At 69.3% G+C, this 461,373-nt stretch carries 384 protein-coding genes, 1 tRNA gene, 11 pseudogenes and 1 riboswitch (2 of these 397 cut by a window edge); of the genes and pseudogenes, 258 read left to right on the forward strand and 138 right to left on the reverse strand.

Annotated features, from left to right (window positions below; genetic code table 11):
• The 6 genes from AC5Y6X_RS08325 to AC5Y6X_RS08350 all read left to right on the forward strand — a co-directional run.
• On the forward strand, positions 1-560 hold the end of the coding sequence (locus AC5Y6X_RS08325; RefSeq protein ID WP_499985785.1) for a glycosyltransferase family 4 protein. 565 nt of this gene lie to the left of the window's left edge; the window shows 560 of its 1,125 coding nt (coding positions 566-1,125); its start codon lies off the left edge, out of view; its stop codon occupies positions 558-560.
• Positions 560-1,597, forward strand: a complete 1,038-nt coding sequence (locus AC5Y6X_RS08330; protein ID WP_499985786.1) for an NUDIX hydrolase — start codon at positions 560-562, stop codon at positions 1,595-1,597. Before AC5Y6X_RS08325 ends, AC5Y6X_RS08330 begins: the two co-directional genes overlap by 1 nt.
• 53 nt (positions 1,598-1,650) lie before the next feature.
• Positions 1,651-2,562: a pyridoxal 5'-phosphate synthase lyase subunit PdxS gene (gene pdxS / locus AC5Y6X_RS08335; protein WP_499985788.1), complete on the forward strand. Its 912-nt coding sequence runs from the start codon at positions 1,651-1,653 to the stop codon at positions 2,560-2,562.
• A 9-nt stretch (positions 2,563-2,571) separates the two neighbouring features.
• A complete protein-coding gene (tesB, locus tag AC5Y6X_RS08340; RefSeq protein ID WP_499985789.1) occupies positions 2,572-3,417 on the forward strand; it encodes an acyl-CoA thioesterase II in 846 nt (281 codons plus the stop codon).
• On the forward strand, positions 3,414-4,010 hold the full coding sequence (pdxT, locus tag AC5Y6X_RS08345) for a pyridoxal 5'-phosphate synthase glutaminase subunit PdxT (protein ID WP_499985790.1): 597 nt from the start codon (positions 3,414-3,416) through the stop codon (positions 4,008-4,010). The genes tesB and pdxT overlap by 4 nt, the downstream gene beginning before the upstream one ends.
• 124 nt (positions 4,011-4,134) lie before the next feature.
• Positions 4,135-4,887 carry a YebC/PmpR family DNA-binding transcriptional regulator gene (locus tag AC5Y6X_RS08350; protein ID WP_324680262.1) on the forward strand — a complete coding sequence of 251 codons (753 nt, stop codon included), beginning with the start codon at positions 4,135-4,137 and terminating at the stop codon, positions 4,885-4,887.
• Between the two features lie 22 nt (positions 4,888-4,909).
• Here the strand turns inward: AC5Y6X_RS08350 and AC5Y6X_RS08355 are convergent, their stop codons facing one another.
• The 5 genes from AC5Y6X_RS08355 to AC5Y6X_RS08375 are packed head-to-tail and all read right to left on the reverse strand — an operon-like array spanning position 4,910 to position 8,516.
• Positions 4,910-6,481 carry a polyamine aminopropyltransferase gene (locus AC5Y6X_RS08355; RefSeq protein ID WP_499985792.1) on the reverse strand — a complete coding sequence of 524 codons (1,572 nt, stop codon included), beginning with the start codon at positions 6,479-6,481 and terminating at the stop codon, positions 4,910-4,912.
• Entirely contained in the window at positions 6,478-6,933 is a 456-nt protein-coding gene (locus AC5Y6X_RS08360; RefSeq protein WP_324680258.1) for a DUF350 domain-containing protein, read from the reverse strand. The genes AC5Y6X_RS08355 and AC5Y6X_RS08360 overlap by 4 nt, the downstream gene beginning before the upstream one ends.
• Before the next feature lie 21 nt (positions 6,934-6,954).
• Positions 6,955-7,386 (reverse strand): DUF4247 domain-containing protein, encoded by a 432-nt coding sequence (locus AC5Y6X_RS08365; RefSeq protein ID WP_324680256.1) that lies wholly within the window; start codon positions 7,384-7,386, stop codon positions 6,955-6,957.
• Positions 7,383-7,895 carry a DUF2617 family protein gene (locus tag AC5Y6X_RS08370; RefSeq protein WP_499985793.1) on the reverse strand — a complete coding sequence of 171 codons (513 nt, stop codon included), beginning with the start codon at positions 7,893-7,895 and terminating at the stop codon, positions 7,383-7,385. Before AC5Y6X_RS08370 ends, AC5Y6X_RS08365 begins: the two co-directional genes overlap by 4 nt.
• A gap of 9 nt (positions 7,896-7,904) precedes the next feature.
• Positions 7,905-8,516, reverse strand: a complete 612-nt coding sequence (locus tag AC5Y6X_RS08375; RefSeq protein WP_499985795.1) for a DUF4178 domain-containing protein — start codon at positions 8,514-8,516, stop codon at positions 7,905-7,907.
• A 178-nt stretch (positions 8,517-8,694) separates the two neighbouring features.
• Between AC5Y6X_RS08375 and ruvC the strand changes: the two genes are divergently transcribed.
• The 6 genes from ruvC (at position 8,695) to AC5Y6X_RS08405 (ending at position 12,834) form a co-directional block, all read left to right on the forward strand.
• A complete protein-coding gene (gene ruvC, locus AC5Y6X_RS08380; RefSeq protein ID WP_499985796.1) occupies positions 8,695-9,228 on the forward strand; it encodes a crossover junction endodeoxyribonuclease RuvC in 534 nt (177 codons plus the stop codon).
• Positions 9,225-9,818 carry a Holliday junction branch migration protein RuvA gene (gene ruvA / locus AC5Y6X_RS08385; RefSeq protein ID WP_499985797.1) on the forward strand — a complete coding sequence of 198 codons (594 nt, stop codon included), beginning with the start codon at positions 9,225-9,227 and terminating at the stop codon, positions 9,816-9,818. The genes ruvC and ruvA overlap by 4 nt, the downstream gene beginning before the upstream one ends.
• Positions 9,819-9,822: 4 nt before the next feature.
• Positions 9,823-10,893: a Holliday junction branch migration DNA helicase RuvB gene (gene ruvB, locus AC5Y6X_RS08390; protein ID WP_499985799.1), complete on the forward strand. Its 1,071-nt coding sequence runs from the start codon at positions 9,823-9,825 to the stop codon at positions 10,891-10,893.
• A 69-nt stretch (positions 10,894-10,962) separates the two neighbouring features.
• Complete coding sequence (locus tag AC5Y6X_RS08395; protein ID WP_499985800.1) at positions 10,963-11,586, forward strand: hypothetical protein; 624 nt, start codon at positions 10,963-10,965, stop codon at positions 11,584-11,586.
• A gap of 60 nt (positions 11,587-11,646) precedes the next feature.
• Positions 11,647-12,033 (forward strand): DUF1304 domain-containing protein, encoded by a 387-nt coding sequence (locus tag AC5Y6X_RS08400; RefSeq protein WP_499985801.1) that lies wholly within the window; start codon positions 11,647-11,649, stop codon positions 12,031-12,033.
• A 99-nt stretch (positions 12,034-12,132) separates the two neighbouring features.
• A complete protein-coding gene (locus AC5Y6X_RS08405; RefSeq protein ID WP_420715944.1) occupies positions 12,133-12,834 on the forward strand; it encodes a hypothetical protein in 702 nt (233 codons plus the stop codon).
• A gap of 12 nt (positions 12,835-12,846) precedes the next feature.
• Here the strand turns inward: AC5Y6X_RS08405 and car are convergent, their stop codons facing one another.
• On the reverse strand, positions 12,847-16,305 hold the full coding sequence (gene car, locus AC5Y6X_RS08410; protein ID WP_499985802.1) for a carboxylic acid reductase: 3,459 nt from the start codon (positions 16,303-16,305) through the stop codon (positions 12,847-12,849).
• Between the two features lie 133 nt (positions 16,306-16,438).
• Positions 16,439-17,779: a 4-aminobutyrate--2-oxoglutarate transaminase gene (gene gabT / locus AC5Y6X_RS08415; protein ID WP_499985804.1), complete on the reverse strand. Its 1,341-nt coding sequence runs from the start codon at positions 17,777-17,779 to the stop codon at positions 16,439-16,441.
• A gap of 147 nt (positions 17,780-17,926) precedes the next feature.
• Here gabT and yajC point away from each other — a divergent pair, with 147 nt between their 5' ends.
• The 6 genes from yajC (at position 17,927) to AC5Y6X_RS08445 (ending at position 25,985) form a co-directional block, all read left to right on the forward strand.
• On the forward strand, positions 17,927-18,253 hold the full coding sequence (gene yajC / locus AC5Y6X_RS08420) for a preprotein translocase subunit YajC (protein ID WP_499985806.1): 327 nt from the start codon (positions 17,927-17,929) through the stop codon (positions 18,251-18,253).
• 64 nt (positions 18,254-18,317) lie between these two features.
• Positions 18,318-20,105, forward strand: a complete 1,788-nt coding sequence (secD, locus tag AC5Y6X_RS08425) for a protein translocase subunit SecD (RefSeq protein WP_499985808.1) — start codon at positions 18,318-18,320, stop codon at positions 20,103-20,105.
• A gap of 4 nt (positions 20,106-20,109) precedes the next feature.
• A complete protein-coding gene (gene secF, locus AC5Y6X_RS08430; RefSeq protein WP_499985810.1) occupies positions 20,110-21,384 on the forward strand; it encodes a protein translocase subunit SecF in 1,275 nt (424 codons plus the stop codon).
• Between the two features lie 2 nt (positions 21,385-21,386).
• On the forward strand, positions 21,387-23,042 hold the full coding sequence (locus AC5Y6X_RS08435; protein ID WP_499985811.1) for an ABC transporter substrate-binding protein: 1,656 nt from the start codon (positions 21,387-21,389) through the stop codon (positions 23,040-23,042).
• A gap of 7 nt (positions 23,043-23,049) precedes the next feature.
• Positions 23,050-23,571: an adenine phosphoribosyltransferase gene (locus tag AC5Y6X_RS08440; RefSeq protein ID WP_499985813.1), complete on the forward strand. Its 522-nt coding sequence runs from the start codon at positions 23,050-23,052 to the stop codon at positions 23,569-23,571.
• 50 nt (positions 23,572-23,621) lie between these two features.
• On the forward strand, positions 23,622-25,985 hold the full coding sequence (locus tag AC5Y6X_RS08445; RefSeq protein ID WP_499986472.1) for a RelA/SpoT family protein: 2,364 nt from the start codon (positions 23,622-23,624) through the stop codon (positions 25,983-25,985).
• 7 nt (positions 25,986-25,992) lie between these two features.
• On the opposite strand, the gene AC5Y6X_RS08450 is transcribed toward AC5Y6X_RS08445, so the two are convergent.
• Positions 25,993-26,874 carry a peptidylprolyl isomerase gene (locus AC5Y6X_RS08450; RefSeq protein WP_499985814.1) on the reverse strand — a complete coding sequence of 294 codons (882 nt, stop codon included), beginning with the start codon at positions 26,872-26,874 and terminating at the stop codon, positions 25,993-25,995.
• 107 nt (positions 26,875-26,981) lie between these two features.
• Here AC5Y6X_RS08450 and AC5Y6X_RS08455 point away from each other — a divergent pair, with 107 nt between their 5' ends.
• The 5 genes from AC5Y6X_RS08455 to AC5Y6X_RS08475 all read left to right on the forward strand — a co-directional run bounded on the left by AC5Y6X_RS08455 (position 26,982) and on the right by AC5Y6X_RS08475 (position 32,492).
• Positions 26,982-27,644 (forward strand): MBL fold metallo-hydrolase, encoded by a 663-nt coding sequence (locus AC5Y6X_RS08455; RefSeq protein WP_324682247.1) that lies wholly within the window; start codon positions 26,982-26,984, stop codon positions 27,642-27,644.
• Complete coding sequence (gene hisS / locus AC5Y6X_RS08460) at positions 27,641-28,903, forward strand: histidine--tRNA ligase (RefSeq protein WP_499985816.1); 1,263 nt, start codon at positions 27,641-27,643, stop codon at positions 28,901-28,903. Before AC5Y6X_RS08455 ends, hisS begins: the two co-directional genes overlap by 4 nt.
• 30 nt (positions 28,904-28,933) lie before the next feature.
• On the forward strand, positions 28,934-30,439 hold the full coding sequence (locus AC5Y6X_RS08465) for an HNH endonuclease signature motif containing protein (RefSeq protein WP_499985818.1): 1,506 nt from the start codon (positions 28,934-28,936) through the stop codon (positions 30,437-30,439).
• Positions 30,440-30,535: 96 nt separating this feature from the next.
• Complete coding sequence (locus tag AC5Y6X_RS08470) at positions 30,536-31,252, forward strand: maleylpyruvate isomerase N-terminal domain-containing protein (protein ID WP_499985819.1); 717 nt, start codon at positions 30,536-30,538, stop codon at positions 31,250-31,252.
• A 214-nt stretch (positions 31,253-31,466) separates the two neighbouring features.
• Complete coding sequence (locus AC5Y6X_RS08475) at positions 31,467-32,492, forward strand: Rv2578c family radical SAM protein (protein WP_499985821.1); 1,026 nt, start codon at positions 31,467-31,469, stop codon at positions 32,490-32,492.
• Here the strand turns inward: AC5Y6X_RS08475 and AC5Y6X_RS08480 are convergent.
• Positions 32,489-34,060 (reverse strand): purple acid phosphatase family protein, encoded by a 1,572-nt coding sequence (locus AC5Y6X_RS08480; protein ID WP_499985823.1) that lies wholly within the window; start codon positions 34,058-34,060, stop codon positions 32,489-32,491. The two genes, AC5Y6X_RS08475 and AC5Y6X_RS08480, sit on opposite strands and share 4 nt — an antisense overlap.
• A 42-nt stretch (positions 34,061-34,102) precedes the next feature.
• Positions 34,103-34,948: a patatin-like phospholipase family protein gene (locus tag AC5Y6X_RS08485; protein ID WP_499985825.1), complete on the reverse strand. Its 846-nt coding sequence runs from the start codon at positions 34,946-34,948 to the stop codon at positions 34,103-34,105.
• A gap of 62 nt (positions 34,949-35,010) precedes the next feature.
• Here AC5Y6X_RS08485 and AC5Y6X_RS08490 point away from each other — a divergent pair, with 62 nt between their 5' ends.
• On the forward strand, positions 35,011-35,442 hold the full coding sequence (locus AC5Y6X_RS08490) for an Rv2576c family protein (protein ID WP_324681791.1): 432 nt from the start codon (positions 35,011-35,013) through the stop codon (positions 35,440-35,442).
• Between the two features lie 4 nt (positions 35,443-35,446).
• Here the strand turns inward: AC5Y6X_RS08490 and AC5Y6X_RS08495 are convergent, their stop codons facing one another.
• Positions 35,447-35,968 (reverse strand): helix-turn-helix domain-containing protein, encoded by a 522-nt coding sequence (locus AC5Y6X_RS08495; RefSeq protein WP_499985827.1) that lies wholly within the window; start codon positions 35,966-35,968, stop codon positions 35,447-35,449.
• A 51-nt stretch (positions 35,969-36,019) separates the two neighbouring features.
• Between AC5Y6X_RS08495 and AC5Y6X_RS08500 the strand changes: the two genes are divergently transcribed.
• Positions 36,020-36,817 (forward strand): aldolase, encoded by a 798-nt coding sequence (locus tag AC5Y6X_RS08500; protein WP_499985829.1) that lies wholly within the window; start codon positions 36,020-36,022, stop codon positions 36,815-36,817.
• A 13-nt stretch (positions 36,818-36,830) separates the two neighbouring features.
• Entirely contained in the window at positions 36,831-37,697 is an 867-nt protein-coding gene (locus AC5Y6X_RS08505; RefSeq protein ID WP_499985831.1) for a dihydrodipicolinate synthase family protein, read from the forward strand.
• Here AC5Y6X_RS08505 and ypfJ read toward each other — a convergent pair.
• Genes ypfJ through AC5Y6X_RS08525 form a run of 4 tightly spaced genes read right to left on the reverse strand, consistent with a single transcriptional unit; the run spans position 37,694 to position 40,951 of the window.
• Entirely contained in the window at positions 37,694-38,572 is an 879-nt protein-coding gene (ypfJ, locus tag AC5Y6X_RS08510) for a KPN_02809 family neutral zinc metallopeptidase (protein WP_324681796.1), read from the reverse strand. The genes AC5Y6X_RS08505 and ypfJ overlap by 4 nt on opposite strands.
• A gap of 23 nt (positions 38,573-38,595) precedes the next feature.
• Positions 38,596-39,099, reverse strand: coding sequence for an SRPBCC family protein (locus AC5Y6X_RS08515; RefSeq protein WP_499985833.1), 504 nt, complete (start codon positions 39,097-39,099; stop codon positions 38,596-38,598).
• 9 nt (positions 39,100-39,108) lie between these two features.
• Positions 39,109-39,996, reverse strand: a complete 888-nt coding sequence (locus tag AC5Y6X_RS08520; RefSeq protein ID WP_499986473.1) for an oxidoreductase — start codon at positions 39,994-39,996, stop codon at positions 39,109-39,111.
• Between the two features lie 13 nt (positions 39,997-40,009).
• Positions 40,010-40,951: an alpha/beta hydrolase gene (locus tag AC5Y6X_RS08525; protein ID WP_499985835.1), complete on the reverse strand. Its 942-nt coding sequence runs from the start codon at positions 40,949-40,951 to the stop codon at positions 40,010-40,012.
• Positions 40,952-40,987: 36 nt separating this feature from the next.
• Between AC5Y6X_RS08525 and aspS the strand changes: the two genes are divergently transcribed.
• Positions 40,988-42,823: an aspartate--tRNA ligase gene (gene aspS, locus AC5Y6X_RS08530; protein WP_499985837.1), complete on the forward strand. Its 1,836-nt coding sequence runs from the start codon at positions 40,988-40,990 to the stop codon at positions 42,821-42,823.
• 24 nt (positions 42,824-42,847) lie between these two features.
• Here aspS and AC5Y6X_RS08535 read toward each other — a convergent pair whose 3' ends face one another.
• Complete coding sequence (locus AC5Y6X_RS08535; RefSeq protein WP_324681800.1) at positions 42,848-43,159, reverse strand: hypothetical protein; 312 nt, start codon at positions 43,157-43,159, stop codon at positions 42,848-42,850.
• A 120-nt stretch (positions 43,160-43,279) separates the two neighbouring features.
• On the opposite strand from AC5Y6X_RS08535, the gene AC5Y6X_RS08540 reads away from it, so the two are divergent.
• A complete protein-coding gene (locus AC5Y6X_RS08540; RefSeq protein ID WP_499985838.1) occupies positions 43,280-43,726 on the forward strand; it encodes a nitroreductase family deazaflavin-dependent oxidoreductase in 447 nt (148 codons plus the stop codon).
• A 52-nt stretch (positions 43,727-43,778) separates the two neighbouring features.
• Positions 43,779-44,834 (forward strand): FUSC family protein, encoded by a 1,056-nt coding sequence (locus AC5Y6X_RS08545; RefSeq protein WP_499985840.1) that lies wholly within the window; start codon positions 43,779-43,781, stop codon positions 44,832-44,834.
• A gap of 3 nt (positions 44,835-44,837) precedes the next feature.
• Here the strand turns inward: AC5Y6X_RS08545 and AC5Y6X_RS08550 are convergent, their stop codons facing one another.
• A complete protein-coding gene (locus tag AC5Y6X_RS08550; protein ID WP_324681807.1) occupies positions 44,838-45,227 on the reverse strand; it encodes an MmcQ/YjbR family DNA-binding protein in 390 nt (129 codons plus the stop codon).
• 20 nt (positions 45,228-45,247) lie between these two features.
• Between AC5Y6X_RS08550 and AC5Y6X_RS08555 the strand changes: the two genes are divergently transcribed.
• On the forward strand, positions 45,248-46,228 hold the full coding sequence (locus AC5Y6X_RS08555; RefSeq protein WP_499985842.1) for a transglutaminase family protein: 981 nt from the start codon (positions 45,248-45,250) through the stop codon (positions 46,226-46,228).
• Positions 46,221-47,267 carry a zinc-binding metallopeptidase family protein gene (locus AC5Y6X_RS08560; protein ID WP_499986474.1) on the forward strand — a complete coding sequence of 349 codons (1,047 nt, stop codon included), beginning with the start codon at positions 46,221-46,223 and terminating at the stop codon, positions 47,265-47,267. The genes AC5Y6X_RS08555 and AC5Y6X_RS08560 overlap by 8 nt, the downstream gene beginning before the upstream one ends.
• A gap of 124 nt (positions 47,268-47,391) precedes the next feature.
• Here the strand turns inward: AC5Y6X_RS08560 and AC5Y6X_RS08565 are convergent, their stop codons facing one another.
• The 3 genes from AC5Y6X_RS08565 to AC5Y6X_RS08575 all read right to left on the reverse strand — a co-directional run bounded on the left by AC5Y6X_RS08565 (position 47,392) and on the right by AC5Y6X_RS08575 (position 54,517).
• Complete coding sequence (locus AC5Y6X_RS08565) at positions 47,392-50,046, reverse strand: circularly permuted type 2 ATP-grasp protein (RefSeq protein ID WP_499985844.1); 2,655 nt, start codon at positions 50,044-50,046, stop codon at positions 47,392-47,394.
• Positions 50,046-53,357 carry a transglutaminase family protein gene (locus tag AC5Y6X_RS08570; RefSeq protein ID WP_499985846.1) on the reverse strand — a complete coding sequence of 1,104 codons (3,312 nt, stop codon included), beginning with the start codon at positions 53,355-53,357 and terminating at the stop codon, positions 50,046-50,048. The genes AC5Y6X_RS08565 and AC5Y6X_RS08570 overlap by 1 nt, the downstream gene beginning before the upstream one ends.
• Before the next feature lie 77 nt (positions 53,358-53,434).
• Entirely contained in the window at positions 53,435-54,517 is a 1,083-nt protein-coding gene (locus tag AC5Y6X_RS08575) for a DUF2189 domain-containing protein (protein ID WP_499985848.1), read from the reverse strand.
• Positions 54,518-54,659: 142 nt separating this feature from the next.
• On the opposite strand from AC5Y6X_RS08575, the gene AC5Y6X_RS08580 reads away from it, so the two are divergent.
• Both AC5Y6X_RS08580 and AC5Y6X_RS08585 read left to right on the forward strand, forming a co-directional pair.
• Positions 54,660-56,018 carry a replication-associated recombination protein A gene (locus AC5Y6X_RS08580; RefSeq protein ID WP_499985850.1) on the forward strand — a complete coding sequence of 453 codons (1,359 nt, stop codon included), beginning with the start codon at positions 54,660-54,662 and terminating at the stop codon, positions 56,016-56,018.
• A complete protein-coding gene (locus AC5Y6X_RS08585; protein ID WP_499985852.1) occupies positions 56,015-56,350 on the forward strand; it encodes a hypothetical protein in 336 nt (111 codons plus the stop codon). Before AC5Y6X_RS08580 ends, AC5Y6X_RS08585 begins: the two co-directional genes overlap by 4 nt.
• A 15-nt stretch (positions 56,351-56,365) precedes the next feature.
• Here the strand turns inward: AC5Y6X_RS08585 and AC5Y6X_RS08590 are convergent, their stop codons facing one another.
• Both AC5Y6X_RS08590 and AC5Y6X_RS08595 read right to left on the reverse strand, forming a co-directional pair.
• On the reverse strand, positions 56,366-56,989 hold the full coding sequence (locus AC5Y6X_RS08590; RefSeq protein WP_499985854.1) for a hypothetical protein: 624 nt from the start codon (positions 56,987-56,989) through the stop codon (positions 56,366-56,368).
• A 141-nt stretch (positions 56,990-57,130) separates the two neighbouring features.
• On the reverse strand, positions 57,131-57,751 hold the full coding sequence (locus AC5Y6X_RS08595) for an antibiotic biosynthesis monooxygenase (RefSeq protein ID WP_499985856.1): 621 nt from the start codon (positions 57,749-57,751) through the stop codon (positions 57,131-57,133).
• A 176-nt stretch (positions 57,752-57,927) separates the two neighbouring features.
• Between AC5Y6X_RS08595 and AC5Y6X_RS08600 the strand changes: the two genes are divergently transcribed.
• From AC5Y6X_RS08600 to aroQ, 10 genes are all read left to right on the forward strand, one after another.
• Complete coding sequence (locus AC5Y6X_RS08600) at positions 57,928-58,317, forward strand: secondary thiamine-phosphate synthase enzyme YjbQ (protein ID WP_499986475.1); 390 nt, start codon at positions 57,928-57,930, stop codon at positions 58,315-58,317.
• 83 nt (positions 58,318-58,400) lie between these two features.
• Positions 58,401-61,112: an alanine--tRNA ligase gene (gene alaS / locus AC5Y6X_RS08605; protein WP_499985857.1), complete on the forward strand. Its 2,712-nt coding sequence runs from the start codon at positions 58,401-58,403 to the stop codon at positions 61,110-61,112.
• On the forward strand, positions 61,113-61,646 hold the full coding sequence (ruvX, locus tag AC5Y6X_RS08610; RefSeq protein ID WP_324681825.1) for a Holliday junction resolvase RuvX: 534 nt from the start codon (positions 61,113-61,115) through the stop codon (positions 61,644-61,646).
• Positions 61,639-62,880: an endolytic transglycosylase MltG gene (locus AC5Y6X_RS08615; protein ID WP_324681827.1), complete on the forward strand. Its 1,242-nt coding sequence runs from the start codon at positions 61,639-61,641 to the stop codon at positions 62,878-62,880. The genes ruvX and AC5Y6X_RS08615 overlap by 8 nt, the downstream gene beginning before the upstream one ends.
• Positions 62,858-63,688 (forward strand): shikimate dehydrogenase, encoded by an 831-nt coding sequence (locus AC5Y6X_RS08620; protein WP_499985859.1) that lies wholly within the window; start codon positions 62,858-62,860, stop codon positions 63,686-63,688. The genes AC5Y6X_RS08615 and AC5Y6X_RS08620 overlap by 23 nt, the downstream gene beginning before the upstream one ends.
• Positions 63,689-63,707: 19 nt before the next feature.
• Positions 63,708-64,124, forward strand: coding sequence for an A24 family peptidase (locus AC5Y6X_RS08625; protein ID WP_499986476.1), 417 nt, complete (start codon positions 63,708-63,710; stop codon positions 64,122-64,124).
• Between the two features lie 57 nt (positions 64,125-64,181).
• The gene (aroC, locus tag AC5Y6X_RS08630; protein ID WP_499985860.1) at positions 64,182-65,393 is read left to right on the forward strand and encodes a chorismate synthase; all 1,212 of its coding nucleotides are present in this window, start codon (positions 64,182-64,184) and stop codon (positions 65,391-65,393) included.
• Positions 65,393-65,935, forward strand: coding sequence for a shikimate kinase (locus AC5Y6X_RS08635; protein ID WP_499985862.1), 543 nt, complete (start codon positions 65,393-65,395; stop codon positions 65,933-65,935). Before aroC ends, AC5Y6X_RS08635 begins: the two co-directional genes overlap by 1 nt.
• On the forward strand, positions 65,932-67,017 hold the full coding sequence (aroB, locus tag AC5Y6X_RS08640; protein ID WP_499985863.1) for a 3-dehydroquinate synthase: 1,086 nt from the start codon (positions 65,932-65,934) through the stop codon (positions 67,015-67,017). Before AC5Y6X_RS08635 ends, aroB begins: the two co-directional genes overlap by 4 nt.
• A complete protein-coding gene (aroQ, locus tag AC5Y6X_RS08645; protein WP_420715991.1) occupies positions 67,017-67,454 on the forward strand; it encodes a type II 3-dehydroquinate dehydratase in 438 nt (145 codons plus the stop codon). Before aroB ends, aroQ begins: the two co-directional genes overlap by 1 nt.
• 11 nt (positions 67,455-67,465) lie before the next feature.
• Here aroQ and AC5Y6X_RS08650 read toward each other — a convergent pair whose 3' ends face one another.
• Positions 67,466-68,146 (reverse strand): B-4DMT family transporter, encoded by a 681-nt coding sequence (locus AC5Y6X_RS08650; protein ID WP_499985864.1) that lies wholly within the window; start codon positions 68,144-68,146, stop codon positions 67,466-67,468.
• 33 nt (positions 68,147-68,179) lie between these two features.
• Between AC5Y6X_RS08650 and AC5Y6X_RS08655 the strand changes: the two genes are divergently transcribed.
• From AC5Y6X_RS08655 to AC5Y6X_RS08715, 13 genes are all read left to right on the forward strand, one after another.
• Positions 68,180-69,316, forward strand: a complete 1,137-nt coding sequence (locus tag AC5Y6X_RS08655; protein WP_499985866.1) for a M24 family metallopeptidase — start codon at positions 68,180-68,182, stop codon at positions 69,314-69,316.
• Between the two features lie 5 nt (positions 69,317-69,321).
• A complete protein-coding gene (locus tag AC5Y6X_RS08660) occupies positions 69,322-69,648 on the forward strand; it encodes an Mtp family mycobacterial-type pilin (protein WP_499985867.1) in 327 nt (108 codons plus the stop codon).
• Positions 69,649-69,742: 94 nt separating this feature from the next.
• Positions 69,743-70,306 carry an elongation factor P gene (gene efp / locus AC5Y6X_RS08665; RefSeq protein WP_499985868.1) on the forward strand — a complete coding sequence of 188 codons (564 nt, stop codon included), beginning with the start codon at positions 69,743-69,745 and terminating at the stop codon, positions 70,304-70,306.
• The gene (gene nusB, locus AC5Y6X_RS08670) at positions 70,303-70,788 is read left to right on the forward strand and encodes a transcription antitermination factor NusB (RefSeq protein WP_499985870.1); all 486 of its coding nucleotides are present in this window, start codon (positions 70,303-70,305) and stop codon (positions 70,786-70,788) included. The genes efp and nusB overlap by 4 nt, the downstream gene beginning before the upstream one ends.
• The gene (locus tag AC5Y6X_RS08675; protein ID WP_324681842.1) at positions 70,785-71,174 is read left to right on the forward strand and encodes an antitermination protein NusB; all 390 of its coding nucleotides are present in this window, start codon (positions 70,785-70,787) and stop codon (positions 71,172-71,174) included. The genes nusB and AC5Y6X_RS08675 overlap by 4 nt, the downstream gene beginning before the upstream one ends.
• 88 nt (positions 71,175-71,262) lie before the next feature.
• Entirely contained in the window at positions 71,263-74,109 is a 2,847-nt protein-coding gene (locus AC5Y6X_RS08680; RefSeq protein WP_499985871.1) for an aminotransferase class I/II-fold pyridoxal phosphate-dependent enzyme, read from the forward strand.
• Between the two features lie 164 nt (positions 74,110-74,273).
• Positions 74,274-74,507, forward strand: coding sequence for a hypothetical protein (locus tag AC5Y6X_RS08685; RefSeq protein WP_499985872.1), 234 nt, complete (start codon positions 74,274-74,276; stop codon positions 74,505-74,507).
• 191 nt (positions 74,508-74,698) lie between these two features.
• Positions 74,699-75,448: a GntR family transcriptional regulator gene (locus AC5Y6X_RS08690; RefSeq protein WP_499986477.1), complete on the forward strand. Its 750-nt coding sequence runs from the start codon at positions 74,699-74,701 to the stop codon at positions 75,446-75,448.
• Entirely contained in the window at positions 75,445-75,672 is a 228-nt protein-coding gene (locus AC5Y6X_RS08695) for a 4Fe-4S dicluster domain-containing protein (RefSeq protein ID WP_499985874.1), read from the forward strand. Before AC5Y6X_RS08690 ends, AC5Y6X_RS08695 begins: the two co-directional genes overlap by 4 nt.
• Positions 75,672-77,060 (forward strand): ABC transporter substrate-binding protein, encoded by a 1,389-nt coding sequence (locus tag AC5Y6X_RS08700; protein WP_499985876.1) that lies wholly within the window; start codon positions 75,672-75,674, stop codon positions 77,058-77,060. The genes AC5Y6X_RS08695 and AC5Y6X_RS08700 overlap by 1 nt, the downstream gene beginning before the upstream one ends.
• Positions 77,057-77,911: an ABC transporter permease gene (locus AC5Y6X_RS08705; protein ID WP_499985877.1), complete on the forward strand. Its 855-nt coding sequence runs from the start codon at positions 77,057-77,059 to the stop codon at positions 77,909-77,911. The genes AC5Y6X_RS08700 and AC5Y6X_RS08705 overlap by 4 nt, the downstream gene beginning before the upstream one ends.
• Before the next feature lie 8 nt (positions 77,912-77,919).
• Entirely contained in the window at positions 77,920-78,648 is a 729-nt protein-coding gene (locus tag AC5Y6X_RS08710) for an ABC transporter ATP-binding protein (RefSeq protein WP_499986478.1), read from the forward strand.
• A complete protein-coding gene (locus AC5Y6X_RS08715; RefSeq protein WP_499985879.1) occupies positions 78,648-81,335 on the forward strand; it encodes a fumarate reductase/succinate dehydrogenase flavoprotein subunit in 2,688 nt (895 codons plus the stop codon). Before AC5Y6X_RS08710 ends, AC5Y6X_RS08715 begins: the two co-directional genes overlap by 1 nt.
• A 45-nt stretch (positions 81,336-81,380) precedes the next feature.
• Here the strand turns inward: AC5Y6X_RS08715 and AC5Y6X_RS08720 are convergent.
• The 4 genes and pseudogenes from AC5Y6X_RS08720 to AC5Y6X_RS08735 form a co-directional block, all read right to left on the reverse strand.
• Positions 81,381-82,097, reverse strand: a pseudogene (locus AC5Y6X_RS08720) (S1C family serine protease); the annotation flags it as partial.
• A 372-nt stretch (positions 82,098-82,469) separates the two neighbouring features.
• The gene (locus AC5Y6X_RS08725; RefSeq protein ID WP_499985880.1) at positions 82,470-83,009 is read right to left on the reverse strand and encodes a GNAT family N-acetyltransferase; all 540 of its coding nucleotides are present in this window, start codon (positions 83,007-83,009) and stop codon (positions 82,470-82,472) included.
• Positions 83,010-83,013: 4 nt separating this feature from the next.
• Positions 83,014-84,219, reverse strand: coding sequence for a serine hydrolase domain-containing protein (locus AC5Y6X_RS08730; RefSeq protein WP_499986479.1), 1,206 nt, complete (start codon positions 84,217-84,219; stop codon positions 83,014-83,016).
• Between the two features lie 13 nt (positions 84,220-84,232).
• Positions 84,233-84,372 (reverse strand): annotated as a pseudogene (locus AC5Y6X_RS08735) (hypothetical protein); the annotation flags it as partial.
• Positions 84,373-84,405: 33 nt separating this feature from the next.
• Between AC5Y6X_RS08735 and AC5Y6X_RS08740 the strand changes: the two are divergent.
• The 10 genes from AC5Y6X_RS08740 (at position 84,406) to pyrF (ending at position 94,109) form a co-directional block, all read left to right on the forward strand.
• Positions 84,406-84,600 (forward strand): hypothetical protein, encoded by a 195-nt coding sequence (locus AC5Y6X_RS08740; RefSeq protein ID WP_499985881.1) that lies wholly within the window; start codon positions 84,406-84,408, stop codon positions 84,598-84,600.
• Between the two features lie 132 nt (positions 84,601-84,732).
• Positions 84,733-85,071 (forward strand): hypothetical protein, encoded by a 339-nt coding sequence (locus AC5Y6X_RS08745; RefSeq protein WP_499985882.1) that lies wholly within the window; start codon positions 84,733-84,735, stop codon positions 85,069-85,071.
• Complete coding sequence (locus AC5Y6X_RS08750) at positions 85,068-85,304, forward strand: hypothetical protein (protein ID WP_499985884.1); 237 nt, start codon at positions 85,068-85,070, stop codon at positions 85,302-85,304. Before AC5Y6X_RS08745 ends, AC5Y6X_RS08750 begins: the two co-directional genes overlap by 4 nt.
• 127 nt (positions 85,305-85,431) lie before the next feature.
• The gene (gene pyrR, locus AC5Y6X_RS08755) at positions 85,432-85,995 is read left to right on the forward strand and encodes a bifunctional pyr operon transcriptional regulator/uracil phosphoribosyltransferase PyrR (RefSeq protein WP_499986480.1); all 564 of its coding nucleotides are present in this window, start codon (positions 85,432-85,434) and stop codon (positions 85,993-85,995) included.
• Positions 85,992-86,951 (forward strand): aspartate carbamoyltransferase catalytic subunit, encoded by a 960-nt coding sequence (locus tag AC5Y6X_RS08760; RefSeq protein WP_499985885.1) that lies wholly within the window; start codon positions 85,992-85,994, stop codon positions 86,949-86,951. Before pyrR ends, AC5Y6X_RS08760 begins: the two co-directional genes overlap by 4 nt.
• Positions 86,948-88,240, forward strand: a complete 1,293-nt coding sequence (locus tag AC5Y6X_RS08765) for a dihydroorotase (protein ID WP_499985886.1) — start codon at positions 86,948-86,950, stop codon at positions 88,238-88,240. Before AC5Y6X_RS08760 ends, AC5Y6X_RS08765 begins: the two co-directional genes overlap by 4 nt.
• Positions 88,237-88,734 (forward strand): PH-like domain-containing protein, encoded by a 498-nt coding sequence (locus AC5Y6X_RS08770; protein WP_499985888.1) that lies wholly within the window; start codon positions 88,237-88,239, stop codon positions 88,732-88,734. The genes AC5Y6X_RS08765 and AC5Y6X_RS08770 overlap by 4 nt, the downstream gene beginning before the upstream one ends.
• Positions 88,731-89,849 carry a glutamine-hydrolyzing carbamoyl-phosphate synthase small subunit gene (carA, locus tag AC5Y6X_RS08775; protein WP_499985889.1) on the forward strand — a complete coding sequence of 373 codons (1,119 nt, stop codon included), beginning with the start codon at positions 88,731-88,733 and terminating at the stop codon, positions 89,847-89,849. The genes AC5Y6X_RS08770 and carA overlap by 4 nt, the downstream gene beginning before the upstream one ends.
• 82 nt (positions 89,850-89,931) lie before the next feature.
• Entirely contained in the window at positions 89,932-93,285 is a 3,354-nt protein-coding gene (carB, locus tag AC5Y6X_RS08780) for a carbamoyl-phosphate synthase large subunit (RefSeq protein ID WP_499985890.1), read from the forward strand.
• The gene (pyrF, locus tag AC5Y6X_RS08785) at positions 93,282-94,109 is read left to right on the forward strand and encodes an orotidine-5'-phosphate decarboxylase (RefSeq protein ID WP_499985891.1); all 828 of its coding nucleotides are present in this window, start codon (positions 93,282-93,284) and stop codon (positions 94,107-94,109) included. Before carB ends, pyrF begins: the two co-directional genes overlap by 4 nt.
• Before the next feature lie 98 nt (positions 94,110-94,207).
• Here pyrF and AC5Y6X_RS08790 read toward each other — a convergent pair whose 3' ends face one another.
• The gene (locus AC5Y6X_RS08790; RefSeq protein WP_499985893.1) at positions 94,208-94,630 is read right to left on the reverse strand and encodes a TOBE domain-containing protein; all 423 of its coding nucleotides are present in this window, start codon (positions 94,628-94,630) and stop codon (positions 94,208-94,210) included.
• A 717-nt stretch (positions 94,631-95,347) separates the two neighbouring features.
• Here AC5Y6X_RS08790 and mihF point away from each other — a divergent pair.
• The 5 genes from mihF (at position 95,348) to metK (ending at position 99,327) form a co-directional block, all read left to right on the forward strand.
• On the forward strand, positions 95,348-95,662 hold the full coding sequence (gene mihF, locus AC5Y6X_RS08795) for an integration host factor, actinobacterial type (protein ID WP_324681872.1): 315 nt from the start codon (positions 95,348-95,350) through the stop codon (positions 95,660-95,662).
• Positions 95,663-95,718: 56 nt separating this feature from the next.
• Positions 95,719-96,345, forward strand: coding sequence for a guanylate kinase (gmk, locus tag AC5Y6X_RS08800; protein WP_324681874.1), 627 nt, complete (start codon positions 95,719-95,721; stop codon positions 96,343-96,345).
• 91 nt (positions 96,346-96,436) lie between these two features.
• Positions 96,437-96,763 carry a DNA-directed RNA polymerase subunit omega gene (gene rpoZ / locus AC5Y6X_RS08805; protein ID WP_499985894.1) on the forward strand — a complete coding sequence of 109 codons (327 nt, stop codon included), beginning with the start codon at positions 96,437-96,439 and terminating at the stop codon, positions 96,761-96,763.
• Between the two features lie 19 nt (positions 96,764-96,782).
• Positions 96,783-98,021, forward strand: a complete 1,239-nt coding sequence (gene coaBC / locus AC5Y6X_RS08810; RefSeq protein WP_324681878.1) for a bifunctional phosphopantothenoylcysteine decarboxylase/phosphopantothenate--cysteine ligase CoaBC — start codon at positions 96,783-96,785, stop codon at positions 98,019-98,021.
• A gap of 94 nt (positions 98,022-98,115) precedes the next feature.
• Positions 98,116-99,327 carry a methionine adenosyltransferase gene (gene metK / locus AC5Y6X_RS08815; protein ID WP_324681880.1) on the forward strand — a complete coding sequence of 404 codons (1,212 nt, stop codon included), beginning with the start codon at positions 98,116-98,118 and terminating at the stop codon, positions 99,325-99,327.
• A 12-nt stretch (positions 99,328-99,339) separates the two neighbouring features.
• On the opposite strand, the gene AC5Y6X_RS08820 is transcribed toward metK, so the two are convergent.
• From AC5Y6X_RS08820 to lipI, 3 genes are all read right to left on the reverse strand, one after another.
• A complete protein-coding gene (locus tag AC5Y6X_RS08820) occupies positions 99,340-100,818 on the reverse strand; it encodes a flavin-containing monooxygenase (protein WP_499985896.1) in 1,479 nt (492 codons plus the stop codon).
• An 83-nt stretch (positions 100,819-100,901) separates the two neighbouring features.
• Positions 100,902-101,864 (reverse strand): alpha/beta hydrolase, encoded by a 963-nt coding sequence (locus AC5Y6X_RS08825; RefSeq protein ID WP_499985897.1) that lies wholly within the window; start codon positions 101,862-101,864, stop codon positions 100,902-100,904.
• 21 nt (positions 101,865-101,885) lie between these two features.
• Entirely contained in the window at positions 101,886-102,848 is a 963-nt protein-coding gene (gene lipI / locus AC5Y6X_RS08830; RefSeq protein WP_499985899.1) for an esterase LipI, read from the reverse strand.
• Here lipI and AC5Y6X_RS08835 point away from each other — a divergent pair.
• The 3 genes from AC5Y6X_RS08835 (at position 102,847) to AC5Y6X_RS08845 (ending at position 106,269) form a co-directional block, all read left to right on the forward strand.
• Positions 102,847-103,584 (forward strand): lysoplasmalogenase, encoded by a 738-nt coding sequence (locus tag AC5Y6X_RS08835; RefSeq protein WP_499986481.1) that lies wholly within the window; start codon positions 102,847-102,849, stop codon positions 103,582-103,584. The two genes, lipI and AC5Y6X_RS08835, sit on opposite strands and share 2 nt — an antisense overlap.
• 75 nt (positions 103,585-103,659) lie before the next feature.
• Positions 103,660-105,621, forward strand: a complete 1,962-nt coding sequence (locus AC5Y6X_RS08840; protein ID WP_499986482.1) for a primosomal protein N' — start codon at positions 103,660-103,662, stop codon at positions 105,619-105,621.
• A 168-nt stretch (positions 105,622-105,789) separates the two neighbouring features.
• Positions 105,790-106,269 (forward strand): MarR family winged helix-turn-helix transcriptional regulator, encoded by a 480-nt coding sequence (locus AC5Y6X_RS08845; RefSeq protein WP_499985900.1) that lies wholly within the window; start codon positions 105,790-105,792, stop codon positions 106,267-106,269.
• A 12-nt stretch (positions 106,270-106,281) separates the two neighbouring features.
• On the opposite strand, the gene AC5Y6X_RS08850 is transcribed toward AC5Y6X_RS08845, so the two are convergent.
• On the reverse strand, positions 106,282-107,106 hold the full coding sequence (locus AC5Y6X_RS08850) for a class I SAM-dependent methyltransferase (protein WP_499985902.1): 825 nt from the start codon (positions 107,104-107,106) through the stop codon (positions 106,282-106,284).
• Positions 107,107-107,215: 109 nt separating this feature from the next.
• On the opposite strand from AC5Y6X_RS08850, the gene fmt reads away from it, so the two are divergent.
• From fmt to ribD, 4 genes are read left to right on the forward strand one after another with little or no spacing between them, the layout of a single operon-like run.
• Positions 107,216-108,145 (forward strand): methionyl-tRNA formyltransferase, encoded by a 930-nt coding sequence (gene fmt / locus AC5Y6X_RS08855; RefSeq protein ID WP_499985903.1) that lies wholly within the window; start codon positions 107,216-107,218, stop codon positions 108,143-108,145.
• Complete coding sequence (locus tag AC5Y6X_RS08860; RefSeq protein ID WP_499985904.1) at positions 108,142-109,521, forward strand: RsmB/NOP family class I SAM-dependent RNA methyltransferase; 1,380 nt, start codon at positions 108,142-108,144, stop codon at positions 109,519-109,521. Before fmt ends, AC5Y6X_RS08860 begins: the two co-directional genes overlap by 4 nt.
• A gap of 32 nt (positions 109,522-109,553) precedes the next feature.
• Positions 109,554-110,240 (forward strand): ribulose-phosphate 3-epimerase, encoded by a 687-nt coding sequence (gene rpe / locus AC5Y6X_RS08865; protein ID WP_499985906.1) that lies wholly within the window; start codon positions 109,554-109,556, stop codon positions 110,238-110,240.
• Between the two features lie 7 nt (positions 110,241-110,247).
• The gene (ribD, locus tag AC5Y6X_RS08870) at positions 110,248-111,273 is read left to right on the forward strand and encodes a bifunctional diaminohydroxyphosphoribosylaminopyrimidine deaminase/5-amino-6-(5-phosphoribosylamino)uracil reductase RibD (protein ID WP_499985907.1); all 1,026 of its coding nucleotides are present in this window, start codon (positions 110,248-110,250) and stop codon (positions 111,271-111,273) included.
• On the opposite strand, the gene AC5Y6X_RS08875 is transcribed toward ribD, so the two are convergent.
• Together AC5Y6X_RS08875 and AC5Y6X_RS08880 are read right to left on the reverse strand one after the other, a co-directional pair.
• The gene (locus AC5Y6X_RS08875; protein WP_499985909.1) at positions 111,270-112,826 is read right to left on the reverse strand and encodes an MFS transporter; all 1,557 of its coding nucleotides are present in this window, start codon (positions 112,824-112,826) and stop codon (positions 111,270-111,272) included. The genes ribD and AC5Y6X_RS08875 overlap by 4 nt on opposite strands.
• Complete coding sequence (locus AC5Y6X_RS08880) at positions 112,823-113,530, reverse strand: LppX_LprAFG lipoprotein (protein WP_499985911.1); 708 nt, start codon at positions 113,528-113,530, stop codon at positions 112,823-112,825. The genes AC5Y6X_RS08875 and AC5Y6X_RS08880 overlap by 4 nt, the downstream gene beginning before the upstream one ends.
• Positions 113,531-113,602: 72 nt before the next feature.
• Here AC5Y6X_RS08880 and AC5Y6X_RS08885 point away from each other — a divergent pair, with 72 nt between their 5' ends.
• The 6 genes and pseudogenes from AC5Y6X_RS08885 to AC5Y6X_RS08910 all read left to right on the forward strand — a co-directional run bounded on the left by AC5Y6X_RS08885 (position 113,603) and on the right by AC5Y6X_RS08910 (position 117,396).
• The gene (locus AC5Y6X_RS08885; protein WP_499985912.1) at positions 113,603-114,205 is read left to right on the forward strand and encodes a riboflavin synthase; all 603 of its coding nucleotides are present in this window, start codon (positions 113,603-113,605) and stop codon (positions 114,203-114,205) included.
• Between the two features lie 9 nt (positions 114,206-114,214).
• Positions 114,215-114,510: pseudogene (locus AC5Y6X_RS08890) on the forward strand (type II toxin-antitoxin system TacA family antitoxin); the annotation flags it as partial.
• 5 nt (positions 114,511-114,515) lie between these two features.
• Complete coding sequence (locus AC5Y6X_RS08895) at positions 114,516-115,016, forward strand: GNAT family N-acetyltransferase (protein WP_499985914.1); 501 nt, start codon at positions 114,516-114,518, stop codon at positions 115,014-115,016.
• Between the two features lie 159 nt (positions 115,017-115,175).
• Positions 115,176-116,453, forward strand: a complete 1,278-nt coding sequence (locus tag AC5Y6X_RS08900; RefSeq protein ID WP_324681900.1) for a bifunctional 3,4-dihydroxy-2-butanone-4-phosphate synthase/GTP cyclohydrolase II — start codon at positions 115,176-115,178, stop codon at positions 116,451-116,453.
• Entirely contained in the window at positions 116,450-116,932 is a 483-nt protein-coding gene (gene ribH, locus AC5Y6X_RS08905; protein ID WP_324681901.1) for a 6,7-dimethyl-8-ribityllumazine synthase, read from the forward strand. Before AC5Y6X_RS08900 ends, ribH begins: the two co-directional genes overlap by 4 nt.
• Positions 116,929-117,396 (forward strand): PH domain-containing protein, encoded by a 468-nt coding sequence (locus AC5Y6X_RS08910; protein WP_499985918.1) that lies wholly within the window; start codon positions 116,929-116,931, stop codon positions 117,394-117,396. The genes ribH and AC5Y6X_RS08910 overlap by 4 nt, the downstream gene beginning before the upstream one ends.
• Here the strand turns inward: AC5Y6X_RS08910 and AC5Y6X_RS08915 are convergent.
• Together AC5Y6X_RS08915 and AC5Y6X_RS08920 are read right to left on the reverse strand one after the other, a co-directional pair.
• Entirely contained in the window at positions 117,393-118,832 is a 1,440-nt protein-coding gene (locus AC5Y6X_RS08915) for a PPE family protein (protein ID WP_499985920.1), read from the reverse strand. The two genes, AC5Y6X_RS08910 and AC5Y6X_RS08915, sit on opposite strands and share 4 nt — an antisense overlap.
• A gap of 141 nt (positions 118,833-118,973) precedes the next feature.
• Positions 118,974-120,176: a cupin domain-containing protein gene (locus AC5Y6X_RS08920; protein WP_499985921.1), complete on the reverse strand. Its 1,203-nt coding sequence runs from the start codon at positions 120,174-120,176 to the stop codon at positions 118,974-118,976.
• 249 nt (positions 120,177-120,425) lie between these two features.
• Here AC5Y6X_RS08920 and uvrC point away from each other — a divergent pair, with 249 nt between their 5' ends.
• From uvrC to AC5Y6X_RS08945, 5 genes are read left to right on the forward strand one after another with little or no spacing between them, the layout of a single operon-like run.
• The gene (gene uvrC, locus AC5Y6X_RS08925; RefSeq protein ID WP_499985923.1) at positions 120,426-122,363 is read left to right on the forward strand and encodes an excinuclease ABC subunit UvrC; all 1,938 of its coding nucleotides are present in this window, start codon (positions 120,426-120,428) and stop codon (positions 122,361-122,363) included.
• Positions 122,360-123,247 carry an RNase adapter RapZ gene (gene rapZ / locus AC5Y6X_RS08930; RefSeq protein WP_499985926.1) on the forward strand — a complete coding sequence of 296 codons (888 nt, stop codon included), beginning with the start codon at positions 122,360-122,362 and terminating at the stop codon, positions 123,245-123,247. The genes uvrC and rapZ overlap by 4 nt, the downstream gene beginning before the upstream one ends.
• Positions 123,244-124,320, forward strand: a complete 1,077-nt coding sequence (locus AC5Y6X_RS08935) for a YvcK family protein (protein ID WP_499985928.1) — start codon at positions 123,244-123,246, stop codon at positions 124,318-124,320. The genes rapZ and AC5Y6X_RS08935 overlap by 4 nt, the downstream gene beginning before the upstream one ends.
• Positions 124,317-125,294, forward strand: a complete 978-nt coding sequence (whiA, locus tag AC5Y6X_RS08940; protein WP_324681315.1) for a DNA-binding protein WhiA — start codon at positions 124,317-124,319, stop codon at positions 125,292-125,294. The genes AC5Y6X_RS08935 and whiA overlap by 4 nt, the downstream gene beginning before the upstream one ends.
• A gap of 52 nt (positions 125,295-125,346) precedes the next feature.
• Positions 125,347-126,735: a WS/DGAT/MGAT family O-acyltransferase gene (locus tag AC5Y6X_RS08945; RefSeq protein ID WP_499985931.1), complete on the forward strand. Its 1,389-nt coding sequence runs from the start codon at positions 125,347-125,349 to the stop codon at positions 126,733-126,735.
• Positions 126,736-126,835: 100 nt separating this feature from the next.
• Here AC5Y6X_RS08945 and AC5Y6X_RS08950 read toward each other — a convergent pair whose 3' ends face one another.
• From AC5Y6X_RS08950 to AC5Y6X_RS08960, 3 genes are read right to left on the reverse strand one after another with little or no spacing between them, the layout of a single operon-like run.
• Positions 126,836-128,107, reverse strand: a complete 1,272-nt coding sequence (locus AC5Y6X_RS08950) for an alpha/beta hydrolase (protein ID WP_499985933.1) — start codon at positions 128,105-128,107, stop codon at positions 126,836-126,838.
• Positions 128,107-129,726 carry an acyl-CoA ligase FadD12 gene (fadD12, locus tag AC5Y6X_RS08955; RefSeq protein ID WP_499985935.1) on the reverse strand — a complete coding sequence of 540 codons (1,620 nt, stop codon included), beginning with the start codon at positions 129,724-129,726 and terminating at the stop codon, positions 128,107-128,109. The genes AC5Y6X_RS08950 and fadD12 overlap by 1 nt, the downstream gene beginning before the upstream one ends.
• A gap of 3 nt (positions 129,727-129,729) precedes the next feature.
• A complete protein-coding gene (locus AC5Y6X_RS08960; protein ID WP_499985936.1) occupies positions 129,730-130,539 on the reverse strand; it encodes a 1-acyl-sn-glycerol-3-phosphate acyltransferase in 810 nt (269 codons plus the stop codon).
• Between the two features lie 164 nt (positions 130,540-130,703).
• Between AC5Y6X_RS08960 and AC5Y6X_RS08965 the strand changes: the two genes are divergently transcribed.
• From AC5Y6X_RS08965 to secG, 7 genes are all read left to right on the forward strand, one after another.
• Positions 130,704-131,030 carry a hypothetical protein gene (locus tag AC5Y6X_RS08965; RefSeq protein ID WP_324681321.1) on the forward strand — a complete coding sequence of 109 codons (327 nt, stop codon included), beginning with the start codon at positions 130,704-130,706 and terminating at the stop codon, positions 131,028-131,030.
• Between the two features lie 137 nt (positions 131,031-131,167).
• Positions 131,168-132,925: a DUF3556 domain-containing protein gene (locus AC5Y6X_RS08970; protein WP_499985940.1), complete on the forward strand. Its 1,758-nt coding sequence runs from the start codon at positions 131,168-131,170 to the stop codon at positions 132,923-132,925.
• A complete protein-coding gene (locus AC5Y6X_RS08975) occupies positions 132,922-134,337 on the forward strand; it encodes a phytoene desaturase family protein (protein WP_499985942.1) in 1,416 nt (471 codons plus the stop codon). The genes AC5Y6X_RS08970 and AC5Y6X_RS08975 overlap by 4 nt, the downstream gene beginning before the upstream one ends.
• Before the next feature lie 124 nt (positions 134,338-134,461).
• A complete protein-coding gene (gene gap, locus AC5Y6X_RS08980; protein ID WP_499985945.1) occupies positions 134,462-135,481 on the forward strand; it encodes a type I glyceraldehyde-3-phosphate dehydrogenase in 1,020 nt (339 codons plus the stop codon).
• Between the two features lie 3 nt (positions 135,482-135,484).
• Positions 135,485-136,738, forward strand: a complete 1,254-nt coding sequence (locus AC5Y6X_RS08985) for a phosphoglycerate kinase (RefSeq protein ID WP_499985947.1) — start codon at positions 135,485-135,487, stop codon at positions 136,736-136,738.
• Positions 136,735-137,520, forward strand: a complete 786-nt coding sequence (gene tpiA / locus AC5Y6X_RS08990) for a triose-phosphate isomerase (RefSeq protein WP_499985950.1) — start codon at positions 136,735-136,737, stop codon at positions 137,518-137,520. Before AC5Y6X_RS08985 ends, tpiA begins: the two co-directional genes overlap by 4 nt.
• Before the next feature lie 30 nt (positions 137,521-137,550).
• Entirely contained in the window at positions 137,551-137,784 is a 234-nt protein-coding gene (gene secG / locus AC5Y6X_RS08995; RefSeq protein WP_324681331.1) for a preprotein translocase subunit SecG, read from the forward strand.
• A gap of 5 nt (positions 137,785-137,789) precedes the next feature.
• Here secG and AC5Y6X_RS09000 read toward each other — a convergent pair whose 3' ends face one another.
• The gene (locus AC5Y6X_RS09000) at positions 137,790-138,203 is read right to left on the reverse strand and encodes a type II toxin-antitoxin system VapC family toxin (protein ID WP_499985951.1); all 414 of its coding nucleotides are present in this window, start codon (positions 138,201-138,203) and stop codon (positions 137,790-137,792) included.
• Positions 138,200-138,418 (reverse strand): FitA-like ribbon-helix-helix domain-containing protein, encoded by a 219-nt coding sequence (locus AC5Y6X_RS09005; protein WP_324681458.1) that lies wholly within the window; start codon positions 138,416-138,418, stop codon positions 138,200-138,202. Before AC5Y6X_RS09005 ends, AC5Y6X_RS09000 begins: the two co-directional genes overlap by 4 nt.
• Before the next feature lie 462 nt (positions 138,419-138,880).
• Between AC5Y6X_RS09005 and AC5Y6X_RS09010 the strand changes: the two genes are divergently transcribed.
• The 3 genes from AC5Y6X_RS09010 to ppc all read left to right on the forward strand — a co-directional run bounded on the left by AC5Y6X_RS09010 (position 138,881) and on the right by ppc (position 142,773).
• On the forward strand, positions 138,881-139,111 hold the full coding sequence (locus AC5Y6X_RS09010) for a ribbon-helix-helix domain-containing protein (RefSeq protein ID WP_324681333.1): 231 nt from the start codon (positions 138,881-138,883) through the stop codon (positions 139,109-139,111).
• Positions 139,108-139,524, forward strand: a complete 417-nt coding sequence (locus AC5Y6X_RS09015; protein ID WP_499985954.1) for a type II toxin-antitoxin system VapC family toxin — start codon at positions 139,108-139,110, stop codon at positions 139,522-139,524. The genes AC5Y6X_RS09010 and AC5Y6X_RS09015 overlap by 4 nt, the downstream gene beginning before the upstream one ends.
• Before the next feature lie 429 nt (positions 139,525-139,953).
• A complete protein-coding gene (gene ppc, locus AC5Y6X_RS09020) occupies positions 139,954-142,773 on the forward strand; it encodes a phosphoenolpyruvate carboxylase (protein WP_499985956.1) in 2,820 nt (939 codons plus the stop codon).
• A 19-nt stretch (positions 142,774-142,792) separates the two neighbouring features.
• Here the strand turns inward: ppc and AC5Y6X_RS09025 are convergent, their stop codons facing one another.
• From AC5Y6X_RS09025 to tkt, 6 genes are all read right to left on the reverse strand, one after another.
• Positions 142,793-143,191, reverse strand: a complete 399-nt coding sequence (locus AC5Y6X_RS09025; protein WP_499986483.1) for an ATPase — start codon at positions 143,189-143,191, stop codon at positions 142,793-142,795.
• Between the two features lie 178 nt (positions 143,192-143,369).
• Positions 143,370-144,128, reverse strand: coding sequence for a 6-phosphogluconolactonase (gene pgl / locus AC5Y6X_RS09030; protein ID WP_499985958.1), 759 nt, complete (start codon positions 144,126-144,128; stop codon positions 143,370-143,372).
• A complete protein-coding gene (gene opcA / locus AC5Y6X_RS09035; RefSeq protein WP_499985960.1) occupies positions 144,125-145,036 on the reverse strand; it encodes a glucose-6-phosphate dehydrogenase assembly protein OpcA in 912 nt (303 codons plus the stop codon). Before opcA ends, pgl begins: the two co-directional genes overlap by 4 nt.
• Complete coding sequence (gene zwf / locus AC5Y6X_RS09040; RefSeq protein WP_324681341.1) at positions 145,033-146,577, reverse strand: glucose-6-phosphate dehydrogenase; 1,545 nt, start codon at positions 146,575-146,577, stop codon at positions 145,033-145,035. The genes opcA and zwf overlap by 4 nt, the downstream gene beginning before the upstream one ends.
• On the reverse strand, positions 146,574-147,695 hold the full coding sequence (tal, locus tag AC5Y6X_RS09045) for a transaldolase (protein WP_499985962.1): 1,122 nt from the start codon (positions 147,693-147,695) through the stop codon (positions 146,574-146,576). The genes zwf and tal overlap by 4 nt, the downstream gene beginning before the upstream one ends.
• 15 nt (positions 147,696-147,710) lie before the next feature.
• Complete coding sequence (gene tkt / locus AC5Y6X_RS09050) at positions 147,711-149,810, reverse strand: transketolase (protein WP_499985964.1); 2,100 nt, start codon at positions 149,808-149,810, stop codon at positions 147,711-147,713.
• 248 nt (positions 149,811-150,058) lie between these two features.
• Between tkt and AC5Y6X_RS09055 the strand changes: the two genes are divergently transcribed.
• Positions 150,059-150,973 (forward strand): heme o synthase, encoded by a 915-nt coding sequence (locus AC5Y6X_RS09055; RefSeq protein ID WP_499985965.1) that lies wholly within the window; start codon positions 150,059-150,061, stop codon positions 150,971-150,973.
• 19 nt (positions 150,974-150,992) lie between these two features.
• Here AC5Y6X_RS09055 and AC5Y6X_RS09060 read toward each other — a convergent pair whose 3' ends face one another.
• Complete coding sequence (locus AC5Y6X_RS09060) at positions 150,993-151,964, reverse strand: quinone oxidoreductase family protein (protein WP_499985968.1); 972 nt, start codon at positions 151,962-151,964, stop codon at positions 150,993-150,995.
• 19 nt (positions 151,965-151,983) lie between these two features.
• Here AC5Y6X_RS09060 and AC5Y6X_RS09065 point away from each other — a divergent pair, with 19 nt between their 5' ends.
• Positions 151,984-152,817, forward strand: a complete 834-nt coding sequence (locus AC5Y6X_RS09065; RefSeq protein ID WP_499985972.1) for a DcsG N-terminal domain-containing protein — start codon at positions 151,984-151,986, stop codon at positions 152,815-152,817.
• Here the strand turns inward: AC5Y6X_RS09065 and AC5Y6X_RS09070 are convergent.
• The 4 genes from AC5Y6X_RS09070 to mptB all read right to left on the reverse strand — a co-directional run bounded on the left by AC5Y6X_RS09070 (position 152,755) and on the right by mptB (position 157,314).
• Positions 152,755-153,738 carry a COX15/CtaA family protein gene (locus AC5Y6X_RS09070; protein WP_499985973.1) on the reverse strand — a complete coding sequence of 328 codons (984 nt, stop codon included), beginning with the start codon at positions 153,736-153,738 and terminating at the stop codon, positions 152,755-152,757. The genes AC5Y6X_RS09065 and AC5Y6X_RS09070 overlap by 63 nt on opposite strands.
• A gap of 149 nt (positions 153,739-153,887) precedes the next feature.
• Entirely contained in the window at positions 153,888-154,598 is a 711-nt protein-coding gene (locus AC5Y6X_RS09075; RefSeq protein ID WP_324681464.1) for an ABC transporter permease, read from the reverse strand.
• 77 nt (positions 154,599-154,675) lie between these two features.
• Complete coding sequence (locus AC5Y6X_RS09080; protein WP_499985975.1) at positions 154,676-155,617, reverse strand: ABC transporter ATP-binding protein; 942 nt, start codon at positions 155,615-155,617, stop codon at positions 154,676-154,678.
• Positions 155,614-157,314, reverse strand: coding sequence for a polyprenol phosphomannose-dependent alpha 1,6 mannosyltransferase MptB (mptB, locus tag AC5Y6X_RS09085; protein ID WP_499985977.1), 1,701 nt, complete (start codon positions 157,312-157,314; stop codon positions 155,614-155,616). Before mptB ends, AC5Y6X_RS09080 begins: the two co-directional genes overlap by 4 nt.
• Between mptB and AC5Y6X_RS09090 the strand changes: the two genes are divergently transcribed.
• The 7 genes and pseudogenes from AC5Y6X_RS09090 (at position 157,308) to AC5Y6X_RS09120 (ending at position 164,745) form a co-directional block, all read left to right on the forward strand.
• Positions 157,308-158,138, forward strand: a complete 831-nt coding sequence (locus AC5Y6X_RS09090; RefSeq protein ID WP_499986484.1) for a helix-turn-helix transcriptional regulator — start codon at positions 157,308-157,310, stop codon at positions 158,136-158,138. The genes mptB and AC5Y6X_RS09090 overlap by 7 nt on opposite strands.
• Positions 158,135-160,723: a Fe-S cluster assembly protein SufB gene (gene sufB / locus AC5Y6X_RS09095; RefSeq protein ID WP_499985979.1), complete on the forward strand. Its 2,589-nt coding sequence runs from the start codon at positions 158,135-158,137 to the stop codon at positions 160,721-160,723. Before AC5Y6X_RS09090 ends, sufB begins: the two co-directional genes overlap by 4 nt.
• Entirely contained in the window at positions 160,724-161,911 is a 1,188-nt protein-coding gene (gene sufD / locus AC5Y6X_RS09100; protein ID WP_499985981.1) for a Fe-S cluster assembly protein SufD, read from the forward strand.
• Positions 161,908-162,690, forward strand: coding sequence for a Fe-S cluster assembly ATPase SufC (sufC, locus tag AC5Y6X_RS09105; protein WP_499985984.1), 783 nt, complete (start codon positions 161,908-161,910; stop codon positions 162,688-162,690). The genes sufD and sufC overlap by 4 nt, the downstream gene beginning before the upstream one ends.
• A 2-nt stretch (positions 162,691-162,692) precedes the next feature.
• The gene (locus AC5Y6X_RS09110; RefSeq protein ID WP_324681357.1) at positions 162,693-163,940 is read left to right on the forward strand and encodes a cysteine desulfurase; all 1,248 of its coding nucleotides are present in this window, start codon (positions 162,693-162,695) and stop codon (positions 163,938-163,940) included.
• Positions 163,937-164,420: pseudogene (gene sufU / locus AC5Y6X_RS09115) on the forward strand (Fe-S cluster assembly sulfur transfer protein SufU); the annotation flags it as partial. The gene AC5Y6X_RS09110 and the pseudogene sufU, both read left to right, overlap by 4 nt.
• On the forward strand, positions 164,401-164,745 hold the full coding sequence (locus AC5Y6X_RS09120; RefSeq protein ID WP_324681358.1) for a metal-sulfur cluster assembly factor: 345 nt from the start codon (positions 164,401-164,403) through the stop codon (positions 164,743-164,745). The pseudogene sufU and the gene AC5Y6X_RS09120, both read left to right, overlap by 20 nt.
• Before the next feature lie 21 nt (positions 164,746-164,766).
• Here the strand turns inward: AC5Y6X_RS09120 and AC5Y6X_RS09125 are convergent, their stop codons facing one another.
• Entirely contained in the window at positions 164,767-165,513 is a 747-nt protein-coding gene (locus AC5Y6X_RS09125) for a DUF5666 domain-containing protein (RefSeq protein WP_499985987.1), read from the reverse strand.
• 111 nt (positions 165,514-165,624) lie between these two features.
• Entirely contained in the window at positions 165,625-167,466 is a 1,842-nt protein-coding gene (locus AC5Y6X_RS09130; protein ID WP_499985988.1) for an acyl-CoA dehydrogenase, read from the reverse strand.
• Positions 167,467-167,587: 121 nt separating this feature from the next.
• Between AC5Y6X_RS09130 and trxA the strand changes: the two genes are divergently transcribed.
• The 4 genes and pseudogenes from trxA (at position 167,588) to AC5Y6X_RS09150 (ending at position 170,727) form a co-directional block, all read left to right on the forward strand.
• Positions 167,588-167,938 carry a thioredoxin gene (gene trxA / locus AC5Y6X_RS09135; protein ID WP_499985989.1) on the forward strand — a complete coding sequence of 117 codons (351 nt, stop codon included), beginning with the start codon at positions 167,588-167,590 and terminating at the stop codon, positions 167,936-167,938.
• A gap of 19 nt (positions 167,939-167,957) precedes the next feature.
• Positions 167,958-168,785: pseudogene (locus AC5Y6X_RS09140) on the forward strand (enoyl-CoA hydratase); the annotation flags it as partial.
• 21 nt (positions 168,786-168,806) lie between these two features.
• On the forward strand, positions 168,807-170,435 hold the full coding sequence (locus tag AC5Y6X_RS09145) for an ABC-F family ATP-binding cassette domain-containing protein (protein WP_499985991.1): 1,629 nt from the start codon (positions 168,807-168,809) through the stop codon (positions 170,433-170,435).
• Between the two features lie 100 nt (positions 170,436-170,535).
• Positions 170,536-170,727 (forward strand): helix-turn-helix domain-containing protein, encoded by a 192-nt coding sequence (locus tag AC5Y6X_RS09150; protein ID WP_420715977.1) that lies wholly within the window; start codon positions 170,536-170,538, stop codon positions 170,725-170,727.
• Between the two features lie 14 nt (positions 170,728-170,741).
• Here the strand turns inward: AC5Y6X_RS09150 and AC5Y6X_RS09155 are convergent, their stop codons facing one another.
• Both AC5Y6X_RS09155 and AC5Y6X_RS09160 read right to left on the reverse strand, forming a co-directional pair.
• A complete protein-coding gene (locus AC5Y6X_RS09155) occupies positions 170,742-171,305 on the reverse strand; it encodes a TetR/AcrR family transcriptional regulator (RefSeq protein ID WP_324681365.1) in 564 nt (187 codons plus the stop codon).
• A gap of 14 nt (positions 171,306-171,319) precedes the next feature.
• A complete protein-coding gene (locus tag AC5Y6X_RS09160) occupies positions 171,320-174,133 on the reverse strand; it encodes an aconitate hydratase (protein ID WP_324681367.1) in 2,814 nt (937 codons plus the stop codon).
• Positions 174,134-174,426: 293 nt separating this feature from the next.
• On the opposite strand from AC5Y6X_RS09160, the gene AC5Y6X_RS09165 reads away from it, so the two are divergent.
• From AC5Y6X_RS09165 to AC5Y6X_RS09190, 6 genes are all read left to right on the forward strand, one after another.
• Positions 174,427-175,002, forward strand: coding sequence for an Rv1476 family membrane protein (locus AC5Y6X_RS09165; protein ID WP_324681368.1), 576 nt, complete (start codon positions 174,427-174,429; stop codon positions 175,000-175,002).
• Positions 175,003-175,240: 238 nt separating this feature from the next.
• The gene (gene ripA, locus AC5Y6X_RS09170; RefSeq protein ID WP_324681369.1) at positions 175,241-176,680 is read left to right on the forward strand and encodes an NlpC/P60 family peptidoglycan endopeptidase RipA; all 1,440 of its coding nucleotides are present in this window, start codon (positions 175,241-175,243) and stop codon (positions 176,678-176,680) included.
• 29 nt (positions 176,681-176,709) lie between these two features.
• Complete coding sequence (ripB, locus tag AC5Y6X_RS09175) at positions 176,710-177,429, forward strand: NlpC/P60 family peptidoglycan endopeptidase RipB (protein ID WP_324681469.1); 720 nt, start codon at positions 176,710-176,712, stop codon at positions 177,427-177,429.
• 109 nt (positions 177,430-177,538) lie between these two features.
• Positions 177,539-178,669 (forward strand): chaperone MoxR1, encoded by a 1,131-nt coding sequence (gene moxR1, locus AC5Y6X_RS09180; RefSeq protein ID WP_324681371.1) that lies wholly within the window; start codon positions 177,539-177,541, stop codon positions 178,667-178,669.
• A complete protein-coding gene (locus AC5Y6X_RS09185; RefSeq protein WP_324681373.1) occupies positions 178,666-179,619 on the forward strand; it encodes a DUF58 domain-containing protein in 954 nt (317 codons plus the stop codon). Before moxR1 ends, AC5Y6X_RS09185 begins: the two co-directional genes overlap by 4 nt.
• Positions 179,616-180,623 (forward strand): VWA domain-containing protein, encoded by a 1,008-nt coding sequence (locus AC5Y6X_RS09190; protein WP_499985994.1) that lies wholly within the window; start codon positions 179,616-179,618, stop codon positions 180,621-180,623. Before AC5Y6X_RS09185 ends, AC5Y6X_RS09190 begins: the two co-directional genes overlap by 4 nt.
• Positions 180,624-180,652: 29 nt before the next feature.
• Here AC5Y6X_RS09190 and AC5Y6X_RS09195 read toward each other — a convergent pair whose 3' ends face one another.
• Positions 180,653-181,525, reverse strand: a complete 873-nt coding sequence (locus AC5Y6X_RS09195; RefSeq protein WP_499985995.1) for a type IV toxin-antitoxin system AbiEi family antitoxin — start codon at positions 181,523-181,525, stop codon at positions 180,653-180,655.
• 147 nt (positions 181,526-181,672) lie between these two features.
• Here AC5Y6X_RS09195 and fabG1 point away from each other — a divergent pair, with 147 nt between their 5' ends.
• Genes fabG1 through AC5Y6X_RS09210 form a run of 3 tightly spaced genes read left to right on the forward strand, consistent with a single transcriptional unit; the run spans position 181,673 to position 184,275 of the window.
• On the forward strand, positions 181,673-182,428 hold the full coding sequence (gene fabG1 / locus AC5Y6X_RS09200; protein ID WP_499985997.1) for a 3-oxoacyl-ACP reductase FabG1: 756 nt from the start codon (positions 181,673-181,675) through the stop codon (positions 182,426-182,428).
• 17 nt (positions 182,429-182,445) lie between these two features.
• The gene (gene inhA / locus AC5Y6X_RS09205; RefSeq protein WP_499985999.1) at positions 182,446-183,249 is read left to right on the forward strand and encodes an NADH-dependent enoyl-ACP reductase InhA; all 804 of its coding nucleotides are present in this window, start codon (positions 182,446-182,448) and stop codon (positions 183,247-183,249) included.
• A 6-nt stretch (positions 183,250-183,255) separates the two neighbouring features.
• Positions 183,256-184,275 (forward strand): ferrochelatase, encoded by a 1,020-nt coding sequence (locus AC5Y6X_RS09210; RefSeq protein ID WP_499986000.1) that lies wholly within the window; start codon positions 183,256-183,258, stop codon positions 184,273-184,275.
• Positions 184,276-184,404: 129 nt separating this feature from the next.
• Here the strand turns inward: AC5Y6X_RS09210 and AC5Y6X_RS09215 are convergent, their stop codons facing one another.
• Entirely contained in the window at positions 184,405-185,280 is an 876-nt protein-coding gene (locus AC5Y6X_RS09215) for an Rv1486c family protein (RefSeq protein WP_499986002.1), read from the reverse strand.
• A gap of 57 nt (positions 185,281-185,337) precedes the next feature.
• On the opposite strand from AC5Y6X_RS09215, the gene AC5Y6X_RS09220 reads away from it, so the two are divergent.
• From AC5Y6X_RS09220 to AC5Y6X_RS09230, 3 genes are read left to right on the forward strand one after another with little or no spacing between them, the layout of a single operon-like run.
• Positions 185,338-185,772, forward strand: coding sequence for an NfeD family protein (locus tag AC5Y6X_RS09220; protein ID WP_324681382.1), 435 nt, complete (start codon positions 185,338-185,340; stop codon positions 185,770-185,772).
• Positions 185,773-185,801: 29 nt separating this feature from the next.
• Positions 185,802-186,947, forward strand: coding sequence for an SPFH domain-containing protein (locus AC5Y6X_RS09225; protein ID WP_499986004.1), 1,146 nt, complete (start codon positions 185,802-185,804; stop codon positions 186,945-186,947).
• A gap of 9 nt (positions 186,948-186,956) precedes the next feature.
• A complete protein-coding gene (locus AC5Y6X_RS09230) occupies positions 186,957-187,313 on the forward strand; it encodes a DoxX family protein (RefSeq protein WP_499986005.1) in 357 nt (118 codons plus the stop codon).
• On the opposite strand, the gene AC5Y6X_RS09235 is transcribed toward AC5Y6X_RS09230, so the two are convergent.
• On the reverse strand, positions 187,310-187,795 hold the full coding sequence (locus tag AC5Y6X_RS09235) for a nitroreductase family deazaflavin-dependent oxidoreductase (protein ID WP_499986007.1): 486 nt from the start codon (positions 187,793-187,795) through the stop codon (positions 187,310-187,312). The genes AC5Y6X_RS09230 and AC5Y6X_RS09235 overlap by 4 nt on opposite strands.
• Here AC5Y6X_RS09235 and AC5Y6X_RS09240 point away from each other — a divergent pair.
• The gene (locus tag AC5Y6X_RS09240) at positions 187,794-187,955 is read left to right on the forward strand and encodes a hypothetical protein (protein WP_499986008.1); all 162 of its coding nucleotides are present in this window, start codon (positions 187,794-187,796) and stop codon (positions 187,953-187,955) included. The two genes, AC5Y6X_RS09235 and AC5Y6X_RS09240, sit on opposite strands and share 2 nt — an antisense overlap.
• On the opposite strand, the gene AC5Y6X_RS09245 is transcribed toward AC5Y6X_RS09240, so the two are convergent.
• The 3 genes from AC5Y6X_RS09245 to AC5Y6X_RS09255 all read right to left on the reverse strand — a co-directional run bounded on the left by AC5Y6X_RS09245 (position 187,940) and on the right by AC5Y6X_RS09255 (position 190,445).
• The gene (locus AC5Y6X_RS09245) at positions 187,940-188,662 is read right to left on the reverse strand and encodes a sensor domain-containing protein (RefSeq protein WP_499986009.1); all 723 of its coding nucleotides are present in this window, start codon (positions 188,660-188,662) and stop codon (positions 187,940-187,942) included. The genes AC5Y6X_RS09240 and AC5Y6X_RS09245 overlap by 16 nt on opposite strands.
• 141 nt (positions 188,663-188,803) lie before the next feature.
• Positions 188,804-189,583 carry a chymotrypsin family serine protease gene (locus AC5Y6X_RS09250; RefSeq protein ID WP_499986011.1) on the reverse strand — a complete coding sequence of 260 codons (780 nt, stop codon included), beginning with the start codon at positions 189,581-189,583 and terminating at the stop codon, positions 188,804-188,806.
• Positions 189,584-189,674: 91 nt separating this feature from the next.
• Positions 189,675-190,445 (reverse strand): TVP38/TMEM64 family protein, encoded by a 771-nt coding sequence (locus tag AC5Y6X_RS09255; protein WP_499986014.1) that lies wholly within the window; start codon positions 190,443-190,445, stop codon positions 189,675-189,677.
• Between the two features lie 162 nt (positions 190,446-190,607).
• On the opposite strand from AC5Y6X_RS09255, the gene mutA reads away from it, so the two are divergent.
• The 4 genes from mutA to lipL all read left to right on the forward strand — a co-directional run bounded on the left by mutA (position 190,608) and on the right by lipL (position 197,037).
• On the forward strand, positions 190,608-192,464 hold the full coding sequence (mutA, locus tag AC5Y6X_RS09260) for a methylmalonyl-CoA mutase small subunit (RefSeq protein WP_499986016.1): 1,857 nt from the start codon (positions 190,608-190,610) through the stop codon (positions 192,462-192,464).
• Positions 192,465-192,469: 5 nt separating this feature from the next.
• A complete protein-coding gene (gene scpA / locus AC5Y6X_RS09265; RefSeq protein WP_499986018.1) occupies positions 192,470-194,692 on the forward strand; it encodes a methylmalonyl-CoA mutase in 2,223 nt (740 codons plus the stop codon).
• Positions 194,693-195,688 carry a methylmalonyl Co-A mutase-associated GTPase MeaB gene (gene meaB / locus AC5Y6X_RS09270; RefSeq protein WP_324681399.1) on the forward strand — a complete coding sequence of 332 codons (996 nt, stop codon included), beginning with the start codon at positions 194,693-194,695 and terminating at the stop codon, positions 195,686-195,688.
• Positions 195,689-195,756: 68 nt separating this feature from the next.
• On the forward strand, positions 195,757-197,037 hold the full coding sequence (lipL, locus tag AC5Y6X_RS09275) for an esterase/beta-lactamase LipL (RefSeq protein WP_420715978.1): 1,281 nt from the start codon (positions 195,757-195,759) through the stop codon (positions 197,035-197,037).
• 27 nt (positions 197,038-197,064) lie between these two features.
• On the opposite strand, the gene AC5Y6X_RS09280 is transcribed toward lipL, so the two are convergent.
• From AC5Y6X_RS09280 to AC5Y6X_RS09290, 3 genes are read right to left on the reverse strand one after another with little or no spacing between them, the layout of a single operon-like run.
• Positions 197,065-199,989: an MMPL/RND family transporter gene (locus AC5Y6X_RS09280; protein ID WP_499986485.1), complete on the reverse strand. Its 2,925-nt coding sequence runs from the start codon at positions 199,987-199,989 to the stop codon at positions 197,065-197,067.
• A 27-nt stretch (positions 199,990-200,016) separates the two neighbouring features.
• Entirely contained in the window at positions 200,017-202,920 is a 2,904-nt protein-coding gene (locus tag AC5Y6X_RS09285; protein ID WP_499986020.1) for an MMPL/RND family transporter, read from the reverse strand.
• Complete coding sequence (locus tag AC5Y6X_RS09290; protein ID WP_499986486.1) at positions 202,917-203,354, reverse strand: MmpS family transport accessory protein; 438 nt, start codon at positions 203,352-203,354, stop codon at positions 202,917-202,919. The genes AC5Y6X_RS09285 and AC5Y6X_RS09290 overlap by 4 nt, the downstream gene beginning before the upstream one ends.
• A gap of 671 nt (positions 203,355-204,025) precedes the next feature.
• Here AC5Y6X_RS09290 and AC5Y6X_RS09295 point away from each other — a divergent pair.
• Positions 204,026-204,265 (forward strand): MbtH family protein, encoded by a 240-nt coding sequence (locus AC5Y6X_RS09295; RefSeq protein ID WP_499986022.1) that lies wholly within the window; start codon positions 204,026-204,028, stop codon positions 204,263-204,265.
• 12 nt (positions 204,266-204,277) lie between these two features.
• On the opposite strand, the gene AC5Y6X_RS09300 is transcribed toward AC5Y6X_RS09295, so the two are convergent.
• Complete coding sequence (locus tag AC5Y6X_RS09300) at positions 204,278-205,711, reverse strand: hypothetical protein (protein WP_499986023.1); 1,434 nt, start codon at positions 205,709-205,711, stop codon at positions 204,278-204,280.
• Positions 205,712-206,126: 415 nt separating this feature from the next.
• On the opposite strand from AC5Y6X_RS09300, the gene AC5Y6X_RS09305 reads away from it, so the two are divergent.
• On the forward strand, positions 206,127-207,383 hold the full coding sequence (locus AC5Y6X_RS09305) for a hypothetical protein (protein WP_499986025.1): 1,257 nt from the start codon (positions 206,127-206,129) through the stop codon (positions 207,381-207,383).
• A gap of 17 nt (positions 207,384-207,400) precedes the next feature.
• On the opposite strand, the gene AC5Y6X_RS09310 is transcribed toward AC5Y6X_RS09305, so the two are convergent.
• Positions 207,401-208,030 carry a class I SAM-dependent methyltransferase gene (locus AC5Y6X_RS09310; protein WP_499986027.1) on the reverse strand — a complete coding sequence of 210 codons (630 nt, stop codon included), beginning with the start codon at positions 208,028-208,030 and terminating at the stop codon, positions 207,401-207,403.
• A 103-nt stretch (positions 208,031-208,133) separates the two neighbouring features.
• Positions 208,134-209,042, reverse strand: a complete 909-nt coding sequence (locus AC5Y6X_RS09315; RefSeq protein WP_499986028.1) for a class I SAM-dependent methyltransferase — start codon at positions 209,040-209,042, stop codon at positions 208,134-208,136.
• 200 nt (positions 209,043-209,242) lie between these two features.
• On the opposite strand from AC5Y6X_RS09315, the gene AC5Y6X_RS09320 reads away from it, so the two are divergent.
• Entirely contained in the window at positions 209,243-210,118 is an 876-nt protein-coding gene (locus tag AC5Y6X_RS09320; protein WP_499986029.1) for a glycosyltransferase family 2 protein, read from the forward strand.
• A gap of 62 nt (positions 210,119-210,180) precedes the next feature.
• Entirely contained in the window at positions 210,181-210,924 is a 744-nt protein-coding gene (locus AC5Y6X_RS09325; protein WP_499986031.1) for a TylF/MycF/NovP-related O-methyltransferase, read from the forward strand.
• An 8-nt stretch (positions 210,925-210,932) separates the two neighbouring features.
• Here the strand turns inward: AC5Y6X_RS09325 and AC5Y6X_RS09330 are convergent, their stop codons facing one another.
• Together AC5Y6X_RS09330 and AC5Y6X_RS09335 are read right to left on the reverse strand one after the other, a co-directional pair.
• Positions 210,933-211,853, reverse strand: coding sequence for an SDR family oxidoreductase (locus AC5Y6X_RS09330; RefSeq protein ID WP_499986034.1), 921 nt, complete (start codon positions 211,851-211,853; stop codon positions 210,933-210,935).
• Between the two features lie 3 nt (positions 211,854-211,856).
• Positions 211,857-212,858, reverse strand: a complete 1,002-nt coding sequence (locus AC5Y6X_RS09335; protein ID WP_499986036.1) for a glycosyltransferase — start codon at positions 212,856-212,858, stop codon at positions 211,857-211,859.
• A gap of 44 nt (positions 212,859-212,902) precedes the next feature.
• Here AC5Y6X_RS09335 and AC5Y6X_RS09340 point away from each other — a divergent pair, with 44 nt between their 5' ends.
• The 10 genes and pseudogenes from AC5Y6X_RS09340 (at position 212,903) to AC5Y6X_RS09385 (ending at position 225,127) form a co-directional block, all read left to right on the forward strand.
• A complete protein-coding gene (locus AC5Y6X_RS09340; RefSeq protein ID WP_499986038.1) occupies positions 212,903-215,227 on the forward strand; it encodes an acyltransferase family protein in 2,325 nt (774 codons plus the stop codon).
• A gap of 119 nt (positions 215,228-215,346) precedes the next feature.
• Positions 215,347-216,903, forward strand: a complete 1,557-nt coding sequence (locus tag AC5Y6X_RS09345; RefSeq protein ID WP_499986039.1) for a glycosyltransferase 87 family protein — start codon at positions 215,347-215,349, stop codon at positions 216,901-216,903.
• 255 nt (positions 216,904-217,158) lie between these two features.
• Positions 217,159-218,625, forward strand: coding sequence for a glycosyltransferase family 87 protein (locus AC5Y6X_RS09350; RefSeq protein ID WP_499986041.1), 1,467 nt, complete (start codon positions 217,159-217,161; stop codon positions 218,623-218,625).
• A gap of 53 nt (positions 218,626-218,678) precedes the next feature.
• Positions 218,679-219,617, forward strand: a pseudogene (locus tag AC5Y6X_RS09355) (glycosyltransferase family 2 protein); the annotation flags it as partial.
• Positions 219,618-219,678: 61 nt separating this feature from the next.
• Positions 219,679-220,551 carry an NAD-dependent epimerase/dehydratase family protein gene (locus tag AC5Y6X_RS09360; RefSeq protein ID WP_499986042.1) on the forward strand — a complete coding sequence of 291 codons (873 nt, stop codon included), beginning with the start codon at positions 219,679-219,681 and terminating at the stop codon, positions 220,549-220,551.
• A complete protein-coding gene (locus tag AC5Y6X_RS09365) occupies positions 220,548-221,495 on the forward strand; it encodes an ATP-grasp domain-containing protein (protein WP_499986043.1) in 948 nt (315 codons plus the stop codon). Before AC5Y6X_RS09360 ends, AC5Y6X_RS09365 begins: the two co-directional genes overlap by 4 nt.
• Positions 221,489-222,214 carry an HAD family hydrolase gene (locus AC5Y6X_RS09370; protein ID WP_499986045.1) on the forward strand — a complete coding sequence of 242 codons (726 nt, stop codon included), beginning with the start codon at positions 221,489-221,491 and terminating at the stop codon, positions 222,212-222,214. The genes AC5Y6X_RS09365 and AC5Y6X_RS09370 overlap by 7 nt, the downstream gene beginning before the upstream one ends.
• Positions 222,211-223,137, forward strand: coding sequence for a methyltransferase domain-containing protein (locus AC5Y6X_RS09375; RefSeq protein WP_499986046.1), 927 nt, complete (start codon positions 222,211-222,213; stop codon positions 223,135-223,137). The genes AC5Y6X_RS09370 and AC5Y6X_RS09375 overlap by 4 nt, the downstream gene beginning before the upstream one ends.
• Positions 223,138-223,260: 123 nt before the next feature.
• Complete coding sequence (gene rffA, locus AC5Y6X_RS09380; RefSeq protein ID WP_499986048.1) at positions 223,261-224,427, forward strand: dTDP-4-amino-4,6-dideoxygalactose transaminase; 1,167 nt, start codon at positions 223,261-223,263, stop codon at positions 224,425-224,427.
• A gap of 82 nt (positions 224,428-224,509) precedes the next feature.
• Complete coding sequence (locus AC5Y6X_RS09385) at positions 224,510-225,127, forward strand: class I SAM-dependent methyltransferase (protein WP_499986050.1); 618 nt, start codon at positions 224,510-224,512, stop codon at positions 225,125-225,127.
• Positions 225,128-225,145: 18 nt separating this feature from the next.
• Here AC5Y6X_RS09385 and AC5Y6X_RS09390 read toward each other — a convergent pair whose 3' ends face one another.
• From AC5Y6X_RS09390 to AC5Y6X_RS09405, 4 genes are all read right to left on the reverse strand, one after another.
• Positions 225,146-226,441: a DegT/DnrJ/EryC1/StrS family aminotransferase gene (locus tag AC5Y6X_RS09390; RefSeq protein ID WP_499986051.1), complete on the reverse strand. Its 1,296-nt coding sequence runs from the start codon at positions 226,439-226,441 to the stop codon at positions 225,146-225,148.
• 8 nt (positions 226,442-226,449) lie between these two features.
• Positions 226,450-228,036: a hypothetical protein gene (locus tag AC5Y6X_RS09395; RefSeq protein WP_499986053.1), complete on the reverse strand. Its 1,587-nt coding sequence runs from the start codon at positions 228,034-228,036 to the stop codon at positions 226,450-226,452.
• Positions 228,033-228,512, reverse strand: coding sequence for an acyltransferase (locus AC5Y6X_RS09400; protein ID WP_499986055.1), 480 nt, complete (start codon positions 228,510-228,512; stop codon positions 228,033-228,035). The genes AC5Y6X_RS09395 and AC5Y6X_RS09400 overlap by 4 nt, the downstream gene beginning before the upstream one ends.
• Before the next feature lie 228 nt (positions 228,513-228,740).
• The gene (locus AC5Y6X_RS09405; protein WP_499986056.1) at positions 228,741-230,255 is read right to left on the reverse strand and encodes an MFS transporter; all 1,515 of its coding nucleotides are present in this window, start codon (positions 230,253-230,255) and stop codon (positions 228,741-228,743) included.
• Positions 230,256-230,676: 421 nt separating this feature from the next.
• Between AC5Y6X_RS09405 and AC5Y6X_RS09410 the strand changes: the two genes are divergently transcribed.
• Both AC5Y6X_RS09410 and AC5Y6X_RS09415 read left to right on the forward strand, forming a co-directional pair.
• Complete coding sequence (locus AC5Y6X_RS09410; RefSeq protein ID WP_499986057.1) at positions 230,677-231,540, forward strand: class I SAM-dependent methyltransferase; 864 nt, start codon at positions 230,677-230,679, stop codon at positions 231,538-231,540.
• 98 nt (positions 231,541-231,638) lie between these two features.
• A complete protein-coding gene (locus tag AC5Y6X_RS09415; RefSeq protein WP_499986059.1) occupies positions 231,639-232,676 on the forward strand; it encodes a putative sugar O-methyltransferase in 1,038 nt (345 codons plus the stop codon).
• Positions 232,677-232,713: 37 nt separating this feature from the next.
• Here AC5Y6X_RS09415 and AC5Y6X_RS09420 read toward each other — a convergent pair whose 3' ends face one another.
• Complete coding sequence (locus AC5Y6X_RS09420; RefSeq protein WP_499986061.1) at positions 232,714-233,502, reverse strand: class I SAM-dependent methyltransferase; 789 nt, start codon at positions 233,500-233,502, stop codon at positions 232,714-232,716.
• Positions 233,503-233,628: 126 nt separating this feature from the next.
• On the opposite strand from AC5Y6X_RS09420, the gene AC5Y6X_RS09425 reads away from it, so the two are divergent.
• The gene (locus tag AC5Y6X_RS09425) at positions 233,629-234,876 is read left to right on the forward strand and encodes a glycosyltransferase (protein WP_499986063.1); all 1,248 of its coding nucleotides are present in this window, start codon (positions 233,629-233,631) and stop codon (positions 234,874-234,876) included.
• Positions 234,877-234,905: 29 nt separating this feature from the next.
• Here the strand turns inward: AC5Y6X_RS09425 and AC5Y6X_RS09430 are convergent, their stop codons facing one another.
• Positions 234,906-236,546: a GMC oxidoreductase gene (locus AC5Y6X_RS09430; RefSeq protein WP_499986064.1), complete on the reverse strand. Its 1,641-nt coding sequence runs from the start codon at positions 236,544-236,546 to the stop codon at positions 234,906-234,908.
• Between the two features lie 208 nt (positions 236,547-236,754).
• Between AC5Y6X_RS09430 and AC5Y6X_RS09435 the strand changes: the two genes are divergently transcribed.
• Together AC5Y6X_RS09435 and AC5Y6X_RS09440 are read left to right on the forward strand one after the other, a co-directional pair.
• Complete coding sequence (locus tag AC5Y6X_RS09435) at positions 236,755-238,341, forward strand: GMC oxidoreductase (RefSeq protein WP_499986066.1); 1,587 nt, start codon at positions 236,755-236,757, stop codon at positions 238,339-238,341.
• 16 nt (positions 238,342-238,357) lie between these two features.
• Complete coding sequence (locus AC5Y6X_RS09440; protein WP_499986068.1) at positions 238,358-239,350, forward strand: Gfo/Idh/MocA family protein; 993 nt, start codon at positions 238,358-238,360, stop codon at positions 239,348-239,350.
• A 12-nt stretch (positions 239,351-239,362) separates the two neighbouring features.
• Here AC5Y6X_RS09440 and AC5Y6X_RS09445 read toward each other — a convergent pair whose 3' ends face one another.
• Positions 239,363-241,003, reverse strand: a complete 1,641-nt coding sequence (locus tag AC5Y6X_RS09445; RefSeq protein ID WP_499986070.1) for a GMC oxidoreductase — start codon at positions 241,001-241,003, stop codon at positions 239,363-239,365.
• A gap of 165 nt (positions 241,004-241,168) precedes the next feature.
• Here AC5Y6X_RS09445 and gmd point away from each other — a divergent pair, with 165 nt between their 5' ends.
• From gmd to AC5Y6X_RS09475, 6 genes are all read left to right on the forward strand, one after another.
• Positions 241,169-242,191, forward strand: coding sequence for a GDP-mannose 4,6-dehydratase (gene gmd / locus AC5Y6X_RS09450; RefSeq protein ID WP_499986072.1), 1,023 nt, complete (start codon positions 241,169-241,171; stop codon positions 242,189-242,191).
• Positions 242,192-242,199: 8 nt separating this feature from the next.
• Positions 242,200-243,162, forward strand: coding sequence for a GDP-L-fucose synthase family protein (locus tag AC5Y6X_RS09455; RefSeq protein ID WP_499986073.1), 963 nt, complete (start codon positions 242,200-242,202; stop codon positions 243,160-243,162).
• 200 nt (positions 243,163-243,362) lie between these two features.
• Positions 243,363-245,543 (forward strand): acyltransferase family protein, encoded by a 2,181-nt coding sequence (locus AC5Y6X_RS09460; RefSeq protein WP_499986074.1) that lies wholly within the window; start codon positions 243,363-243,365, stop codon positions 245,541-245,543.
• Positions 245,544-245,775: 232 nt separating this feature from the next.
• Entirely contained in the window at positions 245,776-246,633 is an 858-nt protein-coding gene (locus tag AC5Y6X_RS09465; RefSeq protein WP_499986487.1) for a glycosyltransferase family 2 protein, read from the forward strand.
• Positions 246,634-246,905: 272 nt separating this feature from the next.
• Positions 246,906-247,874 (forward strand): sulfotransferase family protein, encoded by a 969-nt coding sequence (locus AC5Y6X_RS09470; protein ID WP_499986076.1) that lies wholly within the window; start codon positions 246,906-246,908, stop codon positions 247,872-247,874.
• Between the two features lie 81 nt (positions 247,875-247,955).
• Positions 247,956-249,218 carry a glycosyltransferase gene (locus tag AC5Y6X_RS09475; RefSeq protein WP_499986077.1) on the forward strand — a complete coding sequence of 421 codons (1,263 nt, stop codon included), beginning with the start codon at positions 247,956-247,958 and terminating at the stop codon, positions 249,216-249,218.
• A 31-nt stretch (positions 249,219-249,249) separates the two neighbouring features.
• Here the strand turns inward: AC5Y6X_RS09475 and AC5Y6X_RS09480 are convergent, their stop codons facing one another.
• Together AC5Y6X_RS09480 and AC5Y6X_RS09485 are read right to left on the reverse strand one after the other, a co-directional pair.
• Positions 249,250-250,311, reverse strand: a complete 1,062-nt coding sequence (locus tag AC5Y6X_RS09480) for an NAD-dependent epimerase/dehydratase family protein (protein ID WP_499986488.1) — start codon at positions 250,309-250,311, stop codon at positions 249,250-249,252.
• A 98-nt stretch (positions 250,312-250,409) separates the two neighbouring features.
• Positions 250,410-252,620, reverse strand: coding sequence for an acyltransferase family protein (locus AC5Y6X_RS09485; protein WP_499986078.1), 2,211 nt, complete (start codon positions 252,618-252,620; stop codon positions 250,410-250,412).
• 179 nt (positions 252,621-252,799) lie between these two features.
• Between AC5Y6X_RS09485 and AC5Y6X_RS09490 the strand changes: the two genes are divergently transcribed.
• On the forward strand, positions 252,800-254,068 hold the full coding sequence (locus AC5Y6X_RS09490) for a glycosyltransferase (RefSeq protein WP_499986081.1): 1,269 nt from the start codon (positions 252,800-252,802) through the stop codon (positions 254,066-254,068).
• Positions 254,069-254,077: 9 nt separating this feature from the next.
• On the opposite strand, the gene AC5Y6X_RS09495 is transcribed toward AC5Y6X_RS09490, so the two are convergent.
• On the reverse strand, positions 254,078-255,745 hold the full coding sequence (locus tag AC5Y6X_RS09495; RefSeq protein WP_499986084.1) for a GMC oxidoreductase: 1,668 nt from the start codon (positions 255,743-255,745) through the stop codon (positions 254,078-254,080).
• A 46-nt stretch (positions 255,746-255,791) separates the two neighbouring features.
• Between AC5Y6X_RS09495 and AC5Y6X_RS09500 the strand changes: the two genes are divergently transcribed.
• The 8 genes and pseudogenes from AC5Y6X_RS09500 to AC5Y6X_RS09535 form a co-directional block, all read left to right on the forward strand.
• Complete coding sequence (locus tag AC5Y6X_RS09500) at positions 255,792-257,585, forward strand: GMC oxidoreductase (protein ID WP_499986087.1); 1,794 nt, start codon at positions 255,792-255,794, stop codon at positions 257,583-257,585.
• On the forward strand, positions 257,586-258,569 hold the full coding sequence (locus AC5Y6X_RS09505) for an aldo/keto reductase (RefSeq protein WP_499986089.1): 984 nt from the start codon (positions 257,586-257,588) through the stop codon (positions 258,567-258,569).
• 151 nt (positions 258,570-258,720) lie between these two features.
• Positions 258,721-259,695, forward strand: a complete 975-nt coding sequence (locus tag AC5Y6X_RS09510) for an FkbM family methyltransferase (RefSeq protein WP_499986092.1) — start codon at positions 258,721-258,723, stop codon at positions 259,693-259,695.
• A complete protein-coding gene (locus tag AC5Y6X_RS09515) occupies positions 259,692-260,975 on the forward strand; it encodes a glycosyltransferase (RefSeq protein ID WP_499986094.1) in 1,284 nt (427 codons plus the stop codon). The genes AC5Y6X_RS09510 and AC5Y6X_RS09515 overlap by 4 nt, the downstream gene beginning before the upstream one ends.
• A 228-nt stretch (positions 260,976-261,203) precedes the next feature.
• Positions 261,204-261,434, forward strand: coding sequence for an MbtH family protein (locus tag AC5Y6X_RS09520; RefSeq protein ID WP_499986095.1), 231 nt, complete (start codon positions 261,204-261,206; stop codon positions 261,432-261,434).
• Between the two features lie 23 nt (positions 261,435-261,457).
• A pseudogene (locus tag AC5Y6X_RS09525) lies at positions 261,458-262,720 on the forward strand (condensation domain-containing protein); the annotation flags it as partial.
• Between the two features lie 126 nt (positions 262,721-262,846).
• Positions 262,847-284,659, forward strand: a pseudogene (locus AC5Y6X_RS09530) (non-ribosomal peptide synthase/polyketide synthase); the annotation flags it as partial.
• Between the two features lie 177 nt (positions 284,660-284,836).
• Positions 284,837-285,055 (forward strand): annotated as a pseudogene (locus tag AC5Y6X_RS09535) (phosphopantetheine-binding protein); the annotation flags it as partial.
• Here the strand turns inward: AC5Y6X_RS09535 and AC5Y6X_RS09540 are convergent.
• The gene (locus AC5Y6X_RS09540; protein ID WP_499986097.1) at positions 285,028-285,702 is read right to left on the reverse strand and encodes a methyltransferase family protein; all 675 of its coding nucleotides are present in this window, start codon (positions 285,700-285,702) and stop codon (positions 285,028-285,030) included. The pseudogene AC5Y6X_RS09535 and the gene AC5Y6X_RS09540 sit on opposite strands and share 28 nt — an antisense overlap.
• Before the next feature lie 85 nt (positions 285,703-285,787).
• Here AC5Y6X_RS09540 and AC5Y6X_RS09545 point away from each other — a divergent pair, with 85 nt between their 5' ends.
• Positions 285,788-286,891 carry a zinc-dependent alcohol dehydrogenase gene (locus AC5Y6X_RS09545; protein WP_499986099.1) on the forward strand — a complete coding sequence of 368 codons (1,104 nt, stop codon included), beginning with the start codon at positions 285,788-285,790 and terminating at the stop codon, positions 286,889-286,891.
• An 8-nt stretch (positions 286,892-286,899) separates the two neighbouring features.
• A complete protein-coding gene (locus AC5Y6X_RS09550; RefSeq protein ID WP_499986489.1) occupies positions 286,900-287,463 on the forward strand; it encodes a carboxymuconolactone decarboxylase family protein in 564 nt (187 codons plus the stop codon).
• On the opposite strand, the gene AC5Y6X_RS09555 is transcribed toward AC5Y6X_RS09550, so the two are convergent.
• Positions 287,460-287,906 (reverse strand): PaaI family thioesterase, encoded by a 447-nt coding sequence (locus AC5Y6X_RS09555; RefSeq protein WP_499986101.1) that lies wholly within the window; start codon positions 287,904-287,906, stop codon positions 287,460-287,462. The genes AC5Y6X_RS09550 and AC5Y6X_RS09555 overlap by 4 nt on opposite strands.
• A 58-nt stretch (positions 287,907-287,964) precedes the next feature.
• Between AC5Y6X_RS09555 and AC5Y6X_RS09560 the strand changes: the two genes are divergently transcribed.
• From AC5Y6X_RS09560 to AC5Y6X_RS09585, 6 genes are all read left to right on the forward strand, one after another.
• Entirely contained in the window at positions 287,965-289,092 is a 1,128-nt protein-coding gene (locus AC5Y6X_RS09560; RefSeq protein WP_499986103.1) for an NAD(P)H-dependent flavin oxidoreductase, read from the forward strand.
• A complete protein-coding gene (locus AC5Y6X_RS09565; protein WP_499986104.1) occupies positions 289,089-289,733 on the forward strand; it encodes a TetR/AcrR family transcriptional regulator in 645 nt (214 codons plus the stop codon). The genes AC5Y6X_RS09560 and AC5Y6X_RS09565 overlap by 4 nt, the downstream gene beginning before the upstream one ends.
• Before the next feature lie 61 nt (positions 289,734-289,794).
• A riboswitch (M-box (ykoK) riboswitch) is annotated at positions 289,795-289,979 on the forward strand.
• Between the two features lie 287 nt (positions 289,980-290,266).
• Positions 290,267-290,506 carry an Rv1535 family protein gene (locus AC5Y6X_RS09570; protein ID WP_324677942.1) on the forward strand — a complete coding sequence of 80 codons (240 nt, stop codon included), beginning with the start codon at positions 290,267-290,269 and terminating at the stop codon, positions 290,504-290,506.
• 214 nt (positions 290,507-290,720) lie between these two features.
• Positions 290,721-293,837, forward strand: coding sequence for an isoleucine--tRNA ligase (ileS, locus tag AC5Y6X_RS09575; RefSeq protein WP_499986106.1), 3,117 nt, complete (start codon positions 290,721-290,723; stop codon positions 293,835-293,837).
• Between the two features lie 103 nt (positions 293,838-293,940).
• Positions 293,941-294,804 carry a type IV toxin-antitoxin system AbiEi family antitoxin gene (locus AC5Y6X_RS09580; protein ID WP_499986108.1) on the forward strand — a complete coding sequence of 288 codons (864 nt, stop codon included), beginning with the start codon at positions 293,941-293,943 and terminating at the stop codon, positions 294,802-294,804.
• Between the two features lie 110 nt (positions 294,805-294,914).
• On the forward strand, positions 294,915-295,070 hold the full coding sequence (locus tag AC5Y6X_RS09585) for a hypothetical protein (protein WP_499986110.1): 156 nt from the start codon (positions 294,915-294,917) through the stop codon (positions 295,068-295,070).
• Between the two features lie 73 nt (positions 295,071-295,143).
• On the opposite strand, the gene AC5Y6X_RS09590 is transcribed toward AC5Y6X_RS09585, so the two are convergent.
• Positions 295,144-295,710: a class I SAM-dependent methyltransferase gene (locus tag AC5Y6X_RS09590; protein ID WP_499986112.1), complete on the reverse strand. Its 567-nt coding sequence runs from the start codon at positions 295,708-295,710 to the stop codon at positions 295,144-295,146.
• Positions 295,711-295,730: 20 nt separating this feature from the next.
• Here AC5Y6X_RS09590 and AC5Y6X_RS09595 point away from each other — a divergent pair, with 20 nt between their 5' ends.
• Complete coding sequence (locus tag AC5Y6X_RS09595; RefSeq protein WP_499986115.1) at positions 295,731-297,128, forward strand: DNA polymerase IV; 1,398 nt, start codon at positions 295,731-295,733, stop codon at positions 297,126-297,128.
• Here AC5Y6X_RS09595 and AC5Y6X_RS09600 read toward each other — a convergent pair.
• On the reverse strand, positions 297,093-298,013 hold the full coding sequence (locus tag AC5Y6X_RS09600) for an asparaginase (protein WP_499986117.1): 921 nt from the start codon (positions 298,011-298,013) through the stop codon (positions 297,093-297,095). The two genes, AC5Y6X_RS09595 and AC5Y6X_RS09600, sit on opposite strands and share 36 nt — an antisense overlap.
• A gap of 53 nt (positions 298,014-298,066) precedes the next feature.
• Between AC5Y6X_RS09600 and lspA the strand changes: the two genes are divergently transcribed.
• Both lspA and AC5Y6X_RS09610 read left to right on the forward strand, forming a co-directional pair.
• Positions 298,067-298,654 (forward strand): signal peptidase II, encoded by a 588-nt coding sequence (lspA, locus tag AC5Y6X_RS09605; RefSeq protein ID WP_499986119.1) that lies wholly within the window; start codon positions 298,067-298,069, stop codon positions 298,652-298,654.
• Complete coding sequence (locus tag AC5Y6X_RS09610) at positions 298,651-299,577, forward strand: RluA family pseudouridine synthase (protein WP_499986121.1); 927 nt, start codon at positions 298,651-298,653, stop codon at positions 299,575-299,577. Before lspA ends, AC5Y6X_RS09610 begins: the two co-directional genes overlap by 4 nt.
• Here AC5Y6X_RS09610 and AC5Y6X_RS09615 read toward each other — a convergent pair whose 3' ends face one another.
• Together AC5Y6X_RS09615 and AC5Y6X_RS09620 are read right to left on the reverse strand one after the other, a co-directional pair.
• Positions 299,578-300,336, reverse strand: coding sequence for a class I SAM-dependent methyltransferase (locus tag AC5Y6X_RS09615; RefSeq protein WP_499986123.1), 759 nt, complete (start codon positions 300,334-300,336; stop codon positions 299,578-299,580).
• 47 nt (positions 300,337-300,383) lie between these two features.
• Positions 300,384-300,794 carry a group I truncated hemoglobin gene (locus tag AC5Y6X_RS09620; RefSeq protein WP_499986124.1) on the reverse strand — a complete coding sequence of 137 codons (411 nt, stop codon included), beginning with the start codon at positions 300,792-300,794 and terminating at the stop codon, positions 300,384-300,386.
• Between the two features lie 217 nt (positions 300,795-301,011).
• On the opposite strand from AC5Y6X_RS09620, the gene AC5Y6X_RS09625 reads away from it, so the two are divergent.
• The 4 genes from AC5Y6X_RS09625 (at position 301,012) to dnaE (ending at position 306,890) form a co-directional block, all read left to right on the forward strand.
• Positions 301,012-302,040 carry an SDR family NAD(P)-dependent oxidoreductase gene (locus AC5Y6X_RS09625; protein ID WP_499986125.1) on the forward strand — a complete coding sequence of 343 codons (1,029 nt, stop codon included), beginning with the start codon at positions 301,012-301,014 and terminating at the stop codon, positions 302,038-302,040.
• A gap of 4 nt (positions 302,041-302,044) precedes the next feature.
• On the forward strand, positions 302,045-302,848 hold the full coding sequence (locus AC5Y6X_RS09630) for an SDR family NAD(P)-dependent oxidoreductase (protein WP_324677916.1): 804 nt from the start codon (positions 302,045-302,047) through the stop codon (positions 302,846-302,848).
• Complete coding sequence (locus tag AC5Y6X_RS09635; RefSeq protein ID WP_499986130.1) at positions 302,848-303,279, forward strand: type II toxin-antitoxin system Rv0910 family toxin; 432 nt, start codon at positions 302,848-302,850, stop codon at positions 303,277-303,279. Before AC5Y6X_RS09630 ends, AC5Y6X_RS09635 begins: the two co-directional genes overlap by 1 nt.
• A 77-nt stretch (positions 303,280-303,356) precedes the next feature.
• Positions 303,357-306,890 carry a DNA polymerase III subunit alpha gene (gene dnaE, locus AC5Y6X_RS09640; RefSeq protein WP_499986132.1) on the forward strand — a complete coding sequence of 1,178 codons (3,534 nt, stop codon included), beginning with the start codon at positions 303,357-303,359 and terminating at the stop codon, positions 306,888-306,890.
• Positions 306,891-306,975: 85 nt separating this feature from the next.
• Here the strand turns inward: dnaE and AC5Y6X_RS09645 are convergent, their stop codons facing one another.
• Positions 306,976-307,422 carry a PPOX class F420-dependent oxidoreductase gene (locus tag AC5Y6X_RS09645; RefSeq protein WP_499986133.1) on the reverse strand — a complete coding sequence of 149 codons (447 nt, stop codon included), beginning with the start codon at positions 307,420-307,422 and terminating at the stop codon, positions 306,976-306,978.
• Between the two features lie 60 nt (positions 307,423-307,482).
• Between AC5Y6X_RS09645 and AC5Y6X_RS09650 the strand changes: the two genes are divergently transcribed.
• Positions 307,483-307,881 (forward strand): MerR family transcriptional regulator, encoded by a 399-nt coding sequence (locus tag AC5Y6X_RS09650; protein ID WP_499986134.1) that lies wholly within the window; start codon positions 307,483-307,485, stop codon positions 307,879-307,881.
• Here the strand turns inward: AC5Y6X_RS09650 and AC5Y6X_RS09655 are convergent.
• Positions 307,869-308,714: a class I SAM-dependent methyltransferase gene (locus AC5Y6X_RS09655; protein ID WP_499986135.1), complete on the reverse strand. Its 846-nt coding sequence runs from the start codon at positions 308,712-308,714 to the stop codon at positions 307,869-307,871. The two genes, AC5Y6X_RS09650 and AC5Y6X_RS09655, sit on opposite strands and share 13 nt — an antisense overlap.
• Before the next feature lie 65 nt (positions 308,715-308,779).
• Here AC5Y6X_RS09655 and fadD11 point away from each other — a divergent pair, with 65 nt between their 5' ends.
• Genes fadD11 through AC5Y6X_RS09670 form a run of 3 tightly spaced genes read left to right on the forward strand, consistent with a single transcriptional unit; the run spans position 308,780 to position 313,351 of the window.
• A complete protein-coding gene (fadD11, locus tag AC5Y6X_RS09660) occupies positions 308,780-310,615 on the forward strand; it encodes a fatty acid--CoA ligase FadD11 (protein WP_499986137.1) in 1,836 nt (611 codons plus the stop codon).
• 17 nt (positions 310,616-310,632) lie between these two features.
• Positions 310,633-312,513 carry a lysophospholipid acyltransferase gene (locus AC5Y6X_RS09665; RefSeq protein ID WP_499986490.1) on the forward strand — a complete coding sequence of 627 codons (1,881 nt, stop codon included), beginning with the start codon at positions 310,633-310,635 and terminating at the stop codon, positions 312,511-312,513.
• A gap of 40 nt (positions 312,514-312,553) precedes the next feature.
• Positions 312,554-313,351, forward strand: a complete 798-nt coding sequence (locus tag AC5Y6X_RS09670; protein WP_499986138.1) for a DUF6065 family protein — start codon at positions 312,554-312,556, stop codon at positions 313,349-313,351.
• A gap of 2 nt (positions 313,352-313,353) precedes the next feature.
• On the opposite strand, the gene AC5Y6X_RS09675 is transcribed toward AC5Y6X_RS09670, so the two are convergent.
• On the reverse strand, positions 313,354-314,703 hold the full coding sequence (locus tag AC5Y6X_RS09675) for an alpha/beta fold hydrolase (RefSeq protein WP_499986140.1): 1,350 nt from the start codon (positions 314,701-314,703) through the stop codon (positions 313,354-313,356).
• Positions 314,704-314,788: 85 nt separating this feature from the next.
• Between AC5Y6X_RS09675 and AC5Y6X_RS09680 the strand changes: the two genes are divergently transcribed.
• The 3 genes from AC5Y6X_RS09680 to AC5Y6X_RS09690 are packed head-to-tail and all read left to right on the forward strand — an operon-like array spanning position 314,789 to position 317,491.
• On the forward strand, positions 314,789-315,226 hold the full coding sequence (locus AC5Y6X_RS09680) for a nitroreductase family deazaflavin-dependent oxidoreductase (protein WP_499986141.1): 438 nt from the start codon (positions 314,789-314,791) through the stop codon (positions 315,224-315,226).
• Positions 315,227-315,269: 43 nt separating this feature from the next.
• Positions 315,270-316,565 carry a threonine ammonia-lyase gene (gene ilvA, locus AC5Y6X_RS09685; protein WP_499986143.1) on the forward strand — a complete coding sequence of 432 codons (1,296 nt, stop codon included), beginning with the start codon at positions 315,270-315,272 and terminating at the stop codon, positions 316,563-316,565.
• Between the two features lie 14 nt (positions 316,566-316,579).
• The gene (locus tag AC5Y6X_RS09690) at positions 316,580-317,491 is read left to right on the forward strand and encodes a phosphatase PAP2 family protein (RefSeq protein ID WP_499986144.1); all 912 of its coding nucleotides are present in this window, start codon (positions 316,580-316,582) and stop codon (positions 317,489-317,491) included.
• On the opposite strand, the gene AC5Y6X_RS09695 is transcribed toward AC5Y6X_RS09690, so the two are convergent.
• The gene (locus tag AC5Y6X_RS09695; protein ID WP_499986146.1) at positions 317,421-318,116 is read right to left on the reverse strand and encodes a pyridoxamine 5'-phosphate oxidase family protein; all 696 of its coding nucleotides are present in this window, start codon (positions 318,114-318,116) and stop codon (positions 317,421-317,423) included. The genes AC5Y6X_RS09690 and AC5Y6X_RS09695 overlap by 71 nt on opposite strands.
• Before the next feature lie 40 nt (positions 318,117-318,156).
• Between AC5Y6X_RS09695 and AC5Y6X_RS09700 the strand changes: the two genes are divergently transcribed.
• A complete protein-coding gene (locus tag AC5Y6X_RS09700) occupies positions 318,157-319,479 on the forward strand; it encodes an aminotransferase class I/II-fold pyridoxal phosphate-dependent enzyme (RefSeq protein WP_499986147.1) in 1,323 nt (440 codons plus the stop codon).
• A gap of 79 nt (positions 319,480-319,558) precedes the next feature.
• Here the strand turns inward: AC5Y6X_RS09700 and AC5Y6X_RS09705 are convergent, their stop codons facing one another.
• The 7 genes from AC5Y6X_RS09705 to AC5Y6X_RS09735 form a co-directional block, all read right to left on the reverse strand.
• Positions 319,559-320,035, reverse strand: a complete 477-nt coding sequence (locus tag AC5Y6X_RS09705; protein ID WP_499986149.1) for a hypothetical protein — start codon at positions 320,033-320,035, stop codon at positions 319,559-319,561.
• Between the two features lie 96 nt (positions 320,036-320,131).
• Positions 320,132-321,877 (reverse strand): malto-oligosyltrehalose trehalohydrolase, encoded by a 1,746-nt coding sequence (gene treZ, locus AC5Y6X_RS09710; RefSeq protein WP_499986151.1) that lies wholly within the window; start codon positions 321,875-321,877, stop codon positions 320,132-320,134.
• Positions 321,870-324,167, reverse strand: coding sequence for a malto-oligosyltrehalose synthase (treY, locus tag AC5Y6X_RS09715; RefSeq protein ID WP_499986152.1), 2,298 nt, complete (start codon positions 324,165-324,167; stop codon positions 321,870-321,872). The genes treZ and treY overlap by 8 nt, the downstream gene beginning before the upstream one ends.
• A gap of 3 nt (positions 324,168-324,170) precedes the next feature.
• Positions 324,171-326,384: a glycogen debranching protein GlgX gene (gene glgX / locus AC5Y6X_RS09720; protein WP_499986153.1), complete on the reverse strand. Its 2,214-nt coding sequence runs from the start codon at positions 326,382-326,384 to the stop codon at positions 324,171-324,173.
• A 37-nt stretch (positions 326,385-326,421) separates the two neighbouring features.
• Positions 326,422-328,590, reverse strand: coding sequence for an acetyltransferase SucT (gene sucT, locus AC5Y6X_RS09725; protein ID WP_499986155.1), 2,169 nt, complete (start codon positions 328,588-328,590; stop codon positions 326,422-326,424).
• An 86-nt stretch (positions 328,591-328,676) separates the two neighbouring features.
• A complete protein-coding gene (gene ripD / locus AC5Y6X_RS09730; protein ID WP_499986158.1) occupies positions 328,677-329,522 on the reverse strand; it encodes an NlpC/P60 family peptidoglycan-binding protein RipD in 846 nt (281 codons plus the stop codon).
• Between the two features lie 221 nt (positions 329,523-329,743).
• Positions 329,744-330,169: a hypothetical protein gene (locus AC5Y6X_RS09735; RefSeq protein ID WP_499986160.1), complete on the reverse strand. Its 426-nt coding sequence runs from the start codon at positions 330,167-330,169 to the stop codon at positions 329,744-329,746.
• Between the two features lie 62 nt (positions 330,170-330,231).
• On the opposite strand from AC5Y6X_RS09735, the gene AC5Y6X_RS09740 reads away from it, so the two are divergent.
• The 4 genes from AC5Y6X_RS09740 to AC5Y6X_RS09755 are packed head-to-tail and all read left to right on the forward strand — an operon-like array spanning position 330,232 to position 333,889.
• Entirely contained in the window at positions 330,232-331,536 is a 1,305-nt protein-coding gene (locus AC5Y6X_RS09740; RefSeq protein WP_499986161.1) for an adenosylmethionine--8-amino-7-oxononanoate transaminase, read from the forward strand.
• Between the two features lie 6 nt (positions 331,537-331,542).
• The gene (locus tag AC5Y6X_RS09745) at positions 331,543-332,703 is read left to right on the forward strand and encodes an 8-amino-7-oxononanoate synthase (RefSeq protein WP_499986163.1); all 1,161 of its coding nucleotides are present in this window, start codon (positions 331,543-331,545) and stop codon (positions 332,701-332,703) included.
• Complete coding sequence (gene bioD / locus AC5Y6X_RS09750; RefSeq protein ID WP_499986164.1) at positions 332,700-333,380, forward strand: dethiobiotin synthase; 681 nt, start codon at positions 332,700-332,702, stop codon at positions 333,378-333,380. The genes AC5Y6X_RS09745 and bioD overlap by 4 nt, the downstream gene beginning before the upstream one ends.
• Complete coding sequence (locus tag AC5Y6X_RS09755) at positions 333,380-333,889, forward strand: 2'-5' RNA ligase family protein (protein ID WP_499986165.1); 510 nt, start codon at positions 333,380-333,382, stop codon at positions 333,887-333,889. The genes bioD and AC5Y6X_RS09755 overlap by 1 nt, the downstream gene beginning before the upstream one ends.
• Before the next feature lie 5 nt (positions 333,890-333,894).
• Here AC5Y6X_RS09755 and AC5Y6X_RS09760 read toward each other — a convergent pair whose 3' ends face one another.
• The 4 genes from AC5Y6X_RS09760 to AC5Y6X_RS09775 all read right to left on the reverse strand — a co-directional run bounded on the left by AC5Y6X_RS09760 (position 333,895) and on the right by AC5Y6X_RS09775 (position 337,772).
• A complete protein-coding gene (locus AC5Y6X_RS09760) occupies positions 333,895-335,259 on the reverse strand; it encodes a hypothetical protein (protein ID WP_499986167.1) in 1,365 nt (454 codons plus the stop codon).
• A complete protein-coding gene (locus AC5Y6X_RS09765) occupies positions 335,256-335,618 on the reverse strand; it encodes a hypothetical protein (protein WP_499986168.1) in 363 nt (120 codons plus the stop codon). The genes AC5Y6X_RS09760 and AC5Y6X_RS09765 overlap by 4 nt, the downstream gene beginning before the upstream one ends.
• 4 nt (positions 335,619-335,622) lie before the next feature.
• Positions 335,623-337,461 carry a hypothetical protein gene (locus AC5Y6X_RS09770; protein WP_499986170.1) on the reverse strand — a complete coding sequence of 613 codons (1,839 nt, stop codon included), beginning with the start codon at positions 337,459-337,461 and terminating at the stop codon, positions 335,623-335,625.
• Positions 337,462-337,568: 107 nt separating this feature from the next.
• Positions 337,569-337,772, reverse strand: coding sequence for a hypothetical protein (locus tag AC5Y6X_RS09775; protein WP_499986172.1), 204 nt, complete (start codon positions 337,770-337,772; stop codon positions 337,569-337,571).
• Between the two features lie 130 nt (positions 337,773-337,902).
• Between AC5Y6X_RS09775 and bioB the strand changes: the two genes are divergently transcribed.
• Genes bioB through AC5Y6X_RS09790 form a run of 3 tightly spaced genes read left to right on the forward strand, consistent with a single transcriptional unit; the run spans position 337,903 to position 339,824 of the window.
• On the forward strand, positions 337,903-338,940 hold the full coding sequence (bioB, locus tag AC5Y6X_RS09780) for a biotin synthase BioB (RefSeq protein WP_499986173.1): 1,038 nt from the start codon (positions 337,903-337,905) through the stop codon (positions 338,938-338,940).
• A 12-nt stretch (positions 338,941-338,952) separates the two neighbouring features.
• The gene (gene bsaP, locus AC5Y6X_RS09785) at positions 338,953-339,180 is read left to right on the forward strand and encodes a biotin synthase auxiliary protein BsaP (RefSeq protein WP_499986176.1); all 228 of its coding nucleotides are present in this window, start codon (positions 338,953-338,955) and stop codon (positions 339,178-339,180) included.
• Complete coding sequence (locus AC5Y6X_RS09790; protein ID WP_499986178.1) at positions 339,177-339,824, forward strand: DUF2567 domain-containing protein; 648 nt, start codon at positions 339,177-339,179, stop codon at positions 339,822-339,824. Before bsaP ends, AC5Y6X_RS09790 begins: the two co-directional genes overlap by 4 nt.
• On the opposite strand, the gene AC5Y6X_RS09795 is transcribed toward AC5Y6X_RS09790, so the two are convergent.
• The gene (locus AC5Y6X_RS09795; protein WP_499986180.1) at positions 339,821-341,161 is read right to left on the reverse strand and encodes a lipase family protein; all 1,341 of its coding nucleotides are present in this window, start codon (positions 341,159-341,161) and stop codon (positions 339,821-339,823) included. The genes AC5Y6X_RS09790 and AC5Y6X_RS09795 overlap by 4 nt on opposite strands.
• 121 nt (positions 341,162-341,282) lie before the next feature.
• Positions 341,283-342,035 (reverse strand): NUDIX hydrolase, encoded by a 753-nt coding sequence (locus AC5Y6X_RS09800; protein WP_499986181.1) that lies wholly within the window; start codon positions 342,033-342,035, stop codon positions 341,283-341,285.
• A gap of 49 nt (positions 342,036-342,084) precedes the next feature.
• On the opposite strand from AC5Y6X_RS09800, the gene nadA reads away from it, so the two are divergent.
• From nadA to nadC, 3 genes are read left to right on the forward strand one after another with little or no spacing between them, the layout of a single operon-like run.
• A complete protein-coding gene (nadA, locus tag AC5Y6X_RS09805; RefSeq protein WP_499986183.1) occupies positions 342,085-343,134 on the forward strand; it encodes a quinolinate synthase NadA in 1,050 nt (349 codons plus the stop codon).
• A complete protein-coding gene (locus AC5Y6X_RS09810) occupies positions 343,134-344,714 on the forward strand; it encodes an L-aspartate oxidase (protein WP_499986491.1) in 1,581 nt (526 codons plus the stop codon). Before nadA ends, AC5Y6X_RS09810 begins: the two co-directional genes overlap by 1 nt.
• Entirely contained in the window at positions 344,711-345,571 is an 861-nt protein-coding gene (gene nadC, locus AC5Y6X_RS09815; protein WP_499986185.1) for a carboxylating nicotinate-nucleotide diphosphorylase, read from the forward strand. The genes AC5Y6X_RS09810 and nadC overlap by 4 nt, the downstream gene beginning before the upstream one ends.
• 97 nt (positions 345,572-345,668) lie before the next feature.
• Here nadC and AC5Y6X_RS09820 read toward each other — a convergent pair whose 3' ends face one another.
• Positions 345,669-346,091, reverse strand: coding sequence for a nitroreductase family deazaflavin-dependent oxidoreductase (locus AC5Y6X_RS09820; RefSeq protein WP_499986186.1), 423 nt, complete (start codon positions 346,089-346,091; stop codon positions 345,669-345,671).
• Between the two features lie 77 nt (positions 346,092-346,168).
• On the opposite strand from AC5Y6X_RS09820, the gene hisD reads away from it, so the two are divergent.
• From hisD to hisI, 8 genes are all read left to right on the forward strand, one after another.
• A complete protein-coding gene (gene hisD, locus AC5Y6X_RS09825) occupies positions 346,169-347,497 on the forward strand; it encodes a histidinol dehydrogenase (RefSeq protein ID WP_499986492.1) in 1,329 nt (442 codons plus the stop codon).
• Positions 347,494-348,630 carry a histidinol-phosphate transaminase gene (locus AC5Y6X_RS09830; RefSeq protein WP_499986189.1) on the forward strand — a complete coding sequence of 379 codons (1,137 nt, stop codon included), beginning with the start codon at positions 347,494-347,496 and terminating at the stop codon, positions 348,628-348,630. The genes hisD and AC5Y6X_RS09830 overlap by 4 nt, the downstream gene beginning before the upstream one ends.
• On the forward strand, positions 348,627-349,244 hold the full coding sequence (gene hisB / locus AC5Y6X_RS09835; RefSeq protein WP_499986190.1) for an imidazoleglycerol-phosphate dehydratase HisB: 618 nt from the start codon (positions 348,627-348,629) through the stop codon (positions 349,242-349,244). Before AC5Y6X_RS09830 ends, hisB begins: the two co-directional genes overlap by 4 nt.
• On the forward strand, positions 349,241-349,861 hold the full coding sequence (hisH, locus tag AC5Y6X_RS09840; protein ID WP_499986191.1) for an imidazole glycerol phosphate synthase subunit HisH: 621 nt from the start codon (positions 349,241-349,243) through the stop codon (positions 349,859-349,861). Before hisB ends, hisH begins: the two co-directional genes overlap by 4 nt.
• A gap of 82 nt (positions 349,862-349,943) precedes the next feature.
• Complete coding sequence (gene priA, locus AC5Y6X_RS09845) at positions 349,944-350,678, forward strand: bifunctional 1-(5-phosphoribosyl)-5-((5-phosphoribosylamino)methylideneamino)imidazole-4-carboxamide isomerase/phosphoribosylanthranilate isomerase PriA (RefSeq protein WP_499986193.1); 735 nt, start codon at positions 349,944-349,946, stop codon at positions 350,676-350,678.
• A 7-nt stretch (positions 350,679-350,685) separates the two neighbouring features.
• Positions 350,686-351,486, forward strand: coding sequence for an inositol monophosphatase family protein (locus tag AC5Y6X_RS09850; RefSeq protein WP_499986195.1), 801 nt, complete (start codon positions 350,686-350,688; stop codon positions 351,484-351,486).
• Positions 351,486-352,271, forward strand: a complete 786-nt coding sequence (gene hisF / locus AC5Y6X_RS09855; protein ID WP_324677840.1) for an imidazole glycerol phosphate synthase subunit HisF — start codon at positions 351,486-351,488, stop codon at positions 352,269-352,271. The genes AC5Y6X_RS09850 and hisF overlap by 1 nt, the downstream gene beginning before the upstream one ends.
• Positions 352,268-352,615: a phosphoribosyl-AMP cyclohydrolase gene (hisI, locus tag AC5Y6X_RS09860; protein WP_499986197.1), complete on the forward strand. Its 348-nt coding sequence runs from the start codon at positions 352,268-352,270 to the stop codon at positions 352,613-352,615. The genes hisF and hisI overlap by 4 nt, the downstream gene beginning before the upstream one ends.
• A 7-nt stretch (positions 352,616-352,622) precedes the next feature.
• Here the strand turns inward: hisI and AC5Y6X_RS09865 are convergent, their stop codons facing one another.
• Positions 352,623-354,113, reverse strand: coding sequence for a serine/threonine-protein kinase (locus tag AC5Y6X_RS09865; RefSeq protein ID WP_499986199.1), 1,491 nt, complete (start codon positions 354,111-354,113; stop codon positions 352,623-352,625).
• Between the two features lie 111 nt (positions 354,114-354,224).
• Between AC5Y6X_RS09865 and AC5Y6X_RS09870 the strand changes: the two genes are divergently transcribed.
• Complete coding sequence (locus tag AC5Y6X_RS09870; protein WP_499986201.1) at positions 354,225-354,641, forward strand: hypothetical protein; 417 nt, start codon at positions 354,225-354,227, stop codon at positions 354,639-354,641.
• A gap of 70 nt (positions 354,642-354,711) precedes the next feature.
• Positions 354,712-355,812 carry a calcium:cation antiporter gene (locus AC5Y6X_RS09875; RefSeq protein ID WP_499986203.1) on the forward strand — a complete coding sequence of 367 codons (1,101 nt, stop codon included), beginning with the start codon at positions 354,712-354,714 and terminating at the stop codon, positions 355,810-355,812.
• A 26-nt stretch (positions 355,813-355,838) separates the two neighbouring features.
• On the opposite strand, the gene AC5Y6X_RS09880 is transcribed toward AC5Y6X_RS09875, so the two are convergent.
• Entirely contained in the window at positions 355,839-356,303 is a 465-nt protein-coding gene (locus AC5Y6X_RS09880; RefSeq protein WP_499986205.1) for a peroxiredoxin, read from the reverse strand.
• Between the two features lie 94 nt (positions 356,304-356,397).
• On the opposite strand from AC5Y6X_RS09880, the gene AC5Y6X_RS09885 reads away from it, so the two are divergent.
• The 11 genes from AC5Y6X_RS09885 (at position 356,398) to AC5Y6X_RS09935 (ending at position 368,289) form a co-directional block, all read left to right on the forward strand.
• On the forward strand, positions 356,398-357,948 hold the full coding sequence (locus AC5Y6X_RS09885) for an anthranilate synthase component I (protein ID WP_499986206.1): 1,551 nt from the start codon (positions 356,398-356,400) through the stop codon (positions 357,946-357,948).
• Positions 357,941-358,609, forward strand: coding sequence for a TIGR02234 family membrane protein (locus AC5Y6X_RS09890; RefSeq protein ID WP_499986208.1), 669 nt, complete (start codon positions 357,941-357,943; stop codon positions 358,607-358,609). The genes AC5Y6X_RS09885 and AC5Y6X_RS09890 overlap by 8 nt, the downstream gene beginning before the upstream one ends.
• Before the next feature lie 80 nt (positions 358,610-358,689).
• Entirely contained in the window at positions 358,690-359,508 is an 819-nt protein-coding gene (gene trpC / locus AC5Y6X_RS09895; protein WP_499986209.1) for an indole-3-glycerol phosphate synthase TrpC, read from the forward strand.
• 68 nt (positions 359,509-359,576) lie between these two features.
• Positions 359,577-360,851 (forward strand): tryptophan synthase subunit beta, encoded by a 1,275-nt coding sequence (trpB, locus tag AC5Y6X_RS09900; protein ID WP_499986211.1) that lies wholly within the window; start codon positions 359,577-359,579, stop codon positions 360,849-360,851.
• Entirely contained in the window at positions 360,848-361,660 is an 813-nt protein-coding gene (gene trpA / locus AC5Y6X_RS09905; RefSeq protein ID WP_499986215.1) for a tryptophan synthase subunit alpha, read from the forward strand. The genes trpB and trpA overlap by 4 nt, the downstream gene beginning before the upstream one ends.
• Positions 361,657-363,471 carry a prolipoprotein diacylglyceryl transferase gene (locus AC5Y6X_RS09910; protein ID WP_499986216.1) on the forward strand — a complete coding sequence of 605 codons (1,815 nt, stop codon included), beginning with the start codon at positions 361,657-361,659 and terminating at the stop codon, positions 363,469-363,471. Before trpA ends, AC5Y6X_RS09910 begins: the two co-directional genes overlap by 4 nt.
• Before the next feature lie 70 nt (positions 363,472-363,541).
• The gene (locus AC5Y6X_RS09915; RefSeq protein ID WP_499986217.1) at positions 363,542-363,922 is read left to right on the forward strand and encodes a TM2 domain-containing protein; all 381 of its coding nucleotides are present in this window, start codon (positions 363,542-363,544) and stop codon (positions 363,920-363,922) included.
• The gene (locus AC5Y6X_RS09920) at positions 363,912-364,349 is read left to right on the forward strand and encodes a DUF2752 domain-containing protein (RefSeq protein WP_499986218.1); all 438 of its coding nucleotides are present in this window, start codon (positions 363,912-363,914) and stop codon (positions 364,347-364,349) included. Before AC5Y6X_RS09915 ends, AC5Y6X_RS09920 begins: the two co-directional genes overlap by 11 nt.
• A gap of 47 nt (positions 364,350-364,396) precedes the next feature.
• The gene (gene pyk, locus AC5Y6X_RS09925) at positions 364,397-365,815 is read left to right on the forward strand and encodes a pyruvate kinase (RefSeq protein ID WP_499986220.1); all 1,419 of its coding nucleotides are present in this window, start codon (positions 364,397-364,399) and stop codon (positions 365,813-365,815) included.
• 35 nt (positions 365,816-365,850) lie between these two features.
• Entirely contained in the window at positions 365,851-366,726 is an 876-nt protein-coding gene (locus AC5Y6X_RS09930; RefSeq protein ID WP_499986221.1) for an acyl-CoA thioesterase II, read from the forward strand.
• A gap of 144 nt (positions 366,727-366,870) precedes the next feature.
• Positions 366,871-368,289 (forward strand): bifunctional lysylphosphatidylglycerol flippase/synthetase MprF, encoded by a 1,419-nt coding sequence (locus AC5Y6X_RS09935; RefSeq protein WP_499986222.1) that lies wholly within the window; start codon positions 366,871-366,873, stop codon positions 368,287-368,289.
• Between the two features lie 148 nt (positions 368,290-368,437).
• On the opposite strand, the gene cydC is transcribed toward AC5Y6X_RS09935, so the two are convergent.
• The 7 genes from cydC to AC5Y6X_RS09970 form a co-directional block, all read right to left on the reverse strand.
• Complete coding sequence (gene cydC, locus AC5Y6X_RS09940) at positions 368,438-370,078, reverse strand: thiol reductant ABC exporter subunit CydC (protein ID WP_499986226.1); 1,641 nt, start codon at positions 370,076-370,078, stop codon at positions 368,438-368,440.
• Positions 370,065-371,687 carry a thiol reductant ABC exporter subunit CydD gene (gene cydD, locus AC5Y6X_RS09945; RefSeq protein WP_499986493.1) on the reverse strand — a complete coding sequence of 541 codons (1,623 nt, stop codon included), beginning with the start codon at positions 371,685-371,687 and terminating at the stop codon, positions 370,065-370,067. The genes cydC and cydD overlap by 14 nt, the downstream gene beginning before the upstream one ends.
• Before the next feature lie 56 nt (positions 371,688-371,743).
• Complete coding sequence (cydB, locus tag AC5Y6X_RS09950) at positions 371,744-372,784, reverse strand: cytochrome d ubiquinol oxidase subunit II (protein WP_324677807.1); 1,041 nt, start codon at positions 372,782-372,784, stop codon at positions 371,744-371,746.
• A gap of 33 nt (positions 372,785-372,817) precedes the next feature.
• Positions 372,818-374,290: a cytochrome ubiquinol oxidase subunit I gene (locus AC5Y6X_RS09955; protein ID WP_499986228.1), complete on the reverse strand. Its 1,473-nt coding sequence runs from the start codon at positions 374,288-374,290 to the stop codon at positions 372,818-372,820.
• Between the two features lie 95 nt (positions 374,291-374,385).
• Positions 374,386-374,994: an HdeD family acid-resistance protein gene (locus AC5Y6X_RS09960; protein ID WP_499986229.1), complete on the reverse strand. Its 609-nt coding sequence runs from the start codon at positions 374,992-374,994 to the stop codon at positions 374,386-374,388.
• 36 nt (positions 374,995-375,030) lie between these two features.
• Positions 375,031-376,362, reverse strand: coding sequence for an adenylate/guanylate cyclase domain-containing protein (locus tag AC5Y6X_RS09965; RefSeq protein ID WP_499986231.1), 1,332 nt, complete (start codon positions 376,360-376,362; stop codon positions 375,031-375,033).
• 40 nt (positions 376,363-376,402) lie between these two features.
• Positions 376,403-376,900: a DUF488 domain-containing protein gene (locus AC5Y6X_RS09970; RefSeq protein WP_499986232.1), complete on the reverse strand. Its 498-nt coding sequence runs from the start codon at positions 376,898-376,900 to the stop codon at positions 376,403-376,405.
• A 189-nt stretch (positions 376,901-377,089) separates the two neighbouring features.
• Between AC5Y6X_RS09970 and AC5Y6X_RS09975 the strand changes: the two genes are divergently transcribed.
• Complete coding sequence (locus tag AC5Y6X_RS09975; protein ID WP_499986234.1) at positions 377,090-377,725, forward strand: DUF732 domain-containing protein; 636 nt, start codon at positions 377,090-377,092, stop codon at positions 377,723-377,725.
• Positions 377,726-377,874: 149 nt separating this feature from the next.
• On the opposite strand, the gene AC5Y6X_RS09980 is transcribed toward AC5Y6X_RS09975, so the two are convergent.
• Positions 377,875-377,951, reverse strand: a tRNA-Leu gene (locus tag AC5Y6X_RS09980).
• 112 nt (positions 377,952-378,063) lie between these two features.
• Here AC5Y6X_RS09980 and AC5Y6X_RS09985 point away from each other — a divergent pair.
• Positions 378,064-378,675: an ANTAR domain-containing response regulator gene (locus AC5Y6X_RS09985; RefSeq protein ID WP_499986236.1), complete on the forward strand. Its 612-nt coding sequence runs from the start codon at positions 378,064-378,066 to the stop codon at positions 378,673-378,675.
• Positions 378,676-378,746: 71 nt separating this feature from the next.
• Here the strand turns inward: AC5Y6X_RS09985 and AC5Y6X_RS09990 are convergent, their stop codons facing one another.
• Positions 378,747-379,943 carry a lipid-transfer protein gene (locus tag AC5Y6X_RS09990; RefSeq protein WP_499986237.1) on the reverse strand — a complete coding sequence of 399 codons (1,197 nt, stop codon included), beginning with the start codon at positions 379,941-379,943 and terminating at the stop codon, positions 378,747-378,749.
• Positions 379,940-380,383: a Zn-ribbon domain-containing OB-fold protein gene (locus tag AC5Y6X_RS09995; RefSeq protein WP_499986238.1), complete on the reverse strand. Its 444-nt coding sequence runs from the start codon at positions 380,381-380,383 to the stop codon at positions 379,940-379,942. Before AC5Y6X_RS09995 ends, AC5Y6X_RS09990 begins: the two co-directional genes overlap by 4 nt.
• Before the next feature lie 151 nt (positions 380,384-380,534).
• Between AC5Y6X_RS09995 and polA the strand changes: the two genes are divergently transcribed.
• The 3 genes from polA (at position 380,535) to coaE (ending at position 386,086) form a co-directional block, all read left to right on the forward strand.
• Positions 380,535-383,195: a DNA polymerase I gene (gene polA / locus AC5Y6X_RS10000; protein WP_499986494.1), complete on the forward strand. Its 2,661-nt coding sequence runs from the start codon at positions 380,535-380,537 to the stop codon at positions 383,193-383,195.
• Positions 383,196-383,401: 206 nt separating this feature from the next.
• Positions 383,402-384,847: a 30S ribosomal protein S1 gene (gene rpsA, locus AC5Y6X_RS10005; RefSeq protein WP_499986240.1), complete on the forward strand. Its 1,446-nt coding sequence runs from the start codon at positions 383,402-383,404 to the stop codon at positions 384,845-384,847.
• Between the two features lie 24 nt (positions 384,848-384,871).
• The gene (gene coaE / locus AC5Y6X_RS10010) at positions 384,872-386,086 is read left to right on the forward strand and encodes a dephospho-CoA kinase (protein ID WP_499986242.1); all 1,215 of its coding nucleotides are present in this window, start codon (positions 384,872-384,874) and stop codon (positions 386,084-386,086) included.
• 5 nt (positions 386,087-386,091) lie between these two features.
• On the opposite strand, the gene AC5Y6X_RS10015 is transcribed toward coaE, so the two are convergent.
• The 7 genes and pseudogenes from AC5Y6X_RS10015 to AC5Y6X_RS10045 all read right to left on the reverse strand — a co-directional run bounded on the left by AC5Y6X_RS10015 (position 386,092) and on the right by AC5Y6X_RS10045 (position 390,449).
• Positions 386,092-386,502 (reverse strand): hypothetical protein, encoded by a 411-nt coding sequence (locus AC5Y6X_RS10015; RefSeq protein WP_499986243.1) that lies wholly within the window; start codon positions 386,500-386,502, stop codon positions 386,092-386,094.
• Positions 386,503-386,513: 11 nt separating this feature from the next.
• A pseudogene (locus AC5Y6X_RS10020) lies at positions 386,514-387,181 on the reverse strand (DNA-formamidopyrimidine glycosylase family protein).
• The gene (ligD, locus tag AC5Y6X_RS10025; RefSeq protein ID WP_499986495.1) at positions 387,174-388,076 is read right to left on the reverse strand and encodes a non-homologous end-joining DNA ligase; all 903 of its coding nucleotides are present in this window, start codon (positions 388,074-388,076) and stop codon (positions 387,174-387,176) included. Before ligD (AC5Y6X_RS10025) ends, AC5Y6X_RS10020 begins: the two are co-directional and overlap by 8 nt.
• Entirely contained in the window at positions 388,073-389,071 is a 999-nt protein-coding gene (gene ligD / locus AC5Y6X_RS10030) for a non-homologous end-joining DNA ligase (protein WP_499986245.1), read from the reverse strand. The genes ligD (AC5Y6X_RS10025) and ligD (AC5Y6X_RS10030) overlap by 4 nt, the downstream gene beginning before the upstream one ends.
• Positions 389,068-389,652 (reverse strand): DNA polymerase ligase N-terminal domain-containing protein, encoded by a 585-nt coding sequence (locus tag AC5Y6X_RS10035; protein WP_499986247.1) that lies wholly within the window; start codon positions 389,650-389,652, stop codon positions 389,068-389,070. The genes ligD (AC5Y6X_RS10030) and AC5Y6X_RS10035 overlap by 4 nt, the downstream gene beginning before the upstream one ends.
• A 36-nt stretch (positions 389,653-389,688) precedes the next feature.
• Complete coding sequence (locus AC5Y6X_RS10040) at positions 389,689-390,129, reverse strand: ribonuclease FAU-1 family protein (protein WP_499986496.1); 441 nt, start codon at positions 390,127-390,129, stop codon at positions 389,689-389,691.
• Between the two features lie 83 nt (positions 390,130-390,212).
• Positions 390,213-390,449 (reverse strand): hypothetical protein, encoded by a 237-nt coding sequence (locus tag AC5Y6X_RS10045; protein ID WP_499986249.1) that lies wholly within the window; start codon positions 390,447-390,449, stop codon positions 390,213-390,215.
• Positions 390,450-390,544: 95 nt separating this feature from the next.
• On the opposite strand from AC5Y6X_RS10045, the gene AC5Y6X_RS10050 reads away from it, so the two are divergent.
• On the forward strand, positions 390,545-390,844 hold the full coding sequence (locus AC5Y6X_RS10050) for a hypothetical protein (RefSeq protein WP_499986250.1): 300 nt from the start codon (positions 390,545-390,547) through the stop codon (positions 390,842-390,844).
• A gap of 2 nt (positions 390,845-390,846) precedes the next feature.
• Positions 390,847-392,085: a hypothetical protein gene (locus AC5Y6X_RS10055; protein WP_499986252.1), complete on the forward strand. Its 1,239-nt coding sequence runs from the start codon at positions 390,847-390,849 to the stop codon at positions 392,083-392,085.
• An 86-nt stretch (positions 392,086-392,171) separates the two neighbouring features.
• Here AC5Y6X_RS10055 and AC5Y6X_RS10060 read toward each other — a convergent pair whose 3' ends face one another.
• Positions 392,172-392,660: a hypothetical protein gene (locus AC5Y6X_RS10060; RefSeq protein WP_499986254.1), complete on the reverse strand. Its 489-nt coding sequence runs from the start codon at positions 392,658-392,660 to the stop codon at positions 392,172-392,174.
• A gap of 180 nt (positions 392,661-392,840) precedes the next feature.
• Between AC5Y6X_RS10060 and uvrB the strand changes: the two genes are divergently transcribed.
• Both uvrB and AC5Y6X_RS10070 read left to right on the forward strand, forming a co-directional pair.
• Complete coding sequence (gene uvrB, locus AC5Y6X_RS10065) at positions 392,841-395,009, forward strand: excinuclease ABC subunit UvrB (protein ID WP_499986255.1); 2,169 nt, start codon at positions 392,841-392,843, stop codon at positions 395,007-395,009.
• Positions 395,006-396,406: an MFS transporter gene (locus AC5Y6X_RS10070; RefSeq protein ID WP_499986256.1), complete on the forward strand. Its 1,401-nt coding sequence runs from the start codon at positions 395,006-395,008 to the stop codon at positions 396,404-396,406. Before uvrB ends, AC5Y6X_RS10070 begins: the two co-directional genes overlap by 4 nt.
• A gap of 7 nt (positions 396,407-396,413) precedes the next feature.
• Here the strand turns inward: AC5Y6X_RS10070 and AC5Y6X_RS10075 are convergent, their stop codons facing one another.
• Positions 396,414-397,985 carry a mannosyltransferase gene (locus AC5Y6X_RS10075; protein WP_499986258.1) on the reverse strand — a complete coding sequence of 524 codons (1,572 nt, stop codon included), beginning with the start codon at positions 397,983-397,985 and terminating at the stop codon, positions 396,414-396,416.
• 329 nt (positions 397,986-398,314) lie between these two features.
• Between AC5Y6X_RS10075 and AC5Y6X_RS10080 the strand changes: the two genes are divergently transcribed.
• Positions 398,315-398,758, forward strand: coding sequence for a universal stress protein (locus tag AC5Y6X_RS10080; RefSeq protein ID WP_499986260.1), 444 nt, complete (start codon positions 398,315-398,317; stop codon positions 398,756-398,758).
• A gap of 14 nt (positions 398,759-398,772) precedes the next feature.
• Here the strand turns inward: AC5Y6X_RS10080 and AC5Y6X_RS10085 are convergent, their stop codons facing one another.
• A complete protein-coding gene (locus AC5Y6X_RS10085) occupies positions 398,773-399,459 on the reverse strand; it encodes an MBL fold metallo-hydrolase (protein WP_324677766.1) in 687 nt (228 codons plus the stop codon).
• Positions 399,460-399,581: 122 nt separating this feature from the next.
• Here AC5Y6X_RS10085 and uvrA point away from each other — a divergent pair, with 122 nt between their 5' ends.
• On the forward strand, positions 399,582-402,506 hold the full coding sequence (gene uvrA, locus AC5Y6X_RS10090) for an excinuclease ABC subunit UvrA (RefSeq protein ID WP_499986263.1): 2,925 nt from the start codon (positions 399,582-399,584) through the stop codon (positions 402,504-402,506).
• Positions 402,507-402,576: 70 nt separating this feature from the next.
• Here the strand turns inward: uvrA and AC5Y6X_RS10095 are convergent, their stop codons facing one another.
• From AC5Y6X_RS10095 to lysX, 4 genes are all read right to left on the reverse strand, one after another.
• Complete coding sequence (locus AC5Y6X_RS10095) at positions 402,577-402,807, reverse strand: hypothetical protein (protein ID WP_499986266.1); 231 nt, start codon at positions 402,805-402,807, stop codon at positions 402,577-402,579.
• Between the two features lie 9 nt (positions 402,808-402,816).
• Entirely contained in the window at positions 402,817-403,233 is a 417-nt protein-coding gene (locus AC5Y6X_RS10100; RefSeq protein WP_499986268.1) for a DUF6653 family protein, read from the reverse strand.
• A gap of 6 nt (positions 403,234-403,239) precedes the next feature.
• A complete protein-coding gene (locus AC5Y6X_RS10105; RefSeq protein ID WP_499986271.1) occupies positions 403,240-404,733 on the reverse strand; it encodes an alpha/beta hydrolase in 1,494 nt (497 codons plus the stop codon).
• Positions 404,734-404,809: 76 nt separating this feature from the next.
• On the reverse strand, positions 404,810-408,151 hold the full coding sequence (gene lysX / locus AC5Y6X_RS10110) for a bifunctional lysylphosphatidylglycerol synthetase/lysine--tRNA ligase LysX (protein ID WP_499986273.1): 3,342 nt from the start codon (positions 408,149-408,151) through the stop codon (positions 404,810-404,812).
• A 456-nt stretch (positions 408,152-408,607) separates the two neighbouring features.
• Here lysX and infC point away from each other — a divergent pair, with 456 nt between their 5' ends.
• Genes infC through AC5Y6X_RS10130 form a run of 4 tightly spaced genes read left to right on the forward strand, consistent with a single transcriptional unit; the run spans position 408,608 to position 410,711 of the window.
• A complete protein-coding gene (gene infC / locus AC5Y6X_RS10115) occupies positions 408,608-409,216 on the forward strand; it encodes a translation initiation factor IF-3 (protein ID WP_324678008.1) in 609 nt (202 codons plus the stop codon).
• A 33-nt stretch (positions 409,217-409,249) separates the two neighbouring features.
• A complete protein-coding gene (rpmI, locus tag AC5Y6X_RS10120) occupies positions 409,250-409,444 on the forward strand; it encodes a 50S ribosomal protein L35 (RefSeq protein WP_499986276.1) in 195 nt (64 codons plus the stop codon).
• Between the two features lie 59 nt (positions 409,445-409,503).
• Entirely contained in the window at positions 409,504-409,893 is a 390-nt protein-coding gene (gene rplT / locus AC5Y6X_RS10125) for a 50S ribosomal protein L20 (RefSeq protein ID WP_324677751.1), read from the forward strand.
• 26 nt (positions 409,894-409,919) lie between these two features.
• Positions 409,920-410,711 (forward strand): TrmH family RNA methyltransferase, encoded by a 792-nt coding sequence (locus AC5Y6X_RS10130; RefSeq protein ID WP_499986277.1) that lies wholly within the window; start codon positions 409,920-409,922, stop codon positions 410,709-410,711.
• Here the strand turns inward: AC5Y6X_RS10130 and AC5Y6X_RS10135 are convergent.
• Positions 410,708-411,742 (reverse strand): oxygenase MpaB family protein, encoded by a 1,035-nt coding sequence (locus tag AC5Y6X_RS10135; RefSeq protein WP_499986279.1) that lies wholly within the window; start codon positions 411,740-411,742, stop codon positions 410,708-410,710. The genes AC5Y6X_RS10130 and AC5Y6X_RS10135 overlap by 4 nt on opposite strands.
• Positions 411,743-412,020: 278 nt before the next feature.
• On the opposite strand from AC5Y6X_RS10135, the gene AC5Y6X_RS10140 reads away from it, so the two are divergent.
• The 20 genes from AC5Y6X_RS10140 to AC5Y6X_RS10235 all read left to right on the forward strand — a co-directional run bounded on the left by AC5Y6X_RS10140 (position 412,021) and on the right by AC5Y6X_RS10235 (position 448,699).
• Positions 412,021-412,896, forward strand: a complete 876-nt coding sequence (locus AC5Y6X_RS10140; protein WP_499986497.1) for an adenylate/guanylate cyclase domain-containing protein — start codon at positions 412,021-412,023, stop codon at positions 412,894-412,896.
• An 18-nt stretch (positions 412,897-412,914) separates the two neighbouring features.
• On the forward strand, positions 412,915-413,742 hold the full coding sequence (locus AC5Y6X_RS10145; RefSeq protein WP_499986281.1) for a rhomboid-like protein: 828 nt from the start codon (positions 412,915-412,917) through the stop codon (positions 413,740-413,742).
• Between the two features lie 133 nt (positions 413,743-413,875).
• Positions 413,876-414,919, forward strand: a complete 1,044-nt coding sequence (pheS, locus tag AC5Y6X_RS10150) for a phenylalanine--tRNA ligase subunit alpha (RefSeq protein WP_499986282.1) — start codon at positions 413,876-413,878, stop codon at positions 414,917-414,919.
• Positions 414,919-417,408, forward strand: a complete 2,490-nt coding sequence (pheT, locus tag AC5Y6X_RS10155) for a phenylalanine--tRNA ligase subunit beta (RefSeq protein ID WP_499986284.1) — start codon at positions 414,919-414,921, stop codon at positions 417,406-417,408. Before pheS ends, pheT begins: the two co-directional genes overlap by 1 nt.
• Before the next feature lie 43 nt (positions 417,409-417,451).
• Positions 417,452-418,495, forward strand: a complete 1,044-nt coding sequence (gene argC / locus AC5Y6X_RS10160) for an N-acetyl-gamma-glutamyl-phosphate reductase (protein ID WP_499986285.1) — start codon at positions 417,452-417,454, stop codon at positions 418,493-418,495.
• Positions 418,492-419,709 (forward strand): bifunctional glutamate N-acetyltransferase/amino-acid acetyltransferase ArgJ, encoded by a 1,218-nt coding sequence (argJ, locus tag AC5Y6X_RS10165; RefSeq protein WP_499986286.1) that lies wholly within the window; start codon positions 418,492-418,494, stop codon positions 419,707-419,709. The genes argC and argJ overlap by 4 nt, the downstream gene beginning before the upstream one ends.
• Complete coding sequence (argB, locus tag AC5Y6X_RS10170; protein ID WP_499986288.1) at positions 419,706-420,593, forward strand: acetylglutamate kinase; 888 nt, start codon at positions 419,706-419,708, stop codon at positions 420,591-420,593. The genes argJ and argB overlap by 4 nt, the downstream gene beginning before the upstream one ends.
• The gene (locus AC5Y6X_RS10175) at positions 420,590-421,804 is read left to right on the forward strand and encodes an acetylornithine transaminase (RefSeq protein ID WP_499986289.1); all 1,215 of its coding nucleotides are present in this window, start codon (positions 420,590-420,592) and stop codon (positions 421,802-421,804) included. Before argB ends, AC5Y6X_RS10175 begins: the two co-directional genes overlap by 4 nt.
• A complete protein-coding gene (gene argF, locus AC5Y6X_RS10180; protein ID WP_499986290.1) occupies positions 421,797-422,723 on the forward strand; it encodes an ornithine carbamoyltransferase in 927 nt (308 codons plus the stop codon). The genes AC5Y6X_RS10175 and argF overlap by 8 nt, the downstream gene beginning before the upstream one ends.
• Positions 422,720-423,214 carry an arginine repressor gene (locus AC5Y6X_RS10185; RefSeq protein WP_499986292.1) on the forward strand — a complete coding sequence of 165 codons (495 nt, stop codon included), beginning with the start codon at positions 422,720-422,722 and terminating at the stop codon, positions 423,212-423,214. The genes argF and AC5Y6X_RS10185 overlap by 4 nt, the downstream gene beginning before the upstream one ends.
• Positions 423,215-423,235: 21 nt before the next feature.
• Positions 423,236-424,432 carry an argininosuccinate synthase gene (locus AC5Y6X_RS10190; protein WP_499986294.1) on the forward strand — a complete coding sequence of 399 codons (1,197 nt, stop codon included), beginning with the start codon at positions 423,236-423,238 and terminating at the stop codon, positions 424,430-424,432.
• Between the two features lie 79 nt (positions 424,433-424,511).
• A complete protein-coding gene (argH, locus tag AC5Y6X_RS10195) occupies positions 424,512-425,936 on the forward strand; it encodes an argininosuccinate lyase (protein WP_499986296.1) in 1,425 nt (474 codons plus the stop codon).
• A 123-nt stretch (positions 425,937-426,059) separates the two neighbouring features.
• The gene (locus AC5Y6X_RS10200; protein WP_324677724.1) at positions 426,060-427,121 is read left to right on the forward strand and encodes a type III polyketide synthase; all 1,062 of its coding nucleotides are present in this window, start codon (positions 426,060-426,062) and stop codon (positions 427,119-427,121) included.
• Positions 427,122-427,201: 80 nt separating this feature from the next.
• On the forward strand, positions 427,202-433,588 hold the full coding sequence (locus tag AC5Y6X_RS10205) for an SDR family NAD(P)-dependent oxidoreductase (RefSeq protein ID WP_499986300.1): 6,387 nt from the start codon (positions 427,202-427,204) through the stop codon (positions 433,586-433,588).
• Positions 433,589-433,603: 15 nt separating this feature from the next.
• Positions 433,604-439,966 carry an SDR family NAD(P)-dependent oxidoreductase gene (locus tag AC5Y6X_RS10210; RefSeq protein WP_499986301.1) on the forward strand — a complete coding sequence of 2,121 codons (6,363 nt, stop codon included), beginning with the start codon at positions 433,604-433,606 and terminating at the stop codon, positions 439,964-439,966.
• Positions 439,966-443,046: a type I polyketide synthase gene (locus AC5Y6X_RS10215; RefSeq protein WP_499986303.1), complete on the forward strand. Its 3,081-nt coding sequence runs from the start codon at positions 439,966-439,968 to the stop codon at positions 443,044-443,046. Before AC5Y6X_RS10210 ends, AC5Y6X_RS10215 begins: the two co-directional genes overlap by 1 nt.
• Positions 443,047-443,189: 143 nt before the next feature.
• Positions 443,190-444,251 (forward strand): type III polyketide synthase, encoded by a 1,062-nt coding sequence (locus tag AC5Y6X_RS10220; protein ID WP_324677716.1) that lies wholly within the window; start codon positions 443,190-443,192, stop codon positions 444,249-444,251.
• Positions 444,252-444,599: 348 nt separating this feature from the next.
• Complete coding sequence (locus AC5Y6X_RS10225; protein ID WP_499986306.1) at positions 444,600-446,066, forward strand: condensation domain-containing protein; 1,467 nt, start codon at positions 444,600-444,602, stop codon at positions 446,064-446,066.
• A 3-nt stretch (positions 446,067-446,069) separates the two neighbouring features.
• Entirely contained in the window at positions 446,070-447,440 is a 1,371-nt protein-coding gene (locus AC5Y6X_RS10230; protein WP_499986311.1) for a WS/DGAT/MGAT family O-acyltransferase, read from the forward strand.
• 17 nt (positions 447,441-447,457) lie between these two features.
• The gene (locus tag AC5Y6X_RS10235) at positions 447,458-448,699 is read left to right on the forward strand and encodes an Rv1490 family membrane protein (protein ID WP_499986315.1); all 1,242 of its coding nucleotides are present in this window, start codon (positions 447,458-447,460) and stop codon (positions 448,697-448,699) included.
• Between the two features lie 26 nt (positions 448,700-448,725).
• On the opposite strand, the gene AC5Y6X_RS10240 is transcribed toward AC5Y6X_RS10235, so the two are convergent.
• Genes AC5Y6X_RS10240 through AC5Y6X_RS10250 form a run of 3 tightly spaced genes read right to left on the reverse strand, consistent with a single transcriptional unit; the run spans position 448,726 to position 452,186 of the window.
• Positions 448,726-450,009 carry a cytochrome P450 gene (locus tag AC5Y6X_RS10240; RefSeq protein WP_499986498.1) on the reverse strand — a complete coding sequence of 428 codons (1,284 nt, stop codon included), beginning with the start codon at positions 450,007-450,009 and terminating at the stop codon, positions 448,726-448,728.
• Positions 450,010-450,023: 14 nt separating this feature from the next.
• The gene (locus tag AC5Y6X_RS10245; protein ID WP_499986318.1) at positions 450,024-451,787 is read right to left on the reverse strand and encodes an ABC-F family ATP-binding cassette domain-containing protein; all 1,764 of its coding nucleotides are present in this window, start codon (positions 451,785-451,787) and stop codon (positions 450,024-450,026) included.
• A gap of 39 nt (positions 451,788-451,826) precedes the next feature.
• Positions 451,827-452,186 (reverse strand): hypothetical protein, encoded by a 360-nt coding sequence (locus tag AC5Y6X_RS10250; RefSeq protein WP_324677706.1) that lies wholly within the window; start codon positions 452,184-452,186, stop codon positions 451,827-451,829.
• 121 nt (positions 452,187-452,307) lie between these two features.
• On the opposite strand from AC5Y6X_RS10250, the pseudogene AC5Y6X_RS10255 reads away from it, so the two are divergent.
• The 6 genes and pseudogenes from AC5Y6X_RS10255 to AC5Y6X_RS10280 all read left to right on the forward strand — a co-directional run.
• Positions 452,308-452,694: pseudogene (locus tag AC5Y6X_RS10255) on the forward strand (IS607 family transposase); the annotation flags it as partial.
• Entirely contained in the window at positions 452,694-454,073 is a 1,380-nt protein-coding gene (gene tnpB / locus AC5Y6X_RS10260) for an IS607 family element RNA-guided endonuclease TnpB (RefSeq protein ID WP_499986321.1), read from the forward strand. The pseudogene AC5Y6X_RS10255 and the gene tnpB, both read left to right, overlap by 1 nt.
• A complete protein-coding gene (locus AC5Y6X_RS10265; RefSeq protein WP_499986322.1) occupies positions 454,070-454,282 on the forward strand; it encodes a DUF732 domain-containing protein in 213 nt (70 codons plus the stop codon). The genes tnpB and AC5Y6X_RS10265 overlap by 4 nt, the downstream gene beginning before the upstream one ends.
• Before the next feature lie 65 nt (positions 454,283-454,347).
• The gene (locus AC5Y6X_RS10270) at positions 454,348-454,638 is read left to right on the forward strand and encodes a CDGP domain-containing protein (RefSeq protein WP_499986323.1); all 291 of its coding nucleotides are present in this window, start codon (positions 454,348-454,350) and stop codon (positions 454,636-454,638) included.
• Between the two features lie 66 nt (positions 454,639-454,704).
• Positions 454,705-457,728 (forward strand): acyl-CoA synthetase, encoded by a 3,024-nt coding sequence (locus AC5Y6X_RS10275; protein ID WP_499986324.1) that lies wholly within the window; start codon positions 454,705-454,707, stop codon positions 457,726-457,728.
• Positions 457,721-457,948, forward strand: a complete 228-nt coding sequence (locus AC5Y6X_RS10280; protein WP_324677698.1) for a Trm112 family protein — start codon at positions 457,721-457,723, stop codon at positions 457,946-457,948. Before AC5Y6X_RS10275 ends, AC5Y6X_RS10280 begins: the two co-directional genes overlap by 8 nt.
• Here AC5Y6X_RS10280 and AC5Y6X_RS10285 read toward each other — a convergent pair.
• The 4 genes from AC5Y6X_RS10285 to AC5Y6X_RS10300 form a co-directional block, all read right to left on the reverse strand.
• Positions 457,914-458,537: a TetR/AcrR family transcriptional regulator gene (locus tag AC5Y6X_RS10285; RefSeq protein ID WP_499986325.1), complete on the reverse strand. Its 624-nt coding sequence runs from the start codon at positions 458,535-458,537 to the stop codon at positions 457,914-457,916. The two genes, AC5Y6X_RS10280 and AC5Y6X_RS10285, sit on opposite strands and share 35 nt — an antisense overlap.
• 1 nt (position 458,538) lies before the next feature.
• A complete protein-coding gene (locus AC5Y6X_RS10290; RefSeq protein WP_499986326.1) occupies positions 458,539-459,369 on the reverse strand; it encodes an ABC transporter permease in 831 nt (276 codons plus the stop codon).
• Entirely contained in the window at positions 459,291-460,067 is a 777-nt protein-coding gene (locus AC5Y6X_RS10295; RefSeq protein WP_499986327.1) for an ABC transporter ATP-binding protein, read from the reverse strand. The genes AC5Y6X_RS10290 and AC5Y6X_RS10295 overlap by 79 nt, the downstream gene beginning before the upstream one ends.
• Before the next feature lie 119 nt (positions 460,068-460,186).
• Positions 460,187-461,373: the 3' portion of an ammonium transporter gene (locus AC5Y6X_RS10300; protein WP_324677690.1), read on the reverse strand. 82 nt of this gene lie beyond the right edge of the window; 1,187 of the gene's 1,269 nt are visible here — the last part of the coding sequence; the start codon falls outside the window, past its right edge; it ends in the stop codon at positions 460,187-460,189.

Genomic DNA, 461,373 nt, shown 5'->3' on the forward strand with positions numbered 1-461,373 from the left:
AGACGGTGCTGTTCCTGGGCCGCTACGACGAGCCGCGCAAGGGCATGTCGGTGCTGCTCGACGCGCTGCCCAGGGTGGTGGAGCGTTTCGGTGATGTGCAGCTGCTGATCGTCGGGCACGGCGACGAGGACGAATTGCGGGAGCGGGCGGGCGAATTGGCCGGGCACATCCGCCTGCTCGGGCTGGTGGACGACGCCGGCAAGGCCGCGGCCATGCGCAGCGCCGACGTCTACTGCGCGCCCAACACCGGCGGCGAGAGCTTCGGCATCGTGCTGGTGGAGGCGATGGCCGCCGGCACCCCGGTGGTGGCCAGCGACCTCGACGCGTTCCGCCGGGTGCTGCGCGACGGCGAGGTCGGCAGCCTGGTGCCGGTGGGCGAGCCCGGCGCGCTGGCCGACGCGCTGATCGAGGTCCTCGACAACGACGTGCTGCGGCAGCGCTACGTGGCGGCCGCCGCCGACGCGGTCCGCCGCTACGACTGGTCGGTGGTGGCCGGCCAGATCATGCGGGTCTACGAGACGGTCGCCGGGTCGGGGGCCAAGGTCCAGGTGGCCAGTTGATGATCTGGCTGGTCGCCGCCGTCATCGCGCTGGTCGTGGTGCTGGCGGTGTTCGGCGCCTGGGCGTATCAGACGGCCAACCGGCTGGACCGGTTGAACGTCCGCTACGACCTGTCCTGGCAGGCGCTCGACGGCGCGCTGGCGCGGCGCGCGGTGGTGGCGCGCGCCGTCGCGATCGACGCCTACGGCGGCGCGCCGGAGGGCAAGCGGTTGGCCGCCCTGGCCGACGCCGCCGAGCGCGCGCCGCGGCAGGCGCGCGAGAACGCCGAGAACGAGCTGTCGGCCGCGCTGGCGATGGTGGACCCGGCGGCGCTCCCGGCGGGCCTGATCGCCGAGCTGGCCGACGCCGAGGCCCGCCTGCTGCTGGCCCGCCGCTTCCACAACGACGCCGTGCGCGACACCCTCGCGCTGGCCGAGCGGCGCCTGGTGCGTGCCTTCCGGCTGGGCGGAACGGCCGCGCTGCCAAGCTATTTCGAGATCGTCGAACGCTCGCACGGGTTGGCCCACGGCGATCACGGCCCGCTCAACCACCGCACCTCGGCGCGGGTGGTGTTGCTCGACGAGACCGGCGCGGTGCTGCTGCTGTGCGGTTCGGATCCGGCCAACCCCGGATTTGGCGACGGCGTCGCGCCGAGGTGGTGGTTCACCGTGGGCGGCGAGGTGCGCCCCGGCGAGCGGCTGGCCGAGGCCGCCGCGCGGGAGCTGGCCGAGGAAACCGGCCTGCGGGTGGCGGCGTCCGACATGATCGGACCCGTGTGGCGGCGCGACGAGGTGTTCGAGTTCAACGGCACCCTGATCGACAGCGAGGAGTTCTACCTGGTGTGCCGCACGCGGCGGTTCGAGCCGTCGCTGGCCGGCCGCACCGAGCTGGAACGCCGCTACATCCACGGCGCCCGCTGGTGTGACGCCGGCGAGATCGCGCGGCTGACCGCGGCCGGCGAGCAGGTGTACCCGCTGCAACTGGGCGAACTGCTGCCCGCGGCCATCCGGCTCGCCGACGACGCCCACGCCCCCGGCGCGCTCGAGTCGATCCGCTGAACGGGGACGACGAGCGAAACTCGCTTGTCGCGCACCACTAGAGTGGAGGCGCAATGGACGAACAGAGCAAGCCAGTGGAGTCGAACCAGACCGGGACCGCGCGGGTCAAGCGCGGCATGGCGGAGATGCTCAAGGGCGGCGTCATCATGGACGTCGTCACCCCGGAGCAGGCCCGCATCGCCGAGGGCGCCGGCGCCGTCGCGGTGATGGCGCTGGAGCGCGTGCCCGCCGACATCCGCGCCCAGGGCGGGGTGTCGCGGATGAGCGACCCCGACATCATCGAGGCCATCATCTCCGCCGTCACCATCCCCGTGATGGCCAAGGCGCGCATCGGGCATTTCGTCGAGGCGCAGATCCTGCAGAGCCTCGGCGTCGACTACATCGACGAGTCGGAGGTGCTGACGCCCGCCGACTACACCCACCACATCGACAAGTGGAAGTTCACCGTGCCGTTCGTGTGCGGGGCGACCAACCTCGGCGAGGCCCTGCGGCGCATCAACGAGGGCGCGGCCATGATCCGGTCCAAGGGCGAAGCCGGCACCGGCGACGTCTCCAACGCCACCACGCACATGCGGGCCATCGGCGGCGAGATCCGCCGCCTGACGTCGCTGTCCGAGGACGAATTGTACGTTGCCGCAAAGGAATTGCAGGCCCCCTACGAACTCGTCGTCGAGGTGGCCCGGGCGGGCAAGCTGCCGGTGACGCTGTTCACCGCGGGCGGCATCGCCACCCCCGCCGACGCGGCGATGATGATGCAGCTCGGCGCCGAGGGCGTGTTCGTGGGCTCGGGCATCTTCAAGTCCGGCGCGCCCGAGCACCGCGCCGCCGCGATCGTCAAGGCCACCACGTTCTACGACGACCCCGACGTGCTGGCCAAGGTGTCGCGCGGGCTGGGCGAGCCGATGGTCGGCATCAACGTCGAGCACCTCCCGCAGCCGCACCGGCTGGCCGAACGCGGCTGGTAAAAACAGTCCGTGGCGATCGAAGAGATCCTTGATCTCGAGCAACTCGAGGTCAACATCTACCGCGGCAGCGTGTTCAGCCCGGAGTCGGGTTTCCTGCAGCGCACCTTCGGCGGCCACGTCGCCGGCCAGTCGCTGGTGTCGGCGGTGCGCACCGTCGACCCGCGCTACCAGGTGCACTCGCTGCACGGGTATTTCCTGCGGCCCGGGGACGCCATGGAGCGCACGGTGTTCATCGTGGAGCGCACCCGCGACGGCGGCTCGTTCGCGACCAGGCGCGTCAACGCCATCCAGCACGGCGAGATCATCTTCAGCATGGGGGCGTCCTTCCAGACCGACCAGGAGGGCATCCACCACCAGGACCCCATGCCGCCCGCGCCGCCACCCGACGGGCTGCCCGGCCTGAACTCGATCAAGGTGTTCGACGACGCCGGGTTCAAGCAGTTCGAGGAGTGGGACGTCTGCATCGTGCCGCGCGATCGCCTGCAACTGTCGCCGGGCAAGGCCTCCCAGCAGCAGGTGTGGTTTCGCCACCGCGACCCGCTGCCCGACGACCCGGTGCTGCACATCTGCGCGCTGGCCTACATGAGCGACCTGACGCTGCTGGGCTCGGCCCAGGTCACCCACCTCGACGTGCGCGAGCACCTGCAGGTGGCGTCGCTGGACCACGCGATGTGGTTCATGCGGGCGTTCCGGGCCGACGAGTGGCTGCTGTATGACCAGTCGTCGCCGTCGGCCAGCGGCGGTCGCTCGCTGTGCCAGGGCAAGATCTTCACCCAGACCGGCGAGATGGTCGCGGCGGTCATGCAGGAGGGGCTGACCCGCTACAAGCGCGGATACCGGCCCGCCGAACCGTGAGCCCCCCGAAGGTCGGCGTGCTGGCGCTGCAGGGCGACACCCGCGAGCACCTCGCCGCGCTGCGCGAAGCCGGCGCCGACTCGATGCCGGTGCGCCGCCGCGGCGAGCTCGACGCGGTCGACGCGCTGGTCATCCCCGGCGGGGAGTCCACCACCATGAGCCACCTGCTGCTCGACCTCGACCTGCTCGAGCCGCTGCGGGCGCGGCTGGCCGACGGCCTCCCGGCCTACGGCGCGTGCGCCGGCATGATCCTGCTGGCCAGCGAGATCCTGGACGCCGGCGCCGGTGGGCGCCGGGCGCTGCCGCTGCGCGCGATCGATATGACGGTGCGGCGCAACGCCTTTGGGCGGCAGGTCGACTCGTTCGAGGGCGACATCGAGTTCGCGGGCCTCGACGGCCCGGTGCGCGCGGTGTTCATCCGCGCCCCGTGGGTCGAGCGGGCCGGCGACGGGGTGCAGGTGCTGGCCCGGGCCGCGGGGCACATCGTCGCGGTGCGCCAGGGCCCGATGCTGGCGACGGCGTTTCACCCCGAGATGACCGGCGACCGGCGCATCCACCGGTTGTTCGTCGACATCGTCAACGGGGAGGTCTGACGGCCTCCGCCGACTGTGGGGGCTATGGACGAATCCAGGCGGATCACGTGCGTAGGGCCCACACTCGGCGCCCACGTAGACTCGTCTGGCGACTTTCCAGAGATAGAAGAGGTGCAGCACACCCATGAGCGGCCATTCCAAGTGGGCCACCACCAAGCACAAGAAGGCCGTCGTCGACGCCCGCCGCGGCAAGATGTTCGCCCGGTTGATCAAGAACATCGAGGTCGCCGCCCGCGTCGGCGGCGGCGACCCGGCGGGCAACCCCACGCTGTACGACGCCATCCAGAAGGCGAAGAAGAGCTCGGTGCCCAACGACAACATCGAGAAGGCCCGCAAGCGCGGCGCCGGCGAGGAAGCCGGCGGCGCGGACTGGCAGACCATCACCTACGAGGGGTATGCGCCCAACGGCGTGGCGGTGCTTGTCGAGTGCCTGACCGACAACCGCAACCGCGCGGCCAGCGAGGTGCGGGTGGCGATGACGCGCAACGGCGGAACCATGGCCGACCCGGGATCGGTGGCCTACCTTTTCACCCGCAAGGGCGTGGTCACCCTCGAGAAGGACGGCCTGACCGAAGACGACCTGCTGGCCGCGGTGCTCGACGCCGGCGCGGAGGACGTCAACGACCTGGGCGACAGCTTCGAGATCATCACCGAGCCCACGGACCTGGTCGCCGTGCGAACCGCCTTGCAGGAGGCCGGGATTGACTACGACTCCGCCGAGGCGGGGTTTTTGCCGTCGGTGACCGTTCCCCTCGACGCCGACGGCGCGCAGAAGGTCATGCGGCTCGTCGACGCCCTCGAGGACAGCGACGACGTGCAGGACGTCTACACCAACGCCGACATCCCCGACGAGATCCTGGCCCAGATCGAAGAGTGAGCGGCCCAGCCGGTTAGCGCCGTTAGTCGTAGCCGTGCCGCATGTCGTCGACGATGCGCGGGTTCTCCAGCGTCGACGGCTCGAGCGGGCGGGGCCCGACGTCCTCGGCGAACACCGTCGCGGCCTCCAGCACCCGCGGGTTGAGGAACCGAAGCGGGGGAGCGTCGGACGGCATGGCGGGTCGCGGCGGGATGTCGCCGCGGCGGGCCAGCGCGAAGCCCCAGTCGCCGAACGTCGGCACGTGCACGTGGTACGGCGTGACCGCGTAGCCGGCGGATCGGATCGTGGAGATGGTGCGCCAGAACGCCGTCCGCGTCGAGAACGGGCTGCCGGCCTGCACCACCACCAGGCCGTCGGGGGCAAGCGCATGCGCGGCGAGCGTGTAGAACTCGCTGGAATACAGCCGGCCCAGCACGGGCGTGTCCGGGTCGGGCAGGTCGACGATGATCGCGTCGAAGCCCCGCGGCGGGCGCAGCCCGGGGTGCGGCGCCCGCAGCCAGCGCATCGCGTCGTCGATCACGATGGTCACCCGCGGGTTGTCCAGCGCCCCGCGGTTGGCGTCGCGCAGCGTGGTGCGCGCCAACTCGATCACCGCGGGGTCGAGCTCGACCTGCACGATCTGGCCGATGCCGGGCTGGCGCAGCAGCTCGCGCGCCGCCAGGCCGTCGCCGCCGCCCAGCACCAGCACCGAGCGCGCGCCCCCGCCCAGCGCGGGGTAGACGAGGCTCTCGGTGTAGCGGTATTCGTCCCGGGTGGAGAACTGCAGGCCCCCGTCCAGGTACAGCCGGGTGTCGTCGCCGCGGCGGGTGATCACGATCTCCTGGTAGGCGGTGTGCCGGTAGGCGATGATCGGGTCGGCGTAGAGCCGTTGCCGGCTGGTGGTCTCGATGTCGTGGGACCGCACCAGCAGGGTGACCAGCACGGCGAGCGCGGCGGCGAGCGCGCACAGCGCCGTCGCCAGCTGCTTCGCGGAAACGACGCGCCGCAGCAGGAACATTGCCACGACCCCGGCCGCGACCAGGTTGATGATGCCGGTGGCCGCCGCCCCACGGATCATCCCCAGGTGCGGCAGCAGGATGAACGGCCACACCAGTCCGCCCACCAGCGCGCCCAGGTAGTCGGCCGCGTTGAGGTTGGCCAGCGTCCGGCCGGTGTCGGTGGCCGGGTCTTCGGCCGGGTCATTGAAGGCGGTCCGCCGCTGCTGCAGCAGCGTCATCAGCAGCGGCACCTCGGCGCCGACCAGGCCGCCGATCAGGGCGGTGCCGACCGCCAGCACCCACGTCGACTCGTCCGAGCCGTCCAGGAAGGCGAACACCGCGTAGAGCGCCGCCGCGGACAGGCCGCCGACGATGCCCAGCAGCGCCTCCACGGCGATGAAGGTGATGGCCGCGCGCGCCAGCAGCGGCTTGATCGCCAGGGCGCCCGCGCCCAGCGCGGCGATGTACCCCGCGACGATCAGCGAGGTGGCGACGATGCCGCCGCCGTTCAGGCTCGCCGACAGCGTCAGCAGCGCGAGTTCGTACACGATGCCGCACGCCGCGCACGCCGCGACGGCGGCCAGCAGCACCGAGCGCCACCGCCCCGGGGACGTCATGACACCGCGGCGGCGGTCACCCCTCCCACCGCCAGCAATATCAGGGCCACCGCGAACGCCCCCGGGTGCAGCGTGGGCTCGTCGACGTGCTCGTGGAAGTTGCCGGGGATCAGCAGGTGCATGGTCAGCAGCGCGATCCCCAGCAGGATCACGCCCATCAACCCGTACACGGCCACGCCGATCAGCCCCTGGCCCAGCTGGCTGTAGCTGTTGACGATCGCGGTGATGATGACGACGGTCAGCGCGATGTACATCGCGCCCGCGACGACGACGGCGTTGGGCCGCCGATCAACGAACACCAGTTGGCGCAGCCTGCCCGGGGTCAGCCAGTCGACCATGTAGAAGCCGACGATCAGCACGGCCATCCCGACGGCGAAGTACAGGATCGTCGCGACCGCGCCCTTCAGGACGGGATTGAGGTCGATCGTTCCGATCTCGACGGCGAGGTACATGGTTGTCTCCTTTGCTGTACTTCACTTGGTTCCGCCGGGGCCGCCGGGGGTGCCTCCGGTCCCGTGCGACGGGGACCCGGGGGTGAAACCGGGACCGAGGAAGATGAACGCGCCGTGGCTGTATCCGGCGCCCAGGCCCTCGACGCGGATGCTGCACGGGTAGTTGCCGTCGGGACCCACGATCACGATGCTGTCGCTGTAGCGCAGGTACTCGCTGTTGCCGCTGTCGGCGCGCGCCTCGGGCGCCTTGTAGTCGGCGAGCGTGTCGGCCACCTCCTCGGGCGATCCGCTGCACTGGTAGCGGGTGCCGTTGGCGTCCCGGGCGTACTCGTGATAGTGGCCGGCGATGTAGGACCCGATGTTCTTGTTCAGCAACACGATTCCGAACACCAGCGACGCCACGGCCGCGGCGGCCAGCCCGCCGGCGATCCAGAACAGCGCTTTGCGGCTCACGGGCGCCACCGGCTCGCCGTGTGCACCACCACGCCGCCGGAGCCCGACGGGCGGCGCGGGTACAGGTGCCAGGTCTGCCAGCGCCAGCCGGCGCCGTCGGGCTCGGCGGCCAGCGCGGTCAGCGCGGCGTCATCGCCGGGGAACGTGCCGCCGAGCCACCCGGGTTCGGTGAGGCAGCGGTGCCGAAGCTCGCGCGCGAGCTCGCGAAACGTCGCCTCGTCGCGGGTGTCGGTGCGCGACTCGATGCGGTAGCCGGGCGCGTCGGCGCGCTCGGGCAGGTTGCCGCCGTGCCTGCGCGCGGTGCAGGAGACCTGCTCGGAGAAGCTTCCGCCCGTGTGCTCGACGGTGACGACATGCGACGCGCCGAGGACCCCGAGCACCAGCGCGCCGCCGCCGGGATGCTCGAGCGGGTGGCTGGCCAGGGGCCGCGGCGCCGGGGCGTTGAGCGCCAGCCCGAGCCTCTTCCCGGAGACGTCCGCCGGCGTCACGGCGAGCTGATGGAGCGGCACCGGCGTGGCCTAGGGCGACGAGGGCGGCGGGGCCGGGTAGAGGGTGAGCTCGCCGGGTAGGACGGGCTTGCCCGTGGAAACCTCCCACGGCATGTCCGGGGCCCAGCGTTCGAAGGAGAGCAGCGCGCTCTCGTCGGCGTTGGTGCAGTCCACGAATTCCATCTCGCCGCCCGCCGGCAGGCCCGTCGTGCCCTCGGTCGTGTACGAGGCGCGGCCGCGCTCCGACTCGTGAAACATCACGCCGTCGACCACGTACGGGTCGCCGGGCCGCAGCGGAAGGTCCTTGCGGGTCACCCACATCGCCAGCTCGAGGCGCCCGTCGTCCTCCTCGACGCTGAACCAGATCGGCGCCTCGCCGCCCTCCAGCAGGTGCTCCCACCACACGAAGGGCCCCTCGCGGAAGGTCACCGACCCGCGGACCACGTAGTCGACCCCGCCGTAGCTGACGATGGCGCCCGGGCCCAGCTGCCGCGGCCCGAACTCCGGCATCGCGTTGAAGGACAGCGGGTCCTGGCGCCCGCGCGGCCGGGCCGGCTTCTTGGGCCGCCGCAACGCCACGAGGAGCACCACGATCGACGCGATGAACAGCACCGCCGCCAGGACGAGCAGGAGTGTTCCCACGCCAAACCTTCCGTTGCCACACTGCTGGAGCGAAACGTGGGCATAAAGCTAACAGCTTTTGGCGGGGCGGGCGCCGCAACGCGCGCCCGCGAAGCCGCCGGGCGGCCGCGTGTCCTACCGGATCCCGTCGGCCCCGCCCGCTAGGCTCTCGAACAGCTGTTCGTACTAAGGAGCGGTAATGCGCGTGATGGGCGTCGACCCGGGACTGACCCGATGCGGGCTGTCGGTGGTCGAAAACGGGCGCGGCCGGGAGGTCGTCGCGCTGGACGTCGACGTGGTGCGCACCCCGTCGGACGCGCCGCTGTCCAAGCGGCTGCTGGCCATCAGCGACGCCATCGACCACTGGCTGGACACCCATCGGCCGGACGTGGTGGCCATCGAGCGGGTCTTCTCGCAACAGAACGTGATGACGGTGATGGGCACCGCCCAGGCCGGCGGCGTCATCGCCCTGGCGGCCGCCAAACGCGGGATCGACGTGCACTTCCACACCCCCAGCGAGGTCAAGGCCGCGGTCACCGGCAGCGGCACCGCCGGCAAGGCGCAGGTCACCGCGATGGTCACCAAAATCCTTGGGCTGCAAGCCAAACCGACGCCGGCCGACGCCGCCGACGCGCTGGCGCTGGCGATCTGCCATTGCTGGCGGGCGCCGATGCTGGCCCGGATCGCCGCGGCCCAGGCGAAGGCCAAGGCCATGCTGAAGGCCGCGCGATGATCGCGTCGGTGCGCGGTGAGGTGCTCGAGGTGGCGCTCGACCATGTGGTGATCGAGGCCGCCGGGGTCGGCTATCGGATCAACGCGACGCCGTCGACGCTGGCGACGTTGCGCCAGGGCAGCGAGGCCCGGCTGATCACGGCGATGATCGTGCGCGAGGACTCGCAGACGCTGTACGGATTCGGCGACTCCGAGACCCGCGACCTGTTCCTGACGCTGCTGTCGGTGTCGGGGGTGGGGCCGCGGCTGGCGATGGCGACGCTGGCCGTGCACGACGCCGCGGCGCTGCGCCAGGCGCTGGCCGACGGCGACGTCGCCGCGCTGACCCGGGTGCCCGGCATCGGCAAGCGCGGCGCCGAGCGGATGGTGCTGGAATTGCGCGACAAGATCGGCGCGGTCGCCGGGTCGGCGCCCACGCCGGCGGTCAACGGCCACTCCGTGCGCGGCCCGGTGGTCGAGGCCCTGGTCGGCCTCGGTTTCGCGGCCAAGCAGGCGGAGGAGGCCACCGACAACGTGCTGGCCGGCGACCACGACGCGACGACGTCGTCGGCGCTGCGGGCGGCGCTGTCGTTGCTGGGCAAGGCGCGGTGAGCCGGTGAGCTCGGACGACGACGACTTCTTCGACCCGGAGGTCCGCGAGGTCTCGGCCGCGCTCGCGTCCGGCGAGGGCGACATCGACGTCAGCCTGCGGCCCCGCTCGCTGCGGGAGTTCATCGGCCAGGCCCGGGTGCGCGAGCAGCTGCAGCTGGTCATCGAGGGCGCCAAGAACCGCGGCGGCACACCGGATCACATCCTGCTGTCCGGCCCGCCGGGCCTGGGCAAGACGTCGCTGGCCATGATCATCGCCGCCGAGCTGGGGTCCTCGCTGCGGGTGACGTCGGGGCCCGCGCTGGAACGCGCCGGCGACCTGGCCGCGATGCTGTCCAATCTCGTCGAGCACGACGTGCTGTTCATCGACGAGATCCACCGCATCGCGCGGCCCGCCGAGGAGATGCTCTACCTGGCGATGGAGGACTTCCGGGTCGACGTGGTGGTCGGCAAGGGTCCCGGGGCGACGTCGATCCCGCTGGAGGTCGCGCCGTTCACCCTGGTCGGCGCGACCACCCGGTCCGGCGCGCTCACCGGCCCGCTGCGCGACCGGTTCGGCTTCACCGCGCACATGGACTTCTACGAGCCCGCCGAGCTGGAACGGGTGCTGGCCCGCTCCGCCGGGATCCTGGGCATCGAGCTGGGCGCCGACGCCGGCGCGGAGATCGCCCTGCGCTCGCGCGGCACGCCGCGGATCGCCAACCGGCTGCTGCGCCGGGTGCGCGACTTCGCCGAGGTGCGCGCCGACGGCGTGATCATTCGCGACGTCGCCAAGTCCGCGCTCGAGGTCTACGACGTCGACGAGCTCGGCCTGGACCGGCTGGACCGGGCGGTGCTGTCGGCGCTGACCCGCAGCTTCGGCGGCGGCCCGGTCGGGGTGTCGACGCTGGCGGTGGCCGTCGGCGAGGAGGCCGCCACCGTGGAAGAGGTGTGCGAGCCGTTCCTGGTCCGCGCCGGCATGGTCGCGCGCACCCCGCGCGGCCGGGTGGCCACCGCCCTGGCCTGGACCCACCTGGGCATGACCCCACCGGCCGGGGTCGGCGGGCTGGGTCAGCCGGGGCTGTTCGACCAGCTTTAGCGGCGGTTACGCCGTCGTCGCCGCGGGTACCCGAACCACCAGCAGAAATTACTGTTGGAGGTGATTCAGATGAGGCACCCGCCTCCTGACTACGAAGGCCCGCGCGCCGGGTACATGCCACGGACCCGCGGCGCGGTGACCGGATTGCTCCTGGTCCTGTTGGGCGCCTGGGGCGCGCTGGTCCCGTTCTTCGGACCCGACATCAACTGGGCCTACATGACCGACCCGGCCTGGACCTGGACGGCGGCCAAGGGCTGGCTGGAGGTGTTGCCCGGGGCCGTCACCGCCCTGGGCGGCCTGCTGCTGCTCGCCTCCGGCAACCGCCTGAGCGCCACGTTCGGCGGCTGGCTGGCGGTCGTGGGCGGCGCCTGGTTCGTGATCGGCCGGGCGTTCGCGGCGACGCTGCGAATCGGGGACGTGGGTCAGCCCGCGGCCGCGACGGACCTGAAGCGGGCCCTGCTCGAGGTCACCTACTTCACCGGCCTCGGCGCGCTGATCGTGTTCCTGGGCGGCGCCGCCCTGGCACGCGTCGCGGTCCGGCACGCGCGCGACGTCGTCGTGACGGAGCCCACGGTGGCGGACGCGGCGGCGGGGGAGCCGGTCGCGGCCGGCGCGGGGCAGCCACACCGGCACCTGTTCCACCGGCGCGCCGGTGAGGGCCTGTTCCGCCGCCACCACCACGCCGGCGTCTAAGGTCACACCCGGTAGTCGAAGACCGGCGGGGCACCTCGCCGTGACCAGCGAGGAGCAGCGATGATCGCCGCCGGATTGGTTTTCGCGGCGCTGGCCGCGCTGCTGCACGTCTACATCTTCACGATGGAGTCGCTAACCTGGACGTCGGCGCGCACCCGCGTCACCTTCGGCACCACGGCGGAGGAAGCCGAGACCACCAAGCTGCTCGCGTTCAACCAGGGCTTCTACAACCTGTTCCTGGCCGTCGTCGCCGGCATCGGCGTCGCCGCGGTTGCCATGGGGCACAAGGCCGTCGGGGCCGCGCTCGTCTTCGCCGGCGTCGGCTCCATGGCCGCGGCGGCGATCGTGCTGCTGCTCTCGTCACCGGACAAGGCCCGCGCCGCGCTGACGCAGGGCGCCTTTCCGGTGGTCGCGGTGGTGCTGCTCGCGCTCGGCCTCCGCGTGTAACACGGTTCTGTAACGGCCGCCGATTGTGCGGTTACTTCCGGTTGGGTCGGGGTACCCAGGCACCTGCTGAAGTAGCCCGGCGACAACTGAGGAGATCTGATGGGACACGCACTACACGGCCACCCTTTGTGGATGCCGCGCTCGCGCGGGGCAATCAGCGGGTTGCTGCTGGTCGTCTTGGGTGCTTGGGGTGCGTTGATACCGTTCGTCGGTCCACACTTCAACTTCGCCTACACGCCCAACCAGGACTGGGCATGGAGTTCGGCCCGCGGATGGCTCGAGGTGCTACCGGGAGGGGCCACCGTGCTCGGCGGCCTGCTGCTGGTCTTCTCCGGAAACCGCATCACCGCGATCGTCGGGGGCTGGCTGGCGGCGCTGGCCGGCGCATGGTTCGTGGTCGGCGGCCAGGTCGCCCCGCTGCTGGGGATCGGCTCCGCCGGTGACCCGATCGCCGCGACCGACCGCAAGCGGGCCGCGCTCGAGGTTTCCTACTTCTCCGGCCTCGGCGCGCTGATCGTGTTCATCAGCGGCGTCGCCCTGGCGCGCCTCGCCGTGCGACTGGCCAGCGACGTCGAGGCCTTCATGGAGCCCCCGGAGCCGGTGGAGCCGGCGGCGATCCCCGCCGGCGAACCGGTGTACATGTCCGGGCTGGAGGAGCCGTCGGCCGAGGTGTCGTCGGGCGCGCTCACCCAGCCGCGGGCCGCCGGGGACGGGCCGAAGCCCCGGGGCTGGCGCCGCGAGCGGACCGGCAAGCCCGGCCCGGGCGCCGCGTACCTGCGCTGGCCGCACCCCCAGAGCTGAGCTCTCAGAGCCTCAGAGCAGCCCCAGCAGCCGCAGGTCGCTGACGTACTTGGCGATGATCGGCGGCGAGACGTGCGGAATGTCCTTGTCCGGGCCGACTTTCGCGTCCTGGACCGCCGCGCGGAACCGATCCGTCGGCGCCATCGACCCGTTGATCGGCCGTTCGGGCTTCTGGTAGTTGTGCAGCAGCGGCAGCAGCGAGGCGTTGCGCCGCTTTTCGGGCAGGGCGCGCAGCGCGGTCTCGAACCGCTGCAGCCAGTCGCCGTAGTCGCCGACGCGCTGGACGGCGCACCCGTCCTCGATCAGCCAGTCGACGAACTCGTCGAACCCGATGCCGTCGTCGTAGGGGTTCATCACGTGGTAGGTCCGGAAGCCGTCGGAGCCGTCCCGGGCGCCCAGCGTCGCGATGGCCTCGGCGATGAACTCCACCGGTAGCCCGTCGTAGTGGGCACGCTGCCGGTTGCCGTCGGCGTCGAGTTCGTAGAACGACTTGGGCGCGATGCCGGTGGCCACCAGGCTCAGGATCATCCGGGTGAACATGTCCGGCACGTTGAGCTGGCCGGCGTAGCTGGTGTCGGCCAGGATCATGTCGCAGCGGAACACCGCGACGGGCAGGCCGCACAGGTCGTGCGCCTCGCGCAGCAACACCTCGCCGGCCCACTTGCTGTTGCCGTAGCCGTTGGCGTAGCTGTCGTTGATCGTCCGCGTTGCGCTGATGGCGCGGATGTCGGCGTCCTCGGTGAACTTGCCCGGCTCGATCTGGTCGCCGACGCCGATCGTCGACACGTAGGTGTACGGCTTCTGCCTGCCGGTCAACGCGATTCGGATCAGCTCGGCGGTGCCCAGCGCGTTCGGCCCGAACAGCTCGCTGTACGGCAGCACGTGGTTGACCAGGGCCGCGGGGTCGACGATGAGGTCGACGGTGTCGGCCAGCCGCTGCCAGGTCGCCGGGTCCAGGCCGAGGTTGGCCTCGCCCTTGTCGCCGGCGACGACCTCCAGGTGGTCGGCGGCCAGCTCCCGGTAGTGCGCCAGCAGCTTCGGGTCGGTGTCGAAGGTCTTGTCCAGCCGGACCCGCGCGTCCTCGTCGGAGCGGGCCCGCACCAGGGCGATCACCTTGCCGTCGACGAGGTCCATCCGCTCCAGCCATTCCAGCGCCAGGTAGCGGCCCAGGAAGCCGGTCGCGCCGGTGAGCAGGACGGTGCGCACCTCGGCGGCGGGCTTCGGCAGCGCCGGCGCGGCGGCCAGCGTCGCGGCGTCGATGAACTTGTCCAGCGTCAGGTCGGCGGCCCGCACCTCGACGGTGTCGCGTCCGTGCACCGTGGCGAAGCTGGGCCGCTTGCTGCCCTTGCGCTCACCCTCGATGTAGTCGGCGATGGCCTGCAGGTCGTTGGCCGGGCTGACGATGACGCCCACCGGCACGTCGACGTCGAAGATCTCGTGCAGCAGATTGCCGAATGTCAACGCGGACAACGAGTCTCCGCCCAGGTCGGTGAAGTGCGCGTCGGGCGCCAGCTCGGAGGCCGCGCTGCCCAGCAGCGCGCCCGCGGCCCGGCTGACCGTCTGCAGCACCGGCGCGTCGGCCCCGCTGCGGCGCAGCTCGCTCAGCTCGTTGGCCTGGCCCTCGGCCAGCTCGGCGTAGAGCCGTTCCAGTCGCTCGCCGTAGTGCTGCCTCAGCTTCGGCCACGCCAGCTTGCGGATGCCGGTGAGCAGACCGTTCTCGAGCGTGAAAGGCGTTGTCTCGATGAGGAAGTCGCGCGGCACCTCGTAGGACTGCAGGCCGGCCTCCTTCGCCACGTTCTGCAGCGAGTCGGCGATCGCTTGCTTCGACGTGTTCTCGTCGGTGGGCACGATGACGGCCAACAGATAGGGGTGCGCGCTGTTGCCGTAGACGTAGATCTGCCGGACCAGCGGGCTGTTGCCGAAAACCGCCTCCAGCTTCGCGACGGTGACGAACTCGCCCTGCGCCAGCTTGAGCACGTTGTTGCGGCGGTCGACGTACATCAGCCGGTCGGGCGCGACCTCGGCGACGACGTCCCCGGTCCGGTAGTAGCCGTCGGCGTCGAACACGTCGGCGGTCACCTGGGGCCGCTTGTAGTAGCCAGGGAACATGTTCTCGGTCTTGAGCAGCAGCTCGCCCCGCGGGTACGGCCGGTCGGTGGCGAAGTAGCCCAGGTCCGGAACGTCGACGAGCTTGTAGTCGACCACCGGCGGGCGCTGCACCTCGCCGTCGAACAGGACCATGCCGGCCTCGGTGGAGCCGTAGCCGTCCAGCAGATGCATCTCCAGCAGGTCCTCGACCCAGGCCCGCAGCTCCGGGGAGATGGGTGCCGAGCCCGTCATCGCGAAGATGTACCGCCCGCCCAGCAGTGACCGCCGCTGCTGCTCGAGCGCCTCGGCCTCGGGAACCCCGCGATCGACCTGGCGCAGGTATTCGCCGTAGAGGGTCTCCCAGATCCGCGGCACGAAGTTCAATTCGGTGGGCCGCACCAGGGCGAGGTCTTCCAGCAGCGTCGACAGGTCGCTCTTGGCCGCGAAGTAGGCGGTGCCGCCGTTGCCCAGCGTGCCGTAGAGGATGCCGCGGCCCATCACGTGGCTCATCGGCATGAAGTTGAGGGTGATCGACGCGGCGCTGGGCCCGAACCAGTTTCGGCTCGACCGGCAGAACATCTTGGCGACGTTGCTCTGCGGGTACATCGCGCCCTTGGGGGCGCCGGTGCTGCCGGAGGTGTAGATCAACAGGGCCAGCGGGTCCGGGTCGGGCGCGACGACCGGCTCGGCCGGCCCAGCGGCGTTGCCGCGCGCGACGACGTCGTCCAGCGTCTCCACCGGCACCCCGGTGTCGGCCAGCCTCGTGCGGGCCGCCGCCACGGCGTCGCGGTGGTCGTCGACCTCGGGGTGGAAGTCGAACACCACGAGCCTGGCGGGGGAGTGCCCGGCCGCGATCAAGTCGACGGCGTCGGGCAGCTGGTGCACGCTCGCCGCGATGACGCCGGGCTCGGTCTCGGCCACGATCGGCTGCAGCTGGCCGATCGCCGCGCTGGTCTGCAGCGGCACCGACACCGCGCCGATCTGGCCCAGCGCCATGTCGATGGTGGTGTAGTCGACGCCGGTGAAGCCCAGGATGCAAACTCGGTCGCCGGCCCGCACCGCGTCACCGGACAGGCCACGCGCAACCGCGCCGATCCGCTCGCCCAGCTCGCGGTAGGTGATCGTGTCGAAGTGGGTGAGCAGCTCCGCGCCGGTGCGCCCCGTCCGCGGGTCGGTGACGAACCGCACGGCGCGCTGCCCCAGCGCGGGCCGGTCCGCGTAACCCTGCAGCACGGTCTGAACGATCTGCGGCAGTCGCAGCCCGGGCCGCTCGAGCGCGGCGGCGACCGCCGGGCTCGGCTGGGCGGCGGCGAACTGTGGATCCGTGGCGGAAAGCTCCTCGACGCGGCGGGCGAGCCGCTCTTCACGACTGATAGTCGGCATGACAGTTCCCCTGTACTGACTGAAAGATGGTCTGAGGGCGCGACATTGCGCTGACCCTTAGAACGTTAGCTTAACTAAAGGTATTCCTCAACGACCGCTGCCCGGCGGACCGTGTGACATGCCCCACGAAGAGCTACAGGTCGCCCAGGACCCGGGCCAGGATGTCGAGCCCCTCGGTCAGCAGCTCATCGCTGATGTTCAGCGGCGGCAGCAGCCGGACGATGTTGCCGAACATGCCGCAGGTCAACACGATCACGCCGGCGGCGTGGACGGCGGTGGCCAATCGGTCGGTCAGCTCGGGGTCGGGTTCGGCGGTGCCGGACTTCACCAGCTCGATGGCGATCATGGCGCCGCGGCCGCGCACGTCGCCGATCCGGTCGTCGCCGGCCTGCAGGCGCAGCAGCGGCTCGGTCATCAGCCGTTCGATGTGCCGGGCCCGCTCGATCAGGCCGTCGCGCTCGATGGTCTCGATGGTGGCCAGCGCCGCCGCGCACGCGACCGGGTTGCCGCCGAACGTGCCGCCCAGGCCGCCGACGTGCGGGGCGTCCATGATGTCGGCCCGCCCGGTGACGGCCGACAGCGGAAACCCGTCGGCGATGGCCTTGGCGGTGACGATCAGGTCGGGCTCGATGCCCTCGTGCTCGCAGGCGAACATCGCCCCGGTCCGGGCGAAGCCGGTTTGCACCTCGTCGGCGATGAACACCACGTCGTTGGCGCGGCACCACTCGCGCAGCGCCGGCAGGAAACCCTCGGCCGGCACGATGAAACCGCCCTCGCCCTGGATCGGCTCGATCAGGACGGCGGCCAGGTTGTCCGCGCCCACCTGCTTGTCGATGACGTTGATGGCGCGCTCGGCCGCCAGCTCACCGTCGGCGGCCATTTCCTTGTCCAGCAGCCCGTCCCGGTACGGGTAGGACAGCGGCGCCCGGTAGATCTCGGGCGCGAACGGGCCGAACCCGCTCTTGTAGGGCATCGACTTGGCGGTCAGCGCCATCGCCATGTTGGTGCGCCCGTGGTAGGCGTGGTCGAACGCGACCACCGCGGGCTTGCGGGTATACGAGCGGGCGATCTTGATCGAGTTCTCGACGGCCTCGGCGCCCGAGTTGAACAGCACCGAGCGCTTCTCGCCGGATCCGGGGGTGATGCGGTTGAGCTGTTCGGCGACGGCGACGTACCGCTCGTAGGGCGTGACCATGAAGCAGGTGTGGGTGAACTCGGCGACCTGCGCGCGCACCGCGTCGACGACGCGCGGCGCCGAGTTGCCGACGGTGGTGACGGCGATGCCGGAACCCAGGTCGATGAGCCGGTTGCCGTCGACGTCCTCGACGATGCCGCCGGCGGCGCGGGCGACGAACACCGGCATGGTGACGCCGACGCCCCGCGGCACCGCCGCGGCCCGCCGCTTGGTCAGCTCCAGCGACGCCGGACCTGGGATTTCGGTGACCAGCTGGCGAGTCTGCTCGAGGCCGGCCACGACATCCTCCTCACCGCGGCGCGCCTGTCACGTCGCGAAACCAAAGCCTATCCGCTCGGCCGGGCGGCGGCCGACCGGCGACCTGGGAGACTGAACGGGCACACTGGACCCTTACGAGAGAAATACCGAGACGAAAGACAGGCGTCGATGGAGAGTTTGGTTTTGTTCTTGCCGTTCCTGCTCATCATGGGTGGGTTCATGTACTTCGCGTCGCGGCGGCAGCGACGCGCGATGCAGGCCACGATCGACCTGCACGAGTCGCTGCGCCCCGGCGACCGGGTGCACACCACGTCCGGGCTGGAGGCCACCGTCGTCTCCATCGCCGACGACACCGTCGAGCTCGAGATCGCGCCCGGCATCGTGACCACCTGGATGAAGCTGGCCGTGCGGGACCGCATCGAGCCGGAGGACCTGGAGGACTCCGACGACCTGGAAGACCCCGCCGACGAACCCCGGGTGACCAAGGACTCCTGACGTGAGGGCGGCACGTAGGCTCTCTCGGGGGTAAGCAACCGATTCTCAAGGAGATACAAGGAACGTGGCATCGTCTTCGGCGCCGGTGCACCCTGCCCGCTACCTGTCGGTCTTCTTGTTGTTGCTCGTCGGCGTCTATCTGCTGGTGTTTCTCACCGGGGACAAGCGGGCCGCCCCCAAGCTCGGCATCGACCTTCAGGGCGGCACCCGCGTCACCCTGACGGCGCGCACCCCGGACGGTTCGCGCCCGAGCAGGGAGGCGCTGTCGCAGGCGCAGCAGATCATCAGCGCCCGGGTCAACGGGCTGGGCGTCTCCGGTTCGGAGGTCGTCGTCGACGGCGACAACCTGGTCATCACGGTGCCCGGCAACGACGGGAACGAGGCCCGGAACCTGGGGCAGACGGCGCGGCTCTACATCCGCCCGGTGCTGAACTCGATGCCGGCCCAGGGCGCCGAACCCAAGCCCGCGCCGAACGGCCAGCCGGGCGGGGCCCCGCCGCCACCGGGCCAGCCGGGTGCGGTCCCGCCACCGGGCCAGCCGGGTGCAGTCCCGCCACCGGCCCAGTCGCCACCGGCCCCGCCGGCGCCGCCCGGGCAACCCGGAGCGCAGCCGCGGCCCTACCCGCAGGAGCCGCCGCCGAGCCCGACACCGAGCCCGGCGCCCGCCCCACCGCCACCACCTTCCGGGGCCCCGCCGCCCGCGGCCCCGGCGCCGCCGGACCCGCGCAAGGCTCTCGCCGACCGCATCCAGGAGATGAAGGAGTTCCGGCAGAGCGACAACCCCTACATCCAGATGGTCGCCATGCGCTACGAGGCCGCGCACTGCGACAAAGAGGACATCCTGGCCGGCAACGACGACCCGGAGCTGCCCCTGGTGACCTGCTCGACCGACCACAAGGTGGCGTACCTGCTGGCGCCGTCGATCATCAGCGGTGACCAGATCCAGAACGCCACATCGGGCATGAACCAGCGCGGCGTCGGTTACGTCGTCGACCTGCAATTCAAGCAGGCCGCGGCGAACACCTGGGCCGACTTCACCGCCGCCCACATCGGCACCCAGACCGCGTTCACGCTGGACTCGCAGGTCGTCAGCGCCCCGATGATCCAGGAGGCCATCCCCGGCGGCCGCACCCAGATCACCGGCGGCGACCCGCCCTTCACCGCGGCGACCGCGCGCCAGCTGGCCAACGTGCTGAAGTACGGGTCGCTGCCGCTGTCGTTCGAATCGTCCGAGGCCCAAACCGTTTCCGCGACATTGGGTTTGACGTCGCTGCGCGCCGGGCTGATCGCGGGCGCGATCGGGTTGGTCCTGGTGCTGCTGTATTCGCTGCTGTACTACCGGGTGCTGGGGTTGCTCACGGCGCTGTCGCTAACCGCTTCCGGCGTAATGGTTTTCGCGATCCTGGTGCTCCTGGGCCGATATATCAACTACACCCTGGACCTGGCGGGCATCGCCGGTCTGATCATCGGTATCGGCACCACCGCCGACTCGTTCGTCGTGTTCTTCGAGCGCATCAAAGACGAGATCCGCGAAGGCCGTTCGTTCCGGTCGGCGGTGCCCCGAGGGTGGGTGCGGGCCCGCAAGACCATCGTGTCGGGCAACGCGGTGACCTTCCTGGCCGCCGCGGTGCTGTACTTCCTGGCGATCGGCCAGGTGAAGGGGTTCGCTTTCACCCTGGGGCTCACCACGATCCTCGACATCGTGGTGGTGTTCCTGGTGACCTGGCCGCTGGTATACCTGGCGTCCAAGTCTCCGACGCTGGCCAAGCCGGCGTACAACGGCCTGGGAGCGGTTCAGCGGGTCGCCCGCGAACGCCGGGCCTCGTCGCAGGTGAAGACGGGACAGGGATAGCGCGATGGCATCCAAGGCCTCCAAGGACGCGACCGAAACCGACGCGGTCGAGATCACCGGCGCCACCGACGGTGCCGTCGAGCTGACGTCCGCCGCTCAGCCGCCGCACCACAGCTTCATCTCGCGGCTCTACACCGGGACCGGCGCGTTCGAGGTGATCGGCCGGCGGCGGCTGTGGTACGGCATCAGCGGGGCGATCGTCGCCGTGGCGATCGTGAGCATCGTCCTGCGCGGCTTCACCTTCGGCATCGACTTCAAGGGCGGCACGACGGTGTCGTTCCCGCGCGGGACCGCGACCGCCAGCGCGGTGTCCGACGTCTTCCGCAAGACGCTGGGCAGCGACCCCGAGTCGGTTGTCATCGTCGGCAACGGCGCCTCGGCGACGGTGCAGATCCGCTCGGAGACGCTGACCAACGATCAGACCGCGAAGCTGCGCAACGCCCTGTTCGACGCGTTCCAGCCCAAGGGCACCGACGGCAAGCCCAGCCTGCAGGCCATCAGTGACTCGGCGGTGTCGTCGACCTGGGGCGAGCAGATCACCGACAAGGCGCTGATCGCGCTGGCGGTGTTCGTGGCGCTGGTCAGCCTGTACATCACCGTGCGCTACGAGCGCTACATGGCGATCTCCGCGCTCACGACCATGTGTTTCGACCTCGCCGTTACCGCCGGCGTGTACTCGCTGGTGGGTTTCGAGGTCACCCCGGCCACCGTCATCGGCTGGCTGACGATCCTCGGGTTCTCGCTCTACGACACCGTCATCGTGTTCGACAAGGTCGAGGAGAACACGCACGGCTTCCAGCACACCACCCGGCGCACCTTCGCCGAGCAGGCCAACCTGGCGATCAACCAGACCTTTATGCGCTCGATCAACACCAGCCTGATCGGGGTGCTGCCGGTGCTGGCCCTGATGGTGGTGGCGGTGTGGCTGCTGGGCGTCGGCACGCTGAAGGACCTGGCGCTGGTGCAGCTGGTCGGCATCATCGTCGGCACCTACTCGTCGATCTTCTTCGCCACCCCGCTGCTGGTCACGCTGCGCGAGCGCACCGAGCTGGTGCGCGGCCACACCCGCCGCGTCGCCAGGCGGCGCAAGCCCTCGCACGAGGACACCGCCGAGGAGCCGGCGGAGGAGAGCGCGGAGCCGGCCGAGGCGGCCGAGCCGGCTGAGTCTTCAGCGGCGCCCGCCAAACCCGCACCGAACAAGCCGGCGCCGGGCGCCCGGCCCGTGCGGCCCACCGGCACCCGGCGCCCGACCGGCAAGCGAAACGCCGGCAAGCGGTAATCATGTGGGCCGGCCGGTGGAGCCTGAGGGGGTCGGCTGCCGTCGGTTTGGCCGCGCTCCTGACGGCGGCGTTCACCCTGAGCGCCTGTTCCGGTAGCGCCGCCGCGCAAATCACCTACGTGGTCGACGGCGGCCTGCCCACCTACAACACCAACACCGTCGTCGGCGCCGCCTCGGCCGGCGCGCAGGCGTTCGCCCGCACGCTGACCGGCTTCGGCTATCACGGACCCGACGGGCAGGTGGTCGCCGACCACGACTTCGGCACCATCTCGGTGGTGGGCGGCTCGCCGCTGGTGCTCGACTACCAGATCGCCGACAACGCCGTCTATTCCGACGGCAAGCCGGTCACCTGCGACGACCTGGTGCTGGCGTGGGCGGCCCAGTCCGGGCGGTTCCCCGGGTTCGACGCCGCCACCCACGCCGGCTACGTCGACATCGCCAACATCGAGTGCACGCCCGGGCAGAAGAAGGCGCGCGTGTCGTTCGTCCCGGACCGCTCCGTGGTGGACTACACGCAGCTGTTCACGGCGACGTCGATGATGCCGTCGCACGTCATCGCCGACCAGCTGAACGGGGACGTGACCGCCGCGCTGCTGAACAACAACGCGGCCTTGGTCGCCCAGATCGCGAAGCTGTGGAACACCACCTGGGACCTCAGGCCGGGAACTGATCTCAAGCGTTTCCCGTCGTCGGGGCCGTACAAGATCCAGTCCATCCTGGACGGCGGCGCCGTCGTGCTCGTCGCCAACGACCGGTGGTGGGGCCCCAAGCCCGTCACCAAGCGGATCACGGTGTCGCCGCAGGCCCCCGACATCCAGGACCGGGTCAACAACCGCAGTGTCGACGTGGTCGACGTCGCGGCCGGCTCGCCGGGGACGCTGACCACCCCGGACAACTACGAGCGCTCCGATTCGCCGTCGGCCGGCATCGAGCAGCTGATCTTCGCCGCGCAGGGGCCGCTGGCCGACACGAAGGCCCGCCGGGCGCTGGCGCTGTGCACGCCGCGCGACACGATCGCGCGCGACGCCGGGGTACCCATCGCCAATTCGCGGCTGAACCCGGCGACCGAGGACGCCATCGCCGCCGCCGACGGCGCCGCCGAGGCCGCCCCGTTCGGCAAGGCGGATCCCGCCGCCGCCCGGGGTGCGCTGGCCGGCGCGCCGCTGTCGGTGCGCATCGGCTACCAGGGACCCAACGCGCGGCTGGCGGTCACGGTCGGCGAGATCACCAAGTCGTGCGCCGCGGCCGGCATCACCGTCGTCAACCCCACCCTGGACGCCCCAGGCCCCCAGGCGCTCAAGGACGGCAAGATCGACGCGCTGCTGGCCAGCACCGGCGGCGCCACCGGCAGCGGCTCGACGGGGTCGTCGGCGATGGACGCCTACGACCTGCACAGCGGCAACGGCAACAACCTGTCCGGCTACGCGAATCCCCAGATAGACGGCATCATCGGCGCGCTGGCGGTGTCCGCCGACCCCGGCGAGCGGATCCGGCTGCTGGCCGAGAGCGCCCCCATACTCTGGGGCGACATGCCGACGCTGCCGCTGTACCGGCAGCAGCGCACCCTGCTGAAGTCGAAGAAGATGTACGCCGTGAGCAGGAATCCGACCCGCTGGGGCGCGGGCTGGAACATGGACCGCTGGGCCCTGGTGCAGTGAGGGTGCAGTGAAGCTGGCCGACCTCATCGCGTCGCTGACCCGCACCGTCGCCGACTTTCCCAAGCCCGGGGTCCAGTTCAAGGACCTCACCCCGCTGTTCGCCGACCCGGACGGGCTGGCGGCGGTCACCGACGCGCTGGCGGACATCGCGGCCGGCGCCGACCTGGTGGCCGGCATCGACTCGCGCGGGTTCCTGGTGGCCGGGGCCGTCGCCGAACGGCTGGGCACCGGTGTGCTCGCCATCCGCAAGGGCGGAAAGCTGCCGCCGCCGGTGCACGCCGAGCGGTACGACCTGGAATACGGCAGCGCCGTCCTGGAAATCCCCGCCGACGGCATCGAGCTGCGCGGCCGCGACATCGTCATCGTCGACGACGTGCTGGCCACCGGGGGCACGCTGGCCGCCGCGGCGCGGTTGCTCACGCACGCCGGGGCCCACGTGACCAGGGCGGCGGTGGTCGCCGAACTCGCCGCGCTGGGCGGTCGCGAGGCCGTCGCGCCGTTGCCGGTGCACAGCCTGAGCCGGGTCTAGCCTCGTCGTTACGCGATATCCTCGAGGTCGGAGGTTCGGAGGTGACCAACGTGGCGGACGAGAAGAGCGCGGCGCAGGCTCTCGAGGCGCCCGTGGAATCGCCTGCTGTCCCCGCCGAGGCGCCGGAGCCGCCCGCCGAGACGTTGAAGACTTCCAGCAGCGCGTCCCGCCGGGTTCGCGCGCGGCTGGCCCGGCGGATGACCGCCCAGCGCAGCACGCTCAACCCCGTGCTCGAGCCGCTGGTGGCGGTGCACCGGGAGATCTACCCGAAGGCCAACGTGCAGCTGCTGCAGCGCGCCTTCGAGGTCGCCGACCAGCGCCACGCGACGCAGCTGCGGCACTCCGGCGACCCGTACATCACCCACCCGCTGGCGGTCGCCAACATCCTGGCCGAATTGGGCATGGACACCACGACTTTGGTGGCCGCGCTGCTGCACGACACCGTGGAGGACACGGGTTACACGCTCGAGGCGTTGAGCGAGGAGTTCGGCGAGGAGGTGGGCCACCTCGTCGACGGCGTCACCAAGCTGGACCGGGTGGTGCTGGGCACCGCCGCCGAGGGCGAGACCATCCGCAAGATGATCACCGCGATGGCCCGCGATCCGCGGGTGCTGGTGATCAAGGTCGCCGACCGGCTGCACAACATGCGCACCATGCGCTTCCTGCCGCCCGAGAAGCAGGCGCGCAAGGCCCGCGAGACGCTGGAAGTCATTGCGCCCCTTGCACATCGGCTGGGCATGGCCAGCGTCAAGTGGGAGCTGGAGGACCTGTCGTTCGCGATCCTGCACCCCAAGAAGTACGAGGAGATCGTCCGGCTCGTCGCGGGCCGCGCGCCGTCGCGGGACACCTACCTGGCCAAGGTGCGCACCGAGATCATCAACACGCTCAACGCGTCGAAGATCAAGGCGACGGTGGAGGGCCGGCCCAAGCACTACTGGTCGATCTATCAGAAGATGATCGTCAAGGGCCGCGACTTCGACGACATCCACGACCTGGTCGGCATCCGCATCCTGTGCGACGAGATCCGCGACTGCTATGCGGCCGTGGGCGTGGTGCATTCGCTGTGGCAGCCGATGGCGGGCCGGTTCAAGGACTACATCGCCCAGCCCCGGTACGGCGTGTACCAGTCGCTGCACACCACCGTCGTCGGGCCGGAGGGCAAGCCGCTGGAGGTGCAGATCCGCACCCGCGACATGCACCGCACCGCCGAATACGGGATCGCGGCGCACTGGCGGTACAAGGAGGCCAAGGGCCGCAACGGCGTTCCGCACCCGCACGCCGCCGCCGAGATCGACGACATGGCCTGGATGCGTCAGCTGCTCGACTGGCAACGCGAGGCCGCGGACCCGGGCGAGTTCCTGGAGTCGCTGCGCTACGACCTTGCGGTGCAAGAGATCTTCGTGTTCACCCCCAAGGGCGACGTCATCACGCTGCCGACCGGGTCGACGCCGATCGACTTCGCCTACGCGGTGCACACCGAGGTCGGCCACCGCTGCATCGGCGCCCGGGTGAATGGGCGGCTGGTGGCGCTGGAGCGCAAGCTCGAAAACGGGGAAGTCGTCGAGGTTTTCACGTCCAAGGCGCCCAACGCGGGGCCGTCGCGGGACTGGCAGCAGTTCGTGGTCTCGCCGCGCGCCAAGACGAAGATCCGGCAGTGGTTCGCCAAGGAGCGCCGCGAGGAGGCGCTGGAGGCCGGCAAGGAGGCGATGGCCCGCGAGGTGCGCCGGGGCGGACTTCCGTTGCAGCGCTTGGTGAATGGCGAGTCGATGGCCGCGGTGGCCCGCGAGCTGCACTACACCGACGTGTCCGCGCTCTACACCGCGATCGGTGAGGGCCACGTGTCGGCGAAGCACGTCGTGCAGCGGCTGCTCGCCGAGCTGGGCGGCATCGACCAGGCCGAGGAGGAGCTGGCCGAGCGGTCCACGCCGACGACCATGCTGCGGCGCCCGCGCAGCACCGACGACGTCGGGGTGTCGGTTCCCGGCGCCCCCGGCGTGCTGACCAAGCTCGCCAAGTGCTGCACGCCGGTGCCCGGCGACCAGATCATGGGCTTCGTCACCCGCGGCGGCGGGGTCAGCGTGCACCGCACCGACTGCACCAATGCCGCTTCGTTGCAACAACAGTCGGAGCGCATCATCGAGGTGCTCTGGGCGCCGTCGCCGTCGTCGGTGTTCCTGGTGGCCATCCAGGTCGAGGCGCTCGACCGGCACCGGCTGCTCTCCGACGTCACGCGGGTGCTGGCCGACGAGAAGGTGAACATCCTGTCCGCGTCGGTCACCACCTCCGGCGACCGGGTGGCCATCAGCCGCTTCACCTTCGAGATGGGCGACCCCAAGCATCTCGGGCACCTGCTCAACGTCGTGCGCAACGTCGAGGGCGTGTACGACGTCTACCGGGTGACGTCAGCCGCGTAGTCGGGTCTTAGTCGAGCAGCAGGGACTTGATGGTGACCTCGCTGTTGGGCGCGCCGTCCTCACCGCCGCCGGAGACGCCGGCCTTGGCGACCTTGTCCAGGACGGCCAGCCCGTCGGCCTGGATGGTGCCGAACACGGTGTACTGCGGCGGCAGCTGAGAGTCCTTGTAGACCATGAAGAACTGGCTGCCGTTGGTGCCGGGACCGGAGTTTGCCATGGCCAGCGTGCCGCGCGGATAGACGACCGGCTCCTGCAGCTTGGGATCGTTCGGCGGGTACTGGTCGGTGGGGTACTCGTTGGCGAATTGATAGCCGGGACCGCCGCTGCCGTCGCCCTTGGGGTCGCCGCACTGCAGGACACCCAACGTGGCCGAGGTGGTCAGCCGGTGGCACTTGGTGTTGTCGAAGTATTTCTGGCCGATCAGGCTCGCGAAACTGTTGACAGTGCAAGGCGATTCGTTGTTGGCCAGCATCAAGCCGATGTTGCCCTGGCTGGTCGACATGCTGGCGCTCACCTGGGCGGGGTCCGTCGGGATCTTGCCGGTCCGCGGCGGCTTGACCGGCTTGGCCGCCGGCTCCTGCGGCGTCGGCGGGTACTGGCAGTTGGCGCCGGTGTTGGCCGACGGCTTGAACGGCGGCAGGGCCACGGCGGGTGGCGTCGGTCCGGCCTGTGTCGTGGTCGCCGCGGAGCTGCTCGTGGCGGTGTTGCTCTTGTGCTCGTTTTTGCTGTTGACGAGCGAGATCACCACCGCGGCGACTGCGGCCACCGCCACGATCGATGCGGCGGCGATGAGCAGGATCCGGCGCTGTTTGGTTCGCTTCGCGCGGCGCTCCAGCTTCCGTTGGAGTTTGCGCTTGGCTGCGGCTTTTCGCTGTTCGTTGGTCGGCACGGCCGGTATGCCTCCATGGTCGGTCAGTCGGGGGCCGAGATGGCCAGCTCAGGCTAATGGGGGCGCGGTCACCCGTGTCAACCGGGCCCCGTGGGAAACTGGGAACCGTGTTGATTACCGGATTTCCCGCCGGCATGTTGGCGTGCAACTGCTACGTGCTGGCCGAGCGGCCCGGAACGGACTGCGTCATCGTGGATCCGGGGCAGCGCGCGATGGGCCCGCTGCGCAGCATCCTGGACAAGAACCGGCTGACACCGGCCGCCGTGTTGCTCACCCACGGGCACATCGACCACATGTGGTCCGCGCAGAAGGTTTCCGACACCTACGGTTGCCCGACCTACATCCATCCCGAGGACCGGTTCATGCTCAAGGACCCGATCTACGGCTACGGCCCGCGCGTGGCCCAGCTGGTCGCGGGTGCGTTCTTCCGCGAGCCCAAGCAGGTGGTCGAGCTGGACCGCGACGGCGACAAGCTCGACCTGGGCAGCGTCACCGTCAACGTCGACCACACGCCGGGGCACACCCGCGGGTCGGTGGTGTTTCGGGTGGCATCCGACACCGACGTGGTGTTCAGCGGGGACACGCTGTTCGAGCGCTCGATCGGCCGCACCGACCTGTTCGGCGGCAGCGGCCGCGACCTGCTGACCTCGATCGTCGACAAGCTCCTGGTGCTCGACGACAAGACCGTCGTGCTGCCCGGGCACGGCGACGCCACCACCATCGGCGCGGAACGGCGTTTCAACCCGTTCCTCGAGGGCCTGAGCCCGTGACGGAGTTCTCTGCGCCCAAGGGGGTGCCCGACTACGTCCCGCCGGAGTCGGCCCAGTTTGTCGCGGTGCGCGACGGGCTGCTGGCCGCCGCACGCCGGGCCGGTTACGGCGACATCGAGCTGCCCATCTTCGAGGACACGGCGCTGTTCGCCCGCGGCGTCGGCGAATCCACCGACGTGGTGTCCAAGGAGATGTACACGTTCGCCGACCGCGGCGACCGCTCGGTGACGCTGCGGCCGGAGGGCACCGCCGGGGTGGTGCGCGCGGTGATCGAACACGGCCTGGACCGCGGCGCGCTGCCGGTGAAGCTGTGTTACGCGGGCCCGTTCTTCCGCTACGAGCGCCCGCAGGCAGGCCGCTATCGCCAGCTGCAGCAGGTCGGCGTGGAGGCGATCGGCGTCGACGATCCGGCGCTGGACGCCGAGGTGATCGCCATCGCCGACGCCGGGTTCCGCTCTTTGGGCCTGGACGGGTTCCGGTTGGAGATCACCTCGCTGGGCGACGAGATCTGCCGCCCGCAATACCGAGAGTTGTTGCAGGACTTCCTGTTTGGGCTCTCACTTGATGAGGAGACGCGCCGGCGGGCCGAGATCAATCCGCTGCGGGTTCTCGACGACAAACGACCCGCGATGCGCGCGATGACGGCCGACGCCCCGGTGCTGCTCGACCACCTGTCCGACGTCGCCAAGCAGCACTTCGACACCGTGCTGGCGCACCTGGACGCGCTCGGCGTCCCGTACGTCATCAACCCGCGGATGGTGCGCGGGCTGGACTACTACACCAAGACCGCCTTCGAGTTCGTCCACGACGGCCTGGGCGCGCAATCCGGGATCGGCGGCGGCGGCCGCTACGACGGCCTGATGCGCCAACTCGGCGGACAAGACTTGTCGGGCATCGGATTTGGGCTCGGCGTCGACCGGACCCTGCTGGCGCTGCGGGCCGAGGGCAAGAGCGTGGGGGAGACGACGCGCTGCGACGTGTTCGGTGTGCCGCTGAGCGAGCCGGCCAAGCTGCGACTCGCGGTGCTGGCCGCGCAGCTGCGAGCGTCCGGGGTCCGCGTCGACCTGGCCTACGGCGACCGCGGCCTCAAGGGCGCGATGCGCGCGGCCGATCGTTCCGGCGCCCGCATCGCACTGGTGTTGGGCGATCGCGATATCGAGGGCGGGACGGTCGGGGTGAAGGACCTGGGCTCGGGCGAGCAGGTGTCGGTGCCGATGGATTCGGTTGTCGGTGAGGTGGTCGCGCGGCTGCGCGGCTAAGTGTCAGACCCTTCTGGCATACTCGAACGTATGTTCGATGATGAGGCGGCGCGGGCGGAGGTGATCGCCCGGTTTGACGAGCTGTTCGAGCGGCACTATCCGTCGACGACGCCGGAGTCGGCGACGCTGATCGAGCGGATTGGTGCGGCGGCGCGATTCGAGAACCGGGCAGCCGCCGCGCAGTTGGTGGCGATCGGCGAGCTGTTCGCGTATCGGTTGTCGCGCTGTTCGGAGACCGAGGACTGGGCTATCGACACGATGGAGGCGGTGGCCGCCGAGGTGGGGGCGGCGCTGCGGATCAGCCAGGGGCGGGCCGCCGATCGGGTGCGCTATGCGCGCGCGATGCGCGAGCGGCTGCCCCAGTGTGCGGTGGTCTTCGGCGCCGGGGACATCGATTATCAGATGTTTCAGATCTTGGTGTATCGCACCGATTTGATCACCGATCCCGAGGTGTTGGCCGCGGTGGACGCGACGCTGGCGGCCAATGTGGCCCGATGGCCGTCGCTGAGCCGGGGCCGGCTGGCGGCCCAGGTGGACAAGATCGTGGCGCGCGCCGATGCCGATGCGGTGCGTCGGCGCTCCAAGACGCAGCGGGATCGGGAGGTGTGGATCGGTCCGGATCACGACGGGACCGCCGAGATCGGGGGGCGTCTGCTCGGCCCGGATGCGCATGCGTTGGATCGGCGGTTGGATGCGTTGGCGGCCACGGTGTGTGAACACGATCCACGCACTCGCGAGCAGCGGCGTGCTGATGCGCTGGGCGCCTTGGCCGCGGGGGCGGATCGGTTGGGGTGTCGGTGCGGGCGCACCGACTGTGCGGCCGCAAAGCGCCGGCCCGCGTCGCCGGTGGTGATCCACATGATCGCCGAGCAGGCCACCATCGACGGCCGCGGCAACACGCCCGGCTCAGAGCTTGGTGCCGACGGGCTCATCCCACCCGAGGTGGTGGCGGAGCTGGCCAAGTCGGCCAAGCTGATGCCGCTGATCCACCCGGCCGATGCCCCGCCGGAAAACGGTTATGTGCCGTCGCGGGGCTTGGCTGATTTCGTGCGCTGTCGGGATCTGACGTGCCGCTGGCCCGGCTGTGACCAGCCGGCGATCAACTGCGACGTCGACCACACCGTCCCGTACGCCCAGGGCGGCGCCACCCATGCGAGCAACCTGAAGTGTTATTGCCGCCTGCATCATTTGATCAAGACCTTTTTCGGCTGGACCGAACAACAGCTGCCCGACGGCACCCTGATCCTCACCTCGCCGGCCGGCCAGACCTATGTGACCACCCCGGGCAGCGCGCTGCTATTTCCCAGCCTGTGTCGCGCGGTCGGCGGCATGCCGGCGCCCGAAGTTGAACCGCCACAGGACTACTGCGCGCCGCGCAGCGCGATGATGCCGCGCCGCCGGCGCACCCGCGCCCAACAGCGTGCTTATCGGGTGGCCGCCGAACGCAACCACAACCGCCGGGCCCGGATTGCCGCTCACGCCACGCCAGCCGGCCCCGCGCCACCGGTCGACGACGACGAGCCACCGCCATTTTGACTGTGGCGCAAGGGTCATGCCTGACCCTTGCGCGATTCTTGCGCAGCGTGCTGGTACGACCATGTCGTTCGGGCCGGCCCGCCGTACGCTGGGCGGGTGGAAGAGACAACCAAAGCCGACATCCTCGCTGCGTTGGATGATAGCGGGACGCGGTTCGTTTCGATGGTCCGAGGGCTGGATCCGGATCGTGCCGCGCGACCAGTTCCTGGGCTGGCCTGGACGGCCATAGAGACTGCGGCTCACGTTGTAACCGTGCTCGGCAGGCTGCTCGGCGATCGTCGACGCGCCGCCACAAACGAGGGGGTTGCCGAGTTGAACGCGACCTGCCTCTCGGAGTACACCGACCGAGGTATCGACGATATCGCCGACCGGCTCGAGGCAAATCTGCGTACGGTGATCGACCGCGTCTACGCCAAAGTCGACTTCGACCGTCTATATCCCTTCCACGGTGGATCAACGATCTCTGCTGGTGGTGGGGCTCGATGGATCTTGTGCGAGCTGCTCGTCCACGGCTACGACATCGCCGCCGCAACCGGAAATGAGTGGGGGATACCGGCCGAGGCCGCAGCCATCGCGATTCGTGGCCCTGCTGAGTCGATGAATCGGCTGGTTGAGACCAAGACCTCTACCCGACATCGGGTGTATCTGGGAAACGACGACACCGTCGAATTCGTCGCATCCTCGGGACACCTGCCTGCCGGTGACGAGCCGATCGACGCGGAACCCAACGAGCTGCTCCTGGCTTTCTTCGGAAGGATTGACGTGTCCGATCCGCGTTTGGCGGTGGTTCTGGCTGATCTGCCGCGCATGTAATTGGCTGTGGCTCAAGGGTTTACGCTGAGGTGACGGCGTACAGGCGCCACTCACCGGGCACGCCCTTGAGCTGGTGAGTTCCGCGATCCTCGAACTCGAGCCCCGACCCGATCACCAGGTCGCGCAAGCGCATAGCGCGTCTCGGAGAACATGGCGGAAATGTAAGCCGCGCGCCGCACTTGACTCGCCATCGAACTATTGTTCGAATAGGCGTATGCGGTGGACCAACCAGGCCGTCGCGGTCAACGGGCAACCCGTCGACGACGGGGCGCTGCCCGGGCTGCAACGGATCGGGCTCCTTCGCAGCGTGCGGACGCCGCAGTTCGAGGGGATCACGTTCCACGAGGTGCTCTGCAAGTCCGCGCTGAACAAGGTGCCGGACGCGGCGGCGCTGCCGTTCCGCTACACGGTCAACGGCTACCGCGGCTGCTCGCACGCCTGCCGCTACTGCTTCGCGCGGCCCAGCCACGAATACCTGGACTTCAACTGCGGCACCGACTTCGACACCCAGGTGGTGGTCAAGACCAACGTCGCCGACGTGCTGCGCCGCGAGCTGCACCGGCCGTCCTGGCGGCGCGAGACCGTCGCGCTGGGCACCAACACCGATCCCTACCAGCGGGCCGAGGGCCGCTACGCGCTGATGCCGGGCATCATCGGCGCCCTCGCCGACTCCGGCACGCCGCTGTCAATCCTGACCAAGGGCACGCTGCTGCGCCGCGACCTGCCGCTGATCACCGATGCGGCCCAACAGGTTCCGGTGTCGGTCGCGGTGTCGCTGGCGCTGGCCGATCCCGAGCTGCACCGCGACGTCGAGCCGGGCACCCCCACACCGCAGGCGCGCCTGGGTCTCATCACGGCGATCCGCGACGCGGGGCTGGACTGCCATGTCATGGTCGCGCCGGTGCTCCCGCATCTCACCGACTCCACGGAGCGGCTCGACGAGTTACTCGGCCAGATCGCGGCCGCCGGGGCCACCGGCGTGACGGTCTTCGGCCTGCACCTGCGCGGCCCGACCCGCGGCTGGTTCATGTCCTGGCTGGCCCGCTCGCATCCCGAGCTGGTCGGCCGCTATCGCGACCTGTACCGGCGGGGCGCCTACCTGCCGCCGGCCTACCGCGAGACGCTGCGCCGACGGGCCGCGCCGCTGATCGCGAAGCACGGGCTGGCCGGCGATCACCGCCCGGTCCCGCGGGCCGCCACGGCCGCGGTAGCCGGACCCGTTCAGCCGACGCTGTTTTAGGCAGGCTTGTCGCCGCGCGGCTTGGTCAGGGTGAACTGGTCGATCACCACGACCGCGCCGAACAGGCCCCGCAACGCGTAGTGCGTCGCCTTGATCGAGGTGCTGCCGCCGGGCCGGCCCGGATCGACGTCGAAAGCCACGAAGCCGTAAGGGTTTTCGCGGTCGCGAAACGCCGACCACGGCGCGTCCTCTATCACATAGATCGGCGCCTTGCGCCCAATCCCGGGGTCGAAAGCGCCGACCCCGGTCAGCACCCGGCACTGCGGCTGCGGGAAGAACATGCCGTTGGACGGCGCGGAGGTGCCGCCCCCGCCGATGACGAGGTGCACCGTTCCCCGGGTCGCGTCGATCAGATCCGCACGGGTGTCGACGGGCCGCGGTGTCCGGGTGTCGGTGCCCAGCGTTCCGCGCAGCGGATGTGAGCGTTCGTAGTGGTGTTCGTGGCCGCACAGCACCAGGTCGACCTGGTGCTGGTCGAACAACGGCAGCCACTCCTCGCGGATGCCGAGGTCGGCACCATTGGTCCGGTCGGCGGTGGAGATCGCCGTCTGGTGCATGCAGACGATCACCCAGTCGATGTCGGGGTCGCGCCGCGCCGCCGCGAGTTCGCCCGCGAGCCAGCGCCTTTGCTCCCCGCCCGAGTAGCCGTGCACATAGGAGTTGCCGCCGTCCTGGAAGGCGACGTCGTCGTTGTTGAGGCTGATCACGCGCACCGATCCGGCGGTGAACGAGTACCACAGCCCGCGAACCTCCGGGCTCGATCCCGAGTCGGGCACCTGGAAGTACGTCTGATACGCGCCGTAACCGATTGGCCCGTTGCCCAACTCGTTCTCGTGGTTGCCCGCCGCCGGCATCCACGGCCGGTAACGCGCCGACCGGGTGTTGTTCTCGAACCAGTCCGACCAGGTGCGGATCCGGTCCTGCGCTAGGTTCGCGTAGCACAGGTCGCCATTGACCAGGTTGAACAGCGGGCCGAGCCGCTCGATCGCCAGCGTGGTGTCGGCGGCCGCCGGCGAGCCGATGTGGTCGGTGCCGTAGTTGCCGTCGGGCAGCCGGTTCAGCGTGGGAGTCGACTGGTCGCCGAAGCTGGTGAAGCGCAGCGGCTTTCGCCCCACCGGGCCGGTCCGCACCGTTCCGATCTCCGGCTCGACGCCGTCGTGCACCGCGGCGTACACGTAGTCGGTGTCCGGGGTGAGGTTTGTCAGGCGGGCGTGGTTGACGCGAACCTCGATGTTGGACTTGCCATCCCGATAGGTCCGGGTTTCGGCCGCCACGGTGCGACCGAAACCCGCCCCCGGCGTGCCCAGCATCACGCGCGGATTGCGGACGGCGTCGGTGGTGTGCCACGAGACCACCACCTCGGTGCCGGCGTTCCTGCCGAATTGCAGGTGCAGGCCGACCACCGGCGGCGCGCCGTCGCGATCCGGCCGCCGCCACACCGCGGGGCCCCGCGGGTGCGACCACAGCAGCGCGGCCCCGCCCACCCCGACGCCGCCGAGGACCGCGGAGGCCGCGGTCGAGGTGAGCAACCGGCGGCGGCTGATGCCGGGCCCGGGGTCGTTGCTCATGGAAGCTTCATACCGGAGCCGGGCAACCCGAAGGTAACGGCCTTAGTGGCGGTGCAGTTCGAGCAGGCCGGCCTGGCCGGTGGACGGGGGGTGCGCGGCCAGCCACTCGCGGGTCGCCGCGTGCGAGCGCTCGATGAGTGTCGCCGCGTGGGAGAAGTCGGCTCCGGAGGTGGCGATCGGGCACAGCGGCCGGATGACGCGCAGGTCGACCGCCCGCTCGAAGCGCTCGACGTCGACGGCCAGGCGATGGTTGACGGCCAGCGTCATGGCGTGCAGCGCCATGTTCACCGCGGTTTTCGGTGCCGCGGGCAGATCGCACGAGTAGCCGGTCGGCAGCACCCAGACCCGATCGGCGCCCAGCGCGACGGCGTGAGAGATCGGGGTGTTGTTCACCACACCGCCGTCCATCAGGTCGCGCCCGTCGACCCGCACCGGCGGGAACACGCCCGGGATGGCGGCGCTGGCGGCGATCGCGTCCACCGCGTTCCCGGAGGACAGCAGGACGTCGGTGCCGGAGATCACGTCGGTCGCCACCACGTGCAGGGGGATCGGCGCGTCCTCGAGCTGGGTGAACTCCAGGTTGTCGGCCAGCATGCGTCGTAAACCGGTGTTGGGAACCAGGTGCGACCGGCGGCCGAGCATGCCCAGCGCCCCGGCGACCGGGTGGGCGGGGAATATGGCCCGCCGCGACAACGACATCCACAGGTCGGCCAGTCCCCTGATCCCGGGGACGTCGGGCCGCGACGCGATCCACCCGCCGTTGACAGCGCCGACCGACGTGCCGACGACCAGGTCTGGGCGTTCCCCCGCGTCGGCGAGCGCGAGCAGCATGCCCACATGGACCGCACCGAGGCTGGCGCCGCCGGACAACACGAATGCCGTGGGCACAGATGCATCGTAGGGACTTTCGCCGCGGATGCGCGCGTAACGAATCCGGTAGCGTTTTCGATATGACGAACGTGCGATATGTGACCGGCGTGGTCGCCGCGGCAGCGTTTGCGGCAGCAGCGGTGGCCGTCACGCCCGCGACCTCATTTGCGGATCCGCCCGGCCATCAAGTGACCTACACCGTGTCGAGCCCCAACAATCTGACCGCCACGGTCAACTACGTGAATGCCGATCCGCCCAGCCAGGCCGCCTACAACGCGGACCCGTCGAAGTTCATGACCAGCGTCCAGGCCCCGCTCAGCGGTGGAACGCCGGTCACCTACACCGTCACCTTGGCGAACCCGGCCAATGCGAGCGTCAGCGCCAGCGGCATGCTGCATTGGCCGGATTCGGGCAATGGCCCGGCCTCATTCCACTGCGAGGTCGCCGTGGACGGCCAGGTGGTCGCGCAGCAGGACGCGACCACCACCGTCACCTGCCGGCCGCCCGGGTAAGCGTCTAGCGCGGCTCGGTCTGGGCGACGACGACGACCTCCGCCCGTTCGTCTCCGACCGCCCGGATCTTGTGGCTGACCGACGCGTCGAAGTAGGCGCTGTCACCGGCGCCGAGCGCGATGGTCTCGTCGCCGTAGTCCAGTTCGACGCGCCCGGCGTGCACGAACACGAACTCCTGACCCGCATGCTCGGGATGCGGATCGTCGGCCCCGCGGCCGGTCGGCCGAACCACGAACGGCGACATGGACTTTCCGAGCAGTGCGGATGCCAGCACCCGGTAACGCTCGCCGTCGGCGCCGCCGGCCGCGCGGTCGACGGTGATCTTCTCCTCGGCCGCCTCGTAGGAGAACAGCCGGCCGACATCGACGTCGAGCGCTCGCGCGACCTTCAGGGCGACGGCGATCGACGGTGTGCTCTGCCGCCGTTCGACCTTGGACAGATAGCTTTTGGTCAGCCCGGTCTGTTCGGCGAGTTGCTCCAGGGTGAGGCCGCGCTGTCGGCGGACGGCGCGCAACAGTGCTGTCATTGACGGTGCCCCTCATGACACGAAGTTTCCTATGGTCTACTATTGTGTCATATGTCCAGCACATTCGCCGATTCGAAGTCCGAGTTGATGCGCCGCGCGCAGGAACGGCTGGCGGCCCTCCAAACCAGAGACGTCGCGGACTCGCAGTTGACCACCCGCCAGAAGCTGGCGCTGACGTGCCGCGCCCTGTTCGACGCGGGGCACGACTCCGGGCTGGCCGGGCAGATCACGGCCCGTGCCGAGCAGCCCGGGACCTACTACACGCAGCGGCTGGGCCTCGGGTTCGACGAGATCACCGACGCCAACCTGCTGCTGGTCGACGAGGACCTCAACGTGCTCGACGGCGACGGAATGGCGAACCCCGCCAACAGGTTTCACAGCTGGATCTACCGCGCCCGGCCCGACGTGCAGTGCATCGTGCACACCCACGCCTTCCACGTGGCGGCGCTGTCCATGCTGGAGGTTCCGCTGGTGGTCTCGCACATGGACACCACGCCCCTGTACGACGACTGCGCGTTCCTCGCCGAATGGCCGGGCGTGCCCGTCGGCAACGAGGAGGGGGAGATCATCACCGCGGCGCTCGGCGACAAGAAGGCGGTGCTGTTGGCGCATCACGGCCACGTGGTGGCCGGCGCCAGCATCGAGGAGGCGTGCTCGTTGGGCGTCCTGATCGAGCGCGCCGCGAAGCTGCAACTGGCCGCGATGGCCGCCGGCACGGTCAGGGAACTGCCCGAGCCGCTGGCCCGTGAGGCCCACGACTGGACGCTGCGGCCCGAGCGCAGCCGGGCCAACTTCGCCTACTACGCCCGCCGCGCCCTGGCGCGCCACCCCGACGCGCTGACGAGCTAAGACAAGGAGCACCGTGCCCGAGATCCACGGCGTCATCGCCTACCCGGTGACCCCGTTCGCCGACGACGGGATCGACACCAAACGGCTTGCCGCGCTGGTCGACAGGCTCGTGTCCGCCGGGGTGCACGCGATCGCCCCGCTGGGCAGCACCGGCGAGTTGGCCTACCTCGAGGAGCCCGAATTCGACACCGTCGTCGACACCACGATCGGCACGGTCGCCGGCCGGGTGCCCGTCGTCGTGGGCGTGTCGGACGTGACCACCGCCAAGACCATCCGGCGCGCCCGGTACGCGCAGCGGGCCGGCGCCGATGCGGTGATGATCCTGCCGGTGTCCTACTGGAAGCTCAGCGAGCGCGAGATCGCGCAGCACTACCGCAGCATCGGCGACGCCATCGAAATCCCGATCATGGCCTACAACAACCCGGCCACCAGCGGCGTGGACATGCGGCCCGAGCTGCTGGTCAGCATGTTCGAGACCATCGACAACGTGACCATGGTCAAGGAATCCACCGGCGACCTGACCCGGATGCAGCGCATCACCGAGCTGTCCGGCGGTCGGCTGCCCTTCTACAACGGCAGCAACCCGCTGGTGCTCGACGCGCTGAAGGCCGGGGCCTCCGGATGGTGCACGGCCGCACCGTGTTTGCGGCCGCAGCCGTGCATCGAGCTGTACGAGGCGGTGCGCGCGGGCGACCTCGACAAGGCGCAGGCCCTCTACGACGACCTCAAGCCGCTGCTGGAGTTCATCGTCGCGGGCGGGCTGGCCACTACGGTCAAGGCCGGCCTCGACCTGCTCGGTTTCCCGGTCGGCGACCCGCGTGCGCCGCTGCTGCCGCTCGACGACCAAGGGCGCGCCGAGCTGCAACGCCTGCTCGCCTAGCCCAAGTCGGCCGCGTGGAAGGTGTCGCACTGCTTCGGGTCACCGGTCTGGTACCCGACGGTGAACCAATGCTGCCGCTCCGCGGCCGATCCGTGCGTCCAGCTTTCGGGGTTGACCCGCCCGGTTGATTGCCTCTGGATGCGGTCGTCGCCGACCGAGGCGGCGGCCGACAGCGCGTCGGCAATGTCCTGATCGCTCAACGGATTCAGGAATGGAGTGCCGTCCTGCTGCTTGACGGTCGAGGCGTAGTGCGCCCAGATGCCCGCGTAGCAGTCGGCCTGTAACTCGGTGCGCACGCCGCCGCCGCCGGCGCCCTTGGCGCCCTGCTGGGCGCGGCCCAGCACCCCTTGGAGGTTCTGCACGTGATGGCCGTACTCGTGGGCGACGACGTATTCCTGCGCGAAAGCCCCGTTGCTGGAATGCAGTTGCCTGACGAGCACATCCTGGAAGAAGGTGGTGTCGAAGTACGCGGTCTGGTCCACCGGGCAGTAGAACGGCCCGACGTCGGTGGTCGCCATTCCGCAACCGGTGCTCACCTGGTCGCTGAACAGCCGCACCCGCGGGCGGGTGTAGCCCTGCAGCAGCTGATGCCACACCGCGTCGACCGAGTTCCCGGTGGCGACCACGCGGCACTGCACGTACTTGTTGGCGTCGGCGCCGGTCTTGCACTGGCTCAGGTCGAACCCGGGCGCCGAGTAGCCGCCCGTGTTCATCTGCTGGGAGTTGAGCACGCGGCCGGGATCGACGCCCAACAGCAAGGCGCCGATCAGGATCAGCAGCCCGACGCCGCCGCCCCCGATGGCCATCCCCATGCCGCCCCCGCCGGACGACGACGCGGTGCTGGTGTCGATCTGCATGCCCTCGTTGAAGGTCATCGCACGCTCCTAGTGTTGCCGGCCTAGTGTTGCCGGGTCGCGCCGAACCGGGCGTCGGTATAGCTACGCAGGTTACGCAGGAACCGGCGCAGGGCCAGATTCAGCAGCGGCCCGACGGCGAACATCGCCAGCCGCGCCGGGCCGGCGGGCTGCTGCGCCATGGTCCACGTCAGCCGGCAGCCGCCCGGGATGGCCTCGACCCGGTAATCCTCGGCGAACGCGGCGACCGACCGTGTCGAGCACTCGTTGAACCGGAATGCCATGTGGGTGAACGGTTCCCACGCGATGAACTCCTCGTCGCCGACGATCCCGCCGCGCATCTCGACGATGCGGGTGGTGCCCACGCCGCGCGGCTCGGGACTGGTCCAGGTCACCTTGGTGATCACCGGGGCCCAGCGCGGCCAGGACTCGGCGTCGGCGAGCACCTCGAAGAGCTGCTCGGGCGTGATCGCGAGGTCGACACTGTTGCGGAATCGGAATGGCGCGTTCTCGGCGAAACCCACGTCCACGCGCTCGCAGGTGTGCATGGCTCGAATCTAGCCCGGGCCGTCGCTCGCCGCGGCCAGTAGCGGCACCACGACGTCGCTGATCGGCGTCGGCAGGCCGTGGGCGCGGGCCTTGCGGATGATCACCCCGTTGCGGATGTCCCATTCCAGCCGCCGGTGATTCTCCCGGTCGGCCAGCATCGACGTGCCCATGTCCTCGGGGACGTGACGGAACATCTCGACGAACTCGTCGACCACGCCGTTGGGCAACCGGGCGCCCTCGGCCCGCGCGACGGCCAGGCATTCGGCGACATAACGGCGCGACAGCGCCGCGACGTCGTCGCGGCGGAACATCCCGGAGCGCCGCCCGGACAGCGCCATGAACCCGGCCAGCGCGTTGACGAGCAGCTTGCGCCAGGCCGCGGTGAGGAAGTCGGGGTCGCAGTCCACCCGGCAGCCCGCGCCGCGCAGCAGCTTTGCGACCGTCTCGGCCTCGGGCCCGCTGGGCAGCACCAGCGCGGCCTCCCCGCGCAGCCGCACCCAGCCGTCGGGCTGGGTTTCCGCCGAATACCACACGATGCCGGGGATCACGGGCGACGACGGGCAGTGCGGCTTGACCTGCTCGACCTGTTCGACGCCGTTCTGCAGCACGGCGACGACGGTGTGTTCGTCGCACAGCCGCGCCAGCCAGCCGGCCGCGTCGTCGTTCTGGGTGGCCTTGACCGCCAGGATGACCAGGTCGACGGGGCCCGAGACCTCGCCGGGATCGGTGCGCACCGGGCCGGGCACCACGATGGGATCCCCGCCGTCGGGCCGCAGCTCGATGGCGTCCCTTGGTGTGCGGCCGCACACCAGCACGGAATGCCCGGCCTTGTGCAGCAGGGCGGCGACCGTCGTGCCGACGGCGCCGGGACCGACGAGTGCGATGTTGATGGCGATGGGTCCGAAATTACTAGAGCGCGAGCGCCTGGCGCAGTACCGCGATCGTTTCGGCCTGCTCGCGCTTCGAGATCGCCGCGTCCCGGATCAGCATCGAGCCGTGGAAAGTGCCTGGGAACAAATGCAATTCGACGGTCACGCCCGCGGCGAGCATGGCCAGCGCGTAGGCGACGCCCTCGTCGCGCAGGGGGTCGAAGTGCATGACCGAAACGTAGGCGGGCGGCAGGCCCGCCAGGTCGGTGGCGCGGGCCGGCGCGGCATAGATCGACACGTCCTCACCGCCGGCGCGGCCGGGGCCCAGGTAGCAGTCCCAGCTGACGATCGCCCGGGGGCGACTCCACAGCGGGGTGTCGGTGAACGCGGTCATGCTCGCGGTGGCCAGGCGGTCGTCGAGTTCGGGCACGGAAAGGAACTGGAAGGCGATGTGCGGGCCGCCGCGGTCGCGGGCCAGCAGCGCCAGCGCGGCGCCCAGCCCGCCCCCGGCGCTGGTGCCCTGAATGGCGATGCGCTGCGGGTCGATGCCCAATTCGTCCGCGTGCGCCGCCGTCCAGACCAGCCCGGCGTAGACGTCTTCGAGCCCACCGGGGAATGGGGTTTCCGGTGCCAGCCGGTAGTCGACCGACACCACGACCGCGCCGAGTTCGCGTGCCAGCGTGACGTTGGAGGCGTGTTCGGTGTCGAGATCGCCGGCGATGAACCCGCCCCCGTGGACGTGGTATATGGCCGCCGGAGCGCTGCGCCGTTCGGGCCGGTAGATGCGGATCGGCACCGCGGGATCGCCTTCGCGGCCCGGGATTTGGCGGTCCTCGATATGCACCCCGGTGGTGTCCGGCGGCGGGAACTGGGCGATCATCTCCGCCAGCGCCGCCCGGATGGCCAACGGGTCGTTGCCCGGGAGATCGGGCAGGAGGGGAACCACCGCGGCGATTTCCGGGTCGAAGGCGTAAGTGGTCATGTGTGCACTCCTGATCCGTCGGCGGCGACGTCGCTCATGCACTCTAGACTGGGCAGTCGTTCAAATCCGGCAACAGGGGAGTACTTCGTGCTGCGCAGCCACGCCGCTGGTTCGCTACGGGCTCGCGACGCCGGCCAGCAGGTGACGTTGGCCGGGTGGGTGGCCCGCCGCCGCGATCACGGGGGCGTCATCTTCATCGACCTGCGGGACGCGTCCGGCGTCGCCCAGGTGGTGTTCCGCGCCGCCTTGCAGGAAGGGCAGGCGCTGGCCCAGGCGCACCGGCTGCGCGCCGAGTTCTGCATCGCGGTCACCGGGGTGGTCGAGATCCGGCCCGAGGGCAACGCCAACCCGGAGATCGCGACGGGCGAGATCGAGGTCAACGCGAGCTCGCTGACCGTGCTCGGCGAGAGCGCGCCGCTGCCGTTCCAGCTCGACGAGCCCGCCGGCGAGGAGCTGCGGCTGAAATACCGCTACCTCGACCTGCGCCGCGACGGCCCGGCCGCGGCGATTCGGTTGCGCTCCAAGGTGAATGCCGCCGCGCGCGACGTGCTGGCGCGGCACGACTTCGTCGAGATCGAGACCCCGACCATCACCCGGTCGACGCCGGAGGGGGCGCGCGACTTCCTGGTGCCGGCCCGGCTGCACCCGGGCTCGTTCTACGCGCTGCCGCAGAGCCCGCAGCTGTTCAAGCAGTTGCTGATGGTGGCCGGGATGGAGCGTTATTACCAGATCGCCCGCTGCTACCGCGACGAGGACTTCCGCGCCGACCGCCAGCCCGAGTTCACCCAGCTCGACATGGAGATGAGCTTCGTCGACGCCGAGGACATCATCGCGATCTCCGAGGAGATCCTGGCCGCGCTGTGGGAGCTGATCGGCTACCGGCTGCCCACCCCGATCCCGCGGATCACCTACGCCGACGCGATGCGCCGGTTCGGCACCGACAAGCCCGACATGCGGTTCGGCCTGGAGCTCGTCGAGTGCACGGAGTTCTTCTCCGACACCACCTTTCGCGTCTTCCAGGCGCCGTATGTGGGCGCGGTGGTGATGCCCGGCGGGGCGTCGCAGCCGCGCCGCACGCTGGACGGCTGGCAGGAGTGGGCCAAGCAGCGCGGGCACCGCGGGCTGGCCTACGTGCTGGTGGGTGACGAGGCTTCCGGGGGTGAGCTGGGCGGCCCGGTGGCCAAGAACCTCAGCGACGCCGAACGCGACGGCCTGGCCGCGCACGTCGGCGCCAGGCCGGGGGACTGCATCTTCTTCTCGGCGGGCCCCCCGAAATCGTCGCGGGCGCTGCTGGGCGCCGCCCGCGACGAGATCGCCGCCCGGCTCGGCATGATCGACCCAAACGCGTGGGCGTTCGTCTGGGTGGTCGACCCGCCGCTGTTCGAGCCCGCCGAGGAGGCGGCCGCCGCCGGCGAGGTCGCGGTCGGCGCCGGGGCGTGGACGGCGGTGCACCACGCGTTCACCGCGCCCAAGCCGGGGCAGGAGGACGCGGTGGACAGCGATCCCGGCAGCGTGCTCGCCGACGCCTACGACATCGTGTGCAACGGCAACGAGATCGGCGGCGGCTCAATCCGTATCCACCGCCGCGACATCCAGGAGCGGGTGTTCGCGGTGATGGGCCTGGACAAGGCCGAGGCCGAGGAGAAATTCGGATTCCTGTTGGAGGCGTTCATGTTTGGCGCGCCGCCGCACGGCGGCATCGCGTTCGGCTGGGACCGGATCAACGCGCTGCTCTCCGGGGTCGACTCCATCCGCGAGGTGATCGCCTTCCCGAAGACCGGCGGCGGGGTCGACCCGCTCACCGACGCTCCGGCCCCGATCACCGCCCAGCAGCGCAAGGAGTCCGGAATCGACGCCAAGCCGGGTCAGTGATCGGGTTCGGTGTGCTTGCGCGGCTTATGCTTTCCGGGTCAGCACCGGCGCTTGATTGGGCGGTGCGATCGGCCGGTGGGGGTTCGTGCGGGCCGGCGCGGGGGTGACAACCACTGTGCCGTTGGTGCACGTGACCAGCTTGCCGCCGACGATGACGCCCTGGCCCTCGTCGATCGGGATGTCGTAGCCGTCCGGGTCGGTGTAGTGGCACCCGCCGCTCGGGCCGGTGGGCCCGTTGGGCTCGGCGTACGCGGTGGCCGGGGCCAACGCGACAAAGGCCAGCGCGCCGAACAGCGTGGCGGCGTACCGAAAGCGAGCCCGGGTGGTGTTCTTCATGGTGATCTCCTCAGGTCGTCGCGGCCCGTGTTGGGCTGCGTTCATCGACTAGGAGCAACCGGGAGCACCAAAATGGACACTTTCCGGAATAGACGCCCAGCCCAAGGGGGTTGACCAGGCATGACCCAAGGGATCCCGGACACCGCCACCATCAACGCGTTCAACAACGGCATCGTCGACGAGTTCCGCGCCAACGACGGAAAGGTCGGCGGCCAATTCGCCGACGCCAACCTGCTGCTGCTCACCACGACGGGCGCCAAGTCCGGCCGGCCCCGAACGTCGCCGCTGGCGTACTTCCGCATCGACGGCAAGCTGATCGTCATCGGGTCGTTCGCGGGCGCCCCCGTCAACCCGGCGTGGGTGCACAACCTGCGGGCCAACCCGCGGGCGCACGTCGAGGTCGGCTCGGAAGCGGGGATAGCCGAGTACGACGTGACCGCGCGCGAGCTGCCGGCGGCCGAACGCGACGCGCTCTTCGACAAGGTCGCCGCCGCGGCGCCGGGCTTCGCGGAGTACCAGTCGAAGACCACCCGGGTGCTCCCGCTGTTCGAGCTGCAAAAGACCTAGCTCGGCGGGGCTAGGCCGAGCGACACCGCGCGCGGTCGGGTAAGTAAGCCTGATGAGCACCTCGCTGTTCGCGCGGCCGTCCGCTGTGTACACCGCCGCGCTGGCGGGCCTGAAACGAGTGCGCGGCGTGTGGTTCACGCTGCTGCAGACCTCGGTGGCCGCGGGCCTGGCCTGGTACATCACCCACGACCTGCTGTCGCATCCGCAGCCGTTCTTCGCGCCGATCGCCGCCGCGGTGTCGTTGTCGGTCAGCAACGTGCTGCGCGCCCAGCGCGCCATCCAGATGATGATCGGCGTCACCCTGGGCATCGGGGTGGGCACCGCGGTGCAGGGGCTGCTCGGGCCCGGGGCCGTCCCCATCGCGGTCGCAGCGCTGATCGCGCTGCTGGTCGCGGTGTTCATCGGGCAGGGCTACATCGGCCAGGGAATGATGTTCGCCAACCAGACCGTCGTGTCGGCGATCCTGGTGCTGGCCCTGTTCCGCAGCGGCGTCGGCTTCGAGCGCATCTACGACGCGCTGATCGGCGGGGGCCTGGCCATCGTCTTCGCCGTGCTGCTGTTCCCGGCCGACCCGTTGCAGGTGCTGCGCAGCGCGCGGGTCGGGGTGCTGGGGACGCTGCGCGGGGTGCTGTCCCGCACCGCCGACATCGCCGCCGGCCGCGAAGCGCCCGCCCCCGACTGGCCGCTGTCGGCTGTCGACCGGGTGCACGAGCGGCTGGGCGGCCTGGTCCAGGCCCGAACCACGGCCCGCCTCATCGTGCGGACGGCGCCGCGCCGGTGGGGGCTGCGCGACGCCGTGCGGGCCGCCGATCACCAGGGCGTGCACGTGGCCCTGCTCGCCGGCTCGGTGCTGCAGCTGGCGCGCGCCGTCGCGCCCGGCGTCGGTGAACCCTTGCCGCCGGCCGTGCCGGCCGTGCTGGTCGACCTCGCGTCGGCCACGGCGCTCGCCGACTCGGATCCCGCCGGGGCGTGCGCCTACGCGGCCGCCGCGCGCCGTCACGCGTCAACACTGCACACCGGCGCCCGCGAGCGGACCGAGGTGGTGCTCGCCGACGTCGTCCAGGCCTGCCTGGACGACCTGCAACGGGTCATCGACCTTCGGCAGTGAGGCTCAGAACGAGCCGGTCAAAAACTCCTGGACCAGCTTCTTGGGCGCCTGTGTCAGCCAGGCCTCGGTGATCAGCTCCTCGAGGCCGCGGACCTCGATCTCGGCCAACCGGACCAGCACCGCCGGATAGCCGTCGAAGTGCGGGGTGGTGAAGTAGATGCCCGGCTCGTCGGCGATCAGCGCGAACTTGACGCCCTCGTCGGAAACCCGGACGCCGAGGATGTCGCCCTCGGGTGGCTGCACGCCGCCGGCCTCCAGCGCTTCGCGGTCGGACGGGCGCAGCGGCCGCTCCCACGCCAGCAATTTCTTGCCGACCCGCCAGTCGTGCGGTGACTGCTCGGAGGTGAGTGGCAGCTCACCAACGATGCGGGCGACGTCGTCCCACGTGGCCACACCTCGATTGTGCTCCGGATATGGTGCGCTTTGTGTCGTATCGGCCGGAGACGTCAGGAGGTGGGCGGTTGTCGTCCGAAGTGCAGGCCCCGGTCACCCGCCGCCATCGGGTCACGCACCGCACCGAGTACCGCTACTCCGACGTGGTGACCAGCTCCTACGGCCGGGGTTTCCTCACGCCGCGGGACTCGCTGCGGCAGCGTTGCGTCGCGCACCGGCTGGACATCGATCCCGCGCCCGCCGACATCTCCACCAGCCCCGACGCCTACGGCAACATCAGCTCCTATTTCCACGTCACCGAGCCGCACCACACCCTGACCATCACCAGCGACTCCATCGTCGACGTGTATCCGCTGGCACCCGAGATCTACACCAGCGGCCCGGCGGTGCGCCCGTGGGAGGAGGCCCGGCCGGCCGGGCCGGGGGGCGCGCTCGCGACCGAGTTCACCCTGGACCTCGATCCGCCCGAGATCACCGGCGAGGTGCGCGAGTACGCGGCGCCCAGCTTCGTGCCGGGGCGTCCGCTGGTCGACGTGCTGCGCGACCTCGCGTCGCGCATCTTCACCGACTTCACCTACCGGTCGGGGTCGACGACGATTTCCACCGGGGTCAAGGAGGTTCTGGCGGCCCGGGAAGGGGTATGCCAAGACTTCGCGAGGCTGGCGATCGCCTGCCTGCGGGCCAATGGTCTGGCGGCGTGTTACGTGTCGGGCTATCTGGCCACCGACCCGCCGCCGGGAAAGGATCGGATGATCGGTATCGACGCCACCCACGCCTGGGCCTCGGTGTGGACGCCGCGGGAGCCCGGCGAGTTCGAATGGCTGGGGCTCGACCCCACCAACGACCAGATGGTCGACCAGCGCTACATCGTGGTGGGGCGGGGCCGCGACTACGCCGACGTGCCGCCGCTGCGCGGCATCATCTACACCAACGCGGAGACCAGCGTGATCGACGTCGCGGTCGACGTGGTGCCGTTCGAAGGCGATGAGCTGGATGCGTGACTTCCACTGCCCCAACTGCGGCCAGCGCCTGACGTTCGAGAACTCCACCTGCCTGGCGTGCGGCAGCGCGCTGGGGTTCTCGCTGGACAACATGGCGCTGCTGGTGATCACCACCGGCGAGGAAGGCGACAAGCCCGGCTTCGTCTGCGCCAGCGACTACGAGCTGTGCGCCAATCGTCATCTCGCCGAATGCAATTGGCTGGTCCCGATCAACGGCCCCGGCGGCCTGTGCACGTCGTGCGCGCTGACCCTGGAACGGCCCAACGACAACGACGCCGACGGGCTGGCCGCGTTTGCGCGCGCGGAGGCGGCCAAGCGGCGGCTGGTTGCCGAGCTGCACGAGATGAAGCTGCCGATCGTGGGGCGCGACCGGGATTCCGACTACGGCCTGGGCTTTCGCCTGCTGTCCAGCGCGCACGAGAAGGTGCTGACCGGTCACGACAACGGCGTCATCACAATCGATTTGGCCGAGGGCGACGACGTGCACCGCGAACAGCTGCGGGTCGAGATGGAGGAGCCGTACCGCACCCTGCTCGGCCACTTCCGCCACGAGGTCGGGCACTACTACTTCTACCGGCTGATCACCCCGTCGAGCGACTACCTGGCGCGGTTCAACGAGCTGTTCGGCGATCCCGACGCCGACTATCAGGAGGCGCTGGACCGGCATTACAGCGAGGGCGCGCCGCAGGGTTGGCAGGAAAGCTTCGTGTCGTCGTATGCGACGATGCACGCCGCCGAGGACTGGGCCGAGACGTTCGCCCACTACCTGCACATCCGCGACACCCTGGACACCTGCGCCTGGTGCGGCCTGGCGCCGGCGTCGGCGACCTTCGACCGGCCGGCCTTGGGCCCCAGTGCATTTCGGAACATCATCGAGATGTGGCTACCGCTCTCGTGGTCGCTGAACATGGTGAACCGGTCGATGGGCCACGACGACCTGTATCCCTTCGTGTTGCCGGCGGCGGTGCTGGAGAAGATGCAGTTCATCCACACCGTGATCGACGAGGTGACCTCGGAGCTGCGCGGCGTTTCAGCGTGATCGAGTGTGAACCGTGGGCTTCGAGAGTGCGTCCAGGGCGGGAATTTTCGATGGATCCCGCCGTCAGCTCACTGTCAAAGCCCAGGGTTCACACTCGATCCCGGCGCGGCGGAGATAGTGCCGGTTAGGCCGGCATCACCCGGCGTTCGTCGCCGCCCCACAGCGGCTGGATGCCCTTCGGCAGGGCGAGCTGCGTCTCGGTGATCACCTCGGCCAGATCGCGCAGCGCGGCGTGGATCGCGGCGAGCAACTCGGCCAGCTCGGCGCGGCGGCCGTCGGCGATCTCCTCCAGCTCGGCGGGATGCGACCGGCGCAACAGCGTTCCGATCTCGTCGACCATCCGCTCCGGGCGCGACGACCCCGACGACCCGGGCAGGTCCTTGAGGTCGGCCCGCAGCCGCTCCAGCTGGTAGAGCAGCGAGCGCGGGTTCTGCGGGTCGAACAGCATCAGCTCGGTGACCGCGGCGACGCTGACCTTGCCGACCGTGCGGCGCCGGTAGATGACCGAGGATTCGCACGCGACCAGCGTGGACTCGATGATCGTCTGCTCGGCGGCGGCGCCGCGGACCGTGGTCAGCGTGGCCCCCAGCAGCGCCGTCAGCCACAGGCCGCGCTCGATGCGCTTGCCGATGTCCATCATCGTCCAGCCCACGTCGCGCACCATCGACTCGCCGGCGATGCCCGCCAGCGTCAGCATCCCGGCCAGCGTCTGCGAATGCGCCGACGCCAGCGCGGTGTCGGCGCGGGCCAACGACTGCGGCGGATCGGCCCGGTGCGCCAGCGCGCGCTCCACCCCGGCCAGCACCATCCAGGTGTCGTTGGACAACTGGTCGCGCACCGCCCTGGCGGCCAGCGCCAGCCCCTCCACCGACTGGACCAGGGAGCCCGACCGGTCGGCGTCCACGGTCAGCGACCACAGCGTCGAGGGGGCGATGGCGATCATCTCGGCGTGGTCGTTGTCGGCCCCGGTGTCGGTCCCGGTGATGCGGCCCAGCGCGGCCATCAGCACCGGCACGCATTCGCTTTCCTCGGTGTCCTGCTGGTGCCGGTAGACGTGGAAGCGGTCGCGGGCGACGATCAGCAGCCGGGCCATGTTCTCCGCCCGCTCGCCGTAGCGGCCCATCCAGAACAGGTCGGACAGCACCCGCGGCGAGCTCACCGCCCAGGTGCCCGCGGCGGTCTTCACCGGCGGCTCGACCACGGGCAGCGTGACTGCCTCGGCCCGGGCCCGCTCGGTCGGGCGCACCCAGACGTCTTTTGCCGCAACAGTTTTCAGCGTGTAGGCGGCGGGCCCGGGGGCCAGCACGTAGCCGACACCGCCGATCATCGGGGCGTAGCCGCTGCGCTGGGCGACGGTGAAAAGCCGCATCCCGATGCCCGCCGACGACAGCGCGCCGGCATGGTCGGTCGGGGCCGACGAGAACTGCGGCAGCTCCTGGCCGACCCACTGCCACGGCATGTCCTCGATCCGGGCCGCCAACTCGGTCAGCTGGGTCGACGAAAGCGTCGGCCCGACAAGGGTTTTCCCGCCGACCGTGGACTTGATCAACAGCGACGACAGGTTGGCCAGCAGATGCGAGCGTTCGGCGGCGATGCCGCCCCAGTAGACCGGCGCGGTGCGCAACAGCGGGGCCTCGCCGAGCAGTCGCTCGGCCAGCTCGGGCAGAAAGCGCAGCAGCCCAGGGCTTTCCAGGATGCCGCTGCCCAGGGTGTTGACCACGGTCACCGTCCCGCGGTGTTGCGCCTCCACCAACCCGACGACGCCCAGCCTGGAATCGGCGCGCAGGTCCAGCGGGTCGGTGTAGACCGCGTCGACCCGGCGCAGCACCACGTCGACCTGCTTGAGCGTGCCCAGCGAGCGCATCCACAGCTTGCCGTCGCGGACCACCAGATCCGCGCTTTCCACCAGCGGAAAGCCAAGCAGCGTGGCCAGATACGCCTGATCGAACGCGGTCTCCGAGTAGATGCCCGGGGACAGCACCACCACCACGGGGTCCTGGGCGACGTCGGGCGCCGCGTCGATCAGCGCCAGCCGCAGCGCCTGCGCGAACGGGGTGGTCGGCCGCGGCGCGATCCGCTCGTAGAGGTCGGGGATCGCGTGGGCGATGACGCGCCGGTCGGCCAGCGCGTAGCCGGCGCCCGACGGGGCCTGCGTCCAGTCGGCGTTGACCTGAAAGCTGCCGTCGCCCAGCCGGCTGACATCGGAGGCGTGCATGAAAAGCTGGTGGCGCCCGGGCACTTCGATGCCGGTGGCGGCGCGCACGTAGCCGGGATGGGCGAACACCAGCTCCGCCGGAAGCGCCCCGTCGGTGAGCAGGCTGCGGGGCCCGTAGAGATCGGCGAGCACGGCGTCCAGCAGGCGCGACCGCTGCACCAGCCCGGCCTCGAGCACCTCCCAATCCGCCGCCGAGAGCACGACGGGCAGCGTGTCCAGGCTCCAGGGCCTGGGCTCCAGGCCGTGCCCGTCGCGGCCGGGATCGACCTCGGTGTAGGTGATGCCGTCGTTGTCGATCAGGCTGCGCACCAGCGAGCGCAGCTGGTTGAGTCCGGCCCGGCCGCGCTCGGCGACGGTGTCGGCCAGCTCGGCCCAGGCCGGGCGCACGTTGCCGTCGTCGTCTACGAATTCGTCGTACCCGACCTGGGGGCCGATCCCCGGGCCGTGCCGCAGGTCGAACAGCGCCTCCTGCGCCCGCGCGGTCTGGTACCCGGCCAGCAGCCGGTCGGCGTCGTAGCGGGCCCCAGTTGTGGGGGTAACCGTCAGGAAATCCGGGGATGCCATTACTGCTGCACGGTACGCACGCGTCGCAGGTCGAGGATGCCCGGCGCGCCGATGTCGGTGGATATCCGGGCCTGCCTCTCCCGAAGGGCGGACAGGTCGAGCCGGCCCGGGGTGAAGCCGGTCGCCTCGAAGCGGCGGGCGCGCCGCGACTCGGCCTCGACGGCGTTGACGGGTGGCTCGTCGTAGGCACGCCCACCGGGATGGGCGACGTGGTAGGTGCACCCGCCGCGTGACGTCCCGGTGGCGAGGTCGACGAGCTCGAAGCGCAACGGGACGTCGGTGGCGATGGTCGGGTGCAGCGCGCTGGGCGGCTGCCAGGCCTTGAACCGCACCCCGCCGACGTGGATGTCGGGCTTGTCGGTGGCCAGCAGCGGCACCGGATAGCCGTTGCACGTCACCAGATAACGGTCGCGGTCGGCGCCGATGATGCGGATCTGGACGCGTTCCACTGACGAGTCGACGTAGCGGGCGGTGCCCGTCGCGGTGGCCTCCTCGCCGAGGGTGTTCCACGGCTCGATTGCCCCGCACAGCTCGATCTCCACGCCGTCGAAGACGGCGGTGCCGATGCGCGGGAAGCGGAACTCGGTGAACGGGTCCAGCCAGCTGGTCTCGAAGGCGATGCCGTGCGCGCGCAGGTCGCCGGCGACGTCGGCGATGTCGTGAATCAGGAAGTGCGGCAACAGGTATCGGCCGTGCAGGTTGGCGCCGTGGCGGATCAGCGGCGTGCGCAGCGGCTCGTCCCAGAACCACGCCACCAGTGAGCGCACCAGCAGCGACTGCACCATCGCCATGCGCAGGTGCGGCGGCATCTCGAAGCCGCGCAGCTCCAGCAGGCCGAGCCGGCCCCGCGGGCTGTCGGGGCTGTAGAGCTTGTCGATGCAGAACTCGGCGCGGTGCGTGTTCCCGGTGATGTCGGTCAGCAGGTGGCGCAGCGCGCGGTCGGTCACCCACGGTTTGGGCGCGCCGCCCGCCGAGAGACGCGCGATCTCCGCGAACGCGATCTCGAGCTCGTAGAGCGACTCGTCGCGGCCCTCGTCGACGCGGGGTGCCTGCGACGTGGTGCCGACGAAGCGCCCGGCGAACAGGTAGGACAGCGACGGGTGCCGCTGCCAGTAGGTCAGCAGCGAGACCAGCAGGTCGGGGCGGCGCAGCAGCGGCGAGTCCGCCGGCGTGACGCCGCCGAGCGTGATGTGGTTGCCCCCGCCGGTGCCGCCGTGGCTGCCGTCGACGTCGAACGACTCGGTGGCCAGCCGGGCCAGCCGGGCCTGCTCGTACAGGGTTTCCAGTTGCCGGTGCTGCTCGGCGAAACTGGCCGTCGGCGCGACGTTGACCTCGATGACCCCGGGGTCGGGCGCGATGGTCGTCGAGGCCAGCCGCGGATCCGGCGGCGGCCCGTAGCCCTCGATCACGACGGGGCAGTGGGCCTGCGCGGCCGCGGCCTCGACCCGCGCGATGAGGTCGACGAAGTGCTCCAGCGCCTCGGTGGGCGGCACGAAGACGCGCAGCAGCCCGTCGCGGACCTCGGCGACCATCGCCGTCGGCGGGGCGGAGTCGTCGGCGGTCACCACGGCGTCTGTCGACTCCGCCGACAGAACGCCGTCCACAGCGAGGGGATCGGCGTCGAACGTCGCGCGTGGCTCGCGCCAGCTGATCGAATCCAGCGGCAGCCGCAGGCCCGCCGGCGAGTCGCCCTCGAGCAGCACGATGCGCCCGCGGCGCAGCCGCCAGTCGGCGCTGGCCCAGCCCGAGCCGTCGTCGCGGCGGTGCAGCGGCAGCACGAAAGCGGCCGGGGCCGTGGCGGTTTCGTCGAGGCGCGCCAGCAGCGCGGCGCGGCCGGCGGCGGTGTCGGACGCAGGGTCGTCGCTCGCGGCCACCGGGTCGCCGTCGGGCAGGCGGACCTTGGCCGCCAGCCGGGCCAGCGGGTCCTCGTAGGCCGGCCGCACCTGGGACAGCGGCAGACCCAGGCCCTCGGCCACGCCGGCGAGCAGCTTGTAGGCCGCCTCGCCGTCGGCGGCCGCGGCTTTCGGATCGCCGGCCCACGGGTCGGCCAGCAGCGTGTCGTCGGCCCACAGCGGCCGCCCGTCGGTGCGCCAGTACAGCGCAATCTGCCAGCGCGGCAACGGCTCTCCCGGATACCACCTGCCCTGCCCACGCTGGATCAGCCCGCCGGGCGCCCACGCCGCCTTCAGCCGGGCGGCCAGCTCGGAGGCCCGCGCGCGCTTGTCCGGGCCGTCGGCGGCCGTCGTCCACTCCTCGTCGGATTTGTTGTCCACCGACACGAACGTGGGTTCGCCGCCGACGGTCAGCCGCACATCCCCGGCGGCCAGCCGCTCGTCGACGCGGCGGCCGACCGCGCAGATCGCCTGCCAGGCCTCCTCGGTGTAGGGCAGCGTGACGCGCGGGTCCTCGTGCACGCGGGTCACGGTGTTGGAGAACTCCAGCACCGATTCGCAGGGTTCGGTGCCGCCGCTGATGGGCGCCGCGGTGGCGGGATGCGGGGTGGCCGCCAGCGGGATGTGCCCCTCCCCGGCGAACAGGCCCGACGTCGGATCCAGCCCGATCCAGCCCGCGCCGGGGATGTACACCTCGGCCCACGCGTGCAGGTCGGTGAAGTCGGCGGCCGGCCCCGACGGCCCGTCGAGCGCCTCGACGTCGGAGGCCAGCTGCACCAGGTAGCCGGACACGAACCTCGCGGCCAGGCCGAACCGGCGCAGGATCGACACCAGCAGCCACGCCGAGTCGCGGCAGGAGCCGACGCCGCAGCGCAGCGTCGAATCCGGTGTCTGCACACCGGGTTCCATCCGCACGCTGTAGCCGACGTCGGCGTTGATCGCCCGGTTGAGCGCCACCAGGAAGTCGATGGTGCGGGTGCCGTCGGGAACCGAGAAGTTGTCCACCCAGGCCCGCACCAGCTCGCCCGGTCCCGCGCCGTCTTCGTCGACGGGCCGCAGGTACGGCTCGAGGTCCGCGGCCAGCGGTTTGGGGTAGGCCAACCCCCCGGCCGGCCACGTCTCGGCCCAGTCCTCGATGAAGAAGTCGAACGGGTTGATCACCTTCAGGTCGGCGATGAGGCCGACGGTGATGGTCAGCCGGCGCATGGGACTCGGAAACACAAGCCGGGCAAGGAAATTGCCCACCGCGTCCTGTTGCCAGTTGATGAAGTGGTCGGCCGGCTCGACGCGCAGCGAGTAGGCCTCGATGGGCGTGCGGGAGTGCGGCGCCGGGCGCAACCGCACCACGTGCGGATACACCTGCACCGGTCGATCAAAGGTGTAGCTGGTGCGGTGCTCCAGCGCCACTTTGATACCCATAACCGCTGATTGGACCACAAGAGCCGCGGCGGCGCAGCGCACGCGGCTGCGGCCCTAACCGCCCGGTTACGCGGGGGCTATTCGGGCCGCGGTTCCGGCTGCTGTTCGGGATGTGGTCCCGGCGGCGGGCCGGCGAACGGGCCCGGCTGGTAGGCCGGCGGATAGCTCGGCTGTTCCACCGCGGCGACCTGACCGCCGGAAAGCTTGCGGTAGGTGTAGATCTGGATCAGCACGGCGATCGGGATGGCGACGACAAGCCCGATCCAGAACAGCAATTCACCGGCCACCGCGACCGCGAATTGCACGAGCCACGACAGCAGGGCGCCCCCGACGTTCGACCGGGCGGTCGCGATGCTGCCCTTGATCGAGTCGACCGGCGAGGTGGACCGGTCGACAACGAACGGGATGGCGAACTGCGCGAGGAACGCGAAGATGAGCCCGGGGACGAAACAAAAGATCATTCCGATCGCGACGCCGATCCCGACCAGTATCACGGTCAGGAACACCCCGCCGAGATTGCGCGGCCTGAAGAACGTTGCGACGGTCACCGGCTTGCCGTCGGCGACGTCCAGGCAGCCGGACACCAGCGCGGCGCGCATGTAGATCCCCGTGACGAAGAGCAGAACGCAGCCGACGATCATCACGGCGTACGAGGTGGCGCTGAAGCTGACGAAGGCGGTGCTGCCGGTGTTGCCGTCGGCGTCGATGTAGGTGCCGTACGAGCGCTGGCCGAACAGCCAGGGCAGCAGGCCCGCGACAAGGCCGAACACCACCAACACCAACGCGTACGCCAGGACCGGAACGATGAACGCGACGGCGTTCTGGGCAAACTTGTTCCACGCCCAGCTCACCGCCTCGCCGACATTGAACTGCGGCCCGGGCGGGGCGTATCCGGGAGGGGGGCCGGGCGGCGGGGGAGGCGCGCCATAGCCGGGGGGCGGCGGCCCGGGCGGGGGGTAGCCGGGCGGCGGTCCCGCGGGCGGGCCGGGCGGCGGTCCATAGCCGGGCGGCGGTCCGTAGCCCCCGGGTGGCGGCGGGGGAGGAGCCCCCGGCGGCGGCCCGTAGCCCGGCGGCGGCGGGGGCGGGGGCGGGTAGCCCGGCGGATTGTCGGCGCCCTGCGGTTCGGGTGGGTTGGGTGGCTGCTCGGGGGGCTGGCTCATTGCCGTCCTAGCTGTCGGATTCGCTTCGTGGGCACGCGCACTGAACTTCGGGGAACTTAACAAATATGCGGCTACGGGGCGAGGGCTGTTTCGCCGCGCCTCGCCCCGCCGCCGGCGGGCGCGGTCGTCGGCTTCGCGTGGTATGCCTGAAGCCGTGTCCGACGGTCTGTTCGACCTGCCCGGCGCGGCGCAGGCGACCAACCACGAGCTGGGCGCGTCCGCCGGCGCGCCGCTGGCGGTGCGGATGCGCCCGGCGTCGCTGGACGAAGTCGTCGGGCAGGACCATTTGCTGGCCCCCGGGTCGCCGCTGCGCCGCCTGGTCGAGGGCTCGGGTGTGGCGTCGGCCATCCTGTACGGCCCGCCGGGCAGCGGGAAGACGACGCTGGCCGCGCTGATCTCGCAGGCGACCGGCCGCCGGTTCGAGGCCCTGTCGGCGCTGTCGGCCGGCGTCAAGGACGTGCGCGCCGTCATCGAAAAAGCCCGTTACGGCGTCCTTTCCGGCGAGCAGACGGTGCTGTTCATCGACGAGGTGCACCGCTTCTCCAAGACTCAGCAGGATGCCCTGCTGTCGGCGGTGGAGAACCGGATCGTGCTGCTGGTGGCCGCGACGACGGAGAACCCGTCGTTCTCGGTGGTGGCGCCGCTGCTGTCGCGGTCGCTGATCCTGCAGTTGCGGCCGCTCACGCCCGACGACATCCGCACGGTGGTGCAGCGGGCCGTCGACGACCCCCGCGGCCTGGGTGGGCGGGTGGTGGTGCGGCCGGACGCCGTCGACCTGCTGGTGCAGCTGGCCGCCGGCGACGCCCGGCGCGCCCTGACCGCGCTCGAGGTCGCCGCCGAGGCGGTGCAGGGCGAGCCGGTCACCGTCGAGGCCATCGAGCAGTCCCTGGACAAGGCCGCCGTGCGCTACGACCGCGACGGCGACCAGCACTACGACGTCATCAGCGCCTTCATCAAGTCGGTGCGCGGCTCCGACGTCGACGCCGCGCTGCACTACCTGGCGCGCATGCTGGTGGCCGGGGAGGATCCCCGGTTCGTCGCGCGCCGGCTGCTGATCCTGGCCAGCGAGGACATCGGCATGGCCGACCCCACCGCGCTGCAGACCGCGGTCGCCGCCGCCCAGACGGTGGCGCTGATCGGCATGCCCGAGGCGCAGCTGACGCTGGCGCACGCCACCATCCACCTGGCCACCGCGCCCAAGTCCAACGCGGTCACCACCGCGCTGGCCGCGGCGATGGACGACGTCACGTCCGGCAAGGCCGGCCTGGTGCCGGCCCATCTGCGCGACGGGCACTACTCCGGCGCGGCGGGGCTGGGCCATGCGCAGGGGTACAAATACTCGCACGATGACCCGGATGGCGTTGTGGCACAACAATATCCGCCCGACGAGCTGGTGGGCGTCGACTATTATCGGCCCACCGGCCGCGGCGGTGAGCGGGAGATGGCCGGACGACTGGAGCGGCTGCGAGCGATCATCCGCAAGCAAAGGAGGCGGCCATGAGGACGTTCACGGACGAGGAGATGGGCACGCTGCTGTCCGGCGCCAAGCCCTACAGCGTCGTAATCCTCAAGCGGGGACCCAACTACGCCGACGACGCGGCGGCGTCCATCGTCTGGGAGCACGGGCGGCGCAACTTCGCCCTGCGCGACGACGGCGTGCTCGCGGTGGTCCTGCGGGTCACCGACGAGTCCGACGTCTGCGGTGTCGGGGTGTTCGCGGCGACGGTCGAGGCCACCGCGGCGATCATGGACGGCGACCCGGGCGTGGCGGCCGGGACCTTCACCTACGAGGTGCACCCCTGCATCGGGTTCCCCGGGGATGCGCTGCCCTAGCGGGCATGTGAAACGTCAGACCAGCTCGGGCACCCGCAGACCGGCGATGGCGAGCTCGAACTCGGCGACGTCGATCACCTCGGCGCCCAGATCCCGCACCCGCCGGCTGCGCAGCTCGGTCGCGCGGTCGCGGTTGCGGGCCATCGCCTCCATGCTGTCGAACGTCGAGCACGACACCGCCCGCCGGCACGCCGGGTGGTCGACCATCAGGCTGGCGCTGCAGAAGCCGTCCAGTCGCTCCATCTCGGGAAGCACCGCCGTCCGGTAGAAGTCCAGCGACCGGTTGAGCTGGTCCGGCACCACCTTGAGCCAGGTGGCCCGCACGCACGCCCCGGCCTGGGAGCGGTGGTCGCGGTGCAGCAGCGCGATTTCCCATTCCTCGACGCGGGCGCTGCCGTCGAACATCAGCGCGGCGCGGTCCCGGATGGGCGCCACCCGCTCTGCGCTGGAGCGCATCGCCTCGATGGATTCCCACGCACTGGTGGCGATGCATTTGCCGGACTGGCGATCAACCAACAGCGACACCCCGACACACCCGGCCATCTCCTGCAGGGCGGGCATGACGACATCGCGAACGTGCGCAATTCCGATGTCGACCGACAGGGGTTGCGCCTGGATGGTGGTAGAGCGTGCGTACACGATCGACCCCTTCTGTGTCGGGGCGGCGCCCCGGCGGCGCCACCGGTCCCACCAGATACCTTCCTCCTACCGGTTATCGGCCGCAATGGGCACAACGCGCGCCCGGACCGGCGTTCGGCCGGCCCGTCTACCGCGGTGACATCAGGCCAGCTCGGGCACCCGCAGATGCGCCAGCGCCAGCTCGAACTCGCATTCGTCGAGTTCCTCGGCGCCCGCCTCGCGCATCGACTCGTTCTTCAGTTCGGTCGCCCGGCCCCTGTTCCGCTCCATCGCGTCGAGGCTGTCGAACGTCGCGGAAGACACCGCGCGCCCGGACGCGCGGTCGACCAGCAGGCTGGCACTGCAGAACCCGTCGAGGTCCTCGAGCCTGGGCAGCACGGACGACTTGTAGTACTCGATGCCCTGGTCCATCTGTTCCGGCGGCACCCTGACCCAGGTCGCCCGCACGCCCGCAGCGTCGGGCGCGCGGTGGTCACGGTGCAGCGCGGCGATTTCCCACTGCTCGACATCGGCCGTGCCACCGAACATTTCGGCGGCCCGATCACGTATCGGCGTCACGGTGTCGTAGCTGGCGCGCATGGCCTCGTCGCTTTCCCAGGCGCTGGTGGCGATGCACCGGCCGGAGCGACGGTCGACCATGAGGGATACGCCGACGCACCCCGGCATGCCTTGCAGCGCGGGCATGACCTCGTCGCGAACATGCGCAATTCCGGCGTCGATGGACGAGGGTTGCGCCTGGATTGTGGTAGAGCGTGCGTACACGATCCACCCCCTCTTTTTCGGGGCAGCGCCCCGGTGGCGCCACCGGTCCAAGCACCACCTTCCTCCTGCCGGTCGGCGCCCGCAATGGCGATGTCAATGGCGCTGCGAGCGGCGCCCACCAAACGATTGGCCGCCCCCAGCCGCCCCACCGTAGGCTTGACCGGGTGCATACGGATGTGCTGGATGTGAACACCGCGCGGCGCCGCATCGTGGATCTCACCGACGCGGTCCGCAGGTTCTGCTTCAGCTGCGGCGACGGCCTGTGCAACGTGTTCGTCCCGCACGCGACGGCGGGGGTGGCGATCATCGAGACCGGCGCGGGCTCCGACGACGACCTGGTCGACACGCTGGAGCGGCTGCTGCCGCGCGACGACCGCTACCGGCACGCGCACGGCTCCGAGGGCCACGGCGCCGACCACGTGTTGCCGGCGATCGTCGCGCCGTCGGTGACAGTGCCGGTCTCCGCCGGTGAGCCGTTGCTGGGAACCTGGCAAAGCGTCGTGCTGGTGGACCTCAACCGGGACAATCCGCGGCGGTCGGTGCGGCTGAGCTTCCTGGAGGGCTGACGACCAGGCGGACGGCCTTCCAATATCCGGGCGAATAGGCTGGGAGTCGACGGCAATCACAAAACGGGAAGAAGCGAACGCAAGTGCAGACACACGAGATCAGGAAGCGGTTCCTTGATCATTTCGTGAACGCGGGTCACACCGAGGTGCCCAGCGCATCGGTGATCCTCGACGACCCCAACCTGCTGTTCGTCAACGCCGGCATGGTCCAGTTCGTGCCGTTCTTCCTGGGGCAGCGCACCCCGCCGTACACCAGGGCCACCAGCATCCAGAAGTGCATCCGCACTCCGGATATCGACGAGGTGGGCGTCACCACCCGGCACAACACCTTCTTCCAGATGGCCGGCAACTTCTCGTTCGGCGACTACTTCAAGCGCGAGGCCATCGAGCTGGCCTGGTCCCTGCTGACCAAACCCGTCGTCGACGGGGGATACGGGCTGGACCCCGAAAGGTTCTGGGCCACAGTGTATTTCGACGACGACGAGGCCGCGCGGCTGTGGCAGGAGGTCGCCGGCCTGCCGGAGGAACGCGTCCAGCGCCGCGGCATGGCCGACAACTACTGGTCGATGGGCATCCCCGGACCGTGCGGCCCGTCGTCGGAGATCTACTACGACCGCGGGCCCGAGTTCGGGCCCGGCGGCGGCCCGATCGTCAACGAGGACCGCTATGTCGAGCTGTGGAACCTGGTGTTCATGCAGAGCGAGCGCGGCGAGGGCACCGGCAAGACGGACTTCGAGATCCTGGGACCGTTGCCCCGCAAGAACATCGACACCGGCATGGGCGTCGAGCGGGTCGCGTTCGTGCTGCAGGGCGTGCACAACGTCTACGAAACCGACCTGCTGCGGCCCGTCATCGACACCGTCGCGGCGCGCGCCCCGCGTGGATATGACGCCGGCAACCACGACGACGACGTGCGCTACCGCATCATCGCCGACCACAGCCGCACCGCGGCGATCCTGATCGGCGACGGGGTCAGCCCCGGCAACGACGGGCGCGGGTACGTGCTGCGCCGGCTGCTGCGCCGGGTGATCCGCTCGGCCAAGCTGCTGGACATCGACGGCCCGATCGTCGGCGACCTGATGGCCACCGTGCGCGACGCGATGGGCCCGTCGTACCCCGAGCTCGTCGCCGACTTCGACCGGATCAGGCGCATCGCCGTCGCCGAGGAGACCGCGTTCAACCGCACGCTGGCGTCGGGCTCGAAGCTGTTCGACGAGGTGGCCACCGCCATCAAAGCGGCGGGCGCCAAGGTGGTTTCCGGCTCGGACGCCTTCACCCTGCACGACACCTACGGCTTCCCGATCGAGCTCACCCTGGAGATGGCCGCCGAGGCCGGCCTGCGGGTCGACGAGATCGGCTTCCGCGAACTGATGGCCGAGCAGCGCCGCCGCGCCAAGGCCGACGCGGCGGCGCGCAAGCACGCGCACGCCGACCTGAGCGCCTACCGGGAGCTGGTCGACGCCGGCCCCACCGAGTTCACCGGGTTCGACGAGTTGACCTCGGAGGCAAGGATTCTGGGCATCTTCGTGGACGGCAAGCGGGTCCCGGTGGTCGCGCACGGCACCGACGGCGCCGATCGCGTCGAGCTGGTGCTGGACCGCACCCCGCTGTACGCCGAGTCGGGCGGCCAGATCGCCGACGAGGGCAGCATCGGCGGAACCGGCGCCAGCGAGGCCGCCCGCGCGGCCGTCACCGACGTGCAGAAGATCGCGAAAACCCTTTGGGTGCATCGGGTCAACGTCGAGTCCGGGGAATTCGTCGAGGGCGACACCGTGATCGCGGCGGTGGACCCGGGCTGGCGCCGCGGCGCCACCCAGGGGCACTCGGGCACCCACATGGTGCACGCGGCGCTGCGACAAGTGCTGGGGCCCAACGCCGTTCAGGCGGGCTCGCTGAACCGCCCGGGCTACCTGCGCTTCGACTTCAACTGGCAGGGGCCGCTCACCGAGGAGCAGCGCACCCAGATCGAAGAGGTCACCAACCAGGCCGTGCAGGCCGACTTCGAGGTGCACACCTTCACCGAGCAGCTCGACAAGGCCAAGGCGATGGGGGCCATCGCGCTGTTCGGCGAGAGCTACCCCGACGAGGTGCGGGTGGTGGAGATCGGCGGACCGTTCTCGCTGGAGCTGTGCGGCGGCACCCACGTGCACAACTCGGCGCAGATCGGCCCGGTGACGATCCTGGGCGAATCGTCGATCGGTTCCGGGGTCCGCCGGGTGGAGGCCTACGTCGGGCTGGACTCGTTCCGGCACCTGGCCAAGGAGCGGGCGCTGATGGCCGGGCTGGCGTCGTCGCTGAAGGTGCCGTCGGAGGAGGTGCCCGCCCGGGTGGCCAACCTCGTGGACCGGCTCAAGGCCGCGGAGAAGGAGCTCGAACGCGTCCGGCTGGCGGGCGCGCGGGCCGCCGCGACCAACGCCGCCGCCGGCGCGGAGCGCATCGGTAACGTTCGGGTGGTGGCGCAGCGCATGTCCGGCGGAATGACCGCCGCCGACCTGCGCTCCCTCGTCGGCGACATCCGCGGCAAGCTGGGCGGCGACCCCGCGGTGGTCGCGCTGATCACGGACAACTCGGCAGGCGAGAGCAAGAGCGTGCCGTACGCGGTGGCCGCCAATCCCGCCGCCCAGGACCTGGGGATCCGGGCCAACGACCTGGTCAAGCAGCTCGCCATGGCCGTCGACGGCCGCGGCGGCGGCAAGCCCGACCTGGCGCAGGGCTCGGGCAAGGATCCGGCCGGCATCGACGCGGCGCTGGACGCGGTCCGCTCCCAGATCGCCGCGATAGCGCGGGTCGGTTGAGTGGTCTCGACACAGCATCGCTTGCCCGACCGGCCCGGCGATCCCGAACGGGACAATCCGGGTCGGGGGACCCGACCCGGCAGAAGCCTCGGCGTCGACGTGGGCAGCGTGCGGATCGGTGTCGCCTGCAGCGATCCCGACGGCATCCTGGCCACCCCGGTCGAGACGGTGCGCCGCGACCGCTCCGGCCGGCACCTGCGCCGGCTGGCCGAGCTCGCCGCCGAACTGGGGGCCGTCGAGGTGATCGTCGGGCTGCCGCGGACGCTGGCCGACCGCACCGGCCCGTCGGCCCAGGACGCGATCGACCTCGCCGAGGCGCTGGCCCGGCGGGTCGCCCCCACGCCGGTGCGGCTCGCCGACGAGCGGCTGACCACCGTCAGCGCCCAGCGGTCGCTGCGGGCGGCGGGGATGCGGGCCAGGGAGCAGCGGGCGGTGATCGACCAGGCGGCGGCGGTGGCGATCCTGCAGAGCTGGCTCGACCAGCGCCGGGCCACCCGGGCCGAGCCCGCGGCGGGGGACGCCACCGATGGTTGACAGCGGGCGGCGGCGCGCCGAGCCCGAGGCCGTCGGGCCGCCCCGGCGCAGGATGAGCCGGGTGGAGCGGATCCGGGCCGAACAGGGCCGCAAGCGGCGGCGCTACGCGGGCCGGATCGCCGCCGGCGTGCTGGTCGTGATCGTGGTGGCCGCCGTCTTCCTGGGCTCCAAGCTGTGGCACGTGATGTTCGGGGCCGGCGACGACTACACCGGCGACGGCAAGCACGACATCGTGATCCAGATCCAGGACGGCGACTCGACCACCGCGGTCGGCGAGACGCTGCACAACCAGGGCGTCGTCGCCACCGTCCGGGCATTCGTCAACGCCGCGCACGGCAACAGCAAGATCAACTCCATCCAGCCCGGCTTCTACCGGATGCGCACCGAGATCCCGGCCGCCAACGCCGTCGCGCGGCTGGCCGACCCGAACAACCGGGTCGGGCGGCTGGTGATCCCGGAGGGACGCCAGCTCGACGACACCACCGACATGAAGACCAACGTGGTGAACCCGGGCATCCTCAGCCTGATCTCGCGTGCCACCTGCGTGGACCTCGACGGCACCAAGCGCTGCGTCTCGGTCGACGACCTGCGCGCGGCGGCCGGCAACAGCCCGCCCGGCGCGCTGTCGGTGCCGCCCTGGGCGGTCGAGCCGGTCACCGAGCTGGGCAGGGACCATCGCCGGCTCGAGGGCCTGATCGCACCGGGGACCTTCAACGTCGACCCCTCGGCGTCGGCCCAGACCATCCTGGCGGACCTCATCGGCGCCGGGGCCGCGGAATACACGAAATCCGGGTTGGTGGACACCGCCCAGTCCATGCACCTGTCGCCGTACGACATCCTGGTGGTGGCGTCGCTGGTGCAGCAGGAGGCGAACTCGCAGGACTTCCCGAAGGTCGCGCAGGTCATCTACAACCGGCTGCAGGCGCGCCACACGCTGGAGTTCGACTCGACGGTGAACTACCCGCTGGACCGCCGCGAGGTGGCCACCACCGACGCCGACCGTGCCCAGAAGACCCCGTGGAACACCTACGTGTCCCCGGGCCTGCCGGCCACCGCGATCTGTTCGCCCGGGGCCGACGGGCTGCACGCCGCCGAGCATCCCCAGCCGGGGGACTGGCTGTACTTCGTCACCATCGACGCCCAGGGGACGACGCTGTTCACCAGGGACTATCAGCAGCATCTGGCCAACATCGAGCTGGCTAAGCGCAACGGTGTCCTCGACAGCGCGCGCTAGCTCGGGGCCTCCGCGGCGGGCGGCCGTGCTCGGCTCGCCGGTCGCGCATTCGAAGTCCCCGCAGCTGCACCTGGCCGCCTACCGCGCGCTGGGCCTGCACGGCTGGACCTACGAGCGCATCGAGTGCGGCGCCGAGGAGCTGCCTTCTGTGGTCGGCGGCTTCGGGCCCGAGTGGGTCGGCGTGTCGGTGACCAGCCCGGGCAAGTTCGCCGCCCTGCGGTTCGCCGACGAGCGCACCGAACGCGCGGCGCTGGTCGGCTCGGCCAACACCCTGGTCCGCACGGCGCGCGGGTGGCGGGCGGACAACACCGACGTCGACGGGGTGAGCGGCGCGCTCGGGTCCGCCACTGGTCGGGCGCTGGTGTGTGGATCGGGCGGCACCGCGCCCGCGGCCGTCGTGGGGCTGGCCGGACTCGGCGTCCCCGGCATCACCGTCGTGGCCCGCGATCCGGGCAAGGCGGCCCGCCTGGTGGAGCTGGGAACTCGGGTCGGGGTGCCGACGCGGTTCTGCCGGCTGGGCGACGCCGCGCTGGCCGACGAGGTGGCGGCCGCGGAGGTGCTGGTCAGCACCATTCCGGCGGACGTGGCCGCGCGGTACGCGGACACGTTCGCCGCGATCCCGGTGCTGCTGGACGCCGTCTACGACCCCTGGCCCACACCCCTGGCCGCGGCGGTGGCCGCGGCGGGGGGCCGAGTGATCAGCGGCCTGCAGATGCTGCTGCACCAAGCGTTCGCGCAGGTCGAGCAGTTCACCGGGCTGCCGGCGCCGCGCGCGGCGATGACTTGCGCGTTGGAGGCACTGGATTAGCGTGCCGCGCATGCGGACGCTGACGGCTGCGCTGGTGCTGGCGTGGCTGACGGCCCTGAGCTGGTACGACGTCCGGGAGCGCCGGTTGCCGAACCTTTTGACGCTGCCCGGGGCGGGCGCGATCCTGCTGGCCGCCGCGCTCGCCGGTCGCGGGCCGCCCGCGCTGGCCGGGGCGGCGGCGCTGGCCGGGCTGTATCTGCTGGTGCACCTGGTGTCGCCGGCCGGGATGGGGGCCGGCGACGTGAAGCTGGCCATCGGCCTGGGCGCGTTGACGGGCTGCTTCGGGGTGGCGGTGTGGTTCTGCGCGGCGCTGGCCGCGCCGCTGCTCACCGCGCTGGCGGCGCTGGCGGTGCGGCCGCGCGGGGTGCTCGCCGTGCCGCACGGCCCGTCGATGTGTGCGGCCGCCGCCGGCGCGGTTGCGTTGGCGCTGCTTTGACGGCCACCCGGCGTTGACTCTGATTCCCGGCCGCCGGGCCCATGGGAAGATGGACGGGTGTTGCGCTGGATCACCGCCGGGGAATCCCATGGCCGCGCGCTGGTGGCCGTGCTCGAGGGCATGGTCGCGGGCGTGGAGGTCACCTCCACCGAGATCGCCGACCAGCTGGCCCGCCGCCGGCTCGGCTACGGCCGCGGCGCCCGGATGGCGTTCGAGCGCGACGCCGTGACCGTGCTCGCCGGGGTGCGCCACGGCCTGACCCTGGGCGGGCCCATCGCCATCGAGATCGGCAACACCGAATGGCCGAAGTGGGAAACGGTGATGGCCGCCGACCCCGTCGACCCCGCCGAGCTGGCGGACATCGCCCGCAACGCGCCGCTCACCCGGCCGCGGCCCGGCCACGCCGACTACGCCGGCATGCTCAAGTACGGCTTCGACGACGCCCGGCCGGTGCTGGAGCGGGCCAGCGCCCGCGAGACCGCGGCCCGCGTCGCGGCGGGCACGGTCGCCCGGGCGTTCCTGCGCCAGGCGCTGGGCGCCGAGGTGCTCTCCCACGTCATCGCGATCGGGCCGTCGGCGCCCTACGACGGCCCGCCGCCGCGGCCCGAAGACCTGCCCGCCATCGACGCCAGCCCGGTCCGCGCCTTCGACAAGGCGGCCGAGCAGGCCATGATCGCCGAGATCGAGGCCGCAAAGAAGGACGGCGACACCCTCGGCGGCGTGGTGGAGGTGGTGGCGCTGGGCCTGCCGGTCGGGCTGGGATCGTTCACCAGCGGAGAGAACCGGCTGGACAGCCAGCTCGCCGCCGCGGTCATGGGCATCCAGGCGATCAAGGGCGTCGAGATCGGCGACGGCTTCGAAACCGCCCGCCGCCGCGGCAGCCGCGCGCACGACGAGATGTACCCCGGGCCCGACGGCGTCGTCCGCTCGACCAACCGGGCCGGCGGGCTCGAAGGCGGCATGACCAACGGGCAGCCGCTGCGGGTGCGCGCCGCGATGAAGCCCATCTCCACCGTGCCGCGGGCGCTGGCGACCGTGGACATGGCCACCGGCGACGAGGCCGTCGCGATCCACCAGCGCTCGGATGTGTGCGCGGTGCCGGCCGCCGGCGTCGTCGTCGAGACCATGGTGGCGCTGGTCCTCGCCCGCGCGGTGCTGCAGAAGTTCGGCGGCGATTCGCTGGCCGAGACCCGCCGCAACATCGAGGCGTACCAGCGCGCGGTCGCCGACCGGGAGGCCCCGGCGACCCACGCGTCGGGGACGGCGTGATGCCCCCGAAGGCGGTGCTCGTCGGGTTGCCGGGCTCCGGCAAGTCCACGATCGGGCGGCGGCTGGCCAAGGCGCTCGGGGTCGGGCTGCTCGACACCGACGCGGCGATCGAGCAGCGCACCGGCCGCACCGTCGCCGACATCTTCGCCACCGACGGCGAACGGGAGTTCCGTCGCATCGAGGAGGAGGTGGTGCGCGGGGCGCTGGCCGAGCACGACGGCGTCCTGTCGCTGGGCGGCGGGGCCGTCACCAGCCCGGGGGTGTGCGAGGCGCTCGCCGGCCACACCGTCGTCTACCTGGAGATCAGCGCCCGGGAGGGGATTCGGCGCACCGGCGGCAACACGGTGCGCCCCCTGCTGGCCGGGGGAGACGAGGCCGAGAAGTACTCGAAATTCAAAGCGCTGATGGCCCAGCGGATTCCGCTGTACCGGCGCGTCGCGACCATCCGGGTCAACACCAACCGCCGCAATCCGGGCGCGGTGGTGCGCCAGATCCTGTCGCGGTTGCAGGTCCCCGAGAACAGCCCGGCGGCCGCCAAATGACCGATACGACCGAACCGGTCACCGTGCGGGTGGCCGTCGACCCGCCCTACCCGGTGGTGATCGGTGACGGGCTGCTCGACGAGCTCGAAAAGCTGCTCGGCGACCGGCACCGGGTCGCGATCCTGCACCAGCCGGTGCTGGCGCAGACCGCCGAGGCGATGCGAAGCCGCCTGGCGGACAAGGGTGTTGACGCGCACCGCATCGAAATCCCCGACGCCGAGGCCGGCAAGGACCTGCCCGTGGTGGGATTCATCTGGGAGGTGTTGGGCCGCATCGGGATCGGCCGCAAGGACGCGCTGGTCAGCCTCGGCGGCGGCGCGGCCACCGACGTCGCCGGCTTCGCGGCGGCCACCTGGCTGCGCGGCGTCGACATCGTGCACGTGCCCACCACGCTGCTCGGCATGGTCGACGCGGCGATCGGCGGCAAGACCGGGATCAACACCGACGCGGGCAAGAACCTGGTCGGCGCGTTTCACCAGCCGCTGGCGGTCCTCGTCGACCTGGCGACGCTGGAAACGTTGCCGCACAACGAGATCGCCGCCGGGATGGCCGAAGTGGTCAAGGCGGGATTCATCGCCGACCCGGTGATCCTCGACCTCATCGAGGCCGACCCGCGGGCGGCGCTGGACCCGGCCGGTGAGGTGCTGCCCGAGCTGATCCGGCGCGCCATCACCGTCAAGGCCGAGGTCGTCGCCGCCGACGAGAAGGAGTCGGAGCTGCGCGAAATCCTGAACTACGGGCACACTTTGGGGCATGCGATCGAGCGCCGCGAGCGCTACCGGTGGCGGCACGGCGCCGCGGTGTCGGTGGGCCTGGTGTTCGCCGCCGAGCTGTCCCGGCTCGCCGGCCGCCTGGACGACGCCACCGCGCAGCGCCACCGCGCCATCCTGACCTCGCTCGGCCTGCCGGTCAGCTACGACGCCGACGCGTTGCCGCAGCTGCTGGAATACATGGCGGGGGACAAGAAGTCGCGGGCCGGCGTGCTTCGGTTCGTGGTCCTCGACGGGCTGGCCAAGCCGGGCCGGTTGGTGGGGCCCGACTCGTCGCTGCTGGCCGCCGCGTACGCGGGACTGGAGGCCTGATGACCGTCACGGTGCATGTCCTCAACGGCCCGAACCTGGGCCGGCTGGGCCGGCGCGAGCCCGACGTCTACGGGGACACCACCCACGACCAGCTGGCCGCGCTGATCGAGCGCGAGGCCGCCGGGCTCGGGCTGAAAGCCGTTGTGCGCCAAAGCGATAGCGAGGGCGAGCTGCTGGACTGGATCCATCTGGCCGCCGACGCGGGCGAGCCGGTGATCCTCAACGCCGGCGGGCTGACCCACACCTCGGTCGCGTTGCGCGACGCCTGCGCGGAGCTGCGCGCACCCCTGATCGAGGTGCACATCTCCAATGTGCATGCGCGCGAAGAGTTCCGGCGCCACTCCTACATCAGCCCGGTCGCGACCGGGGTGATCGTCGGGCTGGGAGTCCAGGGCTACCTGCTGGCCCTGCGCTACCTGGCGTCGGTGAACGACTGACCGGCTGAGGGCTATTCCTTTTCTTCCCCGCGCGCGTGCCTGGCGTCGGTGTCGGTGCGGATCACCTCGGTCTTGTCGTCGTCGCGGGCCGTCGGGATCGTTTCGGTGGGTTCGTCGCGCTCGGCGGTGGCCACCGGCGCGGTCCGCTCCTCGGTCCGGGCCGCCGGGATCTTGCCGGTCGGGGTTTCGTCGCCGCGGACGGCGGTGAACACGTCGGTGTCGCCGTCGCGCCCCTTGGCGGCCAGGCCGTGGTGCCGCTCCGGCTCCTTCTCGTACTGCCGGTCCACCCGCCAGCGGCCGAAGGTCACCCCGACGATGCCGGACAGGAACACGACCAGCGCGGTGAACGCCGCGAACGTCGTCACCTCGTTGATCAGGCCCCCGGTGTAGAGCCCCTTGTAGGCCAGCGAGATGAGCCAGGCCACGGCCCCGCTGACGATCCCCGCGACCAGGCCGGCCAGCAGCCAGGTCATCGCCAGGTCCTGCCTACGATCCGGATCGCGGGTGGCCGTGGCGTCGGCCCGGCCGTCGATCGCCCCCCACACGGCCGCGCACGCGGCGAACAGGATCAGCAGCACCACGCTGATCCATGCCGCCCACTCTTGCCAAGCGTTGATCATCGCCCCCTGCAGCAAGCGAACGATCACCATTAGCGCGGCCAAGCCCAATCCGCGCAGCATCCAGTTGCTCATGGGGGGAAAGCGTAGCGAGTACCGTCAAGGGCTGTGACACATTCCCAGCGTCGAGGAAACCTGAAATCGCAAATCGTGGCCGGCGGGCTGGATGCGATGCTGGTCACAGACCTGATCAACGTGCGGTATCTGTCGGGATTCTCCGGGTCCAACGGCGCGTTGCTGGTTTTCGCCGACGATCGGGTGCCGATTTTGGCCACCGACGGCCGGTATCGCACCCAGGCCGCGGAGCAGGCGCCCGACCTCGAGATCGCCATCGAGCGGGCCGTCGGGCGCTACCTGGTCGGCCGGGCCGCCGACGGCGGGGTGCGCAAGCTGGGCTTCGAAAGCAACGTGGTCACCGTCGACGGCTTCGACGCGCTCACCGGTGAGCTGGACGAACGGGGCGGCCAGACCGAGCTGGTCCGGGCCGCCGGCACCGTCGAGAAGCTGCGCGAGGTCAAGGACGCCGGCGAGCTGGCGCTGCTGCGGCTGGCCTGCGAGGCGGCCGACGCCGCGCTCGACGACCTGGTGGCGCGGGGCGGCCTGCGGCCCGGGCGCACCGAGCGCGAGGTGAGCCGGGAGCTGGAGTCCCTGATGCTCGACCACGGCGCCGACGGGATCTCGTTCGAGACGATCGTGGCGGCGGGCCCCAATTCGGCGATCCCGCACCACCGGCCCACCGACGCCGTGCTCGCCGCGGGCGATTTCGTCAAGATCGACTTCGGCGCGCTGGTCGCCGGCTACCACTCCGACATGACGCGCACGTTCGTGCTGGGCAAGGCCGGCAAGGTCGCCGATTGGCAGCGCGAGATCTACCAGCTGGTCGCCGACGCGCAGCGGGCAGGTCGGGAGGCGTTGCGGCCCGGCGCCGGCCTGCGGGAGGTGGACGCCGCGGCGCGCCAGCTGATCGCCGACGCCGGCTACGGCGAGAATTTCGGCCACGGCCTGGGGCACGGCGTGGGCCTGCAGATCCACGAGGCACCGGGAATCGGGGCCACCTCCGCCGGCACCCTGCTCGCGGGCTCCGTGGTGACCGTGGAGCCCGGCGTCTACCTGCCCGGCCGCGGTGGCGTCCGCATCGAGGACACGCTGGTGGTGGCCGACGGAACGGCGAGGGGGTCGGAGGCCGCCGGACACGCCCCGGAGCTGCTGACCCGGTTCCCCAAAGAACTGGCGGTCCTGACATGAAGCACATGTGGGTTCGGCTGTGCGCCGGCGCGCTGGCGCTCGCCGCGTTCGGGTCGGCCGGCATCGCGGAGGCGGCCCCGGCCCCCACCAACCACTGGTGCCCCGGCCAGCAGTGGGACCCGGCCTGGGGCACCAACTACAACTGGGACTGGAACCAGTGCCACGACTGGCAGGGCCCCGCCCCGGCGGGCTGGGGGCCCTGGGGACCCCCGCCGCCGTGGGCGCCGCCGGCGCCGCCCCCACCGGCCTGGGCGCCGCAGGCCCACCTGATGTGGAACCCGACGTCGGGTCAGTGGGGATTCTTCAACAACGGCGTGTGGACCCCCGTCTAGCTGCCTGCTCACCGCCCGGGCCGCGCGGGGAAAGTTCGTGCGCCCGTAGGATGTTCCACAGCAACCCGGCCATCCCCGAGGAGATTCAGCGACCGTGCCGACCACCGCCGACTTCAAGAACGGACTCGTCCTGGTAATCGACGGGCAGCTGTGGACCATCACCGAGTTCCAGCACGTCAAACCCGGCAAGGGTCCGGCCTTCGTGCGCACCAAGCTGAAGAACGTGCTCTCCGGCAAGGTCGTCGACAAGACCTACAACGCCGGGGTGAAGGTGGAGACCGCGACCGTGGACCGGCGCGACACCACCTACCTCTACCGCGACGGTTCGGACTTCGTGTTCATGGACAGCGAGGACTACGAGCAGCATCACCTGCCGGAGTCGCTGGTGGGCGACGCCGCGCGGTTCCTGCTGGAGGGCATGCCGGTGCAGGTGGCGTTCCACGACGGGTCGCCGCTGTACATCGAGCTGCCGGTGTCGGTCGAGCTGGAGGTCACCCACACCGAGCCGGGCCTGCAGGGCGACCGCTCCAGCGCCGGCACCAAGCCGGCCACCCTGCAGACCGGCGCGCAGATCCAGGTGCCGCTGTTCATCAACGCCGGAGACAAGCTCAAGGTCGACTCGCGGGACGGCAGCTACCTGGGGCGCGTCAACGCGTGAGCAGGCCCGCCCGGCCCGCGCGCCCGGTCAAGGGACGCCATCAGGCCCGCAAGCGCGCCGTCGACCTGTTGTTCGAGGCCGAGGCCCGCGGCCTGAGCCCGGCCGAGGCCGTCGACCTCCGCGCCGCGCTGGCCGGGGCGAACCCGGACGTGGCGCCGCTGCCGGCCTACACCCGGACGGCGGTGCGCGGGGTCGGGGAGCAGCTCGCGCACATCGACGACCTGATCAGCTCCCATTTGCAGGGCTGGACGCTGGACCGGCTGCCCGCCGTGGACCGCGCCATCCTGCGGGTGTCGGTGTGGGAGCTGCTGTACGCCGAGGACGTGCCGGAGCCCGTCGCCGTCGACGAGGCCGTGCAGCTGGCCAAGGAGCTGTCCACCGACGACTCGCCGGGCTTCGTCAACGGCGTGCTGGGCCAGGTCATGCTCGTGACGCCGCAGATCCGGGCGGCCGCCCGGGCGCTGGGCGGGCCCGAGGCATGAGCCGGCTGGAGCTGCGCGCCCTCGTCGCGGCCCTCCTGGCCGCGACGGTGGTGCTGGGCGCCGTGGTGTGCGCCGCCTACGGCTGGACCATCGTCGCGTCGGTGCTCTCGATCTACGCGCTGGGCGTCGGCGCCTGGCTGTACCACTCGATCGAGCGCCTGGTCGTGGCCCGCCGGATCAGCACCGTGCGCACGGCGGCCAAGCCGCTGCAGCCGCTGTTGCCGGTGATGGCCGCCATCATGGGGCTGACGCAGGCGGTGGTGCGCTCGCTCAGCGACGTCACCGACCTGCCGGCGCGCCGCTGGGAGCTTCCGGGGCTGCGCTGGGTCGACAGCTCCCGCGCCAACCGGCGGGTGATCGACGCCGACGACGAGCTGGATGGCTGATCCGGCGCCGTCGAATCCTGGGCGAAACGATTCCGTGCGCGGCACCGGCGGGTGACAATACTTGCTGGATCCCGCGGAAGGTGACGACATGAATCGAGACAGTGCCCATCCGCGACGACTTCGCGTCTCCGCGCTGGCCGCCGTGGCCAACCCGTCGTACACCCGCGTGGACACCTGGAACCTGCTCGACGACGCCTGCCGCCACCTCGCCGAGGTCGACCTCGCCGGGCTGGACATCGCCCACGACATGGCCCGGGTGAAACGCCTGATGGACCGCATCGGCGCCTACGAGCGGTACTGGCTGTATCCCGGCGCGGAGAACCTGGCCACCTTCCGCGCCCACCTCGAGAGCAAGTCCACGGTGCGGCTGTCCGAGGAGGTGTCGCTGGCCGCGCGGCTGCTGTGTGAATACGGCGACCGCGCAGGGCTTTTCGACACCACCGCGCCGCTGGCCGATCAGGAGCTGGTGGCCCAGGCCAAACAGCAGCAGTTCTACACCGTGTTGCTCGCCGACGACGCGCCGATGACGGCGCCCGACAGCCTGGCGGAATGCCTGCGGGCGCTGCGCTCCCCGTCCGACGACGTGCAGTTCGAGCTCCTCGTCGTGCCCAGCGTCGAGGACGCCATCACCGCGGTCGCGCTGAACGGCGAGATCCAGGCCGCGATCATCCGCCACGACCTGCCGCTGCGGTCGCGCGACCGGGTGCCGCTGATGAACACGTTGCTCGGGCCGAACGACGCCGCGCCGGTGACCGATCGCGCCGACGACTGGCTCGAATGCGGCGAGTGGATCCGCGAGTTGCGGCCCCACATCGACCTTTATCTGCTCACCGACGAGTCGATCGCGGCGGGCAACGACGACGAGCAGGACGTCTACGACCGGACGTTCTACCGGCTCAACGACGTGACCGACCTGCACAGCACGGTGCTCGCGGGCCTGCGGAACCGGTTCGCCACACCGTTTTTCGACGCGCTGCGCGCCTACGCGGCGGCGCCGGTCGGTCAGTTCCACGCCCTTCCCGTCGCGCGCGGCGCCAGCATCTTCAACTCCAAGTCGCTGCAGGACATGGGAGAGTTCTACGGCCGCAACATCTTCATGGCCGAGACGTCGACCACCTCGGGTGGCCTGGACTCGCTGCTGGACCCGCACGGCAACATCAAGAAGGCGATGGACAAGGCCGCGAAGACGTGGAACGCCGAGCACACCTACTTCGTCACCAACGGAACGTCGACCGCCAACAAGATCGTCGTGCAGTCCCTGACCCGGCCGGGCGACATCGTCCTGATCGACCGCAACTGCCACAAGTCCCACCACTACGGCCTGGTGCTGGCCGGCGCGTATCCGCTGTACCTCGACGCGTATCCGTTGCCGCAGTTCGCCATTTACGGTGCGGTGGCGCTGGAGACGATCAAGAAGACGCTGCTGGACCTGGAGGCGGCCGGGCAGCTGCACCGGGTGCGCATGCTGTTGCTCACCAACTGCACCTTCGACGGCGTCGTCTACAACCCGCGCCGCGTCATGGAGGAGGTGCTGGCGATCAAGCCGGACATCTGCTTCCTGTGGGACGAGGCGTGGTACGCGTTCGCCACCGCCGTGCCGTGGGCCCGGCAGCGCACCGCCATGGTGTCCGCCGATCGTCTGTACCAGATGTTGTCGTCGCCGGAATACGTTGCGGAATACCGGAAGTGGGCGGCGTCGATGGAGGGCGTCGACCGGTCGGAGTGGGTGCACCGCCGGTTGCTGCCCGACCCCGGTTGCGCGCGGGTCCGGGTGTATGCGACGCACTCCACGCACAAGTCGTTGTCGGCGCTGCGGCAGGCGTCGATGATCCACGTGCGCGACCAGGATTTCAATGCGCGCACCCGCGACGCGTTCGGTGAGGCGTTCTTGACCCACACGTCGACCTCGCCCAATCAGCAACTGCTCGCGTCGCTGGATCTGGCGCGCCGACAGGTGGACATCGAGGGATTCCAGCTGGTTCGGCAGGTCTATAACATGGCGCTGACCTTCCGGGGCCGTGTTCGCAAGGACCGGTTGATCAGCAAGTGGTTCCGCATTCTCGACGAGTCCGACCTGGTGCCCGACGAATTCCGGGCCTCCCATGTCAGCTCCTACCGTCAGGTCGTGCAGGGCGCGCAGGCCGAGTGGAACGAGGCGTGGCGGTCCGACGAGTTCGTGCTGGATCCGACGCGGGTCACGCTGTTCGTCGGCAAGACCGGGATGAACGGGTACGACTTCCGGGAGAAGGTCCTGATGGACCGCTTCGGCATCCAGATCAACAAGACGTCGATCAACAGCGTGCTGCTGATCTTCACGATCGGGGTGACCTGGTCGAGCGTGCATTACCTGCTCGACGTGCTGCGCCGGGTGGCCACCGACCTCGACCGCCTGCAGAAGGCCGCCAGCGCCGCCGACTGGGCGCTGCACGACCGCCACGTCGAGGAGATCACCGAGGATCTGCCGCACCTGCCCGACTTCAGCGAGTTCGACATCGCGTTCCGTCCCGTCGACGCCTGCGCGTTCGGCGATACGCGGACGGCCTTCTACGCGGGCTACGAGGAGTCGGACCGCGAGTACGTGCTGATCGGCACCGCCGGCCGGCGACTGGCTGAGGGCAAGACGCTGGTGTCCACCACGTTCGTGGTGCCCTACCCGCCCGGCTTCCCGGTGCTGGTCCCGGGTCAGGTGGTCTCCAAGGAGATCATCTATTTCCTGGCCCAGCTCGACGTGAAGGAGATCCACGGGTACAACCCCGAACTCGGGTTGTCGGTGTTCACGCCGGAGGCGCTGGCCCGGATGGAGGCCCAGCGCAACGCGGCGACGGCCGCGGTGGGTTCCGCGTTCCCGGTCTTCGAGGTGTCGGCGGATGCCTCCGCCACGAACGGGTCGTCGAACGGCGACACCGTCGTGCAGGCGGCCGCCAAGGACGCGTGAGCCGGGCCTGCGGCGGCACACCGCGCAAAAGCCCGTTCGTGCTGGACGCCCCGGGTAGGGTGGGAAAAGTCGGCGATACCTCGCATCTGACCAACACGTCATGTCGTCGCCGATTCGAGTGATCCGGCCGGTTTTCCGGTCAAGACGGGAGCGTCGCAGGCGACATGGCGATACAGAACTGGCACGACGCACCGCAGATTCATCCGTCGGAGATCCGGGTCGGCGACGTCATCGGCTCGCTGGGTCCGGGCCCGCTGCGCTACCGGGTCAAGATGATCAGCGGGCCGCAGGCGACCCCGCGGCAGTGGACGTTTTTCGGTCGCGACGACGCGGGCCTGCAGCACACGAGCACGTTCGGGGAAAACGACCTGGTTCGCAGGTACGCCAAGGCGTCATGAGAAGTTCTGCTCACGCGGATCGCAACCGCGGCGCGTCGGCGGAAGTGGCGCAATAGCCCGACGGCGCGTGGTTTCCCGCTGGTCGTGGCGAAGCGCCGCCCGGCGCAAAGCGCGGACCGACTCTCAAAGCCCCGATTTGGCCGGCCTGTTCGCGCCCTGAGCTGCATTAGCGTGACGGCGTGGCCGACGCCATCCCGATCTCGCGTTCCGAGGGCTCCCGGGCCAATCGTGCCCGCCGGGCCGCCGACGTGTTGCGCCAGCAGATCCACGCCGGCGTCTACGCCGAGGGCCTGCCCGCCGAGAACGACCTGGCTTCCGAGTTCCTGGTGTCCCGCAACACCATTCGCGAGGCGCTGGGCATCCTGAAGAACGAGGGGCTGATCGACCGCGGACCCAAGGTCGGCACCCACGTCGCGCAGCGCAAGTACGACCATCGGCTGGATTCGCTGCTGGGACTCAAGGAGACCTTCAAGAACCTCGGCGAGGTCCGCAACGAGGTGCGGGCGGCCATGCCGGTGACGGCCCCGCCGTCGGTGGCTCGCCGGCTGCGGCTGCGGCACGGCGAGGAGGCGGTGTTCGTCGAGCGGCTGCGTTACCTCGGCGACCTGCCGCTGAGCCTCGACCTGACCTACCTCGCGCCGGATATCGGAAACCGAATCCTGGGTCACCCCTTGGAAACCCAAGACCTGTTCGCGCTCATCGAGCAGGTCAGCGGGCGGCGGCTGGGGTCGGCGTCGCTGGCGCTGGAGGCCATCCCCGCCGACGCGCACTCGGCGGCCACGCTGCAGGTGCCCGACGGGTCGGCGCTGCTCATGCTGGAGCGGCTCACCAGCCTCGACGACGGCACGCCCGTCGACCTGGAGTACATCCGGATGCGGGGCGACCGAATCACCATGCGCGGCAATTTATTACGAGCCGAGCCGATAAGGAGCAAACCATGACGCTGGTCAACCACCGCGCCGACGTTCCCGTGACCATCGACGAATCGCTGTGCATCGACGGCTGCACGCTCTGCGTGGAGATCTGCCCGCTGGACGCGCTGGCCATCGACCCCGACACCGCGAAGGCCTTCATGCACGTCGACGAATGCTGGTACTGCGGCCCGTGCGCGGCCCGCTGCCCCACCGGCGCCGTCACGGTGAACATGCCGTATCTGCTCCGCTGATGAAACACCAAGCCATGCGGCTGATCTCGATGGCGGCCGTCATCGTCGCCGCCGTCTCCGGATGCTCCCTGGAAGCGCTGTCGGCGTCCTCCGGCGTGGTCAACGTGGTGGTGGGCTATCAGTCCAAGACCATCAACACCGTGACCGCGGGCACGCTGCTGCGCGCCCAGGGCTACCTGGAGCGCCGGCTCGCCGACATCACCACCCGCACCGGCACCCGATACGCGGTGCGCTGGCAGGACTACGACACCGGCGCCCCGATCACCGCGCAGATGCTCGCCGAGAAGATCGACATCGGCTCGATGGGCGACTACCCGATGCTGATCAACGGCTCCAAGACGCAGGCCAACCCATTGGCCCGCACCGAGATGGTGTCGGTCACCGGCTACAACCCCAAGGGCGCCCTGAACATGGTTGTGGTGCCGCCCGATTCGCCGGCCGCGACACTGGCCGACCTGGCCGGCGCGAAGGTGTCGGCCAGCGTCGGCTCGGCGGGCCACGGCACCCTGGTGCGGGCGCTGGACGGCGCGCGGGTCGGCGGTGTGCAGGTGCTCAACCAGCAGCCGCAGATCGGAGCTTCGGCGCTGGAATCCGGCCAGGTGCAGGCGCTTTCGCAGTTCGTCGCCTGGCCGGGGCTGTTGGTCTACCAGGGCAAGGCGAGGCTGCTGTACGACGGGGCCGAGCTGAACCTGCCCACCCTGCACGGTGTGGTGGTGCGCCGCTCCTACGCGTCGGCCCACCCCGAGGTGCTGGCGGCCTTCCTGCAGGCGCAACTGGACGCCACCGACTTCCTCAACGAAAAGCCGCTGGAGGCCGCCCGCATCGTCGCCCAGGGCAGCGGCCTGCCACAGGAGGTGGTGTACCTCTACAACGGTCCCGGCGGCACGTCGTTCGACACCACGCTGAAGCCATCGCTGGTCGACGCGCTGAAAAGCGATGTGCCCTACCTGAAGTCGATCGGCGACTTCGCCGACCTCGACATCGCGGGCTTCGTCCAGGACGGGCCGCTGCGCGCGGTCTTCGCGGCCCGCGGCCTGAACTACGACGCGGCGCGGGCGCGCACCGCGAACCCGTCGACGCTCGGCGGCGACCCCGCCTCGGCCAGCGAGCTGTGGCTGGACGGGGCCGACAGGACCCAAACCACCGCCGATCCGACCGGCCTGCTGCAGGCCGCCCGGGATGCCGCGGCGCGCGGCGCCAAGGTCCGCGCGGCCTATGTTCCCGACGCGGAGCTGGGCACCCGGTGGTTCGCCGACAGGGCGGTCTGGGTGAAGGACGGCCAAAGATTCTTGCCCTTCGGCACGCAGGCCGGGGCGCGCCGGTATCTCGCCGCGCACCCGGGCGGTGTCGCCATGAGTTATCAACAGGCACTGGGGGTTTCGATATGACAGCGGAATTGATCGAACCGGTCGTCGGGGCGGTCTCGACACCGACGTTCGTGCGGCCGCGGCGCGTCGCCTCGCCGTGGCGGTCGCGGCTGCTGCGGGTGGCCTCGGTGGCCGCCGCCGTCGGGCTCTGGCAGCTGCTGACCGCCGGCAAGGTGCGGCTGCTGCTGCGGTTCGACACGTTGCCGACGGTCACCGAGATCGTGACCGCGCTGCACCGCCGGCTCGGCGCCTACGAGTACTGGCTTGACCTGGCGCAGTCGTTGATTCGCATCCTCACCGGCTTCGGGCTGGCCGCGGTGGTCGGCGTCGCGACGGGCGTGTGGCTGGGCCGCTCGCGGTTGTTCGCCGATCTGTTCGGCCCCCTGACCGAGCTGGCCCGGCCCATTCCCGCCATCGCGCTGGTGCCGGTCGCGATCTTGCTGTTTCCCACGGACGAGGCCGGCATCGTGTTCATCACCTTTCTCGCGGCCTACTTTCCGATCATGGTCAGCACCCGGCACGCGGTGCGGGCGCTGCCCACGCTGTGGGAGGACTCCGTGCGCACCCTCGGCGGCGGCCGCTGGCAGGTGCTGCGGCAGGTGGTGCTGCCGGGCATCCTGCCCGGCGTGTTCGGCGGGTTGTCGGTCGGCATGGGCGTGGCCTGGATCTGCGTGATCTCCGCGGAGATGATCTCCGGGCGCCTCGGGGTGGGCTACCGCACCTGGCAGGGCTACACCGTGCTGGCCTACCCCCAGGTGTTCGTCGGCATCATCACCATCGGGGTGCTGGGATTCGCGACGGCCGCGGCCGTCGAGCTGGTGGGCCGGCGCGTGACCCGCTGGCTGCCGCGCGCGCAGGAGCAGTCGCGGTGACCGTCGGGATGAGCCTCGAGCTGGACCGAGTTCGGTTGTCCTACACCGGGGATCCGGTCATCGACGGGCTGAGCCTGACGGTGCGGCCCGGGGAGATCCTGGTGCTCACCGGGCCGTCCGGCTCCGGCAAGTCGACGGTGCTGCGCGCCCTGGCGGGCCTGATGCGCCCCGACGACGGGCGGGTGCTGGCCGACGGCATGCCGGTCACCGGCACGTCGGGCGACCGGGGCATGGTGTTCCAGGACAACGCGCTGCTGCCGTGGCGCACCGTGCGATCCAACATCGAGCTGGCCCTGCGGCTGCGCGGCGAGCCCCGCGCCACCCGACGCCCGGCGGCCGAACGCTGGATCGAGGAGCTCGGGCTCACCGGCTTCGGCCACTACCTGCCCAAGAGCCTGTCCGGCGGAATGCGCCAGCGCGTCCAGCTGGCCCGCGGCCTGGCCGGCGCCCCGCGCGCGGTGATGATGGACGAGCCGTTCGGGGCGCTGGACACCCAGACACGCGCCGCCATGCAGCGACTGCTCATCGACACCTGGCGCACCCACCCCACCACGATCGTCTTCGTCACGCACGACGTCGACGAGGCGCTGACACTGGGCGACCGGATCGTCGTGCTGGGCAAGGCCGGCCGGCCCGCGCGGGCGGTGCTTGACGTGCCCGAGCCGCGAGACACCCGGCCCCGGGGCGAACTGCGCGCGGAAATCCTTGCCGCCCTGGATCATTCGGTGGCGGCCTGATGCGGGTTCCGGATTTGGCGCCGGTCCGCCTCGACTGCGACGTGCTGGTCATCGGCGGAGGCACCGCGGGCACCATGGCCGCCCTGTCCGCCGCGGAGGGCGGCGCGCGGGTGCTGCTGCTGGAGAAGGCCCACGTGCGGCACTCCGGCGCGCTGGCGATGGGCATGGACGGGGTCAACAACGCCGTCATTCCCGGCAAGGCCGAACCCGAGGATTACGTCGCCGAGATCACCCGCGCCAACGACGGAATCGTCAACCAGCGCACGCTGTATCAGACGGCCTCCCGCGGGTTCGCGATGGTGCAACGCCTGGAACGCTATGGGGTGAAGTTCGAGAAGGACGAGCACGGCGAGTACGCGGTGCGCCGGGTGCACCGGTCGGGCTCGTACGTGCTGCCCATGCCGGAGGGCAAGGACGTCAAGAAGGCGCTGTATCGGGTGCTGCGGCAACGGTCGATGCGGGAGCGGATCCGGATCGAGAACCGCCTGATGCCGGTGCGGGTGCTGACGTCTCACGGCCGTGCCGTCGGCGCCGCCGCCCTGAACACCCGAACCGGGGAATTCGTCGCCGTCGGCGCCAAGGCGGTGATACTCGCGACCGGGGCGTGTGGGCGGCTCGGCCTGCCCGCGTCGGGCTACCTGTACGGCACCTACGAGAACCCGACCAACGCCGGCGACGGGTACGCGATGGCCTACCACGCCGGCGCCGAGCTGTCCGGCATCGAGTGCTTCCAGGTCAATCCGCTGATCAAGGACTACAACGGCCCGGCCTGCGCCTACGTGGCCAATCCCTTCGGGGGTTACCAGGTCAACGCGCTGGGGGAGCGGTTCGTCGACTCCGACTACTGGTCGGGGCAGATGATGGCCGAGGTCAAGAGCGAGATCGACTCCGCCCGCGGGCCCATCTACCTGAAGGTGTCCCACCTGCCCGACGAGACGCTGACCGCGCTGGAGAACATCCTGCACACCACCGAACGGCCCACCCGCGGCACCTTCCACGCCAACCGCGGCCACGACTACCGCACCCACGATGTGGAGATGCACATCTCCGAGATCGGTTTGTGCAGCGGCCATTCCGCCTCCGGGGTCTGGGTCGACGAGCATGCCCGCACCACCGTTCCCGGGCTGTACGCCGCGGGGGACCTGGCCTGCGTGCCGCACAACTACATGATCGGGGCGTTCGTGTTCGGCGACCTGGCCGGCAGCCATGCCGCCGCCACGTGCGCCGAAGTTGCCGCGCCACAGGAGCTTCCGGGTGATCAACTGCGTGACGCGCACGAGCTGATCTACCGACCGCTGCGGCACCCGGACGGGCCGCCCCAGCCGCAGGTGGAATACAAGCTGCGCCGGTTCGTCAACGACTATGTGGCGCCGCCCAAGACGGCGGCCAAGCTGTCCATCGCGGTGCGCACCTTCGACCGGATGCGGGCCGAGATCGCCGAGATGGGCGCCCGCACTCCGCACGAGCTGATGCGCGCCGTCGAGGTGTCGTTCATCAGGGACTGCGCCGAGATGGCGGCGCGGTCCTCGCTCACCCGGACCGAATCCCGCTGGGGCCTCTACCACGACCGCGCCGACCTGCCCGGGCGCGACGACGGCCAATGGGGTTATCACCTCAACCTGCGCAGGGGGCCCGACGGCGCGATGGTGTTCCTCAAGCGCCCCGTGGCCCCCTATTTCGTCTCGGTGCCCGAGCTGGACGGCCTGCCGCCGCTGGATCAGACCGTGCACGAGGTGGAGCAGCCGCCGCTGGTCGGCGGTCAGGCCCCGGCCGTCAGCGCTTCGCGGATCGGCTCGGCCGCAACGGCATTCGAGCCGCCGTCGCCGCGCATCGCCGAGGTGCTCGCGCTGGAGGAGCCGACGATCGCCGACCTGGAGCCCTACCTGACCGACCCGGATCCCGGGGTGCGCAAGACCGCGGTGGCCACCCTCACCGAGCACATCCCCGACGGGTATGCCCCGGCGCTGTTCGCCGCGCTGGACGACGCCGACGCTGGGGTGCGCCGCGCCGGCGCCGAGGGAATCCGCGAGCTGGTGGAGGTGCTGCCCGACCCGGCCGCGGCCCGGGCGCGCCTGTCCTCCCGCGACGCGGTGGTGCGCGCGGCGTCGTTGTACCTGCTGGCCGCGCGCCGGGTCGGCGATGGCGACCAATACCGGCGCGCGCTAACGGATCCCGAGCACCGAGTGCGCATCGAGGCGGTGCGGGCGCTGGTGTCGGTCGACGACGTGGCCGGGGTTGTCGCGGCCACCGGCGACGACAACCGCGAGGTCCGCATAGCGGCGGCCGCCGGCCTGGCCACGCTGCGCGGCGGCGCGGATGCGGTGAGCGCGCTGGTCGCCGACGCCGATCCGCTGGTGCGCGCGGCGGCGCTGGCCGCGCTGGGCGAATTAGGTTGCGGCGAAGGCGATTTCGCTGCTATCGAAAAGGCGCTGCTGGCACCGGCCTGGCAGGTGCGGGAGGGCGCGGCGCGGGCGCTGGCGGGCGCGACGGCCGAATTCGCCGTTCCCCGGCTGTCCGAGGCGCTCGCCGACGCCCACCTCGACGTGCGCAAGGCGGCCGTGCTGAGCCTGACCCGGTGGGCCGGCGAGCCCGCCGCCCGCGACGCGCTGGGGATCGCGCTCAAGGACTCAGACGCCGACGTGCGGGCCTACGCGCGCCGGGCGCTGGCGGGCTTCAGCGGGTCGTGACCGATTTCAGTGGGTTCCACTGCCTGCCTTCGGTTTTCAGCGATGGCCCAGCGATGCGTTGGCGGCCGCGGCGGTCGCGATCAGGTGCTCGGCCACGCTCCTGGCCTGGTCGACGGGGATGGCGAAACCCACACCGATCCAGCTGGCCGGGCCGCCGGGATAGCCGGATCCCATTGTCGCGATTGCGGAGTTGAGCCCGATCATCGCGCCGGCCGCGTCGACCAACGCGCCTCCGGAGCTGCCGGGGCTCATCGTGGCGTCGGTTTGGATCGCGTCGAGCACGGCGTCGCCGCTGCCCGGGCCGACGATGCCCGACACCGGACGGTGCAGCGCGCTGATGACCCCGGTGGTGACCGTGCCGTCCAGTCCGAGCGGCGCGCCGATGGCGGCCACGCTCTGGCCCACCTGCAGGCCGGCCGAGGATCCCATCGTTATCGGCCGCAGGTCCGCGATGCCTTGAACGCGAACCACCGCGATGTCGGTGGCGGCGTCGGCGCCGACGATGGTGAACGGCGCGGTGCGTCCGTCGGCGAAAGTCGCGGTGGCCTTCACCGGCGGGCCGGCCTGGCCCGGGCCGGGCGTCGCCACGACGTGGTTGTTCGTCAGGATGAACCCGTCGGTGTCCAGCACCACGCCGGACCCCTCTTGGGTTTCCGGGCCGATGGCCGTCTCGAGTTTGACCACGCTGGGTATCGCCTTGGCCACCGCCTGCTCGAGGGTCGTGGGCGCCGGCGGGGCGGGCGCGGTCGGAGCCCTGGGGGCCGGTGCGGTGGAGTGCAGTGCGACGACGCCGACCGCGCCGACGGCGCCGGAGAACAACGCGAGCGCGGCCGCGCCGGCGACGACCCCCAGCCGGGAGCGCAACCAGAACGCGACGCTCGACACGGGGCCGCCGAAACGACGATGCCCGTGCCGGATTGCGCGCTTTTCGTGGCGGCCGCCAGGCATTTCGTGGCGGCCCGCGGTGTGCAGCGGCGCGGTACTAGCGTCGGTGGTCATCGATTAGGCCACCTCTTCCTGTGGCTACTCGCGCGGTGTCAGCGGCGGTGTACCCGTGAAAGGTCGAATTCCCATTTCGCGGCTTGGGAAACGTCGGATCGGCGTTGACCCCGGGGCTCCGCCGAAGGCCCTGATCTACCGCAGGGCCTTGGCGTACAGCAGGGCGTCCAGCGGCTCGGGGCCGATGGTGGGGTAGACGGCGTAGCGGGCCAGCCGGCCCTCCAGCTCGAACCCGGCCCGCAGCAGCACCCGGGACGACCGCTCGTTGTCGACGTGGCAGGTGGCCCAGACGCGGTAAACGCCCCGGTCGGCCTGCAGCGCGTCCATCAGCAGACCGAGGACCTCGGTCATGAAACCCTTGCCCCACCACCGTCGGCCGATGCAGTAGCCGATCTCGACCGAGTGCGGCACCGGGCGCCGGCAGCTGGCCAGCCCGATGACTTCGTCGCTGTGCCGCAGCGCGACGGCCCAGGTCCGCTCGTCGTCGCCGACATTGAGCTTTTCGGCGATCACCCGCCGCGTCGCAGCGACGTCTCGGTGCGGCGTCCACTTCAGATACTTGGTGACCTTCGGATCGCGGGCGACCCGTTGGAACAGCGCGCCGGCGTCGTCGAGCACGGGCGGGCGCAGCACCAGTCGCGGCCCGGCGATGCGGTCAGGCGGATAGTCGGCCATGGCGCTAGAGGCCGAGCGCTCGGTAGGTGCGGCGGACGAACTTCGGTTGTGCCGTACGCAGTTTCGCCAGCGACGTGTTGCCCGCCACGGCGGTGGCCGCGTCCACGCTGAAGTCGGGCATGTTCTGGATCAGGTACAGCAGGATCAGGTCGGCCGTCGGGTCCGCCTGCCACCAGGTCCCGTAGGCGCCGGGCCAGCTGAACGTTCCCAGCCCGCCCGGGCCGAACAGCGGGACGGACTTCACCGGATCGGTCACCACCGACAGGTTCAGCCCGAACCCGCGGCCGACCCAATAGGGCGCCCCGAGGAAGTTGTGTCGCTTGTGTTCGTCGGTGAGCCGGTCGGTGCGCATCAGGCGCACCGACTCAGCGGACAAGACCCGCACCCCGTCGACCGTCCCGTCGCCGAGCAGCATCCGCACGAATCGGAGGTAATCATCGGCCGTCGACCACAACCCGCCGCCGGCGTTGCAAAACGACGGGGGCGTGATGTGCGGCGGTCCCATCACGTCGTGGTGCAGCCGGTTGTCCTCGTCGAGCCGGTACATGGTGGCGGCGCGCGCCCGCGCTTGGGCCGAGACGAAGAACCCGGTGTCGGTCATGCCCGCCGGGCCCAGGACGCGTTCGTCGAGAACCCGATGGAACGGCTTGCCCTCGATGCGGGATGCGATGACGCCCAGCAGATCTATGGCATGGCTGTAGGTCACCCGTTCGCCGGGCTGGTGCACCAGCGGCAGCTCGGCCAGCTCGGTCAGCCAGGCGTCCGGGCCCCGGCCGAACGGCAGTCGCACATAGGCCTTCGAGATCGGCCCGGACACCGAGAACCCGTAGGCGAGGCCGCTGGTGTGGGTGAGCAGGTCCTCGATCAGGATGGCGCGCCGCGCCGGGTGCGTCCGGTCCAGCGGGCCGCGCGGGTCGTCCAGCACCCGCACGCCGGCGAACTCCGGCGCCCAGCGGGTGATCGGGTCCGTCAGCGCGAGCTTGCCGTCGTCGACCAGGCTCATCACCGCCGCGACCGTGACGGGTTTGGTCATCGACGCGATGCGGAAGAGGGTGTCCCGTTGCATCGGCAGGCCCGCGTCGACGTCGCGGTACCCGATCTCGTTGAGCTGCAGCACTTCTCCGCGCTGCCACACCACCGTCACCGCCCCCGCGAGCAGGCCGGCGTCGCAGACCTCGCGGATGGAGGCCTGATTGCCGTCGAGGGCCAAACGGTTCACCCGGTCAGGGTAGCCCGCGGCCGGCCAGCGTCGTTGCACCGTCCAGTTCGCGGCACACCGTGCCGGCTGCAGTGACTCGATATCCCAGCCCGCGCCGCCGAGGACGTCGTGCAGCTTCTGCTCGGACACCGCGGCCCGGGGCCACCGACCCGTGCGTGCTCGCCATAAAATCAGCGGATGGCGACGAACGAACTCAAGGTGCCTGTTGAGCAGCTGCAGCAGGCCGCCGCACAGTGGCAGGGGTTGAGTGCCCGGTTCACGAACACGGCGCCGCCGTCGTCGGGGCAGCCGTTTCAGCCCTCAACGGCGCCGTCATTGACATCAAAAACGGTTGGTGGGTCGGGTCGACGGGAATCCCAACGCCACCAGTGATGACCCGTGGCAACTAGGCGCACCGTCGTCACCGCAGCCGCCGCTGCCGTGCTGGTCCTAGCTATAGCTGGGGTGTCAGTGTGGCTGTACCTCAGGCCTTCTCCGTCATCGGACTGCGCGATCGTCAACGACATGATCAAGTACTCCAAGTCCGAGAATGATCGGGTTCGTAATCTCATCCCGGCCGGCATCGATGACCCGCAGCAGCTGGTGGACGCGTACCAAACGCGCGAAACGCGCCTACGTCAGTACGCTGATCAGATCCATGACGCCGGTATACGCGAAAAGGCCTACGCTGTAGTCAATCTCGATCACAAGATGCTCGACGTGTGGCGCCAGACGATTCCGGGGCAGTCGCAGAACGGATCGGAGAACAGTTCAGCAAGTCAGGATTTCCGGCGCGCCTACACCGACTACGCAGCACAGAGCCAGCAAGCCGGTCAGGCACTGCAAGCGGCGTGCCCAGCATGATGACCGCGATTCTGGCACTAGCTGCGATGGTGGCTTTGATGGCTCTTTTCGCCATCTTCTTTTACGGGTATTGCCGCTGGATCCGCGACGGCCGAATCAACCTGTATACGGACCCAGAATGGACTTCGATCACCGGTCCCGCGTCGCCACACTCGTTGCGTGATCCCAACACCAGCCTTTGGAAACAGCCCGAATACGACGACGACCACGTCCTCTATCGACCGGAAGAGTGAATGCGCGAAGCCGCGCATGTCATTTTCGCCGGCCTAGCGCGGGATGCTACGCTGCCGGGCAGCCGACATCCTTTAACGATCCGTCCAGAGAGGCGGAGAAGGAGGTCAAGGAAAAACCATGTCTCGCATGGGTGCCGCGGGGGATGCCGCCACCGGCAGGGAATTGATGTCCGCGGCCGACGTGGGTCGCACCATTTCGCGCATCGCGCATCAGATCATCGAAAAGACCGCGCTGGACGCGCCCGACGCGCCGCGGGTGGTGCTGCTGGGCATCCCGACCCGCGGCGTGATCCTGGCCAAGCGCCTGGCCACCAACATCGGCGAATACAGCGGCGTCGAGGTCGGCCACGGCGCCCTGGACATCACGCTGTACCGCGACGACCTGATGCAAAAGCCGCCCCGGCCGCTGGAGGCCACGTCGATCCCGGCGGGCGGCATCGACGACGCGCTGGTGATCCTCGTCGACGACGTGCTGTACTCCGGGCGCTCGGTGCGCTCCGCGCTGGACGCGCTGCGCGACGTCGGGCGGCCGCGGGCGGTGCAGCTGGCGGTGCTCGTCGACCGCGGCCACCGCGAATTGCCGTTGCGCGCCGACTATGTCGGCAAGAACGTGCCCACCTCGCGCAGCGAAAGCGTGCTCGTGCACCTGTCCGAGCAGGACGGCCGCGACGGCGTGGTGATATCGCGATGACCCGCCACCTGCTGACCGCCGGCGACCTGAGCCGCGACGATGCCACCGCGATCCTCGACGACGCGGACCGGTTCGCGCAGGCCCTGGTGGGCCGCGAGATCAAGAAGCTGCCGACCCTGCGCGGCCGCACCGTGATCACGATGTTCTACGAGAACTCGACCCGCACCCGGGTGTCGTTCGAGGTGGCCGGGAAGTGGATGAGCGCCGACGTGATCAACGTGAGCGCGGCCGGATCGTCGGTGGGCAAGGGGGAGTCGCTGCGCGACACGGCGCTGACGCTGCGCGCGGCCGGCGCCGACGCGCTGATCATCCGGCACCCGGCATCCGGCGCCGCGCACCTGCTGGCCGACTGGACCGCGCCGCCCGACGGCGCCGAGGAGGCGGTCGGCCCGTCGGTCATCAACGCCGGCGACGGCACCCACGAGCACCCGACGCAGGCGCTGCTGGACGCGCTGACCATCCGGCAGCGGCTCGGCGGCATCGAGGGCCGGCGCATCGTGATCGTCGGCGACATCCTGCACAGCCGGGTCGCGCGCTCCAACGTGGTGCTGCTCGACACCCTGGGCGCCGAGGTGGTGCTGGTGGCGCCGCCGACGCTGCTGCCGGTCGGGGTCGACGGCTGGCCGGCCACCGTCTCCTACGACTTCGACGCCGAGCTGCCCGCCGCCGACGCGGTGCTGATGCTCCGCGTGCAGGCCGAGCGGATGAACGGTGGCTTCTTCCCGTCGGTGCGCGAGTACTCGGTTCGCTACGGGCTTTCCGATCGGCGTCAGGCGATGCTGCCCGGCCATGCCGTGGTGCTGCACCCCGGGCCGATGGTGCGCGGCATGGAGATCGCTTCCTCGGTGGCCGACTCGTCGCAATCGGCTGTGCTGCAGCAGGTCTCGAATGGGGTGCATGTGCGGATGGCCGTGTTGTTCCACGTGCTGGTGGGGACCGAGGAGATCGCGGCATGAGCGTACTGATCCGCGGCGTGCGTCTCTACGGTGAGGGCGACCGGGTCGACGTCCTGGTCGACGACGGGCAGATCACCGAAATCGGCGCGGGGCTCGCGGTTCCGGAACTCGCCGACGTCATCGACGCCACGGGCCAGGTGTTGCTGCCCGGGCTGGTCGACCTGCACACCCACCTGCGCGAGCCCGGCCGCGAATACGCCGAGGACATCGAAACCGGCTCGGCGGCAGCGGCTCTGGGCGGCTACACGGCGGTGTTCGCGATGGCCAACACCAATCCGGTCGCCGACAGCCCGGTGGTCACCGACCATGTCTGGCACCGGGGGCAGCAGGTCGGCCTGGTCGACGTGCATCCCGTCGGCGCGGTCACGGTCGGGCTGGCCGGGGCCGAGCTCACCGAGATGGGCATGATGGCCGACGGTGCCGCGCAGGTGCGCATGTTCTCCGACGACGGCGTCTGCGTGCACGACCCGCTGATCATGCGGCGCGCCCTGGAGTACGCCACCGGCCTGGGGGTGCTGATCGCCCAGCACGCCGAGGAGCCGCGGCTCACGGTCGGCGCCGTCGCGCACGAGGGGCCGATGGCCGCCAGGCTGGGACTCGCGGGATGGCCGCGGTCGGCCGAGGAGGCGATCGTGGCCCGCGACGCGCTGCTGGCCCGCGACGCCGGCGCCCGGGTGCACATCTGCCACGCCTCCACCGCGGGCACCGTCGAGATCCTGAAATGGGCCAAGGACCAAGGCATTTCGATCACCGCCGAGGTCACCCCGCATCACCTGTTGCTCGACGACGCCAGGCTGGCCAGCTACGACGGGGTGAACCGGGTCAACCCGCCGTTGCGCGAGGCCGCCGACGCCGTCGCGTTGCGCCGCGCACTGGCCGACGGGGTGATCGACTGCGTGGCCACCGACCACGCCCCGCACGCCGAGCACGAAAAGTGTGTCGAGTTCTCCGCCGCGCGCCCCGGCATGCTGGGGCTGCAGACGGCCCTGTCGGTGGTGGCGCAAACCATGGTGGAGCCCGGGCTGTTGACGTGGCGCGACGTCGCGCGGGTGATGAGCGAGAACCCGGCGCGCATCGTCGGGTTGCCCGACCACGGCCGGCCGCTCGAGGTGGGTGAGCCGGCCAACCTGACCGTCGTCGACCCGGACGCCACCTGGACGGTCGCCGGGCCGGACCTGGCCAGCCGGTCGGCCAACACGCCGTACGAGTCGATGACCTTGCCCGCCACCGTGACCGCGACGCTGCTGCGCGGGAAGATCACGGCCCGGGACGGGAAGAGTCCGGCATGAATTCCGGAACGCTGGTGGGGTCGCTGATCTTCGCGGCCGTGCTGGTGGTGGTGATCGCCGTGGTGATCCAGCTGATGATGCGATCCTGGCGGCGTCGCGCGCAGCGGCAGGAGGAGGTGATCGGCGAGTTGCCCGAGATGCCCGACCAGGTGGGCACCGCGAGCGTCACGACGCGCGGCCTCTACTGCGGCTGCACCACGGCGCCGGCCTGGAACGAGCGGGTACTGGCCGGCGACCTCGGCTATCGCAGCAAGGCGGTGCTCACCCGGTATCCCGAGGGGATATTGCTGGAACGGGTTCGGGCCAAACCGATTTGGATTCCCCGCGAGTCGATCCTCGCCATCCGCATGGAGCGCGGCATCGCGGGCAAGGTCGTGGCGCGCATCGGGATACTGGTGATCCGGTGGCGGCTGCCGTCCGGCGTCGAGATCGACACCGGGTTTCGGGCGAACCATCGCGACGAATACGCCGACTGGCTCGAGGAGGCCGCGTGACCAAGGCTCTGCTGGTCCTCGAGGACGGCCGCGTGTTCACCGGGACGCCGTTCGGCAAGATCGGCCAAACACTCGGGGAGGCCGTGTTTTCCACCGGCATGTCCGGCTATCAGGAAACGCTCACCGACCCCAGCTATCACCGGCAGATCGTGGTGGCCACCGCGCCCCAGATCGGCAACACCGGCTGGAACGATGAGGACGCCGAGAGCCGCGGCGACAAGATCTGGGTCGCCGGCTACGCGGTGCGCGACCCGTCGCCGCTGGCCTCCAACTGGCGCGCCACCGGGACGCTGGAGGACGAGCTGATCCGCCAGAACATCGTCGGGATCGCCGGCATCGACACCCGGGCGGTGGTGCGGCATCTGCGCAGCCGCGGGTCGATGAAGGCCGGGGTGTTCTCCGGTGATGCCCTCGCCGAGCCGGGCGAGTTGCTGGAGCGGGTGCGGGCCCAGCAGTCGATGCTGGGCGCCGATCTGGCCGGTGAGGTCAGCACCGGCGACACCTACATCGTCGAACCCGAAGGGCCGCAGCGATTTACGGTGGCCGCCCTGGACCTCGGCATCAAGACCAACACCCCGCGCAACTTCGCCCGCCGCGGCATCCGCAGCCATGTGCTGCCCGCGTCGGCGACCTTCGAGCAGATCGCCGACATCAAGCCGGACGGTGTGTTCCTGTCCAACGGGCCCGGCGACCCGGCCACCGCCGACCACGTCGTCGAGCTCACCCGTGAGGTGATCGGCGCCGGAATCCCGCTGTTCGGAATCTGTTTCGGCAACCAGATCCTCGGCCGGGCGCTGGGCCTGTCCACCTACAAGATGGTGTTCGGTCACCGCGGGATCAACATCCCCGTCATCGACCACGCCACCGGGCGGGTCGCGGTGACCGCGCAGAACCACGGCTTCGCGCTGGAGGGCGAGGCGGGCCAGACCTTCGACACGCCGTTCGGCACGGCGATCGTCAGTCACACCTGCGCCAACGACGGCGTGGTCGAGGGTGTCAAACTCGTTGACGGGAAGGCGTTCTCGGTGCAATACCACCCGGAGGCCGCGGCCGGCCCGCACGACGCGGAGTACCTCTTCGATGCTTTTGTCGAACTCATGGCAGGCCCCCGATGACCGCGAGAGTCCCCATTTGCACAGCGACACGCCGTAATAGCTGTACATTTGGGCGCGCTCGCGCAGGGAAAGGGGGGCGCTAGTGCCGCGGCGGCAAGACCTCAACCACGTGCTGGTGATCGGCTCGGGGCCGATCGTGATCGGGCAGGCCTGCGAGTTCGACTACTCCGGCACCCAGGCCTGCCGGGTGCTGCGCGCCGAGGGGCTGCAGGTCAGTCTGGTCAACTCCAACCCGGCGACCATCATGACCGACCCGGAGTTCGCCGACCACACCTATGTCGAGCCCATCACGCCCGCGTTCGTCGAGCGGGTGATCGCCCAGCAGGCCGAGCGGGGCAACAAGATCGACGCGCTGCTGGCCACCCTCGGCGGGCAGACCGCGCTCAACACCGCGGTCGCGCTGTACGAGAACGGCGCGCTGGAGCGCTACGGCGTCGAGCTCATCGGCGCGGACTTCGACGCGATCCAGCGTGGCGAGGACCGGCAGCGGTTCAAGGACATCGTCGCCAAGGTCGGCGGTGAATCCGCCCGCAGCCGAGTCTGTTTCACCATGGACGAGGTGCGCGAGACCGTCGAGGAGGTAGGCCTGCCGGTCGTGGTGCGGCCCAGCTTCACCATGGGCGGCCTGGGTTCGGGCATGGCGCATTCCGCCGACGAGGTCGACCGGATGGCCGGCGCCGGCCTGGCCGCGAGCCCGAGCGCCAACGTGCTGATCGAGGAATCGATCTACGGCTGGAAGGAATTCGAGCTCGAGCTGATGCGCGACGGCCACGACAACGTGGTGGTGGTGTGCTCCATCGAGAACGTCGACCCGATGGGCGTGCACACCGGCGACTCGGTCACCGTCGCGCCGGCCATGACCCTGACCGACCGGGAATACCAGCGGATGCGCGACCTGGGCATCGCGATCCTGCGCGAGGTCGGGGTGGACACCGGCGGCTGCAACATCCAGTTCGCGGTGAACCCCAAAGACGGCCGGCTGATCGTCGTCGAGATGAACCCGCGGGTGTCGCGGTCCAGCGCGCTGGCGTCCAAGGCCACCGGCTTCCCGATCGCCAAGATCGCCGCCAAGCTGGCCATCGGCTACACCCTCGACGAGATCGTCAACGACATCACCAAGGAGACGCCGGCCTGCTTCGAGCCCACGCTGGACTACGTCGTGGTCAAGGCGCCGCGGTTCGCCTTCGAGAAGTTCCCCGGCGCCGACCCCACCCTGACCACCACGATGAAATCCGTCGGGGAGGCAATGTCGCTGGGCCGCAACTTCATCGAGGCGCTCGGCAAGGTGATGCGGTCACTGGAAACCAGCCGCGCCGGCTTCTGGACGAAACCCGACCCCGACGGAACGGTCGACGACGTGCTGACCCGCCTGCAAACCCCCACCGAGGGCCGGCTCTACGACATCGAACTGGCGCTGCGGCTGGGCGCGCCGATCGAAAAGGTGTCCGAGGCCAGCGGCGTCGACCCGTGGTTCGTCGCGCAGATCGGCGAGCTGGGCAAGCTGCGCGCCGAGCTGGTCGCCGCCCCGGTGCTCGACACCGACCTGCTGCGGCGGGCCAAGCACAGCGGGCTGTCCGACCGCCAGATCGCGGCGCTGCGACCGGAATTGGCCGGCGAGAACGGGGTGCGGTCGCTGCGCGAGCGCCTGAACATCCACCCGGTGTACAAGACGGTGGACACCTGCGCGGCGGAGTTCGAGGCCAAGACGCCCTACCACTACAGCAGCTACGAACTCGACCCGGCCGCCGAGACGGAGGTTGCCCCGCAGACCGACAAGCCCAAGGTGCTGATCCTGGGCTCCGGGCCGAACCGGATCGGGCAGGGCATCGAATTCGACTACAGCTGCGTGCACGCGGCAACCACGTTGAGCCAGGCGGGTTTTGAAACCGTGATGGTCAACTGCAACCCGGAGACCGTGTCCACCGACTACGACACCGCCGACCGGCTGTACTTCGAGCCGCTGACCTTCGAGGACGTCCTCGAGGTGTTTCGGGCCGAGACCCAGTCCGCGGCCGGCGGCCCCGGCGTGGCGGGGGTCATCGTGCAACTCGGCGGCCAGACCCCGCTCGGGTTGGCGCAGCGCCTCGCCGACGCCGGGGTCCCCATCGTGGGCACCCCGCCGGAGGCGATCGACCTGGCCGAGGACCGCGGCGCCTTCGGGGACGTGCTGGCAACCGCCGGGCTGCCCGCGCCGAAGTACGGCATGGCAACGACTTTCGCGCAGGCCCGCCGCATCGCCGAGGAGATCGGCTACCCGGTGCTGGTGCGGCCCTCCTACGTGCTGGGCGGTCGCGGCATGGAGATCGTCTACGACGACGAGACGCTGCAGGGCTACATCACCCGCGCCACCGAGCTCTCGCCTGAGCACCCGGTGCTCGTCGACCGCTTCCTGGAGGACGCGGTGGAGATCGACGTCGACGCGCTGTGCGACGGCACCGAGGTGTATATCGGCGGCATCATGGAGCACATCGAGGAGGCCGGCATCCACTCCGGGGACTCGGCGTGCGCGTTGCCGCCGGTGACCCTGGGCCGCAGCGACATCGAGAAGGTCAGGCGCGCAACGGAAGCCATCGCGCACGGCATCGGCGTGGTGGGTCTGCTCAACGTGCAATACGCCCTCAAGGACGACGTGCTCTACGTCCTGGAGGCCAACCCGCGCGCCAGCCGCACCGTCCCGTTCGTGTCCAAGGCCACCGCGATCCCCCTGGCCAAGGCGTGCGCCCGGATCATGTTGGGCGCCACCATTTCTCAGCTTCGCGGGGAGGGCATGCTGGCAACCGACGGGGACGGCGCCCACGCCGCCCTGGACGCGCCGATCGCGGTCAAGGAGGCGGTGCTGCCGTTTCACCGGTTCCGCCGCGCCGACGGGGCGGCCATCGATTCGCTGCTCGGCCCGGAGATGAAGTCGACCGGCGAGGTGATGGGGATCGACCGCGACTTCGGCAGCGCCTTCGCCAAGAGCCAGACCGCCGCCTACGGGTCGCTGCCGGCCGAGGGCACCGTGTTCGTGTCGGTCGCCAACCGCGACAAGCGCTCGCTGGTGTTTCCCGTCAAGCGGCTGGCCGACCTGGGCTTCCGCGTGCTTGCCACCGAGGGCACCGCGGAGATGTTGCGCCGCAACGGGATTCCCTGCGACGAGGTTCGCAAACACTTCGAGCCGCCGGACCCCAAACGCCCCGCGGCGTCCGCGGTCGACGCCATCAAGGCCGGCGAGGTCGACATGGTGATCAACACCCCCTACGGCAACTCCGGCCCGCGCATCGACGGATACGAAATCCGCTCGGCCGCGGTGGCCGTCAACATCCCCTGCGTCACGACGGTGCAGGGCGCCTCGGCCGCCGTGCAGGGCATCGAGGCGGGGATCCGCGGCGACATCGGGGTGCGATCGCTGCAGGAGCTGCACAGCGTCATCGGCCCGGCCGGTAAAGCCCCGTGACCGGGTTCGGTGCCCGGCTGGCCGCGGCGAAGGCGAGCCGCGGGCCGCTGTGCCTGGGCATCGACCCGCACCCCGAGCTGCTGCGGGCCTGGGACCTGCCCACCACCGCCGACGGGCTGGCCGCGTTCTGCGATACCTGCGTCGAGGCGTACTCCGGGTTCGCCGTCGTCAAGCCGCAGGTGGCGTTCTTCGAGGCCTACGGCGCCGCCGGATTCGCGGTGCTGGAACGCACCATCGAGGCGCTGCGCTCGGCGGGGGTGCTGGTGCTGGCCGACGCCAAGCGCGGCGACATCGGGTCGACGATGGCGGCCTACGCCGCGGCGTGGGCGGGCGACTCGCCGCTGGCCGCCGACGCCGTGACCGCCTCGCCGTACCTGGGCTTCGGCTCGCTGCGGCCGCTGCTGGAGGCCGCCGCGGCCAACGACCGCGGCGTGTTCGTGCTGGCGGCGACCTCCAACCCGGAGGGCGGGACCGTGCAGCGGGCCACCTTCGACGGCCGGACCGTCGCGCAGCTGATCGTCGACCAGGCGGCGGTGGTCAACCGGTCCGCCACGCCGTCGGGGCCGGGCTACGTGGGCGTGGTCCTGGGCGCGACGGTCTTCGAGGCGCCCGACGTCAGCGAGCTGGGCGGCCCGGTGCTGGTGCCCGGCGTCGGGGTGCAGGGCGGGCGGCCCGAGGCGCTCGGCGGCCTGGGCGGGGCGGCGCCGGGCCAGCTGCTGCCCGCGGTGGCGCGCGAGGTGCTGCGGGCCGGACCGAGCGTGTCGGACCTGCGGGCGGCGGGCGAACGGATGCTGGACGCCGTCGCGTACCTGGCCGCGCCGTAGGCCGGCTTTTGCACCTGGGCGCCGAGCGTGGGCTCTACGTACGGGAACGGCGCAAATTTCGTCCATAGGGCCCACGCTCGACGCGCCGTAGGCGGAGTTCAGTCCGACGCCACCGCGGTGCTGGGCCGGGCGGTTTCGACGATGACGGTGGTGGCCTTGACGACGGCCACCGCGACGCTGCCGGGCCGCAGCTTCAACTCCTCCGCTGCGGCGGTGCTCATCAGCGACACGACGGTGAAGGGACCACACTGCATCTCGACCTGGGTCATCACCTTGTCGCTGGTGACCTTGGTGACCAGGCCGACGAACCGGTTGCGGGCGGAGCTGCCGATGCTGAGCGGGTCCGGCGGTGGGGCGGGCGAGTTGGCCTGGGCGAACTCGGCGAGGTCCTCGCTGGCGATTACCTTGCGGCCGGCCGCGTCCAGGCCCACCGCCAGCGTGCCGTGGTTGATCCATCGCCGGACCGTGTCGTCGCTGACTCCCAGTAGCTCAGCCGCCTGACGGATCCGCAGACTCGGCACGGCTCGATGGTAGCCGATGCACCGGCGGCGAAGCCGCCGAAACCGGCCACGAATTTGTTTGCTGGAGCCGTGCCCGCAAAGGACGGGACAAACGCGGTCGCAGCCCACAAACCCGGCGAAGAACCGCGGCGCCGACGCCGCCTCGCGCCCGGGATCGCGACCGCGCGCCCAGGCGGGTTCGGGCGCGCGCGGCGAGGCACGCGGCGGCGACGGCGACGGCCGGGCAGCGCGTGAAATCCCCGATGTCCACCCCGGGCGGGGCCCCCCGGCGGGCCGAAACGCCGCCGAAACCGCCGCCGCGGCGCTGCCGAACTGCCGCTGACGGCGGCGCGACACGCGCGACACGCCACGACAAAATTGCGTGATCCGCGGCACCGGGTCCGCCGGAAGTCCGCGGCGCCGACTGTCGGGCCGGTCGATGCGCGGTGCGGCGCCGCGGCGGCGGGGCAAAACCGCAGGTAGACGGGCTGTTCCGGGGTGACGCGGGGCGCGGGTCGGCCCCGGAAAAGCGCGCTGTCCAGCCGCTTTCGGGGACCCTCCGCGGAGCGCCGGCGGGGCCCACCCGGCGGGTCGACCTGGCCATTTATCGCCGTAACCAGGGGGGTCGGGTTAGATTTCGTCAGGAACCGTGAGTACGGTCGTCTCCGCTGGCTGAACTACCCGGCGAAGACACAAAAGATCGATAGCGATCGAATATTGATCAGATACGGAGGAATCGTGGCCCTTCCCCAGTTGACCGACGAGCAGCGCGCGGCCGCGTTGGAGAAGGCTGCTGCCGCACGTCGTGCCCGAGCAGAGCTCAAGGACCGGCTGAAGCGCGGTGGCACCACCCTTACCCAGGTGCTCAAGGACGCCGAGACCAACGAGGTTCTGGGCAAGATGAAGGTTTCCGCTCTGCTGGAGGCTTTGCCGAAGGTGGGCAAGGTCAAGGCGCAGGAAATCATGACCGAGCTGGAAATCGCGCCGACCCGACGGCTGCGCGGTCTCGGCGACCGTCAGCGCAAGGCCCTGCTGGAAAAGTTCGGCTCCTAACCCAGCCGGACGATGCAGGCCGCATGGCCTGTGCGGGCACCGACCCGGGAGCGCCGATGAGCGCGAGCGGGGGACCGGACGTCAAGCGCGGGGCACGTCCCGAGCCCACCGGCAACGGACGTGTGGTCGTGCTGTCCGGTCCCTCCGCGGTCGGTAAGTCGACGGTGGTCCGGTGCCTGCGGGAACGGATTCCGGACCTGCATTTCAGCGTCTCGGCCACGACGCGGGCGCCGCGGCCCGGCGAAATCGACGGCGTCGACTACCACTTCGTCAGCCCCGCCCGCTTCCAGGAACTCATCGATCAGGGCGCCCTGCTGGAGTGGGCCGAGATCCACGGCGGGCTGCACAGGTCGGGCACCCTGGCCGAGCCGGTGCGGGCGGCCGCCGCGGCCGGGCATCCGGTGCTCATCGAGGTCGACCTGGCCGGGGCCCGGGCGGTCAAGAAGGCGATGCCCGAGGCCGTCACCGTGTTCCTGGCGCCGCCCAGCTGGGAGGACCTGAAGGCCAGGCTCGTGGGCCGGGGCACCGAAACGCCCGAGGTGATACAGCGCCGCCTGGACACCGCCCGCGTCGAGCTGGCGGCCCAAGACGACTTCGACGAGGTCGTGGTCAACAGTCGATTGGAGTCTGCGTGCGCGGAATTGGTATCCTTGCTGGTGGCAACCGCGCCTGGTCCGGATTGACTCGCCTGGTCAGAGCGGACCCACACGAGCATCGAGTTTCCAGCCGTTTTCACCGCTCATCAACCACCGAGCCGCCAGGAGATTTTCTTAAGTGAGCACCTCGCAGTCCGACGCGTCGCTTGCCGCCGTCCCCGACCAGTTCGATCCGTCGTCGGGCGGACAGGGCGCCTACGACACCCCGCTGGGCATCACCAACCCGCCCATCGATGAACTGCTGGACCGCGTCTCGAGCAAGTACGCGCTGGTGATCTACGCCGCCAAGCGGGCCCGCCAGATCAACGACTACTACAACCAGCTCGGCGAGGGCATCCTCGAATACGTCGGGCCGCTGGTCGAGCCGGGCCTGCAGGAGAAGCCGCTGTCCATCGCCCTGCGCGAGATCCACGCCGACCTGCTCGAACACACCGAGGGCGAGTAACGGGCCGGGCGGGCGCGCTGTGGACAGCAAGCGGATCGTCGTCGGCGTCTCCGGCGGCATCGCCGCCTACAAGGCGTGCACCGTCGTTCGTCAGCTCGCCGAGGCCGGCCATGAGGTCCGCGTCATCCCCACCGAGTCCGCGTTGCGCTTCGTCGGGGCGGCCACGTTCGAGGCGCTTTCGGGCCGGCCGGTGCACACCGGCGTCTTCTCCGACGTTCCCGAGGTGCCGCACGTTCGGCTGGGTCAGCAGGCCGACCTGGTCGTCGTGGCGCCCGCCACCGCCGACCTGCTGGCCCGGGCCGTGCACGGGCGCGCCGACGACCTGCTGACCGCGACCCTGCTCACGGCCCGGTGTCCGGTGCTGTTCGCACCGGCGATGCACACCGAGATGTGGTTACACCCGGCCACCGTCGACAATGTGGCCACTTTGCGCCGCCGCGGGGCTGTCGTGCTGGAACCCGCCTCCGGGCGTCTCACCGGCACGGACAGCGGCGCCGGACGCCTGCCCGAGGCCGAGGAGATCACCACCCTCGCCCACCTGCTGCTGGAGCGCCACGACGCGCTGCCCTACGACCTGGCCGGCTGCAAGCTGCTGGTGACCGCCGGCGGCACCCGCGAGCCGATCGACCCGGTCCGCTTCGTCGGCAACCGCAGCTCCGGCAAGCAGGGCTACGCCGTCGCCCGCGTCGCCGCCCAGCGCGGCGCCGAGGTCACGCTGATCGCCGGGCACACCGCCGGGCTCATCGACCCCGCCGGGGTCGACGTCGTCCACGTCAGCTCGGCGCAGCAGCTGGGCGACGCAGTGTCCAAGCACGCCCCCGCCGCCGACGTGCTGGTGATGGCGGCGGCGGTGGCCGACTTCCGGCCCGCGCAGGTTGCCGCCGCCAAGATCAAAAAGGGGCCGGCCGACCCGCCCACGATCGAACTGGTGCGCAACGACGACGTGCTGGCCGGCGCGGTGCGGGCCCGCGCGCACGGGGAGCTGCCCAACATGCGGGCCATCGTGGGGTTCGCCGCCGAGACCGGCGACTCACAGGGCGACGTGCTATTCCACGCGCGGGAGAAGCTACAGCGCAAGGGCTGTGACCTGTTGGTGGTCAACGCCGTCGGGGAGGGCAGGGCCTTCGAGGTGGACAGCAACGACGGCTGGCTGCTGGCGTCCGACGGGACCGAGTCGGCGCTGCAGCACGGCTCCAAGACTTTGATGGCCAGCCGTATCGTTGATGCGATCGTCGCGTTCCTGCACCACACGGGGTAGCGATGCGGCCGTATGCGCCCGACCCGGCCGGGCCAGCCGGAAACGTTTAAAATAATTTGTCTAACTAACTGATGTGGACCGGAAGGATGACAGAGTGAGCGAGAAGGGTCGGCTGTTTACCAGTGAGTCGGTGACCGAGGGACATCCCGACAAGATCTGTGACGCCATCAGCGACTCGGTCCTCGACGCGCTCCTGGCGGAGGACCCCCGCTCACGTGTCGCGGTCGAGACGCTGGTGACCACCGGGCAGGTGCACGTCGTGGGCGAGGTGACGACGACGGCGAAGGAGGCGTTCGCGGATATCACCAACACCGTGCGGGCGCGCATCCTGGACATCGGCTACGACTCGTCGGACAAGGGCTTCGACGGCCTGACGTGCGGGGTGAACATCGGCATCGGCGCGCAGTCGCCCGACATCGCGCAGGGCGTCGACACCGCCTACGAGGCGCGCGTCGAGGGCGAGCAGGACCCGCTGGACACCCAGGGCGCCGGCGACCAGGGCCTGATGTTCGGCTACGCGATCGCCGACACCCCGGAGCTGATGCCGCTTCCCATCGCGCTGGCCCACCGGCTGTCGCGCAAGCTGAGCGAGGTCCGCAAGAACGGGACGCTGCCCTACCTGCGTCCCGACGGCAAGACCCAGGTCACCATCGAATACGAGGACGACGTTCCGGTGCGCCTGGACACCGTCGTCGTCTCCACCCAGCACGCGGCCGACATCGACCTGGAGAAGACGCTGGACCCCGACATCCGCCGGCACGTGCTCAAGACCGTGCTCGACGAGCTCGCCCACGAGACCCTGGACGCGTCGTCGACCCGGGTGCTGGTCAACCCGACCGGCAAGTTCGTCCTCGGCGGTCCGATGGGCGACGCGGGCCTGACCGGGCGCAAGATCATCGTCGACACCTACGGCGGCTGGGCCCGCCACGGCGGCGGCGCGTTCTCCGGCAAGGATCCGTCCAAGGTGGACCGCTCGGCGGCGTACGCGATGCGCTGGGTGGCCAAGAACATCGTCGCCGCGGGGCTGGCGGAGCGGGTCGAGGTGCAGGTGGCCTACGCGATCGGCAAGGCCGCCCCGGTCGGGCTGTTCATCGAGACGTTCGGCACCGCGATCGTCGACCCGGTCAAGATCGAGAAGATCGTGCCCGAGGTGTTCGATCTGCGGCCCGGGGCGATCATCCGCGACCTGGACCTGCTGCGCCCGATCTACGCGCAGACCGCGGCCTACGGGCACTTCGGCCGGACCGACATCGAGCTGCCGTGGGAGCAGCTCAACATGGTCGATGAGCTCAAGCGCGCGATTTAGGTTGCGCTCGCGCTAAGCGGTGAACCGGTAGTCGTCGAGGTCGAAAAACCTGCTGCGCCAATAGGTTTGCAGCGTGGTGGCCGGGCGCAGCGGCACGTCGCCGTTCTTGTCGAAGTAGTAGCTGTTGGCCAGCCGGCAGCTGTCCTGCCAGAAGATCTGCCGGTGCCGCTTGCGCATCATCTCGGCGAAGTAGCGGTCGTTGGCCTCCTCGGTGACCTCGACACGCGTCGCGCCCCGGCGCCGGGCTTGCCTCAGGCACCGCACGATGTGATGGGTCTGCGTCTCGATCAGCGCGAAATACGACGACCCGACGTAGCCGTAGGGCCCGAACACGGTGAACATGTTGGGGAAACCGGGAACGCTGACACCCTCGTAGGCCTGCAGGCGATGCTCGTCCCAGAAGCGGCTCAGCGACTCACCGCCGCTTCCGGTGACCGCGAAGGTCGGGACGTTGTCGGTGTCCATCACCTTGAAGCCGGTCGCCAGGATCAGCACATCGATCTCGTGGTTCTCGCCGTCGGTGGTGGCCACCGCGGACGGCGTGACCTTGTCGATGGGTTCGGTCACCAGCCGCACGTTGTCCCGGTTGAACGTGGCCAGATACGTGTTGTGGAAGCCCGGCCGCTTGCAGCCCACGGCGTAGCGCGGGGTGAGTTGCTCGCGCACCGTCGGGTCGTGCACCTGCTGACGCAGGTAGCGCAGCCCGGCCCGCTCCATCCTCTTGGCCACCGGAAACACGGTGAAGTATTGCACCGCGATCGGGAAGGTCACCTCGACGAAGGCCTGGGTGATCAGCCGCTGCACGAGCTTGCCGCCGGGGATGCGCATCGCCGCGCGCATCGGCGCCGGCAGCGGCACGTCCAGCTTCGGGAAGCACCAGATCGGGGTGCGCTGAAAGACGGTGAGCTGCTTGACAATCGGGGCGATCTCGGGGATCACCTGGACGGCCGACGCGCCGGTGCCGATGACGGCGACGCGCTTGCCGGCGAGGTCCTGGGTGTGGTCCCAGCGCGCGGTGTGCATGGTAATGCCGGCGAAGGAGTCCACGCCGTCGATGTCGGGCAGGTTCGGCACCGTCAGCACGCCGCTGGCGCTGATCAAGAACCGGGCGGTGAGTTCGCCGCCGGGGTCGGTCTGCACCCGCCACAGCGAGAGCTCGTCGTCGAACTCGGCGGAAAGCACCTTGGTGTCGAACCGGATCCGCGACCGGAGGCCGTACTTGTCGACGCAGTGTTCGGCGTAGGCCTTCAGCTCGCGGCCGGGCGCGTAGGTTCGCGACCAGCGCGGGCTCTGTTCGAAGGAGAACTGGTACGAGAAGGACGGAATGTCCACGGCGATACCGGGATAGGTGTTCCAGTGCCAGGTGCCGCCCACGCCGTCGCCCGCCTCGACGATGAGGTAGTTGGACAGTCCCGCCTTGTCGAGCTTGATCGCCGCGCCGATCCCGGAGAATCCGGCGCCGACGATCAGGGTGTCGTAGTCGGGGTTCATCTGCGCGGCTTTCCGATCACGTGCACCCCGTTCTTCGGCCGTAGGGTCAGCGTTGTCCCGAGGTCCACAGGATAGCGCGGCGCTTAGGGGTGCAGCGCCTTCTTCAGCGCCGCCAGCCCGCGGCTGGTGGCGTCGGCGGCCGCGGGGATCGCGAGGGCGAAGCTGGCGTAACCGTGCACCAGCGTCGGCTCGTTGCTCAGCTCGACGGGCACGCCCGCGGCGTTGAGCAGCTCGGCGTAGCGGGCGCCGTCGTCGCGCAGCGGATCGTGTTCGGCGGTCCCGATGTAGGCGGGCGGCAGCCCGGAGTGGTCCTCGGCGTTGGCGGGGGCCAGGGTGACCGGCAGCGCGGTGGGATCGGCGATGTCGATGTCGGGCAGGTACCAGCTCAGGAAGGCGTCGATGACGTCGCGGTCCAGGATCGGCGCGTCGGCGTTCTCGATGAACGACGGGAGCGACAGGTCGGCGGTGACCACCGGGTACCACAGCAGCTGGAACGCCAGCTCGGGCCCGGCGTTGTCGCGGGCCAGGTGCGTCACGACCGCGGCCAGGTTGCCGCCCGCCGAGTCGCCGGCGACCGCGATCCGGTCCGGGTCGCCGCCCAGCTCCTCGGCGTGCTCGGCGACCCATTGCAGCGCGGCCCAGGAGTCGTCGACGGCGGCGGGGAACGGGTGCTCCGGGGCGAGCCGGTAGTCGACGGACACCACGATGGCCCGGGCGCCGGCGGCGTGCGCGCGGGCGACCGGCTCGTGGGTGTCCAGGTCGCCCAGCGCGAAGCCGCCGCCGTGATAGAAGACGACGACGGGCGAGGGTGAATCGGCGTCGGGCGGCCAGTAGATGCGGACGGGGATGTCGGCGAGCTCGCCGTGACGGATCGTGCGCTGCTCGACCCGCATGTCCGGCAGCAGTTCCGGGGGCACCTGGAGCTGCTTGAGGCGCGCGCGGGCGACCTCGACGCCGTCGGCCGCGGTGAACGTCAACGGGAAGGTGTCGAGCAACGCCTTGAACGTCGGATCGATGCCTGGTCGGGCGAGGGTCGGGTCGATCATGGCTACACCGTACCCGCGGGCCTACCGGTGCAGCGCACGCCGCAGCGCCGCCAGCCCGCGGTCCAGCCCGGCCGTGGCCGCGGGCACCACACCCGCGTAGCCGAGGTAGCCGTGCACCAGCGTCTCGGCGTTGTGCACCTCGACGGGCACGCCGGCCGCGGCCAGCAGCTCGCCGTAGGCGATGCCGTCGTCGCGCAGCGGGTCGTGGCCGGCGACGCCGATGTAGGCCGGCGCCAGGCCGGTCAGGTTCTTCGCCCGCCCCGGCGCCAGCCCCGGCGGCGGGTCGGACGGGTCGAGTTCGCCCGCGTACCAACGGGAGAACGACGCGACGGCCCGCACGTCGAGGATCGGCGCCGCGGCGTTCTCGGCGAACGACGGCAGCGACGGGTCCCACATCGTGGACGGATACCACAGCAGCTGAAACACCAACGCCGGCCCCGCCGTATCGCGATCGTCGCGGGCGCGTTGGGCCGTCACCGCCGCGATCGTTCCCCCCGCCGAGTCGCCGGCCACGGCCATCCGGGCGGTGTCGGCGCCGAGCTCGGCGCCGTGGCCGGCGACCCAAAGCGTTGCGGCCCAAGCGTCTTCGACCGCGGCGGGGTAGGGGTGCTCGGGCGCCAGCCGGTAGTCCACCGACACCACGATCGCGTCGGCGCCCACCGCGTGCTGGCGGCACGACCCGTCGTGGGTGTCGAGGTCGCCGATGACAAAACCGCCGCCGTGGAAATACACGACGACGGGATGCGGGCCGCCTTCGGGATCGGTTGGTGGCCAATAGATCCGGATGCCGATGGGGCCCGCCGGTCCGTCGATGGTCCGGTCCTCGACGCGCAGTTCGGGGTGCACGGGCCGGCGCGGCAGGCGGCGGAAGCGCTGCCGCGCAGCGTGGACGCCGTCGTCGGCGGATAGCCGGAACGGAACCGCATCCAGTACCTTCGTCAGGATGGGGTCGATCGCAGGGGCTTTCCTGTCCAAGTTGGGCATGGAGGTACCGTACGCATCCCGCCTGGTGCTGGGGGCTTGGGTGGTGGCGGGCTGGGCGGGGCTGGCCTACGGCGTCTACCTGACGGTGATCGCGTTGCGCTCGCCGCCCGGGGCCGAGCTGACCGGGCATTGGGTCCTGCAGCCGCCGTTCAAGGCGTCGATGGCGTTGCTGCTGACCGCCGCCGCGGTCGCGCACGCGATAGTCCGCGAGCGCCGCTGGTTGATGCCGGCGCTGCTGTTGTCGGCCGTCGGCGACTGGCTGCTGGCAATCCCTTGGTGGGCGCAGTCATTCGTGCTCGGGCTGGGCGCGTTCCTGCTGGCGCACCTGTGCTTTCTGGGTGTGCTGCTCCCGCTGGCGACCCGGCACGCCCCGTCGCGCCCGCGCGCCGGCGCCGCCGTCGTGACGGTGCTGGCGACGGCGTCGCTGCTGGCCTGGTTCTGGCCGCACCTGGGCCACGACAAGATCGCGGTGACGGCCTACATCGTCGTGCTGACCGCGATGGTGTGCACGGCGCTGCTGGCGGAGCTGCCGACGATCTGGACCGCCGTCGGGGCGCTGTGTTTCGCGGCGTCGGACGCGATGATCGCGATCGGCCGGTTCATCCTGGGCAACGAGGCGCTGGCGGTGCCGATCTGGTGGTCGTATGCCGCGGCCCAGATCCTGATCACGGCCGGCTTCTTCTTCGGGCGGCCCGAACTCGCCGAAGCCCCCGAGGACATTGAAAGCCAAGGCTAGCAACATATTTCGCGAGGCACCGTGACCGGTAACCCGCGCACACCCGTCATAGAGCCCATCGCCAGGGTGCTGCCGATGCTGTCGGTGCCGCACCTGGATCGCGAATTCGACTACCTGGTGTCGGCCGAGCAGTCTGACGACGCCCAGCCCGGGGTGCGGGTGCGGGTGCGGTTCCACGGCCGGCTGGTCGACGGGTTTGTGCTGGAGCGCCGCAACGACACCGACCACACCGGCAAGCTGGGTTGGCTTGACCGGGTCGTGTCGCCCGAGCCGGTGCTCACCGCCGAGATCCGCCGGCTGGTCGACGCGGTGGCGGCGCGGTACGCCGGCACGCGGCCGGACGTGCTGCGCCTGGCGGTGCCGGCCAGGCACGCCAGGGTGGAGCGCGAAGAAGCGGCGGCGGCGCTGGACCCGGCGCCGCCGGGCCCCGTCGACCCGTCGGGCTGGGAGCTCTACGGCCGCGGCGGGCAGTTCCTGGCCGCCCTGACCGAGTCGCGCGCCGCGCGCGCGGTCTGGCAGGCGCTGCCCGGCGAGTCGTGGGCGGACCGGTTCGCCGAGGCCGCCGCCCAAACCATCCGCGCCGGGCGCAGCGTGCTGGCGATCGTGCCCGATCAGCGCGACCTGGACGCGCTGTGGCGGTCCGCGACGGCCCGGATCGACGAACGCGGGGTGGTCGCGCTGTCCGCGGGCCTGGGACCCGCCGCGCGCTACCGGCGCTGGCTCGCCGCGCTGCGCGGTCGCGCCCGGCTGGTGATCGGCACCCGCAGCGCGGTGTTCGCGCCGCTGCCCGACCTGGGCCTGGTCATGATCTGGGCCGACGCCGACGACAGCCTCGCCGAGCCGCGGGCCCCGTATCCGCACGCCCGGGAGGTGGCGATGCTGCGCGCGCATCAGGCGCGGTGCGCGGCGCTGATCGGCGGCTACGCCCGCACCGCCGAGGCGCAGGCGCTGGTGCGCGGCGGATGGGCGCACGACATCGTGGCGGCGCGGCCGGTGGTGCGCGCCCGCACCCCGCGGGTGGTGGCCCTGGACGACACCGGCTATGCCGACGAACGCGACCCGGCGGCGCGCACCGCGCGGATCCCCTCCATCGCGCTGCGCGCCGCCCGCGCGTCGCTGCAGGCCGGGGCGCCGGTGCTCGTTCAGGTGCCGCGGCGCGGATACGTGCCCTCGCTGGCCTGCGGACGCTGCCGCACCATCGCCCGGTGCCGGCACTGCACCGGTCCGCTGGCGCTGCAGGACGGCGCCGGCCAAGGGCCGGCAATGGCCGCCGTCTGCCGCTGGTGTGGCCGCGCCGAACCCGCGCTGCGCTGCGCGCGGTGCGGATCCGACACGGTGCGGGCCGTGGTGGTGGGCGCGCGGCGCACCGCCGAGGAGCTGGGCCGCGCGTTCGCCGGCACGCCGGTCATCACGTCGGCCGGCGACGCCGTCGTGGCGGAGGTCGCGGCGCGCCCCGCCCTGGTCGTTGCCACCCCGGGCGCCGAACCCGTCGCGCCGGGCGGGTACGGGGCGGCGCTGCTGCTGGACACCTGGGCGCTGCTGGGCCGGCAGGATCTGCGCGCGGCCGAGGACGCGCTGTGGCGCTGGATGAGCGCGGCCGCGCTGGTGCGCGGCCGCGGCGATGGCGGCGTGGTCACGGTGGTCGCCGAATCGTCAATTCCCACAGTGCAATCGCTGATCCGCTGGGATCCGGTGGGGCATGCGGACGCCGAGTTGACCGCGCGGACGGAGGTCGGCCTGCCGCCCAGCGTGCACATGGCGGCCATCGACGGAACGGCGGGCGCCACGGCGGCGTTGCTGGACGAGGTCGAGCTACCCGACGGGGCCGAGCTGCTGGGTCCGGTGGACCTGCCGCCGGGGGTGCGCCGTCCGGCCGGCAGTCCCGCCGGTGCGGCGGTGACCCGGATGCTGGTGCGGGTGCCCCGGGAGCAGGGCCTGGCGCTGGCGGCGAGCCTGCGGCGCGCCGTCGGGGTGCTCAGCGCGCGGCAAACCCACGAGCCGGTGCGGGTGCAGATGGACCCGCTGCACATCGGCTAATCCCGGGCGGTCTGGCGCTTGCCCCGCAACGCATCTCATGGGCGACCGATGGCGACAGTGTGCGTAGGCAATAATCCATGCTTACGATATTGGACGCTGTTACATTCTTGTCTTTGGCTTTTCTTTGGCCCGCACGGCCCGGAGCGAGGTCCGGGAGAAGGGGGCACGATGGCACCGGACGCGACGGCCGCCGACGAGTCGCTGGACGTGATCACCGATGCGTTGCTGACGGCTTCCCGGCTGCTGGTGGCCATCTCGGCCCGCTCCATCGGGCAGGTCGACGAGACCATCACCATTCCGCAGTTCCGGACGCTGGTCATCCTGTCCAATCGGGGTCCGGTCAACCTGGCCACGCTGGCCGGCCTGCTGGGGGTGCAGCCGTCGGCCACCGGGCGGATGGTGGATCGGCTCGTCGCCGCCGGGCTGATCGACCGCCTGCCACACCCCACGTCGCGGCGCGAGTTGCTCGCCGCGCTGACCAAGCGCGGCCGCGACGTCGTCAGCCGTGTCACCGCCTGCCGGCGCGCCGAAATCGCGACCATCGTGGAGAAGATGCCGCCGCCGGAGCGGCACGGACTGGTGCGGGCGCTGACGGCGTTCACCGCCGCCGGCGGCGAGCCCGACGTCCATCTGGACGTCGACATCTGAGCCGGGTGGGGCTCACCGCCTGTTCGTGACGAGCAGCAGGTACTCCCACTGCATGGTGCCGCCGTCGAGGTATTGTCTTGCGAGCTCGATCAATTGGGCGTCGAGCTCGGCGGTCAGCACCCGATTGTGGCCGATGTTCGCGTAGGCCTCGATGGTGGGGCCGTAGTGCTTCTTGAAGTAGTCGTGCACGGCCTCGGCGGTGTCGAACCGGTGCACCGGCAATGCGCCACGCCTGGTTTCGACGCGGCCGACCCGATCTCCCAGCAGCGCGGCGATGTAGCCCTCGCGCCCCCACAGCGCCGCCGGGGGTACGGCCGGCGACAGGGTGGGCCGATACGGCCTGATGGTGGCCAGCATCCGGCCGAAGAACCCTTCCGCGGTCCAGCTGATCAGCCCGATCGTCCCGCCCGGCCGGCAGACCCGGACCAGCTCGTCGGCCGCGCGCTGATGGTCGGCGGCGAACATCACGCCGATCGCGGAGACCACCGTGTCGAATTCCCCGTCGCCGAACGGCAGGGCCTGCGCGTTGGCCTCCCGGTAGTCCAGCGTCAATCCCTGGGCTTCCGCCCGCGCCCGGGACCGCTCCAGCAGCTCCGGCGTGAGGTCGGTGGAGACGACGTCGGCGCCCGCCCCGGCGGCGGGAAGCGAGATGTTGCCCGAGCCGGCCGCCACGTCCAGCACCCGGACGCCCGGCCCAATACCCGTGGCGGACACCAGGATTGGGCCGAGTGGTGCCATCACCTCCTCGGCCATCAGGGCGTAGTCGCCCAGCGCCCACGTGGTGCGGTGCGTGGCGGCCACGGTGTGGTCGCCTCCGATGGCGGTGTCCAGAGTCATCAGACCTCCTAGGGGTGCAGGGCCGCCCGAATGTGCCCATTGGAAATAGTATGCATGATCAATAGTGTGGGCGCCACTCGGCCGCGGGCGGCCTTCCTAGACTGGGCCGGTGCGTCTCGTCTTCGCCGGAACCCCCGAACCCGCGCTGCCCGCGCTGCGCCGGCTCATCGACTCGCCCCGGCACGACGTGGTCGCCGTGCTGACCCGGCCGGACGCCGCCTCCGGCCGGCGGGGCAAGCCGCAGCCGTCGCCGGTCGCCCGCGAGGCGCTGGACCGCGGGATCCCGCTGCTGCGGCCGGCGCGGCCGAACTCGCCGGAATTCGTCGCGGAACTGGCCGAGTTCGCGCCCGAGTGCTGCGCGGTGGTGGCCTACGGCGCGCTGCTGCGCGACGCCCTGCTCGCGGTGCCGCCGCACGGCTGGATCAACCTGCACTTCTCGCTGTTGCCCGCCTGGCGCGGCGCGGCACCGGTGCAGGCCGCGATCGCGGCGGGGGACACGATCACCGGGGCGACGACGTTCCGGATCGAGCCGAGCCTGGACTCCGGACCGGTGTACGGCGTCGTCACCGAGGCGATCCGGCCGACCGATACCGCGGGGGATCTGCTTGAGCGGCTTGCCCTTTCGGGGGCGGCGCTGCTGTCGGCCACGCTGGACGGCATCGCCGACGGGACGCTGACGCCGCGCCCGCAGCCGGCCGAGGGGGTCAGTATCGCACCGAAGATCACCGTCGAGGAGGCCCGGGTGCGCTGGGATTTGCCCGCGCCGGTCGTCGAGCGTCGCATCCGCGCCGTCACGCCCCACCCGGGCGCGTGGACGCTCATCGGTGACCTGCGCGTCAAACTCGGACCGGTCCAGCTCGGCGACGCGCCAGAACCCTTGCCGCCCGGCGCAATTCACGTCGACCGCAAAAGCGTGTGGATCGGCACCGGCTCGGACCCGGTGCGGCTGGGCCAGATTCAGCCGCCCGGAAAGAAACCCATGGACGCGGCCGACTGGGCGCGGGGAGCCCGGCTCGACCCCGCCGCGCGGGCCTCATGAGCCCCCAGCCGAACCGCGGGCAGCCGAACCGCAGGCGGCGGCCGCTCGACCGGGCCCGCGCCGCCGCGTTCGACGTGTTGCGCGCCGTCAGCGAGCGCGACGCGTACGCGAACCTCGCGCTGCCCGCGCTGCTGCGCGAACGCGGGATCGGCGGCCGCGACGCCGCTTTCGCCACCGAGCTGGCCTACGGGACCTGCCGCACCCGCGGCCTGCTCGACGCGATCATCGGCGCGGCGGCCGGCAGGCCGCCGGAGGCGATCAACCCGGTGCTGCTCGACCTGCTGCGGCTCGGCGCCTACCAACTGCTGCGCACCCGGGTCGACGCGCACGCCGCGGTGTCCACCACCGTCGAACAGGCGGGAATCGAATTCGATTCGGCGCGAGCGGGTTTCGTCAACGGCGTGCTGCGCACCATCGCGGCCCGCGACGAGAAGTCCTGGGTGGACGAGCTGGCCCCGGATCGGTCGAAGGACCCGATCGGGCACGCCGCGTTCGTGCGCGCGCATCCGCGGTGGATCGCCCAGGCGTTCGCCGACGCGCTGGGCGCGGCGGCGAACGAGCTCGACGCGCTGCTGGCCAGCGACGACGAACGGCCGCAGGTGCATCTGGCGGCCCGCCCGGGGGCGCTGAGCGCCGCCGAGCTGGCCGACGCGGTGGGCGGCACCGTCGGCCGTTACTCGCCGTACGCGGTGTACCTGCCCGGGGGTGACCCCGGGCGACTGGCGCCGGTGCGCGACGGCGAAGCGCTGGTGCAGGACGAGGGCAGCCAGTTGGTGGCCCGCGCGCTGACGCTGGCGCCGGTCGACGACGACGCGGGGCGGTGGCTGGACCTGTGCGCCGGGCCGGGCGGCAAGACCGCGCTGCTGGCCGGGCTGGCCGCCGAGTCCGGCGCCCGGGTCACCGCGGTGGAGCCGTCGCCGCGCCGCGCGGACCTGGTGGAGCAGAACACCCGCGGGCTCGGCGTCGACGTGCTGCGGGTCGACGGGCGGGACACCGGCCTCGAGCCGGGTTTCGACCGGGTGCTCGTCGACGTGCCCTGCACCGGGCTGGGCGCGTTGCGGCGGCGGCCGGAGGCCCGGTGGCGGCGTCAGCCGAGCGACGTGCCGGGGCTGACGAAGCTGCAGCGCGAGCTGCTGGCCGCCGCGATCGCGCTGACCCGTCCCGGCGGCGTGGTGCTGTACGCGACGTGCTCGCCGCACCTGGCCGAAACCGTCGGCGTGGTCGCCGACGCGCTGCGCCGTCATCCGGTGTGCGCGCTGGACACCCGGCCGCTGCTGCAACCCGCGGACCTCGGCGAGGGGCCGTACGCGCAGCTGTGGCCGCACCGGCACGGCACCGACGCGATGTTCGCCGCCGCCCTGCGCCGCCTGGCGTGAGCTTCGCGGCACGGCTCAGTAGTGTTGCGCTCATGCCTGGCTTGACGGGACCCCTGATAGCGCCGTCGCTTCTGGCCGCCGACTTCGCCCGGCTCGCGGACGAAGCGGCCGCGGTGACCGGCGCCGACTGGTTGCATGTCGACGTGATGGACGGCCACTTCGTGCCGAACCTGACGATCGGGCTGCCGGTGGTGCAGAGCCTGCTGACCCACACCGACATCCCGATGGATTGCCATCTGATGATCGACAATCCGGACCGCTGGGCGCCCCCGTACGCCGAGGCGGGCGCCTACAACGTCACCTTCCACGCCGAGGCCACCGACAATCCGGTCGCGGTGGCCCGCGACATCCGCGCCGCCGGCGCCAAGGCCGGGCTCAGCGTCAAGCCGAAGACCCCGCTGGATCCCTACCTGGAGATCCTGCGCCACTTCGACACGTTCCTGGTGATGTCGGTGGAGCCCGGCTTCGGCGGCCAGGACTTCATTCCCGACGTGCTCGGCAAGGTCCGCACGGTGCGCAAGATGGTCGACGCCGGGGAGCTGACGATCCTGGTCGAAATCGACGGCGGCATCAACAAGGACACCATCGAGCAGGCCGCCGAGGCCGGCGTGGACTGCTTCGTCGCCGGGTCCGCGGTCTACGGGGCCGCCGACCCGGAGGCCGCGGTGGAGGCGTTGCGGCGACAGGCCGGCGCCGCGTCACCGCACCTGCGCCGATGAGCCGCCGATGAGCACGGAACGGGTCGACGGCGTCGAGTCGGCCATGCGCCTCGCCATCGAGCAGGCCAACCGGGTCAAGGGCAGCACCTATCCGAATCCGCCGGTCGGGGCCGTCATCCTGGACCCCGACGGGCGGGTGGTCGGCGTCGGGGGCACCGCGCCGGCCGGCGGCGATCACGCCGAGGTGGTGGCCCTGCGCCGGGCCGGCAGCCTGGCGGCCGGTGGCGTCGCCGTCGTCACCCTGGAGCCGTGCAATCACTACGGCAAGACCCCTCCGTGCGTGAACGCGCTGATCGACGCCGGGGTGGCGACGGTGGTGTACGCGGTCACCGACCCGAATGAGACCGCGGGCGGCGGTGCGGGCCGGCTCTCGGCGGCGGGCGTGCAGGTGCGGCCCGGCGTGCTGGCGGACCAGGTGGCCGGCGGGCCGCTGCGCGAGTGGCTGCACAAGCAACGCACCGGGCTGCCGCACCTGACGTGGAAGTACGCCAGCAGCATCGACGGGCGCAGCGCGGCGGCCGACGGCTCGAGTCGGTGGATCTCCAGTGAGGCCTCGCGCGCGGATCTGCATCGGCGCCGCGCCATGGCCGACGCGATCGTGGTGGGCACCGGCACCGTGCTGGCCGACGATCCGGCGCTGACCGCCCGGCTGCCCGACGGCTCGCTCGCCGACAAACAGCCGCTGCGCGTGGTGGTGGGGATGCGCGAAATACCCTCCGAGGCAAGGGTTCTCAACGACGATTCGCGCACCATGGTGATTCGCACCCACGATCCCCTGGAGGTCCTCAGGGCGCTGACCGACCGCACCGACGTGCTGCTGGAGGGCGGACCCACGCTCGCGGGTGCGTTCCTGCGGGCCGGGGTGGTCAACCGGATCCTGGCCTACGTCGCGCCGATCCTGCTCGGCGGACCCGTCGCCGCGGTGGATGACGTTGGGGTGTCCAGCATTTCGAAGGCGTTGCGCTGGCAGTTCGACGGCGTCGACCGGGTGGGACCGGACCTGGTGATCAGCCTGGTGCCGCAGACCGGCTAACGCTCACCGAGCGCGACGGCCTCCTCCGCGGGAACTTCCGGTCCCCCGGCGTGTTCCTTGCGACCGCCGATCAGGAGGCCCAGCAGCGCCCCCACCACACAGATCCATACGGTGATCATGAAGATGTCGCCGAACATCTCGGCGAATGCTTTCAGGAAGAGGGTTGCCTGGGCGGCTACCCTTTCCATCAGGGTGGCGTTGGGCGGGATCGAGGCCGTCAGGTGGGCCAGTTTGTGGTTGAACGAGTAGAAGCCGAACGCGCTCAGCGCGGCCATCCCGATCAGCATGCCGGTCATGCGGGCCACCACGACCGCCGCCGATGCGATCCCGTGCTGCGCGGACGGGACGACCCGCAGCGCGGCCGACGACAGCGGTCCGATCACCAGGCCGAGTCCGATACCGGCGACGAACAGGTCGGCGTGCATGGTGGGCAGGGTCACCAGCCCGAAGAAGTTGTGCTGGTGGCTTGCCACGTCCTCGCGCCAGAAGTGGATCAGCCAATAGCCGTAGGCCGCGATCAACAGGCCGACGAAGGTCATCGCACGGTCGCCGACCCGGGTGGCGATCCAGCCGCCCAGCACCGCCCCGAGCGGCAGCGCGATGAGGAACCACAGCAGCAACCCGGCCGCCTGCGTCTGGTCCATTCCCAGCACGCCCTGGCCGAACAGCTCCACGTCGACCAGGGTCACCATCAGCGCCGCTCCCGCCGTCACCGACGCGCCCAGCGCGGCCAGGAAGGGCCGGAAGTGCACCCCGGCCGGGTCGATCAGCCGGGTGCGCGCCAGGCGCTCCCAGATCACGAACACCACGGCGACGGCGATCGCGCCGATCACCAGGGGCGGCCCGTAGCTCGGCAGCAGCTGCTTGCCGTCGGGTTGAGGGTTGTACAACCCGATCACCGCGAGGCCCAGCGCGACGGCCAGCAGCAACCCGCCCACCAGGTCGATCCGCTCCGGCTTGTCGGCGCGGTCGTGCGACGGCAGGCTGAACTGGATCATCGCCATCGCGATCAGGGTCAGCGGCACGTTGATCCAGAACACGTAGCGCCAGTCGTGGAACAGCCACACGATGAAGATCCCGTACAGCGGGCCCAGCACGCTGCCGAGCTCCTGCGCGGCGCCGATGCCGCCCAGCACTCCGGCCCGATTGCGTTGCGCCCACAGGTCGGCGCCCAGCGCGAGCGTGACCGGCAACAGGGCGCCGCTGGCGATGCCCTGGATGGTGCGGCCGCCGACCAGCAGGTGGAAGTCGCCGAATTGGCCGGCGAGCGCGGTGACGATCGAGCCGATCATGAACAGCGCCAGGCTGACCTGCAGCAGCAGCTTGCGGCCGAACCGGTCGGACGCCCGGCCGAGCAGCGGCATGGCGGCGATGTAGCCCAGCAGGTACATCGTGACGATCCAGGTGATGCGCTGCAGCTGGTTCAGCGGGATGTGAACGTCCCGCATGATGTCGCGCATGATCGTGACCACGACATAGGTGTCCAGGGCGCCCAGCAGCACCGCCAGGCTGCCGGCGCTGATCGCGATCCGCCGACCCGTTGCCGAGCTCATCCGCTCACCGGGGGCTTGGTGACGGTGACCGGCTGGTTCCAGTTGGACAGCGTCATCTGGACCGAGTTGCCCTGGCTCTTCTGCAGGTTGGCCTGGACCAGCTGGTGATCGCCGGTCTCCTGGATCCACACGGTGCTCGGCATCGGCTGCGTCGCGTTCAGCGGCGGCGCGATCTTGTTCACCGCGTCGGCCGAGACGTTGCCGCTGATGCGAATCGTGTTCTGGCCGTTGATGGTTTCGCGGCCCTCGGCCTTGGGGTTGCTGAGGTTCGCCAGCACGTTGCCCAGGCCGTTGTCCGGGCTCAGGATCGCCGAGACGTCGTAGATGTCGGAGGCCTTGCCGAAGTCGCTCCACTTGTTGGGCGTGAGCGTGGCGTACAGCACCGAGTCGTAGACCACGAAGTTGGCGTCGATGTCCGAGCCCGCCAGGGTCAGCTGGACATTGCCCGACGCGGCGGTGCTGGGCGTGGTGGTGAGGTCGCCGTTGAGCACCTTGATCGGCAATCCCTTTACCGTGCCCTGCACCGACAGCACCAGGTGCACGCTCTTGACGGTCTTGGTGGTGTCCGAGGACTGCTTGACCAGTGTCGCGGCGTCGGGCAGCGGTGCGCCGCTCGGTTTGGAGCCCGACGAACAGCCGGCGATCAGGGCGGTGGCGAGGCTTAGGGAGGCGAGGACGGCCGTTAGGCGGCGGCGAGTCTGCATACCCTGCATCGTAGAGGGTGCCGCAGACCGGCCTTGAGAACGACGGGGGCCGCGGCCAATTAGCCTGGTGGGATGTTCACCGGAATTGTCGAGGAGCTCGGCGAGGTGACCAGCCGAGACGTCCTCGCCGACGCGGCCCGCCTGACCATTCGCGGGCCCGTCGTCACCGGCGATGCCGGCCCCGGCGATTCCATCGCCGTCAACGGCGTGTGCCTGACCGTCGCCGAGCTGCCGGGCGACGGCCAGTTCACCGCCGACGTGATGGCCGAGACCCTGGACCGGTCCAACCTGGGCGCGCTGCAGGTGGGCAGCCGGGTGAACCTGGAACGCGCCGCGGCCGTCAACAGCCGCCTCGGCGGCCATATCGTCCAGGGCCACGTGGACGGCACCGGCCGGGTGGTCTCCCGCTCGCCCTCGGAGCACTGGGAGGTGGTGCGGATCGAGGTCCCCGAATCGGTGGCTCGCTACGTCGTCGAGAAGGGATCGATCACCGTCGACGGGATTTCGCTGACGGTGTCCGGACTCGGCGCCGACCCGCGGGACTGGTTCGAGGTCTCGCTGATCCCGACCACCCGCGAGCTGACCACCCTGGGCCGCGCCCCGGTCGGGGCCCAGGTCAACCTCGAGGTTGACATCATCGCCAAGTACGTCGAGCGGCTGCTGGCAGCGAAATAAGTGCTGCTCTCGCCTATTAGGCACACACTGGATCGATGGCTACAAAGACCCAACGTTTCGTGGTGCGTGTGACTCCCGAGCAGCACGCGTTGATTCGCCGTGCCGCCGAGGTCGAGGGGACCGACCTGACCAACTTCACCGTCACAGCGACGCTGGCGCACGCCCGCGACGTGCTGGCCGACCGCCGGCTGTTCGCCCTCGACGATGCTGCGTGGACCGAGTTTCACGCGATCCTGGATCGGCCCGTCGTCCGCAAGCCGGCGCTCGAGAAGCTGTTCACCCAGCCGTCGGTTTTTGAGCCCTGACGGGCGTGAGCGGCTACAGCCTCCCCCGGCCGATCAGGGAGTCCGACGAGGTCGCCACCTTTGACAGTGGCGAGGCCAGCCTGGACAACTACCTGCGTCGGCGGGCACTGGCCAACCACGTCCAGGGTGCGTCGCGGTGCTTCGTGACGTGCCGGGAACGCCGCGTGGTGGGGCACTACGCGCTGGCAACTTCGGCGGTGGAACATGCAGACGCGCCGGGGAAAGTGCGCCGCAACATGCCCGACCCGGTCCCGGTGATCCTGCTGTCGCGGCTGGCGGTCGATCGTAAAGAGCAGGGCAACGGTTTGGGCAAAAACCTGCTGCGCGACGCGATCGAACGGTGCGTCGGGGTGGCAGAACAGGTCGGGGTCCGGGCGATGCTTGTGCACACTTTGCATGACGAGGCCCGCAGGTTCTACGCCCACTTCGGCTTTGAGCCTTCACCGACCGATCCACTGCACCTGCTGCTGACCATCAAAGATGCACGTGCTGTCATCGGCGCCTGATGTGCTGGGGTTTTGCCTGGTCACCCGGGCCCCGGTCGGCGCGGTCGTCGAACCGTCCCGCTCAATAAGCCGTGGCAATAACAGTGGCCTCGTGGTGGTTCATACTGAATGCAACGCCGGGCCCCTGATGACGGGCCCTTTGACAGCAAGGTAGCCAAGATGACGAGGTTGGACTCCGTCGAGAGGGCGGTTGCCGACATTGCGGCCGGTAAGGCCGTCATCGTCATCGACGACGAGGATCGCGAGAACGAGGGCGACCTGATCTTCGCCGCCGAGAAGGCGACGCCGGAGATGGTTGCCTTCATGGTCCGCTACACCTCCGGATATTTATGTGTCCCGCTGGACGGCGCGATCTGCGACCGGCTGGGCCTGCTGCCGATGTATGCGGTGAACCAGGACAAGCACGGCACCGCCTACACCGTCACCGTCGACGCGAGAAAAGACGTGGGCACCGGGATTTCGGCCTCGGATCGGGCCACCACGATGCGGCTGCTGGCCAATCCCACCAGCATCGCCGAGGATTTCACCCGACCCGGTCACGTGGTCCCGTTGCGCGCCAAGGACGGCGGGGTGCTGCGCCGTCCCGGCCACACCGAGGCCGCCGTCGACCTGGCCCGGATGGCGGGGCTGCAACCCGCCGGCGCCATCTGCGAAATCGTCAGCCAGAAGGACGAAGGCGCGATGGCCCAGACCGATGAATTGCGGGTCTTCGCCGACGAGCACGACCTCGCCCTGATCACCATCGCCGACCTGATCGAGTGGCGGCGCAAGCACGAGAAGCACATCGAGCGCATCGCCGAAGCGCGGATCCCGACGCGCCACGGCGAGTTTCGCGCGATCGGCTACGCCAGCATCTACGAGGACGTCGAGCACGTGGCGCTGGTCCGTGGCGACATCGCCGGGCCCAACGGCGAGGGCGACGACGTCCTGGTGCGCGTGCACTCCGAGTGCCTGACCGGTGACGTGTTCGGCTCACGGCGCTGCGACTGCGGGCCCCAGCTCGACGCGGCCATGGCCATGGTGGCGCGGGAGGGGCGCGGCGTCGTGCTCTACATGCGCGGCCACGAGGGCCGCGGCATCGGCCTGATGCACAAGCTGCAGGCCTATCAGCTGCAGGACGCCGGCGAAGACACCGTCGACGCCAACCTCAAGCTCGGATTGCCCGCCGACGCAAGGGATTACGGCATCGGCGCGCAGATCCTCGTCGACCTGGGGGTCCGCTCGATGCGGCTGCTGACCAACAACCCGGCCAAGCGGGTCGGCCTGGACGGCTACGGCCTGCACATCATCGAGCGCGTGGCGCTTCCGGTGCGGGCCAACGCGGAGAACATCCGCTACCTGATGACCAAACGCGACAAGATGGGCCACGACCTGGCCGGGCTGGACGACTTCCACGAATCCGTCCATCTGCCAGGGGAATTCGGGGGCGCTCTGTGAGTGGTGGCGCCGGAGTGCCGGAGATTCCGGCGCTTGACGCTTCCGGCGTGCGGGTGGCCGTCGTCGCGAGCACGTGGCACCGCGAGATCTGCGACGCGCTGCTGGCCGGCGCGCTGAAGGTGGCCGCCGATTCGGGCGTGGACAATCCGACGGTGGTCCGCGTGCTCGGCGCCATCGAGATCCCCGTCGTCGCCCAGGAACTCGCCCGCAGCCACGACGCGGTCGTCGCTCTCGGCGTCGTGATCCGCGGCCAGACACCGCATTTCGACTACGTCTGCGACGCGGTGACCCAGGGCCTGACCCGGGTCTCGCTGGACGCGTCGACGCCGGTCGCCAACGGGGTGCTGACCACCAACAACGAGGAACAGGCCCTGGATCGGGCCGGGCTTCCGTCGTCGTCGGAGGACAAGGGCGCCCAGGCGGCCGGGGCGGCCCTGTCGGCCGCGCTGACCCTGCGTGACCTGCGCGCCCGGTTGTGACCCCGGCAAACCGCGAGGCGTGGGACGTCGAGCTGCGCGCCCATCGGACCCCGCTATTCGCTTACGCCGCAGCGTTTCTGATCGCGGGGGTGCACATCGCGGTCGGCCTGCTGCTCAAGGTGAGGTCCAGCGGCGTGATCTTCCGGACCTCCGACCAGGTGGCGATGGCCGTGCTGGGTCTCATCCTCGCCGGCGCCGTGCTGCTGTTCACGCGGCCACGGCTGCGGGTGGGCCCGCCGGGAATCGCGGTGCGAAATCTGTTGGGCTACAAGCTGATTCCGTGGCCGGACGTGACCGGCGTGTCGTTCCCGGCCGGTCACCGCTGGGCGCGCGTCGACCTGCCCGACGACGAGTACATCCCGGTGCTGGCCATCCAGGCCGTCGACAAGGAGCGCGCGGTGGACGCCATGGACACCGTGCGGTCGCTGCTGGCCCGCTATCGGCCGGACCTGGGCGGCGGCTAGCCGGGGTCGGGTTCCTCGGCTTCGGGCGCCCAGCCGCTCGGCAGCATCGGCATGCGGGGGCCGTCGGTCAGCGCATCGCCGGCGAGCGTGGTCAACCCCGCCGGTTCGGCGCCGGCCGCATGCGCGGTGCCGGCGAACCCGATGGTCCCGGCGCCCCGGTCCGAGGCCGCAACGTCCGAATCGGGGTATTCGCGGCGGTACCCGCGGTCGATCAGGGCCGCCCGTCGGCGCCGGCGCCGTTGCTCGGCGTCTTCTGTGGCCGCCCTGGCCGCCGCGGCCGTATCGGGCTCGGGTGCCCGCCTCTTGGCGCCGGTGCGCGCGCTCATCTGGTCACCGAGTCCGGTGCCCGGCGGACCGACAAGGTAGGGAAAGCCGAAGCCCTGGACGGCGACGGGCGGCGGCGCGGCGGGTGCGGCCGCGGGTGCGGGCGCCGCGGCGGGCGTGGAAGCGGGGGCCGGGGTCGTCGGCGCCGCCGGAGCGGGCGCGGGGGCGGCGGCGCCCAGCGCGGCGGGGGCTCTGGTGTCGGATGGGGCCGGGGCGTGCGCCGCGGCGGGCATCGGGGGTGGGGCGGGTTGCGGCGCACCGCCCAGCCCGGCCAACCCGGTCAGCCCCGCCAGGCCTCCCGCGGCCACCGCGGGGAGGGCGGGGGCGATCAGGCCGTAGGAGACCTGCGTCAGCTGCGGCACTTGGGGAATGAACGTGTAGAGCGCTTCGCCCGCCCAGTGCGGAACTTTGGCGGCGAGCAGCGGGTCGCCCATCAGGGTGTTGAGGACCGTGGACGGGTTGGATCCGGACTGGCTCAGGTCCGCGTCGAGTTCGTGGGCGACTTCCTGCACGCGAGTCACCCACCAGCTCAGCTGATCTGCCCCGCCGCCCGCATCCTGGTTGGGCGGGTTGGCCAGCTGGATCGGCGGCGGCGGCGCGGTCGGCGGCGTCCACGTGAGCGCGGTCTGGGACACCGCTTCATAGATCGCCATCGTGGTGGCCGCCTGCAGCCACATCCGCAAGTAGTCCATCTCGTTGAGCGCGATCGGAATCGTGTTCACGCCAAGGAAATTCGTCGCCACCAATTCCGCGAAAACGGCGTGGTTGGTTTCCAGCTCTTCCAGCGTCGGCATGGCCGACAGCGCGGCGGTGTAGGCCGCGGCCACGGTCTCGGCCTCGCGGGCCGCCGCCGAGCTGTCGGCGCTGTTCTGCAGAAGCCACGCCAGATACGGCACGTGCGCGGCCACGTACGCCTCCGCGCTGGGGCCCTGCCACGTCCCGGCCTGCACCGCCGCCAGCAACTCGCTGAGTTGCTGCGCCGCCGTGTCGTATTCGGCGGCCAGCGCCTGCCACGCCGCCTCCGCCGCCAGCAGCGATCCGGGCCCGGGGCCGCTGGAGAGGGCCGCGGAATGCACCTCGGGCGGAAAGGCGGCCCAGATCGGCATGGTCATCGTCGGCGACCCTCACTTCAAAGGATGCGAACTCGCGGTCCCGGCCGAGGCGCCCCGTGGACCGAATGCAATGAAGCCTACGAATTCAACCGCACATACGGTTAAAATCTCGGATTTTCACCGGAAATGCGAAGCAAGCTCTCAGTCGTCGGACAGCCGGACGAGGAACCCGTTCAGGATCAGCGTCCGGGCCAGATCCGCCTGCTGCGCCGCGCCCAGCCCGGGCAGGTCGCCCACCCGGAAGGGTGCGCTGCTGCTCGACAGAAACAGCAGCGCGGCTTCGTGGTCGGGGCCGGCGCGCACCGACAACTGGGCGAACTGCAGGACGACGCCGTCGGCGATGCGGCGCACCCGCGAATACAGCGGTTGGTGCTTCGCCACCCGGGTTTGTCCGTCGATGCCGACGGTGTCCGAGACCGATCCGACCGGCGGGCATCGCCCCCGCCGGACCAGGACGTCCTCCATGGCGGCGAGGCCGTCCGCGACGACGCTCGGGTCCCCGACGGTGCGAAGCGTGTCGCGCACGAGGTCGCCCAGGCCCGCGCGCACGTTCGCGTCGTCGAGGTGCCGCGGCGGCAGCCGGTCATGGACGCGGGGATCCCGCAGGCTCAGCGCATAGAGCAAATGGGTTGTGAGCGTCAGCACGGTGGGCGCGTGGATCCCCACGGTCAGATGGACCGACGGCTCCGCATGCGTTTCGGCCGAATGCACTTGGCCGCGTGGCAGATACAGCACGTCGCCGGCTTCCAGGCGCACGTCGGTCGGCGGCGCGGACCCGGCCGGACCCACTCCCTTGCGGCGCTCCATCTCGTGCGGTGGCACGGTGGCGTCGTTGGACACATGCCACGTCTTGGATCCGTGGATCTGCAGGACCAGCACGTCGTGGGGATCGTAGTGCGGGACAAAGCCTGTCGATCCGGGTGGCGTGACGTAGCCGTTGACCCGGGTCGGGAAGTTCAGCTCGACCTCGATGGAATGCGACAGCGAGGCGATCGCGCGGACGTACCGCTCGAGGCCGTTCAGGACGATTGTGTAGCCGTCGGCGAGGCCGTCGGCAACGCGGGCGAGTGCGAGGCTGCCATCGGCGAGCCGGTAGGTGTCGGGATCCTTGTCCGCGCCGCTTCTCACCAGCCGCACCGCCGACGGTTCGGGCCGCACATGCTCCAACAGGTCGTCGACGGCCGAGGGGCCGGGCAGCAGGCGGTCGAAGTAGTCCGCGCGGGATCGCTTGATGTGGTAGGGCCGCGCCTCCCAAATGTCCTCCAGGAAGGCGTCCACGGTCAGGGGTTGCAGCAACCAGGACAGCGAGAACTCGACGGTAGGCCCTCCAGGTTTCGTCGTCACGAGTACGCATCACAGTAGACCGGCGGCTTTGGGTGTGAACTGACGGCTTTCGCGGTGAGCTGACGGCTTTCATTGTGAACTGACGGCTTTCATTGTGAGCCCAGGGCGCGGTTCGGGCGTTTTCTCCGCCGTGGACTCACAGTCAACGCCCTGGACTCACCCTCAACGCCGTGGACTCACGCCCGACGCCCTGAACTCACCCTCAACGCCCTGGGCCCACACCCCCGAACCGGCTACTAGCCTGGATACGTGCCAGATCCCGCCACGTATCGCCCCGCGCCCGGGTCCATCCCGGTCGAGCCCGGCGTCTACCGGTTCCGGGACCCGCACGGGCGCGTCATCTACGTCGGCAAGGCCAAGAGCCTGCGCAGCCGGCTGACGTCATACTTCGCCGACGTCGCCGGGCTGCACCCGCGCACCCGGCAGATGGTGACCACCGCGGCCAAGGTCGAGTGGACGGTGGTCAACACCGAAGTCGAGGCGCTGCAGCTGGAATACAACTGGATCAAGGAGTTCGATCCGCGCTTCAACGTCCGCTACCGCGACGACAAGTCCTACCCGGTGCTGGCCGTCACCCTCAACGAGGAGTTCCCCCGGCTGATGGTGTATCGCGGGCCGCGGCGCAAGGGCGTCCGCTATTTCGGGCCGTACTCGCACGCGTGGGCGATCCGGGAAACCCTCGACCTGCTCACCCGAGTCTTCCCGGCGCGCACCTGTTCGGCCGGAGTGTTCAAGCGGCACAACCAGATCGACCGCCCGTGCCTGCTCGGCTACATCGACAAATGCTCGGCGCCGTGCGTCGGCCGGGTCAGCGCCGAGCAGCATCGCCAGATCGTGCTGGACTTCTGCGACTTCCTGTCCGGCAAGACCGACCGGTTCGCCCGCGAACTGGAACAGCGGATGAACGCCGCCGCCGAGCAACTCGACTTCGAACGCGCCGCGCGGCTGCGCGACGACCTGTCCGCGCTGAAGCGGGCGATGGAGAAGCAGGCCGTGGTGCTCGGCGACGGCACCGACGCCGACGTGGTGGCCTTCGCCGACGACGACCTCGAGGCGGCGATGCAGGTGTTCCACGTGCGCGGCGGGCGGGTCCGCGGTCAGCGCGGCTGGATCGTCGAAAAGTCCGGGGACCCAGGCGATTCGGGACAAGAACAGTTGGTGGAGCAGTTCCTCACGCAGTTCTACGGCGAACAGGCGGAACTCGACGGGGCGGCCGACGAATCCACCAACCCGGTGCCCCGCGAGGTGCTGGTGCCGTGTTTGCCGTCGAACTCCGACGAACTGGCGAGTTGGCTGTCCGGCCTGCGCGGCTCGCGCGTCGCGATAAGGGTGCCGCGCCGCGGGGACAAACGCGCGCTGGCCGAAACCGTGCAGCGCAACGCGAAAGAGGCGCTGCAGCAACACAAGCTGAAGCGGGCGGGCGACTTCAACGCCAGATCCGCTGCGCTGCAAAACATTCAGGACGCCCTCGGCCTGGCCGACGCGCCGCTGCGGATCGAGTGCGTCGACATCAGCCACGTGCAGGGAACCGACGTGGTGGGCTCGTTGGTGGTGTTCGAGGACGGCCTGCCGCGCAAATCGGACTACCGCCACTTCGGCATCCGGGAAGCCGCCGGGCAAGGCCGCTCCGACGACGTCGCCTCCATCGCCGAGGTGACCCGGCGCCGGTTCGCGCGGCACCTCAGCGAGCAGAACGATCCGAATACGCTTTCGCCGGAAGGAAAATCGCGCCGATTCGCCTACCCGCCGAACCTGTACGTCGTCGACGGCGGTGCGCCGCAGGTCAATGCGGCCAGCGCCGTGCTCGACGAGCTCGGCATCACCGACGTCGCGGTGATCGGCCTGGCCAAGCGGCTGGAAGAGGTGTGGGTGCCGTCGGAGCCGGAGCCCATCATCATGCCGCGCAACAGCGAGGGGCTCTATTTGCTGCAGCGGGTGCGCGACGAGGCGCACCGGTTCGCCGTCGCCTACCATCGCAGCAAGCGGTCCAAGCGAATGACCGCGTCGGCGCTGGATTCGGTGCCGGGATTGGGAGAACATCGCCGCAAGGCGCTGGTAACGCATTTCGGCTCGTTAGCGCGCCTCAAGGAGGCCACCGTCGACCAGATCACCGCCGTTCCGGGCATCGGCGTGGCAACCGCCACGGCCGTCCTCGAGGCGCTGCGACCCGAGCGAGAGTCGGGATGACGAGCCAAGCCGCCGGCATCGACGTGGTCCTGGTGACCGGGCTGTCCGGGGCCGGGCGCGGCACGGCCGCCAAGGTGCTCGAGGACCTCGGCTGGTACGTCGCCGACAACCTGCCGCCCCAGTTGATCACCCGGATGGTGGATTTCGGGCTGGCGGCCGGGTCCCGGATCACCCAGCTCGCGGTGGTGATGGACGTCCGGTCGCGCGGCTTCACCGGCGATCTGGACTCGGTGCGCAACGAACTGGCCACCCGCAACATCACCCCGCGCGTGGTGTTCATGGAGGCGTCCGACGACATGCTGGTCCGCCGCTACGAGCAGAACCGTCGCAGCCACCCGTTGCAGGGCGAGCAGACGCTGGCCGAGGGCATCGCGGCCGAGCGCCGGATGCTGGCCCCGGTCCGCGCCACCGCCGACCTGATCATCGACACGTCGAAGCTGTCGGTGCGGGGCCTGCGGGAGAGCATCGAGCGGGCCTTCGGCGGCGACGGCACCGCGACCACCAGCGTCACCGTCGAGTCGTTCGGCTTCAAGTACGGCCTGCCTATGGACGCCGACATGGTCATGGACGTGCGGTTCCTGCCCAACCCGCACTGGGTCGACGAGTTGCGCCCGCTCACCGGGCAGCACGCGGCGGTGCGCGATTACGTGCTGGGCCAGCCCGGCGCGGCCGAGTTCCTGGACGCCTACCATCGATTGCTGACCCTGGTCGTCGACGGCTACCGCCGGGAGGGCAAGCGATACATGACGGTCGCCATCGGCTGCACCGGCGGTAAGCATCGCAGCGTCGCGATCGCCGAGGCGCTGATGCAGCTGCTGGGCGGCCAGCAGGACGAGGCGCAACTGTCGGTGCGGGTGCTGCACCGGGATCTGGGTCGCGAATGAGCGCACCCAACCGCGAGGGCATCGTCGCCCTGGGGGGCGGACACGGCCTTTATGCGACGCTGTCCGCGGCCCGCCGGCTGACCCCGTACGTCACCGCGGTGGTGACCGTCGCCGACGACGGCGGCTCGTCCGGCCGGCTGCGCAACGAACTGGACGTCATCCCACCCGGTGATCTGCGAATGGCGTTGGCGGCGTTGGCATCCGACAGCCCGTACGGTCAACTGTGGGCGACCATCCTGCAGCACCGGTTCGGCGGCAGCGGGGCGCTGGCCGGGCACCCTATCGGCAACCTGATGCTGGCCGGCCTCAACGAGGTGCTGGCCGATCCGGTCGCCGCCCTCGACGAGCTGGGCCGCATCCTGGGGGTCAAGGGCCGGGTGTTGCCGATGTGCCCTATCGCGCTGCAGATCGAGGCCGACGTCTCGGGCCTGGAGTCCGACCCGCGGATGTTCCGGCTGATCCGCGGCCAGGTGGCGATCGCGACCACGCCCGGCAAGGTGCGCCGGGTGCGGCTGCTTCCCCCCGACCCGCCGGCGACCCGGCAGGCGGTGGACGCCATCATGGCCGCCGACCTGGTGGTGCTGGGTCCCGGGTCGTGGTTCACCAGCGTGATCCCGCATGTGTTGGTGCCGGAGCTGGCCGCGGCGCTGAGGGCCACGAGCGCCCGCCGCGCCCTGGTGCTCAACCTGGTCGCCGAGCCGGGGGAGACGGCGGGATTCTCGGTGGAGCGCCACCTGCACGTGCTGGCCCAGCACGCCCCGGGCTTCACCGTGCACGACATCATCATCGACGCCGAACGGGTGCCGAGCGAGCGCGAACGCGACCAACTGCGCCGCACCGCGACGGTGCTGCAGGCCGAGGTCCACTTCGCCGACGTGGCCAGACCTGGTACACCTTTACATGACCCGGGCAAGCTCGCGGCGGCCCTGGACGGGGTCCGAGCGGGCCCCAAGGCCCCGGGGGTGCCTTCGGCCACGGCCACCGCGGAGATTCGGGTCGACGGCGAAAGTCCGCAACCCGGCGTGAATGGGCCGGCCGGCAGGCGACCGAGGGGTGACGACGCGTGGCGATGACGACCGAAGTCAAGGACGAGCTGAGCCGCCTGGTGGTGAAGTCGGTCAGCGCGCGCCGGGCGGAGGTCACGTCCCTGCTGAGGTTCGCCGGGGGGCTGCACATCGTGGGCGGCCGGGTGGTGGTCGAGGCCGAGGTGGACCTGGGCAACATCGCGCGGCGGCTGCGCAAGGACATCTTCGATCTCTACGGCTACAACGCCGTCGTGCATGTGTTGTCCGCCAGCGGAATTCGCAAGAGCACGCGGTACGTGCTGCGGGTGGCCAACGACGGCGAGGCGCTGGCACGCCAGACCGGCCTGCTCGACATGCGGGGGCGTCCGGTGCGGGGCCTGCCGGCGCAGGTGGTCGGCGGCAGCATCGCCGACGCCGAGGCGGCATGGCGCGGAGCCTTCCTGGCGCACGGGTCGCTGACCGAGCCGGGACGCTCGTCGGCGCTGGAGGTCAGCTGCCCCGGCCCGGAGGCCGCGCTGGCCCTGGTGGGTGCGGCCCGACGGCTCGGCGTCAGCGCGAAGGCCCGCGAGGTGCGCGGCGCCGACCGGGTGGTGGTGCGCGACGGTGAGGCCATCGGCGCGCTGCTGACCCGGATGGGGGCCCAGGACACCCGGCTGATCTGGGAGGAACGCCGGATGCGCCGCGAGGTGCGGGCCACGGCCAACCGGCTCGCCAACTTCGACGACGCCAACCTGCGCCGCTCGGCACGGGCCGCGGTCGCGGCGGCGGCCCGGGTGGAGCGTGCGCTGGAGATACTCGGCGACAGCGTCCCCGACCATCTGGCCTCGGCCGGCAAGCTGCGCGTCGAGCACCGGCAGGCCTCCCTCGAGGAACTCGGCCGGCTGGCCGATCCCCCGATGACGAAAGATGCTGTGGCGGGCCGCATTCGGCGGTTGCTGTCGATGGCCGACCGTAAGGCCAAGGTCGAGGGCATCCCCGACACCGAGTCGGCGGTCACGCCGGACCTTTTAGAGGACGCCTAATTCGCCGGCTGATTCCGGGCGCAAGGGGTGGGGGAGGGGCTACGGTCATCGCATGAAGCGGCTTTCGAGTGTTGATGCGGCGTTCTGGTCGGCCGAAACTTCGGGCTGGCACATGCATGTGGGCGCGCTGGCGATCTGCGATATCGGCGACGCGCCCGGCTACAGCTTTCAGCGGCTGCGCGAACTGGTCATCGAGCGGCTGCCCGAGATTCCGCAGCTGCGGTGGCGGGTCACCGGCGCGCCGCTCGGGCTGGACCGGCCGTGGTTCGTCGAGGACTCCGAACTCGACATCGACTTCCACGTCCGCCGCATCGGGGTGCCCGCGCCCGGCGGGCGCCGCGAGCTCGAGGAGCTGGTGGGCCGGCTGATGTCCTACAAGCTGGACCGCTCCCGGCCGCTGTGGGAACTGTGGGTGATCGAGGGCGTCGAGGGCGGCCGGATGGCCACGCTGACCAAGATGCACCACGCCATCGTCGACGGGGTCTCCGGCGCCGGGCTGGGCGAAATCCTGTTGGACGTCACCCCGGAACCCCGGCCCGCGCAAACCGAGACGGTCGGATCGCTGGTGGGATCCCAGCTACCCGGCCTGGAGCGGCGCGCGGTGGGCGCGCTGATCAACCTCGGCGTCAAGACGCCCTTCCGCATCGCCCGGCTGGTCGAGCAGACGGTGCGCCAGCAGGTCGCCGCGCTGGGCGTCGCCAGCAGGCCGCCGCGCTACTTCGACGCTCCCAAGACCCGGTTCAACGCGCCGGTGTCGCCGCACCGGCGGATCACCGGCTGCCGCGTCGAGCTGGCCCGGGCCAAGGCCGTCAAGGACGCGTTCGACGTCAAGCTCAACGACGTCGTGTTGGCCCTGGTGGCCGGCGCGGCCCGTGAATACCTGCAGAAACGCGGCGAACTGCCCACCAAGCCGCTCATCGCGCAGATCCCGGTCTCCACCCGAACCGACGCGAACAAGGACGAGATCGGCAACAAGATCAGCTCGATGACGGCGTCGCTTGCCACCGACATCGAGGATCCCGGCGAGCGGCTGCGGGCCATCCACGAAAGCACGCAGAGCGCCAAGGGAATGGCCAAGGCTTTGTCGGCGCACCAGATCATGGGCCTGACCGAGACCACCCCGCCGGGGCTGCTGCACCTGGCCGCGCGCGCCTACACCGCCACCGGCCTGTCGCGAAACCTGGCTCCGATCAACCTGGTTGTCTCCAATGTCCCCGGTCCGAAGTTCCCGCTGTACATGGCGGGGGCCAAGCTGGACTCGCTGGTGCCGCTGGGCCCGCCGGTGATGGACATCGCCTTGAACATCACCTGCTTCTCCTACCAGGACTACCTGGACTTCGGCTTCGTGACGACGCCCGAGGTGGCCAACGACATCGACGACATGGCCGATGCCATCGATCCGGCGCTGACCGAACTCGAGAAGGCCGCGGCCCTGGGCTGACGGGGCCCCGCGCCGAGCTGACTTCCACTGCACCGAACGTGAAACTGTTGCGAAAATCAGCGCTCATTGTCGCAACAGTTTCACGCTCGGCGACGGGGCCCTAGTCGCGGTTGAGATAGTTCGTCGCGTAGACCCACGACAGGAAGCGGGCCACCGCCTCCGCGGATTGATTCGCCCGCGGCGATCCGAAGATGTCGAAAGCATGCTGCGCGTAAGGCAATTCGGCGTAGACCACGGGGGACTTCGACACAGCCCGGAGTTGCTCGACGAACTCTCGCGCCTCGATGACAGGGATCAGGGAATCGTCGCTTCCGTGCAGGACGAAAAACGGTGGTGCGTCCGGCCGTATGTACTGGATCGGCGAGGCGTCGAGATAGATGTGCCGGTGCGTGCTGAGTTTGCGCTTGACCACCAGCTTTTCGAGCACCTCGACGAACTCGGCGCGCCCGTCGGCCTCGGTGGAGTACCAGTCGTAGCGTCCGTAGTACGGGACGGCCGCCGCCACCGACGTGTCGGCCTCTTCGAAGCCCGGCTGGAACTTGGGGTCGCCCGCGCTCAGGGCGGCCAACGCGGACAGATGACCGCCGGCCGAACCACCGCTGATCGCAACGAAATTCGGGTCCCCGCCGTAGTCCGCGATGTTCTCCTTGACCCACGTCAATGCCCGCTTGACGTCGACGATGTGGTCGGGCCAGGTGTGCCACGGAGAAACCCGGTAGTTCATCGACACGCACACCCAGCCGCGCGAAACCAGGTGGCTCATCAGCGGATACGCCTGCGGGCGGCGCCACCCGATCATCCACGCGCCGCCGGGCACCTGCAACAGGACCGGCGCCTTGCCGTCGCGCGGCAGGTCGCTGCGGCGCCAGATGTCGGCCAGGTTGGCGCGCCCGTGCGGGCCGTAGGACACGATGTTCTGCTTGTCGACGAAGCGCCGCCGGGCGACGGTGGTGCGCAACGGCGGATTGATCCGGCCCCTGCCCTTTCGGGGGGCCGGCTCGGTCGGCAGCTTGGCCAGTTCGTCGGTGTAATCGGGTCCGAGCTGCTCGGTCAGCCCGGTTTCCAGCACCGGGCCCGGCGTCGTCGCGGCGCGGTAGCGGATCATTCCCAGGATCGACCAGGACGCAGCCGTCAGGGCCAGCGCCAGCTTTCCCTTGCGCCCGGCGAAATCGCCCCGGCGGCCGCGGCGCACGGCGTCCAGAATGGAGGCGGTGGCGTAGAGGCCCGGCACCTCCGAGGTCGGCCAACCGAACCAGAACACCAGGACGGTGCGGTAGCCATTGCGGGCGAGCGGGTGTAATCCGTTGGCGGCGTTGATCAATTCGACCACGGCGCGCGTCAGCGGTCTGGGTTTTCTGATCCGCAGCCGCATCAGCCGTTGACCCGTGCTCGGAGTTCGTTGCGCAGGATCTTGCCGGTGCTGCCGCGCGGCAGCTCGTCGAGGACGGCGATCTCGCGGGGCACCTTGTAATTGGCCAGGTTCTCCCGCACGTGCTGCTTGAGCGCGTCGACGGTTGCCGCCGCGCCCGGCGTCAGCACCACGAACGCCGCCAGCCGCTGGCCGTACTGCTCGTCGTCGACGCCGATCACCGCCGCCTCGGCCACGTCGGGGTGCGCCGCCAGGGCCTTCTCCACCTCGATCGGGTAGACGTTCTCGCCGCCGGAGACGATCATCTCGTCGTCGCGGCCGACGACGAACAGCCGCCCCGCCTCGTCCAGGTAGCCGACGTCGCCCGACGACATGAACCCGGCGTGGAAGTCCTTCGTGGTGCCCGACGTGTAGCCCTCGAACTGGGTGTCGTTGCGGACGTAGATGCTTCCGACCTGGCCGGTGGGCAGCTCGTTGAATTCTTCGTCCAGGATGCGGATTTCGGTTCCGCCCGCGGGCCGGCCCGCGGTGTCCGGCGCGGCGCGCAGGTCCGCCGGCGTGGCGGTGGCGATCATGCCGGCCTCGGTCGCGTTGTAGTTGTTGTAGATCACGTCGCCGAACTGGTCCATGAACGCGGTGACGACGTCGGGCCGCATCCGCGATCCGGACGCCGCGGCGAACCGCAATGATTTGGAGCTGTACCGGTTTCGCACCTCGGCGGGCAGCTCCATGATGCGGTCGAACATCACCGGGACCACCGCCAGGCCCGTGGCCTGGTGCCGGTCGATGAGGTCCAGCGTGGCCTCCGGGTCGAACTTGCGCCGGGTGACCACCGTGCACGCCATCGACGCGGCGAATATCAACTGCGAGAAGCCCCAGGCGTGGAACATCGGCGCCACAATCACGATCGTCTCCTCCGCCCGCCACGGCGTGCGGTCCAGGATCGCCTTGAGCGTGCCCAGCCCGGCGCTGCCACCGATCTGGTTGGCGCCCTTGGGTGTTCCGGTGGTGCCGGAGGTCAACAGGATCATCCTGCCCTTGCGTCCGGTGCGCTCGAACGACCGGCCGGCATGGTCGGCGATGAGTTTTTCGACGGTCGACTCGTGGCCGTCGTCTGTCCAGGCCACGATGCGGGTGGCGTCCGGCTTGCCGGCCAGCGCGCGGTCCACCGTCGCGGTGAACTCCTCGTCGTAGACGACGGCGTCGACGCCTTCGCGGTCGACCACCTCGGCCAGCGCCGGCCCGGCGAACGATGTGTTGAGCAACACGACATCGGAGCCGATCCGGTTGGTGGCCACCACCGCCTCGACGAAGCCGCGGTGATTGCGGCACATGATCCCGACGACCCTGGGTGCGCCACCCGGTAGGGCCTGCAGCGCCGCGGCGAACGCGTTGATCCGCTCGTCGAGCTGCCGCCAGGTCAGCGTGCCGAGCTCGTCGACCAGGCCGGGACGGTCCGGGCAGCGCTGCGCCGCGCCGGCGAAGCCCACCGTCATGCCCATGCCCTCGCGGCGCATGGCGGCGGCGATCTTCAGGTAGCGGTCGGGCCGCATCGGCGCGATCATTCCGGCGCGCCGCAGCGTGGTGATGACGCCGAGGGCCTGACCGAGACGAGATGCCATGGCTCAGCCCAGGATCGGGAAACGGCGGCCGGCGGCGAGCTTGGTGAGGCCCTCCTGCATCACCGACCGGACGTACTCGTCGACCTCGTCGACGTCCGGGTCCTCGCCGAACTGCGCGGCGATGTCGATCGGTTCCAGCACCTGCGTCACGAGCTTGCTGGGCAGCGGCAGGTTGGGCGGGATGACGGCGGAGAACCCGAACGGAAAGCCGAACGAGACCGGCATGATGGCGCTGCGCAGCAGGCGCTTGATGCCCAGCCGCTCGGCCAGCCAGGTGCCGCGGGACAGATACAGCTGGGTTTCCTGCCCGCCGACGGACACCGCCGGCACGATGGGCACACCGGCTTCGATCGCCGTGCTGACGTAGCCCTTGCGGCCGTTGAAGTCGATGACGTTCTCCGACAGCGTGGGCCGGTAGGCGTCGTAGTCGCCGCCGGGGAAGACAACCACCACGCCGCCGGACCGCAGCGCCTTGGCCGCGTTCTCGCGGTTGGCCCGGATGTAGCCGGCACGCCGGAACAGCGGCGCCGTCGGGCCCATGAACAGGATGTCGTGGCTGAGCGTGTAGACGGGCCGGTCGTAGCCGAACCTCTCGTAGAAATCGACGCTGAACATCGGGACGTCCATCGGGAACATGCCGCCGGAGTGGTTCGCCACCACCAGCGCCCCGCCGGGCGGGAAGGACTCCAGGCCCCGCACCTCGGACCGGAAGTACGTCTTCAGGACCGGGCGCATCGCGCTCACCAACCGCTTGGTGGTGCCGGGGTCGAATTTGCCGATGTCGTCGCTGTCCGCGCTGTCGGTGTCGCTCACCTTTTCTCCTTGGGGCCTCGTTGCCGCGCCGAGGTGGCCACGCTGAAATAGCTCGAGGTAGCTAGATGGTAGCGAGCCGGTGGCCGGCGTATGGACCGCGTGGCGTTTCGCCCGGTATGGTGACTGCGCCCCACCGCGCCCCCCACCCCCAGCTGAGAGAACAGATGGACTTCACCGGTTTGTCTGACGCCCCCGGCACCCGCCCGGTTGCGGGCCGGCCCGCGCCGGCCGATCACCGGCAGGCCGACTACTTCGTGCAGATGCTCGCCCAGCGCCGCCGGCTGAGCGAGCATCGCATCGACCAATACCGCCGGGCGATCGCCGCCTCGGAGTCCAACGGCGACGCCGACGGCGCCGCACAGTTCCGGCGCATGGTGTGCAGCGAAGAGCAGGACCGGCAGACCCTCGACGGCCTGATCGAAGGGCTGCGCCGGCGGTTCGCGGCCGGCGCGGACACCGCGCCGGGCCATCTAGCTGAAATAGCGCGGTGAAATACCGCCTGCCGCAGCCGTTTTCGGCAACCAACATCGGGGCGGCAGTCGGCGCACAAAAAGTTCGGTCCATCCCGCCGCGATGCCGATAGATTGTATTGGCCACTGTTTCACATCCGACAGGAACGAGGCCGCCCATGGGATTCATGTCACCGGAACTACCGGACGTCGACCCCCAGACCTGGCCCACGCTGCCCCGGGCAACGCGGCTGCAGATCGTGACGCGACACTGGGCCGAGCACGGCTTCGGCACGCCGTATGCGGTGTACCTGCTGTACCTGATCAAGATCGCCCTGTACGTCGCCGCCCCGGCCGCCATCATCTCGCTGACCCCGGGCCTGGGCGGCCTGGGCCGCATCGGCGACTGGTGGACGCAGCCGATCGTGTACCAGAAGGTCATCGTCTTCACGCTGCTGTTCGAGGTCCTGGGCCTCGGCTGCGGATCCGGCCCGCTGACGGGGCGGTTCATGCCGCCGATCGGGGGATTCCTGTATTGGTTGCGGCCCAACACGATTCGGCTGCCCGCCTGGCCGGACAAGGTTCCGCTCACCAAGGGTGACACCCGCACCGTCGTCGACGTCGCGCTCTATGCCGTCGTATTGGCCGGCGGCGTGTGGGCGCTGCTGTCGCCCGGCCGGGGCGGGCCGGTCACCGCCGCCGGCGATGTCGGCCTCATCGACCCGGTCCTGGTGATCCCGACGATCGTCGCCCTGGCGGTGCTGGGCCTGCGGGACAAGACCATCTTCCTGGCGGCGCGCGGCGAACACTACTGGCTCAAGCTGTTCGTGTTCTTCTTCCCGTTCACCGAGCAGATCGCGGCCTACAAGATCATCATGCTGTGCCTCTGGTGGGGTGCGGCCACCTCCAAGCTCAACCACCACTTCCCGTACGTGGTGTCGGTGATGACGAGCAACAACGCGCTGCTGCGGCCCAGGCTGTTCAACCCGTTCAAGCACCTGCTCTACCGCGACCACGTCAACGACCTGCGGCCCACCTGGCTGCCGAAGGTCATGGCCCACGTCGGCGGCACCACGGCGGAATTCATCGTCCCGACGATCCTGGTCTTCGTCGCCGGCGATCAACCCTGGCGGTGGTTCCTGATCGGGTTCATGGTGATCTTCCACCTCAACATCCTGTCCAACCTCCCGATGGGAGTTCCGTTGGAGTGGAACGTGTTCTTCATCTTCTCGCTGTTCTACCTGTTCGGGCATTACGGCGCGATCCGCGCCACCGACCTTCGCTCACCGCTGCTGCTGGCCATGGTGGTCGTCGTGGTGGCCGTGGTGGTCGCGGGAAACATGTTCCCCGAAAAGATTTCGTTCCTGCCCGCCATGCGCTACTACGCCGGCAACTGGGCCACCAGCATCTGGTGTTTCCGCGACGGCGCGGAGGACAAGATAGAGGCCGACATCGTGAAAAGCTCTGCGCTGGTGGTCAATCAGCTGGCCAAGATGTACGACGCGGCGACGGCCGAGATCATGGCCGACAAGGTGGCCGCGTTCCGCGCGATGCACACCCACGGCCGCGCGCTCAACGGGCTGCTGCCCCGCGCGATCGACGACGAAGCCGACTACAAGGTGCGCGATGGCGAGATCGTCGCCGGCCCCCTTGTGGGGTGGAACTTCGGCGAGGGCCACCTGCACAACGAGCAGCTGCTGGAGGCGGTGCAGCGGCGCTGCCACTTCGACGAGGGCGACCTCCGCGTCATCGTGCTGGAGGGTCAGCCGATTCACATTCAAAAGCAGTGGTACCGCATCCTCGACGCCAAGACCGGCCTGATCGAGTCCGGTTACGTGAACGTCGAGGACATGCTGGCCCGCCAGCCGTGGCCCGAGCCCGGCGACGAGTTTCCGGTCCACCTCACCGCGCAACCGGTCGTGCACGGCGAGTCATGACCACCGCGGTGGTCGTCGGCGCCGGGCCCAACGGCCTGGCCGCCGCGATCCAGCTGGCCCGCCACGGCGTCGACGTGCAGGTGCTGGAGGCGCGCGACACGATCGGCGGGGGAGCGCGTTCGGGCGAGCTGACGGTGCCCGGGGTCATCCACGACCACTGCTCGGCGTTTCACCCGTTGGCCGTGGGCTCGCCGTTCTGGCAGGAGATCGACCTGCAGCGCTACGGGCTGGTGTGGAAGTGGCCGGAGATCGACTGCGCCCACCCGCTCGACGACGGCACCGCCGGGGTGCTGTACCGGTCGATCGAGGCGACGACGGCCGGCCTGGGACCCGACGGCACCCGGTGGCGCCGCGCCGTGGGCGACCTCGCGGCCGGGTTCGACGAGCTGGCCCGAGACTTGCTGCGCCCGGTGATCAACGTCCCGCGCCACCCGGTGCGCCTCGCGGCGTTCGGGCCCCGCGCGGTGCTGCCGGCCACGGTGATGGCGCGCTGGTTTCGCACCGAGCGGGCGCGGGCGCTGTTCGGCGGCGCGGCCGCGCACGTGTACACCCGGCTGGACCGGCCGCTGACCGCGTCGCTGGGGCTGATGATCCTGGCCAGCGGCCACCGCTACGGCTGGCCGGTCGCCGAGGGCGGATCGGGTTCCATCACCGCGGCCCTGGCCGCCGCCCTGGCCGCGCACGGCGGCAACGTGACCACCGGGGTGGCCGTGGCCAGCCGCAGGGACATCCCGGACGCCGACATCGTCATGCTGGACCTGAGCCCGGCGGCGGTGCTGTCGATCTACGGCGACGTGATGCCGGGCCGGATCAGGCGGGCGTACCGGCGGTTTCGGGAGGGGGCGTCGGCGTTCAAGGTCGACTTCGCCATCGAGGGCGACATCCCGTGGACGCACCCCGACTGCGGCCGCGCCGGCACCGTCCACCTCGGCGGCACGTTCGCCGAGATCGCGGACACGGAACGTCAACGCGCACAAGGCAAGATGGCGCAGCGGCCGTTCGTGCTCGTCGGGCAGCAGTACCTGGCCGACCCGTCGCGGTCGTCGGGCAACACCAACCCGATCTGGGCCTACGCGCACGTGCCGTTCGGCTACACCGGCGACGCCACCGGCGCGGTGATCGACCAGATCGAGCGGTTCGCCCCCGGATTCCGCGACCGCATCACAGCAACCGTCAGCAAGAGCGCCGCCGAGCTGCAGGCCTACAACCCGAACTTCATCGGCGGCGACATCATCGGCGGCGCCAACGACGGGCTGCAGGTCATCCTGCGCCCGCGTGTCGCCGTCAACCCGTACGCGACCGGCGTTGACGGGGTCTACCTGTGCTCGCAGTCCGCGCCGCCGGGGGCGGGCATCCACGGCCTGTGCGGCTACCACGCCGCGACCGCGGCGCTGCGGCGCCTGCACCGGTAGCGCCGGCTCACGGGCCCGTCTAGCGGGGTAAACACCCGCGACCGTCACCGGCCCAGCAACCGCCGCCGCTGCTGATCTAGGCTGACGGCGAGCGGTTTATCAGCGAGGAGACAGGGAGAGACAAGTGACGGTCCGAGTGGGCATCAACGGCTTCGGCCGAATCGGACGCAACTTCTATCGGGCCTTGCTGGCCCAGCGGGAGCAGGGCATCGCCGACGTGGAGGTGATCGCCGTCAACGACATCACCGACAACGCCACGCTGGCGCACCTGCTCAAATTCGACTCGATCCTCGGCCGGCTGCCCCACGACGTCAGCCTCGAGGGGGACGACACCATCGTCGTCGGCAACCACAAGATCAAGGCGCTCGAGGTCAGGGAGGGCCCGGCGGCGATGCCATGGGGCGACCTCGGCGTGGACGTCGTGGTGGAGTCCACCGGGCTGTTCACCAACGCGGCCAAGGCCAAGGGCCACCTGGACGCCGGCGCCAGGAAGGTGATCATCTCGGCGCCCGCCACCGACCCGGACATCACCATCGTGCTGGGTGTCAACGACGACAAGTACGACGGCAGCCAGAACATCATCTCGAACGCGTCGTGCACCACGAACTGCCTTGCGCCGCTTGCCAAAGTGCTGCACGACGAGTTCGGGATCGTCAGGGGCTTGATGACCACCATCCACGCCTACACCCAGGACCAGAACCTGCAGGACGGGCCGCACAAGGATCTGCGTCGCGCCCGCGCCGCCGCGCTGAACATCGTGCCCACCTCCACCGGCGCGGCCAAGGCCATCGGGCTGGTGATGCCGGAGCTGAAGGGCAAGCTCGACGGTTATGCGCTGCGGGTGCCGATTCCCACCGGCTCGGCCACCGACCTGACCGCGGAGTTGTCCAAGTCCGCAGGGGCGGAGGAGATCAACGCGGCGTTCAAGGCCGCCGCCGACGGCAGGCTCAAGGGCATCCTCAAGTACTACGACGCGCCGATCGTCTCCACCGACATCGTCACCGACCCGCACAGCTCGATCTTCGACTCCGGTCTGACCAAGGTGATCGACAACCAGGCCAAGGTGGTGTCCTGGTACGACAACGAGTGGGGCTACTCCAACCGGCTGATCGACCTGGTCGCGCTGGTCGGCAAGTCGCTGTAGACCGTGTCAGGTTCGCTCCCAACCCTGTCGGACCTTCTGGCGGAAGGTGTTTCGGGTCGTCACGTGCTGGTGCGCTCCGACCTGAACGTGCCGCTGGACGGGGGATCCATCACCGACCCGGGCCGCATCAGCGCGTCGGTCCCGACGCTGCAGGCGCTGGTCGAGGCCGGCGCCAAGGTGGTGGTCACCGCGCACCTGGGCCGCCCCAAGGGCGGGCCCGATCCCGCGCTGTCGCTGGCGCCGGTGGCCGCCGCGCTCGGCGAGCAACTGGGCCGGCACGTGCAATTGGCCGGCTTCGATGGTTCCCGAGTCGTCGGCGCCGACGCGCTGGCCCGCGCCGAGGGGTTGACCGACGGCGACGTCCTGCTGCTGGAGAACGTCCGCTTCGACGCGCGGGAGACCAGCAAGGACGACGGTGAGCGCCTCGCGTTGGCCAAGCAGCTGGCCGAATTGGTTTCGCCCGGAGGCGCTTTCGTCTCCGACGGCTTCGGGGTGGTGCACCGCAAGCAGGCCTCGGTGTACGACGTCGCCACATTGCTGCCGCACTATGCCGGCACGCTGGTGGCCGAGGAGATCCGGGTGCTCGAGCAGCTGACGGCCTCGACCAAGCGCCCGTACGCGGTGGTGCTCGGCGGGGCGAAGGTGTCCGACAAGCTCGGCGTCATCGAGTCGCTGGCCACCAAGGCGGACAGCATCGTGATCGGCGGCGGCATGTGCTTCACTTTCCTTGCCGCACAAGGCCTTTCGGTTGGCACGTCGCTGCTGGAGAACGAGATGGTCGACACCTGCCGCAGGTTGTGCGAGACCCACGCCGACGTGCTGCGCCTTCCGGTGGACATCGTGGTGGCGGAGCGCTTCGCCGCCGATTCGCCGCCGCAGACCGTGGCCGCGGACGCGATCCCGGACGCCAAGATGGGCCTGGACGTCGGACCGGAGTCGGTGCGGCGGTTCGCCACGCTGCTGTCCAACGCCGAGACCATCTTCTGGAACGGCCCGATGGGCGTCTTCGAGTTCCCCGCGTTCGCCGCCGGCACCAAGGGCGTCGCCGAGGCGATCGCCGCCGCGACCGCCAAGGGCGCGTTCAGCGTGGTCGGCGGCGGCGACTCCGCGGCGGCGGTGCGCGCGCTCGGCATCCCCGAGGGCGCCTTCTCGCACATCTCGACCGGCGGTGGCGCGTCGCTGGAATACCTGGAGGGCAAGACGCTGCCCGGCATCGAGGTACTGGAACGTCCGCAACCGACTGGAGGCGCCGCGTGAGCCGCAAGCCACTGATCGCCGGCAACTGGAAGATGAACCTCAATCACTTCGAGGCGATCGCGCTGGTGCAAAAGATCGCGTTCGCGCTGCCGGACAAGTACTACGACAAGGTCGACGTCACGGTGATCCCGCCGTTCACCGACCTGCGCAGCGTGCAAACCCTGGTCGACGGCGACAAGCTGCGGCTGACCTACGGGGCCCAGGACCTGTCGCCGCACGAGTCGGGCGCCTACACCGGCGACATCAGCGGCGCCTTCCTGGCCAAGCTGGGCTGCACGTTCGTCATCGTGGGCCACTCCGAGCGGCGCACCTATCACAACGAGGACGACGCGCTGGTGGCCGCCAAGGCGGCCGCGGCCCTGAAGAACGAGCTGACCCCGATCGTGTGCATCGGCGAGCACCTGGAGGTCCGGGAGGCGGGCGAACACGTCAGCCACTGCGAGAAGCAGCTGCGGGGCTCGCTGGCCGGGCTGTCGGCCGAACAGATCGGCAAGGTCGTCATCGCCTACGAGCCGGTCTGGGCGATTGGAACCGGGCGGGTGGCCAGCGCGTCCGATGCTCAGGAGGTGTGCGCGGCGATCCGGAACGAGTTGGGGTCCCTCGCCTCACCGGGGATCGCCGAGACCGTGCGGGTGCTCTACGGCGGCTCGGTCAATGCGAAGAACATCGGCGAGATCGTCGCCCAGAACGACGTCGACGGCGGCCTGGTCGGGGGCGCGTCGCTGGACGGCGAGCAGTTCGCGACGCTGGCGGCCATCGCCGCCGGCGGGCCCTTGCCGTGATGGCACCCCGCAACCGGTAGGCTGCGGGTCATGCAGTTGGCCTTGCAGATCACCCTGGTCGTCACCAGCATCCTGGTGGTGTTGCTGGTGCTGCTGCACCGCGCCAAGGGTGGCGGCCTGTCGACGCTGTTCGGCGGGGGCGTGCAGTCGAGCCTGTCCGGGTCGACCGTGGTGGAGAAGAACCTGGACCGGCTGACGATGTTCATCACCGGCATCTGGCTGGTGTGCATCATCGGCATGGCCCTGCTGATCAAGTACCGCTGACGTTTCTACGGCTCCCACGGGTCCAGGCATCGCACGCCGAGAGGCCGGAAGTGGCGGGTGTTTCGGGTCACGACCACCTTGCCGGTTGCGTCCGCGACCGCGGCGACGAGGGCGTCGGCGTACGTGGCGTGTTCGGGCACCCGATAGGTGGCCAGGATGCGCGCGGCGGCCAGATCGAAGGACAGCACGCGCCCATCGAAGGTGGGCAGCACGCGGTCCTCAAACCAGGCACGCAGGGCCTCGCCCTGCTGTGGGTCCGTTCGTTCCCTGGCGATGACACCACGCTCGATCTCAGCGATAGTGCTCGCCGCCACGAACAGCTCCGCCAGTCGGACCGACACCGCCCACGCCCGTACCTCAGGGTTGCGTTCCGGCTTCCGCAGAGCCGACACCACGTTGGTGTCCAGCAAATAACTCACAGCTCAGGTGTGCGGGCTGTCAGGGGGAGACGCTCCGGCTCGAAGTCGAAGTCGCTGTCGGGGCTGTCGTCGGCGAGCAGGTCGACGATCGTGACCTCTTCACCCGACACCCCAGCGGTGAGGATCGCACGGGCTTCGGCCTCGACCGAGTGGTGGTGCCGTTCCGCACGCGCCCGCAATGCAGCCTTGGTGCCCGCGGGCAGATTGCGGATCAGGATTTGTTCCATCGCGACCTCCGATATCACATCGATGATATCAGGTGCAGTGCAGTCGCCGTTCGCGCCGGCACCGGCCCGGTGATGGATTCCGCGCGAGCCGCAAACACACGACGCCTTGGTCCGTGCCAAAAGCGCGGCGGCCGAGCGGGCATCCGCAGGCGCCGCGGCATGTCCGATCCAGACCGCCCGCACACAGCAGACCCTACGGCCATAGGTCGTGGGTTACCGGCCACCACGACTTGGGAACCATAGGCGGGGTCTGACAGGTCGGATAACGGCGAGGTATGTTGCGCCACAATGCAACTCGTATCAGTGTAACTGGTAACTGTGCGTGTCGATGAGGTGCGAGTTCCCGCGGAGGGGAGCGGTGACGGTTTGGGCGAGCTGCGACAGGTCAGGGCATCGCCGGTGTCGGCCCGATATGTAGTCAGTGTAGCGGTCAATATGTATACTAAAGTCGTGAAGACGATCACGATCACGATCCCCGACGAGCTCGACGTGCTCGCTGCCGCGGAGGCGCGCCGTCGCGGCATTTCCAAGTCCGAGTTGATCCGCCTCGGACTCGGCACCGTTCTTACCCCGCCGCTCGGCGAGTCCGAAGATGACCTCTGGCGCTCCCTGGCCGGGTTCGGGTCGGGCGATGTCTCGGTGGAACCTGGCGAGGTCGACGACACCGTCTACGGCCAGTGAAGTTCGCCGACACCGGTTGGTGGGTGGCGTGGGCGTTGCCCGGGGATGCTCGGCACGACGACGCATTGGCCATGCTAGGCGCTCTTGGACGCACGGAGCAGATTCTCACGACCAACCTTGTTGCGGGCGAGACCTGGACCTTTCTGCGCCGCAAGGACAGCCACCGTACAGCGCTGGCCTTTCTCGACAGGCTCGAAACCCTTAGCCAAGCCGAGCGCCTCGTCGTACACCGCGTTACAGAAGACCAAGAAACCGCGGCTTGGGACTGGCTCCGCAAACACGATGAACGAGTGTATTCCTACGTGGACGCGACGAGCTTTCGTGTCATGCGAGACCGACGGCTGCGCGAAGCCCTAGCCTTCGACCAAGACTTCGCGGCGGCGGGGTTCGTAGAGGTCCACGCCAATCGGTAGGGAATGCCAAAGAAAGTGCTTGGGGCGCAACGGATTCCAATGCTAAATGTCACTATCACGAATTGACCGCCGGCAGGAATGCGGCCTTGTCGTCAACCGTAATGCGCGACTTTACAATTCAGATCCCGGCGCGGCTCACGCTGTCAGGTGCACAGGGAGGGGGCGTCGCACACATTGCCGGGGCAATAGACCGAGTGGGCGGCGTTGACCATGGTTCCGACGTCCAGCAACGTAACGCCCCTCTTGTCCAAGTGGGCGTGGATGTCGTCGGCAATCTGTTGCGGCGTCCAACCCCAGGTGAGTCGTCGCGGCGCCGAGCGTCAAATCCACGACGCGACACGCCGACGATGCGTCGTGCGCTTCACTTTCGGCCGCTATAGGTGACCTCTCGCCGGGCGGACCACGTCGTCGGCGTCGATACTGGGATGCATGGTTGGGGCCTCCGAGACCGCGCACGACGCCGCGCTGGCACCGATCGGTGCGGTCCAGCGGACGGCGATCGGGCGCGAGGCGACCGAGCCCATGCGCGCCGACATCAGGTTGCTCGGCGCCATCCTCGGCGACACCGTGCGCGAGCAAAACGGTGACGAGGTGTTCGACCTCGTGGAACGCGCCCGGGTGGAATCCTTCCGGGTGCGGCGCTCGGAGATCGATCGGGCCGAGATGGCGGCCATGTTCGCCGGCCTCGACATCCGCCTCGCGATCCCGGTCATCCGGGCGTTCAGCCATTTCGCGCTGCTGGCCAACGTCGCCGAAGACATCCACCGCGAACGCCGGCGCGCCATCCACGTCGACGCCGGCGAACCCCCGCAGGACAGCAGCCTGGCCGCAACCTACGCGAAACTCGATCGGGCAGAACTGGATTCGGCGACGGTGGCCGAGGCCCTGAGGGGTGCGCTGGTTTCCCCGGTCATCACCGCTCATCCCACAGAGACCCGGCGGCGCACCGTCTTCGTCACCCAGCACCGGATCACCGGTTTGATGCGGCTGCACGCGGAGGGCCACACCCAGACCGACGACGGCCGCGACATCGAACTGGAATTGCGCCGCCAGGTCCTCACGCTGTGGCAGACCGCGCTGATTCGGCTCTCCAGGCTGCAGATCACCGACGAGATCGACGTCGGCCTGCGCTACTACCCGGCCGCGTTGTTCGAGGTGATTCCGCAGGTGAACGCCGAGGTTCGCGACGCGCTGCGGGCCCGCTGGCCCGACGCCGAGCTGCTCTCCGCGCCGATTCTGCAACCCGGCTCCTGGATCGGCGGTGACCGCGACGGCAACCCGAACGTCACCGCCGACGTGGTCCGGCGGGCCACCGGCAGCGCCGCGTTCACCGCGCTGACGCACTACCTGGCCGAGCTCACCCACCTCGAGCAGGAGCTCTCCATGTCGGCGCGACTGGTCGGCGTCACCCCGGGCCTGGCCGAACTGGCCGCGGCCTGCCCGGAGGATGCCCGGGCCGACGAGCCGTACCGGCGCGCCGTGCGGTTGATCCGCGGTCGGCTCACCGCGACCGCCGCCGAAATCCTGGACCGGGCGCCGCAGCACGAGCTCGACCTGGGCCTGGCCCGGTACGCCACGGCGGCCGAATTGCGGGCCGATCTCGACACCGTCGACGCCTCGTTGCGCAGCCACGGCAGTGCGCTGCTCGCCGACGACCGGCTGGCCTTGCTGCGAGAAGCCGTGGGGGCCTTCGGGTTTCATCTGTGCGGCCTGGACATGCGGCAAAACTCCGACGTGCACGAGGAGGTGGTCGGCGAACTGCTGGCCTGGGCGGGCGTGCACCCGGACTACGGCACGCTGGGTGAACACGAACGCGTCGAGCTGCTGGCGGCCGAACTGGGCACCCGACGCCCGCTGGTCGGAGACCGCGCGCAGCTGTCCGACCTGGCGCGCACGGAGTTGGGCGTGCTGGGCGCCGCGGCCGACGCCGTCCGGCGCTACGGAACGGCCGCCGTGCCCAACTACGTCATCTCGATGTGCCGGTCGGTGTCGGACGTGCTGGAGGCCGCGATCCTGCTCAAGGAGGCCGGTCTGCTGGATGTGTCGGGGCCGGAACCGTATTGCCCGGTGGGCATTTCCCCGCTGTTCGAGACGATCGGCGATCTGCACAACGGCGCAGCGATCCTGCAGGCAATGCTGGAACTGCCGCTGTATCGCTCGCTGGTCGACGCGCGCGAAGGCTGCCAGGAGGTGATGCTCGGCTACTCCGACTCCAACAAGGACGGCGGGTATCTGGCCGCCAACTGGGCGGTCTACCGGGCCGAGCTCGACCTGGTGGACACCGCCCGCAAAACCGGAATTCGGTTGCGGCTCTTCCATGGTCGCGGTGGCACCGTCGGCCGCGGCGGCGGCCCCAGTTACCAGGCGATCCTGGCGCAGCCACCCGGAGCGGTGAACGGCTCGCTGCGCCTGACCGAGCAGGGCGAGGTGATCGCGGCCAAGTACGCCGAACCCCAGCTGGCGCGGCGCAACCTGGAGAGCCTGGTGGCCGCGACCCTGGAGTCGACGCTGCTGGACGTCGAGGGGCTGCGCGACACCGCGGAGCCGGCCTACGCCGTGCTTGACGAGGTGGCCTCCCTGGCGCAACGCGCCTACGCCGAGTTGGTGCACGACACACCGGGTTTCGTCGAATACTTCAAGGCCTCCACACCGGTCAGCGAGATCGGTTCGCTGAACATCGGCAGCCGGCCCCCCTCGCGCAAGCCCACCGAGTCGATCGCGGACCTGCGCGCCATCCCGTGGGTGCTGGCCTGGAGCCAGTCGCGGGTGATGCTGCCCGGTTGGTACGGCACCGGATCGGCGTTCGAGCGGTGGATCGCGGCGGGCCCGGACAGCGAAGCCGACCGGGTGGCGACGCTGCGCGACCTGTATGAGCGGTGGCCGTTCTTCGCCAGCGTGCTGTCGAACATGGCGCAGGTGCTGGCCAAGAGCGACCTGGGCCTGGCGGCCCGATACGCCGACCTGGTGCCCGATGAGTCCTTGCGGCGCAGGGTGTTCGACAAGATCGTCGACGAGCACCGGCGCACCATCGCCATGCACAAGCTCATCACCGGTCACGACGACCTGCTCGCCGACAACCCGGCGCTGGCGCGTTCGGTGTTCAACCGATTCCCGTACCTGGAGCCCCTGAACCACCTTCAGGTGGAACTGCTGCGCCGCTACCGCTCGGGCGACGATGACGAGTTGGTGCAGCGCGGCATCCTGCTGACCATGAACGGCCTGGCCAGCGCGCTACGCAACAGCGGCTAAGGCAGCGGCCCCGGCGTCGTCAATGTGCCGTCCGGTTGCGCAACCGGTCCAGCACGCCGCGCACCGCGTGCTCGGTGACAGACAACGGCGACATCACCGTTTCGCCGACCCCGACCATGTAGTCGATTCGCTGGACGATGGCCTCGACCGGCTCGACAAGGGTGATCAGCCGCTTGGCGAGATCATCCAGGTGATGCAGCGTGCCCTCCAGGTGGTCCAGGCCGCCCTCCAGGCGTTCCACCGTGGCATTCAGCGCCCCCAGCGAGCTGTTCAACTCGACCATGGTCTTACTCAGGCCGTCGAGGACGTCCTCGACCTGTTCCACGGTCTTGTCGGCGTTCAGGGCCGCCTGGGTGAGGGTCTTGATCCGGCTCCGCTCGGGCCCGCTGCGCACGGTTTTGTCTGCCATGCACGCAATTATGAACCCGACGGAACCGGGGCAGCCCACGGCATGTCTAACTGGGTGTGCGACGACGACACTGTGACGCCCGCTGGCGGGTCCCGGTGCGCCCGCGCGCCGACGGCGCCGACATCGCCCGGCGGGCCGGCGACTATGCGGCCGGATACGCGGACCGGCAGGCCGAGCGGGCTCGCGGTTAGCCCGGCCGCCCCTTATCGGGAAGCTTGGCCGCGGCCGCCTCGTCGAGCAGCCACAGCGTGGTCTCCTGCCCGACGGCCCCGGCGGCCGGCACCGAAACCGGTTGCGCGCCGCCGATGGCGGCGGCCGCCGCGTCGGCCTTGCCCGCCCCGGAGACCATCAGCCACACCTCCCGGGACCGCCGAATAGCGGGTAGTGTCAAGGTGATTCGCCGCGGCGGGGGTTTGGGGGAGTCCTCGACCCCGACGACCAGGCGGCTGGTCTCCAGGACGGCGGGGGTGTCCGGGAACAGGGAGTTGATGTGGCCCTCGGGCCCCATCCCGAGCAGGTGGACGTCGAAGTTCGGCAGCGGCGCGCCGGGTGCCGCGTTGGCGGCCAGCAGCTGCTCGTAGGCCAGCGCCGCGGCGGCCAGGTCGTCGCCGAATTCGCCGTCACTGGCGGGCATCGGATGCACCTGGCTCGGCGGGATGTCGATGTGATCGAGCAACGCCTCCCGGGCCTGCTTTTCGTTGCGCTCGTCGTCGTCCTCGGGGACGTAGCGCTCGTCGCCCCAGAACAGATGCACCTTCGACCAGTCGACGTGCTGCCCCTGGTCGCCCAGGTATCTCAGCAGGCCGATGCCGTTGCCGCCGCCGGTCAGCACGATCAGCGCCCGGCCGCGGGCCGCGACGGCGCCCTGGATGGTGGTGACCAGCCGGCTGCCGGCGGCCTGGACCACGGCCTCGCCGTCGGGGACGATGTCGATGACCGTGCTCATGCGTACTGCACCTTGTCGATGCCTTCGAGCGCGGCGAAGTAGATCTCGTCGGGATCCAGCCGGCGCATGTCCTCGGCGAGGCACTCACGGGTTTCCCTGCGCGCCAACGGCACCAGCGCGTCCGGCCGGCCGGTGCGGCTCAGGGTCGCGGTGGTGCCCTCCTGCGGCCGGCTCAGGGTGATGGTTTCGGTTCTGCGTTCCAGCTCGACCTTGAGGTCGCCGACCACCCGGCGCACCGGTCCGTCGATCCGGCTGGCCAGCCAGCCCGCCAGCACGTCGAGCGCGGGCTCGGTGCGCAAACCGGAAACCAGGGCCGACTCGATCTCCTCGTGGGGCTTCTGGTCGACGGCGGTGGTGAGCAACGCCCGCCAGTAGGTGATGCGGGCCCAGGACAGATCCGTGTCGCCGGCGGTGTACCCGGGCAGCCGGCTGCGGATCGCCGACAGGGGATCGTCGCTGTTGGTCGCGTCGGTGATGCGCCGAATCGCCAACTTGCCCAACGGGTCTTGGGCGGGAACGGCCGGGGCGATGTCGGGCCACCACGCCACCACCGGGATGTCGGGCAGCAGGAAAGGAATGACGACGCTCTCGGCGTGACCGGCCAGCGGCCCCGAAAGGGTCAGCACCACGACCTCCCCGGCGCCGGCGTCGCCGCCGACCCGAACCTGGGCATCCAACCGGGCCTCGGCGGCGTCGGCGTCGCCGGTCGTCACGACGAGGACCCGGCTGGGGTGCTCGTGGCTGGCGGCGTTGGCGGCCTCGATCGACTCCTCGAGCATGGTGTCGTTGTCCGACTTGATGATCAGCGTTCCCACCCGGCCCATCGTGACCACGCCGGCCTTCTCGCGCAGCTCGTCGAGCTTCTTGTTGACCGCGGTGGTGCTGGTGTCCAGCAGATCGATAATCACGGCCGCCGCCATTCCCGGCCGGTCCGGCGCAGCATCTCGAACGCCGACGCCGGGCCCCAGGTGCCCGCCTCATACGGCTCGGGCCTGCCGTGCGTCGCCCAATAGTCGAGAACGGGATCCAGTATCTCCCAAGCCAATTCGACCTCCTCGTTGACCGGGAACAGCGACGGCTCACCGAGCAGCACATCCAGGATCAGGCGTTCGTACGCCTCGGGGGAATCTTCCACGAACGCCGAGCCGTAGGAGAAATCCATGTTGACGTCGCGGACCTCCATCGCGCTGCCCGGCACCTTGGAACCGAACCGCAGGGTGATCCCCTCGTCGGGCTGCACCCGGATGACGATGGCGTTGGTGCCGAGCTCGTCGGTCATGGTGGCGTCGAACGGCAGGTGCGGGGCCCGCTTGAACACCAGGGCGATCTCGGTCACCCTGCGGCCCAACCGTTTTCCCGTTCGCAGGTAGAACGGCACGCCGGCCCAGCGGCGGGTGTCCACCTCGAGCGTGATGGCGGCGAAGGTCTCGGTGGTGGAGTCGGAGGCGAAGCCCTCCTCGTCGAGCAGGCCGACCACCTTCTCCCCGCCCTGCCAGCCGGCGGCGTATTGGCCGCGGCTGCTGGTCTCGTCGAGCGGCTGCGCGAGCTGGGTGGCCGACAAGACCTTGATCTTCTCGGCCTGCAACGCCGACGGTTTGAAGCTGACCGGCTCCTCCATCGCGGTCAGCGCCAGCAGCTGCATCAGGTGGTTCTGGATGACGTCGCGGGCGGCGCCGATGCCGTCGTAGTAGCCGGCCCGCCCGCCCAGCCCGATGTCCTCGGCCATGGTGATCTGCACGTGGTCGACGTAGTGCGCGTTCCAGATCGGGTCCCACAGCTGATTGGCGAACCGCAGCGCCAGGATGTTCTGGACGGTCTCCTTGCCCAGGTAGTGGTCGATGCGGAACACCGACTCCTCGGGGAAGACGGAGTTGACCACGTGGTTGAGTTCGCGCGCGCTCTGCAGATCGTGGCCGAACGGCTTCTCGATGACCACCCGGCTCCACCTGTCGTCCTGCGGACGGGCCAGCCCGGAGGAGTGCAGCTGCTCGCACACCACCGGGAACGCCTTGGGCGGGATCGCCAGGTAGAAGGCGTGATTGCCGCCGATGCCGCGCTCGGCGTCCAGCTTCTCCAGCGTCTCGGCCAGGCGCCCGAACGCGGCCTGGTCGTCGAAGTCGCCCCGCACGAACCGCAATCCGTCGGCCAGCCGCTCCCAGATCGCCTGGCGGAACGGGGTCCGGCAGTACTGCTTGACGTCGTCGTGGATCACCTGGGCGAAGGCGTCGTGATCCCAATCGCGGCGGCCGAAGCCCACCAGCGAGAAGGTGGGCGGCAGCAGGCCACGGTTGGCCAGGTCGTAGATCGCCGGCACCACCTTCTTGTGGGCCAGGTCGCCGGTGACGCCGAAAAGCACCATGGCGCATGGGCCCGCGATGCGGGGCAGTCGCTTGTCTTCCTTGTCCCGCAGCGGATTACGCCACTGCGCGGCGGCAGCGGCCCGGCTCATTTAGCGGCGGAACTGAGTTGTTTCTGTGTTTCCTCCGCCAGCTGGGTCCAGGAATCCACGAACTTCTCCACGCCCTCGTTCTCCAGGACCACGAACACGTCGGGCAAGTCGACTCCGACCGCCGCCAGCTTGTCGAACACCTGCTGGGCGGCCGCCGCGGTGCCGGTGACGGTGTCGCCCCGGATGACGCCATGGTCGGCGACCGCGTCAATCGTCTTCTCCGGCATGGTGTTCACCGTGTTCGGCGCGACCAGCTCGGTCACGTACAGCGTGTCGGAGTAGTCGGGGTTCTTGACCCCGGTGGACGCCCACAGCGGACGCTGCACGCGGGCGCCGTCGGCCTCGAGCGCCCGGTAGCGTTCGCCGCCCTCGAAGACTTCCTGGTAGGCGGCGTAGGCCAGCCGGGCATTGGCGACGCCGGCCTGGCCGCGCAACGCGAGCGCGTCGGGGGAGCCGATCTTTTCCAGCCGCTTGTCCACCTCGGTGTCCACCCGGGACACGAAAAACGATGCCACCGAATGGATCTTGGACAGGTCGTGACCGGCCTCGCGGGCCTTCTCCATCCCGGCCAGGTAGGCGTCCATCACCTCGCGGTGTCGTTCGACGGAGAAGATGAGGGTGACGTTGACCGAAATGCCTTCCGCCAGAACGGCAGTGATGGCGGGCAGGCCGGCCTTGGTGGCCGGGATCTTGATGAACAGGTTCGGCCGGTCGACGATCTTCCACAGCTCGACGGCCTGCGCGATGGTCTTGTCGGTGTCGTTGGCCAGCCGCGGGTCGACCTCGATGGACACCCGGCCGTCGACGCCGTCGGAGGCTTCCCACTCCCGCGTCAGCACGTCGCACCCGCTGCGCACGTCGTCGGTGGTGATGGTGCGGATGGTGGCGTCGACGTCGGCGCCGCGCTCGGCCAGCTCGGCGATCTGTTCGTCGTAGGCGTGGCCCTCGGCGAACGCCTTCTGGAAGATGGACGGGTTGGTCGTCACGCCGACGACGCACTTGGTGTCGATCAGCTCCTGCAGGTTGCCCGACTGCAGCCGCTCGCGCGACAAGTCGTCCAGCCAAACGGACACCCCCGCGGCGGACAGCGCCGCAAGGTTAGGGTTCTGACTGGTCATGTGAATCACCCTTCCTCAGTTGTCCACTACCTGTTCCGCTGCGGCCGCAACGGCTTCGGCGGTGAAGCCGTATTCACGGAACAATGTCTTGTAGTCCGCGGATTCCCCGTAGTGCTCGATCGACACGATCTTCCCGGTGTCGCCGACGAGCTTGTGCCAGGACTGCGCGACCCCGGCCTCGACGGCGACCCTGGCCGACACCGTGGGCGGCAGCACGCTGTCGCGGTAGTCCGACGGCTGCGACTCGAACCACTCCACGCACGGCATCGACACCACCCGCGCCACGATGTCCTTGTCCGCCAACAACTTCTGCGCCTCCACCGCGAGCTGGACCTCCGAGCCGGTGGCGATCAGCACGACGTCGGGCTCCTCCCCGTCCGCGGAGCCGTCGTCGCCCAGGACGTAGCCGCCGCGCTCGACGCCCTCGAAGTTGGTGCCCTCCAGCACCGGGACGCCCTGCCGGGTCAGGATCAGGCCGACCGGGCCGCTGCCGTTGCCGCGGGCCAGGATCGAGCGCCACGCGTAGGCCGTCTCGTTGGCGTCGGCGGGACGCACCACCGACAGGTGCGGGATGGCCCGCAGCGCCGAAAGGTGTTCGATCGGCTGATGGGTCGGGCCGTCCTCGCCGAGCCCGATCGAATCGTGGGTCCACACGTAGATCGTGTCGATGTTCATCAGCGACGCGAGCCGCACCGCCGGGCGCATGTAGTCGGAGAACTGCAGGAAGGTGCCGCCGTAGGCCCGGGTCGGCCCGTGCAGCACGATGCCGGACAGGATGGCGCCCATCGCGTGTTCGCGAACACCGAAATGCAGCGTGCGCCCGTACCAGTGCGCGGTGTAGTCCTTGGTCGAAATCGACGGCGGGCCAAAGGAATCCACGCCCTTCATGGTGGTGTTGTTGCTGCCCGCCAGGTCGGCCGAACCGCCCCACAGCTCGGGCAGCTTCGGCCCCACCGCGCTCAGCACCTCGCCCGAGGCGGCGCGGGTCGCCAGCGCCTTTGACCCCGGTTCCCAGTGCGGGATGTCGGCGTCCCAGCCGTCGGGCAGCCGCTGCGCGGTCAGCCGGTCCAGCAGCGCCTTGCGTTCGGGTTCGCGCTGCGCCCACGCGTCGAACTCCGGCTGCCACTTCTCGTGCGCCTCCTTGCCCCGCTGCACCAGCTTGCGGGTGTGGGCGATGACGTCGTCGCGGACCTCGAACGTCTTGTCCGGGTCGAAGCCGAGGATCTTCTTGACGGCGGCGACCTCGTCGTCGCCGAGCGCGGCGCCGTGCGCCTTGCCGGTGTTCATCAGGTTGGGCGCCGGGTAGCCGATGATGGTGCGCAACGAGATGAACGACGGCCGGTCGGTGACGGCCTTCGCGTTGGCGATGGCCTCCTCGATGGCGACGACGTTCTCGCCGCCCTCCACCTCCTGCACGTGCCAGCCGTAGGCGCGGTAGCGGGCCGCGGTGTCCTCGCACAGCGCGATGTTGGTGTCGTCCTCGATCGAGATCTGGTTGTGGTCGTAGAACACGATGAGGTTGCCCAGCTGCTGCACACCGGCCAGCGACGACGCCTCCGAGGTCACGCCCTCTTCGATGTCGCCGTCGGAGGCGATCACGTAGATGTGGTGGTCGAACGGGCTGGTTCCGGGTTCGGCGTCCGGGTCGAACAGGCCGCGCTCGTAGCGCGACGCCATCGCCATCCCGACCGCCGAGGCCAGGCCCTGCCCGAGCGGGCCGGTGGTGATCTCGACGCCCCTGGTGTGCCGGAACTCCGGGTGCCCGGGCGTCTTGGATCCCCAGGTTCGCAGCGACTCGATGTCGGACAGCTCCAGGCCGAAGCCGCCGAGGTAGAGCTGCAGGTACAGGGTCAGGCTGCTGTGCCCGGCCGACAGCACGAACCGGTCCCGGCCCAGCCAGTGCGTGTCGCCGGGGTCGTGGCGCATGGTGCGCTGAAACAGCGTGTAGGCCAGCGGGGCCAGGCTCATCGCCGTCCCGGGGTGTCCGTTGCCGACCTTCTGGACCGCATCGGCGGCCAGCACCCGGATGGTGTCGACGGCGGCCGAGTCGATCTCGGTCCAGTCGTCGGGCAGGTGCTGTTCGGTCAGCGTGGAGATCTCTTCGAGTGTCGTCACAGACTCATCCTTGGGTCGACTGATCAATCCTCACCCTAGTGCGGGAGCGCCGGCGTTTGCAGCGCTGGATTGCGGGTACACGGGGCCGGCCGCTGTGAAAATTACGCGCAGGCCAATGGCGCTTTGCAAGCAGTCCCGCGATCGGGAAATCTGGGTGATTGGACCCTGCGGGCCGGGAGCTGTGGACGCGCGGTCTACCATCGTGCGTAGTAGATGCTGCGCGCTGGTGCGACCCGAGGAGTTATTGCGTGAGCGTTCGCGGGCGCGTCGCGCCGGGCCGGATACGCCCCATGGTGCTGGCCTACCTGGCGTTGACCAAGCCGCGGGTCATCGAGCTGCTGTTGGTCACCGCGATACCCGCGATGCTGCTGGCCGACCGCGGCCACGTGAACCCACTGCTGATCCTCGACACGCTGATCGGCGGGATGCTGGCCGCGGGCGGCGCCAACACGCTGAACTGCGTGGCCGACGCCGACATCGACAAGGTGATGAAGCGGACCGCGCGCCGGCCGCTGGCGCGCGCCGCCGTGCCGACGCGAAACGCGCTGGTGCTCGGGCTGGCGCTGAGCGCCGGGTCGTTCTTCTGGCTCTGGTGGACGACGAACCTGCTGTCGGGGCTGCTGGCCGTCGCCACCATCGCGTTCTATGTGTTCGTCTATACGCTGTTGCTCAAGCGCCGCACGTCGCAGAACGTCGTGTGGGGCGGCGCGGCCGGGTGCATGCCGGTGATGATCGGATGGTCGGCCGTCACCGGCACCATCGCCTGGCCGGCGCTGGTGATGTTCGCGATCATCTTCTTCTGGACGCCGCCGCACACCTGGGCGCTGGCGATGCGGTACAAGGACGACTACCGCGCGGCCGGGGTCCCGATGCTGCCGGCCGTGGCGACCGAGCGTCAGGTCACCAAGCAGATCCTGGTCTACACCTGGTTGACCGTCGCGGCGACGCTGGCGCTGGCGCCGGCCACCGGCTGGCTGTACGCGGCGGTCGCCCTGGTCGCCGGGGTGTGGTTCCTGGCGATGGCCCACCAGTTGTACGCCGGAGTGCGCGCCGGCGAGCCGATCAAGCCGCTGCGGCTGTTCCTGCAGTCGAACAACTACCTCGCGGTGGTGTTCTGCGCGCTGGCGCTCGACTCGGTGATCGCCCTGCCGACCCTGCTCTGAGGGGCCGGCGCGCAATCTCCTACGGCAGCAGCACAATCGAGCCGGTGGTCTTGCGGCCCTGCAGGTCCGCGTGGGCGCGGGCCGCGTCGGACAGCGGGTAGCGTCCGCCGACCTCGATCCTGATCGCCCCGCCGGCGACGGCGTCGAACAATTCCTCCGCGCGCCAGCTGAACTCCTGGGCGGTGCGCATGAAGTGGGGCAGCCCCGGCCTCGTCAGGAACACCGAGCCGGCGGCGTGCAGCCGCTGCGGATCCACCGGCGGAACGGGGCCGCTCGCGGCGCCGAACAGCGCCAGCGTGCCGCGGACGGCCAGGCTGGCCAGGCTGGCGTCGAAGGTAGTGGCGCCGACGCCGTCGTACACGGCCGCCACCCCGGCGCCGTCGGTGAGCGCGCGGATGCGCTCGCCGAACTGCGCCGGGTCGTCGGGGTAGGAGAGCACCTCGTCGGCGCCGGCCTCCCGGGACATCCGCTCCTTCTCCGGTGTCGACACGGTGGCGATGACCCGGGCGCCGAGCAGGCGTGCCCACTGGGTGAGGATGAGCCCGACGCCCCCGGCGCCGGCGTGCACCAGGATGGCGTCGCCGCTTTGCACCGGATACACCGACTTGAGCAGGTAGTGGGCGGTCAGGCCCTTCAGCAGTACCGACGCCGCCACGTCGGGGGTCACGCCATCGGGCACCGCCGCGGTCAAAAACGCTGGCGCAGTGGCGAATTCGGCGTAGGCGCCGACGGCCGCCGCGGTGACCACCCGCTGTCCGACGCTGAAGTCCGCTCCCTCGCCGAGGGCCTCGACGGTGCCGCACACCTCGGTGCCGAGGACAAACGGCAACTCGTGCGGGTACTGCCCCGAGCGGAAGTAGGTGTCGATGAAGTTGACGCCGATGGCCTCGGCCTTGATCAGCAGCTCGCCCGGGCCGGGTGTGGGCTGTGGCATGTCGACGTAGCGCAGGACTTCGGGACCGCCGATTCGGCTGACTTCGATTGCGTGCATCTGGCTATCATGCCCGGGCATGAAGCTCGCCCGGCCCGATGTCTTCCATCCCCGCATCGTGCTGGCCGGGTGCCCGCAGCACGTCGCCGGCGACGGGGACGACGCCGGGCTGGTCACCGCGCTGCGCCGCCGCGGGCTGCACGCCCGCTGGCTGCCCTGGGACGATCCCGACACCCGCCGCGCGCACCTGGTGATACTGCGCGCGACCCGCGACTACGCCGGGCGCCTCGACGAGTTCCTGGCCTGGACCACCGCCGTGCCCAACCTGCTGAACGCGCCCGCCGTCGTCGCCTGGAACGCCGATCGGCGCTATCTTTGCGACCTGGCGGCCCGCGGGGTGCCGACGGTGCCGGGGGAGGCGTACGCGCCGGGCGAGCGGATTCGGTTGCCGCGCCGCGGCGACGTGTTCGTCGGCCCGGTCGTCGGCACCGGCACCCGCCGGTTCGGTGACCGGGCCGCGGCCGCGGTGTATGCGGCCGAACTTCAGTGCGGCGCCTGGGTGCAGCCCGCCGACCCCGCTCCCGAGACCGTGCTGGTCTTCATCGGTGGGGAACCGTCGCACGCATTCCCGGCCGACCCGGACTTCGAGGCCTGGGACGTGGGCGCCGCGGCGCTGGCCGCCGCCGCGGACCGGGTCGGCATTCAGACAAGCGAATTGCTTTATGCGCGAGCACATTTGAGCGGTTCGAAGCTGCTGGAGCTGGCGTTGGTGGACCCGTCGCTGGGCTGGCTGCGGCTGGACGCCGAAACCCGCGACCTCGCCCAGCGCGAGTTCGCGCTGGCCGTGGAGTCAGCGTGCGAGCGCCTCGGGCTGGGCCCGCTCTCGCATCCGGGTTCGCATCGACGCCCATAGGGCGGCGGTGGCCGCCGCGCACGCCGCGGCACCGGCCACGTGGACGGCGACCAGCGCGGCGGGCACCCCGGTGAAGTATTGCGTGGTGCCGACGGCGGCCTGCGCGCACACCAGCGCCAGCAGGACGCCGAGGCGCAGCATGATGTCCCGGCCGGCGCGCACCGCCAGCAGCCCGAAGGCCAGCCCGACCAGCAGCGCGAGGTAGGCGACCAGCAACGACGAGTGCGCGTGCACCAGCGTCGGGATGTCCACCTTGAGCCGCGGCACCGTCCGGCTGGGGCTGCGGTCGCCCGCGTGCGGCCCGGCGGCGGTCACCAGCGTGCCGGTCACCAGCACCGCGGCCAGGTCCACCGCGGTCAGCGCCGTCAGCGCGCGCAGCGGCCCGGCCACCCGGTCGGCCACCACCCCGTCGTCGGGCTCGCCGACCTTGACGTAGAGCAGCACCGAAAGCCACACCATCGTCATCGACACGAGCAGGTGGACGGCCACCGTCCACCACAGCAGCCCGGTGCGCACGGTGATGCCGCCGATCACCGCCTGCACCAGCGTCGACACCGGCATCAGCCACGCGTAGGCGAGCACCTCGGCGCGCCGGCGCGCCCGGGTCACGGCCAGCACCGCCAGCGCCGCGGCGATGGCCACCGCGAAGGTGACCATCCGGTTGCCGAACTCGACCGCCTGGTGGACCCGCGGCACCTCCGCGACGGCCACCGGAACGAAGCTGCCCGGAAAGCACTGCGGCCAGGTGGGGCAGCCCAGCCCCGACGCGGTGACGCGCACGATGGCGCCGGTGACGGCGATGCCGCCCTGAGTGAGGATCACGGCGGCGGCGATGAGCCGCTGGACACGCAGGCTGGGGTCGGGGAGCAGGTCCACCAACCGCAACAGCGTTCGTCTCAGCACCGCCCGATCGTAAGGCAACAAAAACTACGGCCTGTAGTACGGGCCGGCCGCGCCGAGACTGAAACCTCGCACACCGTCGTCGGCGTGTCGTGTGCGTCGTTGCAGCGTCGCGCGACGGGGCGTCAAGCGGCGTGGCGTCAAGCGGCAGGCCGTCAGAGGCCCGGCCGTCAGGTGAAGCGGAACCAGCGCAGCGCGGCCAGCGCCGCCGCCGCGCCCCACGCCGCCAGGACGACGACGCCGAACCAGTCCACCGACAACGTCATCGCCTGCGACAGCGCCTCGGTGAGCGCGTCGGACGGTGTCAGCCGGGCGGCCCATGTGAATCCCGGCGGGATCATCTTGATTTCCAGGGTCAGCGCGGCGAACCCGGCGAAGACGAACGACATCAGGTTGGCCACCACGAGCACGATCTCGGCCCGCAGCGTGCCGCCGAGCAGCAGGCCGAAGGCCGCGAAGCAGGCGGTGCCCAGCGCGATGATCACCGCGCCCAGCGCCAGCGCCGCCACGGAGGGCCGCCAGCCGAGCGCGAACCCGATGGCGCCCAGGATGATCGCCTGGATGAACACCACGGCGATCGTCGCCAGCGTCTTGCCGGCGATGACTCCCCAGACCGGCAGCGCGGTGGCGCCCAGCCGTTTGAGTGCGTTGTAGCGGCGGTCGAACGCGAGCGCGATCGCCTGCCCGGTGAACACCGTGGAGATCACCGCGAGCGCCATGACGAAGGGGACGAACGTGGCGGCGCGGTTGTCGCCGAACGATCCGAGCGGCAGCACCGTCAGGCCGACCAGCAGCGTGATCGGGATGGCCAGCGTCAGCAGGAACTGCTCGCCGTTGCGCAGCAGCAGCTTCAACTCGAGCGCGAACTGGGCGGCGAGCATGCGCGACACGGCGCTCGGGCGCGGGTCGGGGGTGAACGTGCCCTCGGGAAAAAGCGGGCCGCTCGTCTGTGTCGTGCTCACGGGCGCACCTCCCTGCCGGTCAGGTCGATGAACACGTCCTCGAGGCTGCGTTGCTCGACCCGCATGTCGGTGGCCAGCACGTCGATCTGCGCGAACCACGCCGCGACGGTCGCGAGCACCTGGGGGTTGATCGGGCCCTCGACCAGGTACCCGCCCGGCGTCGTCTCGCTGGCCTTGTAGTCCTCCGGCAGGGCGGCGGTCAACAGGGACAGGTCGAGCCGCGGCGGCGCGGTGAAGCGCAGCTGGTCCTTGGCGCCGGCGCGCTTCAGCTCCGCCGGCGTGCCCGAGGCCACGGTCACGCCGTGGTCGATGATGACCAGCCGGTCGGCCAGCTCCTCGGCCTCCTTGAGCTGGTGGGTGGTCAGCACCACCGTCACGCCGTCGCGGCGCAGCGCCTCGATCAGCTCCCAGACCACGAGGCGGGCGTGGGCGTCCATGCCCGCGGTCGGCTCGTCGAGGAACACCAGCTCGGGGCGGCTGACCAGCGCGCAGGCCAGCGCCAGCCGCTGTTGCTGGCCGCCGGATAGCCGCCGGTAGGTGGTGCGGGCGGCGTCGGTGAGGCCCACGATGTCGAGCAGCCATGCGGGGTCCAGCGGGTCGGCGGAGTAGGCGGCCACGAGGTTGAGCATCTCGCCGGCACGCGCCGTGGGGTAGCCGCCCCCACCCTGCAGCATCACCCCGATGCGGGTGCGCAGCGCGGCGTTGTCGGCGATGGGGTCGAGCCCGAGCACCTCGATTTTGCCGGCGTCGGGGCGGATGAAGCCCTCGCACATCTCGACGGTCGTGGTCTTGCCGGCGCCGTTGGGGCCCAGCAGCGCCAGGACCTCGGCGGCGTGCACGTCGAGGTCGAGGTTGGACACGGCCTTGGTCGCGCCGTATTGCTTGCTGACCCCGCGCAGTCGCACGACCGTGTCGGGGGTGTGGGGGCGCGAGCTCACGTGGAATCAGCGTAGGCGTCGGGTGCGGCCTCGGAACTAGGGGTCGGTCTCGGGGCCTCGCCGTTCGGCCTCGTGGCGGGCACCGGCTCCGGGCCGCGGCCGCCGTTGGGCAGCGGCCGCCACGGCAACCGGGTGTACGTCAGGGCGATGAGCGCCACCACGATGACGGTGCTGGCCAGCGTGGCATCCACGATCTGGAACAGCGCGAACCGGTCGCCGTTGGCCGTCGGGCCGAAGATGCCGACGACGAGGGTGATGACGATCGCGGCCACCCGGAAACCGGTGCGGGTGGCCCAGGCGGCCAGCGGGATGATCGCCCACAGCAGATACCACGGCTGCACCACGGGGAACAGCAGCACCGTGATGCCCAGCGCGACGCCGAGCCCGCCGATCGGGTGCAGCCGGCCGCGGAAAACGGCCACCAGCAGCCACACCACCAGCACCATGATGATCAGCACGCCGATGCCACGCGTCAGGGCCAACACGGCGGTGGTGTGATCGCCCAGCCCCAGCAGGATGCCCACCTGCCCGGTGCCCAGGGCCAGCAGCGTGGGCGGCGACATCCAGCTCCGGACGACGTTCGCGGTGCCCAGCGTGTAGATCCAGCCGAACCCCAGCCCGCTGGCCCAGCCGACGAGGGCCATCACCGACAGGGACAGCGCCGCCATCCCGCCGCCGGCCAGCAGCAGCGCCCGCAGGTTGCCGCCGCAGCGATGCGCCAGCGCCATCGTGACGAACCCGAGCGCCAGCAGCGACGGCAGCTTCACCTGCGACGACAGGGTGATCAGGATCGCGCCTGCCAGCAGCATGCCCAGGGGCTCCCAGTCCGGGCCCAACCGCCACGACCGGGGCAGCACGCGCGGGGAGTCGATGCCACGCAGCGCGAATTCGGCGCCGGCCAGCATCAGCCCGAGCATCAGCGCCTCGTTGTGGATGCCGGCGACCAAATGCATGATCAGCAGCGGATTCGCCGCGCCCAGCCACAGCGCGCTGACCTCGGCGACGCCGCAGCGCCGGGCCAGCCGGGGCGTCGCCCACACGATCAGGCCCACCCCGAGCAGCACCACGAGCCGGTGACACAGCACCGCGGCGACGATGTTCTCGCCGGTCAGGGCCGAGATTCCGCGGCCGATCCACAGGAACAACGGGCCGTAGGGCGCCGGCGTCTCGCGCCACAGGCTGGGCACCGACAGCGTGAACACATGGGAGAGGCCGAGCCCGGACGCCGGGCCCACCCGGTAGGGATCGAGCCCCTCCAGCGAGATCTGGCTCTGCGCCAGGTAGGAGTAGACGTCCTTGCTGTACATCGGCGGGGCGATCAGCAGCGGCAGCGTCCAGACCAGCAGGGTGCGGTCCAGGTCGCCGCGCGACATCCGCCTGCTGCCCAGCGCGAACCGGCCGAGCATCAGCCAGGCCAGCGCCATCATGACCGCCCCGGTCGTCGTCATCGTCAGCGACACCGTCTGGATGCGCGACGGCAGGTTGAGCAGCCGGACCCCGAACGTCGGGTCCTGCACGACGGGCCGGGCGCCGGCGCCCAGGGCGCCGATCGCCATCAGGACGGTGCCGGTGGCGCCGAACAGCCGGGTGCGCCGCAGCGCGGTCAGCTCGGTATCGTTCAGCGGCGTGCCCACGGCCTGCTCGTCGCCGTGCAGGCTGGCGATCGAGGAGCTCAGCGTGTGGTGGCGGCCTGCCATCAGAGCAGCGTAGCCGGTGTGACCAGCGCAACCGTCCACGCAGGGCACCCTTGCTAGACCGATCCCCGGAATTGCGTCACACTGGTGTTGTGAAAATCCCCGCAGCGTCAGCGCAGAATGCTGGCCCGGTTGCCGATGGGCACACTCGCCGGGCCATCGTGCGCTTGCTGCTGGAATCCGGATCGATCACCGCCGGCGAGATCGGTGACCGGCTGGGCCTGGCGGCCGCCGGCGTGCGCCGGCACCTCGACGCGCTGATCGAGGCCGGCGACGCGGAGTCCACGGCCGCCGCGCCGTGGCAGCAGGTGGGGCGCGGCCGGCCGGCGAAGCGCTTTCGGCTGACCTCGGCGGGCCGGGCCAAGCTCGACCACGCCTACGACGACCTGGCGGCCGCGGCCATGCGGCAGCTGCGGGAAATCGGCGGTGAGGACGCGGTGCGGACGTTCGCCCGCCAGCGCATCGACGCCATCCTGGCCGATGTGCCGGCGGCCGACAGCGCCGAGGACGACGACGTCGAGGCGGCCGCCGAGCGGGTTGCCCGCGCGCTGACCAACGCCGGCTACGTCGCCACCACGACGCGGGTCGGCGGGCCGATCCACGGCGTGCAGATCTGCCAGCACCATTGCCCGGTATCCCACGTCGCCGAGGAATTCCCGGAGCTGTGCGAGGCCGAGCAGCAGGCGATGGCCGAGGTGCTGGGGACCCACGTGCAGCGGTTGGCGACCATCGTCAACGGCGACTGCGCCTGCACCACCCACGTACCTCTTACCCCGGCGCCCAGCCCGCGCCGCGACACCACGAGCATCAAAGGAGCGTCCGTATGACACTCACACCCGAGGCCAGCAAGACCGCGACTCCCGTCGCGCCGCTGACCCAGGAAGAGGCCATCGCCTCGCTGGGCCGGTACGGCTACGGCTGGGCGGACTCCGACATCGCGGGCGCCAGCGCGCAGCGCGGGCTGTCCGAAGCGGTGGTGCGCGACATCTCCGCCAAGAAGAACGAGCCCGAGTGGATGCTGCACAACCGCCTGAAGGCGCTGCGCATCTTCGAGCGCAAGCCGATGCCGACGTGGGGCTCGAATCTGAGCGGCATCGACTTCGACAACATCAAGTACTTCGTCCGCTCCACCGAGAAGCAGGCAGCCACTTGGGACGACCTGCCCGAGGACATCCGCAACACCTACGACCGGCTGGGCATCCCGGAGGCCGAGAAGCAGCGCCTGGTGGCCGGCGTAGCTGCCCAGTACGAGTGCCTCGCCGGTGACACCCTGGTCTGGACGGCAAATCGCGGCCAGATCCCCATCAAGGATGTCGAGTTCGGCGACCGCGTCTTCGCCTACGACGAAGGCGCCGAGCGATTTGTGGTCGCGCCGGTCAAGGCGTCGGCTCAGACCGACACCCGGCTCACCTACGCGGTCAAGACGATGCGTCGCAGCATCCGCGCGACCGACAATCACCCGATGCTGGTGCTGCGCGACGAGCGCAAGCCGGGTCGCCAGCGCAGCCGCTACGCGCGTCGGTGGGTGACTGTCGGCGAGATCAAGCCGGGCGATTTCATCGCCGTGCCACGGCGGGTGCCCGAATTCGGTGCGAGCGCTGACCTTCCGAGCGTTCCTGGCTTCAAGTCGCCGGCAACGAGTTCCGTCGACCTGATGTGGCTGTTGGGCCTGTACATCGGCGACGGCAATTTGCACCTCTCGACGAAGACGTACCGCGTTCAATTCGCCATCCCGGCAACCGATGTCGAGCTTCGCGCCGAGGTGGCGCGCGTCGTCGACGACTTGTTCGGGCTCCGTTGCATAGCGGCCGATGAATACCGCATCGTGGTGAACTCCAAGGCACTGACCGAGTTGATTCTGGAGCTCGGCTTCGGCGGACTGTCGCTGACGAAGCGGGTGCCAGACTGGGTTTACGGCTTGCCCGTCGATGAGCGCCTGGCCTTCCTCGGCGGCTGGGTCGACGCCGACGGCTACGTGGGCCCCGCTAAGAGCGGTTCGATCTTGTTGACCAGCGCCAACGAGCCGCTCATCGGGCAAGCCCGTGAGTTGGCACAGCTGTCCGGATTGCGGACTGGTGGGCCGTGGTCGTTCACTCAGCCGCATCGCCACGCGCCCGAGCGCACGCAGATCGCTTGGCGGCTCGGTATTTCCGGGGACTTCGAGCGCCTCGGCTGCCGGAACCTCAAGCGCACCGACCGCTTTGGTCGTCGTGGTTACTTCCATTCGTCGAATGGAGCGCACGGCACGACGATCCGGGTGCATTGCAACGATTGGCTCGGCTTCGAGCGGGTCAAGTCCATCGAGCCGTACGCTGTGGAGCCCGTCTACGACATCGAGGTCGACGGGCCGCACAACTTCGTCGCCGAAGGCCTGGTGGTGCACAACTCAGAGGTCGTTTACCACCAGATCCGGGAAGACCTTGAACAACAAGGGGTTATCTTCCTCGATACCGACACGGGTCTGCGGGAGCATCCCGAGATCTTCAAGCAGTACTTCGGCACCGTGATTCCGGCGGGGGACAACAAGTTCTCCGCGCTGAACACAGCCGTGTGGAGCGGCGGGTCGTTCATTTATGTCCCGCCGGGCGTGCACGTCGACATCCCGCTGCAGGCCTACTTCCGGATCAACACCGAGAACATGGGCCAGTTCGAGCGGACGCTGATCATCGTCGATGAGAACGCTTACGTTCACTACGTGGAAGGCTGTACAGCTCCCGTTTACAAGTCGGATTCGCTGCACTCCGCGGTGGTCGAAATCATCGTAAAGCCCGGTGGCCGTTGCCGTTACACAACGATTCAGAACTGGTCGGGCAACGTCTACAACCTGGTCACCAAGCGGGCCCGCGCCGAGGCCGGCGCCACCATGGAGTGGATCGACGGCAACATCGGGTCGAAGGTGACCATGAAGTACCCGGCGGTGTGGATGACCGGCGAGCACGCCAAGGGCGAGGTGCTGTCGGTGGCGTTCGCCGGCGAGGACCAGCACCAGGACACCGGCGCCAAGATGCTGCACCTGGCGCCGAACACGTCGAGCAACATCGTGTCCAAGTCGGTGGCGCGCGGCGGGGGCCGCACCTCCTACCGCGGACTGGTGCAGGTGAACAAGGGCGCACACGGATCGCGCTCCAGCGTGAAATGCGATGCGCTGCTGGTCGATACGATCAGCCGCAGCGACACCTACCCGTACGTCGACATCCGCGAGGACGACGTGACGATGGGCCACGAGGCCACCGTGTCGAAGGTCAGCGAGAACCAGTTGTTCTACCTGATGAGCCGCGGGCTGACCGAGGACGAGGCGATGGCCATGGTGGTGCGCGGCTTCGTCGAGCCGATCGCCAAGGAGCTTCCGATGGAGTACGCGCTGGAGCTCAACCGGCTGATCGAGCTGCAGATGGAAGGCGCGGTCGGGTAAGTGACGGAATTGACCGAAGCGGTTGAGGGTTCGTCGCTCGCCGCTGCCAACAAGGGCGAGCTCTTCTCGTCCTTCGACGTCGACGCGTTCGAGGTGCCGCACGGCCGCGACGAGATCTGGCGGTTCACCCCGCTGCGCCGGTTGCGCGGCCTGCACGACGGCTCGGCGCCGGCCACCGGTAGGGCGCAGATCGACGTCGCCGAACAACAGGGCGTGCACGTTGAGACCGTGCGCCGAGGCGACGAGCGGCTCGGTCGGGGCGGCGCGCCCACCGACCGCGTTGCGGCCCAGGCGTTTTCGTCGTTCAACAATGCGACGGTGGTCACCGTCGGGCGCGACACGCGGATCGCCGATCCGGTGAACATCACCGTCACCGGGCCCGGCGCGGGCGCGGTGGCCTACGGGCATCTGCAGATCCGCGTCGAAGAGCTCGGCGAGGCCGTCGTGGTCATCGATCACCGGGGCGGTGGGACCTACGCCGACAACGTCGAGTTCGTCGTCGACGACGCCGCGCGGCTCACCGTCGTGTGGATCGCCGACTGGGACGACGACATGGTCCACGTGAGCGCGCACCACGCGCGGCTGGGCAGGAACGCGGTGCTGCGGCACGTCGCGGTCACGCTGGGCGGCGAGGTGGTGCGGTTGTCGGCCGGCGTGCGGTACTCGGGGCCCGGCGGGGACGCGGAGCTGCTGGGGCTGTACTTCGCCGACGACGGTCAGCACCTCGAGTCGCGGCTGCTGGTCGACCACGCCCACCCCGACTGCAAGTCCAACGTGCTGTACAAGGGTGCGCTGCAAGGGGATCCGGAGTCCGCGCTGCCCGACGCGCACACCGTGTGGGTGGGCGACGTGCTGATCCGCGCCGAGGCCACCGGCACCGACACCTTCGAGGTCAACCGCAACCTGGTGCTCACCGACGGGGCGCGGGCGGACTCTGTCCCCAACCTGGAGATCGAGACCGGCGAGATCGTCGGCGCCGGGCACGCCAGTGCCACCGGGCGTTTCGACGACGAGCAACTGTTCTATCTACGCTCCCGCGGCATCCCGGAAGACCAGGCCCGCCGGCTGGTGATCCGCGGCTTCTTCGGCGAGATCATCTCCAAGATCGCCGTGCCCGAGGTGCGGGAACGCCTGACCGCGGCCATAGAAACCGAACTGGCCATCACAGAAAAGACGACAGCTTCATGACGACTCTCGAAATCAAGGACCTGCACGTCAGTGTCGAGAACCCGACCGCCGCCGACGGCGAACGGGAGATCCCGATCCTCAACGGCGTCAACCTGACCGTGAAATCCGGTGAGACGCATGCGTTGATGGGCCCCAACGGCTCCGGCAAGTCGACGCTGTCCTACGCGATCGCCGGCCACCCCAAGTACCGGGTCACCTCCGGCTCCATCACGCTGGACGGCGAGGACGTGCTGGCGATGAGCGTCGACGAGCGCGCCCGGGCCGGGATATTCCTGGCCATGCAGTATCCCGTCGAGGTGCCCGGCGTGTCGGTGTCGAACTTCCTGCGCTCGGCGGCCACCGCGGTCCGCGGCGAGGCCCCGAAGCTGCGGCACTGGGTCAAAGAGGTCAAGTCGGCGATGACGTCGCTGGAAATCGACCCGGCCTTCGCCGAGCGCAACCTCAACGAGGGCTTCTCCGGCGGCGAGAAGAAGCGCCACGAGATCCTGCAACTCGAACTGCTCAAACCCAAGATCGCCGTCCTGGACGAAACCGACTCGGGGCTGGACGTCGACGCGCTGCGGGTGGTCAGCGAGGGCGTCAACCGCTACGCCGAGACCGAGCACGGCGGGATCCTGCTGATCACGCACTACACCCGCATCCTGCGCTACATCCACCCGGAATACGTGCACGTCTTCGTCGGCGGCCGCATCGCCGAATCCGGCGGCCCGGAGCTGGCCGACGAGCTCGAGCAGAACGGCTACGAGCGCTTCTCCCAAGCGGCGGCCGCGGGGGCGTAACCATGGCGGCGGCACACCTGGACGTCGACGCGATCCGTGCGGACTTCCCCATCCTCAAGCGGGTGATGCGCGGCGGAAATCAGCTGGCGTACCTGGATTCCGGCGCCACGTCCCAGCGCCCGCTGCAGGTGCTCGACGCCGAGCGCGAGTTCCTGATCACCTCCAACGGCGCCGTTCACCGCGGCGCGCACCAGCTGATGGAGGAGGCGACCGACGCCTACGAGCAGGGCCGCGCCGACATCGCGGCGTTCGTCGGCGCCGATCCCGACGAGCTGGTCTTCACCAAGAACGCCACCGAGGCGCTCAATCTGGTGTCATACGTGCTGGGCGACAACAGGTTCGAGCGCGCGGTGTCGCAGGGCGACGTCACCGTCACCACCGAGCTCGAGCATCACGCCAACCTGGTGCCGTGGCAGGAACTGGCCCGGCGCACCGGGGCGACGCTGCGCTGGTATGGGGTCACGGAGGACGGGCGCATCGACCTGGACTCGCTTGAGCTCGACGAGCGCGTCAAAGTCGTTGCGTTCAGCCACCATTCGAACGTGACCGGCGCGCTGGCGCCGGTGGCCGAGCTGGTCGACCGGGCCCGGGCGGTGGGCGCGCTGACCGTGCTCGACGCCTGCCAGTCGGTGCCGCACGAGCCCGTCGATCTGCACGCACTCGGCGTCGATTTCGCCGCGTTCTCCGGACATAAGATGCTGGGCCCCAACGGGATCGGCGTGCTGTACGGTCGCCGTGAGCTGCTGTCGGCGATGCCCCCATTTCTCACCGGCGGTTCGATGATCGAGAACGTGGCCATGGAGGCCTCCACCTACGTGCCGCCGCCGCAGCGGTTCGAGGCGGGCACCCCGATGACCTCGCAGGTGGTCGGGCTGGCCGCGGCGGCCCGCTATCTGGACGCCATCGGCATGGAGGCCGTCGCCGCCCACGAACGCGAACTGGTCGCCGCCACCATCGACGGCCTGTCCGGCATCGACGCGGTGCGCATCGTCGGGCCGGCGTCGATGGAAAACCGCGCCTCCCCGGTGGCATTCGTCGTCGACGGGGTTCATGCGCACGACGTCGGCCAGGTGCTCGATGACGAGGGCGTCGCCGTGCGGGTCGGGCACCATTGCGCGCTGCCCCTGCACCGCAGGTTCGGCCTGGCGGCCACCGCGCGGGCGTCGTTCGCGGTGTACAACACCGCCGACGAGGTCGAGCGACTGGTGGCCGGGGTGCGGCGTGCCCTGGACTTCTTCGGGGGGGCCTGAACGTGCGCCTGGAGCAGATCTATCAGGACGTGATCCTCGATCATTACAAGCACCCGCAGCACCGGGGGTTGCGGGAGCCGTTCGGCGCGCAGGTCTTTCACGTCAACCCGGTCTGCGGTGACGAGGTCACCCTGCGCGTGACCCTGTCCGGCGACGGCGAGACCGTCGCGGACGTGTCCTACGACGGGCAGGGCTGCTCGATCAGCCAGGCTTCCACGTCGGTGCTCACCCAGCAGGTGATCGGGCAGAGCGTCGGCGAGGCGCTCAAGACCGTCACCGCGTTCACCGAGATGGTGTCCTCGCGGGGCACCGTCGAGGGTGACGAGGACGTCCTGGGCGACGGCATCGCCTTCGCTGGAGTGGCCAAGTACCCGGCGCGGGTGAAATGCGCGTTGCTGGGCTGGATGGCGTTCAAAGACGCACTGGCCCAGGCCAGCGCAAGCTTCGAGGAGGACCAAAAATGAGCGAAACGACCGCACCAGACGAATTGCTCGCCGACGTCGAGGAGGCGATGCGCGACGTCGTCGACCCCGAACTGGGGATCAACGTCGTCGATCTCGGACTGGTCTACGGACTGAGCGTCGAGGAGGGCGACGAGGGGACCGTCGCCCTGATCGACATGACGTTGACGTCGGCGGCCTGCCCGCTGACCGACGTCATCGAGGACCAGTCGCGCAGCGCCCTGGTCGGCGCCGGGCTGGTCGACGACCTGCGGATCAACTGGGTGTGGAACCCGCCGTGGGGCCCGGACAAGATCACCGACGACGGGCGCGAGCAGCTGCGCGCCCTCGGCTTCACGGTCTGAATTCGCCGCCCCGCTAAGCCACTAAAGGTGGAGGTGGGGCAGGTGCAGGTGGTGGTGCGGGTGCCCCATCGGCGGGCATCCTTCCAGGCTGATCGTCGTCGCGTGCAGCACGCCGCCGTCCTGCGTCCCCTGGGCGCCCATGCATTTTCCGTGCACGATCGCCTGAGCGCTGCTGGGTGTCTGCCTGTTGTAGGACGTCGTGTTGGCGACCGTCACGTCGGTGGGAGCGGCCGGGCCGCCGGGGCCGATGCCGGTGACGGCGATGGTGTTGCCCGACACCGAGGCGACCGTGCCGAAAAACCCGGCCGGCGGCGGGCATTTGCCGTCGACGGCGCCGGTGATCGTCACGGCCTGGGCGATGATCCCGCCACCGGTCGGAGCGCTCTGCGGCGTGCCCCGCACGTTGATGCAACTGCCGGGCGTGACGTCGCTCAGCCGCGCCGGGCTGACGTCGACGACCCGGGTCGACGGCGTGAAGTCCACGGTGGCGGACCCGGTGCGGGTCCTGAGCGCGATCGTTTCGCCCGACACCGACTCGACCAGGCCCTCGACGTAGTCCTTGCCCACCGGAGGCGGCGCCGGCGCCGGTGCGGGCGCCGCGCTGGGGGCTGAGCTCGGGGGAAGCGCCGTCACGGTCGGCTTTCCCGTGTTGCTGGTGCTGGACGTGCTGTCCGAGGGGCCGCACATGGCGACGCCCAACGCGATCGCGACGAGCACCCCGACGATCGCGAATTGCGCCAGCCGGGGTCTGCTCGTGATGGTAGGCATCGACGTTTCTCCGATCGCCCGTTCAGCCTGCGCAGTCGGGTACCCCCGAAACGGGGTTTCTCACAAGCGCGCCGACCTATGTGACAGCAATCACCCGCTGAGGTCGGGCTCTCAGAACGCGTCCTCGGGCAGCCGCATGATGTCGTCGTCGAGGGTTTCGATGATCTGGCGCAGCGAGGTCAGCCTCGGCAGCATGTTCTTGGCGAAGAACGCCGCGACCGCAACCTTGCCCCGATAGAACGCCTCGTCGTCCTTTGTGGCGCCATTCGCCGCCGCATCGGCCAGCGCGGTGTGCGCGATGCCGGCCTGCACCAGCAATCGCCAGCCGATGAGCAGGTCGCCGATGGCGAGCAGGTAGCGCACCGACGCCAGCCCCACCTTGTAGATGTCGGTGGGCTGCTGGGTGGCGGACATGAGAAATCCGGTCAGCGCGCCCGTCATCGCCGTGGCGTCGTCCAGCGCGGTTTGCAGCAGCCCGGCCAGCGGCTTGAGCGCCTCGTCACACGTGTCGATGGTCTGGCCGATCTGAGCCGTCACGAACTGCAGCGCCTCGCCGCGGTCGCGGACGATCTTGCGGAAGAAGAAGTCCAGCGCCTGGATCGCGGTGGTGCCCTCGTAGAGCGAATCGATCTTGGAGTCGCGGATGTACTGCTCCAGCGGATAGTCGACCAAAAAGCCCGAGCCGCCCAGCGTCTGCAGCGACTCCGTCAGGATCTCGTAGGCCCGTTCGGAGCTCACCCCCTTGACGATCGGCAGCAGCAGGTCGTCCACGCGGTGCGCCATGTCGTGATCTGCGCCCGAAACATGTTGCGCGACAGCATCATCCTGGTGCGCGGCGGCGTACAGATACAGCGCCCGCAGACCCTCGGCGTACGCCTTCTGGGTCATCAGGCTGCGGCGCACATCGGGATGGTGCATGATCGTGACCCGCGGCGCGGTCTTGTCGGCCATCTGGGTGAGGTCGGCGCCCTGCACCCGCTCCTTGGCGTACGCCAGCGCGTTCAGGTACCCGGTCGACAGGGTGCCGGCGGCTTTGACGCCGATCGTCATGCGGGCGTGCTCGATCACGGTGAACATCTGCGCGATCCCGTTGTGCACGCCGCCCACCAGGTAGCCGACGGCGGGCACATCGGTTGCCCCGAAGGTCATTTCGCACGTCGGGGAGGACTTGATCCCCATCTTGTGCTCGAGCCCCGTCGCGAAAACCCCGTTGCGGGGCCCGAGTTCGAACGTGTCGGGGTCGAAGAGGTAGTTGGGAACGTAGAACAGGCTCAACCCCTTGGTGCCCGGGCCGGCGCCCTCGGGCCGGGCCAGCACCAGGTGGAAGATGTTCTCGGCGGTGTTGCCCACGTCGCCACCGGAGATGAACCGCTTGACCCCCTCGATGTGCCAGGTGCCGTCGGGTTGCTCGACGGCCTTGGTGCGGCCGGCCCCGACGTCGGAGCCCGCGTCGGGCTCGGTGAGCACCATGGTGGACTCCCAGCCGCGCTCCACGCCGGCCGCGGCCCATCGCCGTTGTTCCTCGTTGCCCTCGATGTAGAGGGCCTGCGCCAGCACCGGGCCCAGGTGGTAGAAGTTCGCCGACGGATTGGCGCAGATGATCATCTCGTTGACCGCCCACGCCAGCGGCGCGGGAGCTGGCATGCCGCCGATCTCCTCGGCCATGCCCAGCCGCCACCAGCCCGCCTCCTTGATCGCCTGCACCGTCTTGGCCAACTCGGGCGCGACGCTGATGGTGTGGGCCACCGGGTCGAACACCGGCGGGTTGCGGTCGGCGAACGCGAAGGATTCGGCGACCGGCCCCTCGGCCAGGCGGGCGGCCTCGGCCAAGATCGTGTGGACGGTGTCGGCATCGAGGTCGCCGTAGGCCCCGGTGCCGAGGACGGCGCCGATGTCGAGGACCTCGAACAGGTTGAACTCCAGGTCGCGCACGTTGGCGATGTAGTGGCCCAAGTCAATTCCCTCGCTGGTTCGCTAGAGGAGGATCGTTCGCCGTAAGTGTGTCCGACGTGGGAAAACGTACGCAACCGTAACCTGCGGGAACATCGGGGCGGCCCGGCTCGTTGGGCGAACTGTGACAACACGCGATCTCACTGCCGAGCAGTTCAACGAGACCATCGAGGGCAACGACATCGTCCTGGTCGATTTCTGGGCCTCGTGGTGCGGACCGTGCCGCCAGTTCGCGCCGACCTTCCAGGCGTCGTCGGAGAAACACCCCGACATCGTGCACGCCAAGGTCGACACCGAGGCCGAACAACAGCTGGCGGCGGCGGCCCAGATCCGGTCGATACCCACCCTGATGGCCTTCAAGAAGGGCAAGCTGCTGTTCAACCAGGCCGGGGCCCTGCCGCCGGCGGCGCTGGAGGACCTGGTGCAGCAAATCAAGGCGTTCGACGTGGACGCCGCCCAGGCCGAGCAAGGCTGACACCGGGTTTTTCCCCGGTGCGCGCTACCGTGCACGGGTGAGTTTGGTACTCGTCGAACAGCCGCGGCCCGGCGTCGCCCTGATAACCCTCAACCGGCCCGAGCGGATGAACTCCATGGCGTTCGACGTCATGGTCCCGCTGAAGGAGGCCCTGGAGAAGGTCACCTACGACAACTCCGTGCGCGTGGTGGTGCTGACCGGGGCCGGCCGGGGGTTCTCGTCGGGCGCCGACCACAAATCCGCCGGCACCGTGCCGAACGTCGACGGCCTCACCCGGCCGACCTATGCGCTGCGCTCGATGGAGGTGCTCGACGACGTCATCCTGGGGCTGCGGCGGCTGCACCAACCGGTGATCGCGGCGGTCAACGGCCCGGCGATCGGCGGTGGGCTGTGCCTGGCGCTGGCCGCCGACATCCGGGTCGCCTCGACCAACGCCTACTTCCGCGCCGCGGGCATCAACAACGGCCTGACCGCCAGCGAACTCGGGCTGAGCTACCTGCTGCCCAGGGCCATCGGATCGTCGCGCGCGTTCGAGATCATGCTGACCGGCCGCGACGTGTCCGCCGAGGAGGCCGAGCGGATCGGGCTGGTGTCGTGCCAGGTTCCGGAGGCCCAGCTGCTGGACACCTGCTACGCGATCGCGGCCCGGATCGCCGCGTTCTCGCGGCCGGGAATCGAGTTGACCAAGCGCACACTGTGGGCTGGACTGGACGCCGGTAGCCTGGAAGGGCACATGCAAGCCGAGGGCTTGGGTCAGCTTTTCGTCCGTCTGCTCACCGCCAACTTCGAAGAAGCGGTTGCCGCGCGCGCGGAACGGCGCCCGCCGGTCTTCACCGACGACAAATAGTTTTATTTCAGGAGAGCGATCGTGATCACGGCCACGGACCTCGAGGTCCGCGCGGGTGCGCGCATCCTGCTCTCACCCGACGGCCCGGACCTGCGGGTGCAGCCCGGCGACCGCATCGGGCTGGTCGGGCGCAACGGCGCGGGCAAGACGACCACGCTGCGCATCCTGGCGGGGGAGAGCGAGCCGTACGCCGGCTCGGTCACCCGCACCGGCGAAATCGGTTACCTGCCACAGGATCCCAAGGAGGGCGATCTCGACGTGCTGGCCCGCGACCGGGTGCTGTCCGCGCGCGGCCTGGATGTGTTGCTCACCGACCTGGAAAAGCAGCAGGCGTTGATGGCCGAGGTCGCCGACGACGACGCCCGTGACCGCGCGATCCGTCGCTACGGCCAGCTGGAGGAGCGGTTCGTGGCGCTGGGCGGATACGGCGCCGAAAGCGAGGCCGGTCGCATCTGCGCGAGTCTCGGTCTGCCGGAACGGGTCTTGACGCAGCAGCTGCGCACGCTGTCCGGCGGGCAACGCCGCCGGGTCGAGCTGGCGCGCATCCTTTTCGCCGCGTCGGACAGCGGCGCCGGCTCGTCGACCACGCTGCTGCTGGATGAGCCCACCAACCACCTCGACGCGGATTCGCTTGGCTGGCTGCGCGATTTCCTGCGCGCACACACCGGCGGGCTGGTGGTCATCAGCCACAACGTCGAATTGATCGCCGACGTCGTCAACCGGGTGTGGTTCCTGGACGCCGTGCGCGGCGAGGTCGACATCTACAACATGGGCTGGCAGAAGTACCTCGATGCCCGCGCCACCGACGAGCAAAGACGCCGACGCGAACGCGCCAACGCCGAGCGCAAGGCGGCCGCCCTGCGCACGCAGGCCGCGAAGCTGGGCGCCAAGGCCACCAAAGCCGTTGCGGCCCAAAACATGTTGCGCCGCGCCGACCGGATGATGGCCGCGCTCGATGAGGAGCGCGTCGCCGACAAGGTGGCCCGCATCAAATTTCCCACCCCGGCCCCGTGCGGGCGCACGCCGCTGGTGGCCACCGGGCTGGGCAAGTCGTACGGGTCGCTGGAGGTGTTCACCGGCGTGGACCTGGCGATCGACCGCGGCTCGCGGGTGGTGGTGCTGGGGCTCAACGGCGCGGGCAAGACCACGCTACTGCGACTGCTGGCCGGCGTCGAGAGTCCCGACACCGGGGGGCTCGAGCCGGGACACGGTTTGCGAATCGGATATTTCGCGCAGGAGCACGACACCCTCGACGACGACGCCACGGTGTGGGAGAACGCCCGGCACGCCGCACCCGACTCCGGCGAGCAGGACCTGCGCGGCCTGCTCGGGGCCTTCATGTTCAGCGGCCCGCAGCTCGACCAGCCCGCCGGCACCCTGTCCGGTGGGGAGAAGACCCGCCTCGCGCTGGCCGGCCTGGTGGCGTCCACGGCGAACGTCCTGCTGCTCGACGAACCGACCAACAATCTGGACCCGGCGTCGCGCGAACAGGTTCTCGACGCGCTGCGCAGCTATCGCGGCGCGGTGGTGCTGGTGACGCACGACCCCGGGGCGGCCGAGGCGCTCGACCCGCAACGCGTCGTGCTGTTGCCCGACGGCACCGAGGACTATTGGTCCGACGAATACCGGGATCTGATCGAGCTGGCTTGATCTTGATGTCGCCGCAGCCGATTTCGCGAAATCGCCCACGCGGTTCACGGGGGTTCTTACTCTATGGGCTTGGGATCGTGTTCGAGCGTGGAGGGCCCCAGTGAGAAAGTCGAAGAAGACACGCGACCAGTTGCTGCACGAGCTACGCAACGCCTATGAAAGCGGGGCGAGCATCCGCAATCTGGTCGCCACCACCGGCAGGTCGTACGGGTCGATTCACAGCATGCTGCTCGAGTCGGGCACCACGATGCGCAGCCGCGGCGGGCCCAACCACATCTCCCGCCGCCGATAGGCCGCTCGCCCAAATCAGGTGCGCCGCACCGAGTTTTCCACCAGGTCGAGGACTGCGGCCAGCCGCCGCGGGTCTTCGCCGGACGCCAGCCGCGCGACCAGCCCGTCGAGAACCAGCTCCAGGTAGCAGCGCAACACGTCGCCGGACACGTCGTCGCGCACCCGGTGCGCCTCCTTTTGCCGGCGCAGCCGATCGGTCGTCGCCGCCGCCAGCTCCGCGGAGCGCTCCGCCCATCCGCGACTGAACGCCGGGTCGTTGCGCAGCTTGCGCGCGATCTCCAGCCGGGTGGCCAGCCAGTCGTACTGTTCGGGCGCGGCGAGCATGTCGCGCATCACCTGGATCAGGCCCTCGCGCGAGGCGACGTCGGCCATCCGCTCGGCATCCTCGTGTGCCAGCGCGAAAAACAGCGCGTCCTTGTCGCGGAAGTGATGGAAGATCGCCCCGCGCGACATCCCGATCGCCTGTTCCAGGCGCCGCACCGTGGCCCTGTCATAGCCGTGTTCGGCGAAGCAGCGGCGGGCACCGTCGAGAATCTGACGACGGCGAGCCGCCAGATGGTCCTCGCTGACTTTGGGCACTGGCTCGCCCGGGGCTAGCCAGACTTGAGCATGTTGCGCAGCACGTACTGCAGGATGCCGCCGTTGCGGTAGTAGTCGGCCTCACCCGGGGTGTCGATGCGCACCACCGCGTCGAACTCGACCGGATCCCCGGAGTCCTTGCTCGCCTTGACGCGCACCGTCTTGGGCGTCTTGCCGTCGTTGAGCGCCTCGATGCCGGTGATGTCAAAGACCTCCGTGCCGTCCAGCCCAAGGTCTCCCGCCGTCTTGCCCTCGGGGAACTGCAGCGGGATGACGCCCATGCCGATCAGGTTGGAGCGGTGGATGCGCTCGAAAGACTCGGCGATCACCGCCCGCACGCCCAGCAGCAGCGTGCCCTTGGCCGCCCAGTCGCGCGACGAGCCGGATCCGTACTCCTTGCCGCCCAGCACCACCAGCGGAATGTCTTGTGCCGCATAGTTTTGCGCGGCGTCGTAGATGAACGCCTGCGGCCCGCCATCCTGGGTGAAGTCGCGGGTGTAGCCGCCGGCCACGTCGTCCAGCAGCAGGTTGCGCAGCCGGATGTTGGCGAAGGTGCCGCGGATCATCACCTCGTGGTTGCCGCGCCGGGAGCCGAAGGAGTTGTAGTCCTTGCGGTCCACGCCGTGCTCGTCGAGGTACTGCGCCGCCGGGGTGCCCGGCTTGATGCTGCCGGCGGGGGAGATGTGGTCGGTGGTCACCGAGTCGCCCAGCAGGGCGAGCACCCGCGCGCCGCTGATGTCGCTGACGGGCTCGGGGTCCGCGGACATGCCCTCGAAGTACGGGGGCTTGCGCACGTAGGTCGAGTCCTCGTTCCACTCGAAGGTGTTGCCGCTCGGGGTCGGCAGGTTGCGCCACCGCTCGTCGCCCTTGAACACGTCGGCGTAGTTCTTGGTGAACATCTCCTGATTGATCGCCGAGGCGATGGTGTCCGAGACGTCCTTCTGCGACGGCCAGATGTCTTTGAGGAAGACGTCGTTGCCGTCCTTGTCCTTGCCCAGCGGCTCGGATTCGAAGTCGAAGTCCATGGTCCCGGCCAGCGCGTAGGCGATCACCAGCGGCGGCGACGCGAGGTAGTTCATCTTCACGTCGGGGTTGATGCGGCCCTCGAAGTTCCGGTTGCCCGACAGCACGGCCGCCACCGAGAGGTCGTTGTCGTTGACCGCCTTCGAGATCTCGTCGGGCAGCGGCCCCGAGTTGCCGATGCAGGTGGTGCAGCCGTAGCCGACCAGATAGAAGCCGAGCTTCTCCAAATACGGCCACAGGCCGGCCTTTTCGTAGTAGTCGTGGACCACCTGTGAGCCCGGCGCCATCGTGGTCTTCACCCACGGCTTGGAGGCCAGCCCCTTTTCCACCGCGTTGCGGGCCAGCAGCGCAGCGCCCAGCATCACCTCGGGATTGGAGGTGTTGGTGCACGACGTGACCGCGGCGATCACCACCGCGCCGTGGTCGAGCACGAACTCGCCGAGCTCGTCGGATTTGACCGTCACCGGGTTGCTCACCCGGCCGTTGGCGTGCTTGGCGGCCGACTCCACCGGCTTGTGGTCGTCGGCGTGGCCGTTGGTCACCACCCCCGGGTCGCTGGCCGGGAACGTCTCGTCGACCACCTCGTCCAGCTTCGAGTAGTCCTTCTTGTCGGGGTCGTCGCCGACGTAGCCGGGAATCTGCTCGCGGAACGTGGATTTGGCTTCCGACAACGCGATTCGGTCCTGCGGACGCTTCGGCCCGGCGATCGACGGCACCACGTCGGACAGGTTGAGTTCGATGTATTCCGAGTACTTGGGCTCGTGCTCGGGGTCGTGCCACATGCCCTGCTCTTTGGCGTAGGCCTCGACCAGAGCCAGCTGCTCGGGCTTGCGCCCGGTGAACTTCAGGTAGTCGATGGTCTCCTGGTCGATCGGGAAAATCGCTGCGGTGGAACCGAATTCGGGACTCATGTTGCCCAGGGTGGCGCGGTTGGCCAGCGGCACCTCGGCCACGCCCTCGCCGTAGAACTCGACGAACTTGCCGACCACGCCGTGCTTGCGCAGCATCTGGGTGACGGTCAGCACCACGTCGGTGGCCGTCACGCCCGGCTGGATCTCACCGGTCAGCTTGAAGCCGACGACGCGGGGAATCAGCATCGACACCGGCTGGCCGAGCATCGCGGCCTCGGCCTCGATGCCGCCCACGCCCCAGCCGAGCACGCCGAGGCCGTTGACCATCGTGGTGTGCGAGTCGGTGCCCACGCACGTGTCGGGGTACGCCACCCCGTCGCGCTCCATCACGACGCTCGCCAGGTACTCGATGTTGACCTGGTGCACGATGCCGGTGCCCGGCGGCACCACCTTGAAGTCGTCGAAAGCGCCCTGGCCCCAGCGCAGGAACTGGTAGCGCTCGCCGTTGCGCTGGTACTCGATCTCGACGTTGCGCTCGAACGCGTCGGCGCGGCCGAACAGGTCGGCGATCACCGAGTGGTCGATCACCAGGTCGGCCGGCGCCAGGGGGTTGACCTTTTCCGGGTTGCCGCCGAGGTCGGCGATGGCCTCGCGCATGGTGGCCAGGTCGACGATGCACGGCACGCCGGTGAAGTCCTGCATCACCACCCGCGCCGGCGTGTACTGGATCTCAATGCTGGGTTCCGCGTTGGGATCCCAGTTCGCGATGGCCTGGATGTGATCCTTGGTGATGTTCTTGCCGTCCTCGTTGCGCAGCAGGTTCTCGGCGAGGACCTTGAGGCTGTAGGGGAGCTTCTCGGTGTTGGGGACGGCGTCGAGGCGATAGATCTGGTAACTCTTGTCGCCGACCTCTAGGGTGTTGCGGGCTCCGAACGAGTTCACAGAATCAGTCACTTCAACTCCCAAGGATTTAGTTCTTCGCCGACGGGCCGTGCCGGCGCGGTGCCAACTTTAACAGTACGCTTGTCCTGCATTGCGCCGGCACTCGTATATCCAGTCTTGTCTCGCGGGGCACGGGTTTAAACCCCTCGCGACGTCCCAATGCATGCCGACCCACCTCGTATGGGCGAGCCGAGACTTAACGCACTGCCACCGCCGTCGGCGTGTTGTGTGCGTGGTTTACGTGTCGCGTACGGTTCCTTTAGCACTGGGCTAGCACTGGGCAGAAAGTGGCAGGAGGGAAGTCAATGACCGGGCAACCTTCTTTCGATTCCCCGCTGCCTCAGACCATCCCGGCGCTGCCGCAGTACATCCCGCAGGACGTCGACATGACGGCGGTCAAGGCCCAGGTCGCGGCGACCGGGGTCAGCGCGCCGCCGGATGCCGCGCCGGCGCTGCTCGGCATCGTCAACCAGGCGCACGCCGAGGGCATCAACCTCAAGATCGTCCTGCTCGACCACAACCCCCCGAACGACACGCCCCTGCGCGACATCTCGACGGTGGTCGGCGCCGACTACCACGACGTCACCGTGCTGACGCTCAGCCCGAGCTACGTCGGCAGCTACAGCACGCACTTCCCGCGGGTGACGCTCGAGGCCGGCGAGGACATCGCCAAGACGGGCAATCCGACGGTCTCGGCGCAGCACTTTCTGAACGAGCTCAACGCCCCCGAATTTCCCTGGACGGGGTTGACGATCGCTTTGCTGATCGGGGTGCTCGCGGCGGCCGTCGGCACCCGGCTGCTGCAGTTGCGCGCCAAGCGATCAGCAACGCCGGCGGCCGCGGCCCAACCCCCACCCGAGGAGCCCGGTCAGGGCGCCTGACCAGCGTTTCGAGCCCGGCCGAAAATGCCGGGCGAACCCGTCGGGCCGCTGCGGCAAACACGCCAGGTCACTATTCGGTCACAGTAAACGCACTTCCAGAGTGCAGTTTGTTGCTCGCGTTTCCATAGCGTGCGGTGTGACGTACGGTGCAAATGATGCTCATGTTGTCTTTGGTGTTTGCCGAGAAATCTGTGATTTGCGCCGTCCTTCGCGCTGAGCCATAGGAGACCCGAGTCGAATGACACGTACCCCCCGTGGCTCCTCCGCGCGACCGATCGCCAGGCTGCTCCGGCCGGTCATCCCGTCGGTCCTGAGCGCGGCCCTGCTGGTGTGCACGCCGGGCCTGGCGCACGGCGACCCCAACGCCGACAGGCTGGCCGCGCTGATCGCGAACGTCGCCAAGGCCAACCAGCGCATGCAGGACCTGAGCGCCGAAATCCAGACCGCGCAGGAAAGCGTCAACAAGGCGCTGGTCGACGTGGAGATCGCCCGCGACAACGAGGCCGCTGCCGCCCGCGACCTGGAGGCCAGCCAGCAGGGGGTCAAGGACGCCAACGCCGCCATCGCCGCGGCCCAGCGCCGGTTCAACACCTTCGCGGCGGCGACGTACATGAACGGCCCGTCCGGCGCCTACCTGACCGCGACCAGCCCCGACGAGATGATCGCCACCGAAACCGCCGCCCGGACCCTGACCGCCAGTTCCCGGGCGGTGATGGACAACCTGCAGCGGGCCCGGACCGAGCAGGTGAACAAGGAATCGGCGGCGCGGCTGGCCAAGCAGAAGGCGGACAAGGCCGCCGCCGACGCGAAGGCCAGCCAGGACGCCGCGGTGGCCGCGCTCGTCGACTCGAGGCGCAAGTTCGACGAACAGCGTGCGGAGGCCGCGCGCCTGGCCGCCGAGCGCGAGGAGGCCCAGGCCAAACTCGAGACGGCCCGGCTCGAGGCCGCACGCCAATGGTCGGCCGGCAAAGGGCCCGCGGTGCCGCCGTCGGGCGACCGGTGGGATCCCGGATCACCGGGCGGCGCGCCGCCCGCCGGCGGCCGCCAATGGGATGGCCTCTGGGACCCGTCGCTGCCGATGATCCCCAGCGCCAACGTTCCCGGCGACCCGATCGCGGTGATCAACCAGGTGCTGGGCATCTCGGCGACCTCGACGCAGGTCACCGCCGGCATGGGACGCAGTTTCCTGCAGCAGCTGGGCATCCTCAAGCCCGACGACACCGGCATCACCAACGCCACCCCGAACGGCACCAGCCGGATCCCCCGCGTGTACGGGCGGCAGGCCACCGAGTACGTGATTCGCCGCGGCATGTCCCAGATCGGGGTGCCCTACTCCTGGGGTGGCGGCAACGCCGCCGGGCCCAGTAAGGGCATCGACTCCGGCGCAGGCACGGTCGGTTTCGACTGCTCGGGCCTGGTCCTGTATTCGTTCGCCGGGGTCGGCATCAAGCTGCCGCACTACTCGGGTGCGCAGTACAACCTGGGCCGCAAGATCCCGTCGTCGCAGATGCGCCGCGGCGACGTCATCTTCTACGGCCCGGGCGGCAGCCAGCACGTGACGATCTATCTCGGCGACGGCCAGATGCTCGAGGCCCCCGACGTCGGCCTCAAGGTGCGCGTCGCGCCCGTGCGCACCAGCGGCATGACCCCCTACGTCGTCCGCTACATCGAGTGGTGACCACCACGGTGAGCACCGAACGAGGAGCCATGCGGCGCAAGGGTTTTCGGCTGTCCCTGGCCTGGGCCGCCACGGTGGTGGTCGCGTTGACGTTGTCCGTCGCCGCTCCCGCCACCGCCGACCCGGGCCAGTGGGACCCCACCCTGCCCGCCACCATCAGCGCCGGCGCGCCGGGGGACCCGCTGGCCGTCGCCAATCAGTCGCTGCAAGCCACCGCGCAGGCCACCCAGACCACGCTGGATCTGGGCAAGCAGTTCCTCAGCGGGCTGGGGATCAACCTCGGCGGCGACCCGCCCGCCGCCGCGACCCCGACCAACCCCGGCGGGAAGATCCCGCGGGTCTACGGCCGGCAGGCGATCGAGTACGTGATCAAGCGGATGGGATCGCAGATGGGCGTGCCGTACTCGTGGGGCGGCGGCTCGCTGGACGGTCCCAGCAAGGGCGTCGGCGACGGCGCCAACATCACCGGGTTCGACTGCTCGGGCCTGATGCGCTACGGCTTCGCCGGCGTCGGCGTGCTGATCCCGCGGTTCTCCGGTGACCAGTACAACGCCGGCCGCCACATTCCTCCCAACGAGGCCAGGCGCGGCGACCTCATCTTTTACGGCCCGGGCGGCGGCCAGCACGTCACCATGTACCTGGGCAACGGTCAGATGCTGGAGGCATCCGGCAGTGCCGGCAAGGTCACGGTCAGCCCGGTCCGCAAGCCCGGGATGACGCCGTTCCTGACTAGGATCATCGAGTACTGAGCCGGGTGTGCGAACCGCGACGTCGACGGGAACCGGCGGGCCTGGAATAGTTGGACGAGGGCACGTCGCTGCCCGGCAGTCGTGTCCGAATGAGCGTGGAGGGTTCTTGATGACATCAGCAGGCGGGCCGCCCCCGGGCGCCAGTGGATATTCGGGCCCTGGCGGGCATTCCGCCCCGCCGGCCCACGAAGCGCCCCCGGGCGGCGGCAATGGGCTGGCCGCCGAGGTGCACACCCTCGAACGCGCCATCTTCGAGGTCAAGCGGATCATCGTCGGCCAGGACCAGCTGGTGGAGCGGATGCTGGTGGGCCTGCTGTCCAAGGGGCACGTGCTGCTCGAGGGTGTTCCCGGCGTGGCCAAGACGCTGGCCGTGGAGACCTTCGCGCGGGTGGTCGGCGGGACGTTCGCGCGCATCCAGTTCACCCCCGACCTGGTGCCCACCGACATCATCGGCACCCGCATCTACCGGCAGGGCAAGGAGGAGTTCGACACCGAGCTCGGCCCGGTGGTGGTGAACTTCCTGCTCGCCGACGAGATCAACCGCGCACCGGCGAAGGTGCAGTCCGCGCTGCTGGAGGTCATGCAGGAGCGCCACGTGTCGATCGGCGGCAAGACCTTCCCGCTGCCCAACCCGTTCCTGGTGATGGCCACGCAGAACCCGATCGAGCACGAGGGCGTCTACCCGTTGCCCGAGGCGCAGCGGGACCGCTTCCTGTTCAAGATCAACGTCGGCTACCCGTCGCCGGAGGAGGAGCGGGAGATCATCTACCGGATGGGGGTGACACCGCCGCAGCCCAAGCAGATCCTCAACACCGGCGACCTGGTGCGGCTGCAGGACATCGCCGCCAACGTCTTCGTTCACCACGCGCTGGTCGACTACGTGGTGCGCGTCGTCATGGCGACCCGTTACCCGGAGCAGCTCGGGATGAACGACGTCAAGACCTGGGTCTCGTTCGGCGCGTCCCCGCGCGCGTCGCTGGGCATCATCGCCGGCGCACGCTCCCTGGCGCTGGTGCGCGGCCGCGACTACGTGATCCCGCAGGATGTCGTCGAGGTCATTCCCGACGTGCTGCGGCACCGGCTGGTGCTGACCTACGATGCGCTCGCCGACGAGATCTCGCCGGAGATCGTGATCAACCGGGTCCTGCAGACCGTCGCGCTGCCGCAAGTGAATGCCGTTCCCCAGCAAGGCCATTCGGTGCCCCCGGTGATGCAGACCGTGGCGGCTAGCGGTCGGTGACCGATCCCGACAAGCGGGCGGTGCCGCATCCACCGTCGTTCCAGCGCGGGCAGATCGACGACCCGAAGCTGTCGGCGGCGCTGCGCACCCTCGAGCTGACCGTCCGGCGGAAGCTGGACGGTGTCCTGCACGGCGACCATCTCGGGCTGATCCCGGGTCCCGGCTCGGAGCCGGGGGAGTCGCGCCTGTATCAGCCGGGCGACGACGTCCGGCGGATGGACTGGGCGGTCACCGCGCGCACCACGCACCCGCACGTCCGCCAGATGATCGCCGACCGCGAACTGGAGACCTGGCTGGTGGTCGACATGTCGGCCAGCCTGGACTTCGGAACCACGGTGTGCGAGAAGCGCGACCTGGCGGTCGCGGCCGCGGCGGCCATCACGTTCCTCAACAGCGGCGGGGGCAACCGGCTCGGCGCGATCGTCGCCACCGGCGCGACCATCACCCGAGTGCCGGCGCGCTCTGGGCGCCAGCACGAGCAGACCCTGCTGCGGACGATCGCGACGACGCCCAAGGCGCCGGTCGGGGTCCGCGGGGACCTGGCGACCGCGATCGATGCGCTGCGCCGGCCGGAACGCCGTCGGGGAATGGCCGTGATCATCAGCGATTTCCTGGGCCCGATCAACTGGATGCGTCCGCTGCGGGCCATCGCGGCGCGCCACGAGGTGCTGGCCATCGAGGTGCTCGATCCCCGCGACGTCGAGCTGCCCGACGTCGGCGACGTCGTGCTGCAGGACGCCGAGACCGGGGTCACCCGCGAATTCACCATCGATGCCCAGCTGCGCGACGACTTCGCCAAGGCGGCCGCCGCGCATCGCGAGGAGGTGGCGCGCACGATTCGCGGTTGTGGGGCACCGGTATTGACGCTGCGCACCGACCGGGACTGGATCGGTGACATCGTCCGCTTCGTCGAGTCCCGCCGGCGCGGGGCGATGGCGGGCCGCCAGTGACGCTGCCACTGCTGGGGCCGATGTCGCTGTCCGGCTTCGCCCACTCGTGGTTCTTTCTTTTCCTTCTCGTCGTCGTCGGCTTGGCCGCGCTGTATGTCGTCATGCAGTTGGCGCGGCAGCGCCGGATGCTGCGGTTCGCCAACATGGAGCTGCTGGAAAGCGTCGCGCCGAAGCGGCCCGCCAAATGGCGGCATCTGCCGGCGATCCTGTTGGTGGCGTCGCTGGTGCTGTTCACCATCGCGATGGCGGGGCCGACGAACGATGTCCGGATCCCGCGCAACCGCGCGGTGGTGATGCTGGTGATCGACGTGTCGCAGTCGATGCGGGCCACCGACGTGCAGCCGAACCGGATGGCCGCCGCGCAGGAGGCCGCCAAGCAATTCGCCGACGAGCTGACGCCGGGCATCAACCTCGGGTTGATCGCCTACGCGGGAACCGCGACGGTGCTGGTGTCGCCGACGACCAACCGGGAGGCGACCAAGAACGCGCTGGACAAGCTGCAGTTCGCCGACCGGACCGCCACCGGCGAGGGGATCTTCACCGCGCTGCAGGCCATCGCGACGGTCGGGGCGGTGATCGGCGGCGGCGACACCCCGCCGCCGGCGCGCATCGTGTTGTTCTCCGACGGCAAGGAGACGATGCCGACCAACCCGGACAACCCGAAGGGCGCCTTCACCGCCGCGCGCACCGCCAAGGACCAGGGCGTGCCGATCTCGACGATCTCGTTCGGCACGCCCTACGGCTTCGTCGAGATCAACGACCAGCGCCAGCCGGTGCCGGTCGACGACTCCACCATGAAGAAGGTCGCCCAGCTCTCCGGGGGGAACTGGTACAACGCCGCCAGCCTGGAGGAGCTCAAGGCCGTGTACGCGTCGCTGCAGCAGCAGATCGGCTACGAGACGATCCGCGGCGACGCCAGCGTGGGCTGGCTGCGGCTGGGCGCGTTCGTGCTGGCGCTGGCGGGGCTGGCGGCGCTGCTGATCAACCGCCGGCTGCCCACGTAGGTTTTCTTTCCGCGAGCCGAACCTGGCTGCTATTTCGGGCGGCGGTTTTCGCAGTGTGGTTGGGTTCGCGAGGCCCGTGCCTCGCGGACCCGCTGGATGATGTCCGCGGGATGATCATTGGCGACGACACGGATCACGATCCACCCGTAGCGGTGTGTCACCTTCTCGTGCCTGCGGATGTCTTTCCGAACGTGGTACGGGTCAGTCAGGTGGTGACCGCCGTCGTACTCGGCCGCAACCTTTATCTCTTCCCAGCCCATATCCAAATATGCTTCTGCCCAACCCCATTCGTTGCAGACCGCGATCTGTGTCTGGGGGCGCGGGAAACCGGCGCGGATCAGCAATAGTCGCAGCCAGGTCTCTTTGGGCGACTGAGCGCCGCCGTCGACGAGGTCGAGAGCGGCGCGCGCGGACTTGATGCCACGGCGGCCCCGATAGCGCTCGACCAACAGCTCGACGTCAGCCATTTTCACATCGGTGGCCTGCACCAGGGCGTCGACCGCCGCAACCGCGGAGTCCAGCGGCAATCGACTGGCCAGGTCGAGGGCCGTCCGCTCACGCGTAGTGACGCGCATGCCGTCGATAACACAGATCTCGTCCTGCTCGATGCGGTCTTCCCAGGTTTGGACTCCCGGCTCGCGGCGACTGTTCGCATAGATGATCGCTGCGGGAAGGTCCGCGCCGATCCACTTGGCACCATGAAGAGCGGACGCCGAGTAGCCCGCCAGCACGCCGCGCTGCCGCGAGCGCAGCCACAGCGCTTTTGCCCGCAATTTCGCGGTGAGCTCGCAATCCCGCGACACATAGACGTCTTTGTGGACAGGGACATACCGACTGCGCAGTTGGTAGGGCGTCAACGTGCCCGCAGATAGGGCGTGACTGCCCATAAAGGGACCTGTCATGGCCGAAAGTGTGCTGCGTCATACCGACATCTCCTCGCGAGCCGAACCGCAGTGCGAAATCCGATACCGGAATTCGCAGCCTGGTTCGGCTCGCGGTAACGAGGGGGAGATTTCGGCCCCGCCGCGGCGAGACGATAGGTTGGCCGGGTGACTGACACGGCCACCGACCCCGCCGCCGACTACGGCAAACCCGCATTCGTATCCCGCTCGGTCCTGGTGACGGGCGGAAACCGGGGCATCGGTCTGGCGATCGCGAAGCGGCTGGCCGCCGACGGCCACAAGGTGGCCGTCACGCACCGCGGATCGGGGGCGCCCGAGGGGCTGTTCGGTGTCGAATGCGACGTCACCGACAACGACGCCGTCGACCGCGCCTTCAAGGAGGTCGAGCAGCATCAGGGTCCGGTCGAGGTGCTGGTGTCCAACGCCGGCGTCGCCGCCGACGCGTTCCTCATGCGGATGACCGAGGAGAAGTTCGAGAAGGTCATCGACGCCAACCTCACCGGGGCGTTCCGGGTGGCCCAGCGGGCATCGCGCAGCATGCAGCGCAACAAGTTCGGCCGAATGATCTTCATCGGTTCGGTCTCCGGCACCTGGGGCATCGGCAACCAGGCCAACTACGCGGCCTCCAAGGCCGGTGTGATCGGCATGGCCCGCTCGATCGCCCGGGAGATGTCGAAGGCGAACGTGACCGCGAACGTGGTGGCCCCGGGCTACATCGACACCGACATGACACGCGCGCTGGACGAGCGGATCCAGGAGGGGGCACTGCAATTCATCCCGGCGAAGCGGGTAGGCACCGCCGCCGAGGTCGCCGGGGTGGTCAGCTTCCTGGCGTCGGAGGATGCGAGTTACATCTCCGGTGCGGTCATCCCGGTCGACGGCGGCATGGGCATGGGCCACTGAGGAACGATAGGACGGACATGGCAGGACTGCTTGACGGCAAACGGATTCTGGTCAGCGGGATCATCACCGACGCGTCGATCGCGTTCCACATCGCGCGGGTGGCCCAGGAACAGGGCGCCCAGCTGGTGCTGACCGGCTTCGACCGGTTGCGTCTGATTCAGCGCATCGCCGACCGGCTCCCGGAGAAGGCCCCCCTCATCGAGCTCGACGTGCAGAACCAGGAGCACCTGGACACCCTCGCCGAGCGGGTGACCGAGGCGATCGGCGACCGGCTCGACGGCGTGGTGCATTCGATCGGCTTCATGCCGCAGTCCGGCATGGGCATCAACCCGTTTTTCGACGCGCCGTGGGAGGACGTCGCCAAGGGCATCCACATCTCCGCGTACTCGTACGCCTCGATGGCAAAGGCGTTGCTGCCCATCATGAATCCCGGCGGCTCCATCGTCGGCATGGACTTCGACCCGAGCCGCGCGATGCCGGCCTACAACTGGATGACCGTCGCCAAGAGCGCGCTGGAGTCGGTCAACCGGTTCGTCGCGCGCGAGGCCGGCCCATACGGTGTCCGCTCGAACCTCGTTGCGGCGGGGCCGATCCGGACCCTGGCGATGAGTGCGATCGTCGGGGGCGCACTCGGCGACGAGGCCGGGGCGCAGATCCAGCTGCTCGAGGAGGGCTGGGACCAGCGCGCCCCGGTCGGCTGGAACATGAAGGACCCCACGCCGGTCGCCAAGACGGTGTGCGCGCTGCTCTCCGAGTGGCTGCCGGCCACGACTGGGACCGTCATCTACGCCGACGGCGGCGCCAGCACCCAATTGCTTTAGACAGCAATGGAATTCGATGCGGTCCTGCTGCTGTCCTTCGGCGGGCCGGAAGGGCCGGAGCAGGTTCGGCCGTTCCTGGAGAACGTCACCCGCGGCCGCGACGTCCCGCCCGAGCGCCTCGACGACGTCGCCGAGCACTACCTGCACTTCGACGGGGTGTCGCCGATCAACGGCATCAACCGCGCGCTGATCGCCGAACTGGGGGCCGAGCTGGACCTGCCGGTCTACTTCGGCAACCGCAACTGGGAGCCCTACGTCGAAGAGTCCGTTGCGACGATGCGGGACAACGGCATTCGTCGCGCGGCGGTATTCGTCACCTCGGCGTGGAGCGGCTACTCCAGCTGCACGCAGTACGTCGAGGACATCGCCCGGGCGCGGCGGGTGACCGGGCCGGACGCGCCCGAGCTGGTGAAACTGCGGCCCTACTTCGACCATCCGCTTTTCGTCGAGATGTTCGCCGAAGCCATCGCGGCGGCGGCCGCCACCCTGCCCGCCGGGCTGCGCGGCGACGCGCGGCTGGTGTTCACCGCGCATTCGATCCCGGTGGCCGCCGATCAGCGCTGCGGCCCGCGGCTCTACAGCCGCCAAGTCGCCTACGCCGCAAGGCTGGTTGCGGCTGCGGCGGGCATCGCCGACTACGACCTGACGTGGCAGTCGCGCTCGGGGCCGCCGCAGGTCCCGTGGCTGGAACCCGACGTCGCGGACCACCTGACGGGGCTCGCGAAAGCGGGCACTGAGGCCGTCATCGTCTGCCCGGTCGGTTTCGTCGCCGACCACATCGAGGTGGTGTGGGACCTCGACCACGAGTTGCGGTCACAGGCCGAGGCGGCGGGGATGGCGTTCGCCCGGGCCGCCACGCCCAACGCGGATCGGCGCTTCGCCCGGCTGGCGGCGGGCTTGATCGACGAACTGCGGTTCGATCGCGCGCCCGCCCGGGTGACGGGCCCCGATCCGGTGCCCGGCTGCCTCGCCAGCGTCAACGGGGAGCCGTGCCGCCCGCCGCACTGCGCGGCGGCCGAACGCTAGTCGGCCCAGCCCTTCGCGAGCGTGAAACTGTTGCGAATCCGCCGCGGGTTTTTCGCAATGGCTTCACTTTCGGCGTGACGAGCGTGATGAGCGTGACGAGCGTGACGAGGATGACGAAGACGCTCAAACCTAGTCGGGCCAGGCCGACTGCAGGATCGCGTCGACCGCGGCCATCCGCGCCGAACGCACCACCGCGGTGAGCGGCCGCAGCGCGTCGCTGGTCGGTGTGCCGACTACGGGCGGGACCGAGTCGGGCAGTCGGCTGAGCCCGGCGCTGACGGCGATGATCGCGTCGACGTGCGCGGCGTTCTCCAGCACCCGCAGCGCGCGCGTCGGCGCATGGTCGGGAATCCGGTGTCGCCGGCTGGATTCCAGCAACTGCTCGACGAGGCCACGCGGATCGTCGACGTCGGCCGCGGCGGATCCCAGGCCGATGGCGCCCAGCGCGTCGGCGGCCGAGCGCACGGCCGACCGCAGCGCATACTCGGCGTCGCCCAGCTCGTGGTGGTCGAACGCGGGCGCGCCGGGCAGCGAGTACACCGTCCAGGACAGCGCGCACCGGCCGGGAAATGCCGGCTCCGCGTCGAGGGGATCGCCGGCCTCGTCGGGATCGTCGTCGTAGAACTCGGGGACCAGGCCGACGGCGGCGGAATCGCCGGGGCTGGTGATGATCACCGCTTCGCCCGCGGCCAGCGCGTCGTGCTCGAACTGCGTGCCCGCGGCCAGCCCCCGCACGTCGCCCGGCACCGGCAAGACCACGTTGATCGTCCCGCGCAACCGGCGCCGGCCGGCCGCGGCACGCAGCGTCTGCAACAACGAGACGGTTCCGGCGTCGTGCACATCGGGCCACGGCAGCCCGGTGTGGCCCGCGGCCACGGCATCATACGCGGTAACCGATTGCTTTGGTGCCCAAAGGGATAACGCGTCCAAAACGTCGTCGGGCGCGGCTCTGCCCGCGAGCCAGGCGTTGGCCCACAGGGACAGCGAGACACTGGGACACCACATGATCTCGGAGTGTAGTTGTTCGGTCCGGCAAAGGCGGATTACGCGTATTCTGACCGCATGCCCGCCGCGGTGATCTGGCTCATATTCGCGCTGGTGCTCGCCGGTGCCGAGGCGCTGACGGGTGATATGTCCCTGCTGATGCTTTCCGGGGGCGCGCTGGCCGCCGCGGGCAGCACCTGGCTGCTGGACTGGCCGGTGTGGGCCGACGCGGTGGTGTTCGTGGTCGTCTCGGTCCTGCTGCTGATCCTGGTGCGGCCCGTGCTGCGGCGCCGGCTTGCGCCGGCGAAGGGGCTGCCGACCGGCGTCCAGGCGCTGGAGGGCAAGAGCGCGCTGGTCCTCGACCGCGTCGCCCGCGACGAAGGCCAGGTGAAGCTGGACGGCCAGGTGTGGACAGCGCGCCCCCTCAACGACAACGACGTGTACGAACCCGGCGAGCGGGTGACCGTCATGCAGATCAACGGCGCCACCGCCGTGGTCTTCAAGGGCGTGTAATCGGTGGCGGAAAAATAGGAGGAACCCCGATGCCGGGTTATGTAGCAGGTTTGGTGTTTCTGGCCGTCGTGGTGATCTTCGGGATCATCGTGGTGGCGAAGTCCGTTGCGCTGATCCCGCAGGCCGAGGCCGCGGTGATCGAACGCCTGGGCCGATACAGCCGCACGGTCAGCGGGCAGCTGACGTTGCTGGTGCCGTTCATCGACCGCATTCGCGCGCGGGTCGACCTGCGCGAGCGAGTGGTGTCGTTCCCGCCGCAGCCGGTGATCACCGAGGACAACCTGACGCTGAACATCGACACGGTCGTCTACTTCCAGGTCACCGTCCCGCAGGCGGCGGTGTACGAGATCAGCAACTACATCGTCGGCGTCGAACAGCTCACCACCACCACGCTGCGCAACGTCGTCGGCGGCATGACGCTGGAGCAGACGCTGACGTCCCGCGACCAGATCAACGCCCAGCTGCGCGGTGTGCTCGACGAGGCGACCGGCCGCTGGGGCCTGCGGGTGGCCCGGGTGGAGCTGCGCAGCATCGACCCGCCGCCGTCGATTCAGGCCTCGATGGAAAAGCAGATGAAGGCCGACCGGGAAAAGCGCGCGATGATCCTGACCGCCGAGGGCATGCGCGAGTCGTCGATCAAGGAAGCCGAGGGCGCCAAGCAGTCGCAGATTCTGGCGGCCGAGGGCGCCAAGCAGGCCGCGATCCTGGCCGCCGAGGCCGACCGGCAGTCCCGGATGCTGCGCGCCCAGGGCGAGCGCGCCGCGGCCTATCTGCAGGCGCAGGGGCAGGCGAAGGCCATCGAGAAGACGTTCGCCGCGATCAAGGCCGGCCGGCCCACCCCGGAGATGCTGGCCTACCAGTACCTGCAGACGCTGCCGGAGATGGCCCGCGGCGACGCCAACAAGGTGTGGGTGGTGCCCAGCGACTTCAGCGCGGCGCTGCAGGGCTTCACCCGAATGTTGGGCAAGCCGGGCGAGGACGGGGTGTTCCGGTTCGAGCCGTCCCCGGTCGACGACACGCCCAAGCACGCCGCCGACGACGACGCCGACGTCGCCGACTGGTTCTCGACGGACACCGATCCGGCGATCGCTCAGGCCGTCGCCAAGGCCGAGGCGATAGCCCGCCAGCCGGTGGACGGCCAGCCGGGGACGGCGCCGCCGGAGCTGACCCAATAGGATTGCGCGATGGTTGCTTTGACATCACCGAAAACCTATGCGGCGCTTGGCGCGTTCCATGCCGTCGACGCGGTGGCGTGCGGCGTCCAGGTGGCTCCCATCAGGAAGACGCTGGATGATCTGGGCGTCCCGGAGGGCGTTCGGCCCGTGCTGCCGGTGGTCAAGACGGCCGCCGCGGTCGGCCTGCTGTCGGTCACCAGGTTCCCCGCCCTGGCCCGGCTCACGACGGCGATGTTGACGTTGTACTTCGCCTTGGCCGTGGCCGCGCACGTCCGGGTGCGGGACAAGCTCGTCAATATGCTCCCGGCCGCGACGTTGTTGGCCACGTTCGCGGCGATGACGGCGAAGGGCCCGGATCGCGGCTAGTCCAGGCGCAATTCGACCATCGGCAGCGGCGTGTGGGTGTCGGTGATCGTCGTGCCGAGCGTTCCCTCGAGCACCTGCTTGAACTGCTCCCAGGTCCGGGGGTTCCGGGCGCGGTAGGCGGCCAGCACGCGATCGGCCTCGGCTTGGTCGAGGATGCGCGCGACGGCCGGCGCCGGCCGGCGGCTCCCCGCGTACACCCGCACCCGCGGGTTGGCCTCGATATTGCGGAACCACTGGGCTTTTCGGCCGAAGCCGGAAGCGACGACGTAGCTGCCGGGCGCGGGGTGGTCGACCACCTCCAGCACCGCGTAGCGTCGCGCGCCGGACTTGCGGCCGAGATGTTCGAGCATCAGGATGCGCGAGCCGAACAGCGCGCCGGCGCGGGCCTTGTAGATCCAGATCGGCGCGCGCACCAGGGGGCGCGAGCGCAGCAGTCGTTCGCCGGCCCGGGCAAGGAACGACGAGAAATGTGGACTTGGCATGTCGCCATCGTTGTATATGCTGATGTTCGCCGGGGCGGTGGGCGCCGTGACCCTGTTCTTCGCGCCCGAAGTGGGTGGCAAGCCGCTGCTGGGCTCGGGACCCTCGGTGGAGAGCACCGAGGAGGCTCGCGAGCTGGTGGGAACTCAGCGTCCGGAGTAGCCGGACCAAGCGCGCCATTTGATGCGGTCGGTAATCGTCTGAGCAATGGTTCGCGCGGTCTGCTCCGATTGGGGAAGCCCCAGCGCTCCGACATTGATCAGGGCCGAGGACTTGACGCGATAGATCAGCTTCCATTGGTCGGAATTGAACGCCACCGTGGATGGATCAGTCTGGTCCACGGTGAAATCATAATTTGCAGCGTGCAGCCCTGAACACGCCGTCAGGGTCGAGACAAGGTGATCGAAGGCGGCGCGCGCCGCACCGTCATCCCGGTAGACGCCGACGGCCTGAATGACGTTGGCGACACCGCGAATCTTGACGTCGCCGACGCCGCCGTAGGTGTCACCGTTGAAAGTCACCGAACGAAACTGTGTCCAACCGTCGTCGAATGTGGCCCCCTGGTCGAAGACTGCCCGGCACGGACCCGGGGCATCTGAATTCGAGTGGCGTGGTTGCCGCACCTCGGACCTCGGGCCCGCCTGAAGCGCATCGACGCCCGAGATGCGACGCACGTCGTCAAGGCTCACGATCAACGAATCAGTGGTGATGCCTGCTGTGGCCGTGCTGCTGGCTTTGCCCGGCGACGACGAGTGGCCACACCCAGCTATTGCCATGACACAGCAGCTGATAATTGCAAACCTGGCCGCCGCAGTGCTCCGGAGCCAACGCGGCGGCCCCGAAAACCAGCAATTCACCGCTTCGAACATTCCCACCACTCCATCTGTGCCTTCGACCACTCGGTCCGCACGCACGCTATCGCTTAGTTCGGAAACGGACTCACCGAGGCGCGCCGGGCGTGGGCGCCGCGAGATTCCGGTATTCGTCAACGGCAGCACAACCGCTGGAGCTCAGTGGGCACCGGCCGGTGGGGTCGTCACCGCGGTGAGGCTCCACTTGTCGAGCCAGGGTTGGACCAGCTCGGCGATGGAAAACCTGGCCGGCGCCGAACACTTGGCGTCGGGCTTGCCGGGATTGAAGCCGCGGATGTCGATGCCCACCGCGGCGGCGGTGCCGTCGCGCTGCATCACATAGACCGGGCCGCCGGAATCGCCGCACTGGCCGGGCGCCGAAAACACGACCTTGCTGTCCGTGACATCGAGGACCTGTCCGCAGATGGCCTCGCTGGTGCTCATGCCGAACTTGCACAGCTGCTGGCCGATTTGCAGTTCGCTCGCGACGCCGGAGACCGGCAACGAGGCGGCGATGGCCGAACTCTGGGGGACGGCGTCGCCGTCGAGCACGATCAGGCCGATGTCGTGTTGTTCGCTGTGAGCCCCCTCGCTGACCGTCTGGCCGAACGCGCCGAACGGTGTGTACGGCAGGATGCCGGCGAGGTTCATCGTCACCCTGCTGCGTTGGCCGGGCCGGTTGCAGTGACCCGCGGTGAGAACGCCGGGCCGACCGGCGCTGCTACGCACCAAAAACCCTGCGGTGCAACCCATTCCGCCGGAGCCGTCGGCGTACTCGACATAGATGCCCGCACCGGGACCAATCGCGCTCGCCGCGGGCAGCGCAATGGGTGACAGGACGGGCGACGGTGTGGGCTCTGCCGAATCGACATCGTTGGGCCGCAGGCCGATCGCCGCAACCAGTGCGACGGCGCTGACCAAGGTTGCGAGCGTCAGCACCGAGGTACGCGTTCTCTGACGCCGGGCGCTAACCCTCACCATTTACCAGATCTTTCAGGCAACGGGCGGCGCGTTCAATAGCGCGGGCCGGTCAGCCGACGGTGGCGGGCTCCTCACCGCGCGCCGTGCCCTGCGGGGTGCGGTGGTGCCGGCGGTGGTGCCGGCGATGGTGGCGGATCTCGACGATCAGCCCGGTCAGCCCGAGGGCGCCGGTGCATACCGAAAACAGGTACAGCAGCGAGCTGGGGTGACCGGCGAGCGCGTCGCCGAGGATCACCACCGCGGCGGTGCCGGGCAGCAGGCCGCACAGCGTGGCCAACGTGTAGGGCAACGCCCGAACGGCCGACGCGCCGGCCGCGTAGTTGATCGCCGAAAACGGGACGGCCGGGATCAGCCGCAGCGACACGACGGCCAGCCAGCCCCGCTGCCGCAGGCGCTCGTCCACCGTGTCGATCGCGCGGTGGCGCACCAGGCGGTTCAGCCGCCACCCGGCCGCGCGCACCAGATAGAGCGCGATCACCGCGCTGCCGGTGCTGGCGAGCACCGCGATCGGCACGCCCAGCGCCGGCCCGAACAGCAGCCCGGCGGCCAGGGTGAAGGGCGTGCGGGGGACCGGCACGATCGTCGCCACGATATGCGCCAGCAGAAACGCCAGCGGGAACCACGGGCCCACCGATTCCGCCCAGTCGCGCATCTGCACCGGCGCGGGCAGCGGAACCCACGTCGCCGCCGCCACCAGCGCTGTGATACCGACCACTATGGCCACCACCCGCGGCCGGGACAGCAGGCGCGCCGCCGCGCCGATCGCGCCGCCGAGATCGCGCAGCGTATCGATGATTTTGCTGGTGGCGGGAGCCGTCACGCGTCCTAAGGTTACGGGGCCTAGGTGAATAACTCATTTCCCGCGGCTGGCGTTTCGCAGCGGGCCGTGGCCGGACGGCCCACGCCGCCGTTTTTTGCGGGGGGCGCGATCAATTAGCCTGCTTATTAAGTGGCTTTTCTTCTGCGAAAACAGGAGCAGTCGGTGTCCATTGACGTACCCGAGCTCGCCGACCTGGAACAGGTTCGCGGGCGCTGGCGCAGCGCCGTCGCCGGTGTGCTGTCCAAGAGCACCCGGCGTGACCCCGCGGAGTTGGGCGACGAGCCCGAGCACCTGCTGGACGCCCCGACCTATGACGGGTTCGCCATCCGGCCCCTCTACACCGTGTTCGACGAGCTGCCGGAGCCGCCGCTGCCGGGCGAGTGGCCCTACGTGCGCGGCGGCGACGGGTTGCGCGACGTGCAGTCCGGCTGGAAGGTTGCCGAGGTCGTCCCCGCCGCCGGGACGCCCGCCGACGACGCGAACGCGGCGGCGCTCGCCGCGCTGGGCGACGGCGTCAGCGCGCTGCTGGTCCGGGTGGGGGAGTCGGGCGTGCCGGCGGATCGGCTCGAGGGCCTGCTCGCGGGCGTGCACCTGAACCTGGCGCCGGTGATCCTCGATGCGGGTGCCGACTACCCGGCGGCCTGTGAGGTCATGCTGGCGCTGGTCGCCGCCGTGGAACCCGAGGATCGGGCCACCGTCTCGGTCGACCTGGGCGCCGACCCGCTGACCGCGGCGCTGAGCGACCGTCCGGCGCCCGCGATCGACGAGGTCGTTGCGGTCGCCTCGCGGGCGGCCCGCGATCACGGGGTGCGAGCGATCACCGTCGACGGACCTGCGTTCCACAATCTGGGCGCCAACGCGACGTGGGAGCTGGCCGGCGTGATCGCGGCCGGCGTGGCCTACCTGCGGGTGCTCGCCGAATCCGGCATGCCGGCCGACGAGGCGCTCGGGCAGATCAGCTTCCGGCTGGCCGCCGACGACGACCAGTTCATGACGCTCGCCAAGATGCGGGCCGCGCGGCAGCTGTGGGCACGGGTCGCCGAGGTCGTCGGCCACCCGGACCGCGGCGCCGCCGTGCTGCACGCCGAGACGTCGCTGCCGATGATGACCCAGCGCGACCCGTGGGTGAACATGCTGCGCTGCACGCTGGCGGCCTTCGGCGCGGGCGTCGGTGGCGCCGACACCGTATTGACCTTCCCGTTCGACGTCGCGATCCCCGGCGGCTTTCCGGGCACGGCGGCCGGGTTTGCGCGCCGCATCGCCCGCAACACCCAGCTGCTGCTGCTGGAGGAGTCGCACGTCGGACGGGTGCTGGACCCGGCCGGCGGTTCGTGGTACGTCGAGGACCTCACCGAGCGGCTGGCCCAGCAGGCGTGGGAGCGTTTCCAGGCCATCGAGGCCCGCGGCGGGTTCGCGGAAGCCCGCGGCTACGTCGCCGAGCAGATCGCCGAGGTCGCCGCACGACGCGCCGACGACATCGCGCATCGTCGCACCGCGATCACCGGGGTCAACGAATTCCCGAATCTCTCGGAACCGGCGCTGCCGCAAGGGGATTCGTCGGTCCCACCGCGCGCCGCGGGGAACCTGCAGCGTTACGCCGCCGCGTTCGAGGCGCTGCGCGACCGCTCGGACGTCTACCTGGCGCGCACCGGATCGCGGCCGCGGGCGCTGCTGCTGCCGCTGGGCCCGCTGGCCGAGCACAACACTCGGGCGACGTTCGCGGCGAACCTGCTGGCCTCGGGCGGGATCGAGGCCGTCAACCCGGGTCCGGTCGACGCCGCCGGGGTCGCGGCGGCGGTCGCCGATGCGGGGTCGCCCGTGGCCGTCATCTGCGGCACCGACAAGCGCTACCAGCAGGAGGCGGCCGGCGTTGTCGAGGCCGCCCGGGCCGCCGGCGTGGAGCGCGTCTACCTGGCCGGGCCAGAGCAAGATGCCGAGCACCGGCCCGACGAGTACCTGACCGCGAAAATCGATGCGGTCGAAGCCCTTTCGAACCTGCTCACCCGATTGGGAGCCTAGCCGCAATGACCACGAGCACCGCTGCGATCGGCAGCTTCTCCGACATCCCGCTGCACGGTGACCGCGCACCGCGGGGGCCCAGCGAAGCCCCGGCAGGGACCGCGTGGCACACGCCCGAAGGCATTGACGTCAAACCGGTGTACATAGCCGCGGACCGCGCCGCGGCGGCCGCCGAGGGCTACCCACTGAACAGCTTCCCGGGCGAGCCGCCGTTCGTGCGCGGCCCGTACCCGACGATGTATGTCAACCAGCCCTGGACGATCCGCCAATACGCCGGGTTCTCCACCGCCGCGGATTCCAACGCGTTTTACCGTCGCAACCTCGCCGCCGGCCAGAAGGGCCTGTCGGTGGCCTTCGACCTGGCCACCCACCGCGGTTACGACTCCGATCACCCCCGGGTCCAGGGCGACGTCGGAATGGCCGGTGTGGCAATCGATTCCATCCTCGACATGCGGCAGCTCTTCGACGGGATCGACCTGTCGGCGGTGAGCGTGTCGATGACGATGAACGGCGCCGTGCTGCCGATCCTGGCGCTGTACGTGGTGGCCGCCGAGGAGCAGGGGGTGCCGCCGGAGAAGCTGGCCGGCACCATCCAGAACGACATCCTCAAAGAGTTCATGGTCCGCAACACCTACATCTACCCGCCCAAGCCGTCGATGCGGATCATCTCCGACATCTTCGCCTACACCAGCGCCAAGATGCCGAAGTTCAACTCCATCTCGATCTCCGGCTACCACATCCAAGAGGCCGGGGCCACAGCGGATTTGGAGTTGGCCTACACCCTGGCCGACGGCGTCGACTACATCAAGGCGGGCCTGGACGCCGGGCTCGACATCGACAAGTTCGCGCCCCGGCTGTCCTTCTTCTGGGGCATCGGGATGAACTTCTTCATGGAGGTCGCCAAGCTGCGGGCCGGCCGGCTGCTGTGGAGCGAGCTGGTCGCCGGGTTCGGCGCGAAGAACTCCAAATCGCTGTCGCTGCGCACACATTCGCAGACCTCAGGCTGGTCGCTGACCGCGCAGGACCCGTTCAACAACGTCGCCCGCACGTGCATCGAGGCGATGGCCGCCACGCAGGGCCACACCCAGTCGCTGCACACCAACGCGCTCGACGAGGCACTCGCGCTGCCCACCGACTTCTCGGCCCGGATCGCGCGCAACACCCAGCTGGTCCTGGCGCAGGAGTCGGGCACCACCAGACCCATCGACCCGTGGGGCGGCTCCTATTACGTGGAGTGGCTGACCCATCGACTCGCGCAGCGGGCCCGCGCCCACATCGCCGAGATCGCCGAGCACGGCGGCATGGCGCAGGCGATCAGCGACGGCATCCCCAAGCTGCGCATCGAGGAGGCCGCCGCGCGCACCCAGGCCCGCATCGACTCGGGCCTCCAGCCGGTGATCGGGGTCAACAAGTACCAGGTCGACGAGGACCAGCAGATCGAGGTGCTCAAGGTCGAGAACAGCCGGGTCCGCGCCGAGCAGCTGGCCAAACTGAAGGAGCTGCGGGCGAGCCGGGATCAGTCGGCGGTCGACGCCGCCCTGGCGGAGCTGTCCCGGGCCGCCGCGGCTCACGGTCGCGCCGGCGACGACGGGCTGGGCAATAACCTGCTGGCGCTGGCCATCGACGCGGCCCGGGCCAAGGCCACCGTGGGCGAGATCTCCGACGCGCTGGAAAAGGTCTACGGGCGGCACCAGGCCGAGATCCGTACCATCGCCGGCGTCTACCGGGACGAGGCCGGCGGAGCCGGAGGAGGTGACAGCATCACCCCGCTTTCCAAGGCGAGCGCGCTCGTCGAGAAGTTCGCCGAGGCCGACGGGCGCCGGCCCCGAATTCTGGTGGCCAAGATGGGCCAGGACGGCCACGACCGCGGGCAAAAGGTGATCGCGACGGCGTTCGCCGACATCGGGTTCGACGTCGACGTCGGATCGCTGTTCTCCACCCCCGAGGAGGTGGCCCGCGAGGCCGCCGACAACGACGTGCACGTCATCGGGGTGTCCTCGCTGGCCGCCGGGCACCTGACGCTGGTGCCGGCGCTTCGCGATGCCTTGGCCGAGGTGGGCCGGCCCGACATCATGATCGTGGTGGGCGGCGTCATTCCGCCGGACGACTTCGACGAGCTGTACGCTGCCGGTGCCGCCGCCATCTTCCCGCCCGGCACGGTGATCGCCGACGCCGCCATCGGCCTGCTCAACAAGCTCGCCGAGCGGCTGGGGTATGACCTGAGCTAGATGGCACCCGATCCCGTCAACAACGACACCGTCGACGAGGTAGCCGCTGCCATCCGCAGCGGCGATCGCGCGGCGCTGCCGCGGGCCATCACGCTGCTGGAATCCACCCGCGCCGATCACCGCCAGCAGGCGCAGCAGCTGCTGCTGGCTCTGCAGCCGGACACCGGTGACGCGCACCGCGTGGGCATCACGGGGGTCCCCGGGGTGGGGAAGTCGACGACCATCGAGTCGTACGGCATGCATCTGATCGAACAGGGCCACCGGGTCGCCGTGTTGGCGGTGGACCCCTCGTCCACCCGCACCGGCGGGTCGATCCTCGGCGACAAGACGCGGATGGCCCGGCTGGCACAGCACCCCGACGCCTACGTCCGGCCATCGCCGACGTCGGGCACGCTGGGCGGGGTGGCAAAGGCCACCCGGGAGACCATCGTGCTGCTGGAAGCCGCCGGCTTCGACAAGATTTTGATCGAAACGGTCGGAGTCGGGCAGTCCGAGGTGGCGGTGGCGAACATGGTCGACACGTTCGTGTTGTTGACCCTGGCGCGCGCCGGCGATCAACTGCAGGGCATCAAGAAGGGCGTGCTGGAGCTGGCCGACATCGTCGTGGTGAACAAGGCCGACGGCGAGCACGTCGGCGACGCCCGGATAGCGGCGCGGGAGCTCTCGGCCACCATCAGAATGATTTACCCGCGTGAAACGCTTTGGCGGCCACCGGTTCTCACCATGAGCGCGGCGGAGGGGACGGGGCAGACGGAGCTGTGGGACACGATCGAGCGCCATCGTCAGGTGCTCGCGGACGCCGGAGAGTTGGAGGCCCGGCGCCGGGCCCAGCAGGTCGACTGGACCTGGCAGATGGTGCGCGACGCCGTGCTGGACCGGCTGCTGTCCAACCCCGCGGTGCGCAAGATCCGCGCCGAGGTGGAGCGCCAGGTGAAGGAGGGGGAGTTGACCCCCGCGCTGGCGGCTCAGCAAATACTGAAGGCCGCGTCCGGCTAACGGAAAGATAACTTAATTACTGTTTGCCCATGGGGCATGTGAAATCCAAGTAAATTTGACTTGTGACAATGGGGTCCCGAGTCGATCGCCGCGCGGTCCCTGTCCACGATGACCCTGACGCAGGTCATCGTGTGTCCGGCGCGGCGGACTCACAATTCGGTTGCGTCGTTCGCAGCTTCGCCAGCATGTTTCCCGCGCGCCGGTTCGGCGGCGGGGCCCTGGCGGTGTATCTCGATGGCCAGCCCGTGGTCGACGTGTGGACGGGCTGGTCCGACCGGGGAGGCCACCGGCCATGGTCGGCCGACACCGCCCCGATGGTGTTCTCGGCGACCAAGGGAATGGCCGCCACGGTCATCCACCGGCTTGCTGACCGAGGATTGATCGACTACGAGGCGCCGGTCGCCGAGTACTGGCCGGAGTTTGCAGCAAACGGCAAGGCCCATCTCACCGTGCGCCAGGTGATGCGACACCAGGCCGGCCTGTCGGGCCTGCGCGGGGCCACCAAGGAAGAGCTGCTGGACCACCTCGTCATGGAGGAGCGGCTGGCCGCGGCGGCGCCCGGGCGGCTGCTGGGTAAATCGGCATACCATGCGCTGACCTTCGGCTGGCTGATGTCCGGGCTGGGCCGGGCCGTCACCGGGAAGGGCATGCGGGCGCTGATCCGCGAGGAGCTCGCCGAGCCCTTGGGCACCGACGGCATGTACCTGGGGCGGCCGCCGGCGGGGGCGCCGACGCGGGTCGCCGAGATCATCGCGCCGCAGAACATCGTGAGCATTCCGGTCGTCAACTACGTGACGCGCAAGGTCGCGATGGAGCTGTCCGGCGGTTTCCGGTCCATGTACTTCCCGGGCATGATGGCCACGGTCAAGGGTGAGAATGCCATGCTCGACGGAGAGCTCCCGGCGGCCAACGGGGTGGTCACGGCCCGCGCGCTGGCACGAATGTACGGCGCCATCGCCAACGGCGGCGAGGTCGACGGCATACGCTTCCTGTCCCGTGAGCTGGTTGCCGGCCTCACGGGTCGAAAGAGCCTGCGGCTGGACCGAAACCTGTTCGTGCCGTTGGCTTTCCACCTCGGCTACCACAGCCTGCCCATTGGCAATGTGATGCCGGGCTTCGGCCATGTCGGGTTGGGCGGGTCGCTCGGCTGGACCGACCCCGCTAGTGGGGTGGCGTTCTCGTTGGTGCACAACCGGCTGCTGACACCGTTTGTGATGACCGATCATGCGGCGTTCGTGGGCATCTATGCGCTGATCCGTCAGGCTGCCGCAAAGGCTCGCAAACACGGTTTCCAGCCGGTGACCGAGTTCGGCGCGCCGTTCAGCGAGCCGGGGGCCGTCGCGGGCTGATTTGCGGTTCCCCTACCACCCTGGGGATTACGACCTCGGGATCGAAGGCCTCGGGATCGGGCTGGTGTCGGTGTCGTCGCCGCCGAACCTCTCCCCGAGCAGCGCCCGCACCACCGGGCGCGGTGGTAGGGACCGAAGCATTCGACTGGCCGGGCGTGGACGAACCAGCTGCGGCCACCAGAACCAACGTCCGAGCAGCGCGGCAATGGACGGCGTCATGAACGCACGCACGATCAAGGTGTCGAACAGCAGGCCCAGGCCGATCGTGCTTCCGACCTGACCGATGATTCGCAGGTCGCTGAACACCATGGAGGCCATCGTGAACGCGAACACCAGGCCCGCGTTCGTCACGACCTTGCCGGTGCCGCCCATCGCGCGGATGATCCCGGTCTTGATGCCGCCGGCCAGCTCCTCTTTCATCCGGGACACCAGCAGCAGGTTGTAGTCGGACCCGACCGCCAACAGGACGATCACGGACATCGGCAGCACCATCCAGTGCAATTTGATGCCGAGTATGTACTGCCAGATCAGCACCGAAAGCCCGAACGATGCGCCCAACGAAACTGCCACCGTACCCACAATCACCAAGGAGGCCACAAAACTTCGCGTGAGCACGAGCATGATGATGAAAATCAGGCAGAGCGCACCGATTACCGCGATGTACAGGTCGTATTTTGCCCCGTCGTGGAAATCCTTGTATGTCGACGCGGTGCCGGCGACATAGATCGGGGAGCCCTCGAGGGGCGTGTTCTTGAGCGCCTCCTGTGCCGCATTCTTTATGGGACCGATACGCGCCACGCCCTCGGGCGTCGCGGGATCGCCCACATGCGAAATGATGAATCGAGCCGCTTTCCCGTCGGGAGAGATGAAGGAGTTCATCGCCTCCTTGAAGTCCGGGTTCTCGAAGACCTCTGGGGGCAGGAAGAAGGAATCGTCGTTTTTGGCCGCGTCGAACGCTTCTCCCATGACGGTGGCGTTCTCGGTCGATTCGTCCACCGCGTGCATGGTCCCGGCCATGGTGCTATGCATGGTCAGGAGCATTGTCCGTGCGTGCTCCGCTATCGCGATCATTGTCGGGAACGACTCCAACAACTGCGGCAACAAAACGTCCATCTTGTTAAGGTCCTGCACGACCTCGGTCAATTTGTCGCTTATCGTGTCGACGCCGTCGAGCGTGTCAAAAATTGATCGCAAGGCCCAGCACAGCGGGATGTCGTAACAGTGCTTTTCCCAGTAGAAGTAACTTCGAACTGGTCTGTAGAAGTCTTCGAAATCCGCGAGGTGGTTTCTTAGCTCATATACGGCGTCGGCCGTTTCCTTCGTGGTGACGATTGTGTGGTGAGTAGTCTCGGTGATTTCTTTCTGCAATGCGTATAAGTGCTTCATTATCGCGATTTGCTGGCTCATCAGGTCGGCCTGTTTGAGCATGTCATCAGTTCGAAGCTTTATGTACTGCATGTTTTGTAGCATGCCCGCGTTCTGCAGGCTGAGCAGAAATGGTATCGAGGTATGCTCGATCGGTGTTCCCTCGGGCCGGGTTATGCCCTGCACCCGAGAAATGCCCGGAACACGGAATATCGCCTTGGCCAATTTATTCAGCGTGATGAAATCCGTCGGGTTGCGCAGGTCGTGGTTCGATTCGATCATCAGCATTTCGGGCATCATCCGGGACTGGGAAAAGTGACGGTCCGCGGCGGCGTACCCGGCATTGGCTGGAACGTCTTTGGGTATGTACAACCGGTCGTTGTAACTCGTTTTGTAGCCCGGCAGGGTCACCAGACCGATCAGCGCGATGGCTACCGTCCCGGCGAGAATGGGTGCGGGCCAGCGAACAATCGCCGTGCCGACGCGGCGCCATCGACCGAACCCGATCGTGCGCGTGGGGTCGAAGAGACCGAACCCACTTCCGACGGCAAGAACCGCCGGAACCAACGTCAGTGCGATCGCGACCGAAAGCAGCATTCCCAACGCGCACGGGACACCGATCGTCTGGAATATGGGCATCCGGGTGAAGCTCAAGCACAACATTGCCCCGGCGATCGTCAGACCGGAACCCAGGACGACGGGAGCCACCCCGCGGTAGGTGGTGTAGTAGGCGGTTTCTCTCTCCTCGCCGGCCTGGCGCGCCTCTTGATATCGGCCGAAGAAGAAGATCGCATAGTCCGTCCCGGCCGCCATCGCGAGGGCCACCAGCAGGTTGATGGCGAACGTGGACAGGGCGACGATATTGTTATTGCCGAGAAACGCGATAAATCCCCGGGCCGCAAATACTTCGAGGCCAACTGTGAGCACCAACGGGATCACGGTTATGACCGAGCGGTAGACAAAAAGCAATACCGCAAAAATAATCACGGCACCGATTACGGTCATCTTCAGAATGGATCTGTTACCGCTCTCCTGCATGTCCGAAATGAGCGCCGCCGGGCCGGTGACGTAGGCCCGGACGCCGGGCGGCGGCGACGACCGATCGATGATGTTCCGAACCGCGGCCACGGAGCTCTCCCCGAGGGCCGTACCTTGGTTGCCGGCGAGGTTCACGATGACATACGCGGCCTTGGCATCGGGGCTTTGGGCGCCCGCCTGCGTAAGTCGATCTCCCCATAGATCCTGCACATGCTCGACATGGCGCCGATCGGCGGTGAGCTTGTGAACCAGGTCGGTGTAGTAGGCGTGAGCATCGTCGCCGAGTGGCCGCTGTCCCTCGAGGACGATCATCGCCAAGCTGTCCGAATCGGATTCCTTGAAGTCCCGGCCGATGCGCTTCATGGCCTGCACCGATGGTGCGTCCTGAGGAGCCAACGGTACCGAATGCTCTCGCCCGACGTGCTCGAGCGACGGGACTCCAAATGTCACAAGCAACGTCAGGGCGGCCCACGCCAGGATGATCAAAATCGCAAGCTTGCGGATCGTCCGCGCGATGAATGGGGCCCGAGGTTGGTGTTCGGTGCTCATGGGGCGCTCAAGTTGATAGTCCGCCACTTACCGCGGCTGCTTCAGCAGCGCGCGTACCAGTGGACGGGGTCCTGTCGGTCGAAGTAACAGGCTGGCAGGGCGGGAGCGCACGTTCTTCGGCCACCAGAACCACCGTCCCAGCAGCGCGGCGACGGATGGCGTCATGAACGCCCGCACGATCAGCGTGTCGAACAGCAGGCCCAGGCCGATCGTGGTGCCGATCTGACCGATGATGATCAGGTCGCTGACGATCATGGATCCCATGGTGAACGCGAACACCAGGCCGGCGTTCGTCACAACCTTGCCGGTGCCGCCCATCGCCCGAATGATGCCGGTCTTTATGCCGGCGCCTACTTCTTCTTGCATCCGGGCGACCAGCAACAAGTTGTAGTCAGACCCCACCGCCAGCAGCACCAGCACGGCCATCACCAGCACGAGCCAGTGAATTTGGATGCCGAGCAGATTCTGCCAGACCAGCACGGACAGCCCGAAGGATGCGCCCAGCGAGAGCAATACCGTGCCGACGATGACCAGCGCTGCGACAAAACTTCGCGTCATGATCAGCATGATGATGAAAATGAGGCAGACCGCGGCGACGCCGGCGATCATGAGATCGTACTTCGAGCCGTCGACGAGGTCTTTCGTTAACGCGGCGGTGCCGGCGAGGTAGATCTTGGCGCCTTCCAGGGGAGTGCCCTTGAGCGCTTCCGCGGCCGCGTTCTTTATCGCGTCGACCCGTCCGACACCCTCGGGCGACGCGGGGTCAGCCTTTTGGGTGATGAGCAAACGGGCACTCTTTCCGTCCGGCGACAGGAAAAGTTTCATGACTCGCTTGAAGTCCGCATCCTTGAACGCGTCCGGGCCAATGAAGAAAGAATCGTCGTTCCTGGACTCGTCGAAAGCCTTCCCCATGGCTGTCGAATTTGCGCTGCTCTCGTCCATCGCGGTCATCGTTCCGGCCATGGTGCTATGCATGGTCAAGAGCGAGGTGTGCATGCTCTTCATGATCGCGATCATCGGGGGGAACTGCACGACGATTTGCGGCATGAGCTCGTCTACGTGATCGAGGTCGACGATCATATCCTTCAGTTTGTCGTTGAGCTCGTCGACGCCGTCGAGTGAATCGAATATGGATCGCAAGGAAAAGCAGAGGGGAATATCATAGCAATGCTTTTCCCAATAGAAATAACTTCGGATCGGCCTGAAGAAGTCCTCGAAATCCGAAAGGTGGTCGCGCAGCTCGCTGGTGATCTGCTGTATGTCATGGGTTTCCATGACCGTATGATGAGTCACGGCGACGAGCTGTTGCATCAGGTCATACATGTGCTCCATGATGTTGATCGTTTGCGCCAACTCGTTGGCCTGCTTGAGCAGATCATCCATGCGGGCCCGCTGGAATGGCATGATTTGTTGTCCCGCGGTGTTTTGCATGCTGAGCATAAACGGTATGGATGTGTGCTTGAGCGGGGTTCCCTCGGGGTGAGTCAAGCCTTGCACCCTGGCAATACCGGGAACCGCGAGGATGGCTTTTTCCAGTTTGTTCAGCACCAACGCATCTGCCGGATTGCGCAGATCGTGATCGGCCTCTACCAACAGAACTTCGGGCGATAACATTCGTGCAATGGCAAAATGCCGTTTTGCAGCATCGAGACCCACGGAAGCGGGGATGTTCTTGGGAATGTAGTTCATGTCGTTGTAGCTGGGTTTGTATCCCGGCAGCGTCAGCAGCCCGATAAGGGTGACCGCTAATGTGACGATCAGAATGGGAGCGGGCCACCGGACGATTGCCGTGCCAATTCGCCGCCACCCATGTAATCGGATTACCCGCTTGGGATCGAACAGCCCGAAACGGCTCCCCACATGGAGGACGGCCGGAACGAGGGTGAGCGCAACCGCGACCGCAACGAGCACGCCCACCGCGGAAGGAACGGCGAGAGATTGGAACTGGGGCAGCCGGGCAAACTTGAGGCAGAAAAGAGCCCCGGCGATAGTCACACCCGAGGCCAACACAATCTTCGCCACACCGTGATATGTGGTGTAGTAGGCCGCTTCCCGGCTCTCGCCGGCCTGCCGTGCCTCTTGATACCGCCCGACGAAGAATATCCCGTAGTCGGTTCCGGCCGCGATCACAAGTGCTACCAGCAGATTGATGGCGAAGGTACTGAGACCGACGAGGCCGTGATCGCCGAGCAACGCGACAAGCCCTCGGGCCACCTGCAATTCGACCCCGACCATCAGCAGCAACAGAATTACGGCGAGGATCGAACGGTAGACGAGAAGCAACATGGTGAAGATCACCGCGAGGCTGACCAGCGTGATCATCACGACCGTACGGTTGCCACTGCTGCCCATATCGGAAACGAACGCCCCGGGGCCGGTGACATACGCCCGGACCCCCGGCGGTGGCGGCGTGTGGTCCGTGATGTATCGGACGGCTTCGACCGATTCGTTCGCCAGGGCCGAGCCGGGGGCACCGTGCAGGGCTAGTTGGGCGTATGCGGCCTTACCATCGCCGCTTTGCGCAGCGCCCGTCAGGAGTGGATCGCTCCAGAAATCCTGGATGTATCCCACATGTTTCGGATCGTCTCGCAATTGGCGAATCAAGCGGTCGTAGTACTTGTGGGCGTCCTCGCCGAGGGGTTGTTGCCCCTCCAAGACGATCATCACCGTGCTCGTCGTCGTGGAACCGGTGCCGGAATCGCTTTCCTTGAAATCCTCGGCCATCCGCATCGACGCCTTCATCGCCGGCGCATCGTTGAGGTTCAGCGCTATCGAATGCGTTCGCTCGACCTGCTCCAACGAGGGGACGGCGATACCCAGGATTACGATGAAGGCCACCCACGCCAAAATGATCGGGATCGAAAACCGATGAATCATCCGGGCCGCGAACGACGGCGGGGTGTGCACGGTGTCGAGGTGTTGTTCGCTCATGCGGCCTTCAGCAGGCAGAAGGTGAATGCGCTCACTTCGTTCGATACCTTCTCGGTCTTGACCACGCCGTCCACCAAGATGCGGCAGCCAATGCTGTCGCTATCGCCTTGCGCGATGACGTTTCCGACCGCGGACGCCGCGGTGAGCTGGAACTCCAACGACCACGGCAAGGGCGCCGCCTTGATGCGCTGCGGTTCACCGTTGACGTCGAAATAGGCGATCTGCGCCACGGTTCCTGGCGGTCCGAAAACCTCGTACCTGAGGTGCTTGGCGTTGTAGGGCTTGGGGTTTTGGCCCCGGGTGTCGGAATACGAAAGTTGTTTCTCAGAGCCGAAGATGCCATGCAGCCGCGACACCGTGAAGCCTCCGGCAACAACCACGACGAGGATGACCAGCGGAACCCACAGCCGCTTGAGGACTCTGAAAATCGCCAACCCCCCATTTAGATGAGTGTTTCGGGCGCGTGCTCGCGGTTCGGGTGGAGGCTGGCGAACACGCCGCAAAAAATCCGTTCGACGGCCAGGTTCCGGGCTGACGTCGAGGGGACCGGTGTCGGCGGCGTCCGACCGGGCCTGCGCGAATTCTCGCACACCGCGTTCGACCACCGAAATCACCTTCCCACCAGTTTCGATACCCTGCATCACGTTAGCCGCCGGAACATGCACCCACATATCAGTCGGTGGTAACCCGCGTCGACGTTACATCGATTGTGGTGGGCGCCGCAGCCTGTTCGTGCGGCGGTCACCTCAACCGTGCCGCGCCTCGGGGAACACGAGCCGCCCTCGATGAGTAAATCACGTGGGCGACGTCCGTAGCGGCTCGTTGCCAACGTGATACCGGATCGTATTGCATACCGGCGCCGTGGCCGCAGGGCACCCGTCTTCCGTCCCCGTCAGCAAAGCGGGAAGCCGGCAAGGAGAACCGCTGAAAGCCGAAGAAGGGGACTGACAGCTAACGAAGATCGCGGCGCGGCCGCCGGTTGCGCTCCGCCGCGATCGAGGGGGCGGCGCCAGGAGTTTGGCGGAAGCCTGGACGGGCCCCGCCGGTCCGCACTACCGTTTGGGCGAAGCTTCACTCATCTCGACTGGGAGGGTATGGAGAATCGGTGAGCGTCAATCCGTTCGACGACGAGAATGGCAGTTTCTTCGTCTTGGTCAACGACGAGGAGCAACACAGCCTGTGGCCGACATTCGCAGATGTTCCAGCCGGCTGGCGGGTGGTTTACGGCGAAGCGGACCGCGCTGCGTGCCTTGAGTACATCGAACAGAACTGGCCCGACATAAGGCCGAAGAGTTTGCGCGACAGGCTGGAAAGGCTGGCAGCGGAGAAGGCTTCGGATACGTAACCGCGCGCCGCGTCAGTCGATCTCGCCGGTCAGCTTGAACTCGGCCAGCGTGCGCGCAACCAGCTCGCGCAACGCGGCCTTGGTGTTCTCCGCGCCCGGTTGATATGCCTCGACGGTGATGCCGACCGTGTCGCCTATGCGCCACGACTGGAGAGTCAATTGGCCGCCCGCTCGTTCGAGCCACCCTCGGGTGACGTTTTGCCCGATCACTCGAATCAGATGCAGGGGATGCAGGTTGGCGGTGATGGTGGCGTAGTCGTCGTCGTTACGGGCGAGGACGTACACCAGCGCGCCGAGGTCGCGGAGATTCGAACAGAACACCGGGCGATCCGGGTCGTCGAGCGCATTATCGGCCAGCCGTTTCATCGCCCGCTTGGGCGTGAACGGGGCCAGCCACAAGAGCTGCCGCTCATCGTCGTCCGGTGTCTCCCGAAGAGTTTTCAGCGCCTGCTTGATGGCGGCGCGGAGCTCGCGCAGATCCGTCGTCACCTCGGTCGGGTCGACACTGAGGCTTGCATAAGTCACCGCGATCGCGCGCGAATCGCCCTCGGTGCGGTCGCTCATGGGTAGCTGCAAGGTGACGGCGCCGTCACTGTCGCGCCGGCGCCCCAGGCGCTCCCCGAGCTTCGCGGCCAGTCCGGCGAGCAGCGTTTCGCTCGTTCCGCCAAGCGCCTTGGCGCAGGCGTCCCACGCATCCACGTCGATGTGGACCGTGATGACCGGCACGACGACCACCTCGTCGCCGTCGCCGTCGCTTCCGCTGGGCGCGACGGGTCGCGATGCGGGTTTTTCGGCGTTTTCGCGGCGCTGGCGACGGGCCAGCTTTGCCGCCGCCACCAGCGCTCGGGCGGCCTCGGGCACGTCTTGCGCCGTTTCGCGGGCGTCCTGGATCATCGCGCGAAGTCGAGTGCGTGATCGCGCGGGCGGGTAGCCGAGGTCGTTCGTGTACGGGCGTAGGACCGCGTCGGCGATCGCAAGTGTGAGCCCGAAGCCGTCCACCAGGTAATGGGAAACCACCAGGCTGATCGCGGTCGAGCCGTCCGTGAGCGGAAGGACGCCGATGTGCCAGCCGGGGCCGCGTTCGGGATCGGTGGGCTGCTGTGCCTGCTCGTCGGCCCAGTCGCTGAGTTCGGCGCGCGGACGCGCGGATCCGGCGATCTCGATATCCGCCGGCCCGCAGTCGGAGACCCAGCGGAACCGGGCGAACGGCATCCGTGAACGTTCGATGCGCCGTCCTAACAATCCGTACCGGAGATTGTGGTTGAAGGCCCGCAGCCCATCGAGGTCGATGGCATGCCCATAAACCCAGACGACCTGAACGACCACCTGTCGACCGATGGCCCGATGCTGCGCGAACAAGGCATGGTCCAAGATCGCGAGCCGATTGTCCGGCCGCCCACGACCTTTCGATGCCCGGCGCCGTCCCCGGCGTGTTAGCTCCGGCACCGCTCAGCCCTACCGCGCAGGCCGAACCAAATCATCACACGAGACTAACCGATCCGTTCGATCGCATGGACCAGTCGCATCGATGTCTCGAACCAAGCGGGACTATTGATTTCACCGGCCACGCACTGACACCCACGTGCAAAACCCCGTCCCATCGGCTGGTCCATGCTTACACTGTCTCGACGAAACCGACGTTCGGGATCGTCGACATCGACCAAAGCAGGGTGCGTGATGATCTTGTCCATGAGCGGCCCGGCTGCATCAGTTATGTTGCGGCACTTGGTGTTTGGGCCAGTCGACATCGAAAAGGCGTCGCCGCGGCCGACGACGTCATGCGCGTGTCCGTGAGTTGTGCGCGCCCCCGCTCGACACGGCGGCCGGTGCGGAAGGCGCGACCCGGCGCGACCGAAGCGCCGTGGCAGTGACCGAGGTCGGTGGTACCGCAGCCTCCACCGGGCCGATCGCGCGGGGCAGCTTCGCCCGGGTCGGCACCGCGACCGCGCTGACCGCCGTCTGCGGCTACGGGGTGATCTATCTGGCGGCCGGCGACCTGGCCCCCGCCGGCTTTTCGGTATTCGCGGTGTTCTGGGGGGCCTTCGGCGTGGGCACCGGCGCCACGGCCGGCCTGCTGCAAGAAACCACCCGCGAAGTCCGCTCGATACCCTACGTCGACGTCACGCCAGGCCACGGCACCCATCCGCTACGGGTGGCCGCGATGACCGGCGTTGTCGCGGCCGCGGCGATCGCATGCAGTTCGCCGCTGTGGAGCAGGCAGGTGTTCGCCGCGGAACGCTGGTTGTCTGTCGGCCTGCTCAGCGTCGGGTTGGCCGGATTTTGCCTGCACTCCGCCCTGCAGGGCATGTTGGCCGGGGGCAATCGCTGGACCCACTACGGGGCGCTGATGGTGGGCGACGCGATCATCCGGGTGGCGGTCGCGGTCGCTACGTTCGTGATCGGATGGGGCCTGGCCGGCTACTTGTGGGCCACCGTCGCGGGCGCCACGGCATGGCTGCTCATGCTGATCGCCTCGCCCACGGCGCGAGCCGCGGCGCGGGTGCTGACGCCCCGAAGCACGGCGAGATTCCTGCGCGGCGCGACGCATTCGATCACCGCAGCCGGTGCCAGCGCGATTTTGGTGATGGGGTTTCCGGTGCTGCTCAAGGCGACATCGAACGAGCTCGGCGCGGCGGGGGGCGTCATCATCCTGGCGGTCATCTTGACCCGCGCGCCGCTGCTGCTGCCGTTGTACGGAATACAAGGCAACCTGATCGCTCATTTCGTGGACGAACGCACCCACCGGCTTCGGGCGCTGATCGCGCCGGCGGCGATCGTCGGTGGGATCGGCGCGGTCGGCGTGCCGGCCGCCGCACTTATCGGGCCCTGGTTGCTGCGGGCCGGATTCGGTCCCGACTACCACGCCAGCGGGGCGTTACTGGCCTGGTTGACGGCGGCGGCGGTGAGCATCGCCATGCTGACGCTCACCGGCACCGCGGTGGTCGCGGCCGCGTTGCATCGGGCGTATTCGCTGGGCTGGGTCGGCGCGACGGCCGCATCGACTTTGTTGCTACTGCTGCCGCTGCCGTTGGAGACTCGCACCGTGATCGCGCTGTTGTGCGGTCCGGTGGTCGGAATCGCCATCCACTTGGCCGCGTTGGCGCGGCCACTCGGCTGATCCGGAAGCCCTTACCGTCAGGCGGCGTTGCGGGCCACCATCACCAGCCGGTCGGAGACCCCGCTCGACATCGGATAGTGGCGCACGGCCTCCCTGCCGAAGACGTCGTAGCCCATCTCGAGGTATTGCTCTGGTGGGCGGATGAAATCCCCTTCATCGAGCCGGACGACGAGGCGCCCGATCAAGTTCCACCGGTTCCGGGTCGGAACCGGCTCGCTCATCACCAGGACGCCGCTGTCCGGCGCGAGGACGCGGCGAGCCTGCTGTAGGAGGCTTCGCGCTGAAGCGTCGTCGAGGTGATGAATCACCCCCATGATCATCACCGCGTCGAAGGAGCCGTCCGCGAACGGCAGCGATCGACCGTCGACCACCTCGAATCGGTAGCCGCTCTTCGTGGCGCGGGCGCGCTCGATGTAGCGGGGACTGAGGTCCACCCCGACGTAGCTCTCGGGGCGGAAAGATTTCGCCATCGCGCCCGTACCGCAGCCCAGGTCGAGGACCGATGCGGCCTCAACGACTCCCTCCCTGCGCAGCACGTCCTTCTCGCCTCGATACCCCGCCTCCAAGATCCAACGGAGCAGATCGAACGTGCGGGGCGCAACAGCAAGTGAGTGAACACCGCGCCGCACCACACGAAGAGTCGTCACGCGATGGGAGCCTAGCACCAGGGCCAACCCGATCGGCGATTTCGAGCGCTTGCACCTCGAAAGGGCTGGCTGCACAGCTATTCTCGCGCGTTATCGCACGGAGTCACTCGGGGACGCGCCCCGCGAATACGGTTTCGGCCCCCGTGCCGTCGTCCGAGCCTGCGTAGATCTCGGGCTCGAAACCCGCCTCACGCACGTAATCGAGGATGTCGCGGCCGAATTCGGTGAACGTCAGCAGATCGGCCCCCACCGGGATGAACCGGTAGGCTCCGCTGCCCCTGCCGTGGTAGAGGGGCGGCATCAGGTGCACGATCTCGCCGTGGTCACCCATCCGGGCCCGTGCTTCGGTCGTCGCGCGCGTCCAGACGGCCGGCACCGTGAAGACGTGGCGGCCTCCCGGCCGCAGCACCCGCCGCGTCTCGGCCAGCGCGGCCCGGAAGTCGTGCACATGCTCCAGGGTGTCCGACGACAGGACCAGGTCGAACGCAGCATCGGGGTAGGTGAGGCGACAGATGTCTTCGTTACGGACGCCGTCGACGGCCTCGCCCAGGTGCTGCGGCCCCTTGTAATCGGAGAACGCGAGCCGCGGCAGCCGCCCCAACAGGGCGTGCATCGATCCGAGCGAGCCGATCGTGTTTATCTCGGCGACGTCGAGCGCACGGAACGCGGGATCCTCGATCAGTTCGGCGAGCGACCCGCATCCGGGAGGGCCGTAGAGTGCGACGAGGACCTCGGCGATCCGCCGCACTCTCAGGCTGCAGCAGCAGAACCGGCAAAACATGCTCTCACGGCGGATGAAGGCATGCGACACCTCGGGATCGGCCCAAAAGGCGTGCAAGTCGTCGGGGATGGTCCAGGAATTGAAGACGAAGGTGCTGTCGGCACCGCAGGCAGCACAGCGGCCCGCCTCGTCGGCGCGGCGATCGCGCGGCGGTCGCAGCTTGAGCAAAACGGGCCGCCCCGCGCGGGCTTTGACCGCGGCCGCCACGCTGACGGCGTTGAAGGTGCTCATGACTCGCTCTCCAGTCTTCGGGGTATTCCGGTGTACGTAATATGGTGGCCCACTACCTCGGATGTGCCGCGCGATAGGCGAGAAGCCCAGCGTCAACATAGGTTAGGAACTAAATTGCTGTCTATGACTTCGCTGCCGCGCCCGGCGCTGTCGGCGGTAGTCATCGTTGGCCCGGCCGAGCACCGGGAAGCCCTGTCCTGATGCCCCGGGTTTCGGTCGTCGTGCCGTCGTACAACAGCGTCGCGTTCATTGACGCCACCGTGCGATCGATTCTGGCGCAGACCTTCACCGATTTCGAGTTGGTGGTTTCCGATCACAGCTCCACCGACGGCACCTGGGAGGCGCTGCAGCGCTACACCGCCGACCCCCGGGTGCGTCTGAGCCGGCTGGCTTCCGGCGGTGGGGCGCCGGCGAACTGGAACGCCGTCACCGACCTCGCCACCGGCGAGTTCGTCAAGCTGGTCTGCGGCGATGACGTGCTCTATCCGGACAGCCTCGCGATGCAGGTGGCCGCGCTGTCGGCACATCCGTCGGCGGTGCTGGCGGCGAGCGGCTTGGACATCATCGACGCCGCGGGGACGCCGGTGGTGCATGGTCGCGGGTTGAAGGGACTGCGCGGTGAGGTCACCGGCACCGAGGCGATCCGGCGCACCGTGCTCGCCGGCACGAACATTTTCGGCGAGCCCGGGGCGGTTATGTTCCGTCGTGTCGCCCTGGCCGAAGCCGGCGGCTGGGATGGCCGCTTTCCGTACCTCATCGACGTGGCGACCTACTGCGCGGTGTTGCTCCGCGGAAATGTCGTCGTTGTCCCCGGCCCGCTGTCCGCGTTCCGGGTCAGCCAGGCGCAGTGGACCGTGCAGCTGATGCGCGCCCAAGCCGACCAGACCATCGGTTTTCAGCGCGACTTGGCCGCCGCGCACCCCGGGTTGCTCACCCGGCGCGACCTGCTCGTCGGCGCCGCGCGGGCCCGCGCGAACGCCGTTGGCCGGCGCGTGGTGTATGGCTGGCTTGGCCGGCAGAAGCGCCTTGGTGCCGCCGCGGCCGGCAGCCGGCACGACGCCGGCAAGATGCGATAGCCGCAAGGTAGCGCCTGTGTCCCGCAAACTACAGTGACCAGTCCGGGGTAAGGGGAGATCATTTGCGTAGCTTCATTCAAAGCCTGCCGCCGTCGATATCGAACGCAATCATGATGGTCCGGCGCTTGTCCGGCGGGTTCTGCGAGGATGGTCTATTTACCATAACCAACTCGGACTTCCGTAGGTCTGAGCATTTCAAGCGCGTCTATGCCGCGGCCAAGGCCACCGGCTCGTTTGGTAAGTGGGAGCTGCGCTGGCGCATTCACATTCTGTGTTGGGCTGCCAACCACGCCGCGGCGCTCGAAGGTGATTTCGTCGAGTGCGGAGTCGACCATGGTGGCACCGCAATGGCCGCCATCGTCCACACCGATTTCGGAAAGCTCGGGAAAAACTTTTGGCTTCTCGACACATTCAAGGGGCTGGACCGTTCCCAGCTGACCGCGACCGAGGTCTCGACGACCGGCTTCCTCGACTATCCGGACTGCTTCGAGCGCGTGCGGGCGAACTTCGCGGACATGGATTTCGTTCGGTTGGTCCGCGGCTCAGTCCCGGGCACGCTCGGCCAGGTCACCTGTGAACGTGTGGCCTATCTGCACCTGGACATGAATTGCACCGCGCCGGAAGTCGCGGCCCTCGAGCATTTCTGGCCGAAGCTATCTCCATTCGGAATCGTCGTCATGGACGACTACGGGTGGCCCCGCTGTCACGAACAGAAGGTCGGCTACGACCGTTTTGCCGAGGACAGGGGGCTGCAGATTCTGCAGGTTCCGACGGGGCAGGGCATCCTTGTCAAACCGCCGGCGTGACGGTGCGCTCAAGCCTTGGGCATCGCGTGTTGGCGCAGCACATCGTCGTACACGCGCTTGACCGCCACCGGAAACGGAGTGATCGCCACGCCCTGAAACTCCTGCGGGAAGAGGGTGCGAAGCCGCAGGTCTCGAACGTGATAGTGCGAGGACGGGCTGGTCCCGAGCGCGATGCGAACCGCGCGGTGGGCGACCTGTTGCACCGTCCGTAGCACGGCGCACACCGACACGGGCCGTTGCGAAGAGATGTTGCGCAGCACGGGCGTCGACGGCTGCTCGCGGACCGCGTTCTCGACCAGTGTGCGCACCATCGCGGCGGCATCATCGACGAACAGGTAGTCGCGCAGGGTTTCCATCGGCACGAAGACGTTCAACGATTGTCGGGTGACCGCGGCCCGGCACACCTGACTCACCAGACCTTGCTGTTTCACCAGGTTCTGACCGGGCCCCACAAGGTTCGAGAACCGTCCAATGACAAGGGGGACACGGCCTTCCAGCGTCGCCCGCAGGATCTCCTCCTGAGCGAGTTTCGTCTCGCCGTACGGACTCAGCGCACGCGGTGTCGTCGACTCACTGAACGGCGGATGAGCCGACCCGGCGTAGACGCCCCCCGCCGACGACGAGAGGAAGAACGCACCCGGACCGGCCGGCCGCGAGTCCCCCAACCTCGCCACGAAATGAGACATGATGCGCGTCTCCGCGGCGAGTTTGTCGGTTGTGGAACCGACGGTGGCGCTGCCGGCGGCCCAAATGACCGCCCAATCGTCGTTTCGGGCCTCTTGGATGAATTGCTCGAGGTCGGAGTCGAGAACCGCGGCCGCCGCGTCGTGATCCTGCCAGGGCACCGGGCGTCCGACGAACTTCGGGCCCACTGCGCGCGACACGGCGCTGCCGAGCAATCCGCCGCGGCCCACGACCCAGGTGAGCACCCGTCAGTCCGCCGGTTCGTCGAAGACCTCATTGGGATCGCGCACGATGACGTACACCGGTTTGCCCATCGCCATACTGGCTGCGGCCGCGATGTACTCGGCGATGATCCCCAGCGCGAACAAGACGGCTCCGCCGACGACCAGCACCGCCACGAACACCGACGTCCACCCTTGGACGGTGATGTCTCCGACGGCATTCCGGATCGCGCTGAAGATCGCCACGCCGAAACCGAAGAGCGCGAACAGAATTCCCATCGTGGAGACAAAACGTAGCGGCCGCGTGCCCGAAGAGATGACGAGCCGAAAGAAATGCGAGACCAGGCGGCGGTAATTGTAGGCGCTCGCGCGTCGTCCTTCTTGGCGCATCAACACCGGACAGGTCGAGGGGTTGCCGACCACCCAAGAAAGAGCGACATCGAGGTACACCCCCGCGCCGGCGTAGGCCGCCACGCTGCGTCCGACCTCGCCCAGGATCAGTCGATAGCTGTTGAAGGCTTTGGGTCCGTGAGCCGACATGAGGACGTGCACGAACAACCACTTCGTCAGCCGCGACGCCGTGTTGCGTAAGACACCGTGCGGTGGCCGGTTCGTCGGCGAGGCGTAGACGAGCTGTGTGCGATCCCGGTATGCCGTGTCGAGCAGCGCGCCGATGTATGCCGGATCGTGCTGGCCGTCCTCGTCCATCGTGACGATCCAGTCCCCGCCCGACGACGTCATCCCCGCAAGCGTCGCGGGATGCTGTCCGAAGTTGCGGGACAGCCATATTGGGCGGACCCATTCTTCGCGCGCCGCCAAATCACGCACGACCTCGTCGCTATTGCCGATGCCGCGGTCCCACACAAGGAACACCTCGTCGACGCGGAACCTACGACCGTCCGGGGTCTCCTGGGTCGAACGGAATTGCTCGAGCTCCTTCAGCACGGCGGGCAGGGTCACGGCCCCGCTGTAGACCGGGATCACGACGCTAACCGAGTCCACACGGGTCGATCGACGGTCGCTGGTCACGGGTTGCCTTCCGCACGTACGGGTCCAGTGGAGCAACTGTACCGATGCGTGACCGCGGCAGCGATGTCAATTGTGATTTCGTCGGCGAATCCTCGGTGCCGATTGCGGGGCTTCCGCGCCTGCGCAATGACTTTGAGCACCGACGACAACGCCGTGACCGTGCGGATGATCGGCGGTTTGGGGACGGGCTGGGACTGCGGGTGTCATCCCCGCGGCCGAAGTACGCAATTTTGGACCCGGAATCACAATCCCCAGGTAAGTTCTCAACCGAATCGACCCCGGTCAAAGCAAGCTTGTCCAGTCATCGACGGACATTCCCGATCAGTTCGTGGGGTCCGGGTGAGGTGTTGGTGGTGGACGCGGGGCGAGTTCGGCAGATTGAGCCTGGATCTGACGGCGCGGGTTCTGGTGAGGAGGATCCCCCGCTCAACCTGAAAATTCAGGCTCCGCCGGTCGAGCGGGCTGTGAGTGGCAGCCGCCGCTTGGACATCCAGGGCCTTCGGGCCGTCGCGGTCCTGTTGGTTGTGGCGTTTCATGCCGGACTGCCGGTGCCGGGCGGGTTTGTGGGTGTGGACGTCTTCTTCGTGATCTCCGGTTTCGTGATCACCGGCATGATTTACCGTGAGCGCGCATCAACCGGACGCTTCAGGCCCGGCCGGTTTTATCTCAGGCGGTTCAAGCGGCTGACCCCAGCCCTGGCGCTGATGGTTGCCGTGACGATGGTCCTGTCCTTCTGTCTGCTGTCCCCGTTCGGCGCGCAAGGGACGGCAGCGCTAACCGGCGTCGGCGCGATGCTGCTGGTTGCCAACTTCGTAATCTCCCTGATCCCCGGCGGCTACTTCGACCCATCGGCGGAATCGAACCCGCTCCTACACACCTGGTCGCTGTCGGTCGAAGAGCAGTTCTACCTGATGTTCCCTGCGATCCTCCTGCTCGGCTGGGCGCTCTCCCGGCGTGCGCGACGGGTTCCATGGGTACCGGTCCTCGTCGGCGCCGCTGCGCTGACATCACTCTGGCTCGCCGTGGCCGGAGCCGGCGTATTCGGGCCACTCGGCGCATCCCCCGCGACGTATCTGGTGGGTTTCTACGGCCCGTTTGCCCGGGCGTGGGAGTTCGCCGTGGGCGCGCTGCTTGCCCTTGCCATCGCGAGTCGCCCCCTTCGCTCCCGGAGATTCGCTCAGGCCCTTGCGTGGCTCGGCGTGGCGCTGATCGCCGCGTCGGCCTGGCTGATCGACAACGCCACGCCCTTCCCCGGTCCGTGGACGCTGCTTCCGGTGGGCGGAACCCTTCTGGTTATCGCAGCAGGCACGAGCCACGCCACCGGGGTGAACCGCGTCCTGTCGCTTCCGGCGATGGTCAAGATCGGCGACTGGTCCTACTCGATCTACCTGTGGCACTGGCCTCTCAAGGTGTTCGCCGTCCTGCTGTGGCCGGAGGCCCGTTTCGCGGCCGTCCTGGCGGCAGCCCTGTCGGTACTACCCGCCGTGGCCTCCTACCGATGGGTGGAGCAACCGTTGCGACGGCTTCCACCACTGACACGTAGACGAACTCTTGCTCTGGTCGGCGCTGTGGTTTGCCCGCCCATCGTCCTGGCTATGACCCTCGGCGCCGCCATTAACAATTATTGGATACCGCTATATAAGTCGGGCGCTGTCGCACATCAGGGCGATACCGATTGGGCAGACTTCTTCCTGTACGTGGACAGCACCTACTACCGGTGTCCGGACCAAGCCATCCGAGATAAAGCCCCCAAATGGAGAGGCATCCCTAGTTGCTGGCAATCCAAGCCCGGCTCACACATAGACGTGGCCGTTGTTGGAGATAGCCACGCGGAGACCCTCTTCCTCGGGTTGGCCGAGGCGCTGCCCGACAAGAATGTCGCCTATTACGGGGGAGACCTCAGCGCCGCATCGAATCCGGCCACCAAGACCGTGATCGTAAGTGAAGCTTGGGCTTTGCACGGCTTGGCGGAAGGATGGCTCGCTAACGTTCTCAAAGTCGTCAAGTCGGGAGACAAAGCCGTTTTCGTGACCGACGATCTTCCCAAGTTTCCGTTCGACGCGCTGGGCTGCAAGTATCGCAAGGCTCCGATTTTGCCTTCTCCCCAGTGCAGCGAAAATCGACAACTGTTTGACGCGCAACGCGCGAAGTACGACTCAGAGCTTCGAGCGACCGTCGAGAAGGTGCCGGGGGTTCAGCTCCTCAACACCGCAGAGTACTTCTGCGACAACAAGGTATGCAGCATGAACAAGGATGGCGCCCTCTTGTATCGCGACTCGAATCATCTGAACAACGTCGGCACCAGGTACCTTGCCAACCGCATGCTCAGCGACTTCCCGCAGTTGCGGGCCGCAATATCCCAATCCTGAATGGCTCTCGCCGGCGAATTCGAGCCGAGTGTCAGCCGGCAGGATCCGCCTTGCTGCCGTATGCCTCGAACTGCCCCTTGCTTCTGCTAACGTCTCGCGCGGAGCCGAGGAGGATGCGGATGAGTCCACCCCGTGGGGTGCTGCGCGGCGCGGCCAGCGCGATCCGCGAGCGGCGCTCGGCGCGTGCCCGCCGATCCGAGCGCACCCGCCTGCTGCGCACCATTCTTGTCGTGTCGGCGGTTTCGGCGGCGGTGGCCTTCGTCCTCACCCAGTACTACTCGGTCGACGTGCTGTCCTCTTTTTTGTGGATCCCCCAGGACTGCTGGCTCGATTTGGGTGTGCACATCGGTCGGCACTGCTTCAGCGACCACACATTGGTCGTGGACGTCGGGATGCGGCCGAACCCCTGGCAGCCCGGCCTGATAGTGCTGCCCCCGGATAACCACCCGTGGCTGAACGCGTATCCGGCGGCCGCGATGGTGCCGCACATGTTGTTCGGGCTTCCCGCGAACTGGCTGGGTGCGCCGCGACTGGGGCTGGTCGTCTACCTGCTCGCGCTGACGATTGCGGTTCTTTCTCCCGCGATCTGGGCGTCCCGGGGGACACGTGGCCTGGAGCGGGTGGTGGTCTTCGTCGCGTTGAGCGCCGCGGCCATCCCGGTGTGGGCGGTGATCGACCGGGGCAACTCGGTGGGATTCGTCGTGCCGATCGCACTGGTTTTCCTGGTGGCGCTATGCCGACAGCGGTGGGGCCTTGCCGCGATCATGGTGGTGCTGGCCGCACTGGTGAAACCACAGTTCGCCGTCCTGGCGGTGGCCTTGTTGGCGGCCCGCCAATGGCGGTGGGGCGGCCTCGCCGTCGGCGGCGTCGCGCTCACCAACTTCGCCGCGTATCTGCTGTGGCCGCGGGACTTTCCGCAGACGATCACACAGTCGATGCAGGTCCTCGCCAACTTCGGCAGCTCGTTCGCCTGGCTCACCGACCTGCGGAACATTTCTTTCAGCAGGGCGCTCCTGCTGTTCCCGGATGCGGTCAAGGGCGGCCAGACGGGCGGGAAGGTACCGGAGGGCTTCCTGTGGGGGCCGCGATTGCTTATCGGATATGCCGTTCTGGCCCTTGTGGTCGTCTGCGTGCTGGCGCTTGGGCGGCGCATCCCACCCGTCATGGTGGGCATGGTGCTGCTCGCCGTCGCCGCACTCTTCCCATCCGTGGTCGTCGGCTACTACCTGGTGTTTGTTTTGCCGATCGCGGCGCTCATCGTCCGAGATCCCGACGGGCCGTCAGGTGCCGGGATCTTCGACCGGCTTGCGGTCAATGGTGGCCGCCGTCGTGGGGTCGGCCGCTGCGTGAGTGTGGCCACTGCGCTCAGCATCGCCCAGGTCGCGGTCCCGATGCTCTTCCGGATGCCAAACCTGGGACAGCTGGGACTCAAGGGAGCCAGCAGCGACACGCTGTTCACCCTCACCACGGTGGTTCTGACGCCGTTCTTGTGGCTGGTCGCGTGCGCGGTGGTCGTCGTCTCCTACGCGCGGAGGCCGGCGCCCTCAGACGACGGTGACGGCGCGCTTGCTCGGGAGGGCTCTCCGGACACTGATGCCGGCGCCACCGCCCACACACCCGAGCCGACGACGGAGCCCTCACCCCAGGGAGTGCCCGGCCCCCCAGGGCCACATTGACATTCGCGGGCCGCGGCGATCATCGTAGCGGGGGAGCCACTTGGGGACGCGCACAAGCGAATACGGTCTCGGACCCTGTGCGGCGAATACTGCGGAATGGTCGACATCCGAGGAGAACACGGTGACGTCCGGCCACAAAAACCGCACCAGCCGATCGGAACTCCCGCTATCGTTTGGCGCAGAACTGAGGAGAAGGCGGATGAATCAACCCCTTGGGGTGCTGCGCGGTGCGACACCGGGATCGAGGAGCGGCTCTTGACGTTGTTCACCGGCAAGTCCGAGCGCACCATCATGCTCGGCACCATCCTGCTCGTGACGGCTTTTTCGGCGGCGACAGCCTTCGTCCTCACTCAGTACCACTCGCTCGACGTGCTGTCTTCCCTTCTGTTGCCCCCCGCTGACTGCTTTAACGGTTGGGACACGAAGATCGGTCACCTCGGTCGGCACTGCTTCGGTGACTACGCAATGGAGGTGGACGTCGGAACGCAGCCCGACCCCTGGGGGCCCTACGGTCATAACCCGCCGGACTACAAGCCGGTGGCGGTCGGGGGCCCGGCGGCTGGAATGCTGCCGCAGCTGCTGTTCGGGCTTCCGGCGAAGTGGCTGGGTGCGCCGGGACTGGGCCTGGCTGGTTATCTGCTCGTGCTGACGATTGCTGCCCTTTCCCCGGCGATCTGGGCGTCCCGGGGGACACGTGATCTGGAGCGGGCGGTGGTCTTCGTGGCGTTGGGCGCTGCGGCCATCCCGGTTTGGGCGGTGATCGATCGGGGCCACTCGGTGGGGTTCGTGGCGCCGATCGGGCTGGTTTTCTTGGTTGCGTTGTGCCGACGACAGTGGGGCCTCGCCACGATCATGGTGGTGCTGGCCGCGATGGTGAGACCACAGTTCGCCGTCCTGGCCCTGGCGCTGTTCGTGGCCCGCCAATGGCGCTGGGGCACGTTCGCGGTGGTGGGAGTGGGACTGTCCAACCTCGCCGCATATCTGCTGTGGCCGCGGAACTTTCCGCAGTCGATCGCGCAATCGATCCATAACACCTTCGATGTAGGTACCTCGTTCAGTGGGCTCACCGACGTGCGGAACGTGTCCTTTGGCAGGGCGCTCCTACTGATACCGGACATGGTCAACTCCGCCCAACGGCGCGGTGGTATGTCGCGCACCTTCCTGGCCGATTCGCGATGGATGCTCGGATTGGGCGTACTGGTTCTCGTCGTTGTGTGCTTGCTGGCTTTGGGGCGGCGCATTCCACCTGTGATGGCGGGCATTGTGTTACTGACCACCGCCACGCTGTCCCCCTCCGTCGCCAACTACTACCAACTGATATTCGTGTTGCCGGTCGCTGCGCTGGTTGTCCGAGACCCCACCGGGCCGCCCGGCTCGGGGATATTCGACGGTGTCCGCCGTCGTGCGGTGGGCATCTGGGTGAGTTTGGCCGCGGCGCTCAGCATCGCCCAGGTCGCCTTGCCAGTGCTGATGCCGCACATTCCGATCTACGGACCGAATGGACAAACCGGTACCACGACGCTGGTCGCCACCACGATCAGTCTGGTGCCGTTCTTGTGGCTGATCGCGTGCGCGGTGATCATCGTCTCCTATGCGCGGCGACCGGATCCGTCAACCGACAGTTACCAACCGACTCGTGAGGGCCACGCTGATGGACCCCCCGGCACATCCTCACCTACAACCGAGCTGATGACGGAGTCCTCACCGCATGGACCGGCGTAAGCGGCCGAAACTTGGTGCGATAGGAAGACTTTGGACTCAAAGCCCGCCCGGGAGGCGCCGTGCCGACTGTGAGTGTTGTCATACCCGTATATCGCGCAGCACTGACGTTGCGTGAGTTGTACGACCAGTTGAACGTTGCGATGCAGCAGATCGCTCCGACGTTCGAGATTATTTTCGTGGAGGATTGCGGCGGCGACGAGTCATGGTCCATCATCACCGAATTGGCCGCGGCGGACCAGCGCGTGCGCGGTATTCGCATGAGCCGCAACTACGGTCAGCACAACGCTGTGCTCTGCGGCATCCGCGCCGCGCGTTACGACGTGATAGTTACGATGGACGACGACCTGCAGCATCCGGTGAGTGAGATCGAGCCACTTCTCGCGGCGCTGGGGCCCGATGTCGATGTGGTGTATGGCGCACCGCAGAAGGAGCACCATGGGTTCCTGCGTGATGCCGCCTCCCGTCTGACGAAACTCGCGTTGGCCAGCGCCGTGGGCGCCGAGACGGCACGCAACGTGAGCGCCTTCCGCGCCTTTCGCACCCGCTTGCGAGACGGGTTCCATGACTATCGCAGCCCGGCCGTATTTGTCGATGTATTGCTCAGCTGGACGACGTCCCGATTCGCCGTGATCAAGGTGCAGCACGAGCCGCGTACGGTTGGCGTCAGTGGCTATTCGATCGGCCGCCTCGTTCGCCACGCGATCAACTTGATAGTTGGGTTTAGTACGCTGCCGCTACAGATCTCCAGCTTTATCGGGTTCGCCTTCGTGTTGTTCGGCTTCGCTGTCCTCGCTGTTGTGGGCGCTAACTACCTCATCAATGGCAGTGCCGTCCCAGGTTTCGCATTTCTGGCCTCGATCATCGCGATTTTCTCCGGGGCGCAGCTTTTCGCCCTTGGAATCATCGGCGAGTACCTCGCTCGAATGCACTTCCGCACGATGGACCGGCCGACCTATCTGGTGAGTGAACAGTGTGGCGTGCGATGGCACTGACGGCCAGTGCTGACGGCGTGAGGCAGGGGCATCAGTTGTACCGTTGCATCGCGTATCGGACATGATGGAACCGATCCTGGTGACCGGTGCTGCCGGCTTGGTCGGAAGGCATGTGACCGATCTGCTTCGGTCCCGTGGCGTACACGTTGTGGCGCATGCGAGGCGCCCCGGGCCGGGAATCGATTGGGCCGCCGACCTCTCAGATCCGCAGACCTTTCGCGATCCGACACAGCTCGACGTTGCGGCGGTGATCCACTGCGCGGCGGCAATTCCGGCGCGGTCGGACAAGTTCGGTCGCGACAACACCACGGCCAGCGCGATGTTGGCTGAGTCGCTGTCGAGAGCGAAGTCGCTGATGCGCATCGTCCACCTATCGAGCATTGCCGTCTACCAGCGGCCGGCTCGTGGCCGGTGGGTGATAGGTGAGGACGCCACGACCGTGGACGGCGATGGGACAGACGGCTCCTACGCCGCCAGCAAGCGGGCCTCCGAACTGCGTCTTGACGCGGTCCGACAGGACAGGCCGGGCGTCTCGATAACGCATCTGCGCGCCTCGTCGATCTATGGACCCGGAATGGTTCCAACGACGCTGCTTCCCGTGCTCGTCGCCCGGGCCCGGGGAAACGAGCCTTTGCTGCTGCGCGGGCCGCGACCCTACTTCCAGAACTTCGTCCATGTTGCCGATGTCGCGGAATTGGCGGTTGCACTGGTCCAGGGGGACAGCCTTCCCGCTGTCGTCAACGCTTTTTCGGACGATACCTATGAGCTTGTCGCGCTGGCGGAGCTCATTCGCACCAAGCTCGGCAGCTCCAGCCAGATTGTCGATGACAGCTATGCCGCGGACGGACCAGAGCCGGTGTTCTCAAATCGGGTCGCCAAGCAGCTGTGTCCGTCTTTCCGTAGTCTGGCGGATCATCTGGCCGACGCCTCATGACCCTGCGCGTGGCGATCACAGGCGTCAGTGGCGATGCTGGACGTGGCGCGGTCCGCGGCTTGCGCCGCAATCCACCAGGGGCCGAGCCGATCTGGATTCTTGGACTCGATGCCAGTGCATCTTCAGAACCGGGCCTGGACGCCTCCATGCAGCTTCCATTGATAAGCCAGCCCGGGTACCCGGATGCCTTGAAGGCTGCGCTGACCCGGCATGAGATAGAGGTCCTACTGCCGTGTATCGACGGGGAGATCGCCATCCTGTCGGCCGCTCGAGTTCTGCTCGCCCAGACCGGATGCAACGTGGTGTTAGCACCGCGCGAGTTGGTCGAAGCGGCCGAGGACAAGCTGCTGACCGCCCGGTATCTGTCCGCCCGTGGCATATGCGCACCCACCACATGCGAGGCGGCGGGGCCCGACGAGCTGGAGTTCCCGATCGTGGCCAAGCCGCGCAACGGTCACGGCAGCCAGGGCGTGAAGATCCTGTCGGATCGTGCTGCGTTGCGAGAGTTCATCGTTGTGGCGCCCCGGAATTACTGCTTTCAGCGATTTGTCTCGGGCCCAGAGTTCACCGTCGGTTTCCTGTATGACGCTCAGGGCGTCATGCAGGATGCCGTCGCAATGGAACGTACGCTCGAAGACGGCCGCACGGTCCGTGCCCGCGTCGTTGACGATCCTGACATGTGGCGATTTATCTCAACCTTCGGCGAGCGCGTTCCCGGCATCGGCGCCGTCAACGCGCAGCTTCGGTGGGACGGCGACGGGCCGTCGGTATTCGAGATCAACGCACGGCTATCCGGATCGACCGAAATGCGCGTCGCCGTGGGGTGCAACGATCCGCTTCGGCTGGCGCGGCATTTCGGCCGCGGCGACCCGATTGCACGCGCCCGCCCACGACTTGCCACCGTGTACCGGCACGATAGCGATTTGCGGGTCGAGCCATGCTGACCGTGGCAGACGCGATCGCCGGATGCCGTGCCGCCGTATTCGATTGTGCAGGAACGCTTCTGCGCCTTGATCCGCCGTCCGAGCAGATCTTTCGGGAAGCGGCGGCCGAATTGGGGCTGGACATCGCCTTGCCCGAAATAACCCGCGCCTACGAAATCGTAAATTTTGCCCGGCCGATCAAGAGCAGCGAACTGACGACCACCGCCCGGAAGGACGCCTTCTACGCCGACTTCAACAGGTCCCTGTGCTTGGTGCTGGGAATAGACCGGTCGTACGACCGGCTGCATCCTTTGCTGCTGTCGCGCTTCTCGGCACGGCGCCATTGGGTGGCCTTCGACGATGCCGCGGCCGCATTGACGGCGGTCGGATCACGCGTAGCGGTACACGCACTGGCCAACTGGGATCGGCACCTTGACGACGTGCTGGTGCGCGCCGGTCTGCGGCACCTGATCGGCGACGCCGCCAATTCGGAGCAGCTTGGCGCGGAGAAGCCGGCGCGGGCCTGTTATGACGCCTTCCTCGAGCGCAATGGCCTCGATCCCGCCGAGGTGGTGTACGTGGGCAACGAGTACGTCGCCGACGTGGTCGGCGCGCGGGAGGCCGGGCTGACGCCGATTCTGGTCGATCGCGCCAATCGCTTGCCGTACGCTGACTGCCTGCGCGTGCAAAGCTTGCTGGATCTCACGTCACCGCCTACGCACATCGAGCTGGGAGGATGAAGCCGATGATTCAAATGACACGCTTCCAGCGCGGCAAGCGGCTTGGTGTCGCCGATCTCGACGACGCGCGTGACATGTGCCCCGTATGCCACTCGTCCCAGCCTCGTCAGCCCGTCTTCCGCGTACAGCGCGATCCGGACATCGATATGCTCGAGTGCGCATCGTGTGGCGCGGCGTCTGCCTCGCACATGCCGAAACCCGATGTGCTGCGAACCTACTATGCCGACTATTACTCCGGCAGTTCCCTCCGGCATACGATGCACAAAACGGAACGCTTCGCGCGCCACGCGCTGCGTGCGATGCCGGACCTGAACGAATCGAAGCCGCTGCGCATTCTCGATTTTGGTGGGGGTGACGGTGCGCTCGCGGTGTCAACCGCGAAATTGCTGCAAGCCCAGGGATATTCGGAGCCGATCACGATCGACGTCGTCGACTACGCCGAGCCGCGTGATCCCAAAGACCCTCGAATCAGCATCAATGCGCATCGGGACCTGGGAACCGTGGAAGGCGGGTACAACCTGATCCTTGCCAGCGCGATCTTCGAACACATACCGGACGCTCATAGCGCTATTCGCCAGGTTCTCGGCTGCGCCGGCAGGCACGCCTATATGTACGCCCGCACTCCCTTTGTTCTGCCGTTGGCGCGAATCATCCCGTCGCTGGACATCACCTATCCAGGACACGTCCACGACATGGGCAGCGCCTTCTGGGGCGGGTTCATCGAGACCTTCGACGTGAAGGGCACGATGCTTTCGTCACGGCCGTCGTTGGTGGAGACGACTTTCGTACACGCGCCGGTGCATACGTTGCTCGCCCACGTGCTCAAGGCGCCGGCCCTACTGGAACAGGCAGTATTCGGTCGCAGTCGTCCACCTCGCTGGAGTCTCGTCGGCGGGTGGGAGGCGGTCATGCGGTTCGAATGACGCACATGGCCCGCGCGCATTCACACGCCCAGTCCTGGTCGGTCTCGCTCTCATGACGCAGACGAACTCGGTGGTCCCCGAGGCTGGTGAGACCGGGGGACGGATGGCGACAAGGTTCATGTGATGACTATCCGCATCCCGTTCAACAAGCCCTCTGTCGTGGGGTCGGAACTGACCTATGTCGGCCAGGCTGTCGCGGGTGAGCACGCAAGCGGCGACGGGCCTTTCACGAAGCGCGCGCAGGCCATGCTGGAAAAGATGTTCGACGCGAACCGGGTGTTGCTGACGACCTCCTGCACCGCCGCGCTCGAACTGGCCGCACTTCTCTGCGATCTGCAGCCGGGTGACGAGGTGATCGTCCCGTCTTACACCTTCGTCTCCACGGCCAACGCGTTCGTGCTCCGGGGCGCGAGGCCGGTGTTCGTGGATATCAGGCCCGATACGCTCAACATCGACGAGCGACTGATCGAGCGGGCGATAACTCCGCGCACCCGTGCCATATTCCCCATCCACTATGCCGGCGTCGCCTGTGAGATGGATGCGATCATGGACATTGCCGACCGCCAGGGCCTGTTGGTGGTGGAGGATGCGGCGCAAGGCGTGGGCGCGCGATACAAGGATCGGTGGCTGGGCACGATCGGTCACCTGGGCTGCTACAGCTTTCACGAAACGAAGAATATTTCCTGCGGCGAGGGCGGCGCGCTCGTCATCAACGAGCCGTCCATGGAGCAGCGCGCCGAAATCCTGCGCGAAAAGGGCACCAACCGTAGCCAGTTCATCCGCGGCCAGGCGGACAAATACACCTGGGTGGACGTGGGCTCCTCCTACGTCCTCTCCGATTTGCTCGCCGCGTTCCTGGTGGGCCAGATCGAGAACATCGAAAAGTTGACCAGGCGGCGCGGCGAGATATTCGACCGCTACGTCGAGGCTTTGGCCCCGCTGGTGGAGCGCGGACTGATTCGGCTCCCGGTCGTGCCACCGCACTGCTCGCCCAATTACCACATGTTCTATCTCTTGACAGGCGGCATCGAAGAGCGCACGGCGCTCATCGCGCATCTGCGCGCAGCCGGCATCCTCGCCGTGTTCCACTATGTGCCGCTGCATTCCTCGCCGTTTGCGCAATCGCTCGGTGTTCCGCAGGGACACTTGCCGAACACGGAAGAACTCAGCGCGCGACTGTTGCGGCTGCCCATGTACTTTGACCTCACCGATCAGGAGGTGGATGAGGTTGCCAGCGCCGTGCTGGATTTCTACCGCACGCGTCCTGCCCAGAAGATCGAGGGCGCATGACATTTGACCTTTCTTCGTTGGCTCCGAGCTTTGGCGAATTGGATGCCCATCGTGGATGTTCGGTTGAGGAAGAAGTTATGACATGGCGCAAGTGACATCGGGTGTTCGCGCGGTGCTTTCGCATCCTGTTGTGTACGAGGCGTTCCAGTGGATCATGGGCGCCAAACGCCGGCGGGAGTGGATCGTGCGCGACCTGATCCGCCCGTTCCCGGGTATGCGCATTCTCGACCTCGGCTGCGGCCCAGCGGAGATACTCGACTCCCTGCCAGAGGACGTGGCATACACGGGGTACGACATGAGTGCGGAATATATTGCGGCGGCGAAAGCGAAATTCGGTGCGCGCGGGACATTCCATTGCCGCCAGCTGGAACAGGCGGAAGTGGCGACACTGGATCCGTTCGACCTGGTCATGGGCATCGGCGTGCTGCACCACCTCGATGACACCACCGCCCGGCAATTCATGACCCTGGCGAAGGCTGGGTTGAAGCGTGGCGGGCGGGTGCTGACACTCGATGGGTGCTACGCGCCTAAGCAGAATCCCATCGCACGCTTCCTCATCAGCAAGGATCGCGGCCAGCATGTGCGCAATGAAGCGGGCTACCGCGCGTTGGCGGAGGGGATTTTCACGGATATCGCTGGCGCGGTGACACATTGGGCGTGGCTTCCCTTCACCTACTGGTCCATGGAGTGCAGTGGATGAAGGCCGCCGCTCATCGTCTCAGCGCAGTGAGCCTCGCTCGCTAGGCGTTTCGGATCGCCCCGACTGCTCGAGAGCGTAGGGAATCGCGTCGATGATGTGCTTGAGGGCCCTCTCGCCGAGCCGCGGGTAGACGGGAATGTACATGGCGTTGTTCTTCACGCGCTCGGCGTTGGGACACCTCTGTTCATATTCCGGGTAGATCCCCAAACCGCAGACGAGCGAGAGGTTCGTCGTACCCGTGTCGATCCCGCGGCTCGCAAGAGCCTTTCGGAAACGCTCCGCGTTGTGGGCGAACACCACGAACTGCCAGTACACGCTCCGCCCGTGCTTGACGGTTCGCGCGCAGGGTTCGCCCAATGCCATGAGAGGCCGGCGGAGCTCCGCGACATTGGAGATTCGCTTGTCGTCTTCTCTTTCGACCTTCTCCAGCATTGCCAACCCGGCTTCGGCTTGGGCCCAGGTGAATTGCTCGAAGTAGTCCTCCGGAAGCACGGTGTCGGGCTTGAGGTTCTGCCGCGCTCCCGTGAGCGCTTTCTCCTTGTCCGGATTGATCTTTCCGACCAGGGAGAGTATCGGGGCCACGGCTGCCGTGAAGACGGGACGGCGCGTAGCGACGTTCGTGATGAGGGTTTCCGTGATCTTAGCGCGAAGGCGCGCAGGCGGCGTCGGCCTCAGCGAGCCCTTTGCCTCTTCGAGACGCTTGGCGAGCACCGGATCGTTCGTGACCGCGAGTCCGCCGCCGTAGGCGTCGAGGGTCTTGGTCCTCGAGCACGAGTAAATGCCAACGTTTCCGAACGTTCCGAGCTTCTTGTCATTCCACGAGGCGTTCAGCGCGTGCGAGAAGTCCTCGACTACGAACAAGTCGCGCTCGCGGCACAGGGCCATGAGCGGCTCCATGTTGGGAGCGATTCCGAACAGATAGGTGACGAGGACCGCGCGAGTCTTGGGACTGATCGCCTTCTTCAGTTCGTCGAGATCGAAACAGAGCGTGTCGAGCTCGATGTCGGCGAAGACCGGCTTCAGCCCGAGGCTGATCACGATGTCCATCATGGGCTTGATCGTGATGGGCGGCATGATGATCTCCGAACCCGGTTCGAAGTTCTGCGCCTGCAAAGCAAAGAAGAGGGCCGATCGCGCGTACGGAAAGGCGTGCGCACTGCTCACGCCCATGTAGCGAGCAAAGGCGCGTTCGAACTCGGCGACCTTTTCGGCCGCTTGATCCGTGGAGATGCGGTCCGTACCGCGGAACGAAGCGAAGTAGTTCCGAATGTCGAACCACACGGGGTGGTAGACGATGGCGCGCGGAATAGTCAAGGGGGGCCTCAGTTTTCGAGTGGAGCCGATTGGGCGATTCGAGACGCGTTTGCCATCGCGAGCAAGGCAACCGTCGTTGCTGGCACGGAAGAAAAGACGCTGCTATCGACGACGTGGATTTGCTGCCATCCCTTCGGGCGGCCAAGTAGGTCGGTGTGCATCTCGTCGCTGGGAGCCTTCGTCATGGGCAGCGTACCGCCGAAGTGCCAGCCGAACGGTTTTAGCGGGTCGCCGTACATGAACGGGGTGACGGGAAAGACGCCAACCCTCGACAGGAGCCGCGTGAAGCGACGCGAACCCTTTTTCATGACCTTCGCGAACTGCGTCGAAGGCTGTGTAGTCACCGAAAGAACGCTTCGCTTGTCCGCGGCTCCCGGGCTCAGCCGCAGCAGATAGGAGCCGGTGAGGTCCGAGTGAAAATTACAGAGCGCGATGAGGAGGCGCCGGAGCGCGAGGTTGCGGGCGCTGTCGAAAAGTCCGTTATCGGCTTGGTAACCCAGCTTCGCCAGGATGAGCTCGTTGGCCGGGCTGATCTGCGAATGAATCCAGGTGTCTGAAATGGAAGGTTGTTTGAACTCGAAGAAGGCCCCCGAAAGGGTGTTGGCGTTTGGCCATTCGAACGGCGCGCCTCGAACGTTGACCATTGGGACGATGAAACCCTGCGTCGTCTTCAGTACCACCGGACGGTCATAGAGTCGTTTCGACTCGAGCACGAGGCGCGTCGAGTTGAGCGCCCCGGCGGCCACGAATAGTCGATTCACAACGACACGTTCCGGGCCTCCGCCGGTCTCGCAGAGGACTTCTACTTCGTTGCCGCGCTCCGAAAATTCGATCACCGTTCGGCCCGATCGGTAGTCGACCTCACCGGCTCGAATCATCTTCTGAAGGTCTTGTTCGGCCGAGTAGATCGATCCATAGACACACCCCGAGAGGCAACGCCCGCAATAGACGCACCCGGCACCGTCTGGACCGTCGGTGGCGCGCACAGCGAGACGCGCTTGCCCGTAGGCCACATCGGTGCGGCCTCGGAAGAACCGCGAGCGATCGAGTGTCCGCAGAAAAGATTCGACGATGGGGGACGGGGCGAGCGGCTGAGCGTCGTCTCGATACAGGGGAAACTCGCGGGCCAGCGCGTCCTTCGTCGCGGAAAACGGCAAGTCTCGCAGGACGAGCTCGTAGTACGGATCGAGTTCGCGCGCGGGGAAGGGCCAGGCCTGCAGATCGCACGATGCGGCGGGCAGCATCGCGGCGCCCCAAATCGTGCTGTAGCCACCGCGCGCCATCGAGGGGCTCGGGCCATCCTCGGCCACGTCGAGCGGCGCGTTCGCCCTCGTGCCGGCATACGGGTATTCCGACCCGAACGCGAGTCGCAGCACCTTCTTTTGCGAAACGGTGGGGTTGTGCGTGACCACGGCCAGATCCTCGGCGCTCCACTGGTTCTTCTGCTGCGCACTCATCCGCGTCACGATTGCTTGTCGATCGGCGTCGAGCGTTTCTCCCACGTCGAGGATGATGGGGCGAACGCCACGCCGCACGAGCACCTTCGCGACGGCGATAGCGGTGTGACCGGAACCGACGATGGCGACCGCCGTCATTGTCCGTCCTCGGGGAGAGCAGCGTCGAGGCGCTTGATATGCCGTGCGGGATTGCCCGCGACCATGGTGTCGGCCGGGACGTCCCGAGACACCACCGCTCCCGCCGCGACCACCGCGTTTTTGCCGACCGTGACTCCGGGCAGGATGATCGCGCCGGTGCAAATCCACGCCCCGTCTTCGATGACGACCGGCTTCGAGCTCAGCGGATAGGAGCGTTTCACGGGTGTGTCCGATGGGCTGCCCATGTGGGCGGTGATGATGCAGCGATGGGAGATCGTGACGTGATCGCCGATGCTCACGAGCTGCGGATAATTCGTCTCGAGCTCGATATCGAAACCCATGTAGACGTCAGCACCGATTCGAATGCCCATGAGGCGGTAAAGGAATATTCGCCCGGACGTAAACGGGCAGAGGCTCGCGAGCTTTAGGCAGAAGAAGCGCCTAAAGAGCAACTTGAACGCGAGCGATGGACTCATCGTCGCAGCCTCCAGGCGATGGGGAGATGGCGCAACATGGCGTATTCGGGTGACGTTCTCTGCACACCAAGCGCGTCGGCGTCTGAGTCCGAGGCGTCGCGAACCCACGTGCTGCACCAAAGTGGTCGCGCGAACGCGCTTCTGGAAATCGGGACGGGTTGGTGCATGGCGATGATGTTACGTACCGTCCACGTCGCTGGTGTTGCGGACGGACCGGGAAAGTGGGTATCAGGGCTCCATTTCCCCGGCGTCGAACGCTTTCTTGCGTTCCTGCGCCTGCGCCACTTGCTGCACGGTGTAGCCGATGAACAGCGCCGCCACACCGAAGGCGACGGCCACCCCGGCCAGCCACAGCATCCCGAAGTGGTAACCCTGGTCCAGCGCATGCAACTGGGCGGGGTTCATGGACTTCGCCGGCCCGTAGGTGCCGCCCAAGGCGTGCGTGCGCGAAATGATGACTACCTGAATGAAGCCTAGGATTATCGGCCCGCCCAAGCTCTGCAGCATCATGGCGATCGCGGTTGTCGGCCCGATCCGGTCGACACCGACGCTGGCGATCACCGACAGCGACAGCGGGACGTTGACCATGCCGATACCAACAGCGCCGATGATGAGCGGCACCACCAGATTCGGGAAGTACGGCATGCCGCGGTGCAGCGTCGTGCCGTACAGCACCGCGCACAGCACCGGCAGGCCGCCGGCGAGCACCAGCACCCGCGGGGCGAACCGCGTCGCCAGCCGCGCCGACACGACCGCCCCGACGGCCGCAGCAATGGCGAACGGGACGAAGGTGACCCCCACGCGCAGGCCGCTGTAGCCCATGACGTTTTGCACGTACAGGCTGACCACGACCGTCAGGGTGAACAGCACCCCGCCGGCCAGGAAGATGGCCGCGAACGTGGCCAGCCGGTTGCGGTCGAAGAACAAATCGAACGGCACGATGGGGTTCTCCGCCGTGCGCTCCACCACGACGAACGCCACGAAAGCTCCCAGCGCCACCACGATCGACCCGATCGTCGGGACCGACGCCCACCCGTTCTCCGGTGTCATCGAGAACCCGAAAACCGCGGCGGTACACATCAACGTGGCCAGCGCCGCGCCGGCGGCATCGAGCTTCATCCGCTCCTTCTGGGTCTCCCGCAGCGCGGTGACGGCCAGGCAGAACACCAGCACCCCGATCGGTACGTTCACCGCGAACACCAGCCGCCACGACACCTGGATGAGCGCCCCGCCCACCGCCAGGCCGGTCACCGCGCTGATGGCGCCCATCACGCCCAGCGCCGCCACCGCGGCGTTGCGCACCGGCCCCTTCGGGAACGTGGTCGCCACCAGCGCGAAACCGGTCGGCAAGGTGACCGCGGCGGCCGCGCCCTGCAGGAGCCGGGCAACAACGAGGCTGCCCGCGTCCCAGGCGATGCCGCACATCGCCGAGGCGATGGTGAACACCGCGACACCGAGGACGAAGGCACGCTTGCGCCCGATGGCGTCACCCAGTCGGCCTCCGAGCAGCATCAAGCCGCCATAGGTCAATATGTAGCCGGTGACCACCCAGCTCAGCGTGGCACTGGAAAAGCCCAGCTCGTTTTGGATCTTCGGAAGCGCAACGACGCCGATGGAACCATCCATCGCCCCCATCAGCCCCATGCCGCCAATTGCCAGAACCGAGGCGATAAACCGGGCGGACGTCGGCGAAATCGGGACGTCTTCGCTCATACGGCCTCGCGTGGTCGGTTTGACGGGCATACGGGTCGCTCATTCCGGTTGCGGTATCGGCTGGTGAGAGTTGTGCTAGGGCTCCAACGTCAGAGCCGGCACGGAAGGCCACGCTACAGCAACCTTAAGAAGTGTTAACCGGAAACGGACCAATCAGCTTCTCGGTCACCGGGGAAGGGGCGGGTCCCCTGGGGGGCCGTGGCGCGTCGCCCCGGGCAGCGACCGTGCGCTTCGGTTCGGCGGGCGGAACCGGCGGACTGCGAAGGGTTCGGGGAGAACGTCCCGCACGAGCGGGCCGCCCTGCTAGCATCTGAAGACGCTGATCAGCAAGCCGCTGCTGAAGTGGTATAAGTTCCATGTTCAATTCCAGCCGTGAGAAAAGATTGCGTCGACCTTGTCAAACGAAACCGCGGGAAACACGTACCGACTGCCAACCAAAACTACAATTCGCTTGCTGACCTTTTACGCCGCGTTCATGGTGCGGCTCGGGGCCGCTCATCCTTTTCTGCTATGGCATTATTTTATAGACAATTTGCGTTATCTTCTGGTCAAACATGGGGTTCCGTCCGGCGCGGCGAGGCACGTGGCTGAGGTTCGCGCGGAGTTTGAGGCACGTGCGGCCCATGGCCAGTTCAAAGACCTCTGGCTCGACATGAATATCGTTCCATGGTGTGCGACATTTTCGAAAATATTTAGTCGTAAGAAGCCCGTACGCATCCTTGAAATCGGATCGTGGGAGGGGCGCTCCAGCCTGTTTTTCCTCACTTACTTTACGCAAGGGCACCTAACCGCCGTTGACACCTGGGCCGGCGACACTGAGGGATACCAGTACGACGCGATATCGGAAGGGCGAGACCTGGAGGCCCGCTTCGATGCCAACATTGCTCCGTGCGCAACGCGGCTGACAAAGCTCAGGGGGTCCTCGCTGAACGTGTTGCCACAACTGCTGAGCGAGCAGCAGAAATTTGATGTGATTTATGTTGATGGATCGCACTTTGCCGATGACATTTTAATGGATGGGATCACCGCGTGGCGCCTGTTGAAGCAGGGCGGAGTGCTGATCTTCGACGACTTTGTCGGGCCTTTTTACCCACGCGCCCGAGCCAATCCCTGGTGGGCGATTAATTCGTTTTTGAAGTACCACAAACGGGAGTACAGCTTCCTGAGTGTTAATTATCAGCAAATCATTCTGAAGAAAAAAACGGCATTTATCGATTACCCGATATCCCTCCCGGGGCCAGGTCCCTTGCCGGATCGCTCCGAGGAGGCCCCGCGCACGACCGACTCGCACGCGGCCAGGGGAATCCACGGTTAACAGCCCTACAGCATCGCAAAAGTTAGCGGCCCCGAACTGGCCAGCGCTCTGGTAGGACGCAATGATACGGCTGAAGACACAGTGGTGATGGGAGCATGGTGAGGGAGAACATCTCGTTTCAGCAGCGCGCCGAGGCGCTGCGGTGGCTGATCTCGTTTCAGGCGCGCCGGCCGATCAACGGCGCCAAGGAGCGCGTCGAGTCGTTTCGTCGCAGCCGGAAGGGCCATTCGGGCGAGGGTGTCGGTCCCGATGACCGCGCGGCCCTCTGCACGACGAATCCCAAGCTGGAGGCTCTGCGCCAGCGCTATGCGGGAGTTCAGGACGTCATCCGCAGATCGCCGGTCTGGCGTGCCGGCTACGTCGCGGCGGACGATCTGCTCTATTTCCGGGGTGACAACGCCTACGTCTTCCAGTTCAGGGACAGGAATACGCCGGAAAAATATGTTCTGACCTACTTTTATTTGAAAACCATCGACACGCTTGGGCTGCTGGATGCGTTCACCGAAGACGGCGACTACGGAGTATTTACATTCCCGACCGGCGACACGGATAGGGACGGAAACAAGAGACTCGTCAGCCGGGACCTTCTGGATTCGGTCTCAGAGTTGCTCTTCCTGGAACGGACGCTGCAGATCTCGCAGCGGCCTGGATTGAAGGTGCTGGACATCGGCGCGGGATACGGCAGGCTTGCCTACCGCGCCGTTACCGGGCTGAGCAACATCGATACGTATTTCTGCACCGACGCCATCCCGGAGTCGACCTTTCTCTCCGAGTACTATCTGGCGAAAAAGGGTGCCACGCACACTCGTATCGTCCCGTTCGACGACCAGCAAGCCCTCGTTCCCGGAACGATCGACCTCGCGGTCAATGTGCATAGCTTCTCCGAAATCTCGGTGGACGCCGTCGACTACTGGGTCTCCCGATGCGCCGAGCTGAAGATCGAGCACCTTTTTATCGTTCCCAACATGAGCATAGAGGGCGAAAAGGCCGTACGGATGATCGACGGTACGGATTTCAGTCCGCTATTGGCCCAGCATGGTTACCGGCTGGCTCATACCGAGCCGAAATACGGGAACCCGGAGGTGCAAAAATACGGGGTTTCCCCCAAGTCGTATTACCTCTTCCGCGCCACGTAAGAAAATCAGCGCGGTACGCAGGTGCGGTGCGAAAACCTCACTTCTGCGCAAACGCCCACACCGAGACGGGAAAGTTGGGTTCGTTGTGCAGGGAATGCCAAAAGCGCCGATACCGAGCCCAGCGCCAAAAGTTCGCGCGCACGCAGGCGATGTTTCCCCAGGAGCCGGTCGTGATCCGGTCCAGATCGAACCCGCACTCGGCCAGGAAGTATCGGATGCCGGTTTCGGTCCAGCGCGAACAGTCAACCGGGACCCCGTGGATGCGGATCAGGAAGGGCGTGGTCATCAGGAAGTAGCCGCCGGGGCGGAGCATTTGATACACATGCTTTCCGGCGCGGTAGGGCCACAGCAGGTGCTCGAACACCTGCTCCGCGAAGATCAGGTCGAACTGCTCGTCCAGGGCGGACGCGCAAACGTCGAATTCGGGATAGTGAACCGAGCGGTAGGACTTGAACTGCTCGACGCGGCCCCAGTAATCCCCGGAAAGCTCCAGCGCATCTCGTTGGTGCGGCTCGACGCCCTGCACCAGTTTCCGCGTTTCACGGTCCATCACCCTGCGAACCCAGTAGACCGACGGGTCCGGCGTGAAGACGCGGCGAAACACGCGAGACAACAGCGCATCGCCAGGCTTTGACGTGCCCGACTCCGGTGTCGCCAAACGCTGGCCGGGGCCGGCACCGTGAACTTCGTCCTCGCTGAGGTCGCCCATGGTGCGATTTAACCTCGTCGCGGCAAGACCCGCCAAACATTGCCTCGATCTGTCGTTGCGCGCGACAGACGGCAATGTCACGAGGTTGGCCGCCGTCCCAAACCGCTGGCGCCGCATGGCCGAAACTCCTGGATCGCAGTACTGCCGGCTGTGGTGGGTTAAACTGCCGGGCGGCTGAGGGGACCGGGCTCCCGCACTCATTTCGCACAACGCGCACGGGAAGTCAGAGGCTAGAGATCCGCGATGAGGTTTGTGCTGGCAAGCTATGGAAGCCGTGGCGATGTCGAGCCGTGCGCTGCGGTCGGCCGTGAGCTGCTGCGCAGAGGGCACGACGTGCGCGTGGCCGTCGCGCCCGACCTCGTTGGATTCGCCGAATCGGCGGGGCTTCCGGCGGTCGCCTACGGGCTCGACACTTCGCTGTGGATCCGCGGGCAACGCGATTTCGAGACGTCTTTGTCCCGCCACTTCTGGAAGGTCAACGAGCTGATCAGGTCGGGCCGCGAGGCTTGGAGGCTGTTCGCCCAGTGCTGGCAGGAGGTCAGCACGACGCTGACGCCGCTGGCGGAGGGGGCCGACGTCCTCGTCACCGGCCTGGCTTTTGAGGGGCCCGCCGCCAACGTCGCCGAGCGCCACGACATTGCATTGGCCACATTGCACACCTTCCCCTCACGGGCCAACGGCCGGGGATTGCGCCGCTCGGCAGGAACGGCGGTCGAGTGGGTGGTTTGGCGCCTTTGGAAGAAGGTCGAGGACGCACAGCGCCGTCAACTGGGCCTGCCGAAGGCCACCGGTCCCTGGCCGTGGCGGATCATCGGGCGCGGATCGCTGGAAATCCAGGCCTATGAACAGGTTTGCTTTCCCGAGCTGGCGGCCGAATGGGCCGATTCGAATGGCCAGCGGCGCTTCGTCGGCGCGCTCACGATGGAGTTGCCCGCCGAGGCCGACGAGGAGGTGCTGTCGTGGATCGCGGCGGGAACACCGCCTATTTACTTCGGTTTTGGCAGCATGCCGGTCGAATCCGCTACCGACACGATCGCCATGGTGGCCGCCGCCTGTGCGGAGCTCGGCGTGCGCGCGTTGGTGTGCGCGGGCTGGACCGACTTCAGCGACGTCCCCAGTTTCGAGCACGTCAAGGTGGTGGGCGCGGTGAACCACTCGGCGATCTTTCCGGCCTGCCGCGCGGTCGTGCACCACGGTGGCGCGGGCACCACGGCGGCGGGCCTGCGCGCCGGAGTCCCCACGTTGATCCTATGGATGCTGGGCGATCAGCCGCGCTGGGCGGCCGTGGTCAAACGGCTGAAAGTTGGCTCCGGACGGCGCCTTTCGAGCACGACCACAGAATCGTTGGTCGCGGACCTGCGCACCATCCTCGCTCCGCAATATGTGACCCGGGCCCGCGAGCTCGCCACCCGGATGACCAAACCCGCCGAAAGCGTTGCGGCCGCAGCCGATCTCCTGGAAAACTTTGCCCGCTCGCGGCGTGTTGGCTGATCGGCACCACGGGTATTCACCGCAGCTTGTCAGTTGGTGAAATGCGCCTGATTCATGTGGGCGGCCACCCGCAAGGCGTTGGCCGCGATCGTCAAACTCGGATTCAAACCGGTGCTGGTGGGAAAGAACGAGCCGTCGACGACGTAGAGGTTCTCCACTTCGTGCGCCCGGTTGTTCGGGTCCAGCGCGCTGGTCTTGGGATCGTCACCGAAACGGCACGTGCCGCAGACGTGAGCCAGCGCCTCGTTGCTGGTGGCGCCGCGCAGGGTGATCCTGCGAAACGGCTTGAACGTCTCTTTGAACATCCGCATAAATACCTTGCGGCGCTCGATCTCACCGGGGTGAAGGTGGTACTGGAGCCGCAGCCGCTGGCGGCCGTCCGGGCTCGGCGAATCGGACGGCAGCACCCGGTTGTCCAGATAGGGCAGGTCTTCCAGCATCGCCGCCAGCACCAGGCCGCCGCTGAAGAACCGCTCGTAGATCGGGCGCGCCGCCGGGCTCATCAGGCGCAGCGCCTTGAACTGCCAGCCGGGGTGATTGGTCAGCGCCTGGATGGGCGGCATCGCGCCACCGGATTGCACGGTGCCGTACTTCTGCCCCTCCCAGAAATAGAAATCGTTCAGCCCGATCTGCTTGTTTTCGGCGGTGATCTTGGAGCCGCGATGCGGCCAGACCTCGATGAAATCGACCAGGTGACGCATCAGGTTGCGCCCCACCATGTCTGAGCCGTTGGCCAATCCGTTGGGCCAATCGCCGGAGCGGGAATTAAGCAGCAGCACCGGGGTGATCAGCGCCCCGGCGGCCAGCACCACCACCTTGGCCTTGAGTGCCAGCATCCCGGAGCGATGCGCGCAGATCACCTGCCGGACCGCAGAGGCATCCGCCTCCAGGCGCACCACCCGACATTCGGTGAGCAGCTTGGCGCCGTGCTCGGTGATGGCCGGCACCAGGCAATTTCGGGCGGAGTCGTTTTTGCACGACAGGTGGCACAGATAGCTCTGGCAGGTGGTACAGCCGTCGGTGTAGTCACAGGCCATCGGCAGGTGGTAGGGATGCAATCCGCGACCCGTCAGGTAGTCGACCATTGGCTGGTTGACTGCGGAAAACGGCGGTGGCGCGGGCAGGTCGACCTCGGCGGCCTCGGGTCGCAGCGGATCGGGCTGGCCGCGCACCCCCAGCAGCTTCTCGGCCGCGGCGTACCAGGGCCGCATCTGGTCGTAGGTGACGGGCCAGGCTTCCGGCACGGTGGAATCGCCGGGCTTACGGAAATTCTGCCGGGGAGTGAAATCGCGGACGAAAAACCGCTCGCAGACCATGCCATAAAGCGCCGACGACCCTCCGGTCCCGCTGCCGATCATCGGCAGATACCGCCGGGTGGAGCGCCCGCTGATGTCTTCGACCTCGTCGGTGCTGCGCCCGGCCCGGGCCAACACCTCGTAGTAGGTCTCCGCGGAAAGACACGCCTGCGGCTCGACCACCTCCGGTATCGCAGAGCGAATGGTTCCCGGCACCCCGGGCAGTGTCGAGCGTCCCTTTTCGACGAACAGCACGCTGCGGCCCGACTTGGCCAGTGAATAGCCCAGCATCCCGCCACCCATGCCGGTGCCCACCACGATCACGTCCCACATGACGCGTTCCGCCTCGCGCGGATCCAGCTCGCCGTCAACCAAAATCGAGTTCTCTCCCCGGATGATGACCCAAAGCTTCGCGCCCTCTGAGCGAATGCCGACGTTACCATCGGTTGCCACAGAAAGGTTGACGTTTTCCGCTCCCGCCGCCGGCAAATGATCGATCGTCGCAGGTGGGCGTTTTCGGCAATGGCGGATGGGATGAGCACGCGTGAAACGAGGTACGGCACCTATGGGCGGAAGTGAATCCATGTATGACGCCATCGTGGTGGGCTCGGGAGCCGCCGGTTCGTGGGCGGTCAAGGAGCTGACCGAAGGCGGGCTGAGGGTGGTGCTGCTCGAGGCCGGCCGCGACCTGGACATCGCCCGTGATTTTCCCGCCGACGCGAAGGTGGGCGCGATGGGGCCTGTGGGGCGGGTCAAATCGGCAATCGGGGGCCAGCAGGTTCAGGCGCGGTGCTCGTCGTTTTCCAAGACCACCAAGCAGTTTTACGTCAGTGACAAGGAGAATCCGTATACGACGACGCCGGGCGACAGGTTCTTGTGGATTCGGGGCCGCCAACTCGGCGGTCGCCTGCACACGTGGTGGAGACATGCACTGCGCATGTCGGATCACGAGCTCAAAGCCGCCAGCGTGCGGGGCGACGGCCTGGATTGGCCGTTGGCCTATGCCGACCTGGCGCCGTATTACGACGTCGTGGAGCAGACGCTGGGCGTCTACGGCGAGCCCGCGGGCATTGCCAACTGTCCGGACGGCCGGTTCCTCGGGCCGTCGAAAACGACCGGGATCGAAGAGGCGTTTCGGGCCAATGTCGAGAAGCGACGGCCCGACGTCCGGGTGACGTACAGCAGGAAGACCAAGTACGACCACGACAGGGTTCCGCTTCCGGTCAGGCTCGCGCTGGCGACCGGTCGCCTCGAGATCCGGACGGATGCCGTGGTGAGTCGGCTGCTGGTCGACGAGCGGTCGGGGAAGGCGACCGGTGTCGAGTACGTCGAGCGGTTGACGGGCACCGGGCGGGCCGTTCGGGGGCGGGTCGTGGTGTTGTGTGCGTCGGCGATCGAGAGCGTGCGGATCCTGTTGAACTCGCGATCGGCGCGGCATCCGTCGGGGGTGGGCGGATCGTCGGGTCAGCTGGGTCGCTATCTGTGCGACCACCTTTCCTACACGCTGACCGGCCCGGTGCCCAAGGCAGATGTCGAGCCCGCTTTCAACGAGGATGGGTTCGACTTCGCCGGAACGGGTCTTTACATTCCCAGCTTCTGCGAGCGGGAATCGCAGAACTTTCCGGGCGGCTACGGCATCCAGATCGCGATCGGCCGCGGCGCGCCGGTGTGGATCATGTGCACGTATGGCGAGATGCAGCCCCGATACGACAACCACGTGTCGCTCGACCCAAAAGTCAAGGACGCGTGGGGCATCCCGGTGGCCAGAATCGAGTGCCGTCATTCGCAAAGCGACGTCAACATGGTTGCGCACATGAGGCGGACGCTTCCCGAGATCGCGGCCGCCGGTGGCCTGCCGGCCGGCAAGGATGTCGAATTCGGTCGCTGGAACCTGCCCGCGCGATGGGTTCGATCGCTGTTCCTCACCGACTACGGCGCCTTGTGGCCGGGGGAAACCATTCACGAGACCGGCGGTGCGCGCATGGGTGACACGCCGCAGGATTCGGTGCTGAACTCCTATTGCCAGTGTTGGGATGCCGACAACGTGTTCGTGACCGACGGCGCATGCTTTGTCTCGCCCGGATTCCAGAGTCCCGTGCTGACGATCATGGCCCTCACGGTCCGGGCGTGCCGGTTCATCGTCGACGACTATGGCAAGCGGGTGAACTGAACTATCGTGGTGTCCCGTGTCTGGACACGGGGCGCCGCTGCGGATCGGCATTCTGGGCACGGCCCGCGTCGCACCGGCCGCGGTCGTCAACCCGGCGAAGGACAACACCGAGGTCGAGGTGGCCGCGGTGGCGTCGCGCGAAGTGGCCCGCGCGCAAGCCTTTGCCGCCAAGCATGGCATCGACCGGGTGCACGACAGCTACGAGGCGCTGATCGCCGACCCGGAACTGGACGCCGTGTACATCGCCCTGCCGAACGGGTTGCACGGCAGATGGACCCGGGCCGCGCTCGCCGCCGGCAAGCACGTGCTGTGCGAAAAGCCGTTTGCCGCCAACGCCCCCGAGGCCCGCGAAATCGCCGAACTGGCCGCGAAGGCTGAGCGGATCGCGATGGAGGGATTCTATTATCGCCATCTGCCCTTGACCTTGCGTGCGCAGGAGATCATCGCCTCCGGCGAGCTGGGCAAGCTGGAGCGGGTGGAAGTGGCGTTGTGCATGCTGCTGCCGAAGTTCTCCGACATCCGTTACGACTACTCCCTTGCGGGCGGGGCGACAATGGATCTCGGATGCATTGCGGTCAACATGATTCGCACGTTCGGCGGTTCGACTCCGGAAGTCGTTTCGGCGCAGGCGAAACTGCGCGATCCTCGGGTGGACCGGGCCATGACGGCCCAGTTGCGGTTCGCCGGCGGGCACACCGGCCGGGTCCGCTGCGCGCTGTGGTCATCGAACCTACTGCAGTTGAGCGCCAAGGTGATTGGCGAGCGCGGCCACATGCGGGTGCTCAGCCCGGTGGCGCCCTTTCGTCGGCTCTCGATCCGATCCGCGGACGGCAATCGGGTGGAGCGCTTCCCGGCGCGCAGCCCGTTCGCGTATCAGCTCGACGCTTTCGCCGCGGCGGTGCTGCGCGGCGAGCCGGTGACGACGACGCCACAAGACGCGATCGAGAACATGACCGTCGTCGATGCGATCTATCGCGCTGCGGGCCTTCCGCTCCGCGAGCCGGCCTGACGATCGATTCGATCAGTTGGCGAAATGCGCCTGGTTGACGTGAGCGGCCACCCGCAAGGCGTTGGCCGCGATCGTCAAGCTGGGGTTCAACCCGGTGCTGGAAGGGAAAAACGAGCCGTCGACGACGTAGAGGTTGTCCACTTCGTGTGCCCGGTTGTTCGGGTCCAGCACACTGGTTTTGGGATCGGTGCCGAACCGGCACGTGCCGCAAGCGTGGGCCAAGGCCGTGTTGTTGGTGGCGCCGCGCAGGGTGATTTTGCGAAACGGCTTCAGGACCCGCTTCAACTGCCGTAGGAACACCGCGCGGCGCTGAATCTCGCTGGCGTGCAGGTGGTATTCGATTCGCGGACGCTGGCTACCATCCACGCCCGACGAATCGGACGGCAGCACGCGGTTGTCCAGATAGGGCAGGTCCTCCATGATCAGCGCCAGCAGGTGCCCGCTGTTGAAGAAATGCTGGTAGAGCGGACGCAGCGCCGGCCTGATCGGCCGCAGCGCCTTACTCTGCCAGCCCGGGTGGTTGGTCAGGACCTCCATGGCCGGCACCGCGCCCGCCGACTGCACGGTCCCGTACTTCTGCCCCTCCCAGAAGTAGAAGTCGTTCAGCCCGATCTCCTTGTTCGGGTCTCTGACCTTCCAGTCGCGTTGCGGCCAGATCTCGACCCAGTCGATCAGGTGACGCATCAGGTTGCGCCCCACCCAGTCCGAGCCGTTGGCCAATCCGCGTGGCCAATCACCGGAGCGGGAACTCAGCAGCAACACCGGGGTGATCAGCGCCCCGGCGGCCAACACCACCACCTTGCCCTTGAGGGTCAGCGTGCCGGAGGGGTGCTCACAGATCACCTGCCGGACCCGGGTGGCGTCGGCCTCCAGGCGCACCACCCGACATTGGGTCAGCAGCTGCGCGCCGTGCTCGGCCAGCGCCGGCGTCAGGCAATTGCGGGCGGCGTCGTTTTTGCACGACTGGTGGCACAGATAGCCCTGACAGGTGGTGCAGCCGTCGGTGTAATCGCAGGCCATCGGCAGGTGGTAGGGATGCAGTCCCAGGCCCGTCAGGTAGTCCACCAACGGCTGGTTGTCCGCCGAAAACGGCGGTGCTGCAGGCAGATCCACCTCGGCCGCCTCCGGGCGCAGGGGATCGGGCTGGCCGCGCACCCCCAGCAGCCTCTCCGCCGCCGCGTACCACGGCCGCATCTGGTCGTAGGTGATCGGCCAGGCCTCGGGCACGGTGGACTCGCCGGGGTCCCGAAAGTCTTGCCGGGGAGTGAAGTCGCGAGCAAAGAACCGCTCGCAGACCATGCCGTAAAGGGCGGACGACCCGCCGGTCCCGCTGCCCAGGAACGGCACCAACCGCCGCGAGGAGCGTCCGTTCATGAACTCGATCTCGTCGGTGGCGCGTCCGGCCCGGGCCAAGGCGTCGTGGTAGGTCGCCACGGAACGGCTCGCCAGCGGCTCGGCCACTTCCGGCTCCGAAGAACGAATGGTGCCCGGCGCCCCGGGCAGCGTCGAGCGGCCCTTCTCGACGAACAGCACCCGGCGCCCCGAGCGGGCCAGCGAATAACCCAGCATCCCGCCGCCCATGCCGGTGCCCACGACGATCGCGTCCCACGTAACGTGTTCCGCCTCGTGCGGATCCAGCTCGCCGTCAGCCAAATCGAATTCCTCAACGGATGAATGCCATGCGCCCTGCCCGGTTTGAGCGAAGCACGACCTTAACATTTGCTGCCGCGAGGTCGTCGCTGAATGGCGGTTGCCCTGGACATCTACTATGAGGCTGGCGGCGAGTCCCGCCGTCGAACCGACAGGGATGGGAATCAGGTGCGGCGAGCGCTCATAACGGGGATCACCGGACAGGATGGCTCGTATCTGGCCGAGTTGCTGCTGAGCAAGGGATACGAGGTCCACGGGCTCATCCGTCGGGCTTCGACCTTCAACACGTCGCGGATCGATCACCTCTATGTCGATCCACACGAAAAGGGCGCACGATTTTTCCTGCACTACGGCGACCTCACCGACGGCACCCGCTTGGTGACGTTGCTCAGCGTCATCGACCCCGACGAGGTGTACAACCTTGCGGCGCAGTCGCACGTGCGCGTCAGCTTCGACGAACCCGTTTACACCGGCGACACCACCGGCATGGGATCGATGCGACTACTCGAGGCCGTTCGCCTGTCCAAGGTTGGCTGTCGCTTCTATCAGGCGTCGTCGTCGGAGATGTTCGGCGCGTCCCCGCCGCCGCAGAACGAGCAGACACCGTTCTGCCCGCGCTCACCATACGGTGCGGCAAAGGTCTACTCGTACTGGGCGACGCGCAACTATCGCGAGGCGTACGGGCTGTTCGCGGTCAACGGCATCTTGTTCAACCACGAGTCACCGCGCCGTGGTGAGACTTTCGTGACCCGAAAGATCACGCGGGCCGTGGCCCGGATCAAGGCCGGTATCGACTCGCACCTCTATCTGGGTAACCTCGACGCCGTCCGCGACTGGGGGTACGCACCCGAATACGTCGAAGGAATGTGGCGGATGCTGCAGGCGCCCGACCCCGACGACTACGTCCTGGCGACGGGACACGGTTACACCGTGCGCGAGTTCGCCCAGACCGCGTTCGACCATGCCGGGCTCGACTGGGAAAAGCATGTGAAATTCGACGAGCGCTATCTGCGCCCCACCGAGGTGGATTCGCTCGTCGGTGATGCGACCAAGGCCGCCCGATCGCTGGGGTGGAAGGCTTCGATACACACCGCCGAGCTGGCCCGGATCATGGTCGACGCGGACATCGCCGCATTGGAGTGCGACGGCAGGCCCTGGATCGACAAGCCGATGCTTCCCGGCTGGAGCTGAGCAGGGGGATGGACACATCGGCCGACCGGCTTGACCGCGCAGCTCCGGTGTACATCGCCGGGCACCGCGGGCTGGTCGGCTCCGCCCTGTTACGCAGGTTTCGGGCCGAGGGGTTCGACAACCTCCTGGTGCGGTCGCACAGCGAACTCGACCTGACGGACCGGGCCGCGACGTTCGACTTCGTTCTCGAATCACGGCCCCGGGTCGTCATCGACGCCGCGGCCCGCGTCGGCGGCATCATGGCGAACGACACCTACCCCGCCGACTTCCTGTCCGAAAACCTGCAGATCCAGGTCAACCTGCTCGACGCCTCGGTGGCCGCGCGGGTGCCGAGGCTGCTGTTCCTCGGTTCCTCCTGCATCTACCCGAAGTACGCGCCGCAGCCCATCAAGGAGAGCGCGCTGCTCACCGGCCCGCTGGAGCCGACCAACGACGCATACGCGATCGCCAAGATCGCCGGCATCCTCCAGGTCCAGGCCGTCAGGCGGCAATACGGCCTGGCCTGGATCTCGGCGATGCCGACCAACCTGTACGGACCCGGCGACAACTTTTCCCCGTCGGGCTCGCATCTGTTGCCCGCACTCATCCGCAGATATGACGAGGCCAGAGCCAGCGGCGCGCCGGAGGTGACGAACTGGGGCACCGGGACCCCACGGCGCGAGCTGTTGCATGTCGATGACCTGGCGAGCGCGTGCCTGTTCCTGTTGGAACACTTCGACGGGCCGAACCACGTCAACGTGGGCACCGGCGTCGACCACACCGTCAGGGAGATCGCCGACATGGTCGCCAAAGCCGTCGGCTACCGCGGCGAAACCCGCTGGGACCCAACCAAACCCGACGGAACACCGCGCAAACTGCTCGACGTCTCCGTTCTGCGGCAGGCGGGATGGCGCCCGGAAATCGCGCTGCGGGACGGTATCGAGGCGACGGTGGCTTGGTATCGGGCAAACGCCGGCGCGCTAAGACAATGAATGCGCCTAGCACGGCAGCCCGACCCGAATCTCGCACCGGGCGGGCGAGCGTGGAGTAAGGTGCGCGACAGTCTTTGTGTCGCGTTGTCGGCCCGGAATTTGTCGGTGGACACAAGTCGAGAGTGGGATCACGGAGGGGCAAGCTCTAATTGACCGGTCTGCCGGCAACGAACCGTCATCAGCGGATTCGAGAACGTATCTTGTTCCGGCGCAGCCCTTCGACGCCGCCGGCCGGCGACGGCGATTCTTCCGCGGCGGGGGCGCGCCCGGCGCACACGGGATTTCGCTCCGACATCGAGGGCCTGCGCGCCGTCGCCGTGTTGGCCGTCGTCCTCTTTCATGCCGGCGTGCCCGGGGTCGGTGGCGGGTTCGTCGGCGTGGACGTGTTCTTCGTCATCTCGGGCTTTTTGATCACCGGACTGCTGTGGCGCGAGGTGAGCACCGCGGGAACCGTCCGGATGCGCCGGTTCTACGGGGCGCGGGCCCGGCGCCTGCTGCCGGCGTCGGCCGCGGTAGGCGTCGTCACCATGATCGCGTCTGCTGTCCTATTGGTCCCGTTGCAGGTCCGGGGCATCTTTGGTGACGGCATCGCCTGCGCGCTGTACGTCGGCAACATGTGGTTCCTCGGTCATGCCATCGACTACTTCTCCAACCAGGACCCGTCGCCGTTCCTGCACTATTGGTCGCTGGGGGTAGAGGAGCAGTTCTACCTGGTGTGGCCGCCCATGATCATCGGAACGGCTTTGCTCGTCCGGTTGGTGCGGCGCTACACCCGGGCCGACGGCGCATCGTCGAGGCGCCCGTACCTGGTGGTCCTTGCCTTGGTCGCGGTGGTGTCGTTCGCGATGTCGCTGGCGATCACCCGCACGCTGCCGCCCACCGCGTTCTTCTCGATGCCCACCCGGGCCTGGCAGCTGGCGGTGGGCGGCCTCGTGGCTCTCACGGCCACCCAGTGGGGCCGGCTGCCGGCACCGCTCGCCGCGATCGGGGGATGGGCAGGTCTGGGGGTGATCCTGTGGGCGTGCACCCGGTTGGACACGACCACGCCCTATCCGGGAACCGCCGCGCTGCTGCCCGTGCTCGGTACGGCGCTGGTGATCGGCGCGGGCTGCGCCGCGTCCGCGCGGGGGGTGGGCCGTGTGCTGGGGCTGCCGCCGATGCGGGCGGTCGGGCAGGTGTCGTACTCGTGGTATCTGTGGCACTGGCCGGTGCTGGTGCTCGCGGCGCCGCTGTTGGGACACCCGCTGGGGCTGGCCGGCAGGCTGGCGACGGTCGTCATCTCCGGCGGGTTGGCCGTGCTGACGCTGCGCTTCGTCGAGAACCCGCTGCGCTTCGCCCCTTCGATCCGCCGGTCGGCGGGCCGCAGCCTCGCGCTCGGCGGCGCCGCCACGGCGGTGGCCGTCGGTGTGGGCGTGGCGCTGCTGGTACTGATACCCCTGCCGGTCGGCCGCGGCCCCGCGGCTCCAACGCTGGCCGTCACCGTGGGGCCGCCCCCGGCAGGGGGAAACGTCGAGCCGTACGACGCGGTGGTGCGGAACGCATTCGCCCAGGTGCAGGCCGCGGTGGCGGCCTCGGCGAACGTGACCGCCGTGCCGTCGAACCTCGATCCGCCGCTTGCCGACGCCGCAGCCCAACAAACGACCATGGGGCCCAGCGGCTGCCTGCGCAACTTTCTCCAGGTGGGACAACCCGAGTGCGCGACGGGCGACACCGCGTCGGCGACGACGGTGGCGCTGGTCGGCGACTCGGATGCCGCGATGTGGAGCCGCGCGTTCGAGCGGGTCGCCGACCAGCGGCACTGGCGGCTGGAGACCATGGCCAAGGCGGGCTGCCCATTGCTGGACCTGCCCTACACCGAGACCCAGCTTCGCCGGACGTACACCGAGTGCGAGCAGTGGCGCGGTCAGATCCTCGCCCGGTTACAGGCCGAACACCCGCGCCTGATCGTGCTGAGCATCTCGCGCATCTACCACGCCGATACCTTCGACGCGTACGACCCGGCGTGGATCGATCGCCTGACCCGGCTGGTGCGGCAGTTGCGCGGCACCAACGCGCAGGTGCTGGTGCTCGGGCCCATCCCGGATCCGCAGTCGAGGGTGCCGGAATGCCTCTCCGGCCACCTCGACGATGCGACGGCGTGTTCGCCGGCACGGTCGTCGGCGGTGAACCAGGTCGGTATCGCGGCCGAGATCGCCGCCACCAAGGCCGGCGACGGGCAATACGCCGACATCACCGCACTGTTCTGCACCGCCGACCGCTGCCCGGTCATCGTGGGCAACACCCTGGTGTATTTCGACCGGATCCACCTGACGCTCCAGTACTCGGGGTTGTTGGCGCCGGTGATGGGCGCGCTGGCCGATCGCGCGCTCGTCGGTCGCTGACATGTCGCGGGCGGATGATCGCCAGTTCTGTTCTGCCTGAATCTATTCCAAGCTCGACAGATGACCTCGGGCAGGCGGGCGTCGGCGCCCGCTGAAGTCGCGCCGACCCGACGCGGCTTAATGTACGGTTACGGTGCTTGACACGGCGGAACATCAGGAGGTTTGCCATGGCGCCTTTCGACGCAAGTGGCGCCGGGCGTCGGGCGGACAAAGTGGGGCGAGAGGGAAGCCGGTGACGTCGGCTCCAACCGTCTCGGTGATAACGATCTCCCTGAACGACCTCGACGGGCTCAAGCGCACGGTGGACAGCGTGCGGGCGCAGCGTTACGAGGGACGCATCGAGCACATCGTGATCGACGGTGGATCCGGCGACGCCGTCGTGGAATATCTGTCCGGGTGCGAGCCGGGCTTCAGCTATTGGCAGTCCCAACCCGACGGCGGACGGTACGACGGGATGAACCAGGGCATCGCCCACGCGACGGGCGACCTGTTGTGGTTCATGCATTCGGGCGATCGATTTTCCGATCCCGACGCGGTGGCTCAGGTCGCGGAGGCGATCTCGGGCCACGGGCCGGCGCGTGACCTGTGGGGCTACGGCATGTATCGCGTAATCAAGAGGGGGCGAATTTATGGCGGCCCGATGCCTTTTCACCTCCGTTGGTTCGTCGCCGGCTGGCCTCGCTGGCAGGGGGTTCCACATCAAGCGTCGTTCTTCGGGTCGTCGCTGGTGGACAAGGTAGGCCTTTACAACCTTGAATTCGGGTTCGCCGCCGACCAAGAATTCATTTTCCGGGCCGCGTTGCAACGGACGCCGATCACGATCCGGCGTGTGCTGTGCGATTTCGACGGAGGTGGAATCTCGTCGAACATGCCCGCCCGCGTGGTCTGCCGTGAACTGCGGCGCCTGTGGGACTTCCATGGCTACTACCCGCTGGGCGGGCGGCGGATCTCGATCGTTTACCTGACCTGTTGGGAATACTGCTTGCGCTTCTTGGAATACGCATACGAGCGATCGAAAGCATTGGGACGCCTACTGCGTTCACGGCGGTCGGCTTCCACTGCCGCTTCGCCCACACGGTCTTCCACGTAGCACCAGAGTCGCACGAAAAGCCGACCAACGGCGCCGGATGGCGGCTATTATCCCGCCATGATCGGGGGCCGAAGTGGTGCGCGCGCCGCGGGGTCTCCTTCCATCCGTCCGGCGTCGGCGCAGATCGACCACGTTGCCGCGGCGGCCACCAACGTGGAAAGGCTTTTCGAACCGATGCACCGACGGCACCGGGCCGGCCCGCCAACCGACCGATTTATGGTGGAGCGGCGCGCTCCTGCGCGCCACGGAGCATCAAGGGGGAGGTGGGCGCCGTGACCGCCGACGCTCGGAAGGGGACCGCTGCCAGGCCGGTCCTCGTGTTCGTGCTGGGCTCGGGCCGCTCCGGAACAGCGGCGCTCACCCGAGTTCTCTCGCTGTGCGGCGCCGCGTCTCCGGCCGGGATGCTGGGAGCCAACTCCGACAATCCGCGTGGCTATTGGGAGCCGCGCCAAGCCGTTTACCTGAACGAAGTAATCCTGCGCCGCAACGGCAGCGCCCATTACGACCCGTCGCTGCGCTTGCAGGAGCATGGCGCGCTCGACCCCGAGGAGAAGGCGGCCTGCGTCACCGAGATCGGGGCGTTCCTGGCCAAGCTGCCGGCCGCGCCGGTCGTCGTCATCAAGGACCCCAGGATCACGTTGCTGACCGGCGTGTGGTTCGAGGCGGCACATGAGGCCGGATTCGACGTCGCGACCGTGATCGCGGTGCGCCACCCGGAGGAGGTCAACGCGTCGGTTGGCGCGAAAACCCGCGTCTCGCAGGAGTTCTCGAGCGCCCTGTGGTTGAAATACCTCCTCCTGGCCGAGAGACAAACGCGCGGTTTGCCGCGCGTGTTCGTCGAGTACGCCAACCTCCTCGAGGACTGGCGCCGGGAGGTGAAGCGGATCTCCGCGGCGCTCGCGATCGATCTCGACACCCGTGACGAGGCCGCGATCGATGAGTTCGTCAAACCCGACCTTCGGCGCCAGCGATACAGCGGTCCGGTAACAGAGCCGTTCGGCACCGACTGGATGTCCACAGTCTATGAGACGCTGCGCGCGGCCACGCGGGACGAGTCCTGGGATGGCGCTGGGCTGGATGGCGTTTTCGAGGCGTATCGGGCGAGCGTACGTGCGTTCTCGATCGTGTTCGAGGATTTTCACCGCTTCCACAAGCTGAACAGCGTTGTCCCGCCGCTGGTCTGGAAGCTGGTCAACGAGGTCGCCGCCATAGCCCATCGGCGCAGGGGCACCTGGGCGTAGCGCGGGCCTTCGGAATCCGGGTATCCGATGGGTCGCGGGTATTAGGGTTGAACGCGCCGAGTGAAAGGCTGAAGCTGCGCGATGAAGTTTGTGCTGGGATGCTATGGAACTCGCGGTGACGTCGAGCCCTGCGCCGCCCTCGGCCGCGAGCTGCTGCGCAGGGGGCACGAAGTGCGCATGGCTGTCGCGCCGGACCTGGTTGGCTTCGTCGAGTCGGTCGGTCTTACGGCGGTCGCTTGCGGGCCGGACGCCCGGACGTGGCAGGACCTGCACCGCGACTTCTTGTCGCGTCTTCGCAAGTTCTGGAACGTCCCGGATCTGGTCAGGTTGGGGCGCGAAGACTGGCGGCTGGTCGCCCGGAGTTGGGACGAGATCACCACGACGCTGATTTCGCTTGCCGACGGTGCCGACGCGCTACTCAGCATGATCATCGGCCAGGAGGCCGCGTTCGATGTCGCCGAGTATTACAACCTTCCGTTGGCGCTGCTGCACACCTCCCCGATGCGGCCGACCGGCCAGCTCCTGCCGGTCCTCCCGGCGCGGCTGGCGCGTTCGGCGATGTCGGTGAACGACTGGCTGGGCTGGCCCATGACGAAGAGGTTCGAGAACGCGCAGCGCCGAAAAATGGGCCTGCCGAAGGCCACAAAGCTCTGGTCGCGACGGGTCGCCGAACGCGGAACGCTGGAAATCCAGGCCTACGACGAGGTGTGCTTTCCCGGGCTGGCAGCCGAATGGGCGCAATGGGAAGCCCAGCGGCCCTTTGTCGGCGCGCTGACGCTGGAGTTGCCGACGGACGCCGACGAGGAGGTGGCGTCGTGGATTGCCGCGGGAACGCCGCCGATTTTCTTCGGCTTCGGCAGCACGGCGGTCAAATCCCCCGCCGAGACGATCGCCATGATCGGCGCGGCCTGCGCGCAGCTGGGCGAGCGGGCGCTGGTCTGCGCAGCCGAGACCGACTTCAGCGACCTCGCCCATTTCGAGCACGTCAAGGTGGTGGCCACGGTGAACTACGCGGCCATCTTTCCGACCTGCCGGGCGGTCGTGCACCACGGTGGCGCGGGCACCACGGCCGCCGGCCTGCGCGCCGGCGTTCCGCAGTTGATCCTTTCGACGTTCCTCGACCAGACGCTGTGGGCGGCCCAGGTCAAACGACTGAAAGTGGGTACCGCACAGAACTTTTCGGCCACCGAAGAATCACTGGTGGCGGACCTGCGCCGGATCCTCGAACCGCAATACGCCGCGCGGGCACGCGAGATCGCGACCCGGATGACCAAACCCGCCGAAAGCGTTGCGACCGCCGTCGATCTGCTGGAAGATCTCGCGCGCAAGAGGCGGGTTGGCTGACGGCACGGCGGGCCGTCGGGTGATCGCTTGGCTACGAAGGCAATTGGGGCTGTTCGTCGATCCACTCGAGCAGTGAATGCAGACCGTCCTCGAGCGTCCACCTCGGATGCCAGCCTAGCGCGTCCTTCGCCGGCCCGATGGTGCAGCTCGCGGCGCGTACGTCGCCGTCGCGGAATTTCGGCACCACAACAGGTTCCGGGGCGCCGCAGATGGCGGCGACCATGCGGGCAAGCTCATGGATGGTGGTCGCGGTGCCCGACCCGATGTCGAGGCAGCGCGACTCGACGGCGGGTTTCTGCACCGTCGCGAACAACGCGTCGACGACATCGTCGATGAAGACGAAATCGCGCACGATCCGACCGTCTTCGTAGACCTCCAACGACTGTTGCCGACGCGCCAATCGCGCGAAGAGAGAGACTATTCCGGTGTAGGAATTGGTCAGCGATTGGCCCGGCCCGTAGACATTCTGCAGACGCAGCACGCTGAGATTGGTGTCGTGCGCGGCCGCCCAGGCCGCGCACATGTGCTCCTGCGCGAGTTTGGTCGCGGCGTAGATGTTGGTGGGCCGGGGCTCGGTCTGCCCCGCGTGGCTCGGCAGCGGCACCGCCGGTTCGCCTTTGGGCCCCTGGGGATCCCAGCTGCCGGCCAGCAGCTGAGCGTGGCTGCGAGGGCGCGGGTAGAAGGTTTGTTCGCCGCATCGCCAAGCGCCCTCGCCGTACACGGCCCGTGACGATGCCAGGACGAGCTGGTCGGGCACGATCTCCGATCGGCTCAGGGCGTCGAGGAGCTGGGTGGTGCCCACCACGTTCACCGAGCCGTGCCGCGTCGCCTCCGAAAGCGATTGCGCCGTTCCGGTTTCCGCCGCCAAATGGACGACCTGGGACGGGCGAAACAACCGGAGCACCGCATCCCAGTCGGGGGCATGGCTGACATCGCCGGTGAAGAACCGCACGGACGGCGGCAGGTCGATCGGCTGATGTCCGGCGTGCACCTGCGGGTGCAGGACATCCATCACGGCAACGTCGTAATCCTCCTTGACGAGGCGGCGAGCGAGCGCGGATCCGATGAACCCGGCCCCACCGGTGACGAGCACGGATGTTGACAAGAGCCAAAGCCTTCCGGGTTGCCTGCACGAGATCCGGTCGATCATATCCGGGGCTTGCGTCGCGCCACCGAAACTTGGGCGGCAGCTCACCCCGCGGCGAGAGTGCGGTCGGCCAACACCCCCATCACCGGTGCCAACAGTCGCGCGTATTCGCCCGTGATATGGCCTCCCTCGAGGTACACCAGGGTGTTGCCGACGATGACCGGGCAGCGCTCGGCGGTGCAGAACAGCTCGGTGAGGTCGGCGTATTGTGCGCCGCCCGCGTTGCTGGCGGCGGTCTCGGCCGCGATGCCGGGCTTGTTCACCGCCGTCGCGCTGGGCGACGCGCATGCCGTCGCGTCGCCGAGGTGCCCGGACAGGCAGATCGGCACCGCCGCCTGCTGGCTCGGGACGGGCCCGAGCACCAGCACCCTGGCGCCGGTGTCGCGCAGCTGCTGCGCCAGGCGGGTCAGGCTGTCGAACCACACCCGGTCATATGACGTGAAACCCGGCTGCCAGCTCTGGTCGGCACGATAGCCCCGCGCCATGTCCACAACGACCAGTCGCGGGCGCTCGGCGCGCAACCGGTCGAGGACCTCGTCGCGCCACTGCTCGCAGTGGGTGACCCAGCGACGGAGGGGGTTGGCGATGGGCAGGTTCAGCAACGGGCAGGCCCCCTTGGTCAGGGTCTCCAGCCGCCAGTGCCGCTGCTCGGCGAGCCGCTGGAACGCCGGGGCCCACATCGCGGCATGCGAGTCGCCCACCAGGGCAACCGTCGTCGTCGACGCGGTGTCACCCGTCGCGCATTCCGGCTGTCTGACTTGGCTGATCTGGAAAGCCCGCAGCAGGCACCCGTTGAGCAGCAGGGCCCGCAGTTCGGCCGCCGCGTCGGCAAGCGGCGGGTTGAGGTTCGACGGCACGGCCTTCAGCCCGGCGGATGCCGCGACCGCCGCCTGCACCTGCCCGAACACGTCCCGCACCGCCGCGTCGTATGCGTCGACGTTGTGGCCCGTCGGGGGCACGGTGACCGTCAGCGGCGCGGCCGGCTCGCCGCGGCCGACCGGGGTGGGCACCGATACCAGCAGCGCCAGGCTCGCGCAGACCGCGACCGCGGTGGCGGCACCGCCGAGCGCGAGGCTGCGGCGTGGAGACCGGCGCAGGGCAGCGGCGAAGCGCAACGGGTTCTCGATGAGGTGCAGCGTGAGCACCGCCAGCCCGGCCGAGATGGCGACCGTCGCCAGCTTGCCGGCCAGCCCCAGCGGGTGGCCCAGCAAGGGCGGTGCGAGCACCAGCACCGGCCAGTGCCACAGGTACCACGAGTACGACACCCGGCCGATCGCCCGCATCGGCGGCACCGACAGGAGGCGGCCGCATCCTCGGGAAGCCGCGGCACAGCCCGCGCCGATCACCAGCACCGTGCCGAGCACGGGCACCAGCGCGGCGGTGCCCGGATAGAGCGTGTTCGTGCCGAACAGCGTGCAGGCCAGCAGGATCAGCGCCAGCCCGGCCCAGCCCGCGATGGCGGCGGGGAGTGGCGGCAGTCGGCGCCACCGGCCGGCCGTGAGCGCCACCAGGCCGCCGGCGGCCAGCTGCCAGGCCCGGGTGGGCAGCGAGAAGAACGCCACGGGCAGCGTCACGTAGGTGACCACCAGCGACATCGCAAACGACACCACCCCGACCAGCACGAGGACCGCCAGGTACGGGCCTTGCGTGGCCCGCGCCCGGGTGCGGCGCGCACGCCGGATGAGCCACGCCGTGCCGATCATCATGGCCGGCCACACCAGGTAGAACTGCTCTTCCACGCCCAGGGTCCAGTAGTGCTGGAACGGCGACGGCGGCAGGTTGGCCGCCAGGTAGTCGACGCCCTGGACGATGAACCGGTAGTTGGCGACGTACAACGCGCTCGCGATGCCATCACCCATGACGGTCTTGGCCTGCAGCAGGGGCAACAGGGCGGCCGAGGCGATCGCGGTGACGACGCCCACGGTGGCCGACGCCGGTAGCAGCCGGCGGGCCCGCGCCCCGTAGAAGCGGCGCAGCCGGACGGTGCCGGTGGTGCTCACCTCGCGCCACAGCAGCCCGGTGATGAGGAAGCCCGAGATAACGAAGAACACGTCCACGCCGACGTAGCCGCCACCCACGCCGGGTACGTCGGCGTGAAAAAGGACGACGCCCAACACCGCGACGGCGCGCAAGCCCTCGATATCCGGGCGAAATCCCGTCTCCGCCGCGCGGTGACCCGCATCGACTGGGCTGACACTATCGGCCTGGCGCAAGGTCACCAACTTCGTGAGGGGGGCCGTTGGAACACGCGCCATTGTTCCACTTCGGCGGCGTCGCACGGACCGCATCGCGGGCCCGCCCGAGATGCCGCCTCCCAATTCCTCAGCGTCTCAGTCTCATTCGGGTGAGTCTTCCAATTCGGGGTCGGTCCGGCGGTCATGGGTTAGGCTGCCGAGCGGTTGAGCACTGGAATTTGAGAGGCGAGCGTCACGCGATGAGGTTTGTGCTGGCATGCTATGGAACCCGCGGGGACGTCGAGCCGTGCGCCGCGCTGGGCCGTGAACTGCTGCGCCGTGGCCACGAGGTGCGCATGGCCGTCTCGCCGGACATGGTTGGCTTCGCCGAGGCCGCCGGGCTCACGGCGGTCCCCTACGGTCTGGGCGATCAGGCCATGTTGGACGCGCACCGCGACTTCTGGAAGGAGTTGTCCGGCAACTTCTGGAGGGTCCGCAGGCTCAACAAGGTCTGGCGCGCGTCGTGGGAGCCCAGCGTCCGGTGCTGGGGGGAGATGAGCACGACGCTGGTGTCGCTGGCCAAGGACGCCGATTTGCTGTTCACCGGCCTGGCCTACCAGGAGGTCGTTGCCGACGTCGCGGAGTACTACGACATCCCTTTGGCCACACTGGATCACATCCCACTGCGGCCCAACGGCAAGCTGCTGCCGTTCCTGCCGGGCCCGGTGGGTCACTTTGCCATGACGGTGGGCGAGTGGCTGGTTTGGCATTTGTGGAAGAAGGTGCAGGACGCGGAGCGCCGCGAACTTGGCCTGCCCAAGGCCACCAGCCCGGGGGCGCGGCGGATCACCGAACGCGGATCGCTGGAACTTCAGGCCTACGACGAGGTGTGCTTTCCGGGGCTGGCGGACGAATGGGCGAAATGGAACGGCCAGCGGCCCTTTGTCGGCGCGCTGACGATGGAGTTGCCCACCGAGGCCGACGAGGAGGTGCTGTCGTGGATCGCGGCGGGGACACCGCCGATTTACTTCGGCTTTGGCAGCATGCCGGTCGAATCTCCCGCCGACACGGTTGCCATGGTCGGCGCGGCCTGCGCGGCGCTGGGCGAGCGCGCGTTGATTTCCGCGGGGTTTACCGACTTCGCCGACGTCCCCCGTTTCGAGCACGTCAAGGTGGTGGGCGCGGTGAACCACTCGGCGATCTTCCCGGCCTGCCGCGCGGTCGTGCACCACGGTGGCGCGGGCACCACGGCCGCGGGCCTGCGCGCCGGAGTCCCCACGTTGATCCTGTGGATGCTGGGCGATCAGCCGCTGTGGGGCGCTCGGGTCAAGCGCTTGAAAGTCGGCACCGCCCGGCGCTTTCCGAGCATGACCCACAAGTCGCTCGTGGCCGACCTGCGCGCCATCCTCGCGCCCGAGATCGTCGCCAATGCCCGCGCGATCGCCGCCTCGATGATCAAGGCGGCCGAAAGCGTCGCGACCGCCGCCGACCTCGTCGAGGATTTCGCCCGCCGAAGGCGCGTCGGCTGATCGGAGCGCTCAGCGGCTGATCGTGTGCCGCTGCGGCGCGGTGGCGAAGTGCACCTGGTCCACGTGCGCGGCCACCCGCAAGGCGTTGGCCGCGATCGTCAGACTGGGGTTGATGCCGGTGCTGGTGGGCAGGAACGAGCCGTCCACGACGTAGAGGTTTTCCACCTCGTGCGCCCGGTTGTTCGCGTCGAGCACGCTGGTCTTGGGATCGGTGCCGTAGCGGCAGGTGCCGCAGACGTGGGCCAGGACCCCGTTGTTCGTGGCGCCGCGCAGCATTTTCTTTCGGAACGGCTGGAACAGCTCCTTCAGCTGTTGCAGGAACACCGCGCGGCGCTCGATCTCGCTGGCGTGCAGGCGATACTGAAGCCGCAGCCGCTGGCGGCCGTCCGGCCTCGGCTCACCGAGTGGCTCCACCCGGTTATCCAGATAGGGCAGGTCTTCCAGCATCGCCGCGAGCACCAAGCCGCCGCTGAGGAACCGCTCGTAGATCGGCCGCGCCGCGGGGCTCAGCAGCCGCATCGCCTTGAACTGCCAGCCGGGGTGGTTGGTGAACGCCTCGATGCGCGGCATCGCGCCGCCGGATTGCACGGTGCCGTATTTGTCCCCCTCCCAGAAATAGAAATCGTTGAACCCGATCTCCTTGTTCTCGGCCGTGATCTTGGAATCGGGTTCCGGCCAGACCTCGATGAAGTCGACCAGGTGACGCATCAGGTTGCGTCCCACCCAGTCCGAGCCGTTGGCCAGCCCGCGCGGCCAATCACCGGAGCGGGAATTGAGCAACAGCACCGGGGTGAGCAGCGCGCCGGCGGCCAGCGCCACCACCTCGGCCCTGAGGGTCAGCGTGCCGGAGGGATGCCGGCAGATCACCTGCCGAACCCGGGTGCGGTCCGCGTCCAGGCGCACGGCCTGACATTCGGTGAGCAGCTGGGCGCCGTGCTCGGTGATGGCGGGCACCAGGCAATTGCGGGCGGAGTCGTTCTTGCACGACAGGTGGCACAGATAGCTCTGACAGGTGGTGCAGCCGTCGGCGTAGTCACAGGCCATCGGCAGGTGGTAGGGATGCAATCCCCGGCCCGTCAGATAGTCGACCAGCGGCTGGTTGGCCGCCGAGAACGGCGGCGCCGCGGGCAGCTCGTCACCGGCCGCCTCCGGGCGCAGCGGATCGCGCTCGCCGCGGATCCCCAGCAGCTTCTCGGCCGCCGCGTACCAGGGCCGCATCTGGTCGTAGGTGACCGGCCAGGCCTCCGGCACGGTGGAGTCGCCGGGGTTGCGAAACTCTTGGCGGGGGGTGAAATCGCGGGCGAAAAACCGTTCGCAGACCATGCTGTACAGGGCCGACGACCCGCCGGTCCCGCTGCCGATCCCCGGCAGATACTTCTTGGCGAGGCGCCCGCTGGTGTCCTCGACCTCGTCGGTGGAGCGCCCGGCCCGGGCCAGGGCGTCGAGGTAGGTCTCGACGGAGCGGGCCGATTGCGGCTCGACCACCTCCGGTATCGAAGAGCGGATCGTGCCCGGCGCCCCGGGCAGGGTCGAGCGCCCCTTCTCGATGAACAGCACCCTGCGGCCGGAGCGGGCCAGCGAATAACCCAGCGTCCCGCCGCCCATGCCGGTGCCTATGACGATCGCATCCCACGTAATGCGTTCCGCCTCACGCGGATTCAGCTCCTCGTCAGCCAAAGATCGAGTTCCTCCCCGATGAGGCCAAGGCGTCGCCACAGCCAGGATGAGTTTTGCCCCGGCCAGAATCACACAACGGAATCGCGCGTGCGGGCGTTTCGGCAAGGCTCGGCGATGCGGTCAAATCGACGTGCGGGGCACCGGGCGCGCATATCCTGCTCCCAAGCGGTGCGAGCGCCGCGATGGCCGCTCCCGATGGCCGACACCAAGCACGCATGAAACGAGACGAACACGTATGCCTGGAAGCGAACGGACGTATGACGCCATCGTCGTCGGCTCCGGAGCCACCGGATCGTGGGCTGCCAAGGAGCTGACGGAGGGCGGCCTGAACGTCGTCCTGCTCGAGGCCGGCAGGGACCTGGACGTCGCACGGGACTTTCCGGCCGATGCGGAACAGAACGTGATGGGCATCGCCGGGCGCCTCAAGTACGGCATCAGGGGCCAGCACATCCAGGTGCGGTGCTCATCCTTCTCCGAAACCACCAAGCAGTTCTTCGTCAGCGACCGCGAGAACCCCTATGCGACCGTGGGGCGAGACAAGTTCCTCTGGTTCCGGGGCCGCCAGCTCGGCGGCCGCCTGCACACGTGGTGGAGAATTGCTCCCCGCATGTCGGATTACGAGCTCAAAGCGGCGAGCGTGCGCGGGGACGGCGTCGATTGGCCGTTGTCCTATGAAGACCTGGCGCCGTACTACGACATCGTCGAGCGGACGCTCGGCGTCTACGGCCAACCCGAAGGCTTTGCGAACTGTCCGGACGGTCAGTTCATCGGGCCCGCTAGAACGACCAAGCTGGAGGAAGCATTCCTGGCCAATGTCGAGAAACAGCTTCCGAACGTCCGCGTGACGTACGTGCGGAAGACCAAGTACGACGACGGGAGGATCCCGCTTCCGATCAGGCTCGCTCTGGCCACCGGTCGGCTCGAGATTCGGGCGGACGCGGTGGCGAGCCGGTTGTTGACCGACGCGCGGTCGGGGAAGGCGACCGGCGTCGAATACATCGATCGATCGACCAGGGAGACGCGGGCGGTTCATGCAAAGGTCGTCGTGTTGTGTGCGTCGACGATCGAGAGCGTGCGAATCCTGCTGAACTCGAAATCGGCGAAGCATCCGTCGGGTGTCGGTGGCTCGTCGGGTCGTCTCGGTCGCTATCTGTGCGACCACATCGCATACACACACAGCGGGGCGGTGTCCGAAGGGGATGTCGAGGTCGGCCTCAACGAGGACGGCTTCGACTTCGGGGGAACGGGCCTCTACATTCCGAGCTTCTGCGAGAAGGAGTCGAAGGACTTTCCCGGCGGCTACGGCATTCAGATCGCGATCGGCCGCGGCATGCCGGTTTGGGTCATGAGCGGGTATGGCGAAATGCAGCCCCGATATGAAAATCACGTGTCGCTCGACCCAAAAGTCAAGGACGCCTGGGGGATTCCCGTGGCCAGGATCGAGTGCACACATTCCGGGAGTGATGTCAACATGGTTGCGCACATGAGGCGGACGCTTCCGGAGATCGCGGCTGCCGGCGGCCTGCAAAACGAGAACAGCTTCGATGTCGGCCGCTGGAACATCCCCTTCCGACTGCTTCGCTCCCTGGTCCTCGCGAACTCCGGCGCGATGTGGCCCGGCGGAGCCATTCACGAGACGGGCGGCGCGTGCATGGGCGACGAACCCGGCAACTCCGTGCTGAACTCCTACTGTCAGTGTTGGGATGCCGACAATGTGTTCGTTACCGACGGTGCATGTTTCGTGTCCTCGGGATTCCAGAATCCCACCCTCACGATGATGGCCCTGACGGTTCGGGCGTGCCGCTTCATCGTCGATGACTACGCGAAGAGCGTGAACTGAATGGACTATGGAAAGGTTGCCGGCGTCGACAAGCCGGTGTCCCGCATCGTCTTCGGAACCGATCGACTGCGCAGCCGGGGACTGCCTTTGCTGCCCAGAAGCCTTGAGCAACAAGCCTTCTCGCTCCTGGATCGGTCATTCGAGCTCGGCTGCAACACGTTCGACACGGCGCGCATCTATTGGGACAGCGAACGCACGCTGGGGGCGTGGATTCGGCAACGCCGAAACCGCGACGAGGTCGTGGTGATCAGCAAGGGATGTCATCCGCACCTCTTGCTGAAACGCCCCCGGCTGTCCCCGGACGATGTGACGCGCGACCTGCACGCATCCCTGAAGGCGCTCGGCACCGAATTCATCGACCTGTACCTGCTTCACTACGACCACCCCGCCGCACAGGTCGAGCCGATCATGGAGCGGCTCAACCGGCACATCGGCGAAGGCAAGATCGGCGCGATCGGCGCGTCGAACTGGTCGCACGAGCGAATAGCCACCGCCAACGCGTTCGCCGAGCGCGAGGGCCTGAAGCCGTTCGGCGCCGCCAGCGCTCAATTCAGCCTTGCCGAGTGGACGCGATCGCCGTGGCCCGGCGCGCAAACGCTCGGAGGGGACGGCCGGCGCGGCGCAAGGGAATGGTATGCGTCGCACGGGCTGTCGGTGTTCGCGTGGTCGAGCCTCGCGCGCGGGGTCTTCTCCGAACACTACGATCCGAAGAATCCGGGTGCCAACCGCGTGAGCCGTTGGTGCGCAACCTATTTCGGCGCCGAGGAGAACGTCCAAAGGCTGGAGCGCGCAAGGTCTTTCGCGCGTGAGCAGCACGTCAGCGTCGCGCAGGTGGCGCTGGCGTGGGTGCTGTGCCACCCGCTCCATGTGTTCGCCGTGGTCGGCTGCGCGACGGCCGAGAAATTCGCCGACAACGTGGCCGCGCTGTCGCTGAAGCTGGACGAACCCACGCTGCGCTGGCTCGAGACGGGCCAGGGCCCGTGATGATAGTTTCGCGTTTGGTGCGCACCATCTTTCCTGCGACGGCACGATGTGGCGGAAGGCGAACGGCGGCGGGTGGGGGATGATGAGACGAAACACCCGTGTGCCCGCGATCCCCCACCCGATTGAACCTCCGACCAAGGCGATAGAACCAATGTTGGCCTTCCTGATCAAAGCCCCGCGCGTCGTCCACCAGATCGCGCTCGGAGCAATCGTCTTCACGGCGCGGCTGCCGCTGATCCGGGGGATGATCTTCCTCGTCGAGACATTCTTCTTGAGAAGAACCATCGAGGCGACGACGACGCCGGGGCCCACCGGACGGGCGATGGGCTACCTGTTCGGGAACCACGATCCCGAGCTGTCCGCAAAGGACATCTATCGAGATGTTTTCTCCCCGGAGCGGTTCGAGCAGGGCTACCAAAGCCAAATAGGCCAGGACATGTTCTTGAACCGGTGGTTCTTCAAGGACCGCGGCCCCGGCTTCTTCGTCGACGTGGGGGCATACGACGGAATTGTGGGCAGCAACACGTTTTATTTCGAAAAGCATTTACATTGGAACGGCATTGCGTTCGAGCCCAATCCGCCGGCCTTCGAGGCCCTGCGCGCGAATCGCTCATGTCATTTGATCCAAGGATGCGCATACGATCAGGACGGCCAGATTTCCTTCCTCGGACTTTCGGAAAGCGCGCAGCGCAAAGCCAAGTCGCGTCGCCCCGGCAGCGTGCTGGCGATGATATTCGACTCGAACCACGGCGGAGCCATGCTGGGTGGAATACCCGAGCACATGAACCAGGTTCGGTGGGTGGAATGGATACGCAAGGCCATGAAACTCGACCAAACCGAACAGACGGTGCCGTGCTTTCGCATCGACAGCGTGCTCAGGGAACGCGGTGTGGAAATTGTGGACTTCCTGTCCATCGATGTCGAAGGCGCCGAACTCGAAGTTCTGCGCGGTATCGACTTCGAGCGGGTCCAGGTGAACGTCATTTGCATTGAGCACAATCCCGAGTTCCCCGCCGTGCATGATTTGCTGACGACGTCGGGCTTCGAGTATGCGGGCCTACTCTTCTTCGACGAGATCTTTGTACACAAACGTCCGCGCTACACCTGGGACGTCTCTGAACGATGAAGGTTGTGCTAGCAAGCTATGGAACTCGCGGCGATGTGGAGCCCTGCGCCGCCCTCGGCCGCGAGTTGCTGCGCAGGGGACACGAGGTGCGCCTGGCCGTCGCGCCGGACCTGGTTGGTTTCGCCGAGTCGGTTGGGCTTGACGCGGTCGCCTACGGGGTGGAGACGCAGGCCTTGCTGGGCGCGTACCGCGACTTCTGGATGTCCTTGTTCGGCAACTTCTGGAGGGTTCGGGAGCTGCGCAGGTTGTGGGCCGAACTTCGGGAGCCGGTGACCCGGTGCTGGTCCGAGATGAGCACGACCCTCACGTCGCTGGCGGAGGGGGCCGACCTGCTGTTCACCGGACTGGCTTTCGAGCGTCCGGCCGCGAATGTCGCTGAGTACTACGACATTCCGTTGGCCACGCTGCATTATCTCCCGGTGCGCGCGAACGGCCAATTCCTGCCGTTGTTGCCGGCGCCATTGGCGCGCTCCGCAATGCGGGGCATGGAGTGGCTGGATTGGCTTGTGGAGAAGAAGGTCGAAGACGCGCAGCGCCGTGAGCTCGGTCTGCCGAAGGCCACCCGGCCCGCGCCGCGACGGATCGCCGAACGCGGATCGCTGGAAATCCAGGCCTACGACGAGGTTTGTTTTCCCGAGCTGGCAGCCGAATGGGCGAAATGCATTGGGCCCAATGGCCCCTTGAGGCCGTTCGTCGGCGCGCTGACGTTGGAGTTGCCGACGGAAGCCGACGAGGAGGTCGCCTCGTGGATCGCGGCGGGAACACCGCCTATTTTCTTCGGGTTTGGCAGCATGCCCGTCGAATCTCCGGCAAGCACGCTCACCATGATCGGCGACGCATGCACCCAGTTGGGTGAGCGGGCGTTGGTCTGCTCGGGCTGGAGCGACTTCAGCGAGGTCCCGCATTTCGAGCACGTCAAGGTGGTGGGCGCGGTCAATTTCGCGGCGATCTTTCCCGCCTGCCGCGCGGTCGTGCACCACGGTGGCGCGGGCACCACGGCCGTGGGTCTGCGCTCCGGCATTCCGACGCTGATCCTGTCGATGGACGTCAATCAGACGGTCTGGGGAGCTCGAGTCAAGCGATTTAAGGTGGGCACCACCCGTCGCTTTTCGCGCGTCACCCGCGAAACGCTGGTCGCCGACCTGCGCACCATCCTGGCCCCGCCGTACGTCGCCCGGGCTCGCGAGATCGCCGGCCGGATGACCAAATCCACCGAAAGCGTCGCCGCTACAGCCGATCTTGTGGAACAATACGTCCGCTCGCGGCGTGTTGGCCGATAATCGGCGAACGCGGCCGATCCCGTCGACCCACGCCGAGGCGGCCCGTCCCCAGACGGGACGGCGAGCTCACCACCGCCGGCGCCGGTATTGAGCACCGATTACCGGCCTGTGTCTTGAATCACGGTGGGTCACACCAGGAACTTTGGCCAAACGCCGGACAGGTCTGTTGCCCTCAACTACCGTTTGAGAGGGGTTTCACCTATCTCGCACGGAGGGTACGGAACGTCAGTGAGGGGCAATGCGTTCGACGACGACAGTGGCAGCTCTTTCGTCTTGGTCAACGACGAAGAGCGACACCGCCTGTGGCCGAGCTTCGCTGATGTTGCAGGTAGCTGGCGGGTGGTCTACGGGGAAACCGACCGCGCTGCGCGTCCGCGTTACATCGAGCGGCCCTCGACCGATATACGGCCGAGGAGTCTGCGCGAGGGGCTGGCAGCCGGCCGACCTGCTTACAAGTAGACCGTATGTTTAGGGGGAGTCGTATGGGACCTGACGACCGAACGCTTCCGCTGACGCGGGGACAGCTGGATATATGGCTTGCTGAGGAAACAGGCCGGTTCGGCGCCAGGTGGCAGCTGGGCGTATTTGTGAAAATCGCGGGCCCGATCGACACCGATTTGCTCGAGTCGGCGATCCGTCAAGCGGTGCACGAGGCCGAGCCGCTGAGGGCCGCCTTTTTCCAGGTCGACGGCCAGGTTATTCAAAAGGTGGTCGACGACCCCCACGTCGAGCTGACCCACTACGACCTCACCGGATCGCAGGATCCCGAGCGGGATGCCTACCGGCTGGCATCGTCGATTCAGCGCACCGCGATGCCGCTCAGCGGCCCGCTGTTCAAATTCGCGTTGTTGCAGACCCGCATCGATGAGTTTTATGTCTTCATCTGCTGCCACCACATAGTGGCCGACGGCATCAGCGTCGCGCTGGTGCTGCACCGGATTGCGACCACCTATACCGCAATTGCCTCCGGCGATTCGCTTCCCCCCAATTATTTCGGGTCGCTGCGCGATCTGATCGATTGCGAGCTGGAATACGAATCATCCACCGACTATCTCGAAGATCAGGAATATTGGGCCGCAAACCTGCCGCCGGAGACTGAACCGCGCCATCGCTTGGCGGACGCCGCGGGCGACCACAATGCCGATGAATCTTCTTTACCCGTTCAATTGGACCCCGTCGCCGTCGCCGGGATCGACAAGTTGGCGAAGACGTTGGGCGTGCGTCGATCGTCGGCGATCACCGCCGCGTGCGCGCTGCTGGTGCGCGGGTGCGACGTCGAGGATCCGGAGGTCGTATTCGACTTTCCGGTGAGCAGGCGTGTCCGCCAGGAGTCGAAGACCGTGCCCGGAATGATTTCGGGAATGGTCCCGCTGATCCTCAAGCCATCGCCGGGCTCGACGATCGCCGACTTCTGTGAACACGTCGACACGCGGATCCGGGAAGCGGTGCGGCATCAGCGGTTCCCGGTGCACACCCTGGAAAGCAAGACGGGCTTCCGCGGCCTCGAGCAGGCGTCGAATCGGGTGGCCGTCAATTTCATTCCGACCACACACCTGGCGGACCTGGCCGGTTCACCGGTGACCGCGACACTGACCCACGACGGCCTGGGGGATCAGTTCAGGCTGGTCTTCTTCCGGGACGAGGAAAAGCTGTTCCTCAAGACGCCGGGCGCCGGCCAACTGCTTCCGAACTGCGATCTCCCCAATCTGGCGAAGCGGCTGGAACAGGTGTTCGTGGCGATGGCCGCCGATCCGGCGCGGCGGTTGTCGTCGATGGACCTGCCGGACGAGGTTGAGCAGGCCCGGCTGGCCGAGTGGGGCAACCGGGCCGTGTTGACCGAGCCGGCGGCGCCCGCGCTGTCCATTCCGGCGGTGTTTGCCGCGCAGGTCTCGCGCGACCCGGAGGCGGTGGCGCTGGTCTGCGGGCAACGGTCCTGGACCTACCGCGAGTTGGACGAGGCGACCAACCGGCTGGCGCATCTGCTCGTCGGCCGGGGTGCGGGCCCCGGACAGCGGGTGGCGTTGCTGTTTTCCCGGTCCGCCGAGGCGATCATCGCGATGCTGGCGGTCCTGAAGACCGGGGCGGCCTATTTGCCGATCGACCCTGCGCACCCGCGGCCGCGGGTGGGGTTCATGCTCGCCGATGCCGCGCCGATAGCGGCGGTCACCACTGCCGAGTTGGCCGATCGGCTGCAGGGCTGCGAGCTGGCGGTCATCGACGTCAACGACGCTGCAGTGCAGGCTCAGCCTGCCACCGCGTTGCCGGTACCGGCAGCTGACGGCCTTGCCTACATCATGTTCACCTCGGGCACCACCGGTGTGCCGAAGGGCGTGGCCATCACTCACCACAACGTCACCCAGCTGGCGGACTCGCTCGACGACACGGGGCTGCCGCCGGGACCCGAGCGGGTGTGGTCGCAGTGGCATTCCTACAGCTTCGACATTTCGGGTTGGGAGATCTTCGGCGCCCTGTTGCGGGGCGGTCGGCTGGTGGTGGTGCCCGAATCGGTGGCCGCCTCGCCGGAGGATTTCCGCGCCCTGCTGGTTGCCGAGCGGGTCAACGTGTTGAGCCAGACCCCGTCGGCGGTGGGTGCGTTGTCGCCAGAGGGTTTGGAGTCCGTCGCGCTGCTGGTGGGCGGCGAGGCCTGCCCGGCCGAGGTGATGGATCGGTGGGCGCCCGGGCGGGTGATGATCAACGAATACGGCCCGACCGAGACCACGATGTGGGTGGCGATCAGCTCGCAGCTGACACCCGGATCGGGCGTGGTGCCGATCGGGTCGCCGTTGCCGACGGCAGCGCTGTTCGTGCTGGACGGATGGTTGCGGCCGGTGCCAACCGGCGTGGTCGGCGAGCTGTATGTCGCCGGCGCCGGGGTGGGCTGTGGCTATTGGCGTCGCAGCGGGTTGACCGCGTCGCGGTTCGTGGCCTGCCCGTTCGGCGGGTCCGGGGCGCGCATGTACCGCACCGGGGACCTGGTGTGCTGGGGCCCCGACGGGCAGCTGCAGTACGTCGGCCGCGCCGACGAGCAGGTCAAGATCCGTGGGCATCGCATCGAGCTGGGCGAGGTGCAGGCCGCCCTGGCCGGGGTGGACGGCGTCGAGCAGGCGGTGGTGATCGCCCGCGAGGACCGTCCCGGCGACAAGCGGCTGGTGGGCTACGTCACCGGCACGGCGGACCCGGCGACGGCACGTGCCGAGCTGGCCCAGCGGGTGCCGGCGTACATGGTGCCGGCCGCGGTGGTGGCGGTGGCCGCCCTGCCGCTGACGGTCAACGGCAAACTCGACAAGCGGGCCCTGCCGGCGCCCGAATACCAGGACGCCGGTGGCGGTTACCGCGCTCCCGGCAATCCCACCGAAGAGATCCTGGCGACCATCTACGCCCAAACGCTCGGTGTCGAACGCGTCGGGGTCGACGACTCGTTCTTCGACCTGGGCGGGGATTCACTGCTGGCGATGAAGGTGGTGGCCCGGGCCCGCGCCGCCGGGGTGCTGTGTCGGCCGCGCCACATCTTCATCGAGCAGACCGTGGCCCGGCTGGCTCGGGTGGCCGTGGTGGCCGGCGGCGCCGGCGACCTGGCCGACGACGGCGTCGGGCCGGTGGTCGCCACGCCGATCATGCGCTGGCTGCAGGAGGTCGACGGCCCCGTCGAGCACTGCAACCAGACGATGGTGGTGCAGGCGCCCGCGCGGGTCAGCGAAACCGATGTGGTGGTGCTGCTGCAGACCCTCCTCGACAACCATGCGATGTTGCGGCTGCGCATCGACGACGATGGCGCCGGCGGCTGGGCGCTGACAGTGCCCGAGGCGGGCTCCGTGGACGCGGGAGAATGCCTGCAATCGGTGGATGTGTTGTCCGACGAGGCGCTGGTGAAGGCGCGCTCGCGGCTGAACCCGGCGGCCGGGGCGATGCTCAGCGCGGTGTGGGTGGCCTCCACCGGTCAGCTGGCGCTGATCATTCACCACCTGGCCGTCGACAGGATGTCGTGGCGGATATTGCTCGAGGACCTCAACATCGCGTGGGCGCAACATCTCGCCGGGCAGCCGGTGGAATTGCCGGCCGGCGGGACGTCGTTCGCCCGATGGGCGTCGTTGCTGGCCGACTATGCCGGCGGCGCCTCGGTGTTGAACCAGGCCGAGGCGTGGCGTGAGGTGGCTGCCGTTCCCGCCGCGTTGCCGGCGGTGCAACCTGCCGTCGACACGTTTGCCACCGCCGGGCGCCTGTCGGCGGAGCTGGACGCCGACACGACCCGCATGCTGCTCGGCGAGGCGCCGGCGGCGTTCCACGCCGAGGTGCACGAGATTCTGTTGATCGCATTCGGGATGGCGCTGGCGGAGTTCTTGGGCACCGGCGGCGTGCCGATCGGCATCGACGTCGAGGACCATGGCCGCCGCGAAGAGCTGGCCGCCGACGTCGACCTGTCGCGCACGGTGGGGTGGTTCACGGCGAAATACCCGGTGTCGTTGACCGTCGGTGGGCTGAGCTGGGCGCAGGTGAGGGCCGGCGACGCCAGGCTGGGAGCGCTGATCAAGGCGGCGAAGGAAGAGCTCCGCGTGCTCCCGGATCCGCTGAGCTACGGCGCGCTGCGCTACATGAACACCGACGTCGACCTGGCCGGGTTCGACCCGTCGATCGGGTTCAGCTATCTGGGCCGGCTGGGCGGCCCGGCGGCCCAGGCATCCGGTGACCTGTGGCGGGTCAGCGAAGAACGCTTGTCGTTGACTGCCACGTCCGTCGGGGTGCCGATGCCGCTGACACACACCGTGGAGCTCAACGCCGGCACCGTGGACACCGACACCGGCTCGCGCCTGCACGCCAGCTGGACCTGGGCACCCTCTGCGTTGGATCGCGCGAAGGTCAGCCGGCTCAGCCGATTGTGGTTTGACGCCCTGACCGGTATCTGCGCGCATGTCAGGCGGGGCGGGGGCGGATTGACGCCCTCCGACGTCGCGGTTGCCGGTCTCAGCCAGCAGCAGCTCGACGAGCTCCAGCGCCAATATGCGGATTGCTGACGTCCTACCGCTGACGCCGCTGCAGCAGGGGCTGCTCTTTCACACCAATTCGGCGGTGGGCAGCGACGACCTGTACGCGGTCCAGCTGGACATCAGCGTTACCGGCCCGCTCGACCAGGACCGCCTGTGTGACGCGGTGCACGAGGTGGTCAACCGGCATCCGAACCTGGTGGCCCGATTCTCCGAGCAGTTCGACCAGCCGGTGCAGATCATTCCGGCCGATCCCGCGGTGCCCTGGCGGTACGTCGACCTGCTCGGCGACGTCGCTGCCGACGACGTCGACGTCGACGAGCAGGTCCAGCGGGTGTGCGCCGCCGAACGCGCCGCGGTCTGCGACCTCGCCGACCAGCCCGCCTTCCGGGCCGCGCTGATCCGCACCGCGGAAGACCGGCATCGGATCGTGCTGACCCTGCACCACATCGTGGTGGATGGCTGGTCGCTGCCGATCCTGGTGGGGGAGATCTTCGCCAGCTACTACCGGCAGCCGCTGCCCGCGGCGGTCCCGTACCGCAGGTTTGTCACCTGGCTGGGCGATCGAGACCACGAGGCCGCCCAGACGGCCTGGCGTGACGTGCTCGCCGGCTTCGACACCCCGACCCTGGTCGGCCCGCCGCACCGGTTGCGGGTCGGGGAGCGAGGCGTTGCGTCGTTTCGGCTCTCCGAGGAGACGACGCGGGCCATCGGCGAGCTGGCGCGCGCCTGCCACACCACCGTCAACACCGTGTTGCAGGGCGCCTGGGCGCAGCTGCTGTGCGTGCTGACGGGCCAGCATGACGTCGCCTTCGGCGTCACGGTCTCGGGCCGGTCACCCGAGGTGCTCGGCGCGGACTCGATGGTGGGGCTGCTGATCAACACGGTGCCGATGCGCGCGCGCATCACGCCGGCCACCACCACGGCGGAACTGCTGGATCAGCTGCAAAGCGCCCACAACCACACGCTCGAGCACCAGCATCTGGCGCTGCGCGACATTCACCGCATCGCCGGCCACGACCAGCTGTTCGACACCCTTTTCGCGTTCGAGAACTACCCGCTCGACACCACCGCGTTTCTCGGCTCCAACGGGTTGACCATCACCGGGTTCACCAACCGCGAATACAACCACTACCCGCTGGCGGTCCAGGTCCTGCCGGGCAGCGAGCTGGGCCTGCGGGTCGAGTTCGACACCGACGTGTTCGATGCGGCCAGCGTCGAGGCGCTGGTCGAGCGGTTGCAGCGGGTGCTGGCGGCGATGATCGCCGACCCGGGGCGGCGGCTGTCGTCGGTCGATGTGCTGGACGCCGGTGAGCGGGCCCGGCTGGAGGGCTGGAGCAACCGGGCGGCGCTGACGGCGCCGGCGACCGCGCCGGAGGCGTCGCTTCCGGTGGCCTTCGGCGCCCAGGTGGAGCGCGCCCCGGAGGCGGTGGCGCTCACCTGCGAGGGCCACGGCATGACGTATCGCGAGCTCGACGAGGCGTCGAATCGGTTGGCGCACTTGCTTTCTGGTTACGGCGTGGGTCCGGGGCAGCGGGTGGCTTTGCTGTTTCCCCGGTCGGCCGAGGCGATCGTGGCGATTCTGGCGGTGCTCAAGACCGGGGCGGCGTATGTGCCGATCGACCCGGTGGTGCCGGCGGCGCGCATCGAGTTCTTGCTCGCCGACGCCGCGCCGATCGCCGCGGTCACCACCGCCGGGCTGGCCGAGCGGCTGGACGGGCACGGTGTGCCGGTCATCGACGTCGACGACCCGCGCATCGACACCCAGCCCAGTACGGGCTTGCCGGCACCGGCCGCCGATGACATGGCCTACGTGATCTACACCTCGGGGACCACCGGTGTGCCCAAGGGCGTGGCGATCACCCATCGCAACGTGATCGAGTTGCTCACGTCGATGGATCGCAGCCTGGAATTGGCCGAACAGGTGTGGTCGCAATGGCATTCGCTGGCCTTCGACGTCTCGGTGTGCGAGATCTGGGGCGCGCTGCTGCACGGCGGCCGGCTGGTGGTGGTGCCCGAGTCGCTGGCCCGCTCGCCACAAGAGTTCCACGCCCTGCTCGCCACGGAACAGGTCAGCGTGCTGAGCCAGACGCCGTCGGCGTTCTACGCGCTGCAGACCGTCGACGCGCAAGCACCGGACCGGCCGCCCCAGCTCCGGCTGCGGACGGTGGTGTTCGCCGGCGAGGCGCTGGAACCGCAGCGACTGAGGACCTGGTTCGACAATCACCCGGACCTGCCGCGGCTGATCAACATGTACGGCACCACCGAGACGACCGTGCACGCCTCGTTGCGGGAGATCCTGGCCGCCGACGTCACCCGCAGTGTCAGCCCGGTCGGGGTGCCGCTGGCCCACCTCGCCTTTTTCGTGCTCGACGGCTGGTTGCGCCCGGTGCCGGCCGGAGTGGTCGGCGAGTTGTATGTGGCCGGCTCCGGGGCGGGCTATGGCTACGTGGGCCGGGCGGGGTTGACGTCGTCGCGGTTCGTGGCGTGCCCGTTCGGGGGACCGGGCGCCCGCATGTATCGCACCGGGGACCTGGTGTGCTGGGGCGCCGACGGGCAGCTGGACTACCTGGGCCGCGCCGACGACCAGGTCAAGATCCGCGGCTATCGCATCGAACTCGGTGAGGTCCAGGCCGCCCTGGCCGGCCTGGACGGGGTCGAGCATGCGGCGGTGATCGCCCGCGAGGACCGCCCCGGCGACAAGCGGCTGGTGGGCTACGTCACCGGGACGGCCGACCCGGGCGCCGCGCGCGAGACCCTGGCCGAGCGGCTGCCGCCGTACATGGTGCCGGCGGCGATCGTGGTGCTCGACTCGCTGCCGTTGACGGTCAACGGCAAGCTCGACAAGCGGGCCCTGCCGGCACCGGAGTACCACGGTGCCGGTGGTTTTCGCGCCCCGGCCACCCTCACCGAGGAGATCCTGGCCGGCATCTACGCCCAGGTGCTCGGGCTGGAGCGGGTCGGTGTCGACGAGTCCTTCTTCGACCTGGGCGGGGACTCGTTGCTGGCGATGCGGGTGATCGCCTCGGTCAACAAGTCGTTGGACACCGACCTGTCGGTGCGGGTGCTGTTCGAGGCGCCCACGGTCGCGGAGTTGGTGACGCGTATCGACGCCGAGGGGGGCGGGCTGGAGCCGCTGGTGCCCGGCGAGCGGCCGGCCGTGGTTCCGCTGTCGTTCGCCCAATCCCGGTTGTGGTTCCTGGACCAGTTGCAGGGGCCCTCGGCCGTCTACAACATGGCGGTGGCGCTGCGGCTGGACGGACCGCTGGACGCCGAGGCGTTGGGCGCCGCGCTGTCCGACGTGGCGGCCCGCCACGAAAGCCTGCGCACTCTGTTCGTCGCGCCCGACGGGGTCCCCCAGCAGGTGGTGATCCCCGCCGAGCAGGCCGACTTCGGTTGGCAGGTCGTCGACGCCGGCGGGTGGCCGGCGGAACGGCTGGACGAGGCCGTCGGCGCCGCGGCGCGCCACACGTTCGACCTGGCGAACGAGATCCCCTTGCGGGCAAGGCTTTTCCGCCTCGCCGAGGACGACCACGTGCTGGTGGCCGCGGTGCACCACATCGCCGCCGACGGCTGGTCGGTGGCCCCGCTGGTGCGTGACCTGGGCGTCGCGTATGCCAGCCGGCGCGCGGGGCAGGCCCCGGACTGGGCGCCGCTGCCGGTGCAGTACGTCGACTACACGTTGTGGCAGCGCGCGCAGCTGGGTGACCTCGACGACAGCGACAGCCGCATCGGCACGCAGCTGGCCTATTGGGAACACGCCTTGGCCGGGATGCCCGAGCACTTGCAGCTTCCCACCGATCGGCCCTACCCGCCGGTCGGCGACTACCGCGGCGCGACCGTGGCGGTGAACTGGCCCACCGACCTGCAGGCGCGGGTGCGTGAGCTGGCCGGTGAGCACAATGCGACCAGCTTCATGGTGGTCCAGGCGGCCCTGGCGGTGTTGCTGTCCACGCTCAGCGCCAGCAGTGATGTGGCGGTGGGGTTTCCGATCGCCGGGCGGCGCGACGCCGCGCTCGACGAGCTGGTCGGGTCTTTCGTCAACACGTTGGTGCTGCGGGTCGACCTGGAGGGTGATCCCACCGTCGCCGAGTTGCTGGCCCAGGTGCGGGAGCGCAGCCTGGCCGCCTACGAACACCAGGACGTGCCCTTCGAGGTGCTGGTGGAGCGGCTCAACCCCACCCGGAGCCGGGCCCATCACCCGCTGGTCCAGGTGCTGTTGGCCTGGCAGAACAACGAGGCCGCGCAGCTGGACCTGGGTGATCTGCGGGTCACCCCGCTGCCGGTGGACACCCACACCGCCCGCATGGACCTGGCGTTCTCGCTGGCCGAACGCTGGAGCGACGATGGTGAGCCCGCCGGGATCGGCGGGGAGGTGGAGTTCCGCACCGACATTTTCGACGCGGACAGCATCGAGGCGCTGATCGAACGGTTGCGGCGGGTGCTGGTGGCCGTGACCACCGACCCGGCCCGGCGGTTGTCGTCGATTCACGTGCTGGACGACGATCAGCAAGCCCAGCTGGACCGGTGGGGCAACCGGGCGGTGTTGACCCAGCCGGCACCCCCCGCGGCGTCGATCCCGGCGTTGTTCGCCGCGCAGGTGGCGCGGACCCCGGACGCGGTGGCGATCAGCTGCGGGGAGCGGTCGTGGACCTACCGCGAGGTCGACGAGGCGTCGAATCGGTTGGCGCACTTGCTTTCCGGCCGGGGGGCGGGCCCGGGGCGGTGCGTGGCGCTGCTGTTCTCCCGGTCCGCCGAGGCGATCGTCGCGATCGCGGCGGTGCTCAAGACCGGCGCGGCCTATCTGCCGATCGACCCCGCGCATCCCGACTCGCGGATCGAGTTCATGGTGGCCGACGCCGCGCCGATCGCCGCGATCACCACCCCCGCGCTCGCCGACCGGCTGCGCGCGTGCGGTGTGCCGGTCATCGATGTCGACGACCCCGTCGTCGACACCCAGCCCGCCACCGCCCTGCCGGGACCCGCCGCGGACGACGTCGCCCACATCATCTACACGTCGGGCACCACCGGCGTCCCCAAGGGCGTCGCCGTGACCCACGGCAACGTCACCCAGTTCCTGACGGTGGCCGACCAGTATGTGCCGCCCACCGGAGCGTGGACGCAGTGCAATTCCTACGGGTTCGACACGTCGATCTGGGAGGTCTGGGGTCCGCTGCTGCACGGCGGGCGCGTGGTCGTGGTGCCGGAATCGGTGGCGGCCGCGTCCGAGGACTTCCACGCCCTGCTCGTCCGGGAACAAGTCAGCCTGCTCACCTGGACGCCGTCCGCGGTCGCGACGCTGTCGCCGCAGGGCCTGGGGGAGATGGCGCTGATCGTGGCCGGTGAGGCCTGCCCGGCCGACGTGGTGGATCGGTGGGCCCCGGACCGGGTGATGCTCAACGCCTGCGGCCCGACCGAGACGACGATGGTCGTGACGTTCAGTGCGCCGCTGACGGCCGGGTCGGGGGTGGTGCCGATCGGCTCGCCGGTGCCCGGCGCCGCGCTGTTTGTGCTGGACAAATGGCTGCGGCCGGTGCCGGCCGGGGTGATCGGGGAGTTGTACGCCGCCGGCCGGGGCGTCAGCTACGGGTACCTGCGCCGGGCCGGGCTGACGGCATCGCGGTTCGTGGCGTGCCCGTTCGGCGGGCGGGGACTGCGGATGTATCGCACCGGGGACCTGGTGCGGTGGGGCGCCGACGGGCAGCTGCAGTACGTCGGCCGCGCCGACGAGCAGGTCAAGATCCGCGGGTACCGCATCGAGCTCGGTGACGTGCGTGCGGCGCTGGCCGGGCTGGACGGGGTGGACGACGCGGCGGTGATCGCCCGCGAGGACCGCCCCGGCGACAAGCGTCTCGTCGGCTACGTCACCGGGACCGCCGAGCCGGGCGCGTTGCGCGCGCAGCTGGCCGACCGGCTGCCGCCCTACATGGTTCCGGCCGCGGTGGTGGCCGTCGACGCGCTGCCGTTGACCCCGAACGGCAAACTGGACACCCGGGCCCTGCCCGCCCCGGAGTACCAGGACGGCGGCGTCTATCGCGCCCCGACCGGCGCGGTCGAGGAGATCCTGGCAGGCATCTACGCCCGGGTGCTCGGGCTGGAGCGGGTGGGTGTCGACGAGTCGTTCTTCGACCTGGGTGGCGATTCGCTGTCGGCGATGCGGGTGATCGCCGCGGCCAACAAGTCCCTGAATGCCGGCCTGGCGGTGCGCATTCTGTTCGAGGCGCCCACCGTGGCGCAGCTGGCGCCCCGTATCGGCACCGGCGGGGATGGCCTGGAACCGTTGGTGGCCGGTGAGCGGCCGGCGGTGGTGCCGTTGTCGTTCACCCAGAACCGGTTGTGGTTCCTGGACCAATTGCACGGTCCCTCACCGGTTTACAACATGGCGGTGGCGCTGCGGCTACGCGGGCATCTGGACGCCGAGGCGCTGGGCGCCGCGCTGGCCGACGTGGTCGCCCGCCACGAAAGCCTGCGCACGGTCTTTGTCGCACCCGACGGAACGCCCCAGCAGGTGGTCATCCCCGCCGACCGCGCCGACTTCGGTTGGCAGATCATCGATGTCGGCGGCTGGCCGGAAAGCCGGCTGCAGGAGGCCATCGAGGAAGTCACGCGGCACGCATTCGACCTGGCGGGCGAAATCCCGTTGCTGGCAAGGCTTTTCCGGGTCGCCGACGACGAGCACGTGCTGGTCGCCGTGGTGCACCACATCGCCGCCGACGGGTTGTCGGTGACCCCGTTGGTGCGGGACCTGGGTGTGGCCTACGCCAGCCGCTGCGCGGGGCAGGCCCCGGCGTGGGCGCCGCTGCCGGTGCAGTACGTCGATTACACGTTGTGGCAGCGCGCGCAATTCGGCGAACTCGACGACCGCGACAGCCGCATCGGCGCGCAGCTGGCCTACTGGGAAGAGGCCCTGGCCGGGTTGCCCGAGCGGCTCGCGCTGCCCACCGATCGGCCCTACCCGCCGGTGGCCGACTACCGCGGCGCCACCGTGGCCGTCGACTGGCCGGCCGAGTTGCAGGAACGGATACGCGGGGTGGCCCGCGAGCACAATGCGACCAGCTTCATGGTGATGCAGGCCGCGCTGGCGCTGCTGCTGGCGAAGATCAGCGCCAGTTCCGATGTGGCGGTGGGCTTTCCGATCGCCGGGCGGCGCGACCCCGCGCTCGACGAGCTGGTGGGCTTTTTCGTCAACACCCTGGTGCTGCGCGTCGACGCGGCGGGAGATCCCACGGTTGCCGAGGTCTTGGCGCAGGTGCGAGAGCGCAGCCTGGCCGCCTACGAGCATCAGGACGTGCCGTTCGAGGTGCTGGTGGAGCGGCTCAACCCGGCCCGGTCGCTGGCCCATCACCCGCTGGTCCAGGTGATGTTGGCCTGGCAGAACTGGCAGGACAGCGATCCCGCCGCCGGGGTGGCGCTGGGTGATCTCGAGGTCAGCCCGCTGCGGGCCGACACCCACACCGCCCGCATGGACCTGACGTTCTCGTTGGCCGAGCGCTGGACCGAGGGGGGCGAGCCCGCCGGGATCGGCGGGGAGGTGGAGTTCCGCACCGACGTGTTCGACGCGGCCAGCGTCGAGACGCTGATCGAGCGGTTGCAGCGGATGGTGGCGGCGATGGTCGCCGATCCGGGGCGGCGGCTGTCGTCGGTGGACGTCCTCGACGCGGGCGAGCATGCCCGGTTGGACCGCTGGGGCAATCGCGCCACGCTGGCCAAGCCAAGGCCCGCGCCGGCGCCGATCGTGGTTGGCCTGCAGGCGGCCGGGGGCAAGTTGCACGGGTGGGTGAATCGCGCGGCCCCCCAGCCCGCGACCGGGCTGTCGATTCCCGCGGTGTTCGGCGCGCAGGTGGCCCGTTCCCCGGACGCGGTGGCGCTCACCTGTGCGGGCCGCTGCATGACCTACCGCGAACTGGACGAGGCGTCGAACCGGTTGGCGCACCTGCTGGCCGACCACGGTGCCCGCCCGGGGCAGCGGGTGGCGCTGCTGTTGTCGCGGTCGGCCGAGGCGATCGTGGCGATTTTGGCGGTGCTCAAGACCGGGGCGGCCTACGTGCCGATCGACCCGACGGTGCCCGCGGCCCGGCGGGAGTTCGTGCTCGCCGACGCCGCGCCGATCGCCGCGGTCACCACCGCCGGGCTGGCCGAGCGGCTGGACGGGCAGGATCTGCTCGTCATCGACGTCGACGACCGGCGGATCGGCAGCCGGCCCGGCACCGGGTTGCCCGCGCCCGCGGGCGATGACATCGCCTACCTGATCTACACCTCGGGAACCACCGGTGTGCCCAAGGGCGTGGCGATCACGCATCACAACGTGATCGAGTTGCTCACGTCGATGGACGACAGCCTGGAATTGGCCGGGCAGGTGTGGTCGCAATGGCATTCGCTGGCCTTCGACGTCTCGGTGTGCGAGATCTGGGGGGCGCTGCTGCACGGCGGCCGGCTGGTGGTGGTGCCCGAGGCGGTGGCGCGCTCGCCCGAGGAGTTCCACGCATTGCTGGTCGCCGAACAGGTCGGCGTGCTCAGCCAGACGCCGTCGGCGTTCTACGCGCTGCAGGCCGCCGACGCGCAATCACCCGAGTTGGGTCAGCAGCTCAAGCTGCAGACGGTGGTGTTCGCCGGCGAGGCGCTGGAACCCCAGCGCCTCGGGACCTGGCTGGACCACCACGCCGGGTTACCGCGGCTGATCAACATGTACGGCACCACCGAGACGACGGTGCACGCCTCGCTGCGGGAGATCGTCGACAGCGACGCGGGCAGGAGTTCCAGCCCCGTCGGGGGGCCACTGGCCCACCTCGCCTTCTTCGTGCTGGACGCCTGGTTGCAGCCGGTGCCGCCCGGGGTGATCGGTGAGCTGTACGTCGCCGGTTCCGGGGCGGGCTATGGCTACGTGGGCCGGGCGGGGCTGACCGCGTCGCGGTTCGTGGCGTGCCCGTTCGCCCGCGCGGACGCGCCGGGAGCGCGGATGTATCGCACCGGGGACCTGGTCTGCTGGAACGCCGACGGGCAGCTGCAGTACCTCGGGCGCTCCGACGACCAGGTCAAGATCCGCGGCTACCGCATCGAACTCGGCGAGGTCCAGGCCGCGCTGGCCGGCCTCGACGGGGTGCGGCAGGCGGCGGTGATCGCCCGCGAGGACCGCCCCGGCGACAAGCGCCTGGTGGGCTACGTCACCGGGACGGCAGAGCCGGCCGCGGTGCGCGCCCAACTGGCCGACCGGCTCCCGGCCTACATGGTCCCGGCCGCGGTGGTGGTGCTCGACGCGCTGCCGTTGACGGTCAACGGCAAGCTCGACAAGCGGGCCCTGCCGGCGCCGGAGTACCACGACGCCGGCGGTTATCGCGCCCCGGACACCCTCACCGAGCAGCTCGTGGCGGGCATCTACGCCCAGGTCCTGGGCCTCGAGCGGGTCGGTGTCGACGAGTCGTTCTTCGACCTGGGCGGGGACTCGTTGCTGGCGATGCGGGTGATCGCCTCGGTCAACAATTCATTGGATGCCAACCTGTCGGTGCGGGTGCTGTTCGAGGCGCCCACCGTCGCGGAGCTGGTGCGCCGCCTCGGCGGAGACGGCGGCGGGCTGGCGCCGTTGGTGCCCGGCGAGCGGCCGGCGGTGGTGCCGTTGTCGTTCGCCCAGAACCGGTTGTGGTTCCTGGACCAGTTGCAGGGACCCTCGGCCGTCTACAACATGGCGGTGGCGCTGCGGCTGGGCGGACCGCTGGACGCCGAGGCGTTGGGTGCCGCGCTGGCCGACGTGGTGGCCCGCCACGAGACCCTGCGCACGTTGTTCGTCGCGCCCGGCGGGGTCCCGCAGCAGGTGGTGATCCCCGCCGCGCAGGCCGACTTCGGTTGGCAGGTCGTCGATACCGGCGGCTGGCCGGCGGAACGGTTGCAGGAGGCCGTCGGCGCCGTCGCGCGTCACACGTTCGATCTGGCGAACGAGATCCCTTTGCGGGCAAGGCTTTTCCGAGTTTGCGACGACGAGCACGTGCTGGTCGCCGCGGTGCACCACATCGCCGCCGACGGCTGGTCGGTGAACGTTCTGGTACGCGACCTGGGTGTCGCCTATGCCAGCCGGTGCGCGGGGCAGGCCCCGGACTGGGCGCCGCTGCCGGTGCAGTACGTCGACTACACGCTGTGGCAGCGCGCCCAGCTGGGCGAGCTCGACGACAGCGGCAGCCGCATCGGCGCGCAGCTGGCCTACTGGGAAGACGCCCTGGCCGGGATGCCCGAGCAATTGGAGCTTCCCACCGATCGCCCTTACCCGGCGGTGGCCGACTACCGCGGCGCCAGCGTGCCCGTGGACTGGCCGGTGGAGGTGCAGCAACGGGTGCGCGACGTGGCGCGCGAGCACAACGCGACCAGCTTCATGGTGGTCCAGGCGGCCATGGCGGTGCTGCTGTCCAAGATCAGCGGCAGCACCGAGGTGGCGGTGGGGTTCCCGATCGCCGGGCGCCGCGACCCCGCGCTCAATGAGCTCGTCGGGTTTTTCGTCAACACCCTGGTGCTGCGGATCGACCTGTCCGGGGATCCCACCGTCGACGAGTTGCTGTCCCAGGTGCGCGAGCGCAGCCTGGCCGCCTACGAACACCAGGACGTGCCCTTCGAGGTGCTGGTGGAGCGGCTCAACCCCAGCCGCAACCTGGCCCACCACCCGCTGGTCCAGGTGGCGTTGACCTGGCAAAGTGTGGCCGGGCAGGACGACGACCCCGCGGCCGCGTTGAGCATGGGCGATCTGGAAGTCTCGTCCCTGCCCATGGACACCCGCACCGCCCGCATGGACCTGGTCTTCGCCCTGGTGGAGCGCTGGACCGAGGACGGCGAGCCCGCCGGGATCGGCGGGGAGGTGGAATTTCGCACCGACGTGTTCGACCCGGAAACCGTCGAGGCGCTGATCGAGCGGTTGCGGCGCGCGGTGGTCGCGGTGACCGCCGACCTGGAACGGGAGTCATGAGCGCCCGTCCAGGGCAGCGGTTGTCGTCGATCGATCTGCTCGACGATGATGAGCAGGCCCAGCTGGACAAGTGGGGCAACCGGGCGGTCCTGACCCGGCCGGCGGCCGCGCCGGTGTCGATTCCGGCGCTGTTCGCCGAGCAGGTGGCCCAGAACCCGGACGCGGTGGCGCTGACCTTCGAGGGCCGCGCGATGACGTACCGCGAGCTGGATGAGGCGTCAAACCGGTTGGCGCACTTGCTTTCCGGGCAAGGCGCGGGCCCGGGCGAGTACGTCGCGCTGCTGTTTGCCCGGTCCGCGGAGGCGGTCGTGGCGATCCTGGCGATCTTGAAGACGGGAGCCGCGTACCTGCCGATCGACCCCTTGGTGCCGGCGGCCCGGCGGGAGTTCATCGTCGAGGACGCCGCGCCGGTCGCCGCGATCACCTCGGCGGACCTGGGGTCGCAGCTGGACGGGTACGACCTGGCGGTCATCGACGTCGACGACGCCCGCGCCGATGGCCCACCCGGAACCGCGCTGCCGCCGCCGGATCCCGCCGACATCGCCTACCTCATCTACACGTCGGGGACGACCGGTGTCCCCAAGGGCGTCGCCATCACGCATCAGAACGTGACCCAGCTGTTGGCGTCGTTGGACGCCGGGCTGCCGTTGCCCGGGGTATGGCCGCTGTGTCATTCGCTGGCGTTCGACGTCTCGGCGTGGGAGATCCTGGCCCCGCTGCTGCGGGGCGGCCGGGTGGTGGTGGTGCCCGAGGCGGTGACGGCCTCGCCCGATGACTTCCACGACGTGCTGGTTCGCGAACAGGTCACCGTGCTGACCCAGACACCCTCCGCGGTGGCGATGCTGTCCCCGGATGGGTTGGAGTCGACGGCGTTGGTGATGGCCGGTGAGGCCTGCCCGGCCGAGGTGGTGGACCGGTGGGCGCCCGGGCGGGTCATGGTCAACGCCTACGGCCCGACCGAGACCACCATGTGCGTGGCGATCAGCGCGCCGCTTAAGGCGGGGTCGAGCGTGGTGCCGATCGGCTCGCCCGTCGGCGGCGCGGCGCTGTTCGTGCTGGACGGGTCGCTGAAGCCGGCGCCCGCGGGCGTGGTCGGGGAGCTGTACGTCGCCGGCGCCGGGGTGGGCTGCGGGTATGTGGGCCGTTCGGGCTTGACGGCGTCGCGGTTCGTGGCGTGCCCGTTCGGCGGGCCGGGACTGCGGATGTATCGCACCGGGGATCGAGCGCGCTGGCGCCCCGACGGGCAGCTGCAATACCTGGGCCGCACCGACGAGCAGGTCAAGATCCGCGGATACCGCATCGAGGTGGGCGAGGTCCGCGCGGCGCTGGCCGGGCTGGACGGCGTGGATCAGGCGGCGGTGATCGCCCGCGAGGACCGCCCCGGCGACAAGCGCCTGGTCGGTTACGTCACCGGCACCGCGGACCCGGACCAGGCCCGGGGCCAGCTGGCCGAGCGGCTGCCCGCGTACATGGTCCCGGCCGCGGTGCTCGCGGTCGACGCGCTGCCGTTGACACCCAACGGCAAACTCGACACCCGCGCCCTGCCGGCCCCGGAGTACCACGACGCCGACCATTACCGCGCCCCGAGCAACCCCGTCGAGGACATGCTGGCCGGCATCTACGCCCAGGTGCTCGGGCTCGAGCGCGTCAGCGTCGACGAGTCCTTCTTCGACCTGGGTGGGGATTCGCTGTCGGCGATGCGGGTCATCGCCGCGATCAACTCCGTGCTGGACACCGACCTCGCGGTGCGCGTGCTGTTCGAGGCGCCCGCGGTGGCCCAGCTGGCGCCCCGGGTTGGCGCCGAGGGGACGCCGCTCGAGCCGCTGGTGGCCCGCGAGCGGCCGGCGCTGGTGCCGTTGTCGTTCGCCCAGAACCGGTTGTGGTTCCTGGAGCAATTGCACGGTCCCTCACCGGTTTACAACATGGCGGTGGCGCTGCGGCTCGGCGGGCGGCTGGATGCCGACGCGCTGGGCGCCGCGCTGGCCGACGTGGTGGCCCGCCACGAGAGCCTGCGCACCCTGTTCGTCGCGTCCGACGGGATTCCCCAGCAGGTGGTGATGCCGCCCGATCGGGCCGACTTCAGTTGGGACGTCGTCGATGCCGTCGGCTGGCCGGCGAGCCGGCTGCAGGAGGCGATCGAGGAAGCGGCCCGCGGCCCGTTTGACCTGGTGGCCCGAATTCCGTTGCGGGCAAGGCTTTTCCGGGTCGCCGAGGACGAGCACGTGCTGGTCGCGGTGGTGCACCATATCGCCGCCGACGGGTTGTCGGTGACGCCGTTGGTGCGGGACCTGGGCGTGGCGTATGCCAGTCGGAGCGTCGGGCAGCCGCCGGGGTGGGCGCCGTTGCCGGTGCAGTACGTCGATTACACGCTGTGGCAGCGCGCGCAATTCGGTGAGCTCGACGACCGCGACAGCCGGATCGGGGCGCAGGTGGCCTACTGGGAAGAGGCCCTGGCCGGGTTGCCCGAGCGGCTGGCGCTGCCCACCGATCGGCCCTTCCCGCCGGTGGCCGATCAACGCGGCGCCACGGTGGCCGTGGACTGGCCCGCCGAGTTGCAGGCGCAGGTGCGCGAGCTCGCCGACGAGCACAACGCGACCAGCTTCATGGTGATGCAGGCCGCGCTGGCGATGCTGCTGTCGAAGATCAGCGCCAGTTCCGATGTGGCGGTGGGCTTCCCGATCGCCGGGCGGCGTGATCCGGCGCTGGACGAGCTGGTCGGATTCTTCGTCAACACCCTGGTGCTGCGCGTCGACGTGGCGGGCGACCCCAGCGTCGCCGAGGTGCTGGCGCAGGTGCGCTCCCGCAGCCTGGCCGCCTACGAGCACCAGGACGTGCCCTTCGAGGTGCTGGTGGAGCGGCTTAACCCGACCCGGTCGCTGACCCATCACCCGCTGGTCCAGGTCATGCTGGCCTGGCAGAACTGGCAAGGCGATGACCCCGCCGCAGGGGTGACACTGGGTGATCTGGAGGTCAGCCCGCTGCGGGCCGACACCCACACCGCCCGCATGGACCTGACGTTCTCGTTGGCCGAACGCTGGGCCCCGGACGGTGAGCCCGCCGGGATCGGCGGGCAGGTCGAGTTTCGCACCGACGTGTTCGACGCGGCCAGCATCGAAACGCTGATCGAGCGGTTGCAGCGGGTGGTGGTGGCGATGGCCGCCGATCCGGCGCGACCGCTCTCGTCGGTGGATGTGCTCGACGCGGGCGAGCATGCCCGCCTGGACCGCTGGGGCAATCGGGCCGCGCTGGCCCCGCCGAGGGACGCGCCGGCCCCGATCGTGGTCGGCCTGCAGCCCGGCAAGGGCCGGTTGCACGGCTGGGTCAGTCGTGCGGTGCCGCACCAGCCGGTGACCGGGGTGTCGATTCCCGCGGTGTTCGCCGCGCAGGTTGAGCGCGCCCCGGAGGCGGTGGCGCTCACCTGTGCGGGCCGCTCGATGACCTACCGCGAGCTGGACGAGGCGTCGAATCGGTTGGCGCACCTGTTGGCCGGCCACGGCGTCGGTCCCGGACAGCGGGTGGCGCTGCTGATGCCGCGGACGGCCGAGGCGGTCGCGGCGATCCTGGCCGTTCTCAAGACCGGCGCGGCCTATGTGCCGATCGACCCGACGGTGCCGGCGGCCCGCATCGAGTTCGTGCTCGGCGACGCCGCGCCGATCGCCGCGATCACCACCGCCGGGTTCGCCGAGCGGCTGCACGGGCGGGATCTGCTGGTCATCGACGTCGACGACGCCCGCATCGCCACCCAGCCCGACACGGGCCTGCCGGCGCCGGAGTCCGACGACGTCGCCTACGTGATCTACACCTCCGGCACCACCGGCGTCCCCAAGGGCGTGGCCGTCGCGCACCGCAACGTGACCAGGCTGCTCGAGTCGTTGGACGCGGACCTCGAGTTGTCCGCCGGGCAGGTGTGGACCCTGTGCCACTCGCTGGCTTTCGACTATTCGGTCTGGGAGATCTGGGGTGCGCTGCTGCACGGTGGGCGGCTGGTGGTGGTGCCCGAGTCGGTGACCCGCTCGCCCGAAGAGCTGCACGCCCTGCTGGCCGCCGAACAGGTCAGCGTGCTGAGCCAGACGCCGTCGGCGTTCTACGCGCTGCAGACCGCCGACGCGCTGGCACCCGACGTGGGGCAACAGCTCAAGCTGGAGACGGTTGTCTTCGGCGGGGAAGCGCTGGAGCCACACCGACTGAGGACGTGGCTGGACAACCACAGCGGCTTACCGCGCCTGGTGAACATGTACGGCATCACCGAGACGACGGTGCACGCCTCGTTCCGGGAAATCACCGACGGCGACGTCGACAACAACGCCAGCCCGATCGGGGTGCCGCTGGCCCATCTGGGCTTCTTCGTGCTGGACCAGTGGCTGCGGCCGGTGCCGCCGGGCGTGGGCGGCGAGCTGTATGTGGCCGGCGCCGGGCTGGCCTACGGCTATGTGGGCCGCGCGGGGCTGACGGCGTCGCGGTTCGTGGCGTGCCCGTTCGGGGCGCCGGCGCTGCGGATGTATCGCACCGGGGACCTGGTGTGCTGGGGCGCCGACGGGCAGCTGCGGTATCTCGGCCGGGTGGATCTCCAGGTCAAGATCCGCGGCTATCGCATCGAGCTCGGCGAGGTCCAGGCCGCGTTGGCCCGCCTGGACGGGGTGCGGCAGGCGGTGGTGATCGCCCGCGAGGACAGCCCCGGCGACAAGCGGCTGGTGGGGTATGTCACCGGGACGGCGGACCCGGCCGAGGCACGCGCCCAGCTGGCCGAGCGGTTGCCGGCCTACATGGTGCCGGCCGCGATCGTGGCGCTGCCGGCGCTGCCGCTGACCGTGAACGGCAAGGTCGACACCCGCGCCCTGCCGGCACCCGCATACGCCCAGGCGGATCACTTCCGCGCCCCGGCCGACGCCGTCGAGGAGATCCTGGCCGACATCTACGCCCAGGTGCTCGGGGTCGACCGCGTCGGCGTCGACGATTCGTTCTTCGACCTCGGCGGGGACAGCATCCTGTCGATCCAGGTGGTGGCCCGGGCCCGGGCCACCGGAATCGTCTGTCGCCCGCGCGACATCTTCGTCGAGCAGACGGTGGCCCGGCTGGCCCGGGTGGCGGGGGTGGCCGGCGACGCGGGCGGCGTGGTCGACCACGGTGTCGGGCCGGTGGTGGCCACGCCGATCATCCGCTGGCTGCAGGACATGGACGGCCCGGTCGAGCAGTTCAACCAGACCATGGTGGTGGCGGCCCCGGCGGGCGCCACGGTGGCCGACGTGGTGGTGGTGCTGCAGGCCCTGCTGGATCGGCACGCCATGCTGCGGCTGCGGATCGAGGACGACGGCGCCGGGGGATGGTCGTTGCGGGTGCCCGAGGTGGGGTCGGTGGACGCCGGCGAGTGCCTGCAGTCGGTGGACGTGCTGTCCGACGAGGCGCTGGTCCGGGCGCGGTCGCGGCTGGACCCGGCCGCTGGGGTGATGCTCAGCGCGCTGTGGGTGACCTCGACGGCCCAGCTGGCGCTGATGGTCCACCATCTGGCCGTCGACGGCGTGTCGTGGCGAATCCTGTTGGAGGACCTCAACATTGCGTGGGCCCAGCATCACAGCGGGCAACCGATTGCGTTGCCGGCGGGCGGCACGTCGTTTGCCCGGTGGTCGCGGCTGCTGGCCGAGCACGCGCGCTCCGCGGCGGTGGCGGGAACGGCCGAGGCGTGGCGACAGGTCGCGACCCCGGCCGCGTTGCCGGCCGTGCGCCCTGAGATCGATACGTTCGCCGCGGCCGGGCATTCGTCGACGGAGCTGGACACCGAGACGACCCGCATGCTGCTAGGTGAGGTGCCGGCGGCGTTTCACGCCGGCGTGCAAGACATCCTGTTGATCGCGTTCGGGTTGGCGCTGGCCGAGTTTCTGGGCACCGGCGGTGCGCCGGTCGGCATCGACGTCGAGGGCCACGGCCGCCACGAGGAGCTGGCACCCGATGTGGACCTGACCCGCACGGTGGGGTGGTTCACCACCAAATACCCGGTGTCACTCGCGGTCGGCGGGCTGCCCTGGGAGCAGGTGGTGGCCGGGGAGGCCGCGCTGGGCGCGGCGCTCAAGGACGCCAAGGAACAGCTGCGCGCCCTGCCCGACGGCCTGACCTACGGCCTGCTGCGCTACCTCAACCCCGACGTCGACCTGGCCGAGTCCGACCCGCCGATCGGGTTCAACTATCTGGGGCGGCTGGGTGCCGCGTCGGGCGAGGTGTCCGACGACCTGTGGCGGGTCAGCCACGAGGGTTTGTCGGCCAGCGGCGCGGCCACCGCGATCGCCCTACCGCTGCCCCACACGCTGGAGCTCAACGCCAGCACCATCGACACCGACGCCGGGCCGCGGCTGCTCGCGAACTGGACCTGGGGCGCCTCGGCATTGGATGACGCGCGGGTCGCCCGGCTGGGCCGGTTGTGGTTCGAGGCCCTGGCCGGCATTTGCGCGCACGTGCGCGGCGGCGGGGGCGGGCTGACGCCGTCCGACGTCGCGCCCGCCCGGCTCAGCCAGCGGCAGCTCGACGAGCTTGCGGGCCAATGCGAGTTCGCCGACGTCCTGCCGCTGACCCCGCTGCAGCAGGGGCTGCTCTTCCACGCGCGAGCCACGCAGGGCGACCACGACCTGTACGACGATGTGTACGCCGTGCAGCTGGATGTCACCGTGGCCGGCCCGCTGGATCCCCACCGCCTCCACGATGCGGTGCAAACCGCGGTCAACCGGCATCCGAACCTGGCGGCCCGGTTCTCCGAGCAGTTCGACGAGCCGGTGCAGATCGTCCCGGCCGACCCGGTGGCGCCGTGGCGGTACGTCGAACTCGACGCGGGCGCCGACGTCGAGGCGGACGTGCGGCGGGTGTGCGCCGCCGAACGCGCCGCGGTGTTCGACCTTGCCGGCCAGCCGGCCTTCCGGGCGGCGCTGATCAACACCGCGCCCGATCGGCACCGGTTCGTGCTCACCAACCATCACATCGTGTTCGACGGCTGGTCGCTGCAGGTCCTGCTGCGGGAGATCTTCGCCAGCTACTTCGGCCATCGACTGCCCCCGGCCCCGCCCTATCGCAACTTCCTCACCTGGCTGGCCGGTCGGGACCAGGACGCCGCCCGCGCGGCCTGGCGTGAGGTGCTCGCCGGCTTCGACGCGCCCAGCCTGGTCGGTCCGCCGGACCGGCTGGGCCTGGGCCCGCGCGGCGTCGCGTCGTTCCGGCTGCCCGAGCAGACCACCGATGCCGTGGGCGAGCTGGCGCGCTCGTGCCGCACCACGGTCAACACCGTGTTGCAGGCGGCCTGGGCGCAGCTGTTGATGTGGCTGACCGGCCGGCACGACGTCGCGTTCGGCGCCGTCGTCTCCGGGCGGCCCCCCGAGGTGGCCGGCGTGGATTCCATGGTGGGCTTGCTGATCAACACGGTGCCGGTGCGGGCGAACACCACGGCGGCGACGACGGTCGCGGGATTGCTCGCTCGGCTGCAAGACGCCCACAATCGCACGCTGGAGCACCAGCACCTCGGGCTCGGCGACGTGCACCGCATCGCGGGTCACGATCAACTGTTCGACACCGTGTTCGTGTACGAGAACTACCCCGCCGACACCGCCGCGCTGCTCAGCGTCGACGGGTTGACCGTCGCCGAGCTGCGCACCCGCGACTTCTACCACTACCCGCTGACGATCCAGGCCGCCCCGGGCGCCGAGATCGAGCTTCGCGTCCAATACCGCACCGACCTATTCGAGCCGGCCGACATCGAAGCGCTGATAGACCGGTTCACCCAGACGTTGGCGGCCATGGCCGCCGACCCCACCCGGCTGTTGTCGTCGATCGAACTGCCCGACAACGGTTTACGCGCACGCCTCAACCGGCGCGGTGACGGCCCGTCACCGGCCGGGCCCGCGGGGCAGCACGACGCCGGGGACGCGCCCGCGGCGAGCTCGCTCGAGCCGATCCTGGCCGGCATCTACGCCCAGGTGCTGGGGGTGGACGACGTCGGGGTCGACGAGTCGTTTTTCGACCTGGGCGGCAACTCGCTGGCGGCGCTGCGGGCGATCGCCGCGATCAACGCGGCCCTCGACGCCGACGTGGCGGTGTCCGCCCTGTTCGACGCCCCATCCGTCAGCGCCCTGAGCCGGGAGCTGGGCCGACGCGTCGGCTACCACATATATGGCACCAGCCGATAGCGCACCTTGCCGGTGTACTCGCGGTACCCGCTCAATTCCTCCGCGAGGAGCCGTTCCTCGTCGCGGATGCGCAGCGCGAGCACGATGACGCCGGGCGCGACGAAGACCAGTCCCCAGTAGGAGCCGAGCGCCAGCGGGACACCGGCCATCATGATCACATTGCCGGTGTACATGGGATGCCGCACCAGCCCGTACAGGCCCGTCGACACGAGCTGCTGCCCCGCCTCGACCCGGATGGTCGCGGCCGCGTAGGCGTTCTGAATGACCACCAGCATCCACACGGTCAGCCCGACGGCCACCAGCACATCGCCGACCAGACAGAGCGCCGTCGGCACCCGCGACCATCCGAAGCGATGGTCCAGGGCACTGACCACGACCATCGCGGCCAGCGACAACCACAGGCCACCCATGACGGCCTTTTGCACCGTTCTGGTCTCCGCCGTCGGCCCCCCGCCCGCCCGGCGCTGCAGCGCGTCGGGGTTCGTGCTCAGCACGTAGATCCCGGCGATCCACGTCGTGGCGGCGAACACCGCAAGGAAGACCCATGCCTGCCAGTAGTCGAGCGTGCCCGCCGACAAGAACAGCAACGATCCGAGCACGGCAAGCTCGATCAGGCCGAGCACCAGCCTCTTAAGGATGGCTTTCACGGGTCCTCCTCACCGTCGGCGTATCGCACGCTAACAGCGCGCATCGGCGATTGATCCACCGGCCGACACCTCATACTGTGCCGGTATGTCGGACGGCGCGACGGCGCGGGCGCTGGTCCTGGAGGCGCCGCGCCAGCTGGTCATCCGGGAGCTCCCGGTGCCGGCGATCGGCGACGACGACGCGCTGGTGCGGGTCGCCGCCTGCGGGCTGTGCGGGACCGACCACGAGCAGTACACCGGCGCGCTCGGCGGCGGGTTCGCCTTCGTCCCGGGCCACGAGACGGTCGGCACGATCGAGGCGATCGCGCCGCGGGCGGCGGAGCGGTGGGGCGTGGCGCGAGGCGACCGGGTGGCCGTCGAGGTGTTCCAGTCGTGCCGCGAGTGCGACAGCTGCCGGCGCGGCGAGTACCGGCGCTGCGCGCGGCACGGCCTGGCCGACATGTACGGCTTCATTCCCGTCGACCGCGAGCCCGGCCTGTGGGGCGGCTACGCCGAATACCAATACCTGGCGCCCGACTCGATGGTGTTGCCGGTGCCCGACGGCCTCGACGCGGTGGTGGCGACGCTGTTCAACCCGCTGGGCGCCGGAATACGTTGGGGCGTAACCGTTCCCGGCACCAAGGCCGGCGATGTCGTGGCGGTGCTCGGACCGGGAATCCGGGGGCTGTGCGCGGCCGCGGCGGCCAAGGACGCCGGCGCCGCGTTCGTGATGGTGACGGGCATGGGCCCGCGCGACGCGGACCGGTTGGCGCTGGCGCCGAGGTTCGGCGCGGACCTGGCCGTCGACGTCGACGTCGACGACCCGGTCGCCGCGCTGGGCAGGGCGGCCGGCGCGATGGCGGACGTGGTAGTTGACGTAACCGCAAGGGCGCCAGCGGCTTTCGCGCAGGCGATCGCGCTGGCCCGGCCCGCCGGCACCGTCGTCGTCGCCGGCACCCGCGGGTTCGGCGCCGGCGCCCCGGGGTTTTCGCCCGACGCGGTCGTGGTCAAGGAGCTGCGGATCATTGGGGCCCTCGGCGTCGACGTCACCGCCTACCGCGCCGCGCTGGACCTGCTGGTCTCCGGCCGCTACCCGTTCGAGAGCCTGCCCCGGCGCTGCGCGCGCCTCGAAGACGCCGCGGAGTTGCTGGCTACCATGGCCGGTGAACGCGACGGTGTCCCGCCAGTACACGGAGTGCTCACACCATGACCTCACCGATCAGACAAGCCCGCGTGCCCGGACTGCCGCTCGGCGAGGCCAAGGCCGCCGCCGACGAGGCGGCCGTGCCCAACTACATGGCCGAGCTGTCCATCTTCCAGGTGCTGCTGAACCACCCGCAGCTGGCGCGCGCCGTCAACGACCTGCTCGCCACCATGCTGTGGCACGGCGCCCTCGACTCGCGGCTGCGCGAGCTGGTGATCATGCGCATCGGCTGGCTCACCGCGTGCGACTACGAGTGGACGCAGCACTGGCGCGTCGCCTCCGGGCTGGGCGTCACAGAAGCCGATCTGCTCGGCGTGCGCGACTGGCAGAACCATGACGGGTTCGGGCCGACCGAGCGGGCGGTGCTGGCGGCCACCGACGACGTGGTGCGCGACGGCGCGGTGAGCGCCGAGAGCTGGGCGGCCTGCGAACGCGAATTGCGCGGCGACAAAACGGCTCTCATCGAACTCGTCACCGCCATCGGCGCGTGGCGAATGGTCGCCTCGATCCTGCAGAGCCTGCAGGTCCCGCTGGAGGACGGGGTGGCCAGCTGGCCGCCCGACGGCCGGTCGCCTTAGACGATCCGGTAGGTCTGCACCGCGTGCGCGACGACGTTGCCGTCGGGATCGGTCGCGGTGATCTCGGTGAAGGTGAGTTCCTTGCGGCGCCGCGCGGTGCGGGCATGGCACAGCAGGTCGCAGCGCTTGGCGGCGCCGGTGTACTGGATGCTCATCGCGACGGTCGAGGCGCGCATGCCCCTGTCGAAATCGTGGTTGGACCAGGCCGCCGCCGCGCCGGCGGTGTCCATCACCGACGCGATCACCCCGCCGTGGAAGTAGGTGCCGTCGTTGGTGAGGTCCTCCCGGAACGGCAGCCGGACGGTGACGTCGTCGGGCTCGTAGCGCTCGAAGACGATCCCCAGCCCGCCGATGAACGGGGTGGTCAGCATGACCTCGCGCACTGCCCGGCGGCGCTGCCGTTGCTGCTCGGGGGACAGGGGTTCGGTCGCCGGATCGGCCATGGATCGCAGACTACCGTAATCGATTGACATATCAATCAATAACTCTTAGCGTCGGGCAATGCGAACCAGGGTCGCCGAGCTGCTCGGCGTTGAGTTCCCGATCTGCGCCTTCAGTCACTGCCGCGACGTCGTCGCCGCGGTCACCAACGCGGGGGGCTTCGGCATCCTCGGGGCGGTCGCGCACAGCCCGAAGCGGCTGCACAGCGAGCTGACCTGGATCGAGGAGCAGACCGGCGGCAGGCCCTATGGGGTCGACCTGCTGTTGCCGCCCAAGTACGTCGGCTCCGAGCGGGGCGGGATCGACGCCAAGCAGGCCGCCGAGCTGCTGCCCGAGGTTCACCGCGCGTTCGTCGACGACATCCTGGCCCGCTACGACATCCCGGCGCCCGCCGAGCCTTCGCGCGAATATTCCGGCGGGGGTCTCAACATCTCGCCCAAGGGCTACGAGCCGCTGCTCGACGTCGCCTTCGACCACGACATCCGGCTGATCGCCAGCGCGCTCGGCCCGCCCCCGGCCGACCTCGTCGAGCGCGCGCACGACCGCGACGTGCTGGTGGCCGCGCTGGCGGGCACCACCCAACACGCGCGGCGGCACGCCGCCGCCGGCGTCGACCTGATCGTGGCGCAGGGCACCGAGGCGGGCGGCCACACCGGCGAGGTGGCGACCATGGTCCTGGTTCCCGAGGTGGTGGACGCCGTGGCGCCGACGCCGGTGCTGGCCGCCGGCGGCATCGCGCGGGGCCGCCAGATCGCCGCGGCGCTGGCGCTGGGCGCCGAGGGCGTGTGGTGCGGGTCGGTGTGGCTGACCACCGAGGAGGCCGAGACGGCCCCGGTGGTCAAGGAGAAGTTCCTGGCCGCCAGCTCCTCGGACACCGTGCGGTCGCGGTCGATGACCGGCAAGCCGGCGCGGATGCTGCGCACCGCCTGGACCGACGAGTGGGACCGGCCCGACAGCCCCGCCCCGCTCGGCATGCCGCTGCAGACCGCCCTGATCACCGAATCGCAGCTGCGCATCAACCAGGCCGCGGGGCACCCGGGCGCCAAGGCGCGCGAGCTGGCCACCTACTTCGTCGGGCAGGTGGTCGGTTCGCTGGACCGGGTGCGCCCGACGCGCTCGGTGGTGCTCGACATGGTCGAGGAGTTCATCGACACCGTCGGGCGGCTGGAAGACCTGGTCGAGAAGTGACCACCACGACCCGGCGGCGGCGCGCGGTCAGCGCCGAGGACAAGTCGCAGCGGCGCGACGAGATCATGGCGGCGGCGAAGGAGGTGTTCGCGCGCAAGGGTTTTCACGACACCACCATCGCCGACATCGCCAAGCGGGCCGGCCTGGCCTACGGCTCGATCTATTGGTACTTCGACTCGAAGGACGAGCTGTTCCACGCGTTGATGGCGGTCGAGGAGGGTGCGCTGCGCGGTCACATCGCCGCGGCGCTGGCCCGGCTGCCGGGGTCGGATAACGGCGACGAGGTGCCGCTGCGGACCGCCGTGCAGGCGACGCTGGAGTTCTTCGAGGCCGACAAGGCCACGGTGAAGCTGCTGCTGCGCGACGCGTACGCGCTCGGCGACCGCTTCGAGAAGCACCTGGGCGGCATCTACGAGCGGTTCATCGACGACATCGAGAGATTCGTCGTCGCCGCCCAACGGCGCGGGCAGGTGATCGCCGCGCCGGCCCGGATGGTGGCCTACACGCTGGCGGCGCTGGTCGGGCAGCTGGCGCACCGGCGGCTGAGCACCGACGACGACGTCACCGCGGCCCAGGTGGCCGACTTCGTCGTCGCGCTGGTGCTCGATGGGCTGCGCCCGCGCGCGATCATGAACGCATAAAGATTCGAAAACACCGGCCCGAATCGGTTTGACCGTCGCGCACCCGTCGTGCATCATCGTGTGGGCACCTCGTTAGGTGAGGCGTCTACACGAATACAGGCCACTGACCCCGAACGTCCAAAGACGCCCCGGGTCAGGACAGCTCCTCCCGGCTTAAGGGTTGAGCCCAGGTGGCTTCCGGCTTGGATTTCTTTCCAGGCCAGGACACGTCGTGTAGTGCCGAAGCTCTGACGAGAGGGGTGCGGATCTTCGGCTGTGGCCGGTTTCTGTACTCCCTTTGTGCACGCACATCGTGCGGGTTGGCCGCGCGCGTCGTTGCCGCAGAGGAGGTGAGGGACGAATGGGTTCCAGCGATAGTCCGGGTCGAAGTCCGGGCTCTGTTCCGTCCCGATCCGGTCTCCGGCGCGACGCCGTTTGAGTCGCCGCGACGCCAATCGGCTTACCGGCCAAGCGTTCTCGGATCGGAACCAGCGCGGGATGGGACACGTCAGTCCAGTTAATTCCTCGTTTCGAATTCCCTCTAGGAGCCGACCATGACCGCAGCCCTGCACGACGAAGTGGTAACCGTAGCGCCCGCCCGCAAGCTGACGGTGGTGCGCGACGCGACCGAAACGCGGGCCCCCGCGCCGAAGAAGGTGACCCGCCCGGCCGACGGCCGGACCATCGTGATCACCGACCCGTTGGTCGACGGCACTGCCCGCTTGTTGAGCATCGGCGTGCGCCACGTGTACGCGGCCCTGTGGCGCGTGGGTGTGCTCGAAGTTCGGTCGTAGCCCAACGGCTAGAATCGACCTACTGGCATCGATCCGGCCATCACCGGGGAGCCTTCGGAAGAACGGCCGTTTAGGCCCAGTAGAACCGAACGGGTAGGCCCGTCACAGCCGTCAACGAGCGGTCGCGCGGCAGCGCGGCAAGCGGGGTGGTACCGCGGCGCTCGCGCAGGTAGCGCGTCGTCGTCCCCAGGCCTAGTGGCACAGGAGACGACGGTTGACCGAGCACACTTACCCCAAGCTGGGCGGCGGCGCGCCCGACTTCCCGGCGCTCGAGCTCGAGGTCCTCGACTACTGGGCCCGCGACGACACCTTCCGCGCCAGCATCGCCCGGCGCGACGGCGCCGAAGAGTACGTGTTCTACGACGGGCCGCCGTTCGCCAACGGCCTGCCGCACTACGGGCACCTGCTCACCGGTTACGTGAAGGACATCGTCCCGCGGTATCGGACCATGCGCGGCTACAAGGTGGAGCGCCGGTTCGGCTGGGACACCCACGGTCTGCCCGCCGAGCTCGAGGTGGAACGCCAGCTCGGCATCACCGACAAGTCCCAGATCGACGCCATGGGCATCGCGGTATTCAACGAGGCCTGCCGCGAATCGGTGTTGCGCTACACCGACGAATGGCAGGCGTATGTCACCCGCCAGGCGCGCTGGGTCGACTTCGACAACGACTACAAGACGCTCGACCCGTCCTACATGGAGTCGGTGATCTGGGCGTTCAAACAGCTGTGGGACAAGGGCCTTGCCTACGAGGGCTACCGGGTGCTGCCGTACTGCTGGCGCGACGAGACCCCGCTGTCCAACCACGAACTGCGGATGGACGACGACATCTACCAGAGCCGCCAGGACCCCGCGATCACGGTGGGATTCAAAGCGGTTGACGGCGAACTGGCCGGCGCGTATTTGCTGGTGTGGACGACGACGCCGTGGACGCTGCCGTCGAACCAGGCGGTCGCGGTCAACCCCGAGGTGACCTACGTGCAGGTGCGGGCGGGGGAGCGGCGCTACGTGCTGGCCGAGGCCCGGCTGGCCTCCTACGCCCGCGAGTTGGGTGAAGAGCCCGACGTGCTCGGCACCTATCGCGGCGCGGACCTGCTGGGCACGCGCTACCTGCCGCCGTTCCCGTATTTCATGGACTCGCCCAACGCCTTTCGGGTGCTGCCGGGCGACTTCGTGACCACCGAGGACGGCACCGGGATCGTGCACATGGCGCCGGCCTACGGCGAGGACGACATGACGGTCGCCGATGCGGCCGGCATCGAGCCGGTCACGCCGGTCGACGCCAAGGGCCGGTTCGACGCCAGCGTCCCGGACTACCGGGGGCAGCACGTCTTCGACGCCAACGCCCAGATCATCCGCGACCTGAAGAACGGCAGCGGGGCCGCCGCCGCGAACGGCGCGGTGCTGCTGCGCCACGAGACCTACGAGCACCCCTACCCGCACTGCTGGCGGTGCCGCAACCCGCTGATCTATCGCGCGGTGTCGTCGTGGTTCGTCGCGGTCAGCCAATTCCGGGACCGCATGGTGGAACTCAACCAGCAGATCACCTGGCACCCCGAGCACGTCAAGGACGGCCAGTTCGGCAAGTGGCTGGCCGGCGCCCGCGACTGGTCGATCTCCCGAAACCGCTACTGGGGCACGCCGATTCCGGTGTGGAAGTCCGACGACCCCGCCTACCCGCGCGTCGACGTCTACGGCAGCCTCGACGAGCTCGAACGCGACTTCGGGGTGCGCCCGGACAACCTGCACCGGCCCTACATCGACGAGCTCACTCGGCCCAACCCCGACGACCCGACGGGCCGCAGCACGATGCGGCGCATCCCCGACGTGCTCGACGTGTGGTTCGACTCGGGCTCGATGCCCTACGCCCAGGTGCACTACCCGTTCGAGAACCGGGACTGGTTCGACGGCCACTATCCGGGCGACTTCATCGTCGAGTACATCGGCCAGACCCGCGGCTGGTTCTACACGCTGCACGTGCTGGCGACCGCGCTGTTCGACCGCCCGGCGTTCAAAACCTGTGTGGCGCACGGGATTGTGCTCGGCTACGACGGCCAGAAGATGAGCAAGTCGCTGCGCAACTACCCCGACGTGTCCGAGGTGTTCGACCGCGACGGCTCCGACGCCATGCGGTGGTTCCTCATGGCCTCACCAATCCTGCGCGGCGGCAACCTGATCGTCACCGAGCAGGGCATCCGCGAGGGCGTGCGGCAGGTACAGCTGCCGTTGTGGAACGCCTACAGCTTCCTGGCCCTGTACGCGCCGAAAGTCGGTGCCTGGCGCACCGATTCGGCGCACGTCCTGGACCGCTACATCCTGGCCAAGCTCGCGGCGCTGCGCGACGAGCTGACAGCGTCGATGGAGGCCTGCGACATCTCCGGGGCCTGCGAGCAGCTGCGCCAATTCACTGAGGCGTTGACGAATTGGTATGTGCGACGGTCGCGTTCGCGGTTCTGGGAGGAGGACCGCGACGCCATCGACACCCTGCACACCGTGCTGGAGGTGACGGCGCGGCTGGCCGCGCCGCTGCTGCCGTCGGTCACCGAGATCATCTGGCGCGGCCTGACCGGGCAGCGGTCCGTGCACCTGACCGACTGGCCGGACGCGCGGGTGCTGCCGGCCGACCCCGCCCTGGTGGCCGCGATGGATCAGGTCCGCGAGGTGTGCTCGGCCGCGTCGTCGCTGCGCAAGGCCAAGAAGCTGCGGGTGCGCCTGCCGCTGCCGAAACTGACTGTGGCCGTGGAGAACCCGCAGCGGCTGGAGCCGTTCGTCGACCTGGTCGCCGACGAGCTCAACGTGAAACGCGTCGAGCTGACCGACGCGATCGCCACCCACGGCCGCTTCGAGCTCACCGTCAATGCCCGGGTGGCCGGCCCGCGCCTGGGCAAGGACGTGCAGGCCGCCATCAGGGCGGTCAAGGCGGGGGAGGGCGTCGTCAACCCCGACGGCACCCTGACCGCCGGTCCCGCGGTGCTGCAACCCGACGAGTACAGGTCGCGACTGGTGGCCGCCGACCCGGAATTCACCGCGGCGCTGCCCGACGGGGCCGGGCTGGTCGTGCTGGACGGCACGGTCACCCCGGAGCTGGAGGCCGAGGGCTGGGCCAAGGACCGGATCCGCGAGCTGCAGGAGCTGCGCAAGTCGACCGGGCTGGACGTGTCCGACCGCGTCCGCGTGGTGATGTCGGTGCCCGCCGAGCGGGCCGGCTGGGCGGAGACGCACCGCGAGCTCATCGCGGGCGAAATCCTCGCCACCAGCTTCGAATTCGGCGACCCGGGTCCGGACGCTGTGGAAATCGGCGACGGCGTCCGCGTCAGCATCGCCAAGGCCTGACCCGTCACCCCCGCGAAACTGTATTCCACTACGCATTTCCCGAGAAGCGCTGTCGGTAGTTGCAGTCTCGCGGGCTGTCGGACGGTCATGGCAGTCTGCGGCCATGGGGGAGGGGACACCGTTCATAGGCACCGAAGCCGTCGACGGCGGCGCATTCACGGAGCGTGAGCTGCGACGCTCCTGCACACGCCTGTACCGCAACGTCTATCAGCGGCGGGCCAGCGAACTGACCGCCCGCGATCGCGCGATCGCCGCCTGGCTGTGGTCTGGGAAGGAAGCCGTCGTGGCAGGCAACTCCGCGGCAGCGCTGCTCGGGGCCGAGTGGATCGACCCCCAGCTACCCGCCGAATTGGTGTGCGATCGCACCCGCCCACCGCCGCTGATCATTACCCGCAACGAGACCCTGCTGGCCGGTGAGACGCGGGTGGTCGGCGGGGTCCCCGTGACCTCGCCCGCCCGCACCGCGTTCGACCTCGGTCGTCGGCCGGGCTTTCAGACCGCGGTCATTCGAATCGATGCCCTCGCCCGGGCTACCGGTGTGACGGCCGACGAGGTTGCGCCGCTGATCGACGCGCACCGCGGCGCTCGCGGTGCGAAGCAGTTGCGTCGGGTGCTGCCGCTGGTCGACGCCGGCGCCGAATCACCGCAGGAGACGCGGACCAGGTTGGTCTTGATCCGCGGTGGACTGCCGAAGCCGCAAACCCAGATCGTCGTTCAAGACGAGTGGGGCTGGCCGTTTGCGCGCATCGACATGGGCTGGGAGGAATGGCTTGTCGGCGTCGAATACGACGGTCCCCAACACTGGACGGACCCGCGAATCCGCGCCGACGACATCGAACGCACCGCCAAAGTCGAGCGGCGGGGTTGGCGGCTGGTTCGCGTGAGTTCCGACCTGCTGCGCGATCGGCCGCATGTCGTCGTGGCCCGAGCGCGCGAGGCGCTATGCGCTCGCGGCTATCCCAAATAGCGCCGCGCGGCGAACTTCATTTGCAAAAAAGTGTCCGAGCCAACCGGGATGGCCGCTCCTACCTGTGACAGAGGCCCAGCGGGGCCGCGACCACGGTTAAGGAACACGCCATGACGACCATTGATGACTTCCACTCGATCGACAGCGAGACGCCCGCAGAGATCTCCGCGGCGCCACTATCGCGCGGGACGAAGGTCCTGGTGGCATTGGCCGTGGCCGCGGTAGCCGTGATGGTCGCCGGGTTTGCCATGATGCTCATCCATTGACCGCGAGACTGCAACTGGCTACACGTTTCTCGAGTAGATGCGTCGGTAGTTGCAGTCTCGCGGCTAAGGAGGGTTACGGCTTGACCGCGCGCCAGCGCTGCCTGCCGGCACCGACCTTGACGTCGACGTCGCGAAAACCAGCCGCGCGCAAGCGATCCGGCAGGGTATCCGGCGCCACGGGGTTGCAGGTGTCGCGGACATGCAACAGCCGGAACACCCACGACGAAACGCTGTCACTGCCGGCGAACACGCCGCCGGGGCGAAGCACCCGAAACGCCTCGGCGAACAGCCGGTCCTGCAGTTCGCGCGTGGGAACGTGGTGCAGCATGGTGAACGACACCACCGCGCTGAACTCGTCGGCCGGCAGCCCGGTGTCGGTGCCGTCGCCGGTGATGATGCGCGCCCGCTCGCCGTACAGTTCGCGCAGCCGATCAGCCATCGGCCCGTCGATCTCGACCGCGGTGTAGCGCGGTGTTCTGCCCGCCAGCACCCGCAGATTGGCGCCGTAGCCCGGACCGATCTCGAGCACGTTGTCGCCGAGGTCCACGTCGCCGAGCACCCACGGCAACAGCTGGTCTTCGACGGCCTTGAAGTAGCGGTTCGAGCTGCAACACAACCGGTGACACAGATTCATGGCCATGGTCTGAGACGCTAGTAGCAATGGAGTCCCGTTGGGTGCTGCACCTGGACATGGACGCGTTCTTCGCCTCCGTCGAGCAACTCACCCGGCCGACCCTGCGCAACCGGCCGGTGCTGGTCGGCGGTCTGGGCGGCCGGGGTGTGGTGGCCGGCGCGAGCTATGAGGCGCGGGTGTTCGGCGCCCGCTCCGCGATGCCGATGCATCAGGCCCGCCGGCTGATCGGCGTGACCGCGGTGGTGTTGCCGCCGCGCGGCGTCGTGTACGGGGTGGCCAGCCGGCGGGTCTTCGACACCATCCGCAGCGTGGTGCCCGTCGTCGAGCAACTGTCCTTCGACGAGGGCTTCGGCGAACCGCCCCAGCTCGCCGGGGCGTCGGCGGCGGACGTCGAGGCCTTCTGCGAGAGCCTGCGCCGACGGGTGCGCGACGAGACCGGCCTGATCGCCTCGGTCGGCGCGGGCTCGGGCAAGCAGATCGCCAAGATCGCGTCGGGCCTGGCCAAGCCCGACGGCGTGCGGGTCGTGCGGCGCGCCGACGAGCGGCCGCTGCTGGGCGGGTTGCCGGTGCGGCGGCTGTGGGGCATCGGCCCGGTCGCCGAGGAGAAGCTGAATCGGCTCGGCATCGAGACGGTCGGTCAGCTGGCCGCGCTGACCGACGCCGAGGTCGCCAACATCCTGGGCGCGACGATCGGGCCGGCGCTGCACCGGCTGGCCCGCGGCATCGACGACCGCCCGGTCACCGAGCGCGCCGAGGCGAAGCAGATCAGCTCCGAGTCCACCTTCGCCGTCGACCTGACCAGCCTGGAGCAGCTGCGTGAGGCGGTCGAGCCGATCGCCGAGCACGCGCATCAACGCCTGCTGCGCGACGGCCGCGGCGCCCGCACCGTCACGGTGAAGCTGAAGAAGTCCGACATGAGCACGCTGACCCGCTCGGCGACGCTGCCCTACACCACCGCCGAGGCCGGCGCGCTGATCGCGGTGGCCCGCCGGCTGCTGCTCGACCCGCGCGAGATCGGGCCCATTCGCCTTGTCGGCGTGGGGTTTTCGGGCCTGAGCGACGTGCGCCAGGAGTCGTTGTTCCCGGACCTGGAGCTGTCGGGCGAGACCTCGGAGGAACACACCGCGGCCACCGCGACCGAGGCGATGTTCGGGCCGGCCGACGAGCCCTCGCGGTGGCGCATCGGCGACGACGTCGCGCATCGCGATCTCGGGCACGGCTGGGTGCAGGGCGCGGGCCACGGAGTGGTCACGGTGCGCTTCGAGACCCGCGGTTCCGGGCCGGGCCAGGCGCGGACGTTCCCCGCCGATACCGACGACCTGTCCGCCGCCAACCCGGTCGACTCCCTGGACTGGCCGGACTACGTCGGCGTCCTGCGCGCCGAGGAGTCAGCCCCAGCGGCCGACGACGTCGGCGGCGGATAGCCCCGCCGCCAGCGCCGCCATCAGCAACACCCGGGCCTGCGACGGGCGCAGCCGCGGCACCATCACCGCGCCGGCCTCCACCAGGGCGTGCCCGGGACCGTAGCCCGCGCCGACCCGCGCGCCGGCGACCCGGCTGGACACCGCGACGACGACCCCGTCGCGGCAATGGCGGCGCACCCCGTCGACGACGGCGGCCCCGGCGTTGCCGGAGCCCAGCGCCTCGAGCACGACGGCGCGCGCCCCGGCGGCCACGCAGGCGTCCATCGCCACCGAGTCGCTGCCCGGGTACGCCGCGACGATGTCGACCCGCGGCGCGCCGGCGGCGCTGAGATCGCCGAGGTACGGGCGCGCCTTGTGGGCCGTCAGCGCTATCTCACCCGAGCCGGTGCCAAGCAGCCGGCCCGCGAAGCCATCCCGGGTGGCCACCTTGTGCAGGCCCAGCGGCTGCCACACCCGGCCGGCGAACGAGACCAGCACGCCGAGGCCGCGCGCGGCCGGGCTGGCCGCCAGCGCCAGTGCCTCGCGCAGGTTGGCCGGGCCGTCGGCGTCGGGGGCGTCGGCGCTGCGCATCGCGCCGGTCAGCACGACGGGCGCGGCGCCGTCATAGGTGAGGTCCAGCCACAGCGCGGTCTCCTCGAGCGTGTCGGTGCCGTGCGTGATGACCACGCCGTCGGCGCCGCCGTCGACGCCGGCCCGCACGGCGGCGCGGATCCGGTCCCAGTCGGTCGGCGTCAGCTCCGAGCTGTCGACGGCCATCAGGTCGACGACCTCGACATCGAGGCCCGACACCAGCTCAGCGCCGCTGTAGGCCGGCCGGCGCACCCCGTCGGCGCCGGTGCTGGTCGATATCGTTCCTCCGGTGGCGATCACGGTGAGGCAGGCCATGCTGGAATCATCGCGCGTCCGAGCCGCGAAACGATGTAGGGGATGATGGGGGAGTGCACGACGAACCCGACATCGACGACAGCGCGGAGCCCGCGGCCAGCGAGCCGCAGCAGCCCCCGCGCCGGCTGCGCCTGCTGCTGACCGTCGCGGCCGTGGTGCTGGCGCTGGACATCGCGACCAAGGTGATCGCGGTCAAGCTGCTGCCGCCCGGCCAGCCGGTGTCGATCATCGGCGACACGGTGACCTGGACGCTGGTGCGCAATTCGGGGGCCGCGTTCTCCATGGCGACGGGATACACCTGGCTGCTGACGCTGATCGCGACCGGCGTCGTGGTCGGCATCTTCTGGATGGGCCGACGGCTGGTGTCGCCGTGGTGGGCGGTGGGCCTGGGCATGATCCTCGGCGGCGCGATGGGCAACCTGGTCGATCGCTTCTTCCGGGCACCCGGGCCGCTGCGCGGGCACGTCGTGGACTTCCTGTCCGTCGGCTGGTGGCCGGTGTTCAACGTCGCCGACCCGTCGGTGGTGGGCGGCGCGATCCTGCTCGTCGCGCTGTCGATATTCGGTTTCGACTTCGACACCGTGGGCCGGCGCAAGTCCGACGGGAAAACCGGCAGCCGGCGCAAGGCCGATCAGCGTTGACCGACCGGTCGATGCCCGTTCCGGAGGGGCTGGCGGGCATGCGCGTCGACGCCGGGCTGGCCCGCCTGCTGGGGCTGTCCCGCACCGCGGCGGCCGCCCTCGCCGAGGACGGCGGTGTCGAGCTGGACGGCGTGCGGGCCGGAAAGTCCGACCGCCTCACACCCGGCGCCTGGCTGCAGGTGCGCCTGCCGGAGGCGCCGGCGCCGCCGGAGAACACGCCCGTCGACATCGAGGGCATGACGATCCTGTACTCCGACGACGACATCGTCGCCGTCGACAAGCCGGCCGCGGTGGCCGCGCACGCGTCGGTGGGCTGGACCGGCCCGACGGTGCTCGGGGGCCTGGCCGCCGCCGGCTACCGCATCACGACGTCGGGGGTGCCCGAGCGGCAGGGCATCGTGCATCGCCTCGACGTCGGCACCTCCGGGGTGATGGTGGTGGCGCTGTCCGAGCGCGCCTACACCGTGCTCAAGCGGGCGTTCCGGCAGCGCACCGTCGACAAGCGCTATCACGCGCTGGTGCAGGGGCATCCCGACCCGTCCAGCGGGACCATCGACGCGCCGATCGGCCGGCACCGCGGCGGCGAGTGGAAGTTCGCCGTCACCAAGGACGGCCGGCACAGCCTCACCCACTACGACACCGTCGAGGCCTTCGTCGCGGCCAGCCTGCTCGACGTGCACCTGGAAACCGGTCGCACGCACCAGATCCGGGTTCATTTCGCCGCGCTGCACCACCCGTGCTGCGGCGACCTCGTCTACGGGGCCGATCCGAAGCTGGCGAAAAGGCTTGGGCTGCAACGGCAATGGCTGCACGCGCGGTCGCTGGCATTCGCCCATCCGGCCGACGGCCGGCGGATGGAGATCGTCAGCCCCTACCCGCCGGACCTGCAGCACGCGCTGGACGTACTGCGCAAGGAGGGGTGATCACCCCGGCTTGCGGGCCTCGACGAGCACCCGCGTCGGGTGCGCGACGAACGGCCCCTCGGCCTCGATGCGCTCGTGCAGCTCGGCCAGCCGGTCGCGGTAGCGCCGCACGGTGAAATCCGGCACCGTCCACACCACCTTGCGCAGGAAGTAGACGACGGCGCCGATGTCGAAGAACTCGGCGCGCAGCCGCTCCATCCGCACGTCGACGACCTGCAGCCCGCCGGCCCGGATCTGCGCGCGCACCGCGTCCGGGTGGAACTCGGCCCACTTCTCCGGCTGCGGCCCGATGAAGTACTCGACAAGCTCGCCCATCGTGGCGGGCCCGATGTGCTGTGCGAAGTAGCTGCCGCCCGGCCGCAGCACCCGGGCGATCTCCGTCCACCACACGGAGATCGGATGGCGACTGGTCACCAGGTCGAACGCCTCGTCGGCGAACGGCAGCGGCGGCTCGTCGCGCATCGCCACGACCACCGCGCCCAGCGGGTGCAGGCGCTGGGTCGCCAGCGCGGCGTTGGGCGGCCACGTCTCGATGGCCGCCATGGTGGGCGGGAAGGGGCGCGCGCCGGCCAGCACCTCGCCGCCGCCGGTGTGGATGTCCAGCGCGGCCGACACCGTCGCCAGACGCCGGCTCAGCAACCGCTGGTAGCCCCAGGACGGTCGTTCTTCCGTCGCGCGGCCGTCGAGCCAGGAGAAGTCCCAGCCGTCGACCGACACCGAATCGGCTTCCGCCACGAGATCTTCGAATGAGCGAGCCATGCCTGGAATTCTCGCCCATAACCGGGCCGCCGCGGGCCACGGCGCGCTCAGACCCAGGCCGCGGCGGCCTCCCCGGACGCGATCTCGGGAGCCAGCGGCGCGATGGCGGCCAATATCTCGGTCACCGTCGCGGGCGGGACGCCGGCGGCGGCCAGCGCATCGGCCAGGTGCCCGGCCACCAAACCGAAATGGTGCATGGTGATTCCGCGACCCCGGTGCACTTGTTTCATCGGCGCGCCGGTGTAGGGCGCGGGCCCGCCGAGAGCGGCTCCGAAGAACTCGACCTGTTTGCCCTTGAGCCGGCTCATGTTCGTGCCCGTGAAGAAGCCCGACAGCTGATCGTCGGCAAGCACGCGAATGTAGAAGTCCTCGACGACGACTTCGATCGCCTCGTGCCCGCCGATCCGGTCATAGATGCTGGCCGGCTCTGCCTTGCGGAAGCGTGCCCGTAGTCTCATGCGCTCCAGGGGATCATCCCCGCGTTGCCCGTCGGTTAGTGCGCCATCACGCGCGGATTGCTCGCTGTAACAACCGGATTGCCCGCAGCTGGCCACAACCCGCGCCGGCGCGTGAGCCACGCGACCGGGCCGACATGCAAGCAATCCGCAGCCAATCCGCATCCAATCGCCCACCGATGTCCTAGGTTGGCCGTATGACCCACAGAAGCGGGACCAAATGAACCTCGGTGACCTGACGAACCTGGTGGAAAAGCCGTTCGCGGCGGTGTCCAACATCATCAACACCCCGAACTCCGCCGGGCGGTATCGGCCGTTCTATCTCAGGAACCTGCTCGACGCGGTGCAGGGCCGCACGCTCGAGGACGCGGTCGCGGGCAAGACCACCCTGATCACCGGGGGATCGTCGGGCATCGGTGCGGCCGCCGCGAAGAAGATCGCGGAGGCGGGCGGGGCCGTCGTGCTGGTGGCCCGCACCCGGGAGAACCTGGACAAGGTGGCCGACGAGGTTCGCGGCGACGGCGGGACCGCCCACGTGTACCCGTGCGACCTGTCCGACATGGACGCTATCGCCGCGATGGCCGACCGGGTGCTGGACGACCTCGGCGGCGTCGACATCCTGATCAACAACGCGGGCCGCTCGATCCGGCGCTCGCTGGAGCTGTCCTACGACCGCATCCACGACTACCAGCGCACCATGCAGCTCAACTACCTCGGCGCGGTCCAGCTCATCCTCAAGTTCATTCCCGGCATGCGCGAGCGCGGCTTCGGGCACATCATCAACGTGTCCTCGGTCGGTGTGCAGACCCGCGCGCCCCGGTTCGGCGCCTACATCGCCAGCAAGGCCGCGCTGGACAGCCTGTGCGACGCGCTGCAGGCCGAGGTCGTCAACGACGGCGTCCGGTTCACCACCGTGCACATGGCGCTGGTGCGCACGCCGATGATCAGCCCGACCAAGATGTACGACAAGTTCCCGGCGCTGACGCCGGACCAGGCGGCCGGCGTGATCACCGACGCGATCGTGCACCGGCCGCGGCGGGCCAGCTCGCCGTTCGGGCAATTCGCCGCCGTCGCCGACGCGGTGAACCCCGCGGTGATGGACCGGGTGCGCAACCGCGCCTTCGGCATGTTCGGCGACTCGAGTGCGGCAAAGGGAGCCGCCAAGGGCGGCGAATCCACAACCGACGCAGAGCAATTCGACAAACGCAGCGAGACGTTCGTGCGCGCGACGCGCGGGATCCATTGGTGACGCCGTGAGCCTTCCGAAACCCGACACCGACACCACCGTCGTCATCACCGGCGCCTCCTCCGGCATCGGCGCCGAGCTGGCCCGCGGCCTGGCCCGCCGCGGCTTCCCGCTGCTGCTGGTAGCGCGCCGCCGCGAGCGGCTCGACGAGCTCGCCAACGAGGTGGGCGCGGAGTACTCCGTCGCCGTCGAGGTGATGCCGCTGGACCTCAGCGACGGCAAATCCCGCGCCAAGTTGGCGACCCGGCTGCGCGACGAGCCGATCGCCGGCCTGTGCAACAGCGCCGGCTTCGGCACCAGCGGCGTCTTCTACACGCTGCCGCTCGAACGCGAGAGCGAGGAGGTCACGCTCAACGCGCTGGCGCTGATGGAGCTCACCCATGCGGTGCTGCCCGGCATGGTCGAACGCGGGGCCGGGGCGGTGATGAACATCGCCTCGATCGCGGGGTTCCAGCCGATGCCCTACATGGCGGTGTACTCGGCCACCAAGGCCTTCGTGCAGACGTTCTCCGAGGCCATCCACGAGGAGCTGCACGGCTCGGGCGTGTCGGTCACCGTGCTGTGCCCCGGCCCGGTGCCCACCGAGTGGGCCGAGATCGCAAACGCCGAGCGGTTCAGCCTTTCCATCGCGCAGGTCTCGCCGTCCGACGTCGCCGAGGCCGCGATCGGCGGGATGCTCGCCGGGCGGCGCAGCGTGGTGCCCGGGGTGGTGCCCAAGGTCGTCAGCACCAGCGGCAGGTTCGCGCCGCGCAGCCTGCTGTTGCCGGCGATCCGGATCGGGAACCGGTTCCGCGGCGGGCCGAGCCGCTGATGGCCGCCGTCGACATGACCGCCGACATGCCGATGACCCCGCAGGACATGTGGGATCACGTCGCGGACCTGGCGGACCTGGGCGAGTGGCTCGTCATGCACGAGGGCTGGCGCGGCGAGCTGCCCGACGAGATCACCGAGGGCACCCAGATCGTGGGCGTGGCGCGGGCCAAGGGCATGCGCAACCGGGTGACCTGGACGGTGACGAAGTGGGACCCGCCGCACGAGGTCGCGATGTCCGGGTCGGGCAAGGGCGGGACGAGATACGGCGTCACCCTGACCGTGCGGCCGACCGGGGGCGGGTCCACCCTCGGCCTGCGGCTCGAGCTGGGCGGGCGTCCGCTGTTCGGGCCGGTGGGCTCGGCGGCGGCCCGCGCCGTCAAGGGGGACGTGCAGAAATCTCTGAGGCTGTTCGTCGAGAAATACGGGTGAGCCCCGCACAACGGGCGCGAGACACACGCGCCGACACGCCCGGCCGCGTCGGTGCTCGGTCATAGACTGGCGTCCCTATGAACCAGTCGTCCTTCGTGCACCTGCACAACCACACCGAGTACTCGATGCTGGACGGTGCCGCGAAGATCGCGCCGATGCTCGCCGAGGCGAAACGGCTGGAAATGCCCGCGATCGGCATGACCGACCACGGAAACATGTTCGGCGCCAGCGAGTTCTACAACGCGGCCACCGATGAGGGGATCAAGCCGATCATCGGCGTCGAGGCCTACATCGCGCCGGGCTCGCGCTTCGACACCCGCCGCGTCACCTGGGGGGACCCCAGCCAGAAGGCCGACGACGTCTCCGGCAGCGGCTCCTACACGCACCTGACGATGGTGGCCGAGAACGCGACCGGCCTGCGCAACCTGTTCAAGCTGACCTCGCTGGCCTCCTTCGAGGGCCAGCTGAGCAAGTGGTCGCGGATGGACGCCGAGCTCATCGCCGAGCACGCCGAGGGCATCATCATCACCACCGGCTGCCCGTCGGGCGAGGTGCAGACCCGGCTGCGGCTGGGGCAGCAGCGCGAGGCGCTGGAGGCGGCCGCCAAGTGGCGCGAGATCGTCGGGCCCGACAACTACTTCCTGGAGCTGATGGACCACGGCCTGGAGATCGAGCGGCGGGTCCGCGACGGGCTGCTCGAGATCGGCCGCAAGCTCGGCATCCCGCCGCTGGCCACCAACGACTGCCACTACGTCACCCGCGACGCCGCCCACAACCACGAGGCGCTGCTGTGCGTGCAGACCGGCAAGACGCTGTCGGACCCCAACCGGTTCAAGTTCGACGGCGACGGCTACTACCTCAAGTCGGCCGCCGAGATGCGCCAGATCTGGGACGACGCGGTGCCCGGCGCGTGCGACTCCACGCTGCTGATCGCCGAGCGGGTGGGCTCCTACGCCGACGTGTGGGCGCCGCGCGACCGGATGCCGGTCTTCCCGGTGCCCGACGGCCACGACCAGGCGTCCTGGTTGCGGCACGAGGTGGAGGCGGGGCTGCGCCGGCGGTTCCCCGCCGGCCCGCCGGACGGCTACGCCGAGCGCGCCGCCTACGAGATCGACGTCATCTGTTCCAAGGGCTTCCCGTCCTACTTCCTGATCGTCGCCGACCTGATCAACTACGCGCGGTCGGTGGGCATCCGGGTCGGCCCCGGCCGCGGCTCGGCCGCCGGGTCGCTGGTCGCCTACGCCCTGGGCATCACCGACATCGACCCGATCCCGCACGGGCTGCTGTTCGAGCGGTTCCTCAACCCCGAACGCACCTCGATGCCCGACATCGACATCGACTTCGACGACCGCCGCCGCGGCGAGATGGTGCGCTACGCCGCCGACAAGTGGGGCTCCGACCGGGTGGCGCAGGTCATCACCTTCGGCACCATCAAAACCAAAGCGGCGCTGAAGGATTCGGCGCGCATCCACTACGGCCAGCCCGGTTTCGCCATCGCCGACCGGATCACCAAGGCGCTGCCGCCGGCGATCATGGCCAAGGACATCCCGCTGGCGGGCATCACCGACCCCAACCACGAGCGGTACAAGGAAGCCGCCGAGGTGCGCGGCCTGATCGAGACCGACCCCGACGTGCGCACCATCTACCAGACCGCGCGCGGCCTGGAGGGCCTGATCCGCAACGCCGGTGTGCACGCCTGCGCGGTGATCATGAGCAGCGAGCCGCTGACCGAGTCGATCCCGCTGTGGAAGCGGCCGCAGGACGGGGCGATCATCACCGGCTGGGACTACCCGTCGTGCGAGGCCATCGGCCTGCTGAAGATGGACTTCCTGGGCCTGCGCAACCTGACGATCATCGGCGACGCGATCGAGAACATCAAGGCCAACAAGGGAATTGACCTCGACCTGGAGTCGGTGCCGCTCGACGACAGGGCCACCTACGAGTTGCTGGGTCGCGGCGACACCCTGGGTGTGTTCCAGCTCGACGGCGGCCCGATGCGCGACCTGCTGCGCCGCATGCAGCCCACCGGGTTCGAGGACGTCGTCGCCGTCATCGCGCTGTACCGGCCCGGGCCGATGGGCCAGAACGCGCACAACGACTACGCCGACCGCAAGAACGGCCGCCAGGCGATCCGGCCCATCCATCCGGAGTTGGCCGAGCCGCTCGAGGAGATCCTGGCCGAGACCTACGGCCTGATCGTCTACCAAGAGCAGATCATGCGCATCGCGCAGAAGGTGGCCGGCTACTCGCTGGGCCGAGCCGACATTCTGCGCAAGGCGATGGGCAAGAAGAAGCGCGAGGTGCTCGCCAAGGAGTACGAGGGCTTCGCGGAGGGGATGCAGTCCAACGGCTTCTCCGCGGGCGCCATCAAGGCGCTGTGGGACACCATCCTCCCGTTCGCCGACTACGCGTTCAACAAGTCGCACGCCGCGGGCTACGCCATGGTGTCCTATTGGACCGCCTACCTCAAGGCCAACTATCCCGCCGAGTACATGGCCGGCCTTCTGACCTCGGTGGGCGACGACAAGGACAAGGCCGCCGTCTACCTGGCCGACTGCCGCAAGCTGGGCATCACGGTGTTGCCGCCGGACGTCAACGAGTCCGGCCTGAACTTCGCGTCGGTGGGCAAGGACATCCGCTACGGGCTGGGCGCGGTGCGCAACGTCGGCGCCAACGTCGTCACGTCGTTGATCAACACCCGCACCGACAAGGGCAAGTTCACCGACTTCTCGGACTACCTGAACAAGATCGACATCTCGGCGTGCAACAGGAGGGTCACCGAGTCGCTGATCAAGGCGGGCGCGTTCGACTCGCTGGGCCATCCCCGCAAGGGCCTGTTCCTGGTGCACACCGACGCCGTCGACTCGGTGCTGGGCACCAAGAAGGCCGAGGCGATGGGGCAGTTCGACCTGTTCGGGGGGTCCGACGCGGGCACCGACGCGGTGTTCACCATCAAGGTGCCCGACGACGAGTGGGAGGACAAGCACAAGCTGGCCCTGGAGCGCGAGATGCTGGGCCTGTACGTGTCGGGGCATCCGCTCAACCGGGTGGCGCACCTGCTGACCACGCAGGTCGACACCGCGATCCCGGCGATCCTCGACGGCGACATCCCCAACGACGCCCAGGTGCGGGTGGGCGGCATCCTGGCGTCGGTGAACCGGCGGGTAAACAAGAACGGAATGCCTTGGGCGTCAGCGCAATTGGAAGACCTCACCGGTGGCATCGAGGTGATGTTCTTCCCGCACGCGTATTCCGCCTATGGCGCCGACATCGTCGACGACGCGGTGGTGCTGATCAACGCGAAGGTGGCGATCCGCGACGACCGGATCGCGCTGATCGCCAACGACCTGGTGGTGCCCGACTTCTCCAAGGCCCAGGCCGACCGGCCGCTGGCGGTCAGCCTGCCCACCCGGCAGTGCACCATCGACAAGGTGAGCGCGCTCAAGCAGGTGCTGGCCCGCCACCCGGGGACCTCGCAGGTGCATCTGCGGCTCGTCAGCGGGGACCGGATCACCACGCTGGAGCTGGACGCGTCGCTGCGGGTGACGCCGTCGCCGGCGCTGATGGGCGACCTCAAGGAACTGCTCGGCCCGGGCTGCCTCGGCGGTTAAGCCTCGGCGTCTTTCCCGGCGAGCGTGCGCGTTTGTACGCGGCACGCCGCAGATTCCCGTACATCTGCGCACGCTCGCGGACGGGTCATGCCACGTCCACCCGGACGATGGCGCTGTCGGACCACACCCCGCGGTCGCGCGCGCGGCGCAGCTTCTCGCCCAGGCACAGGTCCCGGTGGACGTTCGTCACGCCGGGCACCTTGATCAGCGGCATGACGTTCCACTGCCAGCCATACCGTTCGTGCAGCAGCCGGTTGGCCCGCTCGGCGTCGGCCCCCGACAGGATCGTGGCGCGGCCCGCAACCGTCGTCGCGCCGCGGCGCACCCGGCCCCGGTAGTCGCAGGCTGCCAGTTCGACATCGCGGCGCGCCGCAAGCCGCCGGGTCTTCGGCCCCACCTTGGTCCGGAACACCAGCGCGTCGCCGTCGAATCCGAACCAGATCGGGGTGTCGACGGGTGTGCCGTCGCGGCGAAACGATCGCAGAAGGGCGTATCGGGCGTGGGCCAGCTCGTCGAGTGCGGTGTTGTGCATGCCCCCAGTCAACGACTTAGAGTTAGCTCTAAGTCAAGCATCGATTCCTCGGGAGGCGCGATGGGCGCACGCCAGACGATCGGCGAGGTCTCGCGCCGGGCCGGGGTCGCCGCGACGACGCTGCGCTACTACGAGCGGATCGGGCTGGTGCCGGCGCCGTCGCGGCTGGGCGGTCAGCGCCGCTACGACGACGCGGTGCTGGCCCGCCTCGAGGTGATCCGGCTCTGCAAGTCCGCCGGGTTCGCGCTGGAGGAGATCCAGGCGCTGTTCGCCGACGACGCCCCGGGGCGGCCCGCCAGCCGCGCGCTGGCGGAGGCGAAACTCGCCGAGATCGACGCCCAGATGGCGTCGCTGGCCCGGGCCCGCGCCGTCATCGAGTGGGGCATGCGCTGCACGTGCCCGTCGATCGACGCCTGCACGTGCGGCATCCACAGCCCGCAGCAGATTCAGAACCGGTAGCGCAGGATCCGCGCCTTGCGGGCCGACGCCACGAACAAGCCGGATACCTTGGTGGCCAACCGAATCCAGCCCGGAAACAGGTCGACCTCGGGGGCGTGTGCCAGGCTGGTTTCCTCGACCAGGGTCAGCGCCGGGTTCCACGCCAGCGGCACCCGCGCGTCCTTGAACCCCGGATAGCCCCACTGGGCGCCCACGCTGCTGAACATCTGCTGCGGCGCCAGACGCACCGCCAGCCGGCTGAACCAGCCGATGCGCCCGTAGTCGTTGAAGGCCAGCTCCCCGGACGCGAAGTGCTCGGTGATGCGGCGAAACACACCGACGATCACCGCCTCGGACAGGAACGCGAACAGCCCGTCGGCGATCACCATGGTGGGCCGGCCGGACGGGATGGGCTCGGGCCAGCCGTTGTCGGCCACCGACGCGGTGATCGAGTGGCCCCGCTCGTGGGCCGGCATCAGCCGGTCGCGCACCGCGATGACGCCGGGCAGGTCGACGCTGTACCAGTCGACCGTGGCGGGCGGGTTCACCCGGAACAGGCCCGTGTCCAGGCCCGCGCCCAGGTCCACCACGACGGCGTCGGGATGCTCGACGGTGAACGCGCGGACCCGGTCGTCGAGCATCTTGGCGCGCAGGGACGTCTGGCACACCACGCTCGTGGGCACGCCGAGGGCCTCGAAGTCGTAGTCGATCCTGCCGACGATCTCGTCGGCGAGCGTGTCGCCCAGGATGGGCCGGGGCCAGCGGCTGTCGAGCGCCCGCGCGTATTGCGTCAGCAGCGCGGTCTGCTCCAGCGGGGACAGGTCGCCGACGTCGACGCGTTGATCGGACCGCATGCCCCGAACGTACTCGGTGCAAGCTATTCCGCGGCCCCTGACCACGGACGTACGCTCACGAAGTGATGACGCACACGACGACACCCGACCGTCCGGCCACCCTGTGCGAGGCGTTCCAGCGCACCGCGTCGATCGACCCGGACGGCGTCGTGCTGCGCACCCCCGGTGACACTCAGACGCTGACCTGGCGAGAGCTGGCCGAACAGGTGCGCAAGGTCGCCGCGGGGCTCGCGGGCTTGGGGGTCCGGCGCGGCGACACGGTTTCGCTGATGATGGCCAACCGGATCGAGTTCTACCCGCTCGAGATCGGTGCCCAACACGTCGGCGCCACTTCGTTTTCGGTGTACAACACGCTGCCCGCCGAGCAGCTCAGCTACCTGTTCGACAACGCCGGCACCAGGGTCGCGATCTGCGAGGAACAGTACGTGGACCGCATCCGCGCCAGCGGCGCGGCCATCGAGCACATCGTCTGCATCGACGGTTCGCCGCCGGACACCATCTCGGTGGACGAGCTTTATGCCGCCGCGCCAGCCGATTTCGACTTCGAGTCCACCTGGCGGGCGGTGCAGCCCGACGACGTCGTCACCCTCATCTACACATCCGGCACCACCGGAAACCCCAAGGGCGTCGAGATGACGCACGCCAACCTGTTGTTCGAGGCGTTCGCCCTCTACACCGTGCTGCCCGTCCACTTCGGCGAGCGGGTCACGTCGTTCCTGCCGTCGGCGCACATCGCCGACCGGGTGATGGCGCTCTACGGGCTGGAGGTGTTCGGCGCCCAGGTCACCGTCATCTCCGACGCGCGGGCCATCGCCGCCGCGCTGCCCGACGTGCGGCCCACGGTGTGGGGCGCGGTGCCGTGGGTGTGGGAAAAGCTCAAGGCCGCAATCGAATTCACCGTCGACCACGAGACCGACGAGGTCAAGCGGCAGGCGTTGCAGTGGGCGATGTCGGTGGCGGCCAAGCGCGCCGACGCCGAACTGGCCGGCCAACCCATGCCCGACGACGTCGCCGCCGAATGGGCCAAGGCCGACGAGTTGGTGCTGTCCAAGCTGCGCGAGCGGCTCGGCTTCGGCGAGTTGCGCTGGGCGGTGTCCGGTGCGGCCCCGATCCCCAAGGAGACGCTGGCGTTCTTCACCGGCATCGGCATTCCGATCGCCGAGGTGTGGGGGATGTCGGAGCTGAGTTGCGTTGCCGCCGTGAGCCATCCCGACGTCGGGCGGCTGGGCACGGTCGGCAAGCTGCTCCCGGGGCTGGAGGGCAAGATCGCCGACGACGGCGAGTTCCTGGTCCGCGGCCCGCTGGTGATGAAGGGCTACCGCCGGGAACCGGCGAAGACCGCGGAGGCCATCGACGCCGACGGCTGGCTGCACACCGGCGACATCCTGGCCGAGGACGACGACGGCTACCTGCGCGTCGTCGACCGCAAGAAGGAGTTGATCATCAACGCGGCCGGAAAGAACATGTCCCCGGCCAACATCGAGAACACCATCCTGGCCGCCTGCCCGATGGTCGGCGTGATGATCACCATCGGCGACGGCAGGCCGTACAACACCGCGCTGATGGTCTTCGACGCCGAATCGGTCGGCCCGTACGCGGCCCAGCACGGCCTCGCCGACGCCTCGCCCGCGGCGCTGGCGGCCCACCCGGAGATCATCGCCCGGATCGCCGCCGGAGTGGCCGAGGGCAACGCCAAACTGTCGCGCGTGGAACAGATCAAGCGCTTCCGGATCCTGCCGACGGTATGGGAGCCCGGCGGTGACGAGATAACGCTGACCATGAAGCTCAAGCGCAAGCCGATCATGGCGAAATACGCCGCCGAGATCGAGGACCTCTACGCGAGCGAGCCGCATCCCGAGGTCCACGAGCCCGCCCAGGCCGCGACGGTGCAACCGGCATGAGCGGGGGACGGCTGGCGATGGCGCGCGAGCTCGGTCGCGTCGGGACGCGAAAGCTGTTGCAGCGCAGCGGAATACTCGATGAATCCGTGACGCCGCTGTCGACCGATCCCGCCGAGGTTGTTCAGCTGCTGGCCGCGCCGTGGTACGCCGAGCGGCTCGACAAGCTCGCCGACGAGCTCGGCCGCGACCCGGCCGCCGTGCGCGCCGAGGCCGCGGGCTACCTCCGCGAGATGGCGCCCTCACTCGACGAGCGGGCGGTGCACGCGTGGAGCGGCTTTTCTCGCTGGCTCATGCGGGCCTACGACGTGCTGGTCGACGAGGACCAGATCGCGGCGCTGCGCAAGCTGGATCGCAAGGCGACGCTGGCGTTCGCGTTTTCGCATCGCTCGTATCTGGACGGCCTGCTGCTGCCGGAGGTGATCCAGGCCAACCGGCTCAAGCCGGCGCTGACCTTCGGCGGGTCGAACATGAACTTCTTCCCGTTGGGCGCCTGGGCCAAGCGCACCGGGACCATCTTCATCCGGCGTCAGACCAGGGACATTCCCGTCTACCGCTTGACGCTGCGCGCCTACACCGCGCAGCTGGTGCAAAACCACGCCAACCTGACCTGGTCGATCGAGGGCGGCCGGACCAGGACCGGCAAGCTGCGGCCCCCGGTGTACGGGATCCTGCGCTACATCAGCGACGCCGTCGACGAAATCGACGGCCCCGAGGTCTATTTGGTGCCCACCTCCATCGTGTACGACCAGCTGCACGAGGTGGAGGCCATGACCACCGAGGCCTACGGGGCGGTGAAACGGCCCGAGGACCTTCGCTTCATGATCCGGCTGGCCCGCCAGCAGGGCGAGCGGCTGGGCCGCGCCTACCTGGACTTCGGCGAACCGCTGCCGCTGCGCAAGCGGCTCGAGGAGTTGCGCGCCTTGGAGACCTCGGCGTCCGGCGCCGGCACGGAGATCGAACGCATCGCGCTCGACGTCGAGCACCGGATCAACCGCGCCACCCCCGTCACGCCCACCGCGGTGGTGAGCCTCGCGCTGCTGGGCGCGGACCGCTCGCTGTCCATCAGCGAGGTGCTGGCCACCGTGCAACCGCTGGCGAGCTACATCGCGGCGCGCAACTGGACGGTGGCCGGGGCCGCCGACCTGACGAACCGCTCCACGATCCGCTGGACCCTGCACCAGCTCGTCGCCTCCGGCGTGGTCAGCGTCTACGACGCGGGCACCGAACCGGTCTGGGGCATCGGGGCGGACCAGCACCTGGTCGCGGCGTTCTACCGCAACACCGCCATCCACATCCTGGTCGACCGCGCCATCGCCGAGACGGCGCTGCTGGCCGCCTGCGAAACGTCGGCGGACGGCCTGGTATCGCCGGCGTCCGTGCGCGACGAGGCGCTGAGCCTTCGCGAGCTGCTGAAGTTCGAGTTCTTGTTCTCGGCCCGCGCGCAGTTCGAGAAGGAGCTCGCCGACGAGGTGCACCTGATCGGCCCGGCGGACGACCCGGTGGACACCAGCAAGGCCGCCGGCGTGGCCGAGGTGCGGCGGCTGCTGCAGGAGGCGGATCTGCTGCTGGCGCACCTGGTGTTGCGCCCGTTCCTGGACGCCTACCACATCGTCGCCGATCGGCTGGCCGCCCACGAGGACGAATCGTTCGACGAGCAGGCATTTTTGGGCGAGTGCCTCGAGGTGGGCAAGCAGTGGGAGCTGCAGCGCCGGATCGCCAGCGCCGAGTCGCGGTCGATGGAGCTGTTCAAGACCGCGCTGCGGCTGGCGCGGCACCGCGAGCTGGTGGACGGCTTCGAGTACCCCGACATCGCCGAACGACGACGGCAGTTCGCCGACGAGATCGCCACCGCCATCCGCCGGGTCAACGCGATCGCGGAGCTGGCCAGGGCGCGCTGACCGTCCCCCCGCGCTAGACTCCTGCGGGTCAGGAAGCCCAATGGGGGAGGGATCCCAAACGTCGAGTGACAAGCCCGATGCGCAGGGCCGTCCGCTGATCGGTTTCGTCACCCGCGACAACGCACCCCCGGTCGCCCCGGCGCCGATCGACCGGGCGTGGATGTCGGAGATGTCGGCGCTGCGCATCGGCTGGCCCAGTCGGTGTCTGCCGATGCTCATCGCGAACCAGAGCGGCTGGGAGCTGCGCAACCCGTGCGCGTTCACCGCGACCTGGATGGGCCAGGACGGCGTGGACGTGATGGTCGCGCCCGACAGTCGCGATCCCGGTCAGTTCCTGCCCTCCAGCCACTTCGGTAACGGCATCCTGACCTGGCATCTGCCGATGCTGTTCCGCACCCCGCCGGGCTACAACCTGTTGGTGCGCGGGCCGGCGAACTATCCGAAGGACGCGGTGAGCCCATTGGAGGGCGTCGTCGAAACCGACTGGGCGAGTGCGAGTTTCAGCATGAGCTGGAAATTCACCCGCAAGCTGATGCCGGTGCGGTTCGAGGTCGACGAGCCGATCTGCATGATCGTCCCGCAGCGCCGGGGCGAGCTGGAGGAGTTCGTCCCCGAGCTGCGGCCCATCGAGTCCGACGAGGAGCTGCGGCGCAAGCACGACCTGTGGCTTCGCTCGCGCGACGACGCCGGGCGCATGCACGCGGCGGCCGATGTCGCCGCGGGGGAGCGGCTGGAGTGGCAGGGCGACTACACGAAGGGCCGGCACCGCGACGGCGAGGCCGGCGCCCCGGATCACCAGACCCGTCGTCACCTTCGCGCCTTTGTTTCGCGCCCGTGAGGTTATGGGCCTCGCGGGGGTGAGGTGACCCGGCAGACCTCGACCTCTTCGGGCAGGCCCTTGAGGCGTTGTGGCCCAAGGCTTTCGAACGCAAGGCCCGATCCGGCGGATAGGTCGCGCACTGTGCGGCTGGCCAACACCTCGCCCGCGTCCGCCAGTGCGCCGATGCGGGCGCCGGTGTGCACGGCCATACCGCTCCACTCATCGCCGCGCCGCTCGCACTCACCGATGTGGACGCCCGTCCGGATTCGGATCCCGCGCGCGGCGAGGGCCGGGATCAGGTCCAGCGCGCACCGAACCGCCTTTGTCGGCCCGTCGAAGAGCGCGAACACGCCGTCTCCCGTGTGCTTCGCCCGGTGGCCGCCGTATTTCTTCAACATGCTGTCCACGACGTTGTCGTGGGCGTCGAGCTGGTGACGCCACCCGGCGTCACCGTGGACGCTGAGCAGCTTGGTAGAGCTCACGATGTCGGTGAACATCACGGTTTTGAGGATCCGCTCGTCGGCGCCTTCGCTCGGCTTCTCGCAGACGAATTCCACGATCAGCGTTGCCAATTCGGCGACGATGTCGAAGGGGCCGTGTGGTCCCGGCGGCAGTGGGTGAAATTGGGCCTCCGGAATGCCCGCTGCGAGGGCGGCGGCCGCCTCGATGGGCACCAGACGGTCCCCGGGGCGCGCAAGGACGAGCGTCGGCGCTCGCACCGAGGCCAGCACGCCGCGGACGTCGATCTCCATGAACGCTTTCCACCACAGCTTGGCCATCGCCGGACTCACCATGGCGCGTTGGAGCCTGCCGAACATCTCTCGGACGCCGGGCGTTTCGGCCGTCGCGCCATAAAACAGATCGGCCAGCGCGCCTTCTCCCCAGTGACCGTCGATGTCGTCGAGCTGCGATTCGATTTCGGCAGGAGTGAACCCCCACGGGAAGTCCGGCAGCTCTTGCGAATACCGGGCCGCGCTGCCATACACGATGAGCGAGCGAACCCGATCCGGGTGGGCGGCGGCGAACATCACGCACACCGATCCGCCCTCGCTGCTGCCGAAGAGCGCCGCGCGGTCGATTTCCTCGGCGTCCAGAATCGCCCGCACATCGTCGAGCCGCTGGTCCGCCGACAGCGACTGCGTCGACGGATCCGACAAGCCCGTCCCGCGTCTGTCCCACACGATGAACCGTGTCGACCGGGCAAAGCACTCGATGAATTCCGCGTAGAGGTTCCCCGGTTCGTCGATCGTGTCGACGTTGCTCAGCATCCATCCGGGTACCCACACGACGAATGGGCCGGAAGCACCGAACACGCGGTAGGCCAGGCGCACGTCCCCATTGCGTGCGTAGCGCAGCCGTCCGTCGGTCACGCCAACATCGTGACATCACCGAGGTCAGCAGGTCCTGAGATTCTCGCTGCCGAGGTCGACCCGCACCGGGTCTAGATTGTTTGGCATGCCGCTAACCGGAGAGTACGAACCGTCGCCGTTGGATTGGTCCCGCGAACAAGCCGAGAAGTACGCCGAGTCCGGCGGCAAGGAAGCCGCCGACATGCAGGGCAAGCCGATCATTCTGCTGACCACCGTCGGCGCCAAGACCGGCAAACTCCGCAAGACCCCGTTGATGCGGGTCGAGCACGACGGCGAATACGCGATCGTCGCCTCGCTCGGCGGCGCCCCGAAGCACCCCGTCTGGTACCACAACGTCAAGAAGAACCCGCGCGTCGAGCTGCAGGACGGCGCCGTCACCCGCGAATACGACGCCCGCGAGGTGTTCGGCGAGGAGAAGGCCACCTGGTGGCGGCGCGCCGTCGAGGCCTGGCCCGACTATGCCGAGTACCAGAAGAAGACCGATCGCCAGATACCCGTGTTCGTGCTGACCCCGGTGAGCTGAGCCGCTTGCGCAGGTCGAGCGCGCGACATGGCACGATTGACCGGTGTCCGCCGAACTGAGTCAGAGCCCGAGCGCCGCGCCGCTGTCCGCGGCTGACGTCGACGCCGCGGCTCAGCGGATCGCGTCGGTGGTCGCGCCCACCCCGCTGCAGCTGAGTGACCGGCTGTCGGCGATCACCGGCGCGCAGGTGTACCTCAAGCGCGAGGACCTGCAGACGGTGCGCTCCTACAAGCTGCGCGGCGCCTACAACCTGCTGGTGCAGCTGTCCGCCGAGGAGACCGCCGCCGGCGTGGTGTGCTCGTCGGCCGGCAACCACGCGCAGGGCTTCGCGTACGCGTGCCGGATGCTGGGCGTGCACGGCCGCGTCTACGTGCCGGCGAAGACGCCCAAGCAGAAGCTCGACCGGATCCGCTACCACGGCCGGGAGTTCATCGAGCTGATCGTGGGCGGCCGGACCTACGATCTCGCCGCCGAGGCGGCGCTGGCGGACGTGGCAAGCACCGGCGCCACGCTGGTCCCGCCGTATGACGACCTGCGCACGATCGCCGGCCAGGGCACGATCGCCGTCGAGCTGCTGTCTCAACTCGACACGCTCGGCGTGGGCGAGCCCGACCTGGTCGTGGTCCCGGTGGGCGGCGGGGGGTGCATCGCCGGAATCACCACCTATCTGGCCGAGCGGACGACCAACACCGCGGTGCTGGGCATCGAGCCGGCCGGGGCGGCCGCGATGATGGCCGCGCTGGCCGCCGGCGAGCCGGTGACGCTGGACCACGTCGACCAGTTCGTCGACGGCGCCGCGGTGAAACGGGCCGGGACCCTGACGCATGCCGCGCTGGCCGCCGCCGGCGACATGGTGTCGATCACGACGATCGACGAGGGCGCGGTGTGCACCGCGATGCTCGACCTGTATCAGAACGAGGGCATCATCGCCGAGCCGGCCGGCGCGCTGTCGGTCGCCGGCCTGCTGGAGGCCGACATCGAGCCGGGTTCCACGGTGGTCTGCCTGATCTCGGGCGGCAACAACGACGTCTCGCGCTACGGCGAGGTGCTGGAGCGCTCGCTGGTGCACCTCGGCCTCAAGCACTACTTCCTGGTGGACTTCCCGCAGGAGCCGGGCGCGCTGCGCCGCTTCCTCGACGAGGTGCTCGGGCCCAACGACGACATCACGCTGTTCGAGTACGTCAAGCGCAACAACCGCGAGACCGGCGAGGCGCTGGTCGGCATCCAGCTGGGGTCGTCGGCCGATCTCGACGGCCTGCTGGCCCGGATGCGGGCGACGGAGATCCACGTCGAAACCCTGAAGCCCGGTTCGCCGGCCTACCGGTATCTGCTGCTGTAGCCGTCGCGATTCACATGGACCAGCCGAACAGTCCCGGCACATCGGGTTTCGGTGCGACGAGCGTCGGCAGCCTGGCGTTCCTCCTGCTGCTGGCGATGACGGCGGTTTGGATCGCTCGGCAGGAGCGCCCGGCGCGCCGCCTCTGGGCGAGGGTGCGCGACGTTGCCGTGGTCGAGCGTGTGGTCGGATGGGTGCGCGAGCAGCTCGGCGCGCGGGGATGGGCGCTGACCCGCCGGTGGCCGGCCTACGAGGTCGCCGGTGTCGCGCTGCTCGTCGGGTCCGCCGTCGTCGTGGCCCTCGCGGCGGGATTCACCGCGATCCTCGAGGACGTGCTCGAGGGTGACGGCATCGCCGGAATCGACCCGCCGGCCACCCGGTGGCTCGCCACCCACCGCGACCTGTGGTTGACCACGACGCTGCGGCTGGTCACCGAGGCGGGCGGCCCCGTCGCGCTGGTCGCGCTCGCCGTGGCGACGAGCGCCGCGGTCGCCGGGTGGCGCCGGATGTGGCTGCCGGTGGTTCTCGCGCTGGTCGGTGGCTGCGGGGCCGCGCTGGCGATCTTCACCGCCAAGGCGCTGGTAGTCCGCGACCGCCCACACCTGTCGTTCGCGGTGATCGCCGAGGGCGGATATTCCTTTCCCTCCGGCCACGCGACCGGCACCGCCGCGATCGCGTTGCTGTGCGCCTGGATGCTGACCCGCTGGCTGATCAGCTCGTGGACCGGGCGAGTGATCACGTGGACGATCGCGATTGGCCTGGCGACCGTCGTCGGGTTCTCGCGCGTCTATCTCGGGGTGCACTTCGTCAGCGATGTGCTGGCCGGCTGGCTGCTCGGCATGACCTGGGCCGGTGCGGTCATGCTGGTCGGCTCGTGGTGGGACAACGCCCGACGGGGACGCGAGTCAGGTACGACGGCACCGGCGTAGCCGGATCGAGATCGTCTGCCGGGACCGGTGTTCCGGCCGTCACGCGCAGCGGCACAACCCCGGCCCAGTGCGGCAGCGCGAGATCCTCCGGCTCGTCGACCGGTCCGCCGTCGCGCACCTTGGCCGACACCTCGACGAGGTCCAGCGCGAGCACGCCCGTCGCGGCCAACTCGCGGGCGTTCGGGGCCCGGCAGTCGGCGGCGCGCCCCGCAGCGATGTGATCCAGCAGCGCGTTGAGCGCCCGCAGCTTCTCCGCCGGACCGTCGACCACCCGCGCGTCGCCCAGCACGACCACCGAGCGGTAGATCAGCGAATGGTGCAGCGCCGAGCGGGCCAGCACCAGCCCGTCGACCAGGGTGGCGGTGACGCAGACGGGCAGTTTGGCCGCCTTGGCCGCCTTGGCCGCCAGCATCGGGCCGGCGCCGGTCGAGCCGTGCAGGTAGAGGGTTTCGTCGACGCGGGCGTGCGTCGTCGGCAACACCACCGGCCGGCCCGCGCTGAGGTAGCCCAGGTGACAGATCAAGGACTCGTCGAGGATGCGGTGGACGATCTCGCGGTCGTAGTTGGCGCGTTCCCGATAGCGGGTGGGCGTGGTGCGCGGGGTGGGGTGGTACGCGGTTTCCAATGGATTGCCTTTGTATTTGTATTAGTACATAATACTATCTGTGCCAGTGCAATACAGCATAGCCGGGTCGGGCGCGGAATCCATAGCCGCCGACGTGGAGCAGGCGATCTCGCAGGGCCGGTTGGCGCCCGGCGACGCGCTGCCGCCCATTCGGGAGCTGGCCGCCCGGCTCGGTGTCAACGCCAACACCGCCGCCGCGGCCTACCGCTTGCTGCGCGACCGCGGGGCCGTCGAGACCGGCGGCCGGCGCGGCACGCGGGTGCGTCACCGCCCCGCGACCACGCCGCGCTCCCTGCTCGGGCTCGACGTTCCCGCCGGCGTTCGCGATCTGTCGACCGGAAACCCGGACCCCGCGCTGTTGCCGATCGCGACGGTCGCGCCGGCCGCCGCCGTCCGTCCCGTGCTGTACGGCGAGCCGGCGATGTCGCCCGAGCTGGTCGAGCACACCCGCGCGGCATTGACCGCCGACGGCGTTCCGGCCGATCACCTCGCGGTGACCAGCGGTGCGCTGGACGGCATCGAGCGGGCGCTGACCGCGCACCTGCGCCCGGGCGACCGCGTGGCCGTCGAGGATCCCGGCTGGGCCAACATGCTGGATCTCCTTGCGCCGCTGGGGCTTTCGGCCGAGCCGGTGCGGGTCGACGACGACGGGCCGCTGGTTTCCGACGTCGCCGCGGCGCTGGGTCGCGGGGTGCGCGCGCTGGTGGTCACCAACCGCGCGCAGAACCCGACCGGCGCGGTGCTGTCGGGGGATCGCGCGGCGGCGTTACGCGGCGTGCTGGCCGAGCGGTCCGACGAGTTGCTGCTGGTCGAGGATGACCACTGCGCGGGCATCTGCGGCGCACCGCTGCACACCCTGGCCGGATCGACCGCCCGCTGGGCGTTCGTGCGGTCGGCGTCCAAGGCGTACGGGCCCGACCTGCGGGTGGCCGTCCTGGCCGGCGACCGCCGCACCGTCGAACGGGTGCACGGCCGGCTGCGGCTCGGGCCGGGCTGGGTGAGCCACATACTGCAGGGGCTCGCGGTCGGCCTGTGGTCCGACCCCGCGGCGACGCGGCTGATCCGCAGGGCCGAACGGCAATACGGCGGCACGCGCACGCGGTTGCGCGACGCGCTCGCCGGCCGCGGGGTCGACGCCTTCGGCCGCTCCGGGCTCAACGTGTGGGTGCCGGTTCCGGACGAGACCGTCGCGATCACCCGGCTGCTCAACGCCGGCTGGGCCGCGGCGCCAGGCACGCGGTTTCGCATTCGCACCGGGCCCGGCATGCGCATCACCATCGCGGACCTGGCCGCCGACGAGATCGACCCGCTCGCCGACGCCGTCGCCGGGGCGGTGCGCGGCACGGGCCGTCCGAGTGTGTAGCAAGGTGCGGCGAGCAGACGCAAAAGCCCCCAATTTCGCTGCGAAATGGGCGATTTTGCGTCTGCTCGGGCGGGTCTTGTCAGCAGTCAGGTCGCGGTGCCGGGACTTCGACCGGATCGAGCGACTGGTCGTTCGCGCGAAAGATCGGCTCGAGGGGTACCGCGAATCGGTCGGCCATATCGGTCAACACGTTGGCCCAAAGCCGGTCGTTTGGCGAGATCGGCCCGCGTCCGGGTCCGGTCAGCAGCAACGTGACCGTGGTACCGGACGCCATGTCGTCAAGCCGTGTGCGCAGAGATGACATGAGAATCTTCATGATTCGGGCGCGTGGTCGCGGACCGATGGGCACCTGACCCAGTGTCTTCACCAGGCAGCGATCCGGGCCGAGAAAGCCGACCCACAGTAGTCGCTGACCAAATCCGAGCGGCCCCATCAGAGCACGCCAGCGTTCTTGGAGATCGGAACACGAGCGCACCGGATCGGTGGCGGTCTCAAGCGGCGGGATTGGCGACAACTGGTGATGAGTCATGCGCGGATCATCCGCCTGCGCCCGCACCGACGCTACTCACCTCTCCACAAGCCCGCGAGCAGACGCAAACGTCCCCGACACGCCGGGCGTTCAGGGGCTTTTGCGTCTGCCCGCGCGACCTACTCAGCCACCTGCGCGCAGGATGGCGAACGAATGCCCCTGCAGCGCGGTGTGATCGGCCGTGACGGTCGGCGCACCCCACGCCAGCACCACCTCGCCGGCAACGGGTACCGTCACCGGCTCGGCGCCGAGGTTGCACGCGATGCGTAACCGGCCGCGGCGCAGGACGATCCAGGCCTGTTCCTCGTCGTAGTCCACGGCGAGGTGGTCCAGCCACGGATCGGCTAAGTCGGGCTCGCCGCGGCGCAGTGCGATCAGGTCGCGGTAGAGCCGCAGCAGCCGGGCATGCTCGCCGGCGCCGGCCTCGTCCCAGTTCAGCTTGGAGCGCAGGAAGGTCTGCGGGTCCTGCGGGTCGGGAATCTCCCCTTTCTTTGAGGCGTCCCAGCCGTGCTCGGCGAACTCGGCCTTGCGTCCCTCGGCGGTGGCCCGGGCCAGCTCCGGCTCGGGGTGTGAGCTGAAGAACTGGAAGGGTGTCGACGCGCCCCATTCCTCGCCCATGAAAAGCATTGCGGTGCAGGGTGACCCGAGCGCGAGGACGGCCTTGACGGCCAGCTGGCCGGCGGTCAGATTTTGCGATGGGCGGTCGCCGAGGGCGCGGTTGCCGACCTGGTCGTGGGTGCAGGTGTAGGCGAGCAGCCTGGTCGCGGGAATGCCTGAAGTCTCAGAGGTGTCCAGCGGCCGCCCATGGCGGCGCCGGCGGAACGACGAATACGTGCCGGCGTGGAAGTACCCGTGCCGCAGGGTCTGCGCCAGCGTGGCCAACGAGCCGAAGTCGGCGTAGTAACCCTGCCGCTCGCCGGACACCGCCGCGTGGATGGCGTGATGGATGTCGTCGTCCCACTGCGCGGTGATCCCGTAGCCGCCCCGATCGCGCGGGGTTATCAGCCGCGGGTCGTTGAGATCGCTCTCGGCCACCAGCGACAGCGGTCGGCCCAATTGCCTTGACAACCAGTCGGTTTCGGTGGCGAGCTCCTCGAGGATGTGGATGGCCGTGGTGTCCACCAGGGCATGCACGGCGTCCAGGCGCAGCCCGTCGGCGTGAAAGTCGCGCATCCAGCGCAGCGCGCATCCGATGATGTAGCGCCGCACCTCGTCGGAGTCGGCGTCGGCGATGTTGATTCCCTCGCCCCACGGGTTGCTCGCCGACGAGAGATACGGGCCGAACCGCGGCAGGTAGTTGCCCGACGGTCCGAAGTGGTTGAACACCGCGTCGATCAGCACCCCCAACCCGCGGGCGTGGCAGGCGTCGACGAACCGGACCAGCCCGTCGGGACCGCCGTAGGGTTCGTGCACGCTGTACCACAACACGCCGTCGTATCCCCAGCCGTGGGTGCCGGCAAAGGAGTTGACGGGCATCAGCTCGACGAATTCGACCCCGAGATCGGCCAGGTAGTCCAGTCTTTCGATGGCCGAGTCGAAGGTGCCGCCGGCGGTGAACGTGCCGACGTGCAGCTCGTAGATCACCGCGCCCTCGACCGATCGGCCCCGCCAGTCCCCGTCGGTCCACGCCGTCGCCGCGGGGTCCCACAGCTGCGAGCGGGCGTGCACGCCGTCGGGCTGGCGGGGCGAGCGCGGGTCGGGTAGGGCGGTCGGATCGTCGTCGAGCAGGAATCCGTATCTGGCATCCGGGGCCGTGTCGACGGATGCGTGCCACCAGCCGTCGGCCGAGCGCGTCATCGCGTGCACTTCGCCGCCGACGTCGAGGCGCACCAGCGCGGGTTTGGGCGCCCACACCCGGAATTCACTCATGTCGGCGCTCCAGCAGGACGACGGGCAGGTCGGAGAACAGTTGGGCGGCCGACGTCGCCCCGCTGGCCACCGCGCCGTTGAGCGCGTCGGTCCAGCTGCCCTCGGGCAGCGGCAGCACGGTGTTGCCCCAACCCGTTTCGGCCAGCCGCACCGTCCACCGGGTCACCGCCACCAGGACGTCGTCACCGCGGCGAAACGCCACCACGTGGTCGGCGGCCTCGCCGTCGGCGAGAACGGGAACGTAGCCGCCCCGCAGGAACGTGTCCGGGCGGGACCGCCGCACCCGCAGCGCGGTGGCGACGACGCGAATCTTGGGATGCTGCAACTCTTTCAGCGCGGCCCGGCGGGCGGCGTAGTCGACCGGGCGGCGGTTGTCCGGGTCCACCAGGCTGTCGTCCCACAGCTCGGTGCCCTGGTAGACGTCGGGTGTGCCGGGCACCGTCAGGGCGAGCAGCTTCTGGCCCAGCGCGTCGCTCGCCGCGTGCGGATTGAGTTGAGCCACAAGCTCGGTCAGCGCGGGCGCCACCGGCCCGTCGAGCACGGTGTCCAGCCAGCGGTGCACCGCCTCCTCGAAATGAATGTCGGGCTCGCTCCACGAGGTGTGCAGGGCCGCCTCCCGGATCGCCTTCTCGGCGTAGCCGTGCAGCCGGTCGCGCAGCTCGCCGGTGACCGCACCGTTGACCGGCCACACTCCGAAGATGTTCTGCCACAGGAACCGTCCCGTCGCGGCATCCGGTGACGGGGCCTCGATTTCCCAGCGGGCGAGGAACTCGGTCCACAGCGACGGCACCTGCGACAGGACCCCGATGCGGGCGCGCACGTCCTCGCCGCGCTTGGTGTCGTGGGTGGTCAGCGTCGTCATCGCGTGCGGCCACATCCGGGCGCGGGCGGCGGCGCGCTGGTGAAACTCGGCGGCGCCCACCCCGAATCGGCCCGGTTCGCCGCCCACCTCGTTCAGCGACACCAGCCTTGCGTCGCGGTAGAACAGGCAGTCCTCGCTGGCCTTGGCGGTCACCGCGCCGCACAGCTGCTGCAGGCGCACGGCCGGCTCCCCGCCAGAGGCCAGCGCGGCGGCGACGACCTGCAGCGCCGGCCCCAATTGCGGGGATGCCGCTTCGGTTTCGGCCAGCGCGGTGGGCAGTACCGCGGCCAGGCCGGGGTAGTCGCAGCGGTACACCCCGATGCGGGCGACCAAGGCGGCGATCGCCTCGGGAAGCAGCGGATGATCGCTGCCGGAAGCGGCCGCGATGCTGCGCCGCAGCCTGCCCAGCTCGCTGCCCAGGGTGTCGGCGGCCGCTTGGATCTTGAGCTCGCGCAACAGTTCCGGCATCGCGCCGTAATCCGTGCCGGCGGATTCGGCCAGCGCGGTCAGCGCCGGCGCCCCCGCCGGGTCGACGAAGACCCCGCCCACCTCCCGCAGCGCGTCGTAGCCGGTGGTGCCGGCCACCGGAAGCGTGGGCTCCAGCGCCTCGTCCGCCGCGAGAATCTTCTCGATCACGATCCAGGCGTCCGGGCCGACCAGGCCGCGCAGCCATGCCAAATACCCGCAGGGATCCGATAATCCGTCCGGATGGTCGATGCGCACGCCGTCGACGAGGCCCTCGGCGAACCAGCGGGCGACCTCGGCGTGGCTGGCGTCGAACACCGCGCGATCCTCCTGCCGCAGGCCGGCCAGCGAGGTGATCGAAAAGAACCGGCGATAGCCGCACACCCCGTTGCGCCAGCCCACCAGCCGGTAGTGCTGACGGTCGTGCACCTCGGGGCCGCTGCCGTCCCCGGTGCCCGGCGCGATCGGCAGCGCCAGGCCGCCCAGGCGCAGCAGGTCCCCGTCGACGGTCAGGTCTGCGGCGTCGTCGTCGGAACCCAACAGCGGCAAGACGATTCGGCCGTCGCCAAGATCCCAGTCGATGTCGAAGAACGCCGCGTAGGGCGAGGACCGGCCGTGCCGCAACACGTCCCACCACCACGGGTTCTGCTCGGGTTGGTCGATGCCGACGTGGTTGGGCACCACGTCGACGACCAGGCCCATGCCGCGGGCGCGGGCCGCCGCCGACAGCCGCGCCAGGCCGTCGGGGCCGCCCAGCTCACCCGACACCGTCGTCGGGTCGGTGACGTCGTAACCGTGGCTGGACCCCCGCACCGCCGTCAGGATGGGTGACAGGTACAGGTGCGACACCCCGAGATCGTCGAGGTAGTCCAGCAACTGCTCGGCGTTGGCGAAGGTGAACCCGAATCCGCTCGACTCACCGCGCAGCTGCAACCGGTAGGTGGCCCGGACCGGAAAAGCCATGCGTCAGGCGGTCTTACGCAGGATCAGCAACGAGCGGGCGGGGACTTCGAACTTCTCCTCGGCCGCGACCACCAGATCGGCGTCGCCGACGGGATTGTTGGTGTCGAGCTCCACGGTCCACTGCTGCGCGTAGTCGTCGTGCGGCGCGACGAACTCCACGTAGTCGTCGTGGGCGTTGAAGCACAACAGGAAAGAGTCGTCGACCACCCGCTCGCCGCGGGCGTCCGGGGCGGTGATGGCGTCGCCGTTGAGAAACACCGCGACGCAGCGATGGTGGAAGCTCTTGTCCCAATCCTCGTGCGTCATCTCCCTGCCGCCCGGTGTCAGCCAGGCGATGTCGCGAACCTCGTCGCCGGTCCGGATCGGCTCGCCCTCGAAGAACCGGCGCCGGCGGAACACCGGGTGGTTCTTGCGCAGCGTGGTGACCTTGCGCGCGAACGCCAGCAGGTCGGCGTTCTTGTCGACCAAAGACCAATCCATCCAAGACAATTCGGAGTCCTGGCAATAGACGTTGTTGTTGCCGTTCTGGGAGCGCCCGATCTCGTCGCCGTGGGCGATCATCGGTGTGCCCTGGCTGACCATCAGGGTGGCCCAGAAATTGCGCATCTGGCGGCCACGCAGCTCGAGGATGTCGGGGTCGTCGGTGGGGCCCTCCACGCCGCAGTTCCACGACCGGTTGTGGCTTTCGCCATCGCGGTTGTCCTCGCCGTTGGCCTCGTTGTGCTTTTCGTTGTAGGACACCAGGTCGTTCAGCGTGAACCCGTCGTGGGCGGTGACGAAATTGATGCTCGCGCTGGGGCGCCGGCCGGTGGCCTCGTAGAGGTCCGAGGAACCGGTCAGCCGGGAGGCGAACTCGCCGAGGGTCGCGGGCTCGCCCCGCCAGTAGTCACGCACAGTATCCCGGTACTTCCCGTTCCACTCGGTCCACAAACCCGGGAAGTTGCCGACCTGATAGCCGCCCTCGCCGACGTCCCACGGCTCGGCGATCAGCTTGACCTGGCTGACGATCGGATCCTGTTGCACCAGATCGAAGAACGCGCTCAAGCGGTCGACGTCGTGCAGCTCGCGGGCCAGCGTGGCGGCCAGGTCGAACCGGAACCCGTCGACGTGCATCTCGGTCACCCAGTAGCGCAGCGAGTCCATGATCAGCTGCAGCACGTGCGGATGACGGGCGTTGAGGCTGTTGCCGGTGCCGGTGAAGTCCTTGTACAACCGCAGGTCCTCGTCGACCAGCCGGTAGTAGGCCGCGTTGTCGATGCCGCGGAAGTTGATCGTCGGCCCCAGGTGATTGCCCTCGGCGGTGTGGTTGTAGACCACGTCGAGGATGACCTCGATGCCGGCCTCGTGCAGGCTGCGCACCATGGTCTTGAACTCGGCGACGCTGGCGTTGCGGTTGGACGCGTACTGGTTGTGCGGGGCGAAGAACCCAAACGTGTTGTAGCCCCAGTAGTTTCGCAGGCCCAGGTCCAGCAGCCGCGCGTCGTGCATGAACTGGTGAACCGGCATCAGCTCGATCGCGGTGACGTTCAGCGACTTCAGGTGCTCGATCACCACCGGGTGGGCCAGCCCGGCGTACGTCCCGCGCAGCCCCTCGGGCACGCCGGGGTGGGTCTGCGTCATGCCCTTCACGTGCGCCTCGTAGATCACCGTTTCGTGGTACGGGGTCAGCGGCGCCCGATCGGATCCCCAGTCGAAGAACGGGTTGCTCACCACGCTGGTCATGGTGTGGCCCAGCGAGTCGACCATCGGGGGAGTTCCGGTGTCGAGCCCGTCGGCGTTGGGGCCGTCCGGGTCGACGGCGTTCAGGTCGTAGGAGTACAGCGCCTGACCGAATTCGAAGTCGCCGTGGAAGGCCTTGCCGTACGGGTCGAGCAACAGCTTGCTCGGGTCACACCGGTGGCCGGCGGCCGGATCGAACGGCCCGTGCACACGAAAGCCGTAGCGCTGGCCCGGGGTGATGTTCGGCAGGTACGCATGCCAGACGTATCCGTCGACCTCGTCGAGGGTTATCCGCGACTCGACGCCCCTGTCGTCGATCAGACACAACTCGACCTTGTCGGCGATCTCGGAGAACAGCGAAAAGTTAGTCCCCGCGCCGTCATAGGAGGCCCCGAGCGGATAGGCAGTGCCCGGCCACACGGTGGGCAGGGTGGGTCCGGATTCGTCGGTGTCTGTTTCCGCGACGCCCGAAGTCGCGGGTGGATTGTTCGGCGGCATCATTCGACCTTATCCGCGCTCGCCGGGCGGGGCTGCGTCACCACCAACCGGTGTTGGCCGCGATCTGCAAGCCCAGCTCGTGCGCCATGGACCGCATGTAGGTGGGGCTCAGGTGGTGGGCGCCGTGATAGATCAGCACGTTTCCCTCCACCGGGCGGCAGACGTCGGCGCGGCAGATCGCGTCCGACATGTCGAGCACCCTCAGCAGCGGGAACTGCGCGGTGAAGTCCAGGGTCTGGTTGTGGTCGGACAGCACGTCGGAACGCTTGATCGCGCACGACTGTGCGTTGCCGCCCTTCTTGGCCAGGCAGTCCGCCGGGTCGAACGGCTTCCCGTCCTTGACCAGCCACGGGGTGTCGCGCACCCCGAGGATCGGAATGTTGTTGTCGGACAACGTCTGCCAGATCCCGATGTAGGTGGCGGGCATGACGTCGCCGGCCTTGATGTTCCACGGCCGCGTCGTCGTGGTGAACACGTAGTCGGGGCGGTCGCTGACCAGCTTGCTCATCGTCCGTTGCACCCACTCGCGGCACTGCGGGTAGGGCGCGTTGTTGCCCATGATCAGCGGGACCTGCTCGGTGGACAGCGGGCAACCCATCTTGAGGTAGGTCACCACCTTGAAGTGGTGCGCGTGGCCGAGCAGGTCCAGCGCGGGCAGCCAATGCTCGGCGTGCGATCCGCCCGCCAGCGCGATCGTCCGTGTGGCCGCCGCGTCGCCGTAGACACAGTTGACCACCGTCGGGTTGACGAAGTCGCTGATGCAACCGTCCCTCGTCGAGACCGGGACGTCCTGCTTGACCTCCAGCACCGACGGGCGCATCGGCAGCTTGGGCACCCGCACGTGTTCGGTCAGGGCGCGGGCGCCGGGGTAGTCCTGCGGGTTGAGCACGCTGAGCTCCTTGCCCGCGGCGCGCAGCACCGTGACGTGCTGACGCCAGGTGAACGACGTTGCCGTCAGCGTGACGGCCATCAGCACCACCGCCGACCCCAGCGCCATGGTCGGCCGGCCCAGGCGCGCCGGCCATCCGATGGCGGCGGGCGTCGGCGCGGCGGCGCGGTTCGGTGTGCGGTAGCGCAGCGGGTCCTCGACGAGCCGGGTGGTCAGGTGCGCCAGCACCCCCGACACCAGCAGGATCGCGGCGCCCTCGACGAAGTTCGCGTGCCGGTGGCCGGTGTAGGACAGCCAGAAGATGAGCAGCGGCCAGTGCCACAGGTACAGCGAGTACGCCATCGCGCCCAGGGCGACCAGCGGCCCGGTCGCCAGCAGCCGGTTGGGCAGCGGCATCCGGGTGTCGGGGCGGCTCGTCAGGTTGGCCCCGGCGAGGATCATCAGCATGGTGGCCCCGACGGGCACCAGCGCCCAGGGGCCGGGGAATTCCCTGACGCCGTCGATCAGGGCCCCGCACGACACGATCGCCGCCAGCGCGACGGCGGCCACGGCGGTGCGCAGCCACATCGGCCAGCGGACGTAGGGCACCAGCGCGCCGAGCAGCGCGCCCAGCAGCAGCTCCCAGGCCCGCGCGAAGCTGTCGTAGTAGGCGATCGACTGGTTGTCCAGGTGGGTGACGATCGCGTAGCCGAACGAGGCCGCGGTCAGCGCCGCCAGCAGCACGATGAACAGGGTCCGCAGGTGGGTGCCCAGCCTGCACCGAAACAGGTACGCGCAGCCGGCCACCAGCAGCAGGAAGGCGATGTAGAACTGGCCCTGCACCGACATCGACCAGATGTGCTGCAGCGGGCTGACTGCCTCGCCGGCGCGCAGGTAGTCCGACGCGGTGATGGCCAGCTCCCAGTTCTGGTAGTAGCCGAGGCTGGCCAGGCTCTGGTCGGCGAAGGTCTCCCAGCGGGTTTCCGGTTGCACCAGGATGGTGAGCAGTCCGCACCCGGCCAGCACCACGACCAGCGCGGGGACCAGCCGGCGGACCAGCCGGGTCACTTCCGCGACGGGCGACAGCGACACGGCCGGGTTGAGCGCGGCGCGCAGGATCTTGCCGCCGAAGAAGAACCCGGACAGCGCCAGGAACACGTCCACGCCGCCGGAGACCCGGCCGAACCAGACGTGGAACATGGCGACCAGCAAGATCGCGACGCCGCGCAGGCCGTCGAGGTCGTAGCGGTAGAACCCCGTCGACCGCCCGGCAGGCGCCCCGTCAGCGACCGGGTTCGCGGTGGCGACCGGCGGCGCGGGCTGGGGCGGGGTCTGCATGGTCGACCGCTAATTTACCGAAAACCGCCATCCGCTCCTGACAGCGAGCGGGTGGCGGTTGTTCGGGCTGGGAGGGGACGGGCCGGCTACCTCACGGTGCCGGGGGCCGGCTGCCACGGCGTCGGCTGCGCGGGCAGCTGCAGCGTCGGGGCCTGTTGCGCCGGTAACTGCTGCCCCGGCAACTGCTGTGCTGGCAGCTGCCCCGGCAACTGCTGCCCCGGGAGTTGCTGCACCGACGGCTGCTGGATCGGCGCCTGCTGGACCGGCGCCTGCTGCAGCGGGGCCTGCTGCGTCGGGAGCTGCTGCGTCGGGACCTGCCCGGGCATCTGCTGCATCGGCGCCTGCTGGACCGGGGCTTGCTGCTGTTGCATCGGCGCCCGCTGCACCGGTGCCTGCTGGGCCGGGGTCTGCGGCGCCTGTTGCAGCGGGGCCTGCTGGGTCCCCAGTACCCGAACGAGGTAGGGGGCCATGCCGGCGCTGCGCACCGGCGAAACCTGGACGACGTCGCCCACCTCGAGCATCTGGCCGTTGCCGAGGTACATCGCCACGCTTTGCGTGCCCTCCGGACCGTAGAAGATCATGTCGCCCTTGCGCGCGTCCTGCGGCAGGACCTTCTGGCCGACGCGGTAAATCGCGCCGGAGGAACGCGGCAGCTTGATCCCAGCGCCGGCGTAGGCGTACTGCATCAGGCCCGAGGCGTCGAAGCCGACGGTGTTGGCGCCCGTGCCGGTGCCGCGGGTGGGGCCGTTGACACCGCCGCCGGCCCAGGAGAAGGGCACGCCGCGCTGCGACAGGCCGCGCTGGACCACGATGTCGGTGACCTGCTGGTAGTCCATCTGCCGGGTGCCGGGGTCGGCGGCGGCCAGCCCGGCGGTCGCCAGCGGCGCCACCAGCATGGCCAGACCGACCGCGAAGGCGTAAATGCGTTTCATTTTGGCTTTCCAACCTCTCTGGACTGGGCGGAACGGTCAACCCGTTGAGTCACACCAGTCACTACAGAAACTTTTACCCCAGAAGTTGCATGTGGAAAATGGCCGAAGGGCCCTACGCGGGATTATTTGTCGGACCGTGACCGGATGGTGACTGCCGCGTCGAATCCCGCATGCGCCGTTGTGATTTCGGTCTCACTTCGTGCCCGGCCGCGCCACAATTTTCAGTGCCAATAGCGTTGGCTGTAGAGCGTGATCATGGACCCGGCGACGGAGCTCACCGTCAGGACCGCGAGAGCCAAAACCGGCCAGAAGGACATGTACCACCCCTTCAGGAGGGAAACGACGGGCCCGATCACCGCGGCGGCGGCCGCCGCGCCGATGCCGCCCCACACCACCGGGTAGATATACATGTCGATTCCGTAGGGGACCGGCCCGCAGGTCTCGTCCGCGCACACGTCGCCCAGGAAGCCGTAGAGCTTCGACGGCCAGCTCGTCGCGGTGGCCAGGACGACGAGCAGCGTCAGCAGGGACACGGTGCAGACCACGTCCCACACGGCCACCCGCAGCCGGATGACCTTCGGCGGCCCGGGGTCGCCCGCCCCGGAGTCGTCGGTGTCAGCGTCGTCGGGCGGTTGCGGCGAAGCCATGCCGTCAGATGCTTCCCGATGGCCGGGGTTTGCGCGACCCAACTGCTTTACGCTCGGTCTCTATGCCTGCGGCGACACCCGGGTTGACGCCCGAGCAGATCAGTGCCATCGACGCCGCGCACCTATGGCACCCCTACAGCACCATCGGCGCCGAGCCGGTGCCGCCCGTCGTGGCCGTCGGCGCCCGCGGCGCCTGGCTGACGCTGATCAGGGACGGCAAGCCGGTCGACGTGCTGGACGCGATGAGCTCCTGGTGGACGGCGATCCACGGGCACGGGCACCCGGTGCTGGACGCCGCGCTCAAAGCCCAGCTGGACACCATGAACCACGTCATGTTCGGCGGGCTGACCCACGAGCCCGCGGCCCGGCTGGCCCGGCTGCTGGTGGACATCACCCCGGCGGGGCTGGACACCGTCTTCTTCAGCGACTCCGGGTCGGTGTCGGTGGAGGTCGCGGTCAAGATGGCGCTGCAGTACTGGCGCGCCCGCGGCCTGCCCGGCAAGCACCGGCTGATGACCTGGCGCGGCGGCTACCACGGGGACACCTTCACGCCGATGAGCATCTGCGACCCCGACGGCGGCATGCACTCGCTGTGGACCGACATCCTGGCCCGGCAGGTGTTCGCCCCGCAGGTGCCGCGCGACTACGACCCCGCCTACAGCGCCGCGTTCGAGCAACAGCTGGTCGAACACGCCGCCGAGCTGGCGGCCGTCGTCGTCGAACCCGTCGTGCAGGGCGCCGGCGGGATGCGCTTCCACGACCCCCGTTACCTGCGCGACCTGCGCGAGGCCTGCCGCCGCCACCACGTCCTGCTCGTTTTCGACGAGATCGCGACCGGGTTCGGGCGCACCGGCGAGCTCTTCGCCGCCGACCACGCCGGGGTCAGCCCGGACATCATGTGCGTCGGCAAGGCGCTCACCGGCGGATACCTCGGCCTGGCCGCCACCCTGTGCAGCACCGACATCGCCCGCACCATCAGCTCCGGGGCGGCGGGCGCGCTGATGCACGGGCCCACCTTCATGGCCAACCCGCTGGCGTGCGCGGTCTCGGTGGCCAGCGTCGAGGTGCTGCTCGGCCAGGACTGGCGATCGCGGGTGGCCGAAATAGCCGCCGGGCTGGCCGACGGCCTGCAACCCGCCCGGGCGCTGCCCGGCGTGACCGACGTCCGGGTGTGCGGCGCCATCGGCGTCATCGAGTGCGACCGGCCCGTCGACCTGGCCGTCGCCACCCCCGCGGCGCTGGACCACGGCGTCTGGCTGCGCCCGTTCCGCAACCTGGTCTACGCGATGCCGCCGTTCGTCTGCGGGCCCGACGAGATCGCGCGGATCACCTCGGCGATGGTGGAGGTGGCCAGGCTCGTAGGCTGAACGCCTATGAACGCCTCCCCGCAGGCACCGATCGAGCTGTCCCCGCTGGCCTGGCTGGACGAGGTGGAGACGCAGCGTCGCGAGGCCGGGCTGCGCCGCTCGCTGCGACCCCGTCCTGCCGTGGCGACCGAGCTGGACCTGGCGTCCAACGACTACCTGGGCCTGTCGCAGCACCCCGACGTCATCGACGGCGGCGTGCAGGCGCTGCGCATGTGGGGCGCCGGCGCCACGGGCTCGCGCCTGGTCACCGGCGACACCGAACTGCACCAGCAGTTCGAGTCCGAGCTCGCCGAATTCGCCGGCGCCGCATCGGGTTTGCTGTTCTCCTCGGGATACACCGCCAACCTCGGGGCCGTCGTCGGCCTGTCCGGCCCGGGTTCGCTGCTGGTCTCCGACGCGTATTCGCACGCCTCGCTGGTGGACGCGTGCCGGCTGTCGCGGGCCCGGGTTGTCGTGACCCCGCACCGCGACGTCGGCGCCGTGGAAGTGGCGCTGGGCTCGCGCGCCGAGGAACGCGCCGTCGTCGTCACCGATTCGGTGTTCAGCGCCGACGGTGCGCTGGCACCGCTGCGGGAGCTGCACGACGCGTGCCGGCGGCACGGCGCACTGCTCATCGTCGACGAGGCGCACGGCCTGGGCGTGCGCGGCGGCGGGCGCGGCCTGTTGCACGAGCTGGGGCTGGCGGGCGCGCCCGACGTGGTGATGACGACGACGCTGTCCAAGGCGCTGGGCAGCCAGGGCGGCGCGGTCCTCGGGCCGGCGCAGGTGCGGGCCCACCTGATCGACGCGGCCCGCCCGTTCATCTTCGACACCGGCCTGGCCCCCGCCGCCGTCGGCGCCGCGCGGGCCGCCCTGCGCGTGCTGCGGGCCGAGCCGTGGCGGCCCGACGCGGTCCTGCGGCACGCCCGCACGCTGGCCGGGATCTGCGGGGTCGACGAGGCGCCGCAGTCCGCGGTGGTGTCGGTGGTCCTCGGCGACCCGGAGGTGGCGCTGGCCGCCGCGACCGCCTGCCTGGACGCCGGCGTGAAGGTGGGCTGCTTCCGGCCCCCGACGGTGCCCGCCGGCACGTCGCGGCTGCGGCTGACCGCGCGCGCGTCGCTGGATGCCGCCGAGCTCGAGATCGCGCGCCGCGTGCTGACGGATGTGCTTGCCGTGGCGCGCCGTTGACCGTTCTGGTCGTCACCGGCACCGGCACGGGCGTCGGCAAGACGATCGTCACCGCGGCGCTGGCGAGTCACGCCCGTCAGGCCGGCATCGACGTCGCGGTGTGCAAGCCGGTCCAGACCGGCACCGACTGCGGCGACGACGACCTCGCCGAGGTCGCCCGGCTGTCCGGGGTGACCGAACTCGCCGGGCTGGCTCGCTACCCGGAGCCCCTGGCCCCGGCCGCGGCGGCCGAGCGGGCCGGGATGGCCCTGCCCACCCGCGACGAGGTGCTGCGGCTCATCGGGGAGCTGGACCGTCCGGGGCGGCTGACTCTGGTGGAGGGCGCCGGCGGGCTGCTGGTCGAAGTCGCCGACGCGGGCGTCACCCTGCGTGACCTCGCCGTCGACCTGGGCGCCGCGGCGCTGGTCGCGGTCACCGCGGAGCTGGGCACCCTCAACCACACCGCGCTCAGCCTGGAAGCGCTTGCCGCACAAGGTGTTTCGTGCGCGGGGCTGGTGGTCGGCAGCTGGCCGGCGCGGCCAGGGCCGGCCGAGGCGTCGAACCTGCCCGCGCTGTCGCGGCTGGCGCCGGTTCGGGCGGCGCTGCCCGCCGGGGCCGGCTCGATGGGCGCGGCGGAATTCGCGGCGATGAGCAAGGCGGCGTTCGACCGCGACTGGGTTGCCACGCTGGTCGGTTGATGGTCCATTCGATCGAGCTGGTCTTCGACCACGACACCGAGGCGGTGATCCGTCGCATCTGGGCCGACCTCGCCGGAGCCGGAATCCCCAGCCAGGCACCGGCCAGCCGCCCGCACGTGACGCTGGCCGTCGCCGAACGCATCGCCGTCGACGTCGACGAGCTGCTGAGGCCGGTCAGCGAACGCCTCCCGCTGGCCGCCGCGATCGGCGCGCCGGTCCTGTTCGGCCGCGCGAACGTCGTCTTCGCGCGCCTCGTGGTGCCGACGACCGAGTTGCTGGCCCTGCACGCCGAGGTGCATCGGCTGTGCCTCCCGCACATGGCGCCCGCGCCGATGGCCAACAGCCTGCCCGGCCAGTGGACCGCCCATGTCACGCTGGCCCGCCGGGTCGGCGGCGGCCAGTTGGGGCGGGCGCTGCGCATCGCGGGCCGCCCGGCGCAGATCGACGGGCGCTTCGTCGGGTTGCGGCGTTGGGACGGCAGCAAGAAGGCCGAGCACCCGATCGATTGACGCGCCTACCCGCCGAACAGCAGGTACAAACCGGTGAAGGTGTAGCCGACCATCACCAGCATCATCGTCAGCTGCCCGGTGAGCTGATGCCCAGCCGGCAGCAGCCGCAGCGCCCTGTCGTGGGCCGCGATCACCGCCACGATGTGCCCGGTGACCACGCAGGCCACCTTGATGCCGGCCAGCACCGGCGGGTGCGTCGACAACACATAGGCCACGTGAGAGTGCGCCAGCCCCAACGGGTTCCAACCGCGGCCGAACGGGTCGGACAGCGCGATGACGGCCTGCTGCCCGCGCTCCACCAGGTAGGACAGGTAGTGCGCGAAGATGTAGCCCACCACGATCGGGATCAGCGAGTGCGCCATCTGGCCGGGCAACGCGCGGCGCTGCGCGCGGTCCACCCCGCCGGTGGCCCGCGCCGCGACCGAAAACGTCAGCGCGACAACCGAAACGAACACCAGCAGGCCGACGGTCCGCAGGATCGACGACGACAGCGTCGCCGGCACGCCGTGGGCGAGGCGGGCAAGCCGGTCGGCGAAGTTGCGCCACGTCGGCGACGACGAGTAGCTGTCGAACGCCGTCGACCCGAGCAACACCGCGAGCATCGCGACCACGCCGGGGCGCACCGGCAGCGATGGCAAGTGGTCGAACGGGTTGCCGATGACGATCCTCCCGGTCGCGCGCGAGCGGCGAAACGGCGAAAGCCGGGACACCGCAACGCTGTACACGCCGAACGGGTCGACCCTGGCCAGCCAGCGCTGCCCGCACAGCCACGCGCCGCCCAGCAGCACCACGACATAGGCCAGCAGCCACGACTTCACCCAGGGCAGCGACGCCGAGTTCGGGCTGGCCAGCTCCAGCCAGACGAAGGCGAACAGGCCCGCGGCGGCCGGGCGGTAGCCCCAGGCCTCGGGATACGACAGCCGCGGCCGGCCCACCCTCCCCGGCACGGCCCGCCGCAGCAGCAGGTACACCGTGCGCACCGGCGAGATCACCCGCCACACCGGCCCGAACGCCAGCGACAGCGCGACCAGCCCGACCCACAGCAACACGTAGAACGCGCCCAACAGCCCGTTGTCCTGCGTTTGCGGGCCCCATAGCCCGGCCGCCACCACCCACACCGCGAACGCCAGCGCCACGCAAGCGGCCGTCCAGCGCGTCGCGCGCGCGTCGACGAAAGTGGTCAGCGCGGCCGGCAGCGGGCGTCCGGGGGCCTCGGGGTCGAACCTCGGTTGCCGCCACGCGAACGCGACCAACGCGAACGTGAACGTCAGCGCCCAGGCCGCCCCGACCATCGCGTAGGCGTAGGGGACCGGGAGATCGCTCGAGCCGCCGAGGCCATGCGCCAGCACGGCCGCGCGATCAGCGGTCACGGTTGCACTTGGATGGTCGCGATCGTGCGGTCCAGGTGATGCAGCTCGACCTCCACGTTGCCGGGGACGTCGACGCCGAACCGAAACGTCTGATTCGGCGCGGCCGCGACCTGGAACTTGTGGTCGGGCGTCGAGTGCACGTGCAGCTCGTCGGTGGCGTCGCTGGTCACGTGCAGGGTGATCGGCTGGCGCACCCTGGCCCGCAGCCTGGCGTTGGTCGGCGTGACCTGGCCGTTGGCGATCGTCACGTCGATGTCCAGGCCGGCCGCCGGGGGCGGGCCGGGCGAACCCCCGCACGCGACCAGGCCGCACACCAGCCCCGCCGCCCACGTCGTGATGAGAGTGGCACGAAAGACCATCGCGTTACGCGGCTTTCGGAATCGGGCGTCTCTGCTCGACGGGCTCCGGTTCGGTGAGGTTGTTGTTGATCCGGCCCGCGCCCCAGGTGAGCGCGGCGATCACCGCGAGCGTCAGGAACAGCACCACGATGGAGCCGGCGGTGAACAACCACGCCGGGGCGTTCTGGTCGCGCTCGCGCTGCAGGATCGTGATCTCCTGGACGAACGGCCGGTCGCTCACCGCCAAGGCGGGAACCTCAGGCGCGGGAATGGCGTCGTCGGCCGGTTCCCAGATCGGCACCGCCGTCATCGTGTAGCCGTCCTGAACGCGCAGCAGCGTCTTCCACGATCCCCACACCGGTATCGGCCGGGTGGAGCGGTAGTGGCCCGGGCCGATCTTGTCGAGCCGGTCGATCTGCAGGCCGCGGTTGTTCTCCATGCGGCCCTGCCAGGACAGGATCGTCACCCAATCCGGCTGTGGGCCAACGATATCGGGCCGCGAGAGCTGCACATCGGCCGACACCATGCGCTGCCCGGGGGGACTGGGCTGGTCGGTCAACCTGATGGTGGCGCTGTCTTTGCCCGGCACGACGATGTGCAGCCCGTTGGCCACCGCGCCGCCGATCACCAGCACAGTGACCGCGACGACGGTGATGCCGACGGCCCGGCCGGGCAGGCGCTGGCCGGTGAGCACCATGCCGAACAGCGCCCCGCACATCCCGGTCAGCACCGCGACGGGCACCGCCATGGCCAGGGCCTCGCCCCACATGCTGGCCGGCCAGGGGTAGTGGTACACCGCCGCGATCCACAGCGACTCCAGCCAGAGCCCGACGGTGCCGACGCCGAGGCCGCAGACCGCGCCAAAAGCCAAGGGGCGCTTGAAAAGCGGGGTCAGCGCTATCAGCTCGACCACCACCGCGGGGCCGAGGTACAGCGGGAACCAGTTAATCGGTGCCCCCAGGATGGGCCCGACGAGCAGCGCCACGGCGCCCCGCAGGGCGATGGCGAACACGGCGGCCAGGATGGCGGCCCCGCGCCCCATCGTGATGCGGGCGGCGACCGCCGCCAGCGCGGCCGCGGCGGCGATCATCATCGGCTGCAGCACCAGGCGGAACTGCTCGACGCCGAAGTCGTATTCGATCTGGTAGACCGACAGGCCGATGAACATGCCGCCGAACGACAGGTAGCGCAGGAACCTGATGAACACGCCGTGGTAGACGTTTTCGCCCTCGGCGGCCTCGCCTTCGCGCTCCAGCATCAGCACCGCGAACAACGAAAACCCGGCGCCGCCGATCATCATCAAATGCGTTGGGCCCCATAGGGTGACGTCCTGGCCGAAGATCCGGTGCCAGATGTCGTCGAGCGGGAAGCCGATCATCGCGTACAGCCCGCAGCCGGCCATCAGCACGCCGCCGACCGGCGCATACCAGTTCTGCGTGATGCGCACCGCCGCCGGGCCGGGCCTGTCGAACGGCAGCACGACCGCGAGCATCCCACCCACGAAGATGCCGAACAGTCCGATGATGATGAAGTAGTGCGCCGGGTTGGCCAGCGGACCGGGATCGCGACCGTTGCCGATGTGCCAGCTCACGTCCCAGATGAAGCCGAACAGCGCGCAGATGATCGACGTGGTGAACACCAGCACCGGCAGGGCCACCCAGTTGGGACGGTGGAACTTCTCGCCCATCTTGTCGGCAATCCGCGTCAGCCAGTCGATGCGATGGCTGCGGTGCGCGTAGCCGACCCACAGCAGCACCGCGGTGATCACCGCCGCGGCGATCGACAGCCCGATCACCTGGTTCAGCCCCGCACCGCGCGCCGGTGCGTCGGCGACAATCGTCAGTTCCGTCGAGTTCATCGTCATGTGCCTCCCAACCGCGCCGGGCCGCCCCGGGAGAATTGATCCGACGACCGCTTCTTACTTGGAGGTAAGTTAGCGATCGAATTGATAATGCCCCGATTCAGCGCCCGTCAATCATGCTTTTTGCCGGCCGGGTCGGATCGCTGGTTGGCGTCGTCCGGTGTGCCGCGGCCGGCGCGGCGGTCGCGCAGCGCGATGTACAGCACCACGCCCGCGACGATCACCGCCGGCAGGAACGCCGGCGCGGCCAGCAGCAGGTAGTGGTGCGCCACGTACTCGACGTGCCCGACGTGCTCGACGTGCGGAGTCACCATGCTCGTATACCCAGGGATGGTTCGTGTTCCTCGGCCGTTACCCTACTTTGAACACCTTTTCGTTCAGGCCGCCGTCGACGGCGGGCGTGTCCCGGCGCGTGGACACGAGAAACAGGCAGGGGAGTACCTGGTGACGCGAGCGGCGACTCGACCGACGGCCGAGACCGGCAACGACGCAGACATCCTGGCGGAGGCGCGCCGGCAGGTGCTGGAGCGCGGTGAGGGGCTCGGCTTCGGCCAGGTGCTGCGCGTGTTGCGGCTGCCCGACGACCGGCTCGATGAGCTGCTGGCGCTGGCTCACGAGGTGCGGATGCGCTGGTGCGGCCCCGAGGTGGAGGTCGAGGGCATCATCAGCCTGAAGACCGGCGGTTGCCCCGAGGACTGCCACTTCTGCTCCCAGTCGGGGCTGTTCTCGTCGCCGGTGCGCAGCGCGCGGCTGGACATCCCGAGCCTCGTCGAGGCCGCCAAGCAGACCGCCAAGTCGGGCGCCACGGAATTCTGCATCGTGGCCGCGGTGCGCGGTCCCGACGAGCGGCTGATGGCCCAGGTCGCGGCCGGCATCGAGGCGATCCGCAACGAGGTCGAGATCAACATCGCCTGCTCGCTGGGGATGCTGACCGCGGAGCAGGTGGAACAGCTGTCGGCGATGGGCGTGCACCGCTACAACCACAACCTCGAGACGGCGCGCTCGTTCTTCACCAACGTCGTCACCACCCACACGTGGGAGGAGCGCTGGCAGACCCTGTCGATGGTGCGCGACGCGGGCATGGAGGTGTGCTGCGGCGGCATCCTCGGTATGGGGGAGACGCTGGAACAGCGGGCGGAATTTGCCGCCGAGCTCGCCGAGCTGGGGCCCGACGAGGTGCCGCTGAACTTCCTCAACCCGCGGCCGGGCACGCCGTTCGGGGACCTGGAGGTGCTGCCGGTCAGCGAGGCGCTGAAGTCGGTGGCCGCGTTCCGGCTGGCGCTGCCGCGCACGATGTTGCGCTTCGCCGGCGGCCGCGAGATCACCCTGGGCGACCTGGGCGCCAAGAAGGGCATCCTGGGCGGCATCAACGCCGTGATCGTCGGCAACTACCTGACCACGCTGGGCCGCCCGGCCGAGGCCGACCTGGAACTGCTCGACGACCTGCAGATGCCCATCAAGGCGCTCAATGCCACCTTGTAAGACACTGGAACCGTGGTTGGAGATCTGGGCGTTCCGGTGAGCGCCGGTGTGTACAACGTCTACACCGGGGAGTTGGGGGGCACGGTGTCACCGACGGCGGCCCAGTTGGGCCTCGAGCCTCCCCGGTTCTGCGCCGAGTGCGGGCGCCGGATGGTGGTGCAGGTGCGCCCCGACGGCTGGCGGGCGCGCTGCTCGCGCCACGGCGCGGTGGACTCGGCCGACTTGGAGGCACAGCGGTGACCGAACCTTCCGGACCCTCCGGCGCCCCGCGGCGTGCGCGCGCGAAAGTCATTGCGGCGCTGGGATTTTCGGCGGTCGGGGTGCTGATCGGCGCCCTGTGGGCGTGGATCGCCCCGCCGATCCACGTGGTGGTGGCGATCACCCGCGCGGGTGATCGGGTGCACGACTACCTGGGCAGCGAATCCGAGCACTTCTTCAACGCGCCGTGCCTGATGCTGGGTCTGCTGACGGTGGTGGCGGTCGTCGCGCCGGTGTGGGCGTGGCAGCGGCGCGAGCACCGGGGGCCCGGGACGGTCGCCGGCCTTTCGGTCGGCATGGTCGTCGTCGCCGCGGCCGCCACGGCGGTGGGGGCGCTCGGGGTCCTGCTGCGCTACGGGGCGGTGAACTTCGACGCCGTGCCGCTGTTCGGAAAGCCCGCGGTGGCGTACGTCGTCCAGGCGCCGCCGGTGTTCTTCGGTCCGGGACCGCTGCAGGTGGTGCTCACCCTGCTGTGGCCCGCGGGCGTCGCCGCCCTGGTGTACGCGGTGCTCGCGGCCGGGAGCGCGCGCGACGACCTGGGGGCCGTGCCGGTCGCCGAGCAGCCGTCCTCCACGCTGCCCATGGAGCCCGAGGCCCCGATCTCACAGGGGTCTGTGGGGCCTTAGAGCGGCCGGTGGCGAATCTTGCGGCCGGTGATGACCTTGGCGGCGATCGTGACCAGGCGCACCATGCCGGCGTAGGTCATCGGGTTGAACGCCGTCGGCCACACGGTCCGGATCAGGTGGTCGCTCAGCGGGCGGCGGGCGAACCGGTCGGTGAGCCAGCGCAGCGTCATCGGGGCGGACAGCGGGTGCAGCAGCATGTGCTCGTTGAACGCGTCGCGGTGGTAGCTGACCTCGGCGCCGCCGGCCGAATACGCGTCGGCCAGCGCATCGATGTCGTTGACGTCGATCAGGTAGTCGTGCACGGCCTGCACGATCAGCACCGGCGGGGTCGGCACCACCGCGCCCAGCTTGATGGTCTGGAAGACGTGCGTGATCTCCGGCGTGGACAGGATGTCCTCGAGCGGCTCGTCGAGGTAGTCGCCCATGTTCTTGCCGGCCATCCGCAGGACCGCCTCCGCGGTCGTCATCGTCTTCAGCGAGTCCAGCAGGGCGCGCCCCTCGTCGTTGGTGTGCTCCTTGATCACCCGGTCCAGGTCGGGGTAGACGTGCGTCAGCGCCGCCACCACCAGCGCGGGCAGCCCGGCGAAGAACTTGCCGTTGAGGCGGCGAAAGGTGTTGCCCAGGTCGCCGACGGGCGAGCCCAGCACCGCCCCCACGATGTCCAGCTCGGGCGCGTAGTCGCCGCACATCTCCGCGGCCCACGCGCTGGCCAGGCCGCCGCCGGAGTAGCCCCACAGCCCGATGGGCGCCGACGGGGACAATCCGAGGCGCTCGGAGCTCAGCGCGGCCCTGATGCCGTCGAGGATGCGATACCCCGGCTCGTACGGCGCGCCCCAGGTGCCCCCGAGGCCCTCGTGGTCGGGCACCGAGACCGCCCAGCCCTCGGCGACGGCGGCGGCGACCAGCAGGAGCTCCAGCTGGGCCAGCGACCCGAGCGCCTTCGCCCTCCTGCGCATCGCATACGAGGGAAAACAGCGCGACGACACGGCGTCGATCGCGCACTGATACGACAGCAACGGACAGGTCTGCCCCTCGGCCAGCTCGGCCGGGACGATCACCGTGGTGACCGACGCCTCGGGCTCGCCGTTGAGGTCCATCGTGCGGTACAGCAGCTGGGTGGCCCTGACGGGTTGCGGCACCAGGCCCAAGAACGCCAGCTCGACCTCGCGCGAGCGCAACACGGTGCCGGGCTCGGCGTGCTGAAACCCGGGCGGCGGCTGGTAGAACGGGTCGTCGCAGGGCAGCAGCGGACGCACCTTGCGCTGCAGTTCCTCGTGCGGTGGCCGACCGATCCACTCGGCGCCGCGCACACCCGCCAGATTGCCGAGCTCAACCATTGAGGATCCCTTCTTGGCCAACCGGCATTCTTGCGCATGAACGCCCGGTAACTAAAGCGCAACAGCCGCATTGTGAGCCAGTTCTCGTCGGCTCCCGGCGAGTCGCCGGCGCCACTGTCGTCTAATTTACCGTCGCGTCACTCGACGGCTGGCCAGCCACGCCCGGGGGCCTTAGCGCGGCGAATTCGTCGGTGACCCTCAGCTGGGAGTCGGTGAAGTGGTACAGCGCCGCCGGCCGGCCGCCGCTGCGGCCGGATTGCGCCATGGTGCCGGTCTGGGTGATGACCCCGCGGCGGACCAGCACGCGTTGCAGGTTCGTCGCGTCGACCTGATAGCCCAGCGCGGCGCCATAGATGTCCCGGAGGGTCGACAGGGCGAATTCCCGTGGCGCCAAGGCGAATCCGATGTTGGTGTACGACATCTTGGCGACCAGCCGGGTGCGGGCGTGCGCCACCATCGGGCCGTGGTCGAACGCCATCGACGGCAGCGCGTTCACGGGATGCCAGCGCGTGTCCGGCGGCAGCTCGGGCGTGGCGGGGGAGGGCACCAGGCCCAGGAAGGTGGACGCGATCATCCGGGTGCCGGGCACCCGGTCGGGATCGGAGAACACGGCGAGCTGTTCGAGGTGGGCCAGCTCCCGCAGGTCGACCTTCTCGGCCAGCTGGCGCCGCACCGACGTGGTCATGTCCTCGTCGTTGCGCAGCCGCCCGCCCGGCAGCGACCACGCGCCCTTCTGCGGGTCGCGGGCACGCTGCCATAACAGCACGTTAAGCTGCGGTTTTTCCGCTCGCGGGCCCCTCGTAACCTGATGGGCGACCTGGCGAACCTGGAACACGACCGCAAGCACCTCGTGCGCGGTGCTACCATGGGCCATGTTTTCGATTGTAAGTCGAAAACCTCCCGGACGCGAAAGGAGCTTCTCCGTGACGGTTTTGAATCGCATGGACACGCTCGCGGACGACCTGATTGCCGGCATCACCGATTCGCCCACCGGCTACACCGGTGTCGACGGCGACGCGCAGTGGGCAGCCGAGATCCGCCGACTGGCAGACCTGCGCAACGCCACCGTGCTCGCGCACAACTACCAGCTGCCCGCCATCCAGGACGTCGCCGACCACGTCGGCGACTCGCTGGCGCTGTCGCGGATCGCCGCCGAGGCGCCCGAGGACACCATCGTGTTCTGCGGCGTGCACTTCATGGCCGAGACCGCCAAGATCCTGAGCCCCGACAAGACCGTGCTGATCCCGGATCAGCGGGCCGGCTGCTCGCTGGCCGAGTCCATCACCCCCGACGAGCTGCGCGCCTGGAAGGACGAGCACCCCGCCGCCGTCGTCGTCTCCTACGTCAACACCACCGCGGCGGTGAAGGCGCTCACCGACATCTGCTGCACCTCGTCCAACGCGGTCGACGTGGTCGAGTCCATCGACCCCGATCGCGAGGTGTTGTTCTGCCCGGACCAATTCCTCGGCGCCCATGTCCGCCGCGTGACCGGCCGCACCAACCTGCACGTGTGGGCCGGCGAATGCCACGTGCACGCCGGGATCAACGGTGACGAGCTCACCGAGCAGGCCCGCGCCAACCCCGACGCCGAATTGTTCGTGCACCCCGAATGCGGTTGCGCCACTTCTGCTTTGTACCTCGCCGGCGAGGGCGCCTTCCCGCGGGACCGGGTTCGGATCCTGTCCACCGGCGGCATGCTCGAGGCCGCCGGCGCCACGCACGCCCGCAAGGTCCTGGTCGCCACCGAGGTCGGCATGTTGTACCAGTTGCGCCGGGCGGCACCGGAAGTCGACTTCCGCGCGGTCAACGACCGCGCGTCGTGCAGGTACATGAAGATGATCACCCCGGCGGCCCTGCTGCGCTGCCTGGTCGAGGGCGCCGACGAGGTCGACGTCGACCCGCAGATCGCGGCGGCGGCCCGGCGCAGCGTGCAGCGAATGATCGAGATCGGACAGCCGGGCGGCGGCGAATGATCGCGCGCCCGGCCTGGACGGACAGCGCCAACGTCGTCGTGATCGGCACCGGCGTCGCGGGTTTGGCCGCCGGGCTGGCCGCCCACCGCGCCGGCCGCCGGGTCGTCGTGCTGAGCAAGGCCGACCAGACGCGGGGCGTGACGGCGACGCACTACGCGCAGGGCGGCATCGCGGTGGTCCTGCCGGACAACGACGACTCGGTGGACGCCCACGTCGCCGACACGCTGGCCGCCGGCGCGGGCCTGTGCGACCCGGACGCGGTGTGCTCGATCGTCGCCGACGGCTACCGCGCGGTGTCCGAATTGGTCGGCGACGGAGCGCGATTCGACGAATCGGTCCCCGGCCGCTGGGACGTGACGCGGGAAGGCGGGCACTCGCGGCGGCGTATCGTGCACGCCGGGGGCGACGCCACCGGCGCCGAGGTGCAGCGGGCGCTCGACCACGCCGCGGCCATGCTGGACATCCGCACCGGTCACGTCGCGCTACGGGTGCTGCACGACGGCTCCCTTGGGGTGGAAGCGGTGACCGGGGTGTCGGTGGGCAACCCGGGCGGGATCGGGATCATCAGCGCCCCGTCGGTGATCCTGGCGTCCGGCGGGCTCGGGCACCTGTACGGCGCGACCACCAACCCCGAGGGCTCAACCGGCGACGGGATCGCGCTGGCGTTGTGGGCCGGTGTCGCGGTCAGCGACCTCGAGTTCATCCAGTTCCACCCGACCATGCTGTTTGGCGGCCGAGGCGGCGGCCGGCGGCCGCTGGTCACCGAGGCCATCCGCGGCGAGGGTGCGATACTGCTTGACGGGCAAGGCAATTCGGTGACCGCCGGCGTTCACCCGATGGGCGATCTGGCGCCACGCGACGTCGTCGCGGCGGCCATCGATGCGCGGCTGAGGGCCACCGGCGACGCGTGCGTCTACCTCGACGCCCGCGGCATCGACGGCTTCGAGGCCCGCTTCCCGACCGTGACGGCCGCATGCCGCTCGGCGGGCATCGACCCGGTGCGCCAACCCATTCCGGTCGTGCCGGGCGCGCACTACAGCTGCGGCGGCGTTGTCGCCGACGTGTGCGGTCAAACCGAGATGCCGGGGCTGTTCGCCGCCGGCGAGGTGGCCCGCACCGGGATGCACGGCGCAAATCGCCTGGCGTCCAACAGCCTGCTGGAGGGCTTGGTGGTCGGCGGCCGCGCCGGACGCGCCGCGGCCGCCCACGCGGCGGCGGCCGGGCGGTGCCGCGCGGCCGCGCCCGAGCCGATCGTGTACACCGCGGCGCAGCGTCGGGAGCTGCAGCGCGCGATGAGCCGGGACGCGTCGGTGGTGCGCAACGCCGTTGGGCTGCGGGAGTTGGCGGACACCCTGGCCCGGGCGGGGGTTCGCAACGTCGCGGGCCGTCGGGATTTCGAGGACGTGGCGTTGACGCTGACCGCGCGCGCGGTGGCCGCGGCGGCGTTGGCGCGCAACGAAAGCCGGGGCTGCCACCATCGCGCGGAGTTCCCGGACGCCGCGCCGGACCAGGCGCGCAGCATCGAGGTTCGGCTGGCCGACGGCCAGGTGCGGGCCGAGGCATTGGCGGCCGTGTGTTGACGACTCTTTCCGACTGCGAGCGCGGCGCCGCCCTGGACGTCATCCGCCGCGGCCTGCAGGAGGATCTGCGTTACGGGCCCGACGTCACCACGGCGGCGACGGTGCCGGCCGACGCGGTCGCCACGGCGTCGATGGTGCCGCGGGAGGCGGGCGTGATCGCCGGGCTGGACATCGCGCTGCTGGTGCTCGACGAGGTGCTCGGCGCCGGCGGCTACCAGGTGCTGGGCCGTGTCGACGACGGAGCCCGGGCGCAACCGGGCGTGCCGGTGTTGACGGTGCGTGCCCAAACCCGCGGCCTGTTGACCGCCGAGCGGACCATGCTGAACCTCATCTGCCACCTGTCGGGGATCGCCACCGCGACGGCGGCCTGGGTCGACGCGGTGAGCGGCACCAAGGCCAAGGTTCGCGACACCCGCAAGACGCTGCCCGGCCTGCGTGCGCTGCAGAAGTACGCGGTGCGGGTCGGCGGCGGCGTCAACCACCGGTTGGGCCTGGGCGACGCGGCCCTGATCAAGGACAACCATGTGGCGGCCGCCGGGTCGGTGGTCGAGGCACTGCGCGCCGTGCGCGAGGCCGCGCCCGAGCTGCCCTGCGAGGTCGAGGTGGACTCCCTCGAGCAGTTCGACGAGGTGCTGCCCGAGAAGCCCGAGCTGATCCTGCTGGACAACTTCCCGGTGTGGCAGACGCAGACCGCCGTGCAGCGCAGGAACTCCCGAGCGCCCGCCGTGCTGCTGGAGTCCTCCGGCGGGCTCAGCCTGGACACCGCGGCGACCTACGCCGCGACCGGGGTGGATTACCTGGCCGTCGGCGCGCTGACCCACTCGGTGCGCGTGCTCGACATCGGCCTGGACATGTAGCTTCCCCGCCCCGCCCTCTCCGTCGAGCGTGCGCGGTTGTGCGCAACACGCCGCGAGTTCCCGTGCATCTGCGCACGCTCGACGGGTGAGGCGGGCCTCAGGCGACGTCGCCGACGAAAACGCCGATGCGGCGCAGCTGCGCGCGGGCCATCCGCGGCAGGGCCTCGGCTTCCGGGCCGTCGGAGCCGGCCGGCAAGATGCGTGGGTTGGTGATGTGGACCACGCGGTTGCGGCTGAACTGCACGTCCGCCTCGCCGGCGGCCAGCACGTTCTTCACCCAGTTCGTCTTGCCGTGGCCCAGCGCGATCGCCAGCACGTTGCCCTTGCGGTAGGGCGTGATGACGGTCTCGTACTGCTTGCCGGACGTGCGGCCGCGATGCTTGATGGTCGCGGTCCCGGGCAGAAACCGGGCGATCGGCTTGACCACCGGGTTGAAGTACTTGATCTGGAAGCGCTCGAACCAGGGCGGAAACACCATCGGGACACCGGGAGCGTTGTTGGGGTGATCCTTCGCGGACATGACGGCCACACTACCGGTCGGATATCCAGTTGAGCTGCTCTGGGACAATGGACCCCGTGACTGCCACGCCGCAACCCGTGCTGGCCCGCATCGACCTGCGGGGCGCGGAGCTGACGGCCGCCCGGCTGCGGGCCACGCTGCCGCGCGGCGGCGCCGACGTGGAGACCGTGCTCCCCCAGGTGCGGCCGATCGTGCAGGCCGTCGCCGAGCGGGGGGCCGAGGCGGCCCTGGAGTTCGCGGCGAAGTTCGACGGCGTGCGGCCGGCGGCCGTGCGGGTGCCCGACGCGGCGCTGCGGGACGCGCTGGCCGGGCTGGACGAGGGCGTGCGCGACGCGCTGCGGGCGATGATCGAGCGGACCCGCGCCGTGCACGCCGACCAGCGCCGCGCCGACGTCACCACCACGCTCGGCCCGGGCGCGACCGTCACTGAGCGGTGGGTCCCCGTCGAGCGGGTGGGCCTGTACGTGCCCGGCGGCAACGCCGTCTACCCGTCCAGCGTGGTGATGAACGTGGTGCCCGCGCAGGTCGCCGGTGTCGACTCGCTGGTGGTGGCCAGCCCGCCGCAGAGGCGCTCGCAGGGCCGGTTCGAAGGCTTGCCGCATCCGACGATCCTGGCCGCGGCCCGGCTGCTGGGCGTCGACGAGGTCTGGGCGGTGGGCGGTGCGCAGGCGGTGGCGTTGCTGGCCTACGGCGGAACCGACACCGACGGCGCCGACCTGACGCCGGTCGACATGATCACCGGGCCGGGCAACATCTACGTGACCGCCGCCAAGCGGCTCTGCCGCTCGCGGGTGGGCATCGACGCCGAGGCCGGGCCGACGGAGATCGCGATCCTGGCCGACAACACCGCCGACCCGGCGCACCTGGCCGCCGACCTGATCAGCCAGGCCGAACACGACGAGATGGCCGGCAGCGTGCTGGTCACCCCCAGCGAGGACCTCGCCGCGGCCACCGACGCCGAGGTGGCGGCCCAGCTGCGGACCACGGTGCACCGCGAGCGGGTGACGGCCGCCCTGACAGGACGCCAGTCGGGCATCATCCTGGTCGACGACCTCGACGCCGGGATCACGGTGGTCAACGCCTACGCCGCCGAGCACCTGGAGATCCAGACCGCCGATGCGCCGCGGGTCGCCGGCCGAATACGTTCGGCCGGAGCCATTTTCGTCGGCCCGTACGCGCCGGTGAGCCTCGGCGACTACTGCGCGGGCTCCAACCACGTGCTGCCGACCGGCGGCAGCGCGCGGCACTCCAGTGGCCTGTCGGTGCAGACCTTTTTGCGCGGCATCCACGTCGTCGACTACACGGAGGCGGCGCTCAAAGACGTCTCCGGGCACGTGGTCACGCTGGCCGAGGCCGAAGACCTGCCGTCGCACGGCGAGGCGATCCGGCGGAGGTTCGAGCGATGACCGAACCCGGCAAGCCCACGCTGGACGACCTGCCGCTGCGCGACGACCTGCGCGGCAAATCGCCCTATGGCGCACCGCAATTGGCGGTCCCAGTGCGGCTGAACACCAACGAGAACCCGCACCCGCCCACCCGGGCGCTCGTCGACGACGTGACGCGCTCGGTGGCCGCGGCGGCCGCCGACCTGCACCGCTACCCCGACCGCGACGCGGTGGCCCTGCGCGAAGACCTGGCCGCCTACCTCACCGCGCAGACCGGCACGCCGCTCGGCGTGGAAAACCTCTGGGCCGCCAATGGTTCCAACGAGGTCCTGCAGCAACTGCTGCAGGCGTTCGGCGGACCGGGGCGCAGCGCCATCGGGTTCGCGCCGTCGTACTCGATGCACCCGATCATCGCCGGCGGCACCCACACCGAGTGGATCGAGGCGGCCCGCGCCGACGACTTCAGCCTCGACGTCGACGCCGCCGTCGCCGCCATCACCGACCGCAGGCCCGACGTGGTGTTCGTCGCCAGCCCCAACAACCCGTCGGGACAGAGCGTTTCGCTGCCGGACCTGCGGCGGCTGCTCGACGTGGTACCGGGGATCTTGATCGTCGACGAGGCCTACGGGGAGTTCTCGTCGGTGCCCAGCGCCGTGGCGCTGGTCGGGGAGTATCCGACCCGCCTCGTCGTCACCCGCACCATGAGCAAGGCGTTCGCCTTCGCCGGCGGCCGGCTCGGCTATCTGATCGCCACGCCGGCGGTGATCGACGCGATGCTGCTGGTGCGGCTGCCCTACCACCTGTCGTCGATCACCCAGGCCGCGGCCCGGGCCGCGCTGCGGCACGCCGACGACACGCTGGGCAGCGTCGCCACCCTGGTCGCCGAGCGCGAACGCGTCACAAAGGCATTGAGCGGCATGGGCTTTCGGGTGATCCCGAGTGACGCGAACTTCGTGCTGTTCGGTCAGTTCGCCGACGCGCCGGCCACCTGGCAACGCTACCTGGACGCCGGCATCCTGATCCGCGACGTCGGGATCCCCGGGTACCTGCGCGCCACCACCGGGCTGGCCGACGAGAACGACGCGTTCCTGCGAGTCAGCGCCCAGATCGCGGCGACCGAATTGGCGCCCGTCACACCAGTAGGAGCCCAGTGAGCACCGAATCCCGTCGCGCGCGCATCGAGCGGCGCACCAAGGAATCCGACATCGTCGTCGAGCTCGACCTCGACGGCACCGGGCAGGTGCACGTCGACACCGGGGTGCCGTTCTACGACCACATGCTGACAGCATTGGGCAGCCATGCCAGCTTCGACCTGACCGTGCGCACGAAGGGCGACGTGGAGATCGAGGCGCATCACACCATCGAGGACACCGCGATCGCGCTGGGTCAGGCGCTCGGGCAGGCCCTCGGCGACAAGAAGGGCATCCGCCGGTTCGGCGACGCCTTCATCCCGATGGACGAGGCGCTGGCGCACGCCGCCGTCGACGTGTCCGGGCGGCCGTACTGCGTGCACACCGGCGAGCCGGATCACCTGCGGCACATCACGATTGCCGGTAGCTCGGTGCCCTATCACACCGTCGTCAACCGGCACGTGTTCGAGACGCTGGCCGCCAACGCCCGCATCGCGCTGCACGTGCGCGTCCTCTACGGCCGCGACCCTCACCACATCACCGAGGCGCAGTACAAGGCGGTGGCCCGCGCGTTGCGTCAGGCGGTCGAGCCCGACCCGCGGACCTCCGGTGTGCCGTCGACCAAAGGCGTTCTGTGACAACACGATCGGTCGTGGTTCTGGACTACGGCTCGGGTAACCTGCGCTCGGCCCAGCGCGCGCTGCAGCGGGCCGGCGCCTCCGTCGAGGTGACCGCCGACGCCCGCGCGGCGGCGGCCGCCGACGGCCTGGTGGTGCCGGGCGTCGGCGCTTTCGAGGCCTGCATGACGGGGCTGCGCAAGATCGCGGGGGAGCGGATCATCGCCGAGCGGGTCGCCGCCGGGCGCCCGGTGCTGGGGGTCTGCGTCGGCATGCAGATCCTGTTCGCCCGCGGCGTCGAGTTCGGGGTGGAGACGACGGGCTGCGGGCAGTGGCCCGGGGCCGTCACCCGGCTGGAGGCCCCGGTGATCCCGCACATGGGCTGGAACGTGGTGCGGCCCGGGCCGGGCAGCGTGCTGTTCGACGGCGTGGACGCGGCCGCCCGGTTCTACTTCGTGCACTCCTACGCCGCGCAGTCCTGGGAGGGCTCACCGGACGCGGTGCTGACCTGGGCGACTCACGGGGTGCCGTTTTTGGCCGCGGTCGAGGACGGGCCGCTGGCCGCCACCCAATTCCACCCGGAGAAGAGCGGGGACGCCGGGGCGGCCGTGTTGAGCAACTGGGTCGGGGGACTGTGAACCACACCGCGAAACTGCAACTAGCGACACAAACGCCGAGAAGGCATGTCGCTAGTTGCAGTTTCGCGGCGCAGGAGGAGCCATGCCGTTGATTCTGCTACCCGCCGTCGACGTGGTCGAGGGTCGTGCGGTGCGCCTGGTGCAGGGCAAGGCCGGCAGCGAAACCGAGTACGGCTCCGCGCTGGACGCCGCCCTGGGCTGGCAGCGCGACGGGGCCGACTGGATCCATCTGGTGGACCTCGACGCCGCGTTCGGCCGCGGCTCCAACCGCGAACTGCTCGCCGAGGTCGTGGGCGAGCTCGACGTCAAGGTGGAGCTGTCCGGCGGCATCCGCGACGACGACTCCCTGGCCGCCGCGCTGGCGACCGGCTGCGCGCGGGTCAACCTGGGGACCGCCGCGCTGGAGAACCCGCAATGGTGCGCGCGGGCGATCGCCGAGCACGGCGACAGGGTAGCCGTCGGGTTGGACGTACAGGTCACCGACGGCGCGCACAGGCTGCGCGGCCGCGGCTGGGAAACCGACGGCGGCGACCTGTGGGACGTGCTGGAACGCCTTGACCGCGAAGGATGTTCGCGGTTCGTCGTCACCGACGTCACCAAGGACGGCACGCTCGGCGGCCCCAACATCGAGCTGCTGGCCGCCGTCGCGGAAAACACGCAGGCGCCGGTGATCGCCTCCGGCGGGGTGTCCAGCCTCGACGACCTGCGCGCCATCGCCACCCTCACCGGCCGCGGGGTGGAGGGCGCCATCGTCGGAAAGGCCCTCTACGCCGGGCGGTTCACCCTGCCGCAGGCGCTGGCCGCGGTGCGGGAGTAGCGCCGCCATGGATTTGGACGCGCTGGTAGCCGAGGCGTCGACGGTCCTGGACGCGGCGGTGCCGCGGTTCCTGGAGGGCCACCGCGCCGGCTCGGCGATTCGCAAGAAGGGCAACGACTTCGCCACCGAGGTCGACCTCGCCATCGAGCGGCAGGTCGTCGCCGCGCTGGAAGAGGCCACCGGAATCGGGGTGCACGGCGAGGAATTCGGCGGCCCGGCCGTCGACTCGCCGTGGGTGTGGGTGCTGGACCCCGTGGACGGCACGTTCAACTACGCCGCCGGCTCGCCGATGGCCGCGATCCTGTTGGGCCTGCTGCACGAGGGCGACCCGGTGGCCGGCCTGACCTGGTTGCCGTTCACCGGCGACCGCTACACCGCCGTCGCGGGTGGTCCGCTGATGAGAAACGGTGTGCCGCGGCCGCCGCTGGCCCACACCGAGCTGGCGGACGCGCTCGTGGCCGTCGGCACCTTCACCGCCGGCTCGCGCGGCCGCTTCCCGGGCCGCTACCGGCTGGCGGTGCTGGAGAAGCTCAGCCGGGTGTCGTCGCGGTTGCGCATGCACGGGTCGACGGGCATCGACCTGGTCTATGTCGCCGACGGAATACTGGGTGGCGCAATCACTTTCGGCGGCCACGTCTGGGATCACGCCGCGGGTGTGGCGCAGGTGCGCGCCGCGGGCGGCATCGTCACCACGCTGGCCGGCAAGCCGTGGACCCCGGAGTCGCGGTCGGTGCTGGCCGCCGCGCCCGGCGCACACGACGAGATCCTCGAAATCCTGCGCGCCACAGGCGATCCGGGGGATTACTGATGCACTCGCAAACCGGACTGGCCGTGCGCGTGATCCCGTGCCTGGACGTCGACGACGGGCGGGTGGTCAAGGGCGTCAACTTCGCCAACCTCCGCGACGCCGGCGACCCGGTGGAGCTTGCGGCCGTCTACGACGCCGAGGGCGCCGATGAGCTGACCTTCCTGGACGTGACCGCATCCTCGTCGGGCCGGGCGACCATGTTGGAGGTGGTGCGCCGCACCGCCGAGCAGGTGTTCATCCCGCTGACGGTCGGCGGCGGGGTGCGCACGGTGGCCGACGTCGACGTGCTGCTGCGCGCGGGGGCCGACAAGGTCTCGGTCAACACCGCCGCCATCGCCCGACCGGACCTGCTGGCGGAGATGGCCCGGCAGTTCGGCTCTCAGTGCATCGTGCTGTCGGTGGACGCCCGCACCGTGCCTCCCGCGTCGGCGCCGACACCATCGGGCTGGGAGGTCACCACCCACGGGGGCCGCCGCGGCACCGGGATCGACGCCGTCGAATGGGCGGCCCGCGGCGCCGAGCTCGGGGTGGGGGAGATCCTGCTGAACTCGATGGACGCCGACGGCACCAAGGCCGGCTTCGACCTGCCCATGCTGCGCGCGGTCCGCGCCGCGGTCACGGTACCGGTGATCGCCAGCGGCGGGGCGGGGGCGGCCGAACACTTCGCGCCCGCGGTCGCCGCCGGGGCCGATGCGGTGTTGGCGGCCAGCGTCTTTCACTTCCGCGAGCTGACCATCGGAGAGGTGAAGGCCGCGATGGCCGCAGAAGGGATCACTGTGCGATGACGCTGGACCCGAACATCGCCGCGCGGCTGAGGCGCAACGCCGACGGCCTGTTCACCGCCGTCGTGCAGGAGCGCGGCAGCGGCGACGTGCTGATGGTCGCGTGGATGGACGACGCGGCGCTGACCCGCACGCTGGAAACCCGTGAGGCGACGTACTATTCGCGATCGCGCGGCGAACAGTGGATCAAGGGTGCGACATCCGGCCACACCCAGCACGTCCATTCGGTGCGGCTGGACTGCGACGGCGACGCCGTGCTGCTGATCGTCGACCAGGTCGGCGGCGCCTGCCACACCGGCGACCACAGCTGCTTCGACGCCGACGTGCTGCTGGAACCCGAGGGTTAGCCGGGCGCTAGCTGGCTGCGATGTCCAATCCGTTGGCGGCGGCTATCGCCGCGCGGGCCCATTCGTGGCGGACGACGGCGGGGGAGATCCGGTCGCGGCGGATGATCTCGACGTCGATGGCCTTTCCGTTGGTCGCGGCGGCCGGCACCCGGAACGAGAAGGCGGTCTCGTCGGTGGCCACGGCGAGCATGGCGTCGGCGTCGGTGAAGTTGTTGGCGCGCATGGTGTCCTCGGCCCACCGGAACGGCTTGAGGCCGCCGAAATTCCTGACATAGACCACCCAGAGCCGGGTGCCCTGAGCGTTGTAGAGCTTGGTGAGCGCACGCTGCACGGCGTCGGACTCGAGGGGGCCGAGCACACCCGATTGGTCCGTGAGCTGGCTGGTCAGCTTGATCGCCGGCGTTGTGGGGGCAGCGGCGCCGCCGTCGCCCGGGGGCGCCGCGGAACGCGCCGCATGGCTGCCGGCCGGTTTTGCCGACTTGCCGCCGAGCAGGTGAACGCCCACCGCCGCCGCGACCGCGACCAGGGCGACAGCGACCAGCGCCGCGGCCCACGTGCCGAGCCGGCGGCCCCGCGCCTTCGCCGGTTGTGGTGCCGCGCCGCGGGGTGCCGCAGCGCGGGTCGTCGCGATCACGTCGGTCGGTGCGGCGACGGCCGTCGGCGGGCCGGCCAGCGCCGCCGCGAAGTCCGCGCACGTCGGGTACCGCTCGTCGGGTCGTTTGGCGAGCGCCTTGGCGAGGGCGCCGTCGAGCTCGGCCAATTCGGGTCGGCGCTCGCCGATGCGCGGCGGCGGCGCGGACAGATGCTGGGTGATGACCACCGCCGGGTTGGAATGCTGAAACGGGGCGGACCCGGTCAACAGGTTGAACGCGGTGCAGCCCAGCGCGTATTGGTCGGCCCGCCCGTCCAGGTTCAACCCCTGCAGTTGCTCGGGGGCGCAGTAGGCGGTGGTGCCCACCAGCATGTTCGTCGCGGTGAGGCCGCTGATCTCGCCGAGCTCGCGGGCGATGCCGAAATCGGCGAGCAGGATCCGTCTTCGGGCGGCCTCGGTCAGCAGGATGTTGGCGGGTTTGACGTCGCGGTGCAGCAGCCCGCGGGAATGCGCGTAGTCGAGCGCGTCGGCGACGGCCGAAACGATCTCGACGACTTGGGTTTTCGGCATTCCGGACGGATACTGGGCGCGCAGCAGCTCGGCGGCGTCGGTGCCCTCCACGTAGTCCATCGAGATCCACAGTCGCCCTTGATATTCGCCGCGGTCATGGATGCCGACGATGTGCTCGTGGTACAGGTTGGCGGCCAGGTCGGCCTCGCGGTTGAAGCGCTGGCGGAATTCGTCGTTCGCGGTCAGTTCGCGGGGCAGGATCTTGAGGGCGTCGCGGCGGGGCAGTCGCGGGTGCTGCGCCAGATACACCTGGCCCATGCCGCCGGTCCCCAGCCGGCGGACGATCGTGTACCCGGCGAAAACCTCGCCCTCTGCCAGGCCATCGCTTTGCGGCATGTGAGCATGCTACTGACGACGCCGCACCGGCAAGCCCGTAATCGTCGGTGGTTCGATGATTCGGCACCAATTTCCAATGCCGCCGAAGCCGCCCGTGCGCACGATGGGGACATGGACAACGCCAAACAAATGGACAACGTCAAACAAGCTGTGGCGGCCACCGGATTGCTCGCGGCGGCGGTGCGCGCCGAGGAATCCGAGCGCCACGACCGGCTTTTCACCCGCAACGATGGCCTGGCATCGCCGGGAGATGTGTTGCTGTACAACGTGATCGGCACGACGCTGTTGGAGGCGCCGTTCCTGCAGTCGACCCAACAATTCATGCGGGAATTGGGCGCGCCGTGGACGTTCGGCACCGACGCGCCGGCCGCCCTCGTCGAAGGCCGCGGCTGGACGGCCGTCGTCACCGACGTGGCCGAACCCGGCAGCAGGTGGAATCGGTGGGAGCACCCCGTCGTCCCGCTGGACGTGCCCGGCGTGCCGCGCGGCTATTTCGTGACGGCGACCAAAAGACGGCGAGCAAAATGACGGCGACCAAAATGTGAGGCCGGCCTGACCGACGGGCGCCCGCGCGCGTCATCGGTGAGAATGGCGGGCAATGCTGAAACGGGTGTCCTGGACCTACTGGAGCACGGTGGTGCCCGTCGTCGCCGTCGTCGTGCTGACGGCAACCTGGCACGAGGAGCTCGGGCCGATCCTGGTCGGGCTGCAGGCCGCGCTGTTGATCGGCGCCGTGCTGGCCGCGGTCCAGCACGCCGAGGTGGTCGCGGCCCGCGTCGGCGAACCGTTCGGGTCGCTGGTGCTGGCCGCCGCGGTGACGATCATCGAGGTGGCCATCATCGTCGAGCTGATGGCGTCCGGCGGCAACGAGGCGGCCACGCTGGCCCGGGACACGGCGTTCGCCGCGTTCATGATCACCACCAACGGGATCGCGGGGCTGTCGCTGTCGTGGGGTTCGCGGCGCTACGGCGTGACGCTGTTCAACGCCGAGGGCAGCGGGGCCGCGCTGGCCACGCTCACGACGTTGGCGACACTGAGCCTGGCGATGCCGGCGTTCACCATCAGCCACCCGGGCAAGGAGTTCTCGCCCGGCCAGCTCATCTTCGCGGCCGCCGCGTCGTTGCTGCTGTACCTGCTGTTCGTGTTCACCCAGACCGTCCGGCATCGCGACTTTTTCCTGCCGATCGCGCAGAAGGGCCAAAAGCGGCTGTTCGAGGACGAGAGCCACGCCGAACCGCCGAGCAACCGCGAGGCGCTGATCAGCCTCCTGCTGCTGCTGGTCGCCCTGGTGGCGGTGGTGGGCCTGGCCGAGCAGGAATCGCCCGCCGTGGAGCGGGTGGTGACTGCGGCCGGGTTCCCGCAGACCTTCGTCGGGGTGGTGATCGCGGCGCTGGTACTGCTGCCCGAGACGCTCGCGGCGGTGCGTGCGGCGCGGCGGGGCCGCATCCAGACCAGCCTGAACCTGGCCTACGGCTCGGCGATGGCCAGCATCGGGCTCACCATCCCGGCCATCGCGCTGGCCAGCGTCTGGCTGAAGGGGCCGCTGGTGCTCGGCCTCGCCCCGACCCAACTGGTGCTGCTCGCGCTGACCGTGGTGATCAGCATGCTGACGGTGGTGCCCGGGCGGGCCACCCGGCTGCAGGGCGAGGTGCACCTGGTGCTGCTCGCCGCCTACCTGTTTCTGGCCGTCATCCCGTAAAGACCAAGGGGCCCAAGCGATTTCGCTCAGGCCGACGATCGGGCCCGCAGCGTCCGCAGGGCCTTGTCGGCGTGAGTTTCCATGCTGAGTTCGCTGGAGATCACGTCGAGCACGGTGCGGTCGGTGTCGATGACGAAGGTCATGCGCTTGACCGGGATCAGCTTGCCCAGCAGGCCGCGCTTGACGCCGAACTGCCGGGCGACGGTGCCGTCGGTGTCCGACAGCAGCGGGTAGTCGAAGTTCTGCGTGTCGGCGAACTTGGCCTGCTTTTCCACGGGGTCGACGCTGATGCCGACCCGGTTCGCCCCGACCGCGGCGAATTCGGAGGCCAGGTCGCGGAAGTGGCAGGCCTCCTTGGTGCAGCCGGGCGTCATCGCCGCCGGATAAAAGAACAGGACCACGGGTCCGTCGGAGAGCAGGGCGCTGAGCTTACGTGGCGTTCCCGTCTGATCGGGAAGCTCGAAGTCCGCCACGGTGTCACCGGTTTTCATGCCGCGAGCGTAACGCCATTGCGAATTTCGGCGCAGAAAAGCGCAGCCACGTTACGCTCGCGAGCCGCCCCGCCCCATCTGCGAGGATGGTTCGGTGCACGCCCACCTCGCCGCCACCACCTCACGGGAGGAATTTCGCCAGCTCGCGGCCGAGCATCGGGTGGTTCCGGTGACCCGCAAGGTCCTGGCCGACGCCGAGACGCCGCTGTCGGCCTACCGCAAACTCGCCGCCGACCGTCCCGGCACGTTCCTGCTCGAGTCCGCCGAGACCGGGCGCTCCTGGTCGCGCTGGTCGTTCATCGGCGCGGGTTCGCCGTCGGCGCTGACCGTGCGCGACGGCGACGCGGTGTGGCTGGGTGCGGTGCCGCAGGACGCGCCCACCGGAGGCGACCCGCTGCACGCGCTTCGGGCCACCCTCGAGCTGCTGGCCACGGCGGCCCCCGACCAGATCAAGCCCGGGCTTCCGCCGCTGTCGGGCGGCATGGTCGGGTTCTTGGCCTATGACCTGGTGCGGCGCCTGGAGCGGCTGCCCGAGCTGGCCGTCGACGACCTTCAGCTGCCGGACATGCTGTTGCTGCTGGCCACCGACCTGGCGGCGGTCGACCACCACGAGGGCACCATCACGCTGATCGCCAACGCGGTGAACTGGAACGGCACCGACGAGCGCGTCGACGAGGCCTACGACGACGCGATCGCGCGGCTGGATGTGATGACCACGGCGCTGGGTCAGCCGCTGCCGTCGACGGTCGCCACCTTCAGCAGACCCGAGCCGCGGTATCGAGCCCAGCGCACCGTCGAGGAGTACAGCAAGATCGTGGAGTACCTCGTCGAGCAGATCGCGGCCGGCGAAGCGTTTCAGGTGGTGCCGTCCCAGCGCTTCGAGATGGACACCGACGTCGACCCGATCGACGTCTACCGCATTCTGCGGGTGACCAACCCCAGTCCCTACATGTACCTGATGCACGTGCCGAATAGCGCTGGGGCAACGGACTTTTCGATCGTCGGGTCCAGTCCCGAGGCGCTGGTCACCGTCACCGAGGGTCGGGCGAGGACGCATCCGATCGCCGGGACCCGGTGGCGTGGCCAGAACGAGGAAGAGGATCAGCTGCTGGAGAAGGAGCTGCTGGCCGACGACAAGGAACGCGCCGAGCACCTGATGCTGGTCGACCTCGGCCGCAACGACCTCGGCCGGGTGTGCACGCCGGGCACGGTTCGCGTCGAGGACTACAGCCACATCGAGCGCTACAGCCACGTCATGCACCTGGTGTCGACCGTGACCGGGATGCTGGGCGAGGGCCGCACCGCCCTGGACGCGGTGACGGCCTGCTTCCCGGCCGGCACGCTGTCGGGGGCCCCGAAGGTGCGGGCCATGGAGCTCATCGAAGAGGTGGAAAAGACGCGCCGCGGCCTCTACGGCGGCGTGGTCGGCTACCTCGACTTCGCCGGCAACGCCGACTTCGCGATCGCCATCCGCACCGCGCTGATGCGCGACGGAACCGCCTATGTGCAGGCCGGGGGCGGCGTCGTCGCCGACTCCAACGGTCCCTACGAGCACACCGAGGCGACCAACAAGGCGCGCGCGGTGCTCAACGCGATCGCCGCCGCCGAGACGCTGACCGCGCCGGACGTGGGCCGCGATGGCTGACCCAAGGCGCGCCCGGCTGACGGTCCGGGTGGCCCAGTCACTGCTGGTCATCGCGGCGGTGGCGCTGTGGGTGGCGTCGCGGCTGCCGTGGGTGGTGATCCGCTCGTTCGACGGGCTGGGGCCGCCCAGACAGGTGACCCTGACCGGCGCGTCGTGGTCGACGGCCCTGCTGCCCTTGGCGCTGCTCATGCTGGCTACCGCGGTCGCGGCGCTGGCGGTGCGGGGCTGGCCGCTGCGCGCGCTGGCGGGGCTGCTGGCCGCGGTGAGCCTGGCCGTCGGCTACCTCGGTGTGAGCCTGTGGGTGATTCCCGACGTCGCGGCGCGCGGAGCCGACCTGGCGCATGTCTCGCTGGTGTCGCTGGTGGGGAGCGAACGGCGCTACTGGGGGGCCGCAATCGCGGTGCTGGCCGCGGCCTGCACCCTGATCGCCGCCGTCTTGCTGATGCGCTCGGCGTCGATCTTGGGCTCGGGCCGGCCGGGCGCAACAAAATATGCCGCGCCGGCGACACGTCGTTCAAATGCGCTACGCGAAGCCGCCGACGGGGCGATGCTGGAGACGCCGGAGACGCCGGAGATGTCGGAGCGGATGATCTGGGACGCGCTCGACGAGGGACGCGACCCGACCGCTCGGCCCCGCGAGTCCGACACCGAGGGTCGGTGACGGACCGCAAGCCGACGGTCGCTACCCTTCATTGACGTCGTCGAAATCGGCTGGGGACCGTGGGAAGGGAAACAACAGGCATGAGTCCGGCAACCGTGCTTGACTCCATTCTCGAGGGAGTCCGGGCCGACGTTGCCGCGCGCGAAGCGCTTGTCAGCCTTTCCGAAATCAAAGCCGCCGCCGCGGCCGCGCCGCCACCGCTGGACGTGATGGCCGCCCTGCGCGAGCCCGGAATCGGCGTCATCGCCGAGGTCAAGCGGGCCAGCCCGTCGGCGGGTCAGCTAGCGGCCATTGCCGATCCGGCAAAACTGGCCCGCGCCTACGAGGACGGCGGCGCCCGGATCATCAGCGTGCTCACCGAGGAACGGTGTTTCAACGGCTCACTCGACGACCTCGACGCGGTGCGAGCCGCGGTTTCGATACCGATATTGCGCAAAGACTTTGTGGTGCAGCCATATCAGATCCATGAGGCGCGCGCGCACGGCGCCGACATGTTGTTGCTCATCGTCGCCGCGCTGGATCAGTCGGCGTTGGTGTCGATGCTCGACCGCACCGAATCATTGGGCATGACAGCGCTTGTCGAGGTGCACACCGAACAGGAAGCCGACCGGGCGCTGAAGGCTGGGGCCAACGTGATCGGTGTCAACGCGCGCGATCTCGCGACGCTGGAGGTGGACCGGGATTGCTTCGCGCGAATCGCTCCCGGGTTGCCCAGCAACGTGATCAGGATCGCCGAATCCGGTGTGCGCGGCACCGGAGATCTGTTGGCGTATGCCGGTGCGGGCGCCGACGCCGTGTTGGTGGGCGAGGGCCTGGTTAAGAGTGGCGACCCGCGCGCCGCGGTTGCCGACCTTGTCACCGCGGGCACCCATCCGTCCTGTCCGAAACCGGCTCGCTAGTCATCGATGACCGAAGAGCCCCGGAAACATTGAACCCAAATGAGCCGCCCGCGCGTTGAGCCTTGGTGATGGTAGAGCTATCCCGCCCGGACCTTCCGCTTCCGAGTGCGGCCATCGCAGAACCCACCCGGCACGACCCAGACCAGGGTGGTCATTTCGGCGGCCCCCGTGGCTACGGCGGCCGTTATGTGGCCGAGGCGCTGATGGCGGTGATCGAAGAGGTCACCGCCGCCTACGAAAAGGAGCGCGTCAACCCGGATTTCCTGGACACCCTGGACAGCCTGCTGGCGAACTATGCGGGACGACCGTCGCCGCTGTACGAGGCGACCCGCCTGGGTGAGCACGCCGGCTCGGCGCGGATTTTCCTGAAGCGAGAAGACCTGAACCACACCGGTTCTCACAAGATCAACAACGTGCTCGGTCAGGCCCTGCTGGCCAAGAGGATGGGCAAGACCCGGGTGATCGCGGAGACGGGCGCCGGTCAACACGGGGTGGCCACGGCCACCGCGTGCGCGTTGCTCGGCCTGCAGTGCGTGATCTACATGGGCGCCGTCGACACCGAGCGCCAGGCCCTCAACGTGGCGCGGATGCGGCTGCTGGGCGCCGAGGTGGTGTCGGTCGAGACCGGTTCGCAGACGCTCAAGGACGCGATCAACGAGGCGTTCCGGGACTGGGTCACCAACGCCGAGAGCACCTACTACTGCTTCGGAACCGCGGCCGGTCCGCACCCGTTTCCCACCATGGTTCGCGATTTTCAGCGGATCATCGGCCTCGAGACGCGCGCGCAGATTCAGTCGCAGGCGGGTCGGTTGCCCGACGCGGTCGTGGCCTGCGTGGGCGGGGGATCCAACGCCATCGGGATCTTCCACGCGTTTCTCGACGATCCCGGCGTACGCCTGATCGGATACGAGGCGGCAGGCGACGGTGTCGAGACCGGCAGGCACGCAGCGACATTCACCGGAGGCTCACCGGGCGCGTTCCAGGGATCGTTTTCCTACCTGCTGCAGGACGAGGACGGCCAGACCATCGAATCCCATTCGATCTCAGCGGGTCTGGACTACCCGGGGGTGGGTCCCGAACACGCGTGGCTGAGGGAGACCGGACGCGCCGAGTACCAGCCCATCACCGACTCCGAGGCGATGGAGGCGTTCGGCCTGCTGTGCCGCGCGGAGGGCATCATCCCGGCCATCGAATCCGCGCACGCGGTCGCCGGTGCGCTCAAGCTCGGCGTCGAGCTGGGGGCCGGCGCCATCATCGTGGTGAACTTGTCGGGGCGCGGCGACAAGGACGTCGAGACCGCCGCAAAGTGGTTCGGGCTGTTGGGCGACGTGGGCACGAAATGACGGTGGAGCAAAGCGAAGCGAGCAGGCTGGGACCGCTGTTCGAGGCCTGCCGCGGCGACAACCGGGCGGCGCTGATCGGATATCTGCCCACCGGTTATCCGGACGTGCCGACTTCCGTGGACGCGATGACCGCGCTGGTCGAATCCGGTTGCGACCTCATCGAAGTGGGGGTGCCATATTCGGATCCCGGGATGGACGGTCCGACCATCGCCAGGGCCACCGAGGCCGCGCTGCGCGGGGGCGTGCGGGTCCGCGACACGCTGGCCGCGGTCGAGGCGATCAGCTCGGCCGGCGGGCGCGCGGTGGTGATGACCTACTGGAATCCGGTGCTGCGCTACGGGGTTGACGCGTTCGCCCGGGACCTGGCGTCGGCCGGCGGGCACGGCCTGATCACCCCCGACCTGATACCCGAGGAAGCCCGGGAGTGGATCGCGGCGTCCGAGGAGCACCGCCTCGATCGCATATTCCTCGTGGCACCGTCGTCGACGCCGCAGCGGTTGGTGAGCACGGTCGAGGCATCGCGCGGATTCGTCTACGCGGCATCGACGATGGGCGTGACCGGGGCGCGCGACGCGGTGTCGCAGGCCGCACCCGAATTGGTGAGCAGGGTCAGGGCGGTGTCCGACATACCCGTCGGCGTCGGCCTGGGGGTGCGATCGGGAGAGCAGGCCGCGCAGATCGGAAGTTATGCCGATGGTGTGATCGTCGGTTCGGCGTTGGTGTCGGCGCTGGGCGACGGTTTGCCGCGGCTGCGCGCCCTGACAGAGGAACTGGCCGCCGGTGTGCGACAGGGGGTTTCCGCGCCATGACGATGTTGCCCACGTATTTCCCCAGCCCGCCGCGGGGCGTCTGGTACCTGGGGCCGGTGCCCATTCGCGCCTACGCGCTGTTCATCATCGCCGGCATCGTGGTCGGCCTGGTGATCGGCGACCGGCGCTGGGAGGCGCGCGGCGGCGAGCGCGGGGTGATCTATGACATCGCGCTGTGGGCGGTGCCTTTCGGTTTGATTGGTGGCAGGCTCTATCACCTCGCCACCGATTGGCGAACCTACTTCGGCCCCAGCGGTGCGGGACTCGCTGCGGCGCTGCGCATCTGGGACGGCGGCCTGGGCATCTGGGGTGCGGTGGCTCTCGGTGGAGTCGGGGCGTGGATCGCGTGCCGGCGTCGCGGGATTCCGCTGCCGGCCTTCGGAGACGCGATCGCTCCCGGAATCATTTTGGCGCAGGCCATCGGTCGGCTCGGGAATTACTTCAATCAGGAGCTCTACGGCCGGGAAACGACGCTGCCGTGGGGCCTGGAGATCTTCTACCGGCGAGATCCGGCGGGCTACATCGATCCGCACTCGCTCGACGGCGTGTCGACCGGGCAGCTGGCGCTGGTCGTGCAGCCGACGTTTCTGTACGAGTTGATTTGGAATGTCCTGGTTTTCGTCGCGCTGATCTATCTCGACCGGCGCTTCACGCTGGGCCACGGGCGGTTGTTCGCGATTTACGTGGCGGGCTACTGCATCGGACGCTTCGGCGTCGAGTTGCTGCGTGACGACACGGCCACGCACATCGCGGGGATCCGGATCAATTCGTTCACATCGACGTTCGTGTTCATCGGGGCCGTGGTTTACCTCGTTCTGGCGCCGAAGGGCCGAGAGGATCCCGCCAGCCTGCGCGGCACCGCGGATGTTGTTGGCGAGCCATTGCCGGAAGGTGAGCCAGAGCGAAAGCCGGAACCCGAGCCGGTAACCGGCGTTTCGGTTGTGGGGGCGGCCGCGGTGGCTGGGGTTATGGCGGCGGGTAAGACGGCGAAGAGGCTGATTCCGCGTAGACGGTCGAAACCGGCGGAGGTCGCGGAGCCGGAGGTCGTGGAGACCGCGGCCGAAGAGCCTGAAACCGTTGTCGCCGCGGAGCCTGAAAGGGCCGAGGCAGAAGTCGCGCAGGCGGAGGCCGTTGAGCCTGAGGCAGAAGAGGCTGAGGCTGCGGAGCCCGAGGCGGCAGAAGTAGAAGCCGTCTTGGCCGAAGGTGAAGAACCTGAACCCGCGGAGCCCGAAGCGGAAGAGGCTGAGGCTGAAGCCGAAGAGGCCAAAGGTGAAGAGGCGGAGCCTGAAGAGCCCGAAGCCGAAGTAGGTGAAGCCGCGAAAGAGGCTGGCGCCGAAGAAGAGGCTGAAGCCGAAGGACGTGAGGCTGAGGTTGCCGAGGTCGAAGCTGAAGAGGCTGAAACCGAAGAGGCTGAAGTTGAAGAGCCAGAGGCCGAAGAAGTCGAAGAGCCGGAGGCCGAAGAGCCCGAGGCGCAGGAGGTTTTAGCCGCCGAGTCCGAGACCGCTGAACCTGAAGTCGCGCAGGCGGAGGAGGCTGTCGCGGAGGTCGTAGAGGCTGAACCTTCGGGGCCCGAGGCCGCGGAGGCAGAAGCCGTCGTGACTCAAGCCGAAGAGCTTGAACCCGAGTCCGAAGCCGCCGAGCCGAAAGTTGAAGAGCCGCAAGCCGAGTCGTCTGCGGAGTCGGACATCGCGGAAGAGGCGGCACAACCCAAGGCCGCCGAGGAAACTCCTGACGACACGACGACGCCCGCCATCGGCGGCGCAATAAGGCGCCGCTTGAGCTTCCGGTTGAGGGGCCGACGGGGCCGATAGCCGTCGGGTAACTCAAAATCCATCGCTCGCGGCCGGGGCGGAAACGCCATCGGTCTGGCATGCTGAAAACGTGACAGACCCGTCGTCGCACGACGCTGCAGGCCATCAGCCGCCTCAGCAGCCGCCCCCGCCCGGCCCTCCACCGCCGTATCCGCAATATCCCGCGCCCTACTACGACCCGGCCGCTCCGTTCGGCCGCCATCCGGTGACCGGGCAACCGCTCTCGGACAAGTCGAAGACCATCGCGGGTCTCCTGCAGCTGCTCAGTCTGGTCGGCATCGGCGGGATCGGGCGCTTCTACATCGGCGACATCGGCGTGGGCGTCGCGCAGCTGCTGGTGGGCTGGTTCACCTGCGGGATCGGGCTGATTTGGAGCATCGTCGACGCGATCTTGATACTGACCGACAAGGTCCCCGACCCGCAGGGCCGCCCGCTGCGCGATGGCACCTGATCCGTCAAACCTTGCGTCGGGGCAGTGCCATGAGCACCGCCGTCGTCGCCTCTACGTTTCGGGCGGGACCGGTGTGCTGCTGGCCGGCGCGCTGGGCTACGTGGGTTTCGTCGACCCGCACCACGCGCATTCGCCATATCCCCTGTGCCCGTTCAAGTGGCTGACCGGCTGGAATTGCCCGTTCTGCGGTGGGCTGCGGATGACACACGACCTGCTGCACGGCGATCTGGTGGCCGCCATCAACGACAACCTCTTCCTGCTGGTCGGCATCCCGGTGCTGGCCGGATTGATGGTGCTGCGGCGGCGCCACGGCCGGCCGTGGCTGTCGCTGCCGGCGGTGGTGACGTTCACAGTCGCCGCGGCGGCGTGGACGGTGACGCGTAACGTGCCCGGATTTCCGCTGGTCCCGACGCTTCTCAGCGGGTGAGCGCCGAGTCATCCGGATGACGAAGAGCACGACTATGCTGGGTCGCCGTGAGTAGACGCGGGAAGATCGTCTGCACCCTTGGCCCCGCCACCGACTCGGACGAGATGATCCTGGCGCTCGTCGAGGCCGGAATGGACGTCGCCCGAATGAACTTCAGCCACGGCGACTACGCCGATCACAAAGCCGCCTACGACCGGGTGCGCAACGCCTCGGACGCCACCGGCCGCGCCGTCGGCCTGCTGGCCGACCTGCAGGGCCCCAAGATCCGCCTCGGGCGCTTCGCCACCGGGCCCACCTACTGGGCCGACGGCGAAACGGTCCGGATCACCGTCGCCGACTGCGAGGGCAGCCACGACCGGGTGTCGACCGCGTACAAGAAATTGGCCCAGGACGCCGTCGTCGGTGACCGGATTCTGATCGACGACGGCAAGGTCGGCCTCGTGGTCGACGACATCGACGGCGACGACGTGGTCTGCACCGTCGTCGAGGGCGGCCCGGTGAGCAACAACAAGGGCATGTCGCTGCCCGGCATGAACGTGTCCGCGCCCGCGTTGTCGGACAAGGACGTCGAGGATCTCACCTTCGCGCTGAACCTCGGCGTCGACCTCGTCGCGCTGTCCTTCGTGCGCTCGCCGTCCGACGTCGAGCTCGTGCACGAGGTGATGGACCGGATCGGCCGCCGGGTACCGGTGATCGCCAAGCTCGAAAAGCCGGAGGCCGTCGACAATCTCGAAGCCATCGTGCTGGCGTTCGACGCCATCATGGTGGCCCGCGGCGACCTGGGTGTCGAGCTGCCGTTGGAAGAGGTGCCGCTGGTGCAGAAGCGGGCCATCCAGATCGCCAGGGAGAACGCGAAACCCGTCATCGTGGCGACCCAGATGCTCGACTCGATGATCGAGAACTCGCGGCCGACGCGGGCCGAGGCCTCCGACGTCGCCAACGCGGTGCTCGACGGCGCCGACGCGCTGATGCTGTCCGGCGAGACCGCGGTGGGGAAGTACCCGCTGGCGGCCGTGCGGACGATGTCGCGGATCGTGTGCGCGGTCGAGGAGAATTCCACCGCCGCCCCGCCGTTGACGCACGTGCCGCGCACCAAGCGCGGGGTGATCTCCTACGCCGCCCGCGACATCGGCGAGCGGCTCGACGCCAAGGCCCTGGTCGCCTTCACCCAATCGGGCGACACCGTCAAGCGACTCGCGCGCCTGCACACCCCGCTGCCGTTGCTCGCGTTCACCGCGTGGCCCGAGGTGCGCAGCCAGCTTGCCATGACCTGGGGCACGGAAACGTTCATCGTCCCGATGATGACCTCCACCGACGGCATGATCCGCCAGGTCGACAAGTCGCTGCTCGAGCTGGGCCGCTACAAGCGCGGCGACCTGGTGGTCATCGTCGCGGGCGCGCCGCCGGGCACAGTAGGCTCGACCAACCTGATCCATGTGCACCGGATCGGCGAGGACGACGTCTGATCGGCGACGCCCAATCGACAGGGGAGAGCAGGCCTGTGCCGGCTGGCAACGACTTCGAGGAACTGCTGTCGATACTGGACCTCAACCGCATCTCCGATGAACTGTTCATCGGATCGCACCCCAGCAAGAACCCGATGCGCACATTCGGCGGCCAGCTCATGGCGCAGTCGTTCGTCGCGAGCAGCCGCACGCTGATCCGCGAGGACCTACCCCCCAGCGCGCTTTCGGTGCACTTCATCAACGGTGGCGACACCGCCAAGGACATCGAATTCCACGTCGTCGCGCTGCGCGACGAGCGGCGCTTCGCCAACCGGCGCGTCGACGCGGTGCAGGACGGCACGCTGCTGTCCTCGGCGATGATTTCGTACATGTCCGGTGGTCGCGGCCTCGAGCACGCCGTCGAACCGCCGCCGGTGGCGGAGCCGCACACCCAGCCGACGATCGGCGAGCTGCTGCGCGGCTACGAGGAGACCGTCCCGCACTTCGTCAACGCCCTGCAGCCGATCGAATGGCGCTACACCAACGACCCGGCCTGGGTGATGCGGGACAAGGGCGACCGGCTCTCCTACAACCGGGTGTGGGTCAAGGCCCTCGGTGTGGTGCCCGACGACCCGGTGTTGCACACCGCGACGATGGTGTACTCCTCGGACACCACCGTGCTGGACTCGGTCATCACCACCCACGGGCTGTCGTGGGGTTTTGACCGAATCTTTGCGGCGTCCGCCAACCACTCGGTGTGGTTTCATCGGCAGGTCAACGTCAACGACTGGCTGCTGTATTCGACGTCTTCGCCGGTGGCCGCGGATTCGCGCGGGCTGGGCACCGGCCATTTCTTCGATCGCTCCGGCCAAGTCGTCGCGACGGTGGTCCAGGAAGGCGTGCTGAAATACTTTGCGCCCCGGCGCCGATAGACACCACAGGATACAGGCGAACATGCGTCCGATTTGGCCTCTGAACGGCCGTGATCAGGCGTAAGTTCGTAGCAGCCGGGTATTCGATGGGAGCAGCGGCAAACCAGCCGCCCAGCTGAAAGTCAGCGCATCGGGAGGTGAGATGTGAACGGCCCGCCGGTGGACGTCGCCCCAAGACTGCGCGCCCGCGAACGTGTTGTCGTTCACGTCGATTCGCTCGTGGCCCGCTGCGTCGGCGCCTTGGCGTTGCTGTGCGCCACGTGCTGGCTGATCGCGGTGCTCGCCCGCCACCACCAGAACCCCGAGTGGCACTACGCCGGTCGGCTGGGCTGGTCGCTCACCGTGCTGGCGGCTGTGACATTGATCGCACGCGGCATCTTCCTGGGCCGCCCCGTCACGGCCACGCACGCGGCTGCCGCCGCTTTTTTCGTGCTGGCGGGCCTGGGCTCGCACGTGTTGTCCTTCGACCTGCTCGGTGACGTGCTGATCGCCGGCTCGGGTCTGGTGCTGATGTGGCCGATGTCGTCGCATCCGCGGCCCGAGGACCTGCCCCGGGCGTGGGCGCTGATCGACGCCACCAGCGATGACCCGTTGGCGCCGTTCGCCATGCAGACGGGCAGGTGCTACCACTTCACCGCGGACGGCACCGCGGCGCTGGCGTACCGGACCCGGCTGGGGTTCGCGGCCGTCGGCGGGGACCCGATCGGCGACGAGGCGCGATTCCCCGAACTGGTAGCGGACTTCGCCGCGATGTGTCGCGCCCACGGCTGGCGGATCGCAGTGGTGGGTTGCAGCGAACGGCGCCTCGAATTGTGGACCGACCGCACGGTCATCGGACAATCGCTGCGAGCGGTGCCGATCGGCCGCGATGTCGTCGTCGACGTGTCCAACTTCGAGATGGTCGGGCGCAAGTTCCGCAACCTGCGTCAGGCCGTGCAGCGGACGCACAACTTCGGCATCACCACCGAGATCGTGGACGAGCAGGCACTGGACGACAAGCTGCTGGAAGAACTTTGCGACGTGGTGCGCGCATCGCCCAGCGGCGCGCATACCGATCGCGGCTTCTACATGAACCTGGACGGGGTGCTGGAGGGCCGGTTCCCCGGAATCCGGCTGATCATCGCCAGGGACGCCGCCGGGAAAGTTCAGGGCTTCCACCGGTATGCGACGGCCGGCGGCGGCCGCGACATCAGCCTCGACGTGCCGTGGCGTCGCCGCGGCGCCCCCAACGGGATCGACGAACGGCTCAGCGTCGACATGATCATGGCCGGCAAAGAGGCTGGCGCGCAACGGGTATCGCTGTCGTTCGCGGCCTTCCCGGAGATCTTCGAGGACAAGAATCGCGGTTGGCCCAAGCGCATCTTCTACCGGCTGATCCATGTGCTGGACCCGTTGATTGCGCTCGAGTCGTTGTACCGGTACGTGCGCAAGTTCCACGCGATGGACGCCCGGCGCTACGCGCTGGTATCGATGACGCAGTTGGTTCCGCTGGTGTTCGTGTTGCTCACGCTGGAGTTCATGCCGCGGCGGCGGCACTCCGAGCGGTTGGCGCATCACGCCTGATTCCGCGTATTGGTTTTCGGGCTTTCAATGTGAGCCCACGGCTTTGAGTGTGAGCTGACGGCTTTGAGTGTGAACCTACGGCGGGATTTCGGCGATTTTCCCGCCCACGATTCACCCCCGAAGCCAAGGATTCACACTCGAACTCCGGCTAGCCGAGCCGTATCTCGGGACAGCCAACGTCGCTGGGCAGGTGATGGGTGGCCACCACCACCGTCCGGTCGCCGGGCATCAGCCCGTGGCCCTGAATCAGCAGGTCGCGCACAACCCGTTCGGCGTCGGCCGCGTCGAGGTGCTCGGTGGGCTCGTCGAGCAGCACGATGCGGGCGGGTGAGAGCACGGCCCGCGCCAGCAGCAGCCTCCTGCGCTGGCCCGCCGAAACCGCTTGCGCGCCACCGGTGAGCACCGTGGACAGGCCCTCGGGCAAGCCGGCGAGCCAGTCGCCGAGCCCGACCGCCCCCAGCGCCGCCTCCAGTTCGTCGTCGCGGCAGTCGCCGCGGGCAACCAGCAGGTTGTCCCGGACGGTGGTGGCGAAGATGTGCGCGTCCTCGGCGAAAAATGTGACGGCACAGTGCAATTCGTCTTCACCGAACAGGCACAGGCCGACGCCGTCCAGCGTCACCTCGCCCTGCAATGCGGGCAGCAGCCCGGCGAGCGTCATCAGCAGCGTCGTCTTGCCCGAACCGCTGGGGCCGGTGATCGCCAGTCGCGCGCCGGGCGGCAGATCCACCCTCACCCGGGGCGACCGCGCCGAATCCGCGTGACCGGAACACACGTCGGCGGACAACCGCCCGGCGCCGACGGGTGATGGCGGGGCCTTCGTGGGCCGCGCCGGGCGGACGGCCGGGGCCAGGCCGAGCAGGCGACGCGCGGCGATCCGCGACCGGGTCAACTGAACGGCGGCGGCCGGCAGGGGAGTCATCGCCTCGAACGCGGACAGCGGCAACAACATCAGCACCGCCAGCGTGGTGGGCGCGACGGTGGCCGCCATCCCGATCCCGGCCACCACCGCGCCGAGCACGCTGGCCCCGACCGCGGCGGTGGGCACCGCCTCGGCGATGGCGGCCGGCCGGGCGGCGGCGTCGAGCGCGTCACCCCAGGAATGCTGGCGGCGTTGCGATTCGGCGATGACGTCGGGGAGCACGCCGGCGACACGAAGCTCGGGCGCGTGTTCGAGGGCGATCATCGCCGACGTGTCGCGCTCCGAATGATGCTGCCGGGCAACCTCTTCCCGGGTGGCGGCGGCTCTTCCCGCGAGCCGGGGTGCCACCACGCCGGCGATCAACAGGCAGATCGCCAACACCGCGGCGGCCGGCGGCGAGATGACCGCGATGGCAACGGTCGCCGCCAGCCCCAGCACCGCCGCGACACACATCGGGACCAGGGCACGGACCAGGACGTCGGCCAGTTCGTCGACGTCGGCGCCCACCCGCGCCACCAACTCACCGCTGGGCAACCGAACGGCGGCCGAAGCCGGCCCGTGGGCCAGCCGGTGGTAGATCCGTGCCCGCGCGGTGCCGGCGGCGCGCAGCGCGGTGTCGTGGGTGGCCAGTCGCTCGCAGTAGTGCAGCACGCCCCGCGAAATCGCGAACGTGCGCACCAGGACGACCGCGACCGACAGGTCCAGCACGGGCGGCATCTGCCACGCCCGCGTGATCAGCCACGCCGAAATCCCGGCCAGCGCCAGCGCGCTGCCCAGCGACAGCACGCCCAGCGCGACGGCAGCCACCAGCCGCGGCAGCCGGGGCCGCAACAGGCCGGCGGCGGCCAGCAGCGGGTCAGGCCGGCGCATAACGCACCTGAGCGTCCGAGACCACCTCGACGAGTTGGTCACCGATCGCCACGACGGGCGCGCGATGCCCGACGACCACGACGGTCGCACCGGCGCGGGCGCGCCCGACGATGGCGCGCAGCACCCGGTCCTCGGTGTCGGCGTCCAGGTGCGCGGTCGGCTCGTCGAGCAGCAGCACCGGGGCCGGCGATCCGAGCGCCCGGGCGAGGCCCAGCCGCTGCCGCTGTCCCAGGGACAGGCCGACGCCGCCGCGCCCGAGCACGGTGTCCAGCCCGTCGGGCAGCTCGGCCAGCACCGCATCGAATCCGGAGGCGGCGCAGGCACTTTCGAGGTCTCGCGGATCGCCGAGGCCGCCGAGCAGGCGCAGGTTGTCGCCGACGGTGCCGGGGATCAGCACCGGACGCTGCGGCAGCCAGGACAGTTGCCGCCACCATCCGGCGGGCTCGAGGTCGGCGACGTCGACCCCGGCCACCGTGACCCGGCCCGACGACGGGACGGCGAGCCCGGCGATCGCCTGCAGGGTGGTGGTCTTTCCCGCGCCATTGCGTCCGGTCAGCACCGTCACCCGACCGGGCTCGATCACCGCGGAGAGATCGCACGGCGAGTGGCCGTCTCGGCCGGCCACGCTGAGCTTCTCGAGCCGTATCTGTGCGCCCCGTGCGGTTACCGTCCCGGTGCGCACCACGGGCGCGGTCGGTTCGCCGATGAGGTCGAACGCCCTGTCGGCGGCGGCTCTACCGTCTTGGGCGGCATGGAATTCCACCCCGATGCGACGCAGCGGCCAATACACGTCGGGGGCCAGCAGCAGGACGGTCAGGCCGGTGGCCAGGGTCATTTCGCCGAACACCAGGCGAAGGCCGATGCCGACCGCGATCAGCGCCACGCCCAGGGTGGCCAGCAATTCGAGCACCAGCGCCGACAGGAAGGCGATCCGCAGCGTCGCCATCGCCGAGCGCCGGTGCGCGGCAGCGAGTTCGGCGATCCGGTGTTCGGGGCCCGAGGCGCGGCCCAGCGCTCGCAGCGTGGGGATGCCGGCGATCAGATCCAGCAGCCGCCCCTGCAGGGTCGTCATCGCGGTCAGCGCGGCCGCCGACCGCTCGGCCGTTGCCCGCCCGATCAGCACCATGAAAATCGGGATCAGCGGCAGGGTGATCACCACGACGAGCGTCGATTTCAGGTCGTAGAGGGCGATGACGGCGACGGTGGCCGGGGTCAGGATCGCGGCGAGCAGCAGGGTGGGCAGGTAGCCGGTGAAATAGGGCCGCAGGCCGTCGAGGCCGCGGGTGACCACAACCGCGGCGGCATCACGCTGCGCGGCGAGCTCCTGAGGCTGCCGGGCGGTCACCGCCGCCAGCACCTGCCCGTTGAGATCGGCGATCACCGCGCTGGCTCCCCGCTGGCCCAGCCGCGCCTGCAGCCAGTGCGTCACGGTGCGGACGGCCCACAGCGCCAACAGGATCGACAGCGGCCCCAGCCAGCCGCGCAGGCCTCGCGCCGAGGGATCGGTGATCACGCGTGCGACGATGCCCGCCAGCACAATCGCCGAGCCGATCGCGCAGCCGGAGATCACCACCCCGCACCCCACCGCGGCCGCCAGGAACCGGCGCAGCGCGGTCGACGCCCGCCACAGTCTCGGGTCCAGCGGCGCGCGGGAGCCCTGTGCGCTCAGGACGCGCGCCTCGCCAGACCGATGGGCGGCGGGATCTGCTCGGCCGAGATCCGTTGCCGGAACACCCAATACGTCCACGCCTGATACACGACCGTCAGCGGGGCCATGAAGGCGGTCACCCACGTCATGATCTTGAGGGTGTACGGGGTCGACGAGGCGTTGTAGATCGTCACGTTCCATTGGTCGTTGAGCGTCGAGGGCACGAGGTTCGGATACAGGACGCCGAACAGCAGCACCACCACGGCCGCGACGACCAACGCGGTGCACGCAAATGCCCACCCGTCCGACACGCGACGCCACACCAGCAGCACCGCGGCGAGCTGCGCCACGACCGCGACCCCCAGCACCACCCAGGTCCAGCCCTTCCCGTGCGCCAGCTGCGTCCAAAGCCCAAATGCCGCAACCAGTCCGGTCACCGGAAGCGATAGCCGCACCGCCGATCGGTGCGCGTCGTCACGCAGCGGGCCCGACGTCTTCAAAGCGATGAACACCGCGCCGTAGAGCAGGAACAGTCCCGCGGTGGCCAGGCCACCCAGCAGGGTGTAGGCGTTGAGGATATCGGTGATCGACGGGCGGATGTGGCCGGCGCCGTCCACCGGCAGCCCGCGGACCAGGATGGCGAATGCCACCCCCCACAGCACACCGGGTAGCCAGGATCCGGCCGCGATCCCGAAATCGGCCCAGCCGCGCCATTTCGAGTCGTCGACCTTGCCGCGCCATTCGATCGCCACGGCGCGCAGGATCATGCCGAACAGGATGGCCAGCAGCGGCAGGTACAGCGTCGAGAACACCGTGGCGTACCAGCCGGGGAACGCGGCGAACATCGCCGCGCCGCCGGTGATCAGCCAGACCTCGTTGCCGTCCCACACCGGCCCGATGGTGTTGAGCGTGGCGCGTCGGTTGATCTCCCGGTCGCCCGAGCCGAGCCGGGCGAGCGGCTCCATCAACATGCCGACGCCGAAGTCGAAGCCCTCCAAGATGAAGAAACCGAGGAACAGCAGCCCGATGATGCCGAACCACACCTCTTGCAGTTGCACCGGTCAGCTCCTTTCTTATGCCTAGTAGGCGGCCTAGTAGGCGAAGGAAAGTGGTGCCACTTCGTGCTCGCCGGGTGCCGCCGGCGCGGCCGGTTCGGCGTCGTGTTCCTGTGGCCCTTCGACGATGTAGCGCTTGAGCAGGTAGAACCAGACGACGGCGAGCACGGCGTACACCAGGGTGAAGGTCACCAGCGAGGTGATGACGATCCCGGAATCGTGGTTCGAGACCGCCTCGTGGACGGTGAACCGCACCTGCTGGTCACCGGTCGGATTGGGGGCCACGATCCAGGGCTGGCGGCCCATCTCGGTGAACACCCACCCGGAGATGTTAGCCAGGAACGGAGTGGGAATGGTCACCAGCGCGAACCGCGAGAACCACCGCTGGTCGGGGATCCGGCCACCACGGGTCAGCCACAACGCGGTCAGGGCGAACAGCAGTGGGATGGCCAGCAGCCCGATCATCGCGCGGAAGGACCAGTAGGTGACAAAGAGGTTGGGGCGGTAGTCGTTTGGCCCGAATCGGAGTTGGTAGTCGCGCTGGATGTCGCGCACACCCTGCAAGGTGACGCCGCTGATTCGGCCTTGAGCCAGGATCGGCAGCACGTTGGGCACCTCGATCACGCGGTAGAGGCTGTCGCAGTTGTTCTGCCGGCCGACCGTGAGGATGGAGAACTCCGGATCCGTTTGGGTGTCGCAAAGCGATTCCGCCGACGCCATTTTCATCGGTTGCTGAACGAACATCAGCTTGCCCTGCTGGTCACCGGTGAAGAACAAGGCGAGGGCCGCGGCGAGCGCCACCCAGCATCCCAGGATGACCGCCGGGCGAAACATGGTGCGGCCGTTCGACTCAGCGGTCGGGGTCGCGGATGCGGGATTGCGGGAGCGGACCAGCCACCACGCGCCGACGGCGGCGACGAACGTCGCGGCCGTCAGCAAGGCGCCGGTCACAGTGTGCAAAAACGCCCAGCGCGCAGTGTTGTTGGAGAGCAGCGCGGTGATGCTGTTCAATTCGGCGCGGTGCGTCACGGGATTGTAGTGCGCGCCGACCGGGTGCTGCATGAACGAGTTCGCCACGATGATGAAGAACGCCGAAACGTTGACACCGATCGCGACGATCCAGATGCACGCCAGGTGTACCAGTTTGGGCAGCCGGCTCCAGCCGAAGATCCACAATCCGATGAAGGTGGATTCGAAGAAGAAGGCGAACAGTCCTTCCATGGCCAGCGGCGCGCCGAAGATGTCGCCGACGAAGCGGGAGTACTCGCTCCAGTTCATGCCGAACTGGAATTCCTGCACGATTCCCGTTGCCACGCCGATGGCGAAGTTGATCAGGAACAGCTTGCCGAAGAACTTGGTCAGGCGGTACCAAGCGGTGTTGCCGGTGGCCACCCACACCGTCTGCATGACGGCGAGCAGGGGAGCCAAACCGATGGTCAGCGGCACGAAGATGAAGTGGTAGACGGTGGTGATGCCGAACTGCCACCGCGAAATGTCGACGACATTCATGTGTCATCTCCCGAAGACTACGAGGGCGTACCCGCCATCTACGACGCAGTGTAGTAGATCGGCTGGACTGATGCTACGGCCGAGCGCACGCGGCCTCAGCGGCCGAGGGTGGTTGAGGCCTTACGGATCCCGAACGACGAGACGATCTCGAAGACGCCGATGACGACGAACCAGACGCCGACGACCAACGTCAGGGTCACGATCGAGTCGAACGGCGACGCGATGATGATGATGCCGGCGAGCAGGCTGATCACGCCGACGAAGATCGACCAACCGCGTCCCGGCAGATGCGGGTCCTGGATCGCCGAAATCGTCGTGGCCACACCGCGGAAGATGAACCCGACGCCAATCCAGATGGCCAGCAACAAGACCGCGTACCCCTGGCCGAAATGACGAAACGCCAGCAAGGCCAGGATCAATGCCGCTGCGCCACTGATGAATAGCAGGATTCGGCTCCCGGCGGTGACGTGCAGGCTGAACGCGAACACCACCTGCGCGATGCCGGTGATCACCAGATAGACGCCGAACCAGATGGCGGCGACCAGGATGGATATTCCCGGCCAGGCCAGCACCAGGACGCCGAGGATCAGCGACAGAATTCCCGATACCAGCGTGGATTTCCACAGGTGGGGCAACAAGCTCGGAGTGAGTGGGTTTCCAGGACTTGTCTCAGGGGAGGTAGTCATGGCCGCAGTCTGGCACAAACGCCGGTTCGCGTATAGGGACTGAAGACCAACGAATCAGACGCGGGCCGTGTGCGATTCCTCGACTCGATCGGCCGTGTCGTCGGCAGGGGCCTTGCGGCCGACCAGATACCAGGTGCGCATGGTGCCCTTGCCCTTGATTTCGATGCGGCCGCGCTCCTGCAGCACGAACTCGTCCTTGAGGCGCTCGTAGACGTCCTCGGGCACCTGGATCCGTCCTGCCGAGTCGGTGGATTCCATGCGCGACGCGACGTTGACCGCGTCGCCCCACACGTCGTAGAAGAATCGCCGCGAGCCGACGACCCCGGCTACCACCGGGCCGCACGCCATGCCGACCCGCAAGGGCAGCGGGAGGCCGTGCGGATCCTTCAGTCCGGCAGCAACATCGACCATCTCGAGCGCGAAGTCCGCCAGCGCTTGCACGTGGTCGGGCCGGGGCCGCGGAACCCCGCTGACCACCATGTAGGAGTCGCCGCTGACTTTGATCTTCTCCAGCCCGTGCTTGTCGACCAGCGCGTCGAAATCGCTGTAGAGGCGGTTGAGGAAGCGCACCAGCTCGGCCGGCGCCGTGCCACTGGCGCGTTCGGTGAAGCCGACGATGTCGGCGAACAGCACCGAGGCGTCGTCGTACTTGTCGGCGATGATGCTTCGCTCGGACTCCTTGAGCCGCTCGGCGATGCTCGCCGGCAACATGTTCGTCAGCAGCGCCTCGGAACGTTCGTACTGGGCCTCCATGATCGCCTCGGCGCGGTCGGTGTCGCGCAGGGCGAACCACACCGTGACGACCACCATCACCACACTCGAGACGGCGGTGATGACAAAGCCCAGCGACGTGGCCCAGGCCGGCTGCAGGCCGGTGTCACGCGGCACCCGAAACTCGACCACGATGATCAGGGCGGCGGAAACGGCCGCCAGCACGGACGCCAACACGATGTGTTCGATTCCCAGCAACAGCACGACGATGCAGGCGCCGACCAGGAAGAAGAACTGCGATCCCGAAGCGGTGCCGACGTCCCAGACGCTGGCGAAGACCGAGACATACGCCGCACCCAAAAACGTAAGCGGCGCAACCAATCCGCCGAATCGCTGCAACCACGGGACAAACGCGAAGATCGTCGCCGCGACGACGTTGATCGAGCTGATCTGCCAGGACCAGGCCCCGGTGATGACTTGCACGCACACGAAGCTCGCGCTGACTATGACAGCCAGCCACGCGCTGATCGTGAGGATTCGGGCCCGGCGCGCGGCGCTGTCGGCGTAGTGCTGATTGCGATCGCGGGTCTGCGCCCGCACGGCGGCGACGCAGTCTGCGCGTCGGACGACGCCGTCCGCTCCACCCGATGAGGCACCGCATGTTTTCGCGGCCATGGTGCAAGCCTAACCGCTGACCTCGGTGTTTGTCGGCTGCCTAGTCCAGGTTGCGGGTGAGCCAGTCGGAAGCACGGTGCGGTGACAGCGATCCGTTGGGCATGATGTGCTGCACCGGATGACCATCCCGGGTGGCCAGGTCGGCGATCATCCGCCGGTGGCAACGCCACCAGGTCGGTTCCCCGCACATCACGGCCACGTCGCGGGCCTCGGCATCTTGCAGGAGCCGCCGGTATGCCGCTTGGAACTCGGGCGTGCGGGTGTGCGCGGCGTAATTGGCGAACGCCGGGTTCTCCCACCATTGGTCCCGCGGTACCGGGTTGGCCGGCGGCTTGCGTCGTCCACCAAGATCCGGTTCATGCCGGTAGTCGATCCCGGCGGCATTCAGCCAGCCCGGCATCGTTTGCTTCGCCACATCGGGATTGCGCCGCGAGCCGGGGAAACTCCGCACGTCGACCAGCAGCGTGATGCCGTGTTGGCGAAGCGCGGCGGTGAGTTGCTCGGCGGTCTTCGGACCGTGGCCGATGGTGTACAGCATCAACTACCCGCTCCCGAGCGCGCCGCAGTCTAGCGGCGCATCGAACGTTTGAACACCAACAACCGGCGAATTAAGGGCAAATGGCCAGTTAATTCCCAGCGTGGCGAGGAATCCAATCGAGAGCCACATGTGTGGCATAGATCACAATCCAACACCTCTCGGGTGGGCTACAAGGAAGGAAATCCCGCCATGTTTACCGGCATCACCGCCCACGCCGGCCCCCTGGTTGCCGCCATCGTGGTGCTGACAGGCGCCGCAATTGCGCGAGGCGGCGCGGCAGCGGCCGACTCCAACCAGGATGACCAGTTCCTGGCGCTACTCAGCCAGGAAGGCATCCCCGCTGTGTCGGGCATACCGGATCTCGAAAAGACGGCTCACGAGGTTTGTGGGGAGTTGAACAGTGGTGTTCCAACCGGCACCGTGGTGAACGAGTTTGAGAACTTCGCCAATTCCGCCACCCCCGGCGCCGACCCCGGCCGTCTTCATCGGACGGCGATCAGATTCGTCAGGGCGTCAGCGCGAGCCTACTGCCCCAACCACCAGGTGGGCTTCATCAACCGGAATGGATCACGGCACCGGGTGACGTTGACCGCCTTCATCGACGGAGCCAATGCCGCCAATCCGGTCCCGCCGCTACCACAGGTGCCGAACGCCAAGACGCTGAATCCGCCACAGGCGGCGGCGCCCGCCCCGGCGAAGAAGGCGCCTCCCGTTGTCGGTCCTCCACCAGGAGCCGGTGGCGGTGGGGGCGGCAATGGTGGTGGTACCGGCGGGGTGACCCCGACACCGCCGATGGAACCCGGCATCGTCACGCTCGCACCGTAACCGCTCGGCCAGCCTGCTAGGCCCTGTGGGCGCGCGACAAACGGCACGAGGTCAAATCGCCTGTGCCGACGGTGAACTCGTCGCGTCCAGCCTCTGGTGCCATCTCGAACCGGTTGTACCGCAACGAATCCGCATGCCCGAGCCTCGCTTGGTGCCCTCGGTGGGATTCGAACCCACACTGTACGGGTTTTGAGTCCGTTTCCTCTGCCAGTTGGGATACGAGGGCTTCTCGGCTCCTACCTTAAAGGCAGCCTCCCACCATAGAGAATCTGGCGCGGCCCGGCGCCTCGCCGCCCCCGACGTCGCTGGTTGCGTAGGTCCACGACACAATGTCCGTCATGACAGGCTCCACGACCGACACCGACGCCGCCGCGCCGCGCCGGGTCCTGATCGCGGAAGACGAAGCGCTCATCCGACTGGACTTGGCCGAGATGCTTCGGGAAGAGGGTTACGAGATCGTCGGCGAGGCCGGCGACGGCCAGGAGGCCGTCGAACTGGCCGAGCGGCACAAGCCCGACCTGGTGATCATGGACGTCAAGATGCCGCGCCGCGACGGGATCGACGCCGCGTCGGAAATCGCCAGCAAGCGCATCGCGCCGATCGTGGTGCTGACCGCCTTCAGTCAGCGCGATCTGGTCGAACGCGCCCGCGACGCCGGGGCGATGGCCTACCTGGTGAAGCCCTTCACCATCAGCGACCTGATCCCCGCCATCGAATTGGCGGTCAGCCGGTTCAGCGAGATCAGCGCGCTGGAACACGAGGTCGCCACGTTGTCGGACCGGCTGGAGACCCGCAAGCTCGTCGAGCGCGCCAAGGGCGTGCTGCAGACCAAGCAGGGCATGACCGAGCCCGAGGCGTTCAAGTGGATTCAGCGTGCCGCCATGGACCGGCGGACCACCATGAAACGGGTGGCCCAGGTCGTCCTGGAAACCCTCGACGCGGAGGAGTAACCCCCGCGAGCAGACGTAAAAGCACCCAAAACGTCGGCGTGTCGGGGGCTTTTGCGTCTGCTCGGCAGTAATTACCGCGCGACGATCACCGAGGAGCCGTGGCCGAACAGGCCCTGGTTGGCGGTGACGCCGACGGTGGCGTTCTCCACCTGCCGGCCGGTGGCCTGCCCGCGCAGTTGCCAGGTCAGCTCGCAGACCTGCGCGATGGCCTGGGCGGGGATGGCCTCGCCGAAGCAGGCCAGCCCGCCCGACGGGTTGACCGGGATGCGGCCGCCGATCGCGGTGGCGCCGCTGCGGAGAAGGGCCTCGGCTTCACCTTTGGGGCACAAGCCCAAGTGCTCGTACCAGTCCAGCTCCAGCGCGGTGGACAGGTCGTAGACCTCGGCCAGGCTCAGGTCCTCGGGCCCGATGCCCGCCTCGGCGTAGGCCGCATCGAGAATCTGGTCCTTGAACACCCGGTCCGGCGCGGGCACCGCGGCGGTGGAATCCGTTGCGATGTCCGGCAATTCGGGCAGGTGCTGGGGGTAGCGCGGCGTCACCGTGCTGACCGCGCGCACCGACGGCACACCGTCGAGCGAGCCGAGGTGCTTGCGGGCGAAGTCGGCGCTGGCCACGATCAGCGCCGCCGCGCCGTCGGAGGTGGCGCAGATGTCCAGCAGCCGCAGCGGGTCCGACACCACGGGGCTGGCCAGCACGTCGTCGATCGAATTCTCTTTGCGGTAGCGGGCATTCGGGTTGTTGAGGCCATGCCTGGAGTTCTTGACCTTCACCTGGGCGAAGTCCTCCAGCGTGGCGCCGTAGAGGTCCATCCGCCGGCGCGCCAGCAGCGCGAAGTACACCGTGTTGGTCGCGCCGATCAGGTGAAACCGCTGCCAGTCGGGGTCGTTTTTCCGCTCGCCGCCGACGGGCGCGAAGAAGCCCTTCGGGGTGGTGTCGGCTCCGATCACCAGCGCAACGTCGCAGAACCCGGCGAGGATCTGGGCCCGAGCGCTCTGCAGGGCCTGCGAACCGCTGGCGCACGCGGCGTAGCTCGAGCTGACGGGAATGCCGTTCCAGCCCAGCTTCTGCGCGAACGTCGCGCCGGCGACGAACCCCGGGTAGCCGTTGCGGATGGTGTCCGCGCCCGCGACGAGCTGAATCTGCCGCCAATCCAGGCCGGCCTCGGCCAGTGCCGCGCGGGCGGCGACCACGCCGTATTCGGTGAAGTCGCGTCCCCATTTGCCCCAGGGGTGCATGCCGGCGCCGAGGATGTAAAGCGGCTCCGTCATGACGCCACCTTCCACGCGTAGACAATCCGCTCGACGCCGTCGTCGTCGATGAACAGCGGCATGGTGGTCAGCTCCATCTCCATGCCGACCTTCAGGTCGGCCGCCAGCGTGCCGTCGACCACCTTGCCCAAAACGATCAGCCCCTCCTCGGCCAGCTCCACCGCGGCAACGGCGAACGGCTCGAAGGGATCCGGCGACGGATACGGCGGGGGCGGCGCGTAGCGGTTCTCGGTGTAGCTCCACAGCTTTCCGCGCCTCGACAGCGCGACGGGCTGCAGCGCGTCGCTGGCGCAGGCCGGGTTGGGGCAGTTGTTTTCTCGCGGCGGGAAGACGTAGGTGCGGCACTGGGGGCACTGGGCGCCGACCAGATGCGCGTCGCCGCCGGCATCGGTGGCGAACCATCCCTCGATCGCCGGTTCTTGGCGGGTGACCTCTGGCACCGGGCCAGCGTACCCAGCGAAGCCGCAAAACTGAAACGTGTTGCAGTTTCGCCGCAGGCCGCGACCCGTCACACCGGGTGCCTAGAGTGAGAGCGTGCCCGAGCGGAAGACCCCCGACCGGAAGACCCAGGAACAGACCAAGCCCACGCTGATGCTGCTGGACGGCAACTCGCTGGCCTTCCGGGCGTTCTACGCGCTGCCCGCCGAGAACTTCAAGACCCGCGGCGGGCTGACCACCAACGCGGTGTACGGCTTCACCGCCATGCTGATCAACCTGCTGCGCGACGAGGCCCCGACGCACATCGCGGCGGCGTTCGACGTGTCGCGGCAGACCTTCCGCTCCGAGCGTTACCCGGAGTACAAGGCCAACCGGACAACCACCCCGGACGAGTTCCACGGGCAGATCGACATCACCAAGGAAGTGCTGGGCGCGCTGGGCATCACGGTGCTCGCGGAGCCCGGATTCGAAGCCGACGACCTCATCGCGACGCTGGCCACCCAGGCCGAGAACGAGGGGTACCGCGTGCTGGTGGTCACCGGCGACCGCGACGCGCTGCAGTTGGTCAGCGACGACGTGACGGTGCTGTATCCGCGCAAGGGCGTCAGCGAACTCACCCGTTTCACCCCGGACGCCGTCGTCGAGAAGTACGGGCTGACGCCCACGCAGTACCCCGACTTCGCCGCGCTGCGAGGCGATCCCAGCGACAACCTGCCCGGCATCCCCGGCGTGGGGGAGAAGACCGCGTCGAAGTGGATCGCCGAATACGGCTCGCTGCAGGGGCTGGTCGACAACGTCGACTCGGTGCGCGGCAAGGTCGGTGACGCGCTGCGCGCGCATCTGGCCAGCGTGGTGCGCAACCGGGAGCTCACCGACCTGGTCAAGGATGTGCCGCTGGCGCAAACCCCGGACACGCTGCGGCTGCTGCCCTGGAATCGCGACCAGATCCACCGGCTCTTCGACGACCTGGAGTTCCGGGTGCTGCGCGACCGGTTGTTCGAAACGCTGGCCGCCGTCGAACCCGAGGTCGAGGAGGGTTTCGACGTGCGCGGCGGCGCGCTCGAGCCCGGTGAGCTGGCGGCGTGGCTGGCCGAGCGCGACTCGGGCAAGCGGTTCGGCCTGGCCGTCGTCGGCACCCACCTGGCCTACGACGCCGACGCCACCGCGCTGGCCATCGTGTCCGCCGACCGCGACGGCCGCTACATCGACACCTCGACGCTGGGCCCCGACGATGAGGCGACGCTGGCGTCCTGGCTGGCCGACCCCGACTCGCCCAAGGCGCTGCACGAAGCCAAGCTGGCGATGCACGACCTCGGCGGGCGGGGCTGGACGCTCGCGGGCGTCACCTCCGATACCGCGCTGGCGGCCTACCTGGTGCGTCCCGGGCAGCGCAGCTTCTCCCTCGACGACCTTTCGCTGCGCTACCTGCGCCGGGAGTTGCGCGCCGAAAACCCTGAGCAGCAACAGCTTTCGTTGCTCGACGACCCCGAGGGGACGGACGACCAGGCGGTGCAGACGCTGATCCTGCGGGCCGTGGCGGTGCTGGACCTGGCCGACGCGCTCGACGAGGAGCTGGCCCGCATCAACTCCACATCGTTGCTGAGCGGCATGGAGCTGCCGGTGCAGCGGGTGCTGGCGGGCATGGAAAACGCCGGTATCGCAGTCGATTTGAAGTTGCTCAGCAAGCTGCAAAGCGATTTCGCCCACCAGATCCGCGACGCGGCCGAGGCCGCCTACGCGGTGATCGGCAAGCAGATCAACCTGGGCTCGCCAAAACAATTGCAGGCGGTGCTGTTCGACGAGCTGGGCATGCCGAAGACCAAGCGCACCAAGACCGGATACACGACCGACGCGGACGCCCTGCAGTCGCTGTTCGACAAGACCGCACACCCGTTCCTGCAGCATCTGCTCACCCACCGGGACGCCACCCGGCTCAAGGTCACCGTCGACGGGTTGCTGAACTCCGTTGCCTCCGACGGGCGCATCCACACCACGTTCAACCAGACCATCGCGGCGACCGGCAGGCTGTCGTCGACCGAGCCGAATTTGCAGAACATTCCGATCCGCACCGAGGCCGGCCGGCGGATCCGCGACGCGTTCGTGGTCGGCAAGGGTTACGCCGAGCTGATGACGGCCGACTACAGCCAGATCGAAATGCGCATCATGGCGCACCTGTCCCGCGACGAGGGCCTCATCGAGGCGTTCAACACCGGCGAGGACCTGCACTCGTTCGTCGCCTCGCGCGCGTTCGGCGTGCCCATCGAAGAAGTCACCGCCGAGTTGCGCCGCCGGGTCAAGGCGATGTCCTACGGATTGGCCTACGGGCTGAGCGCGTACGGCCTGTCGCAGCAACTGAAGATCTCCACCGAGGAAGCCAAGGAACAGATGGACGCCTACTTCTCCCGGTTCGGCGGAGTGCGCGACTACCTGATGGACGTCGTCGAGCAGGCCCGCAAGGACGGCTACACCTCAACGGTGTTGGGCCGCCGGCGTTATCTGCCCGAGCTGGACAGCAGCAATCGGCAGGTGCGGGAGGCCGCCGAGCGGGCGGCGCTCAACGCGCCGATCCAGGGCAGCGCGGCCGACATCATCAAGGTGGCGATGATCGAGGTCGACGCCGCGATCAAGGAGACCGGGCTGTCGTCGCGCATGCTGTTGCAGGTACACGACGAATTGCTGTTCGAAGTCGCGCCCGGGGAGCACGAGCAACTCGAGGCGCTGGCGCGCGAAAAGATGGGCGGCGCCTACCCCCTGGACGTGCCGCTGGAGGTTTCGGTGGGCTACGGCCGCAGCTGGGATGCCGCCGCGCACTAGCTGGTCAATTGGCCGCCGAACGTGACGTCACGGCGAAAAATCGGCCGGAAATTCGCCGCCACGTCACGTTCGCGGTCGGCGTTCGGCCAGGTCGCCGCGCCCGGCGGCGCCGACCGGTTTGTCCAGCGTGCGCCACGTCGAGTAGCCTCAACAGGTAAATCCCGAATTGTCCCTACGACCCAACCTGTCCGGAGCAACCCAACAACATGCCGAGTCCCGCCGTCACCTCGCCGCAAGTAGCCGTCAACGACATTGGCTCGAGCGAGGATTTTCTCGCCGCAATAGACAAAACGATCAAGTACTTCAACGATGGCGACATCGTCGAGGGCACGATCGTCAAAGTGGACCGGGACGAGGTGCTCCTCGACATCGGCTACAAGACCGAGGGGGTCATCCCCGCCCGCGAGCTCTCCATCAAGCACGATGTCGACCCCAACGAGGTCGTTTCCGTCGGTGACGAGGTCGAGGCCCTGGTGCTCACCAAGGAGGACAAAGAGGGCCGGCTGATCCTGTCCAAGAAGCGCGCGCAGTACGAGCGCGCCTGGGGCACCATCGAGGCGCTCAAGGAGAAGGACGAGGCGGTCAAGGGCACGGTGATCGAGGTCGTCAAGGGCGGGCTGATCCTCGACATCGGGTTGCGCGGCTTCCTGCCGGCCTCGCTGGTCGAGATGCGCCGGGTTCGCGACCTGCAGCCCTACATCGGCAAGGAGATCGAGGCCAAGATCATCGAGCTCGACAAGAACCGCAACAACGTGGTGCTGTCGCGGCGGGCGTGGCTCGAGCAGACCCAGTCCGAGGTGCGCAGCGAGTTCCTCAACCAGCTGCAGAAGGGCGCGATCCGCAAGGGCGTGGTCTCCTCGATCGTCAACTTCGGCGCGTTCGTCGACCTGGGCGGTGTGGACGGCCTGGTGCACGTCTCCGAGTTGTCCTGGAAGCACATCGATCACCCCTCCGAGGTCGTCCAGGTCGGCGACGAGGTCACCGTCGAGGTGCTCGACGTCGACATGGACCGCGAGCGGGTTTCGTTGTCGCTCAAGGCGACCCAGGAAGACCCGTGGCGGCACTTCGCCCGCACCCACGCCATCGGCCAGATCGTGCCCGGCAAGGTCACCAAGCTGGTGCCGTTCGGTGCCTTCGTCCGCGTCGAGGAGGGCATCGAGGGCCTGGTGCACATCTCCGAGCTGGCCGAGCGGCACGTCGAGGTGCCCGACCAGGTGGTCGCCGTCGGCGACGACGCGATGGTCAAGGTCATCGACATCGACCTGGAGCGGCGCCGAATCTCGTTGTCGCTCAAGCAGGCCAACGAGGACTACACCGAGGAGTTCGACCCCGCCAAGTACGGCATGGCCGACAGCTACGACGAGCAGGGCAACTACATCTTCCCCGAGGGCTTCGACCCCGAAACCAACGAGTGGCTCGAGGGATACGACGCCCAGCGCACCGAGTGGGAGGCCCGCTACGCCGAGGCCGAGCGCCGGCACAAGATGCACACCGCGCAGATGGAGAAGTTCGCTGCCGCCGAGGCGGCCGCGCCCAGCGGTGGCGAACAGTCGCCTGGCAACGGCGCCCCCGCCGAGAAGGCCGCCGGCGGGTCGCTGGCCAGCGACGCCCAGCTGGCCGCGCTGCGCGAAAAGCTCGCCGGCAACGCATAATTCGCTGCTGATCGCGCTCGGGTAATGCTGCGCATCGGGTTGACCGGCGGCATCGGCGCCGGGAAATCAGCGCTGTCCGCCACGTTCGCCGAGTGCGGCGGGATCATCGTCGACGGCGACGTTATCGCGCGCGAGGTGGTGCGGCCCGGAACCGAGGGACTGGCGTCGCTCGTCGCGGCGTTCGGTGAGGACATTCTGCTGCCCGATGGCTCGCTGGACCGGCCGGCCCTGGCCGCCAAGGCTTTCGCCGACGACGATGCGCGCAAGGTGCTCAACGGGATCGTCCACCCCCTGGTTGCCAGGCGCCGCGCGGAGATCATCGCGGCGGTGTCCGAGGACGCCGTCGTCGTCGAGGACATCCCGTTGTTGGTGGAATCCGGGATGGCGCCGCTGTTTCCGCTTGTCGTTGTGGTGCACGCCGACGTCGAGCTGCGGGTGCGACGGCTGGTCGAGCAGCGCGGCATGTCCGAGCAGGACGCGCGCGCCAGGATCGCCGCGCAGGCCGACGACGAACAGCGCCGCGCCGTCGCCGACATCTGGCTGGACAACTCGGGCAGCCAAGCGGATTTCGTGCGCCGGGCGCGCGACGTGTGGCACAACCGGATACTGCCGTTCGCGCACAACGTGGCCCAGCATCGGGTCGCGCGGGCCCCGGCCCGGTTGGCGCCGGCCGACCCGACCTGGCCCGAGCAGGCGCGCCGGATCATCAACCGGTTGCGCACCGCCTGCGGTCACCGGGCGATTCGGGTGGACCACATCGGGTCTACCGCGGTGCCGGACTTCGACGCCAAGGACGTGATCGACATCCAGATCACCGTCGAATCGCTGGCGGCGGCGGACGAGCTCGCCGAGCCGTTGCTGGCGGCCGGCTACCCGCGCATCGAAGGGATCACCGACGACGTCGCGAAACGCGACGCCCGCAGCACCGTCGGCCGCTACGACCATAGCGACGATCCGGCGTTGTGGCGCAAGCGGATTCACTCATCGGCCGATCCCGGGCGGCCGACCAACGTGCATATCCGGGTGGACGGCTGGCCCAATCAGCAGTTCGCCCTGCTGTTCGTGGATTGGCTGGTGGCCAACCGCGGCGTGCGCGCCGACTACCTGGCCGTCAAGCGCGACGCCGAGAAGCGGGGGGAAGGCGACACCGAGCGGTACGTCGCCGCCAAGGAGCCGTGGTTTCTCGACGCCTACCGGCGGGCGTGGGAATGGGCCGACGCCACCGGCTGGCGGCCCTAGCCGTACTAGCCGGGGAGCGGCGCGCCGCAAGCCAGTACGCCGTTCATCGGATCGCTGCTGTTTGGCGCCGGCGCGACCATCCGATCGGCTTGGGTGGCAATGTTGTCATCCACGGCGATCTCGCAGTGCACGTTCGCCGCATAGGGCCAATGAAGCACGACCCGCATGCCGGCCTGCGCCGGATCGGGCAGCACCGTGTGGGCCTCGAATACGTTGCCGGGCAACGAACTCAGGCCGGTGCTCATCGTCTGGCCGTCCTTGATCATGAAGGCGACCTGGCTGCCGGTTGTCATCGCGTCGACCCTGGCTCGGTAGGTGATGTTGTGCAGGTCCGCGTGCGCAGTCGCGGGAGTTAGCTGGAAGCCGGCGGCGATGACCGTCAGGGCGGCGATCGGCATCCATCGACGCTTGCTCATAGCTGCTGAGATTACTCGGGCTGGCAGCGCGGGCACCACACCGACATCCGGCCGCCGGCCCGCCCGCGCGCGAGCCGGGTGCCGCAGCGCGGGCAGCTCGGGTCCGGCTCGTCGCGCACCGCGGTCAGCCAGCGGGGCAGGCCGGGCACCCGGCCGTGTCGCACCGCGGTGCGCAGCACCCGGGTCATCGCGGCGTGCAGGCGCTTGACGTCGTCGTCGTGCAGCTCGGCGACCGGGTGAGCCGGCCGCAGCCTGGCCCGCCAGCAGATCTCGTCGGTGAGCAGGTTGCCGAGCCCGGCGATCACCGACTGGTCCAAGAGCGTTGGCTTGAGCGCGCCGCGTCGCCCCGACAGCACGTCGCGAAACTCCCGCAGCTCGCCCTTGTCCAGCGACACCGTCAGCCGCTCGAAGCGCTGCGGCTCGGCGCCGTCGTCGGCGTGGTAGGGGTGGCCGGTCATGCCGCTGTGCACCAGCAGGGTCGGGCCGTTGGTGGGCAGTATCAGCCACTTGCCGTGCCGGCGTGGGGCCTTGAAGCGGTGCCCCGCGCAGCGGCGTCCGAGCGCGGCGGCGGTGTTGCGCAGGAACCCGGGTCGTGCACCTGCACGCGTTCGATGCGGCGGTCGGGCAGCGATTTGGCCAGCTCGCGCCGAAACCCCTCCACGTCGGGCAGTTCAGGCACGGCGTTTCGCCAGCCGCTCGGCGGGCCCGCTCAGCGAGCGGGCGTGACGGGACATGCCGGCCCACGGATCACGTTGCCCGGCAATCCGTTTCGGGATGTCGCGGATGGTGAACCGGTCGGACTGCAGGTCGCGGGCCCCCAATTCGTCCCACTCCAGCGGGGTGGCCACCGGCGCACCGGCGCGGGCCCGCACCGAGTACGGGGCAACCGCGGTCTGCGCGTACGCGTTTCGCATCACGTCGAGATACACGCGCCCGGCGCGCTTGTCCTTGCGCACCTCCACGGTGCGGTGCTCGGCGTCGTCGGCCGCGACCACCTCGGCGACGTCGCGGGCGAACTGCCGGGCGGTGTCGAAGTCGGTGTCGGGGCGCACCGGGACCACGACGTGCAGCCCGCGCGAGCCGGTGGTCTGGACGTAGCACGCCAGCCCGAGGTCATCCAGCACCCCGGCCGTCGCGCGCGCCGTCGCGCGCACCACCGCGAAGTCGGTGTCGGACGGGTCGAGGTCGAACACCAGCCGGTCGGGGTTGTGCAGACGATCGCGGCGCGACTGCCACACGTGCAACGTGATGCAGTTCTGGTTGGCCAGCCATTGCAACGCCTCCCGGCGGTCGGCCACCGGATGCACGACGCTGCCGCCCTCCTTCGCGACCTCGACGCCGCTCATCCAGTCCGGCAGCGACTCGGCGAAATCCTGTTGCACGAACCCCTGTTGGTCGATGCCGCGGGGAAACCGTTGCACGCTCAGCGGCCGGTCCCGCAGGTGCGGCAGCATCGTGCCGGCCACCTCGTCGTAATAGTCGACCAGTTCGCGCTTGGTGATTTCCTTGTGTGAGGACGAGCCGGGGAACAACACCCGGTCCGGGTGGGTGATTTCGACTTCAACTGCCATCAGCGTGTCTCCCGTACGACGTCGCGGGGGTCCTTGTCGATGCGCAGCCCTTGGTAGCGCGGGTGGCGCAGCTTGCCGTCGCGCGTCCACTCGGTGAACCCGATCTGCGCCACCAGCTCCGGGCGCACCCAGTGGGCGCCCTTCTCGTGCACCAGGCCCCGGGTGAACGGGGGCGCGTCCTGCTCGATGGGCGACAGCCGCTCGTGCAGGCTGTGCAGCGTGGCATCGTCGAATCCGGTGCCCACCTTGCCGGCGTAGACGAAATCGCGGCCCTCGTGGTAGCCGAGCAGCAGCGCACCCAACTCGACTCGGCTGCCCTTGGGGCTGGTATAGCCGCCGACCACGAATTCCTGGTCGCGAACGCATTTGAACTTCAGCCAGTTCGGCGAGCGGCGGCCGTCGTACACCGAGTCGGCCCGCTTGGCGATCACTCCCTCGTCGCCGCGGGCGCAGGCGGCCCGGTAGGCGGCGATGCCATCCTCGACGCGGTGCGGCGCGTAGCGCAGCGGGCCGCCGAAGTCGATCGCGTTGCGCAGCAGTCTTTTACGCCACGACAGCGGCACGTCGGTGATGCGCGAACCGTCCAGGTGCAGCAGGTCGAACAGGTAGTAGAAGACCGGAATCCGCGACACCAGGGCCGCGTCGGGCTTGGTGATGCCCAGCCGGCCCTGCAGCCGGGCGAAGCTGGTGCGCCGTCCCTCGAACGCGACCACCTCGCCGTCGACGACGAACCGGGTGGTGCGCTGGGCCGCGAGCGCGTCGACGAGCTCGGGGTAGGTTCCGTTGAGCGGCTGGCGGTTTCGCGACAACAGCCGCACCCGGTCGCCGTCGTGGAACGCCACGCAGCGCATCCCGTCGAACTTGCGCTCGAAGATCCATTGCGGGTCGGAGAACCGCTTCTCGGTCAGCGTGGCCAGGGTGGGCGACCGCCACTCGGGCACCGCCTCGTCGTGCAACGCCGCCCGCACCGAATCGGGCAGGTCGGCCAGACCGGTCACGACGACTCGTCCAGGTCGTCCAGCGTGCGGCCGGTCAGCACCGATTCCGGCTGGCTCTTGACCGGCTTTCGCCGCGCGTCGGCGTCCTCGTCCCTGCGTTTGACCAGCAGCCAGGTCTCGTCTTTGCCGTCGCGGATCCGGGTGAGCGCGAAACCGCCCTCCAGCTTTTCGCCGTGTAGGCGGAACGAAAGATGGCCGCGCTCAAGGCATTCGGACATGTCATGTTGGGTGGCGTTGTCGTAGGTTCCGCGGTCCCAGACGATGACGCCCCCCGCGCCGTACTCGCCTTCGGGGATCACCCCCTCGAAGTCCGAGTACTCCAGCGGGTGATCCTCGGTGCGGCGCGCCATCCGCCTGTCCTTCGGGTTTGTCGACGGCCCCTTGGGTATGGCCCAGGATACGAGCACGCCGTCGATCTCGAGGCGAAAGTCGTAGTGGTCGCTGCGCGCCGCGTGGTGCTGGATGACGAAAATGGGCCCGTTGCCCGACGCGGCGGCTTTCCCGCGCTTTCGTCCCCGCTCGCCGCGCGGCTCGGGGCTGCGGCCGGAGCGCCGTTTGCGCCGGTATTCGCTCAGGGACATGTCGGAGGCATACCCGTCGGCGGGTTCGGAAAACTGCTAGCCGCCGCGCCAGGTGAGCCGCATGCCGTTGCCCGCGAGCCAGCGCGACAGGTCGTAGCCGTTGCGGGCGAGGCCGTCGACCGCCGTCACCGCGCGCCGCACCGCCCGCTCGGCGACCTCGGGGGTCAGCAGGCCGTGGCGGACGGCGTCGAGCAGCTCGTCGACGTCGGCCAGGTCCGCTCCCGACCCGGTGCGGACCTCGATGTCGAGGTAGTGGTCCTCGGCGTGCCACAACCGGGGGCCCGGCGTGAATTCGCCCACGTCCAGGTAATAGTCGTGGTCGCGTTCGTGGCCGGGGTTGAAGTGGAACACCGTGGCGCGCAGGCCCAGCGACGGCAGCAGCCACGACTCCAGGTAGTGGAACTGGGCCCGGCCCGGGGTGGGCCGGGCGACGTACAGGCCCCACGGGTGCACGGCGTACTCGTCGACGGCCCGCACGATGCCCTTGGGGTCGGTGTTGGTGCGGGCGACCAGGTCGAACGTCTCGTGCTTGGGCGGATGCATGGCGTCACGTCACCGGGTCACCGGCGCTGCCGGATCTTGCACGGCACGAAACCAGCGTAGAACAGCGGCAACGCGGCCAGCATGCCCACGTCCAGCAGCCAGGCCGCCGGCGCGTGCTGCCAGAACCGGGACCATCCCGCCGCACAGTCCAGCTGAGCTATCACCGACACCACGAACAGCGCCATACTCTGCCCGCCGGAACGCACCAGGGACGAGGTGGCCAGCCCGAGCATCGCGGAGGCCACACACGTCACGGCGACCCACCCCGCCGGATAGGGCCACTTCGGCTACGACCGGAATGGTTGTCGGTGGCTGGCAGGCAACCGGCGGCCTGATTAGGCTTTCGCCCATGCAGCAGCTAATGCGTGTGGATACCGCTGGCCTGCAAGCGATGGCGACCCGCTGGGGCGCTTCGGTGGGCGAACTGAAAGCGACAGTGGCTCCGGCGGAGCTGGGCTTGTCGTGTCAGGCCAGCGCGGCCGCGGTCTCCGCCGCCCATGGCGAGGTGACCGCGTTCACAACGGCGTTGGCTGCGCACGTAGGTACTCGCGCAAGCCGCGTGACGGAGGCCGACATGGGCTACGTCGCCAATGAAGCCGACTCAGCCAACGAGATGGCTGCTCTGATCGCTCCGGTGACCGGCGTGTAACTGTGTCCAGGGTCGGAGGGTTTCCCTGTCTGTCGCAGCTGGTGGCCTGGCCCACCCAACATCTCACGGAAGCCGCCGACCACTGGGAACTTGTCGGCGGGCGGAGTTACGCGCTGGCCAGCCAGGTGTGGCGCGACGCGCTGTCGGTGGATTGGCAAGGCGAAGGCGCCGATGCGCTGCGTATCGCGACCCACGCCGACATGCTGACCACCAGCGCGGCGGCCGACCAACTGCAAGCGGCGGCCAAAGTTGCACGCAGCGGCGCCTCAGATCTATATGCGGCGCGCTCACGGGTGCGTTACGTTGTCGAGGACGCGCGCGCGGCGGGGTTCGCAGTGGGTGAAGACCTCTCGGTCACAGACCGCTCCGGCGGTGGATCGGCCGCACAGCGGGCCGCCCGGCAAACCCAAGCGCAGGCCTTCGCCGCCGACATCCGGCAACGCGCCGCAGAACTAGTCGCGCTCGATCAACAAGTTGCCGGCAAAGTCTCCGCAGCAATGGCCGGAATTTGCGAAACTTTTCCGCAGAACCCCGCCCCCGCGACCCCGCGGCCGTCGAAACCCAAGGCCCAAGTTGTCGACAACCACACCTTCAAACGAGACCCTCCACCACCGGGGCCACCGGGTCCGCCAACCAATCCGTTTGCGGGGTGGACTGACGAGCAAATGAGGCAAGTAGCGACCGAAATTGCCCACGGTCACGCTTTGGACCATTTCCCAGGAAAATCGCCGGCTGACCTGGCCAGGTCAATCTACGACGCGATGAAGGACCCCAACACCCGTTTCGGTACCAGCACCAAATCGGGTGGATTGGCGCTGTTGCGGGGTGATGGCACCCTTATTTTCATAAATCCCGCGGACGGCGATTACGGAACCGCCTACGTGCCTAAACCCCGCCCCGGGGACAGTTGGCGAACCCCGTTGGAGTACTTCGAGCAGAACACGAGAGCAGTAGAGCCACTAGCGCCTCCCATTCCGGGACGGCTGCCGCCCATTACGCCTGGCGAAATGGCACCCGGAGCACCTGCTTCACCTGCGCCAGGGCCGCGCCTAGCGCCCCCACCGGTCGAAGCGCCACCGGCGCCCAAGCCAGCGCCCGCAGCAAAGGGAGGTGAAGGGCCGATGATCGCCGGCGGACCGGGCCTTCCTATCGGACCAAGGTTGGCTCCGCCCCCGCACTATCACGGTCCGCACGTGATCGGCGACCCCGTCGAAGACCCGTGGGATTTTGACGAGCATTAGTTAGGTGCGCGATCTGGCTCGCCGTTGGTGTCGCGTCTCGTGGCAAGACGACGTCGATGGGAACGACAGGCGGCTTGCATCTGGATTCACAGTTCGCGGGGCTTGTGCTGCTCGTTGTACTGGCGACGCATCTCCCGCCCCCACCGCTCGATTTCCTCGATTTCCTCGGCTGTGCGAGGTCGGCCACCGCGGGGAAACAACAGCGTGGCGCGGTCATAGCCGCCGATTTTGCGGCGCCCCTGCAGGCCGCGTAACAGGCGCACCGCCTCGCTGTCAGAGAACCCAGTGACAGTCGCGAAATCCAAACCCGCGCCGACCAGGTCGCTGGCCCAAGTTATTTCGGTCAAGAACAGAACTCTTGCCCAATCGAGATTTGTCAGTGGCTCGCCGTTAGTGACTGCGCGCTGAAGGCGGACGGTGAGCGCTCCGAACTCCTCCCACGTCGACAATCCCAGCACCTGAAACGGAAACGGCGCGTCGGCCGCTGACAACGCCCACTGTTCCAGCGCCTGCGAGATGAAGTCGCGCTCCCTGTCGGTCAGATCGACGGCAACTAACTCTGAAGAATTTGTCATTGAAATCGATCCTAAAACCGGACCCCGACCTGGATCGCATCACGGTTAACGCCGAGAGCTGTTGGTGCGAGTTGGGGGCGCTTCCTTCTCCCGCGAGCGTACGGAGACACGCCGGGCAGCGCGGCATTCTGCGGACACTCGCGGGAAGACCTTGTCGGTGCGTGGCTCTACCCTGGTGGCATGGCTTTCGCCACCGAACACCCGGTAGTCGCGCATTCGGAATACCGCCCGGCCGCAGAGGACGTGGAGGGGCTGGTGCGCGCCGGCGGCCGCTTCGAGGTCGTCAGCCCGCACGCGCCTGCGGGCGACCAGCCGGCCGCCATCGACGAGCTGGAGCGGCGGATCCAGGCGGGGGAGCGTGACGTCGTGCTGCTCGGCGCCACGGGCACCGGAAAGTCGGCCACCACCGCCTGGCTCATCGAGCGGCTGCAGCGGCCCACGCTGGTCATGGCGCCCAACAAGACGCTGGCCGCGCAGCTGGCCAACGAGCTGCGAGAGATGTTGCCGCACAACGCCGTTGAGTACTTCGTGTCGTACTACGACTACTACCAGCCGGAGGCGTACATCGCGCAGACCGACACCTACATCGAGAAGGACAGCTCGATCAACGACGACGTGGAGCGGCTGCGGCACTCCGCGACGTCGGCGCTGCTGTCGCGCCGCGACGTGGTGGTGGTGGCGTCGGTGTCGTGCATCTACGGCCTGGGCACGCCGCAGTCCTACCTCGACCGGTCGGTGGAGCTGCGGGTCGGAACCGAGGTGCCCCGCGACGGGCTGCTGCGGCTGCTGGTCGACGTGCAGTACACCCGCAACGACCTGTCCTTCACCCGCGGCTCGTTCCGGGTGCGCGGCGACACCGTGGAGATCATCCCGTCCTACGAAGAGCTGGCCGTCCGCATCGAGTTCTTCGGCGACGAGATCGAGGCGCTGTACTACCTGCACCCGCTGACCGGCGAGGTGATCCGCCAGGTCGACTCGCTGCGGATCTTCCCCGCCACCCACTACGTGGCCGGTCCGGAACGGATGGCGCACGCGATCTCCACCATCGAGCAGGAGCTCGCCGAGCGGCTCGCCGAACTCGAAGGCCAAGGCAAGCTGCTGGAGGCCCAGCGCCTGCGGATGCGCACCAACTACGACATCGAGATGATGCGCCAGGTGGGGTTCTGCTCGGGCATCGAGAACTACTCCCGCCACATCGACGGCCGGGGCCCGGGCTCGCCGCCGGCGACGCTGCTCGACTACTTCCCGGAGGACTTCCTGCTCGTCATCGACGAGTCCCACGTGACCGTGCCGCAGATCGGCGGCATGTACGAGGGCGACATGTCCCGGAAACGCAACCTGGTCGAGTACGGCTTCCGCCTGCCGTCGGCCTGCGACAACCGGCCGCTGACCTGGGAGGAGTTCGCCGACCGGATCGGGCAGACGGTGTACCTGTCGGCCACCCCGGGACCGTACGAGCTCAGCCAGACGCAAGGCGAGTTCGTCGAGCAGGTGATCCGGCCGACCGGCCTGGTGGACCCCAAGGTGGTGGTGAAGCCGACCAAGGGACAGATCGACGACCTGATCGGGGAGATCCGCAAGCGCGCCGCCGCCGACGAGCGGGTGCTGGTGACGACGCTGACCAAGAAGATGGCCGAGGATCTCACCGACTACCTGCTCGAGATGGGCATCCGGGTGCGTTACCTGCACTCCGAGGTCGACACGCTGCGCCGGGTGGAGCTGCTGCGCCAGCTGCGGCTCGGCGACTACGACGTGCTGGTCGGCATCAACCTGCTGCGCGAGGGACTGGACCTGCCGGAGGTGTCGCTGGTGGCGATCCTCGACGCCGACAAGGAGGGCTTCCTGCGGTCGTCGCGCAGCCTCATCCAGACCATCGGCCGGGCCGCCCGCAACGTCTCCGGCGAGGTGCACATGTACGCCGACTCGATGACCGACTCGATGAAGGAGGCCATCGACGAGACCGAACGGCGCCGAGTCAAGCAGATCGCCTACAACGAGGCCAACGGCATCGACCCGCAGCCGTTGCGCAAGAAGATCGCCGACATCCTCGACCAGGTCTACCGCGAGGCCGACGATTCCGAGGCCATCGAGATCGGCTCCGGGCGCAGCGTGTCGCGCGGGCGCCGCGCCCAGGGCGAGCCGGGCCGAGTCGTCAGCGCCGGAGTGTTCGAGGGCCGCGACACCACCAACATGCCGCGCGCCGAGCTGGCCGACCTGATCAAGGATCTCACCGCGCAGATGATGGCCGCCGCCCGTGACCTGCAGTTCGAGCTGGCCGCGCGGTTCCGCGACGAGATCGCGGACCTCAAGAAGGAACTGCGCGGAATGGACGCCGCCGGGCTGAAGTGACGGATACCGCCACCATCACCACCGGCAGCTGGCGCGAGCTGCTGGGCGCCCGCTACCTGGGCACGTCCGTCGTGCTGGCCGGCGGGGTGGCGCTCTATGCCACCAACGAGTTCCTGACCATCAGCCTGCTGCCCAACACCGTCGCCGAAATCGGCGGCAGCCGCCTCTACGCGTGGGTGATGACCCTGTACCTGGTCGGGTCGGTGGTCGCGGCGACCATGGTCAGCCCGCTGCTGCTGCGCCTCGGCGCGCGCGCGTCGTACCTGATGGGGCTGGCCGTGTTCGCCGTCTCCAGCCTGGCCTGCGGGATGGCGCCCAACATGGAGACCCTGATCGCCGGGCGCGCGCTGCAAGGCGTGGCCGGCGGCCTGCTGGCCGGCCTCGGCTACGCGGTCATCAACGCGGCGCTGCCCCGCGCGCTGTGGACCCGGGCCTCGGCGCTGGTGTCGGCGATGTGGGGCGTGGCCACGGTCGTGGGGCCGGCGACCGGCGGCCTGTTCGCGCAATTCGGGTTGTGGCGCTTCGCGTTCGTCGCGATGGCGATCGTCACCGCCCTGATGGCCACGCTGGTACCGGTCGCGTTGGCCGCCGGCCGGGTCAACCCCCACGCCGCGGCACCGGCGATGAGGGTGCCGGTGTGGTCGCTGGTGCTGATCGGTGCGGCCGCGTTGGCGATCAGCGTCGCCCAGATCCCGCGCGACATCGTCGCCACGGCGGGTCTGCTCGCCGCCGCCGTTGCGCTGGTCGGAATGTTCGTGCTCGTCGACTGGCGCATGCACGCGGCGGTGTTGCCGCCCAGCGTATTTCGTGCCGGACCGTTGAAGTGGATCTACCTCACCATGGGCCTGCTGATGCTCGGCGCGATGGTGGACACCTACGTGCCGCTGTTCGGTCAGCGGCTGGCGCACCTGAGCCCGGTGGCGGCGGGATTCCTGGGCGCGGCGCTCGCGGTGGGCTGGACGGTCAGCGAGATCGTCAGCGCGTCGCTGGAAAACCAGCGGGCGATCGGGCGGGTGATCGCGGCCGCGCCGGTGGTGGTGGCCTCGGGCCTGGCGCTGGGCGCCTTCGCCCAGCGCGACAACGCGTCGGCCGGGACCGTCGCGCTCTGGACGCTGGCCCTGCTGGTCGCCGGCATCGGCATCGGGATGGCCTGGCCCCATTTGTCCGTGCGCGCAATGGATTCCGTCAACGACCCGGCCGAAGGCGGCGCGGCGGCCGCGGCGATCAACACCGTGCAGCTCATCTCGGCGGCATTCGGGGCGGGCCTGGCCGGCGTCGTGGTCAACGCGACCCCTGGCGGCGACGCGGTGGAGGCCCGCTGGTTGTTCGCCGTCTTCACCGCGCTGACCGCCGCCGGCGTGGTGGCCGCCTACGGGGCGGTGCGCGGCGACCGCTGAGCCCAAGTCACCGCGTCGACTTCACCACCTGTGAGTAGTGGAACTGCCACCGCTCGACGATGCGGAAACCCAGATAGCTCGGGAACCGATATGCCGGGGTGCGCCCGAATGCCCCCGGCGGCAGTGCTTGTCCAGCTTGGTGGTCGGGCAGCGACTTGTCCCTGTCGGTGATGGTCCAGATGGTGGAGCACTTGTTGATCTTGGCCGTCGTCAGCCACACCGCGACGTGGCCGTCCCACAGCGAGCCGACCTTGGGCCCGTAGACGCCGCGCTCGACGTCGATCACCGACTTGAACGTCGCCGGCCGGGTGGCCAGCAGGGCGCGGATCGGCCCGGGCCTCCAGGGCACGGTGTTGTCGGCGATCAGGCAGTCCCCGGGGGCCGCATGCGAGCCGATCAGGTCGGCCACCTGGCTGTAGTCCCACCCCTCCTTCGCGTACGGCCAGCGCTGCGTGAACAGGTAATTCGGCAGCGCCGCCACCGCGAACGCCAGCACGACGCCGGCGATGGGCCACGGCCTGCGGGCGATGGTCACGATGCACACGGCCATCGCGACGGCCGCGGCGGGCGCGGTGAAGATCAGGTAGCGCGGGTAGTAGACCGGTTCGCCGACGGCCGAGTACACGACTATCAGCCCGGTGGGAATGACCATCCAGGCCAGGCAGCTGACCAGAAGCCCGCGCACGTCGCCCCCCAGGCCCCGTGCGCCGGTCAGCCGGGCCGCCAACGCCCCGGCGACGAGGACTCCCGTGAGGATCGCGAACGGGACGCTGTGGTCGAAATACTGCCGCAGCACGATGTCGAAGGCGTAATGCCAACTGACGGGGTAGATCCAGTTGACCTGGAACACCTGCCCGTGTGCGAACACCATGAACGGCGCCATGACCCCGACGGCGACGGCCGAACCGGCGACCCACCAAATCACCTGGGACCTTCGCGAATTCGCGGGCGCCAACAACGGCAGCATCGCCGCGTACACCAGCACCAGCAGGACCAGGTTGAGGTTCAGCAGGATCGACAGCATCAATGCCAGCGCGTAGCACAACCACAACCGCGGCCGGTTGCGCCGAGCCGCGGCGACGAACAGCACGGTCAGCCAGACGGCCGCGGCCGCCGCGAAGGCGTAGGGGCGCGCTTCCATACCCGCCCAGGTGGTGCGCGGCAGAATCGCGAAGACGGCGCCCGCGCACAGCGCCGTCGCGCGCCCGGGGACGAACTGCTTGGTGAAGACCGTGACGCCGGCGGCGGCGGCCCCGATCGCCAGCGCGCTGGGGACCCGCGACCAGAACTCGGTCGGCGGAAATATCGCGAACCAGCCATGCATCAGCAGGTAGTACAGGCCGTGCACCGCGTCGATGTGACCCAGCAGTTTCCACAGCTCAGGCAGCGTGCGGCTGGCCGAGGCCGAGATAGTCGCCCCCTCGTCGAACCACAGCGAGGGCCGGCATGCCCAGGCGGCGCTGATCACGGCGGCCATCAGCGCGATCAGGGACGGGTCGAGCAGCCTGCCGGGCGAGCGGACGGGCGCGGGCGCGTCGACGACGTCGGGCGCGGGCCGCTCGACGGTGGGCATGGACATGATGCTTGTCACTTTAAGTCGCACCCGTCCGGCCTGCTCACCAGCCATCTTGTCGACGGAAGCCCGGCGGCGCCACGGGCCGTCGGATCGGCGCCGAGTGGCGGCCGGCGTTTCGCGAGAAGCTCTGGGATGCAACGCTTTCCGTCCGCGGCGCGCCGCGCCGATCGGGTGATGGCCGGAAAATCGTCCGTTGCCCCAGCGTTGCCGCAGCGTGTCGGGGGAATTTGCGGGTTGCGCCACGCCGCCGCTGTGTGGGTAATCTGACCCATCCTTCTCCGGCAACGCGATACTGTCTGGGGTTGGCGTAGCAACCGACACTGGGAGGGTAAATGAGCGCCTATCGGACTGTGGTGGTCGGGACCGACGGCTCGGACTCGTCGATGCGTGCGGTGGACAGGGCAGCCACCATCGCCGGGGCCGACGCCAAGTTGATCATCGCGTCGGCGTACCTACCCCAGCATGAGGACGGCCGGGCCGCCGACATCCTGAAGGAAGAGAGCTACAAGGTGTCGGGCACCGCCCCGATCTACGAGATCCTGCACGACGCCAGGGAGCGGGCGCACAAGGCCGGCGCCAAGAACGTGGAGGAGAAGCCGATCGTCGGCGCCCCGGTGGACGCCCTGGTGCACCTCGCCGAGGAGGCAAACGCCGACCTGCTGGTCGTCGGCAACGTCGGGCTGAGCACCATCGCGGGCCGGCTGCTGGGATCGGTGCCAGCCAACGTCTCGCGTCGCGCCAAGGTCGACGTGCTGATCGTGCACACCACGAACTGACGCGTTCTTTCGGTCTACCAGCGCCGCTGGCGCCACTCCTCGAGCTGGGGCCGCTCGGCGCCCAGCGTGGTGTCGTCGCCGTGGCCGGGGTAGACCACCGTCGCGTCGTCGAATCGATCGAAGACCCTCGTCTTGACGTCTTGGAAGAGGGAGTCGAACTCCGCCGGTTTCGTCGTCCGCCCGAGGCCGCCCGGGAACAGGCAGTCGCCGGTGAACAGCTGGGTGACGCCGCCGGTCGCGGGCCCGTCGAGGGCCAGCGCGATCGATCCGGGCGTGTGCCCGCGCAGGTGGATGACGTCGAAGGTCAGGTTGCCCACCCGCACCGTGTCGCCGCCCGACAGCAAACGGTCCGGTTTGACCGGCAGCGGCCCGGCGTCGATCTCGTTGGCGGCGGTCGGCGCGCCGGTGGCCGCGGCGACGGCCTCCAGCGCCTGCCAGTGATCGAAGTGCTGATGGCTCGTCACGATCAGCGACACCTTCGGAGCGTAGCGGCGGATCAGGTCCGTCAGGACCTCGGCGTCGTTGGCGGCGTCGATCAGCAGCGTTTCCCCGGTCTCCGCACAGGTCACCAGGTAGGCATTGTTGTCCATGGGGCCCACCGACGCCTTTAGAATCGTGGCGCCGGGTAGGGTCCGGCGGGCCGCGGTACCAGGATCGACATGTCCGGTGTAGTTGTCGGTGGGCACGACGGAGGCACTCATAGCGGCCACGTTACTGGTCGGCCGCTCGTTGTCGGTATGGGCACTTAGCATGGAATGCGCCGTGCGCAATCCTGTTCTACGAAGCGCCATCGGCGACGGAGAGTCTCAGTGAGAGGGGCAGCGTGGCTGACCGCCTGATCATCAAGGGCGCCCGCGAGCACAACCTGCGCGGCGTCGACCTCGACCTGCCCCGCGACTCGCTGATCGTGTTCACCGGGCTGTCCGGTTCGGGCAAGTCGTCGCTGGCCTTCGACACGATTTTCGCCGAGGGCCAGCGCCGCTACGTCGAGTCGCTGTCGGCCTACGCGCGCCAATTCCTCGGCCAGATGGACAAGCCGGACGTCGACTTCATCGAGGGCCTCTCCCCGGCGGTGTCCATCGACCAGAAGTCCACCAACCGCAACCCGCGGTCGACGGTCGGAACCATCACGGAGGTGTACGACTACCTGCGGCTGCTGTACGCACGCGCGGGCACGCCGCACTGCCCGATCTGCGGCCACCGGATCGCCCGGCAGACGCCGCAGCAAATCGTCGACCAGGTGCTGGCGATGCCGGAGGGCACCCGCTTCCTGGTGCTCGCCCCGGTGGTGCGCACCCGCAAGGGCGAGTTCGCCGACCTGTTCGACAAGCTCAACGCCCAGGGCTACAGCCGGGTGCGGGTCGACGGCGTGGTGCACCCGCTGACCGATCCGCCGAAGCTGAAAAAGCAGGAAAAGCACGACATCGAGGTGGTGGTGGACCGCCTCACCGTCAAGCCCACCGCCAAGCAGCGGCTCACCGACTCGGTGGAAACCGCGCTGAACCTGGCCGACGGCATCGTGGTGCTGGAGTTCCCCGACGATCACGACGAGCACGGCCACCCGCGCGAACAACGGTTCTCCGAAAAGCTCGCCTGCCCCAACGGGCACCCCCTGGCGGTCGACGACCTGGAACCCCGGTCGTTCTCGTTCAACTCGCCCTACGGCGCCTGCCCGGAGTGCGTCGGTCTGGGCATCCGCAAGGAGGTCGACCCCGACCTGGTGGTCCCCGATCCGGACCGCACGCTGGCCGAGGGCGCGGTGGCGCCGTGGTCGAACGGCCACACCGCGGAATACTTCACCCGGATGATGGCCGGGCTCGGCGAGGAGCTGGGGTTCGACGTCGACACGCCCTGGCGCAGGCTGCCGGCCAAGGCGCGCAAGGCAATTCTGGAGGGCTCCGACCATCAGGTGCACGTGCGCTACCGCAACCGGTACGGCCGCACCCGCTCCTACTACGCCGACTTCGAGGGCGTGCTGGCCTTCCTGCAGCGCAAGATGGCGCAGACCGAGTCCGAGCAGATGAAGGAGCGCTACGAGGGCTTCATGCGCGACGTGCCGTGCCCGGTCTGCGAGGGCACCCGGCTCAAGCCGGAGATCCTGGCCGTGACGCTCGCGGCGGGGCAGCGCGGCAAGAAGTCCATCGCCGAGGTCTGCGAGCTGTCCATCTCGGACTGCGCGGACTTTTTGAACGCGCTCACCCTCGGACCGCGCGAGCAGGCGATCGCCGGGCAGGTGCTCAAGGAGATCCAGTCGCGGCTGGGCTTTCTGCTCGACGTGGGGCTGGAGTACCTGTCGCTGTCGCGCGCCGCGGCCACGCTGTCCGGCGGGGAGGCCCAGCGCATCCGGCTGGCCACCCAGATCGGGTCCGGTTTGGTGGGCGTGCTCTATGTGCTCGACGAGCCGTCCATCGGGCTGCATCAGCGCGACAACCGCCGGCTCATCGAAACGCTAACGCGGCTAAGGGATTTGGGGAACACGCTGATCGTCGTCGAGCACGACGAGGACACCATCGCGCACGCCGACTGGATCGTCGACATCGGCCCCGGGGCCGGCGAGCACGGCGGGCAGATCGTGCACAGCGGAACCTACGGCGAGCTGCTGGCCAACAAGGAGTCGATCACGGGCGCCTACCTGTCGGGCAAGGAGAGCATCGAGATGCCGGCGATCCGGCGCCCCGTCGACCGGCGGCGCCAGCTCACCGTCGTCGGCGCCCGCGAGCACAACCTGCGCGGCATCGACGTGTCCTTCCCGCTCGGCGTGCTGACCTCGGTGACCGGGGTGTCCGGGTCCGGGAAGTCGACCCTGGTCAACGACATCCTGGCGGCCGTGCTCGCCAACCGGCTCAACGGCGCCCGGCAGGTGCCCGGCAGGCACACCCGGGTCACCGGCCTGGATCGGCTGGACAAGCTGGTGCGGGTGGACCAGTCGCCGATCGGCCGCACGCCCCGGTCCAACCCGGCCACCTACACCGGAGTGTTCGACAAGATCCGCACCCTGTTCGCGGCCACCACCGAGGCGAAGGTCCGCGGCTACCAGCCCGGCCGATTCTCGTTCAACGTCAAGGGCGGTCGCTGCGAGGCGTGCACCGGCGACGGCACCATCAAGATCGAGATGAACTTCCTGCCCGACGTGTACGTGCCCTGCGAGGTCTGCCACGGCGCCCGGTACAACCGGGAAACCCTCGAGGTGCACTACAAGGGCAAGACCATCTCCGAAGTGCTGGACATGTCCATCGAGGAGGCGGCGGAGTTCTTCGAGCCGATCACCGGCATCCACCGCTACCTGCGCACGCTGGTCGACGTCGGCCTGGGCTACGTGCGGCTCGGCCAGCCCGCGCCCACGCTGTCCGGCGGGGAGGCGCAGCGCGTCAAGCTGGCCGCGGAGTTGCAGAAGCGCTCGACCGGCCGCACCATCTACATCCTCGACGAGCCGACCACCGGGTTGCACTTCGACGACATCCGCAAGTTGCTCAACGTGATCAACGGCCTTGTCGACAAGGGCAATACGGTGATCGTCATCGAGCACAACCTGGACGTGATCAAGACGTCGGACTGGATCGTGGACATGGGTCCCGAGGGCGGCGCCGAGGGCGGCACCATCGTCGCCGAGGGCACCCCGGAGGAGGTCGCCGCGGTGCCGGAGAGCTACACCGGGAAGTTCCTCGCCGAGGTCCCGGGTATAGGGGCCCGCGCCGGCGCGCCGGCGGGCGGGCCGCAGCGCACGAAGCGCCGCAAGGTCACCGCCTGAGTTGCGTTGACTCTGCGCTCAGGGCGCGCCCTACTCGCACTTTTGCGCCCTGGACGCAGAGTCAACGCGGTTAGGGCGCGGGCGGCATCGACTCTCGGATCTGCGCCAGCCGCTCGGCGGCGGCGCGCTGACGCTCTTCGTACTGCTCCTCGACCGAACGGCCCTCCGGGGTTTCCGCCGCGAGTTCCTCGGCACCCAGCGAGGTGCCGTACCGGGACTCGATCTTCTCGCGGACATGCTCGAAGGTCGGCACACCCGCGTCGTCGTACCCGGGGTCGGGTTCGGTTGGTTCGTCAGGCATATCGTCACGCTACTGCTGGCGATCGAAATAGCGCGCCATCTGCTCCCAGTACACCAGCGTGAGCGCCATCTGGACCACGGTCGCGACGGCCGCCGGCACCAGTTGGCGCCGGCGGGCCGACACCAGGGCGGTCAGCGCGGCCGCCGACGTCAGCGCGCTGACGAGCATGGCGGCGTCCCGGGGCCGGCGGCTGATCCACAGCTCCTCGCCCAGCATCGCCCGGGTCGACCAGGCGCGCTGGTGCGCGGGCTTGCCGAAGAGAAACGGGTTGACCGCCAGCCACACCGCCAGCACCACCGCGTGGCTCCAGCGCCGCGTCCACACCGGCACCAGCGTCAGCGGCGTGCTGGCCCAGCGGGTCCACGCGCTCCACGGATTGCAGTGCCGCGCGAACAGCGCGCGGCGGGCGCGCGCAACGAATGGCACCGGGGGCTACTTCATCGCGGTGGCGGGCCGCTCGGCGGGCACGGCGGGCACCGCGGGCGCGGCGACGACGGTCGGGGGCGTCGTGCCGGGCAACGGGATCCGCGGAACGCCCTGGGTGCCGAGCTGGCCGGCCAGCCATGGCAGCGCGGCCGCGAAGGCCCGGTCCGCGAACGGCCAGTCGTGCTTGCCCGGCTGCGGGAGCACCGCGCAGTCGATGCCGTTGGCCCGGCCGAGCGCGCACAGCGAATAGGCGGCCGCGGTCTGGTTGCTCGGGTTGGCGGCGGCATCCCGACCGGCCAGGCGTATCGAGCCGGTGTCGGCGATCGCGAAGTTGCGCCGCGGGGTCGGCGCGGCGTCGGAGGAGATCGCGAACCACCCGGCCACGTCGGTGTAGCGACCGTGCCGGGTGATCACGGTGGTCGGGTCGAAGGCCGCCCACGCGTCCGCGTTCCCGCCGAACAGCCGGGCGATGGTCTGCGCCTTGGTCCCGGCGTTGGGGAAGAAGTCGCCGGCGATGTCGACGAAGGCGCTGAACATCTCGGGGTGCATGACGGTCAGGTCCAGGGCGCACGTCCCACCCATGGACCAGCCCGCGACGCCCCAGCCGGACCGCACGGGGCTGACGCCGAAGTTCGAAACCATGTAGGGGACAACGTCTTTGGTGAGGTGATCGGCGGCGTTACCGCGGACCCCGTTGACGCATTCGGTATCGTTGTTGAACGCCCCTCCGGAGTCCACGAACACCAGCACCGGAGCCCGGCCGTGGTGGGCGGCCGCGAAGTCGTCGATCGTCTTGATCGCATTGCCCGCGCGTGTCCAGTCGGCGGGGGTATTGAACTGCCCGCCGATCATCATCACGGTCGGCAGCCGCGGCGGCGGGTTGGTGGCGAACCACTCGGGCGGCAGGTAGACCAGTTCCCCGCGGTGCTTGAAGTGCGAGCCGTCGGCCGGGATCACCACCGGCACCACGCTGCCGTGCGCGGGGCGGGCTCCCTTGGTGGCCATCGCGGTGATGGTGGCCGTGTCGGTCTGATCGGGCAGCGGACCGGAGGTGAGCTGGTTCCAGGCGGACTGCACGGTGGGGAAGTAGCCGACCCACAGGTTGAGCACCAGCGCCGCGCTCAGCAGGCACAGCGGCACCGCCGCGACCGCCGCGCCGCGCCGCCAGCGCTGCGCGCCGCGCCAGCCCATGATCAGCACCGCCGCGGCCATGCCGGTCAGCGCGATCCACAGCCACAGCGCCGTCGGCGCGGGCTCGTCCGACAGGCCGCGGTCGACGATGTACCAGTGCGTCGCGTAGGCCGCGGCGGCGCCGACCGACGCAGCCGCCGGCAGCCACACCGTTCGCCAGCGCCGCGAGCGCCAGCCGATGGCCGACGCCAGCACCAGGCCCGCAAACAGCTGGATCGTGATGGGCACCCAGCCATGCATCAGCGAGGTGTGACTGGTCGCCAGCGACTGCGCCAAGGCAAGCGGGGTCGACGCGATCACGGGTTCCATTGTGATGGATCGTTAACCTTCCCGGAACACATTCACCGAATGTTCGCCGTGTCGCGCCCGCGTCCGCGCGATCCCGTCAGTGCGGCTTGGCCAGCGGAAATGGCAGCGTCTCGCGGATGCTCCGGCCGGTTATGAGCATCACGAGGCGATCGATGCCCATGCCGAGCCCGCCGGTGGGTGGCATCGCGTATTCCATCGCCTGCAGGAAGTCCTCGTCGAGCTCCATCGCCTCGGGGTCCCCGCCGGCGGCCAACAGCGACTGCTCGCGCAGCCGGCGCCGCTGTTCCACCGGGTCGGTGAGTTCGCTGTAGGCGGTGGCCAGCTCGATGCCCCACGCCACCAGGTCCCACCGCTCCGCGACGCCGCGCTTGCTGCGGTGCGGGCGGGTGAGCGGCGACACCGACGTCGGAAAGTCGATGTAGAACGTCGGCCGCTCGGTGCGGTCCTCCACCAGGTGCTCGTAGAGCTCCAGCACCACCGCGCCGGCGTCCCACTGCGCCCGGTAGGCGATGTGCGCGGCGTCGGCGAGCTTGCGCAGCGCGGCCAGCGGCGTGTCGGGGTCGATGTGTTCCCCGAGCGCCTCGGACACCGCGTCGTGCACGGTTTTCACGGTCCACACCCCGGAGATGTCGATCGGCTCCAGGCGGGCCCCGGTGGATCCGGCGTCCGCGCCGGGCCGCAACACGGTCTGCGCGCCGTTGGCCGCCTGGGCCGCGTTCTGGATGAGCTCGCGGCAGCCGTCGATCCACACCGTGTAGTCGGCGTGCGCCTGGTAGGCCTCCAGCAGGGTGAACTCCGGGTTGTGGCTGAAGTCCACGCCCTCGTTGCGGAACGCCCGGCCCAGCTCGAAGACCCGCTCCACGCCGCCGACGCACAACCGCTTCAGGTACAGCTCCGGCGCGATGCGCAGGAACAGGTCCATGTCATAGGTGTTGATGTGGGTGACGAACGGCCGCGCGGCCGCCCCGCCGTGGATCTGCTGCAGGATCGGGGTCTCGACTTCGACGAACCCCTTGGCGAACAACGTCTCCCGGACCGAACGCAACACGGCGCTTCGAGCCGTGATCAGGCCGCGCGACTCGCTGTTCACCGCAAGGTCGACGTAGCGGGTCCGGACCCGCGCCTCGGGGTCGGTCAGCCCCTTCCACTTGTTCGGCAACGGCCGCAGGCACTTTCCGATCATCCGCCAGTCGCGCACGATCAGCGAGCGGGTTCCGTTCTTGGAAAAGCCCATGTGCCCGGTCATCTCGACCAGGTCGCCCAGATCGATGGCCGCAGTGAAGTCGGCGATGCGGCCGCACTCCAGACGCGAATTGTCCAGCAGCACTTGCATTTCGCCCGACCAGTCGCGCAACTGGGCGAACAGCACGCCACCGAAGTCGCGTATCCGCAACATCCGGCCGGACACCGAGACGGTGTCCCGGTCGTCGGCGTCCAGCGCCTGCGCGACGGTGTGGCTGGGTGGGGAGCCCACCGGGTAGGCGTCAATTCCGGTGCGCCGCAGCGTTTTCAGCTTGGTCAGCCGCACCCGCACCTGCTCGGGCAGGCGGGACCGGAACTCGTCCTCGTCGAAGCCCTCGCCGCGCCTCAGCCCGCTGACGTCCGGGGCGGACCCGTCGTGGTGCAGGAGCCCGGATTCCGCCAGCCGGGCCGGCACCGCGGGGTGATGCCCGGTGTGCACCTTGTCGCGCCGCCGGAACGGCAGCACGAGGAAGCCCTCGGCGATCACCGACGCCACGCCCACCCGCGGAATCAACCGGGCGTCCTCGTAGCAGGCGTAGCGGGGAACCCAGTCGGGTTGGTATTTCATGTTCGAGCGGTACAGCGACTCCAGCTGCCACCACCGCGAGAAGAACAACAACAGCCCCCGCCACAACCGGGCGATCGGGCCGGCGCCGAGCTGGGCGCCCTGCTCGAACGCGGACCGGAACATCGCGAAGTTCAGCGAAATACGGTGGATGCCAAGGGCTTCGGCGTTCAACGCCAGATCGCACACCATCAGCTCGATGGTGCCGTTGGGGGACTGCGGGGAACGTCGCATCAGGTCCAGGGACGCGCCGGTGGTGCCCCACGGGACCAGCGACAGCATGGCGACCACCCGGCCGTCGCGGTCGATCGCCTCCACCAGCAGGCAATCCCCGTCGGCCGGGTCGCCCAGCCGGCCCAGCGCCATGGAAAAGCCGCGCTCTGTCTGGGTGTCGCGCCAGGAGTCGGCGCGCGAGATGGTGTCGGCCATCTCCTCGGTGGACAGGTCGCGGTGCCGCCGGATGCGCACCGTCAGCCCGGCCCGGCGGGCCCGCGTCACGGCCTGGCGCACCCCGCGCATCTCCGGGCCGGACAGTTTGAAATCGGCGGTCCGCAGGATCGCCTCGTCGCCCAGCTCGAGGGCGTTGAGGCCGGCCTCCCGAAACACCTGCGCGCCATCCGAACTGGCGCCCATCACGCCGGGCGCCCAGCCGTAGGTCTGGCACAGGCCCAGCCAGGCGTCCACCGCCTGCGGCCACGCCCGCGGGTCGCCCACCGGGTCGCCGCTGGCCAGGCAGACGCCGATTTCGACCCGATAGGTGATGGCGGCGCGGCCGCTGTGCGCGAACACCACCGACTTGTCCCGACGGGTGGCGAAGTACCCCAGGGAGTCGTTCTTGCCCCACAGCTCGAGCAGGCCGCGGATGGCCGACTCGTCCTCACCGGTCAGCGCGTTGTCGGCGCGCTGGGACTGGAACAGCATGATGGTCGCCGCGATCAGCGCGAGCGCCCCGAACAGCCCGAAGATCGCGTTGAGCAACACGTGCGGCTTGCCGGTGAACAGGTCGGGGTCGGCGAGCGCGAATCCGACCACCCGGTTGGCCACGTAGGGCAGGCGGTCTTGGCGCGCAAGCGATCCGGGGAACAGCTCGACCAGCCCCCAGGACAGCAGGATCCCGATGACGTCCCCGACCACCAGCACCGCCGCCGCCTTGAACAGCGCGGCCTTGCGGACCTTGGCCCAGAACTCCCGGTAGGCCAGGACCAGCAGCACGATCACCACCACGTGCACGGCGAACCCGAGGTTCTCGCCGAACGTCTCGGCCGCGGTGTTGTCGCCGGCGGCGATGTCGGCGGCATTCCAGAACGCGGCGAGGATCATCTGGCCGAGCAGCACCAGCCAGGCGATGCGTTTGCGCGCGGTCAGGGCCGCGGCCAGCAATGCCAGCACGAACGACCACGCGATGCTGGTGTCGGGGAAGTTGAACAGATAGTCGTTGATGAATTCCCGCGGGACCTTGATCAGCCAGCGGATCAGCGGCGACACGCTGCCCACCAGTGACACCGTGGCGATGACGCCGACGGTCCAGCCGGCCGCCGCCGGTACCCAGTGATACCGGGAGCGCGGCCGGCTGCCCGACCGGGGCCCCGAGCCAGCAGAAGCGAGTGTCACAGACCGCGAGGATAAGCCCTCAGACCGGGAAATGCCTGGCGATGGGGGATAGTTTGTCGGCCGGGTCTGCGGGGCCGCGAAGCGCCCGCCGTCGCACCGTGCGGTCCCCGCCCGACGGCTGAAGTGCTGGAAGGCGGGCCGCGGCTGCTAGACTTGCCGTCGCGACCATCCCGGCGAAAGCCAGGGACAGTTAAGTGGAGTCCCACTCCCACCGCTAGCCACGAAGGGTTTGTTGCCCCTGTCACGGCGACACGGTCCGGTCGCGGGCATCGCCACGATGCCCGCCCCGCGCGCGGCGCGGGCGGCTTGACGAAGCGTCAAGCCGCGACCGGTCGGCATTGGGCCCTGCTTGCGCAGGGCCTTTTTGCTGGTGGTGTGGCGATTCCACCGCTGACTCCGGACGGGCCCAGGGCACTGGTCGTGATTGGACACCAGAAGCCCAACAAGGGAGGCCCCATCAGCACTGAGACCCGCGTCAACGAGCGCATCCGCGTACCTGAAGTCCGGTTGATTGGCCCAGGGGGGGAGCAGGTAGGCATCGTGCGTATCGAAGACGCACTGCGCGTGGCCGCAGACGCCGATCTCGACCTCGTCGAAGTCGCCCCGAACGCCAGGCCCCCGGTCTGCAAGATCATGGACTACGGCAAGTACAAGTACGAGGCGGCGCAGAAGGCGCGCGAATCCCGTCGCAACCAGCAGCAGACCGTCGTCAAGGAGCAAAAGCTCCGGCCCAAGATCGACGATCACGACTACGAGACCAAGAAGGGCCACGTGGTCCGCTTCCTGGAGGCGGGATCGAAGGTAAAGGTCACCATCATGTTCCGCGGACGTGAGCAGTCCCGGCCCGAGCTGGGCTACCGATTGCTGCAACGGCTGGGCGCCGACGTCGCCGACTACGGCTTCGTCGAGACTTCGGCCAAGCAGGACGGACGCAACATGACGATGGTGCTGGCACCGCACCGCGGCGCGAAGACTCGCGCCAGGGCGCGTCACCCGGAAGGCCCGGGTGCCGGCCCGGCACGCGATTCCGATGCGGCCGGCGACACCAAGCCGTCGGCCAACTAGCAAGCCGTCGGCCAACTAGAGAACAGAGGACATATGCCCAAGGCCAAGACCCACAGCGGGGCTTCGAAGCGGTTCCGGCGCACCGGAACCGGAAAGATCGTCCGGCAGAAGGCCAATCGCCGGCATCTGCTCGAGCACAAACCCACCAAACGGACCCGGCGGCTGGACGGCCGCACCACGGTTTCCGCCCACGACACCAAGCGGATCAACTCGCTGCTGAACGGCTGACAGCGGCCCACCCGACCATTTACGTCTGAACGTACGTCTGAACGAGAGTAGGAACATCCATGGCACGCGTGAAGCGGGCGGTCAACGCCCACAAGAAGAGGCGCAGCGTCTTGAAGGCCTCGAAAGGCTATCGCGGCCAGCGATCCCGGCTCTACCGCAAAGCCAAAGAGCAGCAACTGCATTCGCTGAACTACGCCTACCGCGACCGCCGCGCCCGCAAGGGTGAGTTCCGCAAATTGTGGATCTCGCGGATCAACGCGGCGGCGCGCGCCAACGACATCACCTACAACCGGCTGATCCAGGGTCTCAAGGCCGCCGGCGTCGAGGTGGACCGCAAGAACCTCGCCGACATCGCGATCACCGACCCGGCGGCGTTCACCGCGCTCGTCGACGTCGCCCGGGCGGCGCTGCCCGACGACGTCAACGCCCCCTCGGGAGAGGCTGCCTGAGTTCGCGTTCCCGGCCGGGGGATTCGGTGCTGACCGAACGCTCGGCCAGGGTGTCCGCGGCGGTCAAATTGCATCGCCACGTCGGCCGCGGGCGGGCGGGCCGGTTTCTGGCCGAGGGGCCCAACCTCGTCGAGGCCGCGGCGGCGCGCGGGCTGGTCCGCGAGGTGTTCGTCACCGAGCCCGCCGGGGAAAGGCACGCGTCGCTGCTCGCCTCCCTGACCGGGCCGCCGGTCCACCTGGTGACCGAGCGGGCCGCAAAAGCCTTGTCCGACACCGTCACTCCGGCGGGCCTGGTGGCGGTCTGCGACATCCCGGCCACCGGGCTCGACGACGCGCTCGCCGGCTCGCCCCGGCTGGTCGCGGTCGCCGTCGAGATCGGCGAGCCGGGCAATGCGGGCACCCTGATCCGCATCGCCGACGCCATGGGCGCCGCGGCCGTGATCCTGGCCGGACACAGCGTCGACCCGTACAACGGCAAGTGCCTGCGCGCCTCGGCCGGCAGCATCTTCTCGATCCCGGTCGTCCCCGCGCCCGACGCGCAGGCCGCCGTCGGCGCGTTGCGCGCCGCCGGGCTGCGGGTGCTGGCCGCCACGGTCGACGGCGAGACCCGCCTCGACGAGGCCGGGGAACTCCTCGGCCGGCCGACGGCCTGGCTGTTCGGGCCCGAGTCGCACGGGCTGCCCGCCGACATCGCGGGCGGGGCGGATCACCGCGTGCGCATCCCGATGTCCGGCGGCGCGGAGAGCCTGAACGTGGCCGCCGCCGCGGCGATCTGCCTCTACCAGAGCGCGCGGGCCCTGGACGCGCCTGAGTCCTAGGCGGCCGTTCTGGTCCGGCCCCGGGCCGGGCGCATGCCGGCCAGCGACAGCGTGGTGTGCACCAGCGACCCGGCGCGCTCCATCAACGACTTGCGCGGCGGGAAGTAGTGCATCGGCAGCCCGCGGCGGTCCCGCGGCGGCGCCATGAACTCCGGCGCCTCGACCAACGGCGCGTCGTCGGGAATCCGCCCCTGGGCGCGGCGGTAGGCGGCCAGGGCGCGCGGGTGCAGGCGGATCTCGTCGGGCACGGCCAGGAACGCCAGCTCGACCATCTTGCCGAAGAGGCGCAGCAACACCTCGTCGCCCGGCGTCCAGCGCATGCCCGCCTTCTCGCGAACCGCCGGCTCGAAAAGCCCCGCTGCGATCCAGCGCTGGCCCGCGACCAGCGGCTTGAACAGCTGGTCCCAGATCGGCGTCGGCATCAGGATGAACTTCGGCTTGGGAATGCGGATCTGGAAGATGTCCAGCGTCGCCTGGTTGATCTCGAGCTCCTCGCGGCAGACCCGGTCCCAGTACTCCTGGAATTCCTCCCACGACTTGGGCACCGGCCGCATGCTCATCCCGTACATCCGGTACCACTGCACGTGCTCGTCGAACAGCTGCCGCTTCTCGGCCTCGGTCAGGCCCCCGCAGAAGTACTCGGCCACCTTGATCACGAGCATGAAGAACGTGGCGTGCGCCCAGTAGAAGGTCTCGGGGTTCAGCGCGTGATAACGGCGGCCCTCGGTGTCAATCCCCTTGATGGTGTGGTGGTAGCGCTTGATCTGCTCGCCGGTCTGCGCCGCCCTCTCGCCGTCGTAGACGACGCCCATGATCGGGTAGACCGAGCGGGCTACCCGCTGCAACGGCTCGCGCAGCAGGATCGAATGCTCCTCCACCCCCGCGCCGAGTTCGGGATACATGTTCTGGATCGCCCCGATCCAGATGCCCATCATCCCGGTGCGCAAATCGCCAAAGTACTTCCAGGTGAGCGAATCTGGCCCGAGCGGATCGGCGGGCGGAGTCGCGGACGGAGTCGATGCGGCAGTCATCACGGCCTCCTACTACTACTGCGCTCACGATAACTTTGACAACGCACGTTGTCTACGATTTCGGCCCCCGGCGCGGCCGGGTGTTACCGAGTTTCGACGTGGGCGTGGCTTGCCGGTAATCGCGCCGCAATCAGGGCCTTTGATGCGAGATGTGACACAGCCGGGCCGACTGTCGCTGACTTTCGTTGCCTGCGTCGGCCGGAACTACTTACCCTGGCCGAGTGGAAGGCCCGCCTCGCGAACCGGACCCGGGCGAGGGCCAGGAAACGGAACCGGAATTGGTGACGACGGCGGCGCCCCTCGACTCACGACGGCGCTCCCCGGTGTCCGTGCACACCGCGACGGAGTGGCTGCGCTCGACCAACCACCGTCCCGGAGTGGTGGAGTTCGTCCGGCGGGCGCGACGGCTGCTGCCCGGCGACCACGAGTTCGGCGACCCGCTGTCCACCGCGGGTGAGGGCGCGCCGCGGGCCGCGGCGCGCGCCGCCGACCGGCTGCTGGGGGACCGGGACGCGGCGTCGCGTGAGCTCAGCCTCGGCGTGCTGCAGGTGTGGCAGGCGTTGACCGAGGCGGTTTCCCGGCGGCCCGCCAATCCGGAGGTGACGCTGGTGTTCACCGACCTGGTCGGCTTTTCGACGTGGTCGCTGCGCGCCGGCGACGACGCGGCGCTCGCCCTGTTGCGGCAGGTGGCGCGGGCGGTCGAACCGCCGCTGCTGGACGCCGGGGGTCACATCGTCAAGCGGATGGGCGACGGGCTGATGGCGGTGTTCCGCGATCCGACCGTCGCCCTGCGGGCCGTCCTGGCCGCCAAGGAGGAGCTGCGCTCGGTCGAGGTGGCGGGCTACACGCCGCGAATGCGGGTCGGGATCCACACCGGGCGCCCCCAGCGGATGGCCGCCGACTGGCTCGGCGTCGACGTCAACATCGCCGCCCGCGTGATGGAACGCGCCACCAAGGGCGGCATCATGGTGTCGAGTTCGTCACTCGACCTGATACCGCAAAGCGAACTGGACGCACTGGGCGTCGTCGCCAAACGCGCACGTAAACCCGTGTTCGGGCCCAAAACTACCGGCATCCCCGCCGACCTGGCGATCTATCGCCTCAGGACTCTTAGGGAGTTGACAGCCTCTGATCACGCCCCGGAAACAAATTAGCCTGCATAATAGACACCGATGATCGGGGGCATCTTCACCCGGCTTTCCCGGGTCCGGTTCACCGTTGGGTACGTGGCGATCCTGCTCGCCATCAGCTGCGCCATCCTGGCGCTCGGCCCGCACGCGCATGACGTGCTCGTTCAGCGCGCCAGCACCAACCTGCACAACCTGGCGCGCGGCCACCTGGGCACGCTGGTGGGCAGCGCGCTGGTGGTCGACGCCGGCCCGCTCTACTTCTGGTTGCCCTTCCTGACCTGCCTGCTCGCGCTCGCCGAACTGCACCTGCGCACCATCCGCCTGGTCGTGGCGTTCGTCGTCGGCCACATCGGCGCGACGCTGGTGGTGGCCGCCGCGCTGGCCGCGGCGATCGAGTTCGGCTGGCTGCCGATATCGATCGCCCGCGCCAGCGATGTCGGGATGAGCTACGGCGCCCTGGCGGTGCTCGGCGCGATGACGGCGGCGATTCCGCAACGCTGGCGACCGGCCTGGATCGCCTGGTGGGTGTCGGCGGGCATGGCGTCGGCGATCATCGGCGGTGACTTCACCGATGCGGGTCACACCGTCGCCGTCGTGCTGGGCGTGCTGGTCTCCGCGCGGTTCCAGCAGCCGATCCGGTGGACCCCGGTGCGGTTCTTGATGCTGGCGGCGTCCGCGGGCTTCGGCTTCCTGATGTTGGCCCACCACTGGGGGACGATGGCCGCCGCGTCGTCGTTCGGCATCCTGGGCGCGGTGGTGGCCTACCTTGTCGCGCAGTTCTTCGCGCGACGCGGCGCGCTACCGGTTTTGCCGCCGGTTTTGCCGCTGGCGGACGGCGCGCCGGCCGCGCAGCCGGTCATGGCCGGCTAGCGATTTCGCCGGCGGTCTTCGAAGCGTGCGCCGCGCAGCGCATCCCCTATGATCGGCATTTGCGCCGCCGCCTTCCGTGCGCGGCCCGAACAGCCTCGTCAGCAAGCCTCGTCAGCAAGGAGAGTGTCGCCGCGTGGGCGATCAACCCGTCGACCTGTCGCCGGAAGCGTTGGGCAATGCGGTCAGCGCCGCCCGGCAGGCCATCGCACGCGCGGGTGACCTGGAGGCGCTGGCGGCCGTCAAGACCGAGCACCTCGGCGACCGCTCGCCGCTGGCGCTGGCGCGACAGGCGCTGGGCGGCGTGCCCAAGGACCAGCGCGCCGACGCCGGCAAGCGCGTCAACGCCGCGCGCGCCGAGGCCCAGCGCAGCTACGACGAACGGCTGGCGGCGCTGCGCGCCGAGCGCGACGCGGCCGTGCTGGCCGCCGAGGGCATCGACGTCACGCTGCCGTCGACCCGGCAGCCGACCGGCGCCCGGCACCCGATCACGATCCTGGCCGAGCACGTCGCCGACACCTTCATCGCGATGGGGTGGGAGCTGGTGGACGGGCCGGAGGTGGAAACCGAGCAGTTCAACTTCGACGCCCTCAACTTCCCGCCCGACCATCCCGCGCGCAGCGAGCAGGACACCTTCCACATCGCGCCGGAGGGCTCCCGGCAGCTGCTGCGCACGCACACCTCGCCGGTGCAGGTACGCGCCCTGCTCGAGCGCGAGCTGCCGGTCTACATCATCTCGATCGGCCGCACGTTCCGCACCGACGAACTCGACGCCACCCACACGCCGGTCTTCCACCAGGTCGAGGGGTTGGCGGTGGACCGCGGCCTGACCATGGCGCACCTGCGCGGCACGCTGGACGCGTTCGCGCGCGCGGAGTTCGGTCCGTCGGTGCGCACCCGGTTCCGGCCGCACTTCTTCCCATTCACCGAGCCGTCCGCCGAGTTCGACGTGTGGTTCGCCGGCAAGAAGGGCGGCGCCGACTGGGTGGAGTGGGGCGGCTGCGGCATGGTGCACCCAAACGTGTTGCGCGCGGCCGGAATCGACCCCGCCGTCTACTCCGGGTTCGCGTTCGGGATGGGCCTGGAACGCACGCTGCAGTTCCGCAACGGCATCCCCGACATGCGCGACATGGTCGAGGGCGACGTCCGGTTCTCGCTGCCGTTCGGGGTGGGTGCCTGATGCGCCTTCCCTACAGCTGGCTGCGCGAGGTCGTCGCGGTGGGCGCCCCCGGCTGGGACGTCGCGCCCGGCGACCTCGAGCAGATGCTGATCCGCATCGGCCACGAGGTCGAGGAGGTCGTCCGGCTCGGTCCCGTCGACGGGCCGCTGACCGTGGGCCGGGTCACCGGCGTCGAGGAGCTCACCGGCTTCAAGAAACCGATCCGGGCCTGCGTGGTCGACGTCGGCGCGGGGAACGGCCAGCGCGAGATCGTCTGCGGCGCAACCAATTTCGCGGTCGGCGACCTGGTCGTGGTGGCGCTGCCGGGGACCACGCTGCCCGGCGGGTTCGCGATCACGGCCCGCAAGACCTACGGCCGCGACTCCGACGGGATGATCTGCTCGACGGCCGAACTCGGTTTGGGCGCAGACCATTCCGGGATCCTGGTGCTGCCGCCCGGCACGGCCGAACCCGGGGCCGCCGGCGCCGAGGCGCTCGGGTTGGACGACGTGGTGTTCCACCTGGCCATCACGCCCGACCGCGGCTACTGCATGTCGGTGCGCGGCCTGGCCCGCGAGGTCGCCTGCGCCTACGACCTGGACTTCGTCGACCCCGCCGAGGTCAAGCCGCTGCCGGTCGAGGGGGAGGCCTGGCCGCTGACGGTGCAGGCCGAAACCGGCGTCCGCCGCTTCGCGCTGCGCCCGGTCACCGGGATCGATCCCGCCGCGGTGTCGCCGTGGTGGCTGCAGCGCCGGCTGCTGCTGTGCGGGATCCGCGCGACCTCCCCGGCTGTGGACGCCACCAACTACGTGATGCTGGAACTGGGCCACCCGATGCACGCCCACGACCGCAACCGCGTCACCGGCGGCCTCGGCGTGCGGTTCGCCCGGCCCGGCGAGACCGTCGTCACCCTCGACGACGTCGAGCGCAAACTCGACCCGGCCGACGTGCTGATCGTCGACGACGCGGCCACGGCCGCGATCGGCGGCGTGATGGGCGCCGCGAGCACCGAGGTGCGCCGCGATTCCACCGACGTGCTGCTGGAGGCCGCGGTGTGGGACCCCGCCGCGGTGTCGCGCACCCAGCGCCGCCTGCACCTGCCCAGCGAGGCCGCCCGCCGCTACGAGCGCGCCGTGGACCCGGCCATCTCGGTGGCGGCGCTCGACCGGTGCGCCGCGCTGCTCGCCGAGATCGCCGGGGGAACCGTGTCGGAGACGCTGACCGATTGGCGCGGCGACCCGCCGCGCGACGACTGGGCCGGGCCGCCGATCCGGATCGCCGCCGACCTGCCGGACCGCGTCGCCGGCCTGGCCTACGCCCCGGGCACGACCGCCCGGCGACTTACCCAGGTCGGCGCGGCCGTAGCCGAAGACGGCGACATGTTGACGGTGACGCCGCCGAGTTGGCGACCCGACCTCGCGCAGCCCGCCGACCTGGTGGAGGAGGTGCTGCGGCTCGAGGGGCTGGAGGCCATCGGATCGGTGCTGCCGTCGGCGCCCGGGGGCCGGGGACTGACCGCGGTGCAACGGCGCCGCCGCGCCGTCGGCAGGTCGCTGGCGCTGTCCGGCTACGTCGAGGTGCTGCCCACGCCGTTCCTGCCCGCCGGCGTGTTCGACCTGTGGGGCCTGCCCGCCGACGACCCGCGCCGCACCACCACCCGCGTGCTCAACCCGCTGGAGGCCGACCGCCCGGAGCTGGCCACCACGCTGCTGCCGGGTCTGCTGGAAGCGTTGGGGCGCAACGTGTCCCGCGGTCTCGTCGATGCCTCGCTGTTCGCCGTCGCGCAGGTGGTGCAGCCCACCGAGCAGACCCGCGGCGTCGAGCTCATCCCCGTCGACCGGCGGCCGACCGAGGCCGAGATCGCCACGCTGGACGCGTCGTTGCCCCGGCAGCCGCAGCACGTCGCCGCGGTGCTGACCGGCCTGCGCGAACCGCGCGGCCCGTGGGGTCCCGGGCGCGCCGCCGACGCCGCCGACGCGTTCGAGGCGGTGCGAATCATCGCGCGCGCCAGCGGGGTCGACGTGCGGCTGCGCGCGGCGCAACACCTGCCCTGGCATCCGGGTCGCTGCGCCGAGGTGCTGGTCGGCGACGCCCGCGTCGGCCACGCCGGGCAGCTGCATCCCGCCGTCATCGAGCGCTCCGGGCTGCCGAAGGGCACCTGCGCGCTCGAGCTGGACCTCGACGCGATTCCCATCGTCGAGGCGCTGCCGGCGCCCCGGGTGTCGCCGTTCCCGGCCGTGTTCCAGGACGTCAGCCTGGTGGTCCCCGCCCAGGTGCCCGCCCAGGCGGTGGCCGACGCGATCCGCGAGGGCGCCGGCGAGCTGCTGGAAGACATCCAGCTGTTCGACGTGTTCACCGGCCCGCAGATCGGCGAACACCGCAAGTCGCTGACGTTCGCGCTGCGCTTCCGCGCGCCGGATCGCACGCTGACCGAGGCCGACGCCAGCGCCGCCCGCGACGCCGCGGTGCGGCGCGCCGCCGAGGCCGTGGGCGCCGAACTACGCACATAGCATTGATTTGCAAACCATTGCATAACCATGCAGAATTGCCGGAATGGCCGACGTACTGAGGGTGGCGGTCGCCGGGGCCAGCGGCTACGCGGGCGGCGAGATCCTGCGCCTGCTGCTGGGCCATCCCGCCTGCGCCGACGGCCGGCTCGCCATCGGTTCGGTGACCGCCGCGGCCAGCGCCGGCAGCACGCTGGCCGAGCACCATCCGCACCTGACGCCGCTGGCGCAGCGGGTGCTCGAGCCCACCGAGCTCGGCGTGCTGAGCGGCCATGACGTGGTGTTCCTGGCCCTGCCGCACGGGAATTCGGCCGCGCTGGCCGAACGGCTCGGCCCGGACACCCTGATCATCGACTGCGGCGCGGACTTCCGGCTCGACGACGCCGCCGCGTGGGAGCGGTTCTACGGCTCCCCGCACGCCGGCAGCTGGCCGTACGGGCTGCCGGAGCTGCCCGGCGCGCGGGAGCGGCTGCGCGGCGCCCGCCGCATCGCGGTGCCGGGCTGCTACCCGACCGCGGCGCTGCTGGCGCTGCTGCCCGCGGTGGCCGAGGACCTGGTGGAACCCGCCGTCACGGTGGTCGCGGTCAGCGGCACCTCCGGGGCCGGCCGCGCGGCCAAGGCCGACCTGCTCGGCTCGGAGGTCATCGGGTCGGCGCGGGCCTACAACATCGCCGGCGCCCACCGGCACACGCCCGAGATCGCGCAGGGGCTGCGCGCCGTCACCGACCGCGACGTGACGGTGTCGTTCACGCCGGTGCTCATCCCGACCTCGCGCGGCATCCTGGCGACCTGCACCGCGCGCACCCGCTCCCCGCTGTCCCAACTGCGGGCCGCCTACGAAAAGTTTTACGACGCAGAGCCTTTCGTCTACCTGATGCCCGACGGGCAGCTGCCCCGCACCGGTTCGGTGATCGGCAGCAACGCCGCGCACGTCGCCGTCGCGGTGGACGAGGCCGCCGAGACGTTCGTCGCGATCGCCGCGATCGACAACCTGGTCAAGGGCACCTCGGGCGCCGCGGTGCAGTCGATGAACCTGGCGCTGGGTTGGCCGGAGGCGGAGGGCCTTTCGACGGTCGGAGTGGCGCCGTGACGTCGACGGCAGCGGCCGCGCGGCTGCTGCGCGAGCAGGGCGTCACCGCCCCGGCCGGGTTCCGCGCGGCCGGCATCGCCGCCGGCATCAAGGCGTCGGGGGCCCGCGACCTCGCGCTGGTCTTCAACGAGGGACCCGACTACTCGGCCGCCGGGGTGTTCACCCGCAACCGGGTCAAGGCCCCGCCGGTGCTGTGGACCCAGCAGGTGCTGACCACCGGGGCGCTGCGCGCGGTGATCCTCAACTCCGGGGGCGCCAACGCGTGCACCGGGCCGGGCGGCTTCCAGGACGCCCACGCCACCGCGGAGGCGGTGGCCGCGGCGTTGTCGGACTGGGGGACCGAGACCGGGGCCATCGAGGTCGCGGTCTGCTCCACCGGGCTGATCGGCGACCGGCTGCCGATGGACAGGGTGCTGGCCGGCGTCCGCCAGATCGTGCACGAGATGGCCGGCGGGCTGTCCGGCGGCGAGGACGCCGCGCAGGCCATCATGACCACCGACACCGTGCCCAAACAGGTTGCGTTGCACCATCGGAACAACTGGACGGTCGGCGGGATGGCCAAGGGCGCGGGCATGCTGGCACCGTCGCTGGCGACCATGCTGTGCGTGCTCAGCACCGACGCCGTCGCCGACCCGGCGGCGCTCGACACGGCGTTGCGCCGCGCCGCGGCGCGCACGTTCGACCGGCTGGACATCGACGGCTGCTGCTCCACCAACGACACCGTGCTGCTGCTGGCGTCGGGTGCCAGCGGGATCGCCCCGGCCCAAACCGATCTCGACGATGCGGTACTGCGGGTCTGCGACGACCTGTGCGCGCAGCTGCAGGCCGACGCCGAGGGCGTCACCAAACGCGTCACCGTGACGGTGACCGGGGCGGCCTCCGAGGACGAGGCGGTGGCGGCCGCCCGGGCGATCGCCCGCGACAGCCTGGTCAAGACCGCGATGTTCGGGTCGGACCCCAACTGGGGCCGGGTGGTCGCGGCCGTCGGCCTGGCGCCGGGGGTCACCGTCGAACCCGATCGAATCGCCGTGTCGTTCAACGGGTTTGCGGTGTGCGTCGACGGGGTCGGGGCTCCGGGCGCGCGCGAGGTGGATCTGTCGGGCGCCGACATCGACATCACCGTCGACCTCGGCCTGGGGGACGCCACCGCCGCGATCCGCACCACCGACCTGTCGCACGGCTACGTCGAAGAGAACTCGGCCTACAGCTCATGACCCTGAACGTCGACGAGTTGAGCACCGGGGTCAAGGCGCAGGTGCTGGCCGAAGCCCTGCCGTGGCTCAAGCAGCTGCACGGCAAGATCGTCGTGATCAAGTATGGCGGCAACGCGATGACCGACGACGCGCTGCGGCACGCGTTCGCCGCCGACATGGCCTTCCTGCGCAACTGCGGCATCCACCCCGTCGTCGTGCACGGCGGCGGGCCGCAGATCACCGCCATGCTGCGCCGCCTCGGCATCGAGGGCGACTTCAAGGGCGGATTCCGGGTCACCACACCGGAAGTGCTCGACGTGGCGCGGATGGTGCTGTTCGGACAGGTGGGCCGCGAACTGGTCAACCTGATCAACGCGCACGGGCCCTACGCCGTCGGCATCACCGGCGAGGACGCGCAACTGTTCACCGCCGTGCGGCGCAGCGTCACCGTCGACGGCGTGGCCACCGACATCGGCCTGGTGGGCGACGTCGACCAGGTCAACACCGCCGCGGTGCTGGATCTGATTGCGGCGCGGCGCATTCCGGTGGTGTCGACGCTCGCGCCGGACGCCGACGGGGTGGTGCACAACATCAACGCCGACACCGCCGCGGCGGCGCTGGCCGAAGCCCTGGGCGCCGAGAAGCTGTTGATGCTCACCGATGTCGAAGGCCTGTACACCAAATGGCCCGACCGGGATTCGCTGGTCAGCGAGATCGACGCCGGCACACTGGCGCAGCTGCTGCCCACGCTGGAGGCGGGCATGATCCCGAAGGTGGAGGCGTGCCTGCGGGCGGTCACCGCGGGCGTGCCCAGCGCGCACGTCATCGACGGCCGGGTCGAGCACTGCGTGCTGGTGGAGTTGTTCACCGACGCGGGCACCGGCACCAAGGTGGTGCCCGCATGACCCACACCGAAGCTCTGCGCCGGCGGTGGGAAGCCGTGATGATGCACAACTACGGCACCCCGGCGGTCGCGTTGGCCAGCGGGGACGGCGCCATCGTCACCGACGTCGACGGCAGGGCCTACCTGGACCTGCTCGGCGGCATCGCGGTCAACGTGCTGGGCCATCGCCACCCCGCAGTCGTCGAGGCCGTCACGCACCAGATGGCGACGCTGGGCCACACGTCCAACCTGTACGCCACCGAACCGGCCATCGCGCTGGCCGAGGAGCTGGTCGGGCTGCTGGGCGCGTCCGACGAAAACGGCGCGCCGGCGCGGGCGTTCTTCTGCAACTCCGGCACCGAGGCCAACGAGATGGCGTTCAAGCTGTCCCGGCTCACCGGGCGCACGAAACTCGTTGCGGCGCAGGGGGCTTTCCACGGCCGGACGATGGGCTCGCTGGCGCTGACCGGGCAGCCGAGCAAGCAGGCGCCGTTCGCGCCGCTGCCCGGTGAGGTCACCCACGTCCCGTACGGGGACGCCGGCGCGCTGGCCGCCGCGGTCGGCGACGACACCGCCGCGGTGTTCCTGGAACCGATCATGGGGGAGGGCGGCGTCGTCGTCCCGCCCGAGGGCTACCTCGCGGCCGCCCGCGAGATCACCGCCCGGCACGGCGCGCTGCTGGTGCTCGACGAGGTGCAGACCGGGATGGGCCGCACCGGCGCCTTTTTCGCCCACCAGCACGACGGCATCACCCCCGACGTGGTGACCCTGGCCAAGGGCCTCGGCGGCGGGCTGCCGATCGGGGCGTGCCTGGCCGTCGGGGCGGCGGCGGAGCTGCTGACGCCGGGCCTGCACGGCAGCACCTTCGGCGGCAACCCGGTCTGCGCCGCGGCGGCGCTGGCGGTGCTGCGCGTGCTGGCGGCCGACGACCTGGTCCGGCGCGCCGAGGTGCTGGGCAAGTCGGTGCGCCACGGCATCGAAGGGCTGGGCCACCCGCTGATCGGCCAGGTGCGCGGCCGCGGGCTGCTGTTGGGCATCGTGCTGACCGCCGAGCGCGCCAAGCACGCCGAGGCGGCCGCCCGCGACGCGGGATTCCTGGTCAACGCCGCCGCGCCCGACGTCATCCGGCTGGCGCCGCCGCTGATCGTCACCGAGGCCCAGATCGACGGCTTCGTCGCCGCGCTGCCGACCATCCTCGACCATGCTTCCAGAGACGAGGCCGTCGATGCCTAGGCACTTCCTGCGCGACGACGACCTCTCACCCGCCGAGCAGGCCGAGGTGCTGCAGCTGGCCGCCGAACTGAAGAAGGACCCGTTCGGCCGTCGCCCGCTGGAGGGGCCCCGCGGCGTCGCGGTGCTGTTCGACAAGAACTCCACCCGCACCCGGTTCTCGTTCGAGGTGGGCGTCGCGCAGCTCGGCGGGCACGCCGTCGTCGTCGACACCGGCAGCACCCAGCTGGGCCGCGACGAGACCCTGCAGGACACCGCCCGGGTGCTGTCGCGCTACGTCGACGCCATCGTGTGGCGGACGTTCGGGCAGGACCGGCTCGACGGCATGGCCTCGACCGCGACGGTGCCCGTGGTCAACGCGCTGTCCGACGAGTTCCATCCCTGCCAGGTGCTGGCCGACCTGCAGACCATCGCCGAACGCAAGGGGACACTGCGCGGGGTCCGGCTGTCCTACTTCGGCGACGGCGCCAACAACATGGCCCATTCGCTGATGCTCGGCGCCGTCACCGCCGGCGTCCACGTCACCGTCGCCGCGCCGGACGGCTTCGCGCCCGACCCGGCGGTGGTGGCCGCCGCCGAGCGGCGCGCGCGTGCCACCGGCGCGTCGGTGCTGGTCACCGCCGACGCCGAGGCGGCCGCCGCGGGCGCCGACGTCCTGGTGACCGACACCTGGACGTCGATGGGGCAGGAGGGCGACGGGCTGGACCGGGTCGCGCCGTTCCGGCCGTTCCAGGTCAACGCGCGGCTCGTCGGGCTGGCGGACTCGGAAGCGATTGTGCTGCATTGCCTTCCGGCCCATCGCGGGCACGAGATCACCGACGAGGTGATGGACGGGCCGCGCAGCGCGGTGTGGGACGAGGCCGAGAACCGGCTGCACGCGCAGAAGGCGCTGCTGGTGTGGCTTTTGGAGCGATCCCGATGACCCGCTCGAAGCCCACACCGGAGACCACCCGGGCCGGCCGGCAGGCCCGCATCGTGGCCATCCTGTCGTCGGAGCCGATCAGCAGCCAGAGCGAGCTGGCGGCCCGGCTGGCCGGTGAGGGCATCGACGTCACCCAGGCGACGCTGTCGCGCGACCTCGAGGAGCTGGGCGCGGTGAAGCTGCGCGGCGCCGACGGCGGCGTCGGCGTCTACGTCGTCCCCGAGGACGGCAGCCCGGTGCGCGGGGTGTCCGGCGGCACGGCGCGGCTGTCCCGGCTGCTGGGCGAGCTGCTGGTGTCCGCCGACTCCAGCGCGAACCTGGCGGTGCTGCGCACCCCGCCCGGCGCGGCCGACTACTTGGCCAGCGCGATCGACCGCGCGGCGCTACCGTACGTCGTCGGCACCATCGCCGGCGACGACACCCTCTTCGTGGCGGCCCGGGAGCCGATGACCGGCGCCGAGCTGGCCGCCACACTGGAAAGCCTCAAGTAAAGGCTCGAATAAAGGAGAGTCATGTCGGAACGCGTCATCCTGGCGTATTCGGGCGGCCTGGACACCTCGGTGGCGATCAGCTGGATCGGCAAGGAGACCGGCCGCGAGGTCGTGGCGGTGGCGATCGACCTCGGCCAGGGCGGCGAGGACATGGAGGTCATCCGCCAGCGGGCGCTGGACTGCGGCGCCGTCGAGGCGGTGGTGGTAGATGCCCGCGACGAATTCGCCGATGAGTACTGCCTGCCCACCGTGCTGAACAACGCGCTGTACATGGACCGCTACCCGTTGGTGTCCGCGATCAGCCGGCCGCTGATCGTCAAGCACCTGGTCGCGGCCGCGCGCGAGCACGGCGGCGGCATCGTCGCGCACGGCTGCACCGGCAAGGGCAACGACCAGGTCCGGTTCGAGGTCGGATTCGCTTCGCTGGCACCGGATTTGGAGGTGCTGGCGCCGGTGCGCGACTACGCGTGGACGCGGGAGAAGGCGATCGCGTTCGCCGAGGAGAACGCCATCCCGATCAACGTCACCAAGCGGTCGCCGTTCTCCATCGACCAGAACGTGTGGGGCCGCGCGGTGGAAACCGGCTTCCTGGAACACCTTTGGAACGCGCCCACCAAGGACGTCTACGCCTACACCGAGGACCCCACCGTGACCTGGAGCCCGCCCGACGAGGTGATCGTCGGGTTCGAGCGCGGCGCGCCGGTGTCCATCGACGGCCGGCCGGTCTCGATGCTGCAGGCGATCCAGGAGCTCAACGCCCGCGCCGGCGCGCAGGGCGTGGGGCGCCTGGACGTCGTCGAGGACCGGCTGGTCGGCATCAAGAGCCGCGAAATCTACGAGGCGCCCGGGGCGATGGTGCTCGTCACCGCCCACACCGAGCTCGAGCACGTCACCCTCGAGCGCGAGCTGGGCCGCTTCAAGCGGCACACCGACCAGCGCTGGGCCGAGCTGGTGTACGACGGGCTGTGGTACTCGCCGCTCAAGGTCGCGCTGGAGAGCTTCGTCGCCAAGACGCAGGAGCACGTCTCCGGTGAGATCCGAATGGTGTTGCACGGCGGGCACATTGCGGTCAACGGCCGCCGCAGCGACGAATCCCTGTACGACTTCAACCTGGCCACCTACGACGAGGGCGACTGCTTCGACCAGTCGGCCGCGAAGGGGTTCGTGTACGTGCACGGGTTGTCGTCGAAGATCGCCGCCCGGCGGGACCAGCAGTGACCCTTTCCCCGCGAGCAGACACAAAAGCCCCCGACACGCCGGGCAAAACGGTGCATTTGCGTCTGCTCGCCGGAGAAAAGTGAGCACGCGCGAGGGGTCGCTGTGGGGCGGGCGGTTCGCCGACGGCCCGTCCGACGCGCTGGCCGCGCTGAGCAAGTCCACCCACTTCGACTGGGTGCTGGCGCCCTACGACATCACCGCGTCTCGGGCCCACACCATCGTGCTGTTCCGGGCCGGGCTGCTCACCGAGGAGCAGCGCGACGGGCTGCTGGCCGGGCTGGACAGCCTCGCCCAGGACGTGGCCGACGGCAGCTTCACCCCACTGGTCAGCGACGAGGACGTGCACGCCGCCCTGGAGCGCGGGCTGATCGACCGGGTGGGACCCGACCTGGGCGGGCGGCTGCGGGCCGGCCGGTCGCGCAACGATCAGGTGGCCACGCTGTTCCGGATGTGGCTGCGCGACGCGGTGCGCCGGGTCGCCGCCGGGGCGCTCGACGTGGTGGCGGCGCTGGCCGCCCAGGCCGCCGCCCACCCGAGGGCCATCATGCCCGGCAAGACCCACCTGCAGTCGGCCCAGCCGATCCTGCTGGCCCACCACCTGCTGGCGCACGCGCACCCCCTGCTGCGTGACGTGGACCGGATCGTCGACTTCGACAAGCGCGCGGCGGTGTCGCCGTACGGGGCCGGCGCGCTGGCCGGGTCGTCGTTGGGCCTGGACCCCGACGCGATCGCCGCCGACCTGGGTTTCGCCGCCGCCGCCGACAACTCCGTGGACGCGACCGCGGCCCGGGATTTCGCCGCGGAGGCCGCGTTCGTGTTCGCGATGATCGCTGTTGACCTGTCCCGGCTGGCCGAGGACATCATCATCTGGAGCTCGACGGAGTTCGGCTACGTCACGCTGCACGATTCGTGGTCCACCGGCAGCTCGATCATGCCGCAGAAGAAGAACCCCGACATCGCCGAGCTGGCCCGCGGCAAGTCGGGGCGGCTGATCGGAAACCTGGCCGGGCTGCTGGCGACCCTGAAGGCCCAGCCGCTGGCCTACAACCGTGACCTGCAGGAGGACAAGGAACCGGTGTTCGACTCGGTGGCCCAGCTGGAGCTGCTGCTGCCGGCGATGGCGGGGCTGGTGGGCAGCCTGACGTTCAACGTCGAGCGGATGGCCGCCCTGGCCCCGGCCGGGTACACGCTGGCCACCGATATCGCCGAATGGCTTGTGCGCCAAGGGGTTCCGTTCCGTTCCGCGCACGAGGCCGCCGGCGCCGCGGTGCGCGCGGCCGAGGCGCGCGGCGTCGGGCTCGAGGAGCTGACCGACGACGAGCTGGCCGCCATCAGCGCCGACCTGACGCCGCAGGTCAGGGAGGTTTTGACGATCGAGGGCTCGGTGGCGGCGCGCGACGCCAGGGGTGGCACCGCGCCGACCCGGGTCGCCGACCAACTCGACGCGGTCCTGGCCAGCTGCGAGCGGCTGAACGAGCGGCTGCGGCAGCAGTCGGCGGCCTGAACGGGACCTGAACGGGATCCGCCGTTTCTTTGCCGTCAATTTGCGAGCCGACTAAGCTGCCCTCAGCTATGCAGTCCGGGTGAACCTCTCGGCCCGGACGTTCGTTACCAAGGGGTGGGACCGATGAGCGTCATCGCAGGTGTTTCCGGTGCGTTGCCGCCGTATCGGTATCCCCAGCGGGAGCTCACCGACTTCTTCGTCAGCATTCCGGAGTTCGAGGGGTACGAGGACATCGTCCGGCAGCTGCACGCCAGCGCCAAGGTCAACAGCCGGCACCTGGTCCTGCCGCTGGAGCGGTACCCGGCGCTGACCGACTTCGGCCAGGCGAACCGGATCTTCATCGAAAACGCCGTCGACCTGGGCTGTGAGGCGCTGTCCGGCGCGCTGGACGAGGCCGGCCTGCGGCCGCAGGACCTCGACGTGCTCGTCACGACGACGGTCACCGGGCTGGCGGTGCCGTCGCTGGACGCCCGGATCGCGGGGCGGCTCGGGCTGCGCGACGACGTGCGGCGGGTGCCGCTGTTCGGCCTGGGCTGCGTGGCCGGGGCCGCAGGGGTGGCCCGGCTGAACGACTACCTGCGCGGCGCGCCGGACGGGGTCGCGGCGCTGGTTTCGGTCGAGCTCTGCTCGCTGACCTACCCCGGATACAAGCCGTCGCTGGCCGGTCTGGTCGGCAGCGCGTTGTTTGCTGACGGCGCCGGCGCGGTGGTCGCGGTCGGGGAGCGGCGCGCCGAACGGGTGGGCGCCGGCGGGCCCGACATCCTCGACTCCCGCAGCCACCTGTATCCCGACTCGCTGCGCACCATGGGCTACGACATCGGCACGACGGGGTTCGAGCTGGTGCTGTCGAAGGACGTCGCGGCCGTCGTGGAGCAGTACATCGAGGACGACGTCACGCAGTTTCTGGGGGCGCACGACCTGACCACCACCGACATCGGCGCCTTTGTCAGCCACCCCGGCGGCCCCAAGGTCATCGAGGCGATCAACGCGAGCCTCGACCTGGCGCCCGAGGCGCTCGAGCTGACCTGGCGCTCGCTTGGCGAGATCGGCAACCTCAGCTCCGCATCGGTGCTGCACGTGCTGCGCGACACCCTCGCCAAACCGCCGCCCAGCGAGAGCGCCGGGCTGATGATCGCAATGGGGCCCGGCTTCTGCTCCGAACTCGTGTTGTTGCGTTGGCACTGATGCGCGCCCGTGGATTCCTGCTCGTCGGTTAGGCATCGCCATATTGGGATCGCGGCGATGAAGGGTTTTGCGTGGGTCGCATGAACAGCAGCCAGGACGAGCTTGTCAGGGCCCTGCGCGCGTCGCTGAAGGAAAACGAGCGGCTGAAGCGGGAGAACCGCGAGCAGCTGGCCGCGGCGAACGACCCGATCGCGGTGGTGGGGATGGCGTGCCGGTATCCGGGCGGGGTGGACTCCCCGGAGGCCCTGTGGGAGATGGTGGTCGAAGGCCGCGACGTCGTGTCCGATTTCCCGGCCGACCGTGGCTGGGATCTCGGCGGCCTGTTCGATCCCGATCCTGACGCGATCGGAAAGTCGTACGCCCGCTGCGGGGGGTTCCTTTCGGACGCAGCCGATTTCGATGCCGCGTTCTTCGGCATCGCGCCTAGCGAGGCGCTCGCGATGGATCCGCAGCAGCGCTTGCTGCTGGAGGTGTCGTGGGAAGCGTTGGAGCGGGCCGGGATTGACCCGTCGACGCTGCGGGGTTCGATGACGGGCGTGTTCGCCGGGATATTCCACGGTTCGTACGGCGGCCAGGGGCGGGTGCCCGGAGACCTGGAGCGATACGGGTTGCGCGGTTCGACGCTGAGCGTGGCCTCTGGGCGGGTCGCGTACTCGCTGGGCCTGGAAGGCCCTGCCGTGTCGGTGGATACGGCGTGTTCGTCGTCGTTGGTGGCGCTGCACCTGGCGGCGCGCTCGTTGCGGGCGGGCGAGTGCGACGTGGCGTTGGTCGGCGGGGTGACGGTGATGGCCACCCCGGCGATGTTCATCGAGTTCAGTCGGCAGCGCGCGCTGGCCGCCGACGGGCGGTGCAAGGCCTACGCCGGCGCGGCCGACGGAACCGGTTTCTCCGAGGGTGTCGGGGTTTTGGTGCTGCAGCGGTTGGCCGATGCGCGGCGGACAGGGCATCCGGTGCTCGCGGTGGTGCGCGGCTCGGCGGTCAACCAGGATGGCGCGTCCAACGGTCTGGCGACCCCGAACGGGCCGGCGCAGCAGCGGGTGGTGCGGGCCGCGCTGGCCAACGCGCGGTTGAGCGCGGCCGACGTGGACCTGGTGGAGGGCCACGGGACGGGCACCACGTTGGGCGATCCGATTGAGGCCCAAGCGCTTCTGGCGACCTACGGGCAGGACCGCCCCGCGGATCGGCCGCTGTGGTTGGGCTCGATCAAGTCGAACATGGGACACACGTCGGCCGCCGCGGGCGTGGCCGGGGTGATCAAGATGGTGCAGGCGATCCGGCACGGCCTGATGCCGCGCACCCTGCACGTGGATGTGCCGACGCCGCACGTGGATTGGTCGGCGGGCGCGGTCTCGTTGTTGACGGAGCCGCGGTCCTGGCCCGCGCAGAGCCGGCCGCGGCGGGCCGGCGTGTCGTCGTTCGGGATCAGCGGGACGAACGCGCACGTGATCCTGGAGGAAGCCCCGCCGCCGGCTCCGGACGGCCTTGGCGCTTCGGGTGATAGCGACATGCCGGCGGTTCCGTGGGTGTTGTCGGCCCGTTCGGCCGAGGCGTTGGCCGAGCAGGCGGAGCGGCTCTTGGCGCACGTCGCCGCCGACCCGGACCTCGATGCGGCCGACGTGGGCTGGTCGCTGGTGTCGACGCGGTCGGTGTTCGAGCACCGGGCGGTGGTGGTGGGCGACCGTGAGCAGCTGATGGCCGGGCTGGCCGGGCTGGCGGCCGGCGATCCCGGCGCGAACGTCGTCGCGGGGCGGGCGCGCGGGGTGGACCGGACGGTGTTCGTCTTTCCCGGGCAGGGCTCGCAATGGGCCGGCATGGGGGCCCAATTGCTCGACACGTCAAGGGTATTCGCCGACCAGATGCACCAATGCGACAAGGCGCTCGGCGAGCACGTGGAATGGTCCCTGATCGACGTCATCCGCGGCGCGGCGGGCGCGCCGGGGCTCGACCGCGTCGATGTGGTGCAGCCGGTCCTGTGGGCGGTGATGGTGTCGCTGGCCGAGCTGTGGCGGTCGGTGGGCGTGCGCCCCGACGCGGTGATCGGCCACTCCCAGGGCGAGATCGCGGCGGCGTACGTGGCGGGGGCGTTGTCGCTCGAGGACGCCGCCCGGGTGGTGGCGCTGCGCAGCCGGCTGCTGGTGCGGTTGTCCGGGGCCGGGGGAATGGTCTCCCTGGCGTGTGGGCTGCCGAGGGCGCACGAGTTGCTGGAGCGATCGGCCGGCCGCCTCAATGTCGCTGCCGTCAACGGTGTTTCGGCCGTCGTCGTCTCCGGTGAGGTGGCCGCGCTGGAGGAACTGATTCGGCGCTGCGAGGCCGAGGGTGTGCGGGCCCGCAGGATCGACGTCGACTACGCCTCGCACTCGGCGCAGGTGGATGCGATCCGTGAGCCGCTTGCCCGGGCGCTGAGTGGCATCGAGCCGCACTCGTCCCCGGTGGCGTTCTTCTCGACGGTCACCGGTGGGCCGATGGACACCGCCGGTTTGGACGCCGAGTACTGGTACCGGAGCATCCGGCAGACCGTGCAGTTCGAGCGCGCGGTGCGCGGCGCCCGCGACGCCGGGCATCGGGTGTTCATCGAATCCAGCCCGCATCCGGTGCTGATCGCCGGCATCGAGGAGACCCTGGCCGGTGACGCCCCGCACGGCGGCGACGCCGTCGTCGTTCCGTCGCTGGGCCGCGACGACGGCGGGCTGGACCGGTTTTGGCTGTCGGCGGGTCAGGCCCACGCCGCGGGCGTGGCGGTGAACTGGCGGGCGGCGTTCACCGGTGGCTGCCAGGTGCCGTTGCCGACGTATGCCTTTCAGCGCCAACGGTTTTGGCTGCCGGACTCCGGCGCCGCTGCCGCGGACGTGGGCGGCCTGGGTTTGGCGGGGGCCGAACACGGCCTGCTGGGCGCGGTGGTCCAGCGACCCGACTCGGGCGGGGTGGTGCTCACCGGCCGGCTCTCGACGGCCGCCCAACCGTGGTTGGCCGATCACGCGGTGGCCGGGACGGTGTTGTTCCCGGGCGCGGGCTTCGTGGAGCTGGTGTTGCGGGCCGGCGACGAGGTCGGCTGCACCGTGGTGGAGGAGCTGACGCTGTCGGCGCCGCTGCCGCTGCGTGACGGGGCGCAGGTACAGGTGGTGGTGGGCGCCGCGTCCGGTTCAGGGGACCGGACCGTATCGGTGTATTCGCTTGGTGCCGAGCCCGGTTCGGAATGGGTGTTGCACGCCGAGGGCGTGTTGAGCGCCGGCACCGTGCGGCCGGCCGCGGACATGTCGGTGTGGCCGCCGGTGGGGGCGACGGCGATGGACGTCGCCGGCGCCTACGAGCGACTCGCCGAGCGGGGCTATGAGTACGGCCCGGCATTTCAAGGCTTGCGGGCGATGTGGCAGCGCGGCAACGAGGTCTTCGCCGAGGTCGCCGTCCCGGAGGCCGCCGGAACGGAGGTCGGCGGTTTCGGGATTCACCCGGTGCTGCTGGACGCGGCGTTGCACGCGATGGGCGTGGCCGGCGAACAGGCCGAGACGATGTTGCCGTTTTCCTGGCAGGGCGTGTGTTTGCACGCCGCGGGCGCGTCGCGGGCGCGAGTCCGGATCGCACCGGTGGGCGTGGCGGCGGTGTCGGTGGACCTGGCCGACGGTGCGGGCCTGCCGGTCCTGTCGGTGCGCGAGCTGGTGGTTCGCCCGGTCTCGGTGGCGCAGTTGTCGGCGCCGGCTGGGCCTCGGGGCGGTGGCGGGCTGTTCGAGGTGACCTGGTCGCCGGTGCCGTTGCAGCCCAACGCCGTTCGCGGCGACGACGTGGTGGTGTGGCGGCCGGGCGCGGGCACCGATGTCGGGTCGGTGTATGCGGCCACGCACGAGGCGCTGGGAGCGTTGCAGTCGTTTCTGGCCGGTGAGGGTTCCGGGATGCTGGTCGTGGTGACTCACGGGGCGGTGGGGCTGCCCGGTGAGGGCGTCGAGGATTTGGCCGGTGCGGCGGTGTGGGGGCTGGTGCGCTCGGCGCAGGCCGAGCATCCGGGACGGGTGGTCCTGGTGGACTCGGACGGGTCGATCGACCCCTGCGACGTGATCGGCTGCGGCGAACCACAATTGGTGGTGCGCTCCGGCGTCGCCCATGCAGCCCGGTTGTCGACCGTGGGCGCGCCGCAACTGCCGGCCGGCGCGTGGCGGATGACCGCGGGCGGCGGGGGCACGTTGGAGGACCTGGTGGTGCGGTCGTGCCCGCGGGGGGAGTTGGCGGCCGGGCAGGTGCGGGTGGCGGTGGCCGCGGCGGGGGTGAACTTCCGGGATGTGCTGGTGGCGTTGGGAATGTACCCCGGCGGCGGCGAGATCGGCGTCGAGGGTGCCGGGGTGGTCGTCGAGGTCGGCGACGGCGTGACCGGGCTCGCGGTCGGCGACGCGGTGCTGGGGCTGTTGGGGGTGGTGGGCTCCGAGGCGGTGGTGGATGCCCGGCTGGTGACCGCGGTGCCGGCGGGCTGGTCGCCGGTGCGGGCCGCCGGTGTGCCGGTGGTGTTTTTGACCGCGCTGTACGGGTTGTCGGTGCTGGCCGGCGTCACGGCGGGCCAGAAGGTGTTGGTGCATGCGGGCACCGGCGGGGTGGGCATGGCGGCGGTGCAGCTGGCCCGTCATTGGGGGGCGGAGGTCTTCGTCACCGCCAGCCGCGGCAAGTGGGACACGTTGCGGGCGATGGGTTTTGACGACGACCACATCGGGGACTCGCGTACGTTGGAGTTCGAGCAGAAGTTTCTGGGGACCACGGGCGGGGCCGGGGTGGATGTGGTGCTCAACTCGCTGGCCGGGGAGTTCATCGACGCGTCGCTGCGGTTGCTGGCCGGCGGCGGGCACTTCATCGAGATGGGCAAGACCGACCTGCGCGACCCCCAGGCGGTGGCAGCCGGGCATCCGGGCGTGCACTACCGGGCATTCGACCTGATGGAGGCCGGCCCGGATCGCACCGCGGCGATGCTCGCCGAGCTGATGGCCCTGTTTGCGGACGGCACATTGAAGCCGTTGCCCGTCAAGGCCTTTGACGTGCGCTGCGCCGCGACCGCCTACCGCATGATCAGCCAGGCCCGCCACACGGGCAAATTGGTGCTCACCGTCCCCGACGGGCCGGGCGCGCTGCTCAGTGGATGCGACGGCGGGCTGGCCGGGGGCAGCGTGGTGATCACCGGGGGGACCGGGATGGCCGGTTCGGCGCTGGCCGGGCATTTGGTGGCCCGCTATGGGGTTGGGCATGTGGTGTTGGCCAGCCGCAGCGGAGCCGGCGGCGAAGACGTATCCGATTTGGTGGCCCGGCTCGAAGGCGCCGGGGCGAGGGTGTCGGTGGTGGCCTGTGATGTGGCCGACCGCGGCCAGGTGGCGGCGCTGATCGCGGGGCTGCCGGACGAATATCCGCTCAGGGGGGTGTTTCATGCCGCGGGGGTGCTCGATGACGGGTTGATCGGGTCGTTGACGCGCGAGCGGGTGGATGCGGTGTTGCGGGCCAAGGTGGATGGGGCCTGGAATTTGCATGAGCTGACCCGGGGTTTGGATGTGTCGGCGTTTGTGCTGTTTTCGTCGATGGCCGGCATCGTGGGGACCCCGGGGCAGGGCAACTATGCGGCGGCCAACAGTTTTCTCGACGGGCTGGCCGCGCATCGGCGGGCCCACGGGCTGGCCGGGCTGTCGGTTGCCTGGGGACTGTGGGAGCAGGCCAGCGCGATGACCCAACACCTGGCCGACCGCGACATCGCCCGGATGAGCAGGCTCGGGCTCGCGCCGCTGTCCACCGAACAGGCCCTCCAGCTGTTCGACGACGCCATGCTCACCGACCGCGCCACGACGGTGGCCGCCCGCGTCGACCCCGCCGCGCTGGCCGACCAGCGCGCCGCGCTGCCGCCGCTGCTGAGCAAGCTGGTGGCCGCCCGGCCCACCCGGCGCGTCATCGACGAGGCCGACACCACGGCGGCGTCGATGACGAGCCTCGTCGCGCGGCTGCGCGGCCTCACCGCCGAGCAGCGCCACGACCAACTCGTCGGACTGGTGTGCGGCAACGCGGCCACCGTGCTGGGCCGCCAGAACGCCGCGGACATCAACGCCGGAAGCGTCTTTCAAGACCTCGGTTTCGACTCGCTGACCGCCGTCGAACTCCGCAACCGCCTGAAAACCGCCACCGGACTGAGCCTTTCGCCGACGCTGATCTTCGACTACCCGACGCCGATCGTCCTGGCCGAGCACCTCGACACCCGGCTGGCCGCCGACACCACCGGCGCCGAACCGAACATGAACCGCTTCGACGACATCACTCGTGAACTACAAGCGCTGCTCGAGCGACCCGACTGGAAACCCGAGGACAGAACGCAGCTCGCCGCCCGAATCCAGGCCCTGCTGACCGTCCTCGGCACCCACCACGACCCCAACGAGCCGCACGACCTCGACGACGAGGACCTCCAAAATGCCACCGAAAGCCAGCTCTTCGCGATCCTCGACGAAGAACTCGGCTCCTAACACGACGGAGCGACAGTGTCGGGGACCGACAAGCATATTGATTACCTGAAGCGCCTCACCGCGGATCTGCGGCGCACCCGGCGGCGCCTTTCCGAATTGGAGGGCAAGCTGTCCGAGCCGGTGGCGGTGGTGGGGATGGCGTGCCGGTATCCGGGCGGAGTGGATTCGCCCGAGGGCCTTTGGGACATGGTGGTCGAGGGTCGCGACGCGGTGTCCGACTTTCCGGCGGATCGGGGCTGGGACGTGGCCGGGCTGTACGACCCGGACCCCGACGCACCGGGCAAGATGTACGTGCGCCAGGGCTCATTCCTCACCGACGCCGGGGATTTCGACGCCGGATTCTTCGGCGTCGGTCCCAGCGAGGCGCTCGCGATGGATCCCCAGCAGCGGCTGATGCTGGAGCTGTCGTGGGAAGCGTTGGAGCGGGCCGGGATCGACCCGTTGGGGTTGCGCGGTTCGGCGACGGGCGTGTTCGCCGGCGTGATCCACGCCGGCTACGGCGGCGAGGTGCACGGCGAGCTGGAGGGCTACGGCCTCACCGGCTCGACGCTGAGCGTTGCCTCGGGGCGGGTGTCGTACGTGCTGGGCCTGGAGGGCCCGGCGGTGTCGGCGGACACCGCGTGTTCGTCGTCGTTGGTGGCGCTGCACCTGGCCGCGCAGTCGTTGCGGTCGGGGGAGAGCGATCTGGCGCTGGTGGGCGGCGTGACGGTGATGGCCACCCCCGCGGCATTCGTCGAATTCAGCCGCCAGCGGGCACTGGCGCCCGACGGGCGGTGCAAGGTTTACGCCGGCGCGGCCGACGGCACCGCATGGTCCGAGGGGGCGGGGGTCCTGGTCGTGGAGCGCCTCGCCGACGCGCGACGGCTGGGGCACCCGGTGTTGGCCGTGGTGCGGGGCTCCGCGGTGAACCAGGATGGCGCGTCCAACGGGCTGACCGCGCCCAACGGGCCGGCGCAGCAGCGGGTGGTCCGGGCCGCGCTGGCCGATGCCCGGTTGGGCGTGGCCGACGTGGACATGGTGGAGGGCCACGGGACGGGCACCACGTTGGGCGATCCGATTGAGGCGCAAGCGCTTCTGGCCACCTACGGGCAGGATCGGCCGGCGGATCGGCCGCTGTGGCTGGGGTCCATCAAATCCAACATCGGTCACACGTCGGCCGCCGCGGGGGTGGCCGGGTTGATCAAGGTGGTGCAGGCGATCCGGCACGGCACCATGCCGCAGACCCTGCACGTGGATGTGCCCACGCCGCACGTGGATTGGTCGGCGGGGGCGGTGTCGGTGTTGACGGAGTCACGGCCCTGGCCGGCGGGGGACGGCCCCCGCCGCGCTGGCGTGTCGTCGTTCGGGATCAGCGGGACCAACGCGCACGTGATCATCGAGCAGCCGTCGGCGCCGGAAGCCGAAAGCGTTGCGGCGCCGCCCGACGACTCCGCGACGGCGTGGGTGCTGTCCGCCCGCTCGGAGCGCGCGTTGGCCAACCAGGCCAGGCGATTGCTGGCGCGGGTGGCCGCCGATGCGGACCTGAGCCCCGCGGACGTGGGTTGGTCGCTGGTGACGACGCGGTCCACATTCGACCACCGGGCCGTGGTGGTCGGCGCCGGCCGTGACGATCTCATGGCGGGCCTGATCGAGCTGGCCGCCGGCGAGCCGGGCGCGGGCGTCGTGGTCGGGCGCGCCCAGGCGGCGGGCAAGATCGCGTTCGTGTTTCCCGGCCAGGGCTCGCAGTGGCTGGGGATGGGCCGGGAGTTGCACGAGCGCTTCCCGGCCTTCGCGGAGGCGTTCGACGACGCGGCGACGGCATTGGATCCCCACCTGAGATTGCCACTGCGGCAGGTGATCTGGGGCGATGACGCCGCGCTGCTGGAGAGCACGGAATTCGCGCAGCCGGCGCTTTTCGCCGTCGAGGTGGCAATGGCGGCGCTGCTGCGGCACGTCGGCGTGGTGCCGGACGTGGTGACGGGCCATTCCGTGGGCGAGATCACCGCGGCCCACGTCGCCGGGGTGCTGTCGCTGGCGGACGCGGCCAGGGTGGTGGCGGGCCGGGGCCGGCTGATGGCGGCCCTGCCCGCCGGCGGGGCGATGGTTGCGATAGCCGCCGCCGAATCCGAGGTGGCGCCCATGCTCACCGACGGCGTGGGCATCGCGGCGATCAACGGCCCCAACGCGGTCGTGATTTCGGGTGCCGACGGCCCGGTGACCGCGGTGGCGGACCGGTTGGCGCGGCAGGGCCGGCGGGTCCACCGCCTGGCGGTGTCGCACGCCTTCCATTCGGTGCTGATGGAGCCGATGCTCGAGGAGTTCGCGCGACTGCTCGCCGGGGTTTCGGCCGCCGAACCGCGAATTGCGCTGGTGTCCAACCTCACCGGTGAGCTGGCCGGTGCCGGGTATGGCTCACCGCGGTACTGGGTCGACCACGTGCGGCGGCCGGTCCGCTTCGTCGACGGCGTGCGGGTCGCCGAATCGATCGGCGCCGGCCTGTTCGTGGAGGTGGGTCCCGGCCGTGGTCTCACCGCCGCCGTCGAGCAGTCGCTGACCGCCGGGCAGGCGGCCTCGGTGGTGACGCTGGCCAAGGACCGGCCCGAACCCGAGTCGCTGCTGTCCGCGCTGGCGCAGATGTTCACCCGCGGCGTCGGCGTCGATTGGCCCGCCGCGCTGGGGGGCGGGCGCCGAGTGGACCTACCGACCTACGGCTTTGTGCGGCAGCGGTTTTGGCTGCCCTACGGGGCGGTGGGATCGGCGGACATCAGCGGTGCGGGGCTGACGCGCGCCGGACATCCGTTGTTGAGCGCGGTGGTGGAGCGTCCCGACTCGGGTGGCGTGGTGCTGACCGGCGCGCTGTCGGTGGGCGATTTCCCGTGGCTGGCGGATCACGTCGTCGACGGGGTGATGCTGTTTCCCGGCGCGGGCTTCGTGGAGCTGGTGTTGCGGGCCGGCGACGAGGTCGGCTGCTCGGTGGTCGAGGAGCTGACGTTGCTGGCCCCGCTGGTGCTGCCGGCGGCCGGTGGGGTGCGGGTGCAGCTGGTGGTGGATGCCGCCGGCGAGTCGGGTTCGCGGGCGGTGTGGGTCTATTCGCGTGCCGTGCACCAGGATTCGGTGTGGGTGCTGCACGCGCAGGGCGTGCTGAACGCGGGTTCGCCCGCGCCCGCCGCCGATCTTTCGGTGTGGCCGCCGGCGGGCGCCTCGGCGGTGGACGCCGGCGACCTGTACGCCGCGTTGGCGGGCCGGGGCTACGAGTACGGTCCGGCGTTTCAAGGCTTGCAGGGGATGTGGCGGCGGGGACAAGAGATCTTCGCCGACGTGGCGGTCGGCGAGGGCGTGACGGTCGCCGGGTTCGGGATTCACCCGGCGGTGCTGGACGCGGCGTTGCACGCGTGGGGGGTCGCCGAGGGCGGAGACTCGACCGTGTTGCCGTTTTCCTGGCAGGGCGTGTGTTTGCGCGCCGCGGGCGCATCGCGGGTTCGGGTCCGGATCGCGCCGGTCGGGGTGGGCGCGGTGTCGGTGGAATTGGCCGATGGCGCGGGCCTGCCCGTGCTGTCGGTGCGCGAGCTGGTGGTTCGCCCGGTCTCGGCGAAGGCGCTGTCGGCCGCGGTCGCGGCGGCAGCCGGGGGCGGCGGCGGCCTGTTCGACGTCGTGTGGTCACCGATCCCCGTGGAGCCGAACGGCGTTCGCGGCGACGACGTGGTGGTGTGGCGGCCGGTCGCGGGCGCCGATGTCGGGTCGGTGTATGCGGCCACGCACGAGGCGCTGGGGGTGTTGCAGTCGTTTCTGGCTGGTGAGGGTTCCGGGGTGCTGGTCGTGGTGACTCACGGGGCGATCAGCTGGGCCGGTGAGGGCGTCGAGGATTTGGCCGGCGCGGCGGTGTGGGGGCTGGTGCGCTCGGCGCAGGCCGAGCATCCGGGCCGGGTGGTCCTGGTGGACTCGGACGGGTCGATCGATGCCCGCGACGTGATCGGTTGCAGCGAGCCGCAATTGGTGGTGCGCGCGGGTGTGGCGCACGCCGCCCGGTTGGCCCCGGTCGGGGCGGGGACCGTGCTGGAGTTGCCCGCGGGCGCGTGGCGGATGACCGCGGGCGGCGGGGGCACGTTGGAGGACCTGGTGGTGCGGTCGTGCCCGCGGGGGGAGCTGGCGGCCGGGCAGGTGCGGGTGGCGGTGGCCGCGGCGGGGGTGAACTTCCGGGATGTGCTGGTGGCGTTGGGAATGTACCCCGGCGGCGGCGAGATCGGCGTCGAGGGTGCCGGGGTGGTCGTCGAGGTCGGCGACGGCGTGACCGGGCTCGCGGTCGGCGACGCGGTGCTGGGGCTGTTGGGGGTGGTGGGCTCCGAGGCGGTGGTGGATGCCCGGCTGGTGACCGCGGTGCCGGCGGGCTGGTCGCCGGTGCGGGCCGCCGGTGTGCCGGTGGTGTTTTTGACCGCGCTGTACGGGTTGTCGGTGCTGGCCGGCGTCACGGCGGGCCAGAAGGTGTTGGTGCACGCGGGCACCGGCGGGGTGGGCATGGCGGCGGTGCAGCTGGCCCGTCATTGGGGGGCGGAGGTCTTCGTCACCGCCAGCCGCGGCAAGTGGGACACGTTGCGGGCGATGGGTTTTGACGACGACCACATCGGGGACTCGCGAACGTTGGAGTTCGAGCAGAAGTTTCTGGGGACCACGGGCGGGGCCGGGGTGGATGTGGTGCTCAACTCGCTGGCCGGGGAGTTCATCGACGCGTCGCTGCGGTTGCTGGCCGGCGGCGGGCACTTCATCGAGATGGGCAAGACCGACCTGCGCGACCCGCAAGCGGTGGCAGCCGGGCATCCGGGCGTGCACTACCGGGCATTCGACCTGATGGAGGCCGGCCCGGATCGCACCGCGGCGATGCTCGCCGAGCTGATGGCCCTGTTCGCCGACGGCACATTGAAGCCGTTGCCCGTCAAGGCCTTTGACGTGCGCTGCGCATCCTCGGCCTACCGCTTCGTCAGCCAGGCCCGCCATGTCGGCAAGGTCGTGTTGACCCTGCCCGACGGCCCCGGCAACGCGGTGCTGGCGGGCTCGGGCGGCGGGTTGGCCGGGGGCAGCGTGGTGATCACCGGGGGGACCGGGATGGCCGGTTCGGCGCTGGCCGGGCATTTGGTGGCCCGCTATGGGGTTGGGCATGTGGTGTTGGCCAGCCGCAGCGGCGCCGGCGGCGAAGACGTATCCGATTTGGTGGCCCGGCTCGAAGGCGCCGGTGCGCGGGTGTCGGTGGTGGCCTGTGATGTGGCCGACCGCGGCCAGGTGGCGGCGCTGATCGCGGGGCTGCCGGACGAATATCCGCTCAGGGGGGTGTTTCATGCCGCGGGGGTGCTCGATGACGGGTTGATCGGGTCGTTGACGCGCGAGCGGGTGGATGCGGTGTTGCGGGCCAAGGTGGATGGGGCCTGGAATTTGCATGAGCTGACCCGGGGTTTGGATGTGTCGGCGTTTGTGCTGTTTTCGTCGATGGCCGGCATCGTGGGCGCCCCGGGGCAGGGCAACTATGCGGCGGCCAACAGTTTTCTCGACGGGCTGGCCGCGCGTCGGCGGGCCCACGGGCTGGCCGGGTTGTCGGTGGCCTGGGGGCTGTGGGAGCAGGCCAGCGCGATGACCCGACACCTGGCCGACCGCGACATCGCCCGGATGAGCAGGCTCGGGCTCGCACCGCTGTCCACCGCGCAGGCCCTACAGCTGCTCGACGACGCCATGCTGGCCGACCGCGCGGTGCTGGTCGCCGCCCGGCTCGACGGGGCGGGGTTGGGCGCGAGCGGCGTTGTGCCGCCGCTGCTTCGCGACCTGGTGACCCGCCCGGGGCGCCGGCTCGTCGTCGACACCGACAACGCGGTGTCGACGTCGGGGTTGGCCTCCCGGCTGCACGGCCTCAGCCCCGAGCAGCGACACCTCCAGCTGGTGGAGTTGGTGTGCACCAACGCCGCGACCGTTCTGGGGCGTTCCAGCGCGGACGTCGAGGCCCAGCTGCCGTTCCAGGACCTCGGGTTCGACTCGCTGACCGCCGTCGAACTCCGCAACCGCCTCAAAACCGCCACCGGGCTGACCCTTTCACCCGCCCTCATCTTCGACTACCCCACCCCGGCGGCGCTGGCCGAACACGTCGACGAGCAGCTCAGCTTCGCGACGGTCACCAACGGCGCCGAACCGGACCGGCGGGCCCGCTTCAACGACATCGCCCGCGAGCTGCAAACGTTGGTCAACCAGGGCGACTGGACCCCGGACGACAAGGCTCACTTCGCTGCGCGCATCCAAACCATCCTCACCGGGCTCAGCGCGCCGGCCCCTAGCGCACCCATGGACGACGGCGACGACGACGACATTGCGACCGCCAGCGAAAGTGAGCTCTTCGCCATACTCGACGAGGACGTCGGCCCCTGATGACCGACGTCGCGATCATCGGCCTGGCATGCCGGTTCCCCTGCGCCGCCGGGCCCGGCGATTTCTGGCGCCTCGTCCGCGACGGAGCGGAAGCGACGCGGCTGCCGGTCGACGTCGCCGGGTTCGACGCCGACTTCTTCAACCTGTCGCCCCGCGAGGCCCGCGCGATGGACCCGCGGCAGCGATTGGCACTCGAATTGGCGTGGGAACTCTTCGAGGACGCTTTCGTGCTGCCGGAAACGCTGCGCGGCGAACGCGTTTCGACCTACCTCGGGGCGATGACCGACGACTACGCCATCCTGACGCTGCGCGACGCCCCGAACAACATCGACAATCTCGACCACCACTCGTTTGCCGGGATCAGCAGGGGAATGATCGCCAACAGGATCTCCTATGCCTTCGGGTTGCGGGGTTCCAGCCTGACCGTCGACTCCGGTCAATCGTCCTCCCTGGTCGCGGTGCACCTGGCATGCGAAAGCCTGCGCACGGGCGAGGCGCGGCTGGCGATCGCCGGCGGCATCCACCTCAACCTGGCCGACGAAACAGCGCTGCTCGAAACGGAATTCGGTGCGCTGTCGCCCTCGGGACACACCTACGCGTTCGACGAGCGTGCCGACGGTTACGTGCGGGGCGAAGGCGGTGCCCTGGTGCTGCTGAAATCGTTGCGCGCCGCCCTCGACGACGGGGACCGCATCCGCGCGATCATCCGCGGCAGCGCCGTGGGCAATGCGGGCCACAGCTCGGCGGGCCAGACCGTGCCCTCGGTTTCCGGGGAGGCCGACGTCATCCGGTGTGCGCTGAGCAACGCGAACCTTGCCGCCGACGACATCGACTACATCGAGGCACACGGCACCGGAACCGAAGTCGGCGATCGAGTCGAGGCGAACGCGCTGGGTGAAATATTCGCCAACCGCGAAAGTCGTCCGGTCAGCGTGGGATCGGTGAAGACCAACATCGGCCACGCGGGTGGCGCCGCGGGAATCGCCGGCCTGCTCAAGGCCGTCCTGGCGCTCGAAAACGCTCTGATCCCACCGACTCTCAACCATGCGCGCGCGAATCCCCAGATCGACCTGGACAGCCTGCGGCTGCGCGTCGACACCGAGCTCACACCCTGGCCCGCGCGGGACCGGCCGCGGCGGGCCGGCGTGTCGTCGTTCGGAATGGGCGGCACCAACGCGCACGTGATCCTCGAGGAGGCTCCCGCGCCGCCGGAAAGCCCTGTGGCCGAGCGTGATCACGCCGCGGTGGCCTTGGTGCTGTCGGCGCGATCGGTCGACGCGCTCGCGAACCAGGCCGGGCGGCTGGCCGAACACCTGCGAAACCATGAGGGTTTGGCCGTGGCCGACGTGGCGTGGTCGATGGCGACGACCCGGACGGTGTTCGAGCATCGGGCCGTGCTGGTCGGCGCCGACCGGGACAACGTCGCGGCGGGGCTGGCGGAATTGACGGCCGGGCGCCCGCATGCGGGCGTCGTCGCGGGGCGCGCCCAGGAGCCCGGCAAGACGGTGTTCGTGTTTTCCGGCCAGGGCTCGCAGTGGCTGGGGATGGGCGCCCCGCTGTACGACCGATTCCCGTTGTTCGCCAACGCGTTCGACGAAGCCGTGCGCGCACTGGACGGGCACCTGCGGATACCGCTGAAGCGGGTGATGTGGGGTGATGATGCCGCGCAGCTGCAGAACACCGAGTTCGCCCAGCCGGCCCTGTTCGCCGTCGAGTTCGCGCTGGCGGCGTTGTGGCAATCGTGGGGTGTCGTTCCGGACGTCGTGATGGGCCATTCGGTGGGCGAGCTCACCGCGGCGTGCGTGGCGGGCGTTCTGTCGTTGGCGGACGCGGCAAAGGTGGTGGCGGCCCGGGGCCGGTTGATGGCCGGGCTGCCGGCCGGCGGGGCGATGGTCGCGGTGGCCGCCGCCGAGGACGAGGTGTCGCCACTGCTGACCGAGGGCGTCGGCATTGCGGCGGTCAACGGCCCGACGTCGGTGGTGATTTCGGGTGAGCGGGACCCGGTGGCCGCCATCGCGGACCGGATGGCGGAGCAGGGCCGCCGTGTGCATCGGTTGGCCGTCTCGCACGCGTTTCATTCGCCGTTGATGGAACCCGTCGTCGAGGAGTTCGGCCGGGTGGTGGCCGGGGTATCGGCGGATCGGCCGCGAATCCAGTTGGTGTCCAACGTGACCGGGCAGCCGGCCGGTACCGGGTATGGGTCGCCCGAATATTGGGTCCGGCACGTTCGGGAACCGGTCCGGTTCGTCGACGGGGTACGGGCCGCCGAGTCCCTCGGCGCCGACGTGTTTGTGGAGGTGGGTCCCGGCGCGGCCCTGACGGCCGCGGTGGATCAATCGTTGACGGGCGAGCGCGGCACCTCGGTCGCGACGCTCGCCGGCGACCGCCCCGAAATCGAATCGGTGCTCAGCGCGGCCGGGCGCCTGTTCGCCAACGGTGCGAACGTGGATTGGGCGGCGGTGTTGACCGGCACGGGGGCCCGCCGGGTGGAGCTGCCGACGTATGGATTCGCCCGGCAGCGATATTGGCTGGGCGAGCGCGAAGATGCGCCGGCTCCCATCGCGAGCCGGTGGGCGAGCCGGGCCGAGCGGTTGCGGGCGCTGCCGCCCGGGGAGCAGCTGCGTCAGCTGCTGGAGCTGGTGTGCCTGCATGCCGCGGCGGTGCTGGGGCATCCGGGCGGCGATCACATCGATACCGAACGCGCCTTCGAGGACCTCGGGTTCGAGTCGCTGACCGGGGTCGAGTTGCGCAACCGCCTCACGACCGAAACCGGACTGGCATTGCCGCGCACGCTGATCTTCGACTACCCGACGCCTGCGGCATTGGCCGCATACCTTCGGCACCTGCTGCTTGGGGATCGCGAAGCATCGGACGATCACAAGATCTGGTCGACGCTGCGCAAGATTCCCCTCGGGGAGCTTCGCAGAACCGGATTGCTCGACAAACTCCTACAGCTCGCCGGCGAATCCGAAAAGCCTGGACCCGATTCGACCGTCGGCGACGACGTCATCGACTCTTTGAGCCCCGATGCCCTGATCGCGATGGCGCTGCATCCGGATGAGGACGGCGGTGTTGATTGACGAAAACCGCGTCGGCAGAATCGATTACGAGATCAATTCCGGGCACCTATTTGACAGACGTTGAATAGCAGCGACTTTGCCGCGCGTCGCACGACGGCCTAAACTTTCGGGCACCGGGGAGATCTTTGAGCAAAGGGTAGGGCATGAGCGTCATCGCGGGTGTGTTCGGCGCCCTACCACCGCATCGCTACAGCCAGCGCGAGATCACCGATCAATTCGTCGAGTTCCCCGTATTGAAGGAACACGAGGCCATCGTCCGTCGGCTGCACGCCGGGGCAAAAGTCAACAGCCGCCACCTCGTTCTGCCCCTGGCGAAGTACCCGTCGCTGACCGACTTCGGTGAGGCGAACGAAATCTTCATCGACAAGGCGGTGGACCTCGGGTGCGAGGCGCTGCTGGGTGCCCTCGACGAGGCGGGCCTGCGACCGCAGGACGTCGACATGATCGTCACCACGACCGTCACCGGCGTCTTGGTGCCGTCGCTGGACGCCAGGATCACCGGACGACTCGGTCTGCGCCCGGACGTGCGCAGGGTGCCGATGTTCGGTCTGGGCTGCGCCGCCGGCGCGGCGGGGCTGGCCCGGCTGCACGACTATCTGCGTGGCGCGCCCGACGGAGTCGCGGTTCTGGTGTCGGTCGAGCTGTGCTCACTGACCTTCCCGGCCGTCAAGCCGACCGTGTCCGGCCTGGTTGCCACCGCGATGTTCGGCGACGGGGCGGCGGCGGTGGTGGCCGTCGGCGACCGCCGCGCCGAACGGGTGACGGCCGGCGGTCCCCACATCCTCGATTCGCGCAGTCGCCTGTACCCGGAATCGCTGCAGATCATGGGTTGGAATGTGGACTCCACCGGCCTGCAGTTCACGCTGTCTCCCGAGCTGCCGAGTGTCATCGAGCGCTACCTGGCCGACGACGTCAACACGTTCCTCGCCAAGCACGGCTTGACCAAGGACGACATCGGCGCCTGGGTGGCCCACCCTGGCGGACCCAAGGTGATCGGTGCGATCACCAAGAGCGTCCAGCTGCCCCCCGAGGCGCTCGAACTGACCTGGCGCTCGCTCGGCGAAGTCGGCAATCTCTCGTCGGCCTCCGTGCTGCACATCTTGCGTGACACCGCGGCAAAACCGCCGCCCAGCGGAAGCCCCGGGCTGTTGCTTGCGATGGGTCCCGGTTTCTCGTCGGAAATGGTGCTACTGCGCTGGCAGTGAGCCGAGCCGCGAATCATCCAGTCGCCCAACGGCTATGCGACCTCGGCGAGAACGTACGGGAAGCGAAAGACATCGCCGCGAAAGTGCGTCTAGCGAAAAAATAGTGCCGCCCTCTTGCCAGTTGTGATCTTGGTCGGTACTCTTCAACACCGGTGTTATAAGGGGTGTGCAAGTGGGGCGCCGAACCAAAAGTTCGGTGGTGCGAATCTACGTTTGGCGGATTTCCAGCGTGAGGTGTATTCGCGCTGCGCGAAAAACCATGCGTGACTGGCGTTTTCGTCGTTCCCCTGCAACGCAAGCAATGCCGGCATAACAGAACAGCACACAACAGAACAAGGACTCGAGAAAATGGTCGCACTCGGAAGCATCAACGAATGGCAACCGCCACACGGCCCGCTCACCATGTGGAGGGCCGCACCTCAGGCACACGAAGCGGCTCGCACTGGACGACGCGGCGGTCTGGCTCCGAGTTATCAACAGACTCAACACCTTTGGGCTGCCCATGCCGGTAACGCGATCGGCAGACAGCTACCCCGCCTGATGGTCGTGGCGTGGGACATTCCCGGCACGTGCGACATTCCCGCGATGACGGCAGCGATCAACGCGCACGTCCGTCGTCACGACACCTACCACAATTGGTTCGAAATCGAGGATGGCGTCATCGCGCGCCGAACGATCGACGATCCCGAAGCCATCGACTTCGTTCACGTGTCGTTGGGACACATGAACGCCGATGAAATACGCACCCACGTCTTGACGACAACTCCGGAAACGCTCGAATGGGGTTGCTTCACATTCGGTATCGTCCAGCACGCCGATTATTTCGCGTTCTACGCAAGCGTCGACCACCTGCACTGCGACGGCATGTCCGCCGCCCTCATCTTCATCGACATCCACCTGGCGTATCAGGAGATGTCGGGGGGCGAGCATTATCGCCCGCCCGCCACGCTTCCCCAGGTCAGCCGCTATCACGACTATGCAGCGCGGCAGCGCGAGAGGGTCGCGGGCTTGAGCCTGTCATCCCCCGAGGTCGAGGACTGGATCGGGTTCGCGCGCGCCACCGACGGCGACTGGCCGAGCTTCCCACTGCCACTCGGTGATACGTGGGCCAGCAGCAAAGGCGACTTCTTGACGGTCGACCTGCTGGACGGGGCCGGGACGGACGCTTTCGACGCCGCCTGCGGCGCGGCCGACGCCCGGTTCATCGGGGGAGTTCTCGCGTGCATGGGTTTGGCCGAGCACGAATTGACGGGCAAGGGGACCTATCACGGGTTCACGGCCAGGGACACGCGGAGGGCGGGCATCGACACGATGACCGTGGGTTGGTTCGCCAGCATGATCCCGGTCACCGTGCCGACCGCCGGCGTTTCGTTTACCGAGGCGGCGCGGGCCGCCCAGAAGTCCTTCGACGACGCCAAGCCCCTCGCGGACGTGCCGGTTGAAACGGTGTTGGGGTTGGCCACACCGGATCAGCTGGGGATCAAGCTGCCCACGAGTCTGCCGATGATGATGTCGTTCTTCGATTTCCGGAAGGTGCCCCTCGCCGGGCTGTGGGAGGAGACGAATTTCGGCACCTACGGCGACAACCTGTCCATGGGGGGAATCAACCTGTGGATCAACCGCCATGCCACGAGAACCACGGTGACGATCTCGTTTCCGGACAACGCGACAGCGCGCGAGTCGGCGCGGCACTACATCGAGACGTTGACCCGGACGTTTGTGCGCGTCGCCGAGACCGGCCGGCCGAGCGTGGTTGCACCCCAGGGGGATCCGGACGAACTCTACGATTCCTACACCGTCGAACTGGGAGCCTAGAACTTGAGCAACGTGCTCGACCTGGTCGACCAGGTCCATTTGCTCGGCGAGCGCGCGACGGGCGCGTCCCAAGTGTTGCAGTGCGTCTGGGTCTACGACCGGGGCATCGAGATCGATCGCCTGCGACAGCTCCACCAACATCTGGGGCGGGGGCGCCTGTCCCGCCGCATCGAACGATCGCCATTGCCGTTCGGCCGACATCGCTGGGTAGCGGCCGGCGATCGGTCCGACCTCGAGGTCGTCGCGACGCCCCGGCCGCGCAGTGATCTCGACGCCTGGCTGGGCGAGCAAGCCGGTAAGCGACCGGATGCCGAGCACGGACCCGGATGGCACCTAGCGGTGCTGCCCTTCACCGACGGCGGCGCGGCGGTGAGCCTGGTCGTCACGCACTGCCTCATCGACGGCGTCGGGCTGTGCGAGGCGGTGGCGGACGCGGCATCCGGGCGCGACGACGCGATCGCCTGGCCGGCGGCGGGATCCCGGCGGCGATGGCGGGCGCTGCGCGAGGACGCACGCCAAACCGCGCACGACACACCGGAAATCGGCCGCGCCGTCGTCGCAGCGGCACGGCTGGCCCGGCGTGGCCGCGGCGGTGCCGGATCCGCGGGCCCCCGACAGCGGTCCGCGCCGCCCACCGGACCGGACGAACGCGTCACCCTCCCAACGGCGATGGTCTTTGTCGACGCCGACGAGTGGGACGCCCGCGCGAAGTCCCTCGGGGGCACCAGCAACGCGCTGCTCGCCGGAGTGGCGGTCCACCTCGCCCAGCGAGCGGGACGGGTCAACGCCGACGGCTTGGTCGATCTGACGTTGCCCGTCGACGAGCGCACCCCGGGCGACACCCGCGCCAACGCGATCACGAACCTGGACATCACGGTCGACCCGACACGTGTGACGGCGGACCTGCGCGAAATCCGCGCCGCGATCAAGCAGGCGTTGAGCCGCGATCGAGATCTACCCGACGAGCGGTGGACGTTGCTGCCCCTCGTTCCCCTGATACCGAAGTGGCTCTTCCGGCGAATGATGAGCGTGGCCGCCGGCAGCGAGACGACGGTGGTGTCGTCGAACCTCGGTGCGGTCAACCCGGCCGCCAACCGGCCGGACGGCACGGACGCCCACTACTTCGCCATGATGCGTCTGCTCCCGGGCGTGACCAGGGCGATGATGCACAGCACCGGCGGCGTGCTGGCTTTGGTGTCGGGGAGAGTGCACGGGCAGGTCTTCGTGTCGGCCCTTTCCTATCTCCTCGGCCACCCCAACTCGAATGACGAGGTGCGGCAGGCCATTTCGAGCGCCCTGAGCGACTTTTCGCTCACGGCGCGGAGCTGGGAAGCGCGAGACCTTTCGGCCCCCCAGCCGCCGCAGGGGGGCTGAATGCCGGAGGCCACTCGATGACGAAGTCGGTGCGTGATCACGATGACGTCGACTCGCGTCTGCCCGACCGGCGCGCGCGCATCTACGTTGGCGTTGCGATTGGCCTACTCACCTGGGCGGCGCTCGGCGTTTTCCTCGCGGCCACCGTAGTAAACGTCGACACGTACCTGTTCTCGTACTATGCCGCGGATTACACCTTCGGCTTCGTGCGTCGCGGCCTGGCCGGCGAGATGATCAATCTGTTTCCCGCCGGCAGTTACTTCACCGCCGCCACGGTATTGAGATGGGCATCCTCGGCGGTGTACTCGATCAGCCTGGCCGCCGTGGCCTGGCTGGTGCTCTCCCACGGCGGGAGATCCGAGCGTCGGATCATGCTTGCGTTGCTGATCCCGGTCCTGCCCTTCGGGTTTGCCTTCGCAATCGCCGCGCGCCCGGACCTGTTCGGAGCGGCCGTGTTTGTCGCCTACGCCATCGCGCTGGTGTACGCACGGTCCCCGCGTGCCATCACGGCATGCGGCGCGGCCTATGGAATATCGATAGCCGTTTTCGCGCTTGCGCACGAAGGGGTCGTATTCGAACTTTCGCTGGGCGCGATCCTGGCAATCCTGGTGCTGGCCCGCCGTGCCGCGCCGAACGTGCAGCGGCTGGGCGCCGTGCTGGCCATCGGGCCGGGCGTGATATCGGTGCTGTGCATCTTGTTCTTGGGCCGGCACGGCATCAGCTCGCAACTGTGCTCGAGGGTGCCGCACAGGACCGTCGGTGACGCGCTGACCAACCCGTCGTTCTCGAAGGGGGTGGATTACTTCATCCTCGGTCACCGGCCGCAGGTCGACTACCACGATTGGGTTTGCCACAACATAACGAAGATGAACGACTATGGGGTTGGCCACTTTATCGGGATTGTGGCCGGCAATCCTTCGCTCAGGCTGATGTCGTTGGTTCTGGGCCTGGCGGCCGTGGCGCTGACGGTATACCTGATCGGCTACTTCTCCAAGGCCCCGTTCGGCGAGTTCGTGAATCATATTCGGGGCAGGTCGATTTGGGTACTGCTCGGGGTGGCGTTGGCGGTTCCGCTGTTTTTGGCCGCGCTCGATTGGGTGCGGTGGTGCACCTTTTTCTCGTTGGACATTGGGGTTGTCTACATCCTCTATGCGCTCAATTCTCCGCAACTGCAGGGGAAACCGACGCCCAAGGAAGTCCGGGTGTTCGTGTGCGTCGTGGTGGCCCTGGCATTGTTTCCCATCGGCACCGAGGCATGACGGGCACACCATCGCCCGAAGTGGTGCTATTGCGCCGGCACTGAGTCGACGATGTCGACGGTCAGGCCGGGCTTGGGGGAGAGCGCAGCGAGGTGGGCCGCCCGAATCCGCTGAGGCGGCAGCCGAAGCCTGGTCCTGGCGACCAGCCGGGCCAGCATGACCGTCATCTCGGTGGTCGCCATCGCCGCACCGATGCAGCGGTGCAAGCCGCCGCTGAACGGGATGAACTCGTGCGGCGCCGGCCTGCGATAGTCCGGTGAGTCGGTATCCCAACGGGCGGGCCGGAATTCGGTGGGCTCGGGCCACAGCTCGGGCAGCCGGTGGGTGACGTAGGCGCTGAAGATCAGCAGCCGTCCGGCCCGGATGCGGTGCCCGTCGAACCGGAGGTCGCGCATCACCCGTCGGGCCGAGATCACCCCGGGCGAGTACAGCCGAAGCGTCTCGTGGACGACGCCGTTGAGATAGGTCAGCGCGCCCAGGTCGGCGGCGGCCGGCGGCCGCTTGCCAAGCACCCGGCGCACCTCCTCGGCGGCGTTGTCCCACGCGCCGGGCAGCGTCAGCAGGGTGTGGATCGCCCAGGCCAGCGCGCCGCTGGTGGTCTCGTAGCCGGCCGTGATGAGAGAGATGATCGAGTCGCGAATCTCGTTGTCGCTCAGGGCATACCCCTCGTCGCCCCGGCCGCTGAGCAGCATGGTCATCATGTGGTCGTCGGGCCTGGGCGCGGCGCGGGCGCCGGAGATCTGGGCGTCGACGAACTCGTTGAGGCGCGCGCGAGCGGCCATCGCCCGTCGCCAACCCGGGGAGTTGACCCGGCGGTGCAGCGCCACCGCCTGGGGCAGCAGATGCGTCAGGTCCAGCAGCGGTTGGAGTTGCTCCCCAAGGAAATCGGAGTGCTCGGCCATGCGCCGGCCGAACAGGCTTTCCGCGGTGCTGCGCCGGACCGCGGAGCGACATTGCGCGTAGATGTCCAGCCGCTGGCCGGGCCGCCAGCCGTCGATGACGGCGTCGATGTTGGACGCCATGGTCTGCACGTAGTCCTGGATCTGGCGGTGCCGCAGGCCCGGTGCGATCACGCTGCGGCGGCGCCGGTGGTCGTCGCCGTCGCTGACGATCAGCGCCGTCGGCCCGTCCACGATGGCCAGGTTCTCGAACGTTTCCCGCCAGCTGAACGCGTCGGCATTGGCGAAGACGAACTTGTTCGCCTCGCCGCCCAGCAGATAGGTGACACCGTGCCGGCCGATGCCGGCATTGATGACGGGGCCCCGCAGCCGGTACAGCGCCAGCAACGCCTCGCCGGGCGGATAACGCACCGTTCGGTACGTGGTCATTCGAGCACCTCCGATAGCTCCAGCCAGCGGGCCTCGGTCGCCGCCACCTCGTCCTCGAGGTCGCGCAACTCCTGGGTCAGTCGGGTCAGCGCGACGTGGTCGGACTGGTCGTGCCCGGCGAGCTCGGCGTGTTTGGCCGCGATCCGCTCGGCGAGGCGGGCCAGCCGGCGCTCGGCCGCGGACAGTTCCTTCTCCGCGGCGCGACGCTGGGCTCCCGGCTTGGACCGCGGCGGCTCGGCAGCCGTCGTCGTGCTCGCGGAAGGGGTTGCGAGCCGCAGGTATTCGTCGACGCCGCCGGGCAGGTGCCGCAGCCGGCCGTCGAGAATCGCATACTGCTGGTCGGTGACCCGTTCGAGCAGATACCGGTCGTGCGAGACGACGATCAACGTGCCCGCCCACGAGTCGAGTAGGTCCTCGGTGGCGGTGAGCATGTCGGTGTCGACGTCGTTGGTGGGCTCGTCGAGGAGCAGGACGTTCGGCTCGGACAACAGCGTGAGCATCAGCTGCAGCCGCCGCCGCTGCCCACCGGACAGGTCGCCGACCCGCGCGGAGAGCTGACCCCGGCCGAAGCCGAGCCGCTCGAGCAGCTGGGCCGGGGTCACCTCACGGCCGTCGACCTGGAAGCCGCCGCGCAGTCGGCCCAACACGTCGACGATCCGGTCGTCGGCCGACGCGGCCAGGTCCTCGCCCCGTTGGTCGAGCATGGCGAGCTTGACGGTCTTGCCGCGCTTGACGCGTCCGGTGTCGGGCGCAACGGTGCCGGCGATCAGCCCCAGCAGGGTCGACTTCCCGGCGCCGTTGGCTCCGACGATGCCGGTTCGCTCACCCGGGGCGATCCGCCATTCGACGTCGCGCAGCACCGGGCGGCGACAGAACGACACCGACACGTCGAGCAGGTCGACGACGTCCTTGCCGAGCCGGGCGGTGGCCAACTTGGCCAGCTCGACGGTGTTGCGCAGCGGCGGCACATCGGCGATCAGCTGGTTGGCGGCCTCGATGCGGAACTTGGGCTTCGAGGTGCGCGCGGGCGGGCCACGCCGCAGCCAGGCCAGTTCCTTGCGCATCAGGTTCTGGCGTTTGGCTTCGGCCGCGGCGGCCTGCCGGTCGCGCTCGACGCGCTGCAGCACATAGGCTGCGTACCCGCCTTCGAACGGTTCGACGATCCCGTCGTGCACCTCCCACATGGTGGTGGCGACCTCGTCGAGAAACCAGCGGTCGTGGGTGACCAGCAGCAGACCGCCGGTGTTGCGCGCCCAGCGTTGCTTCAGGTGGCCGGCGAGCCAGGTGATGCCTTCGATGTCGAGGTGGTTGGTGGGCTCGTCGAGGGCGATGACGTCCCATTCGCCGACGAGCAGCCCGGCGAGTTGGACGCGTCGGCGCTGGCCGCCGCTGAGTGTGGAAATCGTTGCGTCCCAGTCGATGTCGGAGACCAGGCCGCCGACCACGTCGCGCACCCGCGGGTCGCCGGCCCACTGGTGGTCGGCCCGCTCGCCGACCAGGGTCCGGCCCACCGTGGGATTCGGGTCGAGGGTGTCCGCCTGGCTCAGCGCGCCGACCCGTAAACCGCTGCGCCGGGTGGCCCGCCCGGAATCCGGCCGCAGCTGACCGGTCAGCAGGCCCAGCAGGCTGGACTTGCCGTCCCCGTTGCGGCCCACGATGCCGATGCGCGCGCCGTCGTTGACGCCGAGCGTGACCGAATCGAACACCACCTGAGTCGGATATTCGAGGTGTGCGGCCTCGGCCCCGAGTAGGTGTGCCACCGGGCCGACGCTAGCAAAACGGGCACGCGCGTCGGATGCTCAGTCGTCGTCCTGTAGCCGTTCGGTTTCGGCCATCTCGCGCGCGATGTCGGCCTGCTCCCGCTCGGCGGTGGCGTTGCTTCGCTCCGCCTGTTCGTCCATGCGTTGCAGTCGCTCGCGTTCACGCTCGGCGGCCGTGCCCTCGCGTTCGTCGGCGCGGCGCTCTCGTTCGTCTGCTACTTGTTCACGCTTGTTTGCGGTTTGGTCCCGCTCGTCGGCGATCCGATCCCGCTCGCCGGCGAACCATTCGCGTCTTGACAGCTGAGCCTCGCGGTGCGCGAGGGCCTCCTCGCGCTCATCGAGTTCGGCGGCTCGGCGGTCGAGCTCACCGGGTGTGTCGTCGCGGTCCTCAGGGGCCACGCCTCACCCTAACGCCGCAAAACCGGGGGCTGTCAGCTGTTCCGGGTTGAGTGGTCGGTAGTCGGTGGTGTGCTGTAGGAACAGATGCATGGATCTGGCGGCGTGGGCTGGGCGCAACGGTGTTGCGCGGGTGAGTGCACGGGCCACGAACCAACAGATCCCGGTCGACAGGGTCGTGCCCGAGATCGGCGCGGCGTTGATCGGTGCGGCGTTGAACGGCATCGCCGCACGTTCCTCGCTGTGTTGGGTGATCCGTGGGTGCACCGGATTGTGGTCGAGCATAGGGACCGCTTGTGCCGCTTTGGCTGTGCGTATGTTCCGGCCGCCCTTGTCGCGCGGGGCAACGAACGGGTTGTGGCGGATTCGGGGGGTTGATGAGGATCTGGTGGGTGATATGAGCGAGATCCTGACCTCGATCTGTGCGCGCTTGTTTGGTAGGCGGGCCGCGCAGGACCGGGCCAGACGAGCCATCACCGTTGTCGTCGGTGAGGATTGCGGGGCTGGGTGATGGTGAAGTTTGAGGTGCCCGATGGCTGGTGTGTGCAAGCCTATCGGTTCACCTTGGACCCGACCGATGATCAAGCCCGCGCATTGGCGAGGCATTTCGGTGCTCGCCGTAAGGCATACAACTGGACTGTGGCGACCCTGAAAGCCGATATCGAGGCGTGGCAGACCACCGGGACACCGACGGCCAAGCCGTCGCTTCGGGTACTGCGCAAACGCTGGAACACGGTCAAGGACGAGGTGTGCATCAACGCCGACACCGGGCAGGTGTGGTGGCCGCAATGCTCCAAGGAGGCCTATGCCGACGGAATCCGCGGCGCGGTGGGCGCCTACTGGAACTGGCAGAGCTCCCGAGCAGGGCAACGTGACGGGAAAGCGATGGGGTTTCCCCGTTTCAAGAAGAAGGGACGTGACGCCGATCGCGTGTCGTTTAGCACCGGGGCGATGCGCGTCGAACGTGATCGCCGGCATTTGACGCTTCCGGTCATCGGGACCGTGCGCACGCACGAGAACACGCGCCGCATTGAGCGGCTGATTACAGCTGGTCGCGCGCGGGTGCTGGCGATCACGGTGCGCCGCAACGGCACCCGGTTGGATGCCAGTGTGCGCGTAGTGGTGCAGCGTCCGCAGCAACAGAATGTTGCGCAGCGTGGTTCACGGGTTGGCGTTGATGTCGGGGTGCGCCGGCTGGCCACGGTCGCCACCGCTGACGGGACCGTGCTTGAGCGAGTGCCCAATCCACGGCCGCTGGACGCGGCACTCCAAGAGTTGCGCCACGTCAGTAGGGCCCGCTCGCGCTGCACGAAAGGCTCACGCCGCTACCGGCAGCGCACCACCGAGATGTCCCGGCTGCATCGCCGGGTCAACGATGTCCGTACCCATCACCTGCACGTCCTGACCACGCGCTTGGCCAAAACTCACGGCCAGATCGTGGTCGAAGGTTTACACGCGGCGGGGATGCTGCGGCAAAAGGGCTTGCCGGGGGCGCGGGCTCGCCGGCGCGGACTGTCCGATGCCGCCCTGGGCACACCTCGACGCCACTTGTCGTATAAGACGGGCTGGTACGGGTCGGCGCTGGTGGTGGCCAACCGCTGGTTTGCGTCGTCGAAAACCTGCCATGGCTGCGGGCATGTGCAGAACATAGAGTGGGCTGAGCATTGGCGATGCGATGGTTGCTCAGCATCGCATCAGCGTGATGACAACGCCGCGGTAAACCTCGCACGCTACGAGGAGCCAGTTAGCGTCGTCGGCCCAGTTGGGGCCGCCGTCAAGCGTGGAGCCGACCATAAGACCGGGCCCCGCCCGGCGGGTGGCCGTGAAGCGCGGAAGGGACGCAGCCACACAGCTGCAGAACAACCCCGAGACGGGGTGCAAGTCGCGTGACCACCAAAGATCACCCACTTGCAACGGACGCCGGGGGCAACACGGTCGCGCTGGACCAGGGCCTGGACATGTGTGGCCTGATGGACCGGGGCCTCAGCCCGCAGGAGACGGCGAACTATTTCCTGCGGGACAATCCGGCGTTGGGCCCCGACGGGGCGACGCGGGTCGTCGGGATCGCCATCAACGACCTGTGCCCCTGGCACCGCTGAGGGCGTGAAAAAGCGGTAGCGTCAGTGGTCATCGGCTGGTCTGTCGACGGCGACGGGAGGCAACCATGAAGCGCTGCATCGTCGGAGGACTGGCCGCCGCGGTGGTGGCCGGGGGGCTGATCGCCTCGGCGCCGCCCGCCGGCGCCGGCTGCCAGTACGGAGGCCCGGTTATCAGTAAGTGCGATGGACCCATCCAGCCCGACGGCACCTGGCAGCGGTGCGTGGTTTCCACCCATTGGGTGCTCAACGGCATGAGTTCCTTCCAGGTGCCCGAACGGCGCTGCGATCCGATGGGCCCCAACCAGAGCCCAGGGGGTCCCGACTTCGCCGACCCACCGACGCACATCGACGGCTGACGCACAACCCGCCCGCGCGGGGGCAAACGCGCTGACCAGAACCGTCCCGCGTGCCGATGTGCCATGATGTCCACGCTGTCAACAGTCAGGGAGCAGTGGGTGGATCTGAATCTTTCGATGCTCACACGACCGGTCGGGCGCCTGGTCGCCACGGCGCAAAACGGCCTGGAAGTCCTGCGGCTGGGGGGCCTGGAAACGGGCAGCGTCCCGTCGCCGTCCCAGATCGTCGAGAGCGTGCCGATGTACAAGCTTCGGCGGTACTTCCCACCCGACAGCCGGCCCGGGCATGCGCCGGTGGGCCCGCCGGTGTTGATGGTGCACCCGATGATGATGTCGGCCGACATGTGGGACGTCACCCGGGAGGACGGCGCGGTGGGCATCCTGCACGCCGCGGGACTCGATCCGTGGGTCATCGACTTCGGCTCACCCGACAAGGTCGAGGGCGGCATGCGCCGCAACCTGGCCGACCACATCGTCGCGCTCAGCCAGGCCATCGACACGGTGCGGGACGCGACGGGCAGCGACGTCCACCTGGTCGGGTACTCCCAGGGCGGGATGTGGTGCTATCAGGTCGCGGCGTACCGGCGTTCGAAGAACATCGCCAGCATCGTGGCGTTCGGATCCCCGGTGGACACCCTGGCCGCGCTGCCCATGGGCCTCCCGCCGAACATGGCTCCGGCCGTGGCCGATTTCATGGCCGATCACGTCTTCAACCGGCTGGCCATCCCAAGCTGGATGGCGCGCACCGGTTTTCAGATGATGGACCCGCTCAAGACCGCCAAGGCCCGGGTCGACTTCGTGCGTCAGCTGCACGACCGCGAGGCGCTGCTGCCGCGCGAGCAGCAGCGCAGGTTCTTGGAACGCGAGGGCTGGATCGCCTGGTCCGGCCCGGCGATCTCGGAACTGCTCAAGCAGTTCATCGCCCACAACCGGATGATGACGGGCGGTTTCGCGATCAACGGGCAGATGGTCACGCTCACCGACATCACCTGCCCGGTGCTGGCCTTCGTCGGCGAGGTCGACGACATCGGACAGCCGGCGGCGGTGCGCGGGATCCGGCGGGCGGCGCCCTACGCCGAGGTCTACGAATGCACCATCAGGACAGGGCATTTCGGCCTGGTCGTCGGGTCCAGGGCGGCAAAGGAGAGCTGGCCGACCGTCGCCGCATGGGTGCAGTGGCTGGCCACCGGCGGGGACAAGCCCGCGGGCATCGACCTGATGGCCGACCAGCCGACCGAGCCCACCGACAGCGGGGTCGCGTTCAGCTCCCGGCTGGCGCACGGCATCGGGGAGGTCTCCGAGGCGGCGCTGGAACTGGTGCGCGGCGCGGCCGGCGCGGTCGTCGCGGCCAACAAGTCCATGCGCACCCTGGCCGTGGAGACCGTGCGCACGCTGCCGCGGTTGGCCCGCCTGGGACAGATCAACGACCACACCCGAATCTCGTTGGGCCGCATCATCGACGAGCAGGCGCACGACGCCCCGAAGGGCGAGTTCCTGTTGTTCGACGGGCGGGTGCACACCTACGAGGCCGTCAACCGGCGCATCAACAACGTCGTTCGCGGCCTGATCGAGGTCGGTGTGCGGCAGGGCGACCACGTCGGCGTGCTGATGGAGACCCGGCCCAGCGCGCTGGTGGCCATCGCCGCGCTGTCCCGCCTCGGCGCGGTCGCGGTGGTCATGCGCCCGGACGCCGACCTGGCCGCCTCGGTGCGGCTCGGGGGAGTGACCGAGATCCTGACCGACCCCACCAACCTGGACGCGGCCCGCCAGCTGCCGGGGCAGGTGCTGGTGCTGGGCGGCGGTGAGACCCGCGACCTGCACCTGCCCGAGGACGCCCTGCGGCAGAACCAGGTCATCGACATGGAGCAGATCGACCCGGACGCGGTCGAGCTGCCGGCGTGGTATCGCCCCAACCCGGGGCTGGCCCGCGATCTGGCGTTCATCGCGTTCAGCGCGGCGGGCGGCGAGCTGGTGGCCAAGCAGATCACCAACTACCGGTGGGCGGTGTCGGCGTTCGGAACGGCGTCGGCGGCCAACCTGGACCGCAGGGACACCGTGTACTGCCTGACGCCGCTGCACCACGAGTCGGCGCTGCTGGTCAGCCTGGGCGGCGCGGTCGTCGGCGGGACCCGCATCGCGCTGTCGCGCGGGCTGCAGCCCGAGCGGTTCGTCCAGGAGGTGCGGCAGTACGGCGTCACCGTGGTGTCCTACACCTGGGCCATGCTCCGCGAGGTCGTCGACGATCCGGCGTTCGTGCTGCACGGCAACCATCCGGTGCGGCTGTTCATCGGATCGGGCATGCCGACCGGGTTGTGGGGGCGGGTCGTCGACGCGTTCGCGCCCGCCCACGTCGTCGAGTTCTTCGCCACCACCGACGGACAGGCGGTGCTGGCCAACGTGTCCGGCGTCAAGGTCGGCAGCGAGGGCCGCCCGTTGCCCGGTGCCGGACGCGTCGAGCTGGGCGCCTACGACGCCGAGCACGACCTGATCCTGGAGGACGAGCGGGGCTTCGTCCAGGTCGCCGAGACCAATCAGGCCGGGGTGCTGCTCGCGCAGTCCAACGGGCCGATCGACCCGAGCGCGTCGGTCAAACGCGGCGTCTTCGCTCCCGCCGACACGTGGATATCGACGGAGTACCTGTTCCGCCGGGACGAGGACGGGGACTACTGGTTGATGGGCCGGCGCGGCACGGTGGTGCACACCGCGCGGGGGCTGGTCTACGCCGAGCCCGTCACCGACGCGCTCGGCCTGATCAACGGCGTCGACCTCGCGGTGACCTACAACGTGCCGATCGGGGATGGGGAGGTGGCGGTCTCGGCGGTGACGTTGCTGCCGGGCGCGACCATCACCGCCGCCGACCTGACCGAGGCCGTCGTCAACATGCCCGTCGGGCTGGGGCCCGACTTCGTGTGCGTGGTGCCGGAGATGACGCTGAGCGCGACCTACCGCCCCACCGTCAGCCCCCTGCGGGCCGCCGGGATTCCCAAGGCGGGACGCGGGGTCTGGTATTTCGATGTGGGCAGCGACGAGTTTCGCCGGCTGACCCCGGCCGCGCGGGCGGAGCTGATCGGCGAGCACCGACATGGTTGACGATTCGCTGCTGAGCATCCTGGTGTGCCCGGCCGACCGGGGTCCGCTGCTGCTGACCTCCTCCGACGACGGGGCCGAGTTGCTGTACAACCCGCGGCTGCGGCGCGCCTACCGGATCGACGACGGCATTCCGGTGTTGCTGGTCGACGAGGCCCGCGACGTCGACGACGACGAGCACGCCCGGCTCATGGAACGAGCGCGTCCGGCAGCTCCCCGGTGAGGTAGCGCTGCAGGTTCGGCCCGACGGTGGCCACGATCTGCTCGGGCGGCAGCGACGCGAACGGTTCGATCTTGACGATGTAGCGGACCATCACCAAGCCCATCAACTGCGACGCGAAGAACTGGGTGCGGACGATGCCGGTGCCCGGTGGATTGTCCACCCGCGGAGCGACTTCCGCGATGACGACTTCCTGCAGGAAAGACCGCGCCAGGTTCACGTCGGCGCCGGCGATCAACGACCGCAGCGTGGCGATCAACCCGGCGCCGAGCTCGGAATCCCAGATCGGAATCAACATCGCCGGCAGCTTGAAGCCGAGCTCCTCGATCGGCACCTCGCGCATGGGCACGAGCACCGTCATCGGGTCGATGGGAATCTTGATGGCCGCGGCGAACAATTGCTGCTTGGTCCCGAAGTAGTGATGCACCAGCGCGGAGTCCACCCCGGCCCCCGCGGCCACCGCCCGTATCGAAGTCCGGTCGATGCCGTTGCGCGCGAACAACTCTCGGGCGCTGGCCAGAATCCGATCGCGGGTGTCGGAGGTCCCGGCCGGTCGCCCGGGCCGCCTGCGCCGGGTGTGGGTGGTCGCCATGCTAGGGGGTCCGCCGCCGCAGGGTCGCCGCCGCCAGGCACAGCGATGCGAGCGCGAAACCCATGACGACGATGATGTCGCGCACCGCTGTGCCGGTCAATTCCGGGTGCGCGCCCACCTGCTGCAGGGCCTCCAGCGCGTAGCTGGCGGGCAGCACGTTGCTGATCCACTGCAGCCAGTGCGCCATCAAGGCCCGCGGCACGATGATGCCGGCCAGTAGGAGCTGCGGCACCATGACGAGCGGTATGAATTGAACCGCCTGAAACTCGGTGCGGGCGAACGCACTACACAGCAGGCCCAGGCCGACGCCCAGCACCGCGTTGACGATCGCGATCACGAACACCCAGACCGGGCTGCCGGCGGTGTCGAAGCCCAGCAACCAGAACGACACCGCGCACGCTACGACGGCCTGCACCGCCGCGGCGATCGAGAAGGCGGTGCCATAGGCGATCAGCAGGTCGAGCCGGCGCAGCGGCGTGGTCAGGATGCGCTCCAGCGTTCCCGACGCCCGTTCGCGCTGCATGGTTATCGACGTGATGATGAACATCACGAAAAGCGGGAAAAGGCCCAGCAGGATCAGGCAGGCATTGTTGAACGGCGTCGGGGTGCCCGGCCGGTGCGGGGCATTTTCGAACATGAAGTACATCAGCGTGATGACCAGGACCGGCACCACCAGGATCAGCGCGACGCTGCGGCGATCGGCGGCCAGCTGGCGCAGGATGCGCGTCGTCGTGGCGACGTACGCCTTGAGCCCTATCCGGCCTTTGGAGCGGTGTTCTGCGTGGTGCTGTGCCTGATGATGGACAGAAACGCGTCCTCCAGTGACGTGCATCCGGTGTCCTCTCGTAGTCGGGTCGGGGTGGTGTGCGCGACGAGGTGACCCTCGCGCATCAGCAACAGGTCGCCGCAGTGGTCGGCCTCGTCCATCACGTGACTGGAAACCAGCAGCGTGGTGCCGCCGCGGGCCAGGTCGACGAACTGCTCCCAAAGATCCACCCGCAGAACGGGATCCAGGCCCACGGTGGGCTCGTCGAGCACGAGCAACTCGGGTTGGCAGACCAGCGCGCACGCCAGCGACGCCCTGGTGCGCTGACCGCCGGAGAGGTTGCCGCAATAGGCAGTGCGGTGATCGGTCAGCCCCACCCGGTCGATCGCGGTGTCGGCGGCGCTGCCGTCGAAGCCGTACAGCGAGGCCAGGTAGCGCACGTTGTCGATGATGCGCAGGTCGTTGTAGAGCGTCGGGTCCTGCGGCATGTATCCGACTCGGCGGCGCAGCGTCGCGGCGCCGGCGGGATGGCCCAGCACGGTCACGCTTCCCGACGTCACGATCTGGGTGCCGACGATGCAACGCATCAGCGTCGTCTTGCCGCAGCCGGACGGGCCGAGCAGCCCGGTGATGCTGCCGCGCGCGATCCGCACCGAGAAACCATGCAGGGCCGGGCGTTTCCCGCGGATCACCCGCAGGTTGTCGATGTCGATGGCCGGCTCGCCACCACCCGGCGGAAATTCATCGCGCGATGAAATCATCATGTGATGAATACTTCGCCGGTGCGGCGGGATTGTCAAGGGGTCGGTTTGCCCGCCGCGAAACTGCAACTACCGACGGCCGCACTCGCGAGATGCGTCGGCAGACGCAGTCTCGCGGTTGATCAGCTCCCGGCGCCCGGGCGACGCTGCGGCAGGTGCCCGTGCACGCCCTCGGCGTAGGCGGTTTCGGCGTGCTGGGTGAGGTCGACGCCGGTGGTCTCGTCCTCGACGCTGACCCGGAAGCCCACCACCCGGTCGATCAGCTTCGCGAGGATGAACGACGCGGCGAACGCATACAACGCGACGACGACGATCGCCAGCGCCTGCTTGCCCAGCTGGGTGAAGCCGCCGCCGTAGAACAGGCCCCGCGGGCCCGACGTCATGACCGCCGTCGCGAGCAGCCCGATCAACGAAACACCGACGACGCCGCCGACGAAGTGCACCCCGACCACGTCGAGCGAATCGTCATAGTTGAAGCGGAATTTCGCGCCCACCGCGAACGAGCACACGACCCCCGCGGCGACGCCGACGACCGCCGCGCCGAGCGTGTTGACCGTTCCGCACGACGGGGTGATGGCGACGAGGCCGGCGACCACACCGGACGCCGCGCCGAACGTCGTCGGCCTGCCGTCGCGGATCTGCTCGACCGAGAGCCAGCCCAGCATGCCCAGGCAGCCGGCGACCAGCGTGTTGAGGAAGATGGCCGCGGCGGTTCCATTGGCGGCCATGGCCGAACCGGCGTTGAACCCGAACCAGCCGAACCACAGCAGCCCGACGCCGACGAACAGCAGCGGCAGGTTGTGCGGCCGCATGGCGTCCTTCTTGAAGCCGATGCGGGGCCCGAGCACCAGCGCCAGGGCCAGCGCCGAACAGCCCGAGACGATCTCGACGACGAGGCCGCCCGCGTAGTCGAGCACGCCCAGCTTGGCCAGCCAGCCACCGGGTCCCCACACCCAGTGTGCGACAACGGAATACACGACAATCGCCCACGCCGGGACGAACACGATCCAGGCCGCGAACTTGGCGCGGTCGGCGATCGCGCCGCTGACCAGCGCGGCGGTGATGATCGCGAACGTCAACTGGAATGTGGCGTAGAGCAGTTCGGGCACGGTGCCGTGGGCGGTATCGGGGGTGATGCCGAGCATCCCGATGTGCCTGAGGTTGCCGACGAGCCCGCCCGCCCCGTCCTGGGAGAACGCGAGGGTGTAGCCGACCAGCAGCCAGGCCACCGTGACCAGCGGGATGGAGATGAAGCTCATCATCATCATGTTGAGCACCCCGGTGGTGCGGACCATGCCGCCGTAGAAGA

The organism is Mycobacterium sp. NGS26 (genome assembly GCF_059813025.1).

Coding starts and splice junctions, on each gene's coding strand:
- ripA (WP_324681369.1), top strand. CDS start 175,241: ATGACACGTACCCCCCGTGGCTCCTCCGCGCGACCGATCGCCAGGCTG.
- lipL (WP_420715978.1), top strand. CDS start 195,757: ATGGGGTCCCGAGTCGATCGCCGCGCGGTCCCTGTCCACGATGACCCT.
- AC5Y6X_RS09420 (WP_499986061.1), bottom strand. CDS start 233,502: ATGCGGCGCCAGCGGTTTGGGACGGCGGCCAACCTCGTGACATTGCCG.
- AC5Y6X_RS09765 (WP_499986168.1), bottom strand. CDS start 335,618: ATGGTCTTTCGTGCCACTCTCATCACGACGTGGGCGGCGGGGCTGGTG.
- AC5Y6X_RS08705 (WP_499985877.1), top strand. CDS start 77,057: ATGACAGCGGAATTGATCGAACCGGTCGTCGGGGCGGTCTCGACACCG.
- ruvA (WP_499985797.1), top strand. CDS start 9,225: ATGATCGCGTCGGTGCGCGGTGAGGTGCTCGAGGTGGCGCTCGACCAT.
- ripD (WP_499986158.1), bottom strand. CDS start 329,522: ATGAAACGCATTTACGCCTTCGCGGTCGGTCTGGCCATGCTGGTGGCG.
- AC5Y6X_RS09060 (WP_499985968.1), bottom strand. CDS start 151,964: ATGCACGCAATCGAAGTCAGCCGAATCGGCGGTCCCGAAGTCCTGCGC.
- AC5Y6X_RS10095 (WP_499986266.1), bottom strand. CDS start 402,807: ATGCCTGACGAACCAACCGAACCCGACCCCGGGTACGACGACGCGGGT.
- AC5Y6X_RS08880 (WP_499985911.1), bottom strand. CDS start 113,530: ATGCAGACTCGCCGCCGCCTAACGGCCGTCCTCGCCTCCCTAAGCCTC.
- uvrB (WP_499986255.1), top strand. CDS start 392,841: ATGGCTTTCGCCACCGAACACCCGGTAGTCGCGCATTCGGAATACCGC.
- AC5Y6X_RS09920 (WP_499986218.1), top strand. CDS start 363,912: ATGGCACCTGATCCGTCAAACCTTGCGTCGGGGCAGTGCCATGAGCAC.
- AC5Y6X_RS08535 (WP_324681800.1), bottom strand. CDS start 43,159: ATGAAGAACACCACCCGGGCTCGCTTTCGGTACGCCGCCACGCTGTTC.
- AC5Y6X_RS08715 (WP_499985879.1), top strand. CDS start 78,648: ATGCGGGTTCCGGATTTGGCGCCGGTCCGCCTCGACTGCGACGTGCTG.
- AC5Y6X_RS09435 (WP_499986066.1), top strand. CDS start 236,755: ATGTATGACGCCATCGTGGTGGGCTCGGGAGCCGCCGGTTCGTGGGCG.
- AC5Y6X_RS08965 (WP_324681321.1), top strand. CDS start 130,704: ATGGACTTCACCGGTTTGTCTGACGCCCCCGGCACCCGCCCGGTTGCG.
- AC5Y6X_RS09400 (WP_499986055.1), bottom strand. CDS start 228,512: ATGAGTCCATCGCTCGCGTTCAAGTTGCTCTTTAGGCGCTTCTTCTGC.
- scpA (WP_499986018.1), top strand. CDS start 192,470: ATGACCACGAGCACCGCTGCGATCGGCAGCTTCTCCGACATCCCGCTG.
- AC5Y6X_RS08745 (WP_499985882.1), top strand. CDS start 84,733: ATGATCAAGTACTCCAAGTCCGAGAATGATCGGGTTCGTAATCTCATC.
- AC5Y6X_RS08835 (WP_499986481.1), top strand. CDS start 102,847: ATGGAGGTACCGTACGCATCCCGCCTGGTGCTGGGGGCTTGGGTGGTG.
- AC5Y6X_RS09965 (WP_499986231.1), bottom strand. CDS start 376,362: ATGGCCGCGAAAACATGCGGTGCCTCATCGGGTGGAGCGGACGGCGTC.
- AC5Y6X_RS09110 (WP_324681357.1), top strand. CDS start 162,693: ATGGCGGCGGCACACCTGGACGTCGACGCGATCCGTGCGGACTTCCCC.
- AC5Y6X_RS08330 (WP_499985786.1), top strand. CDS start 560: ATGATCTGGCTGGTCGCCGCCGTCATCGCGCTGGTCGTGGTGCTGGCG.
- pyrR (WP_499986480.1), top strand. CDS start 85,432: ATGGGTGCCGCGGGGGATGCCGCCACCGGCAGGGAATTGATGTCCGCG.
- AC5Y6X_RS10075 (WP_499986258.1), bottom strand. CDS start 397,985: ATGTCCATGCCCACCGTCGAGCGGCCCGCGCCCGACGTCGTCGACGCG.
- argC (WP_499986285.1), top strand. CDS start 417,452: ATGGCCGACGTACTGAGGGTGGCGGTCGCCGGGGCCAGCGGCTACGCG.
- AC5Y6X_RS08750 (WP_499985884.1), top strand. CDS start 85,068: ATGATGACCGCGATTCTGGCACTAGCTGCGATGGTGGCTTTGATGGCT.
- AC5Y6X_RS09590 (WP_499986112.1), bottom strand. CDS start 295,710: ATGGCCATGAATCTGTGTCACCGGTTGTGTTGCAGCTCGAACCGCTAC.
- AC5Y6X_RS09385 (WP_499986050.1), top strand. CDS start 224,510: ATGGCGCAAGTGACATCGGGTGTTCGCGCGGTGCTTTCGCATCCTGTT.
- AC5Y6X_RS09745 (WP_499986163.1), top strand. CDS start 331,543: ATGAACGCCTCCCCGCAGGCACCGATCGAGCTGTCCCCGCTGGCCTGG.
- hisF (WP_324677840.1), top strand. CDS start 351,486: ATGCACTCGCAAACCGGACTGGCCGTGCGCGTGATCCCGTGCCTGGAC.
- AC5Y6X_RS09795 (WP_499986180.1), bottom strand. CDS start 341,161: ATGGTTGAGCTCGGCAATCTGGCGGGTGTGCGCGGCGCCGAGTGGATC.
- AC5Y6X_RS08525 (WP_499985835.1), bottom strand. CDS start 40,951: ATGACCACTTACGCCTTCGACCCGGAAATCGCCGCGGTGGTTCCCCTC.
- tnpB (WP_499986321.1), top strand. CDS start 452,694: ATGGTGAAGTTTGAGGTGCCCGATGGCTGGTGTGTGCAAGCCTATCGG.
- AC5Y6X_RS10080 (WP_499986260.1), top strand. CDS start 398,315: ATGAGCGCCTATCGGACTGTGGTGGTCGGGACCGACGGCTCGGACTCG.
- AC5Y6X_RS08945 (WP_499985931.1), top strand. CDS start 125,347: ATGAAGCGGCTTTCGAGTGTTGATGCGGCGTTCTGGTCGGCCGAAACT.
- AC5Y6X_RS09210 (WP_499986000.1), top strand. CDS start 183,256: ATGGAATTCGATGCGGTCCTGCTGCTGTCCTTCGGCGGGCCGGAAGGG.
- AC5Y6X_RS09955 (WP_499986228.1), bottom strand. CDS start 374,290: ATGAATGTCGTCGACATTTCGCGGTGGCAGTTCGGCATCACCACCGTC.
- AC5Y6X_RS08435 (WP_499985811.1), top strand. CDS start 21,387: ATGTGGGCCGGCCGGTGGAGCCTGAGGGGGTCGGCTGCCGTCGGTTTG.
- AC5Y6X_RS10015 (WP_499986243.1), bottom strand. CDS start 386,502: ATGAGCAAGCGTCGATGGATGCCGATCGCCGCCCTGACGGTCATCGCC.
- AC5Y6X_RS09285 (WP_499986020.1), bottom strand. CDS start 202,920: ATGAGCGAACAACACCTCGACACCGTGCACACCCCGCCGTCGTTCGCG.
- AC5Y6X_RS09690 (WP_499986144.1), top strand. CDS start 316,580: ATGGACCAGCCGAACAGTCCCGGCACATCGGGTTTCGGTGCGACGAGC.
- AC5Y6X_RS09500 (WP_499986087.1), top strand. CDS start 255,792: ATGAGTTTTGCCCCGGCCAGAATCACACAACGGAATCGCGCGTGCGGG.
- AC5Y6X_RS09875 (WP_499986203.1), top strand. CDS start 354,712: ATGCTGAAACGGGTGTCCTGGACCTACTGGAGCACGGTGGTGCCCGTC.
- AC5Y6X_RS08555 (WP_499985842.1), top strand. CDS start 45,248: ATGGTGCGCTTTGTGTCGTATCGGCCGGAGACGTCAGGAGGTGGGCGG.
- AC5Y6X_RS09360 (WP_499986042.1), top strand. CDS start 219,679: ATGATGGAACCGATCCTGGTGACCGGTGCTGCCGGCTTGGTCGGAAGG.
- AC5Y6X_RS08500 (WP_499985829.1), top strand. CDS start 36,020: ATGTCCAGCACATTCGCCGATTCGAAGTCCGAGTTGATGCGCCGCGCG.
- AC5Y6X_RS08900 (WP_324681900.1), top strand. CDS start 115,176: ATGACGAGGTTGGACTCCGTCGAGAGGGCGGTTGCCGACATTGCGGCC.
- AC5Y6X_RS09490 (WP_499986081.1), top strand. CDS start 252,800: ATGAGGTTTGTGCTGGCATGCTATGGAACCCGCGGGGACGTCGAGCCG.
- AC5Y6X_RS09165 (WP_324681368.1), top strand. CDS start 174,427: ATGACCGGGCAACCTTCTTTCGATTCCCCGCTGCCTCAGACCATCCCG.
- AC5Y6X_RS08740 (WP_499985881.1), top strand. CDS start 84,406: ATGGCGACGAACGAACTCAAGGTGCCTGTTGAGCAGCTGCAGCAGGCC.
- AC5Y6X_RS09665 (WP_499986490.1), top strand. CDS start 310,633: ATGGCGCGCGAGCTCGGTCGCGTCGGGACGCGAAAGCTGTTGCAGCGC.
- AC5Y6X_RS09405 (WP_499986056.1), bottom strand. CDS start 230,255: ATGCCCGTCAAACCGACCACGCGAGGCCGTATGAGCGAAGACGTCCCG.
- secF (WP_499985810.1), top strand. CDS start 20,110: ATGGCATCCAAGGCCTCCAAGGACGCGACCGAAACCGACGCGGTCGAG.
- ripB (WP_324681469.1), top strand. CDS start 176,710: ATGCGGCGCAAGGGTTTTCGGCTGTCCCTGGCCTGGGCCGCCACGGTG.
- sufC (WP_499985984.1), top strand. CDS start 161,908: ATGACGACTCTCGAAATCAAGGACCTGCACGTCAGTGTCGAGAACCCG.
- whiA (WP_324681315.1), top strand. CDS start 124,317: ATGACGACCGAAGTCAAGGACGAGCTGAGCCGCCTGGTGGTGAAGTCG.
- AC5Y6X_RS09425 (WP_499986063.1), top strand. CDS start 233,629: ATGAGGTTTGTGCTGGCAAGCTATGGAAGCCGTGGCGATGTCGAGCCG.
- car (WP_499985802.1), bottom strand. CDS start 16,305: ATGCCGACTATCAGTCGTGAAGAGCGGCTCGCCCGCCGCGTCGAGGAG.
- AC5Y6X_RS08915 (WP_499985920.1), bottom strand. CDS start 118,832: ATGACCATGCCGATCTGGGCCGCCTTTCCGCCCGAGGTGCATTCCGCG.
- AC5Y6X_RS09570 (WP_324677942.1), top strand. CDS start 290,267: ATGACCGCAGCCCTGCACGACGAAGTGGTAACCGTAGCGCCCGCCCGC.
- AC5Y6X_RS08725 (WP_499985880.1), bottom strand. CDS start 83,009: ATGGCCGACTATCCGCCTGACCGCATCGCCGGGCCGCGACTGGTGCTG.
- secG (WP_324681331.1), top strand. CDS start 137,551: ATGCAGTTGGCCTTGCAGATCACCCTGGTCGTCACCAGCATCCTGGTG.
- AC5Y6X_RS08360 (WP_324680258.1), bottom strand. CDS start 6,933: ATGTACCTCGCCGTCGAGATCGGAACGATCGACCTCAATCCCGTCCTG.
- AC5Y6X_RS09635 (WP_499986130.1), top strand. CDS start 302,848: ATGGCCGCCGTCGACATGACCGCCGACATGCCGATGACCCCGCAGGAC.
- pgl (WP_499985958.1), bottom strand. CDS start 144,128: ATGAGCACGGTCATCGACATCGTCCCCGACGGCGAGGCCGTGGTCCAG.
- AC5Y6X_RS08680 (WP_499985871.1), top strand. CDS start 71,263: ATGAATCGAGACAGTGCCCATCCGCGACGACTTCGCGTCTCCGCGCTG.
- AC5Y6X_RS08515 (WP_499985833.1), bottom strand. CDS start 39,099: ATGCACACCTGCGAGCGCGTGGACGTGGGTTTCGCCGAGAACGCGCCA.
- AC5Y6X_RS09475 (WP_499986077.1), top strand. CDS start 247,956: ATGAAGTTTGTGCTGGGATGCTATGGAACTCGCGGTGACGTCGAGCCC.
- AC5Y6X_RS09505 (WP_499986089.1), top strand. CDS start 257,586: ATGGACTATGGAAAGGTTGCCGGCGTCGACAAGCCGGTGTCCCGCATC.
- AC5Y6X_RS10235 (WP_499986315.1), top strand. CDS start 447,458: ATGACGAAGTCGGTGCGTGATCACGATGACGTCGACTCGCGTCTGCCC.
- AC5Y6X_RS08970 (WP_499985940.1), top strand. CDS start 131,168: ATGGGATTCATGTCACCGGAACTACCGGACGTCGACCCCCAGACCTGG.
- AC5Y6X_RS08495 (WP_499985827.1), bottom strand. CDS start 35,968: ATGACAGCACTGTTGCGCGCCGTCCGCCGACAGCGCGGCCTCACCCTG.
- AC5Y6X_RS09650 (WP_499986134.1), top strand. CDS start 307,483: ATGGGCGCACGCCAGACGATCGGCGAGGTCTCGCGCCGGGCCGGGGTC.
- AC5Y6X_RS08860 (WP_499985904.1), top strand. CDS start 108,142: ATGAGCCCCCAGCCGAACCGCGGGCAGCCGAACCGCAGGCGGCGGCCG.
- AC5Y6X_RS09560 (WP_499986103.1), top strand. CDS start 287,965: ATGCGAACCAGGGTCGCCGAGCTGCTCGGCGTTGAGTTCCCGATCTGC.
- AC5Y6X_RS08350 (WP_324680262.1), top strand. CDS start 4,135: ATGAGCGGCCATTCCAAGTGGGCCACCACCAAGCACAAGAAGGCCGTC.
- AC5Y6X_RS10220 (WP_324677716.1), top strand. CDS start 443,190: ATGAGCGTCATCGCGGGTGTGTTCGGCGCCCTACCACCGCATCGCTAC.
- AC5Y6X_RS08840 (WP_499986482.1), top strand. CDS start 103,660: ATGCTGTCGGTGCCGCACCTGGATCGCGAATTCGACTACCTGGTGTCG.
- ribD (WP_499985907.1), top strand. CDS start 110,248: ATGAGCACGGAACGGGTCGACGGCGTCGAGTCGGCCATGCGCCTCGCC.
- AC5Y6X_RS09375 (WP_499986046.1), top strand. CDS start 222,211: ATGAAGCCGATGATTCAAATGACACGCTTCCAGCGCGGCAAGCGGCTT.
- AC5Y6X_RS10290 (WP_499986326.1), bottom strand. CDS start 459,369: ATGCACGTCACTGGAGGACGCGTTTCTGTCCATCATCAGGCACAGCAC.
- AC5Y6X_RS08635 (WP_499985862.1), top strand. CDS start 65,393: ATGCCCCCGAAGGCGGTGCTCGTCGGGTTGCCGGGCTCCGGCAAGTCC.
- meaB (WP_324681399.1), top strand. CDS start 194,693: ATGGCACCCGATCCCGTCAACAACGACACCGTCGACGAGGTAGCCGCT.
- AC5Y6X_RS09740 (WP_499986161.1), top strand. CDS start 330,232: ATGCCTGCGGCGACACCCGGGTTGACGCCCGAGCAGATCAGTGCCATC.
- inhA (WP_499985999.1), top strand. CDS start 182,446: ATGGCAGGACTGCTTGACGGCAAACGGATTCTGGTCAGCGGGATCATC.
- tal (WP_499985962.1), bottom strand. CDS start 147,695: ATGACCAGTCAGAACCCTAACCTTGCGGCGCTGTCCGCCGCGGGGGTG.
- fadD11 (WP_499986137.1), top strand. CDS start 308,780: ATGACGCACACGACGACACCCGACCGTCCGGCCACCCTGTGCGAGGCG.
- AC5Y6X_RS09340 (WP_499986038.1), top strand. CDS start 212,903: ATGCGTGACCGCGGCAGCGATGTCAATTGTGATTTCGTCGGCGAATCC.
- AC5Y6X_RS08885 (WP_499985912.1), top strand. CDS start 113,603: ATGTTCACCGGAATTGTCGAGGAGCTCGGCGAGGTGACCAGCCGAGAC.
- rpmI (WP_499986276.1), top strand. CDS start 409,250: ATGCCCAAGGCCAAGACCCACAGCGGGGCTTCGAAGCGGTTCCGGCGC.
- mptB (WP_499985977.1), bottom strand. CDS start 157,314: ATGGCAGGCCGCCACCACACGCTGAGCTCCTCGATCGCCAGCCTGCAC.
- AC5Y6X_RS08975 (WP_499985942.1), top strand. CDS start 132,922: ATGACCACCGCGGTGGTCGTCGGCGCCGGGCCCAACGGCCTGGCCGCC.
- argF (WP_499986290.1), top strand. CDS start 421,797: ATGCCTAGGCACTTCCTGCGCGACGACGACCTCTCACCCGCCGAGCAG.
- AC5Y6X_RS09820 (WP_499986186.1), bottom strand. CDS start 346,091: ATGTCCGCGAAGGATCACCCCAACAACGCTCCCGGTGTCCCGATGGTG.
- AC5Y6X_RS08820 (WP_499985896.1), bottom strand. CDS start 100,818: ATGAACCCCGACTACGACACCCTGATCGTCGGCGCCGGATTCTCCGGG.
- rplT (WP_324677751.1), top strand. CDS start 409,504: ATGGCACGCGTGAAGCGGGCGGTCAACGCCCACAAGAAGAGGCGCAGC.
- AC5Y6X_RS08845 (WP_499985900.1), top strand. CDS start 105,790: ATGGCACCGGACGCGACGGCCGCCGACGAGTCGCTGGACGTGATCACC.
- AC5Y6X_RS09235 (WP_499986007.1), bottom strand. CDS start 187,795: ATGCCAAGTCCACATTTCTCGTCGTTCCTTGCCCGGGCCGGCGAACGA.
- ppc (WP_499985956.1), top strand. CDS start 139,954: ATGGTTGGGGCCTCCGAGACCGCGCACGACGCCGCGCTGGCACCGATC.
- AC5Y6X_RS08465 (WP_499985818.1), top strand. CDS start 28,934: ATGTTCGATGATGAGGCGGCGCGGGCGGAGGTGATCGCCCGGTTTGAC.
- AC5Y6X_RS08650 (WP_499985864.1), bottom strand. CDS start 68,146: ATGAGCAACTGGATGCTGCGCGGATTGGGCTTGGCCGCGCTAATGGTG.
- argB (WP_499986288.1), top strand. CDS start 419,706: ATGACCCTGAACGTCGACGAGTTGAGCACCGGGGTCAAGGCGCAGGTG.
- AC5Y6X_RS08850 (WP_499985902.1), bottom strand. CDS start 107,106: ATGACTCTGGACACCGCCATCGGAGGCGACCACACCGTGGCCGCCACG.
- AC5Y6X_RS08580 (WP_499985850.1), top strand. CDS start 54,660: ATGCCTGAAGCCGTGTCCGACGGTCTGTTCGACCTGCCCGGCGCGGCG.
- AC5Y6X_RS09515 (WP_499986094.1), top strand. CDS start 259,692: ATGAAGGTTGTGCTAGCAAGCTATGGAACTCGCGGCGATGTGGAGCCC.
- AC5Y6X_RS10105 (WP_499986271.1), bottom strand. CDS start 404,733: ATGGAACCCGTGATCGCGTCGACCCCGCTTGCCTTGGCGCAGTCGCTG.
- AC5Y6X_RS10295 (WP_499986327.1), bottom strand. CDS start 460,067: ATGATGATTTCATCGCGCGATGAATTTCCGCCGGGTGGTGGCGAGCCG.
- AC5Y6X_RS10060 (WP_499986254.1), bottom strand. CDS start 392,660: ATGACAAATTCTTCAGAGTTAGTTGCCGTCGATCTGACCGACAGGGAG.
- AC5Y6X_RS09215 (WP_499986002.1), bottom strand. CDS start 185,280: ATGTGGTGTCCCAGTGTCTCGCTGTCCCTGTGGGCCAACGCCTGGCTC.
- AC5Y6X_RS08475 (WP_499985821.1), top strand. CDS start 31,467: ATGCGGTGGACCAACCAGGCCGTCGCGGTCAACGGGCAACCCGTCGAC.
- aroB (WP_499985863.1), top strand. CDS start 65,932: ATGACCGATACGACCGAACCGGTCACCGTGCGGGTGGCCGTCGACCCG.
- AC5Y6X_RS10285 (WP_499986325.1), bottom strand. CDS start 458,537: ATGGCGACCACCCACACCCGGCGCAGGCGGCCCGGGCGACCGGCCGGG.
- AC5Y6X_RS09800 (WP_499986181.1), bottom strand. CDS start 342,035: ATGGCCCATGGTAGCACCGCGCACGAGGTGCTTGCGGTCGTGTTCCAG.
- AC5Y6X_RS08395 (WP_499985800.1), top strand. CDS start 10,963: ATGAGGCACCCGCCTCCTGACTACGAAGGCCCGCGCGCCGGGTACATG.
- AC5Y6X_RS09510 (WP_499986092.1), top strand. CDS start 258,721: ATGTTGGCCTTCCTGATCAAAGCCCCGCGCGTCGTCCACCAGATCGCG.
- AC5Y6X_RS09065 (WP_499985972.1), top strand. CDS start 151,984: ATGAAGCTCGCCCGGCCCGATGTCTTCCATCCCCGCATCGTGCTGGCC.
- polA (WP_499986494.1), top strand. CDS start 380,535: ATGCTGCTGGACGGCAACTCGCTGGCCTTCCGGGCGTTCTACGCGCTG.
- AC5Y6X_RS09580 (WP_499986108.1), top strand. CDS start 293,941: ATGGGGGAGGGGACACCGTTCATAGGCACCGAAGCCGTCGACGGCGGC.
- AC5Y6X_RS10035 (WP_499986247.1), bottom strand. CDS start 389,652: ATGTCCCTGAGCGAATACCGGCGCAAACGGCGCTCCGGCCGCAGCCCC.
- AC5Y6X_RS08675 (WP_324681842.1), top strand. CDS start 70,785: ATGAGCCGGCTGGAGCTGCGCGCCCTCGTCGCGGCCCTCCTGGCCGCG.
- zwf (WP_324681341.1), bottom strand. CDS start 146,577: ATGAGCCGGGCCGCTGCCGCCGCGCAGTGGCGTAATCCGCTGCGGGAC.
- AC5Y6X_RS09075 (WP_324681464.1), bottom strand. CDS start 154,598: ATGCTCGCCGCCCAGTTCGCGCTCGAGTTGAAGCTGCTGCTGCGCAAC.
- AC5Y6X_RS10135 (WP_499986279.1), bottom strand. CDS start 411,742: ATGACTGCCGCATCGACTCCGTCCGCGACTCCGCCCGCCGATCCGCTC.
- AC5Y6X_RS10205 (WP_499986300.1), top strand. CDS start 427,202: ATGAACAGCAGCCAGGACGAGCTTGTCAGGGCCCTGCGCGCGTCGCTG.
- AC5Y6X_RS09735 (WP_499986160.1), bottom strand. CDS start 330,169: ATGGCTTCGCCGCAACCGCCCGACGACGCTGACACCGACGACTCCGGG.
- AC5Y6X_RS09240 (WP_499986008.1), top strand. CDS start 187,794: ATGTCGCCATCGTTGTATATGCTGATGTTCGCCGGGGCGGTGGGCGCC.
- AC5Y6X_RS09365 (WP_499986043.1), top strand. CDS start 220,548: ATGACCCTGCGCGTGGCGATCACAGGCGTCAGTGGCGATGCTGGACGT.
- sucT (WP_499986155.1), bottom strand. CDS start 328,590: ATGCAGACCCCGCCCCAGCCCGCGCCGCCGGTCGCCACCGCGAACCCG.
- AC5Y6X_RS08565 (WP_499985844.1), bottom strand. CDS start 50,046: ATGGCATCCCCGGATTTCCTGACGGTTACCCCCACAACTGGGGCCCGC.
- AC5Y6X_RS08490 (WP_324681791.1), top strand. CDS start 35,011: ATGACGAACGTGCGATATGTGACCGGCGTGGTCGCCGCGGCAGCGTTT.
- AC5Y6X_RS09195 (WP_499985995.1), bottom strand. CDS start 181,525: ATGACAGGTCCCTTTATGGGCAGTCACGCCCTATCTGCGGGCACGTTG.
- AC5Y6X_RS08770 (WP_499985888.1), top strand. CDS start 88,237: ATGAATTCCGGAACGCTGGTGGGGTCGCTGATCTTCGCGGCCGTGCTG.
- AC5Y6X_RS09555 (WP_499986101.1), bottom strand. CDS start 287,906: ATGGCCGATCCGGCGACCGAACCCCTGTCCCCCGAGCAGCAACGGCAG.
- trpB (WP_499986211.1), top strand. CDS start 359,577: ATGGTAGAGCTATCCCGCCCGGACCTTCCGCTTCCGAGTGCGGCCATC.
- cydC (WP_499986226.1), bottom strand. CDS start 370,078: ATGCGCCGGCCTGACCCGCTGCTGGCCGCCGCCGGCCTGTTGCGGCCC.
- trpA (WP_499986215.1), top strand. CDS start 360,848: ATGACGGTGGAGCAAAGCGAAGCGAGCAGGCTGGGACCGCTGTTCGAG.
- AC5Y6X_RS10050 (WP_499986250.1), top strand. CDS start 390,545: ATGCAGCAGCTAATGCGTGTGGATACCGCTGGCCTGCAAGCGATGGCG.
- fadD12 (WP_499985935.1), bottom strand. CDS start 129,726: ATGGCATCTCGTCTCGGTCAGGCCCTCGGCGTCATCACCACGCTGCGG.
- AC5Y6X_RS09545 (WP_499986099.1), top strand. CDS start 285,788: ATGTCGGACGGCGCGACGGCGCGGGCGCTGGTCCTGGAGGCGCCGCGC.
- AC5Y6X_RS09600 (WP_499986117.1), bottom strand. CDS start 298,013: ATGGCCTGCCTCACCGTGATCGCCACCGGAGGAACGATATCGACCAGC.
- AC5Y6X_RS08545 (WP_499985840.1), top strand. CDS start 43,779: ATGAGCACCTCGCTGTTCGCGCGGCCGTCCGCTGTGTACACCGCCGCG.
- AC5Y6X_RS09970 (WP_499986232.1), bottom strand. CDS start 376,900: ATGCTGTACACCATCGGCCACGGTCCGAAGACCGCCGAGCAACTCACC.
- lipI (WP_499985899.1), bottom strand. CDS start 102,848: ATGCCCAACTTGGACAGGAAAGCCCCTGCGATCGACCCCATCCTGACG.
- coaE (WP_499986242.1), top strand. CDS start 384,872: ATGCTGCGCATCGGGTTGACCGGCGGCATCGGCGCCGGGAAATCAGCG.
- AC5Y6X_RS09870 (WP_499986201.1), top strand. CDS start 354,225: ATGGACAACGCCAAACAAATGGACAACGTCAAACAAGCTGTGGCGGCC.
- AC5Y6X_RS09585 (WP_499986110.1), top strand. CDS start 294,915: ATGACGACCATTGATGACTTCCACTCGATCGACAGCGAGACGCCCGCA.
- AC5Y6X_RS10280 (WP_324677698.1), top strand. CDS start 457,721: ATGGTTGACGATTCGCTGCTGAGCATCCTGGTGTGCCCGGCCGACCGG.
- trpC (WP_499986209.1), top strand. CDS start 358,690: ATGAGTCCGGCAACCGTGCTTGACTCCATTCTCGAGGGAGTCCGGGCC.
- gmk (WP_324681874.1), top strand. CDS start 95,719: ATGAGCGCGAGCGGGGGACCGGACGTCAAGCGCGGGGCACGTCCCGAG.
- AC5Y6X_RS08560 (WP_499986474.1), top strand. CDS start 46,221: ATGCGTGACTTCCACTGCCCCAACTGCGGCCAGCGCCTGACGTTCGAG.
- AC5Y6X_RS09370 (WP_499986045.1), top strand. CDS start 221,489: ATGCTGACCGTGGCAGACGCGATCGCCGGATGCCGTGCCGCCGTATTC.
- AC5Y6X_RS08760 (WP_499985885.1), top strand. CDS start 85,992: ATGACCCGCCACCTGCTGACCGCCGGCGACCTGAGCCGCGACGATGCC.
- AC5Y6X_RS10190 (WP_499986294.1), top strand. CDS start 423,236: ATGTCGGAACGCGTCATCCTGGCGTATTCGGGCGGCCTGGACACCTCG.
- AC5Y6X_RS09770 (WP_499986170.1), bottom strand. CDS start 337,461: ATGACGATGAACTCGACGGAACTGACGATTGTCGCCGACGCACCGGCG.
- AC5Y6X_RS10145 (WP_499986281.1), top strand. CDS start 412,915: ATGATCGGGGGCATCTTCACCCGGCTTTCCCGGGTCCGGTTCACCGTT.
- AC5Y6X_RS09865 (WP_499986199.1), bottom strand. CDS start 354,113: ATGCCGCAAAGCGATGGCCTGGCAGAGGGCGAGGTTTTCGCCGGGTAC.
- AC5Y6X_RS09595 (WP_499986115.1), top strand. CDS start 295,731: ATGGAGTCCCGTTGGGTGCTGCACCTGGACATGGACGCGTTCTTCGCC.
- AC5Y6X_RS08585 (WP_499985852.1), top strand. CDS start 56,015: ATGAGGACGTTCACGGACGAGGAGATGGGCACGCTGCTGTCCGGCGCC.
- AC5Y6X_RS10185 (WP_499986292.1), top strand. CDS start 422,720: ATGACCCGCTCGAAGCCCACACCGGAGACCACCCGGGCCGGCCGGCAG.
- AC5Y6X_RS09775 (WP_499986172.1), bottom strand. CDS start 337,772: ATGGTGACTCCGCACGTCGAGCACGTCGGGCACGTCGAGTACGTGGCG.
- treZ (WP_499986151.1), bottom strand. CDS start 321,877: ATGAGTGAATTCCGGGTGTGGGCGCCCAAACCCGCGCTGGTGCGCCTC.
- AC5Y6X_RS09655 (WP_499986135.1), bottom strand. CDS start 308,714: ATGCGGTCCGATCAACGCGTCGACGTCGGCGACCTGTCCCCGCTGGAG.
- AC5Y6X_RS09910 (WP_499986216.1), top strand. CDS start 361,657: ATGACGATGTTGCCCACGTATTTCCCCAGCCCGCCGCGGGGCGTCTGG.
- AC5Y6X_RS10225 (WP_499986306.1), top strand. CDS start 444,600: ATGGTCGCACTCGGAAGCATCAACGAATGGCAACCGCCACACGGCCCG.
- AC5Y6X_RS08405 (WP_420715944.1), top strand. CDS start 12,133: ATGGGACACGCACTACACGGCCACCCTTTGTGGATGCCGCGCTCGCGC.
- AC5Y6X_RS10200 (WP_324677724.1), top strand. CDS start 426,060: ATGAGCGTCATCGCAGGTGTTTCCGGTGCGTTGCCGCCGTATCGGTAT.
- rpe (WP_499985906.1), top strand. CDS start 109,554: ATGCCTGGCTTGACGGGACCCCTGATAGCGCCGTCGCTTCTGGCCGCC.
- AC5Y6X_RS08355 (WP_499985792.1), bottom strand. CDS start 6,481: ATGACGTCCCCGGGGCGGTGGCGCTCGGTGCTGCTGGCCGCCGTCGCG.
- AC5Y6X_RS10270 (WP_499986323.1), top strand. CDS start 454,348: ATGAAGCGCTGCATCGTCGGAGGACTGGCCGCCGCGGTGGTGGCCGGG.
- AC5Y6X_RS10275 (WP_499986324.1), top strand. CDS start 454,705: ATGTCCACGCTGTCAACAGTCAGGGAGCAGTGGGTGGATCTGAATCTT.
- AC5Y6X_RS09245 (WP_499986009.1), bottom strand. CDS start 188,662: ATGTTCGAAGCGGTGAATTGCTGGTTTTCGGGGCCGCCGCGTTGGCTC.
- AC5Y6X_RS09220 (WP_324681382.1), top strand. CDS start 185,338: ATGCCCGCCGCGGTGATCTGGCTCATATTCGCGCTGGTGCTCGCCGGT.
- AC5Y6X_RS08540 (WP_499985838.1), top strand. CDS start 43,280: ATGACCCAAGGGATCCCGGACACCGCCACCATCAACGCGTTCAACAAC.
- AC5Y6X_RS09880 (WP_499986205.1), bottom strand. CDS start 356,303: ATGAAAACCGGTGACACCGTGGCGGACTTCGAGCTTCCCGATCAGACG.
- AC5Y6X_RS08615 (WP_324681827.1), top strand. CDS start 61,639: ATGGTTGACAGCGGGCGGCGGCGCGCCGAGCCCGAGGCCGTCGGGCCG.
- AC5Y6X_RS09230 (WP_499986005.1), top strand. CDS start 186,957: ATGGTTGCTTTGACATCACCGAAAACCTATGCGGCGCTTGGCGCGTTC.
- rffA (WP_499986048.1), top strand. CDS start 223,261: ATGACTATCCGCATCCCGTTCAACAAGCCCTCTGTCGTGGGGTCGGAA.
- AC5Y6X_RS08575 (WP_499985848.1), bottom strand. CDS start 54,517: ATGAGCCAGCCCCCCGAGCAGCCACCCAACCCACCCGAACCGCAGGGC.
- glgX (WP_499986153.1), bottom strand. CDS start 326,384: ATGCCGCCGAACAATCCACCCGCGACTTCGGGCGTCGCGGAAACAGAC.
- AC5Y6X_RS09280 (WP_499986485.1), bottom strand. CDS start 199,989: ATGAGCACCGAACACCAACCTCGGGCCCCATTCATCGCGCGGACGATC.
- AC5Y6X_RS08660 (WP_499985867.1), top strand. CDS start 69,322: ATGTGGGTTCGGCTGTGCGCCGGCGCGCTGGCGCTCGCCGCGTTCGGG.
- AC5Y6X_RS08570 (WP_499985846.1), bottom strand. CDS start 53,357: ATGGGTATCAAAGTGGCGCTGGAGCACCGCACCAGCTACACCTTTGAT.
- rapZ (WP_499985926.1), top strand. CDS start 122,360: ATGACGAGCCAAGCCGCCGGCATCGACGTGGTCCTGGTGACCGGGCTG.
- treY (WP_499986152.1), bottom strand. CDS start 324,167: ATGGCTTTTCCGGTCCGGGCCACCTACCGGTTGCAGCTGCGCGGTGAG.
- AC5Y6X_RS08950 (WP_499985933.1), bottom strand. CDS start 128,107: ATGCGGCTGCGGATCAGAAAACCCAGACCGCTGACGCGCGCCGTGGTC.
- AC5Y6X_RS08695 (WP_499985874.1), top strand. CDS start 75,445: ATGACGCTGGTCAACCACCGCGCCGACGTTCCCGTGACCATCGACGAA.
- AC5Y6X_RS10215 (WP_499986303.1), top strand. CDS start 439,966: ATGACCGACGTCGCGATCATCGGCCTGGCATGCCGGTTCCCCTGCGCC.
- hisI (WP_499986197.1), top strand. CDS start 352,268: ATGACGCTGGACCCGAACATCGCCGCGCGGCTGAGGCGCAACGCCGAC.
- AC5Y6X_RS09990 (WP_499986237.1), bottom strand. CDS start 379,943: ATGACGGAGCCGCTTTACATCCTCGGCGCCGGCATGCACCCCTGGGGC.
- AC5Y6X_RS09615 (WP_499986123.1), bottom strand. CDS start 300,336: ATGGCTCGCTCATTCGAAGATCTCGTGGCGGAAGCCGATTCGGTGTCG.
- aspS (WP_499985837.1), top strand. CDS start 40,988: ATGCACTCTAGACTGGGCAGTCGTTCAAATCCGGCAACAGGGGAGTAC.
- AC5Y6X_RS09455 (WP_499986073.1), top strand. CDS start 242,200: ATGGACACATCGGCCGACCGGCTTGACCGCGCAGCTCCGGTGTACATC.
- AC5Y6X_RS08765 (WP_499985886.1), top strand. CDS start 86,948: ATGAGCGTACTGATCCGCGGCGTGCGTCTCTACGGTGAGGGCGACCGG.
- AC5Y6X_RS08935 (WP_499985928.1), top strand. CDS start 123,244: ATGAGCGCACCCAACCGCGAGGGCATCGTCGCCCTGGGGGGCGGACAC.
- priA (WP_499986193.1), top strand. CDS start 349,944: ATGCCGTTGATTCTGCTACCCGCCGTCGACGTGGTCGAGGGTCGTGCG.
- aroQ (WP_420715991.1), top strand. CDS start 67,017: ATGACCGTCACGGTGCATGTCCTCAACGGCCCGAACCTGGGCCGGCTG.
- AC5Y6X_RS09680 (WP_499986141.1), top strand. CDS start 314,789: ATGCCGCTAACCGGAGAGTACGAACCGTCGCCGTTGGATTGGTCCCGC.
- AC5Y6X_RS08400 (WP_499985801.1), top strand. CDS start 11,647: ATGATCGCCGCCGGATTGGTTTTCGCGGCGCTGGCCGCGCTGCTGCAC.
- ypfJ (WP_324681796.1), bottom strand. CDS start 38,572: ATGACCTTCAACGAGGGCATGCAGATCGACACCAGCACCGCGTCGTCG.
- AC5Y6X_RS08825 (WP_499985897.1), bottom strand. CDS start 101,864: ATGATCGACCCGACCCTCGCCCGACCAGGCATCGATCCGACGTTCAAG.
- AC5Y6X_RS08875 (WP_499985909.1), bottom strand. CDS start 112,826: ATGAGCTCGGCAACGGGTCGGCGGATCGCGATCAGCGCCGGCAGCCTG.
- AC5Y6X_RS09395 (WP_499986053.1), bottom strand. CDS start 228,036: ATGACGGCGGTCGCCATCGTCGGTTCCGGTCACACCGCTATCGCCGTC.
- moxR1 (WP_324681371.1), top strand. CDS start 177,539: ATGACATCAGCAGGCGGGCCGCCCCCGGGCGCCAGTGGATATTCGGGC.
- AC5Y6X_RS10175 (WP_499986289.1), top strand. CDS start 420,590: ATGACCCACACCGAAGCTCTGCGCCGGCGGTGGGAAGCCGTGATGATG.
- AC5Y6X_RS09315 (WP_499986028.1), bottom strand. CDS start 209,042: ATGAGCACCTTCAACGCCGTCAGCGTGGCGGCCGCGGTCAAAGCCCGC.
- AC5Y6X_RS09755 (WP_499986165.1), top strand. CDS start 333,380: ATGGTCCATTCGATCGAGCTGGTCTTCGACCACGACACCGAGGCGGTG.
- rpsA (WP_499986240.1), top strand. CDS start 383,402: ATGCCGAGTCCCGCCGTCACCTCGCCGCAAGTAGCCGTCAACGACATT.
- sufB (WP_499985979.1), top strand. CDS start 158,135: ATGACACTCACACCCGAGGCCAGCAAGACCGCGACTCCCGTCGCGCCG.
- AC5Y6X_RS09125 (WP_499985987.1), bottom strand. CDS start 165,513: ATGCCTACCATCACGAGCAGACCCCGGCTGGCGCAATTCGCGATCGTC.
- ruvC (WP_499985796.1), top strand. CDS start 8,695: ATGCGCGTGATGGGCGTCGACCCGGGACTGACCCGATGCGGGCTGTCG.
- AC5Y6X_RS09850 (WP_499986195.1), top strand. CDS start 350,686: ATGGATTTGGACGCGCTGGTAGCCGAGGCGTCGACGGTCCTGGACGCG.
- AC5Y6X_RS09485 (WP_499986078.1), bottom strand. CDS start 252,620: ATGGCGCGTGTTCCAACGGCCCCCCTCACGAAGTTGGTGACCTTGCGC.
- AC5Y6X_RS09625 (WP_499986125.1), top strand. CDS start 301,012: ATGAACCTCGGTGACCTGACGAACCTGGTGGAAAAGCCGTTCGCGGCG.
- AC5Y6X_RS10085 (WP_324677766.1), bottom strand. CDS start 399,459: ATGAGTGCCTCCGTCGTGCCCACCGACAACTACACCGGACATGTCGAT.
- AC5Y6X_RS08480 (WP_499985823.1), bottom strand. CDS start 34,060: ATGAGCAACGACCCCGGGCCCGGCATCAGCCGCCGCCGGTTGCTCACC.
- yajC (WP_499985806.1), top strand. CDS start 17,927: ATGGAGAGTTTGGTTTTGTTCTTGCCGTTCCTGCTCATCATGGGTGGG.
- AC5Y6X_RS09345 (WP_499986039.1), top strand. CDS start 215,347: ATGAGTCCACCCCGTGGGGTGCTGCGCGGCGCGGCCAGCGCGATCCGC.
- AC5Y6X_RS09225 (WP_499986004.1), top strand. CDS start 185,802: ATGCCGGGTTATGTAGCAGGTTTGGTGTTTCTGGCCGTCGTGGTGATC.
- AC5Y6X_RS08685 (WP_499985872.1), top strand. CDS start 74,274: ATGGCGATACAGAACTGGCACGACGCACCGCAGATTCATCCGTCGGAG.
- AC5Y6X_RS09670 (WP_499986138.1), top strand. CDS start 312,554: ATGGGGGAGGGATCCCAAACGTCGAGTGACAAGCCCGATGCGCAGGGC.
- pdxS (WP_499985788.1), top strand. CDS start 1,651: ATGGACGAACAGAGCAAGCCAGTGGAGTCGAACCAGACCGGGACCGCG.
- AC5Y6X_RS09620 (WP_499986124.1), bottom strand. CDS start 300,794: ATGAGACTACGGGCACGCTTCCGCAAGGCAGAGCCGGCCAGCATCTAT.
- AC5Y6X_RS09975 (WP_499986234.1), top strand. CDS start 377,090: ATGTTTACCGGCATCACCGCCCACGCCGGCCCCCTGGTTGCCGCCATC.
- AC5Y6X_RS09985 (WP_499986236.1), top strand. CDS start 378,064: ATGACAGGCTCCACGACCGACACCGACGCCGCCGCGCCGCGCCGGGTC.
- AC5Y6X_RS08700 (WP_499985876.1), top strand. CDS start 75,672: ATGAAACACCAAGCCATGCGGCTGATCTCGATGGCGGCCGTCATCGTC.
- dnaE (WP_499986132.1), top strand. CDS start 303,357: ATGAACCAGTCGTCCTTCGTGCACCTGCACAACCACACCGAGTACTCG.
- AC5Y6X_RS09320 (WP_499986029.1), top strand. CDS start 209,243: ATGCCCCGGGTTTCGGTCGTCGTGCCGTCGTACAACAGCGTCGCGTTC.
- AC5Y6X_RS09645 (WP_499986133.1), bottom strand. CDS start 307,422: ATGCACAACACCGCACTCGACGAGCTGGCCCACGCCCGATACGCCCTT.
- pheT (WP_499986284.1), top strand. CDS start 414,919: ATGCGCCTTCCCTACAGCTGGCTGCGCGAGGTCGTCGCGGTGGGCGCC.
- AC5Y6X_RS09830 (WP_499986189.1), top strand. CDS start 347,494: ATGACCGAACCCGGCAAGCCCACGCTGGACGACCTGCCGCTGCGCGAC.
- AC5Y6X_RS08710 (WP_499986478.1), top strand. CDS start 77,920: ATGAGCCTCGAGCTGGACCGAGTTCGGTTGTCCTACACCGGGGATCCG.
- AC5Y6X_RS09120 (WP_324681358.1), top strand. CDS start 164,401: ATGAGCGAAACGACCGCACCAGACGAATTGCTCGCCGACGTCGAGGAG.
- AC5Y6X_RS09890 (WP_499986208.1), top strand. CDS start 357,941: ATGGCTGACCCAAGGCGCGCCCGGCTGACGGTCCGGGTGGCCCAGTCA.